Raw genomic sequence first — 331,397 nt, 5'->3', positions numbered from 1 at the left:
TAATAGGAGTCCAAGTAGCACCAACCCCTAAATCTAAATAACCTGGGTCATTAAAATTATTCAACAATGTTGTTCTATACTCACCTAAAGCAGATATAGCAAATTTCTCACTTAATTTTCTACCGTATAAAGAAGTTACTTGAAATACATCTGTCAGAGCTTCAAAGTCTTCAGAATCTGTATCAATATCTTTGTTGTCTAACTTAACCCAACCAAGGTTAAGGTTTAAAGAGTTGTTCCAGAAAAACTTATCTTCTTTTAAGTTAGCAAAGGCGTTACCTGTAATGGCAATGTTACCAGAGCTGTTGTTTGGAGCACCCTGTGCAAACCAATTGTTGAAGTTAGATAAACTACCGCCTATAGTACCAAAAGCGCCAGTTTTCCAACCTGGTAATGCATCTATCTGCGCTTGTAAAGCATCTGCTCTACCTTGAATAGCAGCAATAGAATCTTTTTTTTCGGCTAGTGTTGCCTTTAACTCTTCTTCTGTCTGTGCTTGGCCCATCCAAACTCCAGCAACCGTAAGAACGGCGAAAAGTATTTTTTTCATAATGACTTGTGTTTATAGTTTAAGAAACGCAAAAGTAAGAATAGTCACACTTGCCTTACAAAGAAATTTACTTTTTCTTGTACAAAGGCACCGCAGAACAGGCTTCTCCGTACATAACGCTCTTAGCCACAGGTTGTATTTTTAGTATTGCTTGCAGATAAGCGTTTTGTGGTACTGGTTTATGGCTACAACCTTTAATGATTACCGGTTTATCTTGGAAAGCACTAACGTCTAAATTAGCTAGAATTGTTTGATACAGGCTGGTTTCTAAATCTTCTAAGGTACCAACCACTACTTGCTTTGCATACGGTTGTAGTTTGCTCACCAAAAGCATGTACGCCCAACCCGGAACTATAGCATCTGTACTACAATTTAGGGCTACATAGGCATCTTTATATTGCTCCCAATCATGGGTGTCTGCTAGACTTCTAAATTCTTTTTCCTTAAGAATCAGTTCTTCCCAAAGCCAATCTTTAATATCCAAAACGGCTCTTTTTCCTACAGGATAGTAATCTTCCAAATCAAAGACCTGTAACTTGCTTTGTGCAACCCTATTTACAATTTCTTCTGCCATTTTTGTTATGCTTACAATAAGCCCAGTTCCAATTTAGCTTCTTCGCTCATCAAATCTTGCGTCCAAGGCGGGTCAAAAGTAATTTCTACCTCAGCATCTTTGATTTCATCAATAGACTTTACCTTTTCCTCTACTTCTGCAGGTAAACTTTCCGCTACCGGGCAGTTAGGAGATGTTAGTGTCATCAGAATTTTAACTTCATAATCTTCGTTGACCAAAACATCATAAATAAGTCCTAATTCATATATATCTACTGGAATTTCTGGGTCATAAATGGTTTTTAAAACCAATACGATTTTCTCTCCTAATTCAGCTGTATCTAGTGTTTCTTCGCTCATTTTATTTGTGTTTGATAGGCCACGGCATACAATTTCATCTGTTTGATCATGCTCACCAATCCATTGGCCCTTGTGGGTGATAAATGTTCTTTAAGTCCAATTTCATCTATAAATTGGGTATCTGCCTCCATAATATCTTTAGGCTTTTGATTGCTAAAGACTCTAATTAAAAGGGCAATGATTCCTTTGGTGATGATAGCATCACTATCTGCCGTAAAAAGCAATCTTTCATCTTCTAACTCAGCGTGTACCCAAACCTTACTTTGGCAACCTTTTATGATGTTGTCATCGGTTTTATATTGCTCATCTATTAAGGGGAGGGATTTACCCAACTCTATCATGTATTCATAACGCTGCATCCAGTCATCGAACATGCTGAACTCGTCTATAATTTCTTCTTGTATGGCCTGTATGGTCATGTAGTTTGCAATTTGTGTACAAAATTAGTGGATTTTAATCCCTTACTCAACTTTTTCAGAAAGTGTTAAGAGCCTAGTCATCAATTCTTCTAGTTCTTTGGGTGGGTGACCATGGTCAAATTCGTATGAATAGACCACCCCTTCAATCAATAATTCAAAACTTGCCAAAGCGGCGGCATCTACCATAGATTTACTTTGGTCTGGTTCTGAAATGTTCTTAAGGTCAATCGCTTTTAGTGCCATCACTAGAGATTCCTGCTCTTCTGCCTTTAAATTTAGGGTTTTAAATGTTCCTTGTCTTGTACTTCTATATTTTAGGGTTGTTCCATCACAAACCAATTCTTTGTAAAAACCGCGACTTTCTGCCCTGTAATTTAAATTCCAAGTAGGGTTCTGATTACAATTTTGTTGTAGCATCAAAAGGGTTAAAATAGCAATACATGTTTTCATAGTTAAAGCTAACAAAAAAGGCATCTACGTTGGTAGATGCCTTTGATTATTTTAATGTATTGGGTTATGGTAGCATAGCTTCTCTGGCACCGCCAGCAGCAAAAAGTGCTCTCATACGTTCTTTTTGTCCATTACTAAACATGTACATACATTCATCATCTACATAATCCATATAGTTCATAGTCATGTCTGTTGTTCTACAGTGGGTAGTTGGAAAACTTGGACATCCGTAATTAGGACGGTCAGAAGATGGTGTATCAGATACAAAATCGTCTCTATTACATCTGCCGTCTCCCCAGATATGTCTAAGGTTTAACCAATGACCCACTTCATGAGTAGTGGTTCTACCACCATCAAAAGGAGCTGTTGCCGTACCGGTTGTTCCAAAGTATTGTGGCGAAACCACCACTCCATCCGTAGAGGAGCTACCCCCAGGAAATTGCGCGTATCCTAAGATACCACCACCAATATTACCTACCCAAATATTTAAATGTGTGCTTGGTGTTACCACATTGGAACCGCCTTGTGCATCAAACTTAATAGCATCACTTGTTCCAAAAGAAGTCTGGGAGGTTTGTTTTCTGATAACCTGATCCAAAGTAAACTGGATATCTGAATCTGCAACTACTGGACTAAACAAGGAAGGTACTTGGTTAATGTCGTTGTTGGTAGCGCTAAAATCGTCATTTAGTACGGCGATTTGCGAAGCAATTTGAGCATCTGAAATGTTCTGACTGGCATTGTTGTACAAGACGTGAACAATTACTGGAATGGTAATAGTGCCTAGGTTATCTTCAACGGGAGTATCACCTCCTCCGCCGTTGCCACCACCACCGTTGCCGTTACCATTACCTTTTTTGGCAGCAAGATATTGCCTGGTGTGCTTTTCAATATTATACATTTTTTGCTCTAAACCAGGATTGCTCTTAAGCTTCTGGTTCAACACTTTCATAGTGGAGCAATTTTTACCAGCATTTCCTTTACCCGCGCTGTTGGTTTCTGATTCAACATCATCTGTATACACAAAGAAGTCGCTCATATCTACTTGAACTTCTTGCGCAGCTAAAACATCACTTTCGGGGGATTGCTCCTTTTCACAGGAGTAAAGGACAACTGCCATTGCAGACAATGTTAAAATCGTCTTTTTCATAAATTAATGGGTATATAATGGTTATTATTTGCTGCAGAAGATACAAATAATTAACATTATCCCAATGTTTTGTTAAAATAAATATGAAATATTGAAACAAAGTTGTTATCCAACCAACATACTCTTAGCGCGTTCTACACCGGCTACAAGCGCATCTACCTCTTCTTTGGTATTGTAAAAACAAAAGCTTGCTCTTACCGTGCCAGGAATTTTGTAAAAATCCATTATGGGTTGGGCACAATGATGTCCCGTACGTACGGCAATACCCAATTTATCAAGAATGGTACCAATATCATATGGGTGAACACCTTCTATATTAAAAGAAATTACCGAAGTTTTGTTCTGTGCCGTACCATAAATTTTTAAGCCATCAATCTTAGACAATTCTGTGGTAGCATAATCCAATAGTTGATGCTCATAGGCCGCTATCGCTTCAAAACCTATGGTATTCATATAATCTAAAGCGGCGCCAAAGGCAATACCGCCACAAATATTGGGTGTACCTGCCTCAAATTTATGTGGTAATTCTGCGTAGGTAGTTTTTTCAAAGGTAACCTCTGCTATCATTTCGCCACCGCCTTGGTACGGAGGTAATTTTTTTAACCATTCCTCTTTGCCATACAGCATACCTACCCCAGTGGGTCCACATATTTTATGAGCAGAAACTACATAAAAATCCACATCTAAAGTTTGTACATCTGCTTTAATATGCGGGGCAGCCTGTGCACCATCTATTAATACGGCAGCACCAACGTTATGAGCTGCTGATATTATTTCTTCAATAGGGTTTATGGTTCCCAAGGCATTGGAAATATGGTTACAAAAAACCAATTTTGTTTTACGAGAGAGTAAATTATGATAGGTTTCCATTACCAACTCACCCTGCTCGTTCATCGGAATTACCTTAAGAATAGCTCCCGTACGTTCACAAAGCATTTGCCAGGGCACAATATTGCTGTGGTGTTCCATGGCGGAAACCAATACCTCATCTCCTTTTTCCAATAGGGAAGAAAACCCATGAGCTACTAAATTGATACTATGCGTAGTCCCTGAAGTGAATATGATTTCGTGGGCTTTAGCGGCATTAAAATGCTGCTGAATTTTTTGTCTTGCTTGCTCATATTTATCCGTGGCCTCTTGCGATAAAGCATGGACGCCACGGTGAATATTTGCATTGTAATTTTGGTAATAGTCTACTATCGCATTTATGACCTGTTGCGGTGTTTGTGAGGTAGCCGCGTTATCTAGATATACTAAAGGCTTACCGTTGACTTCCCTATTTAAAATTGGAAAATCTTTGCGTATTTGTACTACATCAAAATCCACTTCTGTCATAAAAAACTATTATCCTATAAATCGAAACCAAGATTTACTCCCAGCTTACTGGCAATAAGTTTGTTGATTCTTACTTTCAATTCTGGTATACGTACACTTTCTAACACGTTATTGGCAAAAGCATACATCATTAAAGCTCTGGCCTCTTTCTTAGGAATACCTCTAGATTGCAAATAAAATAAGGCATCCTCGTCTAATTGACCTATGGTACAACCATGAGAACACTTAACGTCATCTGCAAAAATCTCTAACTGAGGTTTGGTATTTACCGTTGCTTTATCGGATATAAGAATATTATTGTTTTGCTGAAACGCATTGGTCTTCTGTGCAATTTTATCTACAATAATTTTTCCGTTGAAAACACCAGTAGAACTATCCCCATAGATACCTTTATAATCTTGGTGGCTTTCGCAATTAGGCTGCGCATGGTGTACCAAAGTGTAATGGTCTACGTGTTGCTTTTCGCCTAAAATGGTTACTCCCTTAAGGGTAGAGTCTATATGCTCCCCGTTCTGGTAATAATTCAAGTTATTACGGGTTAGTTTACCTCCAAAAGAGAAGGTATGTACACGTACTTGACTATTGGTTTTTTGGTCTATATAGGTATTGTCTACCAAAGATGCGGTAGGCGCATCGTTCTGTACTTTATAATAATCTACACGAGCATCTTTAGCCGCAAAAATTTCGGTCACCGCATTGGTAAACACTTCATTTGTGGTTAAACTTTGGTGACGCTCTATGATTTGCACTTCTGCATTTTCTTCTACTACAATCAAATTTCTTGGTTGCAACATTAAAGCGGCTTCGTTACCCGTAGCCAAGTGCAAAATTTGAATAGGTTTTCTAGGGGCCTTACTTTTAGGTATGTAAATGTATGCTCCTTCCCTACTAAACGCTGTATTCAATGTGGTTAATGATTCGTCTTTAGACGCTACTTTGTTAAAGTATTTTTCTATAACCTCTTTGTACATTGGCTTACTAAAGGCAGCACTCATCAAACAAACATCTACACCATCATGTGTAGTTTCTGATAAGTAAGACGAATACACGCCGTCTACAAATACAATTTTATACGTGTCTATTTCATGTAAAAAGAACTTCTTTACATCTTTGTACTCCAATGCATTGGTTTCTTTTGGAAAAATGCTGAAATCTACCTTTTCAATACTCTTTAGCGAGGTGTATTTCCACGCTTCTTCCTTTTTGCTAGGAAAACCTTTTGCTTCAAAATTCTTAATAGCCTCGGAACGCACCTCATGTACAGGGTGGTCAAGGTCTACCTGGTTTTCAAAGGCCAAAAAAGAAGAAATCAATTTATCTTTCAACTCCATCTTCTACTGCTTATACCGTTTCTTCTTGTTTGATCCAGTCGTAACCTTTTTCTTCTAGCTCCATGGCTAGTTCTTTACCACCAGACTTTACAATTTTACCATTGTACAATACGTGCACATAATCTGGAACTATATAGTCTAACAAACGCTGATAGTGGGTAATTACCACAATGGCGTTGTCTTTGCTTTTTAATTTGTTAACCCCATTGGCTACAATACGCAAGGCATCAATATCCAAACCAGAGTCAGTCTCATCCAAGATAGCCAACTTAGGTTCTAACATGGCCATTTGAAAAATCTCGTTACGTTTTTTCTCTCCTCCAGAGAAGCCTTCGTTAAGAGAACGAGATAAGAATTTACGGTCTATCTCTAGCAATTCTGATTTTTCGCGAATCAGTTTCAACATTTCATTAGCAGGCATGTCTTCTAAACCACGTGCCTTTCTAGACTCGTTGATTGCCGTTTTCATGAAGTTGGTTACTGATACACCTGGGATTTCAACAGGATATTGGAAAGAAAGAAAGACACCCTTATGCGCTCTTTCTTCTGGAGAGGCATCTTCTAAATCTTCACCATCTAAAACAATGCTTCCTTTTTCTACCTCAAAATTTTCATTACCAGCAATTACGGAAGCCAAAGTACTTTTACCAGAACCGTTTGGCCCCATGATGGCATGTACCTCTCCTGGTTTAACATCTAGGTTAATACCCTTTAAAATGGCTTTATCTTCTACACTTGCGTGTAAATCTTTAATTGTTAACATTCTTGCTTTTTATTTTTATCCTACTGATCCTTCTAAACTAATTTCTAATAACTTCTGTGCCTCCACGGCAAACTCCATTGGTAATTTGTTCAACACCTCTTTACTAAAGCCATTAACAATAAGTGCAATTGCCTTTTCTGTGTCTATACCACGTTGGTTGCAATAGAAAATTTGGTCTTCGCCAATTTTACTGGTCGTAGCCTCGTGCTCTATTTGTGCCGATTTGTTTTTGGTTTCTATATAAGGAAAGGTATGCGCCCCACACTCATTACCCATCAACAAAGAATCGCACTGCGAAAAGTTACGCGCATTTTCTGCCCTACTGTTCACTTGTACCAAACCACGGTAACTATTCTGGGATTTACCGGCAGAAATACCTTTAGAAATTATTGTACTCTTGGTGTTTTTACCCAAGTGTACCATTTTAGTGCCGGTATCTGCTTGCTGATAGTTGTTGGTTACGGCTATGGAATAAAACTCCCCGATTGAATTATCGCCTTTTAGAATACACGAGGGATACTTCCATGTTACCGCAGAACCTGTTTCTACCTGTGTCCAAGATATTTTTGCGTTTTTCTCGCAAAGTCCTCTTTTGGTCACAAAGTTGAATACACCACCTTTACCCTCTTTATCTCCGGGGAACCAGTTTTGTACCGTACTATATTTAATTTCTGCATCGTCTAGTGCAATAAGCTCTACAACGGCAGCGTGCAGTTGATTTTCATCTCTAGAAGGAGCAGTACATCCTTCTAAATAACTCACATAACTACCTTCGTCAGCAACCACCAAAGTACGCTCAAACTGGCCGGTACCTGCTTGGTTAATTCTAAAATAGGTAGATAATTCCATTGGGCAACGCACGCCCTTTGGAATGTAACAGAAACTACCATCTGAAAAAACGGCAGAGTTTAAAGCGGCATAAAAGTTATCTTTTTGCGGCACCACGGAACCAATGTGTTTTCTAACCAATTCTGGGTGCTCCTGTATGGCTTCAGAAATAGAACAGAATATAATTCCTTTTTCTGCTAAAGTCTTTTTGAAGGTAGTAGCTACGGAAACAGAATCCATAACTACATCTACTGCAACACCGGCTAATTTTTTTTGCTCATCTAAAGAGATTCCCAAGCGCTTAAACGTGTCTAGCAATTCTGGGTCTACCTCGTCTAGACTTTCGTACTTTGGCTTCTTGTTTGGTGCAGAGTAGTATGATATATCTTGAAAATCTGGTTTTTCATAATGCACGTTTGCCCATTCTGGCTCGTCCATCTCTTTCCAGATTTTAAAAGCTTCTAAACGCCATTGGGTCATCCACTCAGGCTCATTCTTCTTTTTAGAAAGCGCAACAACCACTTCCTCATTCAACCCTTTGGGAAAGGTTTCAGATTCTATGTCTGTATAGAAACCATACTCATATTCCTTGGTTTCTAATTCTTTTTTTAATTCCTCTTCTGTATACGCCATAACAATCTTTCTGTTCTCTTTTTTTGGTATTAAGCACTGTGTTTAGAGCGAAAAACTTTCTCCACATCCGCAGGTACGCTGGGCATTAGGATTGTTAAAAACAAAACCTTTACCATTCAAACCTCCTGAATATTCCAAAGTGGTGCCAACCAAGTATAAAAAACTCTTTTTATCCACCACAATTTTTATGTCATTATCTTCAAACACTTTATCGGTATCTCCTACGGTGTTGTCAAAATTAAGTTCATAGGACAATCCACTACAACCTCCACTCTTTACTCCAACACGTACGTAGTCCGAACCAGCTTCAAAGCCTTCCTCTGACATCAATGCGGCCACTTTAGCCTTTGCAGTATCTGACACTTTGATCATGTTACAATTAGATTAATTATAAATAGCTTACAAATATAGTGGTTAAGACGTATTTTAACAGGATTCATAACATTATTATAACGAATATTTCCATAAGCATTTTCTATGATTCAGATTATACCGATTGCCATCGTGTATGAATACCTATTTTAGGGAATTATTAAAAATCGTATTTAAAGAATTCATCCTACTTTTGCAGTATGTTAGAAGACAAAGAACAATCAAGAACACCTTTAGAACAGTTGGGCGAATTTGGCCTAATAACACATTTGACCAAAGACTTTAAACTAGTACAAGAATCTAGTGTTAAAGGAATTGGTGATGATGCCGCTGTTTTAGATCATAAAAACCAAAAAACTGTAGTTTCTACAGATTTATTGATTGAGGGCGTACATTTTAACTTGGCTTATATGCCACTAAAGCATTTGGGGTACAAATCTGTGATGGTAAATCTGTCTGACATTTATGCCATGAATGCCACAGCAACCCAAATCACAGTTTCTTTGGCCGTATCTAACCGTTTTCCCTTAGAAGCTTTGGAAGAATTTTACGCTGGTGTAGCAACAGCTTGTAAAATTTATGGCGTGGACCTTATTGGTGGAGACACCACATCTTCTACAAAAGGAATGCTCATAAGTGTTACCGCAATTGGCGTAGCCCAAGAAGAACAACTGGTGTACCGCAATGGAGCCAAAGAGAACGATTTGCTTGTTGTTTCTGGTGATATTGGTGGCGCTTATCTTGGTTTGCAAGTTTTAGAGCGCGAAAACGAGGTTTTTAAAGTGAATCCTCAAAACCAGCCCGATTTAGATGCCTACAGTTACATTGTAGAAAGACAATTAAAGCCTGAAGCTAGAAAAGATATTGTTGAATTGCTAGCGAAATTAGAAGTGAAACCTACCGCTATGATAGATATTAGTGACGGACTTTCTTCTGAAATTTTGCATTTGTGCCAAAATAGCAATGTTGGTTGTGATTTATATGAAGATAAAATTCCTTTAGACCCCACGGTAATTGCTACTTCTGAAGAGTTTAAAATGGATAGCACGATGATTGCTTTGAGTGGTGGAGAAGATTATGAGTTATTGTTTACCATAGATCAAAAAGATTTTCCCAAGATAAAGGCCAATCCTAATCTTACAGTTATCGGTCATATGACAGAGAAAAGTATGGGCGCACAGCTAGTTACGCGTTCTGGCGCAAAAATGGAATTAAAAGCACAGGGCTGGAATTCGTTTTAATTAAGCTACCCGTCTGCGTTCTGTTTGCTTTTTAGACGCTCTACGGTTTCTTTTCTGGTACATTTCTTCCAGGGTCTTATTTATCTCCCTCATTTTTTCCGTAAGAATGGTCAGTTTACCACGTTCATCCGTAGTTACCTGTTTTTGGCAGTGAATACAACGGTATTCTTTAATATGCTGTGTCACTTTCTTAGACACAACAAAATGATGCCCAAAAAATTGACAGAAAATACCAGTAAGCTTATTGCCATCGGGGGTAATGGTTCCTTTCATACATCAAGGTTTAAATGGCACGTTTAGACTTGGGGCCTTAACAATGCGGTTATACAAAATTAGGTTTGGTTCTTTATTATTGAAAACAGCTGAAAATCAACTGCAAACATACTTATGCAACGGCACTCCCCTTCTGTTTAGTATATGTTTTATCGTATTTTCTACAAAAATTTCGATAAAAGGCATATTTTCGACAAAATCAGCAAATAATCGACGAACCGTTGTGGGCTTCAAGATACAAATACAGCGCTTATTAACAAATAATTAGTGATTAATGTTACGTAAAAAAGACACCTTACTTGTAGGTTTCGCCCTCTTTTCTTTATTTTTTGGTGCTGGCAACCTTATTCTACCCCCCTATTTAGGATTTACCTCCGGTATAGATTGGTGGGTAGTAACTTTGGGTTTTGTACTTACTGGTGTTGTCGTACCCATCTTTGGCATTGTGGCTCATGCCCGATTACAAGGCACCTTATTCGATGTCGGTAAAAAAGTATCTCCAACATTCAGTTTAATTTATGCCTACCTTATATATCTAATATCTATTTTACTACCTGCGCCACGTACTGCGGCTGTGACCCATGAGATAGCTATTGCTCCACTTTTTAATAGTCCATCATGGCTTTCAAGTACGATTTACTTTGCATTGGTATTTGTATTTGCCTTAAATCGCTCTAAAGTGCTAAGCATTATTGGCAAATTTCTTACTCCAGCCATCTTACTTATTTTAGCAGCAATAATTATTAGTGCAATTGTTGGTTTTGATAGCCCTCTTGCTCCTAGTAGTGTTGCGCATGGGTTTAGCACTGGTTTTTTAGAAGGATATCAAACATTCGATGCTATTGCTGCAGTAGTTGTAGGTGGTGTTATTATAATCTCGGTTAACCTAGATTTTAAGCAATTAGATGCCGCGTACAAAAGGAAACTCATCGCTAGAGCTGGTCTTATTGCTGGTTTGGGTCTATTTGCAGTCTATGCTGGATTAATTTATACGGGAGCACGTTTACAGTCTGAGTTTATTGGGATTACCGACCGAACTGCCTTGTTATCCGAAATTAGCATCATTACGTTAGGCAATATTGCCTCCTTACTTTTAAGTGTGCTAGTATCACTAGCCTGTTTTACCACGGCTGTTGGGATTATTACAGGTACCGCAGATTTTATGAAAGGAAGATGTAATGAAAGTCAATCTGTTTATATAGTGACTGTAGCGCTTTGTTGCTTAATTGGTCTTTTGGTAGGCCAGTTCAACGTGGAATTTATAATTAAAGTCGCCGTACCTGCATTAATGTTCATTTATCCCGTGACTATTATTCTAATACTATTAAATGTAGTTCCAGATACACTTGGCAGCCCAAAAGTGTTTAAATGGGTTACAGCAACTGCTGTTCTATTTAGCACCCCAGATTTTCTTGCTACCATTGGGTATCCACAGCTGGGCAATATAGCAAGTGATTGGTTACCCTTGGCTAAATTTCAAATGGGTTGGATATTACCCTGTATGTTAATATTTGCAATAGTCAATGCTACCAAAAAAATAGGCGCATAAAGCGCCCATTTTATCATATGTAATGGCTAAAACTAGGCATTCATCAATTCCTCTATCTCTTCAGCTGCTAACGGTATGTTTTGCATTAGATTAAGAGGCTCACCACTTTCTTGGATAACCACATCATCCTCCAAACGAATACCAAAACCTTCTTCAGGAATATAAATACCAGGTTCTACGGTAAATACCATATTCGCTTTCATTGGTGTTTTTAAAGCCCCATAATCATGCGTGTTTAGACCGATATGATGACTGGTACCGTGCATAAAATATTGTTTATAAGCAGGCCAATCTGGATCTTCGTTTTGTACCGCGGCTTTGTCTAAAAGACCTAATCCCAATAATTCAGACGTCATTATTTTACCAACTTCTTTATGATATTCTGCCCACAAGGTGCCTGGAACCAACATTTTAGTTGCCTGCTCTTTTACCCGTAAAACGGCATCATAAACCGCACGCTGTCTTGCTGTAAAACGCCCGCTCACAGGTATAGTTCGGGTCATATCACTAGAATAATTGGCATATTCTGCAGCCAAATCCATCAAAATAAGCTCTCCTTCTTTACACTCTTGATTGTTTTCTATATAATGTAATACATTCGCATTATTGCCAGAGGCGATGATAGGCGTATAAGCAAACCCCTTGCTTCTATTGCGTACAAATTCGTGTAAAAATTCGGCTTCAATCTCATACTCAAATACACCCGGTTTAACAAACTCTAATACACGTCTGAAACCTTTTTCAGTTATGTTACAAGCAATTTGCATAATCGCAATTTCTTCTGGCTCTTTAATGCCTCTAATTTCTTGTAATATAGGATTGCTTTTTGCCCATTGATGCGCAGGAAAGTTTTGTTTGCATTTACGGATAAAACGGTCTTCTCTAGTTTGCGTTTCTACGGCTTGCCGGTAATGTTCGTTCGTATTAAAATAAATAGTTTCGGCCTCCGTCATCAAATCAAAGAAAATCTTATCAAAATCACTTAACCAATACACCGTTTGTATACCAGATACACGTGTTGCATCTTCTTTGGTAAGCTTAGCCCCTTCCCAAACCGCAATATGCGCATTGGTTTCTCTTACAAATAATAGCTCTTTATGCTTTGGATTCAACGCATCTGGAAAAAGTATTAATATGGTTTCTTCTTGGTCTGCCCCAGACAAATAAAACAAATCCCTGTCTTGTTCAAACGGCATGGTGGCATCGGCACCTATGGGATAAATGTCGTTAGAATTAAAGACTGCAATACTTTTAGCTTTCATGCGCTGCATGAATTTCTTTCTATTCTTAACAAATAACTGACTGTCTATTGGGTCATATTTCATACAAAATCTGTTTTTTTCAAAAGTAACGAATGCAGTCACCATTGTAAAATCTTAATTAAAAGGGCATCGCTATTAAAAGCAATAAATACTACTATTGGTAGACTACATAGTTATTATTACCTTTCTGCTCGACTAATCCCAACCTCAAAAAAAATGAAACGTTTATTCCTTTTTGCCCTAATTATTGGCTTACATTTTTGTTATGCGCAGCCCAGAGCTACTACAGAAAACTATGTTAAAGATGCATTAGAGGCAAAAGCCAAACTAGAAGAAGTTTCGCTGTTAAAAAATATATCCTTGACCAACATTGGACCAGCAATTATGAGTGGTCGTGTGGTGGACTTAGCGGTTAATGAAGCTGACCCTACGGAATTTTATGTAGCCTATGCTTCTGGAGGTCTTTGGCACACTAAAGACAATGGCATTTCTTTCACCCCAATTATGGATAATGCACCTACCCAGAATATTGGTGATATTGCGGTACACTGGGCCAGCCACACTATTTGGGTAGGCACAGGAGAAAATAATGCTTCTAGATCTAGTTACGCTGGAATAGGGGTATTAAAATCTACGGACAATGGTGCTACTTGGGAACATATGGGTTTAAAAGACAGCCAACACATTGGCAGAATAGTCATTGACCCAGACAATCCAGATACTGTTGTAGTTGGTGCTACAGGACATTTGTATTCTGCAAACGAAGAAAGAGGTATTTTCAAAACAATAGATGGCGGTAAAACTTGGACTAAAACGCTTTACGTAAATGCAGAAAGTGGCGTAATAGACGTGGCTGTAGACCCTAAAAATTTTAAGACTCAATACGCCGCCACTTGGCAAAAAGACAGAAAAGCTTGGAATTTTACAGGTAACGGCTCAGGGTCTGCCATTTACAAAAGTTTGGATGCTGGTAGCACATGGAATAAAATAACACTAGAAGGCAGCGGCTTCCCTGCAAGTGAGGGTGTGGGCCGTATTGGATTGGCCGTTTTTAACGATTCTATTGTTTATGCGGTATTAGACAATCAAGAAAGGAGGGCTAAAGCGCTTAAAAAGGTTGTTGATGGGGACAAATTAACCAAAGACGATTTTAAAACCATGAACAAACGCACTTTACTAGGTCTGGACAACAAGCGTTTAAATACGTTCTTAAAGACCAATGGTTTTCAAGAAAAATATCGTGCAGAGAATGTAAAGGCACTGGTACGTGATGGCTTGGTAGAGCCAGTGGATTTAGCCAAATACTTAGAAGACGCCAATTCACTTTTGTTTGATACTCCTGTGAAAGGTGCAGAAGTTTATAAAAGTACCGACGCCGGCGCCACTTGGTCAAAAACACATGAAGATTACATTGATGACCTCTTTTATAGCTATGGTTATTATTTTGCTCAAATTGCAGTTGACCCTAGCGATAGCGAACGCATTTATTTAGCTGGTGTACCTTTAATAAGGTCTACAGATGGTGGAAAAACTTTTGAAAGTATTAGCAAAGAAAATGTACATTCTGACCACCACGCCTTATGGATTAATCCAAAAAAAACTGGCCATTTAATTAATGGTAATGATGGTGGTGTAAACATTACTTATACAGATGGTGATGTGTGGATGAAAAACAACCAGCCCAGTGTAGGGCAATTTTATGCCATCAATGTAGATAATGAGGAACCATACAATGTTTATGGCGGCCTACAAGATAACGGAGTTTGGAAAGCTCCACATACCACTAAAATTAATAATGGTTGGCAAAGTAGTGGTAAAAATCCTTGGGAAATGCTAATGGGGGGTGATGGTATGCAAGTGCAAATAGATAGCAGAAATTCAGATATTGTTTTTACCGGATTTCAATTTGGAAACTACTATAGGATAGATTTAGCAACGGGCAAGCGCAATCCCATACAACCTAAACATGAACTAGGAGAGAGTCCTTATCGTTTTAATTGGCAAACACCAATATTACTATCCCCTCACAACCAAGATATTCTTTATCTAGGAAGCAATAAGTTACACCGTTCTATGGACCAAGGTACTACTTGGCAAAGTATTTCTGAAGATGTAACTCATGGCGGCAAAAAAGGAAATGTTGCTTATGGTACCATCACAACAATTTCTGAATCTCCTTTTACCTTTGGGCTATTGTATGTAGGTACAGATGATGGTCTAATCCATGTTTCTAAGGATGGTGGACATAGTTGGACCAATGTTGCCAACCCATTACCAAAACAATTATGGGTGACCGAAGTTTCAGCTTCTAAACATAAAAAATCTAGAGTCTACGCTACACTTAACGGGTATCGTTGGGATAATTTTGTGCCTTACGCCTATGTGAGCGAAGATTACGGCGTTAGCTGGAAAAATATTGTGGAAGACCTACCTGCCTCCCCAATTAATGCATTCGTAGAAGACCCTAGTAATGAAAACCTATTGTTTATAGGTACAGATAATGGATTATATGCTAGTTTGGACCGAGGCAACTCTTGGCATAGCATGCAAAATGGAATGCCTAATGTAGCAGTACACGATTTAGTTATACAAAAAAGAGACCAACATTTGTTAGTGGGCACCCATGGTAGAAGTATTTATAAAGCAGACATAGGCTTTTTACAAGAAGTAGACTTTGACCTTGACCGTGAAAAGCTACATGTATTTAAATTAGAAAACATAAAACATTCTGGGAGATGGGGAAATAGCTGGTCTTCTTGGGGAAATCCAAACACTCCTGGTCTTGATGTTAATTTTTATACCAATACCGCAGATACATTCCAAGCCAAGGTGAGTACCAAAGATGGCATTACCATAAGCCAAGCAAGCCTAGAGGCTATTAAAGGATTTAATGTATTGCATTTTGATGTAGCTTTTGACAAAGAAGGAAAAAAAGCATATTTACAAAAAAACAAAACCACCTTAACAGAAGCTAACAATGGCAAAACGTACCTGCCAAAAGGCACCTATGTTTTAGAGGTTTCTGGCAATGGAAGCAAGCAAACCAAAGAATTTAAAATAGAATAAATGCAATTAAGCTTAAGCATACCAGCACTTTTGTTTCCTGCCATTTCTTTAACCATGCTGGCTTATAATGCAAGGTATTTGGCCATTGCGGCTTTAATTAGGCAATTGCACGGACAATTTTTAGAAACCCAAGCACAACCCCTAAAAAAACAAATAGAATTACTACGTAAACGTTTAGAAATAATAAAATGGATGCAAGCCACAGCTATTGCCAGTTTTTTGTTGGCTGCTGTAACCATGTTTTTAGTTTACGTAGAGCTCGAGCTCTGGGCGAATATAGTTTTTGGTTTTAGTTTAATATTTTTAATGGTTTCTCTGGTATTGTCCTTTATAGAGGTACAATTATCTACAAAAGCGCTGGGAGTACAATTAAATAGCATGGAGTAATGAAGTTAGTTTTACAAGAAGATTTACCACTACAAGAAGTAAGTCACGACCCAGATATAAAGAAAAAAGTGTTCTTGAATAAAGGCGATATTCCCCATTTGATGATGTTTAGCACCGCCACTTTTACTCCAGGACAATCTGTAGAAACGCATAAACACGATACCATGACTGAAGTATTTTATATACAAAAAGGCATGGCAGAATTTACCGTTGAAGGCAAGAAATATATTTTAAAACAAGGACATTGTATTACCATAGAAGCTGGAGAGTGGCACAGCCAAAAGAATCCTTTTGATGCTGATGTAACTTGGCTATATTTTGGGGTAGACGTAGGATAAATATGGGCGATTGTGCATTTTACCCAGTTAAACTGTGGTTTTTGTCTAATTTTTAAGAAATTTCTGTAATTTTTTGAGTATTTTGTTTACCCAAATTTTAAATTCCCCAAGCCTATGGAACGGGTAACAGATATTGCTTTTTTCAATAACATACGTGAAATTCGCGAGTACGAATTCGGAAAGTTTTATTTTTTTAACGGTCTTGTTATTTCAGAAATAGCAGAAGGTGCCACTTTTGCTTGGGAACATGCAGAAAAGGCTATTAAGGCCGCTCATGAAATTTTTGGTCACGATTTACCCATCATATACATCTCTAACAGAGTAAACAAATACAATGTGGTAGCATCTGATTGGATTAAATTTTACCAACATAGGCACAACTTAAAATACTACGGTATTGTAGGTAATAGCAGTAAAAGCTTTGCCAGCTTAGTATTAGAACGAATGTTCTTTAAATCTAGCATGCGCAAATTTAGTCACTTACAAGACGCCATTGATTGGGCACAAAATTTGTTGGTAACAGATGTCGATTTAATTTTTGGCGAAAATAGCTATTGACCAATGTGAAAAATAGCGTCTCCCTGATTCACCACAGCTTGATTATTGATACAAAATATAAAGCCTGAATTTGGCGCAATAATATTTTTGCTTCGCTTGGCATACGTATCAGAAATTATCCCCATTATTTCACCTTTTTTTATAGCCATTCCATTTTTCACCTTTGGAATAAACATGCCTGCCCTTGGCGCACGCACCCATCTAGTCCTTATCAAATGTTGACTAACTATGGTTTTGGCATCGTTCACACCTTCTAACATTTTCAGATGATGTAACACATTTGTTATTCCTTGGCAGGCTATAGAAATGGAGTCCCCATCAAAACGCATGCTTTCACCAGCTTCATAAACAATTACTGTTTTCCCTTTTTTATAGGCATCGTTCCTAAAGGAACCTTTTATCAACTTAGAAGAAAAGTAAAAGGGCGCATTAAAAACTTCCGCAAGTTCTTTACCATTATCATCCCCTAAAGTGTAGCGTACTTGCGGATGATTATGGCGTTGCCCTCCACCAGTGTGCAAATCAATAGCAATATCAATTTGTGGCAAGAGCTCATTGGCATAATTGTATGCAATTCTGCTAGCCAAAGAACCGTTTTTAGACCCTGGAAAACTTCGGTTTACGTCTTTACCATCTGGCACATCTCTAGAAAAATGAATAAATCCAAAGACGTTTAAAATAGGAACTACAATTACCGTACCCCTACAAATATTTAGCGTTTTGTCTGCCAACATACGGCGCAGTGTTTCTACTCCGTTAATCTCATCCCCATGTAGACCAGCTTGCAGCAAAACCACTGGACCAGGATTTTTGCTATTAAAAACGTGGACGGGTATATCTATTAAAGTGCCTGTCGGGAGTTTGGCAATATCTATTTTTACAAGTTTATTTTTCCCGGGAGGCACCAATTCTCCCCCAATTTGCAACGTTCTATCAGCTCTTTCTTCCCACATGTCGTTCCATATATTGTATAATTCGCTTGGCCACATTAACACCTGTGGCAGCCTCTACTCCTTTTAGCCCAGGAGACGCATTTACTTCTAATATCAAGGGACCACTGGCAGAACGAATTAAATCTACACCCGCAACCCCTAAGCCCAATAACTGTGTAGCTTGTAATGCAATAAACTTTTCTCGTGGGGTTAATTTTACCGCTTCGCCTAAGCCTCCTCTATGAATGTTAGACCTAAATTCATCCATATCAGAAGTCCGCTTCATACTAGCAACTACTTTTTTACCAATAACGATAATACGTATATCTTCCCCGTTTGCTTCCTCTATAAACTTCTGAATAAGGATACTAGTATCCATTTTATAAAAGGTATCAATAATGCTTCTAGCAGATTTTTTAGTCTCTGCCAAAATCACACCTAACCCTTGTGTACCTTCTTGCAGTTTTATAATTACTGGGGGGCCACCTAAAAGGCGTAATTGGTCTTCTATATTATTAGGATTAATACTAAAAAGCGTTTCTGGAATCGGCAACCCATTTTTAGCTAGAATTTGCAGTGTAGCCACTTTATTTCTCGCTCTACTAATTGCGGCAGACCTAGCAGTACTAAAAACGCCATTGATTTCAAACTGTTTGACAATTGCTGCGCCATGTTTGGTTACTTTAGTCCCTATTCTTGGAATTATAGCATCAAACTCATGAGTAACATCTTCAGAACCAAAAAAAATTTTAGGATTACCTTCTCCAAGTTTTACGGAGCATTTGGTGTGATCAATAAGTTCTACATAATGCCCAGCTTTTTGCGCTTCTTCTACCAAGCGTCTGGTAGAATGCACATGTAGGCTTACAGAAAGTATGGCAATGTCCATGTAAACGGCTTAGGGTCTGTTTTAGAGTATGAATATCGTTTAAAAATTTAAATCGTATTTATTTTTTTGTGATTTTAATCTTTTGACAATCTAGTTTGTTGAAGCAAAAACGTTTTAGAATCTAGGTTTTAAGAGATTTTATCAAACGTTTTCGTGCTTAGCTTATAACGTTTCTAAATAAGGTGTTTTGCGCTGTTTAAAACTTGTTAAAAACTTGATCCTGCCGTAAATTTGCTAGTAAAACTTATAACTAATGAGTGGATTGATAAAATCTTCAATTGCCAGAAAGCTAGTGATGGCCCTTTCTGGACTTTTTCTTGTGGTTTTTCTTACCCAACACTTTGTCATCAATTTTACTTCTGTTATAGCGCCAGAAACTTTTAACCAGTGGTCTCACTTTATGGGTTACAACCCTTTAGTGCAGTTTGTATTGCAACCGATATTAATTGCTGGGGTTGTTATTCACTTTGTAATGGGCTTTATATTGGAAGCACAGAATAAAAGTGCCCGCGGGGTTTCTTACGTTAAATACAACGGGGGCGCCAACGCATCTTGGATGTCTAGAAACATGATTTACACGGGCTTAGTGGTATTGGCTTTCTTAGGCTTGCATTTTTATGACTTTTGGGTTCATGAGATGGCCTACAAGTACGTAGAAGTTAAAGCGGAAGACCCTACAAGATACCATGCGGAAACAGTTGAAAAATTTACGCCAATTTGGAGAACGGTACTATATGTAGTTTCTTTTGTACTACTTAGTCTTCACCTATGGCACGGGTTTGCTTCTTCTTTCCAGTCTATGGGAGTAAACAACAAGTACAGCCCGGTTATTCAAAAAATTGCTAAAATATTTGCGGTGGTAATTCCATTGGGCTTTGCCTTTATTGCTATTTACCACCATCTTAACCCAATAACACATTAATCATATGGGAGTATTGGATTCCAAAATTCCATCTGGGCCGTTGGCCGACAAATGGACAAAACATAAAAATGATATTAATCTGGTTAACCCAGCCAACAAGCGTAACATTGATGTTATTGTTGTAGGTACTGGTCTTGCCGGAGGTTCTGCTGCAGCTACTTTAGCAGAACTTGGTTATAACGTAAAAACTTTTTGCTACCAAGATTCACCAAGAAGGGCGCACTCCATTGCCGCTCAAGGTGGTATTAATGCGGCAAAAAATTACCAAGGTGATGGGGATAGCCCTTATCGCTTGTTCTATGACACCATTAAAGGTGGTGACTACCGTTCTAGGGAGGCAAATGTGTACCGTTTGGCAGAAGAATCTGCCAACATTATTGACCAATGTGTGGCGCAAGGGGTACCTTTTGCACGTGAGTACGGTGGTTTGTTAGACAACCGTTCTTTTGGTGGTGTATTGGTATCTAGAACTTTCTACGCTAAAGGACAAACAGGACAACAATTATTGTTAGGTGCTTATGCTGCTATGAACCGCCAGATTAATCGTGGTAAGATAAAGTCTTACACCCGTCATGAAATGATGGACTTGGTCTTGGTAGATGGTAAAGCTAGAGGTATTATTGCAAGAAACTTAGTAACAGGAGAAATAGAACGTCATTCTGCACACGCAGTAGTTTTAGCTACTGGTGGTTACGGCAATGTATTCTTTTTATCTACCAATGCAATGGGTAGTAATGTAATGGCAGCTTGGAGAGCACACCGCAGAGGAGCTTTCTTTGCCAATCCTTGTTTTACGCAAATTCACCCAACCTGTATTCCGGTATCTGGAGAACATCAGTCTAAATTAACTCTGATGTCTGAGTCTTTACGAAACGACGGTAGAATTTGGGTGCCAAAGAAAAAAGAAGATGCAATTGCCATACGTGAGGGTAAATTAAAACCAACACAGTTAGCAGAAGAAGATAGAGACTATTACTTGGAGAGAAGGTATCCTGCATTTGGTAATCTTGTACCTAGAGATGTAGCTTCAAGAGCTGCTAAAGAACGTTGCGATGCCGGTTTTGGAGTAAATAAAACAGGAGAAGCAGTATATTTAGATTTTGCTGCTGCTATTCAACGTTATGGTAAAGAAAAAGCGTTGACTTCTGGCATTAAAAATCCAGATGCTGCAACTATTACCAAATTGGGAGAAGAAGTTGTAGAAGCCAAATATGGTAACCTATTTCAAATGTACGAGAAAATCGTTGATGAGAACCCGTACAAAACTCCGATGATGATTTACCCAGCGGTACATTACACCATGGGCGGTCTTTGGGTAGACTACAATTTGCAAACCACTATTCCGGGTTGTTATGCCGCGGGTGAAGCTAACTTTAGTGATCACGGTGCTAACAGACTTGGTGCTTCTGCCTTAATGCAAGGTTTAGCTGATGGTTATTTTGTATTGCCCTATACCATTGGAGATTACTTATCTGATGATATTAGAACTGGAGCAATCCCAACAGATTTACCAGAATTTGAAGCAACAGAAAAAGCCGTTCGTGAACGTTTAGAGAAACTTAAAGCGGGTTCTGGTCAAAATTCCGTTGATTACTACCACAAGAAATTGGGTAAAATCATGTGGAACAAGTGTGGTATGGCTCGTAACGAACAAGGCCTTAAAGAAGCTATAGAAGAGATTTCTGCCTTGAGAAAAGACTTCTGGGAAAACGTAAGAATTCCAGGTGAAATCAATGCTAAAAACGCCGAACTAGAAAAGGCAGGTAGAGTAGCCGATTTCTTGGAATTGGGTGAATTGTTTGCAAAAGATGCTTTAGAAAGAAACGAATCTTGTGGCGGTCACTTTAGAGAAGAGTACCAAACCGAAGAAGGAGAAGCATTAAGAGATGATGAAAACTTTAAATATGTGGCAGCTTGGGAATACAAAGGCGAGCCTAAAGATGCCCAGCTACATAAAGAAGATTTGGTGTACGAGAATATAGAATTAAAGACAAGATCTTATAAATAAAATTGCTATGAAATTATTTCTAAAAATATGGCGTCAAAAAGATGCCAGTACCAAAGGACAGATGGTAGACTATACCTTGGACGGGGTAGAAGGCGATATGTCCTTTTTGGAAATGTTAGATATCTTAAATGAAGATCTTATCAATAAAGGTAAAGAGCCTGTAGAATTTGATCATGATTGTAGAGAAGGTATATGTGGTACTTGTTCGCTACAAATTAATGGAGAACCTCATGGTCCAGATAGGTTGGTAACTACTTGCCAATTGCATATGCGTAAATTTAATGATGGAGATACTATAGTTATTGAGCCATTTAGAGCTAAAGCTTTTCCGGTTATTAAAGATTTAATTGTAGATAGAAGTTCTTTTGACCGTATACAGCAAGCAGGCGGGTATATCTCTGTAAACACCTCTGGTAATACGGTAGATGCCAACGCAATACCAATAGAAAAGCAGGCTGCAGATTCTGCAATGGATTCTGCTACTTGTATTGGTTGTGGTGCCTGTGTAGCCGCTTGCAAAAATGCAAGTGCTATGTTGTTTACTTCTGCAAAAGTATCTCAATTTGCACAACTACCGCAAGGTCGTGTAGAAGCTACAGACCGCGTAATGAACATGGTAAGACAAATGGATTTAGAAGGTTTTGGTAACTGTACCAATACCGGAGCTTGTGAGATAGAATGTCCTAAAGGTATTTCTTTAGAGAATATAGCTAGAATGAATAGAGAATATTTAGCTGCTAGCGTAAAAGGATAATTCTACAAATCATTTAAAAATAGGCCTGAATTACAATTGTGATTCAGGCTTTTTTATGCACTTAAACGAAAAAATAGTTAAGCGTTCCCCGTTCAACGAAAAAAGAAAATAAAAAACCCGAAGGTTTAGTACATTCGGGTTAAAGCTTTTCAAGGGAAGTTTAGTTTGGTTCTTATAACATAAATAGTTTTTTAACCAACCTCATGAATCCGCTTAAAAAATCGGTGCGGTAAATCTGTATATCTTCTTCCATAGACACAGATTCGTGGTTAAACTTAGAAATCATTATTAAGGGTTTTTCAGGGTTAATTTGGGATTTTTTTCACACTTTTCAAATTTATTAACGAACTACTTTTCCACAAATTATATGTTGTAAGGCATTTCTTATTTGTTGTGAACTCTAATAAAATCAATATTAATTAGCAATCCTTTAGACAAACAGAGAAAAAGTGTGTGTAAAATCAATATAAATCATATTTAACACCGTTCTAATTATAACAATACAATTTTTTAACGTTTTTTGTGTTAATAAATAGCAAACCAAATTAACAAACCAAATATAACCAGTATCATTGGTCCCTACTATCGATGAAAAACCAGCTACACCCACTGTTGCGTTCTCAGCTCGCTGCGTATGCCAGCATGCACCCGCACACAGATATACCAGAAGATTTTTTAAGCATTATAAGCAATACCTATTACACCCAAGAAAACCGACAAATACAGGAATTAAGCGCTGTTGCCATGGGGTTAGACCCCAAGAAGCACCTACAACAAAACATCCAAGCGATTGTAGATAATCTAAAAGAAGTCATATTTGAAACCGATTTAGAGGGCAACTGGCTCTATTTAAGTCAAGCCTGGGAAGGCCTTACTGGTTTTAAAACAGAGGAATGTTTAGGAAAACCCTTTTTCCAATACCTCACCTATTTAAAATCTAATGACCGCATAAAGTTAAAGCAACTGTTAACTACAGACTTTGACCGGTATACCAAAACTATAGAAGTCCTTACCATTAATAATAATAGACGATGGTTAGACATTTCTTTAAAAAAGAATTACGACCCTAATGGGCAACCCACAGGATGTATTGGAACCATTTGGGATGTTACTGCGCAGAAACAGGTTGAACGTGCCTTAAAACGCTCTAAAAATAAGGAAATACAAGCCAATAGAGCCAAAGACGAATTCTTATCTACCATCAGTCATGAAATAAGAACGCCGCTTAATGCGGTGATTGGCATTACCCATCTATTGCTATTAGAAAATCCATCAGAAGAACAATTAGAAAACTTAAATGTTCTAAAACACTCTTCTGAACATCTGTTGTCCTTAGTTAATGACATTTTAGACTTTGCAAAGATTGAAAGTGGCCATATAGAAATAGAAACCGAACGTTTTAATCTATGGAGTCATATAGAGAGTTTACGTACAACTTATGGCAACCAGGCAGAAGATAAAGGAATACGGTTTACCGTGAATCAGGATAAACAAATACCAGAATATCTTATTGGCGACTCTACTCGATTATTCCAAATACTAACCAACCTAATCAGTAATGCGATAAAATTTACAAAGGAAGGTGAAGTAGCACTAAATATTAGGCAAGAAGAAATAAAAAATGAAAGCATAATCATTGCCTTTGAAGTTATTGATACTGGTATAGGTATTTCTATGGAAAAGCAGGCAACCATATTTGATGCTTTTTCACAAGCAAATTCTAGCACCACTAGGGAGTACGGTGGCACAGGATTAGGTTTGACTATTTCTAAAAAATTGTTAGAATTAATGGGCAGTACAATTGCCTTAAAGAGTGAAATTGATGTTGGTTCTGTATTCAGTTTTCAATTAGAATTCAAGACGAACACCCAGGATTACATTCCCACACATACATCCCAACTAAACCTTGATGATACCAATTTGGATGGATTATCAATATTAGTTGCAGAAGACCACAAGGTAAACATTGTAGTTATTAAAAAGTTTTTAGCCAAATGGAATGTAGCTGTAGACATTGCGGAAAATGGATTGATTGCTGTACAGAAGTGCGAAGAAAACCAGTATGATGCAATATTTATGGATTTACAAATGCCCATAATGAATGGTTATGAAGCAACAAAGATTATCCGCCGTAAAAATCTAAATATTCCAATTATTGCACTATCTGCCTCGGCAGAAGTGAATGTGAAGAAAGAAATAGCCATTTTAGGTATGGACGGGCACATTAGCAAACCCTTTAACCCAAATACCCTACGCACATTTTTGCAAAACATCAAAAAAGCGAAGGTAGATGGGTTAGTACATCCTTCTATGTGGAAGAAAAACTAGTTTAGCATTTCTGGAATATCACCTTGGATAATAAGATGACCTTCTGTTGCCGCCTGTATTTCTTCTACAGAAACATTAGGCGCTCGCTCTAATAATTTAAAGCCTTGTGGCACTACTTCTAATACCGCTAAATTGGTTACAATTTTTTTTACGCAACCTACGCCCGTTAATGGCAAGGTACAGCGTTTTAAAAGTTTAGATTGTCCTGCCTTGTTGGTGTGCATCATCGCAACAATAATATTTTCAGCAGACGCCACCAAATCCATAGCACCCCCCATGCCTTTAACCATTTTACCTGGAATCTTCCAATTAGCGATATCACCATTTTCTGCTACTTCCATAGCTCCTAAAATAGTTAAATGAACATGCTTACCCCTAATCATCCCAAAACTTGTTGCTGAATCAAAAAAAGAAGCACCTGGCAATGTTGTAATCGTTTGTTTACCCGCATTTATAATGTCTGCATCTTCTTCTCCATCAAAAGGGAATGGCCCCATACCTAATACGCCATTTTCACTTTGGAATTCCACCTCAATATCCTCCCGAACAAAATTGGCTACCAAAGTAGGTATACCAATACCTAGATTTACATAGTAACCGTCTTTTACCTCTTGGGCAATTCGTCTCGCAATTCCGTTTTTATCTAGCATTTTCTATGGGTCTTACGGTTCGTTGTTCTATTCTCTTTTCGTAGTCAGCACCCTGAAAAATTCGCTGAATAAAAATTCCTGGCACATGTATTTGGTTAGGGTCTAAGTTCCCTGCAGGGACTAATTCTTCTACCTCTGCAACCGTAATCTGTGCGGCCCCGCACATACATGGATTAAAATTACGAGCAGTACCTTTAAATATAAGATTACCTGCCGTATCTCCTTTCCAAGCTTTTACAAAGGCATAATCTGCTTTAAAAGCTTCTTCTAGAACATACATCTTACCATTAAATTCTCGTGTTTCTTTACCTTCTGCTATCTCCGTTCCGTAACCAGCAGGTGTATAAAATGCTGGAAAACCTGCTTGTGCTGCCCTACACTTTTCGGCTAAAGTACCCTGAGGGGTGAGTTCCACCTCCAATTCTCCACTTAGCATTTGGCGCTCAAACTCATCGTTTTCACCCACATAAGAAGAAATCATTTTCTTAATCTGTTTTTGCTGTAAAAGCAATCCCAAACCAAAATCGTCTACACCAGCATTATTAGAAATACAGGTTATGTCTTTAATTCCAAGACGGACCAACTGTGTAATAGCGTTTTCCGGTATTCCACAAAGGCCAAATCCCCCAAGCATAAAGGTCATTCCATCCTTTACACCCTCAAGGGCTTTTTCCACAGAGGATACAGTTTTATTTATCATAGTTCAGTTAATTCCTAAAAATCTAAATCCTCAATATCGTCCTCTACATCTGTATCTTCTTCTACTTCTTTTTGATATTTAGCACAATCTACTTCTATAGACATGTCTTCTGGCTTATCAAAAGCATCCTTAGACACCCCGAGTTCATCATTTTCATAATTCGCCTTCATATACATACCCCATATAGGTAATGCCATAGACGCGCCTTGACCATAGGTAATGGATTTAAAATGTGTTGCTCTTTCTTCTCCCCCTACCCATACTCCAGTAACCAAATTGGGCACCATACCCATAAACCAACCATCACTCTGATTTTGTGTAGTTCCGGTTTTACCAGCAATAGGGTTAGATAGGTTGTAAGGATAGCCCGTTATAATTTCTTTATAAAGTGTAGCATTCTTATTGTAGGAATGTCTTAGTCTAGCACCAGAACCAAATTGTGTAACCCCCTCCATTAAATTAACCATGGCATAGGCAACATCTTTGCTTAATACGTCTTTAGTTTCTGGAACATACTCATATAGTACTGTTCCGTTTTTATCTTCTACACGCGTTACCATAACAGGTTTTACATAAACTCCTTGGTTCGCAAAAGTACCATAGGCACCAACCATTTCATAAACGCTCATTTCTGATACTCCTAAAGCTATGGCAGGGACTTCTGCAATTTCTCTAGTAATACCCATATTTTTACCGATACGAGCCACAGAACCAGGACCTACTTGGTCTATCAATTGCGCTGTAATGGTGTTTACCGAGTTAGCCAAAGCCTCCTTTAAAGTTAGCTTTTTCCCTGAATATTTACCATCAGAATTTTTAGGGCACCATGCATCTGGATTACCATGTTTTAAAGGCTCTATACAATATTGACTATCTGGCAACTGGTCACAAGGAGATAAACGCAACTGATCAATAGCTGCAGCGTAAACTAAGGGTTTAAAGGTAGAGCCCGCTTGTCTGGCTCCTTGTATAACGTTATCATATTGAAAGTGCTTGTAATCTACACCACCAACCCAGGCTTTTACATGACCTGTCTGAGGCTCCATAGACATCATTGCTGTACGCAAAAATGTTTTATAATACCGAATGGAATCTAGCGGAGTCATTATAGTATCTTTCTCGTACGAATCTGAATTCCAGTCAAAAACCGTCATTTCTGTTTTTTTCTTAAACGAGGCTCGGATTTCGTTTTCGGATTTGCCTTGACTTTTAAGCGTTCGCCATCTACTAGAAGATTTCATGGCACGCTCCATTATATTATCTATCTCATAATCCGCTAAATCTAAAAATGGTGTTGTAGGATTACGTTCTGGCGTATTTTGCACAAAAAACTCAGTTTGCAACTTTTTCATATGTGCTTCTACAGCATTCTCTGCATTTTGTTGCATTCTAGAATCGATGGTAGTATACACCTTAAGACCGTCTAAATAAATGTTATACTTTTCACCATCTGGCTTTGGGTTCTCTTTCACCCATTTATTAAGCCATTTTTGCATATACATTCTAAAATAAGTAGCCAGGCCCTCTCTATGTGATTCTGGATTAAAATTTAAATCCATCTTTGTTTTCTGAAGAGAGTCCTTTTCTTTTTCTGAGAGGTATCCGTATTTAGCCATTTGAGCCAACACCGTATTTCTACGATTAAAAACTAATTCTTCTCTCCTAATAGGATTGTAATAAGAGGAGTTTTTTAGCATCCCAACCAACATGGCAGATTCTTCAGTTTTTAAATCTTTAGGTTCTTTACCAAAATAGATTCTAGAGGCAGAACGTATACCATCCGCATTGTAATGAAAATCATAGATGTTTAAATACATCGCAATGATTTCCTCTTTGGTATAGTTACGTTCTAATCTAGTAGCTAGCACCCATTCTTTTAATTTTTGTGTAATCGCTTCAAACTTATTTGTAGAACGTACTCCAACAAACAGTTGTCTGGCCAATTGCTGACTTATAGTACTAGCTCCACCTTTGCTACCTAAGTAAGCAACTGCTCTAAACGTACCCCTTGCATCTATACCAGCATGATCAAAAAAACGCGCATCTTCTGTAGCTACCAGCGCATTTACCAAATTCTTTGGCAATTGGTCATAAGGTACAGGCGTACGATTATCTTCTAAATAAAATTTACCTAGTGTTTCGCCATCAGAAGAAATGATTTCCGTAGCCAAATTTGTTTCTGGGTTCTCTAAATGTTGGTACTCTGGCATTGGACCTAAGGCACCCCAAGATGCCAATAAAAAAGGCGTAATGGCCAGTAAAATACCAATTAAAAAAAGTATCCAAAACCATTTTATAAATTTAAAATAGCTCTTTTTAGGGGTGTTTTTTGCAGTTGCCATGCCTATTTAATCGTTTCTATTTGTAATCCAACATCTGTGATTCCCGTGAGGTCTTCCACGCCATTTACGCTTCCATTTTTACGCATGGCATGTTGCACCTTTAAAGTATATACGCCAGAACTAGAAAAATTGATGTTCTCTTTTAGCCAAAGTTTACTTTCTTTAACGCTACCAGTACCTCTGCCTAACCATTCTCCTGTAGGTTGTGCCATTTTATATTCTAGGGTATCTACCAAAACTTGGTCATTTGGCTGTTGCAGTTCTGTAATTAAAAATAAATTACTGAACTCGTAGGTGTCATCGTTTCTTATATTGAGAAAAAGCTGGTATGTAGCCGTTGTATCTAACTCTTTAAAAGAGAAAGTAAGGGTGTCTTTATTTTTCCAAACACCATTATTTAAAGCAATATACTCTGTATGAGCAATGTTAGTATTACATGCCAATAAAAGCAAAGCTAAACCAATAAGTAACAGGCTATTTTTCATTCTTTGCTGCAGGTTTGTTATTTCTTCTTCTCTTCCCTTTAGTTTTATTATTGGTATTTCTCCTTTTTTTGTTTTTATGCCGCTTTGGTTTATCAAATCTGGTTAGACTATCTTGCCCTACAACGTTTTCAAAAACCAATTTTTCTGCACGCTGTTCATCTACCTGAGCATAAGCCTCAAGACTTTCTATCTTCTCGTCTTTTTTATTTAGTTCCAATATTTCTATGACCTGCTCTTTCTTTAAAGCATGCCAGTTAGAGGCATCTCCCTTATAAGCAAACCACAGTGTTTCTTTAAAAATATCTACTTTTTGGCAAAAGGCGATTCCTTTCTCTGTCATTAATTTACTGTCTTGTGCTGGGAAATCTTGCAGTGCTTCCAAGTACATATCTAACTCGTAGTTTAAACAGCATTTTAATTTTCCACATTGCCCTGCTAGTTTTTGTGGATTCAGGGCTAACTGTTGGTATCTGGCAGAAGCAGTACTTACCGACCTAAAATCTGTTAACCAAGTAGAACAACATAATTCTCTACCACAAGAACCTACGCCTCCTAAGCGCTGGGCTTCTTGCCTGTAGCCTATTTGTCGCATTTCTATACGAATACCAAAGGCTTTGGCCATGTCTTTAATTAGCTGTCTAAAATCTACACGTTCTTCTGCCGTATAGTAAAAGGTGGCTTTAGAACCATCGCCCTGAAATTCTACGTCACTTAACTTCATTTGTAAGTTTAAGCTAATAGCAATTTCTCGCGAACGTTTTTTAATACCTTCTTCTCTGTCCCTACAATTGGTCCAAATTTCAATATCTTTTTCGGTAGCTTTTCTATAGATTTTTGGCAGCGCATTATCTGTGTGGTCTACGTTCTTTTTTTTCATCTGAACTTTAACCAACTCGCCCGTTAAGGTTACCATACCAATATCATGACCAGATTTGGCTTGGGTTGCCACCACATCACCAATGGCTAAGGGGATACCCTCTGCATTCCTAAAGAATTCTTTTCTGCTGTTTTTAAATCTTACTTCTACACAATCAAATGGCTTTTGTCCGTTAGGAAGAGACATATTGGAAAGCCAATCAAACACCGTAAGTTTATTACAACCATCCGTTCCGCAAGTACCATTGTTCTTACAGCCTTTGGGTTGCCCATCCTTACCGGTAGCGCAACTACTACATGCCATAGTATATATCTTGAATCAAGGAATTTTAAATTCCTAGACTAGGGTTCATAAAAAATTGTTGAAAGTAAAGATAGCACTATTTTGTTACTACCCTTGCTAGCGTTTAAACTTTAGCACTTCTGAGCGGCCCTTCTTAAAAATTTTATTGCTTGCTTTTTTACCTCTACGCAGCTCTTTTTGTTCCTCATACGGCAACGCATTTACCTCTTTACAAGCATCAGAACAACAATTGTCCATTTTTTCTTTACAGCTATCGCATTGAATAAAAAGTAAATGGCAAGCTTCATTTGCACAATTCGTATGTACATCACAAGGCGCTCCACATTGGTGGCAGTGCGCAATTACGTCGTCAGAAATACGTTCTCCCCTTCTGTGATCAAAGACAAAGTTTTTTCCTAAGAATTTATTTTCTAAATCGTTTTCTCTAACCTGCCTAGTGTATTCTATAATACCACCCTCTAATTGATACACATTTTTAAAACCTTTGTGTTTGTAGTACGCACTAGCTTTTTCACAACGGATACCACCCGTACAGTACATAACCAGTTTTTTATCTTCTTTGTAGGGTGCTAAATCTGCCTCAATAATATCTAAGGAATCTCTAAAGGTATCTACATCTGGTGTAACTGCATTTTTAAAATGACCTATTTCACTTTCGTAATGGTTCCGCATATCTACCAACACAGTATCTGGGTCTTCTATAAGCTCATTGAACGTTACCGCATCTACGTGAACGCCCTTATCGGTAACATCAAAAGTATTATCATCCAAACCATCTGCTACAATTTTATGACGCACTTTTACCTTTAATTTTAAAAACGATTTATTGTCTTGTTCTATAGCAATGTTTAAGCGTACACCTTCTAAAAAAGTGATGCTATCCAGATGTTTTTTAAACGCATCAAAATTCTCTGCCGGAACAGAAAGCTGTGCATTTATACCTTCTTTGGCTACGTATATACGACCTAGAACCTCTAGGGCATCCCAAGTTATAAATAGGTGATTCCTTAAAATTTCTGGATTACCAATGTGTGCATATTGATAGAAAGAGATAGTAAGCCTATCCTTGCCGGCTTCCTCTATAAGTTTTGCTCTTTCTTCTGCACTTAATTTATTGTACAGTTGCATGCTATACTAATAGTTTAAGTTAAAAGAATATTTTTAATTGAATGCAAAAATACATAAAGTAAGCAGGCCTCCAAAATATTGGACGCCTACTACTTACAACCATTTCTTTTTCATAGAAATATAATCATGGCCAGGATTGACCATGAAATAGAATTTGAGTTAGTCTATTAAAAGATGCTAAAAACTTTAATTGGTTGCGTTGGCTTAAAAAATGATAAAAGGTGGTATTTTAGACCTCTAATTTTCCATGTACTATGAGCAACGATAAAGAAGCAAAATTAAAAGCGCTAAAGCTTACCCTTGATAAATTGGACAAAACCTACGGTAAAGGGGCCGTAATGAAGATGGGAGACAGTGTTGTTGAAGATATTGACATAATATCTTCTGGCTCTTTAGGATTGGATTTGGCACTAGGAGTAGGCGGGTATCCAAAAGGTAGAATTATAGAGATTTACGGGCCAGAATCTTCTGGTAAAACTACCCTTACCCTACACGCAATGGCAGAAGCACAAAAGGCAGGTGGTATTGCTGCATTCATAGATGCAGAACACGCATTTGACCGCTTTTATGCTAAAAAACTGGGTGTAGATATAGACAACTTAATTATCTCTCAACCGGACCACGGTGAACAAGCTTTAGAAATAGCAGATAACCTTATCCGTTCTGGAGCGATAGACATTGTGGTGATTGACTCTGTGGCCGCATTAACTCCAAAAAGTGAAATAGAGGGCGAAATGGGCGATTCTAAAATGGGATTACATGCTCGTTTAATGTCCCAAGCTTTGCGTAAGCTTACTTCCACCATTAATAAAACACAATGTACTGTTATCTTTATCAATCAATTACGAGAAAAGATTGGAGTAATGTTTGGTAACCCAGAAACTACTACTGGGGGTAATGCCTTAAAATTTTACGCCTCTGTTAGGCTAGATATTAGAAGGTCTACCCAAATAAAAAGTACAGATGGAGAAGTTATGGGTAATAAAACCCGTGTAAAAGTGGTAAAAAACAAAGTAGCACCTCCTTTTAAAACTGCCGAGTTTGATATTATGTATGGCGAAGGTGTATCTAAAATTGGCGAGATTCTAGATTTAGGTGTAGCCTATGAAATTATTAAGAAAAGTGGTTCTTGGTTTAGCTATGGAGATACCAAATTAGGCCAAGGTAGAGATGCTGTTAAAAACTTAATTGACGATAATCCAGAACTAGCAGAAGAACTAGAAGGTAAAATCAAAGAGGCAATAGCTGCTTTAAAGGAATAAAATTTTCCTAAAATATTAGACCTTACGCAACCCCTAAACAAACGTAGCATCTTAATACTGTGAATTTAAGCAGTATGAAGAAGTATGTTTTAGGGGTTTTCTTTTTGGGATTGATATGTATGGCTGGGAGCTGTGATGTAGATACAGGAGAAAACTTTCATTTTGAAGCGCTACAAGTGACAAGTGCTGTAGTTCCTGATACTTTTGTATTGAATCAAAACCACAATCTTGAAGTTTCTTTTTTAAGACCAGATGATTGTACGTTTTTTGAAGGATTTGATGTAACTTCAGAAACTGGGGGCTTTAGGTACATTACCGCTGTAGGTTCCGTTATTAATAATGATGAATGCTTAACGGCTAATGATACCATTAGTGCAAACCTAACGGTAACTCCATTATTGAACGAGACTTATCATTTACGGTTTTTTATCGGCACCGACGCTGCGGACAATACACAATACTTAGAGTTTGATGTACCCGTAAAACAATAAATAGTAATACCAATAAATTACCTAACCAAAATTTTGAGTCTAGAAGAACTCATAAAAAACTGCAAAGCGCACAAACAATCAGCACAGGAAGAGCTGTATAGAGCCTACTCTAATATACTCTTTGGTATTTGCTTAAAATATTCGCGCAACAAAACGGAGGCAGAAGATAACCTTCATGATAGTTTTATGACCATTTTTGACAAAATTGGACAATACAATCATAAAGGCTCTTTTGAAGGTTGGATTAAACGAATTACCATAAACACAGTTTTACAGAAATACAGAAAAGAGCGCTATTTAGATGTAGTTACGGATAATTTGAAGGAAGAGGAAGTAGATGTAGAAGACAATTTTCCCAATATAGATTTGGCGACCCTGTTAAGTTACATACAAGAACTGCCAAATAGGTACCGCATTACATTTAACCTTTACGTTTTAGATGGCTACTCTCATAAGGAGATAAGCGAAATGCTAGGAACCACTATTGGAACGTCTAAATCTAATTTAGCACGTGCCAGAATGATTCTTAAAGAAAAATTAGAAAAAGAAAATATAAATATTGCATAGCTAGATTATGAAGCAGAGGAATAATTTGGACGATATTTTTAAGGACAAACTAAAAAACTACCAAGCTCCCCCAGATGATGCCGTGTGGAATAAAATTCAGGAATCCTTAAATGAAAAAAAGAAAAAACGAGTGATACCCATTTGGTGGCAAATTGGTGGTGTTGCCGCTGTTTTACTTTTTACCCTTTTAGTGTTCAATCCATTTAAATCATCAGAATTGATAGAAGAGGAACAGCTAAGGATAACTAGCACCAAAGAATTAGACGAGGTCAAAACCAAAGTAGATGATTCCTTGGATAATAAAGACAGTATACTGGTCATAGATTATACAAGCACAAACAACACCAAACACCGTACAGAGGATGTCCCTACCGTAAAACAAGGTGAATTTACATCTAAACCCTACAATAACTCTTCAAAAAAATTTACAAATCTAAACCCTAAAACTAACGGCATAGTTAATCAAGAAGAAAAGCAACTATCCAATGCCCCTTTAAATGCCAGCGCTAAAAATCCAACGGTCAATGCAATTGTAAGCAATCAAGATAAAAGCACTCCAATAAATTTAGTTGAAGAAAAAACAAACCACAATAAAATAACTATCAAAAATTCTGAGCAAGTATTACCATCTGTAGACAATGCTAACACCAACAAGACTACAACTATTGTTCAAATTGATAAAGAAACTTCAGAAGATAAGCTAGACAAAGCCGAAAAAGACAAGAAATCTATTTATGATGTCCTAAAAGAGCAAGAAGAAAAGGCAATTACAAAGACAAACTTAGATAAAAAATGGTCTATTGGGCCTTCCATTGCCCCAGTATATTATAATAGCTTAGGAGAAGGCTCTCCTATACATTCTGCATTTGTCAGCAATACTAAATCTGGCAATCTGAATCTAAGTTACGGTTTAACAGTTTCTTACAGCATAAATAAAAAGCTACAGTTGCGTTCTGGCATACATAAGGTAGACTATGGTTATGATACCAATGAGGTTGCATTTTCCCCTAACGCTCGAGCTTTTTCTGTAGGACAGATTGAAAATATAAATTACGAAAATACCGCTCGTTCCATTGTGGTAACTAGTAGTAAAAATAATGTATCTGCTATCAAAGACAATCCAGAAATTGCGAGTAATGAAGTTGCTCCTCTAGAAGGTAGTATGGCACAACAAATGAATTATTTAGAAGTTCCTATGGAACTAAACTACGTATTAATTGACAAAAAGTTTGGTTTAAATCTAATAGGTGGCTTTTCCTCTTTGTTTTTACTAGATAATGCGGTTTCTCTAGAGTCTAACAATTTGGTGACAGCGGTAGGCGAAGCGAATAACGTAAATGACATTAATTTTAGCACCAATATTGGTATTGGATTAGACTATAAAATAAGTCCTGCACTTAAATTTAATTTAGAACCCATGTTTAAATACCAATTAAACACTTTTGAAAATAGCGCTGGTAATTTTAAACCCTATGCGGTAGGAGTTTACAGTGGATTACAATTTAAGTTTTAAAGAAGTTGGTTAGGTTGGCCGTTATGCGGCGAACTTTAAGCCCCACTTGGTAGTAAGGTGGGGCTTTTTAGTTGATTTCTGTTAACATCAGTGCTCTTATTTCATTCTTTATGATATTGGTATCTTCTACACTTAATTGGTCGGTAGCTCTGAAAGGGAAAATTTGCACTCTTAATATGCCTGGCGAACCCCCAAAAACTTCCCATGGCAATCTCTTTTTACAATCATAAAAAACCATTGGAACAATTGGTATATTATGCCGTATTGCCATTCTAAAGGCACCGTCCTTAAAGGTGTCTAATCTCACCTCCTTTTCTGGCACACCACCTTCTGGAAAAATACATATGCTTAACCCTTGGGATAATCGCCCCTGCACCGCTTTATAAACCGCAGCTCTGCTTTTGGCATTAGAACGGTCTACCAAAATACAAACGCGCTTATAAAAGAATCCAAATACGGGAATTTTTGCTAGTTCTGCCTTACCAACAAAAACAAAAGGGTTTTTACTTACATAAAGCATCAGCATAATATCTAACATACTGGTATGGTTGGCCACCAACATGTAATTATTATGTTCTTCTAAATGTTGTTGCCATTTAATTTTGGGCAACATTCCCATACCAAATAGTATAAATTTAGCCCAAATGTTACGAGCCAGCCAATAAAACTGACGGTATGTTTTTTCTGATAAGGTTGTTAACAAGAGTAAAGGCGAAAAAATAAGCATAGGCAATGCTACTAATAGATAGAACCATATTCTGTAAAGCAAAAAACCTATATTTTTTAAAAATTTCAACATCATACAAAAGTAACCAAGCTACTAAAAATTTGCCGTATTCAACAAATCATAAGTCTTATAGATAAGTATTACCAACAATACTTTTGTAATCTTACCTGCTTTGCTACATTTACCCCATAATAGAATTAAGATGGCTAGAATACTGACTGGGATACAAAGTACAGGTGTACCACATTTAGGTAATATTTTAGGAGCAATACAACCAGCAATTGCGTTGTCTAATGATCCAAAGAATGAATCTTTTTTGTTTATCGCTAACATGCATACGTTAACCCAAATTAAAAATGGCGAAGAACTAAGACAAAACACTTATGCTGTGGCTGCCACTTGGTTAGCTTTTGGTTTAGATATTGATAAATCCGTATTCTATCGCCAGAGTGATGTTCCACAAGTAACAGAACTTGCGTGGTATTTAAGTTGTTTTTTTCCCTATCAAAGATTAACCCTTGCACATTCTTTTAAAGATAAAGCGGACCGTTTAGAGGATGTTAATAGCGGATTATTTAATTATCCAATGTTAATGGCTGCAGATATTTTAGCGTATGACGCGGAGCTAGTTCCTGTAGGCAAGGACCAATTGCAACATATTGAAATGACAAGAGATGTTGCCAACCGTTTTCATAACCTTATGGGCGAAACTTTTGTTTTACCAGAAGGGCAAGTACAGGAAAACACCATGTACATTCCAGGTACTGATGGCCACAAAATGAGTAAGAGCCGAGGAAACACGATAAACCTTTTCCAAACCGATAAAAAGTTGCGCAAGCAAATAATGGGTATTGTTACGGATAGTATTCCTATGGAAGAACCAAAAGACCCAAATAATGATAACGTTTTTGCGCTTTATAAAATCTTGGCTAGCCAAGAACAAATAGAAGAAATGTCTGCCAATTACTTAGCAGGTAATTATGGGTATGGCCATGCAAAACAAGCCCTCTACGAGGTAATTCTAGAGAAATTTGCAGAACCAAGAGAGAAGTTTGATTATTATATGAATAATCTAAAAGAGGTAGACGAAGCATTAGCTATTGGAGCAGAAAAAGCCGCAAAAACTGCTAATGATGTTTTAGAACGTGTGCGCACCAAAGTAGGATATTAAGCACCCTTAACTACCCAAATTAGCTTATTTAAAAATCCTTTAGCTACTACATGCTAAGGGATTTTTAATATTATACACACTTCACCGATTAGAAATAACCTTAAAACAGCTAAACACTAAAAAATAGTGCACCAACCTTTCTGTATTACTTAATAATCGATTAAAAACGGTAAAACGTAGAAGTTGCACTACTGTGCGAACCGTAATAAAGGTCACATTAAAGCGAAAGTTGAAAAGAGAATGTTATTCAAATCACAAAATAGAGTTACTATAGCACTTCAAATTAATCTATTCTTTTGATGTCAAAATGAATTGAAAACTAGAAACGCAGGAGAAAAGCTCACTACATCGATGATTTTAGGCTTGATTCAGTCTTGTTCAATTCGTCGAAAAAATACTTTGGCGCCCATTCTTTTTAGTAAATTAGTTGTTTACCTTGATAAATAACGTGTTTGACGGATAAAAAATGTGTTAAAATAGACTTACCTGTCTGACTTATTTTCTTAACGATAATAAGCAAGTTTTGATTAGATGGCTTCAAACATTTTACCAGGTAACGGTCTTATTACACCTTTCATCTCCATTGCCAATAATGTGGAAGAAGTTTTAAAAATTGGCAAATTACACTCCAAAGCTACGATATCTAGCAGCTGTTTACCGTTGAGCTGTAAATAGTCATAGATAGACTTTTCTGTTTCATCTAAATCTACAAACAATTGTTTTTGTATATGTTTATCCTTCTTATTTTCCACATCCCAACCTAGTAAATACACCAATTCTGCTGCAGAAGATAATAGTTGTGCCTTTTGCTGTTTAATTAACATATTGCAACCTGTACTAAATTTATCGGTTACCCTACCTGGTACCGCAAAGACATCACGGTTATAACTATGTGCACAATCTGCAGTAACCAAACTACCCCCTTTATCAGCAGATTCTACCACAATGGTAGCTTCACTTAAACCTGCTATTATTCTATTTCTTTTTAAAAAATTCTCTCGTTCTGGATTGCTTGTGCTCCAAAACTCTGTAAAGAAACCACCATTGGCTAGCACAGCGTTGGCATACTTTTTATGAGCCTTAGGATAAATTTGATTTAACCCATGTGCTAAACATGCTATGGTTTGCAATCCATGATTCATGGCCGCTCTTTGAGCGGCAATATCTATTCCGTAGGCAAACCCACTAACTATAATTGGGTCTAATGGCGCTATTTCTTCCATAAAAGATTCGCAAAAGGCTTGCCCGTAGCTAGTAATTTGTCGCGTGCCTACAATACTTATCACTTTTTTAGAGCCAAAATCTATGTTACCATCTTGAAACAGTAAGATAGGAGCATCTATACAATGCTTTAACCGTTTTGGATAAACTTCGTCTTTAAAATAAGTATATTGAATATTGTTTTCCTTAATGTATTGAAACTCTCGTTCGGCTTCTTCTAGATATACAGGATTAAAGAAGTCTTTCAGCATGACCTTTCCTAAACCATCTATTTTCTCTAGTGTAGTCAATTTCTCATTAAATAGCGGTAAAATACCGCCGGTATGGTCCAATAATTTTTTAGCATTTATATCACCGATTTTAGGAATGCGCTGCAATCTTAACAACCCAACCAATTCACTATCAGACAAGGAAGAATACATTCAAAAGTTTTTCACAAGATACCCAAAACTATATGTTAATAAAAAGTTAGGCATTAGTATTTATCTCTCCTTCATTTTTTGCAATATTTGCCCTTATGCGTTTGGAACACTATATAGCAGATTTACTTTACAGATACAATTGTGTAGTTATACCAGAGTTTGGTGCATTTTTAACAAATACAACTACTGCTCAGTTTGTAGACGGAACGCTATATCCGCCTTCTAAACATCTTTCTTTTAATCAACAGTTAACCAAGAACGATGGTTTGTTAGTTTCTTATGTAGCTAATGTTAAAAGCTTACCCTACGATGATTTGTTACATGAGGTCTTAAATGTGGCAAAAAACTGGAAAGAAAAGTTAGCCAATGGTGGTCGTTTAGACCTAGATAAAATTGGTTCTATTTGGATGGGTGCGGAAGGCAAATTGCAGTTTTCTCCAGAAAAGTCTGTTAATTTTTTAGCTGCCTCTTTTGGACTTACCGCTTTAGGGGCAAGCAAAGTAAAACGTGAAGCTTTAAAAGAAGCTATTATGGAATTAGAGGAACGTGCTCCTTTTACCATTACACCAGAGAGGCGTTCTAACGGCTTACGCCCCTACTATAAATATGCCGCTATTTTCTTGCTATTGCTAGCAACTGGTGTGAGTAGTTTTCAGTTTTATGCCAATGGTCAAGAAAAACAATTATTGGCTGAACAGGCAGCAGATGAAAAGGTAAATCATTATTTACAAGAAGCAACCTTTTTTCAATCTACACCTTTAGAATTACCTGCTATTGAAATTGCCGTAGCCAAAACTAATACCGAAGAAGTTGTAGACTACAAACATCATATCATTGCAGGAGCTTTTAGAATCAAAGCAAACGCTGACAGAAAAGTGGCAGAACTGAACAGAAAAGGTTTTGAAGCTCGTTACATTGGCACGAATCCCTATGGACTGCATCAAGTAGCATACCAAAGCTTTGTAGATGGCCAAGAAGCATTGCAGTTTTTGCGAAAAATAAAACAGTCGGTATCTTCTGATGCATGGATAGCATCAGAAAAATAATTCATCCTTACTTCTACACTGTAAAATACTTAACTACCTTTGCGCAAAATTGAAGCAATGCGCGTTAAAACACCTAGTGAATCTAGAACAGTAATGACCGATTTGGTCTTACCAAGTGAAACCAACCCACTAAATAATTTATTTGGAGGTGAATTGCTAGCGCGAATGGATAGAGCGGCGAGTATTGCTGCACGTAGACATAGCAGCCGTATTACGGTGACTGCATCTGTAAACCACGTAGCATTTAACAGAGCAGTGCCATTAGGCAGTGTTGTTACCGTAGAAGCAAGTGTTTCTAGAGCTTTTACTTCTTCTATGGAGATTTATATCGATGTTTGGATGGAAGACCGAATTAGCGGAGAAAGAGTAAAAGCTAATGAAGCTATATATACTTTTGTAGCTGTGGATGAAACTGGGGCGCCAACAGAAGTACCACAACTAAAACCAGAAACAGAATTAGAGCAACAACGTTTTGATGCTGCCCTGAGACGCAAACAATTAAGTTTAGTACTCGCAGGCAAACTAAAACCGAATGATGCGACTGAGCTTAAAGCCCTATTTGTAAAAGATTAAAAGTCAAAATTATCTGGGTCTGGACCAAATCTGTGCGCTTTATCCATCTGGTCTAACTGCTCCATATCTTCTGAACTCAATTCAAAATCAAAGATGGCTGCATTGGCAACAATACGTTCTTTTTTGGTAGACTTAGGTATGGTTATTACTCCTTTTTGCAAATCCCACCGTAATACAATCTGAGCAATACTTTTATTGTATTTTTTAGCCATCGCTTTAAAGGCATCCATTTCAAAGATTTTACCTTGCATCATAGGGGACCAGGCTTCGTATTGAATGTGATGCTCCTTACAAAAATCGAGTAACTCTTGTTGTACCAAATAGGGATGAAACTCCATTTGATTCACCATAGGTATTACTGCAGCATCTTCCATGACTTCTTCTAAATGATGCTGTAGAAAGTTACTTACCCCTATAGCCCTAATCTTCTTTTCTTTATACAAATCTTCTAAAGCACGCCAAGTTTCTTTAAACTTACCAGCTACTGGCCAATGTATTAGATAAAGATCTAAATAGTCTAATTGCAAGCGCTCCAAACTTGCCTCGAATGCCTTTATAGTGCTATCATAACCTTGGTCAGCGTTCCAAACCTTGCTAACCACAAAAATGTCTTCTCTAGGAACATTGCTTTGCTGAATAGCTTTTCCTACGCCTTCTTCATTTTTATAAATAGCAGCAGTATCTATATGCCTATAACCAGCCTCTAGCGCCCATTTTACTGCATTAATTACCTCTTCACCATCTTCAGATAAATAAACACCCAAACCAAAATAAGGCATGTTTACGCCGTTGTGTAATTTAAATGTTCCTTGTAAGTCTGTTATGTCCATAGTACTACATTTGGTAAATCCAATGTTCTGGATTTAATTTTGTTGCATTCTGATATAAGTAAAACTTAAGTTTGGTGTCTCCATTTAGCGCATTGGTATACACCTCTCCCAAGGTTTGTTTACTTGTTACTTTTTGTCCTTTTTTTACGTAGACATTAGCCAGATTAAAATACATGCTTATATAATCTCCATGTCTTATATAAACACCTTTCTGGCCCGTACGCAAGGTCATGATTTCTATGACTTCTCCCTCAAAAATGGCACGTGCTTTCTCCCCTTTGTCTGTAGTAATCGTTACTCCATTATTTTGGTGTTTTATTCCTGGATAAAGCTTATCTGCGTATACGCCAAAACCTTGACTTTTAACGCCTTTTTCTACCGGCCATATTAATTTACCTTTGTTAGAAGAAAAGTTGTTTGCAAGTAATTTAGCTTCCGGAGTCAAATCAAATTTAGCTACATTTTTGCTTCCCTTCTTTTTGTTAGAAGACACTATAGCATTTTTGATTAACCGTTCTATTTCCCTATCTATTCTACGAGTCTCCCTTTGCTTATCCTCAATAACCTTGGCATACTTACTTTCATTAGAGCGTATACTTTTTAGTAATTCCTTTTGTGAGGTAACTTCTTTAGATAATTGGTCTTTAACTTGCTTGTTTTCTGCAATCAATTGGTCTTTAACCTTACGCTGTTGCACCAAATCTTGATTAAGGGTCGTCAACTCATTAGTACGGGTTACAATAGCTTCTCCTTGCTCTTTACGGTATTTGGTATACTGCTTTATATATTGCATGCGCTTATACGCTTGAAAAAAGTTTTCTGAAGACAGTAAAAACATTATTCTATTCTCATCTGTTTTGTTTTGATATGATTTTTGGATAAGAACAGCGTACTCCTCTTTTAATTGCTTTAAGTCTTCTCTTAGTTTACTAATCTTACGAACATTTGCATTTATTTGTCTGTTCAATAAATTAGCCTGTTGATTGGTAACTTTAATAAGCTCTTGGCGTTTATTTATTTTTTGGTCTAAAGCGTCCATTTGCTCCAGAACATTACCCTTTTGCTTCTTTTCTTTAAAAAGCAATCGGTTCATTTCTTTGATTTCTTTTTGTAACCGTGCTCGCTTTGCTTCTAGTGCTTTTTGTTCACTCGTTTGAGCAAAAAGGGTTGTAGCACAACTGAGTAGAAGTACAACAAAAAGAATAATATGTGCTACTTTATTCCTCATTAATTAAAGCGAAATCTCTTTAAAACCAATTGGTATTTTATAAGGGAAATTAACTGATTTTCCCAACTCTACATTCTTATATTCCAAATTTATAGTGGTCTTTTCTTGACCCTCTAATACTAAAATATCTACAGTACTAGGTAAAACCTTTGACGCTACATCTTGATAGGTATAACGCATATCCAATTTTCTATTTTTAATAGATTGCTTTACCTCTTGCTTGGCAATTTTAAATGTGTTTGGTTTTAAATAGAAGAATATTTCATACAACGCCTTTTGTTGTTTTGGTGTTAACTTGTACGTATTCTCTACCAGTTGCACTTGGTACTTATCTTGTTTTAAATTTAAAATAGCATCCCCAACCAATAGATTTTGCACTTTGTTAAAATCCATTTCTGTGCCCAAAAGTTTACTTAAGTACTCAAAATCGCCATCAAAGTATTCATTTTCTAATTTGTTGTAAAATGAAACTCTATCTGGAGTAATTAGTGCTTTGAACATACCAAAAGGTGCACTAAGTAAAATAGCTTCATCTTTTTTCATCCGTAAACTTACACTTACCCCTTGACTTTCATCTCCCTTACTATAATCTATTTTCACCTTAGCTGTTAGGGTGGTAAAATTTAATTGATTTTGATAATGTTGTTGAATGACCTTTTTTGCGGTAAGATTAGCATCTACCTCCCCTGTTGCTACCGCTCTTTTGGCCCCACAAGAACCCAATAATAGCAGCAAAATTATAGCTACGTTATATCCTGTAATTTGCTTTATCAGCTTCATTAAAAACCTGGTTTTATTTTACTAAGGTACAGATTTGCTTTAGCTGTATTGTGTAATGCGGTATACGCATCTGCTAAAGTTTGATAAATTTTATTGGCTAGCGCGATATCATCAAACAAATAATCCAAGCCAGTTTCTAAAATTTCTATAGCCTTATAATTATTCCCTTTATTTTGAAGTGCCCATCCATAAGCATAATAAAAGAAAGGTTGCAAAGGATATGTTTCTACTGCATTTTCTGCTTGTAGCAATACCAAACCAGAATTTTTTAATTTTATCTGTTGTGCCAAATTTAATTTTAAAGTAGCTACTGGGTCACTATTTCTAACCACACTAGCACTGACTTTAGTTTGTGCAATATTAGCTACGCGTTTTTTAAGAACTACTTCTATTTTGGCAGTTAAATCTGATTTAAAATTGTTTTCTGGCAACGTTGCGAGCACCTCTTTAGCTTTTATATACGCGCCATTTTTGTAGTATATCTGCGCCAAATTCTGCTGTAAACGCTTATTCTCTTCTGGGTAAGTTCCAGAAAGGGCATCTAACGTGCTAGATTGAGCATTAACAATGCTTACTAGCGTATCTAAATACCAATAATTTTCTGGATCAGCATTCAAAGCATCTAAGGCCGCCTCTTGCGCTTTTAACCATTGTTTATCTAAGGCATAAGTCTTAGCCAATTCATGTTTTAAAACTGGTGAATTATTAATTGCATAAGCTTCTAAAAACAGATTAATAGCACGGTCATAGTTTTGTATACTTTTTTGCCGAAGCGCGTCAAAAAAAACATCTTGAAATCTATCTGTATATTCTTCTAGAAATACCTCCGCACTCTCTTGTACTTCTGGAAGGATCTTAGAATCTTCGTCTTGGGCCATAAGCGGGGTACGGGTTAGCACCCCCAATACACTTATACCCAAAACGAATTTTCTAAATATCATATAAAATCCAATCGGTATTATTCTAATACAGAATAGTCCCCAATACTTATTGTTTCAAAATTGCCATTGTAAGTAACATGGTTACCTACCATTGCATTATCCAAATTAGCATTTTTAATTACGCTATTGGTTTGGATTAAACTATTTTTAACGGTGCTGTTTTCTATTGTGGTGTTTGCTCCTATAGATACAAAAGGACCCACAGTAGCATCTTTTAGAACCACATTTTCTCCAATGAAACAAGGCGGAATTATATTGGCATTCTCTTCTGTAACCGAATCTGCCACTAATTTTTCACCATCTTTTTCTAAAAATCCAAGCATGCGCTGATTGGTTTCTATTGTAACATTCTTGTTACCGCAATCCATCCACTCATCTACCTTGCCCGTTACAAAAACTTTACCGTCTGCCATCATGCGTTTAATACCATCATTTATTTGGTATTCTCCGCCATTGATAATATCATTATCTAAAACGTACTGCAATTCTTTTTTTAGTATTGCGACATCTTTAAAATAGTAAATACCAATTACCGCTTGGTCACTAACAAAACTTTCTGGCTTTTCTACTAATTCTACTATATGGTTATGCTCGTTTAAATTTACTACTCCGTAAGCGGAAGGATTAGGAACCTTCTTTGTCCAAATAACACTATCTGCATTTTTATCTAAATCAAAATCTGCCCGAATCAAAGTGTCTGCGTAAGCAATAACTGCAGGACCTGATAAGGAAGGTTCTGCACACATTATGGCATGGCCTGTACCTTTTGGGTCTAACTGTCTATAAATTGATGCTTTTGCGCCCAATTCTTGAGCAAGATTTTCTAAACTGCTTACCACCTCATCACCAAAAAAAGCAGGGTCTCCTAAAATAAAAGCTATTTCTTCTATTGGTTCGCCTAATACTTTTGCAATATCACTTACCAAACGGTGAACAATGGGTTTTCCTGCAACAGGAATTAGCGGTTTTGGAACGGTCAACGTATGTGGGCGAAGTCTAGAACCACGACCCGCCATAGGTACAATGATTTTCATGTTTATTAAAATTGTTGCTCCCTTTTAGGGATGATTAGTATTATTAATTATTGCTTTTTAACAACAGCTACTTTACGCCAGTACTACCAAATCCTCCTGCACCACGCTCTGTTTCTGAAAGTTCTTCTACCAAGACCCAATCTGCGCGTTCATGTTTAGCGATAACTAGTTGCGCTATACGTTCTCCATTTTCAATGGTAAATTCTTCATTGGACAGATTGACTAAAATCACCCCTATCTCGCCACGATAATCTGCATCAACAGTTCCTGGTGCGTTGAGCACGGTAATCCCTTTTTTGGCCGCTAAACCACTTCTAGGACGTACTTGGGCTTCATAACCAACAGGTAGTTCAATAAACAAACCTGTTTTAACAATGGTTCGTTCTAAGGGTTTTAAAATGATTGATTCCTCTATGTTAGCCCTTAAATCCATACCTGCAGACGCCAAAGTTTCGTAATGCGGTAAAGCATGAGCCGATTTATTTATAATTTTAATTTCCACGTTTTAAGAATATTGCTTTTAACTTATCGCCTTCCATTTTATATATCAGGCCCAAAAATAGGCAAAGCATTAGGGATCCGACAATTAAGTTACGGTTAAAAATATAGAATGATGAAAAGGAGAAGAGAATTGACAATCCCCCATAAAATAAAATTTTACGCATATTATATGGAACTGGATACAATTTTTTGCCCAGATAATAACTTAAACACATCATTGCGGTATATGCACATAAGGTTGCTATTGCAGAGGCCATATACCCTATTTTGGGTATAAAAATAATATTGATGGCCAAGGTAATTATTGCGCCTATTACTGAAATAAACGCACCGTAGCGTGTTTTATCTGTAACCTTATACCAAACGGACAGATTGTGATAAATTCCTAAGAAGAAATTAGCAAGGACTATAAACGGTACAATTTTTAATGCTTCCCAATAAGTTTCATTGGGGATTAAAATCAATTTAATTACATCGGCAAAGACAACTACTACTAGTAAAATGATACTTCCAAATATGACAAAATAATCTGTAATTTGAGCATAGCCTTTTTGCGGATTTTTAGAATCTGCATGACTAAAAAAGAAGGGCTCTATACCCAATCTAAAGGCTGTTGAAAATAGTGTCATAAATACCGCTAATTTGTAACATCCTGAGTATTTACCTATTTCTGATTTAGATATTTCTGCTGGCAACAGCCACTCTAATAAATACCGGTCAAAAACTTCATTAATGGTATACGCCATACCAGCGATTAAAACAGGTATAGCATAACGCATCATCCGTTTCCAAAGCACTACATCAAAGGTGTATTTGGTATCCAAATAAACACCACCAACCCATAAAAATGCTATTCCACTAGAGATAGCATTAGCTAAGAATACATAACCCACTTGAAAATCTGGTATATACAAGGTTTTCCAAAGTGCATTGCCTTCTTCTTGCATTTCTGGTAATAAGGACAAGAAAAATAGGTTTAACAACAGATTAAGTGCTACGCTAGAAACTTTTATTATTGCGTACCGCATAGGTTTCTCTTTAGCGCGTAACCACGCAAAGGGAATTATAGTTAATGCATCAAAAGTTAGAATTGCCACCACAATTAAAAATACCGAAGCATCTAGCGATAAAAATTTTGCTATACCCTCATGGAATAGGTAAGACATAAATAAAAAACCTAAAGTTGTGGCACCTATACTGATTAAACTAGTAGACACCACATTAACCTTTCCTTCTTCTTTATTGAAAAAACGAAAAAAAGCCGTCTCCATTCCATACGCTAATACCACATTGCAAATGGCAATAAAAGTAAAGACCAAAGAGGTTTCACCATAGGTGCTGGTGTTCATAACCCCAGTATGAAAAGGCACTAGAATAAATGAGAGTATCCGTGGTAAAACCGTGGCCAAACCATAAATAAATGTTTGTTTAAACAGTTTGTTGAGGATGCTCAATTGGGTAGATGTTTAACAGAAACCCCGAAGGAGTACTTCGGGGAAATTTATAAGATAAAGGTACACAATTTTACGGCTATTGATACAGCTTCTTTTTTTGCTCTTTAATACCTTCTAGCTTTACATACTTAAGTTTTCCATTTTCCAAATAGCTCAGTACACATTCGTTTTCCTCCAATTCAAAAGGCAACTTTTCTTTTGGCAACGGCGGCGTATTCCCCACTTCTTTTTTAGGATCAGCATGCATTATTATGTCTGGCTTTGGGGCAGAAATAGTTACGAAATTGGCCACAACCGAAGCAACGCCATTCACTTTTTGCCACTTTAAATCTGCAGATTTCTCTCGAAAATATGCCTTTTTAAAATCCACCTTACTTTTGTCCGATACTTCTACTGGTATAACTAGTTTTATACCAGAACCACTTTCTGCTCTACCGCCAACCCAAGATTGACATGTGACCGTACCCGTTGTAAAAGGCGGGTTTGTTACAAGGTCTTGTTGCGATTTACACCCTGTTAATGAAAACAATAGAATTGTTGCTATGTAGGTAAGTGATTTCATATCTAAAATTTACTAATGATAAAGATAGAAAACCAAATTTAGTGCCAAACAAAAAAAGCCCCTGAAATATTTCAGGGGCTTTAGTAGAACAAAACGTTCTTATTAGTTGTTTAAAGCTTCTGCTCCACCAACGATTTCTAGAATTTCGTTAGTAATAGCTGCTTGTCTAGCCTTGTTGTACGTTAAGGTTAACTGGTCCCTTAACTCACCAGCATTATCTGTAGCCTTGTGCATAGCTGTCATACGTGCACCATGCTCACTAGCAAAAGAATCTCTAATTCCTTTGTACAATTGTGTTTTTAAGGACTTAGGGATTAACTGCTCAATAATCTCTGGCTTAGAAGGCTCAAAAACGTAATCTGAAGCAACTACATCACCTTCTGATGCAACCGGTACAATAGGCAAAAATTGCTCTGTGGTAACCACCTGTGTTGCAGCATTCTTGAACTTATTATAGATGATAAGTATTTTATCGTACTCACCGGCCACAAAACGTTGCATTAAATCTTCAGCAATTATTGCTACATTTTCAAAAGTTAAGTCATCATAAACCGAACTATGGTTAGCAATTACCGTGTCTGCTTTAGCAAGGGCATCATTGGCTTTTTTACCTATGGCAACAAAGTCTACTTGCTTACCTTGATATTGTTGCTTTAAAGCTGCGGTTTGTTTTATGATATTGGCATTAAACGCACCACAAAGACCTCTGTTAGAAGTAATGGCTACAACCAAAACCTTATTAACCTCTCTGTTTTCTGCATAAGCACTGCCAGCATCACCTTCTAAACTAGCACTTAAACTTTGCAACAACTCCGTTAATTTATCTGCATAAGGACGCATAGCGGTAATGGCGTCTTGCGCTTTTTTAAGCTTAGCAGCAGATACCATTTTCATGGCACTGGTAATCTGCATGGTAGACTTTACCGATGAAATCCTATTACGTATTTCTTTAAGATTTGCCATCCTTTAGATTAAAATTTAAGCTTTATATTTTGCAGAAAGTTCTTTACTAACAGCTGTTAAAGTTTCTATAACCTCATCTGTAAGTTTACCTGCTTTTAAGGTATCTAAAACACCTCTGTGTTTAGCATTTAAGAACTCTAAGTAATCTCTTTCGAACTCTTTTACTTTATCTACCGGCACATCTCTTAGCAAGTTCTTAGAACCAGCAAAAATAATAGCCACCTGGTCTTCTACCGTAAATGGGTCGTTCTGCGCTTGCTTTAAGATTTCTACGTTACGCTTACCTTTTTCAATTACGTTTAAGGTAGCTGCATCCAAGTCAGAACCAAACTTAGCAAATGCTTCTAGTTCACGGAATTGTGCCTGGTCTAATTTAAGCGTACCAGATACTTTCTTCATTGATTTAATCTGGGCAGAACCACCTACACGAGATACAGAGATACCTACGTTAATTGCAGGACGTACACCTTGGTTAAATAAATCTTGTTCTAAGAATATCTGACCATCTGTAATAGAAATTACGTTGGTTGGGATATAGGCAGAAACGTCACCTGCTTGTGTTTCAATAATTGGCAATGCAGTTAAAGAACCACCACCTTTTACGATTGGCTTTAACGATTCTGGTAAATCGTTCATGTTCTTTGCAATTTCATCATCCGCAATAACCTTAGCCGCACGCTCTAATAATCTTGAGTGCAAGTAGAAAACGTCACCAGGGTAAGCCTCACGTCCTGGTGGTCTTCTTAATAACAAAGACACCTCACGGTAAGCAACGGCTTGCTTAGACAAATCATCATAAACAATCAATGCTGGTCTACCTGTATCACGGAAGTACTCACCTATTGCAGCACCGGCAAATGGAGCATATACTTGCATTGGCGCAGGATCAGATGCGTTTGCAGCTACAATTGTAGTATACGCTAAAGCACCTTTTTCTTCTAATGTTTTTGCAATAGCAGCAACGGTAGAAGCTTTTTGACCTACAGCAACGTAGATACAGTATACAGGCTCACCTGCATCATAAAATTCTTTTTGGTTTAGAATGGTATCTATACAAACGGTTGTTTTACCTGTTTGACGGTCACCGATAACCAACTCACGCTGACCACGACCAATAGGAATCATGGCATCAATAGATTTGATACCTGTTTGCATTGGCTCATTTACTGGTTGACGGAAGATTACCCCAGGCGCTTTACGCTCTAGTGGCATCTCATAAGTGTCTCCAGAAATTGGACCTTTACCATCTATAGGATTACCCAAAGTATCTACAACACGACCAACGATACCTTCACCAACTTTGATGGAAGCAATACGTTGTGTACGCTTAACAGTAGCACCTTCAACGATTTCTTTTGAAGGACCTAAAAGCACCACACCTACGTTATCTTCTTCTAAGTTTAATACGATACCTTGCATACCGCCATCAAACTCTACCAACTCACCATATTGTGCGTTAGATAGACCGTAAACACGTGCAATACCATCACCTACTTGAAGTACAGTACCCACTTCATCTAAAGAAGCAGATGCTTCAAATCCTGATAATTGCTCTTTTAAGATTGCTGATACCTCAGCTGCTTTTACTGCTGCCATTGTTATAGACTATTTGTAAATTCCCTTTTTAAACTTTTTAATTTGCTTGCTACACTTGCATCGTATTGCAAGTCGCCCACACGTAGTACAAAACCACCAACCAAGGCTTCGTCAACCTTGTTTTCCAAGGTTACTTTTTTGCCGGTTAAACTAGCTACTTGCGCTAATATTTTATCTTCCAATGCTTTTGTTAAAGGCACGGCAGATGTTACATATGCCACATCTTCCCCTTTACGTTGCTCGTATTGGGCTATATATTTTAAAGCAACCTCGTTCAACAAATCCAAACGTTTGTTGGCCATTAAGGTGTCTAATAAACCCATGGTTATTTGACCACCATCTTTAAAGATAGCTTTTAAACTAGCTTTTTTGATTTCTGACTTTACGACAGGGCTAGAAAGAACTTGTTTAAGTTCATTGCTTTCTGCAATAGTAGCAATGATATCTTTCATGTCTTTCTCTACCTTATCAGCGGCTTTTTGCTCCATGGCAAAATCTAGCACCGCCTTGGCGTAACGTGTAGCTGCTCTTGAATCGCTCATAGGATTCTTTTCTTACTATTAATTTAATTTGATATCACCCAACATGTTTTCTACAAGCTGTAATTGCTTGTCTTTGCTGGACAATTCTTCTTTGATAACTTTTTCTGCGATATCTACGGAAAGGGTAGCCACTTGTGATTTAATTTCTGCCATAGCCGCTTTCTTTTCGCTTTCAATTGCAGCTTGTGCTTGAGCAATCATCTTATCACCTTCTACTTGAGCTTGCTCTTTTGCGTCAGAAATCATTTTCTCTTTGATTTCTCTCGCTTCCTTCAACATAGATTCGCGTTCTGCTCTTGCCTCTTGCAACAATCTATCGTTATCTGCCTGCAAATTTTGCATTTCTTTACGTGCGTTTTCGGCAGCGTCTAATGCATCTTGGATTCCTTTTTCCCTTTCATTCAAAGATTGCATTATTGGTTTCCATGCAAATTTTGCTAGCAAGAAAATCAACACCAATAAAATGATGGCTTGCATTACAAATAAGCCCGGTGAAAAATCGTTTAACAAATCCATTTTAAAATACTTTTATCAATTATTATTTAATCGCAAATGTTTTAAAAACACCTCCTGCAACCAACCGTTGCAGGACAAGTGTTCTTTGTAATTAGTTTCCTAGGATCAACGCACCAAAGGCCAAACCTTCTAAAAGTGCACCGATGATGATCATCGCAGTTTGGATTTTACCAGCTGCTTCTGGTTGACGAGCGATACCTTCCATCGCTTTACCACCAATCTGACCCAAACCGATACCACCTCCGATAACGATTAATCCAGCTCCAATTAAGTTGTACATAATAATTGACTTTATAAATAATTAAACAATAATAATTCTAAACAAAATTCTCTCTAACATCTTCCACATCAGAAACCTCATGGCCATGTGCATCGTGCTCATGGTCATGGTCATGCTCCGCAACAGCCATTCCAATAAACAAGGCAGAAAGCATTGTAAAGATAAACGCCTGTAAAAACGCCACCAACAATTCTATTACCGTGATGAACAAGGTTAACACAAAAGAGATTCCCGTAGAGCCTACAGCTCCAAAAGAAGATTTAAGTAATATCATTAACGCAATTAAGCTCATTACCACAAAGTGGCCCGCAGTAATATTGGCAAACAAACGAATCATCAAAGAGAATGGTTTTGTAAACATTCCCAAGATTTCAATTGGCATTAAAATAATTTTCATGGGTACCGGTATGCCTGGCATCCAGAAAATATGTTTCCAATAATCCTTATTAGCACTAAATTGAACAATCAAAAATGTAAATAAGGCTAGACAAAACGTTACAGCAATGTTACCCGTAACATTAAAACCAAGTGGCGTCATCCCCAATAGATTCAACACCCAAATGAAGAAAAATACCGTTAACAAGAAAGGCATAAAGCGTTGATACTTTTTCTCGCCAATGTTAGGCCTTGCGATCTCATCCCTTACATACAACACCAATGGCTCTAAAATGCGACCAAAACCGGTTGGCACACTTTTGTTTTTGTATTGCTTAGCCAAAGAAGCAAAAGCCCAAACCAATAATAAACCAGCTAACAACATACCAAAAACACCTTTAGTGATGGAAAAATCTAACACTTTATGCGCATTGGTAGGGTGGTGCGCTTCATCAAAAGCAACTTCTGTTGCCCCTTTATCTAACTCGTATATTTTTTCGTGAATCTTTACAAATCTAGACCCTCCTTTTTCTACAATCACGTTTCCTGCATCATCATGATGAAAAGCAGAAGACATGAACGTTTGCAATCCATTACTAGACCAAACAATTACAGGCAACGGAAAACCAATGTGCTTACGTTCGCCGTGAGAATCTGTATAAGAAAACAAATGAAAGTCGTGCGCATCTTTAAGGTGATGCTGAATATACTCGTTCACCTCTTCTTTTGTGTTTACTTCACCGCCATCAGTACTAGCGTGTTCCTTATCAGAATAAGCGAATAATTGGACAGAAAATAATAGTGCAAAAAGCAAACTAGTAATACCTAGATTTTTCTTCATCATGATAAATTTCAAAAATGAGGCTCGTCAAAATTTTGCGCAAAAGTAATACATCTTGCTGTAATCCAAACCATTTTCATTGAATATTGTTTGAAGTATCTATTTTCATCAAGATTTTAGCGATGAAATACACCTCTACAAACAATGAAATAAAGAATGGTATTAATAGCGAAAGCAATTCTGACTTAGGCGTTTCCTCTTCTGCAAAGAGTGGTTCTTTGAATAATAAAACAAACAAACCCATTTTTATAAATAGTGAAGCCAGATAGGCAATACCAAGAGAATTGACTAGACTTTTTACCGTGGATAAAGCTTGGATACCTAGCACCAATAAGGCAGAACATATAAAATGAAAAAAATAGGTTCTTGAAAGAAAGTCTAGAAATGAACCCTCTTCTAAAAAAAACTTGGTGTGGATACCATACGTTACAGCACCTACACCAAGAATTACGAATAAACTTTTTATACTATGTTTCAAAGTAGACTATTTACCCATGGATATTGCTTTTTTAATTACAAGCCCCATGGCCATAAAAACAGCCAACAAAGTTATGATTTCTTCCCAATACGAAGTATTGAATTTACCATCTACCCATTCTCCAAAAAGATTACCTAGGTAAATAGTGGCCCCCATTTGAATGGCGACACCAGAAAAACTGGCTATATTTTTTAATAGCTGCTGTTTTTCGTTAGGACGCTTTTGCGGGTTCATTCTGTCTTTGCCCCTGTGGTTTAGGAGCATTCATGTTAACCTTACCCATAGTACACGTAGCATTAAATGTTGCTCCCGGTTCTACCGCTAGTTTTGCAACATTTACTGTGCCTTCTATTTTAGCATCACTTTTTAAAGATAATAGCTCCGATACATAAAGTTCCCCATTAAAGTTCCCTTCTATATCTGCATTTACACACTCCACTTTACCTTTTATTAGGCCACCTCTACCAATAACTACCTTACCAGAAGTTTTTACATTACCTTCTAGCTTGCCATCTATTCTAAAGTCGGCCTCAGAAGTAATATCTCCTTTAATTACAGTGTTCTTTTCAATTCTGTTGGGTTGACCACCACCAAAGCCCTCATTTGGGCGTGGCTTTTTATTGTCTGAAAACATTTTACTCACGGTTTTGGGGTTAAAATTTGAGATTTATAAGCTTCTAAATTCTTATGAACTAGTATGGTTTGGTAGTTCTTTGATAAAATTACGAAATTCTTATCCGTAATTCTGTAATCCTTATTGTTTTTTATAAGTTCTGCAAAACCTAAAGCAAAATCTTTGCTTTTAAAGCCGTGCACTACCACAAATTGGTCTTCCAGGTTATAAATGTCTTTGGATATTTTATTCTTATACTTTAGTTCTTCTATCGCTTTTACTAAACGCTCTTTTAAGGCCAATGCTGCAGTATTATTCGCATTTTTAAACGGAAAAACCACTTTCCAGTTACCAGAACCTTTGGAGCCTGTCTCTGGACTAAATTCTTTGCTTTCTAATTTAGGAAGTTGCTCTGCAACTATACGCTCCGCTTTTTTACCTTCTGGATTATTAGGATAGGTCAAGGCTACATAATTTAGCGCCTCTTTAAATGCCTCATAGCCCTGTAAACGCCCAATGGCATTCGCTTTCAACAACTCAAATTTAGGAACTATGGGGTCCCCTGTAAATCTATTAATTAATTCTTGAGATGCGGTGATAACCTCTAAAAACTGTTGCTCTTCGTACTTTTTAAAAAGCACAGCATATTTGGCATCTGGACTATCTGCGTTGGCATCTAAAACCGCTTGAGGATTTAAAAGAATTTCTGCGTATCTACTACCTGCATGGTTCTTGATAATATCTTGTTTCATGGTTGTTGCTAAAGCACTACCTTCTTCCTCATAAATCTTATATAAATTGTATTTAGAAGGCAAAATCAATCGTTCTTCTGGATTTTCTTGAAGCACACGTTCTAATTTACCTGCAGCTAATAAATTCTCTTTAAACTTTTCTTTGTAAATAAGTCCTAATTGGTAGTTTGCAAAATTACGCTCCGCTACCAAGCTGTCTATGATTTTAGTATCCGTTGGTACTTGATTTAGATAGTATTCCAAAGAGAACTTTTCATTAGCTGGCAGTAATTTTTGGTCATCTGCTGCAACCGGTTCCCCAGTAGCTTCTGATATAGCCACTTTACTTTTATTACTCCAACGCCAATCGTCTTCCAAGGTCCTATCACCCCATTGGGTTCTAAAAGCTGTTGCTCCTTTACCCAAGCTCACTACATTATAAAAATAGAATTTACCTTGATTTGCCTTACCACCGCTTGTTTGTGCAAATTGTGCAAAACCGGCATTGGCGCGCTTTTCTTTTTCTTTTTCTAAGGCTTCTTCCTTAGCCTTTAATTCGGCAATATAATCTTCAAAATAGGCCTTCCGTTCTGTCTCTGGCATATCATATATAGTGATAACACTATCTGCATGCTGCACTTTATCTTCATAAGCAATGACATCTTCTAGGTTATCAAACTTCTTTTTAATTGCTCGGTACTTTTTGGTGTTTTCTTTAAGGTTTTGCAAAACACTATCATAGTATGCCCCAGCATTTTTATAGGCATTCTGGTCAAAATTATAAGCCGCTAAGGTTTCATAATTTAAAGCATTCAATTTTTGATCTTGCTGTGTAGCTTTAATGGATTTGTTGTAGTACGCTATAGCCAAGCTATCATTGCCTTTTTGTAAGTGAAATTCTGCTACCTGACGGTAAATTTTATCTAAAAAGGGTCTGTTTTCTCTATTTTCTTCTAAGTCTATTAGATACTCATGCAAAAACTCCTCATTCTCTGGTTTAAGTTCAAGATTTTGAATCTTTTGTAAATGTGCATTGATCATATACACTCTAGGGCTTTTTCGGTTTAAAGCTATCACCTTGTCAAAAGCATAATTAGCGCTATCCTTATAGCCTAATGTATTATATAATTGCCCTATAATGTATAAATACCTTCCTTTTTCTTCCTTCTTTTTAGTGTAGGCTTGTGCTATCTTTAGTTTCTGAATAGCGGTATCTTTTACCCCAATTTCTAAAAAAGATTGTGCCAAAACCGCATTAGCATCTGCATATTCTTGATCTTTTAGCTGTTCAAATTTTTGAAGTCTTTTTAAATTTTTTATTGCCAACTCTGGATTGCCTAAACGCATATTCGTTTTTTCTCTCCATATTGTGGCTTCATTCAGTTTATCACTTGCTTCGTATTTTTTAAGAATATAGTTGAAGGATTCCAAGGCAGGAATGTACCGTTGGTCAAAATACCTAGCTTTACCCAACAATAAAAAAGCCTCATCTGTTTGGGGATTTCGCTCAACATCCTTTATATCCATACTATGCTTCTGTATGGCCTTTGTTGCCTTTTCTTCTGCACGTATAAAATTGGGATTATTGTCTTCTGAGTCTAACTTAATTTCATCAGTTACCGCAAGACGTTCTACGGGTAAAATGTCCCAAAAATCATCTCGGTAAGACGCATTTAATTCTTCTCTACCTTCTTCAAAGGCGATGTTACCATTGTACAACGTATTGTACTTGGTATTTAAAGCGTGCCAATTTCTATTGATAAAGGCATCTTTTTTAGTAGAACAACCCAAAGAAAACAAAAGGGCGGTTGCAACAATGTATTTTGTGTTAATTTGAAGCTTCAAAGTATTGATCTTTCCTACCTATGCATAACTAAAAAAATAGCTGTTTAGTATAGGATTCATCGATAAAATGCAACTATACCAATTCTTCTCCCGCAAAAAACTGTTCCAATTCTTTTAAAGTAGCTTCTGATGTTATGATGTCTTTCACCAATTCACCTTTATTCAACACCACAATACGCTCGCAAACTTCGGTTACATGGATAAGGTCATGACTAGAAACTAATACTGTTACCCCTGCTTTGGCAGCCAAATCTTTAATTATGCTTTTTAAGCGAATTTGTGTGGTAGGATCCAAATTTGCAAAGGGCTCATCAAGAATTATAACTTCTGGATTCCCTATAAAACTTGCCACAATACCCACTTTTTTCTGGTTTCCTTTAGATAAGTCGCGCAGATACTTTTTCTGACCCAAAATCTCCCCATGAAAAAAATCTTGAAACTGTGCCAATAACGCATTAACATCTGCACGGTTTTGCCCCCTTAACTCGCCAATAAAGTAAAAATACTCCTCTGGAGTTAGGTAACCGATTAAGAAGGTTTCATCTATAAAAGCAGCGGTAAAAGGTTTCCAAGCTTCGCTTTGGTCTACACGCACACCATTATTTTCTATATGTCCTGTGGTGGGTTGTATTAAATCTAGCAACAAACTAAACAGCGTGGTTTTACCCGCTCCATTGTTACCAACCAAACCTATACTTTGGCCTTTTTCTATGGTTAATTCAGGTATATTTAAAACGGTTTGCTCACCGTAGGTCTTGCTTAAATCTTTGGCTTGTATCATTATAGTTATGGATTGATGGTTATTATTTATGATTTTTGTTTGTAGGCCTGTAGGGTTTTATACTTTTCTTTCTTATAGATTTCTTCTATCTTATTAAACACTTTGTTTTTAAAAATGAATCCACAAAGTCCTACTAAAGCGACTAGAACATATCCCCCTATTTCGCTAATTAAAAAATGACCTAAAGCGTAAATAATAATAGGCAATAAAAGTTTAGGTAAACTCAGTAATAAGGTTTTACCGTTAAAAGCTTGTTTATCCCCAAAGGCCTTTTTGTTGCTTGTTAAATCTACTGGCATTTTAATATAAGCGCCACCCCAAAGTACTAGATGACTATTGATACCAAGGTTATATATACCCCCTACCAAACACGCAGCATAAGCTTGCCAACCAAAGTACAAATACGGGGTTGCGAGAATAGTGGAGATCACTGTTGCAATCAATACCAAGTACCATTTGGAATCTAAATACTCCCTGTATTTTATATTCTGACTCATCATTAGGGGATAGTAGCTGCTATCCCAACTGGGTACAAACTGACCAAATGTGAAAAGAAAACCCCCAGTAACAAAAATACCTGCAAAAATCTTCATAAATGAGTTGTCGTATGCATCTATACCTCCTGTAAAAAACAAAAGACCATAAAACAAGAACAAAACGCTCATCAGTACAGCGGTACGTGACCGTTTATTTCGCTTAATCAAGCGAATATCGTTCTTTAAGAAAGTGCCCAGAGCGCCATATCGGTTAAGCCAGTCCATTTCCTCTGTTTTTGCTTCAGCAGTTTTCTTAGCCAATCCAGCATCTAAATACATTCGGTTCAAAAAATGCTTGTGTGCTCCAAAATACAGTCCAATAGTTAACAACCAAGGTACAATTGCTGTCCATGGTACATCAAAGAAAACATCAAATATGGGCTGCGTATAACTGGTAACATCAAACAAACTATAGTATTGGGATACACCCAACAGTACAAATACAGCAATAATACTATAGAAAACTACGTCTTTACTATTTACGAGTACATTTAAAAAGTTGGCCGCATAGATTAGTGCCATTGCAGCCAAATGCCAACCTATTACTCCAATGGGAGTGTAATCTTTTGTTAAAAGAATTATACTAAAAGGTATAAAGAAAAAGGCATGTGTCCAATTAAAGAAAGAACTTGCTGTTTGCCCCAATATAAAGTGTACTATTTTGGACTTTTTTATAGGTTGATACAGTAAGGGTTTTATGTTGGCTACAGGCATTTTTTGTAGCATGTAACGGAACATAAAATCGAATGCCAAATAGTAAACAAGAAACTTATTGACCACTCTAAGTGGGTCTCCCCAACCCTGTTTTTCTATTAAAAAAAAGGCGCCTACCCCAAAACCCAGAAGATATATCGCGACAAAAAAAGCGCCAATACCCATGAATATTTTAATCCATAATTCGGTTTTAAAAGAAGCTTTTCTAAAAAAAGATTTCCATTGAAGGTTTAGTAAACGTTTAAACATGGTTGGTGGTGTTGTTTGGTTCTATGAGTAGGTAATTTACATTAATTGTTACATAAATAGTTTCTAATTTAATTGCTACAGGATTAAAACTCCTTTCCTTAGCTTTGCAAAAATTTTATGTGCTATGAGCGATTTTCATCCATTATCCGTTGCTGCAGTAACCAATTTAACACCAAATTCGGTTGCATTAACTTTTAATGTTCCAGAGAACTTAAAGGAAACTTTTTCTTTTACCGCTGGGCAATACATCACTATTAAAAAAACAGTGAATGGTAATGAGGTAAGAAGAGCCTATTCTATCTCTTCTGCTCCTAGCTCTGGCAAATTAACAGTTGGTATTAAAAAAGTTGAAGGGGGTACTTTTTCTGTCTACGCCAACGATGAAATTAAAGTGGGTGATGTTTTAGAAGTAATGCCACCAGAAGGTCGTTTTGTATTTGAACCGAGCAACCAAACAAAACATGTTGCCGCCTTTGCCGCAGGTAGTGGTATAACTCCCATAATTTCTATAGCTCAAACGGTTTTAGAAAGCCATGAAGAAAATACGTTTGTTCTTGTTTTTGGCAACCAAACGCCAGCAGAGACCATGTACCATACCGCACTTTTGGAATTAAAAGGACAGTTTCAAAGCCGACTACACATAGAATGGGTGTACAGTAAAAGCACGGAACCCGATTGCCTTTTTGGGCGTATTGAAAAATCTACCGTAAATCTTATCCTTAAAAACAAATTTAAGGATACCACGTTTGATGCCTTTTACCTATGTGGTCCAGAAGCGATGATAAATACAGTGTCCGATACACTAAAAGAGGGTGGAGTAGCCGAAGATAAAATTCATTTTGAATTGTTTACCTCTTCGGAAACGGAAGACACCTTGGCCCAAAATTTAGAAGGCGCTACCCAAGTGGAAGTTTTGCTAGATGATGAGACCTTCAATTTAAACGTAGAAAAGAAAACCATTCTTTTGGATGCCATTTTAAAAGAAGATATAGATGCACCGTATTCCTGTCAAGGCGGCGTTTGTAGCAGTTGTATTGCCCGCGTTACGGAAGGTAAGGCAGAAATGGTAAAAAATCAGATTTTAACCGATGGGGAGATAGCAGAAGGTTTAATCCTAACCTGCCAAGCCCATGCCACCACGCCAACTTTAAAAATTGATTTTGACGATGTATAAAGCTTAATTTTTAAGCTTTGTAAATAGTTGTTCAAGATTGGTAAATTCTTTCTTTACCTGACTTACACCAATAGCACCACCAGAAAATCCAGAAGTTGCTTTAATCAATTGCAACTTGGCTTCGTTTTGCCCGTTAAATTCTATATATAGTTGAAGTTTAAAATATTTGTAGAAAGCACCTAAAAGAATGCGCAAAATTCTGTTGCCCTTTTCATAGGTACCATTGCTTTTATCGCCTTGAGTTAACTGGTAACCACGTTTCGCCAAGAGTTGGTGTACTTGTTGTGTAAATTCCTCTTGTTCTACCTCAGAATAATAAAAAGTTTTCTGATTTTTTACATCGGGATCTCTTTTTACTAAAACAGCCATTGGTTTTCTTTTTTTGTTGGTGTAAAACTAACGCGGTTTACCATCGTATGGTATCCCTGAAAACCGGGTTTATGACTTGTTATTATCTAAATAAGCGTCCATAGCAAAGTTGGTGGCATCATAGCCAATGGTAAACGCTTTTTCTATACCTTTTTTATCTAAAACCCCTATTTGGTCTAACTGCGCCGGCTCTATCAAAATATCGCATTCACAAATTTTTTCCCTACAAGAAGCGTAAATCATAAGGCCTGTTATACGGCTCGTAAGTTGCAGTGAATTGCTCAGGTCCTTTTTTTGTAATTTACCATTAACCGATACATTACTGCCAACGACTAAATCGGCACCTTGCTCTACATATTCTTTTGGAAAATTGTTCATAATTCCTCCGTCTGCGTACAATACCTTATCTATTTCTACAGGACTAAAAACGGGAGTTAAAGCTGCGGAAGCCAGCAAGGGCATAATTAACGCCCCCTGGTTAAAAACCTTTTCTGTTCCTTGTAACAGATCCGTTGCCACCACATGTAAGGGAATATTTAACTGTTCAAAAGAATCATGCGGAAAAAATTGTTGAAAAACACTAAAATAACGTTCGGTATCTATAAGTCCCGGTTTGCCAATAGCAAAAAAACTGTACTGGAATAAGGGTGTCTCTTTAAAGAAGGCCAGCATTTCGTCTATGCTATTGCCATTAGCATACAAAGCGCCAACCAAGGCTCCAATACTTGCACCGGCTACGCTCTGGGCTTTTACTCCTCGCTCTTGCAATACTTTTAATAAGCCAATATGGGCCATGCCTCGAATACCTCCGCCAGATAAAACCAGTCCTATTTTCTTTCCAGTAAACATGAAGAAATTTTATAGGTTAAAAGTACTGCTTCACAACTAATTATTTTGCGCTTACAGTTTAAAAAAAAGTTTTGTTTATTTTTTCTTCAACAGTAAAACCTCAATTAAAATAACTCCGTAGGTAACAAAAAAGAAACAAGAATAGATTTTTAAGAAAAAACCTGTAATTTAAATTCAAGTATTACGAACCAATACCCATAACAAACGTTTAGTTTGCATAAAAAAGCCAATCATACCGCTATTTTAATCTTTGCACAAAGTGCAAAATTAGAAGCCTTACGTAAACCCATACGTAATGGTGAGGTGGTATTTGATGCCTTAAACAAGCAAACACTTTCCATAGTCCAGGCCACTGGCTTAGCCTATTTGGTTTGGGATGAAGAAAAACAAGTTGGCAACACCTTTGCCGAACGTTTTTCTAACGCATTACAGACAGTCTTCAAAAAGGGTTATAAAAATGTAATTTCTATTGGTAACGATAGCCCTAATCTAACAGTATCCAAACTTAAACAGGCTTACAAGCAAATCTGCAAGGGCAAAACAGTTTTAGGTCCTTCTACGGATGGCGGCGTATACCTAATTGGTATTCATAAACGCCATTTTAGATACAACGATTTTAAGCGCTTGCCTTGGGAACGTATTTCGCTTTTTAAACGTATTTCCGAATCCTTTGGCTTAACCGGTGAAATTCATCAGTTAGAAACTTTGACCGATGTTGATTCGGAAACCGATATTCTTGAGATACTCCAAAAACCCATCACCCAGTCTTTAAAAAGAGCCTTAGTGCTTGGCCTATCCAGACAAGCAGCCCCTAAAACGTACACACACCTTAGCTATACAACACACTACCAGTCTACCTTCTATAACAAAGGCTCTCCACAGTATACCTAAGCAGTCCCCCCAACCTACATTTTAGAAATCTCAACATCACAAATGAAAAATATACTTTTGGGTATGTTGTTGTGCGTTTGCACAATTACCCATGCACAAATCAATATAAGTGGTACGGTTACCGATGCCAATCAGGAACCTTTACCCTTTGTCAATATCATACTTTTACAATCTACAATTGGTGCTACTACAGATACCAATGGCAACTTTTCTATGGAACTACCCGCAGAAGGTGGTCAGTTGCGCTTTTCGCTATTGGGCTTTACGTCCAAAACGATAACCATTACCAGTGCAAGCAACAACCTCAACATTACTTTAAAAGAAAGCTCAGAACTGCTCAATGAGGTTGTTTTGACCGCACTTGGTTTGGAACGCGAAACCAAAGAATTGGGTTATGTAGTACAAAGTTTGGATGCCCAAGGGGTAACCGAAGTAAAATCGGTAAACTTTTTAGATAACCTTACCGGTAAATTAGCCGGGGTAACCATTAACCAAGGGCCAACAGGCGTGGGGTCTTCTAGCCGCATTAGCATACGGGGCGAAGCTTCCTTCAGCAATAACAATCCACTGTTTATCGTAGACGGCGTACCCATTAACAACAACACCGTTTTTAACTTTACCAATGAGGCGGCGGCTGGTTTTCAAGAGGTCGATTTTGGTAACGGTGCCATGGAGGTAAATCCAGATGATATCGAAGAAGTATCTGTTTTAAAAGGCCCAAGTGCCGCCGCATTGTATGGCACAAGAGCAGCCAATGGCGTTGTGGTGATAGCTACTAAAAACGGTAGCCAAAGCAAAGGGTTAGGAATTAGCTACAACACCAGCCTATTTTTGGAAAGTGCTTTTCAGTTGCCCGACTTTCAGAATAACTACGGCCAAGGAAATTCTGGCCAATTTGAATATGTAGATGGTCTCGGTGGTGGTATAAACGACAATATTACCTACAGTTGGGGACCACGATTAGACCAAGGTACTTTGATTCCGCAGTTCGATAGTCCTGTGACCCTTGCGGACGGCACGGTAGTTCGCGGTGGTGATACTGCGCTTTACAACGGTTTGCCCATTACGGCAACACCTTTTGTTTCTAACCCAGATAACCTCAAGGATTTTTATGAAACCGGTACCACTTTCATCAACAACTTGGCTATTTCTTCCGGGTTTGATAAGGGCAGTTACCGTTTATCGTTTACCGATTTGCGTAGCGAAAGCATTATTCCGGGAGTAAACTTGGACCGCCAAACGGTTGCTGCACGACTCAATTTTAGACCTACAGATAAGCTTCAGATTAATTCATCCATCAACTATGTAAATTCGCAAAGCGATAACCGCCCCTCTAATGGTTACGGTTCTGAAAATGTAAATTACTCTTTGGTGGCGTGGGGTCCACGTTCCCTAAACATTGATAGTCTTAGGAATTACTGGCAACCAGGCCTAGAGGGCAGACAGCAATATTCTTTTAACTATACTTTTTTTGATAACCCCTTCTTTATTCTACATGAGAATCGAAACTCGTTTAACCGAGATCGTGTTTTCGGGAATGTTTCGGCAAAATATCAGATTACCCCAGAACTATCCGCTACGGTGCGCAGCGGTATGGATTATTCCAATGAAACCCGGCAACTGCGGCGCGCTTATAGCTCTAACCGCTTTCAAAACGGAGGTTATGCGGAACACGATGTGTTTTTTAGAGAAATCAATACAGACTTTCTATTAAATTATACCAATCGTTTCAACGATTTTAAAGTTGCTATTTCCTTAGGTGGTAATCGATTGGACCAAAAAGCATTTACCAGCCAGTCCCAAACCACAAGTTTAGCACAACCAGGTATTTTTAGGTTAAGTAATGCAGCATCCCCAGTTGAAGTATTTGAATTTGAATCCAATAAACGCATCAACAGCTTGTATGGTTTGGCCAAAATAGGTTACAAAGATTTTCTGTTTTTAGATATTACAGGTCGTAATGATTGGTCCAGTGCCTTGGCTACGCCATTTTCGGTAGACAATGTTTCGTTTTTCTATCCATCGGTGTCTTCTAGTTTTATTCTTTCGGAGGTTGCAGCACTGCCTTCAGCTATTTCGTTTTTAAAACTTAGGGCCAGTTGGGCACAAGTAGGTAACGATACCAATCCTTACCAAACTTCCGGTGCTTTTGTGGCACAGACCCCTTATTTAGGACAAGCAACGTTTAGTGAACAGAATTTTATCGCCAATCCCAACCTACGTCCTGAGCAAACCTCGGCCGTAGAATTTGGGGCGGACATTCGTTTTTTTGGCGACCGTTTAAATTTTGATGTTTCGTATTACGACGCATTGACCAAAGACCAGATTTTATCATTGCCCATAGGTATTGCTTCTGGCTTTAGCCAACAAGTCGTTAATGGCGGTGAAGTACGTGCCAAAGGGTTAGAAGTTATTTTAAATGCTACGCCAATAGTTACCGATAATTTTAAATGGAACAGCACCTTAAATTTTAGTCGCTCAAGAACTACCGTAGAAGATTTACCACAGGAGGATGGGCGTTTAACCTTGGCGTATTCGCGTATTTACGATAGTCAAAACCAAACGGTATTTTTACAAGTGGAAGAAGGCGGCCGTATTGGGGATTTGTACGGCACGGGCTATTTAAGAAATGAAAATGGCGATTTTATCCTAACCGAAGAAGGCCGCTACATACCAGATAACAACTTACAAAAACTGGGTAATTACAATCCAGATTTTATGCTGGGGTTCAACAATCAATTTAGCTATAAAAATTGGGATTTGGGCTTTCTGTTAGACTGGCGTCAAGGGGGTATTATCGTATCCCGTACGCGTGCTTTAGGCAATGTAGGTGGTCAGTTGGCAGAAACCGCATTTAGGCCAGAAGAAGGTATTGTGCCACAAGGCGTAGTTAACACAGGTACGGCAGAAAATCCAGTTTATGTAGAAAATACGGTAGCGGTAACCCCAGAAAGCTACTACCGCCAATTTTATGACCGTAACCATGAAGAAAACAATGTGTATGATGCTTCCTTCTTAAAGTTACGCCAAGTAGCCTTGGGCTATACGTTTAAAAACTTGAGTTTTTTACAACAAAATGCCAGTTTGCGCCTATCGCTAATTGGTCGTAATCTGTTTGCGATTACAGAAAACCCACATTTTGACCCTGAGCAATTTGCCGTACAGGGTAAGGGATTCATAGGTGGTGTAGAAGACATGTCTTACGCCACCACAAGAAGTATCGGTTTTAAAGCAGGTTTTAATTTTTAAGAAGGTATCCAAATGAAAAATAGAAATAAAACAATTAGTATAGTATTTGCTTTGGTACTTTCTACCACTTTATTCCAAGCTTGTACCAGAGATTTTGAAGACATCAACACCAACCCCAATCAGCCCATTGCTGTAGAACCCAATTTATTGCTTCGCCAAGTTATTTATGATTATGGCGAACAAATGTCTTACGAGGGTTTTACCGCTGGTAATTTGTTGGGCCAGTATAGCACCGCCTTAGATTTTAATCTTTTTGACCGTCACGATTTAAAATCTCCTCAGTTGGGGGGTAATCCTTGGCCAATTATTTACAAAAACCTAAGGGATAATGAGTCCATTTTAGAACTGGCTTTGGAAAACCCTACCCATGAAGTTTATGAAGGTCCGTCTAGAATATTAAAAGCCTATATGGCGATGGCCCTGACGGATTTGTTTGGAGATGTTCCTTATTATGAGGCTTTTCGAGGTGATGCAGCTACGGTTACCCCAGCCTATGACGCACAAGAAACCATTTACTTAGGCGAAGAAGGCATTCTAGATAATATTGATAAAGGTATTGCCGCCTTAGAAAATTATGAGGGTACCATTGCTTTGGAAGGCGATATTTTATTTGAAGGCGATTTAGATGGATGGATTCGCTTTGCGAATTCTTTAAAACTTAAAGCTTTAGTGCGTATTGGCAATCAACTAGACCCAAGTACGGAATTGCAGGCCTTGTTCGATGCGGGAAATTTTATTTCCCTGAACGAAGAAAATGCAGTGTTCGATTTTACCAACGGAGAACCCAATAATTTTAGGTTGGCGCGCTTGCGTATTGGCGACTTTAACAATTTTGTGCTGTCGGAAACTATGGAAGATATTTTAAAGGATTTGGAAGACCCACGCATAGCCACTTTTTATAGACCTTTTGCCAATAGTGATTCCGCAGATTTTAACGGGTTACTCAACGGTATCGATGCTTCACAAACTTCTATTAACCTAGCGGACTACTCTTTGCCAGGGACTATTTTTAGGGAGGAAACCGGCAGATTAGACGCCAATTTCATTACGGCATGGGAAACCCATTTTTTATGGGCAGAAGCAGCCGAACGTGGGTGGATTACCGCCAATAGTACAGAATTGTATAACACCGCCGTTACCCAAGCCTTTGCCTATTGGGGCACCGATTTGCCCGACACCTACCTAGCGGGACCTGCCGCTTTAGCCAATGGCGATGCCCTGCAGCAAATCATTACCCAAAAATGGATTGCCAATACTATTAATGGGTATGAAGGTTGGATAGAGTTTAGAAGAACTGGGTTTCCGCAGTTACGAACAATCTCAGCCAGTTTAAATAACGATGTAATTCCTATTCGTATGCCTTATCCAGCAGAAGAGCAGGCACTAAACGCAGAAAATTATGAGGCGGCGGCGGCCAATACCAATGATAACAGTATAAATGCTCCCGTTTGGTGGGATAATGACTAGTATGAGGCCTTATTTAGACATAGCACTTTTAAATCTTAACCCCAGTAGTATTGGTATACTGCAATGGAGTTTGGTGCTTTTGTCTAGCTTAGCATTCATCCTATTATCCCCATTAGCTAAAAATACCGAACAGTTTTTTAAGGCTCAGGTCAACAATAAAGCACCCAACACCTTTATGCTTATGGGTAGCTTGGTTATCTCTTGGATTTTTGCCAAAAGCATTACCAATGCGGCTAACTTAGGTTTAGCCTATGGTTTGGTGGGCGGTGTGGCCTATGCGGCTTATTACCTTAGTTTTATAGTTGCTGGTTATGTTATTTATCAAATGCGAACCAAAGGCGGCTTTACCAGTATACACCAATTTTTAACTAATCGCTTTGGTAAAGGCGCCATGTTCTTGTTTTCGGTACTAATTGCTATTCGGCTTTTTAACGAGGTATGGAGCAATACCATGGTCATTGGTTCCTATTTTGGAGAAATGGGTAGCCTGCCCTATTACAGTTCCATTCTGGTATTTACGGTGTTAACCTTGGTTTATGCCCTGAAAGGGGGATTGAGTAGTAGTATTTTTACGGATGCAATTCAGATGGTCTTATTTGCTGTTTTACTGTTTGTGGTGCTTGATACCATTTTTTCATCAGAAAATAATTTTACCCCAGCTACGGTAATTACTTCTGGAGAATGGAAATGGGAAATGGGAATAAACCTTCTCCTTGCGGCCGTGTTACAATCCTTTAGTTATCCCTTTCACGACCCCGTGTTAACAGACCGTGGCTTTATTAGTAAGCCAAAAACAACCTTAAAAGCATTTTTATGGGCAGGCTTGGTTGGCGGATTATGCATTATACTGTTTAGTATAATTGGCATCTATGCACAACATCAAAATATGGAAGGCCAAGCTGCTGTGCAGGTAGCCAAAGCTTTTGGTGCTATTATCTTATTGGTCATTAACTTTATTATGATAACATCCGCAGCTTCAACACTGGATTCTACCTTTTCTTCTTTTTCCAAACTCGCCTCCTTAGATTTGAATTTGGGAAATAGCTTAAACTTTGGCAGGTGGGCAATGGTGGTCATTGCTATTTTAGGTACGTTACCCATTTTTATGGATGCGGAAATTTTATCGGCCACTACCATAAGTGGTACCATGGTTATTGGCCTAACTCCGGTTTTTGTGCTGTGGAAGAAGAAAGTTTCCACTACCAACTACTACTTGAGTGTTATTGGCGGTCTATTCTTTGGATTTTTATTGGTTTTTGGGCTGTTCCCAAACGCCCTCATTTTTACCCATGGAAAATATGCCGATTTACTTTGGGTTAATTTTTGGGGTATTCTCGTGTGTTTCCTCTTATATTTAATACCGCTATGGAGAAGAAAATAATGGAACTAAAGGTCGAAACGGACCGAATACTTGTATTTGGTGGGGTTTACAGCAACCTACAAGCATTGCAAAAGCTAAAAAGCATTGCAGAAGCAGAAGGTATTGCGCCAGAGCACTGCATTTGTTCAGGAGATATTGTGGGTTATTGCGCGCAACCAGAAGAAACTGTTCAGCTGTTTAGAGAATGGGGCGCATTAAGTATTTCTGGAAATGTGGAACAGCAGTTGGCAGACGGAAGCGACGATTGTGGCTGTGATTTTACCGAAGGTAGCCGATGCGATGTTTTTTCCAGAACATGGTTTCCTTTTTCAAAAGAGCAGTTATCCAAAGATGCTATCGAGTGGATGGAAACGCTTCCAGAACATCTACGATTTACGTTTGCCGGTAAAAAAATTACCGTAGTACACGGTTCATACGAACAGGTGTCCGACTTTATATTTGAGTCCACTTCAGTAGATAAAAAACAGGTCAGTTTTAGTGCATCGCAAAGCGATGTTATCATAGGTGGGCATTGCGGATTACCCTTTCATCATGCATTTGACAATAAATTGTGGTTAAATCCTGGTGTTATTGGTATGCCTGCGAATGACGGTACCCCGCGTGTTTGGTATATGCTGCTTGAAGAGGTAGAGGGCGAATTAAAATATACCCATCGTTCTTTTGAATACGATTACCACACGGCAAAGCAACTAATGCACATCAACTTTTTACCCGAAGCCTACGCGGATACCCTCCAGACCGGACTTTGGGACAATATGGAAATCTTGCCCGAATTAGAAAAAATGGTGCAAGGCATACCTATCGATTTTAATACAAATTCCAAAACAAATAAAAACACAAAACAAAATACCATGGCAAATAACTATTACGACCCAGCAGACTTAAGAAAATTTGGAAAAATAACTGAATGGAGTGAAGAGCTTGGCACCAAATTTTTTGACTATTACGGTAAGGTTTTTGAAGAAGGCGCACTAACTGCTAGAGAAAAGTCTTTAATTGCCTTGGCTGTTTCTCACGTGGTTAAATGTCCATATTGTATAGATGCTTACACAAAAGATGGCCTACAAAAGGGAATTACCAAAGAAGAAATGATGGAAGCCGTGCATGTTGGCGCTGCTATTGAAAGTGGAGCAACTTTGGTACATGGTGTACAAATGATGAACAAATACAATAAACTATCGCACTAATGGAAAAGAGTATCATGAATGACCTGAAAAAGGCGAAAAAACCAAAGTTAAAAACGCTACAAGCCCGGGAAAACGACCTTGCGCAACCCAATAAGCAGTTGGCGATATTAAACGGAGGTCTATTTGCCGATGGTGAATTACCTTATTTTAAGGATAAAATTAGTGAGATAGGACAATTTCCGCTTCGCCCTAATAAATTGGAAATTCTACAGATAAACGTAGGGTATATGTGCAACATTACCTGTGAGCATTGCCATGTAGATGCAGGCCCTACCCGAAAAGAAATTATGACGGTAGAAACCATGGAACAATGCCTAGAGGTAATTAGAAATACAGGGGCGCATACCTTGGATTTAACCGGTGGCGCACCAGAGATGAACCCTAATTTTAGATGGTTTGTAGAAGAGGCTTCCAAAGCTGGTATTAAGGATTTTATAGTGCGGTCTAATTTGTCCATCATTTTGGCCAATCCAAAGTTTAACGACCTGCCAGAATTCTTTAAAAAACACAATGTACATGTAGTCTCTTCTCTACCGCACTACACCCGTGGAAAAACTGATAAACAGCGTGGAGACGGGGTTTTTGACAAATCGATTAAAGCCTTACAACTATTGAACGAAGTGGGTTATGGAATGCCCGATAGTGACTTACGATTAGATTTAGTTTACAACCCATCTGGAGCCTATTTACCTGGTGACCAAATGGCTTTGGAGCGCGATTTTAAAAAGGCACTGGACGAAGATTTTGGTATTCAATTTCATAACCTTTTCGCGATAACCAATTTGCCTATTTCCCGTTTCTTGGACTACTTAATAGCATCGGATAATTACGAGGATTATATGTATTCTTTGGTAGAAGCTTACAATCCGTCTGCGGTGAGCAGTGTTATGTGTACCAATACCATTTCCGTTAGTTGGGATGGTTGGCTATACGACTGTGATTTTAATCAGATGTTGGGCTTAAAAGTGGCCAACAAAATAAAACACATTAAAGATTACAATGAGGATTTGATTAATGATAGAAATATCATCATTTCCCAGCATTGTTATGGTTGTACCGCAGGTGCGGGGAGTAGTTGCCAAGGAACGGTGGCGTAAGAGCGTATTTTACCAAAGTAAATCCGTTATTTTAGCAACAACATCATCTGGCGTAATGGTGTCGATGGCCTTGTCATATCCTTCCGGAAACTTATTGCCGTATACGGATGTTGGTAGTAACGGAAAGGTATCTAGGTCAGGTAAAATACTATGGGATAAAGGTTGATTATACGGAACAAAACCCGCATAGGGATGGGTAACACCCCATAATGTAACAACAGGTACCCCGTAATTTGCCGCAAGATGACCGTTACCACTGTCCATGGCTAACATTACCGACAGGTTCGCAATAAGGTCCAACTCCTCCTTAAACGGAACAGAAAATGTCATGTTAACCACACGTGAATTGAATTTACTAGCCAAGGTATCTAACAGTTCCTTTTCTTTGGGTCCACCACCAAAAAGTAGCACTTGGGCATTGGTTTGCACAAGCAAATCACGAATAACTAATTCAACTTTATTTAACGGATACATTTTGCTTTTGTATGTCGCAAAAGGCGCTATACCTATCAAACGGCTTGAAGTATCCATACTGCTGGCTATTTCTTGTGGTAAAATTGGTTTTGATAACACCATATCCTGGGTAAGGTCCACAGCAAAACCCAGTCTGCGAAACACATCCGCGTAACGCTCATGACTGCTCTTGAGCGGTCGTATAACTTTATTGGTTGGGCGGGTTAACGCCTTTTTTTCTTTTCTTCCCTTGTCAATTTGGATAACCGGAACACCAACACTTTTAAATAAGATTTTCAGCACATTACTACGCAACACATTATGCAAGTCTGCTACGGCATCGATCTTTAATTTTTTTAAACTAGAAAACAATCGGTATAAACCATAAATACCCTTGTGCTCACCCTTAACGTCTGCATGCACAACGGTAACCCGTTGCAAATCTTTAAAAATAGGTACAAAGCTATTTTTGGTGAGTAGGGTTATGCGTAAATCCGGATGGTTTTGTAAAAGCGATTTTAAAACTGGAACGGTCATGGCCACGTCTCCCATGGCAGACAACCTAATAACCAAAAGATGCTTGTATTTAGGCTTTTTGCCCACGTAGAACAGGGTTTAGTTCATCATCGTTATACATTTTCATTTGCTTGTAAACTTTCATGTATTTTTTACCCGCTTCTATATCAGCCAACAACTCGTCTATAGCGGTAGATAAATCCTTTTTTTGTTCTAGTAAGACGTTTAATTTGGCAGCACATTCTTTACGGTGTTTATCTGTGGCATCGGCACGTTCCGCCTCCTCTTTCATGTGGTAAATTTTAAGTGCCAATATGCTTAATCTATCAATAGCCCACGCTGGACTTTCCGTATTAATACCTGCATCAGATTCAATTTCTACCGATTGGTATTTATGTAAAAAATAACTGTCTATGAATTCAACTAAATCAGTACGGTCTTGATTACTCGCATCAATTTTTCGTTTCAACTCCAACGCGACAACAGGGTCAATGCCCGGGTCACGAATTAAATCCTCAAAATGCCATTGCACGGTATCTATCCAGTTCTTACGATATAACAAATGTTCAATACTATCCTTATCATATGGATTTTGAAACGGTTGGTCTACGGTATCTAATACATGATAGGCACGTATACTTTCTTCAAAAATATTGAAGGCGTTTTGGCTAAACATAAAATTATTTTTTACAAAGATAAGCTATTGTAATAGGGATATACAAAGCAATACCACTGGTACAATAATCATGGTTATTAAAAACAATTCCTTAAATCTAGGCCTCTTAATAGTGTCTGTATAATTTGCGAGCACAACCGCAACAGGAAAGAATGAGTAAATTAACCTAGCATACACCTGTTCTGAGACTAAGAATAGTAGCATAAATGCAAGAATTAGATACGCCATAACAATTCGTAAAATAAGAACTTTTCCTTGTCTACGATACCCAATTTTACCGAAAATAAAGAATGCAAAACCTAATGCAAGCACCACATAACTTAAGATGGCATAGTTGGGATTAAAAACCAGAGAAAACTGAGGACTAATCTTTAGATAGGACCATAATTCTGCAAAGCTAAATATGTTTAGTACTACCGCAAAGGTTAACATAGCAACCGTAAATAGAGCTGCAATGGGCATTAACCATATTCGTAATTCCTTACTTAGAAACATACCTATAGCAATGTAGATAGGGATACTAAAAACGATACACCAGGAATCAAATAAACAGGCTGCAAATAACCAAAGGGAAGCTTCAAAAACTTTTTCTTTACCTCTTTTTTCCGATTTCAAGGCAAGTGTTCTACTAACGGATAACAAAAGAAAAAAAGATGCAATTAGAATCTTCGGTACAACTAAAACCTTATAGAAGAAAACCACCAGAACCAGGTAAAAAAACATCGCTAGCGAATTGGTTCTTGTCAACTTAAACAACCGGACTAACTGGGCAATAAGGTAAATAGATGCCAACAATGCTATGTTACCCAAAAGTGCTATTACCCATAGGTCCACTATCGCATTCTTTCCCATGCTAACATACCAAACCAACCAAAAAGTTAAGGCTCCTGAGCCTAACAGAATACCATAATGTACAGGTTTGGTTCTATCAAAAAATGTAGAAATCATAAATTGAGCGTAGGAATATTAAGCCTAATTACTATTTTTGTGCCGTAAATATACAGTATATCATGAGCAATTTATTTTACGGAATAGAAGACTTGTTTGTTAATGTGCTTTTTAAGCCATTAGATGCTTTACGATTTATGGATAGCTGGTGGGGTGCAAATACCTTAAATTGGTTATTTATGATTATTGGTGCTATAGCTATGGTGTACTGGATGGGTCAATTGAAAAAATTCAATGACAATAACGAAGAGGACAAAACAAGTACCTCTCACTCCTTTTTATAGGTCGAATCCAATATCTTTTCGGTAGTACATACCATCAAAATTGAGGGTTGAAACATTTTTATAGGATGTTCTCAACGCCTCTTCTTTTGTTTCGCCGAGCGAAGTTACTGCAATTACCCGACCACCATTTGTTACAAATTTACCATCTTTAGCTGTGGTACCCGCATGAAATACTAGTGAATCTGATACCATATCAACGCCAGTGATTTCCTTGCCTTTTTCATAAGCTTCTGGGTAACCACCAGAAACTGTCATCACAGTGGTAGCAAATCTTGAGTCTATATCTAAGGAAACTTGGTCTAGGGATTGATTACCAACGGCCAGAAGTAAATCCATTAAATCCGATTTAATCCTTGGAATTACCACCTCTGTCTCAGGGTCGCCCATTCTTACATTGTATTCAATAACTTTTGGGTCATCCCCAACTTTAATCAAACCAATAAAAATAAAACCTTGATACGATATGTTATCTTTCTTTAAACCGTCTACGGTTGGTTTTACGATACGTTCTTCTATTTTAGCAAGGAAAGCTTCATCTGCAAAAGGAACTGGCGATACAGCGCCCATTCCGCCAGTATTAAGCCCTTTATCTCCTTCTCCAATACGCTTGTAATCTTTAGCGTAAGGTAAAATCTTATAGTTTTCACCATCCGTTAAAACAAAACAGCTTAGTTCAATTCCATCTAGAAACTCTTCTATAACTACAGTTGTGCTAGCGTTTCCAAACTTAGCGTTGACCAACATGGCCTCTAGTTCTGCCTTGGCCTCATTAATATCTTCTAAAATCAATACTCCTTTGCCCGCTGCTAAACCATCTGCTTTTAAAACGTAGGGTGGATTTAAACTTTCTAAGAACTGAAAACCTTCTACTAAATTTTCTGAAGTGAAGCTTTGGTAAGCTGCTGTAGGCACTTTATTGCGTAGCATGAATTCTTTTGCGAATTCTTTAGAACCCTCTAAAGTAGCCGCCAGTTTTCTAGGTCCTACAATAATTAAATCATTTAGACCCGCTTCATCCTTAAGAAAATCATGTATTCCTTCTACCAAAGGCACTTCTGGCCCAACCACGACTATTTTAATGTTATAGGTTGTAATCGCCTCTTTAATCGCATTAAAATCTGAAACACCTATGGCTAAATTTGTAGCTATTGACGAAGTGCCCGCGTTGCCAGGCGCAACAAAAATTTGGTCTACTTTATTGCTTTGTGCAATTTTCCAAGCTAGGGTGTGCTCGCGGCCACCAGAGCCGATTATTAATACGTTCATAGAAAGTTAAATGTGCTGATTAAAGCCACAAAAATAGTAAGAGTTATTCTATTTCCTATTTACTTCTTTGAAATCTCTGTGCTCTGTTTTTTCAAGCTCCTCTTTTGGAAGTGATTTAAAGTAATCAAAAGTCTTTTTCATTCCTTCTGCGCGACCAACTTGAGGCTCCCAACCTAAAATCTCTTTAGCTTTAGAAATATCTGGCTGTCTTTGCATAGGATCATCTTTAGGTAAAGGTTTGTAAATTACCTTTTGATCGGTTCCTGTAAGCTTTATTATCTCTTCAGCAAAATCCCTAATACTAATCTCGTGTGGATTACCAATATTCATAGGCAAGGTATAATCACTCATAAGCAATCGATAAATACCCTCAATCTCATCTTCAACATAACAAAAGGAACGGGTTTGGGAACCATCTCCAAATACGGTTAAATCCTCGCCTCTCAGTGCCTGTCCCATGAAGGCAGGTATCACTCTACCGTCATTTAGACGCATTCTGGGACCATAGGTGTTAAAAATACGCACGATTCTGGTGTCCAAACCGTGAAACCTATGATAAGCCATAGTAATAGATTCCTGAAAACGTTTTGCTTCATCGTATACTCCTCGTGGACCGATTGTATTTACGTTACCATAATACTCCTCTGTTTGGGGATGCACCAAAGGATCTCCGTATATCTCAGAAGTTGAAGCAATCATGAAACGTGCATTTTTTTCCTTTGCTAGCCCTAACAAATTGTGTGTGCCTAATGCACCAACCTTTAAGGTTTGTATTGGTATTTTTAAATAATCTATAGGGCTAGCCGGTGAAGCAAAATGCAAAATATAGTCTAAATCACCTGGAACATGAACAAATTTGGTCACATCGTGATTGTAGAATTCGAAGTTTTCTAATTTAAAAAGATGCTCAATATTTTTTAAATCACCTGTTATCAAATTATCCATTCCAATTACATGGTGGCCCTCTTTTATAAATTTATCACATAAATGTGATCCTAAAAAACCGGCAGCTCCAGTGATAAGTGTGCGTTTCATTTCAATGATTTTAAGTCAAAGCTAATTGAATAATTTGTATCTGTTACATATAAACATGTTGATTATTCATAAATAGTCGATAAGACGACAATCCATATAAGTTTTTTAGTCTTTTACTTTTTTTAAGTTACTCTTTTTTGAATCTTCCTTATTATTGCCCTTTAAAGACTCAATTCTTCTTTTAAGTAAAATCTTCTGTTTGAGCGTTGTAAAATTGTAATTATAACGAAAGAAAATATACCCTAAAATAATTACAATCCCTACCAGAACCAGAACCATGCTTAGATTTTTAGCCTTACTACCAAGAATAACAAATAAGATAACAAAGAAAATGTTAAAGCAACCAATAATAAAACTTGCTTGCTTGTGAGAAAGTCCCCAAAAATCGATTAGTACATGATGAACGTGGTTTCTGTCTGGTGAAAACGGCCCCCTTTTATTAGCCAACCTAATTGTAAAAACCCTAGCGGTATCAAATAAAGGTACTATAAGTATACTGATTGCAATTAAAGGAGCATTTTCTAATAGAAAAGGTAATTCCCCATAGGAAGTAGGTTCCAATGCTAAAAATTTTAGTGTTAAAATACTTATTATAAAACCAACAATTAATGAACCTGTATCTCCCATAAATATTTTCTTATCAGAAGAGATATTAAAACCAAAGAATGCCATTAAACAGGCATTCATAGTAATAGCTAGTAAAGCAAAGAAGTATTCCTGTGCTAGATAAAAAATAGTTGTGTAAATTACCATGATAACAATACCAACAATGCTGGCCAAGCCATCAATACCATCAATCAAATTATAGGAATTGATAATGGTTAACATTAGAAAACCTGCAATCACAAAATAGAGAAAGTATGGAATCTCGTAGATATTAAGAAAACCATTAAGCGATTCTATGATAAAACTATCATTGACTAGAACAAATGATATTGCAGCAACTTGAGCTAGTAATTTTGAACCTGGAGTTATAACCACCAAATCGTCCTTAAGACCTACAATAAACATTATGGTGATACCTGGTATAATATACATTGCCTCGTCCATCATATCACGACCTTTAATAAAAAACAAAGCAAATATTAATGTATAAAAGAAAGCTACACCACCCAAAGTAGGTGTTCTTTTGACATGAGAGCTTCTATGGTCAGGGTCATCCATAAGTCTTTTGCGTTCAACTACCCAAATGATTTTCGGCATAGTTATGTATGTAAGCAAAAAAGAACCAATAAAAACGCATATAGCGGTTTCTAAAAAATACAAATTATGAGGATTATTTATAGTTTATCAAATATAATTTTAAAAAAGAACTTGACTAAGTTAATCTGCCTACTAATTCTGGTTGGCTCCTTAATTAAGCGATAAAACCACTCCAAACCAAGAGAAATAAAAATCTTAGGAGCTCTTTTCTTGGCTCCAGAATAAACATCAAAACTTCCACCTAAACCCATATATAAACATGGATATTCATTTAAAAATTTAGCCATAACAAATTCCTGTCTAGGACTACCCATGGCAACAAAAATAACGTCAGGTTTTTTAATTTTGAAATCATTTATTAAATGCTGAATATCAACCTCTTTTAAGAATCCATTTCTATACCCCATTATGTTGATTGACGGATAATCAATTCTTAACTTAGATATTGTTTTTAAAATTACTTCATCAGTAGCGCCAATAAAATAGAATGACTTTTCTTTTTGATACTTTTCAATTATTTTTAACCAAAATTCAGCACCAGCGATTTTAATTGCATTAATCCCCTTTCTTTTCAGAGCCCACACGGCCCCAATACCATCTGGATAACCAATATTAGAATTTATTATTTCATCTAATGCTTTATTAGATTTGTTAAGTTTTTCAGCGTTTAAAGCGATTAAGATTTTCTTTTTAGATTGAATAAAATCTAAAAACTGATTTTTGGATTGAAAGGCATAAATATTCTTGCTATTGATTTCAGAGCTCTTCATGTATCCGAGGAAATTAGAGATATATACATTTGATTATATTTTTTGGCATTCGCTAACCAACTCTTTTCTTCCATCACATAATTCAATGCCGAATCTATAATTTTATATTTTCTCTCCACAGGCATGTTATATATTGAAAGCATTGTGTTTATTAAATCCTGTTTTTTTCCAGCTTTGAACAGAAATCCGTTTTCGTTATTTCGAACTAGTTCCGTTATTCCACCAACATCACTGCCAATAACTATTTTTTCATAGGCCATGGCCTCCAATGGCTTTAACGGGGTAACAGAATCAGTTAATTTATTTTTATATCTGGGATTTACAATAATATCAATTTCGCCAAAAGCCTTATAAATCTCTGCTGGAGTTATTGGTCCCATAAAAAGAGCATTTTTAATTTTCTCAGTCTTTGCTCGAATATTATTTGCTTCGATTCCTGAGCCATAAATGACCAGTTTGCTTTTAGGCAGTTTCATATTTACCTCTTCGAATGCATCTATTAACAAATCAATACCTTCATGAGGCGTAAGCGTTCCGATGTACCCAAAATTACATCGTCCTTGAATGTTAAAATCATTGTTGACTTTATCTTTTAACACGTTGATGAGGGATGTATTCACTGCATTTTTGACTATCTCAATCTTCTGTGAAACAATGCCACATTTAACCAATTCAGATTTCAGATTATCGTTAATGGCCACAACTATAGTCGCCCGCCTCATTACGTACAACTCAACCTTCAACAGCAGTTGCTCAACAAACCGCCTAATCATACCGCTATCGGTGACACCCTTTTTTAACATCCAAAGTGACCTAACTTCATATACAACAGGAAGCCTAAACTTTTTCCCCAAAAAAATAGCAGGAAGTCCGCAAAAAAACATCGCGTGGGCATGCAGTACTTGTGGGTTTTCCTTTAAAATTAACTGTTTTAACTCCTTATAAAAGCCAAAAATGGCAAAAAACCTAAACACTCTCTTCAACAGTGATTTTGGTCTATCGGAAATAGATTCATTCTGGTGAATCGCTGTACGCAAGTATCTTATACCATCGATTATCTCTTCTGGTCGACTTGCACTTTGAAAAGGTGAGGTTACAGCCATAGGTCTCAACCCAATATCCTTTTGCGACATCAAAATATCTCTTGATCTTATACTTGATCCAGAAATTTGTGGTAAAGATTGATATAAGATATGTAAAACCTTCATTTAGGGTCAAAATTTCGACAAAAGTACATTAAATTGCACAAGAAATACTTCGCCAATATCTTAAGTATTATAATTCCTATAGAGCCTACGATATGCTAAAATTTTTTACCCGCAATAAAAAGTCTCTGACCACACTCTTGTTTTTTCTTTTTTTTCTGAGTTTGCTTTTGACTTCAAATGATATAAACACCAAGGTAATTATGGTTATGGGCCTCTTTTCTTTGTATTTTTACCAATGGGGTTTATTAAAAACTAGCTGCAGACAGTATTATCCTTTACTTCTTCTTTTCTTTATTATTTGTTTTAGTCTGATCTACACCGATAATTTAGCGGTAGGTCTTCACAAAGTTCAACGTGTTGCTTTGATTCCCGCCGCGATACTGGTTTTTTCATTTATCGAGCTACCTCCTAAGCGTGTATATTCTATTCTTAAATTATTTGTCCTAGTAGTACTTTGCACCACTCTTTATTCACATATTCAAACAATTGCCTTGTTTATTGCCAATGCTGAACCAAGTTTTCGCAATTTTTTCAATTTAAACTATTCTTATCAGGCCTTGGGCAGTACTGTGGGTCTTCACCCTACTTACTACTCGTATTTTATTTTGACGGCCATTGCGATTCTACTCTATTTTCTGCGGAACAAATCAAGGTTACCATTCAAAATCTTAATGTTCTTGATTATCATTTATTTTTCCTTTTTTATAGTTCACCTTTCTTCAAGAATTGCAATAGTCGTTCTTTACCTGCTTTTCATATTCAATATTCTATTTTTTGCAATCAAGCAAAGAGCTCTAGCAAAAAGCCTAGTATGGCTAACGGTACTGCATTTGCTACTTGTCTTTACGATACTCAATATAGGGGTAACCAAATACCGCTTTCAGCATATCTTTGGATTTACCTACTATACTGGTTATAAGGTAAACGATGGCAATCATAAACTAAAATTGTGGAATGCCGCGATAAGCGCCAATGAGAACTTTTTGATTGGTAATGGAATGGGAGATGTGGATGCTTCACTAAAGGTGGCCTACACCAAAGCAGCATTGACAAAAGCGGCCAAAGAAGATTATAACAGCCACAATCAGTACATTGAATATTATGTTGGTTTGGGTGTTATAGGCCTAGTCTCGTTTTGCTTTCTCCTCGCCTACTACATTATTCATTTCTATAAACGCAGAAACATTTTGGGTTTCCAGTTTATAGCCATTACGGCAACTATCTGTATTACCGAGTGTTTGTTTACCCGGCATCATGGACTTGCATTTTTTGTCTTCATGTTAGGCTTATTATGGAAACTCCAAAACGAACCTGTGGAAAAGAAAACAAGTACTGCCCTAAAAGACTATTAAAAAAATAATGAATCACCAATAGAAAGGCCGACCTCAAAAACTACGAACGGCCCGCACCCTAAGTTTTTGATACTTTGGTGAGCCCAAAAAAGAACCAACATGCCAACAGCCTTCGGGATCCCTTGGGTCATAAGGCTCCCAACATTGGTCTACCCAACCAAAAACTTCAATCGCAATTTTGTTGGAATTATTAAGGGTAGCATCCTGACTGGAGGTCCAATAATATACCGAGTGATCAAGAATATAGTCCTTAGGGCGGTTCATTTTTTGAATTTCCATAAAGCTTGGCAAATACCAGTCATCGTAAACAACACCTTCATATTCTATACTGTATGCATCACATAGTCGAGCTGCAATATTCACTTCTTGACATGCCTCTAGTATCGCGTGTGTATTTTGTAAGCCCGCACCAATGGCCTCATTTTCGGCTCCGGAAATGTCTATACAGTCGTCAAAAGGGTATTCGTCTGGGCAGCAACCCCAAGGTACCTCAAACTCGCCTTCACTGGTTGAAAGGTCTTCAAAAGAAGCGATCAAACCATGGGTCTCACCGGGAACATAGCCCAAATCGCCCTCCTGTAAAAAATAGAATAGGATGCCTCCTTGGTATTCTTGGTAGAGCTCCAGTCCATCATTCACTTTATCTTTGCTGCATGAATTTAAAATTAAGACAAAGGCCATAAGCCCTATAAAATGTTTGCTTGACATATGGTCGTTTTTTGTAAGTAGTAGAGTTAAAACTGTATCTTTTCCTTTACCAAAGAACGTAAAACAATCATATTTCTTTTCCAAAGGTTCTATTAATTCGAGAGGCTCGCTATACTTTTTTCAGAGAATTTAAAACTCGCCAATAGGATAACAATAAATAAAAAAGAGGTCTGATACATAAAAGACGTGGTTAATCCCATACCAATAAAGTATAAAATTATTAATATTTTAAACCTTTTGTTAGTGTTCGTTTTATTAACAAAAAAGAAAAGTAGTACCAATGGAACAATCATAAAAAGCCCGTACTTGATAAAAAGGGTCATAAAAAGGTTGTCCATATAGATATTATTGTTCTCTATATTCTCGCGATATGCGAACCAAGGTATGAAAATGGTTTCACCGATACCTTTTCCAAAAATATAGTGGTACCATTCAAAATTGGCGAGCTTTTGAAAGAAAGGAGAAAAGCGCTTGTCTCCAAGCTGTTCTGCCAAAAGGTTAAAATCAAGTAGAGTTAAAAAGCGCTCTTTTAAAGTTTTACTAAAATTGAAAATACCAATGACTAAAAAAACAAATCCCATTAAAAAGAAAAAAATTCTTTTTATTAATAAGTTGATATTGTTTGCTGACAATATCATGTTCACTACAAATAGTAAGGCAAGGACAACGAATGATGTCCTGTTACCCGTAAAAAAAATTGGAACCAGAACAAAAACGAGCTCTAATTTAGAAAATTTCTTTTTAGACGCTATAGAACCCACAAAATAGAGGAGTACAAAAGAAGTACTGATTGAAGCATACCTAATTTCAGACCTGAGGTAAAATGGATCATTAGACACAATGCCAATAATATTCGTCGTCTTAAAAAGAACAAACCAAAATAAGGAAGCATAAAAGTTATACTTGAGAATTTTGTAGGCCAGTTTACCATTCCAAGCCAGTTGATGGTCTTTGAGTAGAACCAAAAAAACAAAGCCCACAGTCAGAAAAAAAATAGGTTTTATGTCCTTTAGTACATCTATAGCAGTAATATCCGAGCTATTAAATAAAATACCATATAGCAGATATCCTCCTAGAAAAATAGCCGCACTCAATGTTACCATGATTAGCGGTTTGGAAATTTTTTTGTTCACAATAGTTTCTTCCACAAAGAAAAATAAAGGCATTAAAATAAAAGCATAGTACACATTGATTTGGAATCGCGTGTGTAAAGCTACCAATGAAGATGTTAAAGGCAATAATGCCATCAACTTTAAAAAGGGATATATATCTCTTCTATTCCAAAAATTATATCCTACCACAAGAAAGGAGAAAAAAAGAAAGGAGAAAAGAAAGAAAAGAAACAACAATCCCATTTGCCAAATTTTAAAACTTCAAGCGTAAGATTGCCCAAAGATACTCCTTAAACGAACCGCCTACTATATTGTATACTAGTATACGCCATCCTGGGTAAAAAAACAACAGTGACGATAAGACCAAAGCCCAGGCTACTCCATCCACTCCGAAAATAGAGCCTAAATAGATAAAAATAGGAATCACCATAACCATACCCAGATTCCAATAAAATTCAAGTTTAGTCCTCCCTGTAGCTATGACCAAACTGCCTATAGGGTTTCCTATAGCCCTGAATATCATATATATACTCAAAATACGAACAATACTCACAATGGAATCAAACCCTGGGCCATAAAGGATTTTTATTATAAATGGCGTAAATATTATGGTCACCACATAAACCACTATGTTTACTTTTGCCACCATACCTATTAAGCGCAAGTAATTGGTGCGCAGCTCAACTATATTATTCTGTAACAACGACAATGTCGGTGATGCTACTTTGGTAATAATGGGGTTGAGAATTTGGGCAGGTCTAAAAACAAGCTGTTTAGCCAAACTGTATCCCCCTAGGACATCTTGGGAAAAAAATTTGCCAATAATCAAAATATCGAGGTCTCTATTAAAATAATTAGCTACTTGGCCACCAACCTGATATATTCCGATATTAAGAAAGGGTTTGGTATCACTAAATTTGTAATGGAGTAATAACCCATATTTTTTAAGCCCTAATATAAAATACATTATGTTCTGTAGAATATACTGTAGCAAAACAGAATACACCAAAGCCAACACCCTATAATTATTAACCGCAAGATAGATGGCAAAAACCAGTGATATTATAGCCGAAATAATTTCAAATACGGTTACTTCCTTAAACCTCATGTGCTTCGCCTCTATGGTTTTAAAAATTCTACCTATTGCGGATATTATTAAATTCAAACCCAAAATAGGAATCAAGAAATTCAATTCTGGCTCCTTATAAAAAGAAGTAACCAATGGGGTGATGGTACAAAGCAAAACGTACAGAACAATGCTAAATCCTAGATTGAACCAATATAGGCTGGCGTACTCCTTCTTTGAGATATCTTGTTTATGCAGTATTGCCGAGGTGAGCCCCATATCATTAAAAAGATTCATAAATCCCATGACAAAGGTTACTAATGCCATTAATCCGAAATCCGATTTTTCTAAAAACCGGGCAAGTATCGATAGTTTTAATAAAGCTACCGCTGCGATAGTTATTGTACCTATCGAGTTCCATTTTGCCCCTGAAATGATATCACGTTTTATCTTGCTCATCCAAAATTGAAAGTATCTGTTGCTTAATTCTACTTTTGACTGTACTATATTTATACAGCTGTTGACATAAGGAGATATTTCTCAACATTTCTTTCTCAGTAAGAGGATTCATTGCGTCTTCGCCTCCAAAATCTTTTTGGACAGAAAACACCAAAAACCCTTCCCTTTTAAGACATGAGTAAATAGTATTCTCATCCCTAAGAAATACCTTGCAACCCGCCGCTATTGCCATCATTATGGTATTGAAGGCTTGTTGTCTTTTGTGGTTCATTATTAAAATGGAACAGCCATTAATGATAGAATTATATTCATCAAGATGTAAAAATTCAGTTAATGGAACCATTTTATCCTTAAAAAGGCGTCTTCCTTCTGATATAACAACCCTCTTATATTCCTCATCCCCATAGCTTAAGGGAACATAGACTTTCCGTTGAGAGATGTCTTTACCTCTAATCAATTCAAATGTGTCTATATGATTATTAGTTTCCGAACTTGAGTTTCCAATTAAGATATTGTTCCTTTTTAATACAATTCTATCTTCAAAATTTTGCTCGGAGAAACTAAAGTAAGTAAACCAACCTTTACTTGTGCCATTGGGGATGTAAGACTCTAAAAGATCAATATCCTCAGAAATATTGGTAAGCACATAATCTATCTTATTGGTCAGAATCTTCTTAAATAGATGCCATTCATAATTTTTTTTAATCTTAGACAGTACTCTCTTTCGAAGAAGTTTTAAAAGAGGAAGGTTACTATTATATGCTTTTTGTGTTAAAGGAAGTATGTTATTTATTCTCGGGTTTAAACCATATATTTCCGCTCCCCATAGATACCAAACGTTTTTTGTGTTATTTGGGATAAGGGAGTATAAATTTAGTTTATAGCTTTTATAAAGGTTATGAAAAAAAATGATATCTGCCCTTTCAGCGTATTCTTGAAACACCCTTTTATATCTAGAACTCCCAGTTTCAACATAAAACATATTATCTAGCTGAATCCTTTCGTGGAAGATTTCACTCTTTTTGTTATTTACCCCTATGAGATAAACGTTATCTTTTGGTAGAATATCATTAAATATTTGAATAGCTTTTTTTAAAAACTTTTCCTCATCAAGAATATGGAGTATCATTCATAATATTTTTTGATCATTCCTGTTATCAAGCGTACTTTATGTTCTTCTAGTTCGTAAAAAAATGGTAGTCTAATTAAGCAATCAGAATAATATTCTGCCTTCGGCAAAAAATCAGTACCTCCTTGATTGTTCAAGTAATAGTCGCTTTTATGAAGTGAAAGATAATGAAACACAGCATGAATACCATTGTTTTTTAAAAAGCTTATTAGTTTATCCCTTTCTTCAAGATTATTAACAAGTAAATAAAACATATGAGCATTATTAGTAGCATAATCTGGAATAAAAGGCAACTTTAACTTCCCTTCTTGTTGTAGAAATTTAAGCTCTTCGTAATACAAATTCCATATTCCTTTACGTCTATTCTGAATTTCGGTAAGATTTTCTAATTGAGCATGTAAAAAAGCGGCAATAAGCTCTGAAGGTAAAAATGATGAGCCTGTGTCTACCCATCCATACTTATCTATCTCTCCTTTAAAAAAGGCAGAACGATTAGTGCCCTTTTCCCAAATTATTTCTGACCTATCCATAAAGTTTTGATCATTAATTACAAGTAAGCCTCCCTCTCCTGAAATAATATTTTTTGTCTCGTGGAAAGAAAATGTTGCTAAGTGACCAATCCCCCCTAACGGCTTATTCTTATAAAATGAATCAACAGCTTGTGCAGCATCTTCTACTACCGAAACTCCATACTGATTTGCAATATTCATTATAACATCCATATCACAAGCCACACCTGCATAATGTACAACAACTATTGCCTTTGTCTTATGTGTAATAAGCTGTTCTATTTTATTCTCATCTATTCCTGGATGATTTTCCTTGCTATCCGCAAATACAATACGTGCTCCTTGTCTAACGAATGCTAGAGCAGAAGATACAAATGTATATGAAGGCACTATAACTTCATCTCCGGGGGAGATGTTCAATAGAATAGCCGCCATCTCTAGAGCATCTGTGCAGGATGTAGTTAGAAGAGCCTTCTTAAAATTATATTTCTCCTCAAAGAAAGATTGACATTTTTTTGTAAAAACCCCATTTCCTGAAAGCTTGCCTAAAGCTACTGCCTCTTTAATGTATTCAGTCTCTTTACCAACTAGAAATGGTTTATTAAATGGTATCATATGTTCCAATAATGATATATATGTGAGACTTTTTGAATTCTAAATCCATTTTTTTTATACAACTTCATAGCAGGAGAATTTGCCATCTGAGTAGCTACTTGAATTTTTGTTAGCCCTCTTTTCTTCGAAATTTGAATGGACTTGTTAATTAGTTTATTACCAATTCCTTTACCCCTCGCAGAATTATGTACGGCAATAAGATTTATATCTGATAAATAATTTTCTTTCTCTTCCAAAGTGATAAACCCATGAATTAGATTGTTATCTAAATATACATAGCACACATGTTTATCCTTTTCCAATGATTTTTTTATCCATTCTTCATACAATTTTTCGTACTCTTTATTTTCAAAATTTTTATCTAACTTAAACCTTGAATAAACACCACTTTCCAAAACCAATTCTAGTAGAGCTGTAAAGTTTTCAGCAGTATGTTTATATGGAACGATTAATTGTAAGTCATCTTTTGTGGATATACAATCATTTAAATCTCTACTCAGAACTACCTTTCTATCTACTAAATACGTTTCCAATTCAGAAATGGGTGTTTCGGAAAAAATGTAAATTAACCTATAATTACTTTCCAAAGCATAACCTTTCAAAAATTGAAAATCAAAAGTTTGTTCCCAACTCAACTTTCCAATTTCATAGCCAAAGAATTCACTATCCCATTCGAGCCTTTCAATTTGCATTGGATTAAAGTTTTATAATATATTCTCCATATGCACTTTTTTTCAACTTAGTACCCAAAACATTTAATTGAGACTTAGAAATAAAACCCATTCTATATGAAATCTCTTCAATACAGCCTATTTTAAGGCCCGTTCGCTTTTCAACCGCTTTCACAAATTCGGTAGCCTCTGTCAATGCTTCATGGGTCCCAGTATCCAACCATGCGAATCCTCGACTCAATATTTGCATACTTAAATTACCTTGTTCGAGATAGGTTTGGTTGATTGTAGTTATTTCCAATTCTCCCCTTGCTGATGGCTTCACCTGTTTTGCAATACTGACAACCGAATTTGGATAAAAATAAAGCCCGACTACGGCAAAATTTGATTTTGGTTTTTCTGGTTTCTCTTCTATGGAAATAACTTTTTTATCCTCATCAAATTCTGCAACACCATATCTTTCAGGATCGCTCACATAATTACCGAAAATTACAGCTTCCCCTTTTTCCTTTACCCTATTCACTGCATCAAACAATAATTTTTGTAACCCTCCGCCATAAAAGATATTATCTCCCAGAACTAAGCACACATCGTCATCGCCAATAAATTTCTGACCAATAATAAAAGCTTGGGCCAAACCGTCAGGCGAAGGTTGTTCGGCGTAAGAGATAGAAAGGCCAATGTTCGAACCATCTTCTAATAGCCGCTTAAAATTGGGTAAATCATGAGGAGTAGATATGATAAGAATCTCTTTAATACCCGAAAGCATCAACACCGATAACGGATAATAAATCATAGGTTTATCATATACCGGCAACAATTGTTTAGATACTACCTGAGTCAAGGGGTGTAAACGTGTTCCTGAACCTCCAGCCAAAATTATTCCTTTCATATCCTATGATTTTAAAAAGTGGTATTCAATTGTACTGCTTTGTATAATAATTTTGATAATCGCCGGAAGTAACGCTTTTGAGCCATACCTCATTGCTCAAATACCACTCAATGGTTTTGGTCAGCCCTTCTTCAAAGGTTACTGAGGGTTTCCACCCTAGGTCTTGATTTATTTTAGAGGCATCAATAGCATACCTCAAATCATGACCGGGACGATCTTTTACAAAAGTTATCAATTTTTCCGAAGTTCCACTGATTCTTTGTAATTTCTTATCCATGATACGGCATAACAATTTGACCAAATCAATATTCTTCCATTCGTTAAAGCCACCAATGTTATACGTCTCACTGTTTTTTCCCTCATGAAACAACAAATCTATGGAAGAAGCATGATCCTTGACATAGAGCCAATCTCTGGTGTAATTACCGTCGCCATACACGGGCAATGGTTTGTTGTTGATGATATTGTTGATAAACAAAGGTATTAGCTTCTCAGGGAATTGATTCGGGCCATAGTTGTTGGAACAATTACTGATAATATAGGGGAGACCATAGGTCTCTCCGTATGCCCTTACAAAATGATCGGAACTTGCTTTGGACGCAGAATATGGAGAATTAGGATTGTACGGTGTATTTTCAGTAAAAAGACCAGATTCTCCCAACGTACCATAGACCTCATCGGTACTTACATGATAAAACCTTTTCCCTTCCCATTTACCGTTCCACGTTCGCTTGGCTTCATTCAAAAGGTTAATGGTCCCTAAAATATTGGTTTTGGCGAAGGCCATGGGGTCATTGATTGAACGGTCTACATGACTTTCCGCGGCCAAATGTACAACCGCATCAAAGGAATACTGACCAAACAATTTAGCCATTAGAATGCTGTCCGTTATATTTCCCTTTACAAATGTGTAATTTGGCGCGCTTTCTATATCCTTTAGGTTCTCCAAATTACCTGCATATGTTAGTGCATCCAAATTTACGATATCATAACTGGGATATTTGTTTACAATAAGTCTCGTAACATGAGACCCAATGAAACCTGCACCGCCAGTTATCAGCATTTTTTTAATCATCTTAACCTTTTAACTCGTTTATTCTGAAATTAACCTTTTCAAAACTCAACCTGCATCAAAAAAAATCAATCAATCCTTTCTGAAGATATATAGAAAATAATTGTAACATTTCCTTTTTGATTTTAATAGATAAACTCCATTATCTTCTATGACTTTAATTTCTCATTCCGTAAAACCCCACAAAAATCTAGGACAACCGTATTTTCACTTAGCTCCAAACCTTGAAACTCTTTGTGTGCCACCAAAAAAACTACGATATCCGATTTTTCTGCCGCTTCTTGATATCCGGTTATTTTAAAAACAGAGTGCTCGGTAATGTTGGGTTCCACAATAAAATATTCCTCATTGTTAGCGTTTTGCAGTACTTTCTGTACAATATATTTAGCCGGAGACTCTCGCAAATCATCTATATTAGGTTTAAAAGCCAAGCCCATGAGCGCAATACTAGGTTTCCGCCCATATTGAAGTTCAAATTGTAATTTGGCCGTCTGCACCTTTTCTGCACACCAAAAAGATTTATAATTATTAATTTCTCTAGCAGAACCTATAATCTTAGATTCCATTGGATAGTTTGCCACGATAAAATAAGGATCTACCGCAATGCAGTGACCACCCACTCCACAACCTGGTTGTAAAATTTTCACACGGGGGTGTTTATTTGCCAGTTTTATCAATTCCCATACATCAATATCGGCCTTATCACAAATAAGGGAAAGTTCATTGGCAAAAGCAATTTGGACATCTCTAGAAGAATTTTCTACCAGTTTACACATTTCGGCTGTGCGTGCATTTGTTTTATGCAAATCTCCTTTTATAAATTTACTGTAAAACTCAACGGCCTTTTCGGTAGATTTTGTATTAATACCCCCTATAACACGATCGTTATGTACAAGTTCATACATAACATTACCAGGCAAAACTCGCTCTGGGCAATAAGCAATGAAAATTTTATCCTTTAATTCTGGACGTTCAGAATAAATCAGATTCATCATTTTTTCTGTAGTACCTACAGGAGAAGTAGACTCTATAATGAACAAATCCCCCTCTTTTAATAATGGAATCACAGATTTTGTAGCTGATTCTACAAATGAAATATCCGGCTCATTTTTATCTTTAAAGGGAGTAGGAACAACAACAAGATAATTATTTGCTTCTACAGGTTTTATATCTGCTACTAAATAACCATCCGTGACTGCGTTAGCCACAGCAGTATCTAATTCTGGTTCTACAATGTGAATTTTACCAGAACTAATAATATCTACTACACTTTTATTGATATCTACTCCATGCACCTTTATTTTATTTTGTGCTATTAGGGCTGCTGTTGGTAATCCAATATACCCTAAACCTATCATTACTACTTCTGAGCTTTTCATTATGTTGTTATATAATTTTTGCACTTGACTTTATTATATGTTCCACTATTCTATTGCAGGCATTCCCGTCTCCATAGGGATTGTGAAGTTTACTCATTTTAGAATAATCGGTCTCGTTTTGTAATAGTCTATTGGTCTCTGAAACTATTTTTAGCCTATCTGTGCCAACTAATAGAACAGTGCCCGCCTCAACCGCTTCTGGTCTTTCTGTAGTGTCTCTCATAACCAATACTGGCTTACCAAGACTTGGAGCCTCTTCTTGAACACCACCACTATCAGTAATTATAAGATAGGATTTCTCCATTAACCATACAAATGCAGGGTAACTCAATGGCGAAATCAAATGGATATTGTTCACATCAGAAAGAAGTTTGTACACGGGTCCTTGAACATTGGGATTTAAATGAACAGGGTAAATAATTTGACAATCTTTATTTGCGATGGCTATTTCTTTTAAGGCTTCACAAATATTAATAAATCCTTGGCCATGATTCTCACGACGATGACCTGTAACCAAAATTACCTTTCGATTAAAGTCCAATATTTTTTCTACCTGCTGTATTTCTTCACTAAAAAAATCTGCTTCTTTAACTTTGCTAACGCTAAAAAATAAGGCATCAATTACTGTATTACCGGTAACTATTATTGTGTTTTCATTTTTATTCTCTAATCTTAGATTGTTCCGCGATGTAGTCGTAGGGGCAAAATGAAAATCAGCTATTACTCCGGTTACTGAGCGATTCATTTCCTCGGGAAATGGGGATTGCATATTAAATGTTCTTAATCCAGCCTCTATATGACAAACTTTTGCTTTAGAATAAAATGAAGCAATACTTGCGGCCATTGTAGTAGTGGTATCACCATGAACATAAACATAATCCGGATTAAAATCTTCTAATATTGACTTTAATGAAAGTATTATATCTGCCGTAAGGCTATAAAGATTTTGATTGGGTTTCATTAAATTCAAATCAAAATCAGGTATAATTTCAAAGAAATCTAGCACTTGATCTAGCATTTCCCTATGTTGTGCTGTTATACAAACCTTAGTTTCAAAGTTATTGTTATTTGCTTCAAATGCTTTAACTAGAGGTGCCATTTTGATTGCCTCCGGCCTTGTTCCGAACACAATTAAATTCTTAATCATTACTCAATCGGTGTTTAGATAAATACTCGTTTAGCTGTAAAACAACTAATAAAATAAAAGTGATAAAAAATAAGGTAATTGGTAAAACAAATTTATAACTCTTCCAAAAACCTTTTACTTTGACTCCACGATTAGGAAAATCACTAATAACGTTAAGTATAGAAGATTTATTGGCTCTTTCTTGGTTTAAGGCAACAAGATTACGCTTTAAGATTTCTCGTTCCTTTACTAACGCCAATTCTTTGTTTTGAGATTGTCCGTTTTCTGCCAAATTGATATTGGTTCCTTGCATGGGTTTTTCCGCTTCTTTCACCAATATTGTTTTATACAATTGCTGCAAACTATCTACTTCACTCAATTGCTGTGTTATAATAGAATCTTGCAATTTTATATTAATGTCATTAATCTGCTTTTGTAATTTAAAATAGTCATTAGCAGAAATTGACTTTACAATAGAAGACTGTGCTTTTTTTGCTACGCTATTGTCCGTACTTATCAGTGAAATTTGATGAAAACGAGCATCTAATGAATTAAAATTTTGTAGATAAGACTCAAAATCTATTGCTTTAATTGTTGAAGTATCTAATTCCTTAACAAACTCATCGAACAACTTTATTTTTTGATTTTCGTCAGAATAAGAATCAACAAAAATCTCTTGTATGGAGGCCGCTTCTGGAATTGTAATCTTTAATGCCTCTGCAAGTGCCACAGAGTCTTCTGCCTTTGCTAAATCATTATAGAATTCAATGTTATTATAAAGCTGCTGAACACTATTAAAATTGGGCTCTACAACCATTTTAGAAATAAACTTCTCTGTTTTATTCTTATCTAAAAAATACCCAACAACAGCCCCAACTACCAGTGAAGCAATTAGAATTATAAAGTTTTTTTGTAAAAAAAGTAATAGGAGAATAATGAAATTAAAAATACCCTTGAAAATATTCCCAATGAAATCAAAGAACTTTTGAAAAGCGCGACCAATTAATTGAAACAATTGACCTAAATCAATCTCATCATTACTTGTATTTTTTTGATGTTCTGACATTATTATTTAAAAGGTTAGTTAGCTTAATTTTAATTACAAAGATAATTGGATTTTATACTCTCACGCATTTCGACAGAAAAATGCTACTTTTTAGCTTATTTTAAATGATGTTGAAGGTAGTTTCATATCCTTCTCAGAAAGGATTAAATCTTTTTCTTCTATATGCCAATCAATGGCTAAATCAGGGTGATTGTAAACCATTCCACGCTCAGCTTCCTTATGATAGAATTCGTCCACTTTATACCTAAACTCTGCTTCATCACTTAAAACCGCAAAACCATGTGCCATGCCCTTAGGAACAAACAGCATTTTTCTATTAACATCCGAAAGTTCAATACTAACATGTTTTAGATAGGTGCTATTTTCTTTCCTCAAGTCAACCACCACATCTTGCACTCTTCCTTTGCTTACAGAAACTAATTTAGCTTGAGCAAAAGGGGCCTCCTGATAGTGTAAGCCTCTTACCACACCATATTTTGAAACCGAAACATTGTCTTGAACAAAGTTTACTTGATAACCAAGTGCCTCTTCTAGCTTTTTTTTGTTGAAAGCCTCATAAAAACAACCTCTTTCGTCTTCAAAAACTGAAGGTTCAATTATAAAACATCCTTTAAGTTCAGTTTCCGTAATCTTCATTAAATCAATTTTAAAAGATTAGAACCATATCCACTTTTAATCAGTGGTTGTGCTAGTATTTCTAATTGTTTGGCAGATATAAACCCCATAGTGTACGCTGTAGCTTCAATGGAACCAATATTTAAACCTTGCCGCTCTTCTACTACCTCTACAAATTGTGAGGCTTGCATTAAAGACTTAAACGTTCCCGTATCTAGCCAAGCGGTGCCACTATCTAAAATACTTACGCTCAACTTATCTTGTTCTAGGTAAACCCTATTAACATCTGTTATTTCTAGCTCTCCCCTTTTACTAGGCTTAATATTTTTAGCAATTTCTACAACTTTATTATCATAGAAATAGATTCCAGGTACCGCATAATCTGATTTAGGATTATCTGGCTTTTCTTCTATACTAATTGCCTTGCCATTTTTGTTAAATTCTACAACCCCATAGCGTTGTGGATTACTTACTTGATAGGCATATATAATTCCACCTTCTGGATTGTTGTTAGAATTTAACAATTCAGCCAATCCTGAACCATAAAAAATGTTATCTCCCAGTATTAATGCAACCTTGTGGTTTCCGATAAATTTTTCACCAATTATAAAGGCTTCTGCTAATCCATTTGGCTCATTTTGTATAGCATACTCAAATCTACAGCCATAATCAGACCCATCTCCTAGTAGCTTTTTAAATAAGGGTGAATCTTGTGGAGTTGATATTATTAGAATCTCTCTTATCCCTGCAGACATTAAAGTAGAAAGCGGATAATATATCATGGGTTTGTTATAGATAGGCATCAATTGCTTACTCACTGTAAGGGTAAGTGGGTGCAATCTGCTTCCTGTACCGCCTGCTAAAACTATCCCCTTCATTTCTATTTATCTATTTTCGTATAACTCTGTATAATATTCCCGGTAAGCACCAGAAGTTACATTAGCCAGCCAAGTTTTGTTGGCTAAATACCAGTCTATAGTTTCTTCTAACCCGAGATTAAATGTAGCTTTTGGAATCCAACCCAATTCATATTTCAATTTATTGGCATCAATCGCATACCTATGATCATGGCCCGGCCTATCTTTTACAAAAGCGATTAGCTTTTCTGAGCTGCCTTCTGGTCTACCTAGTTTCTTGTCCATAAGCTCACAAAGCGATTTTATCAATTGAAGATTGGTCAGCTCATTATTTCCGCCAATAAGGTAAGTCTCTTGAGTTTTACCTTTGTGAAAAATAGTATCAATGGCAGAAACATGATCTAGTACGTATAGCCAATCCCTGACATTGGCCCCGTCTCCATAAACTGGTAATGTCTTGTTCTCTAAAATATTATTGATAAACAGCGGTATCAGCTTTTCTGGAAATTGATTTGGGCCGTAATTATTGGAACAGTTAGAAATAAGGAATGGCAAACCGTAAGTTTCTCCATAAGCCCTCACAAAATGGTCAGAACTTGCCTTACTAGCAGAATACGGTGAATTTGGTTTATATGGGGATTCTTCCGTGAAATATCCGTTTATTCCTAAACTACCATACACCTCATCCGTGCTCACATGATAAAACAAGTGTTCATCTAAATTTTTCCAAATATTCAAGGCAGCTTGCATCAGGTTAATAGTACCTGTGACATTGGTTGCTACAAACGCAAGTGGATTACTTATAGAACGGTCTACATGGCTTTCTGCTGCTAAGTGGATTACCCTGTCAAACTTATACTCCTGAAATAAGGAAATAATTTGATTATTATCTCTAATATCTGTTTTTAGAAATGTGTAATTTAAACTGGATTCTATGTCTTTAAGATTCTCTAAATTACCAGCATAGGTTAAGGCATCCAAATTATAAATATGATATTTTGGATAGGTTTTCACAAAATGACGCACCACATGCGAACCTATAAAGCCTGCTCCTCCCGTAATTAGAATTTTCATTTAAAACCAATCAGTATAAATTATATAAAAATTTGCTCTAATATTTTATAGGTAATCAGATATGTAGGTTTTACTCCCGTTGTTCCTAGACCACCAGATGCCAACGTACTACCTGTTTCCAAAGGATTATCTGATGCGTAATATGCATATCTTACCTTAACATTTTTGCTCACACTTTTTCTTACCCTTGAAGCTGATTGTATGGCTTTTTGATAATGAACGCCTTCCATTTCTAAGCCAATAACATTCCAAGTAGACTCATAGAAAAACTTTAAAATGTCTTTGTTCTGCAATGATGTTCCCAAAACGGTAACCATGGTTCCTTCTAATACTTTAAGTCCATGGCCTTCAAAATCCTTGGCGCACAGTTCGTTCTCAAAAGGATAGTTATCTGCAGTACCTTCAAAAATGTGTGCAGAAGGTATCATCAAATCGCCCTTACCGCCCTCTAGAATTCCTGCTTTACCCATAATGGAAACGGAATCTACGTTCAGAAAAATTTTGTCATCTCCTTTTTCCAAAGGTTTCAACAACTCGTCAATTGTTTCGTAAGCCTGCTCGCCAAACGCATAATCCATCACAAAAATAACCGGCTTTTCATCTTCAGGAATACTGTTGTCTACCTTGTAGCAACAAGCAGCATCATTAAATTTTGCCGTGTCAAATAACTGTACAGAAATGTTAGCTCCAGAAGTATCCTCTATAGGTATCATACCATTGGCAATAGCCACCTTTTCTACTTTATTCCGTAGCTCTTTATTTTCAGATAAACTCAAAGCCTGGTAAATCTCTAAATCATCTTTACCTTCAAACTCTACTCCAAGCACTTTTCTCGCAAACAGCGAATTCATTACACTGTGCATGTTAGCGCTTATAATATGTAAAGGCCTGCCCAGTAAATTATATTTTTCTAGCGTTTCTTTTATAGTGGTAGCCCATCGTTCTCCATGAATATGGTGACCCAATCGTTCTCTTAAGAGCGGACTAAAAGTGATTGTTCTTTTGTTGCCTGTGGCCACTTCTTCTATTGCCAACTTGCCCAACCAGTAAATAAACTCTAGAAAACGGTCTGGCATAGCGTCGGTAGCAAACTTCTTTTGTATCGCTACCACCTCTGCATACGTTCTACTTAGAATATTGGCTACATGTATGTAGGCAACTTCGCGCTCTTCTTCCGTACGTTCGGTTTGCTTAACAAATTCTTCTAGCTTTTGCCAATCCCGAATGGTAGTATTATCCTCCTCTATCCATACACGCTCACATATTTTATCTGCCTCAATAAACAAAAAGGTTAAGTGCGTTAAAATATCATAGATGTCTGAGCGACCACGCGTAATTTCAATATTCATCTGCTCATCGTCTATACGATAGCAGTTTCTTCTTCTTTTTGGTGGAATTATAGGCTGTAAGTGCGATTTTGAGATGCCTTCATCTGACGTTAAATTGATATACCTACATTGTTCTATGCCCATTGGTAAGCGTTCTAAAACATAAATAAGTCCATTTAACTCACCTCTATCTTCTGCAACCGAACCGTAAATTTCTGGTCGTAGTACCAACAATGCGTTACGCAATGCATTGCCAGAAACACCAGAAGGTTTGTAAAAGCCTCTATTTAACAAATGCCGCATGGTAACGTACAAACGCTCTATGGCGTTGGTAGATTCTTGCGCACGTGTAGTTTCCTTAATTGCCGTCATATTCAGTATTTCGGTGTAAAAATACGGGAAATCTTCTTACTTTATTTTAAATGCAGTTAAGGCTTCTGCTAATTTTCTGTCATTAGATAGACGTTGTATTTTATTTTGACCACCCAATTTTCCTATGGATTGCATATAAGATTTGAATCCATCTTTTTGCACTTTAGTTAGTTGCAAACGTTTTAAAACCTTGCCTTCTATTAGATCAAAATAGTAGCTGTTTTGTTTTTGGAGCGATGTGTCTAAGGTTTGTATAAACAATTCCATATCTGATGGTTCTTTCTGAAATTCTACAAACCATTCATGATAAGGCAATCCACTTTCTGGTGTGGTTTGGGGGGCAACGGTAAATTCATTCACCTGGGCATCCGTGGCCACAGTGGCATCTTTCATTGCTTGTTCTACTTCTTTTGCAATAACATGTTCTCCAAAGGCAGAAATAAAATGCTTAATTCTGCCCGATACAATAATTTTATAGGGGTCCTTAGAAATAAACTGAACGGTATCTCCTATGTTGTATCCCCATAATCCAGCATTTGTAGAAATTATCATGGCATAATTTACGTGCAATTCTACGTCCTTTAGGGTGATACGTTTTGCATCAGCATCAAAAAATTCGTCTGCCTTTACAAACTCGTAAAAAATACCGGCATCCGTAAGTAAGAGCATTCCTTTTTCGGTCTGGGAATTCTGATAGGCAAAAAAACCTTCACTAGCCGGAAACAATTCTATAGCGTCTACCTTACGACCTATTAAACTTTCAAATTTGGCACGATATGGTTCATAATTCACTCCACCGTAAATAAACAACTGAAAGTTTTTAAATAAATCTCCAACCTTCTTTTTGTGTTTTTCTTGTAATTTTTCAAAATACATCTGCACCCAAGATGGTATGCCCGCTATTACCGTCATGTTTTCATTTTCGGTTTCGGTCACTATGGCATTTACTTTGGTTTCCCAATCTTCAATACAATTGGTTTCCCAGCTAGGCAATCTGTTTTTTTGTAAATAGTTAGGTACGTAGTGTGCAGAAATACCGGATAACCTGCCCAACTTTATGCCGTTTTTCTCTTCCATTTCTGGACTACCCTGCAGAAAAATCATTCGCCCGTCCACAAAATCGGCATTACCTGTTTCTTGAATGTAATTAAGGATGGCATCGCGAGAAGCGTTTACTTGATTTTTAATAGAAGGTTTGGTAATGGGTATATATTTTGCCCCAGAAGTTGTGCCAGACGTCTTTGCAAAATACAAAGGCTTACCTGGCCAAAGCACATCTTCCTTTCCATTCACCACTTGTTCCACATAGGGTTTTAATTCCTCGTAATCCCGTATAGGAACCCGCGCCACAAAATCTGAATGGTTATTAATAGTGCTAAAACTATGGTCTTTACCAAATACAGTATTTTCGGCAGATTTTAGTAGGTTTTTAAAAACCTTTTCTTGAGCTCCAATAGGATTGTTAATCCATTTACTGTTCTTTTTGGCAATTCTATTGGCAAAAATCTTGGCAGCGAAAGCTTTTAAGGACATATTATTTAAAGTCTATGAAATCTGATGGATTGGTTGGCTTACCATTAAGCCATAGTTCAAAATGTAAATGCGGACCAGTAGATAATTCTCCTGTGTTACCTACTGCTGCTATTACTTCTCCAGCGCGTACAACATCTCCTTGCCCTTTGGACAACGCCCCATTATGTTTATAAACGGAGATGAGATTGTCTTTGTGCTCTAAGATTAGCACATAACCCGTTTCGGACGTCCATTCTGCGAATATTACAGTGCCATCGGCTACCGCTTTAACTGGGGTATCTTGTGGCGCAACAATGTCTACAGCATAATGTTTTTTATCTGCATCGTAATTTCCAGTAATAGGACCTTCTAAAGGCTTAAACAACATCCCTGTTAAATTACTCATGCTGGGTTCAAACAGGTTGTATTTATCTTCTAGCTCTACCTCCTTGCGTAAATCTAAATCTTCTTGTATGGGCTCTAAATTTATGGTAGAAGGGTCCAACTTATATTGTTGAAAAAGAGAATCTCTATTAAACTCATTATTCTCTATTTCTCCACGAAGAACCATACGCACGTTATCCAAATAACGATTGGTATAATTAAGAACGTTAACTAAAGAATCGGTTTTATAGGTTAACTCTGTGGCCTGTCTTTTTAATCGTGTAGAAGAGTAACCCGGAATATATTCCCTTAATGGCGTAAATGCTATTAAAAGTGTTGTTAAACCAATCAGTATAATAATAAAAAATGTACCTGTAACAAAAACATTTAGTCGGTTGAGTTTAAAAGAAATTTTTTCTTCAAAAGTATTCTCGTTTAGAATTACCAAACGATACTTATGCAGTAGTTTCCTTTTTATCTCTTTTCTTTTTTTAGCTTTCTTAGCCATAATAGACAAAGATAGTTTTAGATTTTAATTTACCTATTTTTCCTCAGTATTTATGAATGTTTTAATAGCACTATAAGCAACTGTTATTAAGCAAAAAAGGCATTATAGCTATAATTATTGCTTTTAACAACATGGCGTTACTGTTTTTTGTATTTTTGATATTCATTTAAGATAGAAGGATTATGGTTTTTACTGATATTATTCTAGGAATGTTGGGTCCATGGCAAATAGTTTTAATTGTTCTGGCCATTCTTTTGCTTTTTGGAGGCAAAAAAATTCCGGAGTTAATGCGTGGCCTAGGTAGCGGTATTAAAGAATTTAAAGACGCTTCTAGAGAAGACGAAAAATTAGAAGAAAAAAAAGAGACCGAATAATAAGGTCTCTTTTTTATATACCCATATTGCTACAACCTCTTTAAGTAAAACTTCAGCTTCTTTACAGTTTTACTTCGCTTATTTCTCCTTTCACAACAAAAATTAATTAAACAGTTATTAACAATCTATTTTCGTGGCTAGTGGTTACTTTAAACCAATTAAGGTAACTAACTAATATTCTAAACTTTGGGAAATTTTGTAACCAATACAACAATGAAAAAGCTAGCCATTTTAATTATCTGTTTTATTTCACTTCAATTTTACGGTCAGTCTGTAAGCTTATTAGAGTTTGAAGATGCTGTAGTAGAAGAAGCCATTCTTGAAACTGAAAAAGAAAACGATTCTATAACCAAAACCAAGAAAGTAGCCCGCTCTACTTACAAAGGAGTGAATGATAAGCTAATTAAAAAAGCAGATGATTATTATGACAAGCTTTGGTACTCAGAGGCTGCTAAAGTTTATGACATAGCCATGTCTAAAAAATCTGCTAAATATCCTATGGATGTTTATGTTAGAGCAGGTGATTCTCATTACTTTAATTCTAATATGGAAATGGCTAGCAAATACTATGAGCTTGCTTACAAGGACAACAAAGAAGAGATTGCTAATGACGATTTGTTTAAATATGCGCATAGTTTAAAAGGAATTGGCAGGTACAATAAAGCAAAACGTATTATGCGTTTGTTTAATAAAAGAAATACACTAGTGAGCCCTGTAGAAGGTTTAGCTTCTGCTAAGGAGAAACTATTAGAAGAGCACAGTGTTGCAACAAGTCAACCTTATGAAGTGAATATAAAAAACTTAAATATCAACTCTAAGTATTCAGATTTTTCACCGATGCTTTTAGATGACAACCAATTGGTTTATGCTTCTGCTGTAGATTCGGCATTTTTAAAAACCAGACGGTATAAATGGAATAGTCAGCCGTATTTAGATTTATACGTTGGTGATGTTAATGATGAAAAAAGCAAGGTTTCTAATGTTGAAAAATTTCCAAAAGAAATCAACAGTAAATACCATGAAGCAGCTGTAACCTTTTCACCAGATAAAAACACTATCTACTTTACTAGAAACAATTACGGTAAAAAATTAAAGCGCGACCAATACGGTGTAAATCACCTTAAAATATATACTTCTACTAAAACAGAAGAAGGCTGGACAGAGGCAGTAGAGCTTCCCTTTAATAGTGAAGATTATTCTACTGGTCACCCAGCAATGAGTCCAGATGGTAAACGATTGTATTTTGTATCTGATATGCCTGGCGGATTTGGACAAACAGACGTTTACTATGTAACCGTAGATGAAAATGGAGCTTTCTCTGCTCCGATAAATCTTGGAGAAACTGTAAACTCTAGAAGAAAAGAAATGTTCCCTTTTGTTACGGATAACATGTTGTACTTTTCTTCTAATCGTGCAGACGGTTATGGAGGTTTAGACATTTACCGTTCAGCAATTACAGAAGATAGCTTTGGAGCTTTATTGAATGTGGGAGAACCCGTTAATAGTAATAAAGACGACTTCTCCTTTGTAATAAACGAAGAAGATAAAACAGGCTATTTTGCTTCTAATAGAGCTGGTGGCAAGGGAGATGATGACATTTATGCTTTTACCAACATGGATGTTAAACCTCCTGTAACTATTGAGACTGTAATAGAAGGTATGGTTACGGAACGTATAACAGGAAACCCCTTGCGCAATGCAGTAATTGCATTGTTAGATAAAGACAATAATAAATTAGATGAAATTACTACGGATGATGAAGGTAAATTTGTGTTTGATAACGTACAACGTAAAAGCACCTATACCATTACCAGTAATCTAATAGAGTTTAAAGAAGACTTGCAAAAAGTGGCCACCAACGACAATGAACGCACCACTTTACGTGTAGCATTGAGTAGAAAAGCGGCCCAAGTGGTTTTGGAAGATGGGGTTAAAAAGCTTAAAGTGGAAAACATCAACTTTGGATTTGATAAGTATAACATTAACCAAGAAGCATCTGTAGAATTAGACAAACTATTACGCGCTATGGAACAATATCCAAGCATGGTTATCAAGATAGAATCGCACACGGATAGTAGAGGTAGCCGAGCATATAACCAATATTTATCTGATAAGCGTGCAAAATCTACAAGAGATTACCTAGTTGCCAATGGTGTTGCACCAGAGCGTATAGCTAGTGCTATAGGATATGGTGAAGACCGTTTACTAAATGATTGTGCTGATGGAGTGCCTTGCTCACGTACAACACACTTAGAAAACAGACGTTCAGAATTTATCATAGTAGAAATGTAAAACTAAAAACCCTGCATAAAAAAAGCCTCCATAATTTGGAGGCTTTTTTAATTTATAACAATTGGTTTATTACTTGTCTTCTACATCAAAACGTAAGGTTTTCAATACCGCCTCTAGCTCAAACATGTAGTCTCTTTTTTGCGTATTTGGTGCAAAAGTAAACCCTTCTAAAACAAGCTTTCTATTGTTTTCCTTATCATTAATGATATAAGACAAAAATGGACCTGCCATTGGATATCCATGAATTTCCCAAATACCGCGTACTTCCGCTGCCTTTTTACCCCCTATTTCTGCGGGGTAAACAAATGGAGCGAAGGCTTTCTCCGTCATCATATAAGTTCCTTCATACTCACCAGGAATATTTTCTTTAACTATACTGTCTCTAACCCTAACAATATCTCTAACAAAGGTAGAATCTACGCTAAATATATCTGCAGGTAACGCGTATGCAATAATATTCATGTTTCCTTTAGGTATTTGTCTATCAAACCATACAAAATTAGCTTCTTCTTTTCCTAAGCGATATACCGAAGGTAAAGTCAGGGACACACCAAATGTATTCTCCAAAGCCTTTTCTTTGCTCAAAGAGCGTTTAAAACGCTTCTGTGTTTCTGAAATATCGGTATTTCTAAAAGCAGTTATAGCTTCTTGTGCTATATCTTCTAATCCTTTTAATAATTCTGATTTTTTAGCACCTTTTACCACCGCTAATTTCTGTGGTGTTGCATAAATATCAGTCTTTATATGTGCTTTGGCAGTAGAATCTGCGGCTACAAATAAAACAGAACGTGCATGCAAGGCGGTACCTTTAAAAACTTGAGGCGGTAACTGTGTAAGGGTCAGTATTGGTTGCTCTGGCATGTAAGTTGGGGCTGGAGCTGCGAAAAGTTCTCTAATCTTATCCCCTATTTCGCCCTGCCACAATTCTGTGTCTATAACAACCATTAGGGAGTTAACGCTACCTGTAGAGGGTGGTAAAAAAGATGCTTTTTTTTCGCTCTTTTCATTGCAGGAAAAGGCAGCTAGAAATATAATTCCTAGCATTAATAGTGTTCCGAGTTTTTTCATATCAGTATAAATTTACGAAGAACAATTACACAACCTTAATTTTGTTCCAGGTTTTAGGTTGTTGTTGCTGAGTCCGTTCCATTTTCGTAAATCATCAATAGTTATGCCAGGATATTGTTTAGAAATGGTCCAAAGACTGTCCCCGGATTGCACTACATGTACTTTAGAGGGATCCGATGGCATTTTAACTGGTTTAGAAGGCACATTTTCTTTAGTAACTACGGATTTGGTACTGGTACTTGCTATAGGCTTTCTGGGATAAATTGTTAAGCGTTGCCCAACCTTTAGGTTATTGCTGCGCAAACCATTCCATCTTTTTATCTGGCTTACACCTACGCCATAGCGTTCCGCAATTTTACCCAGATAATCTCCACTTCTAACCTTATAACGTACACGGTCTTCCGCTGTTACCAACTGCGGTAATGCTTTTTCCTTTTTTGCTAACTCATCTTTAGCCAAGGCGTAAATAGCTGCTTCGTTAGAAACAAATATGCCAATGTGTTTTCTAGGTAATCTTAGGGTATAGGTTTTACCTTCTACTTTAGGTATTATATCTAACTTATAAGACGGATTCAAGGTACGTAATTCGTCCACAGAAATATCTACCACTTTAGAAATGTGGTCAAAAGAAATAGCATTTTTAACGTGTACCGTATCTGTAACAAAATAAGGACGTTCTGCTTTATTCCCTACAATGCCATGTTCATTTGCATACTCAAACAAATACATTGTAGCCAAAAAAGCAGGTACATAGCCTGCTGTTTCTCTAGGCAAATGTGGTCTTAGATTCCAGTAATTTGTATACCCGCCAGAACGTCTTATAGCCTTATTTACATTGCCGGGACCAGAGTTGTAGGCTGCGAGAGCCAAATCCCAATCGCCAAAAATATCGTATAACTTACCCAAATACTTACCCGCTGCTTGGGTTGAAAAAATAGGGTCACTCCTTTCGTCTACATAAGAGCTTACATCTAAACCATACATTTTACCGGTACTAAACATAAATTGCCATAGACCAGTAGCTCCTACTCTAGAACGTGCCTTAGGGTTCAATGCAGACTCAACAATAGCCAGATATTTCATCTCTAAAGGTATATTATGATTGTCCAATTCTTGCTCAAACAACGGAAAGTAAAACTGACTTGCCGTTATCATTCTATGAATTAAACCTCGCTTTCGCTTTAAAAAAGAATGAATTACCTGTTCTAAGGTTGGGTTGTATTCTACGTTAAATGGTGTTTTTGCATTCAGTTTTGCCAACCTAGCTTTTAAGGTATCTGTGGGTAATTCTACAGAAAAAATAGAGTCATAATTCATGGTAGTTACTTCTGCATACATTTCATCAAAGTAGGCATGACTTTTTTGCAACTCTACCATCCAAAGACTATCATAAGCATAGGCCTTAGCTAAATCTTCTAATTGAGTTTTTTCTTTTACTTCTGGGACCACTTCTACTGCCAGGGGAGTGTCCTTTACTGGTGTAGTTACTGTGCTATTTGCAGGCGCAGTAGTATCTGTATTATCTTGTGCAGTAAGCGTATTTGTACATAAAATTGGGCAACAAATTGCCAAGGAAATTGCAAGTCTTCTCATCATCATGACACCTCAGTTTGGAATGGGGCGTGCTAAAATGCGCTTTTTTGTTTAATTATTAAAATGAAAAATCACAAAAAGGCAAATTTTAAGACAACACCCCTATTCTATAACTTACTGATTATGCCATTATTGCAGCAATTCCAGGTAAGGTTTTTCCTTCTAGGCTTTCTAACATGGCACCACCACCCGTAGATACATAGCTTACTTTATCCTGAAAACCAAATTGTTTTACTGCAGCAACAGAATCACCACCACCAACTAAAGAAAAGGCTCCATTTTGTGTGGCTTCATCTACAAACGTACCCACAGCAATGGTTCCTTTTGCAAAAGATTCCATTTCAAAAACACCTACAGGCCCATTCCAAAGAATAGTTTTAGATTTTAAAATAACCTCTTTAAAAATATCTAATGTTTTTGGTCCAGCATCTAAACCTTGCCAACCGTCTGGTATTTCATTAACTGCTACGGTTTGTGTTTTAGCGTTGTTATCAAAGTCGTCTGCTGCTAAGACGTCTACTGGTAAATGTACTTGCACACCTTTTGCTTCGGCTTGCTTTAGAATATCTAGGGCTAAATCCATCTTATCATCTTCACATATAGAATCTCCTACCTTACCCCCTTTTGCTTTAACAAAAGTATAGGTCATACCGCCCCCAATTACCAAGTGGTCTACTTTATCTAAAATATTCTCAATGATTGTTATTTTAGAAGACACTTTAGCTCCGCCTAGAATGGCGGTTACAGGTTTCTCTCCCGTTTGCATTACCTTATCTATCGCCTTAATTTCTTTGGCTAATAGGTAACCAAAACATTTGTTCTCTGGGAAATACCGTGCTACAATAGTGGTAGATGCATGAGCTCTGTGGGCAGTTCCAAAAGCATCATTTACATACACATCACCAAATTGTGCTAGTTTTTCTGCAAAACCTTCCTCGCCTTGCTCCTCTTCTTCATAAAATCTAAGGTTTTCTAGCAATAAAATCTCTCCACTATCTAAATTAGCGTAAGCTTGCTCCACTTTATCGCCAATACTATCTTCTACAAACTTTACCTGTACCCCTATAATTTCAGAAACTTTGTCTGCAATATGCCCCAAAGACATGTCTGGATTTCTTTTTCCTTTTGGTCTACCCAAATGACTCATTAAAACTGCACTACCACCATCTTCTAATATTTTAAGAATGGTAGGCCTAGCAGCTTCAATACGGCTAGTATCTGTTACGTTAAAATCACCATCTAAGGGTACATTGAAATCTACACGGACTAATGCTTTCTTATCGTGAAAATTATAGTTGTCTATTGTTTTCATCTGTATTTAGTTTAAGTCTCAAAAGTAATTAATTAGGCTTGGCATGTAAAGACTCATCTACCGAAATTTGTAAACTTTTACAGTAATTTAGTTTTAGATGGCACCTATACCCAAATCCTTATCTTTGGCAGTATGTTATTTGAGCAAGTATTAGGACAACATCACCTTAAAAAACATTTAACTACCACCATACAAATGGGGCGTGTACCACACGCACAATTATTTGTTGGACCAGAAGGTAGCGGCACTTTGGCAATGGCTATAGCCTATGCTCAATACCTACTTTGTGGGAATAAAGGCGATGAAAATGAAGGGGGTAACGCAGAATGTAATATTAAGTGCGGTAATCTTACCCATCCAGATTTACATTTTGCTTTTCCTGTCTCTAACTCTGATAAGGTAAAAAGCCATGCTGTAAGTGATCACTATTTAGCAGAATGGCGGCAATTTGTAAAAGAACAACCTTACGGTAATTTGTTTGATTGGTACCGAACCATTGGTATTGAGAAAAAACAAGGTCAAATTGGTGTAGACGAGGCACAGGATATTGTAAAAAAACTCACTTTAAAATCTTACGAAGGTGGCTACAAAGTTTTAATTATGTGGATGGCAGATAAGATGAATACTTCTGCTGCTAACAAACTCTTAAAACTAATAGAGGAACCTCCACATAAAACCGTTTTACTTTTAATTGCTGAAGACGAAGAACAACTTATTAATACCATACGTTCTAGATGCCAATTGTTGCAATTTGGTCCCCTGCCAGAACCAATAATCGCAGAACGACTTTTGGCAGAAGGTGCTACCCAGGACGAAGCTAACCGTTACGCCCACGAAGCCAACGGAAATTATAACAAAGCACTAGATTTATTACATAAAGACTCTGAGGATTTAGTTTTTGAAAGATGGTTTGTACAATGGGTGCGCACTGCTTTTAAAGCCAAAGGAAATAAAACCGCTATACACGAACTTTTATTGTGGAGTGATGAAGTGTCTAAAACTGGCAGAGAAGTACAAAAGAAATTTTTATTGTATTGCCTATCGATAATTAGACAAGCACTTTTACTTAATTATAGTGCTAAAGAACTGGTTTATACCCATATTAATGTAGACGGATTTGCGCTTGAAAAATTTGCTCCTTTTGTACATGAGAATAACGTAGAAAACATGACTAAAGAGTTAGAAGACGCCATGCTACACGTGGAACGTAACGGTAATTCTAAACTTATTTTTACAGACCTTTCTATTAAACTTACCCGTTTACTACATAGTAAAGCTAACTAAAACTAAAGCCCATGCATTTACATTTTACAGAAAACGCTGCCGCCCTATCCCTAAGTGCTATGGTGGTTATTGTATTTTTACAAAGTGGAATTGACAAAATAATTGATTGGAAAGGCAATCTTTCTTGGCTACAAGACCATTTTTCTAAAACTATTTTTAAAAACATTGTTCCATTCCTTTTAGGAACCGTCACTGTAGTAGAAATTGCAGCAGGATTAGTATCCATAATTGGGTTTGTTCACCTCTTAGTTTTTAACCATAAAGATTTTGCTTTTTACGGAGCGGCTATAGCAGGTTTAGCACTTTTAATGCTATTACTAGGACAGCGTATTGCAAAAGACTATGATGGTGCAAAAACGCTAGTAATACACCTAATTGCAGTATCTTTTTTATTGTTTTTAACTGCTTAAACACCTTGTAGAACTCTGGATATATTTAGTGTCGCTATTTAAAATGTGAATGCAAAACGTTTTATGAATTCACGATAGCACTAATAGAAAACTTAATTACAAAGAAAAGGCCTTGGTTTCCCAAGGCCTTTTCTTTATTAGTTTACGGTAAGACTACTTTTTGTAGTTATCGTTTAAAAGTTTAAGAACTTCTTCTGTTAAGTCATTAGCTTCACTGCCGTACAGAACACTACCGCCTTCGCCGCCACCTAAGATGTAAGTATACCCATTGGCTTTACCGTATGCTTCTATTTCTGCTTTAACCTTTTTTACAACACTATCCATCTTTTCTTGACCCTCTGCCTGTAGTGATTGTTCTTGTTGTTGTAAACTTTGCCCCATCATTTGTCCTCTTTGCTGTATTAACGCATACTCTTCTTGCGCTTTTTTCTGAGACATAGATTGTGCTTTTGTTTGAAACGCCTGAACTTCTATCTGAAAAGCCTGAGAAATACTATCTCTTTGTTTGCCTAATTTTTCTGCTTTGGCCTTGTAACTATCCTCTACATCAATTTTCTCTTGATAGCCGTCCATTAGTTTTACGTTATCTACATAACCAATTTTACTTTGCTGACAAGCCGCCAACAATACTAAACCTATTAATACACCAAATTTTTTCATTGTTTTATTTTAAGAAGCGCTAAAATATAAAAACGATTTAAGCTTTAGGTTTTTGTAAAAAAATAGAAAATAGATATTAATTATAGCAGCAATACACCATCATCAATCAAAACTATCAAAATAGAACTGTTTTAAGGCGATTTAAGGCGATAAATTTAATCTTACAACACATTGACCCGGAGCAAGCGCAAAAACCCTTTAGAACGAGTTATTTGGTCTTTTTAAGGATATAAATATGAGAAGAACACTCCTTAGTACTCAAATAAGAAAGGTTAGACCTAAAACCGTACCAAATTCCTTTAAAAAAATTCTTTCTACCCGTCTTATATTTTTCCGATAAGATAGATACGTAGAACGCATCAAACCACATGGGTTTAATTTTTTCAATCTTTAATTGAAACGGAGAAAATAAACTTTTTATCCCTTGCTTAGAAAAATGCCAAAGGTGTCTAGGTACGTCATAAGCTGCCCAAAATTGTTTATAATGTTTAGCATCCCAAGATTTGAAATTTGGAACCGCTATTACCAAAGTTCCATTTGGCTTTAAAAGCTTTCGTAAGTTGTCAATATCCTTTTCTAATTCTGGAAGATGTTCTAAAACGTGCCATAGGGTAATTACATCAAAAGAAGCTTCGGGTAATCTATCTAAGGCAGTAACTAAATCAATTCCTTTTTCTTTTGCTAACGCTCTTGCCTTTGGGTTGGGTTCTATACCAGAAACGTTCCATCCTTTTTGCTTAGCTGTAAAAACAAAATCTCCCGTACCTGCACCAACATCTAACAAAGACTTACCTTCTTCTGCAAATGATGAAATTAATCTAAGTTTAGATGTTAAATTAATTTTTTTAACGGTTTGGTATATGATTTCAAAAATCGAAGACTTCGCGTCCGTATGAGAAATATAATCATCACTTTCATAATACCTTTCCAAATTATGTGGTACCGGAAAGGTTTGCAAAACTTCTTCCTTATCATCACAACGTAACTGGAACTCCTCTTTACTTACCGAATAATCTTTGACCTTTAAATACGTCCTCATCTCTACTTTGATTTTCAAAGTTAACCGTCTAAAAAAATTAAGATAGCATATGCAATAATAAAATGCACCGAACGTTCCACGTGGAACGTTCGGTATTTATCTACCTAAATGAACTAATAACACGCTAATATCTGATGGTGATACACCGCTTATTCTAGAAGCTTGCGATATAGTCACGGGTTGAATTTCTTTTAGCTTTTCTCTAGCCTCAAAAGAAATAGAGTTGATCTTACTATAATCAAATCCTGCTGGAATCTTGATACCTTCTAAACGCTGTAGCTTATCAGCATTATTCTTTTCTTTCGCAATGTAACCCGAATATTTAACCTGAATTTCTGCTTGCTCCAAAATATCAGCATCTAAATTATTCTGCGCCACATAATCCTGTACTTCTTTTAAGCGAAGCATATGATTCATTGTCATTTTAGGCCTAGAGAAGACTTTGAACATTTTGTCTGACTGTTTAACAACAGCTGAGCCAACTTCCTCCAAAATAGGATTGATTTCCTCCACTTCAAAACTGGTCTTTTTGAAAAAAGACACAAAGGCTTTAGACTTTTCCTTTTTATCTTCCATTTTCTTAAGACGTTTTTCTGATGCTAAACCAATAGCATAACCCCGTGGTGTTAACCTTAAATCTGCATTGTCCTGTCTTAATAATGTTCTATATTCCGCTCTAGAGGTAAACATACGGTACGGCTCTTCTGTCCCCTTAGTAATTAAATCATCTATTAAAACACCAATATACGCCTCATCCCTATTTAATATAAATGGCTCTTTTTCTTTGATTTTAAGATGCGCATTAATCCCTGCCATTAAACCTTGAGAAGCCGCTTCTTCATATCCAGTTGTCCCATTTATTTGTCCCGCAAAAAATAAATTATCCACCAACTTAGTTTCTAGTGTATGTTTTAACTGAGTTGGAGGAAAATAATCGTATTCTATTGCATAGCCAGGTCTAAAGAATTTTACATTTTCAAATCCAACCACAGAACGCAAAGCTTTAAACTGGACATCTTCTGGCAATGAAGTAGAAAACCCATTGACATAAACTTCCACTGTATTCCAACCTTCTGGTTCTACAAAAAGTTGATGCCTATCCTTGTCCGCAAAACGATTAATCTTATCTTCAATTGAAGGACAATACCGTGGACCAAGACTTTTAATTCTACCATTAAACATTGGTGACCTATCAAAACCTTCCCTTAGTAAATCGTGAACCAAAGGGCTCGTGTAGGTCATATGGCAATCTCTTTGCTTGGTCAACCTGTTTGTATCCAGAAAAGAAAATTTTTCTGGTTGAGCATCTCCCGGTTGTGGTATCATCACTTCATAATTTAATGAACGACCATCCACTCTAGGCGGTGTTCCGGTCTTCATCCTGCCACTAGTAAAACCTAAATCTACCAATTGCTCAGTTATACCAAACGCAGCACTTTCCCCTGCACGACCTCCACCAAACTGCTTTTCTCCTATATGTATTAAACCATTAAGAAAAGTACCATTGGTTAACACCACAGATTTAGCTGAAATCTTTAGCCCCAAAGAAGTTTTTACTCCAGTCACTTTGCCTGACTCCACAACTAAACCTGACACCATTTCTTGATAGAAATCCACGTTAGGCGTTTGCTCTAAAAGCAACCTCCAATCCTCAGCAAAACGCATACGGTCATTCTGGGTTCTAGGACTCCACATGGCAGGACCCTTAGACTTATTTAGCATTTTAAATTGAATAGCAGAACGGTCAGAAACAATACCGCTATACCCGCCAAGCGCATCTATCTCTCTAACGATTTGACCCTTTGCAATACCACCCATTGCAGGATTGCAAGACATCTGACCAATATTTTGAAGATTCATTGTGACTAGCAAAGTCTTAGAACCCATATTAGCCGCAGCCGCGGCAGCTTCCGCGCCAGCATGGCCACCACCAACCACTATTACATCGTATTCTTTTTCAAACATAATTACTAATGTTCCACGTGGAACAACTCAATTGCATTATTCTCCTCTACTCTCATTTCCCTAACCTGGGAATCTGTTTTATCCTTGTAGCCCATAAGGTGCAAAACACCATGTGCCATAACACGCCTCAACTCTCTATCAAAAGAAACGCCATACTCCACAGCGTTTTCCTTAACCCTGTCAATACTAATAAAAATATCTGCACCCAAAGTTGTATCCACAGTATAGTCAAATGTTATGATATCTGTAAAATAATCGTGATTTAAATACTCCTGATTAACCTTAAGCAAATAGCTATCATGACAAAAAATATAAGTAATATCTCCTAAAATCCAATCCTTAGTTGCAATAAGTCTAATTAACCAATCGTTATAATTAGTTGTATCTTCCAGATGAAAATCACATTCAGAAAAAAACTCAATCATCTTTTTTAAAATATTCTTTTACCTTGCTATGGTAATTTTGCCGCAAAGGTAATGCTTGCTTATTTAAAATCTCTATCTGATTAAAGCGCTTTTTAACATCCTCATTTGGGGTAGCTAAATCATTTTTAAAACTTTGTACTCCAGACTTACTTTCACGTTCTTTTTTTCGACCTTGTTCTAACTCCGCATTTTTCAATTTCAACAACTGTTGTTGAATATTAGACGCTCTATTTCTAGTTTTTTGGGTTATACCATTTTCTAACAACTCATCCTCAAAATTCTTCATTTGCTGAACCAACTTTCTTGCTAAATCCCTATCCTCTTTACGAACCAAATCTGCAAGTTGGTCCTCTAATCTAGAACGTATTAATTGCTGCTGTTTGTAAATTTCATAAACCTCCTGTAGTTCACTTTCCGTCATCCCATATCCAGTCTTAGTACCCGATTCAGTTGCGTTCTCTTTTCCATTCTTTCCTCCTTTTCCTGCTTCACCGTTACCATCAGAATCACCTCTCTGTTTTCCCTTACCTTTTCCAGACTCACCTCCTTTTTCTCCTTTTTCACCTTTGCTACCTTCACCATCAGAATCACCTTTCTTAACACCTTCTTTACCACTACCCGATTGACTCATTTTTTTATCTACACTTTGTTGTCCTCTAATTATATCCGGTAATTGAGCATCATTACCTTGTCCCTGACCATTACCTGACTGCATACTTTTTTGCATATTATCCATAACATTAGCCAAATAATCAGCTAAATTATTGGATGCCGTTAGTACATATTGTTGATACGATAAACCCTGATATAACTTATTATCTGCAATCGAAGCCAAGGCTTTATCTGAATTATAATAAACCTCTTCTATTTGCTCATTCATAAATTCTGCTAATTCTACCTGACGCAAAGACAATGCAAACAAACTATCATCTATATGCCCAAATAAATTTTTTAATTCCTTTTGTTCCTTAATACTCGAGGAGAACTGAGATAACTCTAAATTTTGTCCTTGCATACGCTCCATTAAATTTTCTTGTTTGAAAGAAAAAATAATTAAGTTGTCCAAAATCTGGCGTAACATCTCAGCATCTTCCGCAACAGAAGAACCACCACCAGACATACTACCAGAATTTAATTGTTCTGAAAGCTTTTTTAATTGTTCGCCACTTGCACGCTGTTTCTGTTTTGCATTTGACTCTTCTGACTTACCACTTTCACTCTCGGTATTCTCAGAACCTTGATGCTTCTGAACCTCTTCTAAGGCCTCTGATTGTGTTTTCTCAATTTTATCTAATTCATCTTTCTCAACGTCTATAGCAATTGGTTTTTTCAATTCTAGATTGTCTTTCTGTACCTCTTCCAATTCCTTCCTAATTCTTTTATATGTACTATTAATTTTTTCTTGAGATTCTATAGCAAACCTATCCTCTATTGATAGATTAGACAATTTAAGTTGACGTTCAGATAACTTTTCTAGTGCTCTAGAAAGTTCAGCTACTTTTTCTGTGACATAATATTTTTTAGTTAATTCTACCAACTGCTTTAAATTTCGCTTATTGGTAGATTGGGATTTACTTAATTCGTCAAGTTTAAACTGTAATTCTTCTTTATTAATTTTATCCGCTAGCTTATTCAATTCCTCCATTAATCGTTTATTTTTGCGGGCTTCTAATTCTTGCCGCTCCAAACGTTCTTGTAAAAGCTTGGAAAATTCCTCATTCTCTTTACTCTTTTGCAAATTTTCCTTTAATCCTTTTGAAAATTTTTCCAATAATTCTTCTTGTTTCTTTTGATTCTGTACAAATTGCCTCAACTGTTGTTGCTCAGAATAATCTAAATCTTGATTGGTCTTTAACGTATTATCTAAATCCTTTCTACTAATTTCTAAATCTTTTACATCTAAAAGTCTATCTTCTAACTGATTGATAAGTTTACTTTGATTTTCTAAAGATATTTTATCTATTTCACTGTTAGTCAATAACTTAGTTGAATAAATGTCACTTTTTATTGATTTAGAACCATTAACCTTATCATTATCAAATAATTGGAAGAAATACTCGTATTCCTTTCCCTGCACTATATCTAAACCTGTTGGAAATTGATAAAAAAATTGATGCACATTTCTATTAGGTTTTTCTAACTCTAAAGATTTGAAACCATTATTACTTCCTATCTCTTTATACTGTACCAACACCTTAGTTAAACCATAGTCATCCGTTGCGTTCCCCATATAAAAAACAGAATTCTGTGCTAACGTATCTTTGAGAACCTCCATCTTTAACTTTGGATACTCATCCTTTATCACGGCTATTTTATAAGACAAACGCTCAAATTCTGCCAAATCTTTATTACTAGTAATAATTTCATAATCCACATCATCATAAAGTTTTTCTTCAAATAGAAATTCACTATTTTTTCTTTTGAAAGTAAACGTGCTATCCCCTAATAGAATGTTGACATTATCTAAATTATACCCTTTAATATTCCATCCAACACGTGTACCTTCAGGAACAGTTACAGAACCCGTGGCATTAATCTTAGACTTTTTAAAATTCACATATTTAGGGTAATCCAATTCTAATTTAAAATCAGAAATGGCAGGAACCTTAACCACCTTTAAGACATAAGTTCTAGAACTAATCTCATCACTTTTAAAATTAAAAGCAACATCATCCATTAGATTTACAAACTCATATTCATAAAATCCATCACGATAGATTAACTGCCTTTCCACACCATCAACTGAAATGAAAACCTTATTTGGCCTAATATTACCCACGGTAGTAACCTTAATTTTTTTATTCGAAAATTGTAGTGCAGATAAGTCAGTACTACTCAACTGAAATGTAAAAGGAGCAGGTTTTTCATAAGCAATGTCATAATTTGAAACTCTTGAATAACTACTAAAAAAATCCGTTAAATTACCAGAAACCAAGTAGACCAAAAGAATGAACATAGGCATAATCAAATACTTAGTGTATTTAAAATTTGCCTTTAAATCTATAGCGCTAGAGAATGTGAAAATGCCAAGACTATCGCTTTTTTGTTCTATAGCTGCCAAAACTAAATCGTTAGATTTACTATCCTCTGCTAATTCTAATAAATTCTTGAGCTTATCATCAATTTCAGGAAAATGACGACCAATAACAGTTGCAGCATCCTTATAAGTTAACCCACTCTTGAACTTAAAAAGATATAGTATTGGAACTATAATGAAATAATACAATAAACCTAAGAGCCCTATGGTCAATAAAGCCAAAAGAAACATTCTAATAGCTGAATTAAACCAAAACAAAAACTCAACAGAACCAATAACTAAAAAGAAAAGCCCACCGAAACTCAATAATAGTAACACTCCTCTAAGCAACCTACCGGCATAGTACTTTTTAATAAATAATTCTAAATTAACAAGAATGGTATCAAAACCAGACATAAACTATTCTTTTTACACAAGTTAGTTTACCAACTAAAATAGTACATAAAATATTATGTTAATTCCAAAATTATCAGAGTTACAAATCAATTTTTAGCTTAATCCTGTAATTGTATCTTTGCCAAAAAAAATATGGCATCTAAAGTAAGAGTTCGTTTTGCCCCTAGTCCTACAGGGCCTTTACACATTGGAGGATTAAGAACAGCTTTATACAACTATCTCTTTGCTAAAAAACACGATGGAGACTTTATTCTTAGAATAGAAGATACCGACCAAAATAGATTTGTCCCTGGTGCGGAACAATATATAAAAGACGCCTTACAATGGTGTGGTATTACTTATGATGAAGGACCGGAAAAAGACAAAGGTTATGGGCCCTACAAACAAAGTGAACGTAAACCACTGTACAAACAATATGCTGATGAATTGATAAAAAAAGGAAAAGCATATTACGCCTTTGATACTCCAGAAGTATTAGATAATCATAGAAAAGAACATGAAGCAAAAGGTAAAACTTTTATCTATAATTGGCATAACCGGGAAAAACTTACCAACTCCCTTACCCTAACGGAAGACCAAGTTAATACTAAAATTAAAGCTGGGGAACCGTACGTAATACGTTTTAAAGCTCCAAAAGAAAAAATTTTGGAACTAAATGATGTTATCCGTGGAACAATTTCTATTGATACCAATATTTTAGATGATAAAGTACTTTTTAAAAGTGATGGTATGCCAACCTATCATTTGGCTAACATAGTAGATGACCATTTAATGGAAATTACCCATGTTATCCGTGGTGAAGAGTGGTTACCTTCTTTAGCTTTACACCACTTATTGTACGAAGCTTTTGATTGGACTCCGCCAATTTTTGCACATCTACCCTTAATACTAAAGCCAACAGGGAAAGGCAAACTTAGTAAAAGAGATGGTGAAAAAGGTGGCTTTCCCATATTTCCTTTAAGCTGGAATGAATCTTTAGGATACAAGGAAGCCGGCTATTTTCCAGAAGCCGTTGTTAACTTTCTTGCCATGTTAGGATGGAATCCGGGTACCGAAGAAGAGGTTTTTTCTCTTGAACAACTTATAGAAAAATTTAGTTTAGACCGAGTGAATAAATCAGGTGCCAGATTTGATCCTGAAAAAAACAAATGGTATAATCAGCAACATTTACAACAAAAGAGCATTAAAGAACTTGCTGGATTATTTACAACTACCCTAGAAACAAAACAGATTCCTGCCGAATTAAGTACAACAGAAAAAGCCACTCAGGTAGTTTCTCTAGTAAAAGAACGAGCTAGTTTTGTATCAGATTTATGGGAATTAAGCAATTATTTCTTCACTACACCTACCCATTATGAAGAAAAAGCTGTTAAAAAACAATGGAAAGAACAAACACCTACCCTAATTTCTCAAGTAAAAGAAGTAATCAACAACGTTGAAGAATTCACCTCTGAAAACATAGAATCAGCGGTTAAACATTGGATTAAAGCACAAGAACTTTCATTTGGCAAAGTAATGCCACCCCTAAGATTAGTGATAGTTGGGGACATGAAAGGTCCACATTTGTTTGATATCATTTCTTTCATAGGCAAAACCGAAACCAATAAGAGAATCGACAACGCCTTGAATAATTTGTAACAAATAACAAAAATATACTACAAACCCATAGTTGTCTTTTGTAAATTGACAACAAATTATCAATAATCAAATATCACAACTATGGGCCAATTCCTTTCAATTCCTATCATTTTCTTTGGAATCATTATACTGATTTCCTCCTTTTTCGTCGTTAAGCAACAAACAGCAGTTGTAATAGAACGTTTTGGTAAATTTACAAGCATTCGAAATTCTGGTCTACAAATGAAAATACCTTTGGTAGACCGTATAGCGGGAAGACTTAGTTTAAAAATTTCACAATTAGACGTAATTGTAGAAACGAAAACATTAGACGATGTATTTGTAAAACTAAAGGTATCTGTGCAATACGTTGTAATTAAGGAAAAAGTATATGATGCATTCTATAAACTAGAATATCCGCATGATCAAATTACCTCTTTTGTTTTTGATGTGGTACGTGCAGAAGTACCAAAAATGAAATTAGATGATGTCTTTGTAAAAAAAGATGATATAGCTATTGCTGTTAAAAGAGAATTACAAGAATATATGTCTGAATATGGATACGACATCATAAAAACCCTTGTGACTGATATTGACCCAGACGCACAAGTAAAAGCTGCCATGAACCGAATTAACGCTTCTGAACGTGAAAAAATAGCAGCACAATTTGAAGGTGATGCTGCACGAATATTAATCGTTGAAAAAGCCAAAGCAGAAGCAGAAAGCAAAAGATTACAAGGACAAGGTATTGCAGACCAGCGAAGAGAAATTGCAAGAGGTTTAGAAGAATCCGTTGAAGTCCTTAACAAAGTAGGGATTAACTCACAAGAAGCATCTGCCCTTATTGTGGTTACGCAGCATTATGACACTTTACAATCTATTGGGGAAGAAACGAATACTAATTTAATATTACTGCCAAATTCACCACAAGCAGGAAGCGATATGTTAAACAATATGGTTGCCTCTTTTACCGCTAGTAATATGATTGGAGAAAAAATGAAAGAAGCATCGAAAAAAGAAAAAAAGGAGTAAATACATTTAAACCATCTAATAAAAAATCCCAATCAGTATAATTGATTGGGATTTTTTAGTTAAAAACTAATTTAAGCGCCTATGCTTAACTTATAATCACCTATCCTAATTAGTATATTCCCAACGTATAAAAAGGGCTTAAAACCTTTTAAAATAAACCGATTAGTATAGATAAAATCAATTAATATAATATCGTTGATTGATACTGACTATTCTTCTATTTTTCCTTTAATTTGGCCCAAGTATCTCGTAGGCCTACTGTTTTGTTAAAAACCAACTTTTCCGGAGTACTATCGGTATCCACATTAAAATAGCCTATTCTTTGAAATTGAAAACGGTCTCCGATTTTAACATTCTTTAAACTTGGCTCTAAATACCCTGTAATTACGTTTAAGGAATCTTTATTTACAAATTCCATGAAATCTACATCCTTATCACCATCTGGAGTTTCATGACTAAAAAGGCGATCATACAGCCTAACCTCTGTAGGTAATGCATGGCTAACAGAAACCCAATGTAAGGTACCTTTTACTTTTCGTAAACTTTCTTCCGTACCGCTTCCGCTTTTACTTTTTGGGTCATAAGTACATTGCACCTCTATAATTTTCCCTTCGGAATCTTTTGTACAACTCTCTGCTTTAATAATGTATCCATTTTTTAATCGCACTTCTCCACCTAACTTTAAGCGAAAAAACTTACGATTGGCCTCTTCTCTAAAATCCTCCTTTTCTATATACAATTCTCTTGAAAAAGGAACTTCTCTACTCCCAGCATCCGAATCTTCAGGGTTATTCTCTGCGTCTAACCACTCTACTTCTCCTTCTGGATAATTTGTAATCACAACTTTTAATGGATCTAAAACTGCCATTACTCTAGGAGCAATTTTATTTAAATCTTCTCTAGCATGAAATTCTAATAAAGAAACATCTACTACATTTTCTCTTTTTGCTATACCTATAGTATCTGCAAAATTTCTAATAGCTTCTGGAGTATAACCTCTTCTACGCAAACCAGAAATTGTAGGCATTCTTGGGTCATCCCAACCCGAAACCACACCTTCTTCTACCAGTTTTAGCAATTTTCTTTTACTAACCACGGTATGACTAAGGTTTCTGCGGGCAAACTCGCGCTGCTTAGGTCTTAATTTATCTTCAGATACCAATTGGTCCAAAAACCAATCATAAAGCTCTCTGTGTGGTAGAAACTCTAACGTACATAAACTATGACTTACCTGCTCTAAATAATCGCTTTCGCCATGCGTCCAATCATACATAGGATAAATACACCAATCAGTATTAGTTCTATGATGTGCTTTATGTATAACCCTATACATTATAGGATCCCGCATTAACATATTAGGAGAAGCCATATCTATCTTGGCACGTAAAACATGTACACCTTCTTCAAATTTGCCTTCCTTCATTTGCTGAAAAAGCTCTAAATTTTCAGGTATAGAACGGTCTCTAAAAGGACTAGGGGTTCCTGGTACGGTAGGAGTTCCCTTTTGCTGGGCCATAACTTCCGATGATTGACTATCAACATAAGCCTTTCCTTGGTTAATAAGATCTACAGCCCAATGGTACAATTGTTGAAAGTAATCCGATGCATAACACTCCTTATCCCATTCAAAACCAAGCCATTGAACATCTCTCTTTATAGCTTCTACATATTCCTTTTCTTCTTTAGCCGGATTGGTATCATCAAACCGAAGATTAACAGGAGCGTTATAACGTAAACCAAGTCCAAAATTTAGACAAATAGAGCTCGCATGCCCTATATGCAAGTATCCATTTGGCTCCGGTGGAAAACGAAACCTAAGGTCCTCTTGAGAGTAGGAACCACTTAAGTCTTCCTCAATAATATGCTCAATAAAATTCAACGACTTTTTAGTCTCTTCCATATAAAAACAATTGTAGCGCAAAGGTAGCTAAAAACAACAGTTATTAGCAATTTATCAACAGGCCAACAAACAAAAAGAATCATTTCACAACAGAAAACAGGTGGACCACAACAATAACTTTAAGTACGTTGATAAATGGTTAATATTTGTTCTTAGCGTGGTGTGTATACACCTGTTTTTAAACCTACTAAAGTCTAAAAAGTAAACTAAAGCATACATGCTAAATGACCTAAAAACATATTACACCCAAATATTACCTACACTTATGAAAACAAAAATGAATCAAGGTTTAGGTGCCTTACTTCTATTGTGGTTGCTAGGATTAGCCACTGCAACAGGACAGACACTTAACAAACCAACACCAGCAGCCAATCCAAATTTAGGATCAACTACTCCCTGGACATCCGCCTGTGGCTCAGAAAACTTTAATGAGTATTATGTAGAATTTACTTGGGGACCACCTTTAGTGGCTTCTACCAATGAGTTTATTTTAGAACTATCTAATGCTAATGGCAGCTTTGCCAACCCTATAGAATTAGATAGGGTAAGCGATAAAAACACAGAATTCGACTTTCTATTTTCTTTTAATCTACCTACCGACACAAGAGGTGATGGGTACAAATTTAGAGTCCGTTCTACCAATCCAGAAAAAACAAGTGAGGTATCTGATGCCTTTTCCATGTATTATATAGACTATAACAGTCCTATTTTAATTAGTAAAGACGGCAATGGAACCATACCTCCAAGCGGAACTATAGATGTTTGTACAGGTGCGCAAGTTACCTTAGCCGCCCATAATGTCCCAAATGCTGACAATTATATCTACAGTTGGTACAGAAGTGGTACCAAGTTATCCAGTACAGGTCCAAGTATTACGGTTTCTGAGTCTGGATTATATTTTGTAGAAATGGATTATGGCGCTAATTGCTCAGGATCTGCTAACACCATATCAAACAGCATAGAAGTTAATATTAATGCTCCACAAGGTATAGCCATTAATACCCCTACTAAAACTACCTTATGTAGTGATGATACCATAACATTACAGGCAAATAATACGGGCAATGGATATACCTACACCTGGTATAAAGATGGCTCTATAGTACAGCCTGCTGCCGTTGAAGGAGCAACTTTAAGCGTATCTGGCAGTACTGCTGGTTTTGAAGGTGACTACCAGGTAGAAGTAGAAGGCGATGGAATATGTTTAGAGCGTTCTGCTGCTGTTACTATACAAAGTGCAGGCTCTTTTACGGTAAGCCTAGATAACCCTACTAATTTGGTGTTATTACCAAGTAAAACAGAAACGCTAACGGTTAGTACAGATGCTAGTACACCTTCTTATCAATGGTACAAAAACGGTACTGCCATTAGTGGTGCCACGAATGCGACTATTACCGTTAGTGAAGTTGGGGATTATCATGTAACCGTAACAGAAACAGGTGGTACTTGTTCTTCAGTTACTAAAACATCAGAAACTACAACTGTTGTTTTCCCACAAGATTTTGCTATTACCATAGATTATCTAAATACCTATGAAGCCTGTATCAGTACTTCTGTAGAATTAACAGTTGCAAGCATAACTGCTACAGATGCTAATGGTAACCAAATTGATGTTACCGACAACCTGAAAAATGAATTTACCTATCAGTGGAAAAAAGATAACACTACAGTAATTGGTGCTAGTGGTGCAACCTTATCTCTAGTTAATGCCTCAGAAAACGGTACCTATAGTCTTACAGCTACTCTAGATACTTTTACTGTAAATACTATAGAATTACCCGTAGTACTTAATTCGGGTGAAAATATTGCTATTTCCAGTGATGGAAATGTGTTGTGTGATGGCGTAATCATCACAATAAGTACCGACTACGATTTAACAGGTAAAACCTACGAGTGGTATCTAAACAATACCAAACTAGACATAACTACTGCAAGTATCACAGCCACAGAAGTTGGTAATTATCAATTACGTGTTATTACCAATGGCTGTCCTATTATTTCTAATGAAGTTGTTATTACTGCTTTTGATGAAAGTATAGTACAACTAGATACTGATAGTAATTTGGTTTTTCCAGAAGGGGAATCAAAAGTTGTTAATGCTTCTGGCGCAGACTCCTACGCTTGGTTTGATGAGACTAATAACAATATAAGTACAAGTTCTTCCATTACCTTGAGTGAAGAAGGAACTTACATACTACTTGCTTCTAGTGGTAACTGCCAAATTAGTAGAACTGTAACTGTATCTTATAGAGATAATTTTGACATCCCAAATGTGGTAACAGCAAACGGTGATGGTGCTAATGACCTATGGGTCATCCCAAATACCTACTCCAGACAAGCAAATGTTACCGTTACCATATATAATGAAAATGGTGAAGAAGTACTAAACCAGAGAGATTACCAAAATAACTGGCCCTCTTCTTCATTACAATTCAGTAAAAAGAATCAGCTTTTCTATTACAAAATACAGGAAGGCAACAAAACCCTACGACAAGGCACCATAACGGTGATCCGATAACCCAACAAACCCATGAACAAGCTTACCAAACTATTTCTAACCCTTATAATGTGTTTACTTCTAGTGCCTACCCAAGCACAAGAAGAAGACCCATTTGTTGCATACGATCTGCCTACTCAAAACTTAGTTAAGTTCAATAGGTATTTGTTAAATCCTACTTTTTCTACCGTAAGAGAAAACAAATCGTATATCAACTTATTTCACAGAAACCAATCAGTATCTTTTGATGATAACGCTCAGACGTACTTTTTAAGTTACAGTGGTAGAATAGGGGATAGAAGTGGGGTTGGTGTAAGTTTATACAACCAAACAGAAGGTGTAATTGACAACTATGGTTTATTAGCAAACTATGCATACGGTGTAAAACTTAGTGAAAAAAGTAATTTAACTTTTGGAGCTAACTTTTCATACTATAAAAGTGGTATCAATCAAAATAGAGCATCTACACTAGATCCGGACGACCCATTATTGCGTGGTTCCAATGATATTTCCTTAATAACCGTTCAACCTGGTTTTAACCTTTCTTATGGTCAATTTGATGTAGGTGTTGTAGCTAACAACCTATTTGAATATAATTTAAAAACGAGCGAAGACTTAACAGATTTTGCCTCAAAAACCTTTACTGGTCATTTACAATATACCTATGAGTTTAAAAAGGCTAATGGATTATTAGAATCCGGTCGTTTAATGCCTTTGGCACGGGTACAATCCCTTGCTGGTGAAGACATTAATCTTGGAGGTAGTTTAATTTTAGATTTACCAAAAATAGGCTGGTTACAAGCGGGTTATGACGATTATTATGGTGCAGCAGCTGGTGTTGGTTTTAACTTAAACAAAAGAATATCTATAGGTTATACCGTAGAAAAAGGTTTAAGCAACAACTTAGAAAACTTTGGTGTAAATCATGAAATTTCTCTAGCCTACAGTTTTACACCAACCTTAACAGAAGATAGAGTTCTTTTAGAAAAAGACAATGAAGATTTAGTAAGTAATGATGAAGAAGAAACTCCTATTGAAGAATTAACAGTTTCTGAAAAAGACATCATGATTGCGGAACTACAACAAAAGCTTGCTGAAAACGATGCCATTTTAGACGAATTACTATTTAGACAAGATTCTATTGAATCCACAAGACAACAAGATTTAGAAAGACGTTTTGCCATGGTTATGAAAATGGTAAAGAGAGAAACTCAAGGCAGTAGACCAGATATTGAACAGCGTGCTCAAGCCATATATTTAGCCAATGCAGATCAAACCAACATTGGTACAACTCCAAGAGAAAACCCAATAAATTATAGTGATACACAAGGTACTAGCGATGCTTATGCTACAAACGCTACTACCACCGTTCTAGCTTCCGATTACGGAAATGCTACTAATATGGATGATGTAACAACTACAGCACCAGCTTATAAAAAACCTATACGCTTAGCAGATATTAGTGGTACTTCTACCACAGCTACCATAGCAGAAGCTAAAGAAGAACGCACCCAATCCATAAAAGACAATACAAAATATACCAAACGTTACAAGAATTTTAAAACATTTGAAATTCCAGATGTAGAAAGCGGTTCTTATGTAATTGCAAATGTTTATAAGGGTACCAAATACATGACTGAGTTCATGGACCAATTGCAAAATCAAGGTATAGAAACGGACTATTTTACCAATCCAAGAAATGGTATGAACTATGTGTACATCAAAGGTATCAAAACCAAAGAAGATGCCATAGCTGCACATAAATCTAATCTTAATGGCACCTATAGTGGGAACACTTGGGTTATGACTGTTAAAAATGATTATACCGAAGGCGCATACGTAGATAACATCCCCAAGTCTTCTACTTATGATGATAACCTTTTGCAACAAAATGTACAAGAAGAAACGCAAAATGGTGTAGCCTATAAGACCTTACAGATAGATGGTCTACGTTCTGGTTATTATATAGTTGCCAATGTATTTGCCAACCCAAGAAATGCCACTCGTTTTATAAAGCAATTAAATGATCAAGGCCTAAATGCAAGTTATTTTATCAACCCAGAAAATAACTATCGTTATGTGTATTTAAAGGCACATAATGAGTGGACAGATGCCCTTGTTTCTTACTATTCTAACATCAATAACGCATACATTGATCCCATGTGGATAATGCGTGTAAAATCTAACCGTAGCGTTTAAAAAACATGAGTAACAGTTACCCCAAGACTTACTTACTTATCCTTTTTGTCCTTGCATTTTCCATGCAGGGATTATTTGGTCAGGTTAAAAACAACTTTGATTCTAGATACAATAATAGCTTAAGAGGTGATTTAACCCTTATAGGTAACAACATTGTAAACCGGGATGGTGGTACTTCTACTACAGAACCAGAAGATCCTTATAATGATATTGGTAATCCAAGATGGTTTTGGACTGGTTCTCAATGGGTTATTCTAAGCTCAGAATACAACGATCAACTAAATATGCAATATATTGATGTTGATAATGATACCTCTACGTTTAGCTCTAGTAGTGCTACATTATCGGTACCAGATGTTGGTTGTTCCTTAGTAAGATATGCAGGTTTATATTGGTCCGCAGTGTATGTAAATAATGATCGCTCTGGGATAAATCAGGTAAAATTAAAAACACCTGGATCCTCAACCTATATAGATATTACTGCTACAGAAGTTTTATTTGATGGTGATGGCGACGTGGACTTTGCCTATTATAGTCCTTACGCCAGCTATGCAGATATTACCAGTATCGTAGCTGGTTTGGCAGACCCCAACGGAGAATACACCGTGGCCAATATATTAGCAAGTAATGGCAGCGATATAAGTGGTGGTGTATCTGGGGGTTGGACCATGGTAGTTGTTTATGAAAACCCTAATTATCCTGGAAAATACATAACAACGTTTGATGGTTATGCCGGCATTAAAACTGGAGAAACTGTAGATATTCCATTCAATGGATTTACTACATTACCAAATCCTTTTCCTGTTAATGCCAGATTAGGTATAAGTACATTGGAGGGTGATAATAGAATAGAGGGAGATGGATTATCCTTTAGCGCCAATATGAACGCAGGGTTTACACCATTAGGTAATACAGCTAACCCTACCAATAATTTCTTTAATAGTAATATTACAGATGAAGGCCTACTTGTAAACAGCAGAAATCCTAATAGTATCAATACTTTGGGTTGGGATATAGATTTATTTACCATCCCAAATCCTTTAAATGGTGTTATTCCCAATGATGAAACAGGGGCAGTTTTAAGAGCAAGTTCATCCCAAGATAAATACGATATCTTTTTCACTTCTTTTGATGTAGAAATTATAGAACCCAATATTGTTCTGACAAAAACAGTAGAAGACATTGGCGGTAACGATATTACAGGGCAAGGCGTTAATTTAGGTCAATACCTAGATTATGTATTAACCTTTGAGAACACGGGTAATGATGATGCCATTAACTACCAAATAAGAGACGTATTACCTATTAACGTTACTTTTTTGCCAGATGAATTAGACTTGCCTGCTGGCGTAACCTATACCTATGATGCAGCCACAAGAGAAGTAGTATTTTCAATTCCAGATAATTTAGTTGCCGAGAATGATCCGCCTGCTGCCATAAGAATGGGTGTAAGAGTAGCAGAAAGTTGTTTTGATTTTATTGATGCTTGTACAGATTTAATTCAAAATCTAGCCTACTCTACCTACAGAGGCTTTTACAATGACAATGTTATTACTGATGATCCTTCCGTTACAGATTTTGATAACTGCGGCTATGTAACCCCAGGTGCCACTAACTTTTTATTAGACGATTTAGAGAATTGTGATTTCTCCCGTACAGTCCTTTTGTGTGGGGAAGACGTACTACTAGATGCAGGTGATAATTTTGATAATTATGTTTGGTACAGGGATAACAATCAAGATGGTTTGATTGATGCCGGAGATACTGTAATCACTGATGACGACCAAGATAACGACCCTTCTACTATAATCGTAGATGATATTGGAATCTATATTGTAGATAAGCAAGTAGCAGACCCCTGTAAAGGCTTTGAAGAAATTATCACGGTAGAACGTTTTGGACAAACCCAAACCAACCCTATTACAGATTTAATTAATGATACAAGTAACACAGTAGATGGTACTATTCTTATCTGCCCCAATGATGGTAGAGAGTTACCAGAAATCTTCTTGTGCGGTCTCAATGATACTGAACTAATTCAAATAAACATACCAGATGCCTTGAATATCGAATGGGAACAGCTTGTGGAAGGTTCTTGTTTTGCAGCGGCTACAAACTGTGCTAACACTAACAATTCTTGTTCTTGGACCCAGGTAGGTAGTGGTTTTAATTATACAGCGTCAGATGCAGGTGAGTATAAACTATCTATAAATTATGAAGATGGTTGTTCTAGCATCTTCTACTTTAATGTGTATAAAAATCCATTAAATCCACAGGTAGAGACTAGGGATTTAATGTGCGGTGTAGACGGACAAATTAGAGTAGTTAACATGCCTGCCGATTATGAATTTCAATTGGTAAATGATGCAACAAATGCAATTGTAGTACCTTATTCTGCTAACAACGGACCAGAATTTACAATTGACCAAAATGGAGCCTACCGTGTAGAGATGAGACAAGTAGGTGTTACAGGCGGTTGTGAATTTGTGGTAGACAACATAGGTATCAGAGATAGAAATGTGCTAATTACTACAACCGTTACCAATGTTAGTTGTATTGGTTTAGGTTCAATAGGGGTTTCTCTTTTAGATGCAGATGTACAGTACTATTACAGCTTAATTCAGAACGGAACCGAAGTAGACAGTTTTGGCCCTTCTGATGATAACAATTATACTTTTGAAAATAAGGCTGCAGGAGATTATACGGTTCGTGTAACTACAGACGCAGGATGTGATTTAACTCAAGACGTTACAATTTTAGATGAATCTGATTTAGAATTGGAAGCAGTAATCTCACAGCATATCTCTTGTAGAGAAGGTAATATTCAGATGAACTCTACTGGTGGGAAAACACCACATACCTATGCTATATACGAGTTTGTAGATGAATCCGGAACTACGGTTACTTCATACAATGACCCTACTGAAATTCCTAATAGTGAATTTCAAACTAGTGTTATTTTTGATATATTAATTCCTGGAACCTATACCTTTGCGGTCATTGACAGAAATAACTGTTTTGCCATATCTAATCCAGTTACTATTGTCTTAGTACCGTCCGTGGAATATACCACCAGTTCTCAAGACGAAAGTTGTTTTGGAGCCAATGATGGTAGTATAAATTTAAATTTAACTTCCTCTAACGGCTATACGGTAACCTTTAATCTCTTAGATGCAGATGATAACCAAATCGCAACTAATGGATCTGGCCAGTTTAATAATTTGGCTCAAGGAGATTACACTGTTGTGGTTAATCAGCGCAAAGGAAACACCAATTGTGATTTCTTAGAACCTTTTACCATCGGTGGCCCTACAAGTGCTGTTATTGGTGATATAGCTTTGATTCAAGATTACACTTGTTTACAAAATGGAATTATAGAAGCACAAAATGTAACGGGTGGAGATGCACCGTATGAATACAGTATAGACGGGGTTAACTTTGTAAATGGAGTAGGGGCAGAACGTTTTAGCAACCTTACGGATGGTACTTACAGAATCACCATTAGAGATGCCAATAATTGTACGTTTGTTACAGACCCTATTACCTTATTGCCACTTAATCCGCCTACAGATTTAGATTTTTCGGCTAGTGCAGTTACCTGCCCAGACAATACATCTAATGTTACTGCAACAGTAACTGCGGGTACAGCTCCTTTTGTTTTTGAAATAATTGCGCCTTCTGCGGTTTCTCCAGATTCTGCTTCTGGGTCTACCGCAGCTTTTAATAACTTAAGCCCAGATACCTATAACTTTAGAGTTACGGATAGTAGAGGTTGTGTGTACACAGAAACCTTTACCATTGCTCCAATTACACCTATCAATGTTGTTGGTCAATTGGTGAGCAATATTAGTTGTTTAAATGCAACAGATGGTGAAGCAAGATTTACCGTTAATGGTTTTAGCACTAATTACAATTATACCATTACAGGACCACAATCTTTTAGTGGTACTAATGAAACGAACACCACTATAGACCTAACCAGTCTAGCAGCAGGTACATATGATATAGCTATAACTGACAATGCTACCAATTGTACCGATACGGCATCGGTAACTGTGGAAGCACCAACAGCCCAATTAGCTATTTCTATCGTAGAAACACAACCCACCTGTACCACTGATGGTAGCGTAGCTATTACAGCAACTGGAGGTTGGGGTAGCTATACCTACACTTTAACCAATCCGGATACCACTGTATTTGGTACCAATACTACCGGCTCTTTCAACGGATTAACACAAATAGGACAATACACAGTTCAAGTGGAAGATGCAAACGGTTGTGAAGTTCCTGGTAATTTTACTTTAAATGCAGCTATAGCTCCCGTTTTGGAACTAGTTCCTAACGATTTTTGTTATGACAATGCAACAGGTTTAACCTTAACCGCAAATGTAACCAGTGGTGGCGATGGTAATTTTGAATACAGTATTAACGGAAGTGATTTTTCTAGCACCAATAGTTTTATAAATCTTTCTGCAGGTACATATACCGTGACTGTACAAGATGGAAACTCTTGTACTGATACGGAAACAATTACAATAAACCCACAACTATCGGTAACAGCCACGGCAAGCAATATCTCTGCTTGTGCTACTTCTACTAGCGTAGATATTACGGCTGCGGGTGGTGATGGTAATTATGTATACGCAGTTGTTTTAACGGGTACTACTCCCGCTGCCACAGATTTCACCACCACGAATCCAGCAACAGTTAACGCTGCGGGTACTTATGATGTTTATGTAAGGGATAATTCAGGTAATACAGATTATTGCGAAGCAGTAGATACGATAGTAATAAATCAAGACCCTGCTCTTAATTTATCCATCTCAAATACGGCTATATTGTGTAGCGGTGATGCTTCATCAACACTTACGGTAACTATTACAGGCGGTGAGGGACCCTACACCTATAGTATTGATAATGGTACAACCTATCAACCAGAAAACACATTTGAAAACCTTGCTGCAGGTAGTTACCATGTTAGAGTTAGAGATGCTAATTCGTGTGAAATAGACCAGATTTATGCCATTTCTGAACCGTTACCTTTAAGCGCTTCTGCGGCAGTAGCACAACTTGCAGAGTGTAACCCTAGTGGTGCAGAAATAAGAATTACAAACGTAATTGGAGGTACAGCTCCCTATACCTATAGTTTTGATGGTGGTACCACGTATGGTGCAAGTTCTATAGAAAATCTTTTACCAGGAGACCATACTTTATTTGTAAGGGATGCAAATAATTGTACTTACCCTATGACAGTTACCGTACAGCCAGAACCAACCCCACCTAATGCTACGGCTACAGTGGATTATGAGTGTGATGGTGAAGGTATAATTACAATTACACCAGACAGTGCAGATTTTGACTACACCTATTTAATAGATGGTACCCCAAATACGCCTGATACTTCTAATATTTTTAATAACGTACCTACTGGTAACCATACAATAACTATCAATTATACCAGTAATATCGCACCAACACCAAGTATACTATTGACTGAAAACTTTGGTGCGGGTGCCAATACCCCAATTAGTGAAATTGACCCAGCTTATTGTTATGAACCTCAAGACGGTTCTACAAGTTTATGTGGGTTTGGAACAGATACACATATCCAAGATGGTGAATATTCTGTTACCAACTTAATTGTAAATCCATACGGTACTTGGAGATCTCCTAGTGATCATTCTGGACTAGCCAATGGCAGGTTCCTTGCAATTAACGTAGGTGGTGTAGCCGGCGTAGGTGGTATTGTATATCAAAAAACTGGTGTTGAGGTAATACCAAATCAAGATATCGAAATATCATTATGGGCATTTAACCTATTAAGAACAGGCTCAACTGGCGGAGATCCTTCTATAGAAATTCAATTGGTAGATGGTAGTGGTACTATTATTGCCAGTACTACAACAGGTAATATTCCTAAAAACAATAATGCTAATGATTGGCAGAACTATACGGTTAATTTAAATCCTGGTGCCAATGCCAATTTAGATATCGTAATAAGAACTAACTCTGCAGTTACACAGGGTAACGATATTGCTATAGATGACATTCAAGCCTTACAATATCCAGAGACATGTCCTTCTAGTATTACCCTAGATGTTCTAGTAGAAGAAGGTAATGAACTAGCTGCTAGTATTACCAATTTTACCAATATCAGCTGTAATACCGGTAGTGATGGGGAAATTACCTTTCAAGTAGAAAACTTTGATACTACCAATGGCTACGAATACCAAGTAAACGGTGGTGGTTACATAACCACAACTAATGCCAGTGTAACCTTACCAAACTTAATAGCAAACACCTATGTTATTGATGTTAGAGATATCAATGATAATAGCTGTGCTATACAACTTACACAAGTTTTAACGGAGCCAACCGTAGTGGAAGTAACGGCTACGTTAGATGCACAAGTTACCTGTACTGCTGGGGCAACCATTACGGCAAATGCTACTGGAGGTACCCCCAATTATACGTATCAATTAGAAGATAATTTAGGTACACCAATAACTAATTTCGATTTTGCTACAAATGGTACCAATACCGTTTTTGCAGATTTGGCAGCTGGTACCTATATAATACGTGCAAGAGATACCAATGGTTGTGAAGATGTAATTGATTCTCCCATAGTAGTAAATGCACCTGCAGTGTTAACATTTACTACAACTGCCACCGCTTGTTACAGTGGTGCTAATGACGGACAAGTTATTGTAAATGTAACCGCTGGTAATGGCGACTATTTATTTAGTTTGAATGGTGGACCGTTTATAGCGCCTGTACCATCAACATTAACAACATATACTTTTGATAATTTAGGTCCAGGTACGTATACGGTAGATGTTATTGACGCATCTGGTTGTACCGCACCGCAACAAAGTGTAACTATTACGGAACAATTGGTGGCAAATGCTGTACTAGACCAAGATTTAACTTGTTTGGTTGATGCACAAATAACCATAAATGCCAGAGGTGGTTCTGGTACTTATTCGTACGAATGGTCTAACGATGGCGGAACTACGTATAATACAACTGGATTTACTGGGAATGTTTTTACAACCAATGTAGCCGGTACGTATCAATTTCAAGTAACGGATACTACCAGCCCAACAGCTTGTAGCGTGGTTACCAATACTGTGACTATTACACCTGCTGTGCAACCCGTAATAAGCACTGTAACGCCTACTCACATTTTATGTCACGGAGAAAGTACTGGTGCTTTAGATGTGGCTATTGATACTTCTGTAGGAGTACCTCCTTATGTAATTAATGTAGTTGAAACTGGTTCTGGTACTATCTACGGTACACAAACTACAGGATTACCAGCAGGGGATTACCAAGTAACTATTACAGATGACAAAGGTTGTGTGTCTAATCCTTTCTTGGTAACCATTAATCAACCAGATGTTATTGATTATGATGTTGATAGTCAACCAATAACATGTGATAATATAGGAGGAAATACTATTCCTGGTTCTATTTCAATTGAAAATACGACTGGGGGAACAGCAGAATATACTTATTATTTAACTGGTAATAATGGCTTTACGGATAGCCACACCACAACAGCAAGCAATCGAGATTATACTTTTACCATTTTAGAATTTGGAATTTATCAAATAGATGTTGTAGATGCCAATGGTTGTGCTGCTTTTACTACAGAAATAATAGCATCACCACCAACTGATTTAGATATTACAGTAAACACTACTCCTACAAATTGTACAGATGGAGGAACCGCAATAGTGGAGGTAGATCCAGCACTGACAACGGGCAGTGGTAGTTATGAATTTGGAATTTTAGAAACTATAACTTTTCCATACACTACTAACTGGTTTAGTAATGGAACAAATATTATAACTTTCTCTTCTACTGACCCAGATACCGGTACCTATTTAACACCAGGTATTACCTATACCTTTGTTGTTCACGATTTAGTAACAGATTGTTATTATTTTAAAGAAGCAGATACACCAATAGATACACCTTCTAACTTAACAAATACATTGGATGTTGTTGCTAATGTTAGTTGTACAGGAGCGGCAGATGGTAACTTAACATTCACTTTTGATAATTATGATGTAGGAGCTACGGCTATTGACTATGAAATATTTTATCAACAATCTAATGACCCTATAACCCCTATGCCAATAAATGGTTCTTCGCCAGTTTCTGGACCCGTTACACCAGTAACAATTTCAAATTTAGGTCCATTGGCTCCAGGTGAATATTATATTTTACTTACTGAAGTGGGAGGTGCAAATGCAGGTTGTAGTGTCTTTGGAGGTGAATTTACCATAAGGGAATCCGTAAACTTATTATCAGTAGACGTTGCATCACCAACAAACGATAATTGTAATCTTAATGCGGGTGTTATAACTGCCACAGGAAGGTTTGGTACCGCTCCTTATGAATATCAATATTTGCCTGATACCGTAGCAGCTCCTTTAGCCACAGATGCTGGCTGGACTACCAATACTAGTGCTAATGTAGAAGCAGGAGATTATATCGTTTATGTAAAAGATGCTTATGATTGTATTCAGCAAGCACCAATTACCGTTTTAGAAGATGTACGTCCAGAAATAACGCTTGCTATAGTAGATGAATGTGTTGCTGAAGGTAGTTTTGAGGTATTGGTAACCCTTGATAATCCAGCAGCTGCTAGTGCTCCTTTCCAAATAAGCATTAACGGTGGTGCTTACCAAAACTTTACATTCAATGCAAGTAATGAATATACGGTTACTGGTTTAAGTTCTGGTTTAACCCAATCTATTAATGTTAGGGATGTAAATGGTTGTGAGGATTCAGATACCATAGATATTTATCCTCCTTTGCAATTTAATGCTCGTTTAACCACTGCTTTGGATTGTGAACCTGCACCTGCAAACAATGCAGAGATTACTATTGATGTATTAGCTGGTTCTGGTTCTTATGATTATGCAATTGATGGTCCTGGCACGGTAGACCAAGCACAAACAAACATGGTTGGTACCAACGTTGTTTGGACGGATGCTAGCGTAGCTGGTGATTATGATATTACCGTGTATGATACCAGTACGGCAATTCCTTATTGTTTAGGTACAATTACTGTAAATGTACCAGCTGCGGTACAACCTATATTTACGCATACACCTACAGATGTTACTTGTAACGGAGGTGCAGATGGTACTATTCAATTATTTGAAACCAATACGGGTATTAACCCATTAACTTATACCATTACACCAGCTGTTGGTTCTTTCAATAATACCACATTAACTTTTGAGAATCTACCGGTAGGTACATATACAGTTACTGGTACAGGAACCAATGATTGCGAGTTGGTTATCAACAATATTGTTATAGATGAACCTACGCCGGTATCCATAGATACTGTAACTACTACAGATTTCCTTTGTACCAACGGTAATAATGAAAATAACGCTACTATAAGCGTAGATGCCATTACCGGCGGTAGCGGTACCTATGTGCGCTATGAATTTATAGAAGAAGATGACCCAAATACAGGTACTGTAGAAACACCCGTAACCGTACAAAACGGAAATAATCCAGTACTTACGGTAACCGATTTTGCTGGTGGAGTATATACGATTAATGTGTACGATTCTGCAGGATGTATGGACAGCACCACCGCTACAATAGTTCCTTTTGATGAACTACAAACGGTTACAGCTGCCATTACCAATCCGTTAAGTTGTTCTCCAGGTTCAGATGGTGAGATAACCCTTACGGTAACCTCAACAGCAAATGATGTTAATCAATATGAATACAGTATTGACAATGGTGCTACTTGGCAAAATACTGGCAATAGCGCTACACCTAATGTATTTGGTGGTTTAGCCGCAGGTACCTATAATTTCTTGGTAAGACATCTAGTAACGGGTTGTATCATCAGTACTTCTGAAACCCTCACAGACCCTAACACATTTACAATTGATGTAGATGTGGTAGACGATGTTATTTGCTTTGGAACAGCTACGGGTGAAGTTACCTTTGAATTAATAGATGCGACCTATACCAACGGATTCTCTTGGGAGATATTCAATACCAATGGTACACCAACCAATCCAGGGGACGACACCTCTGAGGGTACTGGTTCCATTGCCAATACAGGTCCTACGGCTGGTATTAATTTACCTGCAGGTAGCTATTACGTAGTAATTACGCAAGATAACTTCCCAACCTGTGAAAATACACAGGCCTTTACCATTGCTGGTCCTAATGCTGCTATTACCGCAAACCATACAACAACAACAATAACCTGTATGTCTGCTTTATTGGATGATGGTAGTATTACCATTACCAATGTACAAGGCGGTTGGGGAGGCTATACCTACTTTGTCGGTGCAGATGGTGTTATACCAACAGCTACGGATTTTGTAACTAATGCTTCTTTTGGTAACCTAACCGCTGGTACGTATGATGCTTGGGTAAGAGATAGTGAAGGTTGTGAACAATTGGTACAAGATGATATCGTCCTAACCAATCCAACCCCAATCCAAGCCACTTTACTAGTAACCAATGACAACTGTACCAACTTTGAGGGCGAATTAGAAGTAGTTGGTATACCGGTAACAGACCCAGTTAGTGGTGGTCAAGGTAGTAACTACACCTACCAATTATTCAGAAATGGTACTGCATTTGGTTCTCCACAAACCAGTACCACCTTTATAAACTTAGGCGAAGGTAATTATGAAGTGGTAGTATTAGACCAATGGGGTTGTACTACTACTACCAATGCAGAATTGTTATATGATGAAATGAACATTAGTACCACGGTAGATAAACAAATAGACTGTTCTGCAACACCTGCTGGTACAATTACGGTTAACGTAAACGGTGGCTCTGGTAACTATAATTTTGAAATGACCGTACCTAATACGGGTACTGTTATAAACCAAACCACAGGTACTTTTACTAATTTGACTGAAGTTGGTGTGTATACTTTTGTGGTTACAGATACAGATACTAACAATCCTGTTTGTACTAGAACCATAACCCAACAATTGGTAGCACCTACTACTACTACATTGGATACACCTATTGTTACAGATGTTTCTTGTTTTGGTTTGGCAGATGGTAGCATTACCGTTGTACTTGCCGCAACTTCGCCAGGTATTAATGAAGATGCTCCTTACAATTATAATTTATATGATAATGCAGGAGTGCTTATTTCTGGTCCACAATCTAATCCAACTTTCACTGGTTTGGCTGCAGGTTTCTATCAAATTGAAGCGGTTTCTGCTAAAGAATGTGCTTCTGTACGTACTACGGTAGAGGTAGAGCAGCCAACAGTTTTAGATGCTACTGAAACGGTAACTGCTTTTGCGTGTGCACCAGACAATAGTGTAAATACAGCTACTTTAACTCTAACAGCTACAGGTGGTACATCGACTTATTTATATAGCATAGATGGTACTAATTATCAAACTCAAAATACCTTTGAAATTATTGATAATGGTACTGTACAAACTATTACTTATTATGTTAGAGACGCCAATGGATGTCCGTTCACAGATAGCGTAACCATAAATCCAATTAATACATTTAACGCAACTGTAGCTCAGGATGTACAAATTTCTTGTGCGGTAAATGAAGAAGTAACTATAACGGTAAGTGATAATGGCGATGTTAGCAACATTTATACATTTGAATTACTTCCTATTGGTAATACAGCAGCAACCTTAACTAGTACACCTGCCTATAACCAAGCAACATTTGAATTAACAGAAGTAGGTTCTTATACCTTCCGAGTTACAGATACAGCTACTGGTTGTTATTTTGATACTGCAGCTTATGAAATTGCTCCATATGATACGATTGATGTAATAGCTACAGCAACAGCTCAATCTATTTGTTATGGCGATACTTCTGGTGAAATTACTATAGATGTATCGGGTTATAATGGTACTTATGACTATACTGTATATAATCAAGATGGAACCGCTACTACTATTAACGGTAGTGGTAATACAACTACCAATCCTCTAGTGATTACAGGTTTAGCCGGTGGTAACTATTTTGTACGGGTAACAGAAACTGCCAATCCACTATGTGTAGAAGATTCTAACATCGTAACTATAATTTCCCCAGATAGACTGCTAATGGCAGACGCCCAAGAAGTAGCTAATGTAGGCTGTACCAATGATTCTGGAGAAATTAATGTTAACATTGAAGGTGGCTATTTACCATACGACGTGGTCTTAACTAACACCACTACAGGTAATGTATTTACACAAAACGATGTAGCATCCGCCCTATTTACAGGATTAGGTGCTGGCTTATATACTGTACAAGTAACAGATAACCAAGGTTGTGTTACTACAGATACGGAAACACTCATTGCACCAAACCCAATCACAGCGGGCATAACAGCAACGCCAACAATGTTACAATGTTATGGTGATACCAATGCGAGTGTTACAGCTACTAACGCAACAGGTGGTGAAGGAATTTATCTATATGAGCTAAATAGTTTTGAAGCAGATGGTGTTACCTTAAGATTTACGAGTGGTGCTCAAAACCTACCAACTTTCAATAATTTGGGTGCAGGTACCTACAGTATTACCGTATCTGACGGATGGAATTGTGAATTTACTACACCACAAGTGGTGATTACAGAACCTGTAGAAGTATTTGCGTCTTTAAGACAACTTACGGCAATGACATGTACTACAGACGCTACTCTAGAATTAACGGCTTCAGGTGGTACAGCTCCCTATAGCTATAGTACAGACGGTATTACTTATACATCTATGAGTGGTGGTGATACCCATACTCTTAATGTAACAGAAGGCAATTATCAATATTTTGTAATAGATGTAAATGGTTGCGAAGGGATGATTTCAAATCAAGTAACTGTAGAAGCAGTACCTGATTTAATGATAGACTTAGACCTATCTGCTGCTATGATTAATTGTACTGGAGAAGCAACTGCTAGAATAACTGCGGATGCTTCTGGTGGACTAGGAAGCTATTCTTATGAATTGTTTACAGATGCTGCCTTAACTAATAGAATTGTTGGTCCACAAACTGAAGAAAGTTTTAATGATTTAGCAGCAGGTAGCTATTGGGTAAGAGTAACTAGTGTAGATTGTATAGCAGTTTCTACAGAAGCTATTATCACAGAGCCCACTCCTTTGCAAATTGACAGAGAAGAGTTTACAAATATTACTTGTGCAGGGGAAGAAGACGGTAGTATATATGTTGAGGTTTCTGGTGGTACAGGAGAAATCTACTATGCTATTTCTCCTAACCTAGACCAATTTGATACGGATAACACATTTACCAATCTAGCACCTGGCAATTATGTAGTAATTGCACAAGATGAAAATGGTTGTTTTGAAACCTTTGATTTTGAGTTGACTGCTCCAGCACCATTAGAAGCTGAAGCCGTTAACATTGAACATGAAATTTGTTTTGAAAGTGCTGATGGTACGTTTGAATTGGATATTACCGGTGGTACTGCGCCATACTTTACAAGTTTAAACGCTAACAATCCAACAGATTTTGTAGAAGGTCAGATAAGCTTTACAGACTTAGCTGCTACTACCCATGTAGTTTTTGTACGCGATTCTCAAGGTTGTGAAACCACAGTATTCGTAGAAATAAATCCAGGTGTAGACCTTGCTGCAACAGTTACACCAATGTATGCGTGTACAGGTAACATACCAGATAATAGTTTGGATATTGTTTTTAATGATGAGACAGTGTTACCAAACGTACTATATGCATTAGATAGTACAGACCCAGACGATATGCAATTAAATGCAGACTTTACCAATATTACCCCTGGTATGCATTATTTAACTATTGCACATGACAATGGCTGTATTAATACCATAGATTTTGAGATAGAAAATTTTGAACCGTTAACCCTAACGTTAGAATCTATCAACGTAAATGAAATTACAGCAATAGCCAATGGTGGAGTAGAAGACTATACATTCTATTTTGGAGACCATGATAATGGCACAGACAACACGTATTACATTAATCGTACAGATACCTACACTGTTACTGTTGTAGATCAAAATGGATGTGAGATGTCTGCAGAGATATTTATGGAATTCATAGATATAGAAATTCCTAATTTCTTTACACCAGATGGCAGTGGTACTAATGATACTTGGGTTCCAAACAACATTGAAGGCTTCCCAAATATACTAACTATCATTTTTGACCGTTATGGTAGAGAACTCTATAGGATGAAATTGAATGACGCTCCATGGGATGGAACATACCAAGGCCAGGAGCTACCAACCGGTGATTACTGGTACGTGATTAAACTAAGAGGTGAAAACGATGACCGCGAGATGGTTGGACATTTTACCTTATACAGATAACAGACTTTTTAACCTATTGAGTGATGAGAAAGACCCAAATCCTTATCCTACTACTATGTTGCATTGGTGTATACACCTCTGCTCAGGAATTAACATTACCCCAGCATTCCCAATACAATGCGGATAATCCCTTTCTAATATCACCTGTTTATGCTGGTATTGGAGACCATATTAAAGTGCGTTTAAACGGCTTAACGCAGTGGGTGGGTATAGAAGATGCTCCCGATACTCAAACGTTAGCTGCAGACGCTAGAATTGGAGATAGGTCTGGTATTGGTATGTTCATTTATAATGATAGTAATGGTAACACCCGTCAAAGAGGTGCAAGAGTTTCTTTTGCGCACCATTTAACCTTAGACCGTTATGAAGACGAATTTTTATCTCTAGGTATCTCTTACAACTTTAATCAATTTAGAATAGATACCGAAAATTTTAGAGCGGAGAATGGTGAATTACCAACAGATGATAGAGCAACAACCAATCATAACTTTGATGTAGGCGTACTGTATCGTATCAATAAATTCTTTGTGAGTGTTAATGCCGCTAACCTTCTGCCTAAAAATTTAGAAAATTTTAATCCTACTTTTGAGCCTAATACGCTAAGAAATTATTACGCTTATGCGGGTTACGCCTTTTCTAAAAATAAGAAAAGTAAATTAGAAGTAGAACCTTCTATTTTCTTTCAGTGGTTTGAAAGTGATGGCCGTTCTGTGACAGACCTTAATGCTAAGTTTAGATTTTTCAATTTTGAGGATTATTATTACTTAGGACTTACCTACAGATTTTTAAATGATAAAGAACAACCTCTAACCCCGTTGTATTTATCTCCTATGGCAGGTCTTAAAAAGAACAACCTCTATTTTGGATATTCTTATCAAATTTTAACCAACGAAATTTCTGGGTACAATATTGGTACACATGTAGTTACTATTGGGATGGACTTGTTCCAAGGTATTAGTAATTGTAGATGTACGTACTAAAATTGCTAGTTATCACTTAATTTTGCTCCTTATTTCTAGCTCATGGGTAAAATTAAATTGAATAACATTCGCGTACATGCTAAACATGGATGTTTACAAGAAGAAGCGATAATTGGTAGTGATTACCGTGTAGATTTAGAAGTAGCTGCAGATTTTAGTGAGGCGGCTTCTTCTGATAACTTGACACAAACCGTAGATTATGTACATCTAAATAATATTGTTAAAGAAGAAATGGCTATAAAATCTAAATTATTAGAACACGTAGCCAAACGTATTATAGACCGTATTTTCTCTGAAATTAAGATGGTTACCACAGCAGAAGTGGCTGTTTCTAAAATAAATCCGCCTATTGGTGGCGATGTAGAAAGTGTTACTGTTATCCTTTCTGGTAAAAACAGCTAAAATTCTTTCTTGGAAACCAAAAATTAACGTGGTACATTTGCAGCCTATAATGGCGTTGTGGCCGAGTGGCTAGGCAGAGCTCTGCAAAAGCTTGTACAGCGGTTCGAATCCGCTCGACGCCTCTAAAAGCCTCCCTATTTTGGGAGGCTTTATTGTTTTATACGCTCTATACCATCTTGCACGTTAAACTGTTCTTTAGGTAAAAAACCTTTAGTTATTAGAACAATACCACAAATCATTAATACAACTCCTAGTCCTTTTTTAACCCACCTAATCCTAGCAGGGGTTAATTTCTTTTTTAACTGTTTTGCAAGTAGTATCTTAATTACATCTACCAAAAAGTAAGTAACTATCATGGTAGTAAAAAAGGTGAATAGTCTATTTTCATCATTCTCCATACTAGGGCCAACAACTATGAGTACCCCCAACCAAAACACCAAAACACCAATATTTATAAAGTTCAAAAGAAAACCCTTAACCATTAAAGCCAAATAATTCCCCTTAAGTTTTTTAGACTCTTTCTTTTTAGATTCCTTTTTTACGTAGACTACAATGCCGTAAACCAGCATAATCATACCACCAAAAACATAAAGTCCAGGTTCGTTACTTAAATTTTCTAACAATTGAAAACTAGAAAAATAGGCTATAAAAATAAAAAGTACATCTGCTATTATTACCCCAATGTCCACAGCAACAGCTGCTCTAAACCCTTTGGTAGCTCCAGTTTCTAATAGAACAAAGAATACTGGCCCAATCATAAAACTTAAAAGTATGCCTAAAGGTATTGCTGCTTGTATATCTTCTAACATAGTGCTTTTTAATCCACACGCTCTATTTTACCGCCAAATACTGTTTTCTCATCCATTTTTTTAGGATTACCATAAACAGATACGGTACCACCTGCCTTTACGTTTGCTTGCACATAGTCTGTAGCATAGATAGTAGCTAAACCACCGGCATTTACAGCAATAGTGGTAAATTTACTTTTAAATAATTTGCCATTATACGTACCACCAGTATTAATGCTAATATCTTGGTTTTTGGTAAACCCTTTGACAATTACATCTCCACCCGTAACCGCTTTAACTAACAATTGGTCAGTTTGGCAATTAAGATTAATCTCACCACCTTCTTGTGCTTTTAATTCTAATAAATCTTTCACTAAAACATCATCAGACTTAATAAGCGCGTCTTCATTTACATCTATGATATTCAAATCTTCTGTATAATGCAAATCTATAAAGGTTCTATAGCCACTAAACATTTTCTCTAGTTCCATTCTAATCTTAAGAACCCCATGATTATTTACAATAACAACCTTATGGGTATTAGCACCAGTTATTATGGCTTTATTTACATCTGATTTGATAAGAGTAATAGAAAGGCCATCAAAACCTTTAAGTTCTGTAAATGGCTCCAATGCCATGGTTATATCTTGATTTTGTGCCGCAGAAAATTGCATCATCAAAATAAACAGAAGAAGACTAATTATCTTTTTCATTTTTTCAATTTAGTATTGATTCTCAAATACATAAACTGTTCCAGAGCAAAAAAATTATGATTCGTGTTTACCGATTAACGAAAAGTCTAAATGTCTTTTTTCTAAATCTGTATCTTTTACCATTACAATTACCTCATCTCCAAGCTGATACATGGTTTTAAACCGTTCACCTATTATAGCATATTGGCTTTCATCAAACGTATAATAATCGTCTTTTAAATCCCGGATGCGAATCATTCCTTCACACTTGTTTTCAATGATTTCTACATAAATACCCCACTCTGTTACACCAGATATAACGCCTACAAATTCCTTATCTGCATGGTCTTGCATAAATTTAATCTGCATGTATTTTATGCTATCTCTTTCTGCATTAGCGGCTAACATTTCCATATCAGAAGAGTGTTTACACTTATCTTCATAAACTTCTTCTTTAACCGTTTTCCCTTGATCTAAGTAGTGTTGAAGCAACCTATGTACCATAACATCTGGATACCTACGTATTGGAGAAGTAAAATGCGTATAATAATCGAACGCCAAACCATAATGACCAATATTATCTGTGGTATAGATAGCTTTACTCATTGTACGTATAGCTAAAGTATCTACCAAATTTTGTTCTTTATTTCCTTTTACGTCTTGTAATAGCTGATTTAAGGAACTGTTAATTGTTTTACGGTCCTTTAAACTTATGCTATGTCCAAATCTAGAAATAACACCATTTAAAGCCATTAGCTTGTCCATATCTGGCTCATCATGCACCCTATATACGAAGGTTTTCTTTGGTTTTTGCTTGCCTATATATTCTGCTACCTTTCTGTTTGCCAATAACATAAACTCTTCTATCAACTTATTGGCATCTTTAGATTCTTTAAAGTATACGCCCTCCGGATTATTATTTTCATCCAAATTAAAACGTACTTCAATTTTATCAAAAGAAATAGCGCCAGCAGACATACGAGCTGCACGCATTTGTTTAGCCAAATTATCTAAGGTTAAAACCGCGTTGACCACTTCTTCACTTACCTCATAAGCATTGCCTCTTATGGATACATTTTCTGGTATTTCTGCCGTTTTGGTCTCTATAATATGCTGTGCCTCTTCGTAAGCAAAACGCTCATTAGAATCTATAACCGTTCTTCCAAACCATTGATTAACAATTTTTGCATTCTTATCCAATTCAAATATGGCAGAGAAAGTATATTTTTCTTCGTGAGGTCTTAAAGAACAAGCATTATTAGATAAAATTTCTGGTAACATAGGTACTACGCGGTCTACCAGATAAACCGAAGTTGCTCGGTTATAGGCTTCTTCATCTAAAATGGAATCTGGTTGTACATAATGAGATACATCCGCAATATGAATCCCAATTTCAAAATTACCGTTTTCTAAAATTTCAAAAGAAAGAGCATCATCAAAATCTTTAGCGTCTTTAGGATCAATGGTAAAGGTTAAAACCTCTCTCATATCTCTACGTTTTAAGATTTCTTCGTTTTTAATGCTAGTATCTAACTGATTTGCATATTGTTCCACTTCATACGGAAACTCATACGGTAAGCCATATTCCGCTAAAATAGAATGTATTTCAGTATTATGTTCCCCAGGCATTCCTAAAATTTTGGTCACCTTACCATACGGAGAATCTGCATCTTTAGGCCAATCGCCTAATGCCACTAAAACTTTAGAACCGTCTGGAGCATCATTAATTTTATCTATTGGGATAAAAATATCAGTATACATCCTAGAATCCATGGGCCTAACAAAAGCAAAATTCTTGTTTACTTCTATAATGCCAACATATTCTTTTTTAAATCGGCTTAAAACTTTGATAATTTCACCTTCTGGCCTTTTACCTCTACGCAGTGGTCTAAGACTAACCTCAACCCTATCTCCATGAAAAGCTCCTCCAAGTTTACTATTAGGTACAAAAATGTCATCTTCTTGACCCTCTACCACTATGTAGGCGTCTCCACGCTGGGTTAAATCTACCTTGCCCTCTACAGCTATATAAGCTTCTTGTTTCTTTTTATACTTACCTCGTTCGGTTTCTACAATACGCTCTTTTTGCTTTAATTCTCCTAATCTTTTGATAAGGTCATTTCTTCCTTTTGTATCTACAATACCAAGTTTAGCTGCTATCTGTTTGTAATTAAAGCTTTTACCAGGCTGCTCTTCTAATACACTAAAGATACCTTTAGTTATCTCATTCTTTCGCTGACTTCTAGCCCTTTTTTTCTTTTTAGCCATTAAGACAAATATTTTTTGAAAAATACAAATAAATATTAGAGACCTACGTTATAATAAGACGATAAGCTAAATACCTTATCAATTATCAACAGATATATTATTTATACTTTTTTCTTTTTTGAAATTAAATTAAAAATGGAGGGTATTATAGTTTGTTGAAATGTGGAATAATTATTTATGAGGTTTCTTGCTCTGAACAGAAAAAAATAGTTGTTGACAATTTATACCAGTTAATAGTAGATTAAAATCAGCCGGTTAGATTTGTTATTAACGAATCTTAATAAGTCCTTTCAACATAAATTTTAGAACAACTAAATGTATTTTTAGTGTTAATATCTGTTCATTAACGTTTAATTACTCTTGATTAAAAATTAATTAAACATTACGTAAACATCACCAAATGTTATGTATTGGAGAATAATCATTAAAAATCAAAATATTCTTCTCAGTTTTTTTCTTCAATTTCTTCACATTTTTAACATTTTTATAACCGATTGATTTTAAATAATCTACTCTTTTATCAACAGCAATTATAAACATGCTGCTTTAAAAGGTTTTGTACCTTTGCTAAGAACCCCAACTAAAGAGAACGTTATGAAAATAGCTATTGGAAATGACCACGCTGGTACAGATTATAAATTAGCCATAGTAGGTTTGTTAAAATCTAAAGGTATTGAAGTTGTAAACTATGGTACAGATAGTACAGATAGTGTAGACTACCCGGATTTTACGCACCCTGTTGCAGAAGATGTTGAAAAAGGTATTGTAGATTTTGGTATAGTGGTCTGTGGCAGTGGTAACGGTGCTGCAATGACAATTAATAAACACCAAGGTGTTCGCGGTGCACTTTGTTGGACAAAAGAAATCACAGCATTGGCAAGAGAGCATAATAATGCCAATATTCTTAGTTTGCCTGCAAGATTTGTGGCTTTACCACAAGCTTTAGAAATGGTAGAAACTTTCTTGGATACTCCTTTTGCCGGGGGCAGACACGAGAGACGTATAGATAAAATACCTTGTATTTAAAATCTTGTTTCAGAAATTATGGGTCAACCTCATAACCACACCCATAGTTATCATACCAGTGATACTAAGCTTACCATTTCTATTTTTTTAAATGTAGGTATAACTGTTGCTCAGATAATAGGAGGATTGCTATCTGGTAGTTTATCCTTATTATCAGATGCGCTCCATAATTTTAGTGATGTTATTTCTCTTATTATAAGTTTAATAGCCAATAGATTAGCACGTAAAAAATCTACTACAAATAAGACGTTTGGTTACAAACGTGCAGAAATTATAGCAGCATTTATAAATGCTGCTACATTACTTATAGTAGCAGTACTATTGATTAAGGAAGCTGTAGTTCGGTTTTTAGAACCACAACAAGTAGCGTCTGGTTTAGTAATAGGTTTATCTGCCATTGCTATAGTATTTAATGGGCTAAGTGTGCTGCTTTTAAAAAAAGATTCTAACAATAATATGAATCTAAAATCTGCTTACCTACACTTATTAACAGATATGTTAGCATCTGTTGCAGTCTTATTTGGTGGGCTTTTAATGCAGTATTACCATTGGTTTTGGGTAGACCCGTTATTAACATTGTTAATAGCACTGTATTTAATTTATGTAGGTTTTGATTTACTTAAAGAGTCTACTAACGTATTAATGCTATTTACGCCTGAATCTATTGTTGTGGATGATATTGTGGCTTGTATAACAAGCATAGAGGCTATTAAAAATGTACATCATGTACATATTTGGCAATTAAATGATGATGAGGTGCATTTAGAAGCTCATTTAGATTTTAATACAGATATTAGGTTGTCCGAATTTGATGTTATCTTAAACCAAATAGAAGAGCAATTGTTCTACGAGTTTGGTATTAACCACGTTAATATACAGCCAGAGTTTGGCAAATGTGATAGTAAGAACCTTATTGTGCAAGATTGATGAATATTACAATTAAGAAATTTGATGAACTGAATATACATCAGCTATATGCTATACTAACCTTACGATCACAAGTTTTTGTTGTAGAACAAGATTGTGTGTATCAAGATTTAGATGGAAAGGATAAATTAGCAAGCCATATCATGGGGTTTAATGCCAATGGGCAATTAGCGGCATATACACGGGTATTTAGTTCTGGAGATTATTTTAAAAATGCTTCAATTGGCAGAGTAGTGGTAGCACCCACACAGCGTAAATATGGTTACGGTAAAGTTATTATGCAAAAAAGCATCGATTTTCTAATTGATCAATGTTCAGAAAAGTTCATAGAGATATCTGCTCAAGTGTATCTACTCAAGTTTTATAACGAGCTAGGTTTTAGAGAAAGTGGTGAACAATACTTAGAAGATGGTATACCACATATTAAAATGTATTATACCATAGGTAATTAAAGGCGTATAGGCGTTTTACTGGTCAAATTTAAATCGTTTAGGATACTATCTGTAAATTTATAGTGCCCTTTGGTGGTGATGATTTTAAAGCGATTACTTTTTAACCGGCTTAATGTGTCTAAAAACAGCCATTTAGATTTTAATTGGTTTTCCTTGTCTGTTTTAAGACTAATGTCAAAAAAATACTTTCTACCATTTTTTTCTGCCACTATATCTGGCGTAATTACGGTTCCTGTATTCTTCTTTAAAAATGACTTTGGTGTGTCGTAGCCATCAACATCTGCCCTAATGTTAATAAACCCTGTGTTTTCTAAGTACTTAATGGATTTCTCTAAAAATTCTGTGTTTTTATGTTTTTGAAATTTTATCATACCCCTTAAGTTAATAAATTGCCAGAGATATGAAAATATTAGTACTTGATTAACAAGTAGTTAACAATTAAACTAAACGTTTGGCAACTTTTAATTTTTCTAAATAACTTAGTCTAAGTATCAGATTCAGAGGTTGTTCCCACTTATTTTTCTTACTTAAATACAAATACCCTTGTGTTTTAGGTCGCAATCCTTTTATCAAATGCATACCATGTGTAGTAGGTCTTTTAATTGTTGATAAGTCTATATTTAATTGATACAGTGCATGTAATAAAAGACTTTTATTAACCATTGTAATTTTACAAGAAGTATAGTTATTAGGTTCGTCCTGATATATTGCAGTCACTAAAGCATAAAAATCTGTTTGTTTTTGGGAATCTAAAAACCAACCTTTTTTAGGAATGTTATTTTTAAGATAATTTAGTTCAAAAGCAAATGTGGGTAAATCATCATTTATATAATCTAGCTGTGCTTTTTCATCTATCGCAAATGTTGTCCCCTTTTTTCTGTGCATAAGCCATAAGTCTACACCTTTTAATTGGAGTTGTGTATCTTTCTCGCGCTTAAATGAGTATTGTTTTAAGTGTGTATGGTATTGTATATCTAAAAAGCGTTGTAATTGTTTTTCCTTTTCTAAATCCTGTCTAAAATTACCTTGCATTATTCAACAGTTTTAAGATGTTCTAACAGGGTTTTTCCAATTTTTTCTACGATACCAATTACTAGAGCATTACCCATAAAAAAAGCACGTTTAGCATCTGTTATACCTTTTAGTTTAGTATGATTATCCGGAAACATATTTAAACGTTCTAACTCTATTGGTGTTAGTCTTCTTAAACCTTTAGTGGTCTGTATTACGTGTTTAAATCTAGAAGCCGCTGCGCCACCTTCACCTGTTATAATGGTTCTACTAGGCTTGTCTAATGCATCCGGAAAGGTCATGTTCCCTTCAGTATACTGGTAACTAAAACCTGCTTTTGTTGTTCTTGTTTCTTTTTTAGCTCCTTTTAGATAATTCCATTTTTGTAATTGCGTTTCTGGTATATAAAACTCTTGGGCTACATCATCTTCTTTTTGTAAAATATCTTGTAATACGCTATAGGGTCCCTTGTAATTTGGAGAAACCTTAGCAGTACATACATGGTGATTAAAACATATACCTGCATTCTTAAAGGGAGATAACTTACTATCGAGATTAAATTGCTCAGATAAGCGTACTAAATCATTTTCTAATTTAAAATTTTGATAGTTAATCTCTTTTGTATGTATAGGGAAAGATTTTGCTAATATACCATGCTTAGAAAGCCAAACGGGACTATTTTGTTTTTCTAATTGTTTGTAAATAGAGGATTCTTTGTGAATTCCCACAAAAAAAACGCGCCTTCGGCGCTGTGGCATTCCGTATTCTGCTGCATTAATTACACGCCATTCTACGGCATAGCCAAGATTGGCTAAACCAGAAAGCATTACTGCAAAATCTCTACCACGTTGTTTTACGGGTGATTTTAAAAGACGGTCTACATTTTCTAGAATTAAAAATTGCGGCTTTTTTACTTTTTCTTCTAAAATACGGTAAATAGACCACCAGAGTACCCCCTTTTTACCCAATAATCCTTTAGAACTTTTTAAGGTTGATGCTACAGAATAGTCTTGGCAAGGAAAGCCACCAACCAATACATCATGGTCTGGAATAGTTGTAGTAGCAACGGTTTCAATATCTTGGTTAGAATGGTCTGTCTGTGTAAATTTAGTTTTATAGACCTCAGAAGCGTGCTGTAATTTAGTAGCAGGTTCCCATTGGTTGCTCCAAATAACTTCAAAACCATTAGTGGCTTCTAAACCTAATCTAAAACCACCCACACCAGCAAATAACTCGCATACCTTTAACTTACGCATGCCGTAAATATAAGAACTGTTAATTAAGTTTAAAGTAAGTTAATATGTTGGTGTTTAACGCAGGTATTTATCAACTAAACCTTCTACCGCTTTCTTATCCATAGGTTTAGCTAAGATGTAGTCTACCATCTCATATTTTTCTAATAAATCTTTATCGTTTTGAGATAGGCTAGTAGTGAGTAGAATTATACGAGCTTGTTGTTTTTCTGGTCTATTAATTTGTCTATACGCATCTAAAAACTCCCACACGTCCATAGTAGGCATATTAATATCAGAAATCACCAAATTAGGAAAAACTTCATCTGTATTATTAAGATAGTCTAAGGCGCTCTGCCCGGTTAAGAAAGTGACTACCTCTTTAGCAGCATTAGCTTGTTGTATAAATTTGGTATGGATAAAATTGGTTGCCTTATTATCATCCAATAATAATATCTTATCAAACATAAAATCTACATCTAATACGTTTTAATAGTATTTTTAAGAATAGTTACAAAAGTGTTATTTACCTATCGGTTTATCAAATTTATGGAAAATACGGGGGGTTATGCTTCCATAAGTGTAAAATAAAATGTGCTTCCTTGGCCAAATTTAGAGGTTACCCAAATAGAACCGTCATGAGATTCTACAATTTTTTTGCATTGACTTAACCCTATGCCTGTGCCTTCAAATTCTTCTTTACTATTTAATCTTTTAAAAATTTGAAAAACTTGATTTACTTTTTCTTCTGGTATGCCAATACCGTTGTCCTTTATAGCTATTTCTATCATACCCTTGGTACGCCTAGATGTAATATCTATAAATGGGTTTTCTTCTTTTTTTCTAAATTTTAAAGCGTTGCCAATTAGATTAAGAAAAAGAGAATGTAATTCTACTGTGTTACCTATTACTTTAGGTAATCTTTTAAAATTTATAGTAGCACTTTGTGTTTGTATACTTGTTTTTAAATCTTTTAAAACATCTGCAATTACGTGATTAAGGTCTACCGTAGTTTTGGTACTATCTCTCCCAACACGGGAATATTCTAATAAGCCTTTAATTAAAGCATTCATACGGTTACAAGAGTTATTGATAAACTCTAAATAGCTTAAACCTTCTACACCAATTTTTTTACCATACTCTTCTTCAAAAAGCGCAATAAAATCGCGAATGGTACGTAAAGGTTCTTGTAGGTCATGACTGGCCAAATAGGCAAATCGTTCTAAATCTTCATTGCTCTTGAGTAGATTCTTAAGATGTGTTATGTCTATATGGCTACCAACCATACGTACAGGAGAACCATCTTCTGCCCATTCTATTACTTTACCTCTACATAACACCCAAACAATAGAACCATTTTTATGGTAATACCTAACTTCATTGTCATAAGGTATTTCACCTTTACTTTCTACATGGGCGTTAAATACATTAAAAACTCCTGGTAAATCGTCTGGATGAATAATTTTTTGCCATGCTTCTGGTGTATTCTCCATCTCATGGTCTTCATACCCAAACATTTTTTTAAAAGAAGGACTTAAATATTCTGTGTTTTCTAAGATGTTCCAATCCCAATACCCAGCCATTGTGTTTTCCAGGACTTGTTCAAAAATTTGGCTTTTATTGGTTAACTCCTCTTCTAACTGGGGTACTTTTACGCTATCTGTAATATCTATTTCTGTACCAATCATTTTTAAGGGCTCTCCCTCATCAGACCACTCAATAACTTTACCTCTGGTGTAGATATGCGTATAATTACCCTGTGCATTTTTAAAGCGTTGAACTACCTCAAAAGGGCTATTTCCTTTGGTATAGATATGTCTTTTTATCAGGTCATCTACTTTAATCTTATCTTGGGGGTGCATAAGAGAAAACCAAGTTTCTACGGTATCTTCTACTTCACTTTCTTTAAAGCCCAATGTTTCATGGATAGATTTATTCCGCGTATGATTATGTTTTAAATCCCACGTCCAGAAGCTATCTGCACATTGTTCAAATGCAAAAAGTTGCTCACTAAGTTTTTTATCCGCTAAAATTTCTTTGGTAATGTCTCGTAAACTTAAGACTATAAATTCTGGTTTATCTGTGCGGCTAGAAATAGTAAATGCATTAACAGATATGTATCTATAGTCACCAGTTTCTTGGTCTTTAATTTTATGCCGAATATCTTGATAAGTACCACCTGCTAAAAGCGTAGAAAGGTGTTTTTTGTATAGACGGTAAGCTTCTACACTAATAATCGACTCAAATTTTTTACCAACGAGTTGTCTTTTACTGGTCTTGTGCCGTAAATGGATAAAGTTTCGGTTGCAATCTAAGACAATCCCATCTAGGCTAATAGCCACAATGGCGTCTAAAGAAGTTTCAAAAAAAGTTTTGAAAATTCTGTAAGATTGGGACTTGTCGGCGCTATTAAATACACCTCTACTATTTCCATTTATGGATACGTTGCTCAATTTTTTGATACTATCCATACTACTGTAAACATTGGTTCAGTCTGTCTGCAGAGTAAATATAGTAAAATTCTTACAAAAAATTGTAAAACATATTGATATTCAGATAATCATCTTTAATTATTAAGGATATTCTTGTACTTGTTTGTATCTGATAATAAAACAGTTGCAGTTTGTATGGCTTCATCATGTTCTAAATTATAATTGTAAAGCCCTTTTCTATAGAAATATCTAGGAATCAATTCTTCCGTAATTTTCTTTTTAATAACCGCCTCATAGGTATCTAAAGCTTTGAATTTAGATGTATTGATGGTGCCCAATAATTCTTTATACTTTTCTTGAACTTCTTTACCCAATAGCTTGTTTTCTTCTGCTATGCGTTGCTCTAAAATCACCTCTGTTTTGGTTTTAAAACTGAAATCTGCTTGGGTAGCAAAAGTCTTAAATGCGGCATAATCCTTTGCTGTAAAATTAAAATCAGCTATAGAACCCAGCGGATTTTTGTAATAATAATCGGTAGCAAAATCAAAAATAACGTTCCCAGCATCTAGAGCATCTACAAGTGTGTTGCTATTAAGCGCTGCTATTTGTACATCTGGTAAAACACCGCCACCATCTTCTACGGTACGTCCATTACGGGTTTTAAATTCATTAAATTGGGTGTTCCGCACAGCTTTGCCATTCTCATCTCTGTTCCAATAATCTAGAGATTGTATACACCTACCAGAAGGTGTGTAATATCTAGAAATAGTAACTTTTAATTGTGTTCCATAAGTTAATTTTAAAGGACGCTGTACTAGGCCCTTTCCAAAACTACGTGCTCCTACAACCACAGCTCTATCCAAATCTTGTAGGCCACCGGATACTATTTCACTAGCAGATGCGCTTCTGCCATTAATCAATACAACCAGAGGAATTTCTGTATCTAGCGGCTTATTTTTGGTTTTATATTCTTGGTTAAACTTTTTTACTTTGGATTTTGTAGTAACTATCAATTCTCCTTTAGGAACAAAAAGATTGGTAACGTTAATAGCTTCTGATAGTAAACCTCCTGGATTTCCTCTTAAATCTAAAATTAATTGCGTAGCCCCTTTACCCTTTAAATCAATAATAGCCGCTTGTGTTTGGCTGGAAGCTTTTCTATTAAAACGAGATAAAACGATGTACCCTGTTTTATCATCTACCATGTCATAAAAGGGAACAGCATCTACTTCTACACCTGCTCTTTTAATTTTTGTAGTTTGTGTTTTACCTTGTCTTTTAAATTGTATTTCAATTTCCGATTCGTTGGCTCCTTTTAATAATTCGCTAGCATTATCATCAAATTCGGATACTTTAATATCTCCTATTTGGATGATTTCATCTCCAGCTTTTAAACCAGCCAAATCAGCCGGATAGCCCTCATAAGGCTCTACAATGAGTAAACGGTCTTTATAGGAACGTACCAAAGCTCCTATACCTGAATATTCCCCAGCATTAGAAATCTTATAATCCTCAACATCTTGTTCATTTAAAAACTTGGTGTAAGGGTCCAAATCATCTAGCATATGTTTTATAGCAGTATCCATGAGTTTTGCTGGGTTGGTCTCGTCCACATAATTCATGTTCAACTCCTTAAATAAGGTGGTAAAGATTTCTATCTGTTTGGCTATCTCGAAAAAATCGCTCTTATAACTACTCCCTACAATTAAAAATGCTAGGGCGATGACAGGCACAAGAATTCTTTTTTTATACAGTTTTCTCATCGGAGATTTTTTTATGGAATTTGCTAAAGAGTTTACCCATTTGGCTTTGTATCTGCACATAGGTAGGCATTTCTTTACCAAGGTATAAAATGGCGAACGCAAAATCCTGATTTATGTTGTTAAAAATGGTGGTTTTCTGTTGCCTATAGCTCTCTCTAAGTAACCGTTTAACACGGTTACGGTCTATCGCTTTTTTAAACTTTTTCTTGGGTGCAACTACCATAATCTTAGAACAAGAATCAGGAGTGTTTGGTAATGGAAGGTAAATAAGCTTAAGTGGAAATTGATTTATACTTTTACCTTCTATAAAAAGTTGGTCTATAACCAGTTTACTTTTTAAACGTTCTCTTTTTGTTAATCGCTCTTCCATTGCTGTAAAAGTAAAAAATCCGCTAAGGCAAAACCTAGCGGATTTTTAATGACCTAACTTTTTTAGTTTAGTTGGCTTGCCAAACGTTGTTTTCTCTATCTATATCTGCCATTAATTGGGATGGATCTATAGAAAGACCTATCACCTGGTCGTAGGGTTTATCTATAATCAATTCATAGGTGGGGAAAGCCCAAGCCCAATCTTTAGCAACCGTTCTATCTAAATTTGGATATGGATTGTCTTTTTCACCACGCATCATTTGCAAAGGAATGTATACAGTCTCTTGTTTGCCCTCTGCGTCTACCACAAGAATGTCTATAGGCATAGGCATTAAACCAATTCGTTCTAAAATTACTTTAGTTTTGTTACCCTCTGGTTTAACTTCTTTGATAGCATAATCTATTGTATTTGTTGTTTGAGTCCAATCTGTAAGATACCAATCTAACTCTATGCCAGATACCTTTTCTGCTGTACGTTTAATGTCATTAGGGACAGGGTGTTTAAACTTAAAGTCTTCAAAATATTTTTGTAATGTTTCCATAAGCTTATCTTGCCCAATTACATAGCCTAATTGTGATAAGAATACAGAGCCTTTACTATAGGCTGCAATACCATAAGCAAAATTTAAGTGGTAACGGTCTGCATGCGTAGTTTGCGGTTGTTCTTTACCAGACTTTACAAGAGCGTAGTACCCTTTGTAAGAGCCCTCAAAAGGGTTTTCTTTGTTTTGCTCCATAATCTGGTTCATACACAAACTGCTAATAAAGGAGGTAAACCCTTCGTCCATCCAAGAATGTTTAGACTCGTTAGTGGCTAAAATATGTTGGAACCACGAGTGCGCCATTTCATGAACCATTACACCAACTAGGCTACCAAAGCTTCTTTCTCCCGTAATCAAAGTACTCATGGCATATTCCATACCGCCATCACCACCTTGGATTACAGAGTATTGTTCATAAGGATATTTTCCTACGTTTTTGCTAAAGAACTCCATTGCTGCCACGGTTTTTGGCTGTAGGTCTTTCCAATTTTTTTGTAATTCTGGTTTGTTTTTATATAAAAAATGTAGAGTTGGGCCATTTTCCATAGGAACAACATCATGTACATATTCTGGATCAGCTGCCCACATAAAATCGTGAACCATTGGAGCTTTAAAGTGCCATGTTAGTGTTTTTCCTTTGGTTTTTACTTTAGTTCCAGGGGTTTCGTAACCGTGACCTACCTCATCTGGATTTTGTAAATAACCTGTACCCCCAACAGTATACTTTTTATCGAGCGTAAGTTTTACATCAAAATCTCCCCAAACACCATGAAACTCTCTTGCGATGTAGGGATTAGGATGCCACCCTTCAAAATCATACTCTGATAATTTTGGATACCATTGACTCATGCTTAAAGCAACACCTTCTGCACTATTTCTACCAGAACGTCTTATTTGTAAAGGCACTTGCCCTTTAAATTCCATCTCTAGGGTAGTTTTAGCACCTGGAGCAATAGGTTTAGCTAAATCTACTACTAAAATGGTTCCTTCCTCATTAAACGTAACATTTACACCATCTTGGGTGAGGGTTGTTGCATGCAAATAACCAATTTCACTAGGTGATAGATTGGTTATTCTACTAGTACCATCATCATTCAACATTCTTTTATCTCCGTCTTTAATGGTGCGCAATCTGGCATCCATTTCACTATCTGGCTGAAAAGCATTGAAATATAGATGGTAATACACTCGATTTAATTGGTCTGGAGAATTATTGGTATATACCAATTTTTGTGTACCCGTATATTGGTAGGTTTCTACATCCATCTGTACGTCCATGGTGTAATCCACATGTTGTTGCCAATATTCCGTGTTGTTTTGGGCGATAAGTAGAGAAGATACCCCACAAACCACTAAAAATGTTAATTTCTTAATTAGATTGATCATATTATTCTGCGTTTTGGTCTAGTGTAATTTTTCCTTTAGAAACACTTTCTGCTAGTACTAAAGCATTATAGGCGTTCACCATTTTGCCAGATTTAGAAACATTGCCAAAGGGTCTATTTTTAGAAGGGTCATTAGCTAAAATAACATTGGTTTTAGTGGTAACCCCAGATTGCATGATAATTTGCTTTACTTGGTTGGCTTTAAGATTTGGATAATGTGATTTTATAAGTGCTGCAACGCCAGCGACAGCAGGGGCAGCCATAGAGGTGCCACCTTCAAATTTATAAGCGTTAGAAGGTATGGTAGAATAAATTTCTGCCCCAGGAGCAAAAACATCTACGTTTGCACTGCCATAGTTAGAAAAACCAGCTACCATTTTAGAACCGTATTTTGGAGCCAAAGCACCAACGGTAATTACGTTATCTGTAAATTCTTTACCGCCGTATTTATGGTCGTTAGGGTAATTGGTATTGGTAGCATCATCTAAATCGTTACCGTCATTACCTGCGGCATGTACAATTAGAACATTTTTAGAAGCAGCGTACGCTAAAGCCTCATATACCCATTCTGCTTTAGGAGAAAAAGATTTACCAAAACTACAGTTGATAATTTCTGCACCATTGTCTACTGCATACCTGATGCCTAATGCAATGTCTTTATCATATTCATCACCATTTGGTACTGCTCTTATGCTCATAATTTTTACATTATTGGCCACACCATTAACCCCCTTACCATTGTTTCTTACAGCAGCAATGATACCTGCTACATGGGTGCCGTGAGATTCGTCTTCTACACGATTATTAGGATTGCCATTACCGTAACCCAAATCTGTAATATCATAAGGATTATCACCTACAATTTCTCTACCGTTAAAATCTACATTGATGTTATAATTTAGTTTTTCTGTAAAGTAGGTGACCGCTCCATTAAGTTCTTTGAGTACGTCTTTTACATTTTCTCCATTTTGGAAAACAAAGTTTAAAACAGATGCTGCTTGCTGTAGTTGCTCGCTATCCGCTTTAACTTTCATTACCTCTTCTTTAGTATACGTTTCCTTGCCCAGTTTCTCTTTCATGACCATATCAGCCTGAGTAACTACTTGCAATATTTGTTCATACTGTTGCTTACTTTGGATAGTTTCTGCTTTTTCCTTTTCTAACAGAGACTTTGCCTTAGCCAAGGAAGATGCATCACCCAGATTTAAACGAAGCATACGTGCATATTCTAGTTGCTCGTTATAAGATTCTCCTAAAAAGTTATAACCGTGAATATCATCTACATACCCATTGTTATCATCATCCTTACCATTATTTGGAATTTCATCGGTATTGGTCCACAAAACGGGTTTTAAATCCTCATGTTCTAAGTCCATCCCAGAATCTAAAACTGCGACAATTACGGTTTTCCCTTTTTTACCATTTAGCAATTCTGCATAAGCTCTGTCTACACTCATGCCTGGAATGGTATCCTTAATTAAATCTTTATGCCCCCAAGATTTTTTTTCTGCATCGGTTAAGTCGGCAACTTTTAGTGGTAAGGTGTCTATATTTTCTACAGGTGTAGAAATTAAGGTAGTAGAACCACAACCTACCAATGTTAAACCAGCAAAAAGTGGCAATAGGGGTTTTACAATTTTTATCATGTTAGTGTTAGTTTAAGATTTATTCATTAAATAGTTCGTCAAAACTATAAGTTTGATTTAAGCGTACACCCTTTTCTGTTTGCTTTAAGGTGCAGATTTCATTATGGGCATCGTGCTCAAAGAAAATGTAGAGATTATCCGCTACAGCTTTTTGCAAAAATGCATCCTTTTCTTTTAAGGTAAGCAAAGGTCTAGTATCGTAGCCCATAACGTAGGGTAAAGGAATATGGCCTACCGTGGCAAATAAATCTGCCATAAAAACAATTTTTTTGCCCTTGTAGGTAAGTTGGGGCAACATTTGTTTTTCTGTATGACCATCAAAAAAATAGATGCCAAAGTTAAGCTCTGATTGCTGCTGAAATGTCTCTCCTGTTCGCTCAATAAAATGCAATTGCCCACTTTCTTGCATGGGCAAAAGATTTTCTTTTAAAAATGAGGCCTTTTCTCTTGCATTTGGCTCCGTTGCCCACTGCCAATGCGCCTTGTTAGTCCAGAACTTAGCATTTTTAAAGGCTGGCTCGTAGCCAGTATGGTCCTTGTTCCATTGTATACAACCTCCGCAATGGTCAAAGTGTAAATGCGTTAAAAACACGTCTGTAACATCTTCCATGGCAAAACCATGATTAGCCAAAGACTTGGCAATACTATCATCTCCCCAACGGTTGTAATAGCTAAAAAATTTGTCAGATTGCTTATCACCCAAACCAGTATCTATGAGGGTTAAGCGGTCTCCATCTTCAATTAAAAGGCTTCTTGCTCCAATATCTATTTGGTTATTGGCATCTGCAGGATTCGTCTTTTGCCAAATACTTTTAGGAACCACGCCAAACATGGCGCCACCATCTAACTTAAAATTTCCAGTTTCTATGGGGTATAGAGTCATGCAGTAAATACTAAAAATGACGCACAAAATAAGAAACCGCGATCTAAAGACCGTAAAAACCCAACTTTATTATTTCTTTTTTAACAAAAGGTAAAGATAGATTTATAAGCTCAATGCAAAAAGGGTATTCCACAAGTTTGAAGATATACGAAATTGAAAGAAAAACCCTATTTTACCAAAAAATCTAAAAATGGTTGAATTAGCCGGAATAATTATACTTGGAATCATTGCACAATGGGTAGCCTGGCGTTTAAAATTACCAGCTATTTTACCCTTGATTCTTATAGGATTACTAGTTGGGCCAATAGCTTCTTTGTACACGGAAGACCATTTAAAACTTATTGAACCTATTTGGAACGGCGAGAAAGGACTTTTTCCCGGAGAAGGATTGTATTATTTTGTTTCTTTAGCTATTAGTATTATACTGTTTGAAGGTGGACTTACGCTTAAACGCTCAGAAATTGCCAATGTAGGACCTGTGATTACAAAGCTAATCACTATTGGATCTGTAGTTACATTCTTTGGTGCTGGGGTGGCAGCACATTATATTTTTGAATTGTCTTGGCAGCTTTCTTTTTTGTTTTCTGCCTTAATTATAGTTACTGGGCCAACTGTTATAACTCCAATTTTAAGGAATATACCCTTAAAAAAAGATATATCTACTGTTTTAAAGTGGGAAGGTATTTTGATTGATCCAATTGGGGCATTGGTAGCGGTTTTAGTATTTGAATTTATAAGTGTAGGAGAAGGTTCTGGATACACCCAAACTGCACTAATAGAGTTTGGTAAAATTATTCTTTTTGGGACTACGTTTGGCTTTACGTTTGCCCATGCTTTAGCATTTGCAATAAAACGAAATTTTATACCGCATTATTTAATGAATGTAGTATCACTCTCTGCGGTACTATTGGTCTTTGTAGAATCAGATCTTTTTGCGCATGAATCTGGATTATTAGCCGTGGTGGTCATGGGTATGGTTTTAGGGAATATGAATCTGCCTAATTTAAAGGAGTTGCTTTACTTTAAAGAATCACTGAGTGTATTATTGATTTCTATTTTATTTATTCTTTTAGCTGCTAATATTAACATTCAAGATTTAGAGCTTTTAATGTCCTGGAATACGGTTTGGTTATTTGCTATTGTGGTATTCCTAGTTAGGCCTATAGGCGTATTTTTAAGCACTCAAGGATCCAATTTAAAACTAAAAGAAAAGTTGTTTATAAGTTGGGTTGGTCCAAGAGGTATTGTTGCGGCGGGTATTGCTTCTTTATTTGGATCTAAACTTTTAGCCAAAGGAGAACCAGGAGCAGAATATATAACTCCCTTGGTTTTTATGATTGTTTTAGGAACCGTTCTTTTAAATGCGACAACAGCGCGGGTTTTTGCACGTTTGGTAGGCGTTTTCTTGACTAAATCTGAAGGTATTTTAATTGTTGGAGCTTCTAAAGTTTCTAGATTGATTGCGAGCTATTTAAAAAAGAATAAAAGACACGTAGTTCTTATAGACAGTAATCAATCTAACATAGATAAAGCTAAAAAGTTGGGTCTAGAAGCATTTGTGGCTAATATTTATTCTGACACGCTAGTAGATAATATTGAGCTCAATGATATGGGATATTTAATGGCTTTAACAGGAAACTCAGACATCAATAAGTTTGCTATAGATAAGTTTACCGCACAATTTGGTGAAAATGGTGCATTTAGATTGGTAGATACGGATGAAATGAGTAATCCGGATAACAATCCTAAAGAAGGATTGTTCTCTCATACAGATGATTTTATCAAACTAACAGAAACTGCCCGTAAAAATGCCACTATTCATGAAGTAGAAATAAAGGATAGGGAACATTATGAAGCTATGATAGAATTGACGAAGGCAGACAATGATATAATTCCTATTTTTCTAAAAGAACCAGATGGAGATTTAACTATTATCCCTTCTTTTAGTAAAGAATTCACCAATATTAAAGAGGGTAGTAAGCTGGTGTATTTAGGGAAAGAATTCACTTTTACAGAAGAGCAGCAGAACAAAAAATTAAATTCGGAAATAGGATAAAAACAAAAAAGCGACGAAATTTCGTCGCTTTTTAATTAATCGTTCAGTTTAAGAACTGCCATAAATGCTTGTTGCGGTATTTCTACGTTACCCACTTGGCGCATACGTTTTTTACCTTTCTTTTGTTTTTCTAACAGTTTTCTTTTTCTAGAGATGTCTCCACCATAACATTTTGCGGTTACATCTTTTCTCAGTGCTTTGATTGTTTCTCTAGAAATAATCTTAGCGCCAATAGCCGCTTGTATCGGAATATCAAATTGTTGTCTCGGGATAAGCTCTTTTAGTTTTTCGCACATTTTTTTACCAATGGTTTGTGCGTTATCAAAATGTACCAAAGCAGATAAAGCATCTACTGGTTGTGCATTCAACAAAATATCTACTCGCACCAATTTAGATGCTCGCATACCAATAGGTGTATAATCAAAAGATGCGTATCCTTTAGAAACAGTTTTTAATCGATCGTAAAAATCGAAAACAATTTCTGCCAGAGGCATGTCAAAAGACAACTCCACACGTTCTGGAGTTAAGTAAGTCTGATTGGTAATTTGCCCTCTTTTATCTATACACAAGGACATTACATTACCTACAAAATCAGATTTAGTAATAATTGTTGCTTTTATATAAGGTTCCTCTACACGGTCTAAGGTAGAAGGATCTGGTAAATCTGAAGGATTATTTACAATTACAATCTGGTCGGTATTCTTTGTTGTAAAGGCGTGGTAACTAACATTGGGTACGGTGGTAATTACCGTCATATCAAATTCGCGCTCCAAACGCTCTTGAATAATTTCCATGTGTAACATGCCTAGGAATCCACAACGGAATCCAAATCCAAGTGCCGCACTACTTTCTGGTGCAAAAACCAAAGAAGCATCATTTAACTGCAATTTCTCCATTGAAGACCGTAGCTCTTCAAAATCCTCTGTATCAACCGGATAAATACCAGCAAAAACCATTGGTTTTACATCTTCAAAACCAGCGATTGCTTTTTCAGAAGGGTTTTCCGTCAGGGTTATCGTGTCACCTACTTTTACCTCACGGGCATCTTTTATACCTGTTATTAAATAACCAACATCACCAGTAGAAATTTTTTGCTTAGGATGTTGAACAAGTTTAAGTGTCCCAATTTCATCTGCAAAATAAGACTTTCCTGTGGCCATGAACTTAATTTTCTGCCCCTTCTTAAGTTCTCCATTTAAAATTCTGAAGTAAGTTTCTACCCCTCTAAACGGATTGTAAACCGAATCAAAAACCAGAGCTTGTAATGGCGCTTCTACCGTTCCTGTTGGTGATGGAATACGTTCTATGATAGCAGAAAGTATTTCTTCAATACCAAGTCCAGTTTTGGCACTAGCAGGGATAACATCTTCTGGTGCACAACCCAATAAATCTACAATATCATCTGTAACTTCTTCTGGATTAGCACTAGGTAGGTCAACTTTGTTGAGAACAGGAATAATTTCTAAGTCGTTCTCCAATGCTAAATACAAATTAGATATGGTCTGGGCTTGTATACTTTGCGCTGCATCTACCACTAAAAGTGCTCCTTCACAGGCTGCGATAGACCTAGAAACTTCATAAGAAAAATCTACGTGTCCAGGGGTGTCTATCAAATTCAACACATAAGTTTCACCTTGATAAACGTATTCCATTTGTATAGCGTGACTTTTAATAGTAATACCACGCTCCCGCTCTAGGTCCATACTATCTAGCAACTGATCTTGTTTTTCCCTTTCAGTTACAGAACCAGTAAAATCTAATAGTCTATCTGCCAAGGTACTTTTACCATGGTCAATATGTGCAATGATGCAAAAATTACGAATATGCTTCATTCAACGAATGATTTTTAGAGGGCAAAGATACTACAAGGTAGTTGTGTTCTAATCTTTTTTAAGAAATTACCGATAAAAATTAGGTTAAAAAAGCTTTTAGTAATCTTAAACCTTGAAATAATTGTTCTGTTTTTTTGAACGACTTATATTCATTAGATTTGGGTGTTAACCACTAATCAAATATGCTAAACCTACGTTATGCCCTTTTATTGGGCCTGTTTTTGAGTACTAAAGTCCTTCTTTCTCAAGAATATAAATTACATGGCGAGATAATTAATGCCCAGGCAGAACAGGTTCCGTTTGCCAATGTTCTAATGTATAAAGCGAAGGATACTAGTTACATAGGCGGAGTATCTGCAGATGAGAATGGAAAATTCTTATTCCAGGCCGTAAAGAGTGATAGTATTTTGGTAAGGGCTAGTTATGTAGGGTTGTATTCTGAATATATTTTTCATTTCTTAAATAAGGATTACAATCTTGGAGCTATTATATTACAAAGCGATACAAATGAGTTAGAGGAAGTGGTGGTTACCCAGAAAAGACCAACGGTAAATCGATTAGCAGATAGGCTTGTTTTTAACGTAGAGAACACGGTTGTATCTTCTGGAGACAGCTGGAGTATATTGAGGAATACTCCAGGGGTAATAGAAAATCAAGGAAACTTATTAGTAAAAGGTAAAAAAGCTTCTATTTATATCAATAATAGAAAAGTGCATTTGTCAGAAAACGAATTACAAGATTTATTGGAGGGTTATTCTGGTGTTAACATAAAAGCAGTAGAAGTGATGGCTACTCCACCATCTAATTACGATGCAAATTCAGGAGCAATTATCAATATTGTAACAAGTAAAGGATTAGTTGCAGGTTATAAGGGTAGTGTTAACGGTAGTTATACGCAAGCGGTATTCCCTAAATATTCTTTAGGAACAAGTCACTATTACCAAACCGAAAAAGTAAATGTTTTCGCTAATTATAATTTTAGTCCTAAAAAGGAAATATTTAGATCAGGCACAGGTGTTAACTATAAAGATGAAAATAATGAGACGTATTCTAGTTGGTTTAGCAATTCTGATGTAATTACGAAGTCAAGAGTACATAATTTAAATACATCTTTGGACTACACAATAGATGAAAACAATAAATTAAACTTTACCTCTAATGTGGTCATAGACCCAAACAAAAAGAATAATCGCTTACTGGATGCATTTATATTTAACCGTAATAAAACTTTAGATTCTACATTTAATTCATTAAGAGAGGTTGATACTGATAGACTGAACATTGCGCTAGATGGTACTTATGAGCGTAATTTTACAAAATTAGGTAGTAAATTAACCTTAAATGCACATATTACAAGCTTTAATCATAGTCAAACCCAAAATCTTGGATCTAATTATTTTTCACCATCTGGAAACTTAACACGTTCATTTAGTTTTACCACAGAAGAGGAACAAGACATAACAATCTTTACATCTCAATTAGATTATGAACAGCCTATAGGATCTGGTTCTATTGAAACAGGAATTAAATTTGCAGGAATAAATTCTGACAACCTTGTGGATTATTATAATTTCCAAGGAGAAGATCAAAATGTTACGGCTGCGCTATCTGATAATTTTGAATACGATGAAAAGGTTTATGCAGCCTATCTTACTTACATTAATTCTTGGGATAAATTTTCTACCAAAATTGGTGTAAGGGGAGAATATACAGATGCGGTAGGTAATAGCTTATCCTTGGGTCAACAAAATAATCAGAATTTTTTTGAATTATTCCCATCCGTGTTTTTAACCTATGCACCAAACGAGAATAATAGCTTTTCCATAGATTATAATAGAGGAGTAACAAGGCCTAAATATCAAGATTTAAATCCATTTAGGTTATTTATTAATGAAAATGACTTTAGCGAGGGTAACCCTAATTTAGTGCCACACTTCACTAACAATTTCAATTTTAATTATACCATAAATGGAGAATACTTTATAGATTTTTATTACAGAGACAACGGGGCCTATATTAGTCCGTTGGAGTTTCAAGACAATGAATTAAGAATAAAGAAATCGATAAACCAAAATGTATTAGAAAGCACTTCTTACGGATTAGATTTTACGGTTAGTAAATCGTTGTTAAGTTCTTGGTACTTTTACGGCTATGCTTCCTTCTTTTACGAAGACGAAACATTTTTGGCTATCGAGAGCGGTAACGTTCCATATAAAAATAAAGTTGATGGAGTTTATTTGTATTTAGGTAATTATTTAACCTTATCTAAAGACGGTTCTTTTACTGGAGAAATATCCTTAACACATCTTTCAGAATTCATTTTTGGCTCCTATGTACAGTCTGCCACAACCAATTTAAATATAGGTTTTAGAAAAAATTTATGGAAAAATAGAGCCAGCATTTCAGTACAAATTGAAGATGTACTTAAAAAAGCAAATCCTAGGATGACTTCTAAATACCTAAATCAAGATAACTATTATTATTCCCGGGAAGAAACTAGATTTTTAAGACTAGGCTTTACCTATAATTTTGGTAATTACAGATTATCAAATAATGAAAGGGCCATTAATAAAAATGAACGCGACCGTTTAAAGGATTAAGTATTCTATTGGTTTTTTGTAATTTTGCTTTCCAAAAAAAAGAAAATTGCCAAAAATAGGAGACATACAACTGCCTGATTTTCCGCTACTTCTTGCTCCCATGGAAGATGTTAGTGACCCGCCGTTTAGAGCGCTATGCAAGGAAAATGGTGCAGACGTGGTGTATACAGAATTCATTTCGTCAGAAGGGTTGATTAGAGACGCCGCTAAAAGCGTTATGAAATTAGATATCTATGAGAAAGAACGCCCAGTAGGTATACAGATTTTTGGTTCGGAATTAGATTCTATGTTAGAGGCGGTAGATATTGTGGAGAAATCTAATCCAGATATAATAGATATCAATTTTGGTTGCCCTGTTAAAAAAGTGGTTTGTAAAAATGCAGGAGCAGGCATTTTAAGAGATATTCCTTTAATGGTTAAGCTCACGGAGGCTATGGTAAAGCGTACCAAACTACCTGTAACTGTTAAAACTAGATTAGGTTGGGATAGCAACACTATAAAAATTGTTGAGGTTGCGGAACGCTTACAAGACGTGGGTATAAAAGCATTGTCCATTCACGGCAGAACCCGTGTTCAAATGTATAAAGGCCAAGCAGATTGGAAACCTATAGCAGCGGTTAAAAACAATCCTAGAATGCATATACCTATTTTTGGCAATGGAGATGTGGATACGCCAGAAGCTGCAGTACGAATGCGAGATGATTTTGGTCTAGACGGAGCTATGATAGGCAGAGCTAGTATTGGCAATCCATGGTTTTTTAATCAGGTTAAGCATTATTTTAAAACAGGTGAACATCTACCATCACCAAATATGGCGGAGAGGGTAGAAGCGGCACGCAGACATTTACAAATGTCTATTGATTGGAAGGGTGAAAAACTAGGTGTTTTTGAAACACGCCGGCATTATACCAACTACTTTAAAGGTATTCCACATTTTAAAGAATATAGAATGAAAATGGTTACTAGTGATGATGCTTCGGATGTATTCGATGTCTTTGAGGAGGTTCTAGATAAATTTGGTGACCATCAATTTGCTTAAGTTGCGGCTACTAGTTTTTTGGTAATTCTACTACTTGCAATTTTTGCGGACAGTAATCCTAATACAAAAATAGTTGCCATCACAATTACCAAATTTATCAGTTTAAATTCTACCGGATAAGCCAAAGTAGGCGTTATTTTAAGCCATTTAAAGGTAATTTGAGATAAAACTAGTACACTGCCTAAAATTAGGCCTATTAGCCCTCCTAAACTCGTAACCATTAAACCCTGTAAAAAATAAATATTACGCAATTGAGGCAGGGTTGTACCTAAAGCATACAAGGTTTTAGAATTCTGTTGTTTGTCTAAAATCATCATAATTATAGCTCCAACAACGTTGAATAAAGCTATAATCAGTACCAAAGTGAAGATGAGATAGGTAGCAACATTTTCGGTATTAAGCATTTTATAAAGTGTACTATTTAACTCTCTTCGGGTTACAACAGTTATAGATGTTCCCAGTATCTGTTGTAATTCTCGCTTTACTTCTTCTATACTTGCATTTGGATTGAGCTTAAAGTTAATTCCGCTTACTTGTGTACTGTCTTTTTCTAAAAATGCTTGAGCTATTGGCAATCGTGTAAATACATATTTTTTATCTAAATCATCCTCAACTGCATAAACACCACTTACCACTAAAGGCATTTGGTTATAAAAACTTCTAGAGTTTAACGCATTTGCAGAAATTGAACCTTTACCGGGTTTTAGAGTGATTGCATTTAAAGGTTTTAAGTAATTATTTAAAGGTCCGCCTAAAAGATTAAAAATACCGAGACCTATTACGGCTTGATTTTCCGCTACACCCCAATTACCAAAATATAAAGTACTATCTATTCCTGTTACCTTATGGTAAGCTTCATCTATACCTTTAAGATAAGCGATATGATTTTTCTCTTCGAAACTAAGATAAATACGTTCCTCAATTTCTTTAGAGAAATGCGCAACCCCAGCGGCGTTTTCAAGTTCCTTCAATACAGATGGGGTAACCGTGAAAAACTTGCCACTTGTAGGTCTTGCCTTTAAATCTGGGTCAAATGTGTTGGTAAACTGAAGGCTAAACGTCTTAAGCCCAGAAAATGCAGAGAGCACAACAAACAATGCAGCTGCACCAATAACTATAACTAGAAAGGTAATGAAATTGATGATATTTACTGCATTCTGACTACTTTTGGAGCGTAAATAACGCTTTGCTATGTACGCAGAAAATCCCAAAAATTAGTATTTTTTGCGTTTTTCTAATAAACTACGGTCAGTAATAGGGTTTTCTTCTCCCTTTAAAGATTTGTCAATCTTTTCTATATAATCCAAAGAGTCGTCTTTATAAAAGATAAGATTAGGTACTCTCCGTAATTGATTTTTTGTGCGCTGTGCTAGTTCGTGCTTAATTAAAGGTTCGTTAGAAGTTATGCCTTTCATTAATTCATCCCCCTTGTCAGAAGGAAAAATAGATACATAAACCTTGGCTATAGAAAGGTCTGTAGTAATAGTAACTTTAGAAACAGAAATTAGTGTCCCCTTTAATCCTCCATCCGTTGCGGCTCTTTGCAAAACCTCTGCAAGGTCTTGTTGTAAAATGCCAGCAATCTTTCGCTGTCTTTGAGTTTCTTCCATAATTGCAAAATTACCTATTTCCTTGGCAATCTATTGTATTGCCGTATTTTTAAATAAAAATTTAAGAATATGAACAAGATAGAACATTTAGGAATAGCTGTAAAAGATTTAGAGGCTTCTAATGAATTGTTCGCAAAATTATTAGGAACAAAGCACTATAAGATAGAAGAAGTTGCATCAGAAGGGGTAAAAACTTCTTTTTTTAAAAGTGGACCTAATAAAATAGAGTTATTAGGGGCTACCCAAGCAGATAGCCCTATAGCTAAGTTTATAGAAAAGAAAGGAGAGGGGGTACACCATGTTGCTTTTGCTGTAGAAAACATAGAAAAGGAAATTGAAAGATTAAAGAAAGAGGGTTTTACGGTATTGAATGAATCTCCCAAAAAAGGCGCGGATAATAAATGGGTTGCCTTTTTACACCCTAAAACCACTAATGGTGTGTTAATAGAGTTGTGCCAAGAAATAACGGAATAAGCTCAAATTATTTTGGTGTAATAAAAAATAAAATTTAATTTTGCACCCCTAGAAATAGGTCCTATAGCTCAGTTGGTTAGAGTAGCTGACTCATAATCAGTTGGTCCCTGGTTCGAGCCCAGGTGGGACCACCAACAGCCCTTCTAAGTCTTTGATTTAGAAGGGTTTTTTATTTTAAGGGTGGCAAAAAAAGTTCTTTTAATTATTCAATAATTCATTTTGTATTTGATGAATTCTTATTTGTTTGAATGATTTTTTAGAGTAGAGTACGACAAACTTCAAATTGCTCATTGGTATAAAGTACGTGGAAATTATATTCTATCTTATTGAATAATAAGTTTTTATCCATTAAATGGTTGTTTTAGTCAAGGAATGTTTCAATTTATACGGGTAATTATTCAGAATAACCTTGGTAATCAAAAGTTCCAAGAAAAAGGATTTTCTTCCCGTCTAAGATTTAGTAGTTTTATACAAAAGAGCTATCCATTACATGACGGATATTCAATTGTTAGCAGTAATATGAAAAAACTAGTTCTAATTTTTAATCTATTCTTTCTTTTGGCAAATTGTTCGCCAAAATTGGAGAATACTATTTCGGAAATGGAATTACTAAATGATATATTTATTGAGTTAGTGGGAACTGAATATTATTACGAAAAACTTCCAATTCCACCAATGCCCTTAGAATATGCAGAAAACAAACAAGATTCGTTAAACTACCATATTGAGAAAGAAAAATTCGACGAGGCGTTTGACAATCCTAAATTGGAAAAAGCGGACTTGGTAATAGGAATTGAGCCTTATCATCTTAACCCAAAGAGAGAATTTAAGGATTGGTATTCAAATAATTCGTCATTTCCCAGAATGCATTATAAAGACTCTCTTCATTCAAAAGATTTTGACAACCTTTTAATTCAATTGATAGATAGCACCAAATTTAAAAAAGGGAAATTGGAATTGGACAAACTATATGAAAAAGGTCGATATGTTATTGAAGATTTAAGGCAACTAGAAAAAGAAAAAAAGGAATATTGGAATAGTTCAGAATACAGGTACTTTGCTTCAATTCGCTTCTCGGATTTCAAAATAAACCAACAGAATAATAAAGCTATATTCTACTTTGATTTTTTATGTGGTGATTTATGCGGTTCAGGAGAAATAATATTCTGTGTTAAAGAGGATGGAAAATGGAAAATTGTAGATAGGAATACACTCTGGGTTGCATAAATACTACTGCTAACAATGCCTAAACGTAATGCGGACTTTAAGGCAAAACCGAAAGGTCTCTGTATATTTATAATGTCGCTAAATCTTTGGGATTTAGCTTTGGACAAGAAAAAATAAAACTAAACCAAAAGCTTTAGCTTCGTGCGCAGACGGAAACGAAAAGTTTCATTGCCTCCGCACTACGCTTAGCCCAACCGTTGTGGTTTATATTGACTAACATCCGAACATTTTTTAATTTTAAAACACCAACGGTATGAAAAACAGACTATCCAAACTAATTCTATGTTCTGCGGCTCTTTCCTTTACACTTTCATGTGACAAGGAAATTACGGTCGAACAAGAGGAACAGCAAGTAGAACACTCCCATGTGGAAACGGGGGGCTTTCTTGATTATCCGGAACTTTCCAATATCCTTGAGGGACTGGATATAAAAAACGCTAACGGAAAATACTTTACGGAAAAGAACGGTAAGGAACAGGAGATAAAAATAGATTCAAGCGAAGTCTCCAGATATAAGAATAAGTCTGTCGAAACCTATACCTTAAGGGTCGAGACCAAGAAGAATGCAAAGGAAAAGGGAATCTTGGAGAACCTCGTATTGAGAAAGGATCCCGAGGGTTACAGTGGATTTATCCTTCGTTACCATCTCACAAAGGACTACCTCAAAGAACTGCGAGACAACAGAAGGGCGGCAATGAGAGCCTACATATCCATGGAAAGGGTCAACGTTCAATCACTTTCCGCAAAGCAGACCTGTACCTATGTAACCGTGCCCACCTGTGACAACCCCGGTTTTGATGGTGATGGTGCCTATGTTGGATCCAATGGAGAGCACATTCGTACCGATAGATGTACCAATTCAAGTTACTTCACTACCGAGACCTTCAGCGTATGCACCGATAGTGGAGACGACTGTAACGGCTGCTATTATTTTGACGGCACGGTTACTGGGGGCGACCCTACCATGACCGGAGGTTCAACGGGCATCACCTCCACCCCTGCATCGGAATACGATGAGGACGTGGTGGTCACACAACCAAGCGGCTTCCAGAACATGTTCGTCTCATTGGCCGAAACTATCAATGGTAAACTGGGCAATTCCCTTTCGCCAGAAGAACTCAGTTTTCTTGTCGCTTTTTATGATTTTGCACTTGAGGTGAACCAATTCTTTGGTCTACCGGAAAATCAAACAGAATCGGGAAATTCAATTGAAAGCATTGAATACATCAATGACCTGTTAGATGCTGTACTGGACAACAGCTTTGTTTCAACCTTTCCCTTTGTCAAGTATCCAGAAGATAAAGCGGCACAGTACAAAAGCGACTATCCGAAACTTACCGAGTACCTCATGAACCAGTTGCCCAAATTGGTGGACAACCCGACTATTGTGAATGCCTTCAAGAAATACACCAATGCCACCACGGAACAAGTCGAGCAGATCCTCAAATGGGGAGATGGACCGGAAATTGTTATAAAGCAGTTGGGCGAAAGTTCAGGTCATTTTCAAGAACCTAATACCCTTGAACTGGATATTGATTTAGTAAACTTTTTGGAAAATGCTCAGTTAGGCTCTGATTTTAGCGAAAAAGTTTTATTTGCTGGTGCTGCAACTATAGTACATGAAGCCGTTCATTTTGGGGATTTTACATATAACAATGATTTTTATCGAGGTAACAATCCTTGCACGAATGAAGAAGGATGGCTTTTTGAACAAGAAGTCTACGACACAGCAATTGAAGTTGGCTCAAACGGGAGCCTCACCATTCACTCATTACCATTAAACTGTAATTAAAATGAAAAATGTTCCATTTATCATCACAATATTTATTTTATCATGTAATTTAAATAGTGAAAAGACCAAAGAAATACAACTACAAATAGTTGAATCGAATTTATATGACCTATATTATCTAAAATTACTAGAAAAAAACCTAGATTTCAAAACAAAAAATATTGATTCGTTAAGAACACAAGAGATAAAGGAAGAATTTTTAGAAGAAGTAATCGACTATTTGGCTTTAGATTCCATTTATCACAACAAGATAAAAAGCAATATTAAATTAGACAATTCGGTGGTAAAAATAACGATATCAGATTCAATTAAGAGAAAAATTAAAGATAGAAATGTTGAAGTGATGGATTTTTTTTCAAAACCAATACAGATTTCAAATTTTCGAAAAGGAATCTTATTTGAGACTCATCATCAATTGGGCCGGTCAAATGGTATAGTATTGTTTACTGAGAATAAAAAAGGATTATGGGAAGTAGATTCGACGGTAGTTTTAAACAATTATAGAGGAGGTGGTCTAGTCGAAAGATAAAATACAAACCACACACGGTATAAACGCAATAGCGGCTTTGGTACTATAGTGAGCCGTTTTGTTTTAAACAAATTTGGCCAACGAAAAGTTTTGTTTACAAAACCCGCTACTGCGCTTATACTTGACCGTTGAAAGTTCAAAAAAAGGATCTTTTGATTACGGCGGAAAATCTTCTAGGATTCAACCCAACAAGCCATACACGAACCATTGAGAGCTCAGAACAAGAATTTATCGTATGGAAAGATAGCGTAGGCTAATCCTTGGGATTTATAATTTTAGCAACAAGACCAAGTACAAGAACTTGTCAAAGATGGATAGCCTTGCCTATTTCAACGTCCTTTATACTAAGATAAAATAATGAGAACCTATTTTTGCAGTAATTTTAGAATGTGCATTAGTAATAATGAATATTTTAATCATAAGACGGCAGTTTGAATTTTGATAATCAAATACTTTTATTTTTTAGTGCTTTAGGCGCATTTAACGGATTAATTGTTAGCATATATTTTTTTATAATTGCAAGACAACAACAATACCCAAATTACTTTTTATCCTTCTTACTATTAATGGTAACTATCCGGGTTACCAAGTCTATTTTCTTCTATTTTAATCCGCAATTGTCAACTATCTTCCTGCAATTAGGCATATCAGCCTGTATATTAATAGGCCCATTGTTGTACATGTATTTAAAGAGTATGTACGTGATTAAAAAACCTCGTTGGCATATTCACTGCATACCTTTTTTAGTAATTATTATTGTTGTTGGGACTATTTGGCCTTACACAGCGTATAGCGAATATTGGAGTAAATGGGTGATGAAAGCAATCTACTTGCAATGGTTTATTTATCTGGCTACTTCTTTCAAATTTATTAAACCTGTTTTTAAAAATTATAAAGCCTTAAAGGGGTTTTCAAGGACAGATTTATGGTGTTTAAGTGTCTATTTTGGAATTACCTTAATTTGGTTAGCGTATATTTTTGGAGCGTATACTTCCTATATTGTAGGGGCTATTTCATTTACATTTATACTCTACATCATTGGCTTATTGTTAGCGTTAAACGTGAGTAAGACTTCGTTGTTTTTTAAACAAAAAGAGAAATACAATAACAAAACAATAACACAAGAAAAAGCTAGAGAAATTGAAAATTCCATCTCAATCCTTATAGATAAGGAGTTATTTTTAAAACCAGATATTACACTGAGTGAGTTTGCTAGCGGCATTAAAATAACAAAACATACCTTAAGTCAATATCTTAATGAACAGAAAGGAAAATCTTTCAATAGGTTTATAAATGAATTAAGGGTGGAGAAGGCTAAAGAATATCTTGTAGTTAAACATAATTATACCATGGAAAGTATAGGTTATGATAGTGGATTTAATTCTAAATCTACATTCTTTAAAGCCTTTAAAAAAGTAACAGGGCTAACCCCCTTGGAGTATCAAAAGAGGAATGCCAGATAGTGTAATTTTATAAAATCGCACTATCAACTTATCTATTGCCACCTTGGAATTAGCGTGTTTAGTGAAATTTGAGAAAAATTTTAATTATGAGAACTACGTTAATTCTTTTACTGATATTTCTTCAGTACAACTCCTTTGCACAAGTAAATACTTCTGTGTCTGAAATTGAAAAAATAAACAGAACTATCTTTCTTTATATTGATGGAACTGCTAATGGCGAACCAGAAAAGGTAAAACAGGCCTTTCATCCAGATTTTAATCTCTATTCCGTTACTGAACAAGATAGTTTACAAGTTTGGAGGGGCGAGGATTATAATAGTAAAATTAAAATCGGGGAAAAATCAAAAAGAATTGGGCGAGTTATTTCCATTGATTTTGAAAATAATACAGCAATCGCTAAGGCAGAAATTGTAATACCAAACTTTAGAATCTTTACCGATTATTTTTTACTTCTAAAGTATAAAGGTTCGTGGAAAATTATACATAAGAGTTACACTTATAGAGATTTCTAACTCTTAACTATTTAAAAAGGTAAATCAAAAATTTAATTATAGACACCTATTTACTATGGGCTTACGCCTTTATGTAATTTCCTTACAAATGATGAAACACACTGTATTGGTTGTATTGGTTGCAATAGTAGGTTGTACCAAAAAGCCAGAAAAAAGAATGGAATTTAAAGCGTTGATTGATAGTGCCATGGTAAAAATGGTAAATAAACCTTTAATCAATTCTGGTTCTATTGCAATTTACCATAAGGGTAAAGCGTATATAGGCCATTATGGCGAATTAGAAAAAGGTAAGTTAAATCCGCCTTCTGATGAAACTATTTATGAAATTGGTTCTCTAAGTAAAGTGCTTACAGGAACACTTATAGCAAATGCTGTTATAGAAAATAAATTAAGTATAGAAGATGAAGTTGTTACCTATTTAGATAAAGAATACCCAAATCTAGAAGAGCAAATCCCCCCGATAAAATTAAAGCATTTGTTAACGCATTCTAGCGGCTTACCTAACATGCTGCCTTTAGAGTTAAATCCTGTTCTAGAAGATTTTCTTAATCATGAAACTCCATCAAGGATAAATAAGATTTTGAGTAATTACAACAAGACCCATTTTCTAGAAGACCTTTATTTAATTAAGACAGATATAAACCCAGGCCTTCAATACTCCTATTCCAGTATGGGAACAGAATTAACTGCGCATATCTTGGAGAAAGAATACCAAACTACCTATGAAGATTTGTTGGTCACTTTTCTTACTGATAAAATCGGGATGAACAGCACTAAAATTAGCCTTAAGAAAGATGAGCTGCCCCATTTGGCAGTAGGGTACCATACAGATAATAGAAATATAGCTCCAGTAATGCCAAGACTACCGTGGGGAGCATCTGGTAATGTTAAATCCACCGTGGTTGATATGATGAAATTTATAAAATTTCAATTGAAGAATAATTCGGTGGTAAAAGAATCTCACAAACCTTTGGTGCAATTTGATAACGAGTTTGGACTCTCCTATTTTTGGAATATAAATTCTTCTGATAAAAAGTTAGGAACCTATTATTTTCATCATGGAGGTGTACCTAGGTCTCAATGTTACATCTATGTTATTCCAAAGCATGATTTAGCCGCGTTTATTATCACTAATCAGAGTGGTAAAGACACCAGTGCAAAAATGGAAGAAGCACTTAAAGAAATATTTGATGGTTTAATAAATTAGGCGTTCCCTTTTTAGTATTTAATAGTTTACAACGTAGCATTCATAATCGTAAATAATGAGCTTTTATTTTTTGGCTTAGTTAGAAGCTATTTTATTCCATAAAGGCTTTTGTTTTTAATGGCGGTACACCTTAATTTAGCAGTCAATTTATGGTTTAACAAACTTATAAAGCATTGAAGAAAGCACTATATTTTGCTGGTCCGCTCTTTAATAAAGCGGAAAGAGAATTTAATAGTTACCTATGTAGCCAGATAGAGAACCTTGATTTTAATGTCTTTTTACCGCAAAGAGATGGAGCGGAGTTAGATAAGCCTCCCTATCAAGAGATGACACCATCACAGCGTAATACAGCTATTTTCAATTTGGATGTAGAACAAGTATCTAGAGCCGATGTGTTTTTGTTTGTTTTAGATGGAAGGGTGCCAGATGAAGGTGCATGTTTTGAACTGGGCATGGCTTATAACCAAAAGGTTCAAAATAATCTGGACAAAATTATACTTGGTCTTCTTACAGACATAAGAGCAGCTTTTATTGACTCTAAATTAAATGCTATGTTGGCCGGCGCTTTTGATATGGTTTTTAATCAAGAAAAAGATTTGATAGACTATTTAAAAAAATTATAGAGGTAAATGTATCGGTAGCCTTCCTCGCTACCTGCAATTTATAATTCGTAAAAATATTGCCAGTAGCATTAATTCTACATACTAAAGTGGATTGACTGGTTGAGGTGGACAATGCTTATTTTCTTGGTTTAATGCTTACTAGTCTTTAAAAACCTTTTCAACTAAACACCTGTGATGGAAAAAGACAAGGGGTAGCCCTGTTCTAAGTTTGATTCCTATAAACGACAAGTCTCATAGTTTAAAATGATTTTAACTAAATAATATTTAGACATTTATATTTTAGGAATTCTTTTTTTACCAAAAGCCATTAAAGAAATCATGATTGTTAAAAGTAATGTAGTAAAAGAATTAGATACCATATTAGAGATTATTAATGATGCATCCATCGCCTATTAAGGTATCATTCCAGAAGACAGGTGGAAAGAACCTTATATGTCTAAAGGGGAACTAGAAGCGCAAATTAAAGAGGGTGTTAAATTTTATAATTACCAAAACGAAAGTGAAATTCTGGGCGTAATGGGTATTCAGCTAATGGAAGATGTTACGCTAATTAGACTTGCCTATGTAAGGACAGTAGCTAGACAAAAAGGTATTGGGGGTAAGTTATTGCATCACTTAATACAAATGGCCAAAACACCTGTTTTAATTGGCACTTGGAAGGATGCATCTTGGGCAATTCGGTTTTACGAAAAACATGGTTTTAGCAGGGTGCCAGAGGTAGAAAAAAATAGATTACTTAAAAAATACTGGACAGTGCCAAGTAGGCAAATTGAAACGTCTACCGTTTTGGCAAGTAAAGATTGGGCAAATTACTAGGCGCAAATGCAAACCTACATTACTAAATAAAAACCCCTTTGCATTGGCAAAGGGGCTTTACTTTTTCGTTTTAGCTATCACGAAAGGGTTATAATTGTGCTAGACCTTGGTCTAGTTCTGGTACAAGTTTTAAAACGCTATGGGTTATTTCTTCTCTAATTTCCGTTCCATAACCGTTTAAAAAAGCAAAAGTCAAGATAGAAAATGCAATTAAGCAGGCCCCAATAAGTATTCTTAGGTGTTCATTTTTTGGATTGGCAGACATACCTTTGTTGTTTGTTAAATAAATCTAAAAATAATTATTTACTTAACAAAACTTTAGCAAAATTAAATAGTTATGGAAGATACATGCCAAGGAATAAAAAAGTTTCAGCCATAGGTCTAGTTTACTCCTTTTTTAGCCTTATTAGTTGGATTAAGCTATGTTATTAATAGAAGAAGAAAGTAAACAAATTATCTTAGTAAAATTGCAATTGCACCAATGGCAGTCACAATTAGTATAAATCTACGGTAATGTTTTTCCTGAATTATTTTTACCAGCCGTATACCCAAAAACATGCCTAAAAAAATGGCCGGTAATAGCTTTAAATCAATAATTAAACTTTCCCAAGAAATAGTTTTCCAAATAAAAATGTGAAAAGGCAATTTAAAAGCATTCGTAATCAGAAATAGCCAAGCTGCAGTGCCTACAAATTCGTTTTTAGGCAATCTCATTGCTAGGAAAAAGATATTGCTAAATGCACCAGCGAGATTACCAATCATGGTACAAATACCAGCTAGAATACCAACACCCCCCGCAAAAGTCCAATGTTTTGGTACACTTTTAGATTTACGTCTATCCCAATAAAGTAATATAGCCAGGCTAAGAAAAATTACAAAAACCATCCCAATCTTAAACTGTCGTTCAGGTAAATCCTTCCCAACTAATACCCCAATAAGTATTCCTACAATCATCCACGGTAAAAACTGTAAAATGTATTTCCATTGTGTATGCCTGTTGTAATAAATAACCGCAATAATATCGCCCACCAATAGCAAAGGCATTAAAATTCCTGTAGATTCTTTTGCGCTAAAGGCAAGCGCTAAAAGTGTTACATTAAAGATAGAAAGGCCTTTTAAACCAGCTTTAGAAACACCAAGCAAGAATATAGATGTATAAGCCATTACCCATGCAGATAAGGCTATTGTAGCTGTTGTTGATGTTGGTTCCAATTGCGTTGGGCGATTTAAGGCTAAAGGTATTTTAAAAAATTCTATATTTAGCTAAAACCAACTTACAATGCAACTCACCACCTTGGATTATAGCCTTATAGTGGGCTTCTTTGCCATCGTCTTATTTATTGGCGTTTATGTTTCAAAATCCTCTGGCAAGAATACAACAGAATATTTTTTGTCTGGTAGAAACATGCCGTGGTGGCTGTTAGGTTTTTCCATGGTGGCAACTACATTTTCTACAGATACTCCAAACTTGGTTACAGATTTTGTGAGAACAGATGGGGTTTCTGGCAACTGGGAATGGTGGGCATTTTTACTTACAGGCTTACTAACTGTTTTCGTTTACGCCAAACTTTGGCGCAAGTCTAATGTTAAAACAGATATGGAATTCTATGCCATCCGTTATGGAGGTAAACCTGCTAAGTTTCTAAGAGCGTTTAGAGCGCTTTATTTGGGTATAGTTTTTAACGTTATGGCTATGGCAGCCGTTTCTTTAGCAGCAATTAAGATTGGGCAGGTGATGTTGGGGTTAAGCCCAGAAATTACCGTAATAGTTGCAGGTACCATTACAGTTTTATTTAGTGCGATAGGAGGATTTAAAGGCGTTATTTATACAGATTTTGTATTGTTTTTTGTTGCTATGATAGGTGCTATTGGTGCAGCATTCTATTTGGTGAACTTGCCAGAAGTAGGGGGTCTGTCAACTATTTTACAAAATAATTTAGTGCAAGAGAAAATGTCTATTTTACCAGATTTTACTAACACAGAAATGGTAATTACGGTACTGATAATTCCATTGGCGGTACAATGGTGGAGCGCATGGTATCCTGGGGGCGAGCCAGGGGGTGGAGGGTATATTGCTCAGCGTATGTTGGCTGCAAAAAATGAAAATCATGCCGTTGGAGCTACATTCTTTTTTAATATTCTACATTATGCTTTGCGTCCGTGGCCTTGGATATTAGTGGCATTAGCTTCATTAGTGGTATTTCCAGATTTAGAGAGTATAAAACAAGCCTTTCCTAATATAGAAGAAAGTAAATTGGGGCATGATTTGGCCTATTCTGCCATGCTTACCAAATTACCATCCGGATTGTTAGGTATTGTTTTGGCCTCTTTAGGCGCAGCATATATGTCTACTATTTCTACACATTTAAATTGGGGTTCCTCTTACGTTGTAAACGATTTTTATAAACAACAAGTTAACCCAGAAGCTAGCGAGAAAGAATTAGTATTTGTTGGTAGAATTACTACTGTTGTTTTAATGGTGTTAAGCGCACTTTTTGCCTTAGCTTTAACCAATGCCACGCAACTTTTTGACATCATCATTATGTTTGGTGCCGGGACAGGGCTCATTTTTATATTAAGATGGTTTTGGTGGCGAATCAATGCTTGGAGCGAGATTGTTGCCATGTTTTTCTCTGGAGTAATTTCCATAGTTTTTTGGCAATTAGAAGAACCACTATTTTTAGCCGATGACGCTATTTTTCCTGTTTGGAGTAAATTTTTGTTGGTGGTGTTATTAACTACCCTAGTATGGTTGGCAATTACATTCTTAACCAAACCAGAAGACCTTCAAGTTCTAAAAGCTTTTTATCAACGTACGCAGCCTGGAGGTCCTGGCTGGAAAAAAATCCGGGCAGAGGTAGGAATAACAGAAAATATAAAATGGTCAGTTCCGTCTGGGATTTTGGCCATGTTAGTCAGCTCCTTGTTGGTGTATGGTTGTCTGTTTGCTACAGGAAATTGGATTTACGGTAACTATGAGCTAGCAAGTATTTTAACAAGTGTGGTAATTATCGCTGCTGTTCTCTTAAAAAAGATCTGGAGCGGTATGAAGGATGTATTCTAACTCTAATCTCTTAACTCCAATAAACGTGCAACGTATTTACCAATAACATCAAACTCCAAGTTTACTTGCGTCCCCACGGTATACGTGTGGAAGCAAGTATGCTCATGAGTATAAGGGATTATGGCTACGCTAAAACTATCTTTCTTAGAGTTGACAACCGTCAAACTAACCCCGTCTACGGTAATAGAACCTTTTTCTATGGTTACATTGGTTTTGGCTGGGTCGTAGCTAAATGTATATTCCCAGCTGCCATCTTTCTCAGAAACGGCAGTACATACAGCGGTTTGATCTACATGGCCTTGAACAATATGCCCATCTAGTCTAGTATTCATCAACATAGCTCGTTCTAGATTTACCTTTTTACCAACTTCTAAAGTGCCAAGATTTGTTTTTTGTAGCGTTTCTTCAATTGCTGTTACGGTATAAGTTTCATCCGTTAAAGAAACAACTGTTAAGCAAACTCCATTATGAGAAACACTTTGGTCAATTTTAAGTTCTGAGACCAGAGAAGAATCAACCGTAATATGCAAATTACCTCCTTCTTTCTCCAATCCAGTGATGGTACCTAAGGTTTCTATAATCCCAGTAAACATGTCTTTTTAAATTTAGCTAGCTTTGTAATTGTAAAAATAAGTATAGTAAAGCGTAATTATGAGTGAAGCTGCAAAAATTAAGCTAGGAATTTCAATTGGCGATATTAATGGTATTGGGTGCGAGGTTGCCCTAAAATCATTTTTAGACCCAAGAATGCTAGATTTTTGCACTCCTATCTTATATGCATCTAATAAGGTAATATCAGAGCAGAAAAAAAGGCTACAGTTAGATATTTCCTTTCAAGGTATTTCTAACGCAGAAAAAGCGCAGGATGGCAAAATAAACGTTTGTAATGTTTGGAAAGAACAACCTAGACTTCAATTTGGTAAGGCTACGGAAGACGGTGGCACGTATGCTATAAAATCGTTAAGGGCAGCTACAAAGGCATTAAAAAACGGCGAAATAGATGTGCTGGTTACGGCGCCTATCAACAAGAACAATATACAAGCAGAGGATTTTAAATTTCCAGGTCATACAGATTTTTTAGCTCAGGAACTAGGAGGTAATAGTCTAATGTTTATGGTCACAGAAGATATTAAGGTAGGCCTATTAACAGATCATATAGCCGTTAAAGAAGTGGCTAATGAGATTACTACTAAATTAGTGCGAGATAAGGTTTTTACGATGATGAAGTCTTTAAGGGAAGATTTTGCAATAAGAAAACCTAAAATAGCTTTGCTGGGTATAAACCCACACAGTGGTGACAACGGCACTATTGGTGATGAGGATGATAAAATTATGAAGCCAGCCATTGAATCTCTTTTTAATGAAGGGCATTTAGTCTACGGACCGTATGCTGCAGACAGTTTTTTTGGTAGTAAAGCTCACGAAAGTTTTGATGCTGTAATAGCAGCCTATCACGATCAAGGATTAATACCTTTTAAAACACTTGCCTTTGGCAAAGGAGTTAATTTTACTGCCGGATTGTCTAAAGTACGTACAAGTCCTGACCATGGAACGGCTTATGAAATTGCAGGGAAAGGCCAAGCAGATCCAAGTTCTTTTACAGAAGCAATTTTTATGGCGCTTAAAATTTTTAGGAACAGACAGGAGTTTACAGAACTGACAGAAAATCCGCTAAAAAAGCATCATCCTAAAAAAAGAACAAAAACGCAATAAATGTTAATATTTATTGGGTATATGTAAATAAATAGTATCTTTGCACCCGCCTTAAGGGCTGGTACACAAACATTAAGTGTAAAATGAAGCAGACGAAAGCATTTTATATTCCATTTGCGGGATTAAAATTAGGAAAGCACACGTTTGAGTACAATGTTGATAATAAGTTCTTTGAGTCTTTTGGTTATCAAGAGTTTAATGATGCTGATATTGCTATTACAGCAGAGCTCAACAAAATGAACACCATGATGGAGTTCCAGTTTGATGCAAAGGGTACGGTAAATGTTAATTGTGACGTTACTAATGAACCGTTTAATCAACAGATTGATGCAACAATGCATTTGGTGGTGAAGTTTGGAGAAGAATTTAATGATGAAGATGATGAAATTCTAATCTTACCTCACGGAGAACACCAAGTGAATATAGCACAATATTTGTATGAGATGTTGGTGTTAGCAGTGCCTCAAAAAAGAGTGCATCCCGGTGTAGAAGACGGCACATTAGATTCTCCAATGCTAGACAAGCTAGAGGAGTTGCAACCAAAGATAGAAGAGGATACAATAAAAAAAGAAGACAATACCGACCCAAGATGGGACGGACTTAAAAAGTTATTAACGGATAAATAGGTAACAATGGCACATCCTAAGAGAAAAATATCGAAAACGAGAAGGGATAAAAGGAGAACCCACTACAAAGCTACCATGCCAACAATTGCTCAAGATAGTGTAACTGGTGAAATGCACCTTTACCACAGAGCGCACTGGCACGAGGGTAAATTGTACTATCGTGGAAAAGTACTTATAGATAAGACAGAAGAAGAAACTGCTGCATAAGTACACGGTATTAAGAATAAACGACTCCCGGAATGTAAAAATTGCGGGAGTTTTTTTATGGATATACTTTAAAGGTCATCTAACTTAATTTTAGCGAGGAATGTCATAAAAAATGAGTAATTTTCGCCAAAATTGAGGCTTTTTTGGCCTTTTTTGTTAAAAACGACTTAAAAATGGGTAAAACTACAGCAGCCATAACCGCTGTGGGGGCATATGTTCCCGATCATATTTTAACCAACAAAATGTTGGAGTCCATGGTAGAGACCAATGACGAATGGATTACCACCAGAACGGGGATTAAAGAACGTAGAATACTAAAAGAAGAAGGAAAGGGGACATCTTTTATGGCCATTAAGGCCGCGGAAGACTTAATCAACAAATCTAATTTAGACCCTAAAGAGATAGATATGGTGTTGGTAGCTACGGCTACTCCAGATTTACAAGTGGCAGCTACTGCAGCTTATGTTGCGTCAGAAATTGGTGCAGAAAATGCTTTTGCTTACGATTTACAAGCGGCTTGTTCTAGTTTTCTGTACGGAATGTCTACCGCATCTAGCTATATAGAATCTGGTCGTTACAAAAAGATACTTTTAATTGGAGCAGATAAAATGTCATCCATTATAGATTATACAGATCGTGCAACTTGTATCATTTTTGGTGATGGTGCAGGAGCTGTGTTATTTGAGCCCAACCAAGAAAGTCTTGGTTTGCAAGATGAATATTTACGTTCTGATGGTATTGGTAGAAACTTCCTAAAAATAGACGCAGGTGGTTCTATTTTACCTGCCAATGAAGAAACGGTAAAAAACAAACAGCATTACGTATTCCAAGACGGTAAAACGGTTTTTAAGTTTGCTGTATCTAATATGGCAGATGTATCTGCTAAAATTATGGAACGTAACAATCTTACTGAGCAAGATGTACAATGGTTAGTACCACACCAAGCTAACAAACGTATTATAGATGCTACAGCTAATAGAATGGGGGTGAGCTCAGAAAAAGTAATGATGAATATTCAACGATATGGTAATACTACCTCTGCCACACTTCCACTATTATTGGCAGATTATGAAAAACAATTAAAAAAAGGAGATAATCTAGTATTCGCTGCTTTTGGTGGTGGTTTTACTTGGGGTTCCATTTACCTAAAATGGGCATACAATTCTTAATTTAGAACTAAATAAATCAATTATAAATGGATATTAAGGAAATTCAGAGTCTAATCAAATTTGTAGCCAAATCTGGTGCAAGTGAAGTTAAGCTAGAGATGGAGGATATTAAAATCACCATCAGAACAGGCTCACAAGGTTCTGGTGGGGAGACCACTATCGTTCAACAAATTCCTATGGCACAAGCACCAATGGCAGCTGCTCCAGCAGCTCCAGCGCCAGCACAAGCACAAACTCCTGCGGCAGAGGCTCCAAAGGCAGAGGACGATTCCAAATATATTACCATTAAGTCCCCTATCATAGGTACTTTCTACAGAAAACCCTCTCCAGATAAACCTGCTTTTGTAGAAGTAGGCAAGGATATCAAGGTTGGCGATGTATTGTGTGTTATAGAGGCTATGAAGCTTTTTAATGACATTGAATCAGAAGTATCTGGTAAAATTGTTAAGATTTTAGTGGACGATTCTTCTCCAGTAGAATTTGATCAACCATTGTTCTTGGTAGATCCTAGTTAATAAAAATTCTAATGTTCAATCCCTAAAAGTTGGGGGCAAATCTTTGTTGCTTTAGCACAAGGTTGGCGAGTTGAATTTTTAAACAAAGAATTATGTTCAAGAAAATATTGATTGCCAATAGGGGAGAAATTGCACTTAGAGTTATCCGTACTTGTAAAGAGATGGGTATTAAAACAGTAGCAGTTTATTCTAAGGCAGATGAAGAAAGCTTGCACGTTCGTTTTGCGGACGAGGCTGTATGTATAGGTCCCGCGCCTAGTTCGGAGTCTTACCTAAAAATTCCGAACATTATTGCTGCTGCGGAAATTACCAATGCAGATGCTATACATCCAGGTTACGGATTCTTATCAGAAAACTCCAAATTCTCTAAGATTTGTGCTGAGCACGATATAAAATTCATTGGAGCTTCTGGAGAACAGATAGATAAGATGGGAGATAAGGCTACCGCTAAAGAAACTATGAAAAAAGCTGGCGTACCTACGGTACCTGGTTCAGAAGGTCTTTTAAAAGATGTAGCCCATGCCAAAAAGGAAGCCGGGAAAATGGGGTATCCTGTGATGATTAAAGCTACTGCAGGTGGTGGCGGTAAGGGAATGCGTGCCATTTGGTCAGAGGAAGAAATGGAGAAAAACTTTGAAAGTGCTGTAAACGAAGCCAAAGCTGCTTTTGGTAACGGTGGTATGTACATGGAGAAGTTGATAGAAGAACCCCGCCATATAGAAATACAGGTAGTGGGTGATCAGTATGGAAAAGCATGCCATTTATCAGAAAGAGATTGTTCTGTACAACGTAGACACCAGAAATTAACGGAAGAAACACCTTCTCCGTTTATGACGGATAAGTTAAGAGATGATATGGGGGCTGCAGCCGTAAAAGCCGCAGAATACATTAAATATGAGGGTGCAGGTACGGTAGAATTTTTGGTAGACAAGCATAGAAACTTCTACTTTATGGAGATGAACACACGTATACAAGTAGAGCACCCTATTACAGAACAAGTTATAGATTACGATTTAATTCGCGAACAAATACTTGTAGCAGCGGGTGTGCCAATTTCTGGTAAAAACTATATGCCAAAATTACATTCTATAGAATGTAGAATTAATGCGGAAGACCCGTTTAATGACTTCAGACCGTCTCCAGGTAAGATTACAACATTACATACGCCTGGAGGGCATGGAGTACGTCTAGATACGCATGTGTATAGTGGGTACATAATTCCACCAAATTATGATTCTATGATTGCTAAATTAATTACCACTGCCCAAACAAGGGAAGAGGCTATTAATAAAATGCGTAGAGCTCTAGATGAGTTTGTGATAGAAGGTGTGAAAACTACAATCCCCTTCCATAGACAATTAATGGATCATCCAGATTATTTGGCGGGAAATTATACCACCAAATTTATGGAAGATTTTACCATGGAAGACAAGTATAAAGATTAGTATATTGCCCCCGTTAATTCGGGGGTTTTTTATGGAATTTAGTTACTGGGAAAAAAAGCAATGGTTTACCCAAATAGATGTGGCTATTATAGGTAGTGGTATTGTTGGACTTAGCACAGCTATTTATATAAAAAAGAACCATCCAGAATACAAAATTTTAATTTTAGAAAGAGGAGTTTTGCCCCAAGGCGCTAGTACCAAAAATGCTGGCTTTGCTTGTTTTGGGAGCATTTCTGAGCTTTTATCAGATTTAAATAATCACACTCCAGAAGAAATCTATTCTTTAGTAGAGCAGCGTTATAATGGCATTCAGCAATTACGTGGATTAGTGGGCGATAAAACCCTTGATTTTCAAGTACACGGCGGACATGAAGTTTTTTTAGAGAAAGACATACATGTTTATGAAGAATGTAAAGAAAAAATGGGATTCTTTAATGAACTTCTACATCCTATCTTTAATAAAGATGTTTTTAGACTAATGCCCAATACCTACAAGTTTGCCTCTGTTTTATCTAATTATATTACACATATAGAAGAGGGTCAAATTAATACAGGAGCAATGCTTTATGGATTATTAAAAAAGGCGCAATCCATGGGCATTCAAATGGTAAATGGTATAGAAGTTCTCCAGATAGAAGACCAAACTAATCAAGTAAACATTGAGACCAATCTTAATTGCTTTACTGCTGCTAAAATTTGTGTAACAACAAACGGGTTTGCATCTCAATTGTTAAAGTTAGATGTAAAACCTGCACGGGCTCAGGTATTAATTACCCAGCCAATACATCAACTACCAATTCAAGGTACCTTTCATTTAGAACAGGGGTATTATTATTTTAGAAATATAGATAATCGGATACTTTTGGGAGGTGGTAGAAACTTGGACATAGCTGGTGAAACCACAACAGCATTTGGGGAAACAGCTGTCATTCAGGAGCAATTAGAACAATTATTAAAACACACAATTCTACCCAATAAGGAGGTTATTATTGACCATAGATGGAGTGGAATTATGGGGGTAGGGCAACAAAAAAAACCTATTATAAAGGTTGTGAGTCCCAATGTGTACTGTGGTGTGCGAATGGGCGGTATGGGTATTGCTATTGGGGCCGCTGTAGGTAAAGAATTGGCAAATTTAATTTAGGTTGATGGGTATGAAGGAACAAGTATATCAATTTGCAGTAAATTTTGTAGACCAAAAAATAAGCGGTTTACAGCTTGCTTTACAAGATATTGTACAAGCTTTAACTTCAGAAACTAAAAGTACAGCAGGGGACAAGCACGAAACAGGACGAGCCATGTTACAATTAGAAAGAGAAAAACTAGGTAAACAATTGGCAGAAGTAGAAAAAATGAAATTGGTCTTGCAAAAGGTTAATCCTAACATCCCCTCAGAAAAAGTTGCATTAGGGGCCTTGGTAGCTACACAAACTTGCTATTACTATATTTCTATTTCTGCGGGTAAGTTTATAGGTTTAGAAAAGCCAACGTATTGTATTTCAGCAGCCACTCCTATTGCTCAATTACTTCTTGGAAAAAAGGCAATGGATAGTTTTACTTTTAATAATATTGATAACACTATCCTAGCTGTTTTTTAACGCTTGATTTACCTTTTGGTAAACTATCTACTGATGCAAAACTGTAATTTTAAATCATTAAAAAGTTGATAGAATTATCCTACAAAATACAGTGTATCTAAATTAATATTTAATGCTAAGATTATAAGGTGATGTCCTGGTTATAAGGACTACAGTTTTAGGAATATTTATTTTTTCATTCTATATTCGGCCGCTTGCGAAGTTCCTTTTTCCAAGCGGTCTTTTTCTTGCTATTAATTCGCTTTTCTTTAGCGGCTCTAGTGGGTCTAGTGGCTTTTCTCTTTTTAGGAATGTACAATGCACCTTGTAATAAGGTGAACAGCTTTGCAGTAACTATTTCTTTGTTCTTATGCTGGCTACGTGTATCTTCTGCTTGAAGAATTAATACGTTTTCCTTTGAAAGTTTTGGACCTAGTTTAGAGATGATTCTTTCTTTCTCCACCTCAGATAATCCTTGGGATTCCATAATGTTAAAATAGACTTCTACCTTGGTGGCTACTTTGTTAACGTTTTGCCCGCCAGCACCGCTACTTCTTACGGCCTTGTATTGTAATTCTTTAAGAATAATAGTCTCTAGCATGGGTCTTGGATATACGCTCGGCTAAGGATTTTGCCGTTGCTTTTAAAAATACATTGGTCCCTGGTATGATTGCATTTTTATGTAAAAACCAGACCGGTAAATCAGTTTCATGGTAGGCTTTAATTAAATAATGACTCCCTTTAAAAAAAGATTCTTCTACCTTAACATTAAAAGGTGAATTTTGAGTAATTGTCAATTCGTGTGGATACACAATAATGGGTCTATCTATATAATAACCAGGATTTAAAAAATAGAGGGGAATTTTATTAGCCTCACCAAACAAATTGGCAGTATATAAATCTTTTGGATTATTATAAACGCTTTTTGTAGGTCCAAAGTCCATCAACTTACCCTCTTTTAAGACCAATGTTAACCAAGCAAAAGGTAAAATATCGTCAGGATCATGAGTTGCATTAATAACAGTAATCCCTTTTTCTTTTAAATAAGGAAAAAGCAATTGTTTTAAGCCATTTTTCTTAAACTGGTCTATACTACTAAAAGGCTCATCTAATAACAAAATTTTTGGTTCTTGGGCTAAAGCCTTGGCAATAGCTACGCGTTGTTGTTGACCGCCACTAAGGTTTTTAACTTTAACTTTTGCAAATGGCAATAGCTGCATTACTTCTAAGAGCTCGTATATACGGGATGCATGGCTTTCTTGGTCAAAAACAGATAAGTGTTCACCAATATTTTCTTCTACAGTGGTAAACGGCATTAAATCCAGGTCTTGAGATACATATTTCATGTAATTCTCTCCTGGAATTAAATTAAAGTTAGGCCCTAGAACTTTTTTATTATTCCAAGACACCTCACCACCTTGCAATTGTAATAAGCCGTAAATGGCTTTAAGTAGCGTACTTTTACCAGAACCGCTTTCACCTATTAATGCCAAATGGCTACCATTAGGCAATTGAAAAGAGATATCTTTTAGAATAAGCTTATCCGCATAAGCAAAAGAAATATTTTGTACCTGCAGCATAGTTGTTTATAGTAAGCATTTTAGGCCTATAAAACAAGTTTAGAAGCCTATTAAAGTACTAGTCTTTAAATTCTTTTATTACAGCTTGGTTAGGCAACGCATCATATCCCATATTAAATAGTGTAAAACCAAAAATATCTGCGTATTGTTCTATGGTTTTACTAACTGGAGTGCCTGCTCCGTGCCCAGCATTAGTCTCAATACGAATTAATGTAGGGTTACTACCGGCTTGTTTAGCCTGTAACTCCGCTGCGAATTTAAAACTATGGGCTGGTACCACGCGGTCATCATGGTCACCTGTGGTCACCAAGGTTGCGGGGTAATTAGTCTCTGGTTTTACATTATGTACAGGGGAATAGCCTTTTAAATACTCAAACATTTCTTTATTGTCTTCCGCAGTACCATAATCATACGCCCAACCAGCCCCTGCTGTAAAAGTATGGTAACGTAGCATATCTAAAACACCTACGGCAGGTAATGCTACTTGCATTAAATCTGGTCTTTGGGTCATAGTGGCACCTACTAATAGTCCTCCATTAGAACCACCACGTATGGCCAAAAATTCTTTAGATGTATATTTATTTTCTATTAAGTATTCTGCACCAGCAATAAAATCATCAAATACATTTTGCTTTTGCAACTTGGTACCTGCATTGTGCCATTTTTTACCATATTCACCACCGCCTCTTAAGTTAGGTACAGCATAAACTCCACCCTGCTCCATCCAAACGGCATTGGCAATACTAAAAGATGGAGTTAGGCTAATATTAAAGCCACCGTAACCATAAAGTATTGTTGGATTTTTACCATTTAATTCTAAGCCTTTCTTATGAGTGATAATCATTGGGACTTTGGTGCCATCCTTAGAGGTATAAAAGACTTGAGTAGACTCGTAATCAGACGGATTAAAATCTATTTCTGGTTTCCAATACTGCTCATACGCTCCGGTATCAACATTGTATTTGTAAGATGAGCCAGGAGTATTATAATTAGTAAAGGAAAAGTAAAATTCTTTGTCTTCATCTTTACCGCCAAAACCACCAGCACTACCTACGCCAGGGAGTTTAACCTCTCGGATTAATTTTCCATCATAGTTATACTGGTAAACTTTTGATATAGCATCTACCATGTACTCTGTAAAGAAATAACCACCACCTTTACCAGCAGTCAATACATTTTCTGTTTCTGGAATCACGTCTTTCCAGTTTTCTGGGGTAGGGTTAGCTACACTGGCAACCACAATTTTTTTGTTTGGCGCTTCTAGATTCGTCACCATCCAAATTTGGTCACCTTCATTATCAATCACGTAAGTATCAGAGTCGGTATGGTCTAAGAGGGTAATTAAAGGGCTGTTTGCTTTAGTTAAATCTTTCATGAATAATTTATTGCCAGAAGTAGATACGGATGCCGAAATGAACAAGAAGCGTTCATCTTCTGATACACGACCACCTACATATCTGTGCTTTTCCGTAGCGGTACCACCAAAAATCACTTGGTCTTCTGCCTGTGGCGTACCCAATTTATGGTAGTATAATTTGTGCTGGTCCGTTTTTGCAGATAACTCACTACCTTTTGGCTTGTCATAACTAGAATAGAAAAAACCTTCGTTCCCTTTCCAAGAAATACCAGAAAATTTAATATCTACCAAGGTGTCTTCTACCTGTTGCATGGTTTCTGTGTTGATGATAATAGCCTTACGCCAATCACTACCTCCTTCAGAAATTAAATAGCCAGCTAAAGAACCGTCTTCCGTAAAACTTAACCCCATTAAAGAGGTGGTGCCATCTTCTGAAAATTTGTTTGGATCTAAGAACACCTCTTCTTTACCGTCTTCTTTTTTACGGTACACTACATATTGGTTCTGTAAACCGTCATTTTTATAAAAATAGGTGTAATCCCCTTCTTTAAACGGGGAACCCAGTTTCTCATAATTCCATAGTTTCTCCAAACGATTTTTTAAATCGGTACGGAACGGAATTTTATCTAAATAACCGAATGTGGTTTTATTTTGAGATTTAACCCATGCCTCCGTTTCTGGACTCCTATCATCTTCCAACCAGCGGTACGGGTCTTTTACGGTTTCTCCAAAGTATGTATCTACGGTATCTACTTTATTGGTGGCAGGATAATTCACAACAATAGGTTCTTTTTTAGGTTCTTGCTTACAAGCAATAAAGGTACCTATTGCCAGCAAAAAGGATAGTTTTTTCATGGTTTTTATGAGATTAGTCAAGCTAAAAATACCATGAAAAGGTTTGTATTCTGTATAATGCACAATGGTGTTAACTTTTTTTAACTAAAAATGCATCCTTACTGGTGCAAGGATGCATTTATAAATTTTGGCAAGCTGTAGTAAATAATCTTTACACTAGGGCATTAGCTACCAAATATTCTGCAATTTGTACCGCATTAGTTGCCGCTCCTTTACGTAGATTATCTGCAACAATCCACATGTTTAAAGTATTCGGTTGTGTTTCATCTCTTCGCATACGACCTACAAAAACCTCATCCTTGTCATGCGCGTATATAGGCATAGGATAACTGTTGGTCTCTGGATTGTCTTGTACTATTATTCCCGGTGTGTTGCTTAAAATTTCTTTAACTTCATTTAAGTCAAAATCGTTTCTAAACTCAACATTTACACTTTCTGAATGTCCGCCAGCGGTAGGTATACGTACTGCAGTAGCGGAAATACTAAAGGTTCTATCGTCCAATATTTTTTGGGGCTCACGAGCTAATTTCATTTCCTCTTTAGTATAGCCGTTTTCCATAAAAACATCACAATGTGGTAATGCATTTTTGTTGATAGGGTATGGGTATGCCATTTCACCTTTAATACCTTTTGCTTCATTTTCCATCTGTTCTACCGCTTTAACGCCAGTACCAGAAACGGATTGGTAGGTAGAAACAATAACACGTTTCATCCCATATTTTTTATGTAGAGGGTTCAAAGCCATAACTAACTGTATAGTAGAACAGTTAGGATTAGCAATGATTTTATCTTCTGTAGTTAACACGTCTGCATTAATTTCTGGCACTACTAATTTTTTATCTGGGTCCATACGCCAAGCAGAAGAATTATCTACCACAGTAGTACCAACAGCGGCAAACTTAGGAGCCCATTCTAAAGAGGTGTCTCCACCTGCAGAAAATATAGCGATATCAGGTTTAGCCTCTACAGCGGTTTGTAGTCCAATAACGGTATGTTCTTCGCCCTTAAAAGTTAATTTTTTACCCACGGAACGTTCAGATGCTACTAAGAGCAATTCATTTATAGGGAAATTACGTTCTGCTAGTACTTTCAACATCACTTCGCCCACCATCCCAGTGGCGCCAACAACTGCTACTTTCATTGTTTTACAATTTATGCAATACAAAGGTAGGCTACCTTTAGATGTAAACAAGCAATCTGAGCGGAATTATTTAAAAAACAACAAAAAGTTATAAATATAACAATTATAATGACACTAAAAAAAACCACCTAGTTGTCAGCGATAACAACTAAGTGGCTTTAAATTTAATTTAGTGATGTAGCGGTTAGCCCACCTGCAAAGCAATGCGGGTTACGTACTTATTTTTTAAGCGCATCTCTAATTTCCATTAACAAGTCTTTTTCAGACGGTCCTGGATCTGGAGCTGGAGCTTCTTCTTCTTTTTTCTTCATGTTGTTAACACCCTTTACAATCATAAACATTACGAATGCTACAATAATAAAGTCGATAACATTAGTTAAGAATTCACCATAAAGAACAGCAACTTCACCTACTTTTTCGCCAGCATCATTCATGGCACCTTCTTTTACAATGTATTTTAAATCTTTAAAGTCGGCATTGAAAATTAAACCGATAAGTGGGGAAACAATTCCACCTGTGAAAGAAGCAACTACTTTGTTAAAAGCAGCACCCATAACGAAACCTACTGCGATATCCACAAGGTTTCCTTTCATTGCAAAGTCCTTAAATTCCTTAAGCATTTTTATAGTTTAACAGGTTAATAGTGGCGCAATTTACAAAATTGGCAAATATTAATAAAATTTTAACAAACTAAATTTAGTCAATGATTTTACGTGTTACCCTAGCTGCAATGCCGGTCAGCAATTCGTAGGAGATAGTTTTTGCTGTAGTAGCTACCGTATTTGCAGAAAGCGCTGGTCCAAAAAGAGTTACCTCATCACCTTCTTGGCAATGAATATCAGACACATTGATCATAATCATGTCCATGCAGGTGTTGCCAATAATTGGTGCCAATTGACCATTAACCAGTACAAATGTTTGGCCTCCGCCGTATTGTCTACCAATACCATCTGCATGCCCAAGGGGCAGTGTGGCTGTTGTTACTGTTTTATCTGTGGTAAAAGAACGATTGTACCCTACGCTATCACCAGGCTTAATTATATGTATTTGAGAGATGACTGTTTTAAGGGTGGCTACGGGTTGTAATTTTGCATCATATTGAGCTTCATTGCCATAACCATATAATCCTATGCCACTTCGAACCATATCAAAATGCGCTTCAGGATAATTAAAAATCCCAGAAGTGTTGCACATATGTCGCTTGGGAGTATAACCCAAAACACTAGTGGTTTGGTCAACAAAGGCATTAAAAGCTTTAATTTGTTCTTGACTAAACACTTTTTCTTCTAAATCTTCTGAGGCTGCTAGGTGAGAGAATACGGACGCTATTTTAATAGCTTTTGTTTCTTTTGCCATTGCTAATGCTTCTGGAGCATCGCTTTGCGAAAACCCTAACCGATTTAATCCTGTATTAAATTTAAAGTGAACAGGGTAGGCTGTTTGTTGTTTTTCTTCGGCAAGTGCTATAAAAGCTTTTGCAATCCTAAGAGAATACAAATTAGGTTCTAAGCAACGTTCAATTAATACTTCTAGATTACCAATTTGTGGGTGTAGTACCAAAATAGGTAATTGTATACCAGCATCTCTTAACAATACCCCTTCTTTAGCATAAGCTACCGCTAAATAATCCGCACCAAGCGCTTCTAACTTTTTTGCTATGGCAACCATATCACTACCATAAGCAAAGGCTTTGACCACCCCTAAAAATTTAGTGCTTGTAGAAAGTTTAGATTTTAAATAGTTAAAATTATGGGCAAGCGCACCAAGGTCTATGACCAAAGTAGTTTCTGTAATTTTATGCATTCCCCTTTGGCTTGTTCTTTAACTCTTCCACATTTACATCTATTTTCTTAACGCGTTCTTTAAGCATTGCCTTATAAAAAGCACCTCTACTTAAAGGTTCATATTCTTCTACCTCCCCTAAAAGAACCAGTTTGTCATCATTAGATTTTCTAAAGCTATAATTAGCCAAATTACCTGTCCTTGTGCAAACCGCATGTACCTTGGTAACGTATTCTGCCGTAGCCATAAGGGCTGGCATAGGGCCAAACGGATTGCCTTTAAAATCCATATCTAAACCGGCAACTACTACCCGTATACCTTTATTGGCTAAATCATTACAAACGGTAACTATTTCGTCATCAAAAAATTGAGCCTCATCAATACCAACAACATCACACCCATCTGCCAGTAGTCTTATATTAGCAGCTGCAGGTACCGGAGTGCTTCTAATTTCATTAGCATCATGAGAAACTACCATTTCCTCATCATAGCGAGTATCTACCTGAGGTTTAAATATTTCTACTTTCTGTTTGGCAAACTGCGCACGCTTTAATCTGCGAATAAGTTCTTCCGTTTTTCCAGAAAACATAGAACCACAGATAACCTCTATCCATCCAAACTGTTCTTTATGGTTTACGGTGTTTTCAAGAAACATGTTGTATTTTTAACGCTTATTATGGTTTGCCATTAGAAAGGCAAGAGGAGCAAAGCTACTAAATATTTTAGCCTAAATCTACGTTAAAATTTAACCTTTTGTTTTTAATGGATAAGCATTTTTGGTAGTATTTTTATGTTTAAAGTTGTCGCGCCATGAAAAGAAAGTTAAGGGAAGAGTTGATTAAGCTATCTACAAACATCCTTACTTCTAGAGAAGATAGGGAGTTAATAGAATTGTATGATACAGCCAAACAATTGTTTGAAAAGCTGGCGGTGCTTAAATTTATAGAGGAAAACTTAACAGAAGTTGAGGTAGACGTATCTAAAAATGCCATTGCAAATAAGTTTGAATCCATGGCAAATGCGGTCTTGAGTGATAATAAGCAGGTGCCAGAAAACAATCCGCACCAGGAAGATATTATAACGCCGGGCATGGATACCATTAAAGACATGGTATCAGAAATGCCGAATGAAGCTTTGGAGTACATTTTTGGAGACTTTATTGCCAAGCCAGAAATGATGAAGAACGAAAAGGAGATTTTAGCGCCAGAAACGGCTCCTGCGGAGACCATATTACAGAAGAAATCTTTAAACGATAGAGTCAGTAAAGAATTTCAGATAGGTTTAAATGATCGTTTGGCTTTTGTAAAAAACTTGTTTGATGGCAGTATGGAAGACTATAGCCGAGTAATTAGCCAATTAAACACAATCGATAGTTTGGAGCGCTCTATAGCATTTATAGACGCTATGGTAAAACCAGAATACCATAATTGGGAAGGCAAGGAGGAATACGAAACCAGGTTTAAAGCTATTATTGAAAGACGATTTGCCTAAAATTAAACGAAGAAAAAATAACTAACCGATTGTTCTTACAATCGGTTTTTTTAATTAAGACAATGGGAAAATTGTTTTTGGTGCCTACGCCGATAGGCAATTTAGAAGATATGACTTTTAGAGCGATAAAAGTTTTAAATAGCGTAGATTTAATCTTGGCAGAAGATACCCGTACAAGCGGTAAATTATTAGCTCATTTTGATGTAGAAACACCAATGCAGAGTCACCATATGCATAATGAGCATAAAACGGTAGAAAACATAGTAAAACGATTAAAAGGGGGAGAGCAAATAGCACTTATTTCTGATGCAGGTACCCCAGCAATCTCTGATCCAGGATTTTTACTTACACGTGCTTGTTTAGAGCAAGAAATAGCGGTAGAATGTTTACCAGGGGCCACCGCTTTTGTACCTGCTCTGGTGAACAGTGGTTTGCCTAATGACAAATTTGTTTTTGAAGGTTTCTTGCCAGTTAAAAAAGGAAGGCAAACACGTCTACAGCTACTAGCAGAAGAAACTAGAACTATTATTTTTTATGAAAGTCCGCACAAGTTGCTTAAAACCCTAACACAATTTGCTGAATTTTTTGGTCCGGATAGGCCAATATCCGTTTCTAGAGAATTAACAAAAATGTACGAAGAAACGGTCAGAGGTACAGTCACCGAAGTACTGGAACACTTTAATACCCATGCCCCTAAGGGCGAATTTGTTTTAGTTGTAGGGGGTAAAAAGTAAGGTTGGCTGTGTATTTTTACAGTTCAACCAACCATTACTTTTAAAACTTTTAATCCTTTTTAAGGATGAAAAATTAAGCCTATAACGTTATTAACAATGTGGAGTAATTCCATGTCTAGTACGTACTGCCATCATGTTTTCCTTTTTCCCAACCATATTTGCCTAAATATTGGTCAGCGCTTTGCACAGCACCGTCTTCTATGTCCGTACCCATAGAGTCGTTCCATCGGTTTAAATATCCAAAAAGAGAAATAACACCTAGCATTTCTACAATTTCGCCATCATTCCAATGTTCATGTAAACGTGCTTTAATCTCAGCATTAACGGTATTTGGGACCTGAGATGCAGCCAAAGAAAAATCTAAAGCCGCACGTTCAGCTTCAGAAAATGCTGGGTGTGTGCGGTACTCCCAAATATTATCTAATTGTTCTTGTTCCGCACCATAACGTTCTGCAGCTCTAATAGCATGTGCTTGGCAATAACGGCACCCTGTAGCATTACTACTTACCCAAGCAATCATTCTTTTTAAAGCAGAAGTAACACGCCCTTGGTTTTCCATAACCGCCATATTCAGATTAATAAAAGCTTTGGAAATTGCAGGTCTATGTTGCATGGTTAAAACAGAATTGGGGCAAAAACCTAGTGTTTCGTTAAAAAACTGTGCCAATTCTTGTGTTTCCTTGTCGTGGTCTGGGTGTAAAGGGTTAACTAATGCCATTTTTGAGAATATTAAGTTTAGTTGCAGTATTTTTATTCTCTACAAGAAACGAAAACTTATGGCAAATACAAATCATATTTCTACTACGTGGTTGGGAAACATGCAATTTGAAAGCACCAATCCTTCTGGTAAAACCGTAACTATAGATGCTTCTCCAGATGATGGAGGGCAAGGAGATGGTCTAAGACCTAAAGCTCTAATGCTTTCTGGTTTAGCGGGTTGTTCTGGCTTAGATGTGGCTTCTCTTATAAAAAAGATGAAATTGAACGTAGATAAATTTCATATTGAAACCATTGCGAATTTAACAGAAGAGCATCCAAAGTATTATGACAAGGTGGTCATAGAATACCACTTTCATGGGGATGATTTAAACGAGGCCAAATTACAACGTGCGGTAGATTTATCTGTAGAAAAATACTGTGGTGTTATGGAAATGTTTAGAAAGTTTGCCGATTTAGAAATCAAGACCCTTTTTCATACCAATTAATACCACCATTACTAGAATTTTTCTATGCGTTGGACGCTAAAACCTAAACCCTTAGATGAAGATATTCAGAGGCTATCTACAGCATTAAATGTAGATAGCCTTATTGCACAGTTGTTACTGCAAAGAGGTATTTCTAGTTTTGAAGAAGCCAAAAAGTTTTTTAGACCAGAGCTAGCAGATTTGCATGACCCTTTTTTAATGCAAGATATGGACAAGGCTGTGGCTCGGATACAAAAAGCAATGGCGAATGGAGAAAATATTTTGGTTTATGGGGATTATGATGTAGACGGAACAACTGCTGTTGCATTATTATCTTCTTATTTGTTGGTGAATTACCCTAACGTAGCCACCTACATACCAGACCGCTATAACGAGGGTTACGGGGTATCTTATCAAGGAATTGACTTTGCAGAGGACAATGATTTCACGCTAATAATAGCTCTGGATTGTGGTATTAAAGCCATAGAAAAAGTAGCTTATGCTAAGGAAAAAGGTATTGATTTTATTATTTGTGACCACCACCGTCCAGGAGAAACCATACCAGAGGCTGCTGCTGTGCTAGACCCTAAACGTAATGATTGTAATTACCCGTATAAAGAACTCTGTGGGTGTGGTGTAGGATTTAAGTTGATACAGGCTCTAGCAGCTACTAAGGGTTTTGGTATAGAAACGTTAACGCCCTATTTAGATTTGGTAGCGACCGCTATTGCTGCAGATATTGTTCCTATAACAGGTGAAAATAGGGTATTGGCGTATTACGGATTGCAAGTGATAAATGCGGCTCCTAGGATAGGAATCAAGGCAATCATTAATCAATTAAAAAAGACTACCCTCACCATAACAGATGTTGTCTTTGTTATTGCACCACGCATAAATGCTGCTGGTAGAATGAAGCACGGACAACACGCTGTAAATCTGTTAACAGCAAACAACTATCAGCAAGCAGAACAATTTGCTAAGGAGATAGAAGAATTTAATACCAATAGAAAAGGTTTAGACCGGGAGATAACAGTAGAGGCCTTACAGCAAATAGAAGAACTTAAAGAGGAAGATAAATTTACCTCAGTGGTTTATAAAGAACATTGGCATAAAGGAGTAATTGGCATTGTGGCCTCTCGTTTAACAGAAACCTATTACAGACCAACTTTGGTTTTTACCAAAAGCGGAAAAAAGTTGGCAGCGTCAGCACGTTCGGTAAAAGGGTTTGATGTTTATAATGCCTTAGAGGCTTGTGCAGATTGCATAGAACAATTTGGTGGACACAAATATGCGGCAGGGCTGACACTCTCAGAGGAGCAATACCCAACTTTTAAGCAAAAGTTTGAGACTGTAGTGTCTAACACAATAGATGCTAAGTTGCTAACGCCAGAATTACAGATAGACGCAGCCATAGATCTCTACCAAATAACACCCAAATTAATGCGAATTTTAAAGCAGTTTGCACCTTTTGGTCCAGGCAATATGACTCCTGTTTTTATGACAGAAAAAGTTAAAGATACCGGATATGCTAAAGGCGTAGGCCAAGATGAAGCTCACTTGAAATTCTCTGTAACCCAGAATGGTTCCACCCCGATTGGTGGTATTGGTTTTAACTTAGGGAAAAAGCTACCGTTGTTAAAAAATAATAATTCCGTTGCCATTGCTTACACCATAGACGAAAATGAATGGAATGGTGTCGTAAGTTTACAGCTAAAATTAAAGGACCTTAAATAACCCAGTATGTCCAAACCTCTAGACCCCTATGCTGCCCTTCGTTTTAGGGAATTTAATATTTTCTTGTTGGTGCGTTTTGCAATGGTATTTGCATGGTCTATGCAGTTTATTGTTATTGAATGGCAGGTGTATACCCTTACCAAGGACCCACTTTCTCTTGGAATTATAGGATTGATGGAAATTATACCTGCGGTAAGTATTGCTCTCTTTGCCGGTCATTTTGTAGATCAAAATGAAAAGCGAAATCTGCTCGTAAAATGCATATTAGGATTCTCTGTGGTAAGCCTTGGCCTTTTTCTTGTAAGCGCACCATCTGTAACCGAAAAGTATAATGGTACAACCGTTCTTTATCTAATTTACGCCTTAGTATTTTTAGGGGGACTAGTAAGAGCTTTTATTGGCCCCACTATCTTTTCTTTAATTGCATTAATAGTACCAAAAAAAATCTATCCTAATGCGGCCACGTGGAGTAGTTCTACTTGGCAATTAGCCTCTGTATTAGGGCCTGCGTTTGCTGGCTTTTCTATCAGTTGGATTGGGGTACACTGGTCTATGTGTATCATCTTTGCTTTCTCTTTAATGGCTTTGTTGTTTTTGTCTCAAATTAAGAAGAAACCGATTTTAAATCCTAAAATTGGAGAGCCAGTTTTACAAAGTTTAAAAGATGGACTAAAATTTGTGTTTAGTACTAAAGCTATTTTAGGCGCTTTAAGTTTAGACATGATTGCTGTTTTGTTTGGAGGCGCGGTTGCCTTATTACCCATATTTGCGCAAGATATTTTACACGTAGGCTCTGAAGGTTTTGGTATTCTTAGAGCGGCACCAGCAGTAGGCGCCTCTATTACTATGCTGGGTTCTACACGTTTTCCATTACACAAAAATGCAGGTAAAAAACTCTTGTGGGCTGTATTTGGCTTTGGTCTGTGTATATTAGTTTTTGGTCTGTCTACCTACTTTTGGCTGTCTGTTTTAGCATTATTTTTAAGTGGTGCTGTAGATGGAGTTAGCATGATTGTGCGCCAAACTATTTTACAATTAAAAACACCCGACAACATGCGTGGTAGGGTAGCTTCTGTAAACTCTATTTTTGTAGGTTCTTCTAATGAATTAGGCGCTTTTGAAAGTGGGGTGGCTGCCAAATTGTTGGGCACGGTAAATGCGGTTATTTTTGGTGGATGTATGACTCTACTTACAGTGGGTGGTATGGCCGTTATTTCTCCAAGTTTTAGAAAATTAGACTTAACCCAAGATGTAGAAGAAAGGGAAAATGAAGTATAAAAAAATCCTTCCATAACAGAAGGATTTTTAAGTAGGTATAAAAAGATTTGGTATGCTTTTTTGCCGGTTAGGCAACTATGAATTTTAGATTGGGTTATCACTAATTCTGAAGTAAAAGTAGGGCACTTGCAGCGAGCTAAAAATTAATTGTTGCGAACACCGTTTTTTAAGATGTGAAAACGTTTAGGAATTGCTTTTATCAAGATAATGCAACTGCAATTGCGAGCCATCGAAAGAGGCATAAGTGTAATACTTAATCCAATCGCCCAAATTTATATAGGTAGATCTGCCATTTAAGTCTATTTTCATAGGAAGATGGCGATGGCCAAAAACAAAATAGTCATAATGCTGGTTCTTTAGCTTGCGTTTGGCATATTGTATAAGCCACTCTTTATCTTCCCCCAAAAAATTAGCATCTGCGTCACCAGAAATAACTTTATTATTTACGGATAAGTGTTGAGCAAGACGTACGCCCAAATCTGGATGTAACCATCTAAAAAACCATTTGCAAACAGGATTTACAAATACTTTTTTCATCATTTTAAAACCTGTATCTCCAGGGCCTAAACCATCTCCATGGCCTACAAAAAAAGAAGTGTTTTCAATCTTAAATTGTTGTGGCTTATGAAAAACTGGAATATTTAGTTCTTCTTCAAAATAGCCATTCATCCATAAATCATGGTTGCCAACAAAATAATAAATAGGGATGCCAGCATCGGTAAGTTCTGCTAATTTGCCCAGTGTGCGGACAAATCCTTTAGGTACTACTTTTTTGTATTCAAACCAAAAATCGAACAAGTCGCCCATCAAAAAAATAGCAGCAGCATCTTCTTTAATTTGGTCTAACCACGCTACAAAGCGCTTTTCTCTTGGTAGACTTGCTGCATGGGTAGGAGCTCCAAGATGATTGTCGCTAGCAAAAAATACTTTCTTGCCTTGTTCTAATTTTTTGATATCCATTTGGCGGCAAATATAGGATTTCTAGACAGTCTTGTTAAATTAGGCGGAAGGCCAAATAGGAAAAACCTATTACGAGTAGCGGAGCAGCAATCATAAATGGAATAACGCTACCACGGTATAGGTCCCAAAAGGATATCACTTTCATCGTTTCTGGTTTTTGTTTATCGTAAACAATAGAAACCACATCTCCAACCTTGTAGGGAGCAGGATAAGAACGTATACTGCTTGTGTATTCTAAGACTTGGTTTCTACGGTCTTTGTACTCAAAAACTGGGCTATACAAAGGATTATTGTCGCCTGTAAATACTTCTAGATGGATAACTTTAGCCTTGGTTTTAATTCCGTCTGCTAGTAGATTTTGTGTTTTGGTAAACTGAAGACATGCCATATAGGCAATAAAGACTCCCAGAGCAGCTAAAAATCCATAGAATACTAACCAAAACATAGGCCTGCGCATTACAGTAGCTTAACGTTTAAATTTCTTGTTATTTCTGTATCTGGTAATAATATAAACTGCAATTACAAGCAATGCCAATAGGGGCATAGTAAGGTTACTATTTAATAGCGATAAAAATTCCATCTATTTCTTTTTAAGAAAGAACGCTACAATAGCCGATGTTAGTATACCCATTGCTAAAGCACTAATAACACTCATAACTACATAATTGTTAAAATTGAAGTAGGCCTCCATGTCTACCTTATTGTTACCTAGAGAAATGCCATGAGCAATAGCGTTATTAAAATACTCTGGTGAAATATAATTATGAGTTAGGTATTGTGCCAATGGACTTAGTAAGGCTACAAACAAAGAAATAATTACGCCAGTAATAAAACCTTTTACCCAAGACATTTTACCATTGAGGTCTTTATCTCTTTTTTCTTTTAGAGCGAATACAAAAATAAGTATAGCTACTACTGCAAAAACATTAGTGTACAAGGGATGTTTTGCTATGTGTTCATCATGCCAGCCTAAACTTTTTTCTAGCACCATCCAAAGTAGTGCGGCTAGGGTAAAAATTACCCCCCATTTAATTTCTGTTTTAATAGTTTTCATCTTAAAAGCCGTTTAGTTGTGCTATATAAGGTACTAACTATTTTTTAAATTTTGCTAAGGCCTTTTTGGTATTTTCAGAAAGGGCAAGTCTTCCAGAAAGTTCAGCGCGGGCAGTAAGAAGCTCATCCCAATCCTCTGTGCCTTGCCATAATACTTGTTTCATAGCACTTAATGCTTCTGGGTTGTATTGGGATAATTGATGCGTGTAATGGTCTAGCGCTTGGTCCATTTCTGGGATAGAGTCAAATACTTTTGCATACAATCCTTTTTCTTTGGCCCAATATGCATTTTTCCATTCTGTTGGCGCAAAAGTAAGTTCTGCCAAGGCAGCTTTTCCTATTTTACGTTCCACGGCGGGAGCAATAACAAACGGACCAATACCAATGGAAATTTCTGATAGTTTAATGGCGGCTGCTTCTGTAGCCATAACATAATCGCACGCACTGACGAGACCAACTCCACCACCTACAGTTTTTCCCTGTACACGACCAATAATTGGTTTTTGGCAAGAGCGCATTGCATTTAAAACCTTTGCAAATCCACCAAAGAATGCACGCCCTTCTGTTAAATTACTAACAGCTACGAGCTCATCAAAAGAAGCCCCAGCACAAAAAGCACGTTCACCTTCTGACTTTAAAAGAATAACAGAGACCTCCGCATTTACAGCCAAATCATTAAAGGTTTTTGCAAGTCTATCTAACAATTCAGAAACAAAACTATTGCTTGCAGGGTGGCCAAATTCTATAGTAGCTAATTTATTTTCTATGTGGGTATAAAGACTTCCGTTTTGTCTGTCTGTTGTCATTGTTGTGTTGTTTTGTATAAAATTAGGGGTTTTGTACCAGCGGCTTAAACTTTTGCCAAAACTTAATTACTAAAGCCCCACCACGTATCGCCATCCAAACCATGAAAGCTATCCAAATAGCATAGAATCCCCACCCTAGGAATTTGCCCAAGTACAGAACAGGAATAAAACCCAAAAAAGTGGCGGCAAGTAGTACATTTCTTAAGTACTTCATTTCTCCTAAGCCCTTGAATAATCCATCAAAAATAAAAGCAATACTATTCATAGGTAAACCTAAAATAACTAAGTAAAAAATTCCGTAGAAGGTTTGTAAGACAATGGGTTCATTAGAGAACATTCGCCCTAAAGGCTTGTAAAAAAGAAATCCAAGAGCAACTAAAACTACACTTATTACAACACCATAAACAAATACTTTTTTTGCGAGTATCCATAAGCCTTTGTAATCTTTTGCGCCCAAAAGTTTACCACTCATTCCATTACCTGCAGCGGCATAGCCATCTATAAAAAAGGCCGAAAAAAGCCAAAGATTTATAGCTATTGTGTGGGCTCCGATGAACTGGTCTCCTAATGCTGTGGCCTCTCTTACTGCTAAAATGAGTGCAGCATTTAATGCAATAGCTCTGACAAATAAATTAAGACTCATGAAAATAAGCTTCCTAATCTCCGTATTAAAAGGAAGTTTTAACTTTAAACTTATACTGGTTTTGGTGCGTAATAGATAAAACACTAAAAGTGCCATAACAGCTTGCGCTATTAAACTTGCATATGCAGCACCTTTTAAGTAAAGGGCTGGTATGTAGCCTTCTATACCGTACACTAGAATAACGTCTAAAACTATATTTACTAGAGCACCTATTATAGCGATGACCATAGGGTAAAAAGTATTTTGCAGCCCCCTAAAAATACCGAAAATAGCAAAGGTAAATAGTGTTAAAGGGAAGCCCCAAACACGTATAGAATAGTAGGCTACGCAATAATCTAAAATTTTACCTGAAGCCTTAAAAAGAATAAATATTTCTTCTGCAAAAAATAGCGTACTGGTTAATAGGACAATGCTAAGCGCAATGTTTAAATAAATAGCTTGTGCAGGTAAATCTGCAACTAATTCTAGGTTATCCGCACCCAAATATTGAGATATAATTGAGGAAATAGCACTTCTGGTTTGCCCTAAAACCCAAATAAGCATAGATAAAAAAGACCCAACAATCCCTACCGCAGCAAGTGATTCTAAACCATCTACAGGAATATTACCGACAATAGCTGTATCTGTAATGGACAACACGGGTTCCGCAATTCCCGCGATAGTTGCAGGTATCGCTAATTTATTTATGGTTTTAAAGGAAACTACCGTTTTACTTTGCATGTTCAAGAATAAGTTCATAACAGTAAAAAGGGGCTGTACTCTGTTTAGGAAAGTAGATATTCCCTAATTTTTGATATCCTCTGGCTTCATAAAAACGCTGATTTCTTTTGTTTTTAGAAAAAGTATCTAAACGGACAGAGATTCCGCCTTGTTTTCTTATTTCTTCTTCCGCAAAATTCATTAATTGTCTTGCATACCCTTGTCCTTGTAAATTGGGATGTACGCAGAGCCGGTGAATATAAAAATTACGACCTTCTTCGGTTAGCCACGCTATGCTTTGGTATTCATCGTCTTTTAAGTTAGATATAACAATTGAGCCCATAATGGCACCTGCAACTTCTAAAACATATAGCTCTTTCCTCTCAAGGTCTTTTTCAAAAGCATTTTGACTGGGATAGTGTTCATTCCATTGATAAATGCCATGGGCAATCATGCTAGCAGCACAAGCCTTAGTCACGGATAGAAGCGGAGAAATATCTTTTTGAGTGGCAGGCCTAATCATAATTACACTTATATTCTGTAAATTTAGCTATATAAAAACAACCAAACTATGAAGAACATTCTTGTTCCAATGGGCACATCGCCCTCTGCACTAAATACTTTACAATATGCTGTTGCCTTTGCAAAAGAAATGGGTGCTCAAGTATATATTATGGACGTATTTACTTTAGCCTCAACTGCGGGCGCTTTATCTAATGTTACAGAAAAGGTGGCGGCAACAGGCAGGGAACAAATAAAAGAATACATAGCAAGCATAGATACCCTGGGGCAAGAACTAAAAATTGCCTCTTATAATGGTGATATTGTGGATGGTCTTAATCAAATTAATAAGGAATTGGGTATAGATTTAATTATTCTTTCACCAAAAAGTAATGATGTAAATGAGGAGTATTACTTGGGCAGCACCTCTGGCAGAATTGTTAAACTAACCAACATACCTGCATTAATTGTACCTAAAGATTACACGTATAAACCTGTAAAAAGTATTTTGGTAGCGTTTAAATCTGGGATTTTAAAAAGAGGAAGAATACTAAATCCTTTGGTAGAGGTTGTAAATACATTTAAAGCAGAAGTTGGTCTGTTATTGGTGAAGACACCTGGTTATACGGATGAGGATTTACAGATTAACACATCACTTTTAGACCTGAGTAAAAATCTTACCATAACAGAGAACCAAACTACCTACCATGGGGTGCTAGAACATTTTCAACAGTACCAACCAGATATGCTTTGTGTTTTTAGAAGAAAACGAGGCTTCTTTAAAAAGCTTTGGGAAAAGAGTACCATTCTAAAGTCCGAGTTCTTTGCCCCAGTACCTGTTTTAGTACTTAGTGTAAAAAAGTATTAAAGAATAAAACTATTTTGATACTTATGCAAAATGTAGTTCCTTTGCGAACTGCAATGGGGGATTAGCTCAGTTGGCTAGAGCGCTTGCCTGGCAGGCAAGAGGCCACCGGTTCGAATCCGGTATTCTCCACGGAAATAAAAAAATGCCACACCTATGTGTGGCATTTTATAGTTATAGACTAGCCATTATTTTTTTTAAGTCTTCTTCCGTAATAGGTTTTACAAAGTAATTGCTAACCACGTTAAGTTCCTTAGCGCGCTCGTGGTCGCGTGCGTCTATAGAAGAACTAACCACATAAATTTTTACCTTCTCTCTATTGTGGTTGGGTATTTTTACAAAATCTTCTAAGAACTCCCACCCATCCATAATAGGCATATTTAAATCTAGAAAAATAACTTCTGGTAAGGGTTGATTATTATTTAATCTTTCTACAAGGCCATCTATGGCTTCTTGTCCATTTTTAAACACTAATAAATCGTTACTAAATCCAATTTTTTTCAATAGAATTTTCATTCCAAAAAGAAAAATAGGGTCATCATCTACTACACAAGAGACGGCTAATTTGCTCATGATAAATCGTTATAAAACGTTAATATAAAAGTAGACCCTTTATTTGGTTTGCTGTCTACGCTAATATCGCCATTCATGGACTGCATTTGGTTTTTAGAGATAAATAACCCAACACCTCTTGCCTCTGGATGGTCGTGGAATGTTTTATACATTCCAAATATTTTTTTCTTATGTCTAGGTAAGTTAATACCTAGACCATTATCTTTTATGCTTATTCTACTCTCGTCCTTATCCTTATAAAAATCAATAGTTAATTCTAAATCCTTATCTGGACGTTTATAACGGACAGCATTAGAAATAAGATTTAAAAGTACACTTTCTAAGTAAGGTTGTATTGCTGCTACTTTCGCTTTTTCGTTAATGTTGTTTTTTAGGGTGGTATTGGCATTTTTTAATTGGTCCTTTAAGCTTTCTAGAACAATATCTAAAGATTTTTTAATAGGAATCTGTTTAATTTTTTGTGAATCATCTGTGGAAATCTGAATTACTTCATTTAAGTGCAGTAAAGTTTCATTTAGATGGGATGAGGACTGTTGTAGCATGTCTAGATATTCTTCCAAATCTTCTTGTGTGCTATTATCCTGGCTAATAAAATGAGAAAGCATGGAGATATTAGAAGAATGAGAACGTAGATTATGAGAAACAATGTGTGCAAAATTGAGTAGACTATCCTTTTGGTTGGTTGTCAATTTTAAAAGCTTTTGAAGGCGAGCTTCGTTTTGCCTTATTTCTGTTATATCCCAATTGGTGCCAATCATTTTATAAGGTTCACCTTTGCCGTCTCTTAAAACGGTTCCTTGGGCTTTTAGCGTTCTTATTTTATTGTATTTGGCAATAATACGGTACTCACTATTGTATTCTTTGACTCCCCTAATGGCTAAATCTACTTCTTTTAATACTCTAGGTCTATCCTCTGGATGTAAACTATCTACCCAATGTTTAAAGTTATTAGTAAAGGATTTAGGGTTTATGCCAAATAAGGTAAACATATTGCGATCCCACACAACGGCATCTGTACGTAAATCGTATTCCCAAATACCAATTCTGCCAGAGGTTGTGGCAATTTCTAGTCGGCTGGCAGCTTTAGACATTTCTAATTCTGCTCTTTTTTCCTTGTCTATATCTTGGAAAGTGCCAAATAGCCTAATACATTCTCCATTTACAAAATCAGTCTCGCCTTTAGCGCGTACCCATTTTTCATTTCCTTTAGCCGTAATAATGATGAGCTCTTCATTATAAGAAACTCCGTATTTAACAGCATTGTCTACTAGTTGCTGAATGCGCTCTCTTTGTGGACCTTCTTTGTAAAATTTTATACCTGTTTTTAAACTGGGCTTATAGCTCGGGGGCACTTCATGTATTTTCTTAGTGCTTTCTGTCCAAATTAATTCTTTGGTTTTAATATTTAACTGCCAACCACCAACCAAAGCGACTTCTTCTACACGAGTGAAAAAGTCTTGCATTTGTTTGTGTTCAGAAACTTCTTCTAGATAAATAAAAAGATTTACCGTTTGGTTATTTTCTAGAACTGGCTTAATACGCCATTTAACCCATTGAATGGCATCCTTGTCATTTACATACTGCACGGCATCATTATGATCCTCTGTTTTATAGACCATGCAATCATTTATAGTAGAAAAAAATAAGGTGGGTAAAAAAGGTATGGCTTCTGCAATATGTACCCCATACAAATCTGATTTGCCAGGGATAAATTCTACCAGTAAATGCCTAGAGTATTCTTCAATTTCAAATTGACTGTTTAAAATAAAGGCAGATACAGGAAGCTCTTTTATGTAATTAAATGTTGAAATTGTTTGCAATGATTAAGTTATTACCTACAAAAATATAACATATAATTAGTACGAAATATTTTCTGAAAAGTAGATTAATCTTCAATTTAATCAAATCTTTTAAAAAGCATGTTATGATTAAGAATAAAGTAGCCTATATCACGGGCGGAAGTAAAGGAATAGGACTTGGCGTAGCAAAAACACTTCTAGAGCAAGGTGTGCGCGTGGCCATTAGTGGTAGAAATTTAGAAACCGTAAAAAAGGCGGCAGAAAGTTTAGGGAATTCAGAGATGGTTTTACCTATAGTATCTGATGTTACCAAGCTAGAAGATGAAAAAAAAGCGGTAGCTGAAATTTTAGATAAGTTTGGACAATTAGACTTTATGATTGCCAATGCAGGGGTAGGTCATTTTGCTTCTGTTGATGAAATGAAAGACGAGGACTGGCACCAAATGATAGATACTAATCTTACTGGAGTTTTTCATAGTTTAAAGGCTGCTGTAAGTGCGCTTAAAGAATCTGAAGGATACTACATAACGCTAGCTAGTTTAGCGGGGACAAACTTCTTTGCTAACGGTGCGGGTTATAACGCTACTAAATTTGGTGTAGTCGGGTTTACACAAGCCGCTATGTTAGATTTAAGAAAGTATAACATAAAGGTAAGTACAATTATGCCAGGGTCAGTGGCAACACATTTTAATGGTAATGAACCATCAGAATCTGATAAATGGAAAATACAGCCGGAAGATATTGGCAAATTGGTTCTAGACCTACTTACAATGCACCCAAGAACTCTACCCAGTAAAATAGAGGTAAGGCCTACGAGACCAGATTTAAAATAGACTATGTAATTTCTTCATCTAAGAAGGGAATTTCCGCATTAAAGATAGCCTTGATTAATTGGTGTAATTCGTTCTCAAATTTTGCCAAGAGGTCAGGGCTTATTTCTGTATTGGCACGGCCTCTAGAATGTGTTTTGGTGCCAAAATATATAATCGCTTGTTGTATTTGTTTAATAGGTACAATACCAGCTTTAAAGGTGCCAATGGAGTGTTCTTGTTGATACATGTAAGCATAACATAACAGCTGAAATGCCTTAAGGTTTTTTGGAGTAAATGCTAACTCTCCTTCTTTAGACACCATTTGTACTTCAGAATTATTTACATTACCTGTTTTATAATCTATAATTTCTAACACACCATTAACTTCATCAATACGGTCTAAAGTACCTTTTAAATGGATAGGGAAATTCAAATCTGGAATGGTCAGTGGACAGAACATTTGAGCTTCCAGACCTAGTAAGTAAACCGTGTTTTCTGTACATCTTTTGATATCTAAAGCAATAAAATCTGCTATATATTTTTGTACAACATTAAAGGCAATTAAATTTTGCCCGCTACTAAAGTCACCTACATCATAGATAGTTAAAAACTGTTGCTGTACTTCGGTTTTAATTTTAGGTAGTAAGCTTTTTAGTAACTCAGGTGTTAATTGAGTGTTTAAATATGGCAAATACAATTGCTCCAGAGCGTTGTGTACAATGGTGCCAAAGGTGTTATAAGCTAGCTGTTCTTCAACACTGTCAATATCATTTATTCGTAAAACATTCTGTTTATAAAAGGTGTACGTGTTTTTTATATAATTTGATAAAGATGAGGGCGAGAAACCTTTAGAAGCAATAGATTTTAAATCATTTAGAAGTCTATCTGTTTTTTTAACAGTTACTGGTGGTGAGCTCAAGGTTGTTATTGCTGGAGTAGCAATATGATGCTTTACCTGAAATTTTAATTGGTCGTCTGTTAAAAGCTGTGCTATAAAACGGCTTTTCTCATTACCTAATAACACATCTGGTTCTGTATTATACGTTACGTATACTTGGCTTGCTCGCTGTAATAAACGGTAAAAGTGATAGGTGTAAATGGCATCTTTTTCTTTGTAAGTGGGCATTTTATATTCCTTTTTAACATCATAAGGAATAAACGAATTGTTGCTTTTACCTGCTGGCAGTATACCCTCGTTTACAGAGGTCATTAGAACAGTTTCAAAATCTAAACATCTACTTTCTAACATACCCATAATCTGTAAACCACTTGTTGGGCTACCTTTAAAATCTAATTGTTCAGTAGAAATAAGTTCTAAATACAGTGCATTTAAGGATTTGATACTAGAAATATAGGTTTTCTCCAATCCCAGATTCTTTAACTTTAAAAACAGTTTGATAAAAGCTTGTGTAGCTTGTACTTCATAATGATTTTTTTGGTTTTCAAAATAATCACTTATGGTATTTAAGAGTAAAAGAAGTAAATCTATAAAGTTTTGTGTGGTTAGCTCAGTGGAGGCGAACAATTGATGTAGTATAGTGCCAGTACCTTTTAAAAACTGTAAATTATCTGGATGTATAAATAACACATTATGGTGTTGTATGTGCTGCGTGATTACAATGGCTTTATGTATACCTTCTTTTTGCAAAACAATTTCTGTCATTGGATTTCCTAGAAATTGTAGCACATCTTTATAGAAAACTCCTCTAGCACTTTTGTTTAAAAAAAGCTGAAAGTAGGCGGATATAAATTGGTGTAAATTGGTTTTCTCTAGGGGTAACCCCATAGTAATATTTACTTCTGGAATGTTTTCTGGCAAAGAGTTGATAATCGCAGGTAAAAGGGTTTCGTCTGCAAGTACCAAAGCCACTGTGTCTTTTTTGGTTTTGCGTTGGTAAAGGTTTGCAAGTAAGTTGCCAATGAATTTTGCTTGAGTTACATTTTTGGGAATTCCGTAAATGTTGACCTCTTTGTTTTCTGCGTTGTAATTATTGGAAAAGTAATGTTCTTTAGTAGGTAGCTCTTTCCATTTTTTAAAATGGTTGCGGATAAAATACCCAACATCATGTTGAGGGTCTTCATAGAAATACGAGTCTATATCCCAGTAAATTTTATTGTTGGTTTTGCTTATAAATGCTTTTATAAGCTTTATTTCTGCTTCATTCAACGCATTAAAGCCAATAAAATGATAGCTTTTTTCTCTATGGTTTTCAAGGTATTCTTCTACATTTTGTTGAGCTTTTTTGTAAATCAACCCTTGATAACCGGTATTTTCAGACCTAAGTAATTCTAGATAGTTTGGGTAGAGCTGACCAATTGTCTCTAAAAATAAGGTGTGATTTTTAATGAGTTTAGTTGGTTCTAGCTTTAAATCCCACTTTGCCATACGTTCAATGGCTGTTAAATAATCAAATAACACTTGAGCATCTACTAAATGCCGATCTATTTCATTAAAGTCACCCAAAAGGGTAGTACCCCATTGTAGAAATTGCTCTAACTTTTCTTCTGGATGTTGTTTTTGATATACTTCAAAAAGAAGCAAAAGGATTTCTAGATTAGTACTATGTTCTAAACCAGATATTTCTTGAATAAATTCTTCTATACTATAGATTTGTGGACTTAGTATAGGCTTTTCTATCTGTTGTGCAAGGTAGTGTTTAAGATAGGTACCCGCCCTTCTACTAGGGAGTACAAAGACCATTTGGTTTAAATTTTTATGGTCTTTTAAAAGTTGTATTAGGGTTTCTTCTAGAAAACTTTTCATATATAAAAAAGCCCCGACAAATGCCGGGGCTTTCTATGGGTTTAATTACTTAAACTTATTTTACTAGGTTGATTTCAACCCTTCTGTTTTGCTTTCTACCAGCTCTTGTATTGTTAGTTGCGATAGGCTTATCTTCACCGTAACCGATAGCAGTTAATCTATCTGCCCCAATACCTTTTTCAATTAAGAAGTCTCTAACTGCGTTAGCTCTCTTCTCTGACAATTGTTGGTTCAATTTGTTGCTACCAACGCTATCAGTGTGTCCTTCAACAGTAAACTTAGCGTTAGGATACTCGTTCAAGATTTGGATAATGTCTACCATTACAGAAGTAGATTCTGCTTTAATAGAAGACTTACCAGTGTCAAACAAGATTGTTCTAGCGTAGTCATTCAATTGTTTCTGTACTTCTTCAGTAACTTCAGGACAACCGCTGTTAGCTACTGTACCAGCAACTTCTGGACACTGATCATCTTTGTCAAGAACACCATCTTTATCAGAATCAGCCCAAGGACAACCTTTGTTTTCAGCAGGACCAGCATCGTTAGGACACTCGTCTTTGTTATCAGCAACACCGTCACCATCAGCATCAGGACAACCAGCTAAAGCAGGAAGACCAGCTTCGTTAGGACAAGCGTCATCTTTATCAGCAACACCGTCACCGTCAGCATCAGGACAACCGTTCATTTCTTTTGAACCAGCTTGGTCTGGACAGCTATCTTTGCTATCTTCGATACCATCACCGTCAGAATCTGGACAACCATTGAATGCTTCTAAACCAGCAACTTCTGGGCAAGCATCATCCTTGTCATAAACACCATCACCATCAGTGTCTGTACCACCAAATTTGATGCTAAGACCAGCTAAGTGCTGAAAATGCTCTACTCCATAATCTTCAAAAACGTGCTTGTATTGAGTCTGTAAAGTTAAACCTACGTTTTCTGTAAACCAGTAGCTTAATCCGATACCACCATTAACAGTACCTGCACCGATTTCGTCAATCCAAGTGTAACCACCACCAATCTCTACGAAAGGATCTAGTTTTGTGTTTTGTAAGATGTTGTACTTAATAGTACCATCTACTGCGTAGTGAGATAAATCATCTACACTAACATCTCCTAATTTCTCAATTCTGTTAAGTGATCCTCTTGCTCCTACAGAGAAACCATCACCAACGTATCTAGATACAGATACATAAGAAATAGAAGGAATAATGTTCCAGTGATCTGAAACGTTGAAATACTCGTCAAACAAAGAGCTTGTAATAACACCGTCAGCAGGATCGGCATTAGTAGGGTAACCGTCTACCGCGTTTACACCAAAACTCACCAACCAAGGATTGTTTTCGTCTTGCGCGCTAAGGTTGTTTAACCCTAAAACAAGTAAGGCAACAACTAAAAATTTGCTTAGATGTTTCATGTTCAAAATTTTAAGTTTAAGTGTTTATCAGCTGCAAATGTAAGTTGTTAGCACTTATTAACAAAATATACCTACCATTTTTTTATGCAACTATTTTTATTTATGGACTATTTAGATCACTTCTAAGGACTTGCCTATTTTAGTAAATGCCGTTATAGCCTTATCTAAATGTTCTTTTTGGTGTGCAGCGGACAATTGTACTCGTATTCTGGCTTTACCTTTGGGTACTACTGGGTAGAAAAAACCAATAACGTAGATGCCTTCTTGCAATAGACGGTCTGCCATTTCTTGTGCTAGCTTTGCATCATATAGCATTACAGGTACTATAGCAGAGTCCCCATCTATAATATCAAACCCAGCAGCTTTCATCCCTTTTTTAAAGTATTCCGTATTGTTCTGTAATTGATCTCTAAGGGTGGTATTATTAGACAAAAGTTCAAATACCTTTATAGATGCTCCTACAATTGCAGGTGCTAAAGAATTAGAAAACAAGTACGGTCTAGAACGTTGCCTTAATATTTCTATAATTTCTTTTTTACCCGTAGTGTAGCCACCCATTGCACCGCCTAGTGCTTTACCCAAAGTGCCAGTAATAATGTCTACCCTGTCCATAACGTTTTTTTCTTCTAGGGTTCCTCTACCGGTAGCACCAATAAAACCAGCTGCATGGCACTCGTCTATCATTACCATAGCATCATACGCATCTGCCAAATCACAGATTTTATCCAAAGGCGCTAATAAGCCGTCCATGGAAAAAACCCCATCAGTCACAATAACCTTAAAACGGGAACCATCAGCATTGGCTTGTTTTAGACATTCTTCTAAAGCAGCCATATCATTATTAGTGTAGCGATACCGTTTTGCTTTGCACAAACGCACACCGTCAATGATGGAGGCATGATTTAAACTATCAGAAATAATAGCATCTTCTGCGGTTAACAAAGGTTCAAATACTCCACCATTAGCATCAAAGGCTGCAGCATATAATATGGTATCTTCTGTACCGTAAAATTCTGCAATTTTTTCTTCTAGCGTTTTATGAATGTCTTGGGTGCCACAAATAAAACGAACAGAAGACATACCGAACCCGTGTGTGTCTAGCGTGTCTTTGGCTGCTTTAATAACTTCAGGATGAGAAGAAAGCCCCAGATAGTTATTGGCGCAGAAATTAATTACTTCTTGCCCATTGGCTATTTTGATCACAGCGTCTTGTGGAGAAACAATAATGCGTTCCTTTTTGTAGAGCCCCGCTTCCTTAATTTCTTCTAATTCTTTTTCTAAATGCGATTTAATTTTACCGTACATATTTATAAAAATGTGGGGGTTATTGAGTTGTTGATGTAAACAATTATTTTATTTGTGACAAAGTACCCCATTTTTGTTAGAATATGCTCATAATTCATTAACTGAATTTTGTGATGGTCTTGTGGTTTACCGGTTTTGTAGTCTAAAATGGTAGCCTCTTTACCCTTTAAGGCTAGGCGGTCTAAGCGTACTAAGCTTCCGTCTGTATGCAATAGTTCTACCTCGTTATAGGTTGTATAGGTATCTGTAAAATATTCTTTTAGTCTAGGGTGATGCACTAAGCTTTTTAGTAAAGGACGTATCTCATTTTCCTGTGTTGTATCCATTTCACCCTTTTCTATAAAATTATTTAAAACATGTGGCAAGTCATCTGGCACATAAACCTGTTCTAATACAGCATGTATTAAATTACCGCGTACTAGCTCCTCTGATGGTTCTCCCCAATTTATATTTTGTGCAGATGAAAAAGCATAAGGTGGTTTTGCACTCCTATATATATAAGGTATAATTTGTTCTTTGTTTTTTGTAGCCTCTAAGTCCGATTTATTCTCTTGTAATGTTCCAAACTGATAGGTGTCTTGGTCTGAGCGCCACATACCTTTAGCGTTAAGAAAACCTTCTAGTAAACTTGCGTAGCTATCGTTCAGTTCTTTTTCAGTGATAATAAACAAACCTTGTACAGCTCTAGTTAAGGCAACGTATAATACATTGATGCTATCTAATTCTGTTTGATGATATTCTTGTTCCAGTAGTTGGTTGCTTATCTGTGAAAACTGCTCCAAATCTTTATTCGCATTTACCAACACCTCTTCTAAGCCATTAAAAGCATTGGGTTGTACAGGAACCCATAGTTTCCCAGTTTTGGTTTTATCATTTATTTTGGTTTTGACAAATGGATAAATTACAAATGGAAATTCTAGTCCTTTAGATTTATGTACGGTCATAATGGAGACTGCCTCCATATGTTCAGGCACTGTTATTGCCATGTTTGGTTTGTTATCCCAGTGTTGTATAAATTCATAAACACCAACCCCTTCTTTTTCTGTGAATGCAAGAACTTCATCCATAAAATGGTTTACATGAGCATTACTTTTAGGAACTAAATTAAATTTAGCAATCAAAATTTCTAACACATCATATAAGGTATAACTACGGAGCATTTCTATATTCAAGGCATATTGTACAGTTAGGTAATTAGAAAAGCGTCCCAAGTGCTGCTGAATAAAATTGTGCTTATCCATTTTGGATGGACAGAGGTAGTTTAATAAATCAAATTCATATGCTTTTTCTGATGGCACTAGAAGATAGTGTAAAAAGGCAATTAAGAATTGTACCTCAGGATTATGTTTTAATAACAAAGCTTCTGAAGAAATAATCGGAATTTCTTTTTCCGCCAGATAATTGGCTATTGCGATAGCTTCTGTATTACGGCGAACCAATATACAGATATCACCAAACGCGTAACCATGGCTTTTTAGTGTGATGATATAGTCTAGCACTTTTTCGCAATACATAGCTTCTTCCGCCTTTTTATCTAGAAAGTTGATTTCTACATAACCACCCGTCCTAAAATTAATCTCTTGGGAGCTCTGGTTGGCATACATGTCTTGATAAGTATGGTTTTGTAGTGCATTGGATGCGTATCTAAAAAAATCATTATTAAAATCAATGACAGTACTAAAACTGCGCCAATTGGTGCCTAGTCTTTCTGTAAGGGCCTGTATTGTAAAAGGTTGTGCTGTATTGTTGATTAAGGAAACAAACTGGTCTGGATACCCGCCTCGCCAACGATATATGGACTGTTTAACATCGCCTACGAGCAAAAGCGAACCCTTTCTACCGTCTAAATCTTGATTTTCTAATGCATTAGAAATAAGTGGGGCTAAATTTTGCCATTGCATTTTAGAAGTATCTTGGAACTCATCTATAAAATAATGACGGTAGCGTTCCCCTAAACGTTCATATATATAAGGTGCAGGTTGGCCATTAATTTCCTTTGCAATTAACTTATTAAATTCTGCAATATGCAACTTACCCTTTACGTCTGTTATTCGCTGTACTTGTTTTGCAATCTCGTTTAATACCGTGAGCGGTAAAATATTGTTGTAGACATTTGTAAGAAACTTATAAGTGTAAAACTGTTTTTTTATTTCTAAAAATAGATTTACGAATTGCTCTTGTAAGGTATCTAGTACCTCTTGTATTGCAGGTTCGCATTTTTTGGGATAAAGCTTTTGTTCTGCTAGGTGCAATTGCCATTTAGCATCCCACTTTAAAGAACCCAAGTCCCCGTTACTAATTTTAATCATGAATTTAGGGTAGTAACCAGCACTAAAATCTGAGTGAGAAATACCATTGGTCTCCATTAAAGCTAGACTTTCTTCTGCTTTGGCCTTCATACCCTTTTCTAAAGTAGTAATAGCGGTTTTTAAGTCTTTCTTTAATACATCAAAATCAGCTATCGTCTTATGTTGCAATTTTTGCAGCTGTGGAAAATGATTTTCGCTAAATAAAAGTTTACCTACCTCTTTAAGGTCTTTGGTAATATTCCAGCTTTTTTGATTTTCTACTTTTTCTAAAGCATAAGCAATTAAGGTATCTGTAAGCGCTTTGTCCTCGCCAACTTGTTGTACTAGTTGCCCAACAGCCTCGTCTAATAGTGCATCAGTATCTAAAACTACTTCAAAGTTTTGTGCGAGTTTAAAATCTTTCGCAAACGTGCGTACTATTTTATGGGTAAATTTATCTATAGTAACAATCTCAAAAAAAGCATAGTTGTGCAAAATATCTTTCAGCAAAAACGTACTCTTGTATTGTAAAGCTTCCGGAGTTAAGTGAAGTTCTGTAGCAATCTCTTTAAACATGGTTTGGTACTTGCTCGGTAAGGGGTGTTGGCCAAACCCATGTAAAAACTCCAGTATTCGCTGTTTCATTTCTGCAACAGCCTTATTAGTAAAAGTAATTGCCAACAACTCTCTAAAGTTTTTTTGGCCTTCTCCTTGTAGCAATAAAACAAGGTAAGACTTTACCAATTGGTATGTTTTTCCAGAACCTGCAGAAGCGTCTAATATTTTAAAACCGTTTGTATTCAAGTAAATAGTGTTAAATGGTTTATAATCTTACAATCTTGTTAACATAGAAACCATGGAAATTGTTTGTTAAAATCTTATTTTTGATGAACATAGTATTAACTTAAAAAAAGACAAGAACATGGCTTTTGAATTACCAAAATTACCCTATGCATATGATGCATTGGAACCTAATATTGATGCCCGTACCATGGAAATACACCATACAAAACACCATAATGGGTATACTACAAAATTAAATGGTGCTATAGAAGGCACAGACCTTGCTGGTAAAGATATTGAAGATATCTTAACCAATTTAGATATGTCTAACACAGCGGTTAGAAACAATGGTGGTGGTTACTTTAACCATAACCTTTTTTGGGAGGTTATGCAGCCAAATGGTGGTGGTGAGCCTTCTGGTGATTTAGCTGCTGCAATCAATGATGCATTTGGTTCTTTTGAGGCTTTCAAAGAAAAATTTGCTGCGGCTGCAGGTACTAGATTTGGTTCTGGTTGGGCTTGGTTGTGTGTACACAAAGGTGGCAAGGTAGAGGTATGCTCTACTCCTAACCAAGACAATCCATTAATGCCAGATACTGGATGTGAGGGATATCCTATTCTAGGATTAGATGTTTGGGAGCATGCTTATTACCTAAACTATCAAAACAAAAGACCAGATTACATACAAGCTTTTTTTAATGTAATAAACTGGGATAAGGTTTCTGAGCTATATAGTGCTAATAAATAGTAAAGAAATTATTTTCTAAAATGTATGAGTGCGGTTATTACCGCACTTTTTTTATGGTTGGTATTCAGAGTTATACCAATAGAAAAGGGTGGGATAAACCCACCCTTTTCGTCCCAAATCTTACCATAAACTTAACCTACTTATGCTATGGCGAGACTAAATTACTGGTATTGTGTAAAATAACAAAAGAAAAAATAGAAAAAATTCTAAGGAAAGTAGCGGAGTATAGGTTAACAGTTACTAATAAGTTGGGTATCAAACATAAAGAAGGCGGACACTGTCCGCCTTCTTTCCCCAAATCTTACCATGAACTTAACCTACTTATGCTATGGTTCTTCAAATGTATGTTGATAAAATGTGCAAATCTATTCTTTTGGTTAAACAACACCTTAATTGGATGAACTACGTGGTCTGTCTATTATCCCGTATTTGTATGAAGAATTTACTTACTACGAGTGGAAAATGAAACTGGTGTAAAATAAAAAAGGTGGATATGTATCCACCTTTTTTGCCCCAAATCTTACCATGAACTTAACCTACTTATGCTATGGTAGTTATAAAGTTAAATTCAGTTTTTTCATACAAATCAGAATGCCGTTAAACGACTTCTTTTATCGATGAAAAGCATAAATTTTTGGTTTAAAGGCCTAATTAATAGGCTCTTTCATTCTTTCCTTCAAAGAAATTCATAAATGCTTTATTCACTACACGATGCCCACCAGGGGTAGGATAATCGCCTGTAAAATACCAGTCTCCTAAGTTTTTAGGACATGCATTGTGTAAATTATCTATGGTTTGATATATAATTTCTATCTCTGCACGGACTCCAGCTGGTGCTAACAATTCAGCAATCTTTTTGGATATTTCTTCTGGCGTAAAGGGAGCATATACTTCTTTTACGTAATTGATGATGTCCTTACTGTTACTTTTAGACTGTTCCACACATTTGTGGTAAATATCTTCCATAATGTGCATAGTGCCACGGTCTTCGTGCAATGCAATGGCGGCTCTGAAAGCTATAAAGTCTTCTAGCTTTGCCATATCTATACCATAACAATCTGGGTAACGTATTTGGGGTGCAGAAGAAACCACCACAATTTTCTTAGGATTTAAGCGGTCTAGCATTCTAAGAATGCTTTTTTTAAGGGTAGTGCCGCGAACAATACTATCATCTATTATTACTAGATTATCTTCTGGTTTAACAGAACCATAGGTTATATCATATACATGAGTAACCAAATCGTCTCTGCTATCATCTTGTGTAATGAAGGTACGTAGCTTGGCATCCTTAATAGCAACCTTTTCTATTCTGGGGCGTACATCTAAGATTTTATGTAAGGATTCTTGTGTAATATTGGTTCCTAAAGCCAATATTTGTTCTTCTTTCTTTTTATTGAGATAGGTTTGTGCTTCTTTAACCATTCCTAAGAACGATGTTTCTGCAGTATTAGGAATATAGGAGAATACCGTGTTGGTTAAATCATCCTTTATAGACTTTAAAATTTCTGGAAAAACAAGCTTTCCTAAAAGCTTACGTTCTTTATAAATTTCTTTGTCACTCCCTCTAGAAAAGTAAATACGCTCAAAAGAACATGCTTTTCTTTCTCTTGGTTCTTGTATTTCTTCTATGCTAACATTACCATTCTTTTTAATAATGATGGCATGGCCTGGGTCTAATTCTTTAACAGCATCGTATTTAATATTAAAGACGGTTTGTATGGCTGGCCTTTCTGATGCAACAACAACTATTTCATCATCCTTATAATAATAGGCAGGTCTAATTCCAGAAGGGTCTCTCAGCATAAATGCATCACCATGACCTAATAGACCACCCATGGCGTAACCACCATCCCAATTTTTTGCTGCTTTTCTAAGTATTTTACCAACGTCTAAGCGTTCTGCAATATGCGGAGATGCATCTCTCTTACTATACCCCTCTTTTTTAACTTTCTTATAAAGCTTGGCAACCGCATCGTCTAAAAAATGGCCTATTTTCTCCATCACCGTTACGGTATCTGCCATTTCTTTAGGATGTTGTCCTAATTCTACCAAGTTGCCAAAAAGCTCATTAACATTTGTCATGTTAAAATTACCAGCAACAATAAGATTACGGTGCATCCAGTTGTTTTGTCTTAAGAAAGGGTGCACACTTTCTATACTATTTTTGCCAAAAGTTCCGTAGCGTACATGGCCTAAAAACAATTCTCCTATATAAGGAACATTTCTTTTTTGGTAAGCAACATCATCTTGGCATTTTGGGTCGGCTAACATGGTAGCGTTAATGCGCTCATTAATTTGAGAAAAAATATCCTGTATAGGTTGTGGCTTTGCAGAGCGTACTCTACTTATATAGCGTTCTCCTGGCTGCATGTTTAATTTTATGCTAGCTAGACCAGCGCCATCTTGTCCTCTGTTGTGCTGCTTCTCCATCATTAGGTACATTTTGTTTACACCGTAAAATGCTGTACCATACTTTTCTTTGTAATATTCCAAAGGTTTTAACAATCGGATCAAAGAAATTCCACATTCGTGCTTAATAGGATCACTCATGTACTAAAAAATAAAGCCCCGTTTTCACAGGGCAGGGTTATTTATTCTATTTCGATATTAAACTGAGTCAATTCTCTAAATTGTAAGAGACGATTTGCTATCTCTTCTTTTGTCACCGTCAACATTCGTTCGGTACCAAATTTTTCCACACAAAACGAAGCCAAATTGGAGCCTTGAATTACAGCATTCTTTAAATTCTCAAAAGATATATTTTTACTTGCCGCTAGATAACCTGCAAAACCACCTGCAAATGTATCCCCAGCGCCAGTAGGGTCAAATACTTCTTCTAAAGGTAATGCTGGAGCAAAAAAGATACTTTGATTATGAAACAATAATGCACCGTGCTCACCTTTTTTGATAACCACGTACTTTGGTCCCATTTTTTCTATTTTTTGAGCCGCCTTTACCAAAGAATATTCTCCGGTAAGTTGCCTTGCTTCCTCATCATTTAGAGTAATAACGTCTATGTGTTTTATTACTTCTTTAAGTTCTTCAAGACTGTTGTCCATCCAGTAATTCATGGTGTCCAAAACGATAAGTTTTGGCTTTTTCTCCATTTGATTAATTACACTTAGTTGTATGCTTGGGTGTAAATTTCCTAACATAACTACATCTGCATCTTTAAAATTGTCAGGAACAACAGGATTAAAATCTGCTAAAGTATTTAACTCTGTAGCTAGGGTATCTCTGGTGTTCATATCTAAATGATACTTACCGCTCCAGAAAAATGTTTTACCACTTTTTACAACTTCTACGCCATCCAAACTAATATTGCGGTCTGTGAGCAAATCCATGTATTCTTGGGGAAAGTCGTCCCCTACAACAGAAACGATACAAGAAGAAACATCAAAATTAGCTGCAGCAAGACCTATATAAGTAGCGGCGCCACCCAGTATTTTATCGGTTTTGCCAAAAGGGGATTCAATGGCATCAAAGGCAAGGGTACCTACGACTAATAATTTACCCATTTATTTTTCAATTTTGCTGCAAATATACCGCATTATTTTCTACCAAAATCTGCAGGAATCTCTCCCCATGCTTTTGTTTCCCATTTTACAATGGTTGTGGTGTAAGAATTATTTTGCAACCATTTTTCTGCACGAGTAATTAGCTCAAATAATGCTGTGTTTTTTGCATTGGGGGCCAGCTTAGTGTTGCATTTTTTTTTGCGGACCCAACTCATGGCAGTACGGGAGTCGGTATAGATAATTCGGTCACTATTTTTCTGTTTTAAAAATGCTAAGCCATGAACAATGGCTAAAAACTCGCCGATGTTGTTTGTTCCTTGTTTAAAAGGACCCTGTTTAAAAAGGAGTTTTTTGGTCTTAGTATCTACACCTTGGTATTCCATTACCCCTGGATTGCCACTAGAGGCTGCATCTACTGCGATGCTATTATAATTGGGTTGGCCAATTTTTATTAATTGTTCCCTGCTTAAACCGCTACTTTTTGTTTTTTGTCCTTTATAATCAGCATAGTTTCCTTTGTAAGCTTTTTTGGCCTCATCAAAAGTTGGAAAAGATTTGTATTGTGCGCCTTCTACACCTTGAATTTGACTTTTACAGTCGTCCCATTTATCATAAATTCCAGGATGTTTTCCTTTCCAAACTACGTAAAACTTCTTTTTAGCCATTACTTAAGGAGTATATCTGCTATTACTTTTGGAAAAAACTCATATTCCAAGGAATGTACTTTTTCTGCAATAGAATTTGGCGTATCTTCTACAGTTAGTGTTGTTTTTGCCTGGTGTATAATGGCGCCATCATCATAATATTCATTTACATAATGTATGGTGATTCCTGTTTCAGTCTCATTATTTTCTTTAACAGCATGGTGTACATGTGCGCCGTACATTCCCTTGCCGCCATATTTTGGCAATAAAGCCGGGTGTATGTTTATTATCTTATTAGGAAAAGCATGCACAAAACTTTCTGGTATTTTCCATAAAAAACCAGCTAAAACAATTAAATCTGGATTAAATGCTTTTAAAGTATTTAGAACAATTTCTGTTTTAGAAAAAGCCATTCTGTTGAAATAAAGCACAGGAATTTTTAGTCTTTGGCACCTTTCTATAACTTTTGCATCCTTATTATTAGTAAGTACACATTGTATGTTGACATTGCTGTCGTTCTTAAAATATTGGAAAATATTTTCCACATTAGAGCCTGATCCAGAGGCAAAAAGCACGAGTTGCTTCATGTTGTAAAGGGTTTAAGACCAGTGCAAAAATAGCTGTCTGCATAGATAATGCAGTAATTTACAGTACAATTTATCGACAAATAGTGTTATTAAACCAAAGTTTTATATTTTTGCCATCAATAAAATTTAAAAACCGATATAACTATGTCAGACATTGCATCAAGAGTAAAGGCTATCATCGTTGATAAATTAGGTGTTGATGAGAATGAAGTAGTACCTGAGGCAAGTTTTACCAACGATTTGGGTGCAGATTCTTTGGATACTGTTGAGTTAATCATGGAATTTGAGAAGGAATTTGATATCCAAATCCCAGACGATCAAGCAGAAAATATTGCAACAGTTGGTCAAGCAATAAGCTATATAGAAGAAGCTAAGTAATTTTATGATATCTTATTAACGATTTTAAATTATCCATGTGGTAATAATGCCACATGGATATTTTTTTTAATTTCAGGCTAAATATAGTTCTATGCAATTAAAACGAGTCGTAGTTACAGGTTTGGGTGCCTTAACACCTATTGGTAATACTGTAGCAGAATATTGGGAAGGCCTTAAAAATGGAAAAAGTGGGGCTGCACCTATAACTTATTATGATACAGAAAAGTTTAAAACCAAATTTGCCTGCGAACTTAAGGGATACAACCCTACCGATTTTTTTGACCGAAAAGAGGCCAGAAAATTAGACCGCTTTGCGCAGTATGCCTTGGTCTCTTCTGATGAAGCTATAGCAGATTCTGGATTAGATTTAGATGCTGTAGATAAGTTTAGAGTAGGTGTTGTTTGGGGTGCTGGTATTGGTGGTCTAGAAACTTTCCAGAACGAGGTAATCGGATATGCGCAAGGAGACGGAACTCCGCGTTTTAACCCTTTCTTTATCCCAAAAATGATTGCGGACATAGCACCGGGTAATATTTCTATTAAACATGGTTTTATGGGGCCAAACTATACTACGGTATCTGCTTGTGCTTCTTCTGCTAATGCTATAATTGACGCTTTAAACTACATTAGACTAGGCCATTGCGATGTGTTTGTGACTGGTGGTAGTGAAGCTGCTGTTACTATAGCAGGTATGGGTGGCTTTAATGCTATGCATGCCTTATCCACCAGAAATGATAGCCCAGAAACAGCATCTAGACCATTTGATGCCTCTAGGGATGGATTTGTTTTAGGAGAAGGTGCTGGCGCTTTAATTTTAGAAGAATACGAACATGCTAAGGCACGTGGTGCCAAAATATATGCAGAAGTCTTAGGTGGTGGTCTGTCTAGTGATGCTTACCACATGACAGCTCCACATCCAGATGGGATTGGTGTAGTAAGGGTAATGCAAAACTGTTTAGAAAATGCTGGTCTAAAACCAGAAGATGTAGACGCTATCAATACCCACGGGACTTCTACTCCGTTAGGGGATGTTGCAGAGCTTAAAGCCATTTCTCAAGTCTTTGGGGAACATGCTAAGAACATCAACATTAATTCTACTAAGTCCATGACCGGGCATCTTTTGGGTGCAGCCGGTGCTATTGAGGCAATAGCTTCTATTTTAGCAATGGAAAATAGCTTAGTACCCCCAACAATTAATCATAATGAGGTTGATGAAAACATTGACCCTAGCTTAAACTTGACATTAAACAAGGCACAAGAGAGAGAGGTAAATGTGGCTATGAGCAACACATTTGGTTTTGGAGGGCATAATGCGTGTATTTTGTTCAAGAAATTAAGCTAGAAGTAATTTTATGAAATTTGCACCTAAAATATTCAATTCCCATCCTAAGCAGGATGGGGATTTTTTTTTGGGTATTAAAAGCATTCTTGGATTTAGACCCAAAAATCTAGAAATCTACAAAAGGGCATTTTTACATAGAAGCCTTAATAAAAAGGATGAGAACGGCAATCCTATGAATTATGAGCGACTAGAGTTCTTAGGAGATGCCATGTTGGGAACCATTATTTCTAAGCATTTATACAATGAAGTGCCAGAGGGAGACGAAGGTTATTTAACCAAAATGCGTTCTAAAATTGTAAGTCGTAAACATTTAAATGAATTAGGTAAAGACTTGGGTTTACTCAATTTTGTAGAAAGTCGTATACCAAAATCACATTTTGGAGAAAATATACATGGTAATGTTTTTGAGGCTTTAGTAGGAGCTATTTATTTAGACCGAGGGTATACCTATTGCGAAAAATTTATAAAAACAAGCGTTATTGAACCCTATGTAGATATAGAGCAGTTAGAGGGTAAGGTAATTAGCTATAAAAGTTTGGTAATAGAATGGTGCCAAAAACAGAAAAAACCATTCCACTACAACGTGTATGAGGATACTGGTAAAGATGAACTAAAACACTTTGCTGTTAAGCTTTCTATAGAAGGTAAAGTGCTTGCAAAAGCAAGAGCTACCAGTAAAAAGAAAGCAGAAGAAAAAGCCTCTAAACGAGCCTACTATGCCTTGCAACATAAAATAGATGGCTGACCGTTTTAAGAAATAGTAAAATATAACGTTTTCGTTAATTTTTACCTTCCTTAGCTGAGGATTGTTTAGGCAAGTTGAGGTTTTAGTCCTATATTTACAATTCGCAAAATTTTAATGGCAGCAGTATATAAAATATCAGAAGAATGCTTTGATGATTCTTTTGAGTTGATAGCTATACATACCAATTTAGAGAGCTATCAACTAGCCTATTTTATAAATAGCGTCACAGATTTGCAGCTTGCACGCTCTTTTAGAGACTTGGTAGTAGACACGGTTGCCTACGCGCTTTACGAGTACAAGGATGCTATTAGTGAAGAAGATTGGTTCTTAATGGCAAATAAAGCGCAAAAAGAAGACACAGGCCTAGCAGAAGGACTGTTTTCTCAAAGCAATACGCTGATTACATATCATTTATTGGAGGAACGTAAGGACATCAATTATCTTTTAAAATTGAGTGCAGAACAGACAATACAAATAAACAATGTTCTAGAACAGATAAAAAGCATACCAAAAGTGCGTATGGCTTATGCCCTAGAACCAGAAACCTTGAAATCCAAAAAAAACCTAATTTTTTAAACATGCCAACAAAAAAGAAAACAAAAATAGTAGCTACCCTAGGGCCTGCTACAAGTAAAAAAGAGGTTTTAAAAGAAATGATGCTGGCTGGCGTGGATGTGTTCCGTATTAACTTTTCCCATGCCAATTATGACGACGTGCAAGAGCGTATCAAAATGATACGCGAATTAAATGAAGAATTAGAAATAAATACGGCTATCCTTGCAGATTTACAGGGCCCTAAACTAAGGGTAGGTGTAATGGGTGGAGAAGTAGTAGTTGCCCCAGGAGATAAAATAACATTTGTTACAGGAGAACCGTTTGAAGGAAACGCCGAACGTGTTTATATGAACTATGCAAGCTTTCCGCAAGATGTAAACCCAGGAGAGCGTATTTTACTAGATGATGGTAAGTTAATTTTCCAAGTAGAAGCTACCAATAAAAAGGATGAGGTTATTGCTAAGGTAATCCAAGGTGGTCCTTTAAAATCTAAGAAAGGGGTAAACCTACCTAACACCAATATTTCCTTACCGGCATTAACCGAGAAAGATATTAAAGACGCCATTTTTGCTGTGAAACAAGATGTGGATTGGATTGCATTATCTTTTGTGCGTTTTAGCCAAGATTTAATAGACTTACAAAATTTAATAAAAGAGCATTCTGAATTTAAGATTCCTATTGTTGCTAAAATAGAGAAGCCAGAAGCTGTAGAGAATATTGATAAAATAGTAGCTTATTGCGATGGTTTAATGGTAGCTCGTGGAGATTTAGGGGTAGAAGTACCTGCTCAAGAGGTCCCATTAATCCAAAAGCAATTGGTGCTACGTGCCAAAAAAGCTAGGATTCCTGTAATTATTGCGACACAAATGATGGAAACCATGATTACTAGCCTTACGCCAACCAGAGCTGAGGTGAATGATGTGGCTAATTCTGTTATGGATGGTGCAGATGCAGTTATGCTTTCTGGAGAGACCTCTGTAGGTAATTATCCAGTACAGGTAATAGAGAAGATGGCTAGTATTTTGGAAAGTGTAGAAAATTCTGAATTAATACATGTACCGCAGACGCCACCCCATATTAAGACAAGAAGGTATATTACCAAATCAGTATGTTACCATGCAGCCTTGATGGCCAATGAAATTAAAGCGAAAGCTATTTCTACCTTAACCAACAGTGGCTATACTGCTTTTCAAATTTCAGCATGGAGACCAAGTGCACATATTTTAGTATTTACGTCTAATAGACGTATTTTAAACCAATTAAATCTACTTTGGGGAGTAAAAGCATTTTACTACGATAGGTACGTTTCTACAGATGAGACTATAGAAGACGTAAATAAAATAGCCTGCAAAAAAGGGTTTTTAGAAGTTGGGGATATGCTGATTAGCCTAGCAGCAATGCCTATTAAAGAAAAGGGTATGGTAAATACACTTAGGGTAACAGAAATAGAGAGTTGCAATCTTTAAGCAACCTCTTTTTCTAATGCAATAAAATTGACTAAATGGCCTTCTGTGTTCCAAACTGGGAGGCCTTTTATCCAACAATTATAAGGAGCACCATTTTTACGGTAGTTTACCACTACAGCTTCAAAAGGTTGTTCTGCTTGTATAGCATTTCTAATCTGTCTGTTTATTTCTGGATTTGTTTTAGCTCCTTGGAACATTTTTGGCGTTCTACCTTTTACTTCACTTACTAAGTAACCATTCATTTGTGGCATATTACTGCTAGCATGTACAATGGTTAAATCTGGTTTAGTAACTACAATGACCCGGTCTTTATCTAACAATTCTTGTTTAAAATCTATTTTACTAGTCCATAATCGTTGCTTGGCTAGAACTTGAAGTTGTTGTACGTCCAAAAGTTTATTTGTAATGGAAGAATATCCCAAAGAAAATTGGTCCCAAGAACATAATGGCAAACCTGCTCCCTTTACAGAATTGTAAAATTTTTTTGCCGCTTCATCGTAATATTTAAACTCCTTCATACTCCAATAGTAGATAAATAATCTATAAGCACTGATAATCAGAGAGCTGTTTAACGTTTTTGTCCAAAAAAATTATGATTTATTGGCATGTTAAGAACTGTAAGTTTAAACAAGATTTAGGGACTAAAAGGTAATAAATATTGATTTTAATGGAACATATTAAGTATGAGTATCATCGCCCTAGAGAAAATGCATTCTTAGGTTTATCTACAGATATTAAGCAAGACGATGCATATTTTCCTGTTCGGGATCATACCATTAAAATTTTGTGGAATCGTAATACTGCGCCTGTACAAGTTTGTGTGGATGATTACACCATCATCTTAAAACCCAATCAGCTTGTATCTATAACTTATTTGCAAGAAGTGAGCTTTAGCAAAACGCAATTACCGTTAACATCCTTTTCTTTTAACAGAGAGTTTTATTGCATAATAGACCATGACGAAGAAGTAAGCTGCAATGGAATTTTGTTTTTTGGCACACAAGATTTGCCTATAGTTAGTATTCCAGATACGTTACAACAGCGCTTTGAAACCCTTTTTAGTGTTTTTGTAGAGGAGTTTACAACTCCTGATAAGATTCAAGGGCAAATGCTGCAAATGCTTTTAAAGCGATTAATTATTATGGTTACCCGCTTGGCCAAAGAGCAACTCATAGTTAAAGCACTAAATAATGATCAGATAGAAACGATTAGGAAATTCAATGTTTTGGTAGACATACATTATAAAACCAAACGGAAAGTGAGTGATTATGCAGAATTACTACATAAATCTCCTAAGACCTTATCTAACCTGTTTGCTATCTATAATCAGAAAACACCACAACATATAATTCTAGAACGCTTGGCATTAGAGGCTAAGCGCTTAATGAATTTTACAGATAAACAGAACCAAGAAATTGCTTACGAACTTGGTTTTAATGACCCTGCACATTTTAGTCGTTTTTTTAAAAAAATGACACAGTTTACTCCCTCAGAATACCGCAATTCTCAATTAATGCAAGCCTAAAGGAAAAATTGGTAAGAGGTCGGGAAATTCGTCATAACCCTTGCCTGTTTTACTACCGCATCTTTGTAGTGTAAAAATTAGTAAAGCATTACAAATGGCACATAATAAATTATTTAACCTGATTAGCATTTTTACCAGCGCAAGGCGCCCTGAGGTAAAAGAATTAAATGCCGTAGCGCATTGTGAGAACCAATACCATCATGATTTTTATTGTGATGCGGAGAAACCTTTTATAGCAAATTTTTAGTACATAAAAACATAATAACATGAGTACATTTTCACCATTAACAAGAGACCAAGTAAGCGAGGGTAACCAAGCAATTTTTGATAACCTAGAAAAGGCATTAGGCTTTGTGCCAAATCTTTACGCAACATACGCGCATTCTAACAACGCATTGGCAAACTATTTAACCTTTGCAAATGCAAAAACATCTTTAAGCGCAAAACAGAAAGAGGTAGTAAACCTTGCGGTAAGCCAAGTAAACAATTGTGCTTATTGTTTAGCAGCACACACGGCAATTGGTAAAATGAATGGTTTTACAGACGAGCAAATCTTAGAATTAAGGAGTGGAAAAGCTTCTTTTGATAACAAATTAGATGCTTTAGCAAAATTAGCTAAGAATGTAACAGAAAACAGAGGAGCTACAGACCAAGCGGTAGTAGATAATTTTTTGGCAAGTGGCTTTACCAAAGAAAATTTAATAGACACTTTAGTTCTTGTAGGAGACAAAACTATTTCTAATTACATACATAGTACTACAAGAGTTGCAGTAGATTTTCCTGAGGCAAAACCTTTAGAAGCAGCGGTTTAACCTATTAATTAATTCAAATTAAAAACTTTATACAATGAAAAATCTAATTTTAATTTTAGCAGTGGTATTAGGATTAAACACTGCAGTACAGGCGCAAGATAAGATGATGGACAAAAAAGTAAAAACCATCACCTTAGAACAAACTCCAGGAGAATTTACTAAAAAGGAACTAACGGTGAAGGAAGGGACTTATATTTTTGAAATCGTGAATAACGGTGTAGACCACAATGTAGGTTTTGTTTTGGTAGAAAAGGGAAAAGATATAAGTAAGCCAGAGAACCATATACAGACTGCTTACGTAACTGCTCCTGTGGGTACAGATTCTAAAGAAGTATCTAAACCCACAACCTTATCAAAAGGGGAGTACGTGTATTTTTGTCCATTAAATCCTACGGCAACAGATAACATCTTGGTCGTTAAATAAGACCAATCTATTCATAGAAAAAAGGCTTGCCATTGGCAAGCCTTTTTTTATAACAGTTGTACATCTTGTAATACAGAAGGTACTACGCTTTTGGCTAAATGTATTGGCCAATCGTTCTCATGCAGATAGGTTTCCATCATCGCACTTTGAAAAAGCATATAAATAGCTCCAGATATTTTTTCGGTTTCTGCTTTTGAAACATTGGCTACAGTTCTCCCTACAATTTCACCTAAAAAGAATAGAAGTTCTTTCTTTTGAGCTTGTATTAACTGCCAAATACGCTCGTCCTTTTTGGTGATTTCACTTAGAATTTTAAGTCCCCAGTCTCCATGAAACGGCTGTTCACGATACACATCCCTTAGGTAATCAAAAATTGCTACAAGTTGCTGTTTACTATCTTGACGTTGAGACACATAATCTTTTAAGTCGCTCATAAATACATCTTGCTTATCCTTTAAATAGGTCAAACAAATATCTTCCTTAGATTTAAAATGATGGTATAAGGTTGCCTTGGCTATGTTGCTTTTGGCAATAATTTCATTTATCCCTGTTTGGTTATAACCCTGCGTATAAAATAGCTGGCCTGCGGTAGCAGTAATATGCTCCTTTATATTAGTCTTTCTCAATTGTTAATGTGTGTTTAGTTACCGCTAAAGTACTTAAAACTCGAATTTTAGCTGATATGTAATGCTGGTATTTTCCTTTTTGCCTATATGTTCTGTGTTTAAACTAGCTAAGGATATGCCCAGCAACCTTACAGAATTCTCTAGAGGGGATTGGTAAAGTAATTCTTTAGCGTGTTCTAAAATTAGACTTTTATCAGAAATATAAAAAGGGAGCGTTTTACTACGTGTTTGTAGCGTAAAATCACTGTATTTAATTTTTAGAGTGACGGTTTTCCCAGATAGTTTGTTTTTTTTAAGTCGTTTTTCTAGTTCTTGTGCTATATTTTCTAGGCGTTCTAACATAAATATTTCACTGCTCAAATTTTCGCTGAACGTACGCTCCGCTCCTACAGATTTAGGTGTTCTATACGGTTTAACTTCACTTAAATGAATACCCCGTACTACGTTATAATAGTGTTGACCACTCTTACCGAATTCTTCATTTAAAAATTGGAGCGACTTCTTTTTTAAATCGGCCCCAGTAAAAATGCCAAGTTTGTACATTTTTTCTGCCGTAACCTTACCCACACCGTAAAATTTACGTATGTCTAATGCAGCCAAAAAGGCAATTACTTCTTCTGGATTTACCGTTTTTTGACCATTAGGTTTGTTGTAATCACTAGCAACCTTAGCAATAAATTTATTAATGCTAATCCCAGCAGACGCCGTAAGCCCAGTTGTATCTAAAATCTTTTGTCTAATCTCTTGGGCAATGAGCGTTGCAGACGGATTTCCTTTTTTATTTTGAGTTACGTCTAGGTAAGCTTCATCCAAGGAAAGAGGTTCTACTAAGTCCGTATATTCAAAAAACACCTGTCTTATTTGTTGAGAAATTTCTTTGTAACGGTCAAATCTGGGTTTTACAAAAATAAGTTCAGGACAGTTTTTTTTAGCCAGGTAGCCAGACATCGCACTACGCACTCCATATTTACGTGCTTCATAACTTGCAGCAGAGACTACACCACGTTTTGCGCCGCCACCCACGGCAATAGGTTTTCCCTTTAAACTAGGATTGTCTTTTTGCTCAACGGAAGCATAAAAGGCGTCCATGTCTACATGTATTATTTTTCTAAGCGGAAAACTAAATTCCATACTCAAAATTAACCTATATTTAGCTAGATGGAGCACTTAGAAATAGAACGTAAGTTTTTGGTCCTTTCCCATGCTTACAAAACAGCAGCCAGACAAAAAGATAGACTGGTGCAGGGTTACTTAAATACGCATCCAGAACGGACGGTTAGAGTGCGTATAATGAATGATAAAGCCTTTATAACGGTGAAAGGCCCTGCTAATGATGCAGGCACATCTAGATTTGAGTGGGAAATGAATATCCCCGTAGAAGAGGCTACCAATTTAATTGATTTGTGTGAAACAGGAATTTTAGAAAAATACCGCTACAGAGTGCCCGTTGGCAACCATGTGTTTGAGGTGGATGAATTCTTGGGCGAGAATAAAGGCTTGGTAGTGGCAGAAATAGAGCTCCAACATGAAGATGAAAAATTTACCAAACCAGAATGGTTGGGAGAAGAAGTGACGGGGAACAAAGCATACTATAATTCTGCTTTAACCAAAAAACCATTTTGTCAGTGGTAAACATTTTACATAAGTTCAAACTTTAACTAGAATAGCATAAAAAAACCTGTAATGACCAATTGCATTACAGGTTTTTTATAATGGGTTGGTAAGCTTACTGCAATATTGTAAACTCAATATTAGAATCTGTAAATACCGTATGTGTCTGGGTTTTAAAGTCAGCTTCTTCTGCTTTAAAAATGTTATCCACATAGGTTTGCGGATTTAAATCGATAAGCGGGAACCACGTGCTTTGAACTTGTATCTGCAATTTGTGGCCTTTTTTAAAGGTATGGAATACGTCTTGCAGTTTTATATTGACAGCAGTTTTTTCATTAGGTATAAAAGGTTCTGGAGTAGTAAAACTATTTCGAAAACGGCCGCGTAAAACCTCACTACGTACCATTAAATGATAGTTACTCATTTCTAGATGGTCTTGCATCTCTTCATTGGTTTCTGCATCATCCGGGTGTACATCTATCACCTTAACAATCCAATCCGCCGCTGTGCCCGTAGTGGCTACTTGCAGGTTGGCTAAAATTGGACCTGCAAGGGTTAGGTCATCTGTTAATTCATCAGTCTCAAATACTAAAACATCTGCACGTCTTGCTGCAAATCTTTGGTCGTCTGTCATATATTTTCTAGGAGTAAACACAGATTTTATGTCCTCAGAATAGGGAACAGGCTTTTTAATGTCACTCACAAATTCTACCTTATTATCAGCTGTTTTTGTTGGTGTTAGCTCTTGATTAGGACTTAGATAAAACGCTTTTTTGGTGGTATTTTGTGGAGGCCAAGCCTCAAACTGGTTCCATTCTTTTTTGCCAGAATCGTATACATAAGCCTCTGGTAGACCTGTATTTCCATCTCCTTTTTCCTTTAAAAAGTGATTAAAGAATTTGGTTTCTATTTTATCTTGGAAAAACTCAGAAATAGAATCGCCAAAGTAATAATTACCTACTAGGTTTCTACCATTTCTACGAGCCCATCTACCGTGGTCCCAAGGGCCAAAAACCATGGTATTATAAGCACCAGTATTGTGTTTTTCTATGTTTTTGTAGGTTTCTAAGGGTCCATATAAATCTTCAGCATCAAACCAGCCCCCAACAATCATGGTAGCTACATGAGATTTGGTCTTGTTCAAATGTTGAATAAGACCTCTGCTTTGCCACATTTCATCATAATTAGGATGTTCTTTCAGCTCATTCCAGAAAAAGTCATCCGTTACACCTTCTGGACGTATTTTTTTATTATCCGCAGTTTCATATTCAAAAAAGCGGTCCAAATTTTTTAATGGGCCTTGGTCTAAGAAAAATTGATACTGGTCTTTAGTTCCTAAATCTGGCAAGGTGTACCAGGCTGTATCTACGGGGCTATCGCCGTTAGGTCTAGGCGTGCCAAATAAAGATGTTGCTCTAAAATAGCTTAACATGTAAGCGCCATTGTGGTGAAAGTCATCAAAGAAAAAATCGCCAATACAGGCTTGTGGAGAGGCGGCTTTAAGGGCAGGATGAGCATCTATTGTAGCATAAGTAGAATAGTAACCAGGGTAAGAAATACCCCAAATACCTACACGGCCATTGTTATTTTCTACATTGTTTACCAGCCAGTCTATAGTATCATAAGTGTCTGTGCTCTCATCTACTTGTTCCTTGCTGGTTTTATTGGGGATGTAAGCTCGCATGTTTTCATAATGTCCTTCACTTTTCCAACGGCCACGTACATCTTGGTACACTACAATGTAACCTTCTTGCATCATGTTGATATTCGGCGCAATTTTAGTTTTGAATTTACCATCGCCATAGGGTTGACTACTATAGGGGGTACGTTGCATAATTATCGGGTATTCTTTAGAAGTGTCTTTTGGAGAATAGATGGTGGTGTGTAGTTTTACACCATCTCTCATGCTAATAGCTACTTCTTTTTTAGTATAGTTTTCTTGAACGTAGTTTTCTGAAACTTCCGTGGTGGTAGGGTCAGTAGTTTTGTTGGTTTTTTTGCAAGATTGAAGTGTGCAAAGTACCAAGGCGGTCATCCCTAGGGATTTTAAAAAATGAGTCATTTTAAGTCTTTGAAATTAGCTTTCTAAAACTACAAAATTTTGCATTAGCGTTTAGCGCCATATAGCAGTGAATGATAAATGATGCCATAGACCATTGCGTTTGGAAATGAAAGGGGCTAAAAGGAATATAATGATAAAAAACAACTGTGGAAAGCGGGGATTTTCAACATTAAACAACAACATGCAAACTAAGAACAACAGACACTTGCATCACCCTATACTATGTCACTCAAAGCTTGCTCAACTCTCCACAGTTGCACACATAAATATTATCTCCAACCACCACCAAGAGCGCGGTAAAGTTCTACCGTTGCACTTAGTTGACCGTACTTAGAGTCTATAAGATTTAACTCTGAATTTAGCGCATTTTGTCTCGCGGTTAAAACTTCTAAATAGTTAGCCAAGCCATTGTTTAGTAACTCTTCAGAATAATTCTCTGCCAAGGCGTACGCTTCTAATTCTTGCTTGCGAGCTTTTAATTTTTTTGTCTCGGCCTCATAATTATATAAAGCATTGCTCACCTCTTGACCAGCTGTTAAAAGCGATTTTTTATAATTAAGAAATGCTTGTTCTTGCTTTGCTTTTGCTACTTCTAATTGGGTGCGTAATTTACGCTGATTAAAAATAGGTTGTGTTAAAGAACCTATCAAGGTAGAAAATAGTGAGCTGGCATCTATCCAATTATCAAATTCTAAGCTTTGAAAACCACCAGAAGCAGTTAACGTTAAGCTTGGGTACAAGCTGCTTCTGGCTACATTAGTTAACTCAAACGTATTAATTAGATTAAACTCAGATTGCATAACATCTGGTCTGTTTGCCAATAACAAGTAAGGTACCCCAGTTTGTAATTCAGGATTTAAATCTTGCTGTTCTAAAGAACCTCTTTCAATAGCTTTAGGAGCTTCAGCCAACAAAATGCTAAAAGTATTTTCTAATAACTTAATGTTGTTCTCCAAATCTATTACTATAATTTCTGTGGTATGCACCTGTGCTTCGGTTTGTTTAACCGCAACCTCCGTAACTTGGCCAGCTTGCTTAAGGGCGAGCGTAGTTTCTAAGCTACTTTTTCTGGCGACTAAAGTTTCTTCTGCAATCTTTTTTTGGCTATCCAGTGCCATTAATTGATAGTACGTATCTGCTATAGCTGCTACTAGCTGCGTTTTTACTGCTTGGTGTGCGGCTACACTTTGTAAGTAAGATGCATTCGCCGCACGTTTATTGCTACGTATTTTTCCCCACACATCTGCTTCCCAAGAAAGGGCAGCAGAGAGCTCATACTGTTCTAATGGTTCAGAGAAAAAACTACCAAATTGACTATTCTCAGAGTTTTTGGTTCTAGTAAATGAACTGGTTGCAGAGAGACTAGGAAAATACCCTGCTTTACCCTGTTTTAAATAAGCTTGGGCAATGGCTACATTTTCTAACGCAACACGGATGTCTAAGTTGTTGCTCAACCCTTTTTCTATATGGCTTTTAAGAATAGGGTCTGTAAAAAGCTCTTTCCAAGAAACAGATGCCAAAGAAAGACTATCCTGTGGCAATTGGTCTGTTCTGTAAAGCGCTTCTGTCTCTACTTCTGGTCGGTTGTAGTTCTTTGCCACAAAGCACCCTTGGAGTACCAGTGGCAAGGCAATAACGACAATAATTTTATATATATTTTTTGCTTTCATTTTGTTGTACTTACGCATTGATAGCTTCTTGTTCATTATTTGGATTATTATCATCTGTTGGTTTTCCTGTAAACCGCTCTTGCAGCAATTGGAAGATGACATAAAGTGCCGGAATTACAAACACGCCGAATATGGTGCCAATGAGCATACCTCCAACAGCACTCATACCTATAGAACGGTTACCCACAGCCCCAATTCCGCTAGATAATGCCAAGGGCATTAATCCTAAGATAAAAGCGAAAGAGGTCATCAAAATTGGTCGTAGTCTTGCTTTTGCTCCATCTATAGCAGAATCTAATACGGACATGCCTTGTTTTCTACGCTGCAATGCAAATTCTACAATTAGAATGGCATTTTTAGAGAGCAGACCAATCAACATGATTAAAGCAATTTGGAAATAGATGTTATTTTCTAATCCAACCAAATTTACAAACCCAATAGCACCTGCAATACCTACTGGAAGTGATAACAAAATGGAGAACGGTAGAATGTAAGATTCATATTGCGCGCTTAATAGAAAGTATACAAACACCAAGCTTAACATAAAAATGATGATAGTCTGGCTACCCGCACTATTTTCTTCTTTAGTTAGTCCAGAATATTCATAAGTATAGTTGTTGGGCAATACCTGTGCAGATACCTCTTCAATTGCCGTAATTGCATCACCCGTACTATAACCAGGATTCATAGCTCCATTAATTTTAACAGAGTTTAATAGGTTAAAACGACTTACAATTTCTGGCCCATAGATTTTCTTTAAAGAAACGAATTGAGAAACCGCAACAGATTCTCCGTTAGCGTTGGTCACAAAAATATGATTCAAGCTTTTCTCGTCGGCTCTGTCTTCTGGCTTCGCCTGTATCATCACACGGTACTGTTTCCCAAACTTGTTAAAATCCGTGGTGTACAATCCACCGTAATAGCCTTGCATCGCATTAAATACATCGGTAACGGCTAAACCGGCAGACTTGGTTTTTTCAATATCTACCTGTAATTCGTACTGCGGAAAGTTGGGGTTAAAAGAAGTAATAGCGTATTGTACCTCTGGCCTAGCGTTTAGGGCACCTAAAAATTCGTTGGTGGTTTGCCCAACAGATTGCCAGTCTTCTGCATCTTTATTCTGTAAATTCAGTTCAAAACCTGCGGAGTTACCAAAGCCTCTAACGGCGGGTGGGGTAAAGAAAAAGATACGAGCATCTTTTAAGCCAGCAGTTTTGGCAAACAATTGCCCTATAGTAGCTTCCACGGTTTGCGAATCCTCAGTTCTCTCGTCCCAATCTTTAAGACGAATTACAGAGAACCCATAAGAACCCCCATTAACACTGTTAAGAATACTAAAACCAGTAATATTCATACGGGCTTTTACAATGTCCATAGACTCATAAATAGAATCTAATTTTTTTACTGTTTTTTGAGTTTCCTCTAACGTGGTACCAGGAGGCATGGTAACATCGGCAAAAATGATACCTTTATCCTCGTTAGGAATAAAGCCTGTAGGTGTAGTTCTAAATAAATAGAAGGCAAGTGCAGAGAATAGCACCAAACTACCAATGGTGAGCCACTTTTGTTTAGCAAAGACTTTAACTGAGTTAACGTATTTATCGGTAATAGTGTCAAAACCAGTATTAAAAGCGGTGAAAAAACGCTGTTTTAATCCTTTTTTATGTTCTTCAGAAGGATTATGCGGTTTTAAGAACAAGGCCGCTAACGCTGGACTTAAAGTCAATGCGTTTACAGCAGAGATTAAGATGGCAATTGCCAGAGTAATACCAAACTGTTGATAGAAAACTCCTGAAGAACCACTGATAAACGATACTGGTATAAATACTGCAGACATTACCAAAGTGATTGATATAATTGCTCCAGAAATCTCTGACATCGCAGATTTAGTGGCTACTTTAGCGTTCTGTGCGCCTTCTTCCATCTTAGCATGTACCGCTTCTACCACCACAATGGCATCATCTACCACAATACCGATGGCAAGAATCATTGCAAATAAGGTTAACATGTTGATAGAATATCCAAACAAGGATAAAAAGAAGAAAGTACCAACAATGGCTACAGGTACGGCAATGGCCGGAATTAGCGTAGACCTAAAATCTTGCAAGAATAAGAAAACTACAAGGAATACTAATAAAAAGGCTTCAATCAAGGTTTGTATTACGTGCTCTATAGAAGCACTTAAAAAATCTTTGGTGTTATAAGGGATTACATAGTCCAATCCCTCTGGGAAATCCAATTTGCTTTCTTCTAAAATAGATTGTATCTGGTCTATAATCTCATTAGCATTAGATCCAGAAGTTTGGAAAACCCCCACAGCAGTACCAGGGTTACCCATACCTTCATTTTTGGTACCATAGTTAAAAGCCCCCAATTCTACTTCAGCAACATCTTTAAGACGCAGAAACTGTCCATTGTCTTGTGCTTTAATTATGATGTCTTCGTATTCCGCTTCTTCAGAAAGTCTACCTTTATATTTGAGTACGTATTCGTAAACGCCATCGGCATTTTCACCAATTTTACCGGTTGCGGCTTCTAAGTTTTGTTCTCTAAGTGCATTCTGTATATCTGATGGCATTAATCCGTAAGTCGCCATTTTTTCTGGGTCTAACCAAATACGCATGGAATAATCTTTGGCACCAAATACGGTTACATTACCTACGCCTTCTATACGCTGTAGTTTGGGCACTAAATTGATACGCGCGTAATTCTCTACAAAGGTGGCATCATAGTTCTCATTCTCAGAAAAAAGAGAAAAGAATAACAAGGCACTGGTTTGGGATTTTTGTGTGATGACACCTGTTTGTACCACTGCCTGTGGTAATACACTATTAGCACGCGCAACTCTATTCTGTACGTTTACTGCAGCTATATCTGGATTGGTCCCAAGTTTGAAGTATACGTTAATAGTAGCACTACCGTCATTACTAGCGTTAGAGGTCATATACAACATATCTTCTACACCATTAATTTGTTCTTCTAATGGTACAACCACACTTTTTAATACGGTTTCCGCATTAGCCCCAGTATACGTACTAGTTACTTGTACAGTGGGTGGTGCAATTTCTGGATATTCTTCTATAGGCAAGGTAGTAAGACCTAGCACACCTAGAATAACTATGATGATGGATATTACCGTAGACAATACGGGTCTATCTATAAATCTTTGAAACATGGTCTGTTTTTTTCTTCCTGTATGTTGTTATTTAACCGGACTAATCTCTTGCCCGTCTCTTAGTTTGGATACACCTTCTATCACAATTGTAGTTCCCTCTTCTATCCCTTGAGAAACCAAGTAATCAGCATCTGTCTGGTCAACTATTTTAATGTGCTGTGTTTTTATGGTATTATCTTCTTGGAGTACATACACCAGTTTATTGCCTTGTATATCTAGGGTAGCCATTTTAGGAATTACAAAGATGTCTTTCTGCTCCGTTGGTATTTTAATTTCGCCTGTGCTACCTGAGCTTAATATTAACTTGGGATTTTTAAAGTCTGCCCGTAAGGTTACACTACCAGTAGTACTGTTAATGATGCTGTTTACCATGGCAATTTTACCTTTGTGTTCGTAAGGTTCGCCATTAATCATAATCAATTCTACTTCTGGAGCTTTATTAACGTCTATATATCTGCCTTCTTTGGCTACACGTTCTTTTATTTCTAAAAGTTCTTTTTCGTTTAAAGAAAAATAGGCGCGTACTTCACTAATATCAGAAACAGTAGTAAGCGGTTGCGCTGTAGTGCTAGACACTAAGGTTCCTACCTTAAAAGGTATTTCCCCAATATACCCATCTACAGGACTTGTTACCCGGCTATAGCCAATATTTGCAGTTATACTCTGATAGCTGCTTTTGGCTTGCTCTAATTGAGCTTTTGCAGTTTCTAACTGTACATTACTAATGATGTTTTTTTCAACTAAAGGTTTTAGTTTATCTACCTCTACCTGTGCAGCATTCACTGCAGCTTTTGCAGCATTCGCATCTTGACTTAGAGATTCTGTTTCTAATTTAAATAACAGTTGTCCTTTCTTTACTTTTTGACCCTCTTCCACATAAATTTTCTGTACAAAACCAGAAACTTTTGGTCTAATCTCTACGTTTTGTTTGCCTTCTATAGTGGTTGCATAGCTATCAAAAGTAGTAACATTCTGTTTTTTAAGGCTGCTCACTTTTAAACTAGGTGGTGGGGCCTGTTGTGGTCCTTGCGCTCCTTCATTTTTACTTCCACAGGAAGTAAAAAATACAAGACTTATAGTCGTTAGGCCTATTGCAATCTTTTTCATTGTTCTAATTGTTGCTGTTGTTTAATTGTAATTGTCTATTTCCTTTAACGTCTTTAAAGTGTTGCTCAGAAGTTCTTCGCTCTTTTTTATAAAGGTGTGATACACTTCTGCTCGCTTTAAATTGCTTTGGTACTTTTCTGGGTTATACGTTTTATTGTATTTCCGGATTTTGGTGATAATTCGGTTTTCTTGCTCAATACGTTTAAGTTTTTCTTCTAACTTGTTGATGTAAAAAGCATCGGCAGCTGTAGTTCTAAAATATCTTTTACGTTCACCTGGTTTAGTAAAGTAATCTATCAGGTCTAGTTTTAAAAGGAGATTTAAGGCTGCGGAAATAGAGCTTTTGCTTGCGCATCTGCTCATTTGGCACTCATCAAAACTTAGGCCATCGCGGTCAGTAACCACTAACATGGCATATAAACGAGCTGCTAATGGAGGAATTTCATGTTGATTCTCTAAGTGTATCGTTCTTCTATTAATTGTTTTTTTTCCTCTTCTCTAGACATATATTCCAGTTTTGAAGGGACAAAATTAGTGTTAGTTCGTTTTTAACCGAACTAAAAAGAACTAAAGTTTTCTTAAACACTGTTAGCAAAAAGATAATTGCTTACGCGTTATACTTAAATTATTGTTAGAAGGGGTGTTTTAGCCCTCGTAAGCGGGCTCTTCTTTCCAAGTTTGTTTTCTTCTAGTTTTAAGTGCTTTAAGCGATGGGTATATGGCGCCACATACAAAAAGTGCAACTGCAGTTAAAAACAAATAGAGAGGATTGCCAAAAACTGTTCCGCTGTTAAGTATAGCCATAATTAAAATAGTAGATAGCGGAAAAGATAGTGCCAACATAGAAATAGCAAAGTTGCCATTAAAAGTTTTTTTCTGACTTTCCACATCATTTTCCATAGTTTCTATAGCGGCAATATGGGCGTAAGGCCAAAAACTACAGGCGCTTAAAGAGAATGCTAGGGCTAACAAAACAGTGTTGGTTTCCATAGGTATAAATACAGATAATAGGCCTATTATTAGGAAACTAGCGGCAGCTCTAAGGGTTAAAAGTGAAAAAAGCTGCGCAAATTGTTTTTTCTGAATATTTACAGCCAATCCAATAAAAAGTAAAACTAATGGAGTCATCAACAGGCTAATTCTAGATAAACTCTCAGCTATCGCATAAGGGAGGTTTTCCATGTGTAACCCTAATACCATTAAAATTAATGCAGCCGCAATAAAGAGGTTAACGGGTTCAAAAGCGAGTACTTTTAGCAAGTCTAAAAGTTTTGCTTTGTTAAACTTAGTGGCCTTAGCATGTTTTTTGAGATACCATTGCATGGCAATTAAATAAAGAATAATTAATACGAAAATCTTATTACCCAAATCTGCCATTGCTGCCTGAGCAAGGAAAGAATCGCCTAAAAATTCGAGTACAAACGGAAAACAAGATAGCCCAGGAGCCAAGGAAGGGAAAAGCAGTCTTACGGTGTTATAGTTTGGACTGTTTTTTTCAATACCTATAGTAGGTAATACTAATGGCGCAGTAAAGTAAAGAATAAAATTAAGTGCTAATGCAAGCACGGGTAATAAGAGAAGCTCACCTTTTACATCTACACTTAACAGCGCTATAAAGATAGTGGCGGGTAGGGCTAGGTTAAGAATTACCTTCTTTAATCCGGTAATTTCTGATTTTGACTTAAACTTGGTCTTTAGAACTAGACCGATACCTATAAAAATTAAGAATACTAGAATTTTTTGAAACCCCACCCCCAACAATTTTTTAATTAAACAATTACTTTTTGCAATGCGTCTATAAAGAGTTGCATTTCTGGCATGGTACCCATACTAACTCTGCACCAATTTTTATCCATAAAGTTGAAGGCTCTAACCCCTACTTCTTGTGCTGCCATTTTACTTAAAAAGTCTTTACCTTCTAAGGCAATTGGAAAGATGATAAATGAGGTGTAGGATGGCACATAGTCAATCCCCATACTTTTAAGGTTTGCATATACAAATTCTCTTGCTTCTGCATTATTTTCTCTAGAAGAGTTGATGAATTCCTCATCATCCATAGCAGCGATTGCTGCAAGTACAGAAGGGTAGCTTATACCCATACCGCCTCTAGTAATATTCTGTATTTTATCTAAGGTTTTTTCTGGTGCAATTCCATAACCTACACGAATCCCAGCCATACCGTGTATTTTAGAAAAGGTACGCGCAACAATAATGTCTTTACCTTCTGCTACTAGTTTAACCATACTATGCTTAGCACCATCATCTAGATACCATAAATAAGCTTCGTCTACAAATACGGTTACCTTTTCTGATACTCGTGAGCAAAAGTCTAGTAGTTTTTTACTTTCTGTAAGGGTACCTGTTGGATTGTTAGGATTACAGATGTAAACTAATTTGGTATCTGCGTCTATAGCTTTTTCCATAGCGTCTAAATCGTGAGACCAATCTTTCTTAAGCGGTACAGGTTTCCAAGTAGCTCCACATGCTTCTGCAACCTTAATCAAAGACATGTAGGCAGGGTCTGCAGATACTATATTACCGCCTTTTTGAAAATAGACCATTGCTGCTTTCTCCAACAAATCAGAAGAACCAGGACCCATGATAACGTTTTTTGCGGTAACACCTTCAAACGTTGCAATTTTTTCCATAAGCTGAAATAGTTCTCTCCAAGCATACCTGTTAGCGCCACTGACAGCATCAGTCATTGCCGTAACAGCTTTTGGCGATGGACCATAAGGATTTTCATTGGCATTTAACTTTGCCTTTAATGGTTTAAATTCCGTGTGCGTAGGAATAAGGTATTCTTTAAAAAATGGACTATAAAGTATATTCCCTTGTTGATCTAAAGTCACGGGAATATTGGTACTAGTTTTAGAAAAGCCCAAATACGGAGCGGCCATTAATCCACCAGCAGTAATAGCCGATTTTTTAAGCCAATTGCGTCGATTTAAAATAGGAGTATCCATAAAGAAGTTATTTTTTTGATTGTCAGCATTTTAAAAGTACTGGGAATCCATTTTACTTCCAATGGTAAACCGATAAAAATGACTTAGTCATATTATCGATATTACAGTTTTTGATAAGATATTCTATGAAATTTATAACAAGATAATGCCAATTAACACTTTTCAATTGCGCTAATCCACAGTAAAACCTGCAGATTGCCAGTTTTAGGGGTGTTTTTCATTCAAAAACTGTTAAAATAGAATGAAGGCTGTTAAAATTAAGGGGTGCTGTTCTTAAAAAATAAATTATTCTGGCAATACCCCCTCTAAATTTAGGATAGGTATGGATTGTAAGTTAATTTCTTTTACGCTATGTTCTGGAAATACAAAACGTTTTTCAAAAAGCTTATCTTCCGCAAAAAAGGTAACGAAGAATTCGTTTTTCAACGCTAATACATCTTCCTGTACTAACTCAATTTTAGCAAAAGACTTAGCTTCCATTACGCCGATTCCGTGGCGCATGGTAGATGTTTTTTTATCTCCTAAATATCCTTTAGAAACTACAAGCACCATTTCTATGGCATCTTTTCTATTATTGATGATGTAGGCATTCCAATCTTTAGCTAAAAACTCTTTATTCCATTCTTGTGCGATAACAACATGGACATCTTTAGCAATGGGAATTTCTATGTCTTTTTTCATGCTAACTTAAAGGGCGCTCTTGAATTGTTTTAAGAAACGAATATCATTCTCACTTAACAATCTAATATCCGTAATTTGATGCAATAGCATGGCAATACGGTCTATACCCATGCCAAATGCAAAACCCGAATACACTTCTGGGTCTATATCACAATTTTTAAGGACATTGGGGTCTACCATACCACAACCCATAATTTCTAACCAGCCCGTACCTTTGGTCATACGGTAATCTGCCTCGGTCTCTAAGCCCCAATACACATCTACTTCTGCACTAGGCTCCGTAAACGGAAAGTAAGAAGGGCGTAAGCGAATCTTACTCTTACCAAACATCTCTGTAGTAAAATATTGTAAGGTTTGTTTTAGATCGGCGAAGGAAACATCCTTATCTACATAGAGACCTTCTACCTGATGAAAAAAACAGTGAGAACGAGCTGAAATGGCTTCATTTCTATACACGCGTCCTGGAGAAATGGTTCTAATTGGCGGTTGATGGTTCTCCATATAACGTACTTGTACCGATGAGGTGTGCGTACGCAATAAAATATCTGGATTGGTTTGTATAAAGAAAGTATCCTGCATATCTCTTGCAGGGTGGTATTCTGGCAAGTTTAGAGCTGTAAAGTTATGCCAGTCGTCCTCTACTTCTGGGCCTTCAGAAACATTAAACCCAATTCTAGAGAAAATATCTATAATTTGATTTTTAACAATAGAAATAGGATGTCTTGCACCTAGTTCCAAGGGTTGCCCGGGACGTGTTAAATCGCCATAAATACCCGCTGTATCTTGCTGGTCTTCTAAGGCCTCTTTAAGTGCATTAACTTTTTCTGTAGCAGCTTGCTTTAATTGATTGATAACCTGACCAAACTCTTTCTTTTGCTCGTTAGGAATGGTTTTAAAAGCGGCAAAAAACTCGTTCATCAACCCCTTTTTACCAAGGTATTTAATCCTGAAGTTTTCTATTTCTTCTGGAGATTGAGAACTAAAGTTTTCTACGGCTACCAAATGTTCCTTGAGGGTATCTATCATTGTTAGATGGCTTTTAGAGAGCGCAAATTTAGCAAATTGTCCTAGAATATAAGGGCAAATTGCCAATGAACCGTTGTTCTTAGTATACTATTGATACAGCTTTTAACTTACAACTCGGTTTTTAACCAAGTTAAGCAAGTTTCAAAATTTGGAAAAACTTGTGCATCTGGCACCAATTCTGGAAAAATATTAATTTTTTCCATCATCAGCTTAGGTTGTTCTCGTAGGCCAACAACGGCCAATTTTACCCCATTAGTAGTTAAATTGAGCATCACATCTTCTAACACATTTAATCCAGATTTATCCAAATAAGGCATCCGGTCCATTCTAAACACTACAATATTTGCGGTTTCTGGTATCTGCGCAGACAATTGTTGTATTTCATTGGTAGACCCAAAGAACAACGGACCGTTAATGTGTTTGATGAAGATTTTCTGGTCAATTTCGGTAGGTATTTGCTGCTCGTCTTCCCATGCTTCTTCTAGAGGTAATTGCTGTACGGCAGAATTTTTAGCAGTAAGGTCTCCAATCTTCTTCATGAAAATTAAAGAGGCCATAACTAATCCAATACCTACTGCATAGACCAAATTCCAAACCGAAGAAAGCACCATGACCACAAGCATAATTACCATTTCTGAGCTCAATCTTATAGGACCAAGTTTTATATCTTTAGGCAAGTAGGGAATAGCCTTTAAGCCTTTGTAATCAATAACCCCAATACCTACAGTAACCAAAATACCAGCCAATACGGCTGCTGGGATTTTAGAGGCAACGGGCCCTAAGGCAAGCAGAATTATGAGTAATAAAATCCCAGCTATCATTCCGCTTAAGCGTGTTTTACCTCCAGATTTTATATTAATTACCGTTCTAATGGTTGCGCCAGCACCAGGAATGCCTCCAAAAAGCGCACCTATTGTATTACCAATGCCTTGCCCCATTAATTCCTTGTTAGGTTTGTGCTTGGTGTTTGTCATGTTATCCGCTACAACCGACGTTAACAAAGAATCTATTGCGCCCAATAAAGCTAGAGTAAGTGCCGTAAAGATATACGGGCTTATCGCACTAAAACTAAATTTGGAAAATATCTCGAAATGCGGGGTGGGTAGGCCAGCTGGTATTTCTTGGATTGGAATGTAGGGCAATCCAAAACCTATGGCAACACCAGAAACTACGATTAAGGCGACCAAGGTACTAGGTACAGCAGTGGTTATTTTTTTAAATCCGTATATAATAGCAATGGTCGCTAAAGCCAATCCAAACTCTAACCAATTAATATGTTGTAGGGCTCTAGGTAATATTTTTATAGTTCCAATTACACCAGATGAATTCTTACCCGCTAAATTTTGTGCTTCTTTAGCAATATCTGTAGGTGCAATGACTGCAGCTTCTTCTATAGTTTGTTTAAATTGATTTATAGTTAATAGATTTTCACCTTGATTATCTTTAAGTGTTTTGGCTAATAATTCTGCTTTTGCTTGTTGGGTATAGCCAGCTACATAGACATCATCTTGTTTTGGGTAGTAGCCAATGGCAGGAAGTATCTGCGTAATTAATATAATTACACCAATAGCGGTCATAAATCCAGAAACTACAGGATAGGGTATGTATTTAATGTAAACACCTAATTTTAAGAAACCAAGAACTATTTGTAGCAAACCAGCCAATAGAAAAACCGCCAAAATAACGGGTAAGGCCTTATCTAAATTACCGTCATTTGTAGCCATGATACCTGCAATTACCACCATGCTCACTGCTGTCATGGGAGCGGTTGGGCCAGAGATTTGCGTATTGGTGCCACCAAACAGAGCGGCAAAAAAGCTAATAAAAATTGCGCCGTATAAACCGGCCGTAGGCCCTAGACCACTACTAACCCCAAATGCTAGTGCTAATGGTAGGGCCACAATACCCGCGGTAAGACCGCCAAAGAGGTCGCCTTTTAGATGTTTAAACATAATACGTTGGTTCTTTAAGTTGGAAGATAGCCATTATTTCACATAAAAAAAGGCCAACCTTTTAAAGTTGACCTAATGTTTATTTTGGTAAAGCGCTTAATAGAATTCTACTTCGCCACTGGCAATGTCATACATAGCGCCTACAATTTTAATTTCGCCCTTTTCTTCCATTTCCTTTAGAATAACACTTTGGCTACGAATATTTTCTAGCGTAAGCTCTACATTCTTTTTAGAAACGGCATCTACAAATTCTAGGTTTTTAGAATTACGTTTTTCTTCTTCCTTAGGCTCTTTAACGGCAAATACGGCCGGCTCTATTTTGTTAATTAATGCCGTTAAATTGCCCATTCTTGCATGGTCACACGCCCCTTTTACAGCGCCGCAAGAGGTATGACCCAAAACTACAATAGCTTTAGTGCCCGCCAATTTACATGCAAACTCCATGCTCCCAAGAATATCTTGGTTTACAAAATTGCCTGCAATACGCACACTGAATATATCGCCAAGGCCTTGGTCAAAAACCAACTCGGCAGAGACTCTAGAGTCTATACAACTTAATATAGTAGCAAATGGGAATTGCCCGTCTTTGGTGTCATTAACTTGTTCTAATAAATTTCTATTGGCTTTAAGGTTAGCTTGAAAACGCTGATTACCTTCTTTTAAAAACTCGATAGCCTTTTCAGGCGTCATTGTTGCCTGTGTTTCCGCGGTATGTGCTTTCATATCTATGCTGATTGTTTCTTTTTTAAATTGAAAAATTCGATATAACTAGGCGGATTTTCTACTACGCCACGTTCTGATATAATTTTAATATTGATATTTCTGTTCTTGGCTTTCTCTGAAAAATCTTCCAAAATTTCGATAATATCATTATCTAGATACCTAGTTTTGGTAACATCTAGTTCTAGATAAGAGTTTTCTTCTAAGCTATCTAACTCTTTGAGGATGGCCCCTTTGTTAAAGAAGGTTACTTCTTCTGCCAACGTCATTTTAACCTTTTTATGGTTTTCGGATTCTTCAATATGCAAGAAATGCGAGTTTTGGTAACTTTTGATAAGAATAACTACTATACCCACGGCTAAACCTAGACCAATCCCCACCAATAAATCTGTAAAGATGATTCCTAATACGGTAACGATAAAGGGTATAAACTGTTTCCAGCCTAAATCATACATTTTTTTGAATAATGCTGGTTTGGCCAATTTGTAGCCAACAATAAATAAAACAGCTGCAAGAACAGAGAGTGGAATGTTATTCAACAAAGTTGGGATAAGAATTACGGAAATCAATAAAAAGAATCCGTGTACAATAGCAGAAAGTTTTGTTTTACCTCCAGATTGTATGTTGGCAGAGCTACGAACAATAACCTGTGTTATAGGTAAACCACCAATCATCCCAGAAATGATATTACCCGTACCTTGAGCCATTAACTCCCTGTTGGTTGGGGTAACCCGCTTCATAGGGTCTATTTTATCCGTGGCCTCTACACAAAGTAACGTTTCTAAACTTGCTACCAAGGCTATGGTAAAACCAGTAATCCAAATTTGTGGGTCACCAATGGCACCAAAATTAGGAAAGCTAAATTGCCCTAAGAAAGAATCAAAGGAATCGGGAACGGGAACACTTACCAAATGTTCCTTAGATATGCCTAAAGTAGCGTCTTCTTTGGTTAACATATAAAATATGATACCAAGGGCAACAGCCACCAAAGGGCCTTGAATAAGCTGAAATATCTTACCTTTTTTGCTTAGAACTTTATCCCATAGAATAAGAATAGCCAAACTAACTACAGCTATTAAGGTGGCACCCACACTTAAATTCCCTGCTACTATACCGCTTATGGTATTAAATATTTCTGTAAAAGTGTTTTCGCCGTCTATTTGAAAATAGGAGAAGTCGCCCTCTGGGTCATTATCAAACCCAAAAAAGTGGGGTATTTGCTTTAATATGATAATAATTCCAATTCCGGTGAGCATACCTTTAATTACGGAAGACGGAAAATAATATCCAATTACTCCCGCTTTTAAAATACCAAATAAAATTTGGATAACACCTCCTATAACTACGGCAACCAAGAAGTTTTGGTATCCGCCTAAGGTGCTAATTGCTGCAAGAACAATAGCTGCTAAACCTGCAGCTGGGCCACTAACGCCAATTTGGGAGCCACTCAATGCACCTACAACAATACCTCCCATGATACCCGCTATTAGACCAGAAAATAATGGTGCGCCACTGGCGAGCGCAATACCTAAACATAAAGGGAGAGCTACAAAAAATACGACAATACTTGCCGGTAAATCGTTTTTAATATACTTAAACATTGTATTAATTTTTAAAAATTGGTATTCGGCTGTATTATGCTAGTAGTTCAAGTTTTTGTGCCACAAGCATAAGGTTAAAATTAAGACAATAGTTCTGGAGGAGGAGATAAAACTTCTATAGCTATATTAAATTTTGAAAAATTGTAGTGAGTTACATATTTCTTTGAATGCAATTTATTTTTATCCATAAGATTTACCGTATATGTTTTTAAAACAAATGGTTTTAACGCATCTTCACAGGTAGATTCTTGGGATTCTTCTTCGGTTATATTCTGCACAATACGATAATCAATACTTGTGCGTAGCACCTGTAAAAAGGTGATGCTAAGTAGTGTTACGCTTAAAAATAAGGCTAGCTTTATGCGCATATTGTGTTAGGTGTGATGGCTAAAATATAGCCCTGAAATGGAAAGATAGTTAATTATAAATTAAAAATCCTTCAATAATTTAATGGTATTAGATTGTACCCAGCCTGTTTGGCCATCTGCAATCTTAACTTTAAACCAGCCATTTAGTTTTTCTAGAATATTCACCTTAGTGCCCTCGTGTAAACTAAAAACACGCTCACTTTGGGTGTTCGGTTCTGTGTTTACTACAATTTCTCGTTTTAAAACAATAGCCGGATTATCCTTCTTAAACGCATCATAAGAGAAATAGGCAAGAGTAACAGTAGCAACACTTAAGAATATGGCTACCATAGCTCCAATAAAAAAGATTCGTTTTTGCGTGGCGTATGTACTGCGATAGTATAAAATATAAAGGATAACAAAACTAATGGATAGTAACACGGCAAAGAGTGCCCAATTATCGTATGTGAATAAGGATAGAGTACTATCTCTAAAACGAGCCATAGCGGTTTTAGGCATGGCTTCTATAGCATCTAAACGCATGTTTTCTGCATAGGCTAAATTATTTTGAATCTCTTGGTCTTTTGGATTTAAGAGTTTAGCCTTTTCATAATAATAAATGCTGAGTCCAATCTCGTCCAGTTTGTAATAGCAATTACCCATGTTAAAATAAAGTTCTGCAGAATGCTTGCCATTGTCCAAAATGGTTTCATAGTGCTCCAAAGCCGTGCTATAATTTCCTTTATTATAGGCTTCTGTTGCCTTGTTAAAAAGAACTTCGTTTTGGGCAAATGCGCTTAACCCAATAAAAAGAACAAATAATAAGCTGCTTACAATCTTTCTCATAGTTGCTTATCCATTTGTGATATTACCATACTTGCCTTTTCAAAGTCTTCTTGCATTTGTACATTACTTGCTGGGCTATACCTAGCAAGTTCACAACTTTTTAAAAGCGCAATAAACTTTTCTATTGTAGCATCATCAACTTTCTTTGCAGTAAGTAATTCGGTTATTTTATCCTTGCTAAACTCAGAAGTTTCGATTTTTAATTTGGCTTTAAGATAGTTATGCAAAGCTTTTTCTAAAGCAACATAGAAACCATCTTTGTTTTTGAGTTCTTTTTTAGCAGTACCCAAATATTTTTTGGCTAATCTATTAGCATTACGCAATCTAGTACCTTCTACATCTTGCGCACGCGCATCTCGTTTTTTGGTCAGTAGAATGAATAATGGAATTGCTGCTAAAGGCCCTAATAACAATATATAGAATAGTGTAGAACCAAAAAATGGGGCTTTAGTTATGCTGGTAAAATTGGGATTTACCTTTATAAAATGAAACTGGTTGCTTGCATTAATTGCAATTTTCTGAACGCTGTTGGTTTTAGCTGCACCAGCTATAGCATCATTAGGAGTAGGCCCTTCTATTACATTCACCATTATTTCTTCTGAAGCTATGGTTTTGTATTGCTCTGCTTCTGGGTCAAAATAACTGAATTCAATACTTGGTATAGGATATTTGCCTTTATATGCAGGGACAATGGTGTAGTTGTTTTTTACGTTACCCTGCATACCGTTTGCATAGGTTTTTACACTTTCCTTATATTCTGGCTCGTATACCTCTAAAGCGCTTGGTAATTCGGGTTCTGGTAACTGAAAAAGTTTTAAGTTCCCTTTACCCTCTACCGCAACAGTAGCTTGCAAAGATTCAGATGCATTTAGCTGTGTTTTATTGGTATTTACTGTAAAAGAAAAATTACCCACAGCACCTCCAAAATTAGCGGGCTTACCATTTTCTGGTAGTGGTTTAACATTTAATGTACGTTTGCCAGCGGATACAGATTTACTAGCCTGAGCGTACATGCGTCCTCCAAAAAAATCACGTTTGCCAGTAGGCACTTCAACGAAAACTTCTAAGGATAGGGGTTCAATATCTAATTTACCAGCTTTTTGTGGGTACAGTACTACACGTTTTAAAACTACACTACGATAAGGCTTATTTTTATACGTAGTGTTGATGGTATTGTACTTAGTTACAGGGATATCTTGACTCCAAAAGTTGTTGTATTTAGGACTGTCTACGGGTCTAAAATTAGTCACTGAAATATTGGGGTCAATGTATAATTTGTAAATCACCGTAACAGCTTCGTTTAGATAAGGGCTTGCTTTAGAGACTTCTGCAACCAGATGCAGGCTTTCATCCGCAATATCATCCGCAGTTTTAGGGGCATTTGGATTGTCTACAGCATCCGTGACTATAATTTGTTTTTGAAGCGTTTTATAGGTTTCACCATCTATTTGTATGGTGGCTTGCTCAATTGTAAAGCTTCCTTTTTCTGTAGGCTTTAAAATGTAGCTATACGATTTAGAAAAGCTTCTTTTACCGTTTATCCAAGAAGATTTAATAGATTGAGAAGGGCCCATTACCACTTGGAAGCCATTAAAATTTGGAGGTGTAAAATTATCGCCATCTTTGTTCATGATAAACTCCACCCGCAATCTTTCATTTACACCTAGTTTTTCTTTACTCAATTTAACTTCAAAGCTAATGCCATTGTCTGTCTGAGCATAAGAAAGACTACCTACCATAAGCGCTAGGAAAACAAATACGTACCGATAAATGCTAGAAACTAATTGCATTACCAATCTTTTTCGTTTTTAATTTTTTGACCTTTGACTTTCTTGGCATCTATTTTTTCTTGAACCTTTTTCTCTTCATTTTGCATGGCTTCTAGCAAATTTTGAATTTGCTGTTTAGATAATTGGTTGGGTCTTGGCCGTTCTTTGCGCTCAGGCTCTTCTCCTGGGTTAGGTTGCTTTTTTTGTTCTTCTTTTTTATCGCCTTCTCCCTCCTTATTTTCTTCTGGCTTTTCTTGGCCTTTGTCTCCTTGATCTCCCTGGTCTTTATTTTGGTCGTCTTTTTGCTCCCCTTCTTTATCCTTGTCTTGGTCTCCGTTTTGGTTTTGGTCTTGATTTTGTTCTTGGTTGTCCTTGTTTTGGTCTTTATTTTGGTCTTGGTTCTGATCCTGATTTTGGTCGTTTTTATTCTGGTCTTGCTCATTTTTAAGCATTTCCTTGGCCAAGGCTAAATTATAGCGCGTTTCATCATCCGTAGGGTTATTTCTTAAGGCTTGCTTGTATGCTTCTACAGCTTTTTGGTATTCTTTTTGTCGCATAAAAACATTCCCCATGTTGTGGTAAGATTTATGCTTGGTTTCCTTGGCTTCTGCTTTTTCTCCGGCTTCTTTAAAACGGGTAAAAGATTCTGCCATAGCATTACGATTGTAGTATGCTCTACCAAGGTTATATGGAGCAGCGGCATTAGCTTCACTCTTAGAAATAGCTTTACGGTATTCTGCCTCGCTCGCAACAAAATTGTTTTGACTTAATGCCTTGTTGGCATCATACGTAATGTTCGTACTTTCTTTAAGTAGTTTTTTGTTTTCTCTTAAAGTTTGGGTGTCCTCCTGAGCATTTACTATGGTAGTCACTAGTCCCAAACCTATAAAAAGTACCTTAATCTTATTCATTTGCATCTTCATTAAAAAGGTTCAACTTTTTTAACCACTGTGTTTTACGGTCTAATAGAAAGATGTCTAAAAATAAGAAGAAAAGTGCAAGGGCAACAAACCATTGAAATTGGTCTTTATACTCAGCAAATTGTTTGGCTTCAAATTCTTTCTTATCCATTTGGGCCAATTCTTCTTTAATAAAATTTACGGCATCTTCTGTATTATCACCGTTAATATATACACCATTACCTTTCTGGGCAATCTCTGTAAGAACGGGTTCATTAAGGCGGGTAATAACCACATCTCCTTCATTATTTTTTTTAAGACGTTCTACAATGCCATTTCTTTTAATTGGTATTGGTGCCCCCTTACTTTTGCCAACGCCAATGGTGTATACTTTTATACCTTGATTAATAGCGTTTTCTAATGCATCAATTGTATTGCCTTCAGAATGATCTTCACCATCAGAGATGATAAATAGAACTCTATTGGTTTGTTCTGCATCATCAAAATAGGTGCTTGCTAAATCTATGGCAGAGTTTATTGCGGTACCTTGACTAGAAAGCATATCTGTGTTCATACTTTGTAAAAACATTTTGGCTGCTCCGTAATCAGTGGTTATAGGTAGTTGTGGATAAGCTTGACCAGCATAGGCGATAATACCAATCCTGTCACTTGCTAATTGATTTATAATTTCTGAAACTAAACGTTTCCCTTTTTCTAAACGGTTGGGCGCAATATCTTCTGCTAACATACTTTTAGAGACATCTACGGCAAAAACGATATCTACACCTTCTCTTTTAACGGTCTCTAATTTGGTGCCTATTTTTGGGTTTGCTAGCGCGATAACCAAACATGTAATACCTAGCAACAGAAAAATAAGTTTTAAGGTAGATTTAAATAAAGAACGGTCTGGCGCCAAACGTTTAAGCATGGGGGTATTTGCAAAAGCTTTTTGCTTACTTTTTTTCCATACTTGAAGCATCAAAAATAACAGGACCATAACAGGTATAATCCCCAACAGATAGAAATATAAAGTTTCATCAAACTGCACCATCTAAATAAAACTTTTAAATATTGTTGAACGTAATATCCACTCTATTAGTAACAAAGCGCCTGCCAAAAATAATAAGGGTCTAAATTTTTCTTCGTATTTGTAGTATTTAAACTCTTCTATCTCTGTTTTCTCTAGCTTATTAATTTCGTTATAGATTTCTTCTAATTTTTCATTGTCTGTCGCCCTAAAATATTTTCCACCTGTAACTTCTGCAATATTCTTTAGTAGTTCTTCATCTATCTCTACTTGTCTCATGCCATACTGAAAAGAGCCATCTCTTTTGTAGCCAGTAGGTGTAATCGCATTTCCGTTGGTACCTAAGCCAATGGTGTAGGTTTTAATTTCATATTCTACCGCTAAATCAGCAGCAGTTTGGGGTTCAATAAACCCACTATTGTTTACGCCATCTGTTAGCAAAATAATCACTTTGCTTATTGCTTTACTCTCTTTTAATCTATTGACAGAGGTGGCTAAACCCATACCAATGGCTGTACCATCTTCTAACTGGCCATACCTAATTTCTTTTAAGGCGCCTAAAACAATAGACTTATCACTAGTAATAGGTGTTTTAGTATAGCTTTCCCCGGCATATGCCACTAGGCCTATACGGTCATTGGGTCTCTTTTTGATAAAATCTGCAGCTACTTCTTTTAAGGCTGCCAAACGATTTGGCTTTAAATCACGTGCCAGCATACTAGAAGATACGTCTATCGCCATTACTATGTCTATACCTTTTGTGGTTTTAGTACGGGTAGAGATATCTTCTGTCTGTGGTCTTGCCAGAGCGGTAATGATACTTGCTAAAGCCAAAAGGCGTAAAGCAAGTAAAACAGGTCTTAACTTAGACCATATACTAGTGGTTTTAAATGCATTGGTACTAGATAGCTTTAAAGAAGCGGTCTGTTTTTTATGGGTAAAAACATACCACACAACAGCTAGGGGTAATGCTAAAAGCAGCCAAAAGAACTCGGGATTTGCAAACTCTATACCTTTAAACATCACATCTCCGTTTTAACATCGACCGTAGCCAAAATCCGTTCTACAATTTGTTCTGCATAAGCATCGCCTTCTTCCCAAGTAATATATACCTGTTGAGTAAAACCTTTTCCGCCAAAAAGTAGGCCTGTAAATTTAAAACGCTTATTATTCATTGGTCCTTCTCCGGTATACTGACCAGTGCCGTAAATTTTAGCACCAGGTTTACCACTTTTTGTATAGAACTCATCTTCTTTAGGTAAAATGTTTTTAATTCCATTCTTTTCTAGAGAGCCTAAGAAAGCGCCTACACCAGCCTCCATATCTGGTTCTATCTGTTCTTTATAAAGGGTGCTGTTAACAGTGATGGAAAACAGGCTTAGGTAGTTACCGTAGGCAAAGGTTCCATTGGTTTGTATTACCTCTTTTGCATCTTCTGGAATCGCTATTTCTTTGCGGATTAAAACCTCTGGTGTTTCTAATTCTATTGCAGGTACACCATAGTGGCTTTTTACCCATTCCTTTTCTAATAATTCTTTAGTGGGGTAGCCAAATAGGGTGTCTTTGACGGTTTTAAACCCAAAGTATGCTACAGATATTCCGGCGCCTAATACCAATAAGCCTGCTATAACGCCAATACCTATATAAATGCGTTTCTTGCGTTTTTCTGCTGCGTAAGCTTCTAAGTATGCTTCATTTTCTAATAAATCGTCTTCTGTTGGTTCTGGCAGGGCTTCTTTGGTTTTGACAACAATTTTTTCAACAGCGCTTCGGTCAGATTCTGCAATGGATATATCTGGTTTAGACTTGGCAAATTTTACCAAATCTGCGGTCTGTAATACTTTTTTAAATTGAGTAATGGTATCATCATCTAAGCTAAGCTCACCAGCATCTTTTAATAACTCTAAGCGTTCTATAAGTTGGTCTGTGGTACTTTCCATGGCAGAAATATGCACATCTTCTTCTAAGTAGGCCCGTACAATATCTGTAAGTTCAGAGTAGTACTTTTTGTATTCATCTTGGATAAGATATCTTGAATTCTCTAACTCTTTCAGTTGTTTTAAGGCGCGGTCATATGGAGGTAGTAAAGCAATTTTTTCTTCTTCGGTAAGTGGTTTTTTGCGTAGAACAAACCAATAAAAAAGAGCTCCAAGAATGGCTAATGCTGCTAGTGCAAAAATTATATATTTTAGGATGTTAGTATAACTTTTTTCTACCTGTACTAAGGGCTTAATGTCGTACATTTTTTGTTTGGTAGTATCTACAGCAACATCGGCAACTTTTATACGGAAAGAATCTGTAAAAAAAGGTTTTTCGTCTATGGCAATACGTTGGGGTGGTATGGTGTAAGTGCCGCTATCAAATTGCGTTAGTGCATAAATACGTTGTAGAGTAACCCTATCTTTCTTTTTAGTAGTGTCTATTTTTAAAGCCTCCACCATTTCTAACGGAGAAAATGTTTGATCTTCTGGAAAACTGACCAAGTTTAAAGAGTCTGTTTCTACCGTGATGGTGTATTTAATTTGCTCCCCTATTTTAATGTGGGTAGAGTCTACAGCAGCAGAAACTGTGGAAGACTGTGCTTGTGCAAAGATAAAAGTGCACAAAAGAAAACTGCACGTAAGCAGGCTAGTAAATTTAATATGTGTAGTGGCTAACTTCATGTCTTTCTATCCCCTGTTCTTAAAATAGCCCAATAATTTTTTTACGTAGCTCTCGTCTACTCGGCAACTGATGGTGCCACTGCCAGATTTTGTGAATGCGCTTTTAAAATAATCTGAGCGCTCTACATGGTACTTGCTATACTCATTTCTAATCTGTTTAGAACTAGTATTTATCAACTTAGTAGCTCCAGTTTCTGCGTCCTTTACTTGTATCATTCCCAAGTTAGGGATATACTCTTCCTTTTCGTCATAAACACGGATGCCTGTAACATCATGCTTATTCCCAGCAATTTTAAGTGTATCTGCATAGTCTTCAGCAATAAAATCTGATAGCACAAAAACAATCGCCTTTTTTTTCATGACGTTACTCAAGAACTTTAAAGCTTCTGCAATATTGGTTTTATTACTTTTAGGCTCGAACTCTAATAACTCCCTTATAATTCTTAGAATATGACTTCTGCCTTTTTTGGGTGGAATAAAAAGTTCTACCTCATCAGAAAAAAGAATAAGACCTACTTTGTCATTATTCTGCAAAGCAGAAAACGCTAAGGTTGCAGAAATCTCTACTAAGATTTCTTTTTTAAATTGATTAGCAGTACCAAACAATTCTGAGCCACTCACATCTACCATGAGCATCATGGTTAATTCTCGCTCTTCCTCAAAAACCTTTACAAATGGCTCGTTGTATCTAGCTGTAACATTCCAGTCAATGGAACGTACATCATCTCCAAATTGGTATTGGCGAACCTCACTAAACGTCATACCCCTTCCTTTAAAGGTAGAATGGTATTCTCCACCAAACACGTGGTCTGATAAGCGACGTGTTTTGATTTCAATTTTTCGTACCTTTTTTAGAAGTTCTTTTGTATCCATAGAGCGTAAACAGTGTTGGTAAATAGATTAACATAAAACACGAATCCAATAGCCGTGTCAGCTTTTAAACTATTAAGGTACCTCTACTTGGTTTACTATTTTATTGATGATTTCTTCTGAAGTAATGTTTTCTGCTTCAGCTTCATATGTGATGCCTATTCTGTGACGCAAAATATCGTGCACTACAGCCCTAACATCTTCTGGAACTACATAACCACGTTGCTTAATAAATGCGTAACATTTAGATGCCGTAGCTAGGTTAATACTACCTCTTGGAGAAGCGCCAAAGCTAATAAGTGGTTTTAGCTGTTCTAAATTGTATTTCTCTGGATATCGCGTAGCAAAAATCAAATCAAGAATATACTTTTCTATTTTTTCATCCATGTAAACCTCTTTCACAGCTTTTTGAGCACTTAAAATTTGGTCTACGGTAACCACGGGGTTAACGACAGTTTTAGTACCGCTAAGATTTTGTCTAATTATTAACTGTTCCTCTGTAAGTTTAGGATAATCTATAACAATTTTAAGCATAAAACGGTCTACCTGTGCTTCTGGCAAAGGATATGTGCCTTCTTGTTCTACAGGGTTTTGTGTAGCCATAACTAAGAACGGCGCCTCTAATTTAAAGGTCTCATCCCCAATAGTTACTTGCTTTTCTTGCATAGCTTCTAATAGTGCAGACTGCACTTTAGCAGGAGCACGGTTTATCTCATCTGCTAATACAAAGTTGGCAAATATGGGGCCTTTTTTAATAGAGAAATCGTTCTCCTTCATATTGTAAATAAGCGTACCTACAACATCTGCAGGCAGCAAATCTGGTGTAAATTGTATTCTACTAAAGCTACCTTTAACCGCTTTAGATAAAGTGTTAATTGCCAGTGTTTTTGCAAGTCCAGGAACACCTTCTAACAAAATATGCCCTTGACCTAAAAGGCCAATAAGTAGGCGCTCTACCATATGTTTTTGGCCTACGACGACTTTGTTCATCTCTTGCTTAAGCAAGTCTATAAACGCACTCTCCCGAGCTATTTTCTCATTTACGGCAGCAATATCTATCGTAGTATTTTCTTCCATATGCAACTGTTGATTAACGTTAATCTATCCAGAAATTTAACATTCCGCAAAATGAAAATTAATTTAAAATCGCTCTGTTAATAATTGGTTAAAATAAGTTCTAAAGCCTTAGTTTTGGCAAGGATTTAAGGTAATAATCACTAATTTTCTAAACCTATGCCAATGAATGTTAAATACTCTAAAATATTTGCTGGTACCATGACGTGGGGTAGTTGGGGCAAACAATTGACCAACACCCAAATGGTAGATTTAATACAGCATTGTTATACCAACAACATTACTACTTTTGATCATGCCGATATTTATGGGGACTATGGAAACGAACAGCTTTTTGGTTCTGCTTTTAAGGAGGCTGGTATAGCAAGAGAGAATATACAATTGGTATCTAAATGCGGTATACAAATGACTAGCGGTCGAACCAATAAGGTAAAACATTACCAGTATGATGCTGCTTATATTATTTCTTCCGCAGAACGCAGTTTAGCACGATTACAAACCGATTATTTGGATTTGTTTTTATTACATAGACCAAGTCCTTTATTACACCCAGAAGAGGTATCTAAAGCAATTAATACGCTTAAAGAACAAGGGAAAATAAAACAGTTTGGGGTGTCTAATTTTAATCCTGCACAGATAGCTGTAATAGAAAAAGAGGTTAAGGTAGAGGCAAATCAGGTAGAATTTTCTCTAACACATTTAGACCCTATTTATAACGGCACTTTTGATGATTGCTTGGCAAATAATAGAATGGCCATGGCATGGAGTCCATTAGGTAGTTATTACAGGGAGGATACTGCGCAAAACAATAGGATTAAACAAGTGCTTGCTAGTCTAGCAGAAAAGTACAATGCAGATGAAAGTATGTTGCTTTTGGCTTTTTTAATAAAACACCCAGCGGGTGTATTTCCCGTAGTAGGGACTGCGAATAAAGAACGGCTAGTAAATTCTTTAAACGCAGCAGCAATAGATTTAGAATTACAAGATTGGTTTTTACTTTTAGAAGCATCTCAAGGAAACGAAGTACCATAAATGGAAAAAACTGTATTAATAACTGGTGCTACCAGTGGTATAGGGAAAGAAACTGCTAAGTACTTTGCGCATAAAGGCAATTTTAAGTTGATTCTTTGTGGCAGAAGAACGGAAAGGCTAGAAAGCTTAATGCAAGAACTTAGTCCTAAAACTGCGGTTACTACTTTATCTTTTGATGTTAGGGACAAGAAGGCTGTGTTCCATGCAATTGAAAATCTGCCAGATGCATTTTCTGAAATAGATATACTTATAAACAATGCTGGAAATGCCCATGGATTAGACCCTATACAAAGGGGTAGTATAGATGATTGGGATGCTATGTTAGATATTAATGTTAAGGGCTTATTGTATGTAAGTAAGGCCGTTATGCCACAAATGGTTGCCCGTAGGGCAGGTCATATAATTCATATTGGTTCTACGGCAGGTAAAGAGGTATACCCAAACGGTAATGTGTACTGCGCAAGTAAACACGCAGTAGATGCTATTAACAAAGGGATGCGTTTAGATTTAAACCAATATGGTATACGTGTGGGTGCTATTAACCCAGGTTTGGTAGCAACAGAGTTTAGTGAAGTAAGATTTAAGGGCGATGAAGAACGTGCATCTAAAGTGTATCAAGGTTACCAGCCCTTAAAACCAGAAGATATTGCAGATATTATCCATTTTGTGGTAACCAGGCCCTACCACGTAAATATTGCAGATTTGGTAGTGATGCCCACCGCCCAAGCTAGTTCTACAGTGATAAATAAAAACGTATGATTAATAAACGTCTCCTCATTAAAAACCTATTGGCGCATAATGATGAGAATAGTTTCTATGATAAAAAACGTTTTATATCTATTGGAGAAAAAGAAGGTAAGGCTAAGTTTCTAAAACACGTTTGTGCACTTGCTAATAGTAACCCTAAAAATAACTCCTACATTGTCATTGGTGTGGAAGATGCAGATAATACTATTGTTGGTGTAGATTTCTTTGATGATAGTAAAATACAAAACCTAGTTAACGCCTATTTAGACAATCCGCCATTAATAGCCTATGAAAATATACCCTTTCCACATTTGCCAGAAGGCAAGGTGGTGGGTCTTGTAACCATTACTAGTAACGGTAGGGTTTGTTCGCTAAGAAAAAATATTTGGAAGTATTACGGAGGTTCTGTGTTTTTTAGAGAAGGTAGTATAAGCTTGCCTAAAGTTTTTGATATTGAGTTAAAAGATATTAATTCAGACAAGGTAGCCACACTAGAACAACATGCGCGTAACAATATAGAACTAACCTTAGATGGAGTCATAGATTTTATCAACCATAAACATCCAGATTTAACAAGCAATTACAAAGTGTTTAAAGAACAATTTGTGGTCTGTTGGGCAGGGAATACTAAAAAAGTAAAAGACCAAACCTATTATTCTAGGGTAGATATAGAACTGATAAATGAGCAGGTAAAATTATTTTATTCAGCCTTAGATGAGGTTTCTATTCATTATAACGATGATACGTTTAATATACTAGAGTATGTACAATTAGGTCTAGGAAAAGATCAAAAATATTACCAACTAGAGGAAGTTACTATAAGGTTTTTTGAAAATGGAAAGTATAAAATAACAAGCAATCTTTTATTTGAGCCACCACAGTACGATAGAAAATCACTCTATCACCTATACAATAGCACCAATGCCTTACTTCAAAAATTATCAAATAAAATCACCTTAAACAGTTCAGAAAAAAAAGATTTAGAGCACCTACCAGATACTTTGTTAATCTGTTATTTAAATGGTTTTGAAGAGGCTAAAGACCAAATGGAAAAGGCTAGACCAGAGCTTAAAACCTACGATAAAAACATTTATCTGGAGCTAAAAGAAGCCTTACGAATTATTAGAAAAGTAAAATACAACTAAACTGCCAAATCTTCTAAAGTGGGTAGCGCAGCGATTGCGCCAAACTGCGTTGTAGTAATAGCACCCGCCTTGTTAGCCGTTTCTACCATAGCTGTGAGGGCATCAAAATCTTCTAAGATTGCTTTTGGGTTAGGCAATTTTGCTATTTGGTACAAAAGACAGCCTATAAAAGCATCTCCAGCCCCTGTAGTATCTATAGGATTCACTTTAATACTAGGTATCGTAGTTTGCCTTTCTGCCATACTTACATAAGTACCTTCTTTGCCTAGCGTTACCGTAATAATTCTTGCGCCAGCCTCATGCAGATAGCTACATGCATCTGCTACTGTTGCTTTACCAGAAAGTAAAAGTGCTTCTTCTTTACTGAATTTACATAGGTGAGATTTTTCTATAAAACCTTTGCATTTGGTAATGAATTTTTCTTCTTTCTCTTGCCACAAATCACTTCTATAATTTGGGTCAAAACTAATGAAGCAATCTTTAGTAATCCCATCAAAAAGATAGTGGGTGTAGGCTTCCTCCAAATTTCCGCCCAGTAGCGCCGTTGCCGCTCCAAAGTGTAGCATGTGCCCTTGAAATTTAGTTCTAAGGCTAGAATCGTACTTTAATTCTTTATCAGCGCCTCTAGAAAAAACAAAATCACGTTCCCCATCTTCAGCAATAGAAACAAAGGCCATGGTGGTAAATTTTTTAGTGCGCTGAGCGTTACTAATATCCACGTGTTCATTGGCCAAGACATCTAATAAAAATGTACCAAAAGGGTCTTTACCAACCGCACCAACAAAACTACTTTTGCCTCCTAATTTTGCTATGGCGCAAGCAACGTTGGCTGGGGCACCACCTGCTTTTTTTGTAAATTCATTGGCCTTACTCAAATCACTTCCTTGGTGTTCCGCTACAAAATCAATTAGCAATTCGCCTACACAAAAAATCTTTGTCATCACCTTTGGTATTAGGCTTGCAAGTTACATAGAAAATTAATCCAAGGGTATTCTGTGAAACTTTACCTTAATTTTTCTTAGTTGACCGGTATTGTTTCTAATATTGTTACAAAGATTAGAGTAATGAGAACATTAGTTATAGGCGATGTACATTCTGGTTTGCGTGCGGTAGAGCAGGTTTTAGACCGTGCCGCAGTAACCGCAGATGACCATATAGTATTTTTAGGGGATTACGTAGATTCTTGGAGTGATGCTTTTGAAACCATAGCCTATCTAATACAATTAAATACTACGCATAATTGCACTTTTATACGGGGTAATCATGACGAGTTGTGTTTAGATTGGTTAGTTGAGGGCAAAGATAACCCTACTTGGTTATTACATGGTGGGGCAGCCACTAAAGCATCTTACGAGAAAAGAGAAAGAGCAGCGTGGGAGTCGCATATTCATTTTCTACAGGAAGAACTGGTAAATAATTGGGTAGATAACAATAACAACCTTTATTTACATGCAGGGTTCACCAACTTAAAAGGAATTGAGCACGAATATTTTGAAAAAACTTTTTATTGGGATAGAACTTTGTGGGAGCTTGCACAAGCATTGAATCCAGAATTATCTGTAGAAGACCCGCGCTTTCCTAAAAGACTAATCCATTATAACGAAATATTTATAGGGCATACCCCTATTTCTAAAACGGGTTTAGCAGTACCTAAAAGTGGCGCTAATGTTTGGAATGTAGATACAGGTGCTGCTTTTATGGGAGCCTTAACAATCATGGATGTTGCAACAAAAGAATATTGGCAAAGTGACCCCGTGCATACCCTTTATCCTGGAGAAAGAGGTAGAAATTAGGATAAAAGATAGTTGATGTTACATAATTTATTGGGAACTTTACCAAAACAGAACTAGTTATGTCTTTGAAAAATATACGATTGGAAGTGATGCAGGCCATAGAACCTAAGGTTGCAGGTTTTATGGATAAGTATCTTATGCCGATTGAAAAAATATGGCAACCGACAGATTTTTTACCAGATTCGCAAAGCGATACTTTCTTTGATGAAGTAGAGCAAATTAGAGAAGAAGCTAAAGAATTAGGATACGATTTCTGGGTTACTCTTGTAGCGGATACCATTACGGAAGAAGCTTTGCCTACCTATGAATCTTGGTTAATGGACGTGGAAGGTGTGGACCAGCATAGCGAAATGGGTAAAGAGAACGGGTGGTCTAAATGGGTACGTGCTTGGACAGCAGAAGAAAATCGTCATGGAGATGTGCTTAATAAGTATTTGTATTTATCTGGAAGGGTAAATATGAGAGAAATAGAAATTACTACCCAGCATTTAATTGCAGATGGTTTTGATATAGGAACAGATAGAGATCCCTATAAAAACTTTGTATATACTACGTTTCAAGAACTAGCTACAAACATTTCTCATAAACGTGTAGGTAAACTGGCGAAGCAAAAGGGGAATGCCCTATTAGCAAAAATGTGTAACATCATTGCTGGGGACGAAATGCGTCACCATTTGGCATATCAAGAGTTTGTGAAAACTATTATGGACCATGACCCTAGCGGTATGGTGTTGGCTTTTGCAGATATGATGAAGAAAAAAATTGTAATGCCAGCACACTTTTTAAGAGAATCTGGCGGTAGTATAGGCGAAGCTTTTGAGCAGTTTTCTAACTGTGCTCAGCGTTTAGGTGTATATACAGCACAAGATTATATAGAAATCTTAAAAAAACTAAATAGTGCTTGGGAGATAGAGAATTTAAGAGAATTGTCTGACCAGGCGGAGCGTGCTAGAGACTATTTGGTAAAGTTACCAGACCGTTTACAACGTATCTCTGACCGGATGAAGGTTTCTATGGACCCTTATCATTTTAAATGGGTAGAAGCCAACGGAATGTTATAATAAAAAAACCGGGTCTTTTAAACCCGGTTTTTTGTTTTTAAAGTTTGCCACCTTTATGCTCGTCTTGCCATTTTACCAATTCTATCCATTTACCCTCATAAGCCATCTTTGCCTGTAGAGGCCAAGAACCGGGATTGTGTATACGATAGCGTTCCCCGCCAGAGTTTAATACTTCTTGGCATTTTTCAATAGGAGTTTCTGATAACTCCTTCCAGGTTTTAATGCCAAAATTATGGAACAAACCTTCAATTTTAGGTCCAATACCTTCTACAATTTTTAAATCGTCTTGCTTAATTTTTTTACCGTATGCAGCCTTTGCATCGGCTGCATTAAAGGCTAAACCAGTTACTGCACCAGCAGCTAATGAGCTTACTACGTTTGTAGAAGCAGCAGATTTTAATTTGCCTTGGCAAAGGTCTAAGTCGGTTTTTAATTTGGCGTTTTCTGTTTCTAATGCCTTTAGGGCTGCACTGTGGTCTACTACTGGCGTATTCGCAGTTGCATTGAGTTTGGCATTAGCCGCATCTAAATCTGCCTGTAATTTACCGTTTTTAGATTTCCAACTATTAAGTTCTTCAGTGTTATCTATAACTTCAGTCTTGCTGTTCCCTTTACCTAATAAATAGCCAAGAAGGGCACAAATGGCACCTACTAAAAGAGGAATTATCCAGCACCAGATATTATCTAAATTCATTTTTTAAAGTTTAAGGTTTGTATTATTTAAGTGTGATAACGGTTCTTCTATTTTTGGAGCGGCCTTCTTCCGTAGCATTATCCGCAATAGGCTCATCCGGTCCTTTAGATTCAGAAATGATCTTATTTGCAGGTATACCATTACGAACCAAATAAGATTTGGCAAAATCTGCTCTTTCTTGTCCTAAGGTTATGTTGTTAATACGGTTACCTGTATTATCTGTATGGCCAACAACATCGCACATTGCACTGGGTACCTTATCCAAATACGTACCTATATCAGCAATTTTTTGCCGTTGAGTAGCGGTTAAATTAATTGTAGCTTCACCAGTATTAAAATATAATACAAGCGGATTGTCTACAATCTTATCGTGTAATGCTTTTAAATCTTCTGCACTCGTTTCTTTTTTTGCAGAAATAGTATAGGATAATGGGCCGTAATAAATGTTATCTTCAGAAGGTATCATTTCTTCCTTCAAAGTCCCTGCTATTGTAGTTTGGGAAGATGGAACGCCAAGGTTTACCAAGTAATTTTTTACCGTATTAGCTCTTGCCAGTCCTAAGTTGGGCCATGCAGAAGTATTGGTTTCACTGTCCTTGTAAAAGCCAGTGATGGTTATGGCCTTTTCTGGATGCTCAGTTAGGTAGGATTTTAGAGAACTGCTTGCTTCTGTTAAGGATGGAGCTAACGGCTCTAAATAATTGGCAGAAGAAGCGCTAAAATTAAAGTTCTCTTCTTCGTTTAATTTCCAATCGCCATCGGTTAATGCAAAAGGGTACTTTGTGGCTTCGGGGGTTTCGGGCATCGTTACTTCTTCTACCTTATCTGTGGTTGCATTATTTTGGTCAGAAGCCATGCAACAGCTGCAAAAGTTAAAGTAGAGAAAAATACCCAGAATAATAGTGATAAGAATCCCTATTATGTAGGTTAGATTTTTAGACATGTGTATAATAATTAGTGTTCTACTTGGCAAATTATAAAAAAACCAAATAATAAGTTAAAAACCTGAACAGAAATTATTAAATAACAGGGAGTTAATGTAAAATTCACATTGAAAAATCCCTAAATATTATAGTAATGTTGGGATTTTAACCATTTATACAAATTCTTATACCAACTATAGCTTTGGGCTTTAAAATCAAGGAATTATAGAGGACATTTGAAATAGTAAAATAAAACCCTATTTCTCCCGACGAAGTTCCGGCATTGAAATAGGGTTACTATGATTAAGTTTGAGTTAGTTAAGTTGGTAAAATCGCCGTACGCTAGTATGGCGATTTTTATTTTTACAAATCGAATTTAATTCCTTGTGCCAACGGTAACTCGGTAGTATAATTTATAGTATTTGTTTGTCTGCGCATATACACTTTCCAAGCGTCAGAACCACTTTCACGTCCACCACCAGTTTCTTTTTCTCCACCGAAAGCGCCACCAATTTCTGCACCCGATGTACCAATGTTAACATTGGCAATACCACAATCACTACCAGAGGCAGCTAAAAAGCGTTCTGCTTCCCTTAGGTTATTGGTCATAATGGCAGAAGATAATCCTTGTGCTACATCGTTTTGTATCGCGATAGCTTCTGTTACATCTCCACTGTATTTTAATACGTATAAAATAGGAGCAAAGGTTTCTTCTTGTACAATTTCAAAATCGTTTTTAGCTTCTACAATAGCCGGCTGTACATAACAGCCACTTTCAAAGCCAGTTCCAGAAAGCACTCCCCCTTCAACCAAAACAGTACCGCCTTCGCTCACTGCTTTTTCTAAAGCCTTTTGGTACATGTCTACGGCAGTAGTATCTATTAGTGGACCTACATGGTTATTTTCGTCCAAAGGATTGCCAATACGCAATTGCTGGTATGCTGCAACAATAGCCTCTTTTACTTTATCATAAATAGCTTCATGAATAATAAGTCTTCTGGTAGATGTACAACGTTGCCCAGCAGTACCTACGGCACCAAAAACGGCACCTATAACGGTCATTTTAATATCTGCATCTGGCGTTACAATTATGGCATTGTTACCACCAAGTTCTAATAAAGATTTACCCAACCTAGCGGCTACTTTTTGCGCTACAATTTTTCCCATCCTTGTAGAGCCAGTTGCGGAAACTAAAGGTACGCGTTTGTCTGTAGAAAGATATTCGCCTACGGTGTAATCTCCATTAACCAAACAGCTAATACCTTCTGGTAAATTGTTTTCTTGGATTACAGCTGCCATAATGTTTTGACAAGCAACACCACATAATGGTGTTTTCTCAGAGGGTTTCCAAACACATACGTCACCACAAATCCAAGCCAAGGCCGTATTCCATGCCCATACCGCAACAGGAAAGTTAAATGCAGAAATAATTCCTACAATTCCTAAGGGATGATATTGTTCATACATACGGTGTCCAGGACGTTCAGAATGCATGGTTAAACCATGTAATTGTCTAGAAAGACCAACGGCAAAATCGCAAATGTCAATCATTTCTTGTACTTCTCCCAAACCTTCTTGGTAAGACTTACCCATCTCAAAAGAAACTAATTTACCCAAAGGTTCTTTCAGTTCTCTTAGTTTATCGCCAAACTGTCTTACAACTTCTCCGCGTTGTGGTGCGGGTACAGTTCTCCAATGTTTAAAAGCATTTTGAGCCTTTTCCATCACTTTTTCGTAATCCTCTTTGGTAGTAGTGGTCACCTTGGCAATTAAACTGCCATCTACGGGTGAGTATGAAGCTATTTCTGGACCGTTACCAAAAGAAGAAGTGCCGGTAGAGGTTCCCTGATTTATATCTGAGATACCTAATTGTTTTAAAGCTTGATCTATACCAAAAGCAGTTGCAATTTCTGACATTTATAACTTTTTTAGAGTGAATTGTTACAAAAATACAAAGTTTACCTAGATGAAGTTAATAGAACATCTCAAAAAGATAAAACAAGATGCCTAATAGTGCGGGTAAACCTTGTACCTTAAATATTTTTATAGAAACAGTGAATGCGCCATATATACCAGCGATAACTACACAACTAAGAAAAAACAAGGCTATGTTTACTGCCCAAAAAGGGTCTGTTACAAGTAAAGACCAAAGCAAGCCTGCGGCTAAAAAGCCATTATATAAACCTTGGTTGGCCGCCATGGATTTTGTTGGTTCAAACAAGTGGTCTGGAAAATTTTTGAACACTCTTTTAGCCTGGGTGGTCCAGACAAACATTTCTAGCCAAAGAAAATAGAGGTGTAGCAAAGCCACCAATAGAGTTAGTATTTTGGCTGTTATAAGCATAGTCTATTCTTCAGCAACAAATCTTGGGTCAACAGGCATTACCGTTCCGCAATTGTTGCAGGTACGTAAACTTTCGCTCCCATAAAAATGCTTAAAATGTTTTAAAAAATCTTTTTCAATATCATTGAGGGTAAAATAGGCTTCGTACAATTTGTTATTGCAATTATCGCAAAACCATAAAAGCCCATCTTTGCCCTCTAGATGGTTACGCTTTCTTTCTATAACTAGGCCTATAGAATTTTCATAACGGACCGGAGAGTGTGGTACTTTTGCAGGGTGCAGGTACATGTCTCCTGGGCCAAGTTCCATGGTTCTTTTTTTACCATCTTCTTGTATATGTACCTCAATATTACCTTCTAATTGGTAAAATAATTCTTCGGTTTCATTGTAATGGTAATCTTTACGAGCGTTTGGGCCTGCAACAATCATTACAATATAATCCCCAGCATCTTTATATAAATTTTTATTTCCTACGGGGGGCTTAAGCAGTTCTCTATTTTCTTCTACCCACTTAGTTAGGTTAAAAGGAGCTTTAATGGCCATACTTTTTTTAGGAAAGGTACAAAACGTTTAGCAAGAGCCACACAAAAAAAGAGAGGTCTACACCAGACCTCTCCACTACACTTAACTTAAAAACACTTGATATAATCTAAAACAACATATCCAAAATTATAATTTGTAAAAGATTTGGGTAAAGTATAATTCACCACCCGCATCTTGTACAATACTCAACGTAGCATGGGTAAAATCTCCTTCTATAGTATTCTTATGAGAAGGACTAGCCAACCATCCCTCTAAACAATCAGAAAGCATATTGTATTTTCTGGCAACGTTTTCACTAACAGAAGTTGCATTGGTTAATTTGGCAACTTCATTTGCTCTCAATTCAAAATTTGTATGACTTAAAGCATCTTCTTTAATCATAAATTCATTGTGAGACTTAGCTAAATTGTAAATAGCTTTATTTAATTCTAACTCAGGAAGTCCAACAGAAACTCTATGGTTGTTAACCATGGCAAAAAGTGCCTCTTCATTATCAGATAACATTAAGTTTACGGATTTACCTACGGTTTCTTCTGTGTATAATGCTTCCTCTTCTTCTACGGAAATAGGCGCACTGCAAGAGGCAAAAAATACTATGCAAAGAATCAATAAGGGGGTAAACTTTTTCATTTTTCTTGTGTTTCGTTTTCGTTGGCACGAATGTATTGCCTAATGTTTCCGAATCATGAAATAATCCTTAACCACCCGTTTTTTTCGATAAGGTGTAAGTTGAAGAACAATAAGGGCTCATCGACAAACGGCATAGGCTTTTAATCGATGAAATGCGAATTTTGTAGGAAAGCCCCTGTTATATATGCGTTTTCGGAAGTAATTGAGAATAGGAACGTTATAAAAAAGGATGCTAATTATATACTTAAAAGGATAATTCCTCGTTGTTGGGTTCTTTTTCTGGAGTTTCTTCAGGTTCCTTAAATACCTTGCTAAAGACTAAAGCTCCAATATCTTTTACCGGTCCGTACAATATGGAATCTGTTTTGGTTTCTTTATTAATAAAGTTAAAAGAAGATGTGGCTCGCTCAAAAAACACCAGTACAGCTCCTATGATTACGGCTACTTTTAAAGCACCGAAGATACCGCCAGCAATTTTATTTGAGATACCCAACATAGCAAAATCTGCTACTTTGGTTAATAATTTACCTGCAAAATGTACCAGTAAAACAATTATGATAAAGGTGATTATGAAAGAAGCAGTTTTAATGTATTTGGTGTCCCACTCCATGTTCTGATGCATATAGTCTGCAGCTATGTAACTAAAATGGATAGCCCCATAAATACCAGCAATAAGAGCTACTAAAGAAGCTAACTCTATAAAAAGTCCGTTTTTAAGACCTTTATATAAACCCCAGATTAAGAGCAGGCCTAATACAATATCTAAAAAACTCATGGTTTGTGTTTGAGCAAATATACTATTTTGGTTCTTACCTTTGTCTTTTTGTTAGTATGGGTAGAAATGAGGTTTTAAAAGAAAGATGGGAGCTGTTGGTACAACGTTTGTCTGCAAAGTTTGCAGACGGGGACGTACTAGATTTAGATGGTATCATCTATTTGGTAGGTGTACAAGAATTAGGGCAACTGGGACGTAGATTTAAAAAAGATGAAAAATTAAATCTAATGCATATTGCTATTTGTAGGCTTTTGGAACCCTATGGTTATTACGAGTTTGACTTTTTTGATGCAGACGGTTGGCCACATTATAAAATTAAAGAAGAACTCCCCAACCTAAAGGCAGGTGAGCAATCTGTTTTAATGAAAGAAGCTTTAGTAAACTATTTCTTAGAAAAAGAATTCATAGACTAATCTAACTTGTCCGTAAGCTTTTTAAACGTTTTTTTGGCATCTTTTTGCTCATATAGAATACCGTAAACCGCATTGATAATAGGAGTTTTTGACTTTTTTTCTATTTTACTCATAAGTAAGTGAGCACTTTTGGTTGCGTAGTACCCTTCTGCAACCATGTTCATTTCCATCATAGCGCTTTTAACAGTATAGCCTTTACCAATCATATTACCAAACATGCGGTTTCTACTAAAAACAGAATACCCCGTTACTAGTAAATCACCTAAATAAGCACTATCATTAATGTTACGCTTCATCTTGTGGACTTTACCAATAAAACGTTTCATCTCCCTTATAGCGTTACTCATTAGCACACTTTGAAAGTTATCTCCGTAGCCCAGGCCATGCGCAATCCCAGCAGCTATGGCATAAATATTCTTAAGCATAGCAGCGTACTCGGTGCCAATGATGTCATCAGAAATTTTAGTTTTTATATAATCACTGCTCAAATCTTGTGCTATATCCGCAGCTTTTTGCTCATCCGAACACGCAATGGTAAGGTAAGATAGCCGTTCCAAAGCAACTTCTTCTGCGTGGCAAGGTCCTGTAATTACCCCTATTTGGTCATAGGGAATAGCATAGGTATAATGAAAATGTTCCCCAACAATGTAGCCGGTCTCAGGCACAATACCTTTGATGGCAGAAAAAATAATCTTATCGTTTAAAGGAAGGGTGAGTTTCTTTAATTCTGATGCTAAAAATGCAGAAGGGATAGCAAAAATGAGTATCTCCGCATCTTTGACCGCTTCATTAATATCATTAGTGAGTTGTAGTTGTTCCGTATGGAACTCTACAGAACTAAGGTAATTGGGATTGTGCTTTTCTTTTTTAATATGTTCAGAAGCGTAAACACTGCGCATATACCAAACAAATTGTTCTTGGGTTTCTGACAACATTTTGGCAATAGCTGTAGCCCAGCTACCACCACCTATTACTGCATATTTTGTGCTACTCATAGTACTATTTCGTATTTCAAAGGTAATCAACCAAACATCAATTGTGTTATTGGTTGATTATGTTACTGTTATGCATTTTGGCACAGTCCTTGGTTTTACAAAGTAAATCAATAAACGAAAACACATGGGAACAAAGAAATTACTTTTAGGATTATTAGGACTCGTACTCCTTTCTTCTTGTTATACAGAAGTTATTTTAGATGAGGACTATATTGTAGAATCTCCATTTAACACAGATGCAGCTCTGCAAGATTTTGACTTGTGGTATGTAGATATCAATGCCACAAACGGGAGTGGAGAGGTGCCATTTTTACAAAACGCATTTACCCTTACGTTTAGGAACGGTGTTGTTTATGCTAATAATAACATAGTAGGTCTGGGAAAAACAGGGAATGGATTGGGCGTGGACGTAGGTAGCTATGCTACAGGGAGTGGGCAAGTAGAAGTGAACCATGATGTTTATGGTACCTATTATTTAGATATTTATGTTGTAGGCGATAACCGTATGGAATTGTACAGCCCAAGTACTAGAACTAGTTATTTTGTAGATGGTTACCAAAGAAATAGATTTGATTACGACCGTTTGTTTTATGAAAATCTAGATTATTTTTTACAAGAGTACGAAGCTTGGGAGAAAACTTATACAAGTGAGGCAGGAGCGCTAAATGAGTTTGACGAAGAATCTTACTTAAGGTTCTTTGGGGGTGATGTTCTAAATTTTCAGTCGTCTAAAGATGCTCCAGGTACACACCCAGATAATCTATATTGGGATTACGAAGGAGACTACCGTGTGTACAACACTAATGATATCGATTTAAAAACTTTAACACTCGATTATGACTATCTGGGCAATGAATACTTTGAGTTTTACGTTATTGATGATAGTACGATAGAGTTGTACCATGTAGATAGCCAAACGGTGTACGAATTTAGTGGAAGAGGCTACATACAATATTTAAAATCTGATGATAAAACGGGCAAAAAACGCAGTAAATCTAATTACGGAAAAATGAGCGTGACCCGTCAAAGAAGTCTGTAAGGCGCTAATATCCTTGCCGACTATATAAACGTTTTTTGGTTGGTTATTTAGTTAGAAATCGCCTCGATGCAGCTATAAGTTTGCACGGGGCGGTTTTTTTTAGGAGTTTTATTAGTTGCTTTCTGATTTATCTTTATGCTAAATGTGTTATAAATGTCTAATCATGATGTTCTTAGATTATCAAATTCTTAAAAATGAACCCATTTCTGGCTAAACCGCCATTTAGTAGTAATTTTGCCGGCTTAATTAGGAAACATGAAAAAGTACCTAAACCTTTTCGATTTTAGTCAGAAAGTAGATTATAAAACAGAAATACTATCAGGATTAACGGTGGCATTAGCGTTGGTTCCAGAAGCAATAGCTTTTGCATTAATTCCGGGTTTTTCACCACTAACAGGATTATACGCCGCTTTTGTAATGGCTTTGGTGACTTCTATTTTAGGGGGTAGACCAGGAATGATTTCTGGTGCTACCGGCGCTGTTGCTGTAATTTTTGTGGGTTTAATTTTAGAATTAAAGAATACCTTTCCGGGCATTGTGCCCATGACCATTTTAAATTACACCTTTGCCACGGTAATTCTTGCAGGGACCTTGCAAATTTTAGCCGGGGTACTACGCTTGGGTAAATTTATCCGTTTGGTACCGCAACCGGTAATGTTTGGTTTTGTAAATGGTTTGGCCATTATCATTTTCATGGCACAGTTTCCTAATTTTTATAATAAAGAAACAGGTCAATTAATGACGGGTAGCCCCATGTTTATAATGTTAGGTTTAACATTGCTAACCATGTTGATTATCTGGGGACTGCCAAAATTAACCAAGGTTGTACCCTCGTCTTTGGTAGCGATACTAGTAGTTTCTGCCATTGTGCTTGGCTTTGGAGTGAATACCTTAACGGTCGCTGATATTATGAGAGAAGGGGAAACCATTAAAGGTGGATTTCCGCCCTTGTCTATTCCGCAGATACCCCTTACTTGGGCTACATTTAAAATAATTATTCCATACGCTGCAATTGTTGCAGGCGTTGGACTTATAGAAAGTTTGCTAACGCTAAATATTGTTGATGAGATTACCCAGACTAGAGGTAGGGGTAATAAAGAATGTGTAGCACAGGGTATTGGTAATATTTTTTCTGGATTTTTATCTGGAATGGGTGGTTGTGCTATGATTGGCCAGAGTTTAATTAATACATCATCTGGTGCTAGAGCAAGACTTTCTGGTATTACAGCAGCGGTGATGCTATTGGTGTTTATCATGTTTGGCAGTAGCCTTATTGAACGTTTGCCAATGGCAGCGCTTGTAGGTTTAATGTTTATGGTAGCTATTGGCACATTTGAGTGGGCCAGCTTTAAAACTTTTGGTAAAATGCCAACCTCTGATGTTATTGTAATGGTTTTAGTGACCTTAATTACGGCTATTACACACAACTTAGCAGTTGCCGTGTTATTAGGAGTAATTATTTCTGCACTTGCTTATTCTTGGGAGAATGCAAAGCGTATCCGTGCTCGCAAGTATGTAGATGAGAATGGGGTGAAGCATTATGAAATCTACGGACCACTTTTCTTTGGTTCAACAACTTTATTTGCAGAGAAATTTGATGTGCAGAACGACCCACAAGAGGTGATTATTGATTTTAAAGAGAGTAGAGTAGCAGACATGTCTGGAATAGAGGCATTACATAAAATTACCGAGCGTTACGCTAAGGCTGGTAAAAAAGTACACTTAAAGCATCTTAGTAAGGATTGTAGAAGGTTATTGCAGAACGCTGATAGTATTATAGAAGTAAACGTTTTAGAAGACCCAACATACAAAGTAGTTTCTGATACTTTTTAAAAGTTACTCATTCAGTTTTCCCAGAAAAACATTGACTTTTGGGTTTATGGGATTGCCTGCAATTCTCCGTAACAAAACAATTTGTCCGGTGTGGTAAATAGCATCGGACAGTTGCCCGTTTACTAAATTCCAAAACGGAAAGGGAATAGTCTTTTCACCTCTTTTAAAAACAACATCAAAATTATTAAATGCTTTGTCACTTGCATTCTTATAAGCTTGGCTTGCTATTTTTAAATTGGTTAGGGTTTCTATTCTCAGTTGTTCCAGCGTGTAGTTAGCAGAAACTTGCGGCCGTACATTAGGCCGCTGTTCTACAGCATTACGGACGGCCTTAGACAGTTCTAAAATATGCTCAAGTGTTTGCAGGATATTGCGGGTATCATCTGCGGCAGAAAATACTAAGTCTTGTTGGGTTAAACCTTCTGTGGCCCAATAATATCTAAATCCTAATCCGTCTATAGTCCTAGAGACTATGGCTCCAGCGCTATAGTTTTCTTCTGCTTCTGGTACGGAAGCGTAGGGTAGTGGTTCTTGCGCCATAGTGGTGAATAATAGTAGCATAAATTTGGTAGTAAACAGAAGTTTTTTAACACGGTATCGCATCAGTACATGGTGTTAGGGTTGGCAGAAGTTTTAGGTATTTGTTGTATGGCATCCCAATGCTCAACAATTTTACCGTCATCATCAAACCTAAAAAAATCCATAGTAACATATTGGTCGTTACCGGGCCATTTTTGGTGCGTATGTAGAGCTACCAAATCGCCCTCCGCAATACACCTTACAAATTCAATGGATTTATTAGGATATTCTTGTTGCATTCTTTCAAAATAGGCTATAAATCCTGCTTTACCGTCTTCAACATCAGGGTTGTGTTGTATATAGGTTTTTCCAACATACAAATTAAAGGCCTCTTTAGGATTGCCCATGTATGCCGTTCTGTAAAAAGCAATAGCGTTGGCTTTGTTGTTTTCTAGATTCATAAGCTAGATTTATATAATTCTTCTGCCATCTTATAGGCGCTATAAGCATTGAGTACTTTTCCTGATCTTGTAATCTTGGAAAATGGAATACTATCTTTTGCATAGGTATTGACCACCATATCATAAGATGTTCCACTGTCCATAAGGATATGTTTTAAATCTTTTGCGGATAATTTTGGAAAATGCGATTTTAGCATGGCAGCCACTCCAGATGTTATGGCTGCAGAAACAGATGTCCCACCATTCCCTGGAAAGTATTTGGCCTCTCTCTTTGTGGTAGTAGTAATGTTTTCACCAGGTGCCAATAAATCCACGCTTTCAGCACCTATATTGGCCCATTCGGCGAATACTTGTTTTGGGTTCTCATTTGAAGCAGAAACGTGTAATACATTGTTTAAAGTTTTCCCTTTATCATTGTAATCTATGGGGTAATATTTTAATATGGTTTTTGAATCAACATCATCACCACTGTTCCCGGAGGCTATTACAACTAATACATCGTGTTGTTCGGCATATTCAAGAGCTTTATAATAATATTCTGGATGAACCGGAAGTCTTGACCCACTACTATAATTTATAACTTTGGCCCCATTGTCTACAGCGTATTTAACGGCAGCATAAAAGTCTTTTTCGGTTTCCCCTCCTTCTTCTGCCCAAATAGCCAAAGGCATGATTTTTATTTTATTTGATATCCCCCTAATACCCAGTCCATTGCCTCTCTCGGCTGCGATTATACCAGCCAACTGGGTGGCATGGTCTTCCTCATTGTTTGAATGAACCAAATTGCTACCATAGTTTAAATCACTAAGGTCATTTGCCTTTTCCTTAAGTTTTAACCGGTCGTTATAACCTATGGTATTTATTGTGGATTTCTTAATCCAATATAATCTTTCTTCCCGTTGTAATTCTTTGAATGAAACGCCATTTTTTAAAAACATCTTTAGATTAAGGAGAACCACTTCTTCTTCGCGATTATTGAAGGTTACGGTGTCTAGTTCTTCTTTGGTATATCCATCGATTAATGGGATTCTATCGGATAAGAGTGCTAATTGGTTTCTGTATATTTGATAAAAATCATCGCTTGTAGCATAGGAAATTTCTTCTTGTTCTTTTCTATTCTCGTGCTGTTCGACAGCAAACTGATACATCCGATAAAGTTCTTTGTCCTCAGGTTGTATTTGAGTTGAATCTATGCCACTAAAACGGCTCTGATAAGCATTTATAAATCTAGTGTCCGAATAGTTGGTGTATTTAATGGAGTTGTACCTATCAATCCCTAAGAAATTCCACCCATTAATATCGTCTATATAGCCATTGCCATCATCGTCCATACCGTTGTTTGGTATTTCATCTGAATTAATATGGATTTGGTTTTTGATATCCTCATGGAACAGGTCAATTTGACTATCTATTAGAGCTACCACAACCTCTTGTCCCTTATCCTCTAAGTCATATTCACTATAAAGTCGCTCCAAAGAAATGCCCGGAACAGAATCTTTATCTAAATCCTTAAGGTGCCAAGATATATCTTCTTCAATTCGTGCATTTACGTATTGCTTACTCTTTTCTTGTTTACAAGAGAATATAAAGAAGCTTAAGATTACTATAAAGGAAGATTGGTGTAGTTTCATAGAATATAAAAATAAAAAAGCTGTTACCTAATCCAATTTATAGATTGATAACAGCTTTTCAAAGAATTGGTTATTAGTATACTTTATAAGGTTCTAAGGTACTCCGCTATGTCTCTAGCTTCATCCTTAGATAGATTTTGATTTAGCATAATTGCATTATTATATTCTTTTAGCAATGCTTTTGCAATTGGATCTTCTTTTAGCATTCCATCAGGATTTAATATCATATTCATAACCCATTCTGGACTTCTACGCTCATAAACACCTTTCATGGCAGGGCCAATCATACGTTTGTCTACCATATGGCAAGCAACACACACAGAACTAAATGTTTGTTCGCCACGAGCAGCCATTTCTTGATTTATTTCATCAGCGAAGTCTACATTTTCGATAGGACCAACACCTTTGTTGTCTAAATCTACAGGTACCCCTCCAGTAGCTTCCTCTTTTTTGGTTTCGGTTTTAGCTCTAGTGACCTCAAAGCCATCTTCTTTTTTCTCTTTCTTGTCGCCACAGCTTGCTAAAAATGCACCCAAGGCCAAAAAAAGCATTAATTTTTTCATCGGTATTTATGTTTGTTTTTAGAAGTCTTAAATATAATTAAAAAATGATACTAGGCAGCAATTAATAGCTGAACGACAGATTAAGAAAATATGTGCGTCCAAATCCTTGCCAATATTTAGGAGCAAAAGAAGGATTGTCTCTTAAATTATCTTCTTGCAATTGCCTAAAATTTCCGTTTCTACTTTGTTCATAGCCACCAGTACTATAAGCAACATCAAATACATTATTGATACTTACAAATGCACTAATATACCAGTCTTTAATTAGCCAAGATTTACCCCCAATCAGGTTTAAGAGGTAAAATGAAGGTAAAGGTTGTTGTTTTAGTAAGGTTTGGACTTTTTCTGGTGTAGCATCTGCAAAGGGAAGAGTAGTATCTGGATTTAACAAAAAGCTCCGTGTTCTTAGTATGGTACTGGGCTGTATGTAGTTTTCACTTAGATAATTGGCGGAGGCACCAATCCACCAATACTTTGGGTCTCTATAATCTAAGCCAATAGATAGGGCTGTTTGTGGACCTTGTGCTAATCGTAACCCTTGCAATTGAGCTTTTCCTAAATCTAAATTACCTTCTAAATTAATAAGTTCTTCTTCTGCCCCAGCGGTATCAAAGTTTATGGTTACATTGGGGTTATTGGCAAAAGTGTAGTTGCCAAAGTTGGCGGCTGTTGTAAGTTTTACTTGTGGTGATAGTGTAAAGGTAAAACCTAGTTCTATCCCCTTGTGTAGTCTATCTAGTTGGGTTATTGTTTCCTGTACAAAGTCGGACCCCACACCTGCATCCACGTAAAAATAGTTTATATCTGTACCATTTTGAAATCGGGTATAATAGGTAGATAAGCGTCCCGTAACGTCGGGCAAACGTAGCTGATAATTTAGGTTGATGCTAGAAATTTTTTCACTAGTAATGTTGGGTACTATTAAGTGGTTTTCTCTTGGGTTGATATAGGTGTTTTGTAAGGTTGGGGGATTGGTTGACAACAATCCTTGTGCTTCTAGAAGATGTCTACCATTAATTTGATATGCCAATCCGCCTTTAAGACCATAAGTAGTAAAATTTACCTTTTTTCCATCGCCTTGAGAGTTGTTTAGATACCTTTCGTTTTTAAAAAAACCTGTCCGTTGGGAGGTCTTTTGCTCTAGCTTTCCAGATACAAAAGCTGACCATTTAGAAAAGGAATAAGATAGTTGCATAAAACCAGATAAGTTGTTTACCCTAGTTTTATAATGGTATCCAAAAACGGCATTTTCTTTTACTTCAGGTGTGCTTAGTGTGTTATTTGAAGTGTTAGAAAAAGGGTCTATATCTAAATGATAATCGGCACCAAGTAAATCTTTTAGCTGAGCATAATTTTGAAGTGAATGTTGAAAGAAATTGGCGCCAAAGTCCAATTTTAGTTGTGGAGCTAAAGTGATATTAGCGGTTGTGCTTATCCCAAGAATATTTTCGTCCTGTACATCATTCAAAAGTACGTATGCTGCCTTACCATTTTGATTACTGCTTTTATTTGCTAAATAAATTTGATTCCAGTTAAGTTGTGGCTGTGCTAAAAAACCACTTCTAGCTAAATCGGCATTACTAAAATCTGCACCAATACGGTTATTGATGTAAAAGCTTGGTAAATAGCGGTAGTAGGTAGGGTCAGGATTTGGAGCATTAAAATAAGCCAATCTACTACGCTTGTGGTACCCATTTTGGTAAAAAAAACCACTGGTAAGGGATACTTTCTTGCCGGAGTAAAAATGGTTAAGTTGTAAAAAAGGTTCAAAAATATCTCGTTCTCTAGAGTTTCTTATTTTACCGTTCTGCAATCCCCAATAAGGATTGTATGTTCTTGAGGTTAAGTTGGTTACTTCTGGGGTTAGTGCTGCACTTCTACCTCTTTTGTTTTTTGCTGCAATAAAAGTTGCTAAAAAGCTATGCTCAATATTTGGTTTGTATTCTAATGCTCCAAAAAATGAATATGCGTTGTACAAGGTGCCGTCTAGATAGCCTTCTTTAGCCCATCTTCCAGAACCCGAAAGTCCAAAAGAAAACTTATCATCAGAAAAACTACCTACATGGGTTGCCATTAATCTGCTACTGTAAGTACGATTAGAAAAAGAAGTGGTAACTCTAGAGCCTTGTCTTAACGCAGACGGTCTCGTGTTAATAGAGGTTGTCCCTAAGGGTCCCCCAAAAGTTAGATTATTTTGCGAAAGATTATTGGTATAGCTTTGATTTCTGGTAGCATCATTTAAGCCTCCCCAAGTATTCCATTGGGGCCTACCGTCAAAAGCACGGTTCATGGGCATACCGTTGAACAGTACCATACTTTGATTGCTATCATATCCTCTTACTCTAAAAAAAGCTTGGCCAAAATCGAATGCAGCGCGTCTTAAGAAAATATCCTTAGTGGCTTGGAGCAAACCTTGATTCGAATCTATTTGTTCCTCACCATTTTCTAGTTCACTATCGGTTAGGGATATTAAATTGGTTATAATTTCTACTTGTACATCTTTAAGAAGAAACAATGTTCCTAAATCTAATGGTTTTGTGCCAACGGTAATAGGTAAGCGTAATGGCTCATAACCATTTTTGCTTATACTTATGATGTAGCTTTCCATGGGAGGTATGGCCAAAGAGAATGCACCATTGACATCAGAATTAGTGCTCAACTCAGTGTTCTCAATACGTATTGACGCATTTGCAATGGGCAAGCTCTGCTGAGTAGCTGCTATTTTCCCATAGATTTTTTGTTCTTGGGTGTGGCCAAAATAACAACAAAACAAAAGAGCTAAAAGTACTCGTTGAACAGGCATGTATGGTTAGTGTGAAGAATAATGATACAAAATATTTTTAAATTATAATATTGATAATGCGACATTTAATGTAATTTGTGCATATGAGAATACTTTTTATTTTTCTTTTTTTGGGATGGTATACAGGCATAGGTCAGCAAAAAAAGAATTATAGGATACGTACGGTGGCATTTTATAACCTTGAGAATTTATTCGATGTTAAGAATGATAGTTTGGTGTATGATGATGATAGAACACCGGAGGGTAAATACCAATGGACAGAAGAGCGTTATCAAAGAAAATTAGAGAATATAGCTCAGGTAATTTCAGAAATTGGTAAAGACGTTTCTGGGAACTCACCAGATATCTTAGGTGTTTGCGAAGTTGAAACAAAACAAGTATTACAAGATTTACTGACTACACCATTATTACAGAGCAAAAACTATAAAGTAGTACATTTTGATTCTCCTGATGAGCGTGGTATTGATGTAGGCTTGCTGTACAAAGACTCATCCTTTTTACCAACAAGTTTTAAAAGCCATAGATTGCTTTTGTTTAATGCGGATGGCTATCGGGATTATACCAGAGACCAGTTAGTAGTAGGAGGACTTTTAGATGGGGAACAATTTTATTTTTTGGTAAATCATTGGCCGTCTAGGAGTGGTGGGGAGACTAGAAGTAGACCAAACCGAATAAAAGCTGCAGAACTCACCAAAAAGATAAAAGATAGTATTTGTCGTTTTGACGTTAATGCAAGAATTATAGTGATGGGCGATTTTAATGATGATCCAAGAGATGATAGTATCAAAAAAGTGCTGAGGTCCAAAGGTAAAGTCTCACAGTTAGATAGTCTTTCTATGTTTAATCCTATGGAAAGGATGTACAAAAGGGGTTTAGGAACCTTAGCCTATAGAGACCGCTGGAATCTATTTGACCAGATATTACTAACTCCTAATTTGGTGACAAAGAATACTAAATCTTACGCTTTTTGGAAAGCAGGTATATTCTCTCCGAGCTACTTACATACAAGCATAGGAAATTACAAAGGATATCCGTTTAGGACTTACGTGGGTACCACCTATTACGGAGGTTTTGCAGACCACTTTCCGGTCTATGCGTTTTTACTAAAAGAGGAAGAGTAAACGGACTAATCTTCTATTTTAAAACCACTGTCCCCAAGGAATTCTACTAAGTATAGCAAGTAGTCCTAAACCGTAAAAAATAGCTATACGCTTAAATTTTGTAGTAGAATCATCTGTCTTTTTGTGTTTAGACCAGCCTATGGTGATAAGAACAATGGCAATTATATTAATAAACGGATGCTCAACAGCAAGCAGTCTTGCAGCAGAATTTAAACCACCCATGCCTAGGGTTTGTACGGCCTTAAAACCATTGGCAGAAACAAAGTATAGGATTAGGCCAATCAACAACTGAATATGAGACATGATTAGTGCAAAAAGACTAATGCGAAGGTCTTTCTCAAAACGGAATTCTTTTTTACTAAACCAACCTATAAGAGCGTTAGCAACGGCTAAAATAAGAATGATTAATACTACGTAAGCTAAATAAGAATGAAGGTTCTTTACGATTTCCATGTTGTTAGTTTGTGGTGTAAAAGTAAACAATTTATGTCATAAAAAAACCCCTTGCGGCAGCAAGGGGTTTTTAAAATTATATGTGTTTAGGATTAGTTGAAAAGGTAACGAATACCAACTTGTAATCTCCAAGTATCTGATAAACTACTAGAAGGTCTATATGTTTCTGTAGGCAAATCAGAAGTTCCACTAACTGTATTTAATCTATAAACAGGTTCGTTATTTTCATTTCTACCTCTGTAGTTTAACAAATTATTCTGGAAAGTAAATTGAGGAACACCCCAATCAGAATTGAACATGTTACCTACATTTAAGAAGTCCATTGAAAGTTGAATCTTGTTCTTAGCATTTTCTGTTATATGAATGTCTTGTGTAATTCTCAAATCATAACGATTTATCCATGGTAACTTTGCCCCGTTTCTTTCTGCGACTTGACCTTTATTTTCACTTAGGTATTCATCTTGTGCTATATAGTTGTTTAAAGCATTTATTTGAGCTTGTTCAGTAATAAGATTACCTCCAGCAGTATATTCTTCAAAATTTAGTTCTGATGCTTCATTCGGAATATACATTAAGCGGTTAGAATTATCTCCAAAGTTGCCAGAGTACGTATAACTAAAACGGCCATTTTCACCCCCTTGCCAGAATAAAGCAATAGTAGTTTTATCTGTTTGATAATTTAAATTTGCTACGAATCTGTTAGGTTGATCAAAGGAAGCAAATCCTAAATCTGGATTATTTCTATCTTCTTTTACTGTGGCTGTCCACAGGGAACCTGCTTGAGACCCTCCAGATGCATCTAAATCTCTTGCTCTTGATGCAGTATACGCTATCATGGCGTAGAAACCGTTATCAAACTGTTTTTGCAATTGAGCTGTAAAAGAGTAGTAATCTGCTTTCTTCTCAGCATTAGTTAAGTAAAAAACATTTCTAAAATCTTCATCACTAGAATAACCACCATCCCAATATGGTCTCTGGTCCGGGCCAGATAAATTACCGTCCGCCTCTCTCAAAACTGGATTATAAACTATAGGTGTAGAGATATCTTTGGAATAGATAAAATCTAGAGTTCCTGTAATTCCCCAAGGTAGTTTGTGGTCAACTCCTATGTTAGTTCTCCAGACTTGTGGTAATTTAAATTCTCTATCAGTCAAATTTAGTTCATTAGAAAGAGTTTGACTAGGATTGGTAGGATTACCGAATGTTACGTCTGGGTTAAAAACATAATCTGGACCTAAAAATTCTTCAACTTCCTCACCTTCAAATCCTAGTCCGCCACGTACTACACCTGATCCATTAACTTGATTACTTAACCACACAAATGGGATACGTCCTGAGAAGATACCAGTACCTCCACGTAATTGGGTATTTCCATCACCGTTAACATCCCAATTAAATCCAACTCTTGGAGACCAAAGTGGACGAACTTTAGGAAATTGACTTACGTCAGGTGTAAACGTATTGCCTTCCCGATCGGTAAAAGTTTTGTTTAAATCATCCAATAACTCGTTTCTTGGAATATCTGTGGAATAAAATGGAAAGTCGATTCTTAAACCACCTGTTACCTTAAAATTGTCGTTTACCTGAAATTCATCTTGGAAATATACGCCAAATTGCCCAAAATTGGTTTCATCAACTGGTGGTGTCGTAGAGCCATCTAAAGCGAAACTTTTAGCGAATGCATCAGGATAAGCTCCTGGAGTTTGGTTAATTACAGTTTCTACAAAACTATCATAACTGGTAAATCTATAAAAGCCGTTAAAAACAGGATTAAATGCATTTTTAAAAGACATTAATTCCAAGTTAGCACCTATAGTATAGGTGTGTTTACCCTTATAGATTGAAAAATTATCAGTTATGTTGAAAACATTGTTTTCTAATAAATTACCTACTGTAAAAAGTTCATTTCCTAATGCAGTATAATATAGTAAATTTCCAGATGCATCGGGTTCTAATACTTCAATAAATGGAAAAGCTTGACCACCGGGTATTCCCCTTTTTGGGTCGGTAATGGAGGTGTAACCAATGTTTAGTTGGTTAGACATGTTATCTGATACTTTTGCGTTCCACTCACCAACTAATGATTCAACTAGACGGTCATTGGTGTAATTAGCATTCGCAAAAGTCATTGCCTCAATGTTAGATCGTCTGGTATTTCTGTAGCGAGTTGGTAAAAAACGGTTGGAATTACCATTGATACTAACATCAGAAGATGAATCGTATCTATTGTATCTCAACGAGAATTTATTATTCTGATTCATGTTAAAGTCTAGACGAGCATTAAATCTAGTCTGTTCAGAAGAGAAAGGGTAGTTTTCGTAAGGCCCAGTAGCGTAACCATATAAATTGAATAAACTTTCACTTACAAAATCTAATTCAGACGCAGGAACTCTCGATATAGTAAGTCCATCGGGACTTAATCCTGGTCTAGATGCTTGTCTGGTAAATCCTGGAACGGCTTCCGATTCCTCTTCATAGCTTACAAAGAAGAATAATTTATCTTTAAGTATCGGACCACCTAGGGACATACCTTTTATATCATTTTGGGCATCACCACGATTTAGTTCAATATTTCTTAACTTGTTTCCTTGCATTTGGTCATTTCTCAGAAAATAATACACGGAACCTTTAAATTGATTAGTACCGGACTTAGTAACGGCATTAACGGATGCACCAGTAAAACCTGCTAATCTAACATCGTAGGGCGCTAAATTAACCTGAACTTCTTCGATAGCATCTAATGAAATTGGATTTGATCCTGCAAATTGACCAGATCCTAGCCCAAAATTATTATTGTATATATTTCCATCAATTGTGTAATTATTAAAACGACTAGAGGTGCCCGCAAATGATGTTCCATTAGATTGAGGAGTTAACCTTGTAAAATCATTGATACTTCTGCTTATTGTCGGAAGAGCATCAATTTTTTCCCTTGAAAGGTTTACGGAAGGTCCAGTTCTATCTGGGTCAATAATTTCACCTTGTTGAGAAGTAATTACAACTTCTTCTAATTCTAAACCTTCTGATAAAGTTATTTTCAGATTAAAACTTTGGCCTAATCCTAAATTGATACCTTCGTATGAGCGTTCTTGAAAGCCTACATAAGAAGCTGTTACCTTATAAGGGCCTCCAACTCTAAGATTAGGAAGATAAAACCTACCTTCCTCATTAGTAATAGCCCCATAGACGGTGCCAGATGGTGTATGTGTAGCTACAATGTTAGCTCCAAAAAGGATTTCTCCAGATTGATCTGTAACTACTCCTTGCATGCTTGAGGTTGTCACCCCTTGCGCAAATGCAATAGTGGTCATAAAAATTGCCACTAATGCTAAGTAAATTCTTTTCATTTTACTGTGTTTAATTGTTCAATTAGCGTTGCAAAAGTCTGTCATTATGCTAAGACCAATGTTAAGAAATTATTAAGTTACGTAGGTGGTAAAAACAGCAAACCCCCTGAAATAGGGGGTTTAAGCTCATTTTTTAATGTTATGGTAGGCTAACTAATCCTTAAATTTTTGTAAAAGTGATAAAGTTGAGCTATCGTGGTTAGCAATTTGTGGATTTTCTATGTCGTTTAATATGGTTTTAGCAAGTTGCTTGCCTAATTCTACTCCCCATTGATCATAACTGAAAATATTCCAGACAACACCTTGCACAAAAATTCTATGCTCGTAAAGGGCTATCAATGCACCCAAACTTTTGGGTGTTAGTTGGTCAATTAATAGGGTGGTCGTAGGTTTATTACCATCAAATACCTTAAACGGTGCCAATTTATCTAGGTCTTTTTGCTGTAGCCCTTGGCTTTGCAATTCGGCAGTGACTTCTTCTAAGGTTTTACCATTCATTAAAGCTTCCGTCTGGGCAAAGAAGTTTGCCATTAACTTATTATGATGGTCTGTATTTCCGTACAAAGATTTTTTATAGCCAATAAAGTCTGCGGGAATCAACTTGGTTCCTTGGTGTATTAATTGAAAGAAAGCATGCTGAGAATTGGTGCCTGGCTCACCCCAAACAATATTTCCGGTTTGGTAGGGTATAGGTTCTCCATTACGGGCTACACTTTTACCATTACTCTCCATGATACCTTGTTGTAAATAGGCCGGGAAGCGATGCAAATACTGTGTATATGGAATTACTGCCTCTGTATCTGCTCCAAAGAAATTATTATACCATACGGTAAGTAAACCTAAAATTGTGGGTAGGTTTTCTTCTAAAGGGGCTTCTTTAAAATGGCTGTCCATTTCTTGAGCACCATCTAATAGTGCTTCAAAATGCTCATAACCTAATGCTAAAGCAATAGACAAACCTACGGCGCTCCACAAGGAAAAACGACCGCCTACCCAATCCCACATCGGAAACACATTTTCATCTGCTATACCAAAAGCATCAATCATTTTGGTATTGGTAGAAACAGCAGCAAAATGTAACGCTACGTCTGTCTGTGTTCCGTGCTTTAAAAACCATGCTTTGATGGTTTCTGCATTGCTTAGCGTTTCTTGGGTTGTAAAAGATTTAGACACTATGATAAACAAAGTAGTTTCTGGGTCTAATTCTTTCAACACTTCATTTACATGGTCACCGTCTACATTACTAACAAAATACGTTTTAAGGTGGTTTTTATAAAATTTTAATGCTTCTGTAACCATTACCGGTCCCAAATCGGAACCACCAATACCAATGTTAACAACGGTATTAAACGTTTTACCCGTATACCCTTTTTTCTCCCCAGAAATAACTGCTTCTGAAAATGCTTTTATTTGCTCTTTTACTTGGTAAACTTCTGGAATTACATTTTCTCCAGCTACCTTAGCTGTAGCATCTTTTTTGGCTCTAAGTGCAGTGTGCAATACGGCCCTACCCTCGGTTTCATTTATAATTTCACCACCAAAATAAGCGTCTATAGCCGCTTTAAGCTCTACTTCTTTTGCGAGCTGTAATAAAAGTTCTTTGGTTTTTGGTGTAATTCGGTTTTTAGAGTAGTCCACATAAAAATCTTGCCATTGCAAGGAAAGCTTGGTAGTCCTATCTGCATCTTCTGCAAACAAACTTTTTAAATGGATGTCTTTAATTTGGTGGTAATGTTCCCCTAACGCTTGCCATGCTTTTGTTTGCGTTGGGTCAATTTTGGGTAGTGCCATTAGTATCGTTAAAGGTTATTAATTCTTCTTGCTCCCCACTACCAGCTTCTAAACTGTCTAATTGTGCGCGTAGGGGTTTTATGTAATTAAAGTATTCTGTTTTTAAGGAATCTTTTAAGGCCTCTGCTGTAGGTAATTTTTCTCTAAGAGGATCTACTTGCTTTCCATTTTTCCAAAAACGGTAACATACGTGCGGGCCACCTGTGTTCCCAGTCATACCAACCCACCCAATAACATCGCCTTGTCTTACAAACTCGCCAGCTTTTACTTTTTGTGCTTTCATATGCAAATATTGCGTGCTATAAGTGCCATTGTGTTTTATCTTAACGTATTTTCCGTTGCCACCTCTTCTTCTAGATTCGGTAACCGTCCCGTCTGCGGTTGCAATAATTGGCGTGCCTATAGGAGCTGCATAATCCGTTCCTTTGTGTGGGCGAACTTTATAACCGTAATACGCAATTCTTCGTTTTAAATTGTATCTAGAAGATATACGATACCCAAATTTAATAGGTGCTTTTAAAAATGTGCTTCTTAGGTTGTTAGCATCTTGGTCGTAATAGTCTTCTATTTGCTTTAAGGAATCTGACACAAAAGGGAAGGCGTAGATTGGCCGGCCTTTGTGTTCAAAATAAGCAGCTTTAATAGGTCCACTACCGGCGTAGATTGTGTCGTTTATATAGCGCTCATCATAAATTAATTTAAACTTATCACCTTCATTAAGTCTAAAAAAGTCTATGGTCCATGCATACACTTCAGATAACTTAATAGTCATTACATAATCTACCCCCAGGCTATCCAAAGTCTGACTAAGACTACTTTTAATAGTGCCTGCAACTTGTTTTTCTATAAAACGGACCGGTTTTTTATCACGATAAGCAACTACAGAATCCCGCATATCTACTACGGTGTAATTTATTTTATCGTTCTGGTAAATAAAAATTTGTGCTTTAGCTACACTATCTTTAGATTTAAGAATTACGTAAGGTTTACCCACTTTAATTTTTCTAACATCAAAGGTGTCTCTAAATTTTTCAGAGATTGTAACAATTTTAGGATAGTCTACATGGTTTTTTAGCATTAGTTCGCCAAAGCTATCTCCGCTACGTACCGTATCGTGCACTACTTCATAGGCATCAAAGTCAAAACCGTATTGGGTATTAACAGGTTCTTCAATAGTCATTTCTGTAAGGTCTTCTGGTAGTTCTTCCTTTTTATCGTCCTTACAAGATGCCATCACAACCAGTGCGGCGAATAGTGTTCCCCAATATTTATACATACTATACCTCTGAATTTTGTGGGTTAAATTGGTGTTCTACCCACTCTTTGCCCCAGTTTTCCAATTCTTGATTGGAATACAAAGTTGGGAAAAATATTATTTTTTGAAAACTAGGGGGTAAAAACTCCTTCCAGTTAGTGCCGCCAGTAGCATCTATGGTAGCTTTGTCTTTAGCTAAATAGCGGTATGCAGAACCCATATGCATTAAAGGCCAATTTACATTGGCATTGACGTCTAATTTTTTTAATTCTGCAATTAAGGTTTTGTTTTCTTTAGCAGCTTTAGAAAGGTTAAGATACTTATGGTAAATGGTACGGTCTTGTACTTGTTTGGCTATGCGTACAAGTCTTGGAGTGTAACGATATTCAAATTGCTTTAATGTCAGCGTTTTATCGCCTGTCTGTTTATCCGTGGCTCCTTTTTTCCAATAAATATGTTCAAATAATTTTTCTATATCCGTCTCTTGTGTAAAATTGTTCCGTTCTGTTTGATGCACCAATAAATTCAACGATGTAGCATAAATTTCTATCATTCTATATTGCGCAGACTGAAATCCACTAGCGGGTAGCAATGCCATTCTGTAACGTAAAAATTGCTCTCTTTGCATGCCATTAATCATGATGCTAAAAGAAGATATCAGAGCTTTATAGTAATTGTTTATGCGCTGCGTACGTTCTATAAAAAAAGCAATTTCATTAGAACGGTCATCTACCAATTGCTTTTGCTCGTGTAATATTAATTTAAAATATAACTCGGTAATCTGGTGGTACATGATAAAAATTTCCTCATCAGGAAAATGAGTTCTAGGTACCTGCAGACTTAATAATGTGTCTAAATGTATGTAGTCCCAGTAAGTAAGGTAACGTTGGTATAAGAGACCGTCTAAATAGGAGCTAAGGTCTTGGCCAGAATCTTTAAATTTTTCTTCTAGTTTGTTTATTTGCGAAGCGATTTTTTCTTCGTTGTTCATTGGCAATTATACAATCAATCCATAATAATCTTGAACTGATTTCTTAAGCCATTGTATGCGTCTAAATCTGCTTTAAGGGAACCAACGGCCAAATCAGCTTTGATACGGACCGGAATCTTGTTTAGGTCATTGGTTACCCAAAGGGTAAGACTTTCTTGTTCCTTAAAAACACGACCGGACTGTACATAAGGTCTAAATTTAAGACATTCTACTTTTCCGAACTTGGTTTTTAAGATTTCCTTACCTAAATATTTTAATTTAAACTGAAAAACACCATCATCATCAAACAACATGTCCATATTTAACGTTTGTCCATCATCAAAGTGGTCAAAGTTGTATTTACTTCTTAGATAATAAGCAGCAGATAATAAATCCTGAATATCATTATGGATAGGTATATCTAGTTCTTTTTTGTTTTTGTGGTCTGTTAATATGGCATTTTTGGTACTATAATCAAAGGCTATTTCTATATCCTTAGTGTAGCCCCCCTCATCTATCTTTCTTATGAATTTGTAGGGTTTGCTATCTGTTTTGCCAAAGTAACTTTCATAGGTATCATCAACTTTAAAAAAGATGCTGGCAAAACCAGTTGTTTTTCCTTTCCCAACTACGTGGTATACAGGTTTACCATTTAACTCGTCAGATTTTAAATGCAGCGTAGCATAACTGGCATTTAGAAACCCATAATGTATCCGGAATTTTAACCATTCCCCAGTTTTAAAAGCAGGTGTTTGTTGTGCGTAGCTTAAGCTTACGGTACAAAGCAAAAGGTATAGGAGAATCTTTTTCATTATTGGAGCAGTTTGTATATTAAAATTATAAAAATCAGGGCTATCAATAACCGATTTACAATTAATTAAACAAAACTTATACCAAACTATTGCATAAAAAAAGCCCTAGTGTGTTCACTAGAGCTTTTTCTAAATAACCAACCAAACTTTAAATTATGAAAAACCAATACTTAAAGTTATAAGGGAACCACCCCTTATGCCAACAAAGATACGGCAGGTATTAGATTGCTTTTTAGCTTTTAACCAACTTTAACCAAAAGATTGAGAATTTTAGAAAGCTTTAGTGTTTTTTGTAAAAAGGTTGCTAAAAAATAGCCTAAAACCAATAGCCTATACTAAAAAATAGGGTGCCGTCATTCTGCTGTGGTGTCCATGAATAGAGTATTTGTGCTGGGCCTAAAAAGGATTCTAGACCATAACCAATACCAAAACCAGAATAGTCTGGTGCTGTAAACCAATCTCCAGTACGGTATAAATCGTCCGCTACGTTAGCAAAATTGGTCATAAATAGCAGGTGATTTTTTGGACTGAACTCATAATCTAAGCGAGCGCCTGCTTTTATAAAACTATTACCAATTAAACTCACATAATCATACCCTACAAAGGGAATTATATTATTAATGGGTTGGTTGCCATAGCCGCCCAAAATAAAATCAAAAGAAGATACGCCTGCCGTTCCTAGTTTAAAGCCAGCTTCGGATTCTAGTGTTAGCGATAGTTTAGGAAATAAGGGGAGTGCCATACCTAGCTTCCCTTTAGTAACAGAAAAGTCTTTAAAATTATTATTAAAATCACTAGAGTATATATAGTAGTGAAAGTCACCATCTAGGAATAAACCTCTCGTGGGAAAATATTTATCGTCATAGGTGTCAAAACGAAGTCTACCATAGGTGCTTATATAGTCACTCTTCTCAAAAAACACACGGTCTTGCATGGCGTTCTCTTCTACTTGATTGTTTGTAGGGGGCAGGTTGTTTAAAGTGGTGGTACTAAATTTTAAATGTTTATGCTCTAGACCCATCCTAAAAGCAAATTCTTCTCTGATGACGGTTTGAACATAGATTTGATTGGTTAAATCTGAAAAATCTAAACGTATTTCACTTAAATTTTGATTAGCTCCAAAGTCAAAATTTCTACGTATAATATCATAATTTACCTCTTCATCAAAACTGGCGAAGTTAGAGTTAATCCCAAAACTCCAATAAAATCCTTTGTCTAAATAATATTGAAAATTATAGCGTATGTGGTCTCCAACGATTAGGTCAAAAGAAGCGACGTCATCCTTTAAAAATAGTTTTTTACGTGTTAGGTTAATAAGCGCAGCACTTTTAAACAAATCATCATAATGCGCTCCCATTTTAATGTACATTCTTGTGGGGTCTTCTTTTAAAAAGAGTGTTAAGTCCGTCCCTAATCCGTTAGAAGTAAGTTTGTATCGTATAGCTTTAAAGTTATTAGTAGCAGCTAAATTTCCTATTCCTTGTTGTAGCTTGTCAAAGGTTATTTGATTACCTAAGGTAAATCTTAATTTTCCTTTGATGTAGCCTCTGGTATAAGCTTCATTACCTTTGATTATTAATCTGTTAATGGTAAGACTATCTTTTACGCTTTTGCTAACCTTGGTTTTAGTTGCTGTATTTTGTTGTTCAGCAATGGCTTTTAATTGATTTAATTGTGCTTTAGCGGCCACTTCTCCACGTTCAATAATTTTACCAGTTTTTTCAAAATCAATAACAGAAAATTCTTTGATGTTTGGTTTTAAGTATATGTCTGTTTTCTCTTTCTTTTTAATCATATCGTTTGCTGTACGATAGTTGTTGATTTGCATTAAGATGTCTGTTGCAGAAGAAAGTGATTCTCTCACGGCCAAATCATCCTGTACATCTATGCCAATAATAATATCGGCTCCTTTGGCTCTAATTTCATCAATAGGATAATTATTAACAACTCCACCATCTATTAGAATCTGATTATCAATTTCTGAAGGTTCAAAGAGAGATGGTAGTGTGCCACTGGCCATCATAGCTTCTGGCAAATAACCGCGGTCCATAAGTACAGCTTTCCCTGTTTCTATATTGGTGGCTATGCATAAAAAGGGGGTTGGGAGCTCATTAAAATTGTCGACATCTTTAACATGGTAGAGAAGTTTGACAAACTCGTTATAAATGTTTTGTCCGCCAGAAATACCTTCCGGAAAACTTACTTTAAAATTATCAAAAGGAAGGGTTAAGGTGTAGCGTTCGGCATCGTCCTTTTCATAAAAGGTTTTAGCGTCTCTTGGTAACTTATCTTGGATAAGTAGTGATAAGTTGGTGCTTTTAAAAATAGAGTCCAGTTCATAAGCAGTATAGCCAGCAGCATAAAGACCACCTATGATTGCTCCCATACTAGTGCCCCCAATATAATCTATTTCTATGCCGGCATCTTCTATCACTTTTAAGGCACCAATGTGTGCCATGCCTTTAGCTCCACCACCACTTAAGACTAGACCTACTTTCGGTCTTTTTTTATCTTGGGCATGTGTTAAAAAAAGGCTACAAAAAACGATAAGTATTACAATATGCTTTTTCATGGATTTGCCTAATGAAAATTCTCAAATACTTTTTTTGCTTTTGCCATGCCAATAGTGGCTGCTAAACTGTCTATACTTGCTTCTTTAATTCGTTTTACCGACTTAAACTTTTTCAGCAACTGTTCTGCCGTTTTGCCGCCGATTCCATCAATGCCCTCTAGTTCTGAGTTTATGGCTGCATTACTTCGTTTTTGGCGGTGAAAAGTAATGCCAAAACGGTGGGCTTCATTACGTAGTTGCTGTATAATTTTAAGGCTTTCAGATTTTTTATCTAAATACAATGGTATAGGGTCTTCTGGAAAATAGATTTCTTCTAGTCGCTTTGCGATACCAATAATGGCAATAGTGCCACGTAGGCCCAAAATATCCAAGCTTTTTAATGCTGAAGAAAGTTGGCCTTTACCGCCATCTATGACTATAAGTTGCGGCAGGGGTTCGTCTTCATTTAACAGACGTTTATACCTACGGAATACCACCTCTTCCATAGAAGCAAAATCGTCTGGACCATCTACTGTTTTAATATTGTAATGACGATACTCTTTTTTAGAGGGTTTACCGTCTTTAAAAACTACACAGGCCGCAACAGGATTAGTTCCTTGTATGTTAGAATTGTCAAAACACTCTATATGTCTGGGTTCTTCTGAAAGACGTAAATCTGCTTTCATCTGCGCCATTAAGCGTTTGGTGTGTCTATCGGGGTCTACAATTTTCATCTGTTTAAACTGTTCTTGTCTAAACGATTTTGCATTGTGTAGCGATAAGTCTAGCAGTCTTTTTTTATCGCCTAATTTGGGTACTGTTATTTTAGCGTATAATTCTAAATCTAAAGGAAACGGAAGATAAATTTGTGAAGAGGTAGAATTAAAGCGTTGCCTAATTTCTGTTATGGCCAATACCAACAACTCTTCGTCTGTTTCATCTAACTTCTTTTTAATCTCCATGGTATGGCTACGGGTTATGGAGCCATTGGTTATTTGTAAGTAATTAACGTAGCCATGAGTTTCATCAGAAAAAATAGTAAATACATCTACATTGCTAATTCTAGGATTAACAATGGTACTTTTGGCTTGGTAATTTTCTAAAACATCTATCTTTTCTTTTATCTGCTGGGCTTTTTCAAACTCCATTTCTGCAGCGTAGTTTTTCATCTGTTGTTTAAAATAAGCCAGACTACTTTTAAAATTCCCTTTAATAATCTGTCTAATATCATTTATTTGGCGGTCGTACTCGGCAAAGCTCTGTAAGTCTTCACATGGAGCTTTACAGTTGCCAAGATGAAATTCTAAACACTTTTTATACTTACCACTTTCTATTTTGTCTTTAGATAAATCGTAATTACAGGTGCGTAAGGGATATACACTTTTAATAAGTTCTAAAAGTGTCCTTACCGTTTTCATACTGGTGTAGGGGCCGAAGTATTCAGAACCATCTTTAATTAACCGTCTTGTGGGGAAGATTCTAGGGAAACGTTCGTTTTTAATGCAAATCCAAGGGTAAGTTTTATCATCCCTTAAGAGTACATTGTAGCGAGGTCTATTTTTTTTTATTAAACTATTCTCTAGTAGTAGAGCATCGTTCTCGGTAGCCACTACAATGTGTTTAATAGTGACAATTTTTTTAACTAGTACTCTGGTTTTTCCGGAGTCGTGGGTTTTAGTAAAATAGGAGCTGACTCTTTTTTTTAAATTTTTGGCTTTACCAACGTATAAAATCTTATCGTCTTTATCATAAAATTGATAAACGCCAGGGCTATTGGGTAAGGTACTTAATTGTATGTCTATAGAAAGGGGCTGCATTCAGCTTGCTAAATTAGGTTTACCAAGGTATAATTTACGCCCTTTTTAGTAAAGGTTAACAGAAAATATACAATAGTTCTTTTCTACAATTTTTTATGGACTCAATTGCTCAAATCATTGATTATAAAGCTTTAAAAAGTCTTAAAACACCACTTTTCATGTTAAAAAATCTGTAAAAACAGTGTATTTCATCGAGAAAACAGTGCAGTTCATAGGATTTTATATAAGAATTGTGTTATATTTAGGGAAACAAAAGTTTAATACATGGAAAATTATTTAATCGTTTTGGGCATGTATTTGATTTTGATGTTGTTTTTTAAGATTTATTTCGCAGTTGCGTCTAGAGAATAGGTTTTAAAAATCCCCCAGAATCAATCAACCCCCAATTGTTATTCTATAAAATTATAGATGACTAAAAAAGAACTAAGAGTAGATTATAAGCAGAAGAGGAACCTACTTACCGCTGATATAATCGAAGAAAAAAGTATTAAAATTGCCAATAGGATTCACAAACTGCCTATTTGGCAATTTTCTTTTTACCACCTTTTCCTTTCTATTGTTAAAAATAAAGAAGTAGATACAGAGCCTTTATTAACCTTGCTACAAGGCATGGATAAGCAAATTGTAGTATCTAAAACCGAGAAGAATAGAAGCTTAAAAAACTATTTGCTGCTAGATACTACTTCAATCCGCATTAGTAATTTAGGTATACCAGAACCTGTAGATGGTATAGAAGTACCCGAGGAAAAAATAGATGTTGTTTTTATACCGCTTTTAGCTTTTGATAGCAACGGAAATAGAGTGGGCTATGGAGGTGGGTATTATGATGTTTTTTTACAAAAGTGCCGAAAAGATGTATTAAAAGTTGGCATTTCCTTGTTTGAAGCATGCCCCACAATTACAGATATAGCAACTACAGATGTACCTTTAGATTATTGTGTTACACCATCCCAGGTATACCAATTCTAATTAGTTTCCTCTTTTTCCTCCTCTATTGGATTAGTAGCAAATGCCTTTTTATTAAAAAGTATTAGAATAGCTACGCCTATACTAATTGCGGTATCTGCGATGTTGAATATGGGTTCAAAAAAACGGAAACTTTTACCTCCTTTTCCGGGTACCCATTCTGGCCAAGTAGTATCTATCATAGGGAAGTATAGCATATCTACAACCTTTCCGTAAAACAATTTTCCATAAGGTTCTTCTGCAAATAGGGTAGCCACTTGGTGGTTGCTGTGGTCAAAAAGTAACCCGTAAAAAACAGAGTCTAAAATATTACCAAGAGCACCAGCAAAGATTAAAGAAACTGCAAGAATTAATACTTTGGGAGAATTTTTTTTAATAATATCAAAAAGCCAATACCCTATGCCTACTATTGCAAATAATCTAAAAACGGTCAGGAATAATTTTCCAGAAGCATCAGAGACTGGTAAAATATCACTTAGTTTGGTACCCCAAGCGGCACCTTCGTTTTCTATAAATAAAATTTTGAACCAATTAAAGACTTCCACAGACTCTCCAAGTACAAAATTGGTTTTTATGTAGATTTTACTGATTTGGTCTATCAGTAAAACAATAATAATAAGGATTATAGATTTCTTTAAACTCATTTCTCAAAAGAATCAGCCGCAAAAATAGCCATATTAATTGGTTCTATTCACCCAAATGTTACCTTCTACACTACTAAGCTCAAAAGTATGTTCGCCATCTGGTACTTTGTTGCGTGTTACGTGCCCATAATTACTTTTAGTGGTGACTATGCCATGAGCATTAGAAAGGAAAATATCACCTTTTTGGCTTTTAACTTTTACATCTTCCTCTACGTTGTTTAGATAGGTATCACCATCGTTCAGGGTAATCTGTAATTGTCTGTATTTCCCCGCCGCATGTACGTTGGTATAGGAACCATCTAAGCGTACCCAGCTGTATTCTGGCACTTCTATTTTTAGGGCGATGGAAATTACCTTATGGGCGCTAAGTTTATCGTTTGGGTTCACAAAATTGGGTAGAAAGTCTGCGCTAATAAGCAGGTTTTGACCATTTTCTTCTAGTTTAATGACTAAGTCTTGCGCATATTCCCCTTCCATGGCACCAGAAACTTTTAGCGTATTGCTTTTGCTAGTAACCAGGTCTATAGCAAAACAATTACTAGCATCTATGGTGATGTATTTTTGTTCTGTTGATGCAAAGGTTTTTTGTACCACCTTTTGGGCATTACTCCAAAAGAAAGCAATAAATAAGAATAAAAGAATACGGTATTTCATAATCAAAAAAACGCCCTAGGGCGTTTTTCTTATTTCTGCATGTTTTTGGCCTCTATACTCAAGGTAGCATGCGGCACCAATTTAAGACGCTCTTTATTAATAAGCTTACCCGTAACACGGCAAATTCCATACGTTTTATTTTCTATCCGTAGGATAGCGTTTTTTAAGTCGCGTATAAATTTTTCTTGTCTGATTGCCAGCTGTGTATTTGCCTCTTTGCTCATGGTTTCTGAACCCTCTTCAAATGCTTTAAAGGTAGGGGAGGTATCATCTGTACCGTTATTACCATCGTTCATGTAAGAGCTTTTCAACAAATCTAGGTGTTGCTTAGCTTTTTCTATTTTGGCTTCAATAATTTCTTTGAATTCGGCCAAATCTTTATCTGAGTATCTAACTTTTAAATCTTCTGCCATTTTTTTAATGTTTTTTGATAAACAATTTTGTTTTTACCTCATCAAAGGCAATTTCCGTGCCTTCTTCCAAATTATCCTCTAATACTAGATTTTCTGTTAAGGTCTCACTTTTAAGGTAATCTGCATTATTTGCTATTGCCTTTTCTACAAGACCATCTTTTAAAATCTTTAAATCAATTTTGTCGGTAACCTCAAAACCGGAATCTTTTCTTAGATTTTGAATTCTGTTTACTAATTCTCTTGCAATCCCTTCTTCCTTTAAAGCATCGTTAATAGTAACATCTAAAGCCACCGTAATTGAACCAGAACTTGCTACTAACCACCCTTCTATGTCTTGGGATGTAATCTCAACGTCAGAGAGCTGTAATTTAATATTTTTATTTGCTAAAGAAAGCGATATTTCGCCATCCTGCTCAATTTTTTGGATATTTTTTTGATCCATTTGCGCAACAGCCTGCGCTATATCCTTCATTTCTTTGCCATACTTTGGACCTAAAACCTTAAAGTTTGGTTTTATTTGTTTTACTAAAATGGCAGAAGCATCGTCCATTAAATCAATCTCTTTTACGTTAACTTCGGATTTTACCAAATCTGCAACGGCTTCTATCTCTGCTTTTTGTGTTTGATTAAGGATAGGAATCATTACTTTTTGCAATGGCTGTCTTACCTTAATTTTTTCTTTTTGTCTTATAGAAAGCACTAAGGAAGAAATCTTTTGCGCTGTATGCATTTTACTTTCTAAACTCTGATTTACCAATTCAGCATCGAATTCTGGGAAATCTGCTAGGTGTACGCTCTCAAAATTCTCTTTACCAGTAGCTGCATTTAAATCTCTATAAAGGTTATCCATAAAGAATGGCGCAATGGGTGCACCCAATTTAGCAACCGTTACTAAACACGTATATAGCGTTTGGTAAGCTGCAATTTTATCTTTTTGGTAATCTCCTTTCCAGAACCTTCTTCTCCCTAAACGTACATACCAATTACTTAGATTTTCTTGTACAAAATCAGAAATAGCTCTTGCGGCTTTTGTAGGTTCGTAAGCGGCGTATGCTTCGTCTACCTTTTGGATAACGGTATTAAGTTCTGAAAGTATCCACTGGTCTAATTCGGTTCTTTCATTTAGGGGAATTTCTGCTTCTTGATAGGTAAAACCATCAATATTAGCGTATAGCGAAAAGAACGAATACGTGTTGTACAGGGTGCCAAAAAATTTACGTTTAACCTCTGTTACACCATCAATATCAAACTTAAGATTATCCCACGGATTTGCATTGGCAATCATATACCAACGGGTGGCATCTGCACCATGTTCTGGCAAGGCCTTAAATGGGTCTACCGCATTCCCCAAGCGTTTAGACATTTTCTTGCCCTCTTTGTCTAAAACCAGTCCGTTAGAGACTACATTTTTATAGGCTACGGAATCAAAAACCATAGTGGCTATGGCGTGCAAGGTATAGAACCATCCTCTGGTTTGGTCTACCCCTTCTGCAATAAAATCTGCTGGGTAGCTAACACCATTATCTACTAGTTCTTTGTTCTCGAACGGGTAGTGCCATTGGGCGTAGGGCATAGAACCACTATCAAACCAAACATCGATTAAATCGCTCTCTCTACGCATGGGTTTGCCGCTTGGCGACACCAAAGTAATTTGGTCTACGACGCTTTTGTGTAAGTCTATTTTTTCATAGTTGGTGTCAGACATATCGCCAACCACAAAATCTTTAAATACATCTTCCGCCAGAACACCAGCTTCTACAGCTTTTGCCATTTCTTCTTTTAGCTCTGCAACCGAACCAATTATTATTTCTTCTTGGCCATCTTCTGTTCTCCAGATAGGTAAAGGAATACCCCAATATCTAGACCTAGACAAGTTCCAATCATTAGCATTAGCAAGCCAGTTGCCAAACCTACCTTCTCCTGTAGCTTTTGGTTTCCAATTAATGGTCTGGTTGAGCGCAAACATGCGGTCTTTTACATCCGTAACTTTTATAAACCAAGAATCTAGTGGGTAATATAAAATAGGCTTATCCGTACGCCAGCAGTTAGGATAACTGTGTACATACTTTTCTACCTTAAAAGCTTTGTTTTCGGTCTTTAGTTTTATGGCGATTTCTACGTCTATAGACTTATCTGGAGCCTCACCATCCGCATAGTACTCGTTTTTAACATACTTGCCGCCAAACTCCTTAAGCTCTGGCCTAAATTTACCTTGCAGGTCTACCAACGGAACAGGATTGTTGTTCTCATCTAATACCAACATGGGCGGTATGGGCGGATTGGCTTGTTTGGCCACAAAGGCATCGTCCGCACCAAAAGTAGGCGCAGTATGTACAATACCCGTACCATCTTCCGTAGTTACAAAATCGCCCCCAATAACCCTAAAAGCATTTTCTGCATTTTCGTACGGTAATACGTAATCTATCAGTTGCTCGTATTTAGATTCGATTAAATCGGCTCCTTTTACTTCTGCCAATACCTGATAAGGAATTTTTTTGTCTTCTGGTTTAAAGTTGGCAAAATCCTCACTGGATTCTGCTGCAAAGAATTTGCCAGAAAACTGCTTGTTTACTAGGGCTTTGGCTAATACTACCTGTATAGGCTCAAAAGTATATAGATTAAAAGTCTTAACTAATACGTACTCTATTTTTGGTCCTACAGTTAATGCTGTGTTAGAAGGTAGTGTCCAAGGAGTAGTGGTCCAAGCAAGAAAATGTATATCTCCGTCAAAAGCTTGCAAGGCCTGCGGCAAACTTCCTTTTAGCGCTTTAAACTGAGCTGTTACCGTAGTATCCGTTACATCTTGGTAGGTTCCTGGTTGGTTTAGCTCATGAGAACTAAGACCGGTACCTGCCTTTGGTGAGTACGGTTGTATGGTATACCCTTTATAGATTAAGCCTTTATCATAAATCTGTTTTAGCAACCACCAAACAGATTCCATGTATTTAGATTTGTAGGTAATGTATGGGTCGTCCATATCTACCCAATACCCTACCATTTCTGTCATTTCGTTCCAGACATCTGTATAACGCATTACCGCTTTTTTACAAGCTTCGTTATATTCTTCTATGGTAATTTTTTTGCCAATATCTTCTTTGGTGATGCCCAGCTCTTTTTCTACTCCAAGTTCTACCGGTAGGCCGTGGGTATCCCATCCTGCCTTACGTTTAACTTGAAAGCCTTTCATGGTTTTATAACGCGGAAAAATATCTTTAATGGTTCTGGCCATTACGTGGTGAATCCCCGGCATACCGTTGGCAGATGGCGGTCCTTCAAAAAACACGTAACTCTCTTTTCCTTCTCTGGAAGTTATACTCTTTTCAAAGATTTTCTCGTCCTTCCAAAACTTTAAAACTTCTGTTGCCGTCTTTGGTAGGTCTAAACCTTTATATTCTCTAAACTTCTTCTCCATGGGCCTAATAAAATAAGTCTGCGAAATTAAGAATTTTAAAGTATTTACAGGTTTGTAAAAAGATAAAAAGCCCCTACTACTAGGGGCTTTTGTTCAGATTTTTAGTAAGATAGGATTATTTACTGCCGGTAATGGTAACATTAACATTAAGTTGCAAAGCAGACGTTAAGGATAAGGCTCCTAAATTTAGTCCTGTAGAAGACTCAGCCTCTAGTATGGCAGCAAGTTCTACATTGCCATTGTTTTGGTTTTCATTGTAACCTACAAAAACCAATTCGTACTCTCCTTCTTCTACAAAATTTAAACTATAGGCATTGGTAAGCCCACTAACCTCTGCACTGGTAACGGCATTGGCAAAGGTTACATTGCTAGTACCAGAACCTTGTGTTTCGGTTTCTGCATTAAAGGTTCCTTTTTTGTAAGCGTAAACTATAATTTTATCAGAATTGTCTTGGCCTTTGTCTACGGATCCTTTTATAGTGCCCGTAGCTTCCTCGTTAACGGTTCTAATGGCATTGCCTAGTTCTGCTGCTGTAGCAAAAGTAAGTTGGCCAGCGGTGCTAGCTTCACTTTCTACCACAGATTTTCTAAGATCAAAGTCTATGATGATAGTGTTGGCTGTTGCCGCCACAACTTCAAAACTATCATTGATTTTAATGCTATTTGCACTACTTTCTAATTGCTGTTTTTCTCCATTGGCCATTTCTACATAGCAACCAGGAGCATTACCTTGAACATCTTTTTCGTAATCTAGCACTAATTCTAGGCTAGAGTAGGTTTTGGAGGTAAGGTCTAGATTACCTAAGGTTTGTGTTTTTCCATTCACCAATGCGGAAAGCTCTATTGTAGTGGCGGTAAAACCTTCTAAAGATTTACCATCTAGTTTTACATCTGTTACGGTAACAAATACTGCAGATACGTTGGCATTGTCTATTGGAGCATCTGTAATTTTAAAAGTGGTGTTGTAGGTTTCTGAATTAAAATCCTCCCCATCATCTTCACTACAAGAAATAGCAAATACCAAACTCAATACCATCATTCCTGTAAGTTTCAAAACATTTTTCATAAGGTTAAAATTTTGTCTGTTTTAGATTTAGGCCTTTAGAACAGCCTAAAACGTAAAAACCCTAAACTGTAAAATGTTAAAATTTGTTAACATAGTTCTAGAAGACAGGAATACAGTGGCTTACGTTTTTTGTAAAACTTTACTTTAAGTTTAAATGGAAATGTTAATTTACGGGTGACTTTTTAAAAATTTATGTTTCTAAACACTAAAACAATTTAACAATGAAAAAATTAGTACTTGCCGCATTGGCACTAACCCTAACTACTGGAACCCTTGTATCTTGTAAAGATGCTGCAAACAAAGCAGAAGAAGCTAAAGAGGCTGCTGCAGGAGCATTGGAAGATGCTGGTGAAGGTTTAAACGAAGCTGGCAAAGATTTGAAAGAAGCTGGTGAAAATGCCATGAACGAGGCTAAAGAAGCTGGTGAAGGCATGGTAAAAGAAGGCGAAAAAGCTATGGATAGCATTAAAGCTGCTAGTGAAAAAGCTATGGATAGTGCAAAAGAAATGGGCACAGATGCCATGGATAAAGCTAAGGCTGCTGGAGAAGATTTAAAAGATGCAGCTAATAAAACTGCAACTGATGTTAAGAATGCTGCAGACAAAACAGTTAAAGATGTAAAAGACGCAGTTAAAAACTAAGTCTCCATTACAGTTAACTTAAAAACAAAACCCTTGGCAATTGCCAAGGGTTTTTGTTTAAAAGGTATAGGATAATCCAAGGATTAAATTTCTACCGGGTGCGACAATCCCAGAAGAATAAGGTCTATACCTTTGGTCTGTTATATTTTCTAGCGCTACATTTCCCTTTAAGGCAGGGGTAAAACTATAATTACCTCTAAAGTTTACGGTATACCATGAGGGAGAAAAAGGATTACCATTGGCATCGCTAGCATAAATGTAGGACTTACTTTGTTCCGATAGCGCTAAATCATCATTAGCTAATTCACCATTATAGTTTAGGAAAAAATCGGCTTTAAACCTTTCTTTTTTGTATACCAAATGGGCATCTGCAAAGGTTGGAGCAACGTGGCGTGCGGCACTATCCGTACCATCATCATCTTCTTCTATGCCTTCTGTAAGCGTTAGATTACCCAAGACACTTAGGTTTTGAGATAAAAAGGCTTCTAAGCCAAATTCAAATCCATACACATATGCTTTGGCAGCATTTTGTATGGCTTGTACATTGCTCATTTCTCCATTATAAAGCAATTGTGTTTCTCCGTTAAAGGTGTAATCTCTACGTACTAAGGCATCTACCAAATAGGTATAATAGGTAGCGGCCTTTAGCATTAATTTGTCATTAATGTTCTGTTGTACGCCAAAATCAATATTGTAAGCATATTCTGGTTCCAAATCTGGGTTAGGCACTACTACAGCACCGGGTTCTGAGTCAAAAATTTTGCCGGTATCATCTATGTTAGGAGCTCTAAATCCGGTAGAGCCGTTTAAGGTGAATTGTAGATTGGCCGTAGGGAACCAGCTCATTCCCAAACTTCCGGTAAGAGCGCCAGTAATCAAGTCGGCTTCCTCAAAAGGGAAATCATAAAAAGTATTATCAAAAGCAGCGTCTACCCAAACTTGACTATACCGTAAGCCTGCCAATAGCGATAGGTTGGGTTTCAATTTGTATTCTCCATTTACATACCCCGCAAAAGTTTGCCACGTAGCACCGTCTGGATAACGTGATGCTGCAGGAGTGTTAGTGTTAGATGAAATATCCATTTCCATGCCTGTAGAGTTGATTTTATTAAACACATAACTCAAGCCATAGTAAAGGCGTAGGTCGCCAATTTTTTTGTTCTCTAAATCTAGGTTAATGGATAACGCATCTAACTTTTCCTTTGCATGGTATAAGGTGTTGTCTTGAAAACCACGGTCGTTTCTACTTTCTTCAAAAAATTGATAAGCTGTGGTGAGCTTAATACCATCATAAAATTTATTTTTTCCCTTATGAGTAATTTGTGTGTTCGCCATGAACCATTTTTGAGGTCCATAATACCATTCTGCAGAACGGAGTCCATCGCCTTCTTGGTTCGGTCTTATTAATCTATCGTATCTTGAGTAATCAGAAGTTTCTGAGTAATACAAGCCCAAATCATAATGCCAACGTGCATTTGGTTTGTAACGCAGCTTTTGCAAAACATTAATTTGGTCGTAACCGGTTGGGTATTGTTTTTCGGGATTGGAATTGTTCACTAATCGGTCTTCGCCGTTTTGGGTTACTACGTATTGATTACGCAAATAACTATCGGGGCCATGGCTCCCCATAGTTAAATCACCAAAATTGGTATAGCTCATACTGGTTAATGATGCCCAATTTTTATGGCCAATATTCACTTCTGCATGACCTGTATTTTCTGTGTTCGCGGTGGAAAATCGGTATTGTGCATTACCCGAAACTCTTAGGCTGTCGGTAAACGAAAAATGTGGTTTTTTGGTGTAAAAATTCATAACCCCACCTATGGCATCGCTCCCGTAAATAACAGAACCAGGGCCAAAAATCACCTCGGTATTTTTAATGGTAAAAGGGTCTATAGAAATTACATTTTGCACGTTGCCACCCCGGAATATGGCATTATTCATCCTAACCCCATCTACAGAAATTAGTACACGATTGGTAGCAAAACCACGAATCATAGGGCTGCCACCGCCTAATTGACTTTTTTGCACAAATACTTTACCACTTTGCTGTAGCAAGTCTGCGGCGGTCTGTGGATTGTTAAAAGCAATGGTCTGCTCATCTATGGTGGCAATTTTCTGTGGTATGTCTTTTTTCTGCTGTTCCCATTTAGAAACTGATAAAACAACCTCTTCTAGCTGCTCCGCATTGGGAATTAAAAAAACACGATGCCCTTGCTTTACCATTTTATTTTTAGTGGTAGTTAGCAGCTCATAAGACAAGTGTTTAATGGTCAGCTTTTCATTAGGGGCAAATACGCTTAAATCTACTTTACCCGTAATATTAGAAATAGTGGTTTTAGATTGGTCTTGGTTAAAAATGGCGGCATTAAGCACGGGTTGCCCAGTGTCTGCATCTAGTAAGGCAACCTGTTGCGCACTACCTAAATACATGCAGAAAAGAAAGATAAAAAGGAAATAGACCTTTTGCATATTAATTAAAAACAGCGTTTAAAACGGCCAATGACTTAGGTTTTCTAAATCCATGCAAATGGAGCTCAAAGTACAAAAGCATTTTGTTGAGCAGTTCCTGTCGGTTGGCTTTTTTGATTTTTACTGTGGAATACGCATCAAATTTTGTGCCTAAGAGCGTTTTAAAATCATAAATTATGGGGGCTTCTAACAACGGGTTTAAACTGGGCTTGGATAAGAATTCGCCCTCTAGCAAATCAAAATACAATTCATCTGTTTGATTATCATCAGGATAAAACCCTAAATACCGGCTAAGGTGTAGTAAAAATGCTAGCGGAAAATTGGTAATGTTTGTAGCTTGATCTAAAAAAATAAAAGCACGTTCTAAAAACTGAAACAGTTGCGGGTCTTCTTCCCCTTCTTGTACGCTTTGCGCAACTACTTCTGCTAAAAACAAAACAATGCTGTTTTTTATAATATCTGTGTGTATAGTTTTGTAAGGGTAGCTCACCTTCGCTTCTTTAAGGGTTTCTAAAGTGCCCTTGTTTTTATGGTTGGCTACCAATTCTAATTGGGTTAGGGGTTGAAACAGCCCCGCTTTTAACTTCCCTTTTTTACTGGCCATTACGCCTTTTAACAAATACGATTTTAAACCATCTGTTTGGGTGTACGCTTTTACAATAAGGCTGGTGTCTCCGTATTTTAAAGCAGATAGTACAATGGCTTTGGTATGGGTGAGCATTACAAGAAACTTCTAAAAAAGTAAAGATAGTAGAAGCGTTTAAAAGATGGTGCTTGGGCAAGATTTTGTTTTTAGTAGGCAATCTTATAGAGTATCAACAACTACTGTTAAAAAAAAGCATTTCTTTCGTGGGTTGGATTTTGTAGTTTTATGCGAAAGAGATATCTGTAATTTGATAGGTGTCTAATTGTTGTACAACATACTGAACCAACACCATGAATGATAGAAAAATTGTATTTGTCGGAGGAATTCACGCAGTTGGAAAAGGTACTGTTTGTAAAGAGTTGGCTGAAAAATTTAATTTTGAGCATTTGTCGGCAAGCCAAGTGCTGAAATGGAATGAAATAAGCGATTCTAAAAACAAAAAAGTTCAAAATTTCACTACAACTCAAGATAAATTATTGACTAACCTAAGTAAAATTATTAAACCTTATGTAAAGTATTTACTCGATGGACATTTTACTTTATTAAATTCAAATGGAGAACCTGAAAAAATCAATGAAGCTACATTTGTTGGGATACAACCAGAATCCATTATCTTGTTGACCTGTGAACCCAAAATAATCTTTGAAAGACTAAAAGAAAGAGATGAATCTATATACAATTTAAGTGTTCTAAAAAAAATGCAACTAATGGAAGTAGAACACGCTGAGTACATTTCGAATAAATTAGAAATCCCTTTATTTACAGTAAACGATGGAAACACAAATTCAGTAATCGAATATTTAAAAAATTTATGAGAATACTAATTGATACCAATATAATAATCCATCGAGAAGCTAATCGAGTTGTAAATGAAGACATTGGACTACTTTTCAATTGGCTTGATAGATTGAAATTTGACAAATGCGTTCATCCTCTTTCCGTAGAAGAAATTTCTGGACATCAAGATGAGAATGTAGTTAAAACAATGAATATTAAAATTGCTAACTACAATTTGCTAAAAACTGAATCAGCTGACGACCAACTAATAGCTCAAATACGACAATCGGACAATTCACGCAATGATTTTATTGATACGAGTATAGTAAAAGAAGTTTACAATAATCGTGTTGATTATCTTTTAACCGAGGACAGAGGAATTCATAGAAAGGCTAACTTTTTGAATTGTGCGGAAAAGGTTTTTAAAATTGATGCATTTTTAGAGAAATGTATCGCTGAAAATCCTGAATTGAAAGACTATCAAGTATTAGCGGTAAAAAAAGAATACTTTGGTAACATCAACATAAATGATACATTTTTCGACTCTTTTAAACAAGATTACAAGGAATTTGGAGACTGGTTCAACAGAAAAGCTGACAACATTTCCTACGTCTGTATTACTGATGGAGACGTAAAGGCATTTCTATACTTGAAACAAGAAAGCACTGAGGAAGTTTATAACGACATAGAGCCTTCGTTTCCTCCAAAGAAAAGGCTCAAAATCGGAACGTTTAAGGTAACTTCTACAGGATTTAAATTAGGAGAAAGATTTCTAAAGGTAATATTCGACAATGCTCTACAATATGATGTAGAAGAAATTTATGTTACAATCTTTGACAAGAGAGACGAACAACTGCGACTTATTTATCTACTTGAAGATTGGGGTTTTAAACAATGGGGAACAAAAACAACTGACAATGGAATCGAACAAGTCTACATAAGAGAATGTAAACCAAAGCCTAACTTTCAACAACCCAAATTATCATTTCCCGCTGTATCTAAGAACACCACAAAATGGATTGTTCCAATTTACCCAGCATATCATACTGAACTATTTCCCGATTCAATCCTAAATAACGAATCACCACAAGATTTTACCGAAAATAAACCTTACAGGAATGCTATTAAAAAAGTTTACATATCACGTTCAATAAATAGAAATTTAAATGGTGGCGATTTAGTACTTTTTTACAGAACAAAGTTTAATGGTCCAGCACATCATACTTCAGTTATATCGACAATTGGTGTGATAGAAAATGTCATAACTGATATTCGAGATGAAAATCATTTTATAGAACTTTGTAGAAAAAGAAGTGTTTTTGATAATAATGAACTGAAAAAACATTGGAATTGGAATAAATACAATAGACCATTCATAGTGAATTTTTTATATATTGAGTCGTTCCCAATGCCTAAAGTTAACCTAAAGAGATTGAGGGATTTAAATATTTTACAAGATGCACCACGAGGTTTTGAGCCAATAAGTGATGCTAAATTTGAACAAATACTAAAAGAAGCAAGAGCTAATGAAAGTTATATTATCGATTAAACCAGAATTTGCTAACAAAATATTTAATGGCACTAAAAAATTTGAATTTCGCCGAACATTGTTTAAAAATAAAGAGGTTAAAAAAGTTGTTGTCTACGCATCCGCACCAATCAGTAAAGTAATAGGCGAATTTGAGATTGATAGAATCTTTCATGAAGAATTAGACCAATTGTGGAATCAAACATCAAAATTTTCCGGAATTTCAGAAGACTATTATATGCAATACTTTAATGGAAAAGAGAGTGGTTTTGCAATTGAAGTTAAAAATCCTAAAAAATATAAAAACGGACTTTGTATAAAACAAAATTTTGGATTAAATCCGCCACAATCATTTGCCTATCTGCGAGAAAGTAAGTTGCAAAACAACTGCTATAAGTAATGCGGGATTAGGTGTTTGACCCAAAAGAAATCGTTATTTTGCAATGACCTTTAAAACCTTTTTGTGGCTCTGTGCTGAGCCGAAAGGTAAATGTGGGTTTGTACCCGCACTACTCATAGCCTAAGCCTTGTCTCACATTTAAAATCAATAGGAAATTTATGTTAGTGTTTTCCAAGATATTCCATTCCCCGAAAATTTCGCTTCTATTGATATTTGGACTCTTAATAATATGCTATCTAATCCCAGGTTGGATTGAATACCTAAGGTTCGGGGATTACAGATGGATTTGGAAATACGGAAATCTGATAAGCAAAGGAACGGTGTACCTGATGTTTTTGTGGTCACTTTTATTACCGGCAATAATCTGGACAACGGATAAGAAAAAATTCAAGGAAAATCTAATTTGGATTTCAATTGGGTTTATTCCCTTCATTTACTTTATAACTCTGGCGTTTTTGTCCAATTAAAAACGTACGCTAACAAAACCTATACGCAATGCCCTTCAGGACACTGCAAATAGTCAAACCGTTAGTCATAATCAAACACCAACTAAGATGAAGACAATAAAGAAAATTATTTATGTAATTATCTTAATAGGGTTGACTGGTTTTTCATCCTGTGAAAACGAAGATATAAAACCCGAAACCGAGTATTATTTTACATTTAAAAATCCAACTGATTCGAACATTGAAGAGTTTAAAATTCTAGTTCAATTTGTTAGAGTGTATGAAATTAATGGAAATGAAGAATCAATAAATACCATTTACATTGGTGGAGTGGATTTGACTTATTCGAAAAATGATTTGAATGAAGAAATATTCGCTTTCAAAGCGAATAACGATTTATCAAAAGCAGTCGCATTTGACTTTGGATTTGATTCTAGCTACTTAACTGTTGATGGGCTAGAGTTTGGTTACAATTTACTTGAAGTGGAAAATCCGTATAGAACTGAAATAAACGGAGAATTGTCAACCAAGAATAATTCAAAAATTATTTTTGAACTGGATTTGGAAAATGGTCTAATCAAAGACGAAAACGGAGATTATAAATATCTGGAAAAGGTAAACGTGAAAGAATAACTATTGCTAACAAAACATAAACGTAATGCAAGCTTTAGGGCAAAACCAAGAGGTCTTTATATATTTAATAAGTCGCTAAATATAAGGGTTTTAGCTTCGGACAAGAAAAAATAAACAAAACCAAAAGCTTTGGCTTAGTGTGCGTGGCGGACAGTAAATGCTTTTTTGCACCCTTAATTTTTATAGATCTACCACTATACTTAATTGAATTCACTATTTGATGTTAGAATTAACACATTATTAATAAATTAACTTTTCTATTTATTCAAAAATGTAAAAATAGATATATTACAATCTTCTTATATCTTTATATTTGTTTTTATTAAGAAGAATATATGGCAAGGTTAAACCCTATTCCAACAGAGAAAATAATAGAACGTCTTCAATACGAGAATCCGTGGTGGATAACTAAAGAGATACCAGATGCTTATAGCTCAATGTCTAAAAGATTATATTTTGATCTCTTTTATCCATTTGTACTTGAAAGAAGTATAAAAAGAGCGCTAGTCCTGATGGGGCCAAGAAGAGTAGGTAAAACTGTAATGCTATTTCATTGCATTGGTAGTTTACTAAAAGAAGGAACAAATCCTCATAAATTATTCTTTATTGGCATTGATAACCCCATATATGTTAATTTAAGCTTAGAAGATGTGCTAACCCTATGTAAAAAATCTTTAAATCTTAATAATCTTAATGGTTGTTATGTCTTCTTTGATGAAATACAATACTTGAAGGATTGGGAGAGACACTTGAAAATATTAGTTGACACATATCCAGAAACTAAATTCATTGTTTCAGGCTCAGCGGCAGCAGCATTGAAATGGCATAGCACAGAAAGTGGAGCTGGTAGATTTACTGATTTTTTATTACCTCCGTTAACATTTCAGGAGTATATTCATTTGAAAAAACTTGACCATTTAATATTTGTAGGGGATATTCAATATGGAGGTAAGGCTATAGAATATTGCTTAACGCATGATGTAAAAGCTTTAAATAAAGAATTCGTCCATTATTTAAATTTTGGAGGCTATCCTGAGGTAGTGTTATCTGAAAAAATACAAGGCGATATGGGTAGATATGTAAAAAATGATATTGTGGATAAAGTTCTTCTAAGAGATTTACCCAGTTTGTACGGCATCAAAGATGTCCAAGAACTCAATAGATTTTTTACATATTTAGCATATAATACAGGAAATGAATTTTCTTATGAGATTATGTCTAGGGAAAGTGGTATTCAAAAGGATACTTTAAAAAAATATTTGGAATATCTAGAAGCAGCGTTCTTAATTAAAGTATTAAACAAGGTAGGAGTAAATGCAAAAAGATTAAAAAGAATTACAAGTTTCAAAGTATATCTTACCAACCCATCACTACGTACCGCTTTATTTTCGCCCATAAGTGAAACAGACCAAGAAATGGGAAACATGGTTGAAACTGCTATTCTTTCACAATGGATGCATCGGGAGCAATTAGATTTAACCTATGCTAGATGGAAAGACGGCAGAAATAGAGGAGAAGTAGACCTTGTTTTAGTAGATGATAAAAACTACAAACCTATATGGGGGGTAGAAATTAAGTGGAGTAATCGATATTTTTATAAACCACAGGAATTGAAAAGTTTAGTTAAATTTTGTGAAACAAATAAACTCAAAGCTGCAGTTGTTACTTCAATTGATCAAATAGGTTTAAAAGAAACACAAGAGTTAAAGTTTACTTTTCTGCCAGCTTCTATTTACGCATATAATATTGGAGAAATCACACTTAGAATGAAAACTAATAATTAAAGAAAAAAAGAAAGTATAAGTATCTCTATAAAACACATCCTAAGGGTCACCTTTAATAGTGAGAACGTTTGCATACTTTATAGGAAAACTCAGTTAATACTATTTATTTCCCTAATCTTCTTAGTAGTGTAATAGAGAAATATAAATCTGATATAAAATAGAATGTTTCTTTAATTAAGGATTTATTGCGAATAATGCTTTACCTATTTAAAACAGAAAAGCCCTTGCAAACCTAAGCTTGCAAGGGCTTTGTATTTTAAGGAGGGTTTATTAAATAACGCCCTGCGCTAACATAGCATCGGCAACTTTTACAAAGCCAGCAATGTTTGCCCCTTTTACATAATTACAATGTCCGTTTTCTTCCATTCCGTATTGTATACAAGAATCGTGGATATCGTTCATGATTCCTTTTAAGCGCTCATCTACTTCTTCTCTTGTCCAAGATATACGTAGTGAATTCTGAGACATTTCTAAACCAGAAGTAGCAACCCCACCAGCATTAGATGCTTTCCCTGGAGCAAATAGTATGTGCGCTTCATTAAACGCATGGATAGCTTCTGGCGTAGAAGGCATGTTTGCACCTTCGGCCACTGCTATACAACCATTTTTAAGAAGCAATTTAGCGTCTTCACCATTAAGTTCATTTTGGGTAGCACAAGGTAGTGCTACTTGGCAAGGAACTTCCCATGGTGTTTTGCCTGCATGGTAGCTAGCATTAGGGTATTGCTTAGTATATTCAGAAATTCTACCTCTTTTGTTGTTTTTAAGATCCATAACAAAAGCAAGTTTTTCTGCATCTATGCCGTCTTTGTCTAGAATGTAACCGCCAGAATCAGATAAAGTCAACACTTTACCGCCTAATTGCAATACTTTTTCTGCTGCAAACTGAGCCACGTTACCAGAACCAGAAATTACAACCTCTTTTCCTTCAAAAGATTCGTTTTTGGTTTTTAGCATGCTGTCTGCAAAATAAACAGTACCATAACCGGTAGCTTCTGGTCTAATTAAAGAACCACCCCAAGATAATCCTTTACCAGTAAGAACACCTGTAAACTCGTTTCTGATTTTCTTGTACATACCAAACAAGAAACCAATTTCACGAGCGCCTACACCAATATCACCCGCAGGTACATCTGTATTTGGACCAATATGTCTACACAACTCGGTCATAAAGGCGTGGCAAAAACGCATTACTTCATCATCAGATTTGCCTTTAGGGTCAAAATCAGAACCACCTTTACCACCACCCATAGGGAGTGTTGTTAAACTGTTCTTGAACACCTGTTCAAAGGCCAAGAACTTAAGTACACTAGCATTTACGGTAGGGTGAAAGCGCAACCCACCTTTGTACGGGCCAATGGCGGAATTCATTTGTATGCGGTACCCTCTGTTTACGTGTATTTCACCGTTATCATCTACCCATGCCACACGGAAAGAGATAAGCCTCTCTGGTTCTACCATACGTAAAAGAATGTTTTTACCGTGGTAAATATCGTGTTGTACTATGTATGGGATTACTGTTTCGGCTACTTCTTGTACCGCTTGGATGAATTCTGGTTCATGCCCATTACGAGCAATCACTTCATCCATAAATGCTTTGATTTTTTCTTCCATAATCGGATTAATAAATTGTTATCAAAACCTACTAATACAGGTCTGTTTTTGTAGAATTAGAAATATAACGGCAAAATTATGTTATTTATATAATTTGCAACATTTTTTTTGATAATTTTTCAATCGTTTTCGTCTAGTGCATAACTTAGGTCGTTTAAGAGGTCTTCTACGGCCTCTATCCCTACACTTAAACGTATTAAATTATCTGTTATTCCGTTCTTTAGTCGTTCTTCTTCTGGCATGCTTCCATGGCTCATGGTTGCTGGGTGGCCTACCAAACTTTCTACTCCCCCTAAAGACTCTGCCAAAGTAAAAAGTTTAAGTCTAGAAATAAACTTTTTGGTGTGCTCCATTGCTTCGGTTTGTAACGTAAAAGAGAGCATAGCACCAAAATGGCTCATTTGCTTTTTAGCTATGTGGTGATTGGGGTGTTCTGCAAACCCTGGCCAGTATACTTTAGCCACTTTAGGATGTTCTTTTAAAAAATATGCAATCCTTTCGGCATTTTCACAATGGCGTTGCATGCGTACATGTAGTGTTTTTATACCCCGTAGCGTTAAAAAACTATCCATAGGACCGCAAATAGCACCACTGGAATTTTGTATAAATTTTATCCGCTCTGCCAAAGCGGTTTCCTTCACTATTAAACCGCCTACTACTACATCACTATGGCCACCTAAATATTTGGTAGCAGAATGCATAACTATGTCTGCGCCCAAATCCAGAGGGCGTTGTAAGTAAGGAGTTGCAAATGTATTGTCTACCACTAATAAAATGTCTTTATCTGCTATGGCATTTGCTATACCAGCAATATCTACCAATTGCATCATGGGATTGGTAGGGCTTTCTAACCAAACCATTTTAGTACGCGTGGAGAGGTGTTGCTTAATATACGTTGGGTTAGATAGGTCTACGAATTTAAAAGTGATACCGTAGTGTTCAAAAATACCTTTAAAAATACGATAACTGCCTCCGTAAATATCATTAGTACAAAGAACTTCATCTTTAGGGCGAAGCAATTTTAATACGGCATCTATGGCAGCCATACCGCTACCAAAAGCGAAACCGTGCGTCCCATTTTCTAAACTAGCCAAGCTATTCTCTAAAGCTGTCCTAGTAGGGTTTGCTCCTCTGGCATAGCCATAGCCCAAATGTTCTCCTGGAGCGGTTTGTGCAAAGGTGGAGGTTTGGTAAATTGGAGGCATTACAGCACCATAGGCTTTTTCTAATGCTTGGCCACCATGGATGGTCTTGGTATTAAATTTTAGTCCTTTTTTATCCATTCCGCATGGTTTTCTTGTGTAAAAGTATAGTTACTTTTGGGACTTTCTTTTAAGTATGTCAAATTTTAGAATTCTTTTAATAAGTATCGTGTTTGTTTTGTTTTCTTGTGAAGATAAAAACGAGGTGTCTTTTGAAAATAAGGTAATTACGGGGAAGGGTTGCACAAATTGTCCCCAAATAAATATAGAGTTACTACAAGCGGTAGGCCAAGATTCTCTAGCTATCAAAATAAACACCATATTGAATGATGAGGTTATTGCCTTATTGAATTTTAACGATGAGCCAAGCGTAGCAAGTGTAGAAGAAGCGGTGACTGCATTTGAAAACAGTTACACGCAATTAAAATCACAGTTTGGTGCAGAGATAGTGCCTTGGGAAGCTGAAATAAATGCGCAAATAGCCCTACAAACAGATTCTTTGGTGACCCTTAAACTAGATGCTTATTCTTTTACAGGTGGTGCACATGGTTATAGTTCTGTGTCTTTTTTAAATTTTAATAAGGCTTTGGCAGCGCCTATGATGAATGACGAATTGTTTTTAGACGTGGAACAGTTTACAACCTTTGCAGAGGCTGCTTTTAGAGCCCAAGAAAAGATACCCACAGCAAAAAATATAAATGCTACGGGTTTTATGTTTGAAGAAGATACCTTTCACCTCCCCTTGACTATTGGGTATGGAGCAGATGGCCTGATACTTTGGTACAATCAGTATGAAATTGCATCCTATGCAGATGGCCCTGTAACTTTGGTTCTACCTTATAAAGAAGTGAATCCTTATTTGGTACTTCCAGTAAACGTTAAGAATTAGGCTGTATAGCTCTTTTTAAAGCTAAAATGTAGCCAAAGTGCATACCCTCATGAAAATTATTAAAGCTAATAGCATCTTCCACAGAAGTAAGTTCAAATCCAAAACTAGTCTGGTAAGCGTTGTAGGTGCTAAAAACGCCATTTTTATAATCTTCTAGAGTGCGTTTAGGTAAGGTGGTTAGTAGTTCTAAAACTTCGTTAAACTCATCTTCCGTAGGGTTTTCTTCTGGAAATGTTCCTTTGCGATATTTGGCTACTAAGGTATCAGAGATTTGCATTGGAGTGCCACTCAACTTGTAAATTAGCAATTGTTCTGTTACAACAGTGTGTGCAATATTCCACCAAATATTATTATTAAAACCTTCTGGCACGGTAAAAAGCGTGTCTTTGTCTAGGCTTGTTAAAAAATCTTTTAATTTTTCCCTGTTTTCTTGGCAAATTGCAAATACTTGTTCCATGCTATGTTTATGTGCTTTCAAAAATAGGGTAATCCCTTTGAAATCGATTACTTTGTGCTTTAAAAGTTGATTGTAGCATGAAAACAATATTTTATCTAGCCACTTGTAAAACCTGCCAAAAAATCTTAGAAGAATTACAACCTTTAGATGGGGTGGAGCTAAGAGAAATTAAGGAAAAAGGAGTTACCCCGGAGGAATTAGAAGTCATGAGAGGCTTAACAGATAGCTACGAATCTTTGTTCAGTAGAAGGGCTATGTTGTTTAGACAACGCGGGTTAAAAGACCAATCCCTAACAGAAGAAGATTATAAAAATCTAATCTTAGAACACTATACATTTTTAAAAAGACCGGTAATTGTGGTAGATGATAGCATTTTTATTGGCAATGCTAAAAAACAAGTAGAAGCCGCTAAAGAAGCCCTACACGGATGAACCAAAGAACGCTAGCAATTCTAGCGGCCTTCGGGGCAACCTTTATCTATGCGCTTACGCATACTATTGCCAAAGGCGTAATGCCAGACTATGTACAACCTTTTGGGTTTATACAACTTAGGGTTACGGGAGCAGCAATACTATTTTGGCTTGTTTCTTTCTGGGGTCCTAAAGAAAAAATAGATAGGAAAGATTATTTACGAATGTTGGTAGCTGCCACCCTAGGGATGGTGACCAATATGCTTGCGTTTTTTAAGGGTTTACAATTGTCTACTCCTATTAATAGTGCGGTACTCATTACTATTAGTCCAATAGTAATTGTATTACTTTCTGCCGTTTTTTTAAAGGAAAAGGTTTCTTTAAGAAAAGGGGTTGGTATAGGGCTTGGTCTTATTGGGGCGTTGGCCTCCATTTTATTTGGTCAAGAATTGCGGCAAGATGCGCCTAATATTCCTGTGGGGAACGCCCTGCTCATTGTTAATGCAGTCTCTTATGCAGGGTACCTTATTGTAGCCAAAAAATTAGTAGAAAAATACCACCCATTTACGTTTATGAAATGGTTGTTTACCCTGGCGATATTCATAAATCTGCCCGTTACTTTTACAGAATTTGCAGCAATTTCTTGGACACAAATGCCGCTCTGGGCTTATGGTACTATAGCTTTTGTGGTAGTAGGGACTACCTTTTGTACTTACTTGTTTAACATTTTTGCCATGCGCCAATTAAAGCCAAGCACACTAGGAGCATTCATTTATCTGCAACCTGTTATGGGAATAATTTTTGCTGTACTAGTAGGTAAAGACCAGCTAAGTCCTATAAAGGTAATAGCTGGCGCCTTTGTATTAGTGGGTGTTTATTTGGCAAGTAAAAAGCCTAAGCCAAGTCCTTAGGGATTTTTGCAAATTTGCGTGTATCCTTTTTGGTTAAAAATCTAAAATCTTCTGCACGTTCTTCCTGTAAGAAAACGTCTAAAATCTCTTTAGGTAATCCTGTTAAACTTCGCTTTTTCATATCAATAAAAGCACCCATCATTTCGCAATGTGCTACATTTCTACCTTTATAATCGTAAAAGTTGTGATGAAATTCAAAAAACATTCCATCTTCACTTAAGCCTTTCCATTCTAGAGAAACGCGTATAGGTTTGCCTGGGAAAACCTCTTTAAAGTAGTACATGTGTTCATAAAAAACTACCGGACCAATCCCATACTGTTCAAACTCCTTGTGCCCAAAACCTATTTGGGTTAAGTAGGCCATACGGGTATGGCTCATAAAGTTAATATAAGCAGAATTGGCCAAATGTCTGTTGGCATCTACATCACTCCAGCGAACTTCAAAATCCTTTAAAAACATAGTACTAAATTTTATTATGCATGCATAGTATTCACAAAAATAACATAGATTTGAAGAGTAGCTTTATATTTAAGCTGAATTATCTAAAAATTTAAACTGAAGACAATGAGCCAAAAAGCAGCTTTTATAGATCAACTTTCCTTGCCAGCCATTTCTGCGCCTATGTTTTTAATCTCTGGTCCAGAATTAGTTATAGAATGTTGCAAAAACGGAATAGTAGGTACATTCCCCGCGTTAAACCAACGTTCTAGTGAAGGTTTTGAAGAATGGTTAATCCAAATTAAAACCGAATTAAAGCAATGGGAGGAGGAAACGGGTAAAAAAGCGGCTCCTTTTGGTGTCAATATAGTGGTACACCCTACCAATCCAAGAGTTGAGGCAGATGTTAAATTGTGCGTAAAACACCAAGTACCTTTAGTAATTACCTCGTTAGGAGCGGTACAAATGGTGGTAGATGCAATCCATAGCTATGGTGGCCTAGTTTTCCACGATGTAATTAAGAAGAGGCATGCTCAAAAAGCTGCTGAAGCTGGTGTAGACGGATTAATTTTAGTGGCTGCAGGTGCCGGGGGTCATGCAGGTACTATAAATCCTATGACCTTGGTGGCAGAGATTAAAACGTTTTTTGATAAGACGATAATTTTATCGGGTTGTATCTCTAACGGTAGAGATATTGCCTCTGCTATGCAGATGGGAGCGCATTTAGCATATATGGGTACACGATTTATCAATACCAAAGAAAGTTTAGCGCCTACAGCGTATAAAGATATGATTGAGGATTCTGGCGCTAGTGACGTAACCTACACAAAGGCAATTTCTGGAGTGCATGCAAACTTCTTGAGTAAAAGTTTGGCAGCTGCCGGACTCACAGAGGAAGATTTAGCAAAAGATCAAAAAATAGATTTTGGTAAAGAAATGGATACGGAGGCAAAAGCATGGAAAACCATTTGGAGTGCTGGCCAAGGGGTTGCTAGTATAGAAGATACTTTGCCTGTTGCAGATTTAGTGACTAAACTTAAAACCGAATTTAAATCTGCTATAGAGGAACAAGCTAAATTGTTAGAAACCTTTCCTAAGGACTAACTTTATTAGATAGATATTTTTTTAAGGTCGGCCAGGTACTGATGTACTTGGCTTACGGCCATAGAACCTTCACCAACGGCAGATGCTACCCGTTTAACAGAGCCTTTACGGACATCGCCCACGGCAAAAAAGCCTGGAATACTAGTTTCTAGAGATTGCGGTTTTCGAGTTTTAAAAATCTCACAGGCTAACAATTTCTTAGCATCAATGCCAGGACCTGTACAGATAAAACCTTTTTCATCAGTCTCCACTAAATCTACAACCCAATCCGTGCAAGGTTTGGCGCCAATAAACGTAAATAGATTAGTAATTTTCTCTTGCTTTTCACCCTCTGTTTTATGTTGTAATACAACCGATTCTAAATGGTACTGACCGTGTAATGCTTTTACTTCTGTGCTTTTTAAAACGGTGATGTTGTCAGCGGCCAAAATGCGTTGAACTAAATAATCACTCATTTTTGCCCCAAGGTCTTCTCCTCTTATAATAACAAAAACTTTTTTAGCGTGGTCTGCTAAAAATAGCGCTGCTTGCCCTGCAGAGTTACCCCCGCCAACAACGCCAACCAATTCGTCTTTACAGGCAGATGCATTCATTCCGGTAGCGGAATAAAAAACGCCGCTACCCTCGTATTTTTCTATGGTAGAAAGGGGTAATTGACGGTATTCTGCACCCGTGGCAGCAATTACAGCTTTGGCCTGTATTACCTTGTTATTTGTAGCAGTTACGGTAAAACAACCTTCATTGTGGGTTACTTTTTCTGCGCGATGAGGTATAGATATATTACACCCAAACTTCTGAGCCTGTACGTAAGCTCTGTTGGCTAAATCACTACCAGAAATTCCTGTGGGGAATCCCAAATAGTTTTCAATCTTGGAGCTCTTGCCCGCTTGTCCTCCAGGCGCTTTACTATCTATTGTTACTACATTTAGTCCTTCAGAAGCGGCATAAACACTGGCCGCTAAGCCTGCTGGTCCTGCGCCAATGATTAACAAATCAAAAACAATGTCTTCAAATTCCATTAGAACACCGGTGTAGGTAGCAAGTTGTTCTAGCGATGGGTTTTGGCAGATTTCTGCTTCGCTATTAATGAGAAGGGGCAAATCTTCTTTAGTGCGTCCAAAATGTGTTAATAAGGCTTCCGCATCCTCTGAAGCATCAACATCTAAAAAATTATACCATAGATGGTTTTTATCCATGAAATCCCGAATAGCATAGGTTTCTTTAGAATTAGAAGAACCTATTAATTTTAAGCCACCTTGGTATTGAGAAAGTACTGTTTCTTGCCGTAATAAAAAGGCATTCAATAATACATCACTTATTTCGCTATGCTTGGCAATAGCTTCCTTTAGTTGTTGAGATGTTAAACGCAGTACGCAGGTTTTAGCCTGTGCTATTCCATTAAACTGAGCACTTCTGTGAGATAGCATACCGCTATCCCCAGTAAATTCATTCTTTTTATGAATGGTTAAAGGTTGATGTTTATTAGCCGGATTTTCAATGGTAATTTGACCGTCCATTACCACAAAAAAATCATATTGCTGGTCGCCTGCTTTAATGATGGTAGTACCTTCTGAAAAATGCTCTATGGTTCCAAATTGCTTCAATTGTGCAATTTGCCGTGCTGTTAATTCTGGAAACTTTTCGTCTTTCATAAATCCTTTTTAAGCTTTAAAAATAGTCCTATTACGCCTAAAAGTTAATCTGTGTCCAGTTTCTAAAAAGCGGGTTTTGCATAGGTATTTTAAACAAGAATACATCTTATTGCTAAAGTTTAGCTATCCTTTAAAAATAATATAACTTTTCTAGTATGGCTATGCTTGCGTAAAATTGTAGTTTGGTACTATAAAAGCTTTAACATGCCTTTAATTCCCTCTGACTACAAACCACCTTTTATTTTTAGAAATGGGCATTTTTCTACCATTTATGCAGGTGTTTTTAGAAAGATAAATGATGTTATTCAAAACAGGGAGCGTCTAGAACTACCAGATGGGGATTTTATGGATTTGGATTGGAGCGAGAGCAAAGTGCCTACTCATAAGGTATGCATATTGTTGCATGGTTTGGAGGGTAATGCGCAAAGACATTACATTACAGGTTCTGCAAAATCTCTTAATTTAAACGGGTACGATGTTTGTGCAGTGAATTTTAGAGGTTGTAGTGGGGTGCCTAATAGGTTGTATAAAAGTTATCATTCAGGTGCATCAAAAGATTTACACCAAGTTGTTGCACATATTTTGCAACACAAGAAGTACGAGCAACTTTATTTAAAAGGTTTTAGTCTTGGTGGCAATGTTATCTTAAAATATCTTGGAGAACAGAGCGTTTTGTCTTCCAAAATAGTAGGTGCTGTAACGGTTTCTGTGCCCTGTAGTTTAGAGAGTGCCTGTGCCAAACTTTTGGCCTCTAATAATGCATTGTATTCTAAACGGTTTAAAAAAACTTTGTTAGAAAAGTTATATGCCAAACAAGCACAATTTCCCGATAAACTCTCGGTAGAGCAAATAAAAAGTATAGCTTCTCTTAAAGACTTTGATGATGTCTACACGGGTCCTGCTCATGGTTTTAAGGATGCCATTACCTATTATACCAAATGTAGTAGCAAGCAGTTTTTAGCGGGTATAAAAGTGCCTACATTGCTAATAAATGCTAAAAATGATACTTTCTTAGGACCAGAATGCTATCCTTATGAGGAAGCTGTTGCTAATGACTTCCTAAATTTAGAGGTGCCAGATTTTGGCGGACATGTTGGTTTTTGGGGAAAACAAAATATAAGTTACACAGAAGAACGTTGTATACAGTTTTTCAAAAACCTATAATGCTGATTTGTTTGTGGTTATCATTTAATTATACTACTTTGGAGCATGCCAAACCATTAACAGGATGCACCAAAAACTACTTTGTTTAGGTTTTTTAGTGCTGTTTTTTTTAGGATGCGTAGTTGATAAAGACTTTGAAGCTCCAGAGCAAAATTGCCTAGCGCCTTGGAAACCTAACACTACTTATGAGGCAGTAAAAGGTCTTTATAAGGGAGAAACAGTACAAATATTACAAGATTTGGTTATCGAAGGTTACGTAACCTCTTCTGACCAAGCGGGCAACTTTTTTAGTGTATTGCATTTTCAAGATAAACCAGAGAATCCAACAGATGGTATGCAATTACAATTAGATGTAAGGGCTACCCATTTACGGTATCCGCCTGGGAGCAAGATTACCATAAACCTTAATGATTTATACCTAGGACAAAGTAAAGGTGTTTATACGTTGGGTGGTACTTTTGTTGCTTTTGGTGCCACAAGTGTAGGGCGTTTACCGGCACTCAAAGTGCCAGAACATTTATTTGTAAGTTGCGAGCAAGGGGCTATAATTCCTAATAAACTAGCGCTAAAAGATATAGATAGTACCAAAACTAACACCTTAGTTCAATTTGAGAATATGGAGTTTGATGCTACCTTGTTAGACAGCACTTACGCTCAACCGCAAGTTACTGTGGATAGAATGCTTTTAAATTGCCAAGATGAAACCTTAATGTTGAAAACAAGTGGCTTTTCAGATTTTTCTTCTGCAATTTTACCAGCTGGTAGTGGTACTATTACTGGAGTTTTATTAAGGGAACGTAATGATTATTTTCTGGTATTACGAGATACTTTAGACGTGCAGTTTACTAAAGAACGCTGTGCAGCTGTAATTACTGAATTTACTAGTGATGCTTTATTTTTTACAGAATTGGCAGACCCTAATAACAATGCAGATGCTCGTTTTATAGAATTGTATTATGCTGGTAATGAAAATTTATCTCTGAATAAGTGGTCTATACAACGTTATACCAATGCAAATACCGAAGTAAGTTCCGTAATAGATTTGTCAGAGATTGTATTAGAACCAAATACATTCCTTATAATCGCTAAGAATGCATCAGAATTTGAACGGGTATATGGTTTTAGTCCAGATATGGAGGCCGGGAGTAATAGTCCTGCCGATTCTAATGGTGATGATAATCTGTTCTTGGTAGACCCATTTGGGACTGTTATAGATGCTTTTGGCGTCATAGGTGAAGACGGTACGGGTACCAATCATGAGTTTGAAGATGGTAAGGCAATCCGCAATAGCAATATTATAAAGGCAAATCCAATCTTCTCACCAGAAGAATGGCAAGTTTTTAATGATTCTGGTTCTCCAGACACGGTAAATAGCCCTCAAAATGCTCCAGAAGATTTTTCTCCAAGCCAGAGAGATTAACATACCCTAAACACTAAGTTGTCCTTAAAATTGGCTATCTTCAAATGGTGAAATTATGGAAGAAAAAAACAGTTTTTTTAACGAGATAAGAAATGGCAACGCTACTGCAGTTGGCCAGATGATAGCAGCGCAACCAGATTTGGTAAAAGTGATAGATGATAGAGGGTCTACCCCCTTAATACTAGCAGCTTATTACGGACATGAAGCCGTGGTTACAGAACTGCTAAAACACCAAATTTCTATTGATGCAAAAGACGGTACTGGGAACACGGCACTTATGGGAGTTTGTTTTAAAGGCTATACTGCTATAGCAAAAATACTCATAGAAAGCGGTGCAGATGTTAACATAACCAATGCTATGGGTGGAACGTGTTTAATTTATGCGGCAACATTTGGCCATAAAGATATTGTGGCATTATTGTTAGAAAATGGTGCAGATAAGGGAGCTAAAGATGCTCGCGGAAATACGGCTTTAGACCATGCAAAAATGCAAGACAAAAAAGAATTGATGAGTTTGTTAGAATAAGAAGTTTTGGCAAAACAAGAACAACTCAATTTAATAAAACGGCTTATTTCTTTATCAGACTTGGGCTTATTTTATGCCCAAGACCCTTATGACCAAGAGCGCTACACAGAGCTTAAACAAATAGGACTGGAATTGTTAGGAAGTGTTACTGATGTTCCACTTAAACAATTAAAGCATTTTTTTATGCCACCAGAAGATTATCCTACAGCTAAAGTAGATATACGTGCTTTTGTGTTGAATGATGCTGGTCATATTCTTTTAGCCCAAGAAGGTTCTGATGGTAAATGGACTATTCCAGGTGGTTGGGCAGATATTGGCAATACACCAAAAGAGGTGGCAGAAAAAGAAGTTTGGGAAGAAACAGGTATTGCGGTCAAGGTAAACCGCTTGTTAGCTGTTTATGATAAGCAACGGCATCCACACCCAGAAGAGCCTTTCTACATTTATAAATTAGTATATGCTTGTACAATGGTTGGGGGCGAATTAAATCATGGATTTGATATGCTAAATGCTGCATGGTTTGCCCTAGAAAACCTGCCAGAGCTTTCTACACCAAGAATTTTAAAATCGCAACTAATACAGCTGCATGCTATGGTATTAGAGAATAAGTTAGAGGTATATTCAGATTAGGATGAAGAATGATTTAAACGTAGCATTGGTGCAAACACATCTATTATGGGAAAACCCTGTAGCCAATAGAAAACAATTGGAAACTAAGATTAAGGCTATAGATGCGGATACAGATGTAATAGTATTACCAGAAATGTTTACCACAGGGTTTACAATGCAACCGCAAATTATCTCTGAACAGGAAACAGAAAAGGCCGTTGCGTGGATGCAAACCTTGGCTAAGGAAAAGGATGCTGCTATTGTTGGGAGCTTGGCTTTTAAAGAAAAAGAAGATTATTACAATCGGTTATTGTTTGTAGCGCCTAGTGGCGATTTACATGCCTATGACAAAAAACATACCTTTACTTTGGCGGGAGAGAACAAGGTCTATAAGTCTGGAATAAAAAAAATCACCATACCGTTTAGGGGATTCAGCATCTGCCCGTTAATCTGTTATGATTTACGTTTTCCGGTTTGGGCTCGGAATACAACGGACTATGATGTGTTGCTCTACGTCGCTAATTGGCCAAAGCCTAGAATTACTGCCTGGGATACTTTGCTAAAAGCCAGAGCGATAGAAAATATGGCATATTGTATTGGGGTGAATAGAATAGGCATAGATGGGTATGGGTATGAATATCCAGGACATTCTGCCGTATATGATGTTTTGGGTAATCCTTTAGCTTTTTCAGAAAAGGACGAGGTGCTACACGTACAACTGTCAAAAAATCATATTACTCAAAACCGAGAAAAGCTTCGGTTTTTAGATGATAAAGATGCTTTTACTCTGCTATCGTAAAGGTGTTTTCGTACTCAGAGAAAGCCCTGATATCCATCACATCAGGATAGTATATTATTTTCTCTGGTTGTTTTCCTTTTAAAAAATTACCTGTATCCCATTTGCCATTTTCATTCGCATCAAAAATAACACGCACCCTATATTCTCCAGGAAGTAGTTGGCCAAAATCTATAGGTGTAAATTCGGTTAATGTAATCTCCCTTACCAGTTCATCTTTCGTATCTGTAAGTTGTACAATTACGGGGAAGGTTACATTGCCAGCAAGATTAAATGTTAAATCACCATAATCTGCTAAACTACCTGTAGTTAAGGTTGTTTTTATGCTGTCGTTGGCCTGGCCAAAAAAATCAGTCATAGCACCAGGTAGCGCTGTAATATAATACTTTTGATTGTCTAGTAATTCAAAATTAAGGGCAACCTCATTGTTTATCGTATCTAGAATAGGAGAAATACTTACTTGAGTAGAATCTATATTCAATACCTGGAAATAGGATGAATCTATGTTTGTTAACGGTGTAGTGGCAGTGTATTTAAATTGCTCCCTAAAATTAATTCTACTGCTATGGCTTGGGCTTATTTTTAAACTATCTAAAGCCAACTTTCTTGTTTTTACCGTAAAAGTATCTTTAGTTTTCCATTGGTTATTGGTAACACTAAAAACAATAGAGTCTAAATCTGTTGGGGTAATCCAATAGTTTAGAGTGTCTTTGTCTTTTTCTTTTTTCACTATTGTTTTAACACTGTCTGGTAAAATAGTGAGTGGAGTTATTTGCGTGCTATCTCCAGCACCAGAATATCCAAAAATAATCTTGTTCTTTGCCACATAAGAAGGTACTGCTGCGGTAAAATCGGGTACTTCTTTAAACAGACTCAGTAAATAAATAGAGTCAGTGGGCAGGGTAATAGTATCTTCTAAAAACGCTATTTTATCTGCGCGTTGGTCAAAAACATTGTTTTTGCCTGCATCTTTTAATCCAAATAGTTTGTATTGACCAGCTTTTAAATAGCTAAGCTTAAATATGGGTAAACTATCTAAAGTATTGGTCATATAATTTGGTGGGTATTTGTAGATGGTAGAGTCGTTGTAAGCAGTATCAATTTCATAAAGCATCACACTAATAAATTCGTCTGCCTTTCTCTTAAAAGCATCTTTAACCGCGCCGCTGAGCGTCAAAGAATCAATTACATCTCCAGTAGAAAATACATAAGTAAATAGATTGTACGGATTACCTTCGTTATGATCTACAATACTTTGTCCAAAATTGATGGTGTATGTAGTATTTTCTCTTAAAGTGTCTTTAAAAACAATTTCAATGCTTTTACTTGCCGAACCTTGTGGTGTAATTTCTGGCTGGTATTTAAGTGGTGGAGAAATTATCAATTGGTCTTGTAAATCCTTTAGCTTAATATACTCATCAAACTCTAGCTTTATTTTTTTACCCTTAAAATTTTTAGTGAGGTTGGGGGGTGTAGCCTTTTCTAAAACAGGAGCACTAATATCTTTTGGACCACCAGAGGGGCTGCCCCGTCTTGCACATTGCCAAAGGGTGATTACAGATAACAATAAAAAGGTAAGACTTAATAATTTTTTGAGCAATTTCATTAGCGATACTTAGCTAGAACAAAGAAACAACATATTCCGTAATGCCAAAGTTAACTTCTGTTAAGGAACTACGGCTAATGTGGCTACGTATATATTTACATTTGGTATGGTGTGTAAAGCATTAATGCAGGCCTCTAAGGTTGCTCCAGTAGTGATTACATCATCTATAAGTAAGATAGACTTGCCATTAAGTTGAGTTGCATCTTTAACTTTGTATAGCTCTTGCACGTTTTTCCATCGGTTTAACCTAGTTTTCTTGGTTTGCGTACGCGTATTTGCGGTTTTATACAAAATCTGAGGCAAATATGAAGTGTTCAATTCATGGGCTAAAGCTTTACCAAAACCATCTAACTGGTTGTAGCCGCGTTGTTTTAATTTTTTAGGATGAAGCGGTACTGGGACAATTCCCGCTAAAGAAATATTAGCAAAATCGTTTGCAATTTTCTGTCCAAACCAAGCGCCAAAATAGCTGCCTATTTGCTCCTGATTTTGATATTTTAAGGCGTGTAAAAGCTGTTTTGCTTTGCCATTTTTATGAAAATACAAGAACGATGCCGCCTTACTTATGTGTGCTCTGCCATAAAAAATACGGTCTACGGCATTTTCTTCAGAAAAATTTTGATCGGTGAACGGCAAATCGTGCCGACAAAACGTACATAAAATATGTTCTCCCCTAAATAATTGTTCATTACATCCAAAACATAGTTTGGGCAATAGGATAGAGTTAATATCGTTTATTATATTTGACGACCAATTCAAAATCATAACTTTTACCTACATATCAGCTACCTAAAAAAATGGAATCTCAAGATACCAATTTCAATTATAAAATAATACTTGCCGCTTTGGTAGCTGTCATCATTGCTATACTCATAGCTTTTTACTACAGCTATGCACAGAGTCAAAACCAATTAGTGTATCTAGAAGACGAGAAAAAATTATTGGTAAAAGACCTGGCTTTGATGAAGGCAGAGGTAGACCGTTTAGCGGGTTTAAATGAGGTGAATGATATTGAATTACAGTCTTCTAAGTTTCGCATAGACGAATTGATGGATTCTGTAGGCCGCTTAAACTTTAATATTTTAAAATTAAAAGAAGACCGCAAATTACTGCGTAAACTAGAAGCGCGCTTTGATAGTTTAAAAATCAAAAACAATTTCTTACGCTACAACAATCAATTGCTGACAGAAAAATATTCCAAAACCGTTAGGCAGATAGAAGATTTAAAAGGAAAGACAAGTACGTTGGCAGAAGCAGAGGCGGTAGCAAGGCGTAAGAACCTAGAGTTAACCAAAGAACTTAAAGTAAAGAGCTACTTAAAAATGCAGCAAGCAGAAGGAGCGGGCTTTAGGTTGCGTGCTGGTAGACCATTAAAAACGAACAAGGCAGACGTCATAGAAAAACTACGCGGTTGCGTTACTATTTTAGGTAATCCTAACGAACGTGGTGAAGTTAAGGTAATTTACTTTCAATTTTTAGATCCAGACATGGCCGTTATAGAGGATAATGCAAGCCTAATAAATGTGGCCGGCAATACCTATAGCAAACGTGTAGAAATTGTGTACATGGGTAAAGAACTAGATGTATGCGATGCTATTACAATTCCAGAAGGATCTATAAAACCTGGAATCTACACCTTAAATGTATTTGAGGGCGAAAGACTGCTTACCTCTTCAGAATTTCAGTTAAAATAAGGTTTACTCTTTTGCACCATTGTTTTACATTTGCCAAATGGCAAATCAAGAAGACGTTTTTAAGAAGGTAATATCACATGCCAAGGAATATGGTTATGTGTTTCAGTCTAGTGAAATTTATGATGGTTTAAGCGCTGTTTATGACTATGCCCAAAACGGAGTAGAGCTCAAAAAGAATATCCGTGAATACTGGTGGCAAGCTATGGTGCAATTGCATGATAATATTGTGGGTATAGATGCTGCAATCTTTATGCACCCAACCACATGGAAAGCCTCTGGCCACGTAGATGCCTTTAATGATCCCTTAATTGATAATAAGGATTCTAAAAAAAGATACCGTGCAGATGTTTTGGTAGAAGATTATGTAGCCAAAATTGAAGCTAAAATAGACAAAGAAGTTGCTAAGGCTGCCAAACGATTTGGAGCTACTTTTGACAAAGAACAATTTTTAGCTACCAATGGTAGAGTAAAGGATTATCAAGAGAAAGCAGATACTATTCTAAAAAGGCTAGGACAATCGTTAGAAAAAGAAGATTTAGCAGATGTAAAAGCCTTGATAGAAGAGTTAGAAATTGCCTGTCCTTTATCGGGCTCTAAAAACTGGACAGACGTTAAGCAGTTCAACTTAATGTTTGGCACCAAACTAGGAGCTACTGCAGAAAGTGCAATGGATTTATACCTTAGACCAGAAACGGCACAAGGCATATTCGTTAACTTTTTAAATGTACAGAAAACAGGAAGGATGAAAATTCCTTTTGGAATTGCCCAAACAGGTAAAGCATTTAGGAACGAGATTGTAGCTAGGCAGTTCATCTTCCGGATGCGTGAGTTTGAGCAGATGGAAATGCAATATTTTATAAAGCCAGGTACTCAGAAAGAGTGGTACGATGCTTGGAAAGAAAAACGCCTAAATTGGCATTTATCGCTAGGAATGGGAGCAGATAATTATCGTTTTCATGACCACGAAAAACTAGCGCACTATGCAGATGCCGCGTGTGATATTGAGTTTAAATTTCCATTTGGATTTAAAGAGTTAGAAGGTATCCATTCTCGTACGGATTTTGATTTAGGCAGCCATGAAAAATATTCAGGTAAAAAACTACAGTATTTTGACCCAGAAGAAAATAAAAGTTATGTGCCATATGTACTAGAAACTTCTATAGGTTTAGATAGGATGTTCTTAGCAGTTTTTGCCAATAGTTTGGTAGAAGAAGAACTAGAAAATGGAAGCACACGTACGGTATTAAAGTTACCTGCTGTATTAGCGCCAAATAAAGTAGCTATTTTACCATTGCTTAAAAGAGATGGTTTGCCAGAAGTAGCCCAAAAATTAGTAGATGAATTAAAGTGGGACTTTAACATTACTTATGATGAAAAGGATGCTGTAGGGCGCAGGTATAGAAGGCAAGATGCCAACGGAACACCATTTTGTGTAACTATAGACCATCAAACTTTAGAAGATAATACGGTTACTATTCGCCATAGAGATTCTATGGAGCAAGAAAGAATACCAATAGACCAAGTAAAAGAGATTGTATCTAAAGCGGTAGACATTCGCTACTGGTTGCAAAAAATTTAAGTTTTATTTAAAGATATAAAAAGGGAGGTTACTAGTAACCTCCCTTTTTTATGGAACCGAACTTATTGTTCTATGACAATTTTACCATAAACAACATCCTCTATGGTTAAAATGTAAATACCATTTGCTAAAGAAGAAGTGTCTATAAAATTACCATTGTAGCTGCCCGTTAACGCCTCTTTTCCTGCTAGGGTATGGAATTGATATCTACTCCCCTCTGCTTCATTTGTTATTTGTAACTGGTTACTTGTTGGGTTAGGATGAGCTACCACTGCCTTATTTTCTGTAATATTAGTCTGTAAACTTACCATGGCGCTTACTTTTTTTAAAGTAATCTTATCTAAGTTCCATTGCCATGCGTCGTTACCAGCTCTTATTCTTAGGATATGATTGCCAGCCGTAAAATTGGCACGCTGTGGTATAGTAAAATCAGTAAAAGTGTTCCAGTTGCCTGTATTTGCTAAGGTATTTGTAAAGAAGGGCGTATTTACAATACCAAATTCAATACTTCTGTTGGCAAGTGGAGTTGCATAGGTATAGGTAACTTCATAAGCACCAATCTCAGGGATATTTATAAGGTAATCCATATAATCACCACCATTAACATAATTAATAATAGTACCTGCTTTGTTTGCTCCAAAAGGAACTAAGCCATCATTAAAAGAACCGTTAGTAGCGGAAAACCTTTCTGCTTGTATGGTGATACTATTTCCACTGGCGTTAGTGTCAACAGGTTTATATGTTCTAATCCAATCCACCTTCATAGTATTACGCGCAGGATTGTTTAGTTGAGCATCTGTAGGGGTACGGTTGGCCTCCACGTGCCAATTCTGTGACTCCACATTAATTATAATATCCATCTCTTTAGTAAATCCATTGCCATTCTGATAGTTGTAAGGGTCTATTATACTAACAGAACTTGCATTACTAGCTGCTTGTAGTGTACTCAAAGAATAATTACTTGCTGTTGCATAGGTAATCATTTTTTGAAAACCAGTCGCAGCATCAAAATCTAGTTGACCATTAGTCATGGTAGGATAGGTATAGCTCCAGGTCCCGTTTCTGTTGGTGGCAACGGCCTTATCATATAAAACTCTAACCAAATTACCATCAATATAATATTCAAAATGGGTAGGGCTAATCCAATGCACCCCAATCCTTACATAGCGCCTATTTCCATTATTCCAATGGTAAGAGCCCCAATCAGAAACTCCGTTTTGGCTCCACCAGCTGTCAAAATCCCTAGGTTGATAATCCGTAAACGGTTGTCTTACAAAAGAATGATGGCTTAAATGTATAAATTCAGAAAAGAAAGCATTGCCTTGTTCATTACCCCCATAACATTCTATAATATCTATTTCTTGTGTATCGTCTGGACTCAATAACCAGACATCAGAGGCCAAAACAATATCCGCTACGCTTACCCGAGCTTCTACAAAAACGGGGTATTTAACCCTAGAATTACTCGTGATACAACCTGCATTAATACCATCATTAGGTCTATTCATTTTATTAGGTAGCACAGATATAGGTTGTGGCTCATTAGCGGTTTTCCATCTAGAGGCTTTTAAAACCAAGTCAGTACCATTAACAGAAACATGATTGTATTTCCAATAGGTTGTACCTGGACCATCCCACCCGTTATGGTAAAAATTGTACCATTTACCACTACCAAAATTACTTTTAGCGTTGGTTGCATTAAATTGATAGTTAAAATCATCCGAAGCACTGGGGACTAATTGCCATGTTTTATTGGCGCCTGGATATGCAGGTACAGGAAAATTGTTCCATTCTTGTGCAAAGGCTAGCGATGCTATTAGAAGAAGGTAAGCACTTAAAACTAATTTTTTCATTAGTTGTTGTTTTTAGGTTGATAATTCATTTTAAATTGATTTGAGGTGTTAAAAATCAAGATGTAATAATTATTGAAAGCTTTCTTTTTAAAATTCTTAATTATTAAGGCGATAATTCATTTTTTGATATAGACAGAAACTGTACAGTCATTGATGAATACGATTAAATGCCGCAGCGAATAAGGGAAACCGCTTGTCTAGCTTATGTTCAATAAACAATACAGCACAATGTTCTTTTTAACGAGTTAATAGCACTGCTGCATAATAAGTAAATACGGGCTTGTAGTGGACAACTAGAGTAGTAGTTATTTGGAAAAATGATGATTATCAAAGTTTCTATAAGAAAAATTAATACTTAGATAATGTAAATGAATTATCAATCAATTAATTTTAAGGGAAACAGACTTAATTTCACACTGTTATCAATACTAAAACAACTTTATAATGGGAAATAATCAGCACACAAACGAGGCGTGGGACGTTAATGATTCTGCTAAATGTCCATTTTTGAATGGCGAAATGAGTAAAACTGCACCTGGTGGTGGTACTTCTAATAAAGATTGGTGGCCTAACCAGATGAATTTGAATATTCTTAGGCAACACTCTACACTAGTAGATCCAATGGATAAGGATTTTAACTACGCAGAAGAGTTTAAAAAGTTAGACTTAAAAGCAATCAAAAAAGATTTAACAGATTTAATGACAGAGAGTCAAGAATGGTGGCCAGCAGATTATGGGCATTATGGTCCATTCTTTATCCGTATGGCGTGGCACTCTGCAGGAACGTATAGAATACACGATGGTCGTGGTGGTGCTAGTTCTGGTTCTCAACGTTTTGCTCCATTAAATAGCTGGCCAGACAACGCTAGCTTAGATAAAGCTCGACTCTTACTTTGGCCCATTAAAAGAAAGTATGGTAAAAAAATTTCATGGGCAGATTTAATGATTTTAGCTGGGAATGTAGCTCACGAGTCCATGGGGCTTAAAATGTTTGGTTTTGCTGGTGGTAGAGAAGATATTTGGCAAACAGAAGAAGATATATATTGGGGCTCAGAGACAGAATGGCTTGGGAGTGATAAACGTTATGAGGGTGGTAGTCTAGAACGCTCTTTAGGCGCTGCTCATATGGGTTTAATTTATGTAAATCCAGAGGGGCACAATGGTAATCCCGATCCTGTAGAGGCTGCTAAGTATATTAGAGAGACTTTTGGCCGCATGGCAATGAACGATTACGAAACTGTAGCGTTGATTGCAGGCGGACATACTTTTGGTAAAACACACGGTGCCGCTGATCCAGAAAAGTATCTGGAAGCTGAACCTGCAGGAGCAGGTATAGAAATGCAAAGTATGGGCTGGAAAAATAATTTTGGTACTGGTATGGGAGCAGATACCATTACATCTGGTCTAGAAGGTGCTTGGACAGATACGCCAACCAAATGGAGCCATAAGTATTTAGAAAACCTATTTAATTATGAATGGGAGCTAACTAAAAGTCCGGCTGGAGCATGGCAGTACAAACCAAAAGGAGATGCAGGTGCTGGTACAGTACCAGATGCACACGACCCAACTAAAAAGCATGCGCCATTTATGTTGGTTACAGATTTGTCTTTGCGTATGGACCCAGATTATGAAAAGATATCTAGACACTTTTTAGAAAACCCAGAGGAGTTTGCAGATGCGTATTCAAGAGCATGGTATAAACTTACGCATAGGGATATGGGGCCGTTGAATAGGTATTTAGGTGATGAGGTTCCAAGTGAAATATTAATCTGGCAAGACCCAATCCCAGCAGTAGACCATGAGTTGGTG

At 36.5% G+C, this 331,397-nt stretch carries 290 protein-coding genes, 3 tRNA genes and 1 pseudogene (1 of these 294 cut by a window edge); 111 read left to right on the top strand and 183 right to left on the bottom strand.

Annotation, left to right across the window (positions count from 1 at the left end; all coding sequences use genetic code 11):
* From HCO57_RS11195 to HCO57_RS11145, 11 genes are all read right to left on the bottom strand, one after another.
* On the bottom strand, nucleotides 1-550 hold a 550-nt coding region (locus tag HCO57_RS11195; protein WP_167989097.1), incomplete at its 3' end, for a DUF3078 domain-containing protein.
* A gap of 67 nt (nucleotides 551-617) precedes the next feature.
* Nucleotides 618-1,124, bottom strand: a complete 507-nt coding sequence (locus tag HCO57_RS11190; protein WP_167989096.1) for a DUF2480 family protein — start codon at nucleotides 1,122-1,124, stop codon at nucleotides 618-620.
* An 11-nt stretch (nucleotides 1,125-1,135) separates the two neighbouring features.
* Nucleotides 1,136-1,462, bottom strand: coding sequence for a DUF59 domain-containing protein (locus HCO57_RS11185; protein ID WP_167989095.1), 327 nt, complete (start codon nucleotides 1,460-1,462; stop codon nucleotides 1,136-1,138).
* Nucleotides 1,459-1,881, bottom strand: a complete 423-nt coding sequence (locus tag HCO57_RS11180; protein WP_136950205.1) for a SufE family protein — start codon at nucleotides 1,879-1,881, stop codon at nucleotides 1,459-1,461. Before HCO57_RS11180 ends, HCO57_RS11185 begins: the two co-directional genes overlap by 4 nt.
* A 42-nt stretch (nucleotides 1,882-1,923) precedes the next feature.
* A complete protein-coding gene (locus HCO57_RS11175) occupies nucleotides 1,924-2,331 on the bottom strand; it encodes a hypothetical protein (protein ID WP_167989094.1) in 408 nt (135 codons plus the stop codon).
* A gap of 64 nt (nucleotides 2,332-2,395) precedes the next feature.
* The gene (locus HCO57_RS11170) at nucleotides 2,396-3,481 is read right to left on the bottom strand and encodes a zinc metalloprotease (RefSeq protein WP_167989093.1); all 1,086 of its coding nucleotides are present in this window, start codon (nucleotides 3,479-3,481) and stop codon (nucleotides 2,396-2,398) included.
* A gap of 105 nt (nucleotides 3,482-3,586) precedes the next feature.
* The gene (locus HCO57_RS11165) at nucleotides 3,587-4,816 is read right to left on the bottom strand and encodes an aminotransferase class V-fold PLP-dependent enzyme (protein WP_167989092.1); all 1,230 of its coding nucleotides are present in this window, start codon (nucleotides 4,814-4,816) and stop codon (nucleotides 3,587-3,589) included.
* A 14-nt stretch (nucleotides 4,817-4,830) separates the two neighbouring features.
* Nucleotides 4,831-6,147: a Fe-S cluster assembly protein SufD gene (gene sufD / locus HCO57_RS11160; RefSeq protein WP_010516156.1), complete on the bottom strand. Its 1,317-nt coding sequence runs from the start codon at nucleotides 6,145-6,147 to the stop codon at nucleotides 4,831-4,833.
* Nucleotides 6,148-6,157: 10 nt separating this feature from the next.
* Nucleotides 6,158-6,910 carry a Fe-S cluster assembly ATPase SufC gene (sufC, locus tag HCO57_RS11155; protein WP_010516158.1) on the bottom strand — a complete coding sequence of 251 codons (753 nt, stop codon included), beginning with the start codon at nucleotides 6,908-6,910 and terminating at the stop codon, nucleotides 6,158-6,160.
* 15 nt (nucleotides 6,911-6,925) lie between these two features.
* Nucleotides 6,926-8,371 (bottom strand): Fe-S cluster assembly protein SufB, encoded by a 1,446-nt coding sequence (gene sufB, locus HCO57_RS11150; protein ID WP_167989091.1) that lies wholly within the window; start codon nucleotides 8,369-8,371, stop codon nucleotides 6,926-6,928.
* Between the two features lie 42 nt (nucleotides 8,372-8,413).
* Entirely contained in the window at nucleotides 8,414-8,743 is a 330-nt protein-coding gene (locus tag HCO57_RS11145; protein WP_167989090.1) for a HesB/IscA family protein, read from the bottom strand.
* A gap of 200 nt (nucleotides 8,744-8,943) precedes the next feature.
* Between HCO57_RS11145 and thiL the strand changes: the two genes are divergently transcribed.
* Entirely contained in the window at nucleotides 8,944-9,984 is a 1,041-nt protein-coding gene (gene thiL, locus HCO57_RS11140) for a thiamine-phosphate kinase (protein WP_167989089.1), read from the top strand.
* On the opposite strand, the gene HCO57_RS11135 is transcribed toward thiL, so the two are convergent.
* Nucleotides 9,985-10,257, bottom strand: a complete 273-nt coding sequence (locus HCO57_RS11135; protein WP_167989088.1) for a hypothetical protein — start codon at nucleotides 10,255-10,257, stop codon at nucleotides 9,985-9,987.
* Between the two features lie 274 nt (nucleotides 10,258-10,531).
* Between HCO57_RS11135 and brnQ the strand changes: the two genes are divergently transcribed.
* Complete coding sequence (gene brnQ / locus HCO57_RS11130) at nucleotides 10,532-11,806, top strand: branched-chain amino acid transport system II carrier protein (RefSeq protein WP_167989087.1); 1,275 nt, start codon at nucleotides 10,532-10,534, stop codon at nucleotides 11,804-11,806.
* 32 nt (nucleotides 11,807-11,838) lie between these two features.
* Here brnQ and HCO57_RS11125 read toward each other — a convergent pair whose 3' ends face one another.
* Nucleotides 11,839-13,131, bottom strand: coding sequence for an aminopeptidase P family protein (locus HCO57_RS11125; protein WP_167989086.1), 1,293 nt, complete (start codon nucleotides 13,129-13,131; stop codon nucleotides 11,839-11,841).
* 153 nt (nucleotides 13,132-13,284) lie between these two features.
* Here HCO57_RS11125 and HCO57_RS11120 point away from each other — a divergent pair, with 153 nt between their 5' ends.
* The 4 genes from HCO57_RS11120 to HCO57_RS11105 all read left to right on the top strand — a co-directional run bounded on the left by HCO57_RS11120 (nucleotide 13,285) and on the right by HCO57_RS11105 (nucleotide 17,417).
* Nucleotides 13,285-16,134 (top strand): glycosyl hydrolase, encoded by a 2,850-nt coding sequence (locus HCO57_RS11120; protein WP_167989085.1) that lies wholly within the window; start codon nucleotides 13,285-13,287, stop codon nucleotides 16,132-16,134.
* Nucleotides 16,135-16,521, top strand: a complete 387-nt coding sequence (locus HCO57_RS11115; RefSeq protein ID WP_167989084.1) for a DUF2721 domain-containing protein — start codon at nucleotides 16,135-16,137, stop codon at nucleotides 16,519-16,521.
* Complete coding sequence (locus HCO57_RS11110; RefSeq protein ID WP_167989083.1) at nucleotides 16,521-16,859, top strand: cupin domain-containing protein; 339 nt, start codon at nucleotides 16,521-16,523, stop codon at nucleotides 16,857-16,859. Before HCO57_RS11115 ends, HCO57_RS11110 begins: the two co-directional genes overlap by 1 nt.
* Nucleotides 16,860-16,973: 114 nt before the next feature.
* Entirely contained in the window at nucleotides 16,974-17,417 is a 444-nt protein-coding gene (locus HCO57_RS11105; RefSeq protein ID WP_167989082.1) for a hypothetical protein, read from the top strand.
* Here the strand turns inward: HCO57_RS11105 and HCO57_RS11100 are convergent.
* Nucleotides 17,411-18,370, bottom strand: a complete 960-nt coding sequence (locus HCO57_RS11100; protein ID WP_167989081.1) for a succinylglutamate desuccinylase/aspartoacylase family protein — start codon at nucleotides 18,368-18,370, stop codon at nucleotides 17,411-17,413. The two genes, HCO57_RS11105 and HCO57_RS11100, sit on opposite strands and share 7 nt — an antisense overlap.
* Nucleotides 18,351-19,238: a RimK family alpha-L-glutamate ligase gene (locus tag HCO57_RS11095; protein WP_167989080.1), complete on the bottom strand. Its 888-nt coding sequence runs from the start codon at nucleotides 19,236-19,238 to the stop codon at nucleotides 18,351-18,353. The genes HCO57_RS11100 and HCO57_RS11095 overlap by 20 nt, the downstream gene beginning before the upstream one ends.
* A gap of 253 nt (nucleotides 19,239-19,491) precedes the next feature.
* Between HCO57_RS11095 and HCO57_RS11090 the strand changes: the two genes are divergently transcribed.
* The 4 genes from HCO57_RS11090 (at nucleotide 19,492) to HCO57_RS11075 (ending at nucleotide 25,250) form a co-directional block, all read left to right on the top strand.
* Nucleotides 19,492-20,160, top strand: a complete 669-nt coding sequence (locus tag HCO57_RS11090) for a succinate dehydrogenase cytochrome b subunit (RefSeq protein ID WP_167989079.1) — start codon at nucleotides 19,492-19,494, stop codon at nucleotides 20,158-20,160.
* Nucleotides 20,161-20,164: 4 nt separating this feature from the next.
* Nucleotides 20,165-22,168 carry a fumarate reductase/succinate dehydrogenase flavoprotein subunit gene (locus HCO57_RS11085; RefSeq protein WP_136950222.1) on the top strand — a complete coding sequence of 668 codons (2,004 nt, stop codon included), beginning with the start codon at nucleotides 20,165-20,167 and terminating at the stop codon, nucleotides 22,166-22,168.
* Nucleotides 22,169-22,175: 7 nt separating this feature from the next.
* A complete protein-coding gene (locus tag HCO57_RS11080) occupies nucleotides 22,176-22,922 on the top strand; it encodes a succinate dehydrogenase/fumarate reductase iron-sulfur subunit (protein ID WP_167989078.1) in 747 nt (248 codons plus the stop codon).
* A gap of 588 nt (nucleotides 22,923-23,510) precedes the next feature.
* Nucleotides 23,511-25,250 carry a PAS domain-containing hybrid sensor histidine kinase/response regulator gene (locus HCO57_RS11075; RefSeq protein ID WP_167989077.1) on the top strand — a complete coding sequence of 580 codons (1,740 nt, stop codon included), beginning with the start codon at nucleotides 23,511-23,513 and terminating at the stop codon, nucleotides 25,248-25,250.
* On the opposite strand, the gene HCO57_RS11070 is transcribed toward HCO57_RS11075, so the two are convergent.
* The 6 genes from HCO57_RS11070 to HCO57_RS11045 form a co-directional block, all read right to left on the bottom strand.
* Nucleotides 25,247-25,900: a CoA transferase subunit B gene (locus HCO57_RS11070; RefSeq protein WP_167989076.1), complete on the bottom strand. Its 654-nt coding sequence runs from the start codon at nucleotides 25,898-25,900 to the stop codon at nucleotides 25,247-25,249. The two genes, HCO57_RS11075 and HCO57_RS11070, sit on opposite strands and share 4 nt — an antisense overlap.
* Nucleotides 25,890-26,600, bottom strand: a complete 711-nt coding sequence (locus HCO57_RS11065) for a CoA transferase subunit A (RefSeq protein WP_167989075.1) — start codon at nucleotides 26,598-26,600, stop codon at nucleotides 25,890-25,892. The genes HCO57_RS11070 and HCO57_RS11065 overlap by 11 nt, the downstream gene beginning before the upstream one ends.
* A gap of 14 nt (nucleotides 26,601-26,614) precedes the next feature.
* Nucleotides 26,615-28,942 (bottom strand): penicillin-binding protein 1A, encoded by a 2,328-nt coding sequence (locus HCO57_RS11060; RefSeq protein ID WP_167989074.1) that lies wholly within the window; start codon nucleotides 28,940-28,942, stop codon nucleotides 26,615-26,617.
* Between the two features lie 2 nt (nucleotides 28,943-28,944).
* On the bottom strand, nucleotides 28,945-29,427 hold the full coding sequence (locus HCO57_RS11055) for a gliding motility lipoprotein GldH (protein ID WP_167989073.1): 483 nt from the start codon (nucleotides 29,425-29,427) through the stop codon (nucleotides 28,945-28,947).
* Entirely contained in the window at nucleotides 29,417-30,607 is a 1,191-nt protein-coding gene (locus tag HCO57_RS11050) for a stage 0 sporulation family protein (RefSeq protein WP_136950229.1), read from the bottom strand. Before HCO57_RS11050 ends, HCO57_RS11055 begins: the two co-directional genes overlap by 11 nt.
* 96 nt (nucleotides 30,608-30,703) lie before the next feature.
* A complete protein-coding gene (locus HCO57_RS11045) occupies nucleotides 30,704-31,735 on the bottom strand; it encodes a rhodanese-related sulfurtransferase (protein ID WP_167989072.1) in 1,032 nt (343 codons plus the stop codon).
* A 254-nt stretch (nucleotides 31,736-31,989) separates the two neighbouring features.
* Between HCO57_RS11045 and recA the strand changes: the two genes are divergently transcribed.
* The 4 genes from recA (at nucleotide 31,990) to HCO57_RS11025 (ending at nucleotide 35,568) form a co-directional block, all read left to right on the top strand.
* A complete protein-coding gene (recA, locus tag HCO57_RS11040; RefSeq protein WP_136950231.1) occupies nucleotides 31,990-32,997 on the top strand; it encodes a recombinase RecA in 1,008 nt (335 codons plus the stop codon).
* 74 nt (nucleotides 32,998-33,071) lie between these two features.
* Nucleotides 33,072-33,488 carry a hypothetical protein gene (locus HCO57_RS11035; protein WP_167989071.1) on the top strand — a complete coding sequence of 139 codons (417 nt, stop codon included), beginning with the start codon at nucleotides 33,072-33,074 and terminating at the stop codon, nucleotides 33,486-33,488.
* Between the two features lie 33 nt (nucleotides 33,489-33,521).
* Nucleotides 33,522-34,055, top strand: coding sequence for an RNA polymerase sigma factor (locus tag HCO57_RS11030; RefSeq protein ID WP_167989070.1), 534 nt, complete (start codon nucleotides 33,522-33,524; stop codon nucleotides 34,053-34,055).
* Between the two features lie 7 nt (nucleotides 34,056-34,062).
* Complete coding sequence (locus tag HCO57_RS11025; protein ID WP_167989069.1) at nucleotides 34,063-35,568, top strand: outer membrane beta-barrel protein; 1,506 nt, start codon at nucleotides 34,063-34,065, stop codon at nucleotides 35,566-35,568.
* Nucleotides 35,569-35,635: 67 nt separating this feature from the next.
* Here the strand turns inward: HCO57_RS11025 and HCO57_RS11020 are convergent, their stop codons facing one another.
* Nucleotides 35,636-36,367 (bottom strand): lysophospholipid acyltransferase family protein, encoded by a 732-nt coding sequence (locus tag HCO57_RS11020; protein WP_167989119.1) that lies wholly within the window; start codon nucleotides 36,365-36,367, stop codon nucleotides 35,636-35,638.
* Nucleotides 36,368-36,497: 130 nt separating this feature from the next.
* On the opposite strand from HCO57_RS11020, the gene trpS reads away from it, so the two are divergent.
* Nucleotides 36,498-37,466: a tryptophan--tRNA ligase gene (gene trpS, locus HCO57_RS11015; protein ID WP_136950235.1), complete on the top strand. Its 969-nt coding sequence runs from the start codon at nucleotides 36,498-36,500 to the stop codon at nucleotides 37,464-37,466.
* A gap of 527 nt (nucleotides 37,467-37,993) precedes the next feature.
* Here trpS and dprA read toward each other — a convergent pair.
* Nucleotides 37,994-39,109, bottom strand: coding sequence for a DNA-processing protein DprA (dprA, locus tag HCO57_RS11010; protein WP_410492688.1), 1,116 nt, complete (start codon nucleotides 39,107-39,109; stop codon nucleotides 37,994-37,996).
* Nucleotides 39,110-39,204: 95 nt separating this feature from the next.
* Here dprA and HCO57_RS11005 point away from each other — a divergent pair, with 95 nt between their 5' ends.
* On the top strand, nucleotides 39,205-40,155 hold the full coding sequence (locus HCO57_RS11005; RefSeq protein ID WP_167989068.1) for an SPOR domain-containing protein: 951 nt from the start codon (nucleotides 39,205-39,207) through the stop codon (nucleotides 40,153-40,155).
* Nucleotides 40,156-40,212: 57 nt separating this feature from the next.
* On the top strand, nucleotides 40,213-40,728 hold the full coding sequence (locus tag HCO57_RS11000; RefSeq protein WP_136950237.1) for an acyl-CoA thioesterase: 516 nt from the start codon (nucleotides 40,213-40,215) through the stop codon (nucleotides 40,726-40,728).
* Here HCO57_RS11000 and HCO57_RS10995 read toward each other — a convergent pair.
* The 20 genes from HCO57_RS10995 to HCO57_RS10900 all read right to left on the bottom strand — a co-directional run bounded on the left by HCO57_RS10995 (nucleotide 40,725) and on the right by HCO57_RS10900 (nucleotide 59,118).
* The gene (locus tag HCO57_RS10995) at nucleotides 40,725-41,558 is read right to left on the bottom strand and encodes an aldo/keto reductase (protein ID WP_167989067.1); all 834 of its coding nucleotides are present in this window, start codon (nucleotides 41,556-41,558) and stop codon (nucleotides 40,725-40,727) included. The two genes, HCO57_RS11000 and HCO57_RS10995, sit on opposite strands and share 4 nt — an antisense overlap.
* Before the next feature lie 4 nt (nucleotides 41,559-41,562).
* Entirely contained in the window at nucleotides 41,563-42,786 is a 1,224-nt protein-coding gene (locus tag HCO57_RS10990) for a murein hydrolase activator EnvC family protein (protein WP_167989066.1), read from the bottom strand.
* Nucleotides 42,787-42,789: 3 nt separating this feature from the next.
* Nucleotides 42,790-43,566: a DUF4292 domain-containing protein gene (locus HCO57_RS10985; RefSeq protein ID WP_167989065.1), complete on the bottom strand. Its 777-nt coding sequence runs from the start codon at nucleotides 43,564-43,566 to the stop codon at nucleotides 42,790-42,792.
* Nucleotides 43,566-44,444, bottom strand: a complete 879-nt coding sequence (locus HCO57_RS10980; protein WP_167989064.1) for a tetratricopeptide repeat protein — start codon at nucleotides 44,442-44,444, stop codon at nucleotides 43,566-43,568. Before HCO57_RS10980 ends, HCO57_RS10985 begins: the two co-directional genes overlap by 1 nt.
* 80 nt (nucleotides 44,445-44,524) lie before the next feature.
* Nucleotides 44,525-45,541 (bottom strand): sugar nucleotidyltransferase, encoded by a 1,017-nt coding sequence (locus HCO57_RS10975; protein WP_167989063.1) that lies wholly within the window; start codon nucleotides 45,539-45,541, stop codon nucleotides 44,525-44,527.
* Nucleotides 45,542-45,608: 67 nt separating this feature from the next.
* The gene (gene dut, locus HCO57_RS10970) at nucleotides 45,609-46,043 is read right to left on the bottom strand and encodes a dUTP diphosphatase (RefSeq protein ID WP_167989062.1); all 435 of its coding nucleotides are present in this window, start codon (nucleotides 46,041-46,043) and stop codon (nucleotides 45,609-45,611) included.
* A complete protein-coding gene (locus tag HCO57_RS10965) occupies nucleotides 46,033-47,496 on the bottom strand; it encodes an oligosaccharide flippase family protein (RefSeq protein ID WP_167989061.1) in 1,464 nt (487 codons plus the stop codon). Before HCO57_RS10965 ends, dut begins: the two co-directional genes overlap by 11 nt.
* A 76-nt stretch (nucleotides 47,497-47,572) precedes the next feature.
* A complete protein-coding gene (locus HCO57_RS10960) occupies nucleotides 47,573-48,058 on the bottom strand; it encodes a hypothetical protein (protein WP_167989060.1) in 486 nt (161 codons plus the stop codon).
* Nucleotides 48,059-48,160: 102 nt separating this feature from the next.
* Nucleotides 48,161-49,021 (bottom strand): ATP synthase F1 subunit gamma, encoded by an 861-nt coding sequence (gene atpG / locus HCO57_RS10955; protein ID WP_136950247.1) that lies wholly within the window; start codon nucleotides 49,019-49,021, stop codon nucleotides 48,161-48,163.
* A gap of 15 nt (nucleotides 49,022-49,036) precedes the next feature.
* Nucleotides 49,037-50,617 (bottom strand): F0F1 ATP synthase subunit alpha, encoded by a 1,581-nt coding sequence (atpA, locus tag HCO57_RS10950; RefSeq protein ID WP_010516224.1) that lies wholly within the window; start codon nucleotides 50,615-50,617, stop codon nucleotides 49,037-49,039.
* 2 nt (nucleotides 50,618-50,619) lie between these two features.
* Complete coding sequence (atpH, locus tag HCO57_RS10945) at nucleotides 50,620-51,159, bottom strand: ATP synthase F1 subunit delta (protein ID WP_010516226.1); 540 nt, start codon at nucleotides 51,157-51,159, stop codon at nucleotides 50,620-50,622.
* A gap of 18 nt (nucleotides 51,160-51,177) precedes the next feature.
* The gene (locus HCO57_RS10940; RefSeq protein ID WP_136950249.1) at nucleotides 51,178-51,675 is read right to left on the bottom strand and encodes a F0F1 ATP synthase subunit B; all 498 of its coding nucleotides are present in this window, start codon (nucleotides 51,673-51,675) and stop codon (nucleotides 51,178-51,180) included.
* A 91-nt stretch (nucleotides 51,676-51,766) separates the two neighbouring features.
* Nucleotides 51,767-51,955: an ATP synthase F0 subunit C gene (atpE, locus tag HCO57_RS10935; RefSeq protein WP_167989059.1), complete on the bottom strand. Its 189-nt coding sequence runs from the start codon at nucleotides 51,953-51,955 to the stop codon at nucleotides 51,767-51,769.
* A gap of 37 nt (nucleotides 51,956-51,992) precedes the next feature.
* Nucleotides 51,993-53,171 carry a F0F1 ATP synthase subunit A gene (atpB, locus tag HCO57_RS10930; protein WP_167989117.1) on the bottom strand — a complete coding sequence of 393 codons (1,179 nt, stop codon included), beginning with the start codon at nucleotides 53,169-53,171 and terminating at the stop codon, nucleotides 51,993-51,995.
* A 76-nt stretch (nucleotides 53,172-53,247) separates the two neighbouring features.
* On the bottom strand, nucleotides 53,248-53,649 hold the full coding sequence (locus HCO57_RS10925; RefSeq protein ID WP_167989058.1) for a DUF6168 family protein: 402 nt from the start codon (nucleotides 53,647-53,649) through the stop codon (nucleotides 53,248-53,250).
* A 6-nt stretch (nucleotides 53,650-53,655) separates the two neighbouring features.
* Nucleotides 53,656-53,883 (bottom strand): AtpZ/AtpI family protein, encoded by a 228-nt coding sequence (locus HCO57_RS10920; protein ID WP_167989057.1) that lies wholly within the window; start codon nucleotides 53,881-53,883, stop codon nucleotides 53,656-53,658.
* The gene (locus HCO57_RS10915; protein ID WP_136950254.1) at nucleotides 53,861-54,283 is read right to left on the bottom strand and encodes a polymer-forming cytoskeletal protein; all 423 of its coding nucleotides are present in this window, start codon (nucleotides 54,281-54,283) and stop codon (nucleotides 53,861-53,863) included. The genes HCO57_RS10920 and HCO57_RS10915 overlap by 23 nt, the downstream gene beginning before the upstream one ends.
* 5 nt (nucleotides 54,284-54,288) lie before the next feature.
* Nucleotides 54,289-56,838, bottom strand: a complete 2,550-nt coding sequence (locus tag HCO57_RS10910; RefSeq protein WP_209066150.1) for a tetratricopeptide repeat protein — start codon at nucleotides 56,836-56,838, stop codon at nucleotides 54,289-54,291.
* A gap of 73 nt (nucleotides 56,839-56,911) precedes the next feature.
* On the bottom strand, nucleotides 56,912-57,619 hold the full coding sequence (locus HCO57_RS10905; RefSeq protein ID WP_136950255.1) for an ABC transporter ATP-binding protein: 708 nt from the start codon (nucleotides 57,617-57,619) through the stop codon (nucleotides 56,912-56,914).
* 26 nt (nucleotides 57,620-57,645) lie between these two features.
* Nucleotides 57,646-59,118 carry a DUF5687 family protein gene (locus HCO57_RS10900; RefSeq protein WP_167989056.1) on the bottom strand — a complete coding sequence of 491 codons (1,473 nt, stop codon included), beginning with the start codon at nucleotides 59,116-59,118 and terminating at the stop codon, nucleotides 57,646-57,648.
* A gap of 124 nt (nucleotides 59,119-59,242) precedes the next feature.
* Here HCO57_RS10900 and HCO57_RS10895 point away from each other — a divergent pair, with 124 nt between their 5' ends.
* Nucleotides 59,243-60,292 carry a ferredoxin--NADP reductase gene (locus HCO57_RS10895; protein WP_167989055.1) on the top strand — a complete coding sequence of 350 codons (1,050 nt, stop codon included), beginning with the start codon at nucleotides 59,243-59,245 and terminating at the stop codon, nucleotides 60,290-60,292.
* A gap of 3 nt (nucleotides 60,293-60,295) precedes the next feature.
* Here the strand turns inward: HCO57_RS10895 and HCO57_RS10890 are convergent, their stop codons facing one another.
* Both HCO57_RS10890 and HCO57_RS10885 read right to left on the bottom strand, forming a co-directional pair.
* Nucleotides 60,296-60,661 (bottom strand): hypothetical protein, encoded by a 366-nt coding sequence (locus tag HCO57_RS10890; protein WP_167989054.1) that lies wholly within the window; start codon nucleotides 60,659-60,661, stop codon nucleotides 60,296-60,298.
* Nucleotides 60,662-60,730: 69 nt separating this feature from the next.
* Entirely contained in the window at nucleotides 60,731-61,510 is a 780-nt protein-coding gene (locus tag HCO57_RS10885; RefSeq protein ID WP_167989053.1) for a patatin-like phospholipase family protein, read from the bottom strand.
* A gap of 213 nt (nucleotides 61,511-61,723) precedes the next feature.
* Here HCO57_RS10885 and HCO57_RS10880 point away from each other — a divergent pair, with 213 nt between their 5' ends.
* The 7 genes and pseudogenes from HCO57_RS10880 to arsS all read left to right on the top strand — a co-directional run bounded on the left by HCO57_RS10880 (nucleotide 61,724) and on the right by arsS (nucleotide 70,782).
* Entirely contained in the window at nucleotides 61,724-62,401 is a 678-nt protein-coding gene (locus HCO57_RS10880) for a DUF2064 domain-containing protein (protein WP_167989052.1), read from the top strand.
* A 42-nt stretch (nucleotides 62,402-62,443) separates the two neighbouring features.
* A complete protein-coding gene (locus HCO57_RS10875; protein WP_167989051.1) occupies nucleotides 62,444-65,650 on the top strand; it encodes a SusC/RagA family TonB-linked outer membrane protein in 3,207 nt (1,068 codons plus the stop codon).
* A 12-nt stretch (nucleotides 65,651-65,662) separates the two neighbouring features.
* Nucleotides 65,663-67,117, top strand: a complete 1,455-nt coding sequence (locus HCO57_RS10870; RefSeq protein WP_167989050.1) for a SusD/RagB family nutrient-binding outer membrane lipoprotein — start codon at nucleotides 65,663-65,665, stop codon at nucleotides 67,115-67,117.
* Between the two features lies 1 nt (nucleotide 67,118).
* Nucleotides 67,119-68,498, top strand: a complete 1,380-nt coding sequence (locus tag HCO57_RS10865) for a sodium:solute symporter (protein ID WP_167989049.1) — start codon at nucleotides 67,119-67,121, stop codon at nucleotides 68,496-68,498.
* Nucleotides 68,483-69,103: pseudogene (locus tag HCO57_RS10860) on the top strand (metallophosphoesterase family protein); the annotation flags it as partial. The gene HCO57_RS10865 and the pseudogene HCO57_RS10860, both read left to right, overlap by 16 nt.
* A 246-nt stretch (nucleotides 69,104-69,349) precedes the next feature.
* Nucleotides 69,350-69,685, top strand: coding sequence for an arsenosugar biosynthesis-associated peroxidase-like protein (locus tag HCO57_RS10855; protein ID WP_010516278.1), 336 nt, complete (start codon nucleotides 69,350-69,352; stop codon nucleotides 69,683-69,685).
* A complete protein-coding gene (gene arsS, locus HCO57_RS10850; RefSeq protein ID WP_169630322.1) occupies nucleotides 69,685-70,782 on the top strand; it encodes an arsenosugar biosynthesis radical SAM (seleno)protein ArsS in 1,098 nt (365 codons plus the stop codon). Before HCO57_RS10855 ends, arsS begins: the two co-directional genes overlap by 1 nt.
* A 9-nt stretch (nucleotides 70,783-70,791) precedes the next feature.
* On the opposite strand, the gene HCO57_RS10845 is transcribed toward arsS, so the two are convergent.
* The 3 genes from HCO57_RS10845 to HCO57_RS10835 are packed head-to-tail and all read right to left on the bottom strand — an operon-like array spanning nucleotide 70,792 to nucleotide 73,375.
* Nucleotides 70,792-71,838 (bottom strand): glycosyltransferase family 9 protein, encoded by a 1,047-nt coding sequence (locus HCO57_RS10845; protein ID WP_167989048.1) that lies wholly within the window; start codon nucleotides 71,836-71,838, stop codon nucleotides 70,792-70,794.
* On the bottom strand, nucleotides 71,822-72,427 hold the full coding sequence (locus tag HCO57_RS10840; protein WP_167989047.1) for a DUF4254 domain-containing protein: 606 nt from the start codon (nucleotides 72,425-72,427) through the stop codon (nucleotides 71,822-71,824). The genes HCO57_RS10845 and HCO57_RS10840 overlap by 17 nt, the downstream gene beginning before the upstream one ends.
* Before the next feature lie 24 nt (nucleotides 72,428-72,451).
* Nucleotides 72,452-73,375, bottom strand: a complete 924-nt coding sequence (locus tag HCO57_RS10835; protein WP_167989046.1) for a DUF6427 family protein — start codon at nucleotides 73,373-73,375, stop codon at nucleotides 72,452-72,454.
* A gap of 62 nt (nucleotides 73,376-73,437) precedes the next feature.
* On the opposite strand from HCO57_RS10835, the gene HCO57_RS10830 reads away from it, so the two are divergent.
* A complete protein-coding gene (locus tag HCO57_RS10830) occupies nucleotides 73,438-73,659 on the top strand; it encodes a DUF6341 family protein (protein ID WP_167989045.1) in 222 nt (73 codons plus the stop codon).
* On the opposite strand, the gene purD is transcribed toward HCO57_RS10830, so the two are convergent.
* From purD to HCO57_RS10805, 5 genes are all read right to left on the bottom strand, one after another.
* On the bottom strand, nucleotides 73,654-74,925 hold the full coding sequence (gene purD, locus HCO57_RS10825) for a phosphoribosylamine--glycine ligase (protein ID WP_167989044.1): 1,272 nt from the start codon (nucleotides 74,923-74,925) through the stop codon (nucleotides 73,654-73,656). The two genes, HCO57_RS10830 and purD, sit on opposite strands and share 6 nt — an antisense overlap.
* 48 nt (nucleotides 74,926-74,973) lie before the next feature.
* Nucleotides 74,974-75,960 carry a UDP-glucuronic acid decarboxylase family protein gene (locus tag HCO57_RS10820; protein ID WP_167989043.1) on the bottom strand — a complete coding sequence of 329 codons (987 nt, stop codon included), beginning with the start codon at nucleotides 75,958-75,960 and terminating at the stop codon, nucleotides 74,974-74,976.
* A gap of 105 nt (nucleotides 75,961-76,065) precedes the next feature.
* Nucleotides 76,066-77,163 (bottom strand): MraY family glycosyltransferase, encoded by a 1,098-nt coding sequence (locus tag HCO57_RS10815; RefSeq protein ID WP_245167580.1) that lies wholly within the window; start codon nucleotides 77,161-77,163, stop codon nucleotides 76,066-76,068.
* 77 nt (nucleotides 77,164-77,240) lie between these two features.
* Nucleotides 77,241-77,933 (bottom strand): WecB/TagA/CpsF family glycosyltransferase, encoded by a 693-nt coding sequence (locus tag HCO57_RS10810; RefSeq protein ID WP_167989041.1) that lies wholly within the window; start codon nucleotides 77,931-77,933, stop codon nucleotides 77,241-77,243.
* Nucleotides 77,930-79,141 carry a glycosyltransferase family 4 protein gene (locus HCO57_RS10805; protein WP_167989040.1) on the bottom strand — a complete coding sequence of 404 codons (1,212 nt, stop codon included), beginning with the start codon at nucleotides 79,139-79,141 and terminating at the stop codon, nucleotides 77,930-77,932. The genes HCO57_RS10810 and HCO57_RS10805 overlap by 4 nt, the downstream gene beginning before the upstream one ends.
* 92 nt (nucleotides 79,142-79,233) lie before the next feature.
* On the opposite strand from HCO57_RS10805, the gene HCO57_RS10800 reads away from it, so the two are divergent.
* Nucleotides 79,234-80,493, top strand: a complete 1,260-nt coding sequence (locus tag HCO57_RS10800; RefSeq protein WP_167989039.1) for an O-antigen ligase family protein — start codon at nucleotides 79,234-79,236, stop codon at nucleotides 80,491-80,493.
* Nucleotides 80,494-80,526: 33 nt separating this feature from the next.
* Here HCO57_RS10800 and HCO57_RS10795 read toward each other — a convergent pair whose 3' ends face one another.
* The 17 genes from HCO57_RS10795 to HCO57_RS10715 all read right to left on the bottom strand — a co-directional run bounded on the left by HCO57_RS10795 (nucleotide 80,527) and on the right by HCO57_RS10715 (nucleotide 98,947).
* Nucleotides 80,527-81,132, bottom strand: coding sequence for a DUF1566 domain-containing protein (locus HCO57_RS10795; RefSeq protein ID WP_167989038.1), 606 nt, complete (start codon nucleotides 81,130-81,132; stop codon nucleotides 80,527-80,529).
* A 161-nt stretch (nucleotides 81,133-81,293) separates the two neighbouring features.
* A complete protein-coding gene (locus HCO57_RS10790; protein ID WP_167989037.1) occupies nucleotides 81,294-82,556 on the bottom strand; it encodes a DUF6369 family protein in 1,263 nt (420 codons plus the stop codon).
* 10 nt (nucleotides 82,557-82,566) lie between these two features.
* Nucleotides 82,567-83,838, bottom strand: a complete 1,272-nt coding sequence (locus HCO57_RS10785) for an MOP flippase family protein (RefSeq protein WP_167989036.1) — start codon at nucleotides 83,836-83,838, stop codon at nucleotides 82,567-82,569.
* On the bottom strand, nucleotides 83,819-84,967 hold the full coding sequence (locus HCO57_RS10780; protein ID WP_167989035.1) for a TDP-N-acetylfucosamine:lipid II N-acetylfucosaminyltransferase: 1,149 nt from the start codon (nucleotides 84,965-84,967) through the stop codon (nucleotides 83,819-83,821). Before HCO57_RS10780 ends, HCO57_RS10785 begins: the two co-directional genes overlap by 20 nt.
* Nucleotides 84,964-86,091, bottom strand: coding sequence for a dTDP-4-amino-4,6-dideoxygalactose transaminase (rffA, locus tag HCO57_RS10775; protein WP_167989034.1), 1,128 nt, complete (start codon nucleotides 86,089-86,091; stop codon nucleotides 84,964-84,966). Before rffA ends, HCO57_RS10780 begins: the two co-directional genes overlap by 4 nt.
* On the bottom strand, nucleotides 86,088-86,783 hold the full coding sequence (locus HCO57_RS10770; protein ID WP_167989033.1) for a GNAT family N-acetyltransferase: 696 nt from the start codon (nucleotides 86,781-86,783) through the stop codon (nucleotides 86,088-86,090). Before HCO57_RS10770 ends, rffA begins: the two co-directional genes overlap by 4 nt.
* 4 nt (nucleotides 86,784-86,787) lie before the next feature.
* Complete coding sequence (gene rfbA / locus HCO57_RS10765) at nucleotides 86,788-87,654, bottom strand: glucose-1-phosphate thymidylyltransferase RfbA (RefSeq protein WP_167989032.1); 867 nt, start codon at nucleotides 87,652-87,654, stop codon at nucleotides 86,788-86,790.
* 25 nt (nucleotides 87,655-87,679) lie between these two features.
* A complete protein-coding gene (gene rfbB, locus HCO57_RS10760) occupies nucleotides 87,680-88,726 on the bottom strand; it encodes a dTDP-glucose 4,6-dehydratase (RefSeq protein ID WP_167989115.1) in 1,047 nt (348 codons plus the stop codon).
* Between the two features lie 149 nt (nucleotides 88,727-88,875).
* The gene (gene wecC / locus HCO57_RS10755; RefSeq protein ID WP_167989031.1) at nucleotides 88,876-90,105 is read right to left on the bottom strand and encodes a UDP-N-acetyl-D-mannosamine dehydrogenase; all 1,230 of its coding nucleotides are present in this window, start codon (nucleotides 90,103-90,105) and stop codon (nucleotides 88,876-88,878) included.
* Nucleotides 90,106-90,112: 7 nt separating this feature from the next.
* The gene (gene wecB, locus HCO57_RS10750) at nucleotides 90,113-91,252 is read right to left on the bottom strand and encodes a non-hydrolyzing UDP-N-acetylglucosamine 2-epimerase (RefSeq protein ID WP_167989030.1); all 1,140 of its coding nucleotides are present in this window, start codon (nucleotides 91,250-91,252) and stop codon (nucleotides 90,113-90,115) included.
* Nucleotides 91,245-92,297, bottom strand: a complete 1,053-nt coding sequence (locus HCO57_RS10745) for a hypothetical protein (protein WP_167989029.1) — start codon at nucleotides 92,295-92,297, stop codon at nucleotides 91,245-91,247. Before HCO57_RS10745 ends, wecB begins: the two co-directional genes overlap by 8 nt.
* A gap of 90 nt (nucleotides 92,298-92,387) precedes the next feature.
* Complete coding sequence (gene rfbC / locus HCO57_RS10740; RefSeq protein ID WP_167989028.1) at nucleotides 92,388-92,933, bottom strand: dTDP-4-dehydrorhamnose 3,5-epimerase; 546 nt, start codon at nucleotides 92,931-92,933, stop codon at nucleotides 92,388-92,390.
* Nucleotides 92,933-93,790, bottom strand: a complete 858-nt coding sequence (gene rfbA / locus HCO57_RS10735) for a glucose-1-phosphate thymidylyltransferase RfbA (RefSeq protein ID WP_167989027.1) — start codon at nucleotides 93,788-93,790, stop codon at nucleotides 92,933-92,935. Before rfbA (HCO57_RS10735) ends, rfbC begins: the two co-directional genes overlap by 1 nt.
* A 6-nt stretch (nucleotides 93,791-93,796) precedes the next feature.
* Nucleotides 93,797-94,843, bottom strand: coding sequence for a dTDP-glucose 4,6-dehydratase (rfbB, locus tag HCO57_RS10730; protein ID WP_167989026.1), 1,047 nt, complete (start codon nucleotides 94,841-94,843; stop codon nucleotides 93,797-93,799).
* A gap of 20 nt (nucleotides 94,844-94,863) precedes the next feature.
* Complete coding sequence (locus HCO57_RS10725) at nucleotides 94,864-96,543, bottom strand: DUF6909 family protein (protein ID WP_167989025.1); 1,680 nt, start codon at nucleotides 96,541-96,543, stop codon at nucleotides 94,864-94,866.
* 36 nt (nucleotides 96,544-96,579) lie between these two features.
* Nucleotides 96,580-98,076 carry a GH3 auxin-responsive promoter family protein gene (locus HCO57_RS10720; RefSeq protein ID WP_167989024.1) on the bottom strand — a complete coding sequence of 499 codons (1,497 nt, stop codon included), beginning with the start codon at nucleotides 98,074-98,076 and terminating at the stop codon, nucleotides 96,580-96,582.
* 1 nt (nucleotide 98,077) lies between these two features.
* On the bottom strand, nucleotides 98,078-98,947 hold the full coding sequence (locus HCO57_RS10715) for a M23 family metallopeptidase (RefSeq protein ID WP_136950289.1): 870 nt from the start codon (nucleotides 98,945-98,947) through the stop codon (nucleotides 98,078-98,080).
* Nucleotides 98,948-99,129: 182 nt separating this feature from the next.
* Between HCO57_RS10715 and tatA the strand changes: the two genes are divergently transcribed.
* On the top strand, nucleotides 99,130-99,321 hold the full coding sequence (tatA, locus tag HCO57_RS10710; RefSeq protein WP_136950601.1) for a twin-arginine translocase TatA/TatE family subunit: 192 nt from the start codon (nucleotides 99,130-99,132) through the stop codon (nucleotides 99,319-99,321).
* Nucleotides 99,322-99,534: 213 nt separating this feature from the next.
* Entirely contained in the window at nucleotides 99,535-101,613 is a 2,079-nt protein-coding gene (locus HCO57_RS16780; protein ID WP_167989023.1) for an OmpA family protein, read from the top strand.
* A gap of 69 nt (nucleotides 101,614-101,682) precedes the next feature.
* Here HCO57_RS16780 and HCO57_RS10700 read toward each other — a convergent pair whose 3' ends face one another.
* From HCO57_RS10700 to HCO57_RS10690, 3 genes are all read right to left on the bottom strand, one after another.
* On the bottom strand, nucleotides 101,683-102,681 hold the full coding sequence (locus HCO57_RS10700) for a DUF4837 family protein (protein WP_167989022.1): 999 nt from the start codon (nucleotides 102,679-102,681) through the stop codon (nucleotides 101,683-101,685).
* 12 nt (nucleotides 102,682-102,693) lie between these two features.
* Complete coding sequence (locus HCO57_RS10695) at nucleotides 102,694-104,280, bottom strand: LysM peptidoglycan-binding domain-containing protein (protein WP_410492687.1); 1,587 nt, start codon at nucleotides 104,278-104,280, stop codon at nucleotides 102,694-102,696.
* 115 nt (nucleotides 104,281-104,395) lie between these two features.
* Nucleotides 104,396-105,586, bottom strand: a complete 1,191-nt coding sequence (locus HCO57_RS10690; RefSeq protein ID WP_167989021.1) for a phosphoglycerate kinase — start codon at nucleotides 105,584-105,586, stop codon at nucleotides 104,396-104,398.
* Nucleotides 105,587-105,718: 132 nt separating this feature from the next.
* On the opposite strand from HCO57_RS10690, the gene HCO57_RS10685 reads away from it, so the two are divergent.
* Nucleotides 105,719-106,870: an ATP-binding protein gene (locus HCO57_RS10685; protein WP_167989020.1), complete on the top strand. Its 1,152-nt coding sequence runs from the start codon at nucleotides 105,719-105,721 to the stop codon at nucleotides 106,868-106,870.
* A gap of 11 nt (nucleotides 106,871-106,881) precedes the next feature.
* Complete coding sequence (locus HCO57_RS10680; RefSeq protein ID WP_167989019.1) at nucleotides 106,882-107,280, top strand: DoxX family protein; 399 nt, start codon at nucleotides 106,882-106,884, stop codon at nucleotides 107,278-107,280.
* 153 nt (nucleotides 107,281-107,433) lie between these two features.
* Here HCO57_RS10680 and HCO57_RS10675 read toward each other — a convergent pair whose 3' ends face one another.
* The 5 genes from HCO57_RS10675 to HCO57_RS10655 all read right to left on the bottom strand — a co-directional run bounded on the left by HCO57_RS10675 (nucleotide 107,434) and on the right by HCO57_RS10655 (nucleotide 114,802).
* Nucleotides 107,434-107,940, bottom strand: coding sequence for an OmpH family outer membrane protein (locus HCO57_RS10675; protein ID WP_136950295.1), 507 nt, complete (start codon nucleotides 107,938-107,940; stop codon nucleotides 107,434-107,436).
* A gap of 208 nt (nucleotides 107,941-108,148) precedes the next feature.
* Nucleotides 108,149-108,997 carry a class I SAM-dependent methyltransferase gene (locus HCO57_RS10670; protein ID WP_317171150.1) on the bottom strand — a complete coding sequence of 283 codons (849 nt, stop codon included), beginning with the start codon at nucleotides 108,995-108,997 and terminating at the stop codon, nucleotides 108,149-108,151.
* 78 nt (nucleotides 108,998-109,075) lie between these two features.
* The gene (mnmG, locus tag HCO57_RS10665) at nucleotides 109,076-110,944 is read right to left on the bottom strand and encodes a tRNA uridine-5-carboxymethylaminomethyl(34) synthesis enzyme MnmG (protein ID WP_167989018.1); all 1,869 of its coding nucleotides are present in this window, start codon (nucleotides 110,942-110,944) and stop codon (nucleotides 109,076-109,078) included.
* Nucleotides 110,945-110,949: 5 nt separating this feature from the next.
* Nucleotides 110,950-111,369 (bottom strand): rRNA maturation RNase YbeY, encoded by a 420-nt coding sequence (ybeY, locus tag HCO57_RS10660; RefSeq protein ID WP_167989017.1) that lies wholly within the window; start codon nucleotides 111,367-111,369, stop codon nucleotides 110,950-110,952.
* Nucleotides 111,362-114,802: a hypothetical protein gene (locus HCO57_RS10655; RefSeq protein ID WP_167989016.1), complete on the bottom strand. Its 3,441-nt coding sequence runs from the start codon at nucleotides 114,800-114,802 to the stop codon at nucleotides 111,362-111,364. Before HCO57_RS10655 ends, ybeY begins: the two co-directional genes overlap by 8 nt.
* 132 nt (nucleotides 114,803-114,934) lie before the next feature.
* On the opposite strand from HCO57_RS10655, the gene gltX reads away from it, so the two are divergent.
* Nucleotides 114,935-116,440, top strand: a complete 1,506-nt coding sequence (gene gltX / locus HCO57_RS10650; RefSeq protein ID WP_167989015.1) for a glutamate--tRNA ligase — start codon at nucleotides 114,935-114,937, stop codon at nucleotides 116,438-116,440.
* Nucleotides 116,441-116,521: 81 nt separating this feature from the next.
* Nucleotides 116,522-117,451, top strand: coding sequence for an SPFH domain-containing protein (locus tag HCO57_RS10645; protein ID WP_167989014.1), 930 nt, complete (start codon nucleotides 116,522-116,524; stop codon nucleotides 117,449-117,451).
* 217 nt (nucleotides 117,452-117,668) lie between these two features.
* Here HCO57_RS10645 and HCO57_RS10640 read toward each other — a convergent pair whose 3' ends face one another.
* Nucleotides 117,669-119,351 carry a glutamine--tRNA ligase/YqeY domain fusion protein gene (locus HCO57_RS10640; protein ID WP_167989013.1) on the bottom strand — a complete coding sequence of 561 codons (1,683 nt, stop codon included), beginning with the start codon at nucleotides 119,349-119,351 and terminating at the stop codon, nucleotides 117,669-117,671.
* Nucleotides 119,352-119,568: 217 nt separating this feature from the next.
* Between HCO57_RS10640 and HCO57_RS10635 the strand changes: the two genes are divergently transcribed.
* The 6 genes from HCO57_RS10635 (at nucleotide 119,569) to HCO57_RS10610 (ending at nucleotide 139,890) form a co-directional block, all read left to right on the top strand.
* The gene (locus tag HCO57_RS10635) at nucleotides 119,569-121,869 is read left to right on the top strand and encodes a gliding motility-associated C-terminal domain-containing protein (RefSeq protein ID WP_245167579.1); all 2,301 of its coding nucleotides are present in this window, start codon (nucleotides 119,569-119,571) and stop codon (nucleotides 121,867-121,869) included.
* A gap of 12 nt (nucleotides 121,870-121,881) precedes the next feature.
* Complete coding sequence (locus HCO57_RS10630) at nucleotides 121,882-124,047, top strand: type IX secretion system membrane protein PorP/SprF (protein ID WP_167989012.1); 2,166 nt, start codon at nucleotides 121,882-121,884, stop codon at nucleotides 124,045-124,047.
* A 5-nt stretch (nucleotides 124,048-124,052) separates the two neighbouring features.
* Nucleotides 124,053-138,386 carry a T9SS type B sorting domain-containing protein gene (locus HCO57_RS10625; RefSeq protein WP_167989011.1) on the top strand — a complete coding sequence of 4,778 codons (14,334 nt, stop codon included), beginning with the start codon at nucleotides 124,053-124,055 and terminating at the stop codon, nucleotides 138,384-138,386.
* 23 nt (nucleotides 138,387-138,409) lie between these two features.
* The gene (locus HCO57_RS10620; protein ID WP_136950305.1) at nucleotides 138,410-139,366 is read left to right on the top strand and encodes a type IX secretion system membrane protein PorP/SprF; all 957 of its coding nucleotides are present in this window, start codon (nucleotides 138,410-138,412) and stop codon (nucleotides 139,364-139,366) included.
* A gap of 42 nt (nucleotides 139,367-139,408) precedes the next feature.
* Nucleotides 139,409-139,768 (top strand): dihydroneopterin aldolase, encoded by a 360-nt coding sequence (folB, locus tag HCO57_RS10615; protein WP_167989010.1) that lies wholly within the window; start codon nucleotides 139,409-139,411, stop codon nucleotides 139,766-139,768.
* A gap of 51 nt (nucleotides 139,769-139,819) precedes the next feature.
* A tRNA-Cys gene (locus HCO57_RS10610) sits at nucleotides 139,820-139,890 on the top strand.
* Between the two features lie 27 nt (nucleotides 139,891-139,917).
* On the opposite strand, the gene HCO57_RS10605 is transcribed toward HCO57_RS10610, so the two are convergent.
* Genes HCO57_RS10605 through rnr form a run of 3 tightly spaced genes read right to left on the bottom strand, consistent with a single transcriptional unit; the run spans nucleotide 139,918 to nucleotide 143,516 of the window.
* Entirely contained in the window at nucleotides 139,918-140,577 is a 660-nt protein-coding gene (locus tag HCO57_RS10605) for a LysE family translocator (RefSeq protein WP_136950307.1), read from the bottom strand.
* A gap of 8 nt (nucleotides 140,578-140,585) precedes the next feature.
* Nucleotides 140,586-141,269, bottom strand: coding sequence for a head GIN domain-containing protein (locus tag HCO57_RS10600; protein ID WP_167989009.1), 684 nt, complete (start codon nucleotides 141,267-141,269; stop codon nucleotides 140,586-140,588).
* Between the two features lie 54 nt (nucleotides 141,270-141,323).
* A complete protein-coding gene (gene rnr / locus HCO57_RS10595; protein ID WP_136950309.1) occupies nucleotides 141,324-143,516 on the bottom strand; it encodes a ribonuclease R in 2,193 nt (730 codons plus the stop codon).
* 594 nt (nucleotides 143,517-144,110) lie between these two features.
* Between rnr and HCO57_RS10590 the strand changes: the two genes are divergently transcribed.
* Genes HCO57_RS10590 through HCO57_RS10580 form a run of 3 tightly spaced genes read left to right on the top strand, consistent with a single transcriptional unit; the run spans nucleotide 144,111 to nucleotide 145,921 of the window.
* Nucleotides 144,111-144,542: an RpiB/LacA/LacB family sugar-phosphate isomerase gene (locus tag HCO57_RS10590; RefSeq protein ID WP_167989008.1), complete on the top strand. Its 432-nt coding sequence runs from the start codon at nucleotides 144,111-144,113 to the stop codon at nucleotides 144,540-144,542.
* Nucleotides 144,543-144,560: 18 nt separating this feature from the next.
* On the top strand, nucleotides 144,561-145,469 hold the full coding sequence (locus HCO57_RS10585) for a cation diffusion facilitator family transporter (RefSeq protein ID WP_167989007.1): 909 nt from the start codon (nucleotides 144,561-144,563) through the stop codon (nucleotides 145,467-145,469).
* A complete protein-coding gene (locus HCO57_RS10580; protein ID WP_167989006.1) occupies nucleotides 145,469-145,921 on the top strand; it encodes a GNAT family N-acetyltransferase in 453 nt (150 codons plus the stop codon). The genes HCO57_RS10585 and HCO57_RS10580 overlap by 1 nt, the downstream gene beginning before the upstream one ends.
* On the opposite strand, the gene HCO57_RS10575 is transcribed toward HCO57_RS10580, so the two are convergent.
* From HCO57_RS10575 to HCO57_RS10530, 10 genes are all read right to left on the bottom strand, one after another.
* Nucleotides 145,918-146,292 (bottom strand): hypothetical protein, encoded by a 375-nt coding sequence (locus HCO57_RS10575; protein WP_167989005.1) that lies wholly within the window; start codon nucleotides 146,290-146,292, stop codon nucleotides 145,918-145,920. The two genes, HCO57_RS10580 and HCO57_RS10575, sit on opposite strands and share 4 nt — an antisense overlap.
* A gap of 67 nt (nucleotides 146,293-146,359) precedes the next feature.
* Nucleotides 146,360-146,953 (bottom strand): hypothetical protein, encoded by a 594-nt coding sequence (locus HCO57_RS10570; RefSeq protein WP_167989004.1) that lies wholly within the window; start codon nucleotides 146,951-146,953, stop codon nucleotides 146,360-146,362.
* The gene (dcm, locus tag HCO57_RS10565) at nucleotides 146,953-148,188 is read right to left on the bottom strand and encodes a DNA (cytosine-5-)-methyltransferase (protein ID WP_167989003.1); all 1,236 of its coding nucleotides are present in this window, start codon (nucleotides 148,186-148,188) and stop codon (nucleotides 146,953-146,955) included. The genes HCO57_RS10570 and dcm overlap by 1 nt, the downstream gene beginning before the upstream one ends.
* 54 nt (nucleotides 148,189-148,242) lie before the next feature.
* Nucleotides 148,243-148,632 (bottom strand): response regulator, encoded by a 390-nt coding sequence (locus HCO57_RS10560; protein WP_167989002.1) that lies wholly within the window; start codon nucleotides 148,630-148,632, stop codon nucleotides 148,243-148,245.
* 98 nt (nucleotides 148,633-148,730) lie between these two features.
* Nucleotides 148,731-150,635 carry a PAS domain-containing protein gene (locus HCO57_RS10555; protein ID WP_167989001.1) on the bottom strand — a complete coding sequence of 635 codons (1,905 nt, stop codon included), beginning with the start codon at nucleotides 150,633-150,635 and terminating at the stop codon, nucleotides 148,731-148,733.
* A 95-nt stretch (nucleotides 150,636-150,730) separates the two neighbouring features.
* Nucleotides 150,731-152,359, bottom strand: coding sequence for a S41 family peptidase (locus HCO57_RS10550; RefSeq protein WP_167989000.1), 1,629 nt, complete (start codon nucleotides 152,357-152,359; stop codon nucleotides 150,731-150,733).
* Nucleotides 152,343-152,729, bottom strand: a complete 387-nt coding sequence (gene rnpA, locus HCO57_RS10545; protein WP_167988999.1) for a ribonuclease P protein component — start codon at nucleotides 152,727-152,729, stop codon at nucleotides 152,343-152,345. The genes HCO57_RS10550 and rnpA overlap by 17 nt, the downstream gene beginning before the upstream one ends.
* Nucleotides 152,730-152,796: 67 nt before the next feature.
* Nucleotides 152,797-154,656, bottom strand: a complete 1,860-nt coding sequence (locus HCO57_RS10540; RefSeq protein ID WP_167988998.1) for a M1 family metallopeptidase — start codon at nucleotides 154,654-154,656, stop codon at nucleotides 152,797-152,799.
* Nucleotide 154,657: 1 nt separating this feature from the next.
* Nucleotides 154,658-156,301 carry a S8 family peptidase gene (locus HCO57_RS10535; protein WP_167988997.1) on the bottom strand — a complete coding sequence of 548 codons (1,644 nt, stop codon included), beginning with the start codon at nucleotides 156,299-156,301 and terminating at the stop codon, nucleotides 154,658-154,660.
* A gap of 19 nt (nucleotides 156,302-156,320) precedes the next feature.
* Nucleotides 156,321-157,184, bottom strand: coding sequence for an MBL fold metallo-hydrolase (locus HCO57_RS10530; protein WP_167988996.1), 864 nt, complete (start codon nucleotides 157,182-157,184; stop codon nucleotides 156,321-156,323).
* 190 nt (nucleotides 157,185-157,374) lie between these two features.
* On the opposite strand from HCO57_RS10530, the gene HCO57_RS10525 reads away from it, so the two are divergent.
* Nucleotides 157,375-159,240 carry a cation:proton antiporter gene (locus tag HCO57_RS10525; RefSeq protein WP_167988995.1) on the top strand — a complete coding sequence of 622 codons (1,866 nt, stop codon included), beginning with the start codon at nucleotides 157,375-157,377 and terminating at the stop codon, nucleotides 159,238-159,240.
* Between the two features lie 35 nt (nucleotides 159,241-159,275).
* Here HCO57_RS10525 and lepA read toward each other — a convergent pair whose 3' ends face one another.
* A complete protein-coding gene (gene lepA / locus HCO57_RS10520; RefSeq protein ID WP_136950324.1) occupies nucleotides 159,276-161,072 on the bottom strand; it encodes a translation elongation factor 4 in 1,797 nt (598 codons plus the stop codon).
* Nucleotides 161,073-161,254: 182 nt separating this feature from the next.
* On the opposite strand from lepA, the gene HCO57_RS10515 reads away from it, so the two are divergent.
* Both HCO57_RS10515 and dusB read left to right on the top strand, forming a co-directional pair.
* Nucleotides 161,255-163,672, top strand: coding sequence for an outer membrane beta-barrel family protein (locus HCO57_RS10515; protein ID WP_167988994.1), 2,418 nt, complete (start codon nucleotides 161,255-161,257; stop codon nucleotides 163,670-163,672).
* 46 nt (nucleotides 163,673-163,718) lie between these two features.
* Nucleotides 163,719-164,711 (top strand): tRNA dihydrouridine synthase DusB, encoded by a 993-nt coding sequence (gene dusB, locus HCO57_RS10510; protein WP_167988993.1) that lies wholly within the window; start codon nucleotides 163,719-163,721, stop codon nucleotides 164,709-164,711.
* Here dusB and HCO57_RS10505 read toward each other — a convergent pair.
* Nucleotides 164,708-165,922, bottom strand: coding sequence for an ABC transporter permease (locus HCO57_RS10505; protein WP_167988992.1), 1,215 nt, complete (start codon nucleotides 165,920-165,922; stop codon nucleotides 164,708-164,710). The genes dusB and HCO57_RS10505 overlap by 4 nt on opposite strands.
* 3 nt (nucleotides 165,923-165,925) lie before the next feature.
* Nucleotides 165,926-166,321, bottom strand: a complete 396-nt coding sequence (gene rbfA, locus HCO57_RS10500; RefSeq protein WP_136950328.1) for a 30S ribosome-binding factor RbfA — start codon at nucleotides 166,319-166,321, stop codon at nucleotides 165,926-165,928.
* Between the two features lie 69 nt (nucleotides 166,322-166,390).
* Between rbfA and mce the strand changes: the two genes are divergently transcribed.
* The 10 genes from mce to HCO57_RS10450 all read left to right on the top strand — a co-directional run bounded on the left by mce (nucleotide 166,391) and on the right by HCO57_RS10450 (nucleotide 174,964).
* A complete protein-coding gene (mce, locus tag HCO57_RS10495; RefSeq protein ID WP_167988991.1) occupies nucleotides 166,391-166,795 on the top strand; it encodes a methylmalonyl-CoA epimerase in 405 nt (134 codons plus the stop codon).
* A 57-nt stretch (nucleotides 166,796-166,852) separates the two neighbouring features.
* Nucleotides 166,853-166,929: transfer RNA gene (locus tag HCO57_RS10490), tRNA-Ile, on the top strand.
* A gap of 385 nt (nucleotides 166,930-167,314) precedes the next feature.
* Complete coding sequence (locus HCO57_RS10485) at nucleotides 167,315-168,022, top strand: hypothetical protein (RefSeq protein WP_209066148.1); 708 nt, start codon at nucleotides 167,315-167,317, stop codon at nucleotides 168,020-168,022.
* A gap of 253 nt (nucleotides 168,023-168,275) precedes the next feature.
* A complete protein-coding gene (locus HCO57_RS10480) occupies nucleotides 168,276-169,814 on the top strand; it encodes a hypothetical protein (protein ID WP_167988989.1) in 1,539 nt (512 codons plus the stop codon).
* A gap of 1 nt (nucleotide 169,815) precedes the next feature.
* Entirely contained in the window at nucleotides 169,816-170,343 is a 528-nt protein-coding gene (locus HCO57_RS10475) for a hypothetical protein (protein WP_167988988.1), read from the top strand.
* A gap of 701 nt (nucleotides 170,344-171,044) precedes the next feature.
* On the top strand, nucleotides 171,045-171,806 hold the full coding sequence (locus tag HCO57_RS10470; protein ID WP_167988987.1) for a helix-turn-helix domain-containing protein: 762 nt from the start codon (nucleotides 171,045-171,047) through the stop codon (nucleotides 171,804-171,806).
* Nucleotides 171,807-171,892: 86 nt separating this feature from the next.
* Nucleotides 171,893-172,318, top strand: coding sequence for a nuclear transport factor 2 family protein (locus HCO57_RS10465; protein ID WP_167988986.1), 426 nt, complete (start codon nucleotides 171,893-171,895; stop codon nucleotides 172,316-172,318).
* Nucleotides 172,319-172,406: 88 nt separating this feature from the next.
* The gene (locus tag HCO57_RS10460; protein ID WP_209066147.1) at nucleotides 172,407-173,525 is read left to right on the top strand and encodes a serine hydrolase domain-containing protein; all 1,119 of its coding nucleotides are present in this window, start codon (nucleotides 172,407-172,409) and stop codon (nucleotides 173,523-173,525) included.
* A 173-nt stretch (nucleotides 173,526-173,698) separates the two neighbouring features.
* A complete protein-coding gene (locus tag HCO57_RS10455; RefSeq protein WP_167988985.1) occupies nucleotides 173,699-174,148 on the top strand; it encodes a nucleoside 2-deoxyribosyltransferase in 450 nt (149 codons plus the stop codon).
* Nucleotides 174,149-174,547: 399 nt separating this feature from the next.
* A complete protein-coding gene (locus HCO57_RS10450) occupies nucleotides 174,548-174,964 on the top strand; it encodes a GNAT family N-acetyltransferase (RefSeq protein WP_317171154.1) in 417 nt (138 codons plus the stop codon).
* 88 nt (nucleotides 174,965-175,052) lie between these two features.
* Here HCO57_RS10450 and HCO57_RS10445 read toward each other — a convergent pair whose 3' ends face one another.
* Together HCO57_RS10445 and HCO57_RS10440 are read right to left on the bottom strand one after the other, a co-directional pair.
* Nucleotides 175,053-175,229 (bottom strand): hypothetical protein, encoded by a 177-nt coding sequence (locus HCO57_RS10445; RefSeq protein WP_167988984.1) that lies wholly within the window; start codon nucleotides 175,227-175,229, stop codon nucleotides 175,053-175,055.
* 188 nt (nucleotides 175,230-175,417) lie between these two features.
* Nucleotides 175,418-176,128, bottom strand: coding sequence for a sulfite exporter TauE/SafE family protein (locus tag HCO57_RS10440; protein WP_167989110.1), 711 nt, complete (start codon nucleotides 176,126-176,128; stop codon nucleotides 175,418-175,420).
* Between the two features lie 115 nt (nucleotides 176,129-176,243).
* Here HCO57_RS10440 and HCO57_RS10435 point away from each other — a divergent pair, with 115 nt between their 5' ends.
* Nucleotides 176,244-178,028, top strand: a complete 1,785-nt coding sequence (locus HCO57_RS10435) for a sodium:solute symporter family protein (RefSeq protein ID WP_167988983.1) — start codon at nucleotides 176,244-176,246, stop codon at nucleotides 178,026-178,028.
* A gap of 2 nt (nucleotides 178,029-178,030) precedes the next feature.
* Here the strand turns inward: HCO57_RS10435 and HCO57_RS10430 are convergent, their stop codons facing one another.
* Nucleotides 178,031-178,621 (bottom strand): riboflavin synthase, encoded by a 591-nt coding sequence (locus HCO57_RS10430; RefSeq protein ID WP_136950361.1) that lies wholly within the window; start codon nucleotides 178,619-178,621, stop codon nucleotides 178,031-178,033.
* A 58-nt stretch (nucleotides 178,622-178,679) separates the two neighbouring features.
* On the opposite strand from HCO57_RS10430, the gene pdxA reads away from it, so the two are divergent.
* The 8 genes from pdxA (at nucleotide 178,680) to HCO57_RS10390 (ending at nucleotide 185,301) form a co-directional block, all read left to right on the top strand.
* Nucleotides 178,680-179,741 (top strand): 4-hydroxythreonine-4-phosphate dehydrogenase PdxA, encoded by a 1,062-nt coding sequence (gene pdxA / locus HCO57_RS10425; protein ID WP_136950362.1) that lies wholly within the window; start codon nucleotides 178,680-178,682, stop codon nucleotides 179,739-179,741.
* Nucleotides 179,742-179,824: 83 nt separating this feature from the next.
* Nucleotides 179,825-180,367 carry a YceD family protein gene (locus HCO57_RS10420; protein WP_167988982.1) on the top strand — a complete coding sequence of 181 codons (543 nt, stop codon included), beginning with the start codon at nucleotides 179,825-179,827 and terminating at the stop codon, nucleotides 180,365-180,367.
* 6 nt (nucleotides 180,368-180,373) lie between these two features.
* Nucleotides 180,374-180,574, top strand: a complete 201-nt coding sequence (gene rpmF, locus HCO57_RS10415; protein ID WP_136950364.1) for a 50S ribosomal protein L32 — start codon at nucleotides 180,374-180,376, stop codon at nucleotides 180,572-180,574.
* A 173-nt stretch (nucleotides 180,575-180,747) separates the two neighbouring features.
* Nucleotides 180,748-181,743: a beta-ketoacyl-ACP synthase III gene (locus HCO57_RS10410; RefSeq protein WP_136950365.1), complete on the top strand. Its 996-nt coding sequence runs from the start codon at nucleotides 180,748-180,750 to the stop codon at nucleotides 181,741-181,743.
* Nucleotides 181,744-181,769: 26 nt separating this feature from the next.
* On the top strand, nucleotides 181,770-182,258 hold the full coding sequence (gene accB, locus HCO57_RS10405; protein WP_136950366.1) for an acetyl-CoA carboxylase biotin carboxyl carrier protein: 489 nt from the start codon (nucleotides 181,770-181,772) through the stop codon (nucleotides 182,256-182,258).
* A gap of 92 nt (nucleotides 182,259-182,350) precedes the next feature.
* Complete coding sequence (accC, locus tag HCO57_RS10400) at nucleotides 182,351-183,703, top strand: acetyl-CoA carboxylase biotin carboxylase subunit (RefSeq protein WP_136950367.1); 1,353 nt, start codon at nucleotides 182,351-182,353, stop codon at nucleotides 183,701-183,703.
* A 31-nt stretch (nucleotides 183,704-183,734) separates the two neighbouring features.
* Nucleotides 183,735-184,847: an NAD(P)/FAD-dependent oxidoreductase gene (locus HCO57_RS10395; protein WP_167988981.1), complete on the top strand. Its 1,113-nt coding sequence runs from the start codon at nucleotides 183,735-183,737 to the stop codon at nucleotides 184,845-184,847.
* Between the two features lie 10 nt (nucleotides 184,848-184,857).
* Nucleotides 184,858-185,301, top strand: a complete 444-nt coding sequence (locus tag HCO57_RS10390) for a 3-oxoacyl-ACP synthase (RefSeq protein ID WP_317171149.1) — start codon at nucleotides 184,858-184,860, stop codon at nucleotides 185,299-185,301.
* Between the two features lie 175 nt (nucleotides 185,302-185,476).
* Here the strand turns inward: HCO57_RS10390 and arfB are convergent, their stop codons facing one another.
* The 7 genes from arfB to HCO57_RS10355 form a co-directional block, all read right to left on the bottom strand.
* Complete coding sequence (gene arfB / locus HCO57_RS10385) at nucleotides 185,477-185,881, bottom strand: alternative ribosome rescue aminoacyl-tRNA hydrolase ArfB (protein WP_167988980.1); 405 nt, start codon at nucleotides 185,879-185,881, stop codon at nucleotides 185,477-185,479.
* Nucleotides 185,859-186,860, bottom strand: coding sequence for an ABC transporter ATP-binding protein (locus HCO57_RS10380; RefSeq protein ID WP_167988979.1), 1,002 nt, complete (start codon nucleotides 186,858-186,860; stop codon nucleotides 185,859-185,861). Before HCO57_RS10380 ends, arfB begins: the two co-directional genes overlap by 23 nt.
* Nucleotides 186,861-186,918: 58 nt before the next feature.
* Nucleotides 186,919-189,072, bottom strand: a complete 2,154-nt coding sequence (locus tag HCO57_RS10375) for a prolyl oligopeptidase family serine peptidase (protein ID WP_167988978.1) — start codon at nucleotides 189,070-189,072, stop codon at nucleotides 186,919-186,921.
* 151 nt (nucleotides 189,073-189,223) lie between these two features.
* Nucleotides 189,224-190,213, bottom strand: a complete 990-nt coding sequence (locus tag HCO57_RS10370) for an aspartate-semialdehyde dehydrogenase (RefSeq protein WP_167988977.1) — start codon at nucleotides 190,211-190,213, stop codon at nucleotides 189,224-189,226.
* A 218-nt stretch (nucleotides 190,214-190,431) separates the two neighbouring features.
* Nucleotides 190,432-190,833: a large-conductance mechanosensitive channel protein MscL gene (mscL, locus tag HCO57_RS10365; protein ID WP_167988976.1), complete on the bottom strand. Its 402-nt coding sequence runs from the start codon at nucleotides 190,831-190,833 to the stop codon at nucleotides 190,432-190,434.
* A gap of 76 nt (nucleotides 190,834-190,909) precedes the next feature.
* Entirely contained in the window at nucleotides 190,910-192,016 is a 1,107-nt protein-coding gene (gene alr, locus HCO57_RS10360) for an alanine racemase (protein WP_167988975.1), read from the bottom strand.
* A complete protein-coding gene (locus tag HCO57_RS10355; protein WP_136950376.1) occupies nucleotides 192,009-192,650 on the bottom strand; it encodes a thymidine kinase in 642 nt (213 codons plus the stop codon). The genes alr and HCO57_RS10355 overlap by 8 nt, the downstream gene beginning before the upstream one ends.
* A gap of 155 nt (nucleotides 192,651-192,805) precedes the next feature.
* On the opposite strand from HCO57_RS10355, the gene HCO57_RS10350 reads away from it, so the two are divergent.
* A complete protein-coding gene (locus HCO57_RS10350) occupies nucleotides 192,806-193,486 on the top strand; it encodes a hypothetical protein (protein ID WP_167988974.1) in 681 nt (226 codons plus the stop codon).
* 62 nt (nucleotides 193,487-193,548) lie between these two features.
* Nucleotides 193,549-194,220, top strand: coding sequence for a 16S rRNA (cytidine(1402)-2'-O)-methyltransferase (gene rsmI / locus HCO57_RS10345; RefSeq protein ID WP_167988973.1), 672 nt, complete (start codon nucleotides 193,549-193,551; stop codon nucleotides 194,218-194,220).
* A gap of 115 nt (nucleotides 194,221-194,335) precedes the next feature.
* On the opposite strand, the gene HCO57_RS10340 is transcribed toward rsmI, so the two are convergent.
* Nucleotides 194,336-194,938, bottom strand: coding sequence for a carboxymuconolactone decarboxylase family protein (locus HCO57_RS10340; protein ID WP_167988972.1), 603 nt, complete (start codon nucleotides 194,936-194,938; stop codon nucleotides 194,336-194,338).
* A gap of 58 nt (nucleotides 194,939-194,996) precedes the next feature.
* Between HCO57_RS10340 and HCO57_RS10335 the strand changes: the two genes are divergently transcribed.
* The 3 genes from HCO57_RS10335 to HCO57_RS10325 are packed head-to-tail and all read left to right on the top strand — an operon-like array spanning nucleotide 194,997 to nucleotide 198,416.
* Entirely contained in the window at nucleotides 194,997-195,425 is a 429-nt protein-coding gene (locus tag HCO57_RS10335; RefSeq protein WP_136950380.1) for an OsmC family protein, read from the top strand.
* 24 nt (nucleotides 195,426-195,449) lie between these two features.
* A complete protein-coding gene (gene recJ / locus HCO57_RS10330) occupies nucleotides 195,450-197,138 on the top strand; it encodes a single-stranded-DNA-specific exonuclease RecJ (RefSeq protein WP_167988971.1) in 1,689 nt (562 codons plus the stop codon).
* 6 nt (nucleotides 197,139-197,144) lie between these two features.
* Nucleotides 197,145-198,416 carry an MFS transporter gene (locus HCO57_RS10325; protein ID WP_167988970.1) on the top strand — a complete coding sequence of 424 codons (1,272 nt, stop codon included), beginning with the start codon at nucleotides 197,145-197,147 and terminating at the stop codon, nucleotides 198,414-198,416.
* 183 nt (nucleotides 198,417-198,599) lie between these two features.
* On the opposite strand, the gene HCO57_RS10320 is transcribed toward HCO57_RS10325, so the two are convergent.
* The 6 genes from HCO57_RS10320 to HCO57_RS10295 all read right to left on the bottom strand — a co-directional run bounded on the left by HCO57_RS10320 (nucleotide 198,600) and on the right by HCO57_RS10295 (nucleotide 203,100).
* Nucleotides 198,600-199,376, bottom strand: coding sequence for a UDP-2,3-diacylglucosamine diphosphatase (locus HCO57_RS10320; RefSeq protein ID WP_167988969.1), 777 nt, complete (start codon nucleotides 199,374-199,376; stop codon nucleotides 198,600-198,602).
* Between the two features lie 34 nt (nucleotides 199,377-199,410).
* Nucleotides 199,411-199,821, bottom strand: coding sequence for a DUF3592 domain-containing protein (locus tag HCO57_RS10315; RefSeq protein ID WP_167988968.1), 411 nt, complete (start codon nucleotides 199,819-199,821; stop codon nucleotides 199,411-199,413).
* Nucleotides 199,822-199,956: 135 nt separating this feature from the next.
* Nucleotides 199,957-200,430: a DUF4199 domain-containing protein gene (locus HCO57_RS10310; RefSeq protein WP_167988967.1), complete on the bottom strand. Its 474-nt coding sequence runs from the start codon at nucleotides 200,428-200,430 to the stop codon at nucleotides 199,957-199,959.
* Nucleotides 200,431-200,467: 37 nt separating this feature from the next.
* Complete coding sequence (locus tag HCO57_RS10305; RefSeq protein ID WP_167988966.1) at nucleotides 200,468-201,235, bottom strand: enoyl-CoA hydratase/isomerase family protein; 768 nt, start codon at nucleotides 201,233-201,235, stop codon at nucleotides 200,468-200,470.
* Nucleotides 201,236-201,257: 22 nt separating this feature from the next.
* On the bottom strand, nucleotides 201,258-202,598 hold the full coding sequence (locus tag HCO57_RS10300) for an MATE family efflux transporter (RefSeq protein ID WP_167988965.1): 1,341 nt from the start codon (nucleotides 202,596-202,598) through the stop codon (nucleotides 201,258-201,260).
* A complete protein-coding gene (locus HCO57_RS10295; RefSeq protein ID WP_167988964.1) occupies nucleotides 202,588-203,100 on the bottom strand; it encodes a GNAT family N-acetyltransferase in 513 nt (170 codons plus the stop codon). The genes HCO57_RS10300 and HCO57_RS10295 overlap by 11 nt, the downstream gene beginning before the upstream one ends.
* A 48-nt stretch (nucleotides 203,101-203,148) precedes the next feature.
* Here HCO57_RS10295 and HCO57_RS10290 point away from each other — a divergent pair, with 48 nt between their 5' ends.
* Together HCO57_RS10290 and HCO57_RS10285 are read left to right on the top strand one after the other, a co-directional pair.
* Nucleotides 203,149-203,946, top strand: coding sequence for a universal stress protein (locus HCO57_RS10290; protein WP_167988963.1), 798 nt, complete (start codon nucleotides 203,149-203,151; stop codon nucleotides 203,944-203,946).
* A 55-nt stretch (nucleotides 203,947-204,001) separates the two neighbouring features.
* Nucleotides 204,002-204,075 (top strand) — tRNA-Ala (locus HCO57_RS10285).
* Nucleotides 204,076-204,117: 42 nt separating this feature from the next.
* On the opposite strand, the gene HCO57_RS10280 is transcribed toward HCO57_RS10285, so the two are convergent.
* Nucleotides 204,118-204,516 carry a response regulator gene (locus HCO57_RS10280; RefSeq protein WP_136950390.1) on the bottom strand — a complete coding sequence of 133 codons (399 nt, stop codon included), beginning with the start codon at nucleotides 204,514-204,516 and terminating at the stop codon, nucleotides 204,118-204,120.
* On the bottom strand, nucleotides 204,513-206,336 hold the full coding sequence (locus HCO57_RS10275; RefSeq protein WP_167988962.1) for a sensor histidine kinase: 1,824 nt from the start codon (nucleotides 206,334-206,336) through the stop codon (nucleotides 204,513-204,515). The genes HCO57_RS10280 and HCO57_RS10275 overlap by 4 nt, the downstream gene beginning before the upstream one ends.
* A 104-nt stretch (nucleotides 206,337-206,440) precedes the next feature.
* Here HCO57_RS10275 and HCO57_RS10270 point away from each other — a divergent pair, with 104 nt between their 5' ends.
* Nucleotides 206,441-207,148 (top strand): SDR family oxidoreductase, encoded by a 708-nt coding sequence (locus tag HCO57_RS10270; protein ID WP_167988961.1) that lies wholly within the window; start codon nucleotides 206,441-206,443, stop codon nucleotides 207,146-207,148.
* Between the two features lies 1 nt (nucleotide 207,149).
* Here HCO57_RS10270 and HCO57_RS10265 read toward each other — a convergent pair whose 3' ends face one another.
* The 4 genes from HCO57_RS10265 to HCO57_RS10250 all read right to left on the bottom strand — a co-directional run bounded on the left by HCO57_RS10265 (nucleotide 207,150) and on the right by HCO57_RS10250 (nucleotide 215,705).
* Entirely contained in the window at nucleotides 207,150-209,891 is a 2,742-nt protein-coding gene (locus HCO57_RS10265; RefSeq protein ID WP_167988960.1) for a PD-(D/E)XK nuclease family protein, read from the bottom strand.
* A 55-nt stretch (nucleotides 209,892-209,946) separates the two neighbouring features.
* Complete coding sequence (locus HCO57_RS10260; RefSeq protein ID WP_167988959.1) at nucleotides 209,947-211,308, bottom strand: OmpA family protein; 1,362 nt, start codon at nucleotides 211,306-211,308, stop codon at nucleotides 209,947-209,949.
* A gap of 111 nt (nucleotides 211,309-211,419) precedes the next feature.
* Nucleotides 211,420-212,613 carry a glycine C-acetyltransferase gene (kbl, locus tag HCO57_RS10255; protein WP_167988958.1) on the bottom strand — a complete coding sequence of 398 codons (1,194 nt, stop codon included), beginning with the start codon at nucleotides 212,611-212,613 and terminating at the stop codon, nucleotides 211,420-211,422.
* A 2-nt stretch (nucleotides 212,614-212,615) separates the two neighbouring features.
* Nucleotides 212,616-215,705 carry a UvrD-helicase domain-containing protein gene (locus HCO57_RS10250; RefSeq protein ID WP_167988957.1) on the bottom strand — a complete coding sequence of 1,030 codons (3,090 nt, stop codon included), beginning with the start codon at nucleotides 215,703-215,705 and terminating at the stop codon, nucleotides 212,616-212,618.
* Nucleotides 215,706-215,823: 118 nt separating this feature from the next.
* Here HCO57_RS10250 and HCO57_RS10245 point away from each other — a divergent pair, with 118 nt between their 5' ends.
* Nucleotides 215,824-216,432, top strand: a complete 609-nt coding sequence (locus tag HCO57_RS10245) for a superoxide dismutase (RefSeq protein WP_136950397.1) — start codon at nucleotides 215,824-215,826, stop codon at nucleotides 216,430-216,432.
* Between the two features lie 651 nt (nucleotides 216,433-217,083).
* Here the strand turns inward: HCO57_RS10245 and HCO57_RS10240 are convergent.
* Genes HCO57_RS10240 through HCO57_RS10225 form a run of 4 tightly spaced genes read right to left on the bottom strand, consistent with a single transcriptional unit; the run spans nucleotide 217,084 to nucleotide 221,181 of the window.
* A complete protein-coding gene (locus HCO57_RS10240) occupies nucleotides 217,084-218,982 on the bottom strand; it encodes an amidophosphoribosyltransferase (RefSeq protein ID WP_167988956.1) in 1,899 nt (632 codons plus the stop codon).
* Between the two features lie 41 nt (nucleotides 218,983-219,023).
* Nucleotides 219,024-219,950, bottom strand: coding sequence for a PfkB family carbohydrate kinase (locus tag HCO57_RS10235; RefSeq protein ID WP_167988955.1), 927 nt, complete (start codon nucleotides 219,948-219,950; stop codon nucleotides 219,024-219,026).
* Nucleotides 219,951-219,982: 32 nt separating this feature from the next.
* Nucleotides 219,983-220,615, bottom strand: coding sequence for a viroplasmin family protein (locus HCO57_RS10230; RefSeq protein WP_167988954.1), 633 nt, complete (start codon nucleotides 220,613-220,615; stop codon nucleotides 219,983-219,985).
* On the bottom strand, nucleotides 220,615-221,181 hold the full coding sequence (locus HCO57_RS10225; protein WP_167988953.1) for a phosphoribosylglycinamide formyltransferase: 567 nt from the start codon (nucleotides 221,179-221,181) through the stop codon (nucleotides 220,615-220,617). The genes HCO57_RS10230 and HCO57_RS10225 overlap by 1 nt, the downstream gene beginning before the upstream one ends.
* 144 nt (nucleotides 221,182-221,325) lie before the next feature.
* Between HCO57_RS10225 and HCO57_RS10220 the strand changes: the two genes are divergently transcribed.
* From HCO57_RS10220 to pyk, 5 genes are all read left to right on the top strand, one after another.
* Nucleotides 221,326-221,559 carry an acyl carrier protein gene (locus HCO57_RS10220; protein ID WP_010519573.1) on the top strand — a complete coding sequence of 78 codons (234 nt, stop codon included), beginning with the start codon at nucleotides 221,326-221,328 and terminating at the stop codon, nucleotides 221,557-221,559.
* A gap of 91 nt (nucleotides 221,560-221,650) precedes the next feature.
* A complete protein-coding gene (fabF, locus tag HCO57_RS10215) occupies nucleotides 221,651-222,901 on the top strand; it encodes a beta-ketoacyl-ACP synthase II (protein ID WP_136950402.1) in 1,251 nt (416 codons plus the stop codon).
* Nucleotides 222,902-222,911: 10 nt separating this feature from the next.
* Entirely contained in the window at nucleotides 222,912-223,646 is a 735-nt protein-coding gene (gene rnc, locus HCO57_RS10210) for a ribonuclease III (protein WP_167988952.1), read from the top strand.
* Nucleotides 223,647-223,760: 114 nt separating this feature from the next.
* On the top strand, nucleotides 223,761-224,222 hold the full coding sequence (locus HCO57_RS10205; RefSeq protein ID WP_167988951.1) for an IPExxxVDY family protein: 462 nt from the start codon (nucleotides 223,761-223,763) through the stop codon (nucleotides 224,220-224,222).
* Between the two features lie 2 nt (nucleotides 224,223-224,224).
* Nucleotides 224,225-225,667 carry a pyruvate kinase gene (pyk, locus tag HCO57_RS10200; protein WP_136950405.1) on the top strand — a complete coding sequence of 481 codons (1,443 nt, stop codon included), beginning with the start codon at nucleotides 224,225-224,227 and terminating at the stop codon, nucleotides 225,665-225,667.
* Here pyk and HCO57_RS10195 read toward each other — a convergent pair.
* Complete coding sequence (locus HCO57_RS10195; RefSeq protein ID WP_167988950.1) at nucleotides 225,664-226,185, bottom strand: PAS domain-containing protein; 522 nt, start codon at nucleotides 226,183-226,185, stop codon at nucleotides 225,664-225,666. The genes pyk and HCO57_RS10195 overlap by 4 nt on opposite strands.
* A 149-nt stretch (nucleotides 226,186-226,334) precedes the next feature.
* On the opposite strand from HCO57_RS10195, the gene HCO57_RS10190 reads away from it, so the two are divergent.
* The 4 genes from HCO57_RS10190 to HCO57_RS10175 all read left to right on the top strand — a co-directional run bounded on the left by HCO57_RS10190 (nucleotide 226,335) and on the right by HCO57_RS10175 (nucleotide 228,428).
* On the top strand, nucleotides 226,335-227,192 hold the full coding sequence (locus HCO57_RS10190) for a helix-turn-helix domain-containing protein (protein WP_167988949.1): 858 nt from the start codon (nucleotides 226,335-226,337) through the stop codon (nucleotides 227,190-227,192).
* 94 nt (nucleotides 227,193-227,286) lie between these two features.
* Nucleotides 227,287-227,439: a hypothetical protein gene (locus HCO57_RS10185; RefSeq protein ID WP_167988948.1), complete on the top strand. Its 153-nt coding sequence runs from the start codon at nucleotides 227,287-227,289 to the stop codon at nucleotides 227,437-227,439.
* A 19-nt stretch (nucleotides 227,440-227,458) separates the two neighbouring features.
* Nucleotides 227,459-228,004: a carboxymuconolactone decarboxylase family protein gene (locus HCO57_RS10180; RefSeq protein WP_167988947.1), complete on the top strand. Its 546-nt coding sequence runs from the start codon at nucleotides 227,459-227,461 to the stop codon at nucleotides 228,002-228,004.
* Nucleotides 228,005-228,038: 34 nt separating this feature from the next.
* Complete coding sequence (locus HCO57_RS10175) at nucleotides 228,039-228,428, top strand: plastocyanin/azurin family copper-binding protein (RefSeq protein WP_167988946.1); 390 nt, start codon at nucleotides 228,039-228,041, stop codon at nucleotides 228,426-228,428.
* A gap of 47 nt (nucleotides 228,429-228,475) precedes the next feature.
* Here the strand turns inward: HCO57_RS10175 and HCO57_RS10170 are convergent, their stop codons facing one another.
* Both HCO57_RS10170 and dinB read right to left on the bottom strand, forming a co-directional pair.
* Nucleotides 228,476-229,054: a TetR/AcrR family transcriptional regulator gene (locus HCO57_RS10170; RefSeq protein ID WP_167988945.1), complete on the bottom strand. Its 579-nt coding sequence runs from the start codon at nucleotides 229,052-229,054 to the stop codon at nucleotides 228,476-228,478.
* Nucleotides 229,055-229,087: 33 nt separating this feature from the next.
* Nucleotides 229,088-230,185 carry a DNA polymerase IV gene (gene dinB, locus HCO57_RS10165; RefSeq protein ID WP_167988944.1) on the bottom strand — a complete coding sequence of 366 codons (1,098 nt, stop codon included), beginning with the start codon at nucleotides 230,183-230,185 and terminating at the stop codon, nucleotides 229,088-229,090.
* Nucleotides 230,186-230,212: 27 nt separating this feature from the next.
* Between dinB and HCO57_RS10160 the strand changes: the two genes are divergently transcribed.
* Nucleotides 230,213-230,686, top strand: a complete 474-nt coding sequence (locus tag HCO57_RS10160) for a CYTH domain-containing protein (RefSeq protein WP_167988943.1) — start codon at nucleotides 230,213-230,215, stop codon at nucleotides 230,684-230,686.
* A gap of 94 nt (nucleotides 230,687-230,780) precedes the next feature.
* On the opposite strand, the gene HCO57_RS10155 is transcribed toward HCO57_RS10160, so the two are convergent.
* From HCO57_RS10155 to HCO57_RS10055, 21 genes are all read right to left on the bottom strand, one after another.
* A complete protein-coding gene (locus HCO57_RS10155; RefSeq protein WP_167988942.1) occupies nucleotides 230,781-232,727 on the bottom strand; it encodes a CocE/NonD family hydrolase in 1,947 nt (648 codons plus the stop codon).
* A 269-nt stretch (nucleotides 232,728-232,996) separates the two neighbouring features.
* Nucleotides 232,997-234,397, bottom strand: a complete 1,401-nt coding sequence (locus tag HCO57_RS10150) for an efflux transporter outer membrane subunit (RefSeq protein WP_167989109.1) — start codon at nucleotides 234,395-234,397, stop codon at nucleotides 232,997-232,999.
* A gap of 10 nt (nucleotides 234,398-234,407) precedes the next feature.
* Complete coding sequence (locus tag HCO57_RS10145) at nucleotides 234,408-237,572, bottom strand: efflux RND transporter permease subunit (protein ID WP_167988941.1); 3,165 nt, start codon at nucleotides 237,570-237,572, stop codon at nucleotides 234,408-234,410.
* Nucleotides 237,573-237,599: 27 nt separating this feature from the next.
* A complete protein-coding gene (locus HCO57_RS10140; protein WP_167988940.1) occupies nucleotides 237,600-238,679 on the bottom strand; it encodes an efflux RND transporter periplasmic adaptor subunit in 1,080 nt (359 codons plus the stop codon).
* Between the two features lie 21 nt (nucleotides 238,680-238,700).
* The gene (locus tag HCO57_RS10135) at nucleotides 238,701-239,090 is read right to left on the bottom strand and encodes a transcriptional regulator (protein ID WP_167988939.1); all 390 of its coding nucleotides are present in this window, start codon (nucleotides 239,088-239,090) and stop codon (nucleotides 238,701-238,703) included.
* A gap of 234 nt (nucleotides 239,091-239,324) precedes the next feature.
* Nucleotides 239,325-240,431, bottom strand: coding sequence for a permease (locus HCO57_RS10130; RefSeq protein WP_136950418.1), 1,107 nt, complete (start codon nucleotides 240,429-240,431; stop codon nucleotides 239,325-239,327).
* 17 nt (nucleotides 240,432-240,448) lie between these two features.
* The gene (locus HCO57_RS10125; RefSeq protein ID WP_167988938.1) at nucleotides 240,449-241,645 is read right to left on the bottom strand and encodes a pyridoxal phosphate-dependent aminotransferase; all 1,197 of its coding nucleotides are present in this window, start codon (nucleotides 241,643-241,645) and stop codon (nucleotides 240,449-240,451) included.
* A 285-nt stretch (nucleotides 241,646-241,930) separates the two neighbouring features.
* Nucleotides 241,931-242,326 carry a hypothetical protein gene (locus tag HCO57_RS10120; RefSeq protein ID WP_136950420.1) on the bottom strand — a complete coding sequence of 132 codons (396 nt, stop codon included), beginning with the start codon at nucleotides 242,324-242,326 and terminating at the stop codon, nucleotides 241,931-241,933.
* 6 nt (nucleotides 242,327-242,332) lie between these two features.
* Nucleotides 242,333-243,352 carry a phenylalanine--tRNA ligase subunit alpha gene (gene pheS, locus HCO57_RS10115; RefSeq protein WP_167988937.1) on the bottom strand — a complete coding sequence of 340 codons (1,020 nt, stop codon included), beginning with the start codon at nucleotides 243,350-243,352 and terminating at the stop codon, nucleotides 242,333-242,335.
* Between the two features lie 107 nt (nucleotides 243,353-243,459).
* On the bottom strand, nucleotides 243,460-245,304 hold the full coding sequence (locus HCO57_RS10110) for a SulP family inorganic anion transporter (RefSeq protein WP_167988936.1): 1,845 nt from the start codon (nucleotides 245,302-245,304) through the stop codon (nucleotides 243,460-243,462).
* A 96-nt stretch (nucleotides 245,305-245,400) separates the two neighbouring features.
* Nucleotides 245,401-246,027: a carbonic anhydrase family protein gene (locus tag HCO57_RS10105; protein WP_136950423.1), complete on the bottom strand. Its 627-nt coding sequence runs from the start codon at nucleotides 246,025-246,027 to the stop codon at nucleotides 245,401-245,403.
* 2 nt (nucleotides 246,028-246,029) lie between these two features.
* Nucleotides 246,030-247,625 (bottom strand): SulP family inorganic anion transporter, encoded by a 1,596-nt coding sequence (locus HCO57_RS10100; protein ID WP_167988935.1) that lies wholly within the window; start codon nucleotides 247,623-247,625, stop codon nucleotides 246,030-246,032.
* 80 nt (nucleotides 247,626-247,705) lie between these two features.
* Nucleotides 247,706-247,993 carry a hypothetical protein gene (locus HCO57_RS10095; RefSeq protein ID WP_167988934.1) on the bottom strand — a complete coding sequence of 96 codons (288 nt, stop codon included), beginning with the start codon at nucleotides 247,991-247,993 and terminating at the stop codon, nucleotides 247,706-247,708.
* A 60-nt stretch (nucleotides 247,994-248,053) separates the two neighbouring features.
* The gene (locus HCO57_RS10090) at nucleotides 248,054-248,818 is read right to left on the bottom strand and encodes an SH3 domain-containing protein (RefSeq protein ID WP_167988933.1); all 765 of its coding nucleotides are present in this window, start codon (nucleotides 248,816-248,818) and stop codon (nucleotides 248,054-248,056) included.
* Nucleotides 248,815-250,608 (bottom strand): BatD family protein, encoded by a 1,794-nt coding sequence (locus HCO57_RS10085; protein WP_167988932.1) that lies wholly within the window; start codon nucleotides 250,606-250,608, stop codon nucleotides 248,815-248,817. The genes HCO57_RS10090 and HCO57_RS10085 overlap by 4 nt, the downstream gene beginning before the upstream one ends.
* Entirely contained in the window at nucleotides 250,608-251,498 is an 891-nt protein-coding gene (locus tag HCO57_RS10080; RefSeq protein WP_167988931.1) for a tetratricopeptide repeat protein, read from the bottom strand. The genes HCO57_RS10085 and HCO57_RS10080 overlap by 1 nt, the downstream gene beginning before the upstream one ends.
* Nucleotides 251,491-252,537, bottom strand: coding sequence for a vWA domain-containing protein (locus HCO57_RS10075; protein ID WP_167988930.1), 1,047 nt, complete (start codon nucleotides 252,535-252,537; stop codon nucleotides 251,491-251,493). The genes HCO57_RS10080 and HCO57_RS10075 overlap by 8 nt, the downstream gene beginning before the upstream one ends.
* Entirely contained in the window at nucleotides 252,538-253,536 is a 999-nt protein-coding gene (locus tag HCO57_RS10070) for a vWA domain-containing protein (protein ID WP_136950430.1), read from the bottom strand. It abuts the gene before it with no gap.
* Nucleotides 253,536-255,176: a BatD family protein gene (locus HCO57_RS10065; protein ID WP_245167578.1), complete on the bottom strand. Its 1,641-nt coding sequence runs from the start codon at nucleotides 255,174-255,176 to the stop codon at nucleotides 253,536-253,538. The genes HCO57_RS10070 and HCO57_RS10065 overlap by 1 nt, the downstream gene beginning before the upstream one ends.
* Before the next feature lie 6 nt (nucleotides 255,177-255,182).
* Nucleotides 255,183-256,049: a DUF58 domain-containing protein gene (locus tag HCO57_RS10060; RefSeq protein WP_167988929.1), complete on the bottom strand. Its 867-nt coding sequence runs from the start codon at nucleotides 256,047-256,049 to the stop codon at nucleotides 255,183-255,185.
* A gap of 72 nt (nucleotides 256,050-256,121) precedes the next feature.
* Nucleotides 256,122-257,123 (bottom strand): AAA family ATPase, encoded by a 1,002-nt coding sequence (locus tag HCO57_RS10055; protein WP_167988928.1) that lies wholly within the window; start codon nucleotides 257,121-257,123, stop codon nucleotides 256,122-256,124.
* A 162-nt stretch (nucleotides 257,124-257,285) separates the two neighbouring features.
* Between HCO57_RS10055 and HCO57_RS10050 the strand changes: the two genes are divergently transcribed.
* Genes HCO57_RS10050 through HCO57_RS10040 form a run of 3 tightly spaced genes read left to right on the top strand, consistent with a single transcriptional unit; the run spans nucleotide 257,286 to nucleotide 260,044 of the window.
* The gene (locus tag HCO57_RS10050; protein WP_317171145.1) at nucleotides 257,286-258,152 is read left to right on the top strand and encodes an aldo/keto reductase family oxidoreductase; all 867 of its coding nucleotides are present in this window, start codon (nucleotides 257,286-257,288) and stop codon (nucleotides 258,150-258,152) included.
* Nucleotides 258,153-258,911, top strand: a complete 759-nt coding sequence (locus tag HCO57_RS10045; protein WP_167988926.1) for an SDR family NAD(P)-dependent oxidoreductase — start codon at nucleotides 258,153-258,155, stop codon at nucleotides 258,909-258,911.
* Nucleotides 258,908-260,044 (top strand): ATP-binding protein, encoded by a 1,137-nt coding sequence (locus HCO57_RS10040; protein ID WP_167988925.1) that lies wholly within the window; start codon nucleotides 258,908-258,910, stop codon nucleotides 260,042-260,044. The genes HCO57_RS10045 and HCO57_RS10040 overlap by 4 nt, the downstream gene beginning before the upstream one ends.
* On the opposite strand, the gene HCO57_RS10035 is transcribed toward HCO57_RS10040, so the two are convergent.
* On the bottom strand, nucleotides 260,041-260,985 hold the full coding sequence (locus HCO57_RS10035) for a carbohydrate kinase family protein (protein WP_136950436.1): 945 nt from the start codon (nucleotides 260,983-260,985) through the stop codon (nucleotides 260,041-260,043). The two genes, HCO57_RS10040 and HCO57_RS10035, sit on opposite strands and share 4 nt — an antisense overlap.
* A 123-nt stretch (nucleotides 260,986-261,108) precedes the next feature.
* On the opposite strand from HCO57_RS10035, the gene HCO57_RS10030 reads away from it, so the two are divergent.
* Entirely contained in the window at nucleotides 261,109-261,837 is a 729-nt protein-coding gene (locus HCO57_RS10030) for a metallophosphoesterase (RefSeq protein ID WP_167988924.1), read from the top strand.
* Between the two features lie 59 nt (nucleotides 261,838-261,896).
* On the top strand, nucleotides 261,897-262,898 hold the full coding sequence (locus tag HCO57_RS10025; protein WP_167988923.1) for an acyl-ACP desaturase: 1,002 nt from the start codon (nucleotides 261,897-261,899) through the stop codon (nucleotides 262,896-262,898).
* 37 nt (nucleotides 262,899-262,935) lie between these two features.
* Here HCO57_RS10025 and HCO57_RS10020 read toward each other — a convergent pair whose 3' ends face one another.
* The 7 genes from HCO57_RS10020 to HCO57_RS09990 form a co-directional block, all read right to left on the bottom strand.
* Complete coding sequence (locus tag HCO57_RS10020; RefSeq protein ID WP_167988922.1) at nucleotides 262,936-263,592, bottom strand: hypothetical protein; 657 nt, start codon at nucleotides 263,590-263,592, stop codon at nucleotides 262,936-262,938.
* Between the two features lie 22 nt (nucleotides 263,593-263,614).
* Nucleotides 263,615-264,535 carry an OmpA family protein gene (locus tag HCO57_RS10015; protein ID WP_167988921.1) on the bottom strand — a complete coding sequence of 307 codons (921 nt, stop codon included), beginning with the start codon at nucleotides 264,533-264,535 and terminating at the stop codon, nucleotides 263,615-263,617.
* A 343-nt stretch (nucleotides 264,536-264,878) separates the two neighbouring features.
* A complete protein-coding gene (locus HCO57_RS10010) occupies nucleotides 264,879-266,432 on the bottom strand; it encodes an aldehyde dehydrogenase family protein (RefSeq protein ID WP_167988920.1) in 1,554 nt (517 codons plus the stop codon).
* Between the two features lie 55 nt (nucleotides 266,433-266,487).
* Nucleotides 266,488-266,859, bottom strand: a complete 372-nt coding sequence (locus tag HCO57_RS10005) for a DUF1304 domain-containing protein (protein ID WP_136950442.1) — start codon at nucleotides 266,857-266,859, stop codon at nucleotides 266,488-266,490.
* A 3-nt stretch (nucleotides 266,860-266,862) separates the two neighbouring features.
* Nucleotides 266,863-267,402, bottom strand: a complete 540-nt coding sequence (locus HCO57_RS10000; protein WP_167988919.1) for a 3-hydroxyanthranilate 3,4-dioxygenase — start codon at nucleotides 267,400-267,402, stop codon at nucleotides 266,863-266,865.
* A 126-nt stretch (nucleotides 267,403-267,528) separates the two neighbouring features.
* A complete protein-coding gene (locus tag HCO57_RS09995) occupies nucleotides 267,529-268,032 on the bottom strand; it encodes a CAP domain-containing protein (RefSeq protein WP_167988918.1) in 504 nt (167 codons plus the stop codon).
* Between the two features lie 244 nt (nucleotides 268,033-268,276).
* A complete protein-coding gene (locus HCO57_RS09990) occupies nucleotides 268,277-268,807 on the bottom strand; it encodes a CvpA family protein (RefSeq protein WP_167988917.1) in 531 nt (176 codons plus the stop codon).
* A 56-nt stretch (nucleotides 268,808-268,863) separates the two neighbouring features.
* Here HCO57_RS09990 and HCO57_RS09985 point away from each other — a divergent pair, with 56 nt between their 5' ends.
* Complete coding sequence (locus HCO57_RS09985; protein ID WP_136950607.1) at nucleotides 268,864-269,220, top strand: hypothetical protein; 357 nt, start codon at nucleotides 268,864-268,866, stop codon at nucleotides 269,218-269,220.
* On the opposite strand, the gene HCO57_RS09980 is transcribed toward HCO57_RS09985, so the two are convergent.
* Nucleotides 269,217-270,215, bottom strand: coding sequence for an NAD(P)H-dependent glycerol-3-phosphate dehydrogenase (locus tag HCO57_RS09980; RefSeq protein ID WP_167988916.1), 999 nt, complete (start codon nucleotides 270,213-270,215; stop codon nucleotides 269,217-269,219). The genes HCO57_RS09985 and HCO57_RS09980 overlap by 4 nt on opposite strands.
* Before the next feature lie 124 nt (nucleotides 270,216-270,339).
* On the opposite strand from HCO57_RS09980, the gene HCO57_RS09975 reads away from it, so the two are divergent.
* Nucleotides 270,340-271,254: a nicotinic acid mononucleotide adenyltransferase gene (locus HCO57_RS09975; protein WP_167988915.1), complete on the top strand. Its 915-nt coding sequence runs from the start codon at nucleotides 270,340-270,342 to the stop codon at nucleotides 271,252-271,254.
* A 255-nt stretch (nucleotides 271,255-271,509) separates the two neighbouring features.
* The gene (locus tag HCO57_RS09970; protein WP_167988914.1) at nucleotides 271,510-273,087 is read left to right on the top strand and encodes a SulP family inorganic anion transporter; all 1,578 of its coding nucleotides are present in this window, start codon (nucleotides 271,510-271,512) and stop codon (nucleotides 273,085-273,087) included.
* A gap of 3 nt (nucleotides 273,088-273,090) precedes the next feature.
* Here the strand turns inward: HCO57_RS09970 and HCO57_RS09965 are convergent, their stop codons facing one another.
* The 5 genes from HCO57_RS09965 to HCO57_RS09945 form a co-directional block, all read right to left on the bottom strand.
* On the bottom strand, nucleotides 273,091-273,648 hold the full coding sequence (locus HCO57_RS09965; RefSeq protein ID WP_167988913.1) for a DinB family protein: 558 nt from the start codon (nucleotides 273,646-273,648) through the stop codon (nucleotides 273,091-273,093).
* Nucleotides 273,649-273,689: 41 nt separating this feature from the next.
* Nucleotides 273,690-274,067, bottom strand: a complete 378-nt coding sequence (locus tag HCO57_RS09960) for an ester cyclase (RefSeq protein WP_167988912.1) — start codon at nucleotides 274,065-274,067, stop codon at nucleotides 273,690-273,692.
* On the bottom strand, nucleotides 274,064-275,698 hold the full coding sequence (locus HCO57_RS09955) for a S8 family serine peptidase (protein ID WP_167988911.1): 1,635 nt from the start codon (nucleotides 275,696-275,698) through the stop codon (nucleotides 274,064-274,066). Before HCO57_RS09955 ends, HCO57_RS09960 begins: the two co-directional genes overlap by 4 nt.
* Before the next feature lie 83 nt (nucleotides 275,699-275,781).
* Nucleotides 275,782-276,261 (bottom strand): c-type cytochrome, encoded by a 480-nt coding sequence (locus HCO57_RS09950; protein WP_167988910.1) that lies wholly within the window; start codon nucleotides 276,259-276,261, stop codon nucleotides 275,782-275,784.
* Between the two features lie 61 nt (nucleotides 276,262-276,322).
* Nucleotides 276,323-279,064, bottom strand: coding sequence for a carboxypeptidase-like regulatory domain-containing protein (locus HCO57_RS09945; protein WP_167988909.1), 2,742 nt, complete (start codon nucleotides 279,062-279,064; stop codon nucleotides 276,323-276,325).
* 83 nt (nucleotides 279,065-279,147) lie between these two features.
* Between HCO57_RS09945 and HCO57_RS09940 the strand changes: the two genes are divergently transcribed.
* Nucleotides 279,148-280,185, top strand: a complete 1,038-nt coding sequence (locus tag HCO57_RS09940; RefSeq protein ID WP_167988908.1) for an endonuclease/exonuclease/phosphatase family protein — start codon at nucleotides 279,148-279,150, stop codon at nucleotides 280,183-280,185.
* A gap of 18 nt (nucleotides 280,186-280,203) precedes the next feature.
* On the opposite strand, the gene HCO57_RS09935 is transcribed toward HCO57_RS09940, so the two are convergent.
* The 8 genes from HCO57_RS09935 to uvrC all read right to left on the bottom strand — a co-directional run bounded on the left by HCO57_RS09935 (nucleotide 280,204) and on the right by uvrC (nucleotide 293,181).
* On the bottom strand, nucleotides 280,204-280,638 hold the full coding sequence (locus HCO57_RS09935; protein WP_167988907.1) for a hypothetical protein: 435 nt from the start codon (nucleotides 280,636-280,638) through the stop codon (nucleotides 280,204-280,206).
* Nucleotides 280,639-280,730: 92 nt separating this feature from the next.
* On the bottom strand, nucleotides 280,731-283,985 hold the full coding sequence (locus HCO57_RS09930) for a carboxypeptidase regulatory-like domain-containing protein (protein WP_205729025.1): 3,255 nt from the start codon (nucleotides 283,983-283,985) through the stop codon (nucleotides 280,731-280,733).
* Between the two features lie 153 nt (nucleotides 283,986-284,138).
* A complete protein-coding gene (gene pgi, locus HCO57_RS09925; protein ID WP_167988906.1) occupies nucleotides 284,139-285,776 on the bottom strand; it encodes a glucose-6-phosphate isomerase in 1,638 nt (545 codons plus the stop codon).
* Nucleotides 285,757-287,052, bottom strand: a complete 1,296-nt coding sequence (locus tag HCO57_RS09920; protein WP_167988905.1) for a peptidoglycan DD-metalloendopeptidase family protein — start codon at nucleotides 287,050-287,052, stop codon at nucleotides 285,757-285,759. The genes pgi and HCO57_RS09920 overlap by 20 nt, the downstream gene beginning before the upstream one ends.
* A 1-nt stretch (nucleotide 287,053) precedes the next feature.
* On the bottom strand, nucleotides 287,054-288,022 hold the full coding sequence (locus HCO57_RS09915; RefSeq protein WP_167988904.1) for a tryptophan 2,3-dioxygenase family protein: 969 nt from the start codon (nucleotides 288,020-288,022) through the stop codon (nucleotides 287,054-287,056).
* Between the two features lie 14 nt (nucleotides 288,023-288,036).
* The gene (locus HCO57_RS09910) at nucleotides 288,037-288,813 is read right to left on the bottom strand and encodes a DUF3108 domain-containing protein (RefSeq protein ID WP_167988903.1); all 777 of its coding nucleotides are present in this window, start codon (nucleotides 288,811-288,813) and stop codon (nucleotides 288,037-288,039) included.
* Nucleotides 288,814-289,129: 316 nt separating this feature from the next.
* The gene (locus tag HCO57_RS09905; protein ID WP_167988902.1) at nucleotides 289,130-291,385 is read right to left on the bottom strand and encodes a patatin-like phospholipase family protein; all 2,256 of its coding nucleotides are present in this window, start codon (nucleotides 291,383-291,385) and stop codon (nucleotides 289,130-289,132) included.
* 8 nt (nucleotides 291,386-291,393) lie between these two features.
* Nucleotides 291,394-293,181 carry an excinuclease ABC subunit UvrC gene (uvrC, locus tag HCO57_RS09900; protein WP_167988901.1) on the bottom strand — a complete coding sequence of 596 codons (1,788 nt, stop codon included), beginning with the start codon at nucleotides 293,179-293,181 and terminating at the stop codon, nucleotides 291,394-291,396.
* A 408-nt stretch (nucleotides 293,182-293,589) separates the two neighbouring features.
* Here uvrC and HCO57_RS09895 point away from each other — a divergent pair, with 408 nt between their 5' ends.
* Nucleotides 293,590-294,150, top strand: coding sequence for a 5-formyltetrahydrofolate cyclo-ligase (locus tag HCO57_RS09895; RefSeq protein WP_167988900.1), 561 nt, complete (start codon nucleotides 293,590-293,592; stop codon nucleotides 294,148-294,150).
* Here HCO57_RS09895 and HCO57_RS09890 read toward each other — a convergent pair.
* The 5 genes from HCO57_RS09890 to HCO57_RS09870 form a co-directional block, all read right to left on the bottom strand.
* Complete coding sequence (locus HCO57_RS09890) at nucleotides 294,147-294,791, bottom strand: lipoprotein signal peptidase (RefSeq protein ID WP_167988899.1); 645 nt, start codon at nucleotides 294,789-294,791, stop codon at nucleotides 294,147-294,149. The genes HCO57_RS09895 and HCO57_RS09890 overlap by 4 nt on opposite strands.
* A 33-nt stretch (nucleotides 294,792-294,824) precedes the next feature.
* Entirely contained in the window at nucleotides 294,825-295,445 is a 621-nt protein-coding gene (locus HCO57_RS09885) for a DUF4097 family beta strand repeat-containing protein (protein ID WP_167988898.1), read from the bottom strand.
* A 29-nt stretch (nucleotides 295,446-295,474) separates the two neighbouring features.
* Nucleotides 295,475-295,858 (bottom strand): TraR/DksA family transcriptional regulator, encoded by a 384-nt coding sequence (locus HCO57_RS09880; RefSeq protein WP_136950466.1) that lies wholly within the window; start codon nucleotides 295,856-295,858, stop codon nucleotides 295,475-295,477.
* Nucleotides 295,859-295,862: 4 nt separating this feature from the next.
* Nucleotides 295,863-299,270 (bottom strand): isoleucine--tRNA ligase, encoded by a 3,408-nt coding sequence (ileS, locus tag HCO57_RS09875; RefSeq protein WP_167988897.1) that lies wholly within the window; start codon nucleotides 299,268-299,270, stop codon nucleotides 295,863-295,865.
* 115 nt (nucleotides 299,271-299,385) lie between these two features.
* Nucleotides 299,386-300,336, bottom strand: a complete 951-nt coding sequence (locus HCO57_RS09870) for a DUF4382 domain-containing protein (RefSeq protein ID WP_167988896.1) — start codon at nucleotides 300,334-300,336, stop codon at nucleotides 299,386-299,388.
* Between the two features lie 221 nt (nucleotides 300,337-300,557).
* Between HCO57_RS09870 and HCO57_RS09865 the strand changes: the two genes are divergently transcribed.
* On the top strand, nucleotides 300,558-300,977 hold the full coding sequence (locus tag HCO57_RS09865; RefSeq protein ID WP_167988895.1) for a hypothetical protein: 420 nt from the start codon (nucleotides 300,558-300,560) through the stop codon (nucleotides 300,975-300,977).
* A gap of 57 nt (nucleotides 300,978-301,034) precedes the next feature.
* Here HCO57_RS09865 and HCO57_RS09860 read toward each other — a convergent pair whose 3' ends face one another.
* A complete protein-coding gene (locus HCO57_RS09860) occupies nucleotides 301,035-303,410 on the bottom strand; it encodes a TonB-dependent receptor plug domain-containing protein (RefSeq protein WP_245167577.1) in 2,376 nt (791 codons plus the stop codon).
* A gap of 40 nt (nucleotides 303,411-303,450) precedes the next feature.
* Nucleotides 303,451-304,170, bottom strand: coding sequence for a DNA repair protein RecO (gene recO / locus HCO57_RS09855; RefSeq protein ID WP_167988893.1), 720 nt, complete (start codon nucleotides 304,168-304,170; stop codon nucleotides 303,451-303,453).
* Nucleotides 304,171-304,385: 215 nt separating this feature from the next.
* Here recO and HCO57_RS09850 point away from each other — a divergent pair, with 215 nt between their 5' ends.
* From HCO57_RS09850 to HCO57_RS09830, 5 genes are all read left to right on the top strand, one after another.
* A complete protein-coding gene (locus HCO57_RS09850) occupies nucleotides 304,386-304,910 on the top strand; it encodes an ATP-binding protein (protein WP_167988892.1) in 525 nt (174 codons plus the stop codon).
* A complete protein-coding gene (locus tag HCO57_RS09845) occupies nucleotides 304,907-306,421 on the top strand; it encodes a PIN domain-containing protein (protein WP_167988891.1) in 1,515 nt (504 codons plus the stop codon). The genes HCO57_RS09850 and HCO57_RS09845 overlap by 4 nt, the downstream gene beginning before the upstream one ends.
* Complete coding sequence (locus tag HCO57_RS09840) at nucleotides 306,399-306,800, top strand: hypothetical protein (protein WP_167988890.1); 402 nt, start codon at nucleotides 306,399-306,401, stop codon at nucleotides 306,798-306,800. Before HCO57_RS09845 ends, HCO57_RS09840 begins: the two co-directional genes overlap by 23 nt.
* 554 nt (nucleotides 306,801-307,354) lie before the next feature.
* Nucleotides 307,355-307,879, top strand: a complete 525-nt coding sequence (locus HCO57_RS09835; RefSeq protein WP_167988889.1) for a hypothetical protein — start codon at nucleotides 307,355-307,357, stop codon at nucleotides 307,877-307,879.
* Between the two features lie 335 nt (nucleotides 307,880-308,214).
* A complete protein-coding gene (locus tag HCO57_RS09830) occupies nucleotides 308,215-309,663 on the top strand; it encodes an ATP-binding protein (RefSeq protein ID WP_167988888.1) in 1,449 nt (482 codons plus the stop codon).
* Nucleotides 309,664-309,933: 270 nt separating this feature from the next.
* On the opposite strand, the gene gdhA is transcribed toward HCO57_RS09830, so the two are convergent.
* The gene (gdhA, locus tag HCO57_RS09825; protein ID WP_167988887.1) at nucleotides 309,934-311,277 is read right to left on the bottom strand and encodes an NADP-specific glutamate dehydrogenase; all 1,344 of its coding nucleotides are present in this window, start codon (nucleotides 311,275-311,277) and stop codon (nucleotides 309,934-309,936) included.
* A gap of 119 nt (nucleotides 311,278-311,396) precedes the next feature.
* On the bottom strand, nucleotides 311,397-312,560 hold the full coding sequence (locus HCO57_RS09820) for a trans-sulfuration enzyme family protein (RefSeq protein ID WP_167988886.1): 1,164 nt from the start codon (nucleotides 312,558-312,560) through the stop codon (nucleotides 311,397-311,399).
* A gap of 55 nt (nucleotides 312,561-312,615) precedes the next feature.
* On the opposite strand from HCO57_RS09820, the gene HCO57_RS09815 reads away from it, so the two are divergent.
* The gene (locus HCO57_RS09815) at nucleotides 312,616-313,368 is read left to right on the top strand and encodes a DUF3298 and DUF4163 domain-containing protein (RefSeq protein ID WP_167988885.1); all 753 of its coding nucleotides are present in this window, start codon (nucleotides 312,616-312,618) and stop codon (nucleotides 313,366-313,368) included.
* Here HCO57_RS09815 and HCO57_RS09810 read toward each other — a convergent pair.
* Nucleotides 313,358-313,825: a DinB family protein gene (locus HCO57_RS09810; RefSeq protein ID WP_167988884.1), complete on the bottom strand. Its 468-nt coding sequence runs from the start codon at nucleotides 313,823-313,825 to the stop codon at nucleotides 313,358-313,360. The two genes, HCO57_RS09815 and HCO57_RS09810, sit on opposite strands and share 11 nt — an antisense overlap.
* A 77-nt stretch (nucleotides 313,826-313,902) precedes the next feature.
* Between HCO57_RS09810 and HCO57_RS09805 the strand changes: the two genes are divergently transcribed.
* Together HCO57_RS09805 and HCO57_RS09800 are read left to right on the top strand one after the other, a co-directional pair.
* Complete coding sequence (locus tag HCO57_RS09805; RefSeq protein WP_167988883.1) at nucleotides 313,903-314,256, top strand: arsenate reductase family protein; 354 nt, start codon at nucleotides 313,903-313,905, stop codon at nucleotides 314,254-314,256.
* Nucleotides 314,253-315,146: a DMT family transporter gene (locus tag HCO57_RS09800; RefSeq protein ID WP_167988882.1), complete on the top strand. Its 894-nt coding sequence runs from the start codon at nucleotides 314,253-314,255 to the stop codon at nucleotides 315,144-315,146. Before HCO57_RS09805 ends, HCO57_RS09800 begins: the two co-directional genes overlap by 4 nt.
* Here HCO57_RS09800 and HCO57_RS09795 read toward each other — a convergent pair.
* Nucleotides 315,130-315,606: an acyl-CoA thioesterase gene (locus HCO57_RS09795; protein WP_167988881.1), complete on the bottom strand. Its 477-nt coding sequence runs from the start codon at nucleotides 315,604-315,606 to the stop codon at nucleotides 315,130-315,132. The two genes, HCO57_RS09800 and HCO57_RS09795, sit on opposite strands and share 17 nt — an antisense overlap.
* A gap of 105 nt (nucleotides 315,607-315,711) precedes the next feature.
* Here HCO57_RS09795 and HCO57_RS09790 point away from each other — a divergent pair, with 105 nt between their 5' ends.
* A complete protein-coding gene (locus tag HCO57_RS09790) occupies nucleotides 315,712-316,689 on the top strand; it encodes an NAD(P)H-dependent flavin oxidoreductase (protein WP_136950482.1) in 978 nt (325 codons plus the stop codon).
* Nucleotides 316,690-316,694: 5 nt separating this feature from the next.
* Here the strand turns inward: HCO57_RS09790 and HCO57_RS09785 are convergent, their stop codons facing one another.
* On the bottom strand, nucleotides 316,695-318,341 hold the full coding sequence (locus HCO57_RS09785; protein WP_167988880.1) for an FAD-dependent oxidoreductase: 1,647 nt from the start codon (nucleotides 318,339-318,341) through the stop codon (nucleotides 316,695-316,697).
* 204 nt (nucleotides 318,342-318,545) lie between these two features.
* Here HCO57_RS09785 and HCO57_RS09780 point away from each other — a divergent pair, with 204 nt between their 5' ends.
* The 5 genes from HCO57_RS09780 to HCO57_RS09760 all read left to right on the top strand — a co-directional run bounded on the left by HCO57_RS09780 (nucleotide 318,546) and on the right by HCO57_RS09760 (nucleotide 322,859).
* Nucleotides 318,546-319,505 carry a YheT family hydrolase gene (locus tag HCO57_RS09780; RefSeq protein ID WP_167988879.1) on the top strand — a complete coding sequence of 320 codons (960 nt, stop codon included), beginning with the start codon at nucleotides 318,546-318,548 and terminating at the stop codon, nucleotides 319,503-319,505.
* Nucleotides 319,506-319,569: 64 nt separating this feature from the next.
* Nucleotides 319,570-320,925, top strand: a complete 1,356-nt coding sequence (locus HCO57_RS09775) for a DUF5689 domain-containing protein (RefSeq protein ID WP_167988878.1) — start codon at nucleotides 319,570-319,572, stop codon at nucleotides 320,923-320,925.
* Nucleotides 320,926-320,980: 55 nt separating this feature from the next.
* A complete protein-coding gene (locus tag HCO57_RS09770) occupies nucleotides 320,981-321,451 on the top strand; it encodes an ankyrin repeat domain-containing protein (RefSeq protein WP_167988877.1) in 471 nt (156 codons plus the stop codon).
* A gap of 6 nt (nucleotides 321,452-321,457) precedes the next feature.
* Nucleotides 321,458-322,081 carry an NUDIX hydrolase gene (locus tag HCO57_RS09765; protein ID WP_167988876.1) on the top strand — a complete coding sequence of 208 codons (624 nt, stop codon included), beginning with the start codon at nucleotides 321,458-321,460 and terminating at the stop codon, nucleotides 322,079-322,081.
* A 1-nt stretch (nucleotide 322,082) separates the two neighbouring features.
* Entirely contained in the window at nucleotides 322,083-322,859 is a 777-nt protein-coding gene (locus HCO57_RS09760) for an amidohydrolase (protein WP_136950488.1), read from the top strand.
* Here HCO57_RS09760 and HCO57_RS09755 read toward each other — a convergent pair.
* Both HCO57_RS09755 and HCO57_RS09750 read right to left on the bottom strand, forming a co-directional pair.
* Nucleotides 322,843-324,462: an Ig-like domain-containing protein gene (locus HCO57_RS09755; RefSeq protein ID WP_167988875.1), complete on the bottom strand. Its 1,620-nt coding sequence runs from the start codon at nucleotides 324,460-324,462 to the stop codon at nucleotides 322,843-322,845. The genes HCO57_RS09760 and HCO57_RS09755 overlap by 17 nt on opposite strands.
* A 60-nt stretch (nucleotides 324,463-324,522) precedes the next feature.
* Nucleotides 324,523-325,221, bottom strand: a complete 699-nt coding sequence (locus HCO57_RS09750) for a ComF family protein (protein ID WP_410492686.1) — start codon at nucleotides 325,219-325,221, stop codon at nucleotides 324,523-324,525.
* A gap of 38 nt (nucleotides 325,222-325,259) precedes the next feature.
* On the opposite strand from HCO57_RS09750, the gene HCO57_RS09745 reads away from it, so the two are divergent.
* Nucleotides 325,260-326,156 (top strand): hypothetical protein, encoded by an 897-nt coding sequence (locus HCO57_RS09745; protein ID WP_167988873.1) that lies wholly within the window; start codon nucleotides 325,260-325,262, stop codon nucleotides 326,154-326,156.
* A 37-nt stretch (nucleotides 326,157-326,193) separates the two neighbouring features.
* Nucleotides 326,194-327,735, top strand: coding sequence for a glycine--tRNA ligase (locus tag HCO57_RS09740; protein ID WP_167988872.1), 1,542 nt, complete (start codon nucleotides 326,194-326,196; stop codon nucleotides 327,733-327,735).
* A 62-nt stretch (nucleotides 327,736-327,797) separates the two neighbouring features.
* Here HCO57_RS09740 and HCO57_RS09735 read toward each other — a convergent pair whose 3' ends face one another.
* Nucleotides 327,798-329,588: a T9SS type A sorting domain-containing protein gene (locus tag HCO57_RS09735; RefSeq protein WP_167988871.1), complete on the bottom strand. Its 1,791-nt coding sequence runs from the start codon at nucleotides 329,586-329,588 to the stop codon at nucleotides 327,798-327,800.
* 444 nt (nucleotides 329,589-330,032) lie between these two features.
* On the opposite strand from HCO57_RS09735, the gene katG reads away from it, so the two are divergent.
* On the top strand, nucleotides 330,033-331,397 hold the 5' portion of the coding sequence (katG, locus tag HCO57_RS09730; protein ID WP_167988870.1) for a catalase/peroxidase HPI. The gene runs 870 nt beyond the window's last position; 1,365 of the gene's 2,235 nt are visible here — the first part of the coding sequence; the start codon lies at nucleotides 330,033-330,035; its stop codon lies beyond the right edge, outside the window.

Origin of the sequence: Croceivirga sp. JEA036 (assembly GCF_011882165.1) — a bacterium.
Lineage (GTDB): Bacteria > Bacteroidota > Bacteroidia > Flavobacteriales > Flavobacteriaceae > Croceivirga.
The sequence above is the reverse complement of the archived record's forward strand: the minus strand, read 5'-3'. Positions and strand labels throughout refer to the sequence as shown.

Excerpts from the sequence above, each read along its gene's own strand:
- HCO57_RS10835 (WP_167989046.1), bottom strand. The coding sequence starts at position 73,375 with ATGATTTCTACATTTTTTGATAGAACCAAACCTGTACATTATGGTATT.
- HCO57_RS10460 (WP_209066147.1), top strand. The coding sequence starts at position 172,407 with ATGATGAAACACACTGTATTGGTTGTATTGGTTGCAATAGTAGGTTGT.
- HCO57_RS10625 (WP_167989011.1), top strand. The coding sequence starts at position 124,053 with ATGAGTAACAGTTACCCCAAGACTTACTTACTTATCCTTTTTGTCCTT.
- HCO57_RS11020 (WP_167989119.1), bottom strand. The coding sequence starts at position 36,367 with ATGTTGAAATTTTTAAAAAATATAGGTTTTTTGCTTTACAGAATATGG.
- HCO57_RS10160 (WP_167988943.1), top strand. The coding sequence starts at position 230,213 with ATGGAGCACTTAGAAATAGAACGTAAGTTTTTGGTCCTTTCCCATGCT.
- lepA (WP_136950324.1), bottom strand. The coding sequence starts at position 161,072 with ATGAAGCATATTCGTAATTTTTGCATCATTGCACATATTGACCATGGT.
- dinB (WP_167988944.1), bottom strand. The coding sequence starts at position 230,185 with ATGGAATTTAGTTTTCCGCTTAGAAAAATAATACATGTAGACATGGAC.
- HCO57_RS10895 (WP_167989055.1), top strand. The coding sequence starts at position 59,243 with ATGAGCGATTTTCATCCATTATCCGTTGCTGCAGTAACCAATTTAACA.
- HCO57_RS09870 (WP_167988896.1), bottom strand. The coding sequence starts at position 300,336 with ATGAAAAATGTTTTGAAACTTACAGGAATGATGGTATTGAGTTTGGTA.
- HCO57_RS10380 (WP_167988979.1), bottom strand. The coding sequence starts at position 186,860 with ATGCTGCAGGTACAAAATATTTCTTTTGCTTATGCGGATAAGCTTATT.
- HCO57_RS10190 (WP_167988949.1), top strand. The coding sequence starts at position 226,335 with ATGGAACATATTAAGTATGAGTATCATCGCCCTAGAGAAAATGCATTC.
- HCO57_RS10600 (WP_167989009.1), bottom strand. The coding sequence starts at position 141,269 with ATGAAAAAGATAATTAGTCTTCTTCTGTTTATTTTGATGATGCAATTT.
- pheS (WP_167988937.1), bottom strand. The coding sequence starts at position 243,352 with ATGATAGATACCCTCAAGGAACATTTGGTAGCCGTAGAAAACTTTAGT.
- HCO57_RS10025 (WP_167988923.1), top strand. The coding sequence starts at position 261,897 with ATGTCTTTGAAAAATATACGATTGGAAGTGATGCAGGCCATAGAACCT.
- HCO57_RS09940 (WP_167988908.1), top strand. The coding sequence starts at position 279,148 with ATGAGAATACTTTTTATTTTTCTTTTTTTGGGATGGTATACAGGCATA.
- HCO57_RS10005 (WP_136950442.1), bottom strand. The coding sequence starts at position 266,859 with ATGCTTATAACAGCCAAAATACTAACTCTATTGGTGGCTTTGCTACAC.
- HCO57_RS10580 (WP_167989006.1), top strand. The coding sequence starts at position 145,469 with ATGAATATTACAATTAAGAAATTTGATGAACTGAATATACATCAGCTA.
- HCO57_RS11060 (WP_167989074.1), bottom strand. The coding sequence starts at position 28,942 with ATGGCAACTGCAAAAAACACCCCTAAAAAGAGCTATTTTAAATTTATA.
- HCO57_RS09930 (WP_205729025.1), bottom strand. The coding sequence starts at position 283,985 with ATGAAAAGAATTTACTTAGCATTAGTGGCAATTTTTATGACCACTATT.
- HCO57_RS09880 (WP_136950466.1), bottom strand. The coding sequence starts at position 295,858 with ATGGCAGAAGATTTAAAAGTTAGATACTCAGATAAAGATTTGGCCGAA.
- HCO57_RS09755 (WP_167988875.1), bottom strand. The coding sequence starts at position 324,462 with ATGAAATTGCTCAAAAAATTATTAAGTCTTACCTTTTTATTGTTATCT.
- HCO57_RS10995 (WP_167989067.1), bottom strand. The coding sequence starts at position 41,558 with ATGGACATAACAGACTTACAAGGAACATTTAAATTACACAACGGCGTA.
- HCO57_RS10680 (WP_167989019.1), top strand. The coding sequence starts at position 106,882 with ATGCATTTACATTTTACAGAAAACGCTGCCGCCCTATCCCTAAGTGCT.
- HCO57_RS11000 (WP_136950237.1), top strand. The coding sequence starts at position 40,213 with ATGCGCGTTAAAACACCTAGTGAATCTAGAACAGTAATGACCGATTTG.
- HCO57_RS10060 (WP_167988929.1), bottom strand. The coding sequence starts at position 256,049 with ATGGATACAAAAGAACTTCTAAAAAAGGTACGAAAAATTGAAATCAAA.
- HCO57_RS11070 (WP_167989076.1), bottom strand. The coding sequence starts at position 25,900 with ATGCTAGATAAAAACGGAATTGCGAGACGAATTGCCCAAGAGGTAAAA.
- HCO57_RS10790 (WP_167989037.1), bottom strand. The coding sequence starts at position 82,556 with ATGGGATTGTTGTTTCTTTTCTTTCTTTTCTCCTTTCTTTTTTTCTCC.
- HCO57_RS09910 (WP_167988903.1), bottom strand. The coding sequence starts at position 288,813 with ATGAAAAAGATTCTCCTATACCTTTTGCTTTGTACCGTAAGCTTAAGC.
- uvrC (WP_167988901.1), bottom strand. The coding sequence starts at position 293,181 with ATGCAGCCCCTTTCTATAGACATACAATTAAGTACCTTACCCAATAGC.
- HCO57_RS10090 (WP_167988933.1), bottom strand. The coding sequence starts at position 248,818 with ATGAGAAAGATTGTAAGCAGCTTATTATTTGTTCTTTTTATTGGGTTA.
- pdxA (WP_136950362.1), top strand. The coding sequence starts at position 178,680 with ATGAGTGAAGCTGCAAAAATTAAGCTAGGAATTTCAATTGGCGATATT.
- HCO57_RS11180 (WP_136950205.1), bottom strand. The coding sequence starts at position 1,881 with ATGACCATACAGGCCATACAAGAAGAAATTATAGACGAGTTCAGCATG.
- HCO57_RS10550 (WP_167989000.1), bottom strand. The coding sequence starts at position 152,359 with ATGAGAAAACTGTATAAAAAAAGAATTCTTGTGCCTGTCATCGCCCTA.
- mnmG (WP_167989018.1), bottom strand. The coding sequence starts at position 110,944 with ATGTTTGAAAAAGAATACGATGTAATAGTGGTTGGTGGTGGCCATGCT.
- HCO57_RS09915 (WP_167988904.1), bottom strand. The coding sequence starts at position 288,022 with ATGAACAACGAAGAAAAAATCGCTTCGCAAATAAACAAACTAGAAGAA.
- HCO57_RS16780 (WP_167989023.1), top strand. The coding sequence starts at position 99,535 with ATGAAAAAGCTAGCCATTTTAATTATCTGTTTTATTTCACTTCAATTT.
- trpS (WP_136950235.1), top strand. The coding sequence starts at position 36,498 with ATGGCTAGAATACTGACTGGGATACAAAGTACAGGTGTACCACATTTA.
- HCO57_RS11095 (WP_167989080.1), bottom strand. The coding sequence starts at position 19,238 with ATGGACATTGCCATACTTTCTGTAAGCCTACATGTGCATTCTACCAGA.
- HCO57_RS10125 (WP_167988938.1), bottom strand. The coding sequence starts at position 241,645 with ATGGATACTCCTATTTTAAATCGACGCAATTGGCTTAAAAAATCGGCT.
- HCO57_RS10840 (WP_167989047.1), bottom strand. The coding sequence starts at position 72,427 with ATGTTTAGCCAAAACGCCTTCAATATTTTTGAAGAAAGTATACGTGCC.
- HCO57_RS11025 (WP_167989069.1), top strand. The coding sequence starts at position 34,063 with ATGAAGCAGAGGAATAATTTGGACGATATTTTTAAGGACAAACTAAAA.
- HCO57_RS10145 (WP_167988941.1), bottom strand. The coding sequence starts at position 237,572 with ATGTTTCAAAGATTTATAGATAGACCCGTATTGTCTACGGTAATATCC.
- HCO57_RS10035 (WP_136950436.1), bottom strand. The coding sequence starts at position 260,985 with ATGACAAAGATTTTTTGTGTAGGCGAATTGCTAATTGATTTTGTAGCG.
- HCO57_RS10570 (WP_167989004.1), bottom strand. The coding sequence starts at position 146,953 with ATGCAAGGTAATTTTAGACAGGATTTAGAAAAGGAAAAACAATTACAA.
- gltX (WP_167989015.1), top strand. The coding sequence starts at position 114,935 with ATGGCATCTAAAGTAAGAGTTCGTTTTGCCCCTAGTCCTACAGGGCCT.
- HCO57_RS10485 (WP_209066148.1), top strand. The coding sequence starts at position 167,315 with ATGAAAAAACTAGTTCTAATTTTTAATCTATTCTTTCTTTTGGCAAAT.
- HCO57_RS10590 (WP_167989008.1), top strand. The coding sequence starts at position 144,111 with ATGAAAATAGCTATTGGAAATGACCACGCTGGTACAGATTATAAATTA.
- rbfA (WP_136950328.1), bottom strand. The coding sequence starts at position 166,321 with ATGGAAGAAACTCAAAGACAGCGAAAGATTGCTGGCATTTTACAACAA.
- atpH (WP_010516226.1), bottom strand. The coding sequence starts at position 51,159 with ATGAGCGATTCAAGAGCAGCTACACGTTACGCCAAGGCGGTGCTAGAT.
- HCO57_RS10785 (WP_167989036.1), bottom strand. The coding sequence starts at position 83,838 with ATGAGCAAGATAAAACGTGATATCATTTCAGGGGCAAAATGGAACTCG.
- HCO57_RS11135 (WP_167989088.1), bottom strand. The coding sequence starts at position 10,257 with ATGAAAGGAACCATTACCCCCGATGGCAATAAGCTTACTGGTATTTTC.
- HCO57_RS10915 (WP_136950254.1), bottom strand. The coding sequence starts at position 54,283 with ATGTTTTCAGACAATAAAAAGCCACGCCCAAATGAGGGCTTTGGTGGT.
- HCO57_RS10050 (WP_317171145.1), top strand. The coding sequence starts at position 257,286 with ATGAATGTTAAATACTCTAAAATATTTGCTGGTACCATGACGTGGGGT.
- wecB (WP_167989030.1), bottom strand. The coding sequence starts at position 91,252 with ATGATTAAGAATTTAATTGTGTTCGGAACAAGGCCGGAGGCAATCAAA.
- HCO57_RS10040 (WP_167988925.1), top strand. The coding sequence starts at position 258,908 with ATGATTAATAAACGTCTCCTCATTAAAAACCTATTGGCGCATAATGAT.
- HCO57_RS09810 (WP_167988884.1), bottom strand. The coding sequence starts at position 313,825 with ATGGAACAAGTATTTGCAATTTGCCAAGAAAACAGGGAAAAATTAAAA.
- HCO57_RS10885 (WP_167989053.1), bottom strand. The coding sequence starts at position 61,510 with ATGTTTACTGGAAAGAAAATAGGACTGGTTTTATCTGGCGGAGGTATT.
- HCO57_RS10870 (WP_167989050.1), top strand. The coding sequence starts at position 65,663 with ATGAAAAATAGAAATAAAACAATTAGTATAGTATTTGCTTTGGTACTT.
- HCO57_RS10805 (WP_167989040.1), bottom strand. The coding sequence starts at position 79,141 with ATGAAGGTTTTACATATCTTATATCAATCTTTACCACAAATTTCTGGA.
- HCO57_RS10700 (WP_167989022.1), bottom strand. The coding sequence starts at position 102,681 with ATGAAAAAACTCGGAACACTATTAATGCTAGGAATTATATTTCTAGCT.
- HCO57_RS09780 (WP_167988879.1), top strand. The coding sequence starts at position 318,546 with ATGCCTTTAATTCCCTCTGACTACAAACCACCTTTTATTTTTAGAAAT.
- dcm (WP_167989003.1), bottom strand. The coding sequence starts at position 148,188 with ATGCGTAAGTTAAAGGTATGCGAGTTATTTGCTGGTGTGGGTGGTTTT.
- HCO57_RS09990 (WP_167988917.1), bottom strand. The coding sequence starts at position 268,807 with ATGAGTTTTTTAGATATTGTATTAGGCCTGCTCTTAATCTGGGGTTTA.
- HCO57_RS10440 (WP_167989110.1), bottom strand. The coding sequence starts at position 176,128 with ATGGCTTATACATCTATATTCTTGCTTGGTGTTTCTAAAGCTGGTTTA.
- HCO57_RS10290 (WP_167988963.1), top strand. The coding sequence starts at position 203,149 with ATGAAGAACATTCTTGTTCCAATGGGCACATCGCCCTCTGCACTAAAT.
- HCO57_RS09975 (WP_167988915.1), top strand. The coding sequence starts at position 270,340 with ATGGGAACAAAGAAATTACTTTTAGGATTATTAGGACTCGTACTCCTT.
- kbl (WP_167988958.1), bottom strand. The coding sequence starts at position 212,613 with ATGTACGGTAAAATTAAATCGCATTTAGAAAAAGAATTAGAAGAAATT.
- HCO57_RS10140 (WP_167988940.1), bottom strand. The coding sequence starts at position 238,679 with ATGAAAAAGATTGCAATAGGCCTAACGACTATAAGTCTTGTATTTTTT.
- rnc (WP_167988952.1), top strand. The coding sequence starts at position 222,912 with ATGAAATTTGCACCTAAAATATTCAATTCCCATCCTAAGCAGGATGGG.
- HCO57_RS11145 (WP_167989090.1), bottom strand. The coding sequence starts at position 8,743 with ATGATCAAAGTGTCAGATACTGCAAAGGCTAAAGTGGCCGCATTGATG.
- rfbC (WP_167989028.1), bottom strand. The coding sequence starts at position 92,933 with ATGAAGATTACGGAAACTGAACTTAAAGGATGTTTTATAATTGAACCT.
- HCO57_RS10260 (WP_167988959.1), bottom strand. The coding sequence starts at position 211,308 with ATGAAACATCTAAGCAAATTTTTAGTTGTTGCCTTACTTGTTTTAGGG.
- rfbA (WP_167989032.1), bottom strand. The coding sequence starts at position 87,654 with ATGAAAGGAATAATTTTGGCTGGAGGTTCAGGAACACGTTTACACCCC.
- HCO57_RS10725 (WP_167989025.1), bottom strand. The coding sequence starts at position 96,543 with ATGACGGCAATTAAGGAAACTACACGTGCGCAAGAATCTACCAACGCC.
- HCO57_RS10815 (WP_245167580.1), bottom strand. The coding sequence starts at position 77,163 with ATGCCGAAAATCATTTGGGTAGTTGAACGCAAAAGACTTATGGATGAC.
- ileS (WP_167988897.1), bottom strand. The coding sequence starts at position 299,270 with ATGGAGAAGAAGTTTAGAGAATATAAAGGTTTAGACCTACCAAAGACG.
- thiL (WP_167989089.1), top strand. The coding sequence starts at position 8,944 with ATGTTAGAAGACAAAGAACAATCAAGAACACCTTTAGAACAGTTGGGC.
- HCO57_RS09860 (WP_245167577.1), bottom strand. The coding sequence starts at position 303,410 with ATGTATTTAGGTAGTGCGCAACAGGTTGCCTTACTAGATGCAGACACT.
- HCO57_RS09845 (WP_167988891.1), top strand. The coding sequence starts at position 304,907 with ATGAGAATACTAATTGATACCAATATAATAATCCATCGAGAAGCTAAT.
- HCO57_RS11105 (WP_167989082.1), top strand. The coding sequence starts at position 16,974 with ATGGAACGGGTAACAGATATTGCTTTTTTCAATAACATACGTGAAATT.
- HCO57_RS11115 (WP_167989084.1), top strand. The coding sequence starts at position 16,135 with ATGCAATTAAGCTTAAGCATACCAGCACTTTTGTTTCCTGCCATTTCT.
- HCO57_RS10985 (WP_167989065.1), bottom strand. The coding sequence starts at position 43,566 with ATGAAGCTGATAAAGCAAATTACAGGATATAACGTAGCTATAATTTTG.
- alr (WP_167988975.1), bottom strand. The coding sequence starts at position 192,016 with ATGCATAAAATTACAGAAACTACTTTGGTCATAGACCTTGGTGCGCTT.
- HCO57_RS10095 (WP_167988934.1), bottom strand. The coding sequence starts at position 247,993 with ATGCGCATAAAGCTAGCCTTATTTTTAAGCGTAACACTACTTAGCATC.
- HCO57_RS10235 (WP_167988955.1), bottom strand. The coding sequence starts at position 219,950 with ATGGGTAAATTATTAGTCGTAGGTACCCTTGCCTTTGATGCCATTGAA.
- HCO57_RS09795 (WP_167988881.1), bottom strand. The coding sequence starts at position 315,606 with ATGTTTTTAAAGGATTTTGAAGTTCGCTGGAGTGATGTAGATGCCAAC.
- HCO57_RS10075 (WP_167988930.1), bottom strand. The coding sequence starts at position 252,537 with ATGGTGCAGTTTGATGAAACTTTATATTTCTATCTGTTGGGGATTATA.
- HCO57_RS09885 (WP_167988898.1), bottom strand. The coding sequence starts at position 295,445 with ATGAAATACCGTATTCTTTTATTCTTATTTATTGCTTTCTTTTGGAGT.
- HCO57_RS10890 (WP_167989054.1), bottom strand. The coding sequence starts at position 60,661 with ATGGCTGTTTTAGTAAAAAGAGATCCCGATGTAAAAAATCAGAAAACT.
- tatA (WP_136950601.1), top strand. The coding sequence starts at position 99,130 with ATGGTTTTTACTGATATTATTCTAGGAATGTTGGGTCCATGGCAAATA.
- HCO57_RS10310 (WP_167988967.1), bottom strand. The coding sequence starts at position 200,430 with ATGAAAACTATTAAAACAGAAATTAAATGGGGGGTAATTTTTACCCTA.
- sufC (WP_010516158.1), bottom strand. The coding sequence starts at position 6,910 with ATGTTAACAATTAAAGATTTACACGCAAGTGTAGAAGATAAAGCCATT.
- HCO57_RS10265 (WP_167988960.1), bottom strand. The coding sequence starts at position 209,891 with ATGAAAAGTTTTCTAGAAGAAACCCTAATACAACTTTTAAAAGACCAT.
- recA (WP_136950231.1), top strand. The coding sequence starts at position 31,990 with ATGAGCAACGATAAAGAAGCAAAATTAAAAGCGCTAAAGCTTACCCTT.
- HCO57_RS10980 (WP_167989064.1), bottom strand. The coding sequence starts at position 44,444 with ATGGCCCAAGACGAAGATTCTAAGATCCTTCCAGAAGTACAAGAGAGT.
- HCO57_RS09890 (WP_167988899.1), bottom strand. The coding sequence starts at position 294,791 with ATGAGTTTAAAGAAATCTATAATCCTTATTATTATTGTTTTACTGATA.
- fabF (WP_136950402.1), top strand. The coding sequence starts at position 221,651 with ATGCAATTAAAACGAGTCGTAGTTACAGGTTTGGGTGCCTTAACACCT.
- folB (WP_167989010.1), top strand. The coding sequence starts at position 139,409 with ATGGGTAAAATTAAATTGAATAACATTCGCGTACATGCTAAACATGGA.
- HCO57_RS10515 (WP_167988994.1), top strand. The coding sequence starts at position 161,255 with ATGCTAAACCTACGTTATGCCCTTTTATTGGGCCTGTTTTTGAGTACT.
- HCO57_RS10065 (WP_245167578.1), bottom strand. The coding sequence starts at position 255,176 with ATGAAGTTAGCCACTACACATATTAAATTTACTAGCCTGCTTACGTGC.
- HCO57_RS10375 (WP_167988978.1), bottom strand. The coding sequence starts at position 189,072 with ATGAAAAAACTATCCTTTTTGCTGGCAATAGGTACCTTTATTGCTTGT.
- HCO57_RS09920 (WP_167988905.1), bottom strand. The coding sequence starts at position 287,052 with ATGTATAAATATTGGGGAACACTATTCGCCGCACTGGTTGTGATGGCA.
- HCO57_RS09820 (WP_167988886.1), bottom strand. The coding sequence starts at position 312,560 with ATGGATAAAAAAGGACTAAAATTTAATACCAAGACCATCCATGGTGGC.
- purD (WP_167989044.1), bottom strand. The coding sequence starts at position 74,925 with ATGAACGTATTAATAATCGGCTCTGGTGGCCGCGAGCACACCCTAGCT.
- HCO57_RS09745 (WP_167988873.1), top strand. The coding sequence starts at position 325,260 with ATGGAATCTCAAGATACCAATTTCAATTATAAAATAATACTTGCCGCT.
- recO (WP_167988893.1), bottom strand. The coding sequence starts at position 304,170 with ATGCTCACCCATACCAAAGCCATTGTACTATCTGCTTTAAAATACGGA.
- HCO57_RS10465 (WP_167988986.1), top strand. The coding sequence starts at position 171,893 with ATGAGAACTACGTTAATTCTTTTACTGATATTTCTTCAGTACAACTCC.
- HCO57_RS10830 (WP_167989045.1), top strand. The coding sequence starts at position 73,438 with ATGAGCAATTTATTTTACGGAATAGAAGACTTGTTTGTTAATGTGCTT.
- HCO57_RS10555 (WP_167989001.1), bottom strand. The coding sequence starts at position 150,635 with ATGGATAGTATCAAAAAATTGAGCAACGTATCCATAAATGGAAATAGT.
- HCO57_RS10350 (WP_167988974.1), top strand. The coding sequence starts at position 192,806 with ATGAAAAGAAAGTTAAGGGAAGAGTTGATTAAGCTATCTACAAACATC.
- HCO57_RS10220 (WP_010519573.1), top strand. The coding sequence starts at position 221,326 with ATGTCAGACATTGCATCAAGAGTAAAGGCTATCATCGTTGATAAATTA.
- HCO57_RS09995 (WP_167988918.1), bottom strand. The coding sequence starts at position 268,032 with ATGAAAAAGTTTACCCCCTTATTGATTCTTTGCATAGTATTTTTTGCC.
- HCO57_RS09760 (WP_136950488.1), top strand. The coding sequence starts at position 322,083 with ATGAAGAATGATTTAAACGTAGCATTGGTGCAAACACATCTATTATGG.
- HCO57_RS10695 (WP_410492687.1), bottom strand. The coding sequence starts at position 104,280 with ATGATGATGAGAAGACTTGCAATTTCCTTGGCAATTTGTTGCCCAATT.
- HCO57_RS10430 (WP_136950361.1), bottom strand. The coding sequence starts at position 178,621 with ATGTTTACTGGGATTATAGAAACCTTAGGTACCATCACTGGATTGGAG.
- HCO57_RS11165 (WP_167989092.1), bottom strand. The coding sequence starts at position 4,816 with ATGACAGAAGTGGATTTTGATGTAGTACAAATACGCAAAGATTTTCCA.
- HCO57_RS10480 (WP_167988989.1), top strand. The coding sequence starts at position 168,276 with ATGAAAAACAGACTATCCAAACTAATTCTATGTTCTGCGGCTCTTTCC.
- rsmI (WP_167988973.1), top strand. The coding sequence starts at position 193,549 with ATGGGAAAATTGTTTTTGGTGCCTACGCCGATAGGCAATTTAGAAGAT.
- ybeY (WP_167989017.1), bottom strand. The coding sequence starts at position 111,369 with ATGATTGAGTTTTTTTCTGAATGTGATTTTCATCTGGAAGATACAACT.
- HCO57_RS09815 (WP_167988885.1), top strand. The coding sequence starts at position 312,616 with ATGTCAAATTTTAGAATTCTTTTAATAAGTATCGTGTTTGTTTTGTTT.
- HCO57_RS11065 (WP_167989075.1), bottom strand. The coding sequence starts at position 26,600 with ATGATAAATAAAACTGTATCCTCTGTGGAAAAAGCCCTTGAGGGTGTA.
- mce (WP_167988991.1), top strand. The coding sequence starts at position 166,391 with ATGAACAAGATAGAACATTTAGGAATAGCTGTAAAAGATTTAGAGGCT.
- HCO57_RS09740 (WP_167988872.1), top strand. The coding sequence starts at position 326,194 with ATGGCAAATCAAGAAGACGTTTTTAAGAAGGTAATATCACATGCCAAG.
- rfbA (WP_167989027.1), bottom strand. The coding sequence starts at position 93,790 with ATGAAGGGGATAGTTTTAGCAGGCGGTACAGGAAGCAGATTGCACCCA.
- atpA (WP_010516224.1), bottom strand. The coding sequence starts at position 50,617 with ATGGCAGCAGTAAAAGCAGCTGAGGTATCAGCAATCTTAAAAGAGCAA.
- HCO57_RS09980 (WP_167988916.1), bottom strand. The coding sequence starts at position 270,215 with ATGAGTAGCACAAAATATGCAGTAATAGGTGGTGGTAGCTGGGCTACA.
- HCO57_RS10810 (WP_167989041.1), bottom strand. The coding sequence starts at position 77,933 with ATGAAGAGCTCTGAAATCAATAGCAAGAATATTTATGCCTTTCAATCC.
- HCO57_RS09835 (WP_167988889.1), top strand. The coding sequence starts at position 307,355 with ATGAAGACAATAAAGAAAATTATTTATGTAATTATCTTAATAGGGTTG.
- HCO57_RS10205 (WP_167988951.1), top strand. The coding sequence starts at position 223,761 with ATGGCAGCAGTATATAAAATATCAGAAGAATGCTTTGATGATTCTTTT.
- HCO57_RS10245 (WP_136950397.1), top strand. The coding sequence starts at position 215,824 with ATGGCTTTTGAATTACCAAAATTACCCTATGCATATGATGCATTGGAA.
- HCO57_RS10720 (WP_167989024.1), bottom strand. The coding sequence starts at position 98,076 with ATGTCCTTAAAAGCTTTCGCTGCCAAGATTTTTGCCAATAGAATTGCC.
- HCO57_RS09735 (WP_167988871.1), bottom strand. The coding sequence starts at position 329,588 with ATGAAAAAATTAGTTTTAAGTGCTTACCTTCTTCTAATAGCATCGCTA.
- arfB (WP_167988980.1), bottom strand. The coding sequence starts at position 185,881 with ATGCTAGAGACTATTATTCTTAAAGAATTACAATACAAGGCCGTAAGA.
- HCO57_RS10240 (WP_167988956.1), bottom strand. The coding sequence starts at position 218,982 with ATGAGTGATCCTATTAAGCACGAATGTGGAATTTCTTTGATCCGATTG.
- HCO57_RS10320 (WP_167988969.1), bottom strand. The coding sequence starts at position 199,376 with ATGGATATCAAAAAATTAGAACAAGGCAAGAAAGTATTTTTTGCTAGC.
- HCO57_RS11090 (WP_167989079.1), top strand. The coding sequence starts at position 19,492 with ATGAGTGGATTGATAAAATCTTCAATTGCCAGAAAGCTAGTGATGGCC.
- HCO57_RS10110 (WP_167988936.1), bottom strand. The coding sequence starts at position 245,304 with ATGTTTAAACATCTAAAAGGCGACCTCTTTGGCGGTCTTACCGCGGGT.
- HCO57_RS11050 (WP_136950229.1), bottom strand. The coding sequence starts at position 30,607 with ATGGCATGTAGTAGTTGCGCTACCGGTAAGGATGGGCAACCCAAAGGC.
- arsS (WP_169630322.1), top strand. The coding sequence starts at position 69,685 with ATGGAAAAGAGTATCATGAATGACCTGAAAAAGGCGAAAAAACCAAAG.
- HCO57_RS09865 (WP_167988895.1), top strand. The coding sequence starts at position 300,558 with ATGAAAAAATTAGTACTTGCCGCATTGGCACTAACCCTAACTACTGGA.
- HCO57_RS10085 (WP_167988932.1), bottom strand. The coding sequence starts at position 250,608 with ATGCAATTAGTTTCTAGCATTTATCGGTACGTATTTGTTTTCCTAGCG.
- HCO57_RS10155 (WP_167988942.1), bottom strand. The coding sequence starts at position 232,727 with ATGACTCATTTTTTAAAATCCCTAGGGATGACCGCCTTGGTACTTTGC.
- HCO57_RS10080 (WP_167988931.1), bottom strand. The coding sequence starts at position 251,498 with ATGAATAAGATTAAGGTACTTTTTATAGGTTTGGGACTAGTGACTACC.
- HCO57_RS11175 (WP_167989094.1), bottom strand. The coding sequence starts at position 2,331 with ATGAAAACATGTATTGCTATTTTAACCCTTTTGATGCTACAACAAAAT.
- HCO57_RS10225 (WP_167988953.1), bottom strand. The coding sequence starts at position 221,181 with ATGAAGCAACTCGTGCTTTTTGCCTCTGGATCAGGCTCTAATGTGGAA.
- HCO57_RS11190 (WP_167989096.1), bottom strand. The coding sequence starts at position 1,124 with ATGGCAGAAGAAATTGTAAATAGGGTTGCACAAAGCAAGTTACAGGTC.
- HCO57_RS11045 (WP_167989072.1), bottom strand. The coding sequence starts at position 31,735 with ATGCAACTGTACAATAAATTAAGTGCAGAAGAAAGAGCAAAACTTATA.
- HCO57_RS10015 (WP_167988921.1), bottom strand. The coding sequence starts at position 264,535 with ATGTCTAAAAATCTAACCTACATAATAGGGATTCTTATCACTATTATT.
- HCO57_RS09950 (WP_167988910.1), bottom strand. The coding sequence starts at position 276,261 with ATGAAAAAATTAATGCTTTTTTTGGCCTTGGGTGCATTTTTAGCAAGC.
- HCO57_RS10535 (WP_167988997.1), bottom strand. The coding sequence starts at position 156,301 with ATGATAAAAATTGTAAAACCCCTATTGCCACTTTTTGCTGGTTTAACA.
- HCO57_RS10435 (WP_167988983.1), top strand. The coding sequence starts at position 176,244 with ATGCAACTCACCACCTTGGATTATAGCCTTATAGTGGGCTTCTTTGCC.
- rfbB (WP_167989026.1), bottom strand. The coding sequence starts at position 94,843 with ATGAAAATTCTAATTACGGGAGGAGCAGGCTTTATAGGTTCGCATGTG.
- HCO57_RS10295 (WP_167988964.1), bottom strand. The coding sequence starts at position 203,100 with ATGATTAGGCCTGCCACTCAAAAAGATATTTCTCCGCTTCTATCCGTG.
- recJ (WP_167988971.1), top strand. The coding sequence starts at position 195,450 with ATGCGTTGGACGCTAAAACCTAAACCCTTAGATGAAGATATTCAGAGG.
- HCO57_RS10685 (WP_167989020.1), top strand. The coding sequence starts at position 105,719 with ATGTTATTTGAGCAAGTATTAGGACAACATCACCTTAAAAAACATTTA.
- sufD (WP_010516156.1), bottom strand. The coding sequence starts at position 6,147 with ATGGAGTTGAAAGATAAATTGATTTCTTCTTTTTTGGCCTTTGAAAAC.
- HCO57_RS10630 (WP_167989012.1), top strand. The coding sequence starts at position 121,882 with ATGAACAAGCTTACCAAACTATTTCTAACCCTTATAATGTGTTTACTT.
- HCO57_RS10135 (WP_167988939.1), bottom strand. The coding sequence starts at position 239,090 with ATGTTAGTGGTTACTGACCGCGATGGCCTAAGTTTTGATGAGTGCCAA.
- rnr (WP_136950309.1), bottom strand. The coding sequence starts at position 143,516 with ATGGCTAAAAAGAAAAAAAGGGCTAGAAGTCAGCGAAAGAATGAGATA.
- HCO57_RS10905 (WP_136950255.1), bottom strand. The coding sequence starts at position 57,619 with ATGATACAAGCCAAAGATTTAAGCAAGACCTACGGTGAGCAAACCGTT.
- HCO57_RS10185 (WP_167988948.1), top strand. The coding sequence starts at position 227,287 with ATGGCACATAATAAATTATTTAACCTGATTAGCATTTTTACCAGCGCA.
- HCO57_RS10605 (WP_136950307.1), bottom strand. The coding sequence starts at position 140,577 with ATGTTAGAAGATATACAAGCAGCAATACCTTTAGGCATACTTTTAAGT.
- HCO57_RS10195 (WP_167988950.1), bottom strand. The coding sequence starts at position 226,185 with ATGAAGGAGTTTAAATATTACGATGAAGCGGCAAAAAAATTTTACAAT.
- HCO57_RS10010 (WP_167988920.1), bottom strand. The coding sequence starts at position 266,432 with ATGTCAGAAATTGCAACTGCTTTTGGTATAGATCAAGCTTTAAAACAA.
- HCO57_RS10230 (WP_167988954.1), bottom strand. The coding sequence starts at position 220,615 with ATGGCTAAAAAGAAGTTTTACGTAGTTTGGAAAGGAAAACATCCTGGA.
- HCO57_RS11075 (WP_167989077.1), top strand. The coding sequence starts at position 23,511 with ATGAAAAACCAGCTACACCCACTGTTGCGTTCTCAGCTCGCTGCGTAT.
- HCO57_RS09935 (WP_167988907.1), bottom strand. The coding sequence starts at position 280,638 with ATGGAAATCGTAAAGAACCTTCATTCTTATTTAGCTTACGTAGTATTA.
- HCO57_RS10370 (WP_167988977.1), bottom strand. The coding sequence starts at position 190,213 with ATGAAAGTAGCAGTTGTTGGCGCCACTGGGATGGTGGGCGAAGTGATG.
- HCO57_RS10315 (WP_167988968.1), bottom strand. The coding sequence starts at position 199,821 with ATGTTTTGGTTAGTATTCTATGGATTTTTAGCTGCTCTGGGAGTCTTT.
- HCO57_RS10270 (WP_167988961.1), top strand. The coding sequence starts at position 206,441 with ATGATTAAGAATAAAGTAGCCTATATCACGGGCGGAAGTAAAGGAATA.
- atpG (WP_136950247.1), bottom strand. The coding sequence starts at position 49,021 with ATGGCAAATCTTAAAGAAATACGTAATAGGATTTCATCGGTAAAGTCT.
- pgi (WP_167988906.1), bottom strand. The coding sequence starts at position 285,776 with ATGGCACTACCCAAAATTGACCCAACGCAAACAAAAGCATGGCAAGCG.
- HCO57_RS10585 (WP_167989007.1), top strand. The coding sequence starts at position 144,561 with ATGGGTCAACCTCATAACCACACCCATAGTTATCATACCAGTGATACT.
- HCO57_RS10620 (WP_136950305.1), top strand. The coding sequence starts at position 138,410 with ATGAGAAAGACCCAAATCCTTATCCTACTACTATGTTGCATTGGTGTA.
- HCO57_RS10335 (WP_136950380.1), top strand. The coding sequence starts at position 194,997 with ATGGCAAATACAAATCATATTTCTACTACGTGGTTGGGAAACATGCAA.
- HCO57_RS11125 (WP_167989086.1), bottom strand. The coding sequence starts at position 13,131 with ATGAAATATGACCCAATAGACAGTCAGTTATTTGTTAAGAATAGAAAG.
- rnpA (WP_167988999.1), bottom strand. The coding sequence starts at position 152,729 with ATGGAAGAGCGATTAACAAAAAGAGAACGTTTAAAAAGTAAACTGGTT.
- accC (WP_136950367.1), top strand. The coding sequence starts at position 182,351 with ATGTTCAAGAAAATATTGATTGCCAATAGGGGAGAAATTGCACTTAGA.
- HCO57_RS10960 (WP_167989060.1), bottom strand. The coding sequence starts at position 48,058 with ATGAAATCACTTACCTACATAGCAACAATTCTATTGTTTTCATTAACA.
- HCO57_RS10340 (WP_167988972.1), bottom strand. The coding sequence starts at position 194,938 with ATGGCATTAGTTAACCCTTTACACCCAGACCACGACAAGGAAACACAA.
- HCO57_RS10690 (WP_167989021.1), bottom strand. The coding sequence starts at position 105,586 with ATGAAAACAATAGACAACTATAATTTTCACGATAAGAAAGCATTAGTC.
- HCO57_RS10655 (WP_167989016.1), bottom strand. The coding sequence starts at position 114,802 with ATGTCTGGTTTTGATACCATTCTTGTTAATTTAGAATTATTTATTAAA.
- HCO57_RS10410 (WP_136950365.1), top strand. The coding sequence starts at position 180,748 with ATGGGTAAAACTACAGCAGCCATAACCGCTGTGGGGGCATATGTTCCC.
- HCO57_RS10105 (WP_136950423.1), bottom strand. The coding sequence starts at position 246,027 with ATGAAAGCACATACCGCGGAAACACAGGCAACAATGACGCCTGAAAAG.
- HCO57_RS10745 (WP_167989029.1), bottom strand. The coding sequence starts at position 92,297 with ATGTCAGAACATCAAAAAAATACAAGTAATGATGAGATTGATTTAGGT.
- HCO57_RS10675 (WP_136950295.1), bottom strand. The coding sequence starts at position 107,940 with ATGAAAAAATTTGGTGTATTAATAGGTTTAGTATTGTTGGCGGCTTGT.
- accB (WP_136950366.1), top strand. The coding sequence starts at position 181,770 with ATGGATATTAAGGAAATTCAGAGTCTAATCAAATTTGTAGCCAAATCT.
- atpE (WP_167989059.1), bottom strand. The coding sequence starts at position 51,955 with ATGTACAACTTAATTGGAGCTGGATTAATCGTTATCGGAGGTGGTATC.
- HCO57_RS11170 (WP_167989093.1), bottom strand. The coding sequence starts at position 3,481 with ATGAAAAAGACGATTTTAACATTGTCTGCAATGGCAGTTGTCCTTTAC.
- HCO57_RS10390 (WP_317171149.1), top strand. The coding sequence starts at position 184,858 with ATGAAGGAACAAGTATATCAATTTGCAGTAAATTTTGTAGACCAAAAA.
- HCO57_RS09970 (WP_167988914.1), top strand. The coding sequence starts at position 271,510 with ATGAAAAAGTACCTAAACCTTTTCGATTTTAGTCAGAAAGTAGATTAT.
- HCO57_RS10395 (WP_167988981.1), top strand. The coding sequence starts at position 183,735 with ATGGAATTTAGTTACTGGGAAAAAAAGCAATGGTTTACCCAAATAGAT.
- HCO57_RS10990 (WP_167989066.1), bottom strand. The coding sequence starts at position 42,786 with ATGAGGAATAAAGTAGCACATATTATTCTTTTTGTTGTACTTCTACTC.
- HCO57_RS10940 (WP_136950249.1), bottom strand. The coding sequence starts at position 51,675 with ATGGATTTGTTAAACGATTTTTCACCGGGCTTATTTGTAATGCAAGCC.
- HCO57_RS10100 (WP_167988935.1), bottom strand. The coding sequence starts at position 247,625 with ATGTTTAAGTATATTAAAAACGATTTACCGGCAAGTATTGTCGTATTT.
- HCO57_RS10540 (WP_167988998.1), bottom strand. The coding sequence starts at position 154,656 with ATGATCAATCTAATTAAGAAATTAACATTTTTAGTGGTTTGTGGGGTA.
- HCO57_RS10560 (WP_167989002.1), bottom strand. The coding sequence starts at position 148,632 with ATGTTTGATAAGATATTATTATTGGATGATAATAAGGCAACCAATTTT.
- HCO57_RS11080 (WP_167989078.1), top strand. The coding sequence starts at position 22,176 with ATGAAATTATTTCTAAAAATATGGCGTCAAAAAGATGCCAGTACCAAA.
- HCO57_RS10715 (WP_136950289.1), bottom strand. The coding sequence starts at position 98,947 with ATGGCTAAGAAAGCTAAAAAAAGAAAAGAGATAAAAAGGAAACTACTG.
- HCO57_RS09945 (WP_167988909.1), bottom strand. The coding sequence starts at position 279,064 with ATGCCTGTTCAACGAGTACTTTTAGCTCTTTTGTTTTGTTGTTATTTT.
- wecC (WP_167989031.1), bottom strand. The coding sequence starts at position 90,105 with ATGAAAAGCTCAGAAGTAGTAATGATAGGTTTAGGGTATATTGGATTA.
- HCO57_RS10150 (WP_167989109.1), bottom strand. The coding sequence starts at position 234,397 with ATGAAAGCAAAAAATATATATAAAATTATTGTCGTTATTGCCTTGCCA.
- HCO57_RS10045 (WP_167988926.1), top strand. The coding sequence starts at position 258,153 with ATGGAAAAAACTGTATTAATAACTGGTGCTACCAGTGGTATAGGGAAA.
- HCO57_RS11110 (WP_167989083.1), top strand. The coding sequence starts at position 16,521 with ATGAAGTTAGTTTTACAAGAAGATTTACCACTACAAGAAGTAAGTCAC.
- HCO57_RS09770 (WP_167988877.1), top strand. The coding sequence starts at position 320,981 with ATGGAAGAAAAAAACAGTTTTTTTAACGAGATAAGAAATGGCAACGCT.
- HCO57_RS10355 (WP_136950376.1), bottom strand. The coding sequence starts at position 192,650 with ATGTTTCTTGAAAACACCGTAAACCATAAAGAACAGTTTGGATGGATA.
- HCO57_RS11035 (WP_167989071.1), top strand. The coding sequence starts at position 33,072 with ATGAAGAAGTATGTTTTAGGGGTTTTCTTTTTGGGATTGATATGTATG.
- HCO57_RS11005 (WP_167989068.1), top strand. The coding sequence starts at position 39,205 with ATGCGTTTGGAACACTATATAGCAGATTTACTTTACAGATACAATTGT.
- HCO57_RS10445 (WP_167988984.1), bottom strand. The coding sequence starts at position 175,229 with ATGTCTGCCAATCCAAAAAATGAACACCTAAGAATACTTATTGGGGCC.
- HCO57_RS10300 (WP_167988965.1), bottom strand. The coding sequence starts at position 202,598 with ATGCAAAGTAAAACGGTAGTTTCCTTTAAAACCATAAATAAATTAGCG.
- HCO57_RS10305 (WP_167988966.1), bottom strand. The coding sequence starts at position 201,235 with ATGACAACAGACAGACAAAACGGAAGTCTTTATACCCACATAGAAAAT.
- HCO57_RS10525 (WP_167988995.1), top strand. The coding sequence starts at position 157,375 with ATGGTTGAATTAGCCGGAATAATTATACTTGGAATCATTGCACAATGG.
- HCO57_RS11100 (WP_167989081.1), bottom strand. The coding sequence starts at position 18,370 with ATGTGGGAAGAAAGAGCTGATAGAACGTTGCAAATTGGGGGAGAATTG.
- HCO57_RS09790 (WP_136950482.1), top strand. The coding sequence starts at position 315,712 with ATGAGCCAAAAAGCAGCTTTTATAGATCAACTTTCCTTGCCAGCCATT.
- HCO57_RS09895 (WP_167988900.1), top strand. The coding sequence starts at position 293,590 with ATGACTAAAAAAGAACTAAGAGTAGATTATAAGCAGAAGAGGAACCTA.
- HCO57_RS10920 (WP_167989057.1), bottom strand. The coding sequence starts at position 53,883 with ATGAACCCGCAAAAGCGTCCTAACGAAAAACAGCAGCTATTAAAAAAT.
- HCO57_RS10865 (WP_167989049.1), top strand. The coding sequence starts at position 67,119 with ATGAGGCCTTATTTAGACATAGCACTTTTAAATCTTAACCCCAGTAGT.
- HCO57_RS10640 (WP_167989013.1), bottom strand. The coding sequence starts at position 119,351 with ATGGAAGAGACTAAAAAGTCGTTGAATTTTATTGAGCATATTATTGAG.
- HCO57_RS10975 (WP_167989063.1), bottom strand. The coding sequence starts at position 45,541 with ATGAAAATCATTGTACCTATGGCGGGTCGTGGTTCTAGACTTCGCCCA.
- HCO57_RS10420 (WP_167988982.1), top strand. The coding sequence starts at position 179,825 with ATGAAGCAGACGAAAGCATTTTATATTCCATTTGCGGGATTAAAATTA.
- HCO57_RS09775 (WP_167988878.1), top strand. The coding sequence starts at position 319,570 with ATGCACCAAAAACTACTTTGTTTAGGTTTTTTAGTGCTGTTTTTTTTA.
- HCO57_RS10030 (WP_167988924.1), top strand. The coding sequence starts at position 261,109 with ATGAGAACATTAGTTATAGGCGATGTACATTCTGGTTTGCGTGCGGTA.
- HCO57_RS10900 (WP_167989056.1), bottom strand. The coding sequence starts at position 59,118 with ATGTTTAAACGTTTACTAAACCTTCAATGGAAATCTTTTTTTAGAAAA.
- dprA (WP_410492688.1), bottom strand. The coding sequence starts at position 39,109 with ATGTATTCTTCCTTGTCTGATAGTGAATTGGTTGGGTTGTTAAGATTG.
- atpB (WP_167989117.1), bottom strand. The coding sequence starts at position 53,171 with ATGAAGAAAAATCTAGGTATTACTAGTTTGCTTTTTGCACTATTATTT.
- HCO57_RS09960 (WP_167988912.1), bottom strand. The coding sequence starts at position 274,067 with ATGAATCTAGAAAACAACAAAGCCAACGCTATTGCTTTTTACAGAACG.
- HCO57_RS10070 (WP_136950430.1), bottom strand. The coding sequence starts at position 253,536 with ATGTTTAAAGGTATAGAGTTTGCAAATCCCGAGTTCTTTTGGCTGCTT.
- rffA (WP_167989034.1), bottom strand. The coding sequence starts at position 86,091 with ATGATACCATTTAATAAACCATTTCTAGTTGGTAAAGAGACTGAATAC.
- HCO57_RS09800 (WP_167988882.1), top strand. The coding sequence starts at position 314,253 with ATGAACCAAAGAACGCTAGCAATTCTAGCGGCCTTCGGGGCAACCTTT.
- HCO57_RS10325 (WP_167988970.1), top strand. The coding sequence starts at position 197,145 with ATGTCCAAACCTCTAGACCCCTATGCTGCCCTTCGTTTTAGGGAATTT.
- HCO57_RS11120 (WP_167989085.1), top strand. The coding sequence starts at position 13,285 with ATGAAACGTTTATTCCTTTTTGCCCTAATTATTGGCTTACATTTTTGT.
- HCO57_RS09955 (WP_167988911.1), bottom strand. The coding sequence starts at position 275,698 with ATGAAACTACACCAATCTTCCTTTATAGTAATCTTAAGCTTCTTTATA.
- HCO57_RS10645 (WP_167989014.1), top strand. The coding sequence starts at position 116,522 with ATGGGCCAATTCCTTTCAATTCCTATCATTTTCTTTGGAATCATTATA.
- HCO57_RS10875 (WP_167989051.1), top strand. The coding sequence starts at position 62,444 with ATGAAAAATATACTTTTGGGTATGTTGTTGTGCGTTTGCACAATTACC.
- HCO57_RS10120 (WP_136950420.1), bottom strand. The coding sequence starts at position 242,326 with ATGAAAAAAGACATAGAAATTCCCATTGCTAAAGATGTCCATGTTGTT.
- HCO57_RS10820 (WP_167989043.1), bottom strand. The coding sequence starts at position 75,960 with ATGAAACGCACACTTATCACTGGAGCTGCCGGTTTTTTAGGATCACAT.
- HCO57_RS10180 (WP_167988947.1), top strand. The coding sequence starts at position 227,459 with ATGAGTACATTTTCACCATTAACAAGAGACCAAGTAAGCGAGGGTAAC.
- HCO57_RS10780 (WP_167989035.1), bottom strand. The coding sequence starts at position 84,967 with ATGATACTCCATATTCTTGATGAGGAAAAGTTTTTAAAAAAAGCTATT.
- HCO57_RS10000 (WP_167988919.1), bottom strand. The coding sequence starts at position 267,402 with ATGGCCATTAAAGCTCCTTTTAACCTAACTAAGTGGGTAGAAGAAAAT.
- HCO57_RS10635 (WP_245167579.1), top strand. The coding sequence starts at position 119,569 with ATGCTAAATGACCTAAAAACATATTACACCCAAATATTACCTACACTT.
- HCO57_RS09905 (WP_167988902.1), bottom strand. The coding sequence starts at position 291,385 with ATGAAAAAGCATATTGTAATACTTATCGTTTTTTGTAGCCTTTTTTTA.
- HCO57_RS09830 (WP_167988888.1), top strand. The coding sequence starts at position 308,215 with ATGGCAAGGTTAAACCCTATTCCAACAGAGAAAATAATAGAACGTCTT.
- HCO57_RS09840 (WP_167988890.1), top strand. The coding sequence starts at position 306,399 with ATGAAAGTTATATTATCGATTAAACCAGAATTTGCTAACAAAATATTT.
- HCO57_RS10575 (WP_167989005.1), bottom strand. The coding sequence starts at position 146,292 with ATGATAAAATTTCAAAAACATAAAAACACAGAATTTTTAGAGAAATCC.
- HCO57_RS09785 (WP_167988880.1), bottom strand. The coding sequence starts at position 318,341 with ATGAAAGACGAAAAGTTTCCAGAATTAACAGCACGGCAAATTGCACAA.
- HCO57_RS10800 (WP_167989039.1), top strand. The coding sequence starts at position 79,234 with ATGCTAAAATTTTTTACCCGCAATAAAAAGTCTCTGACCACACTCTTG.
- HCO57_RS10770 (WP_167989033.1), bottom strand. The coding sequence starts at position 86,783 with ATGCAAATTGAAAGGCTCGAATGGGATAGTGAATTCTTTGGCTATGAA.
- HCO57_RS10475 (WP_167988988.1), top strand. The coding sequence starts at position 169,816 with ATGAAAAATGTTCCATTTATCATCACAATATTTATTTTATCATGTAAT.
- mscL (WP_167988976.1), bottom strand. The coding sequence starts at position 190,833 with ATGCTTAAGGAATTTAAGGACTTTGCAATGAAAGGAAACCTTGTGGAT.
- HCO57_RS11055 (WP_167989073.1), bottom strand. The coding sequence starts at position 29,427 with ATGAAAAATAGCCTGTTACTTATTGGTTTAGCTTTGCTTTTATTGGCA.
- rpmF (WP_136950364.1), top strand. The coding sequence starts at position 180,374 with ATGGCACATCCTAAGAGAAAAATATCGAAAACGAGAAGGGATAAAAGG.
- HCO57_RS09985 (WP_136950607.1), top strand. The coding sequence starts at position 268,864 with ATGGGTAGAAATGAGGTTTTAAAAGAAAGATGGGAGCTGTTGGTACAA.
- HCO57_RS09805 (WP_167988883.1), top strand. The coding sequence starts at position 313,903 with ATGAAAACAATATTTTATCTAGCCACTTGTAAAACCTGCCAAAAAATC.
- HCO57_RS10855 (WP_010516278.1), top strand. The coding sequence starts at position 69,350 with ATGGCAAATAACTATTACGACCCAGCAGACTTAAGAAAATTTGGAAAA.
- HCO57_RS09965 (WP_167988913.1), bottom strand. The coding sequence starts at position 273,648 with ATGCTACTATTATTCACCACTATGGCGCAAGAACCACTACCCTACGCT.
- brnQ (WP_167989087.1), top strand. The coding sequence starts at position 10,532 with ATGTTACGTAAAAAAGACACCTTACTTGTAGGTTTCGCCCTCTTTTCT.
- HCO57_RS10280 (WP_136950390.1), bottom strand. The coding sequence starts at position 204,516 with ATGAGCAAATTAGCCGTCTCTTGTGTAGTAGATGATGACCCTATTTTT.
- HCO57_RS10530 (WP_167988996.1), bottom strand. The coding sequence starts at position 157,184 with ATGACTCTATACCCCATAGAAACTGGAAATTTTAAGTTAGATGGTGGC.
- HCO57_RS09850 (WP_167988892.1), top strand. The coding sequence starts at position 304,386 with ATGAATGATAGAAAAATTGTATTTGTCGGAGGAATTCACGCAGTTGGA.
- HCO57_RS11085 (WP_136950222.1), top strand. The coding sequence starts at position 20,165 with ATGGGAGTATTGGATTCCAAAATTCCATCTGGGCCGTTGGCCGACAAA.
- gdhA (WP_167988887.1), bottom strand. The coding sequence starts at position 311,277 with ATGGAAGAAAAAATCAAAGCATTTATGGATGAAGTGATTGCTCGTAAT.
- sufB (WP_167989091.1), bottom strand. The coding sequence starts at position 8,371 with ATGGCGTATACAGAAGAGGAATTAAAAAAAGAATTAGAAACCAAGGAA.
- HCO57_RS10055 (WP_167988928.1), bottom strand. The coding sequence starts at position 257,123 with ATGGAAGAAAATACTACGATAGATATTGCTGCCGTAAATGAGAAAATA.
- HCO57_RS10175 (WP_167988946.1), top strand. The coding sequence starts at position 228,039 with ATGAAAAATCTAATTTTAATTTTAGCAGTGGTATTAGGATTAAACACT.
- pyk (WP_136950405.1), top strand. The coding sequence starts at position 224,225 with ATGCCAACAAAAAAGAAAACAAAAATAGTAGCTACCCTAGGGCCTGCT.
- HCO57_RS11185 (WP_167989095.1), bottom strand. The coding sequence starts at position 1,462 with ATGAGCGAAGAAACACTAGATACAGCTGAATTAGGAGAGAAAATCGTA.
- HCO57_RS10020 (WP_167988922.1), bottom strand. The coding sequence starts at position 263,592 with ATGAATTTAGATAATATCTGGTGCTGGATAATTCCTCTTTTAGTAGGT.